We start from the raw sequence: 457,257 nt of genomic DNA, 5'->3' as shown, positions 1-457,257 counted from the left end.
GAGGCGAAGTTCGTCATCTGGGCGACGACGCGGCAGGGCGCCGTGACCGGGGAGACCAGCGCAAGGTCGTCCACCGGAACGGTTTCGCCGCTCGTCGCGGCCGCGACGAGCGCCGGCCGGTCGGCCAGCAGGTCAGCGGTCGTGGTGGCGCTGGTGTTGACCTTGACGGCGCCGGTGGGGGTGAGCACCCACCAGGCGTCGGCGGTGCGCAGAACGGAGGTGCTCATGAGGTGAACGCTTTCATCAGGCCGCGCAGGCGGTGGAGGTCGAATTCGTTGTTCTCGCGCAGTGCGCCGATGACCGCGCGCAGCTCGCGAAGCGATTCCCGGCCGGGTTTCACGCCGAGGAAGTCCTTGGTGGCGGGCGGGCCCCACTGGGCGAGCCCGGAGGCGGTCATCGGTGCCCAGCCCGGTTCGAGCGTGCAGTCGAACAGGTCGCCGTCGGTGAAGTGCTCGACCAGGAAGCCGTCGGGGTCGCGCCAGTAGTCGAAGATCTGGCTGCCCTGGATGTGCCGGCCGATCCCCCAGGACCGCCGGTAGCCCAGGTCGAGCAGGTGCTCCCCACCGGCGGCCAGCGAGTCGAGGTCCGGGACCTGGTAGGCGGAGTGCACGTACCGGTTGGCCGGCCCGAGGGTCATCGCGAGCGTGTGGTGGTCGGTGGGCGTACTGCCGCGGTCGCAGCGGATGAAGCTCATCACCGGGCCGCGCTCGCGCTGCCCCTGCTGGTAGAGGAAGTCGCTGACGATCAGACCCAGGTGCTCCAGGTACCAGTTGAGCGTCTCCAGGTAGCGGGTGGTCTGCAGCACGACGTGGCCGAGCCGCTGGACCCGGGCCGGCTGCCGCGGCGGCCGCTGGGTGACGTTCACCCGGGTTACGTCGTGTCCGACATTGAACGTCAGCGGCTGCTGCGTGGGCAGCGGAGGGAGCTCGTGGGTGTCCGCGACCACGCGTACCCGCGTCCCGTTCGGGTCGACCAGGTCCACCGTCACCCCGCCCAGGCTCTCCGGCAGGGAACTCATCGTCCTCCCGGTCGCCTCCGCGAGCCGCAGTACGTCCTGCCCGTCGGCGGCCCGGAACGCGGGACCGATGAACCGCGACCGCGGGCCCCGGCGGATGAGTACGCAGGGCGAGCCAGGGTCGGTGCCCCGCAGGTGCAGCTCCTCGGCGGTACGCAGTGCCGTGGTGAAGCCGAAGGCCCGGGCGAACGCCTCGGCCCGCTCGAGATCAGGCTTCTGGAACTCCAGCCAGGCGAGGTCGTGCACCTTCACGATCGGGTTACGGGCCCTGCCGGGGTGTTCGCCCCGCAGGGCGCCCTGCTCGCTGTGCAGACCGGTGTGCGGGTCGTGGTGCTCGATCATCTCCCGCTCCCTCCAAGTTGACGAAATCGTCACTTACGAGAGTAGCGTCAGTCAAGGGCAGGTGACGATTTCGTCATCACTGAGTTCCGTCTGGGTTAAGGTGGTCGCAGACCGACCGGGAGAGGTGAGCACGCAGGCATGGCGCAGCAGACCAGGCAGGCACCCAACCGCCTGGAACGGCGGAAGGCGCACACCCGATCGGCGCTCGTGCGTGCCGCCCAGACCTTCATCGCGGCCGGCAAGCCGAACGTGCCGATCCTCGAGCTCACCCAGGCCGCCGACGTGGGGATGGGATCGTTCTACAACCACTTCGACAGCCGCGAGCAGCTCATCGAGGCCGCGGTCGAGGACGCCCTCGATCGCTACGGCGGCCTGCTTGACGAACTGACCGTGGGTTTGGAGGACCCGGCCCACGTCTTCGCGCAGAGCTTCCGGCTGACCGGCCGCCTCCACCGCCGCCAGCCCGAGCTGAGCAAGGTCCTGCTCAGCACCGGCCTGGTCCTGGCCGGCTCGGACAAGGGCCTCGCACCGCGAGCCCGGCGCGACATCGAGGACGGCGTCCGCGCCGGACGGTTCAGCGTGCGCGATCCGGAGTTGGCGATGGTGACCGTGGCCGGCGCCGCGCTGTGCCTCGGGCAACTGCTGCACGACCAACCCGAGCGTGACGACGCCACGGCCACCGACCAGGTCACCGAGGACGTGCTGCGCATGCTCGGCCTGCCGCCGGACCAGGCACACGAGATCTGCCAGCGGCCGCTGCCCGACATCGACGGCGACCGCCAGTAGAACAGGCGTCCATCCGCCCGAGGGGCCGCCGACCGCTAGGAAGCGGCTGCCTCGCGGACCATCCGGTTGGCCGTCTCCGGCTCGTACCCGGTCGCGCGGAGCAGGTCACTCGCCATCGTGCGCAGCTGGATGACGATGGCGTCCGAGAAGGGCTTGAGGTCTCTGTGGTACGCCCGGCCGGCCAAGCGCGCGCCGTCCAACACCGTGTTGCGGGTCTGGTCGAGCGGCCGGCCCGCTCGTGCCTCCCACCTCAGCGTGTGGATCGCCTCGGCGAGCCTGTCCACGGCGCCGGGGAGCTCCTCCGGCACCGGCTCGTCGTACTGCAGTGTGGTCGCGGCCCAGCGAGCAAGTGCCCGGCAATGCACACTCACCCGATCGATGTGCTCGATGCCGCGCCGGTAGGTCTCGACGTCGATCCGGCGTTTCCAGTGGCCAGAGGACGAACGTGCCGGCTCCGCACCTCCCTGAGCCTTGCTGGAGCCCTCGGCACGCGGTGGGTGCAAGCCCGCATCCCGAGGGCCCAGCCGTTCCGGTCACTCGTCGCGGAGCTTCCGCTTCAAGATCTTGCCGGTGGAGGTCATGGGCAGGTCGTCGCGGAACTCGACGATGCGGGGGTATTTGTAACTCGCCATCCGCTGCTTGCACCAGTTCACCAGCTCGCCCTCGGTGAGCTGAGATCCCGGGTTGCGGATCACGAAGGCCTTCACCTCTTCGCCGTGCGACTCGTGCGGCACGCCGACCACGGCCACCAGGCTCACGTCGGGGTGCGTCATCATGGTCTCCTCGATCTCCCGGGGGTACACGTTGAAGCCACCGCGGACGATCATGTCCTTGGCCCGGTCGACGATGAAGTAGTAGCCGTCCTCGTCGCGCCGCGCGACGTCACCGGTGCGGAACCACCCGTCCCGGAGCACCTCGGCGGTCGCGTCGGGGCGGCCGTGGTAGCCCTTCATGACGTTGTGCCCCCGGATCGCGATCTCGCCCGCCTCGCCCTCCGGCACCTCGTTCCAGTCCGCGTCGATGAGCCGCATCCGTACGCCCCAGACCGGCTGCCCGATCGAACCGGGCTTGGCTTCCCGGCCCGGGTGGTTGAACGAGGCGACCGGACTGGTCTCGGAGAGGCCGTAGCCCTCCCGGATCTTGACGCCGTAGACCTTCTCCACCTGCTCCAGGATCTCGACCGGAAGGGCGGCGCCGCCGGAGACCGCCATGCGCAGGTTGCCCGCGATCGCGGCGACATCGACCGTCTCCAGGCCGGCGGAGAGCAGGCCCCAGTACATCGTCGGCACTCCGGCGAAGAAGGTGACCCGCTCCCGCTGCATCAGCGCCAGTGCCGTGCCGGCGTCGAACCGCGGCAGAAGAACCAGGGTGGCGCCACTGTAGAAGCCGGCGTTCATCTGCACGGTCTGCCCGAACGAGTGGAAGAGCGGCAGCGTCACGAGGTGGACGTCGTCATCGGTGGCGCCGAAGAGGCGCCAGCACGTCACAGCGTTCATGACCATGTTGGCGTGGCTGAGTTCGGCGCCCTTGGGCTGTCCCGTCGTTCCGCTGGTGTAGAGGATCACCGCCGTGTCTGTGGCCTCGGTGACCGCGGTCTCGAACCGCGTGGCGCGGCCGGCGAGCGCCGATCCGAGCGTGGAGGCACCCACGATCGGGCTCGACGCGCGGGGGTCGGCTGTGATGAGGAAGAAGTGGTCGCACCCGTCGGCGCCGCCGAACCCCTGCCAGCCCTCGGCCCCCATGGGCAGCTCGGGAGTGCCCTCGAAGCAGAAGTACGCCCTGGCGCCCGAGTCCTGCAGGTGGTAGGCGATCTCACCGGCCTTGAGGAGAACGTTCAGCGGTACGACGACGGCGCCCGCCTTGAGGATGCCGTAGTAGACGACCGGGAAGTACGGGAGGTTCGGGCACGACAGCGCGACCCGGTCGCCGGGCCGGATGCCGCTGTCGACGAGCAGGTTCGCGACCTGGTTCGCCGCGGCGTCGAGCTGGGCGTACGACAAGCGGGTGTCACCGAGCACGACGGCCTCCCGGCTGGGCAGCCGTTCGGCGGTGCCTTCGAGCATGAGCGCGAGGTTGAGCATGGCGGCTCTCCTTGGTGGTGGATGTCAGGGCGTCGTCGTGGCGGCGGGCGGAAGCGTCCGCTCGTCGACGGGCGGACGGGGGGCGGCGACGAAGGGCGGGCCAGCCAGATCGGCGTCACCGGCGGCGTAGACGACGGCATCGGGGCGTAGTGCGAGCACGGTGGCCCGGTGCCGGCGCATCCAGGGGATGAGGACGTCGTCGCTGTCCACGATCGTGCCGGGCGCGGGGGTCGAGCCGGCCGGTGTAACCTGCAGGCACGAAACGTTGCTGGCCGCCCAGGCCGACCACGTCCGGGCCGGGCCGGTGTGCAGCAGCGTCCACCGACCGGCGAGCACGTCGTCGAGACGGGCCCGGGCACCGCCGTCGGTCCGGACCCACGGCTGGGGGAGTTGCCTGCCGACCGCCCGGTTGCCGCCGCGGTGGTCCAGCAGGCCCTTCCGGTAGGCGTTGGCCGGGAACCATCCGGCCTCCTGCATGTAGGCGCGGAAGGCCGGGACCCGCATGAGGACCCGGAACGCGGCGTTGCGCCCGGCCGTCAGCCCGGGGCGCCGCTCGGTGATGATGCGCCCGAACCGCACCGCCTGCACGGTCATCTCCCGCACGTGTGGTTTGCGCTCGGCCTCGTAGCTGTCCAGCGCGTCGTCGGGTAGCTCGCCGCGCAGGACCGCGGCCAGCTTCCAGCACAGGTTGCCCGCGTCGCGTACGCCGGACGACATGCCCTCGCCGATCCACGGCGGCATGGCGTGCGCGGCGTCGCCGGCGAGGAAGATCCGGCCGATGCGCCAACGGGAGGCGAAGCGGACGTGGTGGCTGTAGATGACCGCGCGGAGGATCACGACCTCGTCGGGCCTCCGGCCGTAGCGGCGCAGCAGCCGCCAGATGTAGTCGTGGCTGACCAGATCCTCTTCGTCCTCGCCGGGCAGGACCGGGAACTCCCAGCGGTGGTGGCCCAACGGTGTCGGGCAGTCCACGGCGGGCCGGGCCGGGTCGCAGTGGAAGCGCAGCCGGTCGACGGTGTCCCAGCCCTGCTTGACCTTGGTGTCGATGACGACCCACCGGTCGTGGTAGGTGCGGCCGTCGAAGCCGACGCCCAGGCGGGTGCGGATCGGGCTGGAGCCGCCGTCGGCGGCGATCAGGTACGCCCCCCGCAGGGTACGCACAGTGTCGTCGGCCAGGTCGCGTGCGGTGACGGTGACACCGTCGCCGTCCTGCTCGACGGCCGCACAGTCGTGGCCGAGGAGGACCTCGACGTTCGGGTAGCGGGCCACACCGTCGCGGAGGACCTGCTCCATGGCCGGCTGGTAGATGAACAGCTGCGGCGGATGCCCGTTGCCCCGGGGAGCCGGCGCGAGGCTCAGGAACGATCGGCCGCAGGCGTCGACGAAGTCGATCGGGCGGCCGGCGAGCATGTCCTCCTTGAGTCGCTCCGCGAGGCCGATGCCCTGCCAGATCCGGATCGTCTCCTCGTCGGTGGAGATCGCCCGGGCGCGCGGGTAGATGGCGGCGTCGCGTTCGACGACGGCCACCCGTACGCCCATGCCGCCGAGCAGGTTGGCGGCGGTGACGCCGACCGGGCCGTATCCGACGATGATCACGTCGTGGTCGTGCTGTTCGGTGTTCATGCGGTGGCTCCGCTGAGTGCCGGGACGGTGATCTCCGCGCGGCGCAGCGAGGTCGCGCCGTGGCGGAACTGGTTGAGCTTGTCGATGACGGTCTGACCCTCGGGTGTGTGCCCCCAGATGCTGATCCCCTGGTGGGTGGTGGGTTCCCAGGTGGCCTCGTCCACGGTGATCGGATTCCAGCCGACCTCCCACTCGAAGCCGGACGGCGTCCGGACGTAGTAGGAGAGTTCCTTGTCGTTGGTGTGCTGCCCGATGCCCAGGGCCATCGTGAAGCCGAGCTGCTTGAGGCGCTGGTAGGAGGCGGTCATGTCGTCCACCGTGGCGACCTGGGTGTTCAGGTGCTGGATCGCGGTGCGGATCGGGTCGATGCGCAGGCCCTCGGTGTTGGCCACGGCGACGGAGTGGTGGCGGCCGTTGACCCGCAGGAACCGGATCCGGAAGCGCACCGCGCTGATCGTCTCGACGATGAAGTCGCTCAGCCGTGCGTCGAGCAGGTAGTCGTAGTAGCGGTGGATGGCGTCCGGGCGCCGCGAGGTGATGGCGATGTGGCCCATGCCGGCATCGCCGGTGACGAAGCCACTGGCCTCCATGCGCAGCGGCGCGGTGGTCGTGAGCGGAGTGGTGTAGAGCTCCTGGACCAGGCCCTTCGGGCCGGGGAAGCGCACCAACCGTTGCACGCCCCGCAGCACGGCCTCCTCGTCGTGGCCCTGCTCGACGGTCACGCCCCGGGTGGTGATGCGGGCGACGATGTCGTCGAACGCCTCGTGGTCGTCGACGTGCCAGCCGACCGTGGTCACGTCCTCGGCCGGGCCCCGTTGCAGCAGCAGCCGGCACTCGTGGTCGTCCAGCCGGAACCGCAGGTGATCGTGGTCGAGTTGGTCGACGTGCAGGCCGACGCCGTCGGCGCCGAAGCGCTGCCAGTCACCGAACCGGCGAGTCTCGATGCACAGGTAGCCCAGGTGGACCTTGCCGAAGACGGTCATTTCGACTCCTCGGAGAGGAAGGCGGTGGTGAGGGTGTTGAACAGCTCCGGCCGCTCCCACTGCACCCAGTGGCCGGTCCTCGCGACCAGGTACAGGTCGCAGCGGGGCATCCGTCCGGCGAGCTGCCGCCCGCCGGACGGCCGGTTGACCCGGTCCTCGGCGCCCCAGAGCACGAGCGTCGGCGTGGCGGCCTGGGCCAGCCGCTTGTCCCGCAGCAGGTCCATCCGGAGCAGGGTGCGCAGCCCGGCGGGACGCCGTAGCGGCGGGTTGGCGACCACGTCCGGGTCGATGCTCGCCTGGTACCGGGTCTCGATCATCTCGTCGGGGACGGCCTCGCCGTCGTAGACCAGGTCGTCGCGGATGAACCGTTCGAGCTTCGCCCGGGTGGGGCCTTCGCCGGCGTAGTAGGCGAGCAGCCGCTTCAACCCGGGGGTCGGTGCGTGCCGGGTCGTGCCGATCCCGCCCGGGCCCATGAGGACCAGGCGCCGGACCCGGTCGGGCCGGTCCAGCGCCAGCCGCAGCGCGGCGGCTCCGCCGTAGGAGTTGCCGACCAGGTGGGCCCGGTCGATGTCGAGTGCGTCGAGCAGGCCACGTACGGCGGCCGCGAGGTCGCCGAACGGGTCGCTCTGGTCGACCATCTTGCTGGACCGGCCGTAGCCGGGGAGGTCCGGCACGACGACGCGGAAGCGCTGCGCGAGGGCCTCGACGTTGCGGGCGTAGTTCGACATTCCGGAGGCCCCCGGCCCGCCGCCGTGCAGCAGCACCACCGCCTCACAGGCTCCCCGCTCGGTGACCGCTATGTCCCGCGCGCCGACCCGCACCAGGCGCTGGTCCCCGGTGATTTCCTCGACGCTCACGTGCCCTCCCGCAGTTCGACGCGCTTAATGTAATGAGCGTTACAGTTGTAGTGGCCGCTACGGTAAGCTTCACTGCTGACATCGTCAAGACATCGGCCGGAAACATGGGAAGGGTGCGATGACGGAATCTCGCAGCGAACGCAAGCGCCGGGCCAACGGCGAGGAGTCCCGCCGCCGCATCCTCGACGCCGCCGCCGAGGTGGCCGGCGTGCGCGGCTACGACGGCACCAGCATCGCCCTGGTCAGCGAGAAGTGCGGCCTGCCCGCCAGCTCGATCTACTGGCACTTCAAGAACAAGGACGACCTCCTCGCCGCGGTCATCGAACGCAGCTTCGACATCTGGGCCGACGCGCTCACCCTGCCCGGCGACGACACCGACCCCGCACGGGAACGCGTCGCGGCGCTGGCGGGGCAGGTCGCCAAGACCCTGCTGGACTCGCCCGACTTCCTCCGCCTCGGGCTCATGCTCACTCTCGAGCGCCGCCCGGAGGAGCCCAGCGCCCGCCGCATGTTCCTGCAGGTCCGGAACACCGCCCGGGCGCGGCTCGCCGCCGTGCTCGCCACCCTCGCCCCGGACGCCGACCGCGACGCGATCGACCTGGTCACCACGTACGCCATCGCCGGCGCCGACGGGCTCTTCATCGCCAAGGAGATCGGCGGCGACAGCATCGATCTCATGCCGCTGTTCGACCTGCACGCCCGCGCCCTCTACGACGCCGTCACCCGCCTGACCGGCCGCAGCGCGGCCACGGAGATCCCATGACCAACGGCGCCACCGATCCCGTCGCCGCCGCCTACCGCCGGTTGCGCACCGCCGCGCAGAACCGCACCCCCTGCCCGCCGCTCCGCGACCTGATCGGCCCCGACGACGAGACCCTCGCCTACGCCGTCCAGCATCGGCTGACCGAGGCCCGGATCCGGGACGGCGGGCGGACGGTCGGGCGCAAGGTCGGGCTCACCTCGCCGGCCGTGCAGCGGCAACTCGGCGTCGACCGGCCCGACTTCGGCATGCTCTTCGACGACATGGCCTGTGCGGAGTCGGCGCCGATCAGCCTCGACCGGCTGCTGCAACCCCGCGTCGAGGCCGAGATCGCCTTCGTTCTCGCCGACGACGTCACCGACCCCGGCGTCACCGCCGTCACCGTGCGGCAGCGGGTCGCCTACGCCCTGGCCGCACTGGAGATCGTCGACAGCCGCATCGCCGGCTGGGACATCAGCTTCGCCGACACCGTCGCCGACAACGGCTCCAGCGGACTGTTCGTCCTCGGCGCCGACCGGGTGCCCCTCGACGCCGTCGAACCGGTGGCGGTCCGGATGACCATGACCGTCAACGGTGTCCCCGCCTCGACCGGTTCCGGCGCGGCGTGCCTCGGCGACCCGCTGGAGGCCCTCGCCTGGCTCGCGCAGACGGCCCTGGCCCACGGCGACCCGCTGCGCGCCGGCGAGGTCGTGCTGTCCGGCGCGCTCGGGCCGATGGTTCCGGTCACCCCCGGCATGCAGGTCCACGCTCACCTCACCGGCCTCGGCAGCGTCGAGGCCACGTTCACCACCCCCGTCACGGAAGGCGGCAGTTGATGTCGCGTACGAAGGTCGCCGTCATCGGATCCGGCAACATCGGCACCGACCTGATGATCAAAGTTCTGCGCCTGTCGGACACGCTGGAGATGGCCGCGATGGTCGGCATCGACCCGGCCTCCGACGGCCTCGCCCGGGCCCGCCGCCTCCGCGTGCCGACCACCGCCGACGGCGTCGCGGGCCTCATCGCGATGCCTGACTTCGCCGACATCGCCGTGGTCTTCGACGCCACGTCGGCGAGCGCGCACCGGGCGAACGCCGCTGCCCTCGCCCCGTACGGCAAGACGCTCGTCGATCTGACCCCGGCGGCGGTCGGCCCGTACGTCGTACCCGCCGTCAACCTCGACGCGCACCTCGGCGCCGGCAACCTCAACATGGTCACCTGCGGGGGACAGGCCACCATCCCGGTCGTCGCGGCCGTGTCCCGGGTGACACCCGTGCCGTACGCCGAGATCGTCGCCTCCATCGCCTCCCGGTCCGCCGGTTCCGGCACCCGCGCCAACATCGACGAGTTCACCGAGACCACGGCCGCCGCCATCGAACAGGTCGGCGGCGCCCGGCGCGGCAAGGCCATCATCATCCTCAACCCCGCCGAGCCGCCGATGATCATGCGCGACACCGTGCAGTGCCTCATCGGCCCCGCCGACCACGAGACCGTCCGCGCCAGCATCGAACAGATGATCAAAGAGGTCGCCGCGTACGTTCCCGGCTACCGGCTCAAGCAGCCCGTGCAGTTCACCCCACTGGCACCGGACGAACCGGTCCACACTCTGCTGCCCGACGACACGACACCGGTCACCACCAAGGTGAGCGTCCTGCTCGAGGTCGAGGGCGCCGCCCACTACCTTCCCGCGTACGCCGGCAACCTGGACATCATGACCTCCGCGGCACTCCGGGTCGCCGAGCGCCTCGCCGCAGCACAAGGAGCGAACCGATGAACACCACCGCGCCCCAGCGTCGTCTGTTCATCCTGGACGTCACCCTCCGCGACGGCATGCACGCCACCCGGCACCGCATCACCCCGGCCGACGTCGCCCGGATCGTCACCGCCCTCGACGCTGCCGGCGTGGACGGCATCGAGGTCGCTCACGGCGACGGGCTCGCCGGCGGCAGCCTCACCTACGGCCCCGCCAGCCACACCGACCGGCAGTGGATCGAAGCCGCCGCGGCCGCAGTCACCCGCGCCCGCCTCACCACCCTGCTGCTGCCCGGCATCGGCACCATCCACGACCTCAGACAAGCCCACGCGCTCGGCGTACGGTCGGTCCGCGTTGCCACCCACTGCACCGAGGCCGACATCGCCGCCCAGCACATCGCCACCGCCCGCGAACTGGGCATGGACGTTGCCGGCTTCCTCATGATGAGCCACCTCGCGGAACCCGGACAGCTCGCCGCTCAGGCCAAGCTGATGGAGTCCTACGGCGCCCACTGCGTGTACGTCACCGACTCCGGCGGGCGGCTGACCATGGACGGCGTCCGCGACCGGGTCCGCGCCTACCGGGACGTCCTCGACCCGGGCACCGAGATCGGCGTCCACGCCCACGAGAACCTGTCCCTCTCGGTGGCCAACAGTGTCGTCGCCGTCGAGGCGGGCGCCACCCGCGTCGACGCGTCCCTCGCCGGCCACGGGGCCGGCGCCGGCAACTGCCCCATCGAACCCTTCGTCGCCGTAGCCACCGTGCAAGGCTGGCAACACGGCTGCGACCTGTTCGCTCTTCAGGACGCCGCCGACGACCTCGTCCGCCCGATGCAGGACCGGCCTGTCCGCGTCGACCGCGAGACCCTCACCCTCGGCTACGCCGGCGTCTACTCCAGCTTCCTCCGCCACGCAGAGACCGCCGCACGGCAGCACGGTCTCGACACCCGGGACATCCTGCTGGAAGTCGGCCGACGCAAGCTGATCGGCGGTCAGGAAGACATGATCGTGGACATCGCTCTCGACCTTGCCCGAGGACGATTGATCGGATGAGGTGACCCGACGACACCTGGGCCTCGTCATTCGTGGGCTGGGGATGGGGGAGCGGGTACTCGTCGTTGATTGAGGGCCCGCGCCCGCGGTCCCGAGTCGGCTGTTTCATTCGCGCCCTCCCGGGAAGCCGCCACGCATGTCTTCTGACCCTGGCGCGTCAGCGCGGCGCAACCTGGAGCGCGCGCGACGGTCGGTCCAACAGATCCACAAGGCTGCCGTCCGGCACCGCGACCCGGTCCTGCACGACCTGGCGGGTGAGATCAGCGAAATCGCCATGATGTTGGGCCACGACGCCGGCCCGGTCCAGGACTGGCGGCCGTGCCCGGTCTGCGGGGCGCAGCCAGGGTCGCACTGCATCAACACGCCGGGGCGCCAGATGGTCAACGACATGCACCCCGAGCGGACCAGGCTCTAGCGAGCGCAGAGACGGCATCACGCGGCCCCTGATCAGCGCCGGGTGGGTGCCACTCTTGGCGTGGCGAAGCCACGTCGGCGGGCGTCAGGGAAGGCGCGCTTCGAGGCCCGCGATGAGGGTCTGCACCGCGAACTGGAAGCTGTCGGCCCCGTCCATGTCCGCGTTTGATGGAGCGCCCGACCCGGGGGCACTGGGTTGCATGGCGGCGAGGCGACCAAGGGTTCCGTTGCTCTCGGCGAGGAGGAAGCCCGAAAAGAGGCTGGAGAGGACTGCTCCGATCGGGGCAACCTGGGTGGGCGGCAGGCCTGCGCGGCTGAGGATGTCAATCAGTCCCGTCCAGAAGGGGTCTTCGGGCTCGATGAAGTCTGGGCTGGCCAGACTGTGCACGATGAGGTTGGGGTGTCGGTGCGCCAACGCCCGGAAGTCCTTCGCAAACCGGTGCAGTTGTTCCTGCCAGCTCCCGCCGTCGACGGGCGGCTGGAACTGTGCGGCGACGAGATTCTTGACGCCCCGTAGCAGCGCGGCCTTGTTCGGCACGTGGTGGTAGAGCGACATGGGATTCACCCCGAGCAGTGCGGCCAGCTTTCGCATGCTCAGCGCACCGATCCCGTCGGCGTCGATCAGCCGGAGAGCGGCGTTGTAGATGCCCTGCTCGGTGAGACGTGCGTCTCCTCGGCCGCCTACGGCCTGTCCAGTGGTAGCCATACACCGTATGGTAGCAGCAGCCATACGGTGTATGGCTGGCGTCCTGACACCGGATCCACTGGCTGGCGCCGCCGGCAGTGCTCAGGAAAGGAGTCCACGTGTCGAGCAACCTCACGTCCATCCCCGCCCCGCGAGGGGTTCCGATCGTCGGCAACGCGCTGCAGATCCCGTCCGACGGGCCGGCCGCCTTCTTCGAGGAGACGGCCGGTCGGTTCCCCGAAGGGATCTACCGGCTCGCGCTGCCCGGTCGCGAACTCGTCCTTGTGTCCGACCCGGACCTGGTGGCGGAGCTGTGCGACGAGTCGCGCTTCTACAAGCCGATCGACAAGCCGCACAGTGACGTGCGGGCGATCGCCGGCGACGGCCTGTTCACCGCGAGGCGGGACGAGCCCAACTGGGGTAAGGCCCACCGGATCCTGATGCCGGCGTTCAGCCAGCGGTCGATGAAGTCGTACTTCCCCGAGATGCTCGAGGTTGCCGACGCGCTGGTCGACAAGTGGCGGCGCAACGAGGGCAAGGACCTCGACGTCGTGGGCGACATGACCCGCCTGACCCTCGACACGATCGGCCTGACCGGCTTCGACTACCGCTTCAACTCCTTCAGCAGCGAAGAGGTCCACCCGTTCCTGCAGGCTTTGGCCGACTCGCTGAACGAGGCCATGGGGCGGTTGAAGCAACCACCCTTCGTCACCGCGATGCGGCGCAAGCAGATTCGGACCTTCGAGGAGAACGTTCGCGTCATGCAGTCCATCGTCGAGGAGGTCATCCGCGAGCGCCGCGCGGGTGGCGGCGATGACCGCCGCGACCTGCTCAGCCTCATGCTCAGCGCGGTCGACCCCGAGACCGGCGAGCCGCTGTCCGACGAGAACATCCGCAACAACGTGGTGACGTTCCTCATCGCCGGCCACGAGACCACCAGCGGTCTGCTCTCCTACGCCCTGTACCAGCTGCTGCGCAACCCGCACGTGCTGGCCCAGGCGTACGCGGAGGTCGACCGGCTGCTGCCCGGTGACACGGTGCCCAGCTACGAGACGATCATGAAGCTGAACGTGATCCCGCGAATCCTGGACGAGACCCTGCGCCTGTGGGGGCCCATCCCCGCGATCGCCCTGGCACCGTACGAGGACACGGTGATCGGCGGCAGGTACGCACTGCCGAAGGGCCAGCAGGTGATGGTCGTGATCCCGGCGCTGCACAAGCACCCCAAGGCATGGGACCGGCCGACCGAGTTCGACATCGACCGGTGGCTGCCGGAGAACATCGCCCAGCACCACCCGCACGCCTACAAGCCTTTCGGCAACGGCGAGCGGGCCTGCATCGGCCGGCAGTTCGCCCTCACCGAGGCCCGGCTCGCGCTGGCCCTGGTCCTGCAGCAGTTCGCGATCACCGACCCGAACGACTACCAGATCAAGGTCAAGGAGACGCTCACCCGCAAGCCGGACAACTTCCTGCTGCGGGTTCGCTCCCGCCAGCCGTACGAGCGATTCGGCACCGAGGTGCGGGCGGCGCAGGAGCCGCAGGCGCCAGCGGCCGCGGTGAACGCCGTCGGCGTCACGCTGCGCGTCGCGTACGGCTCGAACCTGGGCTCGTCGGAGGATCTGGCCCGCCAGCTGGCCGGCCGGGCTGAGCAGTCCGGCTTCGACACCACTCTGCTCACCTTGGACGAGCTGGCCGACAACCCGCCCAGCGACGGGATCCTGGTCGTGGTCACGCCCAGCTACAACGGCAAGGCCCCGGACAACGCCCAGCGCTTCGACGCCCTCGCCGCCGCCGGCGGACTGACGGCCGGATCGATGTCGCAGGTGCGGTTCGCGGTGCTGGGCAACGGCAACACGCACTGGTTGACCTACCAGGCCTTCCCCAAGCGGGTGGAGGCGGCGCTGCTGGCGGCCGGCGCCACGCCGATCGTGCCGCGCGGCGAGGTCGACGCAAACGGCGACTTCGACGGCATGGCAACCACGTGGTTGGCCGGACTGTGGACGGCTCTGGCCGAGCAGTACGGCGCGGACACCACCGCCACCGGAACACAGCTGTCGCTGGACGTCCTCAGCGAGGCGGAGGTACGCCCGGCGGTGGTCTCCGAGAAGGCATACCCGATCACGGTGGTGGCCAGCGAGGAGCTGGTCGGCGATCCGACCGGGCTGTGGGACTTCAGCGTGGAGGCGCCTCGGCCGCAGGCGCTGTCAATCACCGTGGAACTGCCCGAGGGGGTCGGCTACGAGACCGGCAACCACCTGGCCGTCTTCGGCAAGAACAATCCGGAACTGGTGGCTCGGGCGCTGCGGCTGCTGCGGGTGCCCCGTGACCAGGTGGTCCGGCTGCGCCGCGAGGACGGCGGCACCGGGACCCACCTGCCGATCGGCCAGCCGGTGACCGCGGAGCTGCTGCTGACAGAGTTTGTCGAGCTGCAGGAAGTAGCCACTCGTGCGCACCTGCGGGCGCTGGCCGAGCACACCCAGTGCCCGTGGACCGCCACCCAGCTTCAGGGGTATCTCGACGACACTGACGAGGCGAGCCGGCGCTACCAGGAGGAGATCCTCGGCAAGCGGGTCTCCGTGCTCACCCTGCTGGAGCGGTTCCCCGCCGTCGAGTTGCCGCTGGCCGTCTTCCTAGAGGTGGCCGGGCCGATCCGGCCGCGCTTCTACTCGATCTCGTCGGCTGCGATGGTGGAGCCGAACCGGCCGCGACTGACCGTTGGCCTGGTGGAGGGCCCGGCGCTCTCCGGCGACGGCGAGTACCGGGGGCTGGCCTCCCAGTACCTGGCCCGGCTGCGGCCCGGGGACGTGTTCTTCGGTTACGTACGCGTCCCGTCCCCGCCGTTCCACCCGCCGGCCGACCCGGCCACGCCGATGATCCTGGTCGGCCCCGGCACCGGCTTCGCTCCGCTGCGCGGCTTCCTTCAGGAGCGCGCCGCCCAGCAGGCGGGCGGTGTCCAGGTCGGCCTGTCGAAGGTGTTCTACGGCTGCCGGCACCCGGAGCACGACTGGTTCTACCGCGACGAGATGCGGGCCTGGGAGCAGGCCGGCGTCGCCGAGGTGCACCTGGCGTTCTCCACTGTGCCGGACCACCCGTACCGGTTCGTCCAGGACGCCATCACCGCCGACGGCGACGGCATCTGGGACGCACTGCAGAACGGTGCCCACGTCTACGTCTGCGGTGACGGCCGGCGGATGGCCCCGTCGGTACGCCAGGCGCTGGCCGACATCTACCGCAGCCACGCCGGTGGCAGCGGCGACGACGCTGAGAAGTGGCTCGACCAACTCGAGGCCGACGGGCGCTACCAGCAGGATGTCTTCGCCTGACCGCCCCGACGGCGCGGCGCGGGTCGCCGCATCCGACACACCCAAGCCCCGCGCGGTGGGGCCACCGCACGCACCGCGAGACAAGGAGAATGGCATGTCCACCATGCTCGCCGGCCGACTCGACTACAAGACGGGCGACTTCGCGATGGAGGAGGTACCCGTCCCGCAGCCGGGGCCGGGCCAGGTGCGGATCAGGGTCGCCGCGGCCGGCATCTGCCTGTCCGACGTTCACCTCATCGACGGGAGCCTGCGGCTGGAGACAGGGGTCGACAAGGTGACCCTGGGGCACGAGGTCGCCGGTGTCATCGACGCCGTCGGGGCGCAGGTGCCCGCCGAATGGCAGGTCGGGCGGCGCGTGCTGTTGCAGGCCGGCCAGCCCTGCGGCGCTTGCCCGCCCTGCCTCCTCGGGCGGGTCGCGCAGTGCCAGCACCCGTTGACCCGCGGGGTCGACTACGACGGCGGCTGGGCCGAGTACGCCATCGCCGACCACTTCACCCTTGTCGGCGTGCCCGACGACCTTCCCCTCGAGCAGGCCGCGATCATCCCCGACGCCGTCTCCACCCCGTGGGCGGCGATCGTCGGCACCGCCGACGTGCGTCCCACCCAGGCCGTCGGCGTGTGGGGTCTGGGCGGACTGGGCGCCCACGCCGTCCAGTTGCTGCGTCTCGTCGGGGCCGCTCCGATCGTCGCCGTGGACCCGATCCCGGATGCCCGGGCCCGGGCTCTCGCCCTGGGCGCCGACCACGTCCTCGACCCCGGCGCCGCCGACTTCGCCGACGAGGTACGCCGGATCACCGGCGGACGCGGCCTCGATTTCGCCTTCGACCTGGCTGGTGTCCCGCCGGTCTGGACCCAGGCCCAGCAGGTGCTCGCCATCGAGGGCCGGCTGGTTCTGGTCGGACTGTCACCCCAGCCGCTGACGATCCACCAGAGCACCCTGTTCAGCTACCTCAGGCAACAGGTCCGCGGCCACTACGGCAGCGTGCCCGAGCACGTCGAGCAGTTGGTCTCGCTGGTGGGCCACCACCGTCTCGATCTCTCCGGGTCGATCACCGATGTGTTTCCGCTGTCCGAGGCACCCCGTGGGGTCGAACGGCTGGTGAAGAAGGAGGGCAGCCCCATCCGGCTGATCCTCAAGCCCTGATACGTGCTGCGGTCACTGGCTGTGCCGGCAGGGGGCACCTGCCGGCACAGCCTGGACAAGGAAAGCGTTGTGGCCTGAGACAGACCGGCTTGACGCCCGTCCGATGTCCTTGATCTCGCTGATACCGGCGCCGTCAGCTAGCCGTCGACCAGCCTGGTCATCGTTGGCCCATAGCGCGCCGTCGAACCGCCGAAACGGCTACTGCAGGCCCATGAGCTGCTGAATCATGGTTCGGATTCTGCCAAGTATGGTCCACGCAGGTCAAAGGCCACTTTCCGGGCTTCGGGGGTGGCCTTTTTGCTGCCCGTACAGCAGCCCGGTCGCACTCATTGGCACGGTGGCGCGCACCCGCATCCAAGGGCGAGCTACCCTTCAGCGCTGTCATGAGCGCCACGACATGACCCTGCGGTCTACCGTCGTGACACTCATCAACCAAGCCGGAGAGGCCATCACGATGAGCAAACCCATCGATTACGACGCACCGCGCCGACCCGCCGTTGAGGTTGAAGAGGACAGCTTGGAGGAACTCAAGGCGCGCGGCGCGGCGGCGCAGTCAGCGACAGTCGACCTCGATGAGGCTGAGGCTGCCGAGAACTTCGAGTTGCCCGGCGCGGACCTGTCCGGCGAGGAACTGACCGTGGCGGTCGTGCCGGTGCAAGCGGACGAGTTTCGATGCGCGCGCTGCTTCCTGGTGCACCACCGCAGTCAGCTCGCCGCGCAGCCCGACGGCCGGGAGGTCTGCCAGGAGTGCTTCTGACGTCCACTGTCAGGGCGCCAGTTCCCGCCACTCCGGGCGACCACCCAGCCATGCGTCGGCGAGGATCTGCGCCGCCACCCGACTCGGACAGGGGTGTAGCTTCGACCTGCCTGCGACGCCGCCGGTCTGCGCCTCTACTTCCCATCGCTGGCCGTCGGTGCGGATGTAGACGTCGCGACGCCCCCGCAGACTCCGGTCCCCGTTCCACCAGTGACGCTCGATTCTCACCCGCTGACCGTATAGCACTGCCTGCGGAAAGACGACCGATGGCGATCTTGGGCAGAGGGCCGGCGTGATGGGGAAAATCGCGGATCGTGGGACGAGAGTCAGCGGCCCGCTGACCGGGCCGGCGCAGAACGCATCCGCACGGAGCGCCTCGTCCGCCGAGCCAGGGCCGCAGTGGCAGTCAGGACCGACAGGTCCTGAAGGAGCCGGACCAGCCTCAGCAACGCGAACGAGGTTCCGGTGCTCTGGCATGACCTGCAACACCTGGCCGGGATCTTCCGGCTGCTGGCCTACCTCGACCTGCCTGACGTTCGAGCCGACAGAGGCTGAACTCGCGCTGACGACGTGGGCGTTCCTGCCTGCCTCGATCGCCGAGGTGCATCATCCGTCGAGAGAGTCACCGAGCCGCTTCCGGACACGCTCGGGCGATTCGTCGATCCGGATCTGCAAACCGCCAGAGGTAGATCTGCGTACCGGACCCGTTCGTCGTAACCGTTGGCGGGCAGTCTGAGCGTCAGGCCGTCACGATGAACACCGATGTTCGTGCCAGGGCGGCCGGTCACAGCCGGCGGTGAACGCCTCGTTCAGAAGTCCATCCCGGGAACCTGAGCCCCGGGTAATCCGCTTCGGCGATCCGTCGGACAACCGCCAGGTGCGGCAACCACACGGACCGGCGGCTGATCTTCAGTGTCGGATGACAGGTGACAGTTCGCCGTCTGACAGGGCCTAGACGAGTGATTCCGAATGGATCAGTGGTCGTACGCGGTCAGGGAGCGTTTGACGTCGGCGTTTATGCGCCAGTTGTGCCAGATCGCGGCGGTCATGGCCAGGAGCCGTTGGGCGACGCGGGCGTACACCCCGGCCGGTGTACGACCGCCGTGTCCTTCCAGGTTGAGCTGGCCTTTCAGGGTCTGGTTGACCGACTCGATCCACTGCCGGACCCCGGCGAGGTTGCCGAAACGGCGCCGTTCGTCCTTGCGGTCCGGCCTGGCCAGTAGCACCTCGACCTGCTCGGCGCAGTAGCGTTCGATCGCCCTGCCAGCCAGGCCCTTGTCGGCCAGCACGACCATGCCCGGTGCCAGAGCGCCCAGTTCGCGTGCGTAGTCGAGCAGGTCCTCGGCGATCTCGCGTTCGCCGATCTTCGGGTCGGCCAGGCACCACGCCAGCGGGAGCCCTTCGGCGGTGGTCAACAGGTACAGCTTCAGGCCCCAGTACCAGCGCGAGTGCGACGCGCAGTAGCCGTAGCCGGCGATCTCGGCCAGCGCGGAGCGCTGCACGGTGGACCGAGAGGTGCCGCACGGCACCGGGGTGGCGTCCAGCAGCCGCAGCTGGTCGCCGATGGTGGGGCACAGCCCGGCCAGGTACATCGTGGTTCGGCAGATCAGCGGCGCGGCGGCCTTGACCCGCTTGTGGTAGCCGGGCTGTTTGGGCAGGTAGGGAAACAGATGCCCGAGACGGCCGTAGCAGATCCGCAGCCAGTGGTGCTCGGAGCGGGCGCCCAGCAGCACCTGAGCCACGGCCAGGCAGACCAGTTCGGCCTCGGAAAGTCGCTTCGGCCGGCCCGGGCCTTTGCGGCCGGGCGGGATGACGTGGTCGTCGATAAGCACGTACAGTGCGGTCAAGAGGGTGTCGAGGTCTGTCTTCACAAACGACCATCGATGCCCTCTCTACTTGCGCTGGTCAACCTGCCACGCCGCTCAACCCAGAGTTGGGAATCACTCGTCTAGACGTCACACCGCGTCACCGGATACCGGGTTGCCTGCCCGCCACGCCTGCGGAACGCTCTCCGCATGATCAATACCCGTGTGCTCGGCGAGGGCGATTGGAAGATGTGGCGGGAACTGCGGCTCGCTGCGCTGGCGGAGGCCGGGTACGCCTTCGGCGCCCAGCTGGCGGACTGGCAGGGTGACGGCGACCGGGAAGAACGCTGGCGCGGGCGACTGGTTATCCCCGGCTCGTACAACATCTTGGCCATGCTCGACGGGCAAGCCGTCGGGATGGCCAGCGGGGTGCCCACCGACCACGACGGGGTCGTGGAGCTGATCTCGATGTACGTGGCACCCGCGGGACGCGGCCAGGGCGTGGGCGACCACCTCGTGCGGGCGGTCGAGCAGTGGGCCCGGCTGGTGGGCGCGCGGACGCTGCGGCTGGCCGTTGTAGAGGGCAACACGAACGCCTGGGCCCTCTACCAGCGAAACGGCTTCCGTGACACGGGTGAACCCGGCGACCTCATGCCCGACGGCGTGCGCCGCGAGCACATCATGGCCAAGAGCCTCGTCGGTTAGCGGTCGGCCATCGGTCGAGGGGCTCCGACCGGAGGCCGCACAGCCGGTAGCCAGCGGACGGGACATCGTGTAACCCATCAAGCGGAGCTACCGCGTAGGGAAATCTGCCCACAAGATCGCTCGCTTGCGGAGGCCGGAAGCGCGCCGCCAGCCAGCTCTGCACCGCTGAGGCTGGCGGCCATGGTGGGGAGGGCTGTACCGGCGCTTCGGCCGCGCCGCCAGCACCAGCCTGACATGGCTCCAATCCCTGCTGCCAACCCGCCCGACGGCCAGCGGCTGCACAGTCGCAGGGCTGAACCCTTCCCGAGGCGCGATGCCCGAGCCGTTGCCCACCGGGCCTATGCTGCCGGCCATGCAGCCACCGCGTGGTCTTCGGTGGGTGAACCCGCTGGGCACGGCGTATCTGGCGGCATTCACCGTCGCCGGGGCGGTCGGCGCCCTGGCGGGAACAACCTGGATCCGAGCCGACATCGTGGTCCTGCCTGGCACGCTACTGTGGTGCGGCGCCCTGATGGGGGCCGTGCTGGTGAGCGCGCCACCTCCCCGCATGGGCCTGCTGGTCATGGCCTGGCTGGTCAGTGCCTTCCTCATGTTCATGGCTGCCACGGGACTGTGGTCGGCGGTGCTCGCGCATCGTGGCGAAAAGGTCGACGCCACCGTCGTCGCCCTGCGGGACGGTGGGGAGAAGGGTCGCCACATTTATTACACCCTTGCGGATCCGGGCGGACGCCGTATCCCCGGCGAATTGGGGCAATGGCCAGGGAGCAGCATTGGCGCCTCGGACAACCCGGAAGGCTCAGTGGGGCAACGTGTCACGGTGGTGCAGGATCCCGAGGGCCTGGTCGACCCGCGCCTGCCTGAGGAGCTCACCGACAGCGAGGGCGTGTGGATTCTCGGGATGGTCGTCTTCGTCGTTGTCGCCGTGCTCTGCATGCTGGCCGGTCGACCCGAAGCCAACCATGACGCGCGAACAACACCCTCAGGTTCACCCCGGCGGCCAGCTGAACGCTCCGCTACCAAGACTGGCGGCCCCGCCGGGCGCAAGCGCGCCCGGCGGAGTAAGAACCAACACCGCTGATGCAGCCGAGCCGACCGACGACGACCGGCGATGACGACCTCTCCTTCGGACAGAGCAGCGAGGAGGCAGGTGCTTCCGGCTGGTTCCAACTGGTTGCGAGCGTGCCGCCGCTGCCACGGGCCGCTCCAGTTCCAACGATCCTCTTCCGGCCAGCGATAGCGGACGTAGCTCGGCGCATCGCCGTTGTGGTGCCCGCCTGGCCTGCCTGTCGCGCTGGACTGCGAGGCTCTCCGGCCGGGCAACCCAGCCGGCCCGACACCAGCCGGGCCCAGGGGTTCGCGGTCAGTCCGCCTTCTGCAGCTCTTCGGCGAACATCACGAGAATGCCGCTGGGACCGCGGAGATAGGTGAGTTTGTAGACGTCCTCGTACGTGGCGACGCCGCGGAGCGGGTGACAGCCGTGCCTGGCGGCGACCTCGAGGGCGGCGTCGATGTCGTCCACGGCTAAGCAGACGCGATGCATGCCGATGGTGTTCGGTTGGACGGGCTCGGCCTCGATCGCGTCCGGGTGCACGTACTGAAACATCTCGATGCGACCGCGGCCGTCGGGCGTCTGGAGCACGGCGATGTCGGCGGTGTTGCCGTCCAGACCCACGGCGGTGTCAGCCCACTCGCCGCTGATCCGGGCGCGTCCGAGCACCGTCAGGCCGAGGTCGGTGAAGAAGGCGATGGCGGCTTCCAGGTCGCGGACGGCGATGCCGACGTTGTCGAGTCTGATGGACATGGATGCTCTCCTATGTCAAGGCACGGCCGGCACGAGGTTCCGGCCGTGATCGAAGGATGGGGTTTCGACGGTGTTGAAGACGGTACGGGTGCGGTTGTCAGTCCGTCGCCGACGACCCCGGGGACCGGTCAGGACGGTGGGAACGAACTCCAAGAGCTGGAGCCTGCCGTCGAAGGTGCGCGAGTCGACCATCCGCAGCGCCACGTCCGGCCATCCGTCGTAGATCCGGTCCCTGCCGGTCACGCCGTTGACGACGGGGAACACCACCACCCGGTGGCCCCCGGGCCCCACAGGCCCGGCCAGCCCTCGGCCGCACCGTACCCGTCGAGGGAGGTGATGTGGTCAACTGGGCCTGCCCCGATTTGACGGACATCCGAGATCAGGGGACCTGGGGTCTCCGGGAGGATGTCCAGCATCATGGAGAGCGTGGGTAAGAAGCGGTCGAGGCCTCGGAGGGCGTTCACGCCCGAGTTCAAGGCCGAGATCGTCGAGTTGTGTCAGCGCGGCGATCGCACGGTCGGGCAGGTCGCGAGGGATTTCGATCTGACCGAGACCGCGGTCCGGCAATGGGTCAAGCAGGTCGAGCTCGACGCCGGCACTCGGTCGGACGGGCTGACCAGCGACGAGCGGGCGGAACTGGCCCGGCTGCGGCAGGAGAACCGGCGGCTGCAGCAGGACGTCGACATTTTGAAACGAGCGACGGCTTTCTTCGCGAGGGAGACCCGGTGAACGTGTACCCGTTCATCGAGGCGGAGCAGGCCGGCAAGCACAACGTCAAGCGCGCGTGCGAGCTACTTCAGGTCTCCCGATCCGCCTACTACTCCCGTGGCGAGCAGAGCACCCGGGCCCGCGTCGACGAACAGCTCACCGAGAAGATCATCGAGGTGCACGCGGCGTCGAACGGCACCTACGGGGCACCACGCATCCACGCCGAACTCGCCGACGCCGGTCTGCGGCACGGCCGTAAACGCATCGCCCGCCGGATGCGCGCCGCCGGGATCCGCGGCAAGAGCCCCCGCCGGTGGCGGGTCACCACGATCCCCGACCCGACCGCGGCGACCCGGCCCGACCTGGTCAAGCGAAACTTCGCCGTCGACCCGGCAGCGATCGACACCCGCTGGTGCGGCGACATCACGTACATCAACACCTGGGAAGGCTGGCTGTATCTGGCCACCGTCATCGACCTCGCGTCACGGCGTGTCGTGGGCTGGGCCGTCGCCGACCATCTCAAGACAGACCTGGTCGACGCCGCTCTGACCGACGCGCTACGACGCCGCCGGCCCGGTGACGGCCTGGCCTTCCACTCCGATCGCGGCTGTCAATACACCAGCGCGCAGCACGCCCGCCTCGCGAAACGGCACGGCGTGCGGCTGTCAGTCGGCCGGAGCGGGCAGTGCTGGGACAACGCGGTGGCCGAGTCGTTCTTCGCCACCATCAAAACCGAACTCATTCACCGGCAGTCCTGGCCCACCCGCATCGCGGCCCGGCAGGCGATATTCGAGTACATCGAAGGGTGGTACAACACCCGCCGCCGACACTCCAGCCTCGGCTACCTCAGCCCCGCCGCCTACGAAAACGGCGCCAGCGTCCAACTGCTACCCGCCCTCAAGGTAGCCTGAAGATCAACACACCGACCCTGTCCGTCGAATCGGGTCAAGCCCAAACCATCAGTGTCGGCATGTCAGTGCCTTCCGTGTCGTGCCTGCGGGTTCCTCAACAGGATTGACCTGTCAACGCCGCGCGACTCATCGCGCCACGCCATCCAGGGCACCTCACGCCGGTCATGCGGGCCCCACCGGCCCGGGCGACCGTCGTGCTGTTAGCCCGTGTCATAAGGCTCGGAGGCAGGCCTGCTGCCGCGAGGTGGCTCGAATGTCGGTGTGCGGTTCTATGCTCCCGCCCGTGTTGATGACTATCGCGCAGCCGACTGAGCGGTTCGGCGGCCTGGTCCGGCCGACTGAGCTCGTCCGGCTGGTCGCGCTGGTGGGCGGATGATGTCGTCACCGTTGTCCAGGCATCGGGAGCAGGCACGTGACCTCATCCAGGGCGTGCGCTTCGACGATAACGAGGTGGTAGCCCGCCTGCGTCGGCACGTCCTGCCGACGCTTGACGACGAACGAGCCCTGTCGCTCTATGTTGTCCTGGTCGATCGGGCATCGGCGTTCCGGGGCTGGAGCTGGGGCGGCGCGCGGCTCTTTCTGGACCTGAACCGGCGTCTGCTGCCCTGGACGGCCGGCGACGTCCGGCTTCTCTTCGCGTTGACCATTGACGCGGCGTACCCGACCGACATCACTGTGCTCAAGGCTGCGGCTGCCGCGGCCGAGCAGCTCGACCCTGCCGAACGGACGCATTGCGTGGACAGCTTCCAGCAGGCATTGCGGCAAGTGGACGCGGGCTGGTACGGCTCAGGTGATCGGGCTCGTCTGCGGCTGCGGCTGAGGGCGCTGATCGAGTCCGCTTCCCCGTCTACTCCTGGCAAGGTCCAGACCGGTGTCATCCACGTCGAGGACGGCTGGAGCCGGGTGGCCGTCGAGCGGCTGTCGGCGGTGACCGCGGACGTGGACGTCGTCTCCAACCTGCTGGCACACGCCGGGACGATTCCCTCGGGTCCGCGGCCGAGCAAGACATGGCTCAAGCGGACCGGCGAACTGCTGGCCGACCGGCCTCGCGTGGTCGCCCTGGTACGTGAGCTGCTCGAACTGGCGCACACCTGCGAGCCCGCCGAAGTGGAGTCGTGGGGGTTCCAGTTCCCGCAGCGGATCGGTCCGAACAATGCGGACCTCGCCCGGGGGCTGCTGTGGGCTGCGGCCGCCAGCGGTGAGCCATGGCTGACGCCGCTGGTGCTGGCCCTACACGCCTCCGGACCCGAACCCAAGGTGCTCAACACCTGCATCGCGGTACTCGGCCGACGCGGCGACGCCGCGGCGATCGCCGGGCTGGTCCAGTTGCAGCGCACGACCCGCGACCGAGGAGAGCTCACCCAGATCGCGACCGCCCTCGACGAGGCGGCCGCCACCGCCGGTATCAGCCGCTCGGAGCTGACCGAACGGACCATCTCCGACGCCGGTCTCGACCGGCAGGGAAAGCGCCGGATCGTCCACGGTGATGTGACCGCCGTCCTCGCCATCGACGAATCCGCGAAGGTGACTCTGGTCTGGGAGCACGATGGTCGAAGGAGCGTCCGACCTCCCGCTCACGTCGACCCGGATCTGGTCCGCGCGCTCAAGCGCGACACCGCCGAGTTGAGAAAGCTGATCGCCGGTGAGCGTGACCGGCTTGAGGACCTGCTCGTCGAGGACCGCGAGTGGCCGCTGGACACGTGGCGGCAGCGCTACGCCAATCATCCGGTGACCGGCAGCCTCGCCAACCGGCTCCTGTGGCTCGTCACCGATGCCGGCCGGAGCGTGGCGGCGTTTCCCGCTGCGGACGGCCGGTTCACGCTCGCCAACGGCGACGTGATTGACCCGAGCGACCACGCACGGGTCAGGGTCTGGCACCCCGCCACCGCCGACCCCGACGAGGTCCGTGCCTGGCGCGCCCACATCCTGGCCCGGGAGCTGACCCAGCCGTTCAAGCAGGCATTCCGTGAGGTCTACCTGCTGACCCCCGCCGAGGAGGGGACCCGCATCTACTCCAACCGGTTCGCGGCGCACGTGCTGCGTTACCAGCAGACGTACGCGCTGATGAAACAGCGCCGCTGGGCTACCAACTACCTCGGGGGCTGGGACGGCGGCTACGACGGCGAAGCGAGACGGGACTTCGCGTCCCACGGGCTGCGTGCCGTGTTCTTCCACCAGCCGGCCGGCGACGAGGACGGCCACACGGTCCAGTACTGCACCACAGACCAGGTGCGGTTCCAGCGACTCCGCGGGCAGGACCGGGAACCGGTTCCACTGGCCGACGTCCCGCCGGTGGTCTTCTCCGAGGCCATGCGCGACGTCGACCTGTTCATCGGGGTTGCCTCGATCGCGACCGACCCGACCTGGTTCGACCGCGGCGCGGACCGCCACTTCGCCTACTGGCAGAGCGTCGCCTTCGGTGACCTCAGCGCCAACGGACAGATCCGCCGGCACGTCATCGAACACCTGCTACCCAAGCTGAAAATCAGGGACCGGGCGAGGCTCGATGGCAACTACCTGGTGGTCAACGGCCAGAAGCGCACGTATCGAATCCATGTGGGCAGCGGCAACATCCTGATGTCGCCGAACGACCAGTACCTCTGCATCGTTCCAGCGCGAGCGACGAAACCGACCGGAGTCCGCTTCTTGCCGTTCGAGGGCGACGACATGTTGGCCGTTGTGCTGTCCAAAGCACTCCTACTGGCCGACGACCACCGCATCACCGACCCGTCGATCGTGCATCAGATCCGCTGAGCGCGGATCGGCACGCTTCCGAACCGCCTCAGCCTCGCCCTTGGCGTAGGCGTAGGCGTAGGCGCACTCGGCGCACCGGGCGGACAGCTCCAGAAGCTTCGTCATCGGGCTGCCATGCTCGGATGGTTGGCACGGCATGACATGACCGTTCATCTCCGTCACCAGCGCCGGCCACTGGGGCCGACAGCGGCAGGTAGATTTCCTGGTCCTGAACAGCTTGATCACGTACGCTCCCGCACTCTGACGTTGAGGCGAGGAGCCTAGCGGGCGGTTGGACCATCGGACTCCGCCCCGAACCCCGGCCTCGGAACTCGGCGGACGGGGGCTGGGGGATCTCCTCGGTCAGGCACCACGAGGGCTACCCGAGAACCCCGGCCACCCCAGGCCATCCATGGGCCAATATCGGGGCACGTAGCCGTTACATGCGGGCCGAGCCGCGCCCGGGCCATGCGGTGGTCAGCTCATCGCTACCCTGCCGGGATGGATGTCGACGAGCGCCTGCGGCGGACCCGTGGCTGGCTGTGGGTCGTGGTGGTGGGGCTGTTCCTGAGCGGGGTGACCGCGTTCCCGCTCGAGATCGAGGTGCGCTGGCTGCTGCGGGCGGTCGAACCGCTCGCCGATGAGGTGCCGGCGTTGGTCGGCTGGGTCGAGCGGGTCCACGTCGGGCTGGTGGAAACCGGAGACCGGTACCCGTTCATGCGGTACGGGACGGACTGGCTCGCGTTCGCTCATCTGGTGCTCGCGGTGGCGTTCTGGGGGCCGCTGCGCGACCCGGTGCGCAACGTGTGGGTGGTCCAGGTCGGCATGATCGCCTGCGCCGGGATCGTGCCGCTGGCGCTGATCTGTGGACCGGTCCGGGAGATCCCATGGTTCTGGACGGTGGTGGACCTGTCCTTCGCTGTCGGGGCGTTCCCACCGCTGTGGTTCGCCTACCGGCACATTCGGGTGGTCGAGGCGCAGCAGGCCTGGCAAACGGATGTGGCCGGCTCGTCGACGTCCGAGGCCTTCGGGCCGGCAGGTCCGTAGCGGCCGACGGCCGCCGGCGACACACGCACCGAAGCCCCTCCGCAACCTCGGACACGCACTCACCCGTACGGTCCGTGCTCCAGACGCCCGGCGGCCGCGGTCGCATCGAGATGGTCCAGTACGTGCATCCGGACGCGATCGAGGCCGAGCCCCGGTCCAACCGAACCGCACCCGTCGCCCGCCGGCCTGCTCATCGAGCGGGCGCCGGCTTGACCTAAAGCAAGGTTCATGTTCGAAGATCGAGCCATGGTCGACGTCGGGAAGTCAGCACCCAGGATCGCAGTCATTGGCACAGGGGCCATCGGTGGTGCGGTGGTACATCGACTGCTAGGAGATGGGCGCCACGTCACGGTGTGGAACCGTACCGAAGGCCGGGCGAGGGACCTGGTGGTCGCGGGGGCGCTGCCAGCGCGATCCGTCCGGGAGGCGGTGTCATCAAGCACCCTGGTCTTCCTGACCCTCAAGGACTACGCGGCGGTTGAGCAGTGCCTTGGCCAGCTCGACATGGACCTGTCGGGGCAGACCATCGTCGGGATGTACACGGGTAGCGCCAGCGAAGCCCGGCTGGCTGCCCAGCGGGTCGCTGGCCTAGGCGCGCAATACATCGACGCGGGGATCCAAGCCTCGCCCGAGGTGATCGGCACCGATGCCGCAACCATCCTGTACAGCGGATCCCCCGAAGCATTCGAGCAACACAGGGCGACCCTCGAGCTGCTGAGCAAGCCACGCTTCGTCGGTGAAGCGCCGGAAGCGGCCGCGGTCTGGGACCTCGCCCTCTTCGGAGTGTGGTACGACGCCCAGCTCGGCCTGCTACGAGCCCTTGAAACGGCACGCGCGGCTGGCATCAATGTGCTGGAGTTTTCTCGCACGGCGAGTACGCAGCTCGGCCACGTCGTTGCGGCGGTTCCCGCCACCGTCTCGGAGATGCAACAGGGCATCTACCCTGCGGGCCCCGCAGACCTCACGGAACATCTGACAGTCGTTCGCCACCTCATCGAACTGCGGGCGGGCCGACGGCTCAGCGATGGGGGGCTACCAGAGGTGGCAGCGAAAATCGAAGCGCTCATCGCCGACGGCCGCGGAGGCGAGGGCTTGACCGCGACGGCCGGGTAGCGTTCGGCCCACCGACACCCGCTGCTCCACATAGGCGCACCTGACCGGGCCGTAAGCAGTCACTTGGCCGACGAGCGGACGCTCTGAATCGGAGCCGGTCGAGGTGACACGTACCATCGTGGTGTGCGATCTGCCGAGCCGGTCCGCGTCGGTTTGCCTGCTTGGGATATCGCGGTCCCATCACGACCGGGCCGGCTGGCAGGGGCCACTATGGCGGGGTTCAGCGATCGGGCTGACACCCTTGTCGAGGTTGAGGTTGTGCCGCACCCCGCGCTTATGGTGATCTTCGACCTCGGCGACCAACCGCTTGTCGTCGACGACGGCAGTGGACAGCAACAGCGAGGCTGCGTCACCGCCGGACTCGCGCCTCCCCATGGTGCTCGAGGACGAGGCCAGGCCGGAAGCTTCGCGTGCCTTCAGGTGCGGCTGTCACCCGTGATCGCGCACGCGGTCCTGGGCGCCGCGCCGGAGCTGAGCGGGGCCGTGACAGCCCTCGACGACCTCTGGGGGCGCGACGCGGCGCGAATCCAGGAGCGGCTGCGCGCCGCGCGATCCTGGGACGACCGGTTCGCGATCGCCGAGGTGGCGCTGGCCCGACGTCACGACGCGGGCCGCGCGGTCGATGCGGAAGTCGCCTACTGCTGGCGGCGGATGGTGACCGGCCGGGGGCAGGTGCGGGTCGAGCGGCTGGCAGCCGAGGTCGGATGGAGCCGCAAGCGGCTGTGGGCCCGGTTCCGGTCCCAGATCGGTCTCACCCCCAAGCGTGCCGCCCAACTCATCCGGTTCGATCATGCGGCCCATCGCCTCGCCGCGGGTCACAGCGCGGCAGCGGTGGCGGCAGACAGCGGTTACGCCGACCAGTCCCACCTGCACCGCGACGTCATGACCTTCACCGGGGCGACGCCCGCGACCGTGGCAAGCGCGCCGTTCCTCGCCGTCGACGATGTCGCTTGGCCTGCCCGGCCCTGACGTCAGACCGTGTGAAGTCCGCGCCTGACATTCGTCCAATCCACCGGCAAGCACCGACTGTGACAGTGAGCTCATAGCGTCTGCATCCCGGAGGACACCATGAGAGGCAAGGCTCCACTGGGCACCCGGATCCTCAAGGACACCCAGGACTGGGAGGCTCTGACCAACGATCAGGTGATCGCCGCGCGCGAGAAGACCAACCGCGCGGCATCGTCTCGTGCCGCACGAATGATCACCGGCCTGCCGGACCGCCGCGCGCGCATCGAGGAAACCTCGATCGATCTTCCAGGCCGCCGCCTGATGCTGCGGGTACACCGCCCGAAGGACGCCCGCCGGAGCCTGCCGTTGATCGTCTCATTCCACGGCGGAGGTTTCTTCGCGGGCACCGCAGCTCAGAACGACTGGCTCAACAGCCACCTCGCGGCCCAGTGCCCGGCGGTGGTCGTCTCGGTGGAGTATCGCCTCGCCCCGGAGCACCCGCTGCCCCAGCCGATCGACGACGGCTACGACACCGTCGTCCGGCTCGTCGACGACGCCACCCGTTGGGGCATCGATCCCGCAGCCGTCGCGGTCATGGGCGAGAGCGCGGGTGGCACGATCGCCGCACTAATCGCCCTGCGTGCCCGCAAGGACGGCCCGCCGCTGCGCGCACAGGCGCTGATCTACCCGGGCACGGACTGGACCGAGAGCATGACCGAGTACTCCTCGATCACGGAGAATGCCGACAACCCCACCCTGTCGGTGTCCCGGCTACGCGCAACCCGCAAGTTGAGCGTGCCACCCACCCTCGACCCGCGCAGTGTGTCACCCGTCAAGTTCGACAACCTCGCCGGACTGCCATCGACACTGGTCATCACAGCCGCACTGGATCCGCTGGCCGATCAGGGACGCCGCTACGCCGACCGGCTTCGTGAGGACGGCACCGACGTTCGCCTGACCTGCTACCCGAGGGCCACCCACACATTCCTGAGCACTCCAGGCCTGGTACCGGCCGCCCGGCCGGCGCGCCGCGAGATAGTCGCCTTCCTGCGCAGCCATGTCCATCGGGCTACGCGAAGCTGACCGACGAGCAGGACAGAGTCCGCTCATGCCGCTGGCCGCGTGTCGACCTGTCCGGGCCCGGCTGAACGGTGCCGGGACAGATGTGGGCATCCCGGCGGATGCAGCCCCGCCACGCTTCGGCCTTCGCTGGGCCATCCGCCTTGATTCCGCGCCTTAGCGTGGCAGGGTGGCAGCACCCCGCAGAGAACCGTCGGAGGCGATGAGCTGCCGGCTGACGTTCCTGTTCGCGGTGGCGGCGGGAGCTGCCATCGGCAACCTGTACTGGGCGCAGCCGCTGCTCGGCTTCATCGCAGGCGATCTACGCGCCGCGACCGCGACGGCCGGCTGGCTCGTCACCGCGACGCAGGTCGGGTACGCCGTCGGCGTGCTGCTGCTCGTGCCCCTCGGCGACGTCCTGGACCGCCGTCGGTTCGTCCCGGTGATGCTGCTGACCTCGGCCGCCGCACTGCTGCTGTGCGCGCTGGCGCCGTCGATCGGCGTACTCCTTCTCGCACTGGGCGTGCTCGGCGTGACGACGATTTCCGGGCAGCTCCTCACACCGCTCGCCGGGGACCTGGCCGGCGACGCTCACCGCGGTCGGATCGTCGGCGCCGTCGGGTCCGGGACCCTCACCGGTATCCTGGCCTCCCGCACGATCAGCGGTTTCGTCGCCGGCGCCGCCGGATGGCGTACGGTCTTCGCCCTCGCCGCGGTCGTCGCCGTCCTGCTCGCGGTCCTGCTCTACCGCGAGATTCCACCGCTGGCACCGCGGACACGCATGCCATACCCGCAGCTCATCGCCTCGGTCGGCGAGGTGGTCATGCGCGAGCGGGCGGCCCGATGGACGCTGGCCCTGGCCGCCACCGGGTTCGCCGTGTTCTCGCTGTTCTGGACGGCGCTGACATTCCTGCTCAGCGGCCCACCGTTCCGGTACCCGGTAGCGGTGATCGGGATGTTCGGGTTGGCTGGCCTCGCTGGTGTCCTTTCCGGCCTGCACGGCGGTCGTCTGCACGACCGCGGTTGGTCGCTTCCGGCCACCGGCGCGGCCTGGGTCGTGGCCCTCGGCGCCTTCGTCGTCGCGGCGTTCGCCGGCCGGTCCGTCGTACTGATCATCATTGCGATCGTCATGATCGATGTCGCCCTCCAGACGCAGGCCCTTCTCAACCGGGCGCGGCTGTTCGCCCTCTCCCACGAGGCCCGCAGCCGGCTCAACACGGCGCTAGCCACCGGCAACTTCATCGGCGCTGCTATCGGCTCCGCCGCCGCGACCACGCTCTGGTCCGCGGGCGGCTGGACAGCGGTCACGATCACCGGGACGGCGCTCTGTTGCCTCGGGCTCACCGTGTGGGCGCTGGGACGTCGTGGTCCACTCGTGATCCGCCTCGCCGTGACGGACGGCGTTGTAGCGGACCCCGGGATCTCAGCAGGTCCACTCACAGCCGGGCAGGGACGGGTCGAAGCCGTGCTCGACCAGCCAGCGGGCCGCCACCAGGCTCCGCCACGATCACCACGCGCGGATCACGTCGAGGTCGACGTCGGTGCCGTAGACGTCGGCGCGGCCGACTACCAGTAGTTGGGCTCATCCAGCGGGCCGCGCTCCGGTGCGGCGCTGTGAACAATGTAACCGACACTGGGCTAGACGCCGGTGAATCTTGTTAGGATTCCACAATTTCTTCATGCCGCCACCATTGAAGAAGGGATCCGTCCAATGAATATCGTGGACACCGTGCGCTATCCACTGGCCGACCCGGGAAGCGACGCATGGGAACGCGTCGTTTCGCAAACCCGCGCCGAACTGCGCGAACTCGGGTGCAGCGTGCTGCCGGAGTTCATTCTGCCGACGAGCTGGGAGGCGCTGCGGCGGGAGGGTGCCGGGGTCGCCCCGCTGGCGTACTACGACGTTGAGGAGACCAACGTCTACAACATCGCGTTCGACGACGACCTGCCGGCGCTGCACCCGGGCCGCATCGTCATGCGGCGCGGCAACGCGTTCGTCCCGCGCGACCGGATCCCCACCGACAGTGTCATCCACCGGCTCTACACCGACCCGTCGTTCGTGCGCTTCGTCGCCGCCTGCTTCGAACTCCCGGAGCTGCACGAACTCGCCGACCCGCTGTCCGGACTGGTGCTCAACGTCGTGCAGCCCGGCATGGAGCACCCGTGGCACTTCGACACCAACGAGTTCACCGTCAGCATGCTGACCCAGGAGCCGGAGGAGGGCGGCGTCTTCGAGTACTGCCCGAACATCCGTTCGGCGGGCGCGGAGAACTTCGACGCCGTCCGTTCGGTGCTCACCGGCGCCGACCGCTCACCGGTGCGGGCCCTGACCCTGCGCCCCGGTGACCTCCAGCTGTTCAAGGGCCGGTACGCGCTGCACCGGGTGAGCGCGGTGCGCGGCGCCACCGCCCGGCACTCAGCGATCTTCGCCTACTCCCAGCGCCCCGGCGTGATGGGCAGCGTCGCCCGTACGCGGCAGCTGTTCGGCCGGGTCCTGCCGGCGCACCGCGACGCCGAGCGCAATGCCGTGCGAGTCGACCAGTTGCTGGACTAGTAATCGCGAGGAGCCGCCCCCGTGCGTTTCGACCGGACCGGAAAAGTTTCCCTCGACGGCATCTACACGCAACCCGATCCCCGCGCCTATTTCACCACCCTGCGTGAGCTCGACTATTACATTCCCCAACTCGCCAAGCCCTATTTCCAGCACATCATCGGGCAGTACCGCCAATCGCGGCAGGTGGCCGTCCCGACCGTCGTCGACGTCGGCTGCTCCTACGGCGTCAACGCGGCCCTGCTGCGCTGCGACGCCACCATGGACGACCTGTACGACCGCTACACCGGCGCCGAGTGCACCCGGCAGGCGCTGCTGGAGCGCGATCGTGACCTGGTCCGGGCGCACCGGTCCCCGGCCCGGTTCGTCGGGCTGGACGTGTCCCGACCGGCGCTGAGGTACGCGTCGGCGGCCGGGTTCCTCGACGACGCCGTGCAGGCCGACCTGGAGGCGCGCGAACCCACGGCACGGCAGCGCGCCCTGTTCGCCGGTGCCGACCTCGTGATCTCCACCGGATGCCTCGGCTACGTCACCGGCAGGACCCTCATGCGCGTGGTGGACTCCCACCGGGACCGGCTGCCGTGGATGGCGCATTTCGCGCTGCGGATGTTCCCGTTCGAACCGATCGCCGACAGCCTCGCGGCCCTCGGTTACGACACGGTGCGGGTGGACCGGACGTTCCGGCAGCGCCGTTTCGCATCCGACCGGGAACAGCGGCAGGTGCTGGCGACGATGTCCGCCGCCGGCGTCGATTCGGAGGGCCTGGAGAACGACGGCTGGTTGTACGCTCAGCTCTACGTTTCCCGGCCCGTCGGCAGTCCCGACCCGTTGACCTTCGACGATGACCAGTCACTGATCCAGAAGGCCGCCCGATGAGCAGCGAATCCCAGGAGACCGAGTGAGCACTTTCAAAAACGAGGACGCGCTGCCGCGGGTGCCGTTGCCCGCACTGGAGGACACCTGCGCCCGGTTCCTCGAATGGTCTGCGCCGCTGCTGACGGAGGAAGAGTTCGCCGACACCGAGGCCGCCGTGCGGGAGTTCGGGCGGGCCGACGGTCCGGGGCCGAAGCTGCACGCCGACCTGGTGCGGTACAACGCGGACCCGGCCACGCACAGCTGGTTGGACGCGTTCTGGCCGGCACGCTATCTCGGTCGCCGGGACCGGATCGCGTTGAACGCCAACTTCATCTTCCTGTTCCGCGACACGCCGTTGCGCGGGTTCGCCGAGCCGCAGGTGGAGCGCGCGGCGAGGCTCATCGCCGCCGCCGTGAACTACAAGACCCAGCTCGACGACGAGCGCATCCCGCCGATCGTGACGCGCGGGCGGCCGTTGTCGATGGAGCAGAACAAGTTCCTGTTCTCGACCACCCGCATCCCCGGGCCGGTGCAGGACACCGTCCGAGCGCCGTACAGCGAGGAGATGCCGGGCCCGTCGACGGCGCGGCACATCGTGGTGTTCCAGCGCGGCAACGCGTACCGGATGGACGTGATCGGTCCGGACGGGCGCCCGTACTCCCTCGACGACCTGGTGGCCGGCCTGCGTGAGGTGCGGAAGGTCGGTGCCGCGCGGGCCGCGACGGCCACCGCGGCCGGCCATCTCACCACCATGGCCCGGGCCGAGTGGGCGGCGGCCAGGGACCGGCTGGCGGCACTGGATCCCGGTAACGCCGCGGCGCTGGACACCATCGAGACGGCGCTGTTCTGCGTGTGCCTGGAGGACCTGACGCCGGCCGACGACCTGGCGGCCTGCGACCAGTTGCTGCACGGCGACAGCGGCAACCGGTGGTTCGACAAGGCGGTGTCGCTCATCGTCTTCGCCGACGGCACGGCCGGCATCAACGTCGAGCACTGCGGGCTGGACGGCACCACCATCCTCAGCTTCGTCGATACGATGCTCGCCGCGTCGCCCGAGGAGCACGCCGCGCAGTCGGGTGCGGCGGCGCAGGGGGTGCCGGCGATCGAGCCGGTCACGTTCGTGCTCGACGACGCGCTGCGGGCCGACATCGCCGCCGCGGCACGCTCGTTCGCCCAGTACGGCGCGGACACCGCCACCGTGACCCTGTCCTTCGACGAGTTCGGGGTGGACGAGGTCAAGCGGCTGCGGATGTCGCCGGACGCGTTCGTGCAGATGGCTTACCAGCTCGCGCACAAGCGGGCCAAGGGCTTCATCGGCGCCACGTACGAGTCCATCGCCACCCGCCAGTACCTGCGGGGGCGGACCGAGGCGATGCGCGTCGTCACGCCCGAGGTGCTGCGGTTCGCAGCCACGATGGACGACCCCGCCGCGTCACCCGACGAGCGGCGGGCGGCGTTGCGGGCCGCGGCCGACAAGCATGTCGAACGGGCGAAGCAGTGCCAGGCCGGTGCGGCACCGGAGCAGCACCTGTGGGAGCTGCAGCTGATCCAGAAGCGGCGTGGCGCGGTGCTCGGCGTGCCCGAGTCGCCCCGGCTGTACGAGACGCCGGGGTGGCTCACGATGCGCGACGACTACCTGAGCACCAGCTCGGCGCCGTCGACCAGCATCCGCTACTTCGGGTTCGGCGCCACCAGCAGTCGCTGCATCGGGATCGCGTACGTGCTGCTGCCGGACCGATTCAACCTGTACCTCAGCACCCCGCGCCCGGTCGCCGACATGATGTACACCTTTGCCGACCGGCTCCGCGAAGCGTTGCGTGAGCTGCGCGACCTGCTCGACGAGCGGTAGCCCGGGTCACGCGTCCGCCGCCGGCCGCGGTGTCCTTGGACCGGATCCCGCCCGTCGCCCGGCGTGCCGGCAGCCCGTCGAGTCGGGTTAGCCTGCCGTCATGGCGAGCGCCGAACTGGATGAGTTGATCGTCGCGGACGCCGAGGCGCTGCGCGCGTGGTTGTCGGCCAACCACGCCACATCGCCCGGCGTCTGGCTCGCTCTGACCAGGAAGGGCGGCACCGCCACCACCTTGACCTGGCAGCAGGCGGTCGACGAGGCACTGTGCTTCGGCTGGATCGACGGGCAGGCCCGCAAACGGGATCAGGAGACCTCCTGGATCCGGTTCACCCCGCGCAGGCCCCGCAGTTCCTGGTCACAACGAAATGTCGCCCACGTGGCCCGGCTGGAGGCGCAGGGGCGAATGATGCCCCCGGGCCGCGCCGCGGTGGAAGCCGCGAAGGCGGACGGGCGGTGGGCGAGCGCCTACGCCCCGCCGTCGGAAGCCGAGGTGCCGGCCGACCTCCTCGCCGCCATCGCCGCCGAGCCCGCCGCCCAGGCCATGTTCGACGTACTCACCAGGACCAACCGGTTCGCCCTCATTTACCGCCTCAATGCCGTCAAACGGGCGCAGACCCGCGAGCGGAAGATCGGCGAGTTCGTCGCCATGCTGGCCCGTCACGAGACGATCTACCCGCAGAAGGCCAAGCCTCCGACCTCGCCGTAATCAACATTCCGGCTCGGGCAAGCCGGACCGGACGATCGGCTCGCGCATCATGCGGCGTGGGCAGGTCCTCACCATCGTCCGGTCTGTTCGGTCGCGTGCACCGAGGCGGCGAGGAGGGCGGCGTCGCCGGTGATGGCGTACGCGTCGAGCGCGGCGTCGGCGAACTTGATGGCGTGCGGGCCGGCCGAGTCCACCGCGAGCCGCATGACCTCGACGGGATCCAGGTCGGGTACGGCCGGCGGGGCGGAACGTCCGGTCGCCGGGGCGTACGCGGCGGTGACGGCCGCCGTGGCGGCCCAAGCGGCGGCGAGGCTGGCCGCCCAGAGGGCCCCGGGCAAGGCGGGTAGCGTGCGCAGGACCGCGTTCGGTGCGGTGGCGGCGTGCACCAGCATGACCGGACTGGCGTACCCGTGGGTGCCGTGCCGGACGACCGCCGCGTGCACGATGCCCGCCAGGCGGGCCGACACGGCGTCCCCATCGACGGCCGTCTCGCCGCCGCCCGGCACCGCGCCGGCCACCGCCGCCCAGCGGGGAAGGTCGGCGAGTTGGGCGAGGCGGGCCCGGATGCCGTGGCGCTGGTCGGGTACGCGCGGCACCGCGTCGAGCGCGGCCCGTGGATCAGTGGCCAGGTACGGCCCGGCACCGGGCGATGCGAGGGGCTGCCAGCGGGCTGCCCAGTAGGCCAGCCCTTGGCCGAGTTCGGTGACGCGCGGCGCGGTCTCCTGGTCCAGCAGTGCGCGCACCGCGTGGCCGACCCGGATCACGCCGTGGGTGGCGCCGGCGGCGATGCCGGGCAGCAGGCGGGGCCACCATCGGGCGAGCACCTGCCGCCAGGGCTCATCGGCCAGTTCGCGCTCGAAGTAGTCGAGCCAGTCACCGGTACGCACCGGGTCGCCGAGCGGATCCCGCCACTCGTCGACGGCGATGGGCGCGATTCCCCGCGGTCGATCCTCCAACCGGTCGGCGTACCCGTCCAACCATCGGTGCACGGCCTCACCGTGGCCGTGTCGGGCCAGTGCCTCGACCGCCATGGGCGCGTGGTTGGACAACCACCCGTCCCGTTCCGGACCGGAATGCCGTACCCGCTGGTAAGCCTCGTCGAGTTCGCTCATGCAGGGGACGGTAGGAGTTGAAGTGCGGTTGAGGTCAACCGTGGGGGGTCTCACAGACCGGCTGCTGGGGCTCGTCGTTGTGCACGATGATGTCGACGTGATCGGTCGGGCGGACCGTAGCGAGGTAGAGCTGTTGGGAGGGGATGTAACGCTCCCGCCAGCGCCGTTCGACCTGGGCCCGAGATGACACCTGGCGCTCTCGGATCACCGCACGATGCACGGTCTTCTCGAACGCGGTCGACACGAAGATGCGCAGGTCCCACCGATCAATCAGTTCCGGGCGCATGAGGAAGACGCCGTCGAAGACCAGCACCGCGTCGGACGGCGCAGTCATGACCGGCGGGGACAGCGCGGTATCCGCGGTGCGGTCGTAGACCGCGTACTGGAAGCGTCGATCTCCGCCCGGGCCGAGCGGATCGAGCAGAACTCGGTTCAGCGCGTGGCAGTCGTGGGTGTCGAAGTAGCAGCCTTCAGCCGAGTACTCGCCGCGCGGATAGCGTTGCGCCCGGGGGAAGAGGAAATCGTCGATCGTCGCGCGGATGACGTCGCGGCCCTGTTCCCGCAGAACAACGGCCAGTTCGTCGGCGAGCGTGGTCTTGCCTGCGGCGGGCGGTCCGTCGATGGCAACCCGCGTCGGATGGGCGACTGCGACGGACCCAACTGCCTCAGCCAGGCGGCCAATCACGTCGTCCCGGGTGCCTTGATCCATGTCCCCGCCCCGTCCTGGTCTGGCGAAGGCCGCCGTGCGAGCCGACCATATGCGCCAGCGTTTCGCGCCCGCCACTCCCCGAATGAGCGAGATCGACCGGTTGCGATGGGGGCCGTCGTCACGTCGAACGCGGCAGCGGTGCCCAGAACCAGCACCGGCGAGACGACCGGGGACCCGGCCTGGCTACAATCGTCGGAGCTCTGGCCGTGGATGGGGCGTTTCGGCGCCGCGCACCCTCAAGACCTGGTTCGCGCTGTCCCTCTTGGACATTCACAGCCAGGCCGAGTCTCGCCGAAGGGGCACCCGTGCGTGATGTGGTGATCAACCTTCTCGCCAGTGCCATTGCCGCCGCTGCCGGCTGGACCAGCCAGTACGTCGTCCGCTACCGGCGGATTCTGCGTAAGCGGTCGTTCTTCGGTGTCAATCCCGGTGCCCAGGTGATGCTCTTCGTGGCGAAGCATTTCTCGTCGCAGCGCCCGCAGAGCGTGCACCGCAACGACGTTGCCACGCTGGTGGAGCTGGCGACGACCATCCGCGAGTCCGGTGGGCTGCCCGCCCTCGTCACAAGCGAGGAGGGACGCAGGGAGGCCGGCCGGGTCACCGAGTACTGCGTCGGCGGCCCGTCGGCGAATCCGCGCACCGCGGCCCACGTGCGCATCGCGCTGCCCGGCGTACGGTTCACCGCAGCCGAGCCCGACTCGTCGCTGCCGTTCGTGGTTGGCGGACGCGCGTTTCGCCGCCGTCCCGGCGAAGAGCAGTTCGCGCTGCTCGCCCGGGTGCGCCCGGCCGCATCGGCGGCGCCCGTGTTCATCCTCGCCGGCCAGACCGCGCTGGACAATCTCGGTGCCGCGCGCTACCTGCTGGCCAACTGGAGACGGCTGCGGAAGACGTACGGGAAGCGGAACTTCTGCCTGGTGCTCGGGCTGCGGGAGCCGTCGACGTTCGGCGCCGATCACGTCCATCTGGTCGCCGACGTGTCCGCATCGGCATTCACCGCCATCGCCGGGGCACCCGGGCCTGACCACGAGCGCCGCGACGAGCCGGAGACTGCTGGCGCAGCCCTGGACTCCTCGCACCACGACTGATGCCCGGCCCCGCGAGATCATGGGCGGCTGCGGCGCATGCGTGCCTCGGTCATCGTGTCTGCCGCGGTCCGCGGCGGGCGTACTTGGCGCGGAACTTCTCCACCCGGCCCTCGGTGTCGAGCAGGCGCTGCCTGCCGGTCCAGAAGGGGTGGCTGGCGGAGGAGATCTGGACGTCGATGACGGGGTAGGTGTTGCCGTCGGTCCACTCGATGGTCTGGTCGCTGGTGGCGGTGGAGCGGGTGAGGAAGGCGAAGTCGGCGGCGCGGTCGCGGTAGACGACGGGCCGGTACTCGGGGTGGACTCCGGACTTCATGCGGGCTCTCCTTCGGTGGGGTCGGGGCCGGCGAGCGGGAAGCAGCCGGCGAACGGGTCGTCGTAGCGGCGCCAGGTGTCCTCGCCGTCGGCGAGTTCGGCGTCGGTGAGCAGGCAGCCGGTGAGGGTGCGGTGCAGGCCGGCGGGATCGAGGTCCAGGCCGACGAAGACCAGGTGCTGGTGTCGGTCCCCGTAGTACGGGTCCCAGTCGAGGGCGGCGGCGAGCCGCCGGTGGTCGGACACCTCGTCCCAGTACGGGTCGGGCAGGCCGGTCAGCCAGCGGCCCAGGGAGCCGAGGGCGAGGCCGCCGCCGGCGAAGTCCCAGGCGATGACCAGGTCGGGTTGGCTCGCGAGCCACAGGTGCCCCCGGGAGCGGACGACCTCGGCGTTGACGTCCTCGAGGACGTCGTGCAGCCGGCGGGGATGGAACGGTCGTCGGGCGCGGAAGACCACCGAGACGACGCCGCAGTCGGGGTACGGCTCGTGCACGCCGAGGACGTGGCCCTCCAAGCCCCGGGTCAGGACGCCGGGGGTCTCGGGGCGGTGCCGGAGCGTTCCGCGCAGCTGCCGGGTCAGCGCGCCGGCGTCGACGAGGTCACCGTCGACGCGGACCTGCGTCGCCCACGGCGCCATCCGGTCGAGCAGCACCGACAGGCGGCTGGTGTCGTACGCGCCCTCCCGGGACTGGCCCCACAGCACGAGGGTGTCGGCGTACTCGATCTGCCGGACGACGACGTCGGCGAGCGCCCGGTCGTCGTTGTCGGCGGCGGCGATGCCGAGGGTTTTCAGGTCGTCGGTGCTGGCCAGGCCGTCGAGCAGGTGCTCGGCGTCGACCACGGTCAGGTAGGAGTCGACCCGGACCAGGTCGGTCAGCGGCGTCCCGTCGACGAGGCAGTGCGCGCAGACGGCGGCGACCGCCTCGGGCTCGACCACCTCGGGCAGCATCAACAGCAGGTCGCGGTCCGGTTGGGTGCGGGCGAGCCGGGCGAGGGTGGGCAGCACGTCCTCGCGCAGCGTGCAGGAGACGCAGCCGTGCGCCAGGGTGATCCGCTCGTCCTCGAGCACGCCCGCACCGTCGCGCACGATCCGGTGCACGGTGCCGGCGGCCAGGTCGGTGAGATCGTGCCGGACCAGCAGCAGCGAGGGGTCCGCCGCCAGCAGCGTGCGGGCGACGGCGTACGTCGCGGCCGGCCAGAAGCCGCTGAGCACGGTCAACGACGGGCGGGCGTCGGCCGCCGGGGTCCCGGTTTCGGCGGGTGCGAGCGGGGACGTCGACATCACAATCCTCTCGACACTTGTTGAAAACGGTTGTCATTATAAGCACGCGGCCGGCGGCGAGCGGCGTGCCGGGGTCCCCGAGCGGGGGGCCGCGACGGTCGGCCTGTGCCGACCCGGCGACACGGTGCGGTCGACGTGGCGGCGCGACCCCGCGTGAAGGCTGGCCGATCGGCCGATGTAAAAACGAAAACCGTTGTCGTTAGCGTCTAGCTGAACCTGAGGAGTGAATCGTGTCCCGACGTTGTGACGTCACCGACGCCAAGCCGAGCTTCGGCAACGCCGTGTCCCACTCGCACCGGCGCACCCGTCGCCGGTGGAACCCGAACCTGCAGAACCACCGCTACTGGCTGCCGTCGGAGCGCCGCTGGGTGCGGTTGACCCTGACCGCGAAGGCGCTGAAGACGGTGGACCGCAAGGGCATCGAGGCGGTCGTCGCGGAGCTGCGCGCCCGGGGAGTGAAGCTCTGATGGCCCGGCAGACCGACGTCCGTCCGATCGTGCGGCTGCGCAGCACCGCCGGCACCGGTTACACGTACGTCACCCGCAAGAACCGCCGCAACGACCCGGACCGCCTGGTGCTGCGCAAGTACGACCCGATCGTGCGGCGGCACGTCGAGTTCCGCGAGGCACGCTGATGGCCCGCAAGAGCCTGGGAAACCGGCAGGCCCGCCGGGAGGACCTGGTCGCCCGGCATGCCGACCGCCGGGCGGAGCTGAAGCGGCTGATCGCCCACCCGGACACCGACCCGGCCGTACGCGACGACGCCGTGCGCCAGTTGGCCCGGCTGCCCCGCGACTCGAGCCGGGTGCGGCTGCGCAGCCGGGATGTGATCGACGGCCGCCCGCGCGGTGTGCTGACCCGCTTCGGGTTGTCCCGGGTCCGGTTCCGGGAGATGGCGCTGCGTGGTGAGTTGCCGGGCATCCGCAAGGCGTCCTGGTGACGGTTGCCGGCACCGGTTCGGCGCGGGCCACCCGCTCCGCGCCGACCGCCGCCCGCCCGGCGAAGGCGTTGCCCACCGGCAGGCCTCCGGGGCGCAGGTACCACCGCGCGCAGACGCGCGCGGCGTGGAAAGGGGAGGTATGAAGGCGACACTGAGGGCTCGCGGTCTCGCGGCCCTGGTCACCGGGGCGGTGGTGGCCGCTGGCACGGTGCTGGCTCCCACCGCCGCGTCGGCGGCCGAGAAGGTGGTGCTGTCCAAAGGGCACACCGACGCGGTCGACGTGCACTACACCGACGGCGAACTGTCCCTGAAGGTGAGGGACGACACGGGTAGCCCGATGGTCATCCGGGATCCGGCGGACGTCACGTTCCAGGTGCTGCCGCGGGCGGCGATGGAGGTCCCGGACGACCCGCGGTTCGCGTTCCTGGGACCGGCCGGTTCGCAGATCTGGCTGCTGCCGATGACGCAGGACCCGGACCTGCTCTGGCCGGGCTGGAACACCACCGAGCTCAACTCGGGGGTGTTCGCAGGGAACAAGGTTCGGCTGAGCCTGGTCGGCGTTGAGGGCCCTGGCAACGTCACCCTGTTCACGCAGGACTCGTTCGGTGGCCCGATCATCAAGTTCCGCAGCGAGGACGGACTCCCGGACGCGATCGACGTCCCGGTGCACACCCACGCGCATTCGAACTGGGCGTTCAGCGCGCTGGGCAACTACACCTTGAAGTTCCAGGCCGACGCGACGCTGAGCAACGGCACCACGCTCAGCACCGGGCCGGTCGACTACTCGTTCGTCGTCGGCGAGCTGACCGGCGGCGGCCCGGAGGTCAGCCTGGCGATCAGCGGGATGGCCGACGAGTACCAGCCCAACGACACGGTCACGCTCACCGCGGCGCAGACGCCGCAGACCGAACTGGACCACTACCACTGGTTCAGCAGGTGCCCGGGCGCGGCCGACTGGAGCATCATCCCGGGTGAGGGGGGCGCGAGCTACTCGTTCACCGCGACCCGGGAGCTGAACGCCTGCGAGTACGTGGCCAAGCTCTACGACGACGACCACGCGGTCGTCGCGACCAGCGAGCCGGTGACCCTGTGGGTGGCGTTCCCGCCACAGGAGCCGGGCGCCTCGCAGACGATCACCGCGTCGATCGACGAGACGCAGGGCTCGCTGGTGATCAGCGTCAACCCGGACGACCGGGCCGTGGTGCTGCCGCCCGCACAGCTCAACGCCGCCGGTGACCGGTGGGAGAGCACCGGCGACCTCCGCCCGGTCACGGTGACCGACACCCGCGCCGGTCAACCGGGGTGGAGCGCGTCCGGGCAGATCCCGGCGGACTTCGCCGGGCCGGACGGGGCCACGTTCAGCGCCGGCTACCTCGGCTGGACCCCGCGGGTCCTGACCCAGGGCGCCGGACAGGGCGTGGTCGCCGGTCCGGAGGTGGCACCGTACGTCGTCGGAGTCGGCGGCGGTCTCGGCACCAGCGCGGTGCTGGGCTCGGCACCGGACGGCGCCGGACGGGGTACCGCGCAGCTGGGCGCGGGCCTGCGGCTGAGCCTGCCCACCGAGACGGCGGCGGGGACCTACACCGGGACCCTGACCCTCACCGCCATCTGATCACCCATCCCGCCCGGTGGCCGGGCACTGGCCGTGCCGCCGGACGACTGCGGGGTGGGCGGGTCGTTGCCGCGACCGCCCACCCCGCACCATGCCCCGTACTCCAGGAACGGACACCGTCCCGCAATGCGCCTGCTCGCCTTTATCGCCGCTGGGATCGCCCTGCTCGGCGTGGTCCCCGCACCACCTGCCTCCGCGCTGGCCGCACCCGCCCCCGCCAGCCCGCCGGCAACGCAAGGGACGTCGCCGTCGCCGGCACCGCCGCCCGCCGCCGCGACCTGGGGCGTGGCACCGTCGAGCGCGCGCGGGCCGAACGGCCGGCCGGCGTTCAGCTACAAGCTCGACCCGGGCGCCACCCTGACCGACTACGTCGGCGTCACGAACCACTCCAACCGCCCGCTCACCCTGAACCTCTACGCCAGCGACGCGGTCACCACCACGCAGGGCGGGTTCGATCTGCTGGCCGCCGACCGGAAGCCCACCGACGTGGGCTCCTGGGTCCGCCTGCCGAGCCGAACCCTGACCATCCCGTCGACGTCCCGGCTGGACGTACCGTTCACGCTCGCCGTCCCGCCCAACGCCACGCCCGGTGATCACGCCGGAGGGATCGTCGCCTCGCTGGCCGGCACAGCCGTCGACGCGCAGGGTAACCAGGTCGCCGTCGACCACCGGGTCGGCGCCCGCATCTACCTGCGGGTCACCGGTGAGCTGCGGCCGACGCTGACCGTCGAAGACCTGCGAGTGCGGCACACCGGCCCGGTCAACCCGCTGGCCGGGGGCACGGTCACCGCCACGTTCACCGTCCGCAACACCGGCAACGTACGGCTCGCCGGGCAGCCCGTGCTCGGCGTGTCCGGACCGTTCGGCCTGGCCCGGCGGTCCGTGGACGGTACCGCCCTGCCGGAGATCCTGCCCGGCGGCGAGCTGACCACCACCGTACGCATGTCGGGTGTTCCGCCGCTGTTCCGGCTGACCGCGAACGCGACCGTCACGCCGGCAGCCGTGGGGGACCAGGTCCTCGACCCGCCACCGCGGGCGGGCTCGGCGCGGGCCGCCGTCTGGGCGGTGCCCTGGCCGCAGCTGGCCCTGCTCGCCCTGCTCATCCTCGCCGGCTGGGCACTGATCGCGGCCCGGCGCCGCCGGGCGGAGCAGCTCGCGCGAGCGGTGGCCGCCGCCCGGGAGGAGGGCCGCGCGCAGGCCGGCCGGGAGGAAGGCCGCGCGCAGGCCGGCCGGGAGGAAGGCCGCGCGCAGGCCGGCCGGGCACCGGACGGCCAGGACGCCCCAGTGGCCGCCGGTGACGGCGGATCAGCACCCGACGACCGTCCGATGCCGGACGTCGAACGTCCCGGTCCGGGCCACGACAACCGGCATCCCACCATCGACCACACGGGGAAGGACGAGAAGTGACTCGGCTACGCCTGGGGAGCGACCAATGAGGATGAGAAGCATGCGCGCCGGCGCCGCGAGCCTTGCCGCCGTCGTGCTGGCACTGGCCCCCGCGGCAACGCCGGCCGCCGCGGAACCGGCCGCCGTCGCCTCGGCCGGCGCCGACCTGGTCTCCGTCGCGCTCGACGGTGACACGATGTCGCTGCGCTTCCGGGACGCCGCGCAGGCGGCCGACGGTGCGGCCGGGCGCGACCCGGGCGAGGTGGTGCTCGGCCCGGACGGCGGCCTCGCCGGTCGGGTCCCGGCCGGCCAGGCCTTGGCCTTCCTCGGGAAGCCGGGCCACGGCGTGTGGGCACTCTCCGCCGGTGACACCGGGTTCCCGGCCCTGGACACCACCGGGGTACGCCCCGGCGTCGTCGCCGACGACCGGGTGACCCTGACGCTGGGCTCGGTCGAGGGGCCGGGGACGTTCACCGCGTACACCCTGTCCGGTCTCGGCGCGGCGACCCCGCTGTTCGGCAGCGGTGCCGGCGTACGGCGGTCGACGCAGCTGCCGGCGGGCACGCGTACCGGTGGCGTGGTCTGGGCCTTCGACACGGCCGGCGAGTACCGGCTCACCCTGACCGGCTCGGCCGCCCTGCGCTCGGGTGGGACGGTGCGCGCCGAGGCGACGTACCGGGTCCGCGTTCCGGCGATCCGGCCTGCGGAGCCGGCGTTGCCCGCTCCGCAGGCGCAGGCGGCGCGACCGCGCGCCGAGGCACTCGCCGCACCGGCTGCCGCGCCGAAGCCCGCTGCCGCGCCGGAGGCGGCGAAAGTCGCTGCCGGTGCTCGTCAGGTGATCAGTGACGGGCACGTCGACATGGGCCCGAACCTGTCCGGGGACAGCTGGACGATTCGGATCAAGGACGACCGGACCAGCCCTCCGGTCTGGCGGGAGACCGCCGACGTGGTCCTGCACGCGAAGGACAAGGCGAAGATCACGGTGCCCGCCGGGGCGGACTTCCTCGGCAAGCCGGGCGACACCGTGTGGGTGCTGCCGCAGACCCAGCAGGCGGGTCTTGTCTGGCCGGGCTGGAACACCCAGCACGCGTCCGTCGTGTCGGGCGTCAAGGGCAGCGTCACGTGGACGCTGAAGGGGGTCAACGGGCCTGGCCGGTTCGCCCTCTTCCTGACCGGCTCGTTCGGCAAGGCCGACGTGCTGTTCGACTCCGCCAAGCCGTTCCCGCAGAAGCTGGACATCCCGCTCAACACCCACACGCACGGCAACTGGGCGTTCAGCAAGCCCGGTCTGTACCGCCTCGCGGTGCAGATGAGCGGCACCACCACCGCCGGCAAGGCGGTCACCGACACGAAGACGCTCACCATCGCCGTCGGCGACAGCGCGGATCCGAACGCCGGCTTCGGCCCCGGCGGCGGTGCCGGCGACGGCGACGGCGGCGACGGGCGCCGGGACGGGCCGCTGCCGCGCACGGGCGCCGGCTGGGTGCTGACGGCGGCAGCGCTCGGCGTCGTCCTGGTAGCGGTCGGTGCCCTGCTGTTGCTGCTGGCCCGCCGCCGCGCCGCCCTCCGGACCGGGTGACGGCGGTGCCAAGAACGGCTATCCACCGGGTCGGCCCGCGGCGGCTGGTCGTGCTGCCGCTGCTGGCCGCGTTGCTCGCCGGCGGCTGCCGGTCGGAGGTGGCGTTGAGTTCGCACGACGAGCGGGTCCAGGTCCTGACGACCACCGGGATCCTGCGGGATCTGGCCCGCAACGTGGGCGGCGACCGGGTGACCGTCACCTCGATGGTGCCGGACGGGGCCGATCCGCACAGCTACGAGCCGTCGCTGCGGGACATCCGCGACGTCGTCTACGCCGACGTGGCGTTCAGCAACTACCTGCTCCTCGAGGAGCAGGCCGTCATCAAGGCGCTGGACGCCAACCTGCGTGACGGCGTACCGAACATCTCGCTGGCCGAGGGGGCGGTGAAGTACGCGGCGGAGATCATCCCGCTGGTCGAGGACGTGTCGCTGGACACGATCTGGCTGGGCATGCGGGTGCGCGGCACCGGTGCGGCGCAGGGCGCGAACCGGTCCTCGGAGGTGTTCCTCAGCGCGACCGGCGCGGACGGGCCGGGTCGGATGTACGCGTACCTGACCGAGTCGTTCGGCAACCCGTCGTTCTACGTCGACTCCGGCGACGGGTTCGACCCCGCCAACGGCTACCGGGACGACACCGCGACGCTCCCACCGGACGCGCACACCCACATGAGCTGGGCGTTCACCGAGCCGGGAATCTACCGGCTGACCATGCGGGCACGGCTGGCCGTCGACCCGCAGACGGCACCCGTCCCCATGGGCGAGCAGGTGTTCACCTTCGCCGTCGGGGTGGACCCGCACTCGGTGCCGGGCCTGACCGGCGCGCCCGTACTGAACGCCGGGCACGCCGACGTCACCGTCGACCTCGACCAGCGGCGGCTCTACCTGCTCGCCGACCCCGAGGGTGGCGGCGAGGCGACCCAACGGGTGTACGACCCGGCGCGCACCGTCATCGAGGTGCCGAACAAGGCGCTGCTGGAGGTGCCCGGCGACCGGCGGTTCCGGTTCCTCGGCCGGCCCGGCACCCAGGTCTACCAGCTGCCGCAGGCCGTCCTCGGCAAGCACGTGCACGGCGAGATCGACCCGCACCTGTGGCAGAACGTCCACAACGCCATCTCCTACGTGCAACTGATCCGGGACACCCTGATCGGGGTGGACCCCGAGGGCGCCGCCGAATACCGGGCGAACGCCTCGGCCTACATCCGGCAGCTGGAAGAGCTCGACTCGTACGTCCGGGACACCATCGCGCAGATCCCACCCTCGCGGCGCCACCTCGTCACCACACACGACGCGTTCGGCTACCTGGGCCAGGCGTACGGGGTGCAGATCTCCGGTTTCGTCACCCCCAACCCGGCTGTCGAGCCGAGTCTCGCCGACCGCCGCCGGCTCACCGAGACGATCCGCAACCTGCGGATTCCCGCCGTGTTCCTGGAGCCGAACCTGGCGGCCCGGTCCGCCACGCTGACCGAGGTGGCGCGGGAAGAGGACCTTCGGGTGTGCCCGATCTACGGCGACGCGTTCGACCGCGACGTCACCACCTACGCGGAGATGATGCGGTTCAACGCCGAATCGCTGCGCGACTGCCTGACCACGGAGAAGTGATGGAGGAACCAGTGACGGCAGGACGGGCGCACCGCCGCAGCCGCGCGACCACAGTCATCCTGCGAGGCGCCCTCGCGACGTTGCTCGTGCTGGCGACGGCACAGGCCCCGGCGCGGGCGGCGGAGCCGACGCCGAATCTCAGCCAGTCGATCGCGGCCGACCAGCCCCTCGCCACCGGACGGACGACGCTCACCACCGGGCACGTCGACCTCGGTCCCCGATACGTCGACGACCGGTGGACGCTGCTGATCCACGACGGTACGCAGGCGCAACCGGTGTGGCGTGATCCCGACGACACGCTGCTGCGGGTGTCCGACGCCGCGCTGCAGACCGTTCCGGACGACCCGGCGTACGCCTTCCTCGGCATCGAGGCCGGCAAGCGGGTGTACGTGGTGCCGCAGGTTCAGGACCAGGATGTGGTCTGGCTGGGCTGGAACACCCAGGATCCCCGGGTGATGCGGACCATCGACCGGGGCGTCACCCTGACCCTGCTCGGGGTGCGTGGTCCGGGGACGCTCACGACCTACCTCCAGTCGGGCAACTTCTCCGCACCGCAGCCGCTGTGGCGGTCGGCCGAGTCGAAGGCGCAGCCCTTCTGGGTCGAGGTCAACACCCACACCCACGCGAACTGGGTCTTCTCCGCATCGGGTGTCTACCTCGTCGCGGTACAGGTGTCGGCCGACCTGGTCAACGGGGAGAAGGTGTCGGCGACCCGTACGCTGCGCTTCGCGGTGGGGGACGCCACCAGCGCCGACGAGGCCTTCGCCGCGACGGCGGACATCCCCGTACCGGCTGGCCAGGAGCCGCCCGGCGAGGCTCCGGCCGGAGCCGACGATCGGGCCGACGGTTCCCGGACGCTGCTGATCACGGCGCTGGCCGGGACGGCCGTCGTGCTCGCTCTCGGCCTGGTCGTCCTCCTGCTGCGTGGGCGCGGCGCCAGACGGCGGGCCGAGCAGGAACGCGTCATCGCGTCGTCCGGGGGCCAGCGGTGAGAGCACTGGAGATCGACGGGCTGGACGTGGATCTCGGTGGCCGGCCGGTCCTGCGGGACGTACGGCTGCACCTCGATCGCGGCGAGCTGGTCGGGCTGCTGGGCCCGAACGGCGCCGGCAAGACCACCCTGCTGCGCGCCATCCTGGCGCTGATCCGCAGCCGCGGCGGCCGGGTGCTGGTGGAGGGCAGGCCGACGCGACCCGGACGGTCCGGGATCGGCTACGTCCCCCAGCGTCACGAGTTCAGCTGGGACTTCCCGATCTCCGTCGAGCAGGCCGTGATGTCCGGCCGCACCGGCCGGATGGGCCTGCTCCGCCGCCCGGGCGTGGCCGACTGGCGGGCGGTCGGCGACGCGCTGGACCGGGTACAGCTGACCGGACTGCGCCGCCGGCCGGTCGGCGAGCTGTCCGGTGGCCAACGCCAACGCGTCCTGGTCGCGCGGGCACTCGCGCTCGCGCCGAGCATCCTGCTGCTCGACGAGCCGTTCACCGGGCTCGACATGCCCACCCAGGAACTGCTGGGCGACCTGTTCACCAGCCTGGCCCAGGAGGACCGCGCGGTGCTGATGACCACCCACGACCTGGTAGCCGCGGTGGACTCCTGTACCCGGCTGGTCCTGCTCAACGGCCGGATCATCGCCGACGGCCGCCCGGCGGACCTGCAGGACGCCGACCTGTGGACGCAGACCTTCGGCGTCAGCGCGACGTCTGCGCTGCTGAAGCTCGTGAGGGCGGCCTGATGTCGATCACCAAGTTCCTCACCGACCTGCTCAACCCCGACCTCGCGTTCCTGCCCAAGGCGCTGGCGATCGCGGTCATGTCCAGCATCGTCTGCGGCGTCGTCGGCTGCTACGTCGTCCTCCGGGGGATGGCCTTCATCGGAGACGCCGTGGCCCACGCGGTCTTCCCGGGCATCGCGGTCGCCTTCGTCCTGCAGGGCAGCCTGGTCCTCGGCGGTGCCGTCGCCGGTATCGCCACCGCGCTGCTGATCGCGATCTTCTCGCAGAACCGGCGCGTCAAGGAGGACTCGCTGATTGGTGTCTTCCTGGTCGCCGCGTTCGCTCTCGGCATCGTGATCATCTCGCAGGCGCCCGGCTACGCCGGTTCGCTGCAGCAGTTCCTGTTCGGCTCGATCACCGGGATCCCGGACCGGGACCTCTACGTCGTCGGCGGCACCGGCCTGGTCATCCTCGGCTTGGTGTTGGCATTGCACAAGGAGTTCGTCGCGGTCTGCCTCGACCGCGAGATGTCCCGTGCGATGGGGCTGCCGGTCTTCTGGCTCGACATCGCGCTCTACGTCCTGGTCACCCTCGCCGTCGTGATCTCGTTGCAGACCATCGGCAACATCCTCGTCCTGGCCCTGCTGATCACCCCCGCCGCGGCGGCCCGCCTGCTCACCGACCGGCTCGGCGTGATGATGCTGCTCGCCCCGGTGATCGGCGGCACGTCGGCGCTCGTCGGGCTGTACCTGTCCTGGAGCTACGACACCCCGGTCGGCGGCACCATCGTCCTGGTCGCCACCGCCGCCTTCCTCGCCGCCTGGCTGATCGCGCCCCGACACGGCGTGCTGACCCGGCGGTGGAAGCGTCCGGTCGAGCAGCCTTCCCCACGCTAAGCAAAACGACTATCGTTTTCGATAACGTGGTCCATTGGGGACCGCGCGGAAGGAGTTCCTTCGTGCGTAAGCCCATCCGCCTGCTGCTCGCCTCCGGGGCGGTGACCGCGGCGCTGCTCGCGGCAGCGCCGCCGGCGCAGGCCGCCGTGGTGACCTTCAACTCCGGGCACCTCGACCTGGTCGACATCGCGTACGAGGCCGGCGAGCTGGAGCTCGGCGTCCACGACGAGGACAACGACGTCGAGTACGCCGCCGACGACGTCAAGATCGTCGTCAAGCGGCAGGCCAAGGTCACCGTCCCGAACGACCCCGCCTTCGGCTTCCTCGGCACTCCCGGGGTGTCGAAGGTGTGGATCCTGCCCGAGATCCAGAACACCGACCTCGTCTGGCCCGGCATCGCCGCCGAAGAGGTCGAGCCCGGTACCTTCACCGCCGACGCGCTCACCCTCAGCGTGCAGTCGGTCAGCGGGCCCGGGCAGCTCGCCATCTACACCGAGAACGCCGTCGGGCAGCCCACCATCCTCGCCGACAGCGGCGACGGCCTGCCCGACACCATCGCCCTGACCGCCGGCGACCACCTGCACGCCAACTGGGCCTTCGACCGCGCCGGCACCTACTGCGTCACCTTCCGGGCCACCGGCACCCTCGCCGCCACCGGCGAGCAGGTCACCAGCGAACCGGCCACCCTGCGCGTCGTGGTCAGGGCGTGAGCACCATGCGTACCCGCAGCCGTTTCCTCGCCGGCCTCGTCCTGACCGCCGCGCTGCTCGCCGGCACCGCCACCCCCGCGGCCGCGGCGCCGATCGTGCTCTCCAGCGGCCACGTCGACGTCATCGACGTCGACTACGCCGGCGGCGCACTGACCGTCAACCTGCTCGACGACACCGTCAGTCCGTCGGTGGAGCGCAACCCCGCCGACGTCGTCCTGCGCGTTCCCAACACCGCCAAGCTCACCGTGCCCGGCGGCAGTGCCTGGTCGTTCCTCGGCACCGGCGGCCAGGCCTGGGTGCTGCCCCAGGCCAGCACCGCCGGGCTGCTCTGGGCCGGCTGGAACACCACCGAGGTGCCCAGTGGTGTGCTCCAGAACAACCGGGTCACCTTCAAGCTGACCAACGTCACCGGGCCGGCCGGATTCAGCGTCTACACCGTCTCCGGCGGCACCCCGACGGTGCTGTTCGACAGCGGCAACGGTCTGCCCGACAGCCTCAACGTCAACCGCAACACCCACGCCCACGTCAACTGGGGCTTCGACGCCGCCGGCACCTACACCGTCACCTTCGAAGTCACCGCGAAGCTCGCCTCCACCGGCGCCACCATCAGCTCCGGCGCCAAGACCTGGACCTTCGACGTCCTTCCCTGACCACCACCGTCACAAGCAGCCGAACACAGACGTCCGCCGAGGTAGGGGGTACCGGCAAGCGGCGGACTCCGGCCGGCGCGAGCCCACCGCCCACCCGGGCCTCGCGCCGGCCGGCCCCCATGGCGTCAGCGGCCATTGACGCCACGCACGGTGCGTGGTGTGCTCGTGACGCGACGCTAACGACAATTGTGATCGTTATCGTGTGAGGAGGAGCATGTCTCTCACCGTGCCACCCAACCTGTTGCAGGCCGCCGAATCGGGGCCCGTCGCCGACGAGGAGTTCGTGGCCTGTGTCCGCGACTCACTGCCGTACGCCTGGCAGACCGTCAGTCGGGTAGTGGCGGAGCTGGAGTCGTCCGACGGCGAGTTCGCCGACAACGTCATCCCGCCGCCGAGCGAGGCCGAGCGGGGCCAACTCCTGCGCGCCCTGGCCAGCGACGCCATCCGGTCCAGTCTCGAGCGCCACTTCGGCGTCAAACTGGCCTTCCAGAACTGCCACCGCATTGCGGCGTTCCGCCTGGCCGCCGTCGACTCGGACACCTACCGCCGCTTCGTCTCCACCCGCGGCCAGTTGCTCAACCAGTCACCCGAGCTGCGTGACTGCTGACCCGGTTGCCGCCCGGCGAGCAGGCAGGGACGTCGACGTCCACCTGTTCCTGCTCGCCGGGCACCGCCCGGGCGGCACTCACGCCACGGCTCTGGCCGACGCCCATCAGTACGGCCGTGCCGCCGAGGCCGTCGGATACGCCGGGGTCTGGATCGCCGAACACCACTTCATCTCCTACGGCGTGTGTCCCTCGGCGACCACCTTCGCCGCGCACCTGCTCGGCTCCACCGCACGCATCGCCGTCGGCACCGCGGCCTGCATCCTGTCGAACCGTCACCCGGTCGCTCTGGGCGAGGAGGCGGTGCTGCTCGACGAGTTGTCCGGCGGCCGGTTCCGGCTCGGGGTCGGCCGGGGCGGCCCGTGGGTCGATTTGGAGGTGTTCGGCACCGGCCTGGACCGCTTCCACACCGGCTTTCACGACGCACTGGAACTGCTGGACCGGTGGCTGTCCGGCGTGGCGACCGTGGCCGGCAACGACCGATTCCCCTTTCGGCCGGTGCCGGTCGTGCCGCGTCCCGCACGGCGGATACCGGTATGGCTCGCGGCGACGTCACCGCAGACGGTGGACCTCGCCGCGCGGCACGGCATGCCGCTGCTGCTCGGGCTGCACGCCGACCTCGCCGAGAAGGCGGACATGCTCGACCGTTACGCCGGGGTGGCGGCCGCGCACGGCCACGACGGGCACCCCGTCGGCCACGCCAGCGCCCACCTGGCACACGTCGGGGACAGCGACGCGCAGGCCGCCGACGATGTCCGCGCCGGGCTCCCGGCGCTGCTCGCCGGCACCCGGGAGTACGTCCGCCTCGACAGCACCCCCGCGAGCCACCGGGATCTGGACGCCTACGTGGAACGCCTCATCACCATCCACCCGGTCGGCTCGCCCCGCCGCTGCGGGGAGATCCTGGACCAGGCCGCCACCCTGCCCGGCGTGCGGCACCTGCTGCTCATGGTGGAGGGCGCCGGCGGACGCGACCGTACGCTCGACACGATCCACCGCATCGCGGTCGACGTGCTGGGCCTGTCGGCCGAGGCGCCCCCGCGGCGAGCGTGACATCGCGCCGACGCCGACCGGCACCTGTGACCGCTCACCACGGACGGTCGCCTGCCGATCGGTGGACACATTGGCGGGTCGCCGTCCGGACCACCGCGCGACCGGTTACAGTGCCGTACATGCAAACGATTACCGTTAGCGTTGCGGGGGTCGTGCGATGAAGGTCGCGTTCGTCGGCAAGGGCGGCAGCGGGAAGACCACCCTGGCCGCGCTGTTCGCCCGCCACCTCGCGGCGCAGGGTCGGCCGGTGCTGGCCATCGACGCCGACATCAACCAACACCTCGCAGTGGCCCTCGGCGGACCGGAGGGCGCCACCGCGACGATGACCCCGCTCGGCGAACACCTGCCCGTGATCAAGGAACACCTCCGTGGCGACAATCCCCGCATCGGCTCCGCCGATGAGATGGTGAAGACCACGCCGCCGGGGACCGGCTCGCGCCTGCTGGGCGTGGTCGAAGACAACCCGATCTACGAGTCGTGCGTCCGGCCGGTAGGTGGGGTGCGGCTCGCGGTGACCGGTGAGTTCACCGCCGAGGACCTCGGCGTCGCCTGCTACCACTCCAAGGTCGGCGCGGTCGAACTGCTGCTCAACCACATGGTCGACGGGCCCGGCGAGTACGTGGTGGTGGACATGACCGCCGGCGCCGACTCGTTCGCCTCAGGGCTGTTCACCCGCTTCGACCGCACCTTCCTGGTCTGCGAGCCGACGGTACGCAGCGTCAGCGTCTACCGCCAGTACGCCGGCTACGCCCGCGACTACGGAGTCGCGCTGTCCGTCGTCGGCAACAAGGTCGAGGACGCGTCGGATGTCGAGTTCCTCCGCGAGCACGTCGGCCAGGACCTCCTCACCTGGGTGAGCCGCTCGGCGTACGTGCGCCGGGCCGAACGCGGCACGGTGGGGCCGCTGGACGAGCTGGAAGCCGCTAACCGGGCCGTGCTGGGACAGCTGACCGAGGCCGTCGACCGCAGCGTCCAGGACTGGACCGCCTTCACCCGGTGGGCCCACGAGTTCCATCGGCGCAACGCGGCAGCCTGGGCCAACGAACGCGCGGGCATGGATCTCAGCACGCAGATCGACGTCGACTTCCGCATGGGGCCGCAAGCCCGCAACGTGCCGACCGCGATCACGGCATGACGGCGGTGGGACATCTGGTGGCTTCGGCGCGGTGTCCGGCTGCTGTCGCTGCGGTGTCAGAGCACCGAGCTGTCGCGTGTGTGCGTGGGTGAGGATGCCGGGTGCCGGCGAGGACGGGCGAGGGCGGTCGCCGTCGCGGCGGCGACGACGAACAGGGCCAGTGCGCCGAGTGCCTGTGGCAGGGTGGCGGCACCGCCGGTGCCCGGTGCCGGGGCGGTAGCGGCCCGCGTGGCCGTGGGGATCGGGGCCAGGATCGCACCGGTCGCGATCAGGCTGGGCGCGGGGTGTTCGTCGCCGGTTTGCGGGTCGGTCCATTCGTACGCCGCACCGTTGGCGCAGCGCTGCACAGTGGGGAAGCGCAGTGGCTGTCCGATCGTGCCGGTCAGGCGGGTGGTGAGGGAGAACGCGGCTTCGGCGCCGGCCTTGAGCCCGGGTCCGGCCCAGGTGACCCGGCTGGGCGCGGTACTCGCCGTCCATCCGGCGGGTTGTTCGGTGCGGCTGGCTGGGGTGGCGCCAGCCGGAAGGGAGACGATCAGTTCGGTGGTGGGTGATTCGCCGCAGCCGTGGTCGAAGGTGAAGGTGAGGGTGGTACTGCCGTCGCCGTTGGGTTGTGCCTTGGCGAGCAGGACGTGCGCGGTGGCGGGCGAGCCGGTGAGCAGGAGGACCGCCGCCGCGGCGGCCAGGGCCGCGACGACGCGGCCGACCGGGCGTTTCATGGAATCTCCACGGGTATGCGGGCGACCGGGTTCTCGTACTTGGAGGTGCGGACGCTGACCTCGACGATCCATTGGCCGGGCAGGGGGAACTCGGCGACGGCCTCGTAGCGCCCGGGTGCGGTGCGGGAGACGGAGCGTTCGAGCGGACCGACGTTCTGGGCGGGCAGGCTGAAGCGCAGTTCCGGCGCGGTGACCGGCTCGACCAGTCGGCGCTCGCCGTCGAGGATGGTCAGTTGCAGCGCGTTGACGCCGGTGGCGCCCGGGGTCAGCACGATGGCGGCGCGGTGGTTGCCGAGCTGCGCGGTGAGCTCCACGGACGCGGGGCGTTCGGGGGGCGCGGACGGGTCGCCGTCCTCGACGGGGCTCCGGGTCACCAGCACGCCGGTGGTGGCGATGACGACGGCGAGCAGCCCGGCTTCGGCTCGTACGGTTCGGCGCAGCGCCGACCACGCCGGGCCCGTGCCGTCCGCGGCGGTGATCCGGGGAACCAGCCGGTAGCGGTTCCAGGCCGCGATCCCCACGATGACGGCGACGCATGCGCCCTTGACGAGCAGGGCGGTGCCGTACGCGGTGCCGAACAGCGCGGACCAGGTCTGGACGATGCGCCAGCCGAGCAGGACACCGGTGATGGTGAGGGCGGCGACCAGCCATGCGGCCGCCCGGGAGAACGCGGTGATGGCGGTCGCCGCCGCCGTTGGTGTCGCCTGGGAGGAGGGCAGCAGCAGGAGGGTGAGTCCGATGAGCCCGCCGAGCCAGAGGGCGGCGTTGGCCACGTGCAGCAGGTCGGCGGTGAGGACGAGCACGGCGGGGCCGAACGTACGGGTGTGCCCGGTCAGGGCCAGCGATCCCACGGCGAGCGCGGCGCCGGCCAGGCCGGCCGTTGCCGCGTACCGCCGGGTCTGTGACCGGGTGGTGTGAGCGGCGAAAAGCGCCACGGCCAGGCCCGCGACGGCGAGCAGCGCGGCGAGCGCGGTGTCGGTGCCCAGCGCCGTCCGCCACGTCGACGCTCGGGCCAGTGCGGCAAGGTCGGCACCGTCCTGCCAGGCGACGACGACGGGCAAGGCGACGAGCACCGTGACCGCGGTGACCGGAACCGACCAGCGCAGCAGGGCGTAGATCCGGCGCCGGACCACGGCGCCGGCGGCGGCGGGCAGCAGCAGGAACGCGAAGGCGGCCAGGCCTGCGCCGCCGAGCACGCCGGTGTAGCCGAGCGCTTCGGTGAGCTGGCGGGTCAGTCGCACGCCGCGGCTGGGCTCCGGGACGGTCGCGGCGTCGATCGCGCCGGCGGTGGGGGCACCGATGGCGAACGTGAACCCGCCGGCGACCGGGTGACTGTCGGCGGAGATGACCCGCCAGGTGACCACGTAGCTGCCGTCGCTCAAGCCGGGCGGCACGTCGAGCACGACCCGGGTGTCCACGGTACGCACGGCCGCCGGCTGCTCGGCCCCGGTGGCGTCGAGCAGCCGGACGGCTCCGGCGCGGACCTGGACCGGTTCGTTGAAGGTCAGGGTGACCGTGGCCGGTGTGCTCGGCAGCACGGCACCGTCGGCGGGGTCGGTGCCGAGCAGCGTGGCGTGCGCGTGGGCCGGTGCCGCCGGCCCGAGCGCCAGCAGGAGCCCGCAGAGCAGGGCACCGGCGAGGCCCGCCAGCCGGGCTGGCGGGCGTCGGACCGGGATCGGCATGTCAGGCGTCGGTGCCGCGGGACCGGGCGATGGACGGGCGCAGGACGGCGAATCCGCCGAGCAGCAGGCCGAGGATGCCGGCCGCGAGCGCGATCCAGCTCACCGTGCTGGTCCCGCCGCTCTGCTCATCGGCGGCGTCGCTCTCCGCGCCGGCCAGCGCCACATCGGCCGCGGGGCTGGGATCGGCGGCGCCTTCCTTCGCGGCCTCGGTCACTGTGAAACCGGGAGCCGGGTGTTCGAGGTCGTCCGGGTTCTGCCCGTCGGCGGGCACCTGCACCCAGGCCGTCTCGCCCTTCTCGCAGGTCTGCACGGACGGGAAGACCAGCGTCTTGCCCGGCGTGTCCGGCAGCTTCAGCGACAGCTGGAAGGTGTCCCGCAGGTCATCGGGCAGCGGTGCCTTGGCGGTGTAGACGACCTCGGAGACGCGCTGGGTGATCTCGTTGCCGTGTCTGTCCTTGACCGGTGGGTTCAGGTCGGTCATCACCTTCGACACGGTCCAGTTGGCGTTGACGGTCGGCGTCACCGAGATGATCTCTTCTGGGATCTTGACGGCGACCTTGGTGGTGCCGGCGCCGTCGCAGCCGTGCGGCACCGAGACCGTGAGGACGGTGTAGGAATTGGCCGCCGTCACGGTCGGGGTGACGGTGACGTGCGCGGCGGCCGGCGCGGCGGTCAGCAGCACGGCACCGGCGGCCAGCAGGGTGGCAGCGCCGGCCTGGGCCGTACGCCGCAAGGCGGTCCTCATGACGTGGATCCCTTCGACAAGACGGCTCCGCGCGGAGCCGCAGTGGGCGGATGGGGCGGTGTGGCTCAGCAAGTAGTCGGCACCGGGCCGGGAAAAGTTCCCGACGACGTTTCAGCGGGTCGCCGCTGGACCGTCAGCCGTGGCGGCCGCGATCCCTCGGTGGGCGGAGGCCCTCAAGCCGAGGAGCCTGGTGGGTCACCTGCCGGCCGGAGCCGGGGAGACCGGTACGGCGGGGCGGCGTCGGCGGGCGATCGCGCCGAGGATGACGTCGACGATGAGGAAACCGAGCAGGGTGACGCCGAACCAGGGCAACGCCCAGCCGACGGCCACGGTGACCGGCACGCCGGCCAGCAGCACCCACCACCGCAGTCCACGGGCTCCGCCCCGGGCGGGTGGTGCGCCGAGCGGGGCGCGGCGGTCGGCGCGGGTGGGACGGCGCTGCCACCACATCCGGTAGCCCCAGACGATGACGCAGAGCAGGCCCAGGGCGAGCGCGGCGAGCAGGATCTGGTTGAGCGGGCCGAACAGCAGACCCATGTGGGCCTGGATGCCGAGGCTGCTGAGCTGGGCGAGCAGCGGCCAGTCGGCGAAGTCGCTGCGCGCGGTCACCAGACCGGCGGCCGGGTCGACGGCGATCCGGTCCTTCGCGACGGGCCAGGTGTTGTCGACCTGGGTGACCGTCCACGCGGTGCCGGGTTCCCCGGCGGGGCTGATCTCCACCGGTCCGGAGAGGCCGGCGTCGCGCGCGGTGGCCAGCACCTTGTCGTAGGTGGCCGGGTTGTCCGCGGCGCCGCTGGTCGGTCCGCCGTGCTGGTGCTCACCGCCGCCGGTGGTCGGGGGCGTTCCGTCGACGGCGGTGGAGATCTCCGGGGTGCCGGCGCGCAGGGCGTCCAGGCCGGTGCCGAAGTTCGCGCCGGCGTACCGGGACCAGGTCAGTCCGGTGGCGGACAGGAACAGCAGGCCGACAGCCAGCCAGACGCCGGTGGTGGCGTGCCAGCCACGCGTGCGGCGGACTCCCTTGCGGACGGACAGGTCCGGCACGAGCAGGTGTCTCGCCCGGGCGCGCGTGGCGCTGCGTCGACGCCACCACAGGATGACGCCACCGAGGACGAGGACCCACAGCCAGCTGGCGGCGATCTCCGAGTAGTGCCGGCCGAGGTCGCCCAGGTGCAGGTTGCGGTGCAGGTCGTCCAGCCAGGTGGTGGCCGGGGTGGACCCGAACCAGGTGGTGAGCTGGCCCTTGACCTCGCCGGTGTACGGGTCCACGTACACCGTGTGTTGCTTCTCGCCGAGTTCCTCCAACGAGAACACCACCTGGGTGGTCTTGTCGCCGGTGCCGGGTGACACGGCGGCGAGGGTGCCGTCGGGATGCGCGGTCCGGGCGGCGGTGACCTGCTCGGCGAGGGGCCTGGGCTGGTCGCCGACGACGGCGACGGTGAGCTGGTTGCCGTAGAGCGCCTGGTCCAGTTGCGGGGTGATCGTGTACGCGAGGCCGGTCACGGCTGCGATCAGCAGGAACGGGGCGACCAGGATGCCGGCGTAGAAATGCAGCCGGGTCAGCATCGCCGCGAACGGCGTGAGCCGGCGTGCGGGTCGTGCGGTGTCCGGCGCGGCGGCGGACTCCGCCGGGCGGTCGCCGGGCAGTTCGGTGACGGACATGAACTACTCCGATCAGGCTCATAGGTCAGGGGTCTGGTAGCTCGTGCCCATCGAGCCAAGGGCTGCCCGGTCTCCGTCTCCCGGTCCAGTAGTCGGGCGGAGGCCCCGGAAAGTTCCCGGCTCCGCTCCGGTCAGCTCGCGTCGAACCGGCGGGGGGAGCGGGCGGCGGCGAGGAAGGCGTTGTAACGGGCGAGGTCGTCGTCCTCGCCGGTGGCTTCGGCGCGGTCGGCGGCGCGGTCGAGGCGGGCCTGCTCGCGCTGGTCCGCGCGGACCCACTGCCGGACCAGCAGGATCATGACGACGGCGGCCGGAATCTCCCCGAACGCCCAGGCGATGCCCGCGCCGAGTTTCTGGTCCGCCAGCAGCGCGGACGCCCATTCGGGGTGGACGGCGAGGTACCAGTCGGGGGCGATGACGGTGGTGGTCTGCATGAGCACCAGGCCGAAGAAGCCGTGCGCCATCATCGCCGCCAGGTGGACGAGCACCAGGATCGGGTGCGGCACCCGGGGGCGGCCCGGGTCGACGCCGATGAGCACCCAGAACAGCAGGTACCCGGCGAGCACGAAGTGGCCGAGCATCGCGAGGTGGCCGAGGTGGGAGCGCATGAGCGTGCCGAGCAGGTCGCTGAAGTACAGGCCGAAGAGGCTGCCGGCGTAGATTCCCAGCGCTACGAGGGGGTGGGTGAGCAGCTTCGCGGGCCGGCTGTGCAGCGCGAGCAGCAGCCACTCCCGGGCACCGCGCAGCTGCGGGTCGGCGGGGCGGCGGAGCGCCCGCAGGGCGAGGGTGATCGGGGCGCCGCCGACGAGCAGGATCGGCACCAGCATGGACAGCACCATGTGCTGCACCATGTGCACGCTGAACAGCACGTACGCGTACCGGGCCACGCCGAGGCCGGTGATCGCGCCGAGTACGGCCAGGCCGGCGAGCCAGCTCGCGGTCCGGACGACGGGCCAGCGGTGCCCGGCCCGGTGCAGCCGCCGCACCCCGGCCAGGTAGCCGGCGGCGCCCAGGACGACGACGGTCAACACGAACAGGTCGGGCAGCGGCTGGCCCAGCAGGCGTCCGGCGGTGGGTGCAGCGGGCATCGGGAAGCCGAGCACCTCGGTGACCGGGTCCGCCGCCACGGGGTCCTCTGTGACCGGGGTGGGGCTGCGGGAGAGCGCCACCGCCAGCCCGAGGGTTGCCGCGAACACGACGACCTCACCGGCCGCCAGCCGGGTGAACGAACCCCGACGGCCGGCCCGCAGGGCGGGCAGCGCCCGGGCCCGGTGTGCGGCGCCGAGTACGCCCAGCACGGCGAGCGCGGCCAGTTTGCCCAGCACGAGCCAGCCGTACCGGGACCGCCACAGTTCCTCCAGGCCACCGAGGCGGACAGCGGCGTTGACGGTGCCGCTGACCGCGACCGCGACGAAGCAGCCCAGCGCCAGGCGGCTGTAGCGGCCGGCGGCGTCGGCGAGGTGCCGGCCGCGACGGACCATCAGCAGGGCCACCAGGCAGCCGACCCAGAGGGCGGCGGCCATGACGTGCAGGACGAGGCTGGAGACCGCGATCTGATGGTCACCAGCCCCGGCGGCGTGCCCGGTGAACGCCGGTGGCACCACGGCGACCAGCGCCACCAGCGCCCCGGCGGCCGCGAGCCCCCGGGACACGCCCACCCGGGCGAGCACCGCCACGGCCGACGCCAGGCCGGCCTGCAGCAGCAGCGCCTGCCCCTGCGAGATCGAGGTGGCGAAGCTGACCACGGTCGCCGCACCCAGCCGGTCGACCGGCACGCCGAGCAGGTCCGACACGGTCAGCACGACCATGACCAGGGCGGCAGCCGCCCAACCAGCCGCCGCCAGGCCCGCGCGGCGCAGCAGCAGCCACCCGTACGCCGACAGGCTCGGCCCGTCGCCGGGCAGCAGGAACGCCGCCGTGAACGCCAGCCCCACCGTCACCGTGCCGAGCCCGTCGGCGAGCAGCCGGACTACCGGCAGCGCCCAGGTCGTCACCGGCCCCGGGTCCGGCAGGCCGGGGATCGCTGCCACCAGCGCGCCGCCGGCCCGCAACCCGGTCAGGAGTACGCCCAACGCCCCCACCAGCGCCGCGACGGCCAGCAGCGTTGCGTCGGCGGCGGAGCGGTCCGGCTCGGCCGGGCGGCTGGTCCGCTCGACCCGCGACACCGGCGGAAGGTGCCGGGGCGGCTGGGCCGGGGAGGAAACGGTGTCGGGCACGTGGTTGACCTTGGTTTCGATGAGTCGGCGAGGGCCGGGTTCGTGTCGGCGGCAGCGACTGGGCACGGCGAGACGGGCTGCCAGCAGCGGGACGCCGGGCCCCGGTATCGGCGGGTGCCGGCGGACGGTGCCGCCGGTGCGGGTCAGGACGATCGGGACCGTCGGCGTACCAGGGCGACGGCTCCCGCGACGACCACCGCCGCCAGGAGGATCCCGCCGACCAGGACCACGGCTCCGGGGCCGTTGTCGGAGTCTCGGGAGGCGGCGGCCGGGCTGGCCGACGGGGCGGTCGAGGCGGCGGCCGGGGCGGAGGTGGCCGGGGTGGGCGGTGCGGTCGCCGCGGGGCCGGCGGTGGGGTCGGCGACGGTGAACCGGTACGAGCCCTGCACCGGGTGCCCGTCGGCGGAGACGACGCGGTAGGCGACGGTGTAGGCGCCGTTGGTCAGAGCCTGGTCGATGGTGATGGTGCCCTTGGTGCCGGTGACGGCTGGTTCGCTGGTCGGCACCTTCTGCTGAGCGGCGTCGGACAGGGTGATGGTGGTGAACGACGGGTTCAGCTTCTGCATGAACTCGAGCGTGATCTGCGTCGGCGGCTCGGTGAGCCGGGCGTCCTTGGCCGGGGTGGCGGCCTTCAGGGTGTTGTGTGCGGCGGCCGGCGCGGCCGGTACGAGCAGCAGTGCCGCCACGGTCAGCGCGGCGGCGAGGCCGGCGACTGTCGGGCGGCGAACCTTGGTGCGCATGTCTCTCCTGATGGGTGTGGTCAGCCGAGCAGTTGCTGGCCGATCCAGCCGCCGTCGGGGCAGCCGGGCGGGACGGCGAAGACGGCGGAGCCGATCGGGGTGGTCCACTCGTTGAGCAGGTCCCGTTCGGCGAGGCGCCGCTGGATGGGCAGGAACTGTTCCGCGATGTCCGTCTGGTAGGAGGCGAAGATCAGTCCGCTGTCGGCGGTGCCGTCGGCGGCGGGTAGGCCGTCGTAGTTGTAGGGGCGGCGGAGGATCTTGAGCCGGTCGTCGGTGACGTGGGCCCGGGTGAGGTGGGAGAAGTCCGGGATGACGGTGAGTCCGTCGGGGCCGAGGGCGGCGAAGTCGGGTTCGTCGTGTTCGGCGGTGCCGGTGAGCGGGGCGCCGGTGTCGAGGCGGCGGCCGACGGCCAGTTCCCGGTCGGTGCGGCCGAGCAGGTCCCAGGTTTCCAGGTTCATCGAGATGCGGCGGACGACGAGGGTGGTGCCGTCGCGTAGCCAGTCGGGGCCGTCGGTCACCCAGACGGCGCTCTCCAGGGGGCCGCCGGGTTTCGGGTTGGCGGTGCCGTCGAGTTGGCCGAACAGGTTGCGTTGCGTGTGGCCGGGTTCGGCGCCGGCGGCGCGGCGGAAGCCCTGTTGCACCCAGCGGACGGTGGCGAACGGCCGGCTGTCCTTGACCAGCACCCGTTGGGCGTGGGCGACGGTGAGCGGGTCGTCGGCGCAGATCTGCAGCAGCAGGTCCCCGCCGGACCAGCGGGGCTGGAGCCGGTCGATGCGGAAGGACGGCAGGTCGGCCACCGACGGCGGTCGGCGGTCCTCGAGGCCGGCGGCGCGGTAGAGGCCGGGCCCGAAGCCGAAGGTGACGGTCAGCCGGGCCGGCAGTAGCCCGAGTTCGGGTTCGGTGTCGGCGAGGGCGGGGCGGCCCTGGGTGAGGCGGGCGGCGTCGTCGGAGAGCAGCCGCAGCATCCGCCCCAGCGTTGCCCGGTCGGTGCCTGGTTTCAGGGTGAACGCGACGAACGCCGCGTGCGCCTGGGGTTCGGTGGCGATCCCGGCCTGTCGGGTGCCGTGGAACGGCTCGACCGTGGTGCCGACCGCCGCCACCGGGACCGGGTCGGCGGGACGCACGACGGGAGTGTCGGAACGGGCGGCGGTGACGGCGGCGGCGCCGGCGAGCGTGCCGCCGGCGGCCAGCGCCCCACCGGTGAGCAGGCCACGCCGGCTCACCCGGTGGGGCGTCGGCGTGCCGGTCACGGCGCCGGGCTGGGGCTGGCCGAGCCGCCCGGCATCGGCTGGCCGTGACCGGGGGCGTAGCTCTCCTGCGCGCCGGTGAACGGCTTCGCCACCGCCGTGAACGTCTGGGTCCGGCCGTCGGCGAAGGTCAGCGTGAAGGTCAGCTCGTCACCGGCCTTCACCGGCTGCTTGAGGTCCATCAGCATCAGGTGGTCGCCGCCGGGCTGCAGCACGTGCTCGCTCTTGGCCTTGATCACTACGCCACTCTGCTTGGCCTGCATGACCATCTTCCCGTCCTTCATGGTCATCTCGTGCAGCTCCATCGGTGACACCTCGGTCGCGGCGGCGGTGATCGTCACGTCGCTGTCCCCGTCGTTGACGAGGGTGCCGAACGCGGCGGTCATGCCCGTGTCGGCGGCCTTCACCCACGGATCGCGGATGCCGAGCACACCCGCCGCCGTGCTCGCCGACGCCGCGGCCGTCGGCGACGCGGTGGGCGTGGCGGACGACGAGTCGTCCGACGACCCGCAACCGGCGACGGAGGTGACCAGGACGGCGGCGGCGAGCAGGACGGCCGGGCGCAGCCGACGGCCGGTGGTGATGGTGGGCATGGAGGATCCCCTCAGAGGTCGGGTGTCTTCGAGTGGTCGGATCCGCGCGAGCGGGAGTTCCCGTCGGCGCGGTAACTTTCGTCACATATCCCGCAGGTCACGCTGCCGTGTCCTGGCGGTGGTGGGCGGAGCCCGGGAATGGCGGTTGCAGCAGCCGCAGGCTGGGGGCGGGGGTCTCGTCCTCCGTCAGCCGCCACCGGCTCTCGTCCCGGCGGGCACGGCCGGAGGGGGCACCCGGCCCTGTCCGGGTACGGGACATGGCCACGACGACGACGTACCCGGCGAGCAGGAAGGCGTGGCTGACCAGCCGGGTGGGATCCACCCGGCCGGTGGCGAGATCGTTGACCGACAGCAGCACCAGGGTGCCGACGAATGCGGACAGCATCGGCACCAGTCCGGTCGGTGGGGTACGCCGGGCCGCCACGAACAGGAAACCGGCGCCGACCGCGATGTTCCACGCCGCCGACTCGTGCCACAGATGCCCGGAGGACAGCGGACCGCCGGCGTGGACGTGCGTGCTGGCGGCACTGCGGCCCACCTGTGCGAGGCCGAGCACGAGCTGCAGCACACCGATCAGGCCCAGCGCGGCTCGCAGGCCCACCGTGATCCGGTGCGAACGGCGCCACCACGGCGTCGGAGCGGGCAGGGCGGCCAGCACCACGTCGGTGAGGTCGACACCGTCGGCGCTGAGCGAAAGCCGGGCACGCCGGGTCACCGCGGCGGCCCGGTCGTACCACGCCCGGCAGCCCCCGCACCCGGCCAGGTGGTCCTCGGCCGCCAGCCGCTCGGCCGGGCTCTCCTCGCCGTCGAGCTGGGCCGACAACACCTCACGCCACTGCGCACACCCCATGTACCAGTAGTCGGCCGACGCGCCTCGTTGGTTCCCGCGTCTCGGCGCGGGCGGGCAGGTCAGGGATGCTCACCCGGCGGCGTCGTCCCGCCTGCGCCACAGTTCGGCGGGCTGCGCGGCCACGGCGGCGATCAGGTCCTCGCGGGCCCGGGCCACCCGGGAGCGGATCGTCCCGACCGGGCAGTCGCACACTTCGGCCGCCTCGGCGTACGACAGCCCCAGCACCTGGGTGACGACGAACGCCTCGCGCCGGTCGTCGGGTAGTGCGGCGATGAGCTGCTCCAGCGCCACCTGCCGGTCGAAGCCGCTGCGATTCGGGTCAGCCGTGTCGTGGGAGTCCGACAGGGGGACCGTGCGGGGACGTGACATCGCCATCCGCACCTGGTCCACCGCGACCCGACGGGCGATGCCGAGCAGCCAGGTCCGCGCCGAGGACCGGCCCGCGAACGACGGCATCGCCCGCATCGCCCGCAGGTACGTCTCCTGCGCCAGATCGTCGGCCTCTTCAGCGGCGACGAGGTTGAACAGCCAGCGCCGCTGGTTGTCGACGGCGAGGAACGCGCCGTTCACCGCTGCGGGGCAGTCCCGGACTCACACCGGGTTCCCCTCTTGCGACGCCCGGACCCGTCACGGCCCGCGCGTACCAGCACCGCCTCGCATCCTAGGCCTCCTCGCGCGGCGGGCCTATGGCCCGGGCCACCGGCTGGCGTGATCGTGCTCCCGATTCCGGGCCGGTACCGGACTTACCTCCGCCCCGATCCGCGTCAAGCAGAGGTAGGAGCCGGGAAGGACCAACAGCTCCCTCCCGGCTCCGGCGCGGCGCCGACCGCGGTTAGGGCCCGTCCTGGCCGATGGAGACGTCGGGCTTGCGATTCGGGCCGAGGTGCCGGGCGTACGCCCCGGTGGTGAAGAACGCCGGCAGGTCCTCGCCGAACGCGGTGTCCTCGACGATCCGTGCGGCCTGCTCGGCGCGGTCCCGCTCGGCGCCCTCGCGTCCCGTCGTCAGGGCGGTGAGTTCCTCGGCGAGGATCGACCGGACGAGTTCGTCCGTCACGCAACCGCCGTCGGCCAGGGGAGTGCCGTGGTGCAGCCACTGCCAGGTCTGGCAGCGGGCGATCTCGGCGGTGGCCGCGTCCTCCATCAGGTTCCGGAGCGCTACCGCGCCGGTGCCGCCGAGCCAGGCGTCGATGTAGCGCAGCGCGACCGCGATGTTGGACCGCAGCCCAGCGGCGGTGACCTGGCCCGGGGTCTTGTCGACGGCGAGCAGGTCTGCGGCGGTGACGCTGACGTCGTCGCGGAGTCGGTCGAGCTGGTTCGGGCGGTCGCCCAGCACCGCGTCGAACTCCTCCCGGCACGTGTCGACCAGGCCCGGGTGGGCGACCCACGACCCGTCGAACCCGTCGCCGGCCTCCCGCCGCTTGTCCGACCGCACCCGGGCGAGGGCCACCTCGTTGACCTCCGGGTCCCGGCTCGGGATGAACGCGGCCATCCCGCCGATGGCGTGCGCGCCCCGCCGGTGACAGGTGCTCACCAGCAGTTCGGTGTACGCCCGCATGAACGGCACCGTCATCGTGACCTCGGACCGGTCCGGCAGGACGAAGTCCGGCCACTGCCCGAAGTTCTTGATCACACTGAAGATGTAGTCCCACCGCCCGGCGTTCAGTCCCGCCGAGTGCTCGCGCAGCTCGTACAGGATCTCCTCCATCTCGAACGCGGCGGTGATCGTCTCGATCAGCGTGGTGGCCCGGATGGTGCCCTGCGGAAGGCCCAGGTACTGCTGGGCGAAGACGAAGATGTCGTTCCACAGCCGCGCCTCGCGGTGGCTCTCCAGCTTCGGGAGGTAGAAGTACGGCCCGGCGCTGGCGTCGAGCTGCCGCCGGGCACAGTGGAAGAGGTAGAGCCCGAAGTCGACCAGGCTGGCCGAGATCGGCCGCCCGTCCACCGCGATCCCCTTCTCCACGAGGTGCCAACCGCGCGGCCGGACCACGATCGTGGCCAGCTCGTCGCCGAGGGCGTACCGCTTGCCGCGCGGGTCGGTGAAGTCGATCCGCCGATCCAGGGCGTCGATCAGGTTGAGCTGGCCGTTGATGACGTTGTGCCAGGTCGGGGCAGTGGCGTCCTCGAAGTCGGCGAGCCACACCTTCGCCCCGGAGTTGAGCGCGTTGACGGTCATCTTGCGGTCGGTCGGTCCGGTGATCTCGACCCGGCGGTCGACGAGGCCGGGTGCGGGTGGGGCCACCCGCCAGGTGGGATCGGCGCGGATCGTGGCCGTCTCGGGGAGGAAGTCGGGCAGCTGACCGGTGGCGTACCGGTCCCGGCGCGCCCGCCGGGTGTCCAGCAGCGCCACCCGTCGGGCGGCGAACTCGCTGTCCAGCGCGACCAGGAAGTCCAGCGCCTCGGCGGTGAGGACCTGGTCGAACCGGTCGGCCATCGGGCCGATGACCTCGTACCTCATGCGAACTGCTCCTCCTCGGTGGAGCCGCGCAGGGCGGTGGTCTCGGCGGCCGGGTTGAGCACGGTGCTGATCAGGTCGAAGTAGCCGGTGCCCACCTCGCGCTGGTGCTTGACGGCGGTGTAGCCGGTCGGCTCGGCCGCGAACTCCCGCTCCTGCAGCGCCACGTACGCGGACATGCCGTCGGTGGCGTAGCCGCGGGCGAGGTCGAACATCGAGTAGTTGAGGGCGTGGAAGCCGGCGAGGGTGATGAACTGGAACTTGTATCCCATGTGGCCGAGCTCGCGCTGGAACTTGGCGATGGTCGCGTCGTCGAGGTGCTTGCGCCAGTTGAACGACGGCGAGCAGTTGTAGGCCAGGAGCTGGTCCGGGTACTGGTCCTTGATCGCCTCGGCGAAGCGACGGGCGACCTCCAGGTCCGGGGTGCTGGTCTCCATCCAGAGCAGGTCGGCGTGCGGGGCGTACGCCAGGCCGCGGGCGATGCACGGCTCGACCCCGTTCCGGACCCGGTAGAAGCCCTCGGCGGTCCGCTCGCCGGTGACGAACGGCCGGTCGCGCTCGTCCACGTCGGTGGTGAGCAACGTGGCGGCCTGGGCGTCGGTGCGGGCGATGACCACCGACGGCACCCCGGCGACGTCGGCGGCGAGCCGGGCCGCCTCCAGCGTGCGGATGTGCTGGCCGGTGGGGATGAGCACCTTGCCGCCGAGGTGTCCGCACTTCTTCTCGGAGGCGAGCTGGTCCTCCCAGTGCACGCCGGCGGCGCCGGCCGCGATCATCGCGGTCATCAGCTCGTACGCGTTGAGCGGACCGCCGAAACCGGCCTCGGCGTCGGCCACGATCGGCGCCAGCCAGTCGGCTCCCGTGGTGTCGCCCTCGGCGGTGGTGATCTGGGCGGCGCGCAGGAGGGCGTTGTTGATCCGGCGGACCACCGCCGGCACCGAGTTGGCCGGGTAGAGACTCTGGTCGGGGTAGGTCTGCCCGGCGAGGTTGGCGTCCGCTGCCACCTGCCAGCCGGAGAGGTAGATGGCCTTCAGGCCGGCCCGGACCATCTGCACGGCCTGGTTGCCGGTGAGCGCGCCCAGCGCGTGGATGTAGTCCTCACTGTGCAACAGTTGCCACAGCCGCTCCGCCCCGTGCCGGGCCAGGGTGTGTTCCTCCTGGATCGCCCCGCGCAGGCGCACCACGTCCTCCGCGCGGTAGCTGCGCCGCACGCCCTGCCAACGGGGATCGGTCTCCCACTCGGTGCGCAACTGCTCAACGGCGTTCTGCATGATGTCATCTCCTCGGAGTTCGATGGCGCCGGCGCTCGGCACCTGCCGTGCGTTGCGGTGGACCTCGATGCCGGCCCCGGGGTGTCGCCAACGCTCACACGCCCTGGACAGCGGGTCGAGGGACGGAACGAGCCAATTTCTGGAAATTTTCCGCCGCATTTTGCGAAGTTGCGAAGCGGTATATTTGCAGCCTGCCAATTGCTGTCGGACCGGCGTACGAGCAGCGGGGAGGTGCGGGCGATGACCAAGACCTTCGCGGGCGCCCGGCTGCGCCGGCTGCGCGAGGATCGCGCTCTGAGCCAGTCGCACCTGGCCCGCCTGCTGAACATCTCGCCCAGCTATCTCAACCAGATCGAACACGATTCACGGCCGCTGACCGTCCCGGTGCTCATGCGCATCACCGAGGTGTTCGGCGTCGATCCGACCGTCTTCGCGCCGCGGGACACGCCGAGGCTCGTGGCCGGGCTGCGCGAGGCGCTCCCTGGCCGGGCAGGTGTCGCCGACCTCACCGAACTCGCCACCCGGCTGCCCGAGGTCGCCGAGGCCGTCATCGACCTGCACCGGCGGTACCGGCAGGCGGACGAGCAACTCGCCGAGCTGCTGGGCGACCGCGAGACGATCGGGCGCAGTCCGCACGACCAGGTGACCGAGTTCTTCTACCGGCGGCAGAACTACGTACCGGATCTGGACGAGGCGGCGGAGCGTCTGGCCACGAGCATCGGACTTCGCCGAGGCGAGGTGCGACCCGCGCTTCAGGACCGGCTCGCACAGCGACACGGCGTCCACGTCCGCCGCGACGACGCCGCCTCGCTCGGCGACGAACTGCACCGCTACCGCCCGCAGACGCGCACCCTGCACCTGTCGGCGTCGCTGCGGGCCGGACAGGAGGCCATGCGGATGGCGGCGCAGATCGCGCTGCTGGAGTTCGCCGACGTGATCGACGAGATCGTGGAGGAGGAGCGGTTCGACGACGTCCAGACGCAGATCCTTGCCCGGGTCGGACTGGCGAACTACTTCGCCGCCGCGCTGATCCTGCCCTACGAGCGGTTCCTGGCGGCGGCGGAGCAGCGCCGGTACGACATCGACCTCCTCACCCAGCACTCCGCGATGGGCTGGGAGACGGTGTGCCACCGGCTCAGCACCCTGCAACGCCCCCGCGCACGTGGGGTGCCGTTCTCATTCGTCCGGGTCGACCGGGCCGGCAACATGTCCAAGCGACAGTCCGCCACCGGCTTCCCGTTCTCCCACACCGGCGGCACCTGCCCACTGTGGAACGTCTACGAGGCGTTCAGCTCGCCCGGGCGGGTGGTTGTCCAGGTCGCCGCGATGCCCGACGGGCAACGCTACCTGTGGATCGCCCGTACCATCACCCGTCACCACGGCGGCTACAACCAGCCGGGAAAGGTCTACGCGATCGGCCTGGGCTGCGAGACGCGGCATGCCGACCGGTTGGTCTACTCCGCCGGGATGGACCTGCACGCGGCGGAGGCGGCCACGCCGATCGGCCCGGGCTGCAAGACCTGCGAGCGGATGACCTGCCCGCAGCGGGCCGCCGCGCCGATCAGCCGCCGGCTCGACCTGGACGAGAACCGGAGCACCTTCGTCCCGTACCCGCTGAAGGACTGAACCGAGACCGGTCGCGGGCGGGCCGGGCGGGACGCGTCGTCCCGCCCGGCCCGGCGGGTCAGGTGCCGCGAAGCTCGGCGGCGGCGGTGACCAGGTGTTCCAGGGATTCCTCGACCTCGGGGTAGCCGCGGGTCTTGAGTCCGCAGTCCGGGTTCACCCACAGCCGCTCGGCTGGTACCACCGCCACGGCCCGGCGTAGCGCGTCGACGACCTCGGCACGTGGCGGCACCCGGGGCGAGTGGATGTCCCAGACGCCGGGCCCGACGCCGCGGCGGTAGCCGATCGCGGCGAGGTCGTCGAGGACCTCCATCCTCGAGCGTGACGCCTCGATGCTGGTGACGTCGGCGTCGAGGGCGTCGATGGCGGTGATGACCTCGCCGAACTCGGAGTAGCACAGGTGGGTGTGGATCTGGGTGTCGTCGGCGACGCCGGAGGTGGCCAGGCGGAACGCGCCGACCGCCCAGTCCAGGTACGCCTTCTGGTCGGATCCGCGCAGGGGCAGCGTCTCGCGCAGCGCCGGCTCGTCGACCTGGATCACCCGGATGCCGGCCGCCTCGAGGTCGCGGCATTCGTCGCGCAGGGCGAGTGCCACCTGGTCGGCGGTGTCGGCGAGCGGCTGGTCGGTGCGGACGAACGACCAGGCCAGAATCGTCACCGGGCCGGTGAGCATGCCCTTGACCGGCCGGTCGGTCAGCGACTGCGCGTAGGTCGACCAGCTGACTGTCATCGATGCCCTGCGGGCCACGTCGCCGTAGATGATGGGCGGACGGACGCAGCGGGAGCCGTAGGACTGCACCCAACCGTGCTCGGTGGCGGCGAACCCGTCCAGCTGCTCGCCGAAGTACTGGACCATGTCGTTGCGTTCCGGCTCGCCGTGCACGAGCACGTCCAGGCCCAGCCGCTCCTGGAACCGGATGACGTGCTCCACCTCGGCGCGCATCCGCTCGGTGTAGGCGGCGTCGTCGAGGCGGCCGGCGCGGTGCTCGGCGCGAGCCTTGCGCAGCTCGCCGGTCTGCGGGAACGAGCCGATGGTCGTGGTCGGCAGGGGCGGCAGGCTCAGCCGGGCCTGCTGCGCCGCCGCACGCTCCGGGTAGGCGCCACGCTGCCGGTCCGTGGAACGCAGCGCGGCGAGCCGGCCGCGTACGGCTTCGTTGCGCCACGTCGCCGGAGTGGGCGGTAGCCGCTCGGGCAGGGACGTGGTGCCGTTGCGCAGGGCACGACTCAGCAGGACGACCTCGTCGACCTTCTGCCGGGCGAAGGCCAGCCGCTGGCGTAGCGCCGGGTCGAGCGCGGTCTCGGCGGACAGGTCCACCGGCACGTGCAGGAGCGAGCACGACGAGGACACCGCAACGTGGTCGGCGAGCCCGGTGACGACGGCGCCGAAGGCGACCGCCGCGCGCAGATCCGTACGCCAGATGTTGCGGCCGTCGACGAGACCGGCGACGATCGTCTTGCCGTGCAGCGGACCCGCACCGGCGAGCCGCTGCAGGTTGCCGGGCCCGGCGACCAGGTCCAGACCGACCGCTTCGACAGGTGTGTCGAGCAGGGCCGGCAGGGCGTCCCCCAGATCACCGAAGTAGGTGGCGACGAAGATCGCCGGCCGTTGTTCCACCGCGCACAGCCGGGTGTAGGCCTCCCGCAGCGCCTCGATCTTGGCGGCGCTCCGGTCGGCGACGTAGCCGGGTTCGTCCAGCTGCACCCACTGCACACCGGCGGCGGCGAGGGAACGCAGAAGATCGGCGTACACGTCGACCAGATCGGTCAACCGGTCGAACGGTTCGCCGCCCGGCTCGGTCGGCTTGGCCAGCAGGAGGAAGGTGGCCGGCCCGACCAGCACCGGGCGGGTCAGGACACCCAGGTCGCGCGCCTCCCGGTACTCGTTCAACGCCTTGGCGGGATTCGCGGCGAAGACCGTCTCGGGGCCGACCTCCGGGACCAGGTAGTGGTAGTTCGTGTCGAACCACTTGGTGAGCTCCAGCGCTGGCTCGGTGTCGGCGCCGCGGGCCATGGCGAAGTAGGTGTCCAGGTCGGACAGGCCGAGCCGGGCGAACCGGTGCGGGATCGCCCCGACGGCGACGGCGGTGTCGAGCAGGTGGTCGTAGTAGGAGAACGTGTTGGACGGGATCGCGTCCAGGCGCGCGTCACGCAGCGTACGCCAAACCTCCACCCGCAGTGCGGCAGCGGTCTTCGCCAAATCCTCGGCGTCGATTCTGCCCGCCCAGTAGGCCTCGACGGCCTTCTTCAGCTCACGGTTGCCGCCAATACGCGGGTAACCGAGCACGGTGCTCTGACCGAATGCGGTACTCATGGGATCCTTCCCTCGAAGTGCCCGAGGCCGTGCGGGAGGGCAGGGAGGGAAGGGGTACGGCGACGTACCGGCTTCCGCCCCGGCCGTCCCGAGAGACCGTCGGCGGCACACGCCGGGTGGCGTGCGCGGTGCGGGCAGGTCTTCGGACTCGCGGGCGTGACCGGTACGGTCGCCTACTGGCCGTCGCTTCCCAGACCTCGCGGTCCAGTGCTTGATGACGGCGGTCGTTCCCACTCACCGCTGCGGGGCAGTCCCGGGCTCGCACCGGGTTCCCTCTTACGACGCCGTGCGCATTGTGGACACGGCGAACCAGCACCGTTGTCTATCGTATGGGGCGATGAGCGATTGTGGCCGGCGCGTCCGTCCTGCGGGACGGCGCGCCGTCGCGGCAGCGGGATGTCCGCGCGCGACGAGAAGGTGACGGATGGGCCAGAAGATCGACAGGGTCGCGGTGGTGGTGGACGGCGCCGACTGGGTGGCGGTACGGCCGGAGGACTTCGACCGCTTGGACGCCTCCCGCCGCCAGGTCGGCGCCCGCGCCGCCCGGGCGACCCGGCTGGAGCACGAGTTGCGGGAGGCGCGGGCCCGTCTGGCGCGGATCGAGGAGATCCTCGCCGACGCGAGCCCGGCCGACTGCGTCTGTGAGCGTCTCACCGCAGTGCTGGCCGACGATCCGGCCGCCCACCGCCGACCACTGGTCAGAAGCCGTCGTCGACGGTGACGCCTACCGCCCGTGGCCTTCCTGCCGACGCACGACGCACGGGATGAGGCCCTGATCGGCCTGCGTCCGCGGGACGTCTCCACCCGACGATCGGAGATGGCGTTCGTCACCGTGACGAGGCGACGGCCGACAGGCTAGGGTGACGCTGCCGTGGTGTTCGGGAAGCCGGTGCGATGCCGGCGCGGCCCTCGCCACTGTGATCGGGAAGTCCGCGGCCCTCGTCGCTTGCGAGGTCACTGGGCGCCACGCGCCTGGGAAGGCCGGCCACGGACGTACCTCCCGTCAGCCAGGAGACCGGCCACGGCACAGCGATGACCCGTCCACGAGGTGCTGGAAGGCGGTCCCGATGCGCGTGCGCGCGATGCGGCCCACCCTGTCCCGGCGCGTTGCCGCGCCACTGTCCATCCTGCTCGTCCTGCTCGGCGGTTGCGCCACGGACGACACGCCCACGGCCGGGGCGTCGGCCGCGCCGGTCACGGTGACCAACTGCGGCACCCCGGTCGCCGTCGCCGCGCCGCCGAAGCGGGCGGTCACCCTCAACCAGCCCGCCACCGAGATCATGCTGGCGCTCGGTCTGGGCGACCGGTTGGCGGGCACGGCGTACCTGGACGACGCGATCCTGCCCGAGCACGCCGCCACGTACGCCTCGATTCCGGTGCTGTCGGAGAAGTACCCGTCGAAGGAGGCGCTGCTCGACGCGGAGCCGGACTTCGTCTACGCCTCGTTCCACAGTGCCTTCGGAGACGAGGGCGTCGGCGACCGCGCCGCGCTCGCGGGACTCGGCATCGGTACCTACCTGTCCCCGGCGGGCTGTCCGAAGCAGCACCGACCGGCCACGCTGACCGTCGACGACGTCTTCGCCGAGATCCGGGACGTCGCCGCCGTCTTCGGCGTGCCGGAGCGGGCCGAGAAGCTCATCGCCGACCAACGGGCCCGGATCACCGCGGCCGCCGCCCGGCTCGACGGCGCGGGCCAGGTGTCCGTGCTGTGGTGGGACGCCGGCACGGACGCGCCGAGCGTGGGTGCCTGCTGCGGCAGCCCCAACATGATCATGTCAGCGGCGGGGGTGCGCAACACCTTCGGTGACCTCGCCGGAAGCTGGGCCGACACCAGCTGGGAGACGGCCATCGAGCGGAACCCCGATGTGATCGTGCTGGTCGACGCGAGCTGGGACGCCGCCGCCGCGAAGAAGGCGTTCCTGACCCAGCACCCCACGCTGAAGAACCTGCCCGCGGTGGCCGGACAGCGGTTCGTCGTCATCCCGTTCTCGTCGACCTCGGCCGGCGTGCGCGTGGTGCAGGGGATCGAGACGCTCGCCGAGGGAGTGGTACAGCTTCCCGGAGCGGACCGCTGAGCCCCATGGCGGCGCGCACCGCCGAGACCGGCCACCCCGTCGGAACCGGCCGGGATGCCGGGCCGGCAGCAGCCGCCGCTGCCGTCCGGTACCGGTTCGGCACCGGGACGCTGCTGGTCCTGCTGCTCGCGGGCCTGGTGGGGTCGATCGGTGCCGCCGTCACCGTCGGGCCGGCCGACATCTCGGTGTCGACGGTGTGGGCGGTGGTGGCCGACCGCCTGGGTATCGTCGACGCCGACGTCCCGCTGCTGCGCGAGCACATCGTCTGGCGGCTACGCCTACCGCGGGTGCTCGGCGCCGCCGCGGTCGGGGCAGGACTGGCCGCGGCCGGCGCGGTGATGCAGACCGTCACCCGCAATCCCCTGGCTGATCCGTACCTGCTCGGGGTCTCCTCCGGGGCGTCCCTCGGCGCGGTGGCGGTCCTCGTCGTCGGCCTCGGCGGCGGGGTCGCCGCCCTCACCGGGGGCGCGTTCGCCGGTGCGCTCGCGGCGTTCGCCGTCGTGGTCGCGGTGTCCGGCCGGCGGGCCGCGCTCGCCCCGACCAGGGTGGTGCTGGCCGGGGTGGCCGTCGCACAGCTCTGCGCGGCCGCCACCTCGTTCGTGGTCACGTGGGTCGCCGACCCGCACGCCACCCAGAGCCTCACGTTCTGGCTCTCCGGCTCGCTGGCCCGCGTCGACTGGACCGCCGTGGCGTGGGCCGTACCGGTCCTGGCCGTCGTGCTCGTCCTGCTGGCGGCCCACGCCCGCGCGCTCAACGCCTTCGCCTTCGGCGAGGACGCCGCGGCGACCCTCGGCGTCGCGGTCACCCGGGTGCGCTGGCTGCTGCTCGTCGCCACCGCGCTGCTGACCGCGGCGCTGGTCGCCGTCAGCGGCGCGGTCGGCTTCGTCGGGTTGATCCTGCCGCACGCCGTGCGGTTCCTCACCGGCGCCGACCACCGGCGGCTCCTGCCGGCCGTCGTCCTCGCCGGCGCGATCTTCCTGGTCTGGGTGGACACCGCCGCGCGGACCCTGTTCGAACCCCGGGAACTGCCGGTGGGCGTGCTGACCGCGCTGCTCGGCGTACCCGCCTTCGTGGTGCTCCTGCGCGGACGGGAGGTACGCGGCTGATGCTCAGCGTCACCGGCGTCTCCTGGGCGGTCGTCGCCCGACGGATCCTCCACGACGTCACCTGCGCGGTTCCGGCGGGCAGCCTCGTCGGGCTGCTCGGCCCCAACGGCTGCGGCAAGACGACCCTGCTGCGCGTCGCCGCCCGCCTCGCCACACCCCACGCCGGGCAGGTGACGATCGACGGCGACGACGTCGCCACCCTGCCCCGGACCACCCTCGCTCGCCGGGCCGCGCTGCTCGCCCAGCACGCCGACACCGACCTCGACCTGACCGTCATCGAGGTCGTGCTGCTGGGCCGTACCCCGCACCGCCGCTCCCGGTGGTCCGACAGCGCCGCCGACCGCGCCGCCGCCGCCGACGCGCTGGCCCGCGTCGACCTCGACGGGTACGCCGACCGCCGGTGGCACACCCTCTCCGGTGGGGAACGGCAGCGGGCGCAGCTGGCTCGCGCCCTGGCCCAACAACCACGCCTGCTGCTGCTCGACGAACCTACGAACCACCTCGACATCGGCCACCAACTGCACCTGCTGCACCTCGTCCGTCGCGCCGGCATCACCACCCTCGCCGCGCTGCACGACCTCAACCTCGCCGCCATGTTCTGCGACACCGTGGTCGTCCTGGCCGCCGGGCGGGTCGTCGCCGCCGGTCCGCCCGCCGAGGTCCTCACCCCGCACCTGCTCGCCGACGTGTACGGCGTCCACGCCGACGTCGCGCCGCACCCGACCACCGGGCGGCCCGTGATCACCTACCACCCGCCCGCGTCATGACCCGCCACGTCCTGCTGGTCGCCCGCGCCGTCACCCACACCGCGGGCCACGACACCGTGCACCGCCTCGCCGCCGACCTCCGCCCGGCGCTCGGCGCCCCCGTGTCGGCGTGCTTCCTCGACGGAGCCAGGCCGTCACTGCACGACGCGCTCGACGCCGCCGTCACCGATGGCGCCAGCGACATCGTCCTGGTGCCGACACACCTGCCGCCCGACCGATATCTCGACACGTGGATCCGCCGTGCCCACGCCCACTGGACGGCCGGGCACGATCAGCCGCCGCCGGTGTCGGTCACCGCGCCCCTGGCCCTGCAGCCCGCGCTGGTCACCGCGGTCGCCGAGGCGATCGCCGGCCCGCACCAGCCGCTGACGGGAACGCCCGGCCCCTTCCGCAGCGCCGCCTGGTCGACCGTGCCCCGGCACCGCCACCACGTCCTGGTCTGCCGCGGGCCCCGCTGCACCGCCTACGGCGCCAACGAGGTCGCCGACGCCCTCACCCGCCGACTCGACGCGTACGACCTGGGCGACGACGACGTGCTGGTCACCGCGACCGGCTGCCTCTTTCCCTGCGATCTCGGCCCTCTCGTCGTCGTGCACCCGGACGACATCTGGTACCCGCACGTCGATACGACACTTGCCCGCCGGATCGCCGACGACCATCTCCGAGCGGGGTGCCCGGTCGACGGAAGACCAGCGAGGAGCAGCGCGTGACGGAGGAGCAGGGCTGCTTGGTGACGGTGTGCCGGGACTGCTGCTGCGGCAACACCGGCAAGCTCCCTTCGGTCGACCACGACGCGCAGTTGCGGCGGCTACGCGACACGTTGCGGGCACCGCACCGCGTCCGGGTCAGTACCTGCCTCGACCTGTGCGCACAAGCCAACCTGATCGTCGTTTATCCCGCCCCGGCGGCGCGCCGTGCCGGCGCCCGGCCGGTCTGGTTCGGCCTGGTCATCGACGATGTGGTGGTCGACGACATCGTCGACTGGATCGACTGCGGCGGGCCGGGTGTGGCGCCGCTGCCCGCCCCGCTGGAACTGTCGGTGGTCAGCCCTGCGCATCCCGGTTCGGGGCGGGTCACCTGACGCGAGACGTCCTCCTGGTGATCACTCCTTGCGCTGCGGGTCCAGGTGTACGCGGAGCGCCGCGGCGATCTCGCCCGCCGCGCGGAGCTGGTCCGGTGTCAGTGCGTCGACGAAGAGTTCGCGGATCGCGCGCAGGTGGGGGACCGTGGACCCGCGGAAGGCCTCGGCCCCGGTCGGCGTGAGGTGGACCTCCGCCCCTCGGGGCTCGGTGGCGCACTCCTGACGGCGGATGAGTCCGCGCCGCTCCATCCGGCCGAGGTGGTGGGAGAGCCTGCTGCGCTCCCAGCCGATGTGCGCGGCCAGTTCGGAGGAGCGCTTCTGCTGGTCCTGCGCCTCGGTGAGGGCGAGCAGGACGGCGTAGTCGCCCGGCGAGAGCGAGGACTGGACCTGGAGGCGGGACGCGATCCGGGATCTGAGCGCCTCCGTGGTCTCGATGAACTCTCGCCAGATCCGTAGTTCCTCGGCGGTGGGCAGCTGGCGCCTCCTCCGCCGCTCGGGTGTGTCCTTCGTCATCTTCCTCTCCCAGTTGACATGTCAATCAGCAGGCTAGCATGTCTGACATGTCAATCGTTGAGGGCGGCTTGCCGGCACGGATCGCCCGCCCGCCAGCGAACGTGAGGAGGAGACGGTGACGGCGAAGGGCATCGAACTGGGGCTCAACTCGTTCGGCGAGGTGGCCACCGACGGCGACCGGATCCTGAGCGACGCCGAGACCGTGCGGCTGCTCGTCGACGAGGCGCGGCTCGCGGAGTCGGTCGGGCTCGACGTGTTCAGCGTGGGTGAGCACTACCGCGAGGGCCACAACGACTCGGCCACGCCGGTGCTGCTCGCGGCGATCGCGACAGCGACCGACCGGATCCGCCTCGGCACCTCGGTCACGGTCCTCAGCACGAACGATCCGGTACGGCTCTACCACGAGTTCGCGACACTGGACGCGGTCTCGAACGGCCGCGCCCAGATCGTCCTCGGCCGCGCGTCGGCGACCGAGTCGTTCCCGCTGTTCGGGTACGACCTGGCGGACTACGAGCGGTTGTTCGAGGAGAAGCTCGACCTCTTCGTCCGGCTGCAGAGGGACGAATCGGTCACCTGGTCGGGCACCGTACGGAGCCCTCTCATCGCGCAGCGGCTGCATCCGAGGATGCGGGCGGGCGGAATCCCGACCTGGATCGGCGTCGGCGGGAGCCCGAACTCGGTGATCCGCGCCGCCCGCTACGGACTCCCGCTCATGCTCGCGATCATCGGCGGGCGCCCGCAGCGGTTCGCCGGCCACGTCGACCTCTACCTCCGGGCGCTCGAACAGGCCGGGCACCCCGTGCAGCCGATCGGGCAGCACTCGCTCGGTCTCGTCGCGGACACCGACGAGGAGGCGGTGGAGACCTGGTGGCGGTACTGGCAGCCGGTCGTGGCGCGGCTCGCCGAGGAACGCGGCTTCTACAAGCCGGACCGCCGGCGCTACGAGGCCGAGCTCGACCAGGGAGCGCTGTTCGTCGGATCACCCGAGACGGTCGCGCGGAAGATCGCCACGGTCGCCCGGGATCTGCGGCTGAGCCGCTTCGACCTCAAGTACGACATCATGCACCTGCCCCGCGAGGCACGCGCCCGCACGATCGAGCTGCTGGGCAGCGAGGTCGCCCCGCGTGTCCGGGAGCTGTTGGCGAAGGAGCCCACCCATGTCTGATCTCATGTTCGGCCTCGACACCTTCGGCGACGTGCCGGAGGACGACTCCGGCAGGCCCGTGTCCCACGCCGCGGCGATCCGGCAGGTCGTCGACGAGGCGGTGCTGGCGGACGATCTCGGCGTCGACGTCATCGCCCTCGGCGAGCACCACCGGCCGGAGTACTCGGTGTCGACGCCCGAGACCGTCCTGGCGGGGATCGCCACCCGTACCTCGCGCATCCGGCTCGCGTCCGGCGTGACGGTGCTGAGCTCGGACGACCCCGTCCGGGTGTTTCAGCGCTTCGCGACGGTGGACGCGCTGTCGAACGGCCGGGCCGAGGTCATCCTCGGCCGCGGCTCGTTCACCGAGTCCTTCCCCCTCTTCGGCTACGACCTGCGCGACTACGACGTGCTGTTCGAGGAGAAGATCGAGCTGTTCGCGAAGCTCCTGGAGGAGAAGCCGGTCACCTGGAGCGGCACGAAACGTGCGCCGCTCGAACACGTCGACGTCTTCCCGAAGACGGAATCGGGACGCCTCACCACCTGGGTGGGTGTCGGCGGCTCGCCACAGTCGGTCGTGCGTACCGCCCACTACGGTTTCCCGCTGATGCTCGCCATCATCGGTGGTGCCCCCGCGCGCTTCGCGCCGTACATCGACCTGTACCGGCGGGCCGCCGAGCAGTTCGGCACGACCGCGCACCCGGTGGGGATGCACTCGCCAGGATTCATCGCCGACACCGACGAGGAGGCCAAGGAGGTGTTCTGGCCGCACTACCGCGTCATGCGGGACCGGATCGGTGCGCTGCGGGGCTGGCCACCGATCCGCCGCGAGGAGTTCGACGCCGAGATCGCGCACGGCTCCCTCTACATCGGCTCGCCGGAGACCGTGGCCCGTCGCATGGCCGGCGCGATCCGAACCCTCGGCGTCGGCCGCTTCGACCTCATCTACACAGCGGGCGCTCAGCCGGTGAGCGCCCGGATGCGTGCCGTGGAACTGTACGGCACCCGGGTGATCCCGCTGGTCCGCGACATCCTCGCCAGTTGACCGTGCCCACGGACGCCCCGTCCACACCCGGAGGAAGACATGAACGACAGCGCCCGGCAAGGGCCACGGACCCTCGGCATCCTCGGCGCCGGCAAGGTGGGCACGGTGCTCGCCCGGCTCGCCGTCGCCGCCGGCTACCGGGTGCTCATCGCCGGTTCCGGTGACCCGGCGAGGATCGCCCTCACCATCGAGGTGCTCACGCCCGGGGCGGTCGCCACCACGGCGACCGACGCCGCGTCCGGCGCCGACGTCGTCATCCTCGCTCTCCCGCTGGGTAGGTACCGCAGCATTCCCGCCGAGGCGTTGCGCGGCAAGCTCGTCGTCGACGCCATGAACTACTGGTGGGAGGTCGACGGCATCCGCGACGACCTCACCGACCCGCGTACCTCGTCGAGCGAGACCGTCCAGTCCTTCCTGGCCGGCTCCCGCGTCGTCAAGGCGTTCAACCACATGGGATACCACGATCTCGAGGACGAGGCTCGGCCGGAGGGCGCGGGCGGCCGCAAGGCCATCGCGATCGCCGGTGACGCCGCCGCCGATCTGGCCGTCGTGGCGTCCCTTGTCGACCGGCTCGGCTTCGATCCGGTCATCGCGGGGCCCCTCGCCGAGGGCGTACGGCTCGAACCGGGCAGCGAGCTGTTCGGTGCCAACGTGAGCGCCGACGAGGTGCGTGCGATGCTCGCCCGCTTCCCGGAGTCGGAACGTGGGCGTACCATCGCCCGCGCGCGAGCCGGGAGGCCGGCGGCAGCCTGACTGCCCAGGAAGCCGAGCCGCTGTCGCCGAGCGTGGATGCCGCGGTCAGCGGATCGGGCCACCGCGGTGTCCGAGCACCTCGATGGCGGTGGACGGGGACGGCGCGATCGAGCCCGCGGGTCCGGCTCGGCGATCAGGCGCTCGGGTCGTGGGTCGGCATCCGGCGCACGCCAGTCAGAACCGGCTCCCCATGGTTGAGAAGGCAGTTCAGCGCATCCATGGACAGGGGCAGTCCGGGTATGCCGTCAGGGCCGCCCGCCAGCGATCTCGGCGTCGCTCCGAAGGATGCAGAACTCGTTGCCTTCCGGGTCGGCGAGCACGACCCATCCCGTTCCGTCGGCGTTGCGGCGGTCGAACACGACGGCCGCACCGAGCTCGGTCAGCCGCGCCAGCTCCGCGTCGCGCGTGCCTTCGGCAGGACGCAGGTCGAGGTGGATTCTGTTCTTGACCTGCTTTGCTTCCGGCACCTCGATGAACAGCAGGCGGTGCCGTCCGTCCCGGGAGGAGATCATGCATTCCTCGTGGCCGGGCTTGTTCGGATCGTCCGGGTCTTCGCGGTAGTCGAGGACGGCTTGCCACCAACGGGACAAGGCGTAGGCGTCGGCACAGTCAACGGTGGTGTGGGACACGTAGGAGGTCACCACTGGATGATCGCAAGGCGAACGCCGACGGGCGAACCCTATACGCGACGCGAGCGACCGGCGGTGGGGAGTCAGGCGCCCGGGTCGCCGTGGTGGTCAAGTTTGGCGCGGAGCGTTCCGGCGAAGCCCTCGGCCATGGCGAGTTGGTCGCGAAGCGCGGTGACCCGAGCGGTCGCGGCGTGGTGGAACATGCCGAGCCGGTCAAGCAGCTCGGCCCGCTCGGTGCCGGTGGCGGTGTCGAGCGCGTCGAGGACGACGAGGAGGCCCCGCATCTCGTCGAGGGTGAACCCGAGCGGCTTCATCCGCTTGACCACGGCCAGGCGGTCCAGGTCGGACCCGGTGTAGAGGCGGAAGCCGCCCTCGCTGCGCGCAGCGGGCACGATCAGGCCGACTTCCTCGTAGTGGCGGATGGTTCGGATGCTCAACCCCACCCGCTCGGCGGCCTCCCCGATCTGCATCAACCGACCGGAGGCCGGGCCGGAGGCTTGCTCCGACCCGGCGCCGCGGCTGGCGGCGGCCATCAGTGGCCGACTCCGAGCTGCCCCGCGAGGGTGTTGTGGATGCGGGCGCTGGGCTTGTTCAACTCAACGATCTCGACGGATTTGCCCCGGGCGGCGTACTTCGTGGTGATCGCGTCCAGCGCGGCGACGGAGGAGGCGTCCCAGACATGGGCGTGGGTCATGTCGATCACCACGTTCTCGGGGTCGTTGGCGTAGTCGAACTGGCCGACGAGGTCGTTGCTGGAGGCGAAGAAGAGCTCACCATGAACGGAGTAGATCCGGGTGCTGCCGTCCGGGTCAAGGACGCTGGTGACCTCGACCAGACGGGCGACCCGGCGGGCGAAGATCACCATGGCGGTGAGCACGCCGACGACGACGCCGACGGCCAGGTTGTGGGTGGCCAGGGTGGTCGCGACGGTGGCCAGCATGACGATCGTCTCGCCGTACGGCATCTTCTTCAGCGTCTTCGGTGCGACAGAGTGCCAATCGAAGGTCGACACCGCCACGATGATCATCACGGCGACCAGGGCGGCCATCGGGATGACCGCAACCACGTCACCGAGCGCGACGACCAGGATCAGGAGGAACACGCCAGCCAGGAAGGTCGACAGCCGGGTACGTGCACCGGACGCCTTCACGTTGATCATGGTCTGACCGATCATCGCGCAGCCACCCATGCCGCCGAAGAACCCGGTGACGATGTTGGCGACGCCCTGTCCCCAGGACTCCCGGGTCTTGTTGGAGTGCGTGTCGGTGATGTCGTCGACGAGCTTGGCGGTCATCAGCGACTCCATCAGGCCGACCAGCGCCACGCCCAGGGCGTACGGGGCGATCAGGGTGAGCGTGTCGAGGGTCCAGGGGACCTGCGGCGCACCCAGGGTGGGCAGGCTGTCCGGCAGGGCGCCCTCACCCCCGACCGTCGGCACCGCTACGCCGACGGTCACCGTGGCGACGGTCAGCACAACGATCGCCACCAGCGGCGCGGGGACCGCGCGGGTGAGCCGGGGCAGCCCCACCATGATCGCCAGCGCCACCGCAACGAGTGGGTAGACCAGCCACGGCACGCCGAGCAGATGGGGGACCTGCGCGGCGAAGATCAGGATGGCCAGGGCGTTGACGAAGCCGACCATGACGCTGCGCGGGATGAATCGCATCAACTTCGCTACGCCGAGCGCCGCGAGCAGGACCTGAATCGCGCCACCGAGGATCACCGCCGCGATCAGGTGGTCCAAGCCGTGCTCCTTGGCCAGCGGCGCCACGACCAGGGCGATGGCGCCGGTCGCGGCGGAGATCATCGCCGGACGACCGCCGCAAACCGCGATCGTGACCGCCATCGTGAACGAGGCGAACAGGCCCACCCGAGGATCGACGCCGGCCAGGATCGAGAAGGAGATCGCCTCGGGAATCAAGGCGAGAGCGACGACCAGACCGGCGAGAACCTCGGTGCGGAGCACCTTCGGTGACAGCCAGGACGGACGGGGCAGGCGCGGCCGGGACACCGCGGACAACACTGAAGACATGAAGCCATTTCCACTCAGGCGCACCCGGCCGGGCGCACGTCAGACCCTGACGACTCTGACGGACCCTACTCTCCCGTGAGGGAAGAGTTGGCTCTGCGTGGTGATCATCACCTCGCCCCGAGGTGGCCTGGCCCGTCCTTGTTCGCCATCGCGGCGGTGGCGGTCCCGCCGGCGTTGCGCGCTGCCGGGCAGGCAAAGCCCGCGCTGGTACGGCGGTCGGTGGTGGCCGCCGGGGGTCCCGGGCGTCGCCCGGAGAGCGTACCCTCGCCAGGGTGTTCCGCGGGACGGCGCGTACCTCGCTGGCGGCGTTGACGGCGGTCGCGGTCGGCGCCGGGCTGGCCGGATGCGCCGCCGGATCGACCGGCCAGACGCCGGTCTGGCGCGCGGCCACGTCGGGTCCGACGCCGTCCGCCACCGCGACGCCGGAGCCGAGCGCGCCGGCCGAGGTGCGGCTGGCCTTCGCCGGCGACGTCCACTTCACCGGCCGCACCCTGCGCCTGCTCGACGATCCGGAGACGGCCTTCGGGGCGATCGCGTCGACGCTGCGCGACGCCGACGTCGCGCTGCTCAACCTGGAGACGGCGGTGACCGACCGGGGCACCCCACAGCCGAAGACCTACCATTTCCGGGCCCCGAAGACCGCCTTCGCGGCACTGCGCGCGGCCGGGGTCGACGCGGTGTCGATCGCCAACAATCACATCCTCGACTACGGCCAGCAGGGGCTCTCCGACACCCTCGACGCCGCCGCGGAAGCCCGGTACCCGGTGTTCGGCGCGGGCCGCGACGCCGACGCGGCGTATGCGCCCTGGCTCACCACCGTACGAGGGCTGCGGATCGCGGTGCTCGGCATGTCGCAGGTGCACGACCTGGCCGGGTCGTGGCGGGCCACGGACAGCCGACCGGGGGTGGCAATGGCGTTCGATCCCGCGCGGGCCACCGCCGCGGTGCGTTCGGCCCGGGAGCAGGCCGACCTGGTTATCGTCTTCATGCACTGGGGCGTCGAGGGCAGGTCGTGCCCGAGCGGGGAGATGAAGACGTTCGCCGGAAAGCTCTCCGCGGCCGGCGCCGACATCGTGGTCGGTACGCACGCGCACACGCTGCTGGGTGACGGCTGGCTGGGCGCGACCTACGTGCACTACGGACTGGGCAACTTCCTCTGGTACGGAAAGTCGCACAGCACGGACTCCGGCGTACTGAACCTGGTCGTACGCGGCCGGACAGTGGTGGACAGCCGGTTCGTCCCGGCGGTGGTCTCCGGCAGCGGCCAGCCGGTGCCGGCCACCGGCCGTGGCGAGCAGCGCATCCTCGACAAACTCGCCACCGCACAGCGGTGCACCGGCTTGGCGGCGAAGCGCCCCGGATAGCGGGGCGGACAGCGGCTGGCGCCTGGGGAGTGTCCGGGGTGGGCGATAGCGTCAGCCCCATGAGCGTGCTCGACCGCCGCGCCCTCAACCGGGCGCTCCTGTCCCGCCAGCTCCTGCTGCAGCGGCACGACATGCCGGTCGCCGACGCCCTCGAGCACCTGGTGGGGTTGCAGGCGCAGGAGCCGTTGGAGCCGTACGTCGGGTTGTGGAGCCGGCTGGCCGGCTTCCAGCCGTCGGCGCTGGCCGGGTTGCTGCTGAGTCGCGAGGCGGTCCGCACGCTGCTGATGCGCCGCACCCTCCACCTGGTGACCGCACGGGACTGCCTCGCGCTCCGGCCCGTGCACCAGGCGATGCTGGTCAAACGCATGTGGTCGACGTTGCGCCGGGTGCTGCCCGGCGTCGACCTCGACGAGCTGACGAAACTGGGCCGGCCGCTGTTCGAGGAGCGCCCGCGCATGCTGACCGACGCGGCCCGCGTGATCGCCGACCGCTGGCCGGGGGTGGAGCCGCGCTGGCTGGGTGACGCGCTCAGCACCCTCGTGCCGCTCGTGCAGGTGCCACCCCGCGGGGTCTGGGGCGAGCGCGGCGCGGCGCACAACACCACCATCGAGGCGTGGCTGGGCCGCCCGCTGGAGCCGGCCTCGCCGGCCACCGTCGACGCGCTGGTCCTGCGCTACCTCGCCGCCTACGGCCCGGCGGCCAGTGCTGACATCCGCGCCTGGTCGGGGCTGAGTGGGCTGCGGGAGTCGGTCCACCGGTTGCGACCGCGGTTGCGCACGTTCCGCGACGAGCGCGGCCGCGAGCTGCTCGACGTGCCCGACGGCGCGCTGCCCGACCCGGAGACCCCGGCGCCGCCGCGCTTCCTGCCGGCGTTCGACAACGCGGTGCTCGGCTACGACGACCGCAGCCGCGTCATCGACACCGAGCATCGTGGGCTGAGCGTCGCGGGTGCCCGCTTCCTGCTGGTCGACGGCCGGGTCGCGGGCACCTGGGCGGTCACCGTCGACGACGGCGCGGCGACGTTACGGATCACGTCGCTGCGCACCCTTACGGCGGATCAGCGCGACGCCGTCCTCGCCGAGGGCGAGAGCCTGCTGACCATGGTCCAGCCCGAGCCACGGCGCGCCAATCACGTCATGATCACGTAGGTGTAGCGGCACGCCCTAGGCATGTTCGTCGGCCGGCGGCGGGTCCGGACGACGCCTGGTGGCGTTGGCGCTTCGGCCGGATACGACACCGGCATCCGGCCGGTCGGTGTCGTGATGCGACAACCGGCCGCGCACGCCGCGTCGATGCCCCACAACCGTTGGGCAGATCGGTAATCCTGCCCCGTCCGGTGCGGACACCGGAGAGGATGTGACGGAGCGGAGCCCATCGGGATGACGGTGCCGCACGGACCTCACCAGAGAGGGGAGCTGTTGTGCAAGCGATCACTGTGCGGGATCGAGAGGCCGGACTGGCCGGGCTGACGCTGACCGAGCTGCCGCACCCGCATCTGGCGGAGAACGAGGTCATGGTGCGCGTGCACGCGGCAGGGTTCACCCCCGGGGAGTTGACCTGGCCGGGGACCTGGACCGACCGGGCCGGCCGGGACCGTACCCCGTCCGTTCCCGGGCACGAGGTGTCCGGTGTCGTGACCGAGCTGGGCTACGGCACCACGGGGCTGAGCGTGGGACAGCGGGTGTTCGGCCTGACCGACTGGACGCGTAACGGTTCGCTGGCCGAGTACGTGGCCGTCGAGGCACGCAACCTCGCCCCGCTGCCCGGGGACGTCGACCACGCGGTGGCCACGGCCGGGGTGATCTCCGGACTGACCGCCTGGCAGGCCCTCTTCGTCCACGCCCGCGTGGAACCGGGTCAGACCGTCCTGATCCACGGCGCCGCGGGCGGTGTCGGCTCGCTCGCGGTCCAGCTCGCCCGCGAGGTGGGCGTACGAGTGATCGGCACCGGCCGTGCGCGCGACCGGGACACCGCGCTGAAGCTCGGCGTCGCCGCGTTCGTGGATCTCGAGCACGAGAGTCTGGAGCACGTCGGACAGGTCGATGTGGTCTTCGACGTGATCGGCGGCGACATCCGGGACCGCTCGACCGCACTCGTGCGTCCCGGCGGCACGCTCGTCACCATCGCCGGCCCGCCAGAGGTCCAGCCCCAGAACGGCCGCGCGGTCTTCTTCGTCGTCGAAGCCGACCGCTCTCAACTCACCGAACTGGCCGCGCGACTGCGCGACGGACGACTCACCCCGAACATCGGAGCGATCCGGCCCCTGTCGGAGGCGGTGGCCGCATTCGGGCCCGACGCCCCCCGAGCGCCCGGGAAGGTCATCATCCGCGTCACGGACGAGGACTAGGGACGCTCCCGCGCGCTCCCCGCGTCCGACGTGCCGAATCCCGGCTCCAGGACCACCACCGCGGTCTCGGACGGCCGCCGCGCCGCGAAGCCGTCGAGATTCGTGTCGATCTCGCACCAGCGGGCCCACAGCCTCGACCGCTCGTCACCGGTCGCGGCGCGACCGCGTACCGGTCGCTGCCCGTCGACCAGGTCGACGGTCACGTCCGGGTGCGCCTGCAGGTTGAGCCACCAGGCGGGCTCGGCCTCGCCCCACCCGTTCATCGCCAACGTGACCAGGTTCGGCCCGTCCTCGACGTACCCGAGGATGACGCTGCGCTGCTGACCGGTGCGGCGCCCGGTGGTGGTCAGCCGTAGCGTGCCCCAGCGATTCGCGCGTGGCCGCCACAGGCCGACCCGGCCGCGGCAGACCCGGTACAGGCCCCGGTGCACCGACCAGGCCAGACGGATGAACCAGCGCGGCGGGAGCCACGGTGTATTTGCTCGGTTCCGGACCGACATGACGACCTCCCACACCCAGGGCGCCATGGTACGAACAGGACGCCAGCCGCAGGGTCGAGCGGCGCGATTCCAGTAGGCGACCGGGCGAGGGCGGCCGAGAGGCTGGAAGTGAGCCACTCGGCCGCCCTCGCTGGTCGGAGCATGCTCCGCCGGTCAGGCGCGGTCGCCTAGCGAAGCGACCGGAAGCCGGCGCGCACCTCCTCCACGAGGATTCGCGGCTGCTCCCACGCCGCGAAGTGACCGCCCTTGTCGACCCGGTTGTAGTGGATCAAATCGGGGTACGCCCGCTCTGCCCAGCTCTTTGGGGCCTGGTAGAGCTCGTCCGGGAAGACGCTCACGGCAACGGGGATCGTGACACCCTTGACGCCGAAGAACGAGAACCTGTTCTCCGCATAGAGTCGCGCCGCGGAGACCCCCGAGTTCGTCAGCCAGAAGTGGGTGATGTTGTCGAGGACGTCGTCGCGCGTCAGACCCTCGGGCACCCCGGCGAAGGATCGTGAGATCAGTGCCAGGCTCGCCGCGTCATGGTCGAGCATCCAGGCGGCCAGGAAGACGGGCGAGTCCGCCAACCCGGTCAGCGTCTGCGGGCGAGCGGCCATCTGAAGGGCGTACGTGACGTGCTTCCACACGAAGTCCAACTGCTCGCACGTCTGCCGCTCCTCCGGTGAGAGATCGGCCGGCAGCGACTCGAGGGCGTTGGCCGCCCCGATGATGTTCTTGTGGAACAGGTTGTCGATCTCGGTCGGGATCACGCCGGGCATGTTGGTGTGGATCCCGAGCAGCCCGTCGGGCGCCTCCGCGGCCATCAGGTCCACGACGACCGCGCCCCAGTCGCCGCCCTGCGCCACGAACCGGTCGTAGCCGAGGCGCTTCATCAGCTCCACCCAGGCGCGACCGATGCGGTCCGGCCCCCAGCCGGTCGCCGTCGGCTTGCCCGAGTACCCGTAGCCGGGCATCGACGGAATCACCACGTGGAAGGCGTCCTCCGCGGTGCCGCCGTGTGCGGTGGGATCGGTCAGCGGCTCGATGATCTTGAGCTGTTCGATGATCGAGCCCGGCCAGCCGTGCGCGACGATGAGCGGCAGGGCGTTCTCGTGCTTCGACCGCACGTGGACGAAGTGGATGTCGAGGCCGTCGATCTCGGTGATGAACTGCGGCAGGGAGTTCAGCCTGGCCTCGACCTTGCGCCAGTCGTACTCCGAGGCCCAGTAGCGCGCGAGTTCCTTCATCGTGGCGAGCTGCGGGCCCTGCGACTGGTCGTCGACGGTTTCCTTCTCGGGCCAGCGCGTGGCCAGGATGCGCTTTCGCAGCTCCTTGAGCTCCGCCTCCGGGACCTCGACCCGGAACGGTCGAATCGCGGGCACGTCCTGTGTGGCAGACATGCAGGGTTTCCTTTCTGTGCTGATGGGTGATTGAAACGGGCGTTCTGCCCTTTGCCGCTGACAAACGGCATGCGCCGGCCTTCTTTCGCACGAGGGCGTCCGGGTGGGGCCGTTGTCCTGGCGGGTCCGTGCCCCTCGTGCGCCGGCCCGTCCACGATCGCCGAGGTGGGCGTGCGCCGCCCCAGGGAAACCCCCGGGTCCGGCCCCGTGGCCGAACCCCGGGGTGGCGCTCCTCGCGCCTCGGATCGGCGACCTTTGGGCAGGTCACGTCCAGTCTGGGGTGACTCGCCACGTCCGCCCCGAACCCGCGAGGTCACCTCCGGGTCGACATTGACCCGGAGAGCGCCGACCCGATTTGAGTAAAATGACCGCATTGGTCGCGCGGCCTGGCACGCCGCGACCAGGAAGATCGACGCATGGGGGTGCCCGCCATCGACACGCGCGTCGAACTGCGAGGCCGAGGCCGGGAGCTGGCCGCGTTGGAGCGGGTGCTCGCCCGGGTACGGGCCGGGGGCAGTGCGGTTCTGGTCCTTCGCGGGGAGGCCGGGATCGGCAAGACCGCGTTGCTGGATCACGCAGCCGGCCGGGCGGCCGGGTTCCGCACGTTGGCCATCGCGGGCATCGAGTCGGAGATGGGCCTTCCGTTCGCCGCCCTCCATCAGCTCTGTGCGCCGATGCTGGGTCGGCTCCACGAGTTGCCCGGACCGCAGTGCGATGCGTTGGCCGTCGCGTTCGGGCTGCAGGAGGGCGAGGCACCGAGTCCCTTCCTCGTCGGCCTGGCGGTGCTCGGACTGCTGGCCGGCGCCGCGGAGAACCGGCCGTTGGCCTGCCTCGTCGACGACGCGCAGTGGCTCGATGACGAGTCCATGGGGGTGCTGGCGTTCGTCGCCAGGCGGTTGATGGCGGAACCCATCGCGTTGATCTTCGCGCTGCGGGAGCCCGCTCGTGAGCTGGCCGGTCTTCCGGAGCTGGTCGTGGAGGGCCTCAGCGAGGCCGACGCGCGTGCCCTTCTGGCGTCGGCCTGCCCCGCCCCGCTCGACCCGTTGGTGCGGGACCGGATCGTCGCCGAGGCTCACGGCAATCCGATGGCCCTGCTGCACCTGCCACATGCGCTCGGACCCGCCGAGTTGGCGGGCGGGTTCTGGCTCGCCGGCCGGGACCCCGTGGCGAACCACCTGGAGGATGCCTTCCACCAGCAGTTCCTGTCCTTACCGCCGGACAGTCAGCGGCTGTTGGTGATCGCAGCGGCTGAGCCGACCGGAGACGGAGGCCTGCTGTGGCGCGCAGCCGGTCTGCAGGCGATCCCGGCGGACGCCGCATGCCCGGCCGAGAGCAGAGGACTGGTCGAGTTCGGCGCCAGGGTGCGCTTCCGCCACCCGCTGGTGCGCTCCGCCGTCTACCAACGGACGCCCCCGGCGGATCGCCGGACGGCGCACCGAGCCTTGGCGCAGGCCACCGATCCCCACCTGGATCCCGACCGCAGGGCGTGGCACCGTGCTCAGGCCGCCCCCGGGCCCGACGAGAGCGTCGCCGCCGATCTGGAGCTCTCGGCCGACCGCGCGCAGGGCAGGGGCGGAGCCGCCGCCGCCGCCTGCTTCCTGCGGCGGGCGGCGGAGCTGACGCCCGATCCCGCGCGACGCGTCGCCCGAGCGCTGGCCGCCGCGCAGCTCGACATCGAGGCCGGTGGCGCGGAACAGGCCGACAACCTGCTGGCGGTCGCGGAGGCGGGCCCACTGGACGACCTGCGGCGGGCCCGGCTCGAGCGGTTGCGAGCCCGGTTGGTGTTCTCCCGGCTCCGCTGCGGTACCGCACCGCGGCTTCTGCTCGACGCCGCGCACCGGCTCGCGCCCCTCGACGCCGCCCTTGCCCGTGACACGCTGTTGGAGGCGTTCGGCGCGGCGATCTTCGCCGGCCGTCTCAGTGAAGGGCCCGGGCAGCGGGCGGTGGCCGAGGCGGTCCGCGCCGGACCCTCGCCGCCGACGCCGTCACGGGAGGTCGACGTCCTCCTCGACGCCATGGCGGGGCTGATCATCGATGGTCATGCGGCCGGCGTCGACGCCGTCAAGCGTGCGCTGTACATCATCCGGCAGCAACAGCGATCCGGCGCGACGGACGCGGACAGCCGCTGGCTGTGGCTGGCGTTCCGGGTGATACCCGAGCCGCTCGTCCCAGAGGTGTGGGACGACGACGCCTGGCACGAGATGGCGAACGCCGCCGTCCGCATCGCCCGCGAAACGGGGGCGCTCTCCGTCCTCCCGATGGCCCTGACGTACAAGGCGGGCTACCACGTCTTCGCGGGAGAGTTCGGTACCGCCTCGGCGTTGATCGACGAAGCGACCGCCATCTCGGCGGCGACGGGCGGCGCACCGATGATGTACACGTCACTGGTCCTCAACGCCTGGCGAGCAGAGGAATCCGAGGCGATGGACCTCATCGAGACGACCATCGAGGAGGTGAGCGCCTGGGGGGAGGGACGAACGGTCAGCCTCGCCCACTACGCGACCGCGGCGCTGTACAACGGCCTCGGCCACTACGAGACGGCGCTGGCCGCCGCGACCCGGGCCTGCCAGTACGAGGACCTGGGTTTCTTCGGGTGGGCGCTGTTCGAACTGATCGAGGCTGCCGCCCGCAGCGGGCAGCCGGAGCCCGCCGCGGCGGCGCTGGACAAGCTCACCGTACGTACCCGCGCGAGCGGAACGCACTGGGCCCTTGGCGTGGAGGCATGCTCCCGGGCGCTCCTCAGCGACGAACAGGTTGCCGATGCGCTCTACCGGGAGGCGATCGAGCACCTCGGCCGGTGTCGCATCGTCGTCCACCTGGCCCGCGCCCGCCTGCTGTACGGCGAGTGGCTGCGTCGCCAGAACCGCCGGCAGGAGAGCCGCACCCAGCTACGTTCCGCCTACGAGGCATTCAGCCGGATGGGAGCCGACGGTCTCGCCGAGCGCGCCCGTCGGGAGCTTCTGGCCACCGGGGAAACGGTACGCAGGCGGCGGGCCGAAACGGCCACCGAACTCACCAGCCAGGAGGCACAGATCGCCAGGCTGGCCAGAGACGGACACACCAACTCCGAGATCGCCGCCCAGATGTTCATCAGTCCCCGCACGGTGGAGTGGCACCTCGGCAACGTCTTCGGCAAGCTCGGAATCAGCTCACGCCGGCAGCTCCGCACGGCGCTCTCCCCGCCGAAGGCATGACCGGCAGCCGACGCCCCTCGCACCGATGAGGGGCACCCCCTAGAGCCCCTATCGTCCGCGGTACGCCCCCCGGGCATAGCGGGCCCACCCCCGGCGCACGGATCCCCGTCCCCCCTGGCTCCGCGAGCGGTGCCGGCCCGGATCGGGCCGGCAAGCTTGCGGGCGCATCCCCGATGTGCCGTCCCGGCGTCGGCCATAGCGTCGCTGTCGACGCTCGATGGCCCTCTTCCGAGGAGTACCCGCACATGGACTCGTACCAGACCCTGCACGCGGATTCGCACCAGAGTGCGCAGGCGGACACGCAGCAGCCCGCGCACGTGGAATCGCACCAGACGGTGCACGCGGAGGGGCACCAGACCCTGCACGACTTCGTGCTCAACCTGGTCACCGATTCGGCCGCGCTGTCGGCCTTCGAGCTCGACCCGCAGGGCGAGCTCCTGGCGGCGGGGCTGACCGACATCACCGTCGCGGACGTGCAGGAGGTCGTCCCGCTGGTGGTCGACCACGTTCCGGCGTACGGCGTTTCGGCGGTCACCTCGGTCACCGGCCAGCTCGGCTTCGGGCCGCTGGTGACCGACGCCACCGACGTGGTCGGCCAGTTGCAGTACGTCACGCAGCAGATCAGTGTCAGCAGCTCGGACAGCGGGGTGAGTGTCGCGGCCGGCGCCCTGGGCGCGATCGCCGTGGACCCGAGCAGCGTGACGGCAGGGGCGTACGTGCTGCCGGGAATCGGCGTGGGCGTCGGGTCGGACGGCCTGGCCACGGACCTGACCGGGGTGCACGACGTGGCCCACACGCTCGACGCGGACGTGGTGGGCGCGGTGGAGGTCGCGACCGCCCCGGCGGTCGGGGACGTCACCACCACGGTCGCCAGCCCGGACGCGCTGCTGGCGACCACCGACTCGGGCCTGCTCGGCGTCGCCGACGGCCTGCTCGGCGGCCCCCTCGCCGGCACGCACGGCCAGGTGGAGGGCGTCGTCGGTTCGCTCGGAGTCGACGACACCCTGGGTGGGCTCGGCCTCGGCGACGGCTCCGGCGGCGTGCTCCTGGCGGTGGACGTGCCGTCCACCGCGGGCGGCGTGACGGGGCAGGTGGACGGGGTCGTCTCCGGCGTCACCGGCACCGTCGACACCGGCGTGAGCGGTCACGTCTACGGTGACGCCGGCGCGCACGGCGAGGTTTCGGCGTCGACGACCGGGCCGCTGGGCATCGCCGACGGCCTTCTCTGAACGTCGGCGGGCCGGGGGAGAGGGCCGGACCGTCGCGCGGGACCGGTCCTCTCTTCTCCGACACCGGACACCCGACACGACGGCCACGTTGACCGCCGGGGACCCCGACCGGGGCCGGCGGTCAGTGCGTGTTGGCCAGCAGGGCGCGGGTCGCCTCGACGATGGCTGTCACGCCGATACCCGCCTGGTCCATCAGCTCGGTGGGCGTCCCGGAGGTGGGCAGCCCCCGTACCGCCAGGCGGGTCACCCGGGCGGGCACGGCGAGGTCCGCCAGCGACTCGAGGACGGCGGAACCGAGCCCGCCCTGCGGGTAGTGGTCCTCGACGACCACCAGCCGGCCGCCCGTGTCCCGGACGGCGCCCAGCAGCCGGTCGGAGTCCAGGGGCTTGACCGAGTACAGGTCGATGACCCGGGCGTTGATGCCCTCGCCCGCCAGTTCGTCGGCGGCGGCGAGGCAGTTGTGCACCGTCACCCCGGCGCCGATGAGCGCGACGTGGTCGTCGCCACCGCCGCGCACCTGCTTGCTGCCGCCGATCGGGAAGGTCTCGTCGTTGTCGTAGAGGACGGGGTACCCGCCCCGGGTGGTGCGCACGTAGGTGATGCCCGCGCGGTCGACCATCTGGGCGACCAGGGCGACGCAGGACACGGCGTCACTGGGATAGAGGACGGTGGAGCCGTGGATGGCGCGCATGGCGGCCAGGTCCTCCAGCCCCATCTGCGACGGGCCGTCCGCCCCGATCTCCACGCCGGCGTGGGACCCGGACAGGGCGATGTCGGCGCGGGAGATGGCGGCCATCCGGATGAAGTCGTAGGCGCGGGAAAGGAAGGCGGCGAAGGTCGAGGCGAAGGGCCGGTAGCCGCGCACCTGCAGGCCGACCGCCGCGGCGACCATCTGCTGTTCGGAGATGAACATCTCGAAGAACCGGTCGGGGTACGCCTCGGCGAACCGGTCGGCGCGGGTGGAGTCGCTGACCTCGCCGTCCAGGGCGACCACGTCCGGCCGTGAGCCGAGCGCGCGCAGCGCATCACCGTACGCGTTCCGGGTGGCCACCTTCGCGCCCCGGTCGTAGCGCGGCAGCTCCGGTGGCCCGCCGGTCGGGGTGGCGGCGGGCGGGGCCGGCTCGGGCCGCGGCCCGGTGACGCGGATCTGGCGTACGCCGCCGAGGGCCTCGACGGCCCGCTCGGCCGCCTCGGGTTTCATCGGCTTGCCGTGCCAGCCCGGCTGGTTCTCGACGTCGGGCACCCCGCTGCCCTTGACTGTCCGCGCGAGCACGACGGTGGGGCCGGTCGCCTGCCGGGCCCGGCCGAGCGCGTCGTCGACGGCCACCAGGTCGTGGCCGTCGACGACGATCGCCTGGCAACCGAACGCCTCGACCCGTCGCCGGTAGGTGTCCAGATCCCAGGCCAGCTCGGTCTCCCCGCGCTGCCCGAACCGGTTCACGTCGACGATCGCGGTGAGGTTGTGCAGGCCGTAGTGGCCGGCCTTGTCCAGGGCCTCCCAGACGGAGCCCTCGGCCGTCTCGCTGTCCCCGCAGAGCACCCACACGTGGAACGGCAGCCGGTCGAGGTACCGACCGGCCAGCGCGATCCCGACGCCGACGGGCAGCCCCTGACCGAGCGAACCGGTGGCGACGTCGACCCAGGGCAGCGCCGGCGTCGGGTGTCCCTGCAGGCGCGACCCGAACTGACGGTACGTGTCGACCAGCTCCTGGTCGGTGATCGCCCCGACGGCTTTGAAGACCGCGTACAGCAGCGGCGAGGCGTGGCCCTTGGAGAAGATCAGATGGTCGTTGGCGCGACCGCCCGGGTCCGCCCAGTCGTACCGCAGGTGCCGGGAGATCAGCACGGCGAGCAGGTCGGCGGCGGACAGGCTCGAGGTCGGGTGACCGGAGCCGGCCTTCGTGCTGCACCTGATCGAGTCCACCCGCAACTGGGCGGCGAGCTCCGCCAGGTGGCTGACGTCCTCCGCCCGCAGGGTGCGCTCCGCTTCCATCGTCACCGGCATCACCTCCCGCTGATCGGCTCCGCACCCACGCTAGTCAAGAAGGCGCGGCGTCGTCCGGTAACGCCGATTTGGCGCCGGTGTGAATCAGGTGGCGGGCCGACGCGACGGTGGTGCGGGCGCCTCGCCCGGGTGTCTCCGCTCGCGGATCGCGTCCCACACCGCCACTGCGGCCAGGACGACGACTTGGGCGTTGGCGGCGGTCGCCGGTGTCCGGGCGACCGTCAGCGGCACCAGGGCGGCAAGCGCGAGCAGCCCGACGACCCGGGACGCGGAGACCCGGGCGAACACCTGGTACTCCAGGAGGGAACGCCCGGCCAGGAACAGCGCGGGCCCGCCCAGGATGACCGCGAGCCACAACGGGTCCTCGTGCCCGACCGGATTGTCGATGACCAGTGCGTGGGAGACGCCGGTCGCGAGGATGCCGGCCACGATGATCAGGTGGGTGTGGACCGCTGACCAACCGAGGCGGGCCGGGTCGGGGACGGTCTCAATGGCCGCGGGAAACAGCGCCCCGGCCCGGTGAAAGTAGATTCGCCAGATGAGCACCGTGCTGGCAAAGGACACCACGGTGGGTGCCACCCGGTCGGGGGTGAACTTTTCGGCGAACGTCAGTCCGGTGAGCAGGATCGTCTCTCCGAGCGTGATGATGACGAACTGCTGAAAGCGTTCGGCGAGATGCTCGCCGGCGATTCTCCAGTCGTGCAATCGGGTGCGGCCGAACCGTGGTACCGGCCAGCCGAGGAAGAGCCCCGTGTAGTCCAGTGCCAGCGCCAGCGTCCACAGGATCCCGCGTGTGGGACTCTATGCGAAGAGGGCGGCCCCGGCGAGCCAGGGGACGGCGGACAGCGCCGCCCAGCAGAGCGCCCGCGCGGGGGCGTGGCCCTCGCGGTCGTACCGTCCGAGCATCAGGACGACGGGCTTGCCGAGTTGGATGGCGACGTACGTGATCGCGAAGACCACCGCGCGGTCGCCGAACGCGTGGGGCAACGTGACCGCGATGATCATGCTGCCGAACATGATCCAGACGATCACCGGTTGGACCGCCCGATCCCGCGGCCCGAGGACGCTGGTCACGAACGCCGCGTGGATCCAGATCAGCCAGAGCGCGAGCAGCAGCAGCACAGTCTGGCCGAGTTCCGGCAGGACGATCCGCCGCTCCGTCGTGAAGTCCTCGATCAGACGCTCGGAGAACCGGGTGAGCGCGAAGACGAAGACCAGGTCGAGAAGCAGCTCACCCTCGCGGGCATGAAGCAGTCCCCGCCAGCCACCGATCGTCATGTCCCGCCCACTCCGTGCGCGTCGGGCCAGTGCTGGTGCAGTCGTACCACGCTGGTCGTGGCCCCCGGCGCGGATGAGCGGAAGCCCGGTCCGCCGCATGGGCACCCGGGCGCTTCCGTTGTCGCCGTGCGGCCGAGTGTGGGGTGGCCGGCGCGAACGTCGGGCCGATCGAGTGGTGAAAATCTCAATGACGTCGTTCCGGGCGACAGGAATGCATTTGGCCGCAGCTCACGACTGTTTCGCGTCGCGCGTCGACGGTCACCGGCGCGAGCCGGAATCGCCGCGCGTCCAGCACCGACGGAATCGGCGAGAAATGGCGTGACCTGTGCTTCTACCCGCTGCCGCTGCCGTACGCCTTCGGGGGTCGGAATCACGGCACGGATATGGTGGCGCACGCGCCGGATGCGCGGCCGCGCTTGCCTGCTCGGTGGTGACGAGGTGGGGGACGTGGAGAAGGAAACGCAGGGGCAGCATCGGGGACCGCGACGGCGGGGGCGACGGCCGACGCCTCCTGATCCCGGTTCCGGCCCGGTGGGCGCCTTCGCCGACCGCCTGTGGCGGTTGAAGCAGGACGCGGGCGCTCCCTCGTACGAGGAGATGTCGGTGCGCCTGGGCGCCGCGGCCTCGAAGTCGTCCCTGGCCGCCGCGGCGCAGGGCCGGAGTCTTCCCAGTTGGGAGACGACCTGGGAATTCGTCCGGGTTCTCGCCGTCGACCGGCTCGGCCACGACCCGCGGGCCACCGAGAAGGAGTGGCGGGACCGCTGGATACGGACCAGGGCCGCCGGGCAGCCGACGGACACCACGTCGGCGGCCGACGTGGCACCGGAACCGGCGGCGGAGACGGCCACGGCGGCGGGCGTCATGCCGGAACCGGCCGGGGTGGCGGCGACGTCCACGGCGTCCGAGGCGACGCCACGGTCCGCGACCGGCGAGGTCGAGGAGCCCGGCCGGGCGCGCCGTCGACGCGTCGGCGTCGGCGTCGGTGCGGCCGTGGCCGCCCTCGCCGGCGCCGTGCTCGCCGTCGTCATGGTCGACCGGCAGACGGGCGGAAGCAATGCCGGCGTGACACCACCGGTCGCCGCCTCGCCCGACCATGACGACTCCCGGTTCGAAGGCGACATCACCTATCCCGACGGGTCGCTGGTGCCGCCCGACTCCTCGTTCACGAAGGTCTGGAGGATCCGCAACACGGGCACCGTGCCGTGGGCGAACCGCTACCTGGCGCGGGTGAACGACGCGCCCTGCCAGGCGCCGACAGCCGTCGCCATCCCGCAGACGAGCCCGGGAGAGGCCGTGGACATCGCGGTGACCGTCCGCACGCCGAGCAAGCCGGGTCACTGCAAGATCTACTGGAAGATGGCCGACGAGCAGGGACGAACGCACTTCCCGCTCAAGCGTCCGGTGTTCCTGGACGTACGGGTCGGTGGCTCGTGACCCGGTGGTGAGGCGGCGAAGCCCTGCCGGATCCCATCGGCAGGGCTTCGCCCCCGTTCCTGCTCCGCGCCCGCACACCGGATCGGTCGCCCGGCGGCGGAGGAGAGAGCTGCCCGAACGGGTCAGCCGCAGTTGGTGCCGCGCTTGCCCCCCTCGGTGCCGCTGATGCGGCCCATCCAGTCCACGCACCTGTCCGCCGCGGACAGGTAGATCGGACCGGCGTAGGACCGGTAGTAGCCGCCGTCGTAGGCCGTCCAGTGGTTTCCGACCGGGTGAATTGCGAGGCCCGCCTCGACGAGCACCGCCGAGCCGGCGGTGTTCCGCTTGGCGACCACGCAGTTCTTGCCCGTGGCCGAGTTGTAGGTGAGGAACACGGTCCCCTTGGAGCCGATCGAGGCGGAGTTCACCACGCCGTAGCCGGACCCGCACTCGCCCCCGTAGGTGGCCGCGTACGCCGGGGTCGCCGCTGCCAACGCTCCGGCCATCACGGCGGCGGTGACGGTGGTGGTTGCGGCGGTGGTCCTGACGAGCTTCATGTGTCTTCCTCCGTGCTTGCTGGTCGGGTCTGTCGGTCGGGTCAGCCGCAGTTGGTGCCGTAGCGGGTCTTGGAGGCGGTTCCGATGGTGCCGCCCCAGTCGACGCACGAGCCCGCCGCCGACACGTAGACCGGCCCGGCGTAGGTGGTGAAGTTGCCGCTGTCCTTGGCCCAGGAGGAGGTGCCGGAACGGCGCAGGTAGGCCTCCATCAGCGTGGCGGTGCCGGGCCTCTCCCGCAGGGTGACGACGCAGTTCTTGCCCGAGGACGAGTTGTAGGTCAGGTAGACCGTGCCCCGCAGGTCGGGAAGGTCGATCAGGTTGACGACGCCGTAACCGGAGCCGCACTGCCCGCCGTAGAGCGCGGCCTGTGCCGGTGCGGCATGAACCACGGTCCCCGCCGTCACGGCGGCGGCCGTGAGTCCCAGCGCGGCGATCCTCTGCGAAATACGCACGACGAAGTTCCCTTTCTGCTGTGGGTGATTGCGCATCGACGCTGGCACTCGGCGCCGGCCGACACCAAGCCATCTGCGTCCAGTGATCGTCCACTGGACAATGTGGAAAAAGGTCGCCCAGCTCAGCGGGGAGGAGTGCCGCCTCGACCGACCGGACGGCTCCCGCGCGGATCAGCCGTCGACGGGCCGGGTGCCGTCGTCGAGGTCACCGACGAGCGAGTCCGGGGCACGCATGCGCCAGGCGTCGGTGACGAGTTCTTCCAGGCGGTCGACACCGACCTGCGTCAGCCGCAGCATGACCAGGGGAAGGCCGTCGTATGCGGGCGTGGTGAAGAAGAGGTCGGGCTCGCCGAGGAGCAGTGCCTGCTTCTCCGCCTCGTCACCGACGTACAGCACGGCGATGTCGGTGCGGATCAGCCGCGGCGCACCGGGTCGGCGTTCCGGGTAGGACCAGACGAACCCCTTGTCGGCGACCCGGAAGTCGAAGCCCGCACTGTCGATCTCGACCACGTGCGGCAGCGCCAGCGCCAACCGGCGCACGTCGTCGGCGTCAGCCATCGAGGTCGCTCCCACACACCGGGTCCAGCATGGCGACAGCCTAACCACGCGGTGGTGCGCGGGTGGATCAGCGAGCCAGCCTTAGCTGCCCGTTAAGTAACGGCCCGCCTGGTGCACGCGGTGGGCGTACTCGGCAGACTGGGGCGATGCCTTCCCCCGACCAGCCCCGTGCCCGCCGCCGTCGTGCCCAGGCGATCGTCGCGGCGGTCGTCGTACTCGCCGTGGCGGTCGCGGTCGGCGTCTGGTCGTTTCGGGACCGGGCCGGCGGCGGTGCACCGGCGCCCGGCGGCGCGGCGGCCCTCGGTGCCGGCCCGGCGGGCGGCACCGCCGTCTGTGCCGGCCGGGCGGTCCGGGCGGCGCGCGAGCTGCGGGGCATGTGGATCACGACGGTGAACAACATCGACTGGCCGAGCCGACGCGGTCTCCCGGCCGAGACGGTGCGGGCGGAGTTCCGGAGCTGGCTGGACCTGGCCGTGCGGCACAACCACAACGCGGTCTTCGTGCACGTGCGGCCGAGCGGGGACGCGCTCTGGCCGTCGAGGTACGCGCCGTGGTCGGAGTGGTTGACCGGACGACGCGACGGCCGCGACCCCGGCTGGGACCCGATGGAGTTCATGGTCGCCGAGGCGCACGCGCGCAACCTGGAGTTCCACGCCTGGTTCAACCCGTACCGGGGCGGGCAGCCGGCGACGGTGGGCGGGCCCGGCCCCAGGCTGGACCGGCTCGCGCCGACCCACCCGTTGCGGCAGCACCCCGACTGGGCGGTGACCTATCCCAGCGCCGACCAGCCCGGAAGCCGCCTGTACTTCAACCCGGGCATCCCGGCGGCGCGCACCTTCGTCGAGGACTCGATGCTGGAGGCGGTCCAGCGGTACGACGTCGACGGGGTGCACTTCGACGACTTCTTCTACCCGTATCCGGAGGCCGGACAGGACTTCCCGGACGACGCAGCGTTCGCCCGGTACGGCCGCGGGTTCACCGACAAGCACGCCTGGCGCCGGGACAACGTGAACACGCTGGTCCGCGAGATGAGCGAGCGGATCAAGGCGATCAAGCCGTGGGTGAAGTTCGGCATCAGCCCGTTCGGCATCTGGCGCAACAAGCGCACCGACCCGGCCGGCTCGGCCACCGCCGGTCTGCAGAGCTACGACGACATCTACGCCGACACGCGGCTGTGGGTACGCGAGGAGTGGCTGGACTACGTGGTGCCGCAGCTCTACTGGCACATCGGGTTCGGCAGGGCCGACTACGCCAAGCTGCTGCCGTGGTGGACGGCCACGGTTCGGGGCACCCGGGTGCAGCTCTACATCGGCCAGGCCGACTACCGGGTCGGCGAGCGCGGCGCCTGGCGCGACCCGGCAGAGCTGGATCGTCAGCTCGCCCTCAACCGCCGGTACGGCGTCAGCGGGAGCGTCCATTTCAGCGCCCGGCAGGTGCGTGCCGACAAGCTCGGCGCGGTCAGCCGGTACCGCGGGGCGCACTACGCCGACCCGGCACTGGTGCCCACGATGGCGCAGTTGCCGGCGGCACCTCCGGTGGCACCCGCGGTCATCGGCGCGCGGCGGGCGGACACCGGGGGAGTGGGGTTGAGCTGGCGCGGGGACGGCGCCGCGAGTTACGCCGTCTACCGCGTGGACGGCGGCGCGGCGCGGCTCGTCGGCGTCACCCTTGGCACCGACTGGGTCGACCGCGCCGCTCCCTCCGGCCGCCCCTTGTCCTACTGCGTGTCGGGGCTGGACCGCAGCGGCAACGAGGGGCGGCTCAGCCCGCCGGTCTCCGTCGCCGGAGCTGCCGTTCCTTGATCAGGACTCGGGTCCGTCCTGCCGATCCTCGGCGGTGTTCCTGATCAGGCCGGGGCCGGCGACGAGTTCGATGTCCCCCCCGGTGACGTCGTGGCCCTGGGCGCAGCGCAGCGCCACCCGAACGGGGTGGCCGCAGCCGCGGTGGGTGGCGAGGACGGGCGGGCCGGCGTCGTCGGCGGCCCAGGTGTCGCCCCAGCTGCGCAGTGCGGTGAGGACGGGGAGCAGTTCGCGGCCCTTGCGGGTGAGCTGATACTCGTGGCGGGTGCGCTGTCCCGGCTCCCGGTAGGGGATCCGTTCGAGGAGGCCGGCGGCGACCAGGTCCTTGAGCCGGGCCGCCATGGCGGGCTCGCCGATGCCGACCCGGCGGACGAAGTCGTCGAAGCGGCGCGTGCCGAGCAGGGCGTCGCGCATGATCAGCATCGCCGACCTGCTGCCGACGACGTCCATCGCCCGGGCGATCGAGCAGTTCGCCGAGGACCAGGCGGCGAGGTTCTCCCGCAGATCCGTCATGCCACCAGCGTACGGGCTGGCTTGCGTCAACGCTAGTCAGGTGGTTCACTGGGCGACACCTGGCTTGCCTCTGCCTAAGCCAGAGGCGAGTATCCCTCCACAGACAGGACGACATGGACATCTCGGCTGCAACCGCCCTCGTCACCGGGGCCAACCGTGGCTTCGGGCGGGCCATCGCCAGCGAGCTCATCGCCCGCGGCGCCACGGTCTGGGCCGCCGCGCGGAACATCGGACACCTCGACCTTCCCGGCGCTCGCCCGCTCCAACTGGACATCACCGACCCCGCGTCGGTGGCCTCCGCCGCGGCGGAAGCCGGCGACGTCACCCTGCTGATCAACAACGCCGGCACGGCCACCGGAGCTGACCTGCTCACCGGCGACCTGGAGCAGATCCGGCTGGAGATGGAGACCCACTACTTCGGCACGCTCTCCGTCGTCCGGGCGTTCGCCCCGGTGATCGAGGGCAACGGGGGCGGCACCATCCTCAACGTGCTCTCCGTGCTCTCCTGGCTGGCCCTGCCCGGCGGAGGCGCGTACAGCGGCGCGAAGAGCGCCGAGTGGGGGCTGACCAACAGCCTGCGGGTCACGCTCGCCCCGGCGGGAATCCGCGTCGCCGGTCTGCACGTCGGCTACATGGACACCGACATGACCCGGACGGTCACCGCCGCCAAGCACGCCCCGGCCGACATCGCCCGGTACGCCGTCGACCAGCTCGCGGCCGGTGCGTACGAGATCGTCGCCGACGACGTGAGCCGCGACGTGCGCAGCCGGCTCTCCGGCGGCGTGGCCGCGCTCTACCCGCAGCTGCCCTGACCGCCGGCGACCTCTTCTCCGCGGCGCGTCGCCGGCCCGGCGGGCAACGCCTCCCCGGCCGGCGTCACCGCCACCGACCCCTCCAGGAGCCCTCGTGACCGACCAGCGAACCCTGGCCCCGACCGGGCCGGCCGTGACGCCGCCCGGGCGTCCGCCGCAGTCACCCTCCCGCCGTTCGCAGATCGTGACCCTCGTCGCGATGTGTCTGGGTGCGGCGATCACCTTCCTGCAGATCACCGCGACCGTCTCCGCGCTGACCACCATCCAGCGGGACCTGCGCGTCGAGCCCACCACCCTGATCTGGATCCCGAGCGCGTACACCCTGGCGGTGGCGAGCCTGGTCCTCTCCGCCGCGACGCTCGGCAACCGGTACGGACGCAAGCGGCTCTTCCTCGCCGGCGTCGTCGCGATGATCCTCGGCGGCACCGTGACGGCACAGGCCGGAACTCCGGCCTGGGTGATCGCCGGACAGTTCCTGGCCGGCGTCGGCGGCGCCCTGATCCTGCCGAACAGCCTGGCCATCCTCGGTGTGACCTTCACCGACCCGCATCGGCGCACCGAGGTCATCACCGCCTGGTCGGCCGCCTCCGGCATCGGCCTGGCGGTGGGCCCGCTCATCGCCGGAGCGCTGCTGCGACAGCACCACTGGCACACCGTCTACCTCTCGACCATCGTGCTGGGTGTCGTCACGCTCCTCGTCGCCGCGGTCGGGGTTGCCGAGTCGCGGCAGGGCGCCGGCCGGCTGGACCTGCCCGGACTGCTGCTGGGCACCGTCACCATCGCCGCGTTCGTCTACGCCGTGATCCGGGGCGGACGCGACGGCTGGACCAGCCCACCGGTGGTCGCCGCGTGGCTCGGCTCCGTGGCGGCGCTGGCCGGGTTCCTCCTGGTCGAGCTGCGCACCGCCGCGCCGATGCTCGACGTCCGACTGTTCCGATCCGCGTCGTTCAGCGCCGTCATGGCCGTCGCCGGCGTGTCGCTGTTCGGCTTCACCGGCGTGGCGATCCTGCTCGTCCTGTTCCACGAACGCGCCCAGGGCCTCGACCCGCTGGACACCGGCTGGCGGATGCTGGTGCTGTTCGGTGTCTACGCGCTCGCCGCGTTCGGCGCCGGACGCACCATCCGCCGCACCGGCTTCAAGGCGCCGCTCACCGCCGGTCTCCTCCTCGGCGGTCTGGCCAGCCTCGGTCTGGCCGCGCAGGGCCCGGCCACCAGCTTCGGTGACCGCTGGCCGCTGCTGGCACTCTTCGGTGCCGCCAGCGGTCTGGTGGTCGCCCCGGCGACCGCCGCCGCGCTCGCCAGCGTCGCTCCCGCCCAGGCCGGCATGGCCTCCGGAGCGGTGAACGCAGCCCGCCAGGTGGGTTCGGTGCTCGGCGCGTCCCTGCTGGGCACCCTGTTCACCACCCGGCTGCTCGCCGAACTGCCGGAGCGGCTCGCCGCGCACCAGGTCGCGGAGCCGGCCCGCAGCGCGGTCCAGTCGTCGGTGGCGGCCGGCAGCGGCGGCAGCGACCCGCTGCCCGAACCGGTCCGGGCGGCGCTCGCCGAGGCGCTGACGGCGGGCGTGCAGGCGGGATTGCGGGTCAACGCCGTCGTCTTCCTCGCCGCCGCCCTGGTCGCCCTCGTACTCGTGCGCAACCGGCCGCACCAGCACTAGGGCAGGAGCTTCGACGCAGGCCCTGGGCGACCGGTTCGTCCCGGACCCGACACCGGTGTCCGGGATGAACCACCGTCGTGCCGGAGCGCCCGTCCGGGCCGGGCCGCGACCCGCGCCCGACGTGGAGACCCCCGCCGGTCGTCTCCGGTCGCTGCTCAAATCGGAGCCCGGCGGCGTGCCGGTGGGGGAGGATTTCTGCGTGACGGGCGAGACTCCGCGCGGCGGGTGGTCCGGCCGGACCGACTGGGTCGGCCGGCTCAACGACCCGTTGCGCCGGTTCCTGCAGACCGAGACCGGCAGCGCGCGGGCGTTGCTGGTCGCGGCGGTGGCCGCGCTCGCCTGGGCCAATCTCCACGTCTCGTCGTACGAGACGGTGTGGGGCACGTCGTTCTCGGTCCAACTCGGCGACTGGCGGGTGTCACACGATGCGCGTACCTGGGTCAACAGCGGCCTGATGACGTTCTTCTTCCTGGTGATCGGCCTGGAGCTGCGTCGGGACTTCGACCTGGGGGAGCTGCGGGAGCGGCGTCGGGTGACGTTGCCGCTGCTGGCCGGGATCGGCGGCATCGTCCTGCCGATCGCGATGTACCTCATCGTCAACGCCGGGGAGACCACCGCCGCGGGCTGGGGCGTCGTGATGGCCACCGACACCGCGCTCGCGCTGGGCATGCTCGCCGTCCTCGGGCCGCGATTCTCGGACCGCCTGCGGGGCTTCCTGTTGACGGTCTCCGTCGTCGACGACCTGATCGTGATCGCGGTGCTGGCGATCGCCTACCCGGAACATCCGTCGCCGCCGGCGTTGCTCGTCGCGGCGGCCATCTTCGGTGTCGTCCTGCTCGTCCGGGCACTGGGCGTGCGGTGGGGACCGGTGTACGCGCTGCTGGGTCTGGCCGCCTGGCTCGCGGTCTCCGAATCCGGTGTCGACCCGGTCGTGGTGGGCCTGGTGATGGGCCTGCTCACCTACGCCTACGCGCCCGGGAGAGAGGAACTGAAACGAGCGAGCGAGATGTTCCGCCTCTTCCGGGAACAGCCCACCCCGCAGCTCGCCCGCTCGGCCCGGACCGGGCTCGCCTCGGCGCTGTCGCCGAACGAGCGGTTGCAGCACCTCTACCACCCGTGGGCGAGCTACTTCGTGGTGCCGCTCTTCGCCCTGGCGAACGTCGGGATCGCGATCGACGGCGAGCTGGTGGCCCGCGCGGTCACCTCGCCGGTCACGGTGGGCGTCGTCGTGGCGTACCTCGTCGGCAAGCCGGCCGGGATCGCGGCCACCTCGTACCTGGTCGCCCGGTTCAGCCGCGACCGGTTCCGCCCGCCCGTCGGCTGGGCCGCCGTCATCGGTGTGGGCACGGTCTCCGGCATCGGGTTCACCATCGCCCTGCTGATCGCCACGCACGCGCTGGACGGCCCCGAGCTTGAGGACGCGAAGCTCGGCATCCTCGTCGCGACCGTCGGTGCGTCCGCCCTCACCTGGCTGGTGTTCCGCCTCGCCGCCCGGCTCTCCCCGGCGCGGCGGGCCCGCGCGCTGCTGGGCGCCGCCGAGGGGATCGTCGACCTGATGAAACCGGTCGATCTGGAACGCGATCACGTGCGTGGGCCGGGCGAGGCGCCGGTGACGGTCGTGGAGTACGGCGACTTCGAGTGTCCGTACTGCGGGCAGGCCGAGCCGGTGGTCCGGGAACTGCTGGCCGACTTCCGCAACATCCGGTACGTCTGGCGGCACCTGCCCCTCACCGACGTGCACCCGCATGCCCAACTCGCCGCCGAGGCCGCCGAGGCAGCGGGGGAGCAGGGCGCGTTCTGGGAGATGCACGACCTTCTCCTGGCACACCAGGACGCGCTCGACCCCGCCGACATGATGCGCTACGCCGAGCAGATCGGGCTGGACCTCGACCGGTTCCGGGAACACCTCGCCGAGCGGAAGGGCAAGGACCGGATCGCCGAGGACATCGACTCCGCCGACCTCAGCAGCGTCTCCGGAACGCCGACCTTCTTCATCAACGGCAGCCGCCACCACGGCGCGTACGACATCGAAGCGCTTTCGGCGGCGGTGAAGTCCGCCTTCGCCAAGGCCCGGCTTCGTCCCGAGTACCGCCGGGACCCCGGCCACCGCCACCCGGACTGAACCGCGCTCCCGGCCCGCCGTTCGGGAGGTCCGCGTCGCCGATCCGCCGGCCTCGTGGTGGCCGCTGCTCGTCGTGCGGCACGTCCGCCGGGGTGCGGGCTCGACGCGAGCCCGCACCCCGGGCGGTCAGCGAACGGTGGTGCCACCGCGCGGCGGTGTGCTCACTTGCCGCGCAGGGGCGCGAGGGCGCGGCTCCACGCCACGACCTGGTCGAGGGTGGTGTTCAGCGCGTCACGGTGGTGGTCGTTGGGCTTGAAGACGCTGAAGTTCTCGAAGTCGGTGAAGAGGGACAGCGCGACCTGGGACCGCACGTCGGCCATCTGCAGCTCGCCGGCGATCAGCCGGAGGTGCTCGACCGCGCGAGCGCCGCCCACCGAGCCGTAGCTGACGAAGCCGACGGCCTTGTTGTTCCACTCGTTGTAGAGGAAGTCGATCGCGTTCTTCAGCGCGCCCGAGGTCGAGTGGTTGTACTCCGGCGTCACGATCACGAACCCGTCGAACGACGCGATCTTGTTGGCCCACTTGAGCGTGTGCGGCTGCTGGTACTGGCCCATCGACGGCGGGTAGATCTCGTCCAGGTGCGGCAGCTTGTAGTCGAGGAGGTCGACGAGTTCGAACTCGACCTCCGAGCGCTCCCGGGCGATGTCGTAGACCCACTGCGCCACGGCTGCGCCGTTCCGCCCCGGTCGGGTGCTGCCGAGGATGATTCCGATCCTGGTCATCGCGGTTCCTCCCCTGATGGCAGGACGCCCGGACGGGCGTCCTTGCTTCGCGCAGCAACTATACGGGCGACATTTTCTTCGTCAAGCAAGTAAAGTGGTGGCATGTCCACCGTCACACCTCAGCCGGCGCCGATACCAGAAGGGCTGCGACCGCTCAGCCCGGACGAGGAGGACATCGCCCGGTCCCTCAATCGCGTGATCTACGCCCTGCCCCGCGCCATCGATGCCGACATGCTCCGGGAACAGGGGTTTCCCCTCGTCGAGTACCTCACCCTGATGCACCTCTCCGAGGCCCCCGACCGCCGGCTGCGGATGAACGAGCTGGCCACCGCGTGCGAGATGTCGCTCAGCGGCATGAGCCGCGTCGTGCAGAAGCTGGAACGGCAGCGCTTCGTCGAGCGGGTCAGGTGTGAGGAGGATGCGCGTGGCTGGAACGCCGTGCTCACCGACGCCGGCCTCGCCCGCCTGAGGCAGGCCTGGCCCACCCACCTGGCCGCGGTGCGTCGGCACTTCTTCGACCACCTCGCGGGCCTGGACGTGAAGCAGCTCGCCGCGGCTCTGGACAGGATCGCGAGGTGAGGGATCGCCCGGCCAGACCCGCTCGGGCGAGCCGGAGGACCCTCACCCGTCGATCCGGCTGATGTTACGGATCTTGTTGGACGCGTCCAGGGCGGCGACCTTGTACGCCTCGGCCAGCGTCGGATAGTTGAACACCGCGTCGACCAGGTAGTCGACCGTGCCGCCGCACCCCATCACCGCCTGCCCGACGTGGACGATCTCCGTGGCGCCGGTTCCGAAGACGTGTACGCCGAGCAGCCGACCGTCGTCCGGCGAGACGAGCAGCTTCAGCATGCCGTACGAGTCGCCGACGATCTGACCGCGGGCCAGCTCGCGGTACCTCGCGATGCCGACCTCGAACGGCGTCGAGCTGTCGGTCAGCTCCTCCTCGGTCTTCCCGACGAAGCTGATCTCCGGGATCGTGTAGATCCCGATCGGCTGCAGCTCGTGCATCGCGCGGACCGGTTCGCCGCAGGCGTGCTGCGCCGCCAGCCGGCCCTGCTCCATCGACGTGGACGCCAACGCGGGGAAGCCGATCACGTCACCGACCGCGTAGATGTTCTCCACCGAGGTGCGGAAGTTCGTGTCGACCTGGATCCGGCCGCGCCGGTCCGCCTCCAGCCCGGCCGCGTCGAGCGCCAGATCGTCGGTCTGGCCCTGGCGGCCGGCCGAGTACATGACCGTGTCCGCGACGATCTTCTTGCCGCTCTTCAGGACGCACAGCGCCGCGGTCTGGTGCTTCTCCACCGCGGCGACCTCCTCGCCGAACCGGAACGTGACGGACAGGTCGCGCAGGTGGTACTTGAGCGACTCGACGATCTCCTCGTCGCAGAACTCCAGCATCCGGTCCCGGCGTTCCACCACGGTCACCTTGGTGCCGAGGGCGGCGAACATGGAGGCGTACTCCATGCCGATCACGCCGGCGCCGACCACCACCATGCTTCGGGGCACGGCGTGGAGGTTGAGGACGCCGTCCGAGTCGACGATCGTCCGGTCGTCGAAGTCGACACTGTCCGGCCGGGCCGGGCGCGTACCCGCGGCGATGACGACCTTGTCGAAGGTGACCTTGACCTCCCGCCCGGAGCCCCCGTCGACCCAGACGGCGTGCGTGTCCGCGAAGCGTCCGGTGCCGGTGATCATCGCGATCCGGTTGCGGGCCAGCTGGTTGCGGATGACGTCCGTCTGCCGGCTGATCACGTGCTGGGTCCGGGCCGCCAGGTCGCTGACCGTGATCTCCTCCTTGACCCGGTAGCTGCTGCCGTAGAGGTCCCGCTGGCTCAGTCCGGTCAGGTAGAGGACGGCCTCGCGCAGTGTCTTGGACGGGACGGTCCCGGTGTTGATGCACACCCCGCCGATCATGTCGCGCCGGTCCACGATGGCGACCCGCTTGCCGAGTTTGGCGGCGGCGATCGCGGCCTTCTGCCCGCTGGGGCCGGAGCCCAGCACCAGCATGTCGTAGTCATACACAACCGTCAGCGTGGCAAGTTGCCGCCGCCCGCGCCAGGTGCGTTCGGCCGGATGCGGTCGGCCGCGCCGACGCCGGCCGCATCGACCTGCTGAGAGAGCCGCAATCGATTGACATTCGATAGGTTCTAAGTGATAGTCGATACATGATCGCAGAACATCGGGCGGTGGCGCCGCTCAGAATCTTCCTCGTGCTGTTGTTCGGGATCCTGGTGCTGTTCCAGACGATGTCGCTGCCGGGTCAGTTCGCGCACATGGCCGAGAAGTCGCCGGACTTCGCCTACCTGAGGTGGCCCGCGACGGCGGTGTCGGTGTTCTGGGTGCTGTGCGTCCAGGTGGTGATCGCGTGCACCTGGAAGCTGCTCACCCTGGTCAAGAACGACCGCATCTTCACCGAGGCCTCCCTGCGGTGGGTGGACGGGATCGTGTGGGCCGTCGCCGCCGCGTGGGTGGTGCTCCTGGGCGTCTTCCTGTACGTCGGCTTCAACGCGAACGACCCCGGACTGCCGCTGCTGCTGTTCCTGCTGTTGACCGGCGTCACCGTGCTGGGGCTGCTGATGGTGGTGATGCGCGCGCTGCTGCGGCAGGCCACGACGCTGCGCACCGACATGGAAGCGGTGATCTGATGCCCATCGTCGTGCGCATCGACGTCGAGCTGGCCAAACGCAAGATGAGTGTGGGGGAGTTCGCCGAACGGGTGGGCCTCACCCCGGCGAACGTGGCGGTGCTGAAGAACGGCCGGGCCAAGGCCGTACGCTTCAGCACCCTGGAAGCCATGTGCCGGGTGCTCGACTGCCAGCCCGGTGACCTGCTCGAGTGGGTCGACGAATGATCGAGGTCCGGGGCTCATAAGCGCTACGGCGACGTACCGTCAGTTGCGGGCGAGGGCGAGCGTGAGCTTCGGGTGGGCGGTCAGCGTGTCGGTGCGGAGGTAGACCAGCTCGATGGCGGGTTCCGTGAACGTCACCGGGCCGGGTGGGGAGTCGGGGATCCCGGCCGGGAGCGGCAGGTCGGGGCCGAGCGTGATCGTGGCGCCGGACAGCCGGCCGACGAAGCGGGTGGCGTAGACGGCGACGTTGCCGCGCAACGCCATGTGGTCGGCGGTGAGGCGCATGGTGTGGCCCCGCGGGCCGGGCGAGCGCAGGAGTACGTCGTCCGCGACGGCCGCGTCCATGCTGAACTTCAACGCCGTACGGGTGCCGTCGGCGGTCGGAAGCTGGACGATCCCCTCGATCCGCAGGCCGGTCATGGTCACCGCCGACGCGGTGAGTGTCGAGGCGGTCGCTGCCACCGGTGGCTGGTCGGGGTCGGCGGCGACGACGGGGAGACGCCGGTGGCGGGCACCGTCACCGGGCCTGCCGGGTGGCGGGCTGGCGCAGCCGGTTCCGGGTGGCGCGGGCAGCGGGCTGGGGCCGACCCCGGTCTGGGCGGCCCGCATCGGGGCGGCCGGTGCGCAGGCGCTGGCGGGGCCGGGCGCGGCCAGCAGGCCGGCGGAGCCGAGCAGTCCGAACAGGGCGGCGAGAATCCGCTGTCGGTGCAGGCCGGGCAGCCGCGTCGCCTCCCGCTGCACGCCACGTGGGACAGCGCCGGACCTGGTCACGGGAGGCCCGGCCTCGCCCCCGCCCCGCATCAGTTCGTCGACCAGGGCTGCCTGCTCGCCGAGGGCGCCTCGTCGGAGATGTCGGTGGCGGGCTGCTCAGATGTGGTGGCGGACGGCGTGGTGGGCTGCGGGCGGTCGTCCGCGGAGTCGTCGGGCTCGGCGGTCCCTTCCTTCTTCGTCGACACATCGTCAGCCGTGTCGCGCCCCGGGGTGGCGGGGCGTCCCGGCACCCACCCGGCAGCCAGTGCGGCGCCGAGCAGACCGGTCACGGTGCCGATCAGGAAGCCACCCAGGTTCACCCCGACCAGCGCGAAGAGCGCGGTGACGGCGGCGACCACGGCGTAGAACGTGCGGTGTTGCGGGCTGAACCACATCAGCAGGCCGGCGGTCACCAGGATGGTGGGTATCAACCAGGAGAGGAAGCCGGTCGGCCCCAGCTGGAACGCCAGGCCGGACAGAGACATCTGGGTGGTGCCGAAGATCGCCAGTCCGGCGAGCGCGGTGAGCAGTCCGCCCCAGAACGGGCGCGTCCACCGCCACCGGCGGAAGCTGCCCCACCCCGCGCGGAGGGCATTCGGGCGGGCGTTGCGTCGCGGTTCGGCCCTTCTCATACCGTGGCTCCTGCCGGGTGGGTCCGGGCCAGGATGGGCGTGCGGCTCCCGCCCCCCGGCTGCGGTGGTCGACTCAGAAGCATTCCTTGGCGTCAGCGCCGACATTGACGTTCAAGCTGAGCCCGGTCAGGTTGAACCGTCCAGCCTGGATCGCTCGGGCCACCTGGCGGAGGTTCGTGATCGTCACGGCGTCGGCCTGCTGGCCGAACGCACCCGGGGCGCCCCTGGCTCCGTCCGGTCCGCGGTCGAGGGTCGACGCGTCCTGTCCGATGTTGATGTTCGTGAACTCGGTGTCGCCCTGCAGCGATACCAGATCGATCAACAGGTCTTCCGCGGTGGCGGGCCTACCGCCCTGGCCTGCGGTGATCTTGAGCACGACCGGCGCGCCCGGTATCTTGACCGACTGGCAGAGGTCGAAGAGCTGGGCCTCGCGGATGCCGGTGACGGCGACCGGATGCCTCGTGCCGTCGACCTCCTCGGCGACGCCGGGATACTGGACGAATCCCTCGCCCTGCAACTTGGCGGCGGAAACCTTGAAGGTCTGCCCGGAGACGGCGAAGGAGGCGGCGAGGGCGCCGTTGGCGATACCGACGAGGATCGCGCCGGCGAGGGCGATCGCGGGCAGCAGCAGGGCGGCGAAGCGCGACCAGCGGACATGACCCCGGTTGGCGGACTCTTCCTGCACGGTTCCCCCTCCGCCTCCGGCCGCGGGGCGACCAACGGACGCGATGCGCACCCGGCCTCGCCGTCGGTTGCCGGCGGATGACGTGCGCTCGTGACGGCGCACCGGTCGGGCGCAGGTGATGAAACCCTGGCAGCCCCACGCTAACACGGGTGCAAACTGCGAGTGACCGTCATGTCACGGATAGTGCGCCGCCTTGGGTGGGCGTACCCACGTGCACCTTGGCCCCACCGGCCCGGTGTGACGGTCGACGGGGGCGGACGGATCGTGTGCGACCTGGGACCGAATCCGGGAAACCGCCCCCGATCCCGTCGCTCGCGGAGTAGGTTCCCCGGTTTTCGCGGTGAGCCGGGGGGTAACCGCGTCGCGACAGCCGCGAAGGCGATTGAGAGCCCGGGAAGCCGGGAGCTCCGAGACGCCCGTCCACCCGCGTGGGCTGGGCGATCTCTTTCCCCGCCGTGCTAGCGCCTCTCGAACTTCTGCGGGGCGCCAACCGATGGGAGCTTCACGATGAACTCAATGCGCCGTACGAGGATTCTGTCCCTTGCTGGTCTCGTCGTCGCCGGTGGCGCCGTCGCCGGTCCGGCCACCGCCGCCCAGGCCGACCCGGCCGACAGCGGCCAGGTGTCCGCCGTGCAGCCGGCGCCCCCGGAGGGCGAGAAGATCCTGGAGTTCGACTACCAGACCCAGCGAACCTCCTACTACTGTGCCCCGGCCGCGACACGGATCGCCCTGTCCACCCAGGACAAGACGGTCACCCAGAAGGAAGTGGCCCAGAAGCTCGGAACCACCAGGGCCGGAACCGATTCGGCCGACGACACCACCCGGGTGCTCAACGAGCTGACCGGTGGCGGCTACGAGACCACCGAGATCAGCACCACCACCGCCGATCCCCGGCAGACCGACAAGCTTCGTATCGACGTCGTCGAGGCGATCGACACCCGACGCGGCGTGGTAGCGAACACGCTGGGCACGGCGGTCGACACCGAGGGTGAACGGCACTCGTTCCCGGGTGGGCACTACGTGAGCATCGTCGGCTACCGCGACGGTGGAGAGACGCTGAAGATCGCAGACCCGTACGACCCGGAGAAGCACTACTGGATGCGCAGCGAGAAGGTGGCCGACTGGGTGGCCCAGCGCGGCTACTCCAGCTGACCCGACCCGTGACAGGCCGCGGGCCGGCCCCGGAACGGGGCCGGCCCGCGGTCTCCCGCCCCGGCGAGCGAGCCGGCACAGCGGTCGGCGGGTGGACGGCCCCGCGGCCCGCTGCGCCGGATTCATCCGGGCCGGGTGAAGCCGGATCACCCAGGCCCGTTCCAAGATCGAGATAACCGTGCACACTCCCATGCGCTCGGAAGGGATTGGGACGCCATGACGCGAGAAGGCCGAGGGGACCACGCTGCGCCCGACCGTCCCAGCGACCGGAAGGGGTTCCAGGGACGCGCTCCGGTGGCAGCGCCGGAGTCGGGCGCGGTGCGGCAGGACCACGTCGTCGAGTGGCGGCGACGGGCACTGACGCAACAGCTGCCGGCCGCCGGGTTTCCGGCCGGATCCGGTGTGCCCTCGCTCGTGTACCTCTGGGCGACCATGTTCCTGGCGGCTGCCATCATCCTCGGATTCGCGATCAACCACGAGCGCGGCGTGCCGCCGGCAATCGTCGACTCGCAGCGGGACAACGTGTCGAAGGTCGCCACCAGCACACGTATGACAATTCAGCACTCCGTGGAGGACCTCGACCAGCGGGTCGCCGGGCGGGCCCCGGGGACGCCGGACGCCGAGCTGCTCAAACAGGTCGTCGGCGACGGGGCGACCTGGAACGGTGCGGTGATCATGGAGAACGCCACCCGCCGTCCGCTGGCGAAGCAGGGCCCGGAACTGCCCATGGAGCTGGTGCCCCCGACGCTGCCCGCGAACGTCTTCCCGATCAGCACGCCGGAGGGGCCGGTCCTGGTCCGCAGCATCGGGCTGGACCACTCCCGGACCCTGCTGGCGACCCAACAGTTGACCGTGGACGAGCTGCGGCTCAACCCGGAGGCGCGACAGGGCGTCTTCGCCATCACCCCCGACGGCAAGAGCACCCTCGTGCAGGGGGTCAGCGCCGTCGACGCCGTCCACCATCCGACGGTCTTCCACGGGCTGGCCGGCTCCGACGCCAGCGAGGGCCATCCGATCCGGGTGACCGAGTGGACGGGCCGGCAGCTGGTGGTGTCCTCGGCCCCGGTGGGCAACACCGGGGTGACCCTGGCGACCCTGATCGTCGCCGACGAGACGCGCGGCACCCCCGCCACCCGGGGCATCCTCATCGGCCTGACGCTCCTGGCGGCGGCGGTGCCCAGCTTCCTGCTGATGCGGACGTCGCTGGTCCGCCCCGTGCGATCGCTGCTCAAGCAGGCCAAGGCCAACGCCTGCGGGGAGCCCTCCACCAAGCGTCGCCCGCTGCGGGTCGCGGAGGCGCACCGGATCGCCCGGGCGTTGGCCTCGACCTCCGCGGCCCCCTCCACGCCCACCGCTGCCCGGCGGTGGTGGCGGTGGCGGTGGCGCCCGACCGTCACCCAGGGCCTGGTCCTCGCCACAGTGCTGGCGCTGCTCTGGCCCGCGGCGGCCGTGGCCGCCACGCTCCGGGCCCCCGAGCCGTCGATTCCCGATCAGCTCGTCCGGGACGAGGAGAGCCGGGCCGAGGCGGCGAGCAACCTGATGGGCAAGGCGCTGAACAACGGTCTGCAGACGGTGCTGCGCGTCTCCCAGGCGGCCGAGGCGAGCGACCCCGCCCAGATGGGCCCGCTGCTCAGGCAGGAACTGGCGGACAAACAGCGGTTCCGGAGCCTGTACCTGGTCGACCCCAACGGGTCGGTGGTCAGCTCGGCGGGACGCGAGCCGCTGCGCAACGAGCCGCTGCGGGGTGAGTCGGGCATCGACCTGGACGACGACACCTCCCGCGTCCCGGTGGTGTACGCCTTCCGGGTGGGCGCCAACGGCGTCGCCGCCGTCGGCGAGTACAGCATCGACTACCTGTTGGAGATGCTCCGCGCGGTGGACGGCCAGGCCCGGATCGTCGACGAGAACCTGCGGACGATCTTCGACTCGGAGGGCTTCCGCGCCTTCGAGGAACTCCGGGGGAGCGCGCGCGGCGCGGCGGCCGAGGCGCTCAAGGGCGGCACGGTCGGACGGGCGACGGCCGCCGACGGTACGCCGACCCTGATCGCGGCTGCCGGTCTGAGCAAGCCCCACACCGTCACGCCCCTGAAGTGGTCCCTGGTGGTGGAGCAGGACCTCAACGGTCTCCGCCTGCCGGCGAGCGACGGTCGACGGTGGACGGTGCTGGTCGCCAGCCTGACGACGGGCGCGGTGCTGCTCACCGCGGTGTGGCAGTACTACGTCTTCGCCCGGCCGCTGCGGCGGCTGGCCGGGGAGGCCGACAAGATCAGCAGCGGTGCGGTCGACGTGCCGATCCCGCCCCAGCGGCACGACGACGTCGGCGCGCTGGCGATGTGTCTGGAGGTCTGCCGTCAGGCCCGCCACGCGGGGTCCAGCCGACTGGGTGGCGCCAGCCGGCTGCGCGGCAGCGAGGAGGACCCGACCGCCGTGCTGCCCGCGACACCGGGCGGAACTGCCACCGACCGGGCCGCGGCGAAGCGCGGTGGCCGGATCTACCGCTCCGGCGCCGACCGAGATGAAAGGGGTTGACGTGGGATACCTCTACATCGTCTACGTCCTCTGCTGCGCCGCTCTGCTGGTCGCCGGCGTGCGGGAACAGCGCAACCACTTCGGCAACCTCCGCAAGATCCCGGACCGGGTGCTCGTCAACGGTATCCGGGGGAAGAGTTCGATCACCCGGCTCTGCGCCGGGGCGCTGCGGGGAGGTGGCCGGGTGGTGGTGGCGAAGACCACCGGCACCGCCGCCCGGTTCATCTTCCCCGACGCCAGCGAGGAGCCGGTCTACCGCAAGTTCGGCATCGCGAACGTGGTGGAGCAGATCGGCATCGTGCGGCGGGGGGCGGCGTACCACCCGGACGCCTTGGTCATGGAGTGCATGGCCGTGATGCCGGCACTGCAGGAGTGCAACCAGAGCAAGCTGATCCAGTCGAACATCGGGGTGCTCTGCAACGTACGCGAGGACCATCTCGCCGAGATGGGTCCCACCCTCGACGACGTGGCCCGTTCTCTGAGCCGGTCGATGCCGGAGGGCGGCGTCTGCATCACCGCGGAACGGGACCGGCTGGCGATCCTGCAGGAGGAGGCGGACCGGCGCAACTGCCGGCTCATCCCGGTCGACCCGGAGTCGGTCACGGACAAGGAGATGGACGGCTTCGGCTGGATCACGTTCAAGGAGAACGTGGCCATCGCGCTCGCGGTCGCCGAACAGTTGGGCGTCGACCGGCACAGCGCGCTCAAGGGCATGTGGGAGGCGCCGCCGGACCCCGGTGCGCTGTCGGTGGCTCGGGTGTTGCAGGGCGACAAGCGGCTCCGGTTCGCCAACATCTTCGCCGCCAACGACCCCGAGTCCACGCTGATGAACATCAAGCAGCTGGAGGAGCAGCGCCTGATCACCCGTCCGTTGACGATGGTGATCAACTGCCGGCCCGACCGGATCGAGCGGAACGGCCAGATGGGCGAGCTGACCGCACGGGTGCAACCGGAGCGTCTCGTCCTGATCGGCGAGCCGACCAAGAGCGCACGGTCGACCGTGCCGGCGGACCTGCAGGACCGGGTCGTCGACCTGGGGGGCAAGCTGCCCTCCGAACAACTGCTGGAAGGCGTGACGGCGGCGGCGACCGACGACTCGTCGATCGTCGCGGTCGGGAACATCCACGGCCAGGGCGAGGTGCTGCTCCACGAGCTGGCGACACTGCCCAGCTGGACCTGCGAGGACGGGGCCGAGGGCGGCTCGATGCTTCGTACGCCGACCGGAGAAAGGATCCGATGATGAATTTCGGCGGGGAACTCAGCGCACAGCTGGCCACCGCGAGCCTCGGCATCGGCCTGGTGTTCGCCCTGCTGTGCTACCTGACCACCAACCTCTCACCCGGCGGCATGATCACACCCGGGTGGATCGCGCTGACGCTGATCGAGGACCAGCTCCAGGCGCTGATCATCACGGGCATGACGGTGTTGACGTACGTGCTCACCCGGCTGATGCAACGGGTGGTCATCCTCTACGGCAAGCGGCTGTTCGCGGCGATCGTGCTGCTCAGCGTGCTGCTGCAGCTGACCCTCTTCGTGGTCGTCCAGCGGGACCTTCCGCTGCTGTTCGCCCACCAGACGCTGGGCTTCGTCATTCCCGGCCTGATCGCGTACCAGCTGGTGCGTCAGCCTCCGAAGGCCACGATCCTGGCGACCATCGTCGTCACCGGAATCACCTTCGGAGTCGCCTACAGCGGCGTCGTCGCCGGCTTCGTGCCGGTCACCTGACCGACCGGAGCCCGAGTCGCGAAAGGAGATCGCGGGCATGACCAACGGGACCTACCTTCGTCGACCGACCGTCCTGCTGACCATGGTGGGATTCGCCCTGCTGATCGTGGCGAGCACGGTCGCCTACGTCGTGCTCCGGCCGTCTCCCGGGGACCAGCCGCAGCTGACCCTGGGCGGGGCGCAGGCGGCCGACGACACTGCCCTCGGCGCGTCGGGCTACACCTACCAGCGCTCGACCTCACCGGACCGTACGGAGATCATCGACTCCACCGGAGAGCCGGTCGCGATCATGACCGATGGCGCCCGGACGGTGCAGATGTACGGGCCGTCGCGGACCTTCGAGGAGCCCCAGAACACCGCCTCCAAGGTCGAGTCGAAGTACTGGGTGCGGTTGGCGCCGCGGCCCTACCACGCCGGTGCGGAGAAGGAGGAGTGGTTCACCGACTGGCTCTCGGCGGCCCGCCACGACCGCTCCCCGGACGTCTTGGCGATCGCGATGGAGTACATCGAGGGCGCCCCGGTCAAGAAGGACAACCAGGGACAGCAGTACTCGGGTGACGCCTCGTTCGGGCCGCTGGACCCGCTGGACCCGGACGGCCGGGCGGAGAAGTCCGACTTCTACGACTACCTGGGGCTGACCTGGACGTTCCTGGACGGGAAGGCCGTGGTGCCGGAGCCGGATCGCCTGCTCGCGCTGGACTGCTCGGGTTACCTGCGGATGGTCTACGGTCACCGGCTCGACTTTCCGCTGCTCGGCACGAACACGCCGGGTGAGGGACTTCCGCGGCGCGCCTACGCGATGGCCGAGTTCGGCCCCGGCGTCCAACTGATGCCCAACTCCGGGCACCGGGCGCGCGGCCTCGACCGCCTGCTCCCCGGCGACCTGCTGTTCTTCAACGCGGGGCCGGTCGTCGACGGCCACATCGAGCACTCGGGCATCTACCTCGGCATCGACGACAGCGGCCACCACCGGTTCATCTCCAGCCGGGCGGTGGCGGACGGCCCGACCATGGGCGACACCGGCGGCGAATCCATCCTGGACGGCGCCGGCTACTGGGCGGAGCGCTGGCGCACCGCCCGCCGGATCTGACCGACGCCCGTCGTCACCCGCGGCGGACGGGCGCGGTGACGTCGATCAGGTACGGACGGACGTCGGCCGGGCTCATCGCCCGGCCGACGTTCCGTCTGCCGGGCGACGCTCAGCGCCCCGCGGCGACACCGTCGCGGCGGGTGTCCGCCGCGCCGCGCAACCGGTCCCCCCGGACCTCGATCGAGGTCAGGCCGCTGTCCAGCGCGATGACCCGTGGACATGGGTGTTCGAGGGCCACCAGGGGGGCCACCTGGGTGGCGATGCGCCTGCCCGCTTCCACCTCCGAAGGTGCGTCCCGCTCCCCCTCACACCGTCGGGTGATGTCCTGGCCGCTGAAGTGACCCTGGTCGAGCGACTGTGCGGGGCTCATTCCGTCGACCACGATCCCTACCAGTGCCTGGACCACGTAGTCGGGGATGTGGGAGCCCCCGGCGGCGCCGATCACGAGACGCAGGTCCCGCGCTTCGACGCCGAGCACGATGGTCGGCGCCATCGATGCGGTCGGCCGCTTCTTCGGCTGCATCACGTTCACCGGCTTGCCCGGTGACACCGACTCCGTGTCGGTGAAGTTGTTCATCGCGTTGTTCAGGATGATTCCGCGCGCCTCCAGGTGTGACCCGAAGTGACTGTTGTTCGTGGTCGTCATGGACATGGCGTCGCCGTCGTCATCGACGATGCTCACGTTGCTCGTCGGGTCGCCGACGTCGACGGTGGCGGGTTGGTCGTCGGTCGGCCCTGGGGGAAGAGCACCTGGCGGTCTACCTGGTTCCACCGGGTGGATCGCCTCATCCGGGGAGTAGAGCGAGAAGCGTTTGTCGAGGTACCCCTCGTCGAGCAGCCCGTCGACCGGCACCACGTTGAAGTCCGGATCACCGATGTAGGCGCGGCGGTCGAGGTTCGCCAGCCGGCTGGCCTCGATCGAGAGGTGGGTGCGGTCGGTCGAGTCCGGCTCCGTCCGCCCGACCTGACCGCGTTCGAGCAACTCGAGCATCTCCAGGACCGCCACCCCACCGAAGGCCGGTGGGGGCGCAGTGCAGACGTTGACGCTGAACACCTGGCGGCAGATCTCGGGGCGCTCGATCGCCGTGTAGTCGGCGAAGTCCTGCGGCGTCATCAGGGTCGGGATCACCACCGGGCCGGCGGTGTTGCCCTTCAGCTTGATCGGCCCCTTCGCCGCGTGCTGCACGATGGCCGGCGCGATTGTCCCGTTCGGGTCGTAGAACGCCTGCGCGCCCTTGTCCCGGACCTCCCGCAGCACCTCCGCGATCTCCGGGTTGCGGATCGTCGTGCCTACCGGTTTCGGCTCGTCACCGTTGCAGTACCGGGGCCGCAGATCCGGATAGTTGCAGCGTTTCCGTCCGTTGAACCGCTCCTCGAAACCCGCGTGCAGGTTCGGCGACATCGGAAAACCGTCGGCGGCCAGCCGGATGGCGTCCTCGAAGAGTTCGTTCCAGGGAAGCTCGCCGAACTCGCCGTGCACGCTCGCGAGCACCCGCAGCGTCCCCGGCACGCCGAAGGACCGCCCGGTAGCGGATGCGGCGTTCGGGAAGCGGTCCGTGTTGAGATCCTCCTGCTCCTGCGCGGTGGGCGTCCGCAGGTTCTCGGTGACGTTCTGCGGAGCGCGGGCCATACCGTCGAAGAACCGGACGTCGCGCTCGGAAGAGTTCCAGTAGTTGATGAGCGTGCCGCCGGCGAGGCCGGAGGCGTGTGGTTCCACGACCGCCAGGACGGCCTGGACCGCCACCGCGGCGTCCGCCGCCCCGCCACCCCGGGCGAGGATCTTGCAGCCGGCCTCCGTGGCGAGGGGATGGGCGGACGCGACCATGAAGCTCGTCCCGAGCGCGTCGTCCTCCCGGCCGCCCCGGGGATCGATGCAGACGTCGTCGCCTGCTGCGGGCGCCACGGCTGCCGTGGTGAGTGTCAGCACCAGTGCGGCGAACACGTAGCGCAGCTTGCGTGCGGACATGCGACCAGACCTTTCCGGATGCCCTGCAAACGGAGTACTCGAATCGCCAGTGCGGTAGCGGCCGTCCCACTGACGGCGGAACGGCGTCGACATCGGCATCATGGTCGCCGATCGAGCGCCCGCGCAGGGCATCGGAGGAAGTCGTGGCCGGTGTGAAGAAAGGCGCCGGTCGTGACGGCCGGAATTCGCCCGTCGGGCTCAGCCGACCGACGAACGGGCAACCGGTGCGTCGAAGTACGTATCCGGGTACGGCTCGTCGCGGTAGCTGTAGTGCCACCACTCGTGGTCGTAGCCGACGAACCCCTCACGCGCCATCAACTCGCGCAGCAGATCCCGGTTGGCCCGCGCCACCGCGCCGACCCGGGGGCTGTCGGTGTGAGCGAGCGGGTCGAAGCAGTCGAAACCGGTGCCCATGTCCACGCTGTCGTCGGCGAACCGTTGGCCCGCCGGCGCGGTGCAGGGGACGAGCGGTTGCCCCGACCGGTACGGGGCCTGGCTCGGCGCGTCGACGTCCACCAGCGTCAGGTCAACCGTGCTGCCCCGGCTGTGGGCGGTCGGCGCGCCCACGTACCCCTTGTCGAACAGGTCCGACTTCGCCACCCGGGGGTAGAACTCGGCCTTCGTCTGCTCCTGACCGGGCTGGCGGGCCCACGCCACGATGTCGTCGACCGCCGGCTGCGGGCGGTAGCAGTCGTACACCTTGAGGGTGCGGCCCTCGGCCAGCGCGGCGTCCTGCACCTTGCGCAGTGCCTCGGCGGCCGGACGGGTGAGCAGACAGAGCGGCTCGAGGTAGCCGGCCAGCGGGCGGCCGACGAAGTTGTGCGCGGTGGCGTACCGGATGTCGGTGCGGATGCGGTCGTCGACGTCGGAGAGCACCACGAAGCCCGGCAGGGGTGGTGCGGCGGCCGGGGACGACGCCGGGGGCGAGGGCGACGGCGACGGTGACGGCGAGGGCGCGCGGCAGGCGGAGGTCAGCATCGCGACCGTGAGCAGTACGAGAGAGCCACGCGCCGCCCGTCGTCCCCACACCGCCCCTGTCTACCACTTACCGGGAGCTACCGGACGGTGTTCCAGGGCCGGCGCGTGGGTCACGCGGGAGGGCCCTGCAGGATGCGCTGCCACGCGGCGTCGACCCCACCCCGCCACCAGCCCATGGCCTCGATCCACCACGTCAACCCGGCGGCGGCGTACGGCGCGATGACCTCGGCGGCGTTGTCCGGCGACGTCCACCCTTCGAGCCCGACGTCGAACCCGTCCAACGACCCCCGCTCGGAGGCGACGAACCGTACCGCGTCGGCGAAGTCCTCGACCGGCACGGCAACGGTCCTGCCCGCGTCGGCGAACGTCGCCACCACCCCGTCCCAGCGGGCGGAACGGCGGAATCCCGGCCGGTTGGGCCAGCGACCGGCACACCAGACCGGTATCCGCGGCTGCTGCACGGGTGTCGGCAGCATCCGTACGCGCTCGCCGGACGGCAGGTGGACGTCCTGGCCCGACCACAGGTCCGTGAGCTGGTTCAGGGAGTCGTCCAGCCGTCTGCCGCGACTGCGCAGGTCGGGATCCTCGCCGAAGGCGGTGTACTCGCTGTCCATCGAGCCGATGCCCGCCCCGAAGACGAGCCGGCCACCGGAGAGGGTGTCCAGGGTGACCGTCTCCCGAGCCACCGTCTGCACCCGACGCCTGGGCAGAGCTGTCACCAGCACGCCGAGCCTGATCCGCGAGGTCCGGGCCGCGATCGCGGAGGCGACGACAACCGAGTTCGTGACGGGCCAGTCGTCCCGATAGAGCACGTGGTCCCAGAGGAAGACGCCGCCCCACCCCCGTTCCTCGGCTGCGACGGCCATGTCGACGAGTTGCCGGGCATCAGCGAAGGGTCCGACATTTGGCAGACCGACAGCGTAGCGAGGCATCTGGCAACCCTAGTCAGGCATCGATCCCACCGACAGGCCGTCGTGGTCCGGCGCAGCGCACTCCTGGTGCTCCCCGGCGGGCCGGCCGGCACCGGATCACCCGGTGCCGGCCGGTTGCCGGGCGCGGCTACCGCACCGTGAGCCCCAGGCTGATCGTCCTGGTCAACGTGGCGGTCTCGTCGTCGCCGTCCAACGACCAGACCATCGCTCCGCCGAGTCCGGCCCGCCGGATGTAGAGCGTCTTCTGCAGCACGACCGCCGGGTCGTCGTACGTCCAGAAGGTCGTGCCGTCGAAGAGCCAGGCGTGCCCGGCCCGAAGATCGCGGTGGACGGCGAAGCCCCTGCCCGGCAAGGCCTTGAGCTGCCGGTAGTCCTCGGACCCGGGGCCGAAGGTGCCCGGCGCCGGCCCAGCCGCCGGCTGGAAGAGGCCGTCTCCACCCCCGGTCACGCCGGTCCAGCCCTGACCGTAGTACGGGATGCCGAGGACGAGCTTGTGGCGCGGCGCGCCCCGCGCGATCCAGCCGTCGATCGCGACCTCGACGGAGAAGTCCGGGCTGTCCGGCGCTCCCGCCGGCACCCGCAGCGCCGACTGCTGGTTGGTGGTCGGCTCCCAGGTGCCGTGGAAGTCGTACCCCTGCACCGTGGCGAAGTCCAGGTACCGGAAGATCCTGCGGCCCTCGTACCCGGCGTCCATGGTGGCCGGATTGGCCGGCAGGAACGCGGTCAGCTGGTAGTGCCGGCGGGTCTGCCGGCCGTACGCGTCGAGTTGCCGGCGGAACTCGGCGAGCAGCGCGGTGAAGTTCTCCCGGTCCTCCGGCCGGATCACGTTGCCCGGCTCGCCCGGCCAGTTCGGCCACTCCCAGTCCAGGTCAATGCCGTCGAAGACGCCGGCGGCGGCACCCGGTCCACCGCTGCCGCCGTCGAGGACCGGCAGGTTGCCCTTGAGGTAGAGGTCGATGCAGGAGGCGACGAAGGCCTTGCGGGAGGCGTCGGTGCGGGCGGCGTTCGAGAAGTACGTCGACCAGGACCAGCCGCCCAGCGAGATCATCACCTTCAGGTCGGGGTGCCGGGCCTTGAGCTTGGCCAGTTGACCGAAGTTGCCGTTGAGCGGTTCGCCCCAGGCGTCGGCGACGCCGTCGACGCTCTCCTCCGCCGGTACCGGACGCTGGTAGTCGGCCCAGGGATCACCCTCGCCCGGCCCACCGTCCACGAAGCAGCGCCCGTCCTCGCTCACGTTGCCGAAGGCGTAGTTGACATGGGTGAGGCGGCTCGCCGCCCCGGAGGTGTCCAGCTTCTTGACCGGGAACGCCCGGCCGTAGATGCCCCACTGGGTGAAGTAGCCGACCCGGTGGTAGCCGGATCGGCGGCTCCCGCTGTCGCCCGCGCTCGCGGCGGTCGGCGGGGCGGCGGTGACCAGCACGGTCGCCAGGGCGACGAGGGCGGTGAGGCGGCGGTGACGGAATTGTCGCATCGGCACTCCCATCGAGGGATGGAGCGAGAATAGTAAAGATACCTTTCTGATTGATGAAGCTAAGCCGACCACATCCGCCGGTCAAGAGCCGCACCCGGCCGCACGGGGGATTGCGGAGGCGTTGCCGGGTGATGACGATGTCGTGCCATGGACTCAGCCCTGACCCTGGTCGGACTCCCGGTCGCTCTCGGCATCATCATGCTCGGCCTCGGTCTCGGACTGACCACCGAGGACTTCCGCCGGGTCGCCCGGCACCCCCGGGCCGCCGTCATCGCCCTGGTGTGCCAGGTGCTGGTGCTGCCGGCGCTCTGCTTCGGCCTCGTTCTCGCGTTCGACCTGCCGCCGGAACTGGCCGTCGGGATGATGCTGCTGGCCGCGTCCCCCGGCGGCACCACCGCCAACCTCTACAGCCACCTGTTCGGCGGCCACGTGGCCCTGAACATCACCCTGACCGCCGTCAACTCGGTGCTCGCCGTGGTCACCCTGCCGATCGTGGTCAACCTGTCGGCGGCGTACTTCCTGACCGACGGCCGGAGCATCGGCCTCCAGTTCGACAAGGTGCTGCAGGTGTTCGCCATCGTGCTCGTCCCGGTCGCGATCGGCATGCTGATCCGGGCCCGGGTGCCCCGCATCGCCGGACGCCTGGACCGCCCGGTGCGGGCCCTGTCCGTCGTCGTGCTCGTCGCGGTGATCCTCGGTGCCGTGCTGGGCGAACGTGACAACATCGCCGACTACTTCGTCTCCGTCGGCCTGGCCGTGCTCGCGTTCAACCTGCTGAGCCTCGCGATCGGATACGGGGTGCCGCGACTGGCCGGGGTCGACCACAGCGCGGCGACGGCGGCCGGATTCGAGATCGGCATCCACAACAGCACGCTGGCCATCACGGTCGCGCTCAGCCCGGCGCTGCTCGACAACACCCGGATGGCGGTCCCGGCGGCCGTCTACGGCATCGTCATGTTCTTCACGGCGGCGGCCTTCGGCTTCCTGGTGACCCGCGCGGGCGCCCGGCTCGCCACGACCTGAGACGGTTCCCGGGTGACCAGGGCGGCGCCGAGCGGCGTCTGCCAGTACAGCACCTCGCGCCCCGACCGTCGCTTGGTGACCGTACCGGCGTCGAGGAGTACCCGGAGGTGGTCGCCGACGGCGCCGAGGGACAGCCCGGTGACCGCGGCGAGGTGGGACGTGCTCAGCGGAGTGGCCAACCGGGCGAGGATGGCGGCCCGACTCGGGCCGATCAGCCGGTCCAGGCCCTCCGGGGCCGGCGGAGCGGTGTCGGCGAGGATGCCGCTCGCCGAATAGGCCATGCCGAACCGGGTCGGCTGGTTCCACAGCACCCAGCCGCGGACGCAGTGCGCCGGGACGAACACCAACTGCTCGGCCCGGTCGAGCGGCAGCGGCGGCGCCGGATAGGCGTTGACCTGGAGCCGGCCCTCGCCCAGCCACCGCACCTGCGGATTGAGGTCGGCGAAGACACCCGCCCAACCCTGGGCGCTGAGCCGCGCGGTGCGGGCCACGATGTCGGCCCTGAGCCGCCGTTCCCGCTCCGGCCACTCCGGTCGCACCAGGTGCGTCCAGACCCAGTCGAGCAGGTACACCGCCTGCTCGGTCAGTTCGTCGGTGCGCAACGGGCCGGCGAGCGGCCCCGGCCAGGTCGCCCGCAGGTCGGCGCGGATCTGCTCGTCGGGGCGCTCGGCGACGGCTGTCAACTCTTCGGCGAACGTCGGGGCGGCCGTCGCGGGAACCAGGGTGAGGAAGTCGGCGGTCCACCGAGGTCCGAACGACGCCGCCACCAGGGCCCGGACCACCGGCCGCCGGGCCAGCATCCGTTGGTACGCCGCGAGGTGCGGGCGCCGCCAGGCGTGCTGCCACGGGCGGCGCGGGCTGTGCAGGGCCCGCAGTGCGGCGACGGTGTCGGTCATCGGCGAAATCGTGAACCGGCTGCGCGCGAGCAGGTCCACCGGAATCTGCCAGACGGACATGTTTCGCCTCCAGCCGTAACTCTACTGGTCCGGCCCGAGCCGCCTGAAGGATCATGGGCGTGAGGACGTATTCGGAGCTGTTCGCCGTCCACGAGTTCCGCAACCTCTTCGTGGCCAACTGTGCCGGCATCGCGGCGCACACCAGTTCGGCGCTGGCACTCGGCTCGCTGACCTACGCCACCACCGGGTCGGCCACGCTCACCGCGCTGAGCATGTTCGGGGCGCCGCTGGCCGGCGTGCTCGGCAGCCTCACCCTGCTCTCCGCGTCGGACAGCCTGCCGCCTCGCCGGGCCCTGGCCCTCGCCGCGCTGGTCGGCCTCGCCGGGACGGCTCTGCAGGCCGTGCCGGGGCTGCCGTTGGTGGCCCGGTTCGCCGTCATCCTGCTCGTCGCGTACGTCGGGTCGATCACCAACGGCGCCCGGTGGGCGTTGATCAACGACATCCTGCCGGCCGGCGCGTACGTGCTGGGCCGCTCCACGATGAACGTCAGCGTGGGCGTCATGCAGATCGCCGGCTTCGGAGCGGGCGGCCTGCTGCTGGTCTGGTTGAGCCCGTACCAGGTGTTCCTGGTCGCCACCGCGCTGCGCGCCGTGGCGTTGGCGGTGACCTGGATCGGCGTGCGCGAACGGCCGGCCCGGGCCGGTGCCCGGACCTCGACGGCCCGGACGCTGCGGATCAACCGTGAGCTGTGGGCCGACCCGGGGCGGCGCTCGCTCTACCTCAATCTGTGGCTACCCAGCGGCCTGGTGGTCGGATGCGAGGCGTTGTTCCTGCCGTACGCCGGTGAGCGGGCCGGCTTTCTCTTCGCCGCCGGCGCGCTCGGCATGCTCGCCGGCGACGTGGTGGTGGGCCGGTTCTTGTCCGCTGCCGCGCGCCAGCGGTGCGTCCTTCCGCTGCGGCTCCTGCTTCCCCTGCCGTACCTGGTCTTCCTGCTGCACCCGGAGCTGCCGGTGGCGATGCTCCTCGCCCTGGCCGCCTCGGTCGGCTTCGCGGTCGCTCTGCCGTTGCAGGAGCAGCTCATCGCCCACTCCCCGGCGGAGGCCCACGGCCAGGTGCTCGGCCTGCAACAGAACGGGATGATGACCGGGCAGGCGGTCTTCGCGGCCCTGGCCGGGGCGGTCGCCGACGTCCTGCCGACGCACCAGGCGGTGGCGGTGCTCGCCGGGCTGTCGCTGGCCACGACGCTGCTTCTCACCCGGGGTCTGCGCCACACCCGGCTCGCGCCGCGGGTCACGACCGGCCGGGCCGGTCCCGTCGTGCGGCGTCGATCAGCGGAGATGTCGCCGCCGGCCGACGGGAGGCGTTGAGGGAGCCGTCACTGGGCGGGGTTGGCCGCCTGCTCCCAGATCGCCGTCATCTCGTCGAAGGCCTGCTCCATGATCTGGACCATGGCGCCGCGGGCCCGGTCGCCGTCGCGACGCTGGATCGCCTGGGCGACGTCGGCGTGCAGTTGGAGCGCCTGCTCGTGCGGATGGTGCGGCATCAGGTGGTAGTGGTGCCGACCGCTGAGCACCTCGGCCACCAGGTCCTGGAGCTTGACGAACATCTCGTTCCCGGAGGCGGCCAGCACCCGGCGGTGGAACTCGATGTCGAGGTGGAGGAACCGCTCCTCGTCGCCGGCCTTGCCGGCGGCCCACATCTTCGCGGCGAGGCCGACGAGCTCGCTCGCCTCGTCGTAACCGATCCGGGCGGCGGCCAGCCAGGCGGCGTGCGGCTCGACCGCCGTCCGCAGCTCGGTGATCGAGCGGATCTGGGCGATGCGGCCGGCCGAGGCGAGCCGCCAGCGGATCACCTGCGGGTCGAAGACGTTCCAGGCGTCCGGCGTGCGGATCATGACGCCGACGCGGCGTCGGGTCTCGATGAACCCCATCGAGGCGAGCACCCGCAGCACCTCGCGGACCACCGAACGGGACACCGCGTACCGCTCGACCAGCTCGTCGATGTTCAGGATCGCGCCGGGCGGCAGCTCACCTCCGCAGATGGCCGTGCCGAGGTGGTCGAGGACGCGTGCGTGCAGCCCGGCCTCGGCAGGCGCGTTCTGGGCGACTGCGCCCTCGGAGGAGTACCGTTCCACGCCTCAGATCGTATCAGTTAGATCAACCCCTTGAATAAATCCGCTTTTTCGGCCTAGCATCCCGACGTTAAGCGGATGTAAACACCGAGGTAGCGCCCGTCCAGGGCAGCGACCGGGACAGAAGGAGAGACAAGGGTGCGACGTCGAGCAATGATCGGCACTTCTCTGGCCGTGGTCGCCGCCATGGGCCTGTCCGCCTGCGGCGGCGGTGACGACGGCGGCAGCGGGTCGAACACGCTCCGGGTGACGCTGGTCAACCACGTCTGGACGGAGAACATCAAGAAGGCCCTGCCGGAGTTCGAGAAGCAGAGCGGGCTCAAGGTCGAGGTCACCCAGCTCGGTGAGGACCAGCTGTCGGACCAGTACAACGTCAAGCTGAACGCCGGGTCCCGCGACCTCGACGTGATGATGTACCGGCCGCTGCAGGAGGGGAAGCTGTTCGCCAAGAACAAGTACCTCGCCGACCTGGGCGAGAAGGCCAAGTCGGACAGCGCGTTCGAGCTGGGCGACTTCCAGGCCGGACCGGTGCAGACGACCACGTACGAGGACAAGTTGGTCGGCGTACCGATCATCACCGAGCAGGAGGTCCTCTACTACCGCAAGGACCTGCTGGAGAAGTCCGGCTTCACCGCCCCGCCGAAGACGCTCGACGAGCTCAAGGCGCAGGCGGCGAAGGTCGAGGCGGACAACCCGGGTGTCGCCGGGTTCGTGGCCCGTACCGGCAAGTCGGCCGCGGTCACCCAGTTCTCCAGCTTCCTGTACAGCTTCGGCGGTGACTTCGTCGACGCCAGCGGCAAGGCCTCGGTGAACAGCGAGCAGGCCAAGCAGGCGTACGCCTACTACGGCGGCATGCTGCGCGACCACGGCCCGGAGAACATCAGCACCGACATGAGCTGGTCCGAGGCGATGGCGATCTTCACCCAGGGCAAGGCGGCCTTCTACACCGAGGCCAACTCGCTCTACAAGAACGCCACCGACCCGGCCAAGTCGAAGGTCTCCGAGACCGTCGGGTTCGCCACCTTCCCGGCCGGCCCGGCCGGCTCGAAGCCGTACAACGTCCCGTCCTGGGCGCTCGGGGTCAACGACGCGTCCGAGAACAAGGACAACGCCTGGAAGTTCATCCAGTGGGCGGCCGGCAAGGAGCAGTCGCTGGCGCAGCAGAAGGCCGGCGTCCCCGGCGCCCGCGCCTCCGTCTGGGCCAACCCGGAGGGCACCGCGACCTACCCGAAGGACCTGGCCGAGGCCACCAAGGTCAGCACCACCAACGGCATCGGTCACGACCGCCCGCTGGTCGTGAAGGTCGCCCAGGCCCGGGAGATCGTCGGTCAGCCGATCGTCGACGCGATCACCGGTAAGGACGCGGCCGCCTCGGCGGACGTGGCGAACGAGGCGTTCCAGAAGTTCCTCGACGACGAGTCGAAGTAGCCCGATCGCGGGGTGGCGGGCCGACCGGCTCCGCCACCCCGCGCCGGGACCCCTGGCCCCCCGAACCCGGAGACCTCATGTCAGCCGTCACCACACCAGTCACCAGATCGCCCGAGGCCGGTACGGCCCCGGCTGAGTCGGCCTGGTCGCGCTGGGCCAACGCGCACCGCAAGTGGCTCTTCGCGGCACCCGCCATGGCGTTCGTCGCCGTGCTCATCATCTTTCCGGTGGCCTGGACCGGGTACCTCAGCCTGACCGACGCCGAGGGTTCGGTACGCGCCGAGAGCGAGTTCATCGGTTTCCAGAACTACCTGGACGTGCTCTCCGACACCGACCGGTTCTGGCCGGCGGTGTGGCGCACGGCCCTCTTCACCTTCGTCGTGCTCCTCGTCGAGGTCGTGCTCGGCATGGCGATCGCCCTGCTGCTGTGGCGACCCTTCCGCGGCGAGAGGTGGGTCCGGGTCGCCATCCTGCTGCCGCTGGTGGCCACTCCGGTCGCGGTCGGCATGATGTGGCGGCTGATCTTCGATCCCAACATCGGCATGGCGAACCAGGTGCTCAGCTGGGTCGGCATCGGCCCGCAGCCCTGGCTGTCCGGCCAGAACTCGGCCCTGCCGACGACGATGTTCATCGACATCTGGCAGTGGACGCCGATGGTGGTGCTGATCCTGCTCGCCGGGCTGACCTCGCTCTCCGACGAGCCCCAGGAGGCGGCGCTGATCGACGGCGCCAGCATCTGGCAGCGGTTCCGGCACGTCACCCTGCCGCTGCTGATGCCCACCGTGATCGTCGCGATCCTGCTGCGCGGCATCGACGCCCTGAAGACGTTCGACATCCTGTACGCCACCAAGGGGCGCGGCGGCGGGTCCTTCCACGAGGTGGAGACCCTCAACGTCTACGCCTACGGCCTCAGCTTCGACTACAACGACTACGGCGTCTCGTCGACGGTCCTCATCATCTTCTTCCTGATCATCATCGGGGTGATGTGGGCCCTGACCTACCGCAAGAAGGGGCTGGAGCGATGAAGCCGAGCAGGCCGTTCAAGGTCTTCCGGGCGGTGGCCCTCGTCCTGGTGGTGTTCTCGCTGATCGCGCCGCTGCTCTGGATGGTCGCCGCGTCGTTCAAGACCAACGTCGACATCTACGACACGGGCAAGGCGCTGGTCTTCACGCCCACCCTGGACAACTACGACACCGTTCTCCAGCAGGCGAACTACGTCCAGTTCATCGGCAACAGCCTCTGGGTGGCGCTCGCGGCCACGGTGTTCTCGTTGATCCTCGGCGTGCCCGCCGCCTACTCGATGAGCCGCTTCAACATGAAGAAGTCCGCGCTCGTCGTGCTGATGGCCCGGGTGATCCCCGGTGTCTCGCTGCTGGTGCCCTGGTACTACGTCTTCTCGAACCTGCAGATGGTCGGCGGCTACACCGTGCTGATCCTCAGCCACATGTTCGTGTCGCTGCCGCTGATCGTCTACATCATGATGGGTTACTTCGACGGTTTGCCCGGCGAACTCGAAGAGGCGGCGCTCGTCGACGGCCTGACCCACATCGGTGCGTTCCGGCGGATCACCCTGCCGCTCTCGGTGCCCGGTGTCGCCACGGCCGGCATCCTGTCGTTCATCTTCTCCTGGAACAACTTCATGTTCGCCCTGGTGCTCTCCGGCGCCGACACCAAGACGCTGCCCGTGGCGATCTTCGACTTCGTCGGCTACGCCAGCATCGACTGGGGCGGCCTGATGGCGGCGGCCACGGTGGTGACCGTCCCGATCATGCTGATCGCCCTGTTCGTGCAGAAGTACATCGTCTCCGGCCTCACCGCCGGCGCCACGAAGGGCTGAGGTCATGACCACGATCGCGCGGGTGGAGACCTTCCTCGTCGCACCACGCTGGCTGTTCGTCCGGGTGGAGACCACCGACGGGACCGTCGGCTGGGGCGAGGCGACCTGCGAGGGTCGCTCGGAGACGGTCCGTACCGCCGTCGAGCAGCTCAGCGAACTGCTGATCGGCCGGGACGCGCTGCGCATCGAGGACCACTGGCAGGTGATGACGAAGGGCTCGTTCTACCGGGGCGGGCCGATCCTGGCCAGCGCCGTCGCCGGGCTCGACCAGGCGCTGTGGGACATCGCCGGCAAGCACTTCGGCGCGCCGGTGCACCAGTTGCTCGGCGGACCGGTCCGGGACCGGATCCGGGTGTACGGCTGGGTCGGCGGTGACGAGCCGGCCGAGGTACGCGACCAGATCAGCGCCGCCGTCGAGTCAGGCCTGACCGCGGTGAAGATGAACGCCTCCGGTCGGATGAGCCCGGTCGCCTCGGTCCGCGAACTCGACGGCGTGGTCGAGCGGGTGGCCGCCGCCCGCGAGGTGCTCGGCGACGAGCGGGACGTCGCGGTCGACTTCCACGGGCGGTTCACCCTCGCCACCGCCCGCCGGGTCGCCCCGCTGCTGGAGAAGTTCCGGCCCTTCTTCCTGGAGGAGCCGGTGGTGCCGGAGAACTCGCACCTGATCGGCGAGTTCGTGCGCTCCACCACCACCCCGGTGTCGACGGGGGAGCGGCTCTACAACCGGCAGGAGTTCCTGCCCGTCCTCCAGGCCGGTATCGCGGTCGCCCAGCCGGACCTCTCGCACGCCGGCGGCATCACCGAGGTCCGCAAGATCGCCGCGCTGGCCGAGACGTACGACGTGCAGCTCGCCCCGCACTGCCCGCTCGGGCCGATCGCCCTCGCGGCCTGCCTCCAGGTCGGCTTCGCCACGCCGAACTACCTGATCCAGGAACAGAGCATCGGCATCCACTACAACCTCGGCGCCGAGGTGCTCGACTACTGCCTCGACAAGACCCCGCTGACCTTCGTCGACGGGTACGTCGAGCGGCTCACCGCACCCGGCCTCGGCATCGAGATCGACGAACACGCGGTGCGGACGGCGGACAAGCGCGGCCACGCCTGGCGCAGCCCCACCTGGCGGCACCGCGACGGCTCCTACGCGGAATGGTGATCAACATGACCGTCAACCTCACCGCCGAACTCGCCGACGCCCGCATCCTGGCGGTCATCCGCGGCACCGACACCGCCGGCGCGATCGCCGCCGGCACCGCCCTGCTCGAAGAGGGCGTGCGCATCGTCGAGGTGGCCCTCACCACGCCGGACGCCCCGCGGGCCGTGGCGGCGCTGCGCGCGGTGGCGCCCGCCGGGTCCCTGGTCGGCGCCGGCACGGTGCTCACCACCGCCGACGTGGCGGACGTGGCCGCCGCCGGCGCGCAGTTCGTGGTGACGCCGGCCGTGGTCGAGTCGATCCCCGAGGCGGCGCGCCGGGGCATCCCGGTCGCCGCCGGGGCCTTCACCCCGACCGAGGCGTACACCGCGATGCGGATGGGGGCGTCGGCCATCAAGCTGTTCCCGGTGTCGGTCGGCGGGCCGGCGTACCTGAAGGCGGTGCGGGACCCGTTCCCGGACATCCCCTTCGTCGCGGTCGGCGGCGTCGGTCTGGACGACGTGCCGGGCTACCTCAGGGCCGGTGCGATCGCGGTCGGCGTCGGTGGGCCGCTGGTCGGCGACGCCGCCTCCGGCGGCGACCTCGCCGCCCTGCGGGCCCGGGCCCGCACCTACCTCGCCGCGGTCGGGTCGTCGCGCTCATGACCGCACCGGACCTGCTCACCTTCGGCGAGACCATGGTGTCGTTGCGCTCGGCCGGTCCGCTTGCCGCCGGGGGATCGCTGACCATGCACCTGGCCGGTGCCGAGTCCAACGTGGCGGTCGGAGTGGCCCGGCTGGGGCACCGGGCCGCCTGGGCCGGCCGGGTGAGCACCGACGAGTTCGGCGAGTACACGCTGCGGCAGCTCCGCGCCGAGGGCATCGGTGTCGACGGCGTGACCCGGGACCCCGACCGGCCGACCGGCCTGATGTTCCTGGAGCAGCGCACCGCCGACCTGACCCGGGTGCAGTACCACCGGTCCGGATCGGCCGGGTCCGCGCTGCACGCCGACGACCTGCGGGCGTCGCTGGCCGCCGGCGCGCGGATGCTGCACCTGACCGGGATCACCCCCGCGCTGTCCGACACCGCCCGGGAGGCCACCCGGTGGGCCGCCCAGACCGCCGCCGAGGCGGGTGTCCCGGTGTGCCTGGACGTCAACTTCCGCGCCCGGCTCTGGTCCCGGGACGATGCCCGCGAGGTGCTCACCCCGTTGGCGGGGTACGCATCCGTCGTCATCGCCTCCGCCGACGAGCTGGACCTCGTCGGCGACCCGGCGGCCGACGAGTCCACCGTGGTGGCGGACCTGTTCCGGCGGGGCGTGCGGACGGTCCTGGTGAAACTGGGCGCGGACGGCGCCCGGGCGCACACCCCGGACGGGGTCGAGCACGTCGGCGCGCTGACCGTGACCGCCGTCGACGCCGTCGGCGCCGGGGACGCGTTCACCGCCGGCTACCTGTCCGGCTGGTTCGACGGGCTCGACCTGGCCGGTCGCCTGCGCCGCGCGGCCACCCTCGGCGCCTTCGCGGTCTCCAGCCGGGGCGACTGCGAAGGGCTGCCCCGCCGCGCCGAACTGTCCCTTCTCGACGGCCACGAGACCGGAAGTGTCCTCCGTTAGCCGCCGCCGAACTCACGTGAAGAAAGGCACCCCGCCGTGAAGATCATCGCAGCCGACGTCATCGTCACCAGCCCGGACCGCAACTTCGTCACCCTCAAGATCACCACGGACGAAGGCGTCACCGGCCTGGGTGACGGCACCCTCAACGGACGGGAACTCTCCGTCGCGTCGTACCTGCGCGACCACGTCGTGCCGCTGCTGATCGGCCGGGACCCGCACCGCATCGAGGACACCTGGCAGTTCCTGTACCGCTCGGCGTACTGGCGGCGCGGACCGGTCACCATGGCCGCCATCGCCGCCGTCGACGTCGCCCTCTGGGACATCAAGGCCAAGGCGGCCGGCATGCCCCTGTACCAGCTGCTCGGCGGCGCGTCCCGCACCGGCATCATGGCGTACGGGCACGCCTCCGGCCGTGACCTGCCGGAACTGTTCGACTCGATCCGCCGGCACCTCGACCTCGGCTTCCGGTCGATCCGCGTGCAGACCTCCGTGCCCGGCATCAACGCCGTCTACGGGGTCGCCGCGCAGCCCAGCGTCGACGGCAAGCGGTACGACTACGAACCGGCCCAGCGCATCCCGCTGCCGGCCGAGGAGGACTGGGACACCCGCGCGTACCTGCGGCACCTGCCCGGGGTGTTCGAGGCGGTCCGCAACGAGTTCGGCCCGGAGCTGCCGCTGCTGCACGACGGTCACCACCGGATGACCCCCATCCAGGCCGCCAAGCTCGGCAAGGCCCTGGAGCCGTACGACCTGTTCTGGCTGGAGGACTGCACGCCGGCGGAGAACCAGGAGGCGCTGCGGCTGGTCCGCCAGCACACCACCACCCCGCTGGCCATCGGCGAGGTCTTCAACACCGTGTGGGACTACCAGACCCTCATCCGGGAACAGCTGATCGACTACGTCCGCTCGGCCGTCACCCACACCGGCGGCATCACCGCGATGCGCAAGCTGCTCGACTTCGCGGCCCAGTACCAGATCAAGTCCGGCATCCACGGGCCGACCGACATCTCACCGGTCGGCATGGCCGCCGCGCTGCACCTGGACCTGGCCATCCACAACTTCGGCATCCAGGAGTACATGCAGCACGGGCCGCTCACCAACGAGGTGTTCCGGCAGTCGTTCACCTTCACCGACGGGTACCTGCACCCGGGCGAACTGCCCGGCATCGGCGTCGAACTCGACGAGGAGGCCGCCGCGCGGTTCCCGTACCAGCCGGCGTACCTGCCGTTCAACCGCTTGAAGGACGGCACCGTCCATGACTGGTGACCGGCGGCCGACCCGGCACGTCGTCGTGATGGGCGTGTCCGGGTGCGGCAAGACGACGGTGGCCCGGCTCGTCAGCGAGCTGACGGGACTGGCCTTCGCGGAGGCCGACGAGTTCCACTCCGAGGCCAACGTGGCGAGGATGCGGTCCGGCGTACCGTTGGACGACGTCGCCCGCTGGCCCTGGCTCCGCGACCTCGCCGGCTGGATGACCGCCCGCCACCGGGAGGGCGTCTCGACGGTGCTGGCGTGCTCCGCGCTCAAGCGCTCCTACCGGGACGTCCTCCGGCAGGGACCGCCGAACGTGGAGTTCGTGCACCTGGACGGCCCGACCGAGGTGATCCGCGAGCGGATGGCGGCGCGGACGCACCCGTACATGCCCGCGAGCCTGCTCGATTCCCAGGCGGCGATCCTGGAGCCCCTGGGGCCGGACGAGCACGGCGTGGTGCTCGACCTCCGGTTGCCCGCGGAGATCCTCGCCGCCACCGCGGCCGACCGCCTCGGCCTGCCCGCCGTGGACCCGTCACCACGCTGAGCGGGTCGCCGGCCCCGCGCACACCATCCTGTCCGGTGCGTGACGGACGGACGGACGACGGCTGACCCTCTCCGCTGTCGGCCTCCCGTCACATGTCACCCGGCCGACCGTCTGGTGCTCCCGTCGTCGCCTGCCTACCGTGTGCGGTACCGCACGCAACGTGGTCGTGGTGAGGGAAGGAGGGTATGGCAGGCGCGCCAGTGGGTAGAAGGACGTCACTGGACCCCGAGTGAGGGGGCACCGTCGCCCCGACCGGCACCGGTGGTGCGACCCGCGCGCCGCCCTCGGGGCCTGATCAACCGGAGGAAGGAGGCCGGTCGTGATGTTCCACAGTGGACCCGGTCGTCGATGGGCGGCCGCCCGCGCGTCGGCCGCCGCGTGTCGGGCCGGGTGATCGCCGTGTCGCCGATTCCCGCGCCCCGCCCGGCGCCCGCCGCGTCACCGGTCCCCAGCACGTACATCCGGTACCTGCGAGACCGGCTGCTGGAGGCCGAGGCGGGACTGACCGCCATGTCCGAGAAGTACGAGCGGACCAAGGCCCGGTTCGACCGCTGCTACGCGCGGCAGGGCATCACACCCGAGGCCGACATCGTCAACTACATCAACGCCAAGTCGATGAACCCCGAGCTGAAGTTCTGGTACTCCAAGGTGGAGCACTTCCAGCGGGAGGTCACCGCCTACGGTGCCGCGCTGACCGGCCTGGAGGCGGCCGGCCGGATGCTGGCGGTGGAGGACCACCGCGCCGACAACCAGCGCGTCCGCAGCGGCCGTCGTGGCCTGAACCGGGTCAGCTGACCGGGGCGGTACGGGCCGTCACGGCGACAGGCGCTTCTCGAACCAGTGGTGGGCGTAGCGCTCGTCGTTGTACGGCTCGATCTCCCGGTACCCGGCGGCGCGGTACATCGCGATCGCCTCGGTCAGGTTCCGGTTGGTGTCCAGCCGTACCGCCGTCCAGCCCCGGTCGGCGGCGTAGCGCTCCAGCTCGTCGAGCAGCCGCCGCCCGATCCCGAGGCCGCGTACGCTGTCGGCCACCCAGACCCGCTTGATCTCGGCGGGTGCGTCGGGGTGGAGCTTGACGGCGCCGCAGCCGACGGGTTCGGCGTTGAGGGTGGCGAGCAGGAACAGGCCGGCGGGCGGAACGAGTTCCTCGTCGCGTACGGGACTGCTCAGCGCCGGGTCGAAGCCCTCGTCGAACCGGCCCGCCACGTCCCGGGCGTACGCCCGCACGCAGGCACGGGCGCGCGGGTCGCCGGGCGGGCACGGCTCGACGACCACCATCGACCCGACGAGCAGTCGTTCCACCTCGGCCATCGCGGCGACGAGCCGACCGCGCCGGCGCTCACTGAGCGGTCGGAGGATGGACCAGGCCAGGTCGTCGGAGCGCTTGTCCAGCTCGGTCCACTCCGCCCGGCCGGCGTCGGTGAGGTCGGCCATCCGCACCCGTCCGTCGCCGTCGGCCGGGCCGACCGTGACGAGCCCGTCGCCCTCCAGGGTGCGCAGGAGCCGGCTGAGGTGTCCCGAGTCCAGGCCGAGCCGGGCCCGCAGCGCCGCGACCTCGGCGCCGCCGGGGCCGATCTCCCACAGCAGCCGCGCCTGCGCGAGGGGCCGGCCGCGGGCCATGTACTCGTCGTCGAGCGCGCCCACCCGCTGGGTGACCGTCCGGTTGAACCGCCGCACCGCGGCAACGAGCTCCGATTCCATAAGCCTGACTTTAGTCAGGCATCCCCGTCGTCCGCCAGCCGGTCGGACCCGCGCCGTGTCGGCGCGCCAACAGCATTGACGTACTCCTATGTAAACGGCGATCATCTGGCAAACCCGGCCGCGCCGGTCACGAGCCGGCGCCGCACCGAAGAGGGGTCCGTATGAAGCCACGCTCCTTCCGGCTCGCCGCGTCGTCGGTCTGTCTGGCGGCGACCACCCTGATCGCCGCCACCGCGGCACCGGCCCAGGCCGGTCCCGACGACGTACGGCGGGGCGCCCCGTCGGCGCCGTCCACCGTCGGTCCTGTCCTCGCCGCCACCGACCGGCTCGCCAGCGTGGTGGCCGGCGCACTCGCCGACCCCGCCACCCGCGGGCGGCTCGTCCCGGCCGTCACCGCCGGCCCGGTGGACCTGCTGGCGGTACGCCTCGACGCGCGGACCGAGCGTGCCGCCCGGTCGGCCAACCAGGCGGTGCTGGCGGCGAAGGGCCTGCCGGCGACGAGCGGCTCCGTGCTGCGACTCCGGCTCGGGCACGAGAACATGGCGGCGGCGTTGACCCGGGCCGAGGTACCGCTGGTGGCGGCGGCGCCGACCGACGACGCGACGACCACGGTGACCGGCCACGACCCCGCCGGGGGACAGGTCGTCCTGGATCCGGTCCGGCTGCCCGCCCGTCCCGTGCTGGTCGTCGAGGTCGACGTGGCGAGGGCGATGGAGCGGGGCCTGGCGCAGGTGCGGCAGGAGTTGGTGGCCCGGAACCTGACGGCTGCCCGGCCCGCGGCGAGAACGCAGGCCGGGTACTGGGCCACCAAGGTCAACGCGGTCCGGCTCGGTGACGACAAGGAACCGTGGATCAAGGGCGGCGCCGAGATCTTCACGGTCGTCACCGGCTTCGGGCTCGACGGCAAGGCCACGGCCAGCATCGTGGAGATGCCCTACCTCGACAACGACGGCACGGTCTACCACCCGAACCAGCTGCTGGTCCACTTCAACGGCTACAAGTACAACCTGGCCGACGTGGTGATGTGGGAGGACGACGGCGACACCAACTACCGCGACCTGGCCAAGGCACTGATCACCGCCCTGCTGACCATCGTCGACCAGGGCGTCTACACGCCGCTGGTCAACGCGATCATCGACGCGATGCCGGCGAGCTGGTGGACCGACGACCCCGACTACGTCGACTCCTGGTACACCCTCAGCACCGGCAGCTCCGGCCGGCTGCACGGTGCGGCCGCCAACGGCTGGATGGACGTCGCGCCGTACTGGGTGCAGCCGTTGTAGGGGATCGGCGTCAGGCGCCCAGGCGGGGCATGACCGGGCGGACCGTCACCGGTGCGCCCGGTGCGCCGCCCGGGCGGGACACGTACTCGGGCACGCCCACGCACGTGAAGAGCAGGGCGGCCAGGTCGTCGGGTTCGCCGAGCAGGCCCGGCACCTCCGAGTCGTTGAAGGTCATGCCGGAGGCGCCGGCGCCCTGGGCGTACGCGGCGAGGTGGAGCCGGCCCTCGACGAGCCCGGCGGCGAGCTGCGCGTCGCGGTAGGAGCGGTCGTCCAGACCGGACGTCCGGGTGGCGGCGACGACGACGTACGCGGCGTCGGCCGCGAGCGCCTGGTCGAGGCAGACCCGGAGGACCTCGTCGCGAAGGTCGCCGGTGCGCAGCGGCGTCGACAGGTCCGGCCACCGGTAGAGGCCGGACGCCACCCCGTCGACGCCGTGCACGGCGACCCAGTGCGGCACGGCCACGCCGCGCAGGGCGGCGCGCATCGACCACTCCAGGGCGGGGCGGGGCAGCGTCCCCGACCGGTCCATCCGGCGCTGCGAGCCGCGCCGCCGGACGACCTCGTCCAGGGTGGCCGACGCCGGGGCGTCGGGCAGGGCGTCCCCGGTCGGCCAGGCGTCGCCGAGCACGTCCCGCTCGCCGGCCCGCTGCGCGGCCGTGCAGAGCGGCAGCTCGACGGGGGGCAGGTCACCCGGCGTCGCGGGCGCGGTGGGGCCGACGGCCGGATCAGCCTCGCCGAGGGAGAGCAGCGCGAGCGGGTACTCGTGGACACCGTCCGCGCCGACCAGCTCGCGTACCTGCGCGTCGGGAAAGAGCGAACGCAGGCGCGGCCCGAGACCGGCGCTCGCCGCGGCCGCCGAGAGCTGGGACAACAGGGTGCCGGCGTCCCAGTAGAGGTGCCGCCAGCCGCGCTCGGCGTACCGCCAGCCGGTCCGCCACGGCACGCCGGTCACGACGAGCGTGGTGGCCGTCCCGGTGGCGGCGGGCGCGACCTGGACGAGGGCGTGCCGGCGGCCGTCGTACCAGTGCACGCCGTCGAGCACCCCGGCGACGCCGCGGGTGCTCGCGTACACCTCAAGAGGGAAGCGGGCACCGGCCGAACCGGAGGCGCGGAAGAGGACCGGGCGCCCGTTGCGCTCGGCGGTGCGTACCACCCCGGCGCCGAGGAACAGCACCCGGCCGAGCTGCGCCGCGTCGAGGGGCAGCGCGGGGGCCGCGGCACCCGCGAGGACGGCCGTCGCCGCCACGCCGGGGTCCGGCAGGTCCCGCGGCAGGTCCACGACGGGCAGGTCCCCGGCGTACGCCTTCATCGGCGGCGGCAGCGTCGCCGGGTCGTTCGGGACGAGGTCCTGGCGGACCCGTGGGTCGTCGGCGGGCACGTCCCAGTCGCGGGTCGGCACGTACGAGGTGAGCCGGTGCAGCAGGCCGGCGCCCGAGTCGAGATCCACGCGGCCATCCTGCCAGCACGCCGACCGCGGCGCGGGCCGCTACGATGCCGATCATGGCGTTGCTGCACCGTGCGGACCTGAGACCCGGCAAGCTCGACCTGCTCGCGGCGTGGCTGCCCGGCCGGCCCTGGTTCGCCGGGGAGGCGGGCGCGGAGGTCACCCGCGTCGCCGCGTACCGCTTCGACGACCCGGCCGGCGAGGTGGGCGTCGAGACCCTGCTCGTGCGGGCCGGCTCCGGGCCGGTCCTCCAGGTGCCGCTGACCTACCGCGCGGCCCCGCTCGACGGCGGCGACGAGTGGCTGGTCGGCACGACCGAGCACTCGGTGCTCGGCCGGCGCTGGGTGTACGACGGGTGCGGCGACCCGGTCCACGCCGGCGTGCTGGCGAGCGTCCTGCGGGGCGACAGCGGCCAGGCCGAGGAGTACTTCGAGGTCGACGGCGTCCGCGAGGTCCGCGCGCCGCTCATGACCGTCACCGCACGGCCGGGGGCCGACGTCCCGGCGGTCGGCGCGGTCCGCCGCGTCGAGGGCGGCGACCCGACGGTCATCGTCACCGACACCGTCGACCTGGCCGTCGTCCGCCGGCCCGGCGTCGACGCCGGGAGCGCGGGCGCCACCCTGAACGGCACGTGGCCGGGCGGACCGGGTTCCGTCGCGCTCGCGTACACCCGGCCGCGCTGACGGCGTGCGGCCGTCGACCGGGTCGTCACGGTGCGGTTGGAGCCCTTTGGAGCTGATGTCGTGAATGAATCAGCGGCTGGACGCGTCGGGCGATGCCGTAGCCGGCGCGACCGGCGGGCCCGGCCGGTTCCGGGCTGATGTCGTGAACGAGTCAGCTCCACAGGCGGCCAGCAGTTGTGGGCGCGGCGCACTGACAAGCACGCCGGGCGTGTCCACAAGTGCGCCGGGCGCCGCCACGAGCACGTCGGCGCGGGCCGGAGCAGAGACCTCTGCTCCGGCCCGCGCCGCACGATCTACGGGAGCGGGTACCCGCTGAGGTAGACCGGCGCGCCGACGCGGGTGGTGTCGGCCGCCTCGCCGACACCGTTGACCACGTGGTCGATCGTGCCCGCGCTGAGGTTCACGGTCATGATGTGGTGCAGCCGCACGCCGGGCCGTTCCGGCACCTCGAAGCCGTTCTCGGTGTGGATCGACGGGTTGTTCTGGTTGAACACGTACACCCCGCCGCCGTACAGCGTGTGGTGCCGTACCCGGTCACCGACCTTGTAGCCGGCCCACCCCTCGACGTCGCCGTTCATCCAGTCGGCCTGTGTCGGCGGGTCGTACGGCAGTTCGTTCTGGTAGAGGATGGTCGTCCCGTGCTCGCCGTTCCACACCGTGTTGTGCCGCTGGAAGTGCTCGACGAACAGGCCGGTCGCCGTCACGTGGTCGCCGTTGACGATCGCCCCGTAGCGGCCGGTGTTGGTGCGCCACCGGTCGGTGTCGCCGTTGACGCCCTCGGTGAAGCCCTCGACGCCGTGGTCGCCACGCCACACCCAGGTGTGGTCGATGAGGACGTGATCGCTGTTGACCTCGAGCGCGGTGTGTGTCCGGCCGATGTGCGGCCCGCCGACCCGGAAGTACACGTCGGACAGGGTGATCGGGTTGTGCGGGGTGCTGTGGTCGCGCCCGTGCCGGCTGCCGACCCGCAGCAGCACCGGCGACTCGCGAAGCCCGGCGTCGACCGTGACCCCGGCCACCACGACGCCGGGGACGCCGGCGACGTCGAGCGGGACGGCGCCGTTGACGGCGGTGAGCGTGGCGTGGCCCAGGCCGAGGACGACCGTGTCGGGCCGCCGGACCTCGATGCTGCGGGCGATGTCGTACCCGCCGGGGGTGAGCAGCAGGTGCTTGCCACGGGCGAGTTCCCGGTTGATGACGTGCACCGGGTCGCCCGGTCGGGCGATGAAGAAGTCGCGGATCGGGATGGTCCGGCCGGGGGTCAGCCCCGTACCCCAGGAGATGCCGCGGGTGTCACGGCGCGCGGCCGGTACGCGGACCTGGTAGCGGCCCCGGTCGTCGACGAACAGGTACGGCTTCTCCCGGCTGAGCGGCGTGGTGTCGAGCGTCGTGTACGGCGGGGCGGGGAAGCCCGCGTCGTCCGGGGCGCCGACGACGCCGGCGAAGACCTGGTTCCACACCGCGTTGGACCAGCCGCCGATCTCGCTGTTGCGGGTGAGCCACTGCTGCTGTGACCCGTTGGTGACGGCGGGCAGCCGGGAGTCGGCGATGAAACCGCCGCTGGCGTACTGGGGGCCGGCGGTGCAGTAGTCCATCAGCGACAGCGTGCCGCCGCTGACGTCGAGGCGGCGCATCGACACGGCCTGGGAGACGGCCCAGAAGTTCGCCGAGGAGCGGCAGCCGTCCTGGCCGGCGGCGTTGATCGCGAGGGAGAGGTTGGACAGCGTGCGCCAGAAGTTGACCAGGGCGATGCAGTTGCCGGTTCCGCCGTCGGCGAGGCAGCGGTTGTAGACCTCGATCTTGCCGTTGACCCGGACGTCGGTGGGGGAGGCGCCGAGGCCGGAGACCTCGGTGTAGTAGCCGACCTTCACCTGCAACGGCTGCTCGGCGGTGCCGTAGCTGCCGGGCAGGAACAGGTACGCGTGCCGGGCGGTGCCCATCTCGGCGTCGACCTGCGCGGCGTGCCGGGCGTCCATGGTGGCCTGGATCTCGCCGAGCGGGGTGTCCGGTCCGAAGATCGTCACGTTGGGCCCGAAGTCCGGCGGTCGCGGAGGACCGGCGGTGGCGGCCGGGCCGGTGGTGGTGACGGCGGTCGCCAGCACGAGGCCGAGCACCAGGGCCCGGCGCCCGCGCCGTCGTGTGCCGTGGATGGTCATGCGGTCGTCCTCTCGGGAGGCGTCGATGGCGGTGGGAGAGCGCTCTCTGAGTGGGGCGCGATGGTCGTCGGCGGTGACGAGGGATGGGAATGTTTCTACCGCGTGAACGGGCCGGGTGGAAAGAGCCACCGGCGACGTCCTGACCGGACGGACTCGGCAGGCCGCGCCGATTCTGTCAACGTACTGTTGACACATGACATCCGAGCTGGATCAGCTCGCGGAGGTGACCGCGGCCCGTACCCGACTGGACGAGCAGGAGCTGACCCTCATCGACCGGGCCCGCCAGGCCGGCGCGACCTGGGCGCAGATCGCCGCCGCGCTGGGGCTGGCCAGCCGCCAGGCAGCCGAGCAGCGGCGCCAGCGCCTCACGGCGGCCGCTCGGGCCCACCGGGTCGCCGCCGACCGGCCCTACGGTCCACAGATGGCCGCCCTCCGCGCCGCCATGGCCGAACTTGACCGGTGGATCGCGGCGGACCGCCGGTGGGACGAGCGCTTTCCCCGCGCCGCGCTGGTGCGGCGGACCGTCGCGGCGGCCCTGGACGCGCCACCGGGCCCGCTGCACTCGCTGGCCCGGCACGTCGTCGCCGACGTGGCCGCCGCCGGCCCGGACCGGGTGCCCGCCCGGGCGCGGGCGGTGGCGGCGGCGATCGGAGCGGCAACGTCAACAGATCATTGACAGGGGCATCAGATCTTGCGGCACCCAGACTCAAGCTCCGAGGATCGGAGCTGTCGCGGCTCAACTGTCGGGGGTGTCGATGCGTCGCAACGCCGTGCTCTTCGTGGCCATCTCCCTGCTGTCCGGCTTCGGGAGCACCACCATGTCGCTGGTCGCCGGCATCTGGATCCTCGACCTGACCGGGTCGGGCGGTCTCGCCGCGCTGGTCGGCGTCTGCGTGTTCGCCCCGGTGCTCGCCGGCCCGTGGCTGGGCGGCGTCGTCGACCGGCTGCCCCGGCGGCCCACCCTGGTCGCCGTGCACCTGCTGCTCGCGGTGACGCTGCTCAGCCTGCTCGCGGTGCGAGACGCGGGCGGCACCTGGCTGATCTTCGCCGTCTCCCTGGCGTACGGGATCAGCTACGTGCTGATCGACGCCGGCGAGTCGGCGCTCCTGCCCGAGGCGCTCTCCGCCGAGCACCTCGGCGACGTCAACGGCTGGCGGACCAGCGCCCAGGAGGGCGTCAAGCTGGTCGCCCCGCTGGTCGGCGCCGGGCTCTACACGTGGCAGGGCGGTCACGTCGTCGCCGCGGTCAGCGCCGCCCCGCCGGTCCTCGCCGCCGTCCTCTACACCGCCGTACGACTGACCCGCCCGCGGCCGGCCGCGCCGCCGGACCGCCGCAGGGGCCTCCGGGCCGGGCTCGCCGTGATCCGCCAGGAGCCGGTGATCCGCCGCAGCGTCGGCCTGGCCGCCGTCGCCATCGGGACGTCGGGGTTCACCACCGCGGCGTTCTACCAGGTCGTCACCATCGACATGGGGCTACCGCCGACCTTCCTCGGCGTGCTGCTCAGCGCCCAGGGTGCCGGATCGATCGTCGCCGGACTGGTCGCCGGGCGCCTCGTGAACCGGCTCGGGCCGGTCACGGTCGCCGCCGCCGGGACGGTCCTCTTCGCCGTCGTCTGCCTGGCCCGATGCCTGCCGTGGTGGCCGGTAGCCGTCGCGGCGTCGCTCCTCGCCGGGCTCGCCCTGCCCTGGGCCCTCGTCGCGGCCGTCACCGCCGTCCAGCTCCACGCTCCGGCGGCGCAGCTCGGCCGGGTCGCCGGCACGGCCACCACCGCGATGTTCGGGCCGGTCGCGCTGGCCACCCCGCTCGGCTCGGTCGCCGTGGCGCCCGGCGCCCGTCCGCCGTTCGTCCTCGCCGCCGCGCTGTGCCTCGCCGCCGCCGCGGTCGTCGCCCGCCGGTCACCGCGCCGGCGTCCCGCCGCCCGATCCGGGCCACCGACGGGTCAGGACGGGACGCTCAGCACCGTGCCCTCCGCGGCGGACCGGTGCGCCAGCTCGATCAGCTCGACGGTCCCGACCGCGTCGCGCGGGTCGACCGGCATCGGCGTGCCGCCGCGCAGTGACGCCGCCACCTCGGCGTAGAAGCTCTGGTAGCGGCCGGGTTCCGTCGGTACCGGGCGCAGCTCGCCGTCGACGCCGAGCTGTCCGTACCGCTCCGGCGGCACCGTGCCCCACCCGGCCGTGCCGGGTCGGCCGCCGTCGCGCAGCGCGGCCTCCTGCACGTCCAGGCCCCACGTGGTGTACGCGGCACGGTCGCCGAGGATCCGCAGGCGCGGTCCCAGCTGCGCGGCGAGCGCGCTCATCCAGAGGTGCGAGCGGACGCCCCCGGTGTGGGCGAGCGCCACGAACGCGTCGTCGTCGACCTCCGCGCCGGGCCGGCGGCGGTCCACCTCCGCGTACACGCTGCCGACCGGGCCGAACAGCTGCACCGCCTGGTCGATCAGGTGGGCGCCGAGGTCGTAGAGGACGCCCCCCGCCTCGTCGGCGGTGCCGATCTCCCGCCACCCCGGCTTGATCGCCGGGCGCCAGCGTTCGAAGCGGGACTCGAACCGGGTGACCGCGCCGAGTTCGCCCGCGGTCACCAGTCGCCGGGCGGTCAGGAAGTCGCCGTCCCACCGGCGGTTGTGGAACACCGTCACCGGTACGCCCCGCCGCCGCGCCTCCGCCAGCAGGTCGCGGCCCTCGGCCGCGGTCGCGGCGAGCGGCTTGTCGACGACCACGGGCAGCCCGGCGGCCACCGCCCGCCGGGCCATCGGGACGTGCAGGCGGTTCGGCGTCGCCACCACCACCAGGTCCAGCGCGTCCGCCTGCCGCCACAGCAGGTCGGGATCGGCGACGAGCCGCGCGTCCGGGTGGTCGTGGCGGACCTGCTCACGACGCTGCGGATCGCGGGTCACCACGGCGTGCAGGCGCAACCCGGGGGTCGCGGCGATCAGCGGGGCGTGGAACACCCGGCCGGCCGCCCCGTACCCCAGCAGCCCCACCCGCAGGGGTGTCCTGTCCGCCATGCCGTCCCCGTTCCCCGTACACCCCGGTCGTACCGAATCTACGCGGCGGCCCGGGTCGCCATCCGCGGGCTCCGGCGTTCGCCGGTCCACCGGCGGGGGCCCGTACCACCATGGGTGCTGTTTCCGGGACCGTACGAAGATCGCCTGTGGCCGTTCCCGGTATTCGGTCAGCGCTTCGACGGGGACATCACGGACTCCCCGTTCACCATTGGTCGATCATCATGTGCCTTCGACACGATTCCCACCTTCCCCATCGGAGATGCGGTTTCCGCGGTCGGCTCGTGACGGCCGGTCACCGCCGCGTCGGGGGCGGGGGCCGGGTCGCGTTCGGCCGGTCGGGGCGCCCACGCGTCCCGGTCGACATCCCGGCGCCGTGGTCGCAGGCGATGGTCGGGAGAATTGCAAGATAATTGCCGGACAGGGTGGTGGGGAATTGATTTCCGGTGCCGTCGCCTCCCATTCGCCTTTCTGGCATGACTGTCACAGCGGGCGATTGATCGCGATATCCCGTCATTGACCGTCAAGTCATGTCGAATCGGACGCGCTGTCCGGCGAGTGACACACGCCGTTAATGTTGCTTCCGCAAATGTTCGGGTTCTGTACGGGTCTCACCCGCGCGACCGGTCCAATTCGCGACCGGTGGCCTCCGCTGCTGTCGGCCGTTCGTTCCATACGAATTACCTGATCGACGTACGTGCTGGCCGATCCGCGACAATCACGGGGTTGACCTGCTCATGCCGGCCTGGCCGAGGTGGGGTGTGGTACGCCGCCGCTACCGAGGTCGTCGAGGTGACGTGGCCCGACGATCACAGCCCTGAGCTGGGAGAACCCGGGGTTCCGGGCCGCTCGGTGCGTCGGCGGCGCTGGGCGCGGGCCGGCCGGTCGTGACGGCGCGGACGGGCCTTGACACGTTCCGTGTCGGGTGATTTTCTGTGCCTCGCTCGCGTTCACATTCACCGGCGATGGCGAGGTCGCCAGTTTTTCGGGGGGTACGACATGGGTCGCAGTGCGCCCTGCGCCTGGTGCGGTAAATGACCTAGACATCGACCGGTGTGCGCTGGTAAAGCGATGCCCCGCTGCGTCGGATAGCCGATCCTCGACTGCCCGCGCCGCGCGCGCATCCTACGATGGCCACGAGGGGAAGGCGACGTGCCGCAGCCGCGCCCGGCCCCATGAAGCGTGTGGAAAGTTTCCGCGAACGACAGTTCACGACGCCCGACCTGGGGGACGCGCGTCGCGGTTTCCGGTTCCGGCAGGTCCACCGATTTGGTGGTGCCTGCCCGGCTGCCGTGCCGTTGCAGCGGTCCTCGGTCGGCGCTGGGACGAGGCGAAGAGTGAGGAAGACGTGAACATTCTCGACAACCCCGACGGCCGCTTCTTCGTGGTGGTGAACGACGAGGGCCAGCACTCGCTGTGGCCGGAGTCCCTGACCGTGCCCGCCGGCTGGACGGTCACCCACGGCCCCGCCGACCGCGCGTCCTGTCTGGACCACGTCACGGCCACCTGGACCGACATGCGGCCGTCGAGCCTCGTCGCGTACCTGGCGAGCGCCGGCCAGGAGACCGGCCGATGACCTCCGGTGTGGGCGCCGACCGGCCGGCGCTCCCCGGCGCGGCGGCGGTGCCGGCCCCCCGGTCCCGGCTGGAGTCGATGTCGCCCGCGAAGCGGGCCCTGTTCGAGAAGCGGCTCGGTGGCCTGCGGGCGCGGCCCACCGACGGGATCGTCCCCGTTCCGCGCGAGGGCGACCTGGCCGTCTCCCCGGCGCAGCGGCGCCTGTGGTTCATGGACCAGCTCGCCCCCGGCACGGTGATGTTCAACGTGCCCACCGCGCTCCGCCTCACCGGGCCGGTACGGCTCGACGTGCTCACCGACGCGGTGCGGTCCCTGCTCGGCCGGCACGAGGCGCTCCGCACCGTGTTCGCCTCGCACGAGGGCACGCCGGTGCAGCGGATCCGGCCCGACGTCGAGGTCGACCTCACACCCCGGGGGCTGCCCGCCGGCGACGACACCGCCCTGGCCGCCGCCCTGCACGCCGAGGCGACCCGCCCCTTCTCGCTCGCCGAGGGCCCGCTCGCCCGCGCGGCCCTGTTCCGCCGGGCCGCCGAGGACCACGTGCTCCTGCTGACCCTGCACCACAGCGTGTGCGACGGCTGGTCGGTGAGCATCCTCCTGGACGAGCTGCTGGAGTTCTACCGCGCCGGCGCCGAGGGCCGGGCACCCGACCTCGCGCCGCTCACCCTCCAGTACGCGGACTACGCGGCCTGGGAGACCCGGCCCGAGCGGGCCGTCGACCTCGCCGCGAGCCTCGACTACTGGAAGCGCACCCTCGGCGGGGCCGTCCCCGTCATCGACCTGCCGCTGGACCGCCCGCGCCCGGCCGTGCAGACCTTCCGGGGCGCGCGGCACCGGTTCACCCTTCCCGACGGCGTCTGGCCGGCCGTGAACCGGATCGCGCGGGAGGAGCGGGCCACGCCGTTCATGGTGCTGCTCGCCGGCTTCGCGGCGCTGATGTCGCGGTACGCGGCCCAGGACGAGGTCTCCGTGCTCACCCCGGTGGCGAACCGGCCCCGCGTCGAGCTGGAGACGATGGTCGGCTTCTTCGCCAACTCGGTCGTCCTGCGGGTCGACACGTCCGGCGCCCCCACCTTCCGTGACCTCGTCGGGCGGGTCCGGGACCTCGCGCAGGAGGGCATGGCGCACGGTGAGGCGCCCTTCGACAGCGTGGTGGAGGCGGTCGACCCGGAGCGCAGCCTCGCCCACACACCGCTCGCGCAGGTCATGTTCGCGCTCGTGCCGGACCCGGCACTGGAGACCGACGTGGCGGGCGTACACGTCACCGCCCTCGACCACCACCTGCCGATCAGCAAGTACGACCTCACCGTGGAGCTGTGGCCGGACGCCGACGGCCGGTTGCAGGGCGTCGTCGAGTACGCCACCGACATCCTCGACGAGTCCACCGTGGCGCGCACCGCCACCCACCTGGGCACCCTGCTCACCAGCCTAACCGCCGCGCCGGACGCGCCGGCCGCCCTCGCCCGCCTGCTCTCCGACGACGAGTTGCACGCCGCCGTCGTCGAGTGGAACCGCACCGACGACCCGCTCCTCGGCGACGTCCGGGCGCACGAGCTGTTCACCCGCCAGGCCGCCCGTACGCCGGACGCGCCGGCGCTGGTGGCCGGCGCGCGGACGGTGACCTTCGCCGAGTTGGACCGGCGGTCCGACGCCCTCGCCGCCCGGCTGCGCCGGCACGGCGTCGGCCCGGAGACCCGGGTCGGCCTCTTCCTGGACCGGGGCGCCGACCTCGTCACCGCCGTGCTCGCCACGCTCAAGGCGGGCGGTGCGTACGTGCCGCTGGACGTGACCGAACCGGCGCAGCGGGTGGGCTTCATGCTGGCCGACGCGGACGTGCGGGTGGTGGTCACCAGCGGAGCCCGGGCCGGCGTGCTGCCACCGACCGACGCCGCGGTGCTGCTCGCCGCCGACGACGACGCCGACGCGGGCACCGGCGACCTGCCGCCGGCGGTGCGCCCGCACCCGGACAGCGCCTGCTACATCATCTACACCTCGGGCTCCACCGGGCGGCCCAAGGGCGTCGTGGTCACCCACCGCGGGCTCGCCAACTACCTGGCCTGGAGCCTGCGCGCGTACCGGGTCGCCGACGGCGGGGGCGCACCCCTGGTGTCGCCGCTGCGGTTCGACCTGTCGGTGACGACGCTGTTCTGCCCGCTGCTGGCGGGCCGGCCGGTGGTGCTCGTCGCCGACGGCGCCGAACTGGAGACGCTGACCGGGCTGCTCGGCGCCGACCTCGACCTCGGTCTGGTCAAGCTCACGCCCGCGCACCTGGAGGCGCTGGACCGGGCGATCCCGCCGGCCACGATCGACGCGGACGGTTACCTCGTCGTCGGCGGCGAGTCGCTGCACGGCGCCACCGTCGCCGCGTGGCGCCGCCGGGCACCCGGGCTGCGGGTGGTCAACGAGTACGGCCCGACCGAGACCGTGGTCGGCTGCTGCGTGCACGAGGTCGACGACCGCACCGACCTGTCCGGTGTGGTGCCGATCGGCCGGCCGATCGCCAACACCCGCCTCTACGTGCTCGACGCGAACCTGACGCCGGTGCCGCCCGGCACCGTCGGGGAGCTGTACGTGGCCGGCGCCGGCGTCGCCCGCGGCTACCACGGCCGCCCCGACCTGACCGCCGAGCGCTTCCTGCCCGACCCGTACGCGGCGACGCCGGGCGCGCGCATGTACCGCACCGGCGACCTCGTGCGGCTGCGCCCCGACGGCGAACTGGACTGCCTCGGCCGGGTCGACACCCAGGTGAAGATCCGGGGGTACCGGGTCGAGCTGGAGGAGATCGAGGCCGCGCTGACCCGGCTCCCGCAGGTCCGGGAGGCCGTCGTGCTGCTCCGCGGCGACCGCCCGGGGGAGGACCGGCTCGTCGCGTACGTCACCGCGGAGGGCCCGGCCGGGGCGGGCGACCCGCGCGACGCCCTGCGGGCCGACCTGCCCGAGTACATGGTGCCGGACGTGGTGGTCGCGCTGGACGCGCTGCCGCTGGCCGCCAACGGCAAGGTGGACCGGCGCGCCCTGCCCGCGCCGACCCCGCAGGAGGCGACGCCGACCCGGGAGGCGCCGGCGACCCCGCTGGAGACGGTCATCGCGCAGGTCTGGGCGGACGTGCTGGGTCTGCCGGTCGAATCGATCGGCCGCGACTCGAACTTCCTCGACCTCGGCGGCCACTCCCTGCTCGCCGTGCAGGCCATGGCCCGGCTGCGCAAGACGCTCGACATCGAGCTGCCGCTGCCGGTGTTCCTGGAGGCCACGTCGCTGGCCGACCTGGCCGTCCGGATCGGGGCGCTGGGCGGCAAGGCGCCCCGACCGGGCCTGACGTCCATGCCGCGCACCGGGCCGGTGCCGCTGTCGTACGCGCAGGGGCGGCTGTACTTCCTCAACCGGCTCGCCGAGGACAGCGCCTTCTACAACGTGCCCATCGCGCTGCGCTTCGACGGGGACCTGCGGGCGGACGCGCTCCGCGACGCCTTCGCCGGCCTGTGGGCCCGGCACGAGGGTCTGCGGACCGTCTTCCCGTCCGTCGACGGGGAGCCGGTGCAGGAGATCCTGCCCGTCCAGGCGGTGGCGTACGCCGAGGTGGACGTCTCCGGCGACCCGGACCCGGAGCGGCGGCTCGACGCGCTGTTCACCGCCGAGGCGCGGACGGCGTTCGACCTGGCCCGGGGGCCGCTGCTGCGCGGCACGCTGGTGCGGCTGCGCCCCGACTCGCACGTCCTGCTGATGACGCTGCACCACACCGTCTCCGACGGCTGGTCGCTGGGCATCGTGCTGGACGACCTGGTGACGCTCTACCGGGCGTACGCGCAGGGGCAGCCGTCGCCGCTGCCGGAGCTGCCGTACTCCTACGTGGACTACACCCTCTGGCAGCGGTCCTGGCTGACCGGGGCGGAGCTCGACGCGCAGCTCGACTGGTGGAAGCGGCAGCTGGCCGACGTGCCGACGCTGGACCTGCCGACCGACCGGCCCCGGCCGCCGGTGCAGACCTTCCGGGGCGCGCGCCACGACGTCCGCTGGTCCGCCGACCTGTCCCGCGGCGTGGCCGAGCTGGCCCGCCGCGAGGGCGTCTCCCTGTTCATGGCGCTGCTCGCCGGCTTCGACGTGCTGATGGCCCGGCTCAGCGGCCAGCGGGACGTCACCGTGGGCACGCCGATCGCCAACCGCACCAGCACCGAGCTGGAGAACCTGGTCGGCTTCTTCGCCAACACCCTGGCGCTGCGTGTCGACCTGTCCGGCGACCCCACCTTCACCGAGGTGCTGCGGCGGGTCCGCGAGGCGGCGCACGGCGCGTACGCGCACCAGGACGTCCCCTTCGAGATGGTGGTCGACGCGGTGGCGCCCACCCGCAGCCTCAGTCACTCGCCGCTGTTCCAGGTGCGCTTCGCGCTCCAGAACGCACCCGGCGGGATGCCCGACCCGGGCCCCGGCCTCACCCTCACGTCGATCGACAACGAGCAGTGCACGGCCCGCTTCGACCTGCTCGTCGACCTGTGGGAGACCGGCGACGGCATCGAGGGGCACGCCGAGTACAGCACCGACCTGTTCGACGCGAGCACGGTCGCGGCGATGATGAGCCGGCTGGAGGCGCTCCTGGAGCGCCTGGTCCGGGCCCCGGACCAGCCGGTCTTCGACGTCGACGTCCTCCTGCCCGGCGAGCGGGAGCGCCTGGACGCGCTCGCCCACGGGCCGGCGCTGCCCGCCGGGGCGGCCGGGCGGACGCTGACCCGCCGCGTCGCGGAGCAGTCGGCCCGGCTGCCGGACGCCCCGGCCGTCACCGGCGGCGGGACCACCCTGACGTACGCGGAGCTGCACGAGCGGGCCGGCGACCTGGCCCGCGTGCTGGCCGCCCGGGGCGTCGGCCCGGAGACCATGGTCGCCCTGCACCTGGACCGGGGCGTCGACGTGGTGGTCGCCGCCCTCGCCGTGCTGGAGGCGGGTGGGGCGTACCTGCCGCTCGACCCGGCGTACCCGGCGGAGCGGCTGGCCGCGATCGTCGCCGACGCCCGGCCGGCGCTCACCCTCACCACGCGTGCGCTGGCCGGCGCCACCCCGCAGGGCGCGGGTGAGCTGCTGACGCTCGAGGACGCACCCACGCTGCCCGGTGACCGTCCGGCACCGGCGGTGCGCCCCGACCACCCCGCGTACGTCGTGTTCACCTCCGGCACGAAGGGCCTGCCGAAGGGCGTCGTCGTCACCCACGGCGCGCTCGCCGCGTACCTGCACGCGCTGCCCGCCGCGCTGGCCCTGCCGGCCGAGCCGGTCGTGCTGCACACCGCGTCGTTCGCGTTCTCCTCGTCGGTGCGCCAGTACGCCGTGCCGCTCGCCCTCGGCGGTCACGTCGTCGTCGCCGACCGGGAGCAGCTCGCCGACCCGCACGCCCTGCTCGGCTACGCCGCCGCGCACGGCGTCCAGGTGCTGGACCTCGTCCCGTCGTACCTGCGGGTGGTCCAGCCGGCCCTGGCCCGCCGGGACGGGTGGCGACCGCGGGTCGTGCTCACCGCCAGCGAGCCGCTGCGCTACGACCTGCCGGAGGCGAGCCGCAGCGCGCCCGGGGAGGCGCCGCGGCTGGTCAACATGTACGGCCAGACCGAGACCACCGGCATCGTCGCCGCCGCCGAGGTGGGCGCCGACCGGGAGGGGCGCCGTGCGGTGGTGCCGCTCGGCCGGCCGATCCCCGGCACGTGGGTGTACGTCGTGGACGAGGAGCTGCGTCCGGTCCCGACCGGCCTGCCCGGCGAGATCGTCGTCGGCGGCTCCGGTCTCGCCCGGGGCTACCTGGGCGACCCCGCCCTGACCGCCGAGCGGTTCGTCGCCGATCCGTTCGGGCCGCCCGGCAGCCGGCTCTACCGCACCGGCGACCGGGGCCGATACCTGCCCGGCGGCACGGTCGAGTTCCTCGGCCGCATCGGCGACCAGGTCAAGATCCGTGGTCACCGGGTCGAGCCCGACGAGGTCGCGTCGGTGCTGTCCGGCGTGGACGGCGTCGGCGAGTGCGTGGTGCTGTGCGACGACGACGGCGCGGACGGCCGGCGGCTCCTCGCGTACGCGGCGCCGCTCGCCGGCGGAAGCCTCTCGGCGGACGGCCTGCGCGTCGCCCTGCGCGAGAAGCTGCCCGACTACATGGTGCCGACGGTCACGGTGGTCGACGCGCTGCCGCGGCTGCCCAACGGCAAGGTCGACCGGGCCGCGCTGGTCGCCGGCGCGACCGTCACGGTCGGTGCCGCCACCGGGGACGGAAGTCCCCGGGGCCGGGTCGAGGAGGTGCTGGCCGGGATCTGGCGGGAGGTGCTGCGGCTGCCGTCGGTGGGTGTGGACGACGACTTCTTCGCCCTGGGTGGGGATTCGCTGCACGTGATCCGGGTGGTGGACCGGGCGCGCAAGGCGGGGGTGGTCGTGACGCCGGCGCAGTTCATCGCGCACCCGACGATCGCGGGCCTGGCGTCGGTGGCCACCGAGGCGGCCGCCGGCGGGGACCGCCGCGACGACCCGGGCGCGGTGGCGCTGGTGCCCTCGCACCTCGCGTTCCACGAGCGGAACTTCACCGACCCGCACCTCTACACGCACATCTTCATGTTCGAGGCGGCCCGGCCGCTGGACCCGGCCCTCGTCGAGCAGGCGGTGGCCAGCGTGGTGGCGCACCACGACTCGCTGCGGATCAGCTTCCCGACCGAGGGCGGCCGGCTGGCCGTCCGGGTCAACGAGCCGTACCAGCCGACGCCGTTCACGAGCGTCGACCTGTCCGCCCTCGACCCGGCCGACCAGGAGGTCGCCTTCCAACGGCTGGACCGGTCGCTGCACCGCAGGCTCGACCTGGCGCGCGGGCCGCTGCTGCACGTCGCGCTGGTCCGGTTCGGGCCCCACCGGCCGGACGCGCTCGTCGTGATCGTCCACCACCAGCTCATGGACAACAGTTCGTGGGACGTGCTGATGGAGGACCTGCGGACCGCGTACACGGCCCTCGAAGCCGGCCGGGAGCCGGTGCTACCGCCGCCGACGGCGTCGTTCGCCGCGTGGGCGCGCAACCTCGACACGCTCGCCCGCTCGTCCGAGCTGGCGGAGGACATCGCGTACTGGACGGCGCTCGCCAAGGAGCCGATCCCCGCCTGGCCGCTGGACCACGAGGGCGGCGACGACTGCATGTCGTCGGAGGAGACCGTCGTGGTCGGCCTGGACGCCGAGGAGACGGCGGCGCTGCGCCGGCTGCTGCCGCGGGAGTACGGGCTGAGCCTCAACGACGGCCTGCTCGCCGCCACCCTCCAGGGCTTCACCGACTGGTCCGGCCAGTCGTCCCTGCTGGTGGACCTGGTCGCCCGCGGCCGCGAGATGGGCGGCGACGACCTGGACCTGTCCCGCGCCATCGGCCGGTTCTCGATGACCTCGCCCCGCCTGGTGCGCCGGCCGGAGAAGCCCGGACCTCGGGTGCTGCTGGAGTCGGTCCGCGAGCAGATCAGCGTGGTGCCCCGGCGCGGGCTCGGCTACGGCCTGCTGCGCCACATCGACGCGCACCCGGGCGTGGCGGAGGCGCTGGCCCCGCTCGGCAAGCCGCACATCCTGCTGAACAACTGGGGCGAGTTCACCCACGAGCCTGAGGAGTCGCCGCTGCTCGGGCCGCCCGACGAGGACGTCTGGCCGGCGCCGCGCCTGCAGCGGATGCACCAGCTCCAGGTCTTCGCCCGGTTCGGCGACGGCGAGCTGCGCCTCCACTTCAAGTACAGCCGCAACCTCAACGACCGCGAGAGCATCGCGCGCCTCGCGGCCCTCGTGCAGGACGCCCTCCGGTCGTTCGTCCGGCCGGACGGCGACTGACCCCACCCCGACCCCGACGAGCGCAGAACGGAACCCCGACATGGACGACGTGAAGGAATCGTGCCTCTTCCCCGAGCGTGACCGGGTGGCCTGCTTCGAGGCCACCTCGCCCGGGATCTCTCCCGTCGCCTGGGCGACGGACCACCTGGCCCTGCTCAACGAGCGGCTGGACGCGTACGGCGCGGTCCTGCTGCGCGGCTTCGACGCCCCGGACGCCCCGGTGTTCTCGGCCTTCGTCCGCGTCTTCGGCGAGGAGATGGCGGAGTACACCTACCGCTCCACGCCGCGCAGCAAGGTCGGCGACGTCTACACCTCCACCGAGTACCCGGCCAGCGAGGTCATCCCGCTGCACAACGAGATGGCGTACACGAGCGTCTGGCCGCGGCGGCTCTTCTTCTACTCGCACGTCGCGGCGCAGACCGGCGGCGAGACCCCGCTCGCCGACAGCCACGCCGTGTGGCGGCGGGTCCCGGCGGACGTCCGGGAGCGGTTCGAGCGGCACGGCGTGCGCTACGTCCGCAACTACCGGACCGGGCTCGGCGTCTCCTGGCAGGAGACGTTCCCCGGGATGGACCGGGCGGGCGTGGAGGAGTTCTGCCGCGAGCGCGGCATCACCTGGCAGTGGCTCGACGGCGGGGACCTGCGGACCATCGAGACCTGCCAGGCGGTGGCCGTGCACCCGGTGACCGGGCGGACCGTGTGGATGAACCAGGCCCACCTGTTCCACGTCTCGAACCTGCCGGAGGCCACCCGGGAGGCGCTGCTGGAGCTCATGGCCGAGGAGGACCTGCCGCGCAACGCGTACCTCGGGGACGGCAGCCCGATCACCGACGCCGACCTGGCCGCCATCCGTGCCGCGTTCGACGCCGAGGCCCTCGCCTTCCCCTGGCAGGAGGGCGACCTGCTGATGGTGGACAACATGGCCATGGCCCACGGCCGGTCCAGCTTCACCGGGCCGCGCCGGACCCTCGTCGCGATGACCGGGTCGTACGGCAGCCGGGAGGCGTCGTGACCACGGGGTACCCGGAGAAGATCGCCTTCCTGGAGTCGCACGGGGTCGCCGACCTGGCCCACTCCGAGGCCAACCTGCTGGCGCACCTTCGCGGCGTCCACGACCTGCTCGCCGGGTGGGGATCGCGGCCGGCCCTGTGCGACGCCGGGCTCTTCCACTCGGTGTACGGCACGGAGATCTTCCCGACCGGCGCGATCCCGCACGAGCTGCGTCCGGCCGTCCGTGAGCTGATCGGCGCGGAGGCGGAGACGCTCGCGTACCTGTTCGGGACGGTCACCCGCTCCGCGCTGTTCGACGCCGCGTTCGACGGTCCGCCGTTCCTGCTGGAGGACCGCTCCGGCGGGTGCGTCGCCGTGCCTCCCGGCCAGTACACCGACCTCGCCGCGCTGACCGTCGCCAACTGGCTGGAGCAGCGCCCCCGGTTCCCGGAGGCGAGCCGCTTCAACCGGGCCCGCGAGTTCGACGCCATGCGCCCCTACCTGCCCGAACCGGTGCGGCACGCCCTGGAGCAGGCCTACGGCTTCGCTCCGGTCACCGTCGTCCAACCCGTCGCCTGAAACGAGTAGCCGTGGCAATCGACACGCCGGTACGCCCGAGCGCCGAGGGGCACGCGGGGATCGTCTCCCGGGTCTTCATCCACTGGCCGTCGGTCCTGGTGCGGACCGCACTGCGGCGGCCCCTGGAACTCTCCGACAGCCTGACGCCCCCGCGCTACGACCACCTGGAGCGGGTCGCGCCGGTCTTCGCCCGCGCCTGGGCGGCCCGCCGCGGCCGGCCGGACGGGCTGCGGCGCGCCCTGTACCAGACGTACCGGCGGCGGTTCTGGTGGGCGGCGCTGATCTTCCTGGCCTACCAGGCCTGCGCGACGCTCGGGCCGCTGCTGGTACGGGAGCTGATCGCCTGGTTCGAGGGTGACGGCCGGGGACCGGTGGTGGAGGGCCTGCTCATCGCCGCCGGCCTGGCCGGGTTCTACGTCCTCGACTCGCTGACGCACAAGCACCAGTGGTCCGAGGTGTGGAAGACCGCCCACTCCATCACCGCGCTGCTGCGGACGGAGATCCTGCACAAGTACCTGCGGATGGACCGGGGCGCCCGGCTGGCCCACCCCACCGGCGAGGTGATCACCCTCGCCTCGTCGGACGCCCGGCGCGTCGGCCGGGTCGCGTTCACCCACATGGTGTGGGCGGTGCCGCTCGGCATCGCGGGCTCCTGCGTGATCCTGTGGGTGCTGCTGGGCTGGGCCGCGCTCGTCGGCGTGGCGATCCTGATCGCCGGCCTCTGGCTGTCGCACGTGGCCAACGAGCGGGTCTTCGCGCTCGTGCCACCGATCCGGGACGCGAACGGCGTCCGGATCGGACTGGTCAGCGAGTACCTCACGGCCATGCGGACGCTGCGCTCGCACGGCTGGGAGGACGTGGCCGAGCGGGCGGTGGGCCGCGAGCGGGCCGTGCTCAACGAGCTGCTGGTACGGCGGCAGCAGCGCCTCGCCACCCTGTACCTGGTCAACGCCGCCGCGCCGGTGCTCATGGTGATGGCCACGCTGGTCACGTACGCGGCCCTCGGCAACGAGCTGCGGGCGGCGGACGTGTTCGCCGCGATCGCGGTGCTGACCGTGCTCCGGGCGCAGCTCCCGGAACTCGTGCGCTACCTCGACATGCGCAACGAGTGGCGGGTGGCGTTCGGCAAGGTGACCGCGTTCCTGGAGGCGCCGGACGTGACGGCGCCGTCGGGCGTGGACACCGCCGCGGCCGGCACCGTGGACCTCGACGGCGCGTCGTTCGCCTGGCCGGGCGCGGAGCCGGCGACGGCGCCGGTCCTGTCCGGCGTCGACCTGCGCGTCGCGCCCGGTGAACTGGTCTGCGTCCTGGGGCGGGTCGGCAGCGGCAAGTCCGCGCTGCTCGCCGCGCTCGCCGGAACGATGCGTACGGTCGCCGGCACCGCGACGGTCGGGGGCAGCGTGGTCCACCTGCCGCAGCAGCCCTGGATCATGCACGGCAGCATCGCCGAGAACATCCGCTGTTTCGCACCCGAGGATCCCGACCGGTACGCGGCGGTGGTCCGCGCCACCGCCCTGGGCGCGGACCTGGCCGCCATGCCCGCCCGGGACGCGACGGTGATCGGTGAGCGCGGCGCGAACCTCTCCGGCGGGCAGCGGCAGCGGGTCGCGCTGGCCCGGGCCGCGTACGAGGACGCCGACGTCTACCTGTTCGACGACCCGACCAGCGCGGTCGACGACGCGGTCGCCGGCACCATCCTGGAGTCCCTGCTGTCCGACGTGCTCGCCGGCCGTACCCGGATCGTGGCGACCCACCGCCCCGACGTGGCGCGACGGGCCGACCGGGTGGTCGTCCTCGACGGCGGCCGGGTGGTCGCGGCCGGCCGGTTCGACGAGGTGGCCGCCGGAATGCCGGAGCTCCTGCCGGCCGCCGCCGCCGAGGCCGCGCCGCGGACCGGGACGGACACCGCCCCGCTCGACGAGGTGGTCGAGGAGGTCGCCGAGGAACCGGCCGAGGCGGTGCGGACCGGGCGGGTCGACACCGGTACGTACCGCCGGTACCTGCGGGTGCTCACGCCGGGCGCGCTGGTCGTGGTGCTGCTCGGGCTGGCGGTCGGTGGGCAGGCCGTGCTCGGCGGGTCGTCGTTCTGGCTCGGCCACTGGACCGAGAGCGCGGGGCAGGACACGCTGTTCTACGCGGGCGTGTTCGCCGCCATCGGCCTGCTGGCACTGGTGCTCGACCGCGGGCTGTTCAGCTTCGCCTTCGCCCGGGGCGTGACGGCCGGCCAGTCCCTGCACAACTCGATGCTGCACCGGGTCTTCCGGGCCCCGCTGTCGTTCTTCGACCGCAACCCCTCGGGCCGTGTCCTGGCGCGGTTCTCCAGCGACATGGAGACCATCGACCTGGAGCTGCCGGAGACCACGATGGACACCCTCCGGGTGGCCGTCGGCCTGGTCGTCCCGCTGGCCGCGCTCGCCCTCACCAGCCCGCTGATCCTGCTCGCCGCCCCGCTGCTGCTGGTGCTGTTCCTGCGCTGGCAGCGGCTCACCCGGGCCAGCACGGTGGCGGCCTCCCGGCTGTCGAAGCAGGCGAACGAACCGCTGCTCGCCCTGCTCACCGAGGCGGTCGAGGGGGTCAGCTCGATCGAGGGGCGGGACGTGCGGGTCCGCGGCTACCAGGCCGCCTTCCGCGGCCGGGTGCGCACCGCCCACCACGCGGACTACACGGTCAACTCGCTGTCCCGGCACTTCAACCTGCGGCTCGACCTGCTCGGCGCGACCGTGCTGCTCGCGTACGGCGTGCTGATCGTCGTGCAGGGCGGCATCGGCGCCGGGCTGGCCGGCGTCGGGATCAGCTTCGTGTACGCGCTGATGGAGGCGCTGGCCATGAGCCTGATGACCGTGCAGATGATGGACCTCGCCCTGGCCAGTTTCGAGCGGGTCGACGACTACACGAGACTTCCGGTCGAGCGCACCGACGGGCGGCCGGCGCCGGCCGGCTGGCCGACGGCGGGCGACGTCCGCTTCGAGGACGTGACCCTGCGCTACTCAAACGACGCCCCACCCGCCCTGGACGGCGTGTCGTTCCACGTGCCGGCGGGGAGCAAGGTCGGCATCGTCGGCCGGACCGGAAGCGGGAAGTCGAGCCTGTTCACCGCGCTGCTGCGGTTCGTCGACCCGGAGCGCGGACGCGTCCTCGTCGACGGGGTGGACACCGCCACGCTGCGGCTCACCGACCTGCGGGCCGCGGTCGAAGTGGTTCCGCAGGACCCGGTCCTGCTGCCCGGCACGCTTCGGGACAACCTGGACCCCACCGGGGCGTACCCGGACGCGGCGGTCAGCGCGGTGCTCACCAAGGTCGGTCTGGCCGACCGGCTGCTCGGCCCCGACGGCGGCCTGGACCGGACCGTGTCGGCCGGCGGCGGTCAGCTCAGCGCCGGCGAACGGCAACTGCTCTGCCTGGCCCGGGCGCTGCTGCGCGAGGCGAAGATCCTGCTCATCGACGAGGCGACGGCCAATCTGGACGCCGAGACGGACGCCCGGATCCAGCGGCTGCTCTCGGTGGACCTCGCCGGGGCCACCGTGCTCACCATCGCCCACCGCCGGGAGACCCTCGCCGGCGCCGACCTCGTGGTGACGCTGGACGCCGGCCGGCTGGTCCGGATGACCGGGCAGGACCCGGCGGAGGCGCTGCTCGGCACGGTGGCGGAGCCGGTGGGCCCGCGGACCGGCCGGGCCGACGTCGGGGAGCCGGTGCCGTGACCGCGGACACGCTCGCGTACTGGCGGGAGCGGCTGACCGGGATGGCCACCCTGGACCTGGTCACCGACCGGGTCCGCCCGGCCGTCCGGCGGCACCGCACCGAACGGGTCGGCCTCACGGTCGACCCGGACACCGCACGCCGGCTGATCGAGGTGAGCGGGGCGCACGGCCTCCCGCCCTTGGTGACCCTCCTCGCGGTCGGTCAGCTGGTGCTGGGCCGGCACGCCGGCACCCGGGACGTCACCGTCGGCACACCAGCCGCCGGCACACTCGTCGCGGTGCGCACCGCCTGGACGGACGACCCGACCGTCGGTGGGCTGCTGGCGCGGGTGGGGGAGGCGGTGCGCGGGGCGGCCCGGCACACCGACCTCCCGCCGGACCGGCTGGCGGAGGCGCTGGGCCGGCCCCGCGACCCGAGCCGCGCCGCGCTCTGCCCGGTGGTGCTCGCCGCCGGTGCCGCCCCGGAATCCGGCGACGTGCCACCCGACCTGACCGTGCTGTGGGACGAGCCCACGCCGGACGGGTTCCGGGGCGCGGTCGGGTACGACCCGGACCTGTTCGACCGGGCGTCCGTGCGGCGGCTCGCCGACCACTACCGGACGCTGCTCGGCAACGCCCTGGCCACACCGGACGCCCCGGTCTCCGCGCTCGCGCACACCACCGCCGAGGAGGCGGCGCTGCTCGCCGCGTGGGGCACCGGGGACGGCGCGGCCGCGGCGTCGAGCGTGCTGGCGGCGTTCCTGGCCCGGGCCGACGCGACGCCGGACGCGGTGGCAGTGGAGTACGGCGCAACGACCCTCACGTACGCCGACCTGCGCGAGCGCGCCGGCGGCCTGGCGGCGGTGCTGGCCGCCCACGGTGTCACCCCGGAGAGCGTCGTCGGCCTGGCGCTGGAGCGATCCGCGCAGCTCGTCGTCGCCATGCTCGCCGTCCTCGCCGCCGGTGCGGCGTACCTGCCGCTGGACCCGGCCCACCCGGACGCCCGACGGGAGTACATGCTGCGCGACAGCGGCGCCCGGCTGCTGCTCGCCGACCGCGACGTGACCTTCGCCGGTGGGCTGCCGGTGCTGCGTCTCGACCGGCCGGTCAGCGCGGCGGCGGGCCGCGCGAGCGCCGGGCCGCCGATCCATCCCGCGCAGCGGGCCTGCGTCCTCTACACCTCCGGCTCGACCGGGCGGCCGAAGGGCGTCGAGATCACCCACGGCGGGATCGTCCGGCTGGTCCGCGACGCCCGGTACCTCCGCGTCGGCCCGGCCGACGTGATGGCCCAGGTGGCGAACACCTCCTTCGACGCGGCCACCTGGGAGATCTGGGGGGCCCTGCTCAACGGCGCCCGGCTGGTCGGTGTCGCCAAGGACGACGCGCTGACCCCCGCCCGGCTGCGTGAGCGCCTGGCCACCCACGGCGTCACCACGATGCTGCTCACCACCGCCCTGTTCCACCGGTGCGTCGACGAGGACCCGGCGATGTTCGCGCCGCTGCGGACCCTCTTCTTCGGCGGGGAGGCCGCCGACGCCCGCCGGGTCGCGGTCCTGCGCGCGGCCCTGCCCGGGTTGCGGCTGGTCAACGCGTACGGCCCGACCGAGGGCACGACGATCGCCGCCACCTGGGACGTGGCGGACCTGCCCGGCGACGCGGCCCGCACCCCGATCGGCCGGCCGATCGGCGGCACCCGGCTGCACGTGCTCGACGACCACGGTCGGGAGACCGGCGTCGGCGTCCCCGGCGAGCTGCACCTCGGCGGCGCCGGGCTGGCGCGCGGCTACCTGGGGCGGCCCGACCTGACCGCCGAGCGGTTCGTGCCCAGCCCGTTCGGCGCCGGGGAGCGCCTCTACCGCACCGGAGACGTGGTGCGCTGGCGGGAGGACGGCCACCTGGAGTACCTGGGTCGCGCCGACCACCAGCTGAAGATCCGGGGCGTCCGGATCGAGCCGGAGGAGATCGCCAGCGTCCTCACCACCTGTCCGGGTGTCCGGGCCGCCGCCGTGGACGTACGCGGGGACGGGGAGGCGCGCCGGCTGGTCGCGTACGTCGTGTCCGACGCCGACCCGGTCCCGGCCGGCGACCTGCGCGCCCACCTGGCCGCGCGGCTGCCCGAGGCGATGGTGCCGGCCTGGTACGTGCCGCTCCCGGCGCTGCCGGTCACCCCGAACGGCAAGGTGGACCGGCGGGCGCTGCCCGAACCGGCCGCGCACCACGGCGTGCGGGGGGCCACGCACGTGCCGCCCCGCGGGCCGGTGGAGGAGCTGGTCGCCGACGTCTGGCGGGACCTGCTCGGCGTACCGGTCGTCTCCGCCGCCGACGACTTCTTCGCCCTCGGCGGCCACTCGCTGCTCGCCGCGCAGATGGTGGCCCGGGTCGCCGCCCGCGCGGGCGTGGACCTCGGGGTCCGCGCCGCCTTCGAGGCTCCGACGCTCGCCGCGCTGGCCGCCCGGGTCGCCGTGGCCCGGCACGGCACCGCCCGGCCACCGGTCCCGCCCGCCGGGGACGGCCCGCACCCGCTGTCGTACGCGCAGCAACGCCTGTGGTTCCTCGACCGGCTCAACCCCGGCCAGGCCGTGTACTCGGTGCCGCTGCTGCTCACCATCGACGGGCCGGTCGACGTCGCCGCCCTCGACGGGAGCCTCCGCGCCCTGGTGGCGCGGCACGCGGCCCTGCGGACCCGGCTGGTCGCCGTCGACGGTGAGCCGCGGCAGGTGGTCGACGAGGAGCAGGCCGTCACCCTCACCGTCGACGACCTGCGCGGGCTGCCCGACGCGGACGAGCGGGCCGGCCCGCTGCTGCGCCGCGACTCCGACGAGCCCTTCGACCTCGCGGCCGGGCCGCTCGCGCGGTGGCGCCTGGTCCGGCTGTCCGACGACCGCTCCCTGCTGCTGGTCACCATGCACCACGCGATCTGCGACGGGTGGTCGGTCGGCGTGCTGATCCGCGACCTCGGGGCGTTCTACGCCGCCCTCACCACCAGGGCGCCCGCCCCGGCGCCGTTGACCGTGCAGTACGCCGACCACACCGGGTGGCAGCGCCGGCTGCTCGCCGGCGAGACCCGCACGGCGCAGCTCGGGTACTGGCGGGACCGGCTCGGCGGCGCCCCCGCCACCCTGGACCTGCCCACGGACCGCCCCCGCCCGGCCGCGCCCTCGCACACCGGCGAGACATTCGGCGTACGGCTGCCCGCCGCGCTGGTCCGCCGGCTCGACAAGCTGGGCCGGCGGCACGGCGCCACCCGGTTCATGGTGCTGCTCGCGGCGTTCCACCTGCTGCTGGGCCGGTACGCGGGCGTGCGCGACGTCAGCGTCGGCAGCCCGGTCTCGGGCCGCACCCGGCCGGAGTTCGACGACCTGGTCGGCTTCTTCGTCAACACGGTCGTCCTGCGGACCCGCTGGCGGGACACCGACACGTTCGCCGACCTGGTGTCCGCCGCGCGCGAGGCGGTGCTCGGCGCGTACGAGCACCAGGACGTGCCCTTCGAGCAGGTCGTCGAGGCGCTGCGCCCGCCCCGCGACCCCAGCCGCTCCCCGCTGTTCCAGGTGATGCTCTCGGCGCAGACCGTGCCGGAGCGGACGACCGCGCTGCCCGGGCTGACGGTCACGGTGGCCGAGCAGCCCGGCCGGGTCGCGAAGTTCGACCTGACCGTGGCCTGGGACGAGACCCCGCTCGACTCGGGCGACCTGCGCGGCACCGTCGAGTACGACGTGGAGCTGTTCGACCGGGACACGGTCGAGCGGATGGCGGAGAGCTACCGGACCCTGCTGGAGTCCGCCGCCGCCGCGCCGGACACCCCGGTGGCCACCCTGGACCTGCTGGCCGGGCCCGAGGAGATCGCCCCGGCCGCGCCGCCCGCTGTCCCGGACGCCGTGACACTGCACGGCCTGGTGGCCGCCGCCGCGGCCCGCTGGCCGGACCGGCCGGCACTCGTCCAGGACGACCGCACCGTCACCCACGCAGAGCTGGCCGCCCGCGCCGCCGCCGTCGGCGCCGGCCTGGCCGCCCGGGGCGTGCGCCCCGGCGACACCGTCGCTGTCCTGCTGGACCGGACGCCGGACTGGCCGGCCGCGCTGCTCGGCGTCCTGCGCTGCGGCGCCGCGTACGTTCCGCTGGACCCGGCCACGCCGCCGGAACGGCTCGCGTACGTCCTCGCCGACTCGTCCGCCGTGGCGGTGCTCGGATCACGGACCGCCGGCCCGCCGTCGGTGGCGGTGCCGTTCGTCGCCGTGGAGGACGTCGCCGCGGCCGCCCCGCCCGCCGGGGAGGCCGCCGGCCCGGGCCACCCGTCGGCGCCCGCGTACGTGCTCTACACCTCCGGCACCACCGGGCGGCCCAAGGGCGTGTGGGTGAGCCACGGCAACCTCGTGCACACCCTGGCGGCGGTCGCCGCGCACTACGCGCTCGGTCCCGCCGACCGGGTGCTCCAGTTCGCCGCGCTCACCTTCGACGTGGCGGCGGAGGAGCTGTTCGCCACCCTGATCCGGGGTGGCGCCGTCGTCCTGCCGCCGGCCGGCCCGGTCCCCGGCCTCGACGAGCTGACCGCCCTGGCGCGCCGGGACCAGCTCACCGTGCTCAACCTGCCGGCGTCGTACTGGCACGAATGGGTCGCCGCGCTGGACCGGCACCCCCCGTCGTCCTGCCCGACGCTGCGGCTGGTCGTCGTCGGCAGCGAGCGGGTCGACGCGGGCCGGCTGGCCCGCTGGCGGTCCGCCGCGCCGGACGTGCGGTGGCTCAACGCGTACGGCCCGACGGAGACCACCATCACCGCCACCGTGCACGAGCCGGCCGACCATGATCCGGCCACCGGCACCGTCCCCGTCGGACGGCCGCTGCCCGGCGTGCGGGCGTACGTGCTCGACGACGGGCTGCGCCCGGTGCCGCGCGGTGTGCCCGGTGACCTCTGGCTCGGCGGCGCCGGCGTCGCCCTGGGCTACCTCGGCGACCCGGCCCGCACCGCCACCAGCTTCGTGCCCGACCCGTGGGGGCCGCCCGGCACCCGGATGTACGGCACCCGGGACCGGGTACGCCTCGGCGTCGGCGGCGTGCTCGAGTTCCTCGGCCGCGACGACGACCAGGTCAAGCTGCGCGGCTTCCGGATCGAGCTGGGCGAGGTGGAGGCGGCGCTCGCCGCGTACCCCCCGGTCGCCGAGGCGGCGGCGCTGCTGCGCGAGGACACCCCCGGCCACGCGGCCCTGATCGGCTACGTGACGCCGCCCGCCGTGGACGTGACGGGCCTCCGCGCGCACCTGGCCGACCGCCTCCCCGGCTACATGGTGCCGGCGGCGATCCTGCCGCTGGAGCGGCTGCCGCGCGGCGAGAGCGGCAAGGTCGACCGCGCCGCCCTACCGCCGCCACGGCTCCCGGCCCCGGCCGGACGTGCCACCCCCACCGGCGAACTGGAGGAGGCGGTGGCGGCGATCTGGCGGGAGGTGCTGGCGGTCCAGCACGTCGGCGCCGACGACAACTTCTTCGACATCGGCGGCCACTCGCTGCTCATGGTGCGGGTGCAGGCGCGCCTGGCCGAGCGGCTCGGGCGCACGGTGCCGGTCGTGGACCTGTTCCGCCACCCCACCGTGCGTGCCCTCGCCCGGCACCTGGCGGCCGGCGGGAGCCCGCCGCCACCGACCACCGGGAATCGCCGGGCCGAGACCCGCAGGACCATCCAGAGGGGACGGACGCCGCGACGACGGTCCGCCGCCCCCCGCAACTCGGGAGAAGAGAAATGACCGAGGGCCGTACGCTGCCCGACACCGCCGTCGCCATCGTCGGGATGGCGCTTCGGGTCCCCGGAGCCGACACCCTGGACGGCTTCTGGCGCAACCTGCGCGACGGGGTGGAGTCCATCACCACCCTCAGCGACGCCGACCTGCTCGCCGACGGTGTGCCGCCGGAGGAGTTCACCCACCCCGACTACGTCCGCGCGCTCGGCGTCCTCGACGACCCGGCGGGCTTCGACGCCCGCTTCTTCGGCTTCGCGGCCCGCGAGGCGCAACTGCTCGACCCGCAGCACCGGCTCCTGCTGGAGTGCGCCTGGGAGGCGCTGGAGCACGCCGGGCACCCGGCGGACACGACCGACGCGGTGACCGGCGTCTGGGCCGGCGTGGGGGAGAGCGGGTACCTGCTGCACAACCTGCTGCCCCACGCCGACCTGGTGGCGCGGGTCGGCGAGTTCCAGACCTCGATCGGCAACGACAAGGACTTCGTGCCGACGCGGGCGTCGTACAAGCTGGACCTTCGCGGCCCGAGCGTCAGCGTGCAGACCGGCTGCTCGACCTCGCTGGTGGCGGTGCACATGGCCGCCCAGGCCCTGCTGGCGGGGGAGTGCGACGTCGCGCTGGCCGGCGGCGCAACCGTCATCCCCCGGCGCCGCGGCCACCGGTACGAGCCGGGCGGGATCCTCTCCGCCGACGGGCACTGCCGGGCCTTCGACGCCGACGCCACCGGCGCGGTACCGGGCAGCGGCGGGGCGGTCGTCGTCCTCAAGCGGCTCGCCGACGCCGTGGCCGACCGGGACGTGATCCACGCCGTGATCCGGGGATCGGCGGTGAACAACGACGGCGCCCGCAAGGTGGGCTTCACCGCGCCGAGCGTGGACGGGCAGGCCGACGTCATCGCCGAGGCGCTCGGCGTCGCCGACGTCGACCCGGACACCATCGGCTACGTCGAGGCGCACGGCACCGGCACCCCCATCGGCGACCCGATCGAGGTGACCGCACTGAGGAGCGCGTTCCACGGGGTGCCGGCCGGCCGGATCGCCCTCGGCTCGGTGAAGACGAACGTCGGGCACCTCGACACCGCCGCCGGCGTGGTCGGCCTCATCAAGGCGGTGCTGGCGCTGAAGGAGCGGGAGATCCCGCCGTCGCTGCACTTCCGCACCCCCAACCCGGAGCTGGGGCTGGACGGGAGCCCGTTCCGGGTCGTCGCGGCCCGCACCCCGTGGCGCGACGAGGTCCGCCGTGCCGGGGTCAGCTCGTTCGGCATCGGCGGGACCAACGCCCACGTCGTGCTGGAGGAGGCCCCGGCGCCCGCACCGCCGGTCGAGGGCCGTCGCCGGCACGTGCTGCCGCTGTCGGCCGCCACGCCCGCCGCGCTCGACGCGTCCGCCGCCCGGCTGGCCGCGTACCTGCGCGCGAACCCGGACGCGCACCTGGCCGACGTGGCGTACACGTTGCAGCGGGGCCGCTGGACCCTGCCGTACCGCCGGGCCGTCGTCGGCGGCGGCCCGGCCGAGCTCGCCGAGGCCCTGGACCGGCCGGCCCCACGGGTCGCGGAGGAGACCGCCACCGACCGCGAGGTCCTGTTCACGTTCCCCGGCCAGGGCGCGCAGCGCAGCGGCATGGCCCACGCCCTGTACGCGAACGAGCCGGTCTTCCGCGCCGAGGTGGACCAGGCGGCGGAGCTGCTGGCCCCGCTGCTCGGCGAGGACCTCCGCCGCCTGCTGTACCCGGCCGACGACGGGCGGCCCGCCGCCGAGGCGAGCATCGACCAGACCCGGTACGCGCAACCGGCCCTGTTCGTCGTCGAGTACGCCCTCGCCCGGCTCTGGCAGGGGTGGGGCGTCCGGCCGGCGGCGATGCTCGGGCACAGCGTCGGCGAGCTGGTGGCCGCGTGCCTCGCCGGGGTGTTCACGCTGCCCGACGCCCTGCGCCTCGTCGCCGCACGCGGCCGGCTCATGCAGGCCGCGCCGCCCGGGGCGATGCTCGCGGTGCCGCTGCCCGAGGTCGAGCTGCTGCCGCTGCTCGGCGACGGGCTGGACCTCGCCGCCGTCAACGGGCCCCGGCAGTGCACGGTCTCCGGTGCGCCCGCCGACGTCGACGCGTTCGCCGCCCGGCTCGCCGCTCGGGGAACGGCCGCCAAGCTCCTGGTCACCTCGCACGCCTTCCACTCCCGGTCGATGGACGACGCCGCCACGGCGTTCGAGACGGAGGTCGCCCGGGTGCCCCGGGCCGCGCCGCAGGTGCCGTTCGTGTCCAACGTGACCGGCACCTGGATCACCGCGCAGGAGGCGACCGACCCCGCGTACTGGGCCCGGCAGCTGCGCGCCACCGTCCGCTTCGCCGACGGCCTCGCGACGGCGCGCCGCCCCGACGCGGTGCTGCTGGAGGTGGGCCCGGGCCGGGTGCTGACCCGGCTCGCCGGCGGTCCCCGGTCGGTTGCCTCGCTGCCCTCGGCGGGCCGGGACGCCGACGCCGAGACCGAGGTGCTGACCGCCGCGGGCGAGCTGTGGCGGCAGGGCGCACCCGTCGACTGGGACGCTCTGCACGGCGAGGTGCCGCCGCGCCGCACCGTCCTCCCGACGTACCCGTTCGAGCGCGAGCGCTGCTGGGTGGACCCGCCCCGCGGCGCGGTAGTGGCGCGGACCGGTGGGGTCGACGGGCTGGCGGTGCGCGGCTTCCGCCGGACCGGCCCGGTCGTGCCGGGCGGTGCGGCGACCGGCACCTGGCTCACGGTCGGGTCCGGCGCCCTCGACCAGGTCGTGGCGCTGCTGCGCGCGGCCGGCACCCGGGTGGTCACCGCCGACGGCGAGCCGGCCGCCGGCGGGCTCGCCGTCCCGCTGCCGGCGGACGAGCGGGTGGCGGGTGTGCTGCTCGCCGCCGGGCCGGACGACCCGCTGGCCACGCTCGCCGCGCTGGAGAGCGCCCTCGCGGCGCGCGGCGACACGTACCCCCGGATCGTGGTCGTCGCCGACGGCGTCCTGGACGTCACCGGCGCGGAGACCCTGGTGCCGGCGCGCGGCGTCCTCGCCGGCTGGGCGACCGGCGGTGTTCCGGGCCGCCGGACGCTGCTCGACGTGGCGCCGCCGGCGTCCCCGGACGCGGCCCGGCGGCTGGCCGCCGCCGTCGCCGCCGAGGTGCGCGCCGACCGTCCCGAGCCGGTGGTGGCCCTGCGCGGGCCGCACCGGTTCGTGCCCGACGTCGAGCCCGTGCCGGCCGCCGCGCCGGCCCGGCACGCCGGCGCGCGGTACCTGCTCGCCGGGGACCCGGAGACCACCGGCACGTTCCGCCGCGCCCTCGCCGCCGCCGGTGCCACCGTCGGTGACCTCGCGGCCGGGACCGCCTCCGCCACCGGCACGGCCGGGACCGCCCTGGTCCTGATCGACGCCGGCGCGCCCGCCGCCGCGGCCCTCGCCGCGCTGGCCGGCGCCCTCGCCGACGCGCGGGCCGCCGGGCCGGAGCTGGTGGCCGCCGCCGAGGTGCACGTCCTGGGCGGCACGCCGGAGGCGCCGCTCGCGGACCGGGTGGCCGGGCACGTCGCGGCGATCCGGCGGGAGGCCGACGTGCCGTGGACGACCTACGTGTGGCCGGCCGGTGCCGGGGCGGCGGTCGAGGCGACCGTCCCCCGGGTGGTGGCCGCCGCGCCCGGCGCCGGCCACGTCCTGGTCACCGCCCTCGACGAGCCGGTGGACGGCACGGCGGAACCGGCCGGCGACGCCCCCCGGTACCCGGATGCGACCGAACGGGAGGTGGCGGCCATCTTCGCCGACCTGCTCGGCGAGTCGGACGTCCCACCCACCGCCGGGTTCTTCGAGCTGGGCGGGCACTCCCTGCTCGCGGCGCAGCTCGTCGCCCAGGTGCGCGGTACCTGCGGGGTGGACATCCCGCTGCGGACGTTCGTCGCCGAGCCGACGGTCCGCGGTCTCGCCGCCGCCGTGCGCGCCGCCCGGGCGGCCGCCGGCGACGCCACGCCGGAGGCGCTGCCGGTCGTCGTCCCGGACCCGGCGGCGGCCGGCCGGCCCTTCCCGCTGACCGACGTGCAGCAGGCGTACTGGATCGGCCGCACCGGCGTGTTCGAGCTGGGCAACGTCGGCATGCACGGGTACGAGGAGTTCGACGTCCCGGATCTCGACGTGCCCCGGCTGGAGCGCGCGCTGCGCCGGCTGATCCGGCGGCACGGGATGCTCCGCGCGATCGTGCTGCCCCACGGCGAGCAGCAGATCCTCGACGAGGTGCCGGACTACGTGATCGTCACCGAGGACGTCCGCGGCCGGCCGGAGGCCGAGGCCACGGCCGTCCTGGAGCGCACCCGGGACGCCATGTCGCACCAGGTCTTCGCCCCGGACCGGTGGCCGCTGTTCGAGCTGCGGGCGACCCTCCTGGACGGTGGCCGGGGCCGGGTGCACTACAGCATCGACGGCCTGATCACCGACGCGTGGGCGTCGAACATCGTGATGCGCGAGCTGACCCGGCTCTACCACGAGCCGGACGCGGAGCTGCCCGAGCTGGAGCTGACGTTCCGCGACTACGTGCTCGCGGCGACGGCGGTCGAGTCGACCGACCGGTACCGGCGTGCCGAGGCGTACTGGCAGCAGCGCGTCCCGACGATGGCGCCGGCGCCGGAGCTGCCGCTGGCGCGCGATCCGCACAGCATCTCCGCGCCGCGCTTCGCCCGGCTGACCGGCGAACTGCCCGCCGACGCGTGGACCCGGGTGAAGGCGGCGGCGTCCCGGCGCGGCGTCACCCCGACCGCGCTGCTGCTGGCCGCGTACGGTGAGGTGGTCGCCACCTGGTCGAAGACCCGGCGGTTCACCCTCAACCTGCCGATGGCGCACCGGCTGCCGCTGCACCCGCAGGTCGACGCGATCCTCGGCGACTTCACGTCGGTGACGCTGCTGGAGATCGACGCGGCCGGCGCGGCGTCCTTCGAGGACCGGGCGCGGGCCGTCCGCGACCAGCTCCTCACCGACCTCGACCACGGGCTGTTCAGCGGCGTGCGGGTGGCGCGGGAGCTGAAGCGGGTACGCGGCGACGCCGCCGCGGTGATGCCGGTGGTGTTCACCAGCCTCTTCCAGGGCGTCGGCGGGCACCCGCAGATCGGGGAGGTCGTGTACAGCATCTCCCAGACGCCGCAGATCTGGATCGACACCCAGGTGTACGAGCGGGACGGCGCGCTGGTGCTGGACATCGACGCGGTCGAGGACCTGTTCCCCGACGGTCTGGTGGCGGACCTGCACGCGGCCACGATGGACGTGCTGCGCCGGCTCGCGGCCGACGAGTCGCACTGGGCCGACCCGGTGCCGTCGCTGGTGCCCCGCGCCGACCTGGCCGCCCGGGCGGAGTACAACCGGACCGGCGGGCACCTCCCGGCGGGCCTGCTGCACGAGCCGTTCTTCGCCACCGCCGCCCGGGCGCCCGAGCGCCCGGCCGTGATCACGCCGACCCGCACGCTCACGTACGGCGAGCTGGCCACCCGCGCCCGGGTGATCGCCGCCCGCCTCGCCGGGCTGGGCGCACGCCCCGACGACCTCGTCGCCGTGGTGATGGAGAAGGGCTGGGAGCAGGTCGCCGCCGTGCTGGGGGTTCTCGCCGCCGGGGCGGCGTACCTGCCGGTCGACCCGGACCTGCCCGACGAGCGGGTGCGGCTGCTGCTGGCGCACGGCCAGGTCCGCGCCGTGCTCACCCAGGGGCACCTCGCCGACGCCGGGGCGGAGCGGTTCGTCGGCGTGGCCGACGTGCTGCGGGTGGACGAGCTGCCGGCCGACCCCGGTGCCGTGCCGCCGCTGATCGCCACGACCCCCGACGACCTGGCGTACGTCATCTTCACGTCCGGGTCGACCGGCCTGCCCAAGGGCGTGATGATCGACCACCGGGGCGCCCTCAACACCGTCGTCGACGTCAACGAGCGGTTCCGGGTGGGCGAGGACGACCGCGTCCTCGCCCTGTCGTCGCTCAGCTTCGACCTGTCCGTCTACGACATCTTCGGTCCCCTCGCGGTCGGCGGCGCGGTGGTGCTGCCCGAAGCGGCGGCGCACCGCGATCCGGCCGCCTGGCTCGACCTGGTGGCCACGGTGGACGTGACGATCTGGAACTCGGTGCCGGCGCTGATGGAGCTGTTCGTCGAGCACCTGACCGTCCGGGAGGCGACCGGCCGGCTGCGGCTGGTGATGCTGAGCGGGGACTGGATCCCGGTCACCCTGCCCGGCCGGATCCGTCAGGTGCTCGGCGGGCCGGAGGTGGTCAGCCTCGGTGGAGCCACGGAGGCGTCCATCTGGTCGATCCTCCACCCGATCGGCGACGTGCCGCAGGCCTGGACGAGCATCCCGTACGGGCGGCCCATGCGGAACCAGACGTTCCACGTCCTCGACGACGCGCTGCGGCCCCGGCCGACCGGCGTGCCCGGGCAGCTCTACATCGGCGGCGTCGGCCTCGCCCGCGGCTACCTGCGCGACGAGGCGAAGACGGCGGCGAGCTTCGTGGTGCACCCGGAGACGGGGGAGCGGCTGTACCGCACCGGTGACCTCGGCCGCTTCCTGCCGAGCGGGGAGATCGAGTTCCTCGGCCGGGAGGACTTCCAGGTCAAGGTCCAGGGCTACCGCATCGAGCTGGGCGAGATCGAGGCCGCGCTCGCGCAGCACCCGGCCGTGCGGGCGTCGGTCGTCGTCGTGCAGGGCGAGCCGCGCGGCGCCCGCCGCCTGGTCGCCTTCGTCGTGCCGCAGGAGGCCGGCGGGCTGCCCACCGACGTGCGGGAGTTCCTCGCCGGGAAGCTGCCCGGCTACATGGTGCCCGGCGCGTTCCACGAGATCGACGAGCTGCCGCTGACCGCCAACGGCAAGGTCGACCGGAAGGCGCTGGTCGTGCCGGCCGAGGCGGACGAGGCGGACGAGGTGCCGTACGTGGCGCCGCGTACCGCCCTGGAGGAGACGGTCGCCGCGGTCTGGGCGAGCATCCTGGGAGTCGACCGGGTGGGCGTGCACGACAGCTTCTTCGCCCTCGGCGGGGACTCGCTGCTGGCCATGCGGGCGGTCGTGCACCTGCGCAAGGCGCTCGACGTGCAGGTTCCGATCCGGGTGCTCTTCGACAGCCCCACGCTGGCGGCCGCCGCGCTCGCCATCGAGGACCAGCTCCTCGCCGAGCTGGAGGAGATGTCCGACGAGGAGGCGCACAGCCTCCTGTCCACCGAGCCCGCACTGGAGAACCACCCGTGAACCCCACCGCCACACCCCGCGCCCGGCGCGCCCACGACTGGATCGTGGGCGCGCCCCGCCGCGGCGGCACGCCCACCGTCCGGCTGTTCTGCCTGCCGTACGCCGGGGGTGGCTCCTCGGCGTACGCCGGCTGGCAGGAGGCCCTCGGCGGCGCCGTCGACGTCTGCCCCGTCGAGCTGCCCGGCCGGCAGACCCGGTGGCGCGATCCCGCGTACACCCGGGTGGGGCCGCTGGTCGAGGCGCTCGCGTCGGCGCTGACCGGCGAGCTGGACGTGCCGTACGCCCTGTTCGGGCACAGCATGGGCGGGCTGGTCGCGTTCGAGCTGGCCCGCGAGCTGCGCCGGCGCGGCGCCGGCCTGCCGCGCGTCCTCTTCGTCGCCGGTGCCCTCGCCCCCCAGCTGCGGCGTGCGGCGCCGGACATCCACGACCAGCCGGACCGGCTGGTGGTCGAGCGGCTGCGCCGGCTCGGCGGCCTCGACGAGGAGATCGTGGCCGAGCCGGAGCTGCTCGAACTCCTGCTTCCGACGATCCGGGCCGACTTCTCGATCTGCGAGACCTACGAGCACCGCCCCGAGCCGCCGCTGCCCTGCCCGGTGGTGGCCTTCGCCGGCGACGAGGACGACGAGGTGCCGCCCGAGCGGGTGGCACCGTGGCGCGACCACACGGCCGCGGGGTTCACCCTGCACGTCCTGCCCGGCGGCCACTTCTTCCCCCGCACAGCCCGGGCGGCGCTGCTGACCATCGTCCGTGCGACCCTCTCGCCGTGTCGATCTTGAGGTGAGCGGCGGGGGTTACCTGAACCGCTGACCTCATGATCGACGGGGTCAGAGGGCGTGGCGGACCCAGACGTTCGGCTCCACGTAGACCGCGTTGTCCTGCGCCACGTCGCACCACACCGGTGCCAGGGCGTGCGGCACGTGCACCGGGCCGGTGCGGTCGAACGGCAGGCCGGTCCAGGCGCGCCACTCGGCCAACGTGCCCGGGATCGTCATCGAACGGGGCGCCACGGAGTCGATCCGGCCGCCGGCGCGGACGTGCACCCGCAGCCACGGGTCGACCGGCAGGCCGTCGTCGCGGACGCGGTACGCGTACTCGCTCATCGGTTCGTCCGGGACGGTGTGCTTGCCGCTGGGGCGGACGGGCGCGACCAGCTCGGTGAAGCCGAGGCGGGCGGCGTTGTCCCGCATGGCGGCGAGCATCCGCGCCGAGAGGCCCCGGCCCCGCGCCTCCGGCCGGATGCAGATCTCCAGGGCCGACACCAGGTTCGGCTTCGTGCCGATCAGCCGGTTGATCGAGGCCCGCTGCACGATCCGGTCCCAGCCGCCGGGCGGCAGCGCGTCGGCCGTCCAGGACAGCGGCACGCTGTACGCCCGGGCGACGGCCCGCCCGGGCTCGGCCGGGTCGAGGGCGAGCAGGACGTACTCCGGGTACAGCCGGTCGGCGACCGCGTAGTACAGCGCCGCCATCGGGTCCCAGCTCATGAACTCCGGCCACGCGTCGTCGAAGTCGTCCAGCAGCGGGGCGAGGTCCGGCCGCTCGGCGAGGGTCACGATCTCAAGATCCACGTCGGGCACGGTAGCGACCCGCTGCCGTCCACGCACCCGACTTTCGGCCCAGGTGATTGGAAGGGACCCTTTTACCACCGCAGGCGTTAAGAAGGGTCCCTTCCTTGCATCCGGTGCTGGTTAGGGGAGGGGTTCGATCCAGATGTTGCGGTAGCGGACGTTGGCGCCGGGGTCGCCGTGGTCCTGGAGGCGGATCGGGCCGCCGGCCGCGGTCTCCGCGGCGCCGCCCCCGGTCGGGCCGGTGATCTCCACGTCGTCGTGGACCAGGACGCCGTTCCAGCGGACCGTCACGCGGGCGTTGGCGGTCTTGTTGCCGGCCCCGTCGAAGCGCGCCGCCCGGAACGTGACGTCGTACGTCTGCCAGGTCTCGGGTGCGCCGGCCGCGTTGCTGTCGGCCGCCTTCCGGTCGTAGATCGAGCCGGCCTCGGTGTCGTCCAGCGACGGGTCGCCGTACGAGTCGAGCACCTGGATCTCGTACCGGTCCTGGAGGTAGACACCGCTGTTGCCGCGCGCCTGCCCGGTGACCGTCGACGGGTACGTCGGCTCCCACCACTCCACGTGCAGGGTGAAGTCGCCGAAGCTCTGCCTCGTCCGGATGTCGCCACCGAGCACCTCCATCGACCCGTTCGCCAGCGGCCAGGTGGCGGCGCCGCCGGCCGTGCTCTGCCAGGCGTCCAGGTCGTCGCCGTCGAAGAGCTGGATCCGGCCGGTCGAGCCGCTGACCACCCAGTGCTGGTGGGCGCCGCCGGCGTACGTCCAGATCTGGACCTGGGTGCCGTCGGCGCTGGACCCGCCCGCGGCCTCGAGCACCTTGCCCGACTGCGGGTTGAGGATCGAGCCGTTGGCCTGCGGCCGCCACACCTGGGAGCCGGTGCCGTTGCAGGTCCACAACTGCACCCTGGTGCCGTTCGTGGTGCCGCCGTTCGCGACGTCCAGGCACTTGCCGAGAGCCTGGTACGTCTCCCCGACCCGGGTCCACTTCTGCGCGTTGGTGCCGTTGCAGGTCCAGAGCTGGATCTTCGTGCCGTCGGCGGTCGCCGAGTTGCTGACGTCCAGGCACTTGCCGCCGGTCCCGGTGATGGTGCCGGTCCCGCCGCCGGCGCCACCCGGCCCGTACACCTCGAACTCGTAGATCCGGGCGGCGACGTCGGTGGTGCTGGTCGGCGCGGTGATGTTCAGCCGGACGTAGCGCGCCGCGACGGCCGTGACGTCGTGTGTGGTGGTGCTCGCCGTGTTGCCCGTCACCGTCGTGCGGGTCGTCCAGGTCGACCCGTCGGTGCTGGTGGCGATCGTGAAGTCCTTCGTGTTCCAGGCGGTGTTCTCGCCGCCCGCGCCGGCGTGCCGCACCACGAACCGGTTCACGTCGCGGCCGGCGCCGAGGTCGACCTGGAGGTGTTTGGTGGCGCCCTTCGAGCACCACTTGTCACCGTTGCCGCCGGAGACGCTGCCGTTGACGGCCTTCTCCGGGCCCTCGGTCGCGGCGCAGGAGCTGTCCGCCGTGGCCGGCCGGTTCAGCGCCAGGTTGGTGCCGCCGGTGGGCGGGGGCGTGCTGCCCGGGATGGCGTTCAGGGTGTACCACGCCTCGGTGCTCCACAGGGACTGGCCGGTGGACGACGTGAACGGCCGGGGTGAGCGGACGTACACCACGTGCCCGGCCTTGCGACCCGGGACGGTGAGGGTGACGGTCTTGCGGTCGGCGGACAGGGTGGCCGACGAGACGGTCAGCGTCTGCTCGTCGATCTTCGGGCCGCCGTAGGCGGCGGTGGGCTGGTAGCGCCACTGCTTGACCCGGTAGCGCGCGGCGAGGTCGGTCGCGGTCTCGGTGGACAGCGGCTGGGTGTACTCGAGCTGGAATCCGCCCTCGGTGGCGCGCATGGCGAGGATGTCGAAGGCCGTGGTGCCGTTCGGGGTGAGTTTCTGCAGGCCGTACGCCAGCTTGCCGCTCTGGCCCCAGTTGCCGCCGGCGCCGAGCCCGCCGACGTAGATGGCGCCGTCCGGCCCCAGGTGCACCTCGGAGACGCCGGCCTCCAGACCCTGGGTCATCCGGAACAGCGCGCCCTGGTACTCGCCGTTGACCTTCTCCAGGTACGCGCGCTGGAGCCCGCCGTACGTGACGTCACCGATCAGCAGTTGCCCGGCGAAGGTGCCGCTGGGCACCAGCACGGGGGCGCTGGGGGAGTTGGCGATCTCGTTCTGCGGCATCCACAGCACCGGTGGGGTGACCGGCCTGGTGTCGAACGGACCGGCCGGGTTCATGTAGTGGTTGAAGAACCGGTCCTGCTTGACGTGCAGCAGTTTCGACGAGGGCAGCCAGCCGCCCTGGTTGTCGGTGACGAAGATGCCGTTCTCCGGCCCCCAGCCGATGCCGTGCGGCGTCCGCAGGCCACCGGCGACGTACGAGACGGCCCCGGTGTCCTTGTGCACCCTGATGGTGGTGCCCCGGTTGGGGGCCGGCTGGGGATCGGTGGTGGCACCGCCGTAGTTGATCGACACGGAGAGGTTCAGGTAGAAGTACGGCGCCTGGTAGAGCAGGCCGAACGCGAACTCGTGGAAGTTCCCGCCGTACGGCCAGGTGGCCACGGTCTGGTACTGGTCCGCGACCTCGTCGCCGTTGGTGTCCACCAGCCGGGTGAGCCGCTGCTTCTCCGACACGTGGACGACACCGTCGACGACCTTCAGGCCCATCGGCTCCTTGAGGTTGTCGGCGATCTTCTTGGTGGTGACGTTGCCGGGCCCGGTGGATCCACCGGTGTTGCCCAGGATGTACACCTCGCCGTCCTGTGAGGTGCCGGACTGGTCGTTGCCGCCCCAGGTGGCGATGACCAGCCTGCCGTCGGCGAGCCAGTCCATGCCGGTGACCTTCGGTTGGAAGCCGCTCGGCCGCAGGGTGGTGAGGCTGTAGCCGGGGTGGATCCCCGCCAGCGGCAGGCCGTCGCCGGGCGAGTCGAAGACACCTTCGCACTCCTTGCGGCCCGGCGACGTCACCCGCACCACGCCGGCGTCGGTGCTCAACGCCGAGTTGGGCACGAGCGTGAACGTCGACGAGCCGGGGGTCCGCCACTCCAGGGTGATCTGCTGGCCGCCGTCGCGCTCGAAGTGGTCGAGGCGCAGCGGGTGCAGCCCGGCCGCGAGGGTGAGCGTCCCCTCCTTCGGCGTCGGGCCGTGCAGGCCGTCGTGGTCGACGACGACGGTGCTGCCGATGGTCAGCTTCGAGCCGTCGTCGCTGGTGAGCCGGAACGTGTAGGAGCCAGCCTGGGTGACGTTCAGGTTGCCGAGCACCTGCGTCACGAAGCGGTCCTCGAAGCCGAAGTCGCTGCTCGACGTCCAGTTGATCGTCGGCATCAGCCGGTCGACGTTCGGAGTCTGGCCGGGCTTCAGGGTGCAGAGTTCGTCGAGCGGCACCTGCACGTCGTACACGCGCAGGGTGACGCCCGGCTCCTGGGCGGGTGGTGCCGCCGCCGCCGGTGCCGCCGGCAGGCCGGTGGCGGCGAGGACGAGCGCGGCCGACGTCAGGACGGGGCTGCGGAATCGGCGCAGCAGCCAGTTGCCCATCGTTCCTCCTGGGACGCAGTAGGGGTGAGGCGACGGCCGACCGCGGGAGTCGTGGTGGGGGAGGGCGGTGACCGTCGAACCGGAGCCAGGTGGTGATCGGAACGCCGACCCGGGTCGCCACCTGAACGCGGGGTGATGAGCCGAGACATTAGACCAGACGACGACATCTTTCGATCAATTCACCAGAAGTTCTAGCCGGCTGAGCGAAAGGTGATGTCGTCCTTTATGGACGAATGCCGCGTTCCGGTGCGGCGGCCCGGCATCGGTCGGCGGTACCGATCACGGCAGCGGATGGGTGATGCCGCGTGCGTGGTCGGCGACCCCCGCGGCCACGACCGTCGCGCTGAGCGGAAGCATCTCCAGGCAGCGGCGGACGGCGGCGGCCAGCAACGTGTTCGGCACCCGCATGGACAGGGTGCAGTGCGGCACCCAGCGACCCGGCCGGTAGTGCTCGGCCAGCGTCACCCCGGCGCCAACCAGCCGGTCGTGCACCCGCCGGTGGTGCGCCAGCAGTTCGGTGGTCGGCGTGACACCCAGCCACAGCACCCGGCCGACGAACTGCCCGGCGTACTGGAAATCAAGGCGCAGCGGCTCCGCCACCACGCACCCGGCGAGAGCTCCGGCCACCTGCTCGGGGTCCAGCCGAGGCGCCACCGCGAGCGAGACGTGCGGGCGGTGCCGCTGCTCCAGCAGCGAGCGCATGCTCTGCACGCCCTCGGCCTCGAGCGCGTCCCAGAGCACCCGGATCCGCCGGCTGGCATCGGTGTCCAGGTAGAGCTCCAGCGCCGCGACCACGTGATCATCGTAGGGTGCGGCCCGCGTTTCCGGGCCGCGCGACCATCGTGCTCAGGGCACGACGACGGCGCGGCCCTCGAGCGTGCCGTCGGCCATCTTCCGGTACGCCGTGACCGCGTCCTCCAGCGCGTACGTGCTCGCCTTCGGCCGGACCAGCCCCCGCGCGCCCAGCTCCAGCACCTCGATCAGCTCCGGGCGGCTGCCCCAGTAGGTGGTCTGGATGCTCACCTCGTACGGCACCGAGAAGAACCCGACCGGCAGGGTGCCGCCCCCGAGGCCGACGATGGTCAGGTCCCCGACGGTCCGCGCGGCGGCGGCGCCGAGCGCCAGCGTCGCGTCCGCGCCGACGCAGTCGATGATCACGTCCGCGCCCCGGCCGCCGGTGGCCTTCCGGATCTCCTGGGCGGTGTCCGCCCCCGAGCGCAGGCTCAGGTCGGCGCCGCACTCATCGGCGAGCCGCAGCGCCCCGTCCCGGGTGTCCACCGCGATCACCCGGGCCGCGCTGGTGGCCTTGAGGATCTGCACGCCCACGTGCCCGAGCCCGCCGACCCCGATCACCACGGCAGTGCTGGTCGGCCCCAGCTTCGCCCAGGACCGGCGGATCGCGTGGTACGGGGTGAGACCGGCGTCGGTCAGCGGCGCCGCCCGCACCGGGTCGAGCCCGTCCGGCAGCGCAACGACGTGCCGGTCGTCCGGCACGAGCATGTACTCGGCCATGCCGCCGTCCAGGCCGAGGCCGCCGCCCCCGCCCGGTACCGGCGCGCCGGCCGGGTTCTCGCAGTACGGGTCGACGCCCACCCGGCAGCGGGCGCACGTCCCGCAGCCCCACGGCCCGTAGACCGCCACCGGCTGCCCCACCTCGAGCCCGGTCACGCCGTCGCCGAGCGCGTGCACCCAGCCGGCGTTCTCGTGTCCCAGCGTGAACGGCGGGTTCCACGGCACCGCGCCGGCCTCGAAGTCGTGCATCAGGTGCAGGTCGGAGTGGCAGGCCCCGGCGGCGCCGACGCGCACCACCACCTGGCCCGGGCCGGGCGTCGGCTCGGGCACCTCGACCAGCTCGGGCTCGGACTTCCAGCCGGGCAACCGCAGTGCGCGCATCGGGTCCTCCTGTCCGTCGCGGCCCGTCTGCCCGCTCGGCGCGCCGTCAAACGGTTCACCCGCTCCGGGTGAACCGGCCTCACCCCGCGCCGTGTCAGCCTGCCAGGGACAGGAAGGAAGAGCGGATGACGACGCCTGCGGCGGACCTGTTGCGGCGGTTGGGGGACGGCATCCACCCGGACCTGCCCGAGACCACCGCCGGGACGGTACGCCTTGACGCCCGCGGCGACAGCCGCACGGAACACTGGTACCTGACCATCGCCGACCAGCGCGTCGCGGTGACCCGGAGCGCCGACGAGGCCGACCTGGTCGTGCGCGCAGACCGGTCGGTCTTCGACCGGATCGCCGCCGGGACGCTGCACCCGGCGGCGGCACTGGGCCGCAACGACCTGACCATTCGCGGTGACATCCGGCTGTTCATGATGCTCCGCCGGCTGTTCCCCGGCTCGCCCGGCGCACGCCACCCCCGTGACGTGGCGACCGGTACGCGGAGGCACCCGTGAGGCAGGAGCGGGTGCACGTGATGGCCGGCAACGCCTTCGCGATCAGCGACGCGCAGGGCGACATGGAGGTCGACCCCCGCACGCCGGTCGGGCTCTTCTCCTTCGACACCCGGTTCCTGGCGCACTGGGTGCTCCGGGTCGACGGGGAGCGGTTGCAGGCCCTGTCCCGGGACGACATGACGTACTTCGAGACCCGGTTCTTCCTCGTCCCCGGCACCGCCAGCCACTACGTCGACGCGGACGTGTCAGTGATCCGGCACCGGTCCCTCGACGACAGCTTCAACGAGAAGCTCACCGTGCTCAACCACTCCGCCGAGCCGGCCGACATGACGGTCCGGATGGAGATCGGCAGCGACTTCTCCGACGTGGCCGAGGTCGGCCGGCCGCGCGAGCGACCGGTCGAGGTCACCCCCGAGCCGGAGCGCCGGCAGCTGCGGCTCCGGTACCGCCGGGAACACTTCGACCGCGAGGCGATCGTGACCAGTACCGCGCCGGTCGAGGTCGACGACGCGGGGATGACGTTCCGGATCCGGGTGGCGCCCCGTGGGCAGTGGGAGACCGACCTGCACATCTGCATGACCGTGCGGGGCGAGGGCGGTCACGACATGCGCGCCGACCTGGAGACCCACCACCGCAACGTCCGCCGCAACATGCGCGACGACCTGCAGGCCTGGCTCGACCGGGCACCCACGCTGGTCGCCGAGAACGGCGCGCTGGCGGCGGCGTACGAGCGGTGCCTGACGGACCTCGCCGCCCTGCGCTACGAGCCGCTGTCGTCCACCCGGCGGGTCACGGTCGGTGGCCTGCCGTGGGCGATGACGCTGTACGGGCGGGACATCCTGGTGACCTGCCTCCAGACGTTGCCGTTCACGCCGGAGCTGACGCCGGTGGCGTTGCGCCTGCTCGCCCTGGTTCAGGGCGGCCAGCTGGACGACGTCCACGACGAGGAACCCGGCAAGATCCTCGCCGAGTTGCGCTACGGGGAGGCCGCCGCGTTCGGCGAGGAGCCGACCACCCTCTACTACGGCGCGGCCGACACCACGCCGCTGTTCGTGGTGCTGCTCGACGAGTACGAGCGCTGGTCCGGCGACGTCGCGCTGGTGCGGGAGCTGCGCCACCCGGCGCGGATGGCGCTGAACTGGATCGACGAGTACGGCGTGTCGACCGGCGACGGGTACGTCCGCTACCAGCGTCGCAACGATCGCAAGGGTCGGCTCAACCAGTGCTGGAAGGACTCACCGGACGCGATCACCGACCGGAACGGGCGGCAACCCGGCTTCCCGCGCGCGACCTGCGAGGTACAGGGCTACGCGTACGACGCGAAGCTGCGCGGCGCCCGTCTCGCCCGGAAGGTCTGGGGCGACCCCGCGTACGCGGACCGGCTCGAGCGGGAGGCGGCGGAGCTGAAGCGGCGGTTCAACGAGGACTTCTGGCTGCCCGAGCGGGGCTACTACGCGCTGGCCCTCGGCCCCGACGGTGAGCCGGTCGACGCGCTCACCTCCAACATCGGTCACCTGCTGTGGAGCGGGATCGTTCCCGACGACCGGGCCGGTACGGTCGCCGAGCACCTCGTCGGCCCGGATCTCTTCTCCGGCTGGGGCGTGCGCACCCTCGCGGCCGGGCAGCACGTCTACAACCCGGTCGGCTCGCACCTCGGCGCCGTGTGGCCGTGGGACAACGCCCTGATCGCCGCCGGGCTGCGTCGGTACCGGTGCGACCGGGCGGCGGCGCGGATCGCGCAGGGGATGTTCGACATGGCCGAGACGGTCGGCGGGGCGGTGCCCGAGGTGGTCGCCGGCTACCCGCGCACCCTGACGAAGTACCCGGTCCAGCTTCCCATCGCCGGCCGCCCGCAGGCGTGGTCCTCCGGTGGCCTGCTGATGCTGCTCGCCACCGTCCTCGGGCTGGTCCCCAGCGGCGACAGCCTGCTGGTGAACCCGGCGCTGCCGGAGGGCTTCGGGCGGATCGAGCTGCTGGACGTCCCCGGCCGGTGGGGTCACGCCGACGCCTACGGCCGGGACCGCGCCGCGGGGGTGCGTGGGCACCGGCCCCGGCTGCGCTGACCCGGCCGGGGCCGCCTCACGTCGCGCCGTTGGGCGGTGACGGCTTGCCGGGCCCGTCGTCGCCAGGCGTCGGAACACCGGGCGCCGTGGGCTGCCCGGGCACGGCGGCGGGTGGCTGCGTCGCCCGGCCGGTGGGACGGGCGGTCGGCTGGTTGCGGTGCCGCCCGGTCGGGGTGGCGCTCGGGCCGTCGCTGGGCTTACCGGCCAGCACCCGGTCGCAGTAGCCGGTCACCTCGTCCCGCCCACCGGCCGCGGCGACGAGGTCGCCGAAGACGGGATTGTCCAGGGCCTGGCCGGGGTTGTCGCCGGCGCCGGCCCGGTACGCCCGGCACAGTCCCACCACCGAGGTGTCGGGATCGGGCCGGGCCGCCCCGCCGGTCGGGGGAGCGGGCCGCGGGCCGGTGCCGGTGGCGTCGGGCGTCGCCGGTGTCGACGGGGACGGCGTCACCGACGGCGTCGACGGGCGCAGCGGATTCGGCAGGGCGCCCCCGGCGGCGGCCAGCGCCGCCCCGCCGGTGCCCGCGAGCAGCAACCCGACCAGGGCCGCGCGCACCCCGAAGCCGGCGAGCGCGAAGCCCCGCCGACGCTCGGGAATCGCCACGGGGGTGCCGAGGAGCGCCATCTGGTACGCCCGCACCGCCGCGGCCTCCCCGGCCAGCTCGCCGGGCACCGGTGCGGCGCGGACCGCCGACAGGAACGGCACGAGGGCGTGCCACCGGTCCGTCGGGTCGACGGCGGTGCCGTCGAGCAGCCGCTCGACGGTGTCGGGGTCCATCCGGTGTGCAGTCATGTCGTGTCCCTCAGCGCCAACGAGCGCCCGGGCGTCACACGGGCAGAGAGTGACCTGGGACAACGACGGCGCACACCGGGTGCGCCGGACCGGAACGGCGGCCCGGGGCCGGGCTGCGGCTCAGCCCATCGTCTTGGCGCCGTCGATCGCCTCCCGGAGGATGTCGGCGTGCCCCGCGTGCTGGGCGGTCTCCGCGATGACGTGCAGCAGGACCCGGCGGACGCTCCAGCTCGCGCCGGGCTCGAACCACGGCGCCGACGGCAGCGGGTGGGACCCGTCCAGGTCGAGCGTGGTGACCAGCTCGTCGGTCCGGGCGGCCACCTCGGCGTACGCGTCGAGCAGGCCGGCGAGCGTCTCGCCCTCGGTCATCCGGAACTGGCCGAGCCAGTCCACCGGCTCGCTGGCCATCGCGTCGGCGCCGCCGACCGCGAAGCGCAGCCAGGCGGCCTCCGTGGTCGCCACGTGCTTGACGAGGCCGCCGAGGCACAGCTCGCTGACCGTGCTGCGCAGGGCGGCCTGCTCGTCGCTGAGGCCCTGCACGGTCTGCAGCAGGAAGCCGCGGTGGCGGCGCAGGCTCGCCAGCAGGTCGGCGCGCTCGCCGGTGACGGACGGTGCGGAAGCGGTCATGGCGGTCACCCTTCGCCGAAGTCGGGAACAGCCCCGACGATAGGTGCGAGCACCGACATTCTCCGCCGCCACGCTGCCGGTTTTCGCCCTGCGGTTGCCGGTTCGTCCGATCCGGGTTCCACTAACTACATGGGTGTCATCAAGGTCGGCACGGCGTCCTGGGCGGACCAGATGCTGCTGCGGTCCGGCTGGTATCCGCGGTCCGCCACCACCCCCGCCACCCGGCTGGCCCACTACGCCGGACGCTTCCCGCTCGTGGAGGTGGACACGTCGTACTACGCGGTGCCCGCACCGGAGACGACCCACGGCTGGGCCGCCGCGACGCCGGACGGCTTCACCTTCGACGTCAAGGCGTTCCGCCTGTTCACGGGGCACCCGACACCGGTCGACGCGCTCCCGGCCGACCTGCGCCCGGCGGGCGGCCCGGCCCGCGTCCGCCGCCGGGACCTGACGCCCGGGGCGTACGACGAGCTGTGGGACCGGTTCCGGGCGGCGCTGGACCCGCTCGCGGCGGCCGGGCGGCTCGGAGCCGTGCTGTTGCAGTTCCCGCCCTGGCTGGTCCACGGCGACGCCGCCCGGCGCCGGATCGCCGAGCTGGCAGTGCGGTGCCGGCCCTGGCCGGTCGCCGTGGAGCTCAGGCACGGCTCCTGGTTCGACGGCGCCACCGCCCTCGACACCCTCGCCTTCCTGCGCGAGCACGGCCTCGCGCACGTCACGGTCGACATGCCGCAGGGCCACCCCTCGTCGGTGCCGCCGATCCCGGTCGCGACCGCCGACCTCGCGGTGGTCCGCTTCCACGGGCACGGCACCGCCTGGGAGTCCGGCGACAAGCAGGAGAAGTTCCGTTACGCCTACGGTGAGCGGGAGCTGCGCCACTGGGCGGAACTGCTCGTCGAGCTGGCCGGGCAGAGCGCCGAACTGCACGCGCTGTTCAACAACTGCTGCGGCGACCAGGCGCAGCGCGACGCGGCCCGCCTCGCCGACCTGCTCGGCGTCGAGCCGGCCCGCCCGCCCGAGCCGGCCCGCTCCGGTTGACCGGTCTCCCCACCGGCCGGTCGGAGCCGCACCGGCTGGCAGCCGGGCGGCCCGTCACGTAAGCCCCGTCGTGCCCAGGCGGCGCGAGCGGGTCAGGAGCGCCGGCCGCGGGTGCGCAGCGCGTCCTCCGAGCGGATGTCGATGTCCGCGTCGTCGGGGAACGGTCGGCGTGACGGCGCCGGGTCCGGCGGCGCGCCGGGACCCGCCGTCGGCGTACGCGTCGGCTCGACCGACCCCAGGCCGTGCCGGCCGGCCCGCCCCGACGGTCCGGCCGGCGCACCGGCGCGGCGTTCACCGCGCCGCCCTTCGGGTACGGCGGTCTCCTCGCTGCCCTCGTCCATCGGATCGTGCTCGCCCGCGCCCCAGGGCGGGTCGGCGTCGAAACCGTCCCGGGTGACCCAGGGCGTGGCCGCCTCCGGCTGCCGTCCGTCGTCCCGCCCGCTGCTGCCCGTCATCGCCCACCTCGCTGGTTGGTCCGGCTACCCGGGCCGATTGCCCATCCCGGTCGTCGTTATGCCTTCGGGAACGTCGCACCCGCCGGAGACCGGGCTTCAGGAACGCCGCATGCCGCCGCGAACCGGCCTCCGGGAACCCGCGTCCGGCGCAAGATCGGCCGTGGGAAAGGCTGCGCGCCCCGCCAGGAAACCGGCGGGGCGCAGCGTCCCGTGTCAGCGGCCGGACGTCGCCATCCTGCGACCGGTCACGCCCGTCATCGCCATCTTGCCGATCCCCTTCATGGAGCCCAGCGACCCGGTCCGTCCGAGCATGCCCCGGAAGACCTGTCCGGGCTTCTGCTGCTCCCCCATGTACGAGGTGACCACGATCAGCGCCCCGGTCAGCGCCGGGACCGCCCACTGGAGCACCCTCATCTGCCGCTGGGCCGCCGCCACGTTCGAGGGCGTGGAGTGGTTCGGTTCGGTCGTGCCGTCGACCGGAGGATTGCCGGCCTTCTCCAGTTTCATACCGAGCAGCCGGCTGTAGCCGGTCACCGCGAGCGCGCTCACCGTCAGCGCGGTCTTCAGGCCGCTGGCCCGGCCCACTCCCGCCTGGGCCGCCACCCGTGGGCTCTCCGTCACCAGCTCACCGACCGCGCCGGCGAGGTGCGCGCCGATCGCCGCGGCGTTGACGGGCGTCCACTTGGCCCACCCGGCCGACGCCACCGGCAGTCGCTGGGTCGAGTCGCTGATCTGTGTCGCGCCGCCGTTGACCCCGAACGCTCCCATCAGGGAGCCCCCGAACCAGGCCGCCAGGCCCAGATCGTGCATCGAGCGCAGCGCGGTGTGCCGTTCGGACATCTGATCCCCTTCCACCGTGTCGGGCGGTGCGGCATACCCGCCGCCCGAGCCGCTAACCCCGTCCGTCGACCGCCGATACCTCGCGCGGTCACCGAAGCCGCCGCAGAAGGGGGGCGGGGGTCAGCCCTGCGGCAGGTCGGCGGCGAACCGGGCCACCCGGTCGGCCAGGGGAGCCGCCGCGCGTACCCAGGTGAAGTGGTCCATCCGGGCCCCGGCCTGCGCCGCCGTGTAGCGCTCGCGCACCACGGGCGCCGCGACGAGCTTGGCGCACAGGTGGTCGAGCGTCTCGTGCGGCGTGTACTGGTCGTCGTCGACGCTGACCGCCAGCACCGGGGTGCGGATCTCGCGGACGGCCGCCTCGGCGTCCACCCCGTCCAGCCGTGGGAAGCGGCCGGTCCGGGCGGTGTGCGCCCAGTCGCGGATCACGCCGCGCGCCTGCCGGCCGCCGAACCCCCAGCCGGGCCACACGCCGAGCAACCGGGCGGTGGCGGCGATGCCCTGCGTGTACGGCAGGACGCCGTACCCCCGCGGGCCCGGGTAGCTGCGCCACCACGGCACCCCCACGGCGACCAGCGCCAGCCCGTCGACGTCGTGTCCCTCGTGCAGCGCGAGGTGCAACAGGGCCGCCTGACCGCCGAGGGAGTGACCGAGCAGGACGGTCCGCCGGCCGTCCCGGCGTTCCTTCAGCGCCGCGAGGACGGCGCCGACGTCGGTGGCCAGGTCGGCGTACCCGTAGCGGCAGGCGCGGCTCGGCGGTGGCGTGCTCGTGCCGGTGCCACGCAGGTCGGCGATCGCGACGGCCGTCCCGGCGGCGCGCAGGGCCGTGGCGAACGGCCGGTAGTAGCGGGCGGGGACCCCCATGGCGGGGGAGATCAGCACCAGGGTGTCGGCGCCGTCGTCCGGCTCGGGGTAGACCTGGAGGCCGAGACGCGCCCCGTCGACGTCGACGAACTCCTGCTGGTACTCCGCGTTCACGGTGCCAATCTACGGGCCTTGCCTACCGACGGGTAACCAGCGGGTGACGGCCGTCACCCGACCGGGAGCCACTCCGGCGACCGCGCCGGCGCCGGGACCGCTGCGCGGCGTTCGACCCGCTCCACCGCCGCGAGCACGTCCGGCACGTCGAGCGCCGCCAGCGCCGGATGCGGTACGCCGTCCGCCCGCCCGCCGTCGTCCGGACCGCGCCAGAGGACCTCGTGGCAGGTCCGGTCGGGTGGTGGGCCCCACTGGGCGGGTGGGACGGGGCCGAAGAGGAGGACCGACGGGGTGTGGTAGGCGGTGGCGAGGTGGGCGATGCCGGTGTCGCCGCTGACGAGGAGTCGGGCGTGGGCGACGAGGGCGGCGAGGTGGTGCAGGTCGGTACGGCCGGCGAGGATCGCGTGGTCGGGCAGTCCGGCGAGGTGGGCGATCTGCTGGGCCAGGCGCTGCTCCGCGCGGTTGCCGGTGACGACGACCCGGTGGCCGGTGGCGGTGAGGTGGCGGGCGACGGCGGCGAACCGCTCCGCCGGCCAGCGCCGGTGCGGCGCCTTCGCTCCGGGGTGGACGATCGTCACCGCGCCGGGCAGCGCCCCGGGGCTCGGCGGGGTCAGGGCCAGGTCGGTGCGGTCGGTGGGGATGCCGTACCAGGCGAGCAGCCGGCACCACCGGTCGACCTCGTGCTCGTCGGCCCGCCAGGGCGGGCCGTCGTGGTGGCCGGCGTCGGGGTTGGCGAAGGCGAGCAGCCGGCCGGGTCGGGTCGCGGTGAGCATGTGGTGCGACTGGGGGCCGCGCCCGTGCAGGTTGACCGCGAGGTCGGGGGCGGGGCCGGTCCAGGGCAGCGGGCCGAGGCCGGGGGCGTCGACGTGGCGGTCGACGCCCCCGATCAGCTTCACCAGCGGGGCCAGCCAGGCCGGGGCGGCCAGGGCGAGTTCCCGGTCGGGGTGGGCGCGGCGCAGGGCGCGCAGCGCCGGGACGGCGGTGGCGAGGTCACCGACGCCCAGGGCGCGCAGGACGAGGATCACGGGTACGACGACTCCTGCTCGGCGCAGACCACCATCTCGCGCACGGCGCAGCCGGCGGGCTGGGACAGGGCGAACAGCACCGCCGCGGCGGTGTCGGCGGGATCGTTGAGGATCGCCTCCGGCCCCGGCTTGTACCGCTCGTCCCGCTGGTCGAAGAACGCCGTGCGCATGCCACCCGGGATCAGCAGGGTCACCCCCACCGTGCCGGCCAGCTCCGCGGCCAGGGCGCGGGTGAACCCGACCACCCCGAACTTCGCCGCGCAGTACGCCGTGGCGTCACTGACCGCCTTCACCCCCAGCGTCGACGCCACGGTCACCACCGTGCCGTGCGCGGCCTCCAGTGCGGGCAGCGCGGCCCGCACCACCGCTGCCGTGCCGAGCAGGTTGATCGCGACGATCCGGTCCCAGGTCTCGCCCGGCACGTCCGCCAGCCGGCCCGGCACGTCCATTCCGGCCGCGGTGACCAGGCCGGTCAGCACGCCGCCGGCCTGCTCCAGCACCTGCCGGGTGGCCGCCTCGGCGGCCCGGGTGTCGGCCAGGTCGCACTCCACCCACGGCACCCCGTCCGCCGGGGGCTGGCGGTCCAGCACGTACGGCCGCCCGCCGGCCTTGGTGACCGCGGTGACCACCGCCGCGCCCAGCCCGCTCGACCCCCCGGTCACCAGGACCGCCGATCCGTTCAGCTCCCTGCTCATGCCCCCGCCTTCCCGGCGACGACCTGCGGCGCCACCGCACCGAGCCGGCTGATCCGCTCGCTCATGCTGCTCCCTTGATGAGTCGGTCACCGCGCTGTCGCGCGGCGGTGATGGTGGCCGTGGTGGACCGGCCGGCCAGGTAGGGCACCGTGACGATTCGGCCGCCCCAGCCGCGGACCAGTTCGGCCTCCGGCAGTTCCGGCGCCCCGTCGCCGGCGTAGTCGCCGCCCTTCACCCAGATGTCCGGGCGCAGTCGCGACAGCACGGCGTGGGGTGTGGGCTCGTCGAAGACCACCACCGTGTCCACGCAGTCCAGCGCGGACAGCAGCGCCGCCCGGTCGGTCTCCGTGTTGAGCGGCCGCTCCGGGCCTTTCAGCCCCCGGACGCTGCGGTCGGAGTTGAGGCAGACGACCAGCACGTCACCGAGCCGGCGGGCGGCCTGGAGGGTGGCGACGTGCCCGGCGTGCAGGATGTCGAAGCAGCCGCCGGTCGCGACGACGGTGCCGCCGTCGGCGCGTACCCGTGCCACGACCTGCTCGGCCGGGCCGGGCTCGGGCCGGACGGGCCGCTCCGGTTCGCGGTGCAGTCCGACGGCGCCACCCGCCGCCACGTACGCCGACGCGGCGGCGACGGCCTCGCCGACCGCCTCGGAGACCAGCGCCCCGCCGGCGAGAGCGGCGGCGGCCGCCACGGCGAACCGGTCCCCGGCACCGCAGGTGTCCTCGACCTTCGCCACCGGGGAGGGCGGCGGCACGACCAGCGGGGTGCTGCCGGAGTGGCACAGCACCGCGCCCTCCGCGCCGGTCGTCACCGCCACCGCACCGACGCGCCAACGCCGCCGCAGCTCGTGCCCGGCCCGGGTGGCGGTCGACAGCGCCGGGCCGGCACCGGCGTCGCCGGTGAGCTGGCGCAGCTCGACCAGGTTCGGCGTGACGAGCCGGGCGCCCGGCACGGCCGCCGGCCCCTTCGGATGGGGGTCCCACACCACCGGGGCGGACGCCGCCGCCAGCGCGGCCCGCAGCGCCGGCTGCCGCAGCACGCCGCGTCCGTAGTCGCTGGCGAGGACGCCTCCGGCGGCGGCGATGACCGCCAGGGCCGCCTCGGGCGGTTCGGCCGGTGCCGTCGGCTCGCCGCCCCGGTCCAGCCGCAGCAGTGTCTGGCCGCCCGCCCGCAACCGGATCTTCTCGGGCGTGGCGCCCGGCATCCGCAGCGGGTAGACGCGCACCCCGGCGGCCGTGAGCAGTTCCGCCACGCGGGCCCCGGCCGGGTCGTCGGCGAGGGCGGTCACCAGGGCGACCTCGGTGCCCTGCGCGGCGGCGAGCAGCGCGGCGAGGCCCGCGCCGCCGGGCCGGTCGGTCGCCGACCGCTCGTCCAGCACCGGCACCGGGGCGTCCGGGCAGACCCGGCTGACGGTGCCGGCGACGTCGCGGTCCAGCAGCGCGTCACCGACGATCACCAGCGGCCCGCTCACCGGTCCGCCCCGTCCGTCCGGCCGGCGCCGTCGTGTCCGTTGGCCGTGTGCCCCGGTGGACCGTGTCCGTTCGCACCGTGCCCGGTCGGACCGTGTCCGTTCGCACCGTGTCCGTTGGCGCCGGGGCCGGTCGGGAGGCCGGCGGTGGCCAGCACGCGGCCGTCGACGAACCGCTCGGTACGCCCGCGCGGCGCTGGCACCCGAGGCACGTCCCGCACCAGCGGCAGTGCCCGGTCCACGTGTTCGCAGAGCACGTGGCTGGAGACCAGGTGCAGTTCCTGCACCACCTGGCTGTCCGGCGACGGCACCGCGAGGACGTCGTCGCAGAGGTCGGCGAGGGGGTTCGGGGTCGGGCCGGTGAAGGCCCAGCAGCGCAGGCCGGTGTCGTGGGCGGCGTGGGCGGCGTGCAGGAGGTTGGGGCTGGCGCCGCTGGTGGACATGAGCAGGAGGATGTCGCCGTCGCGGCCGTGGGCGCGGACCTGGCGGGCGAAGACCTCGTCGTAGCCGTAGTCGTTGCCGATGGCGGTGACGGCGCTGGTCTCGGCGTGCAGGGCGATGGCGGACAGGGGTTGGCGGTCGTCGCGGAGTTTGCCGACGAGTTCGGCGGTGAGGTGCTGCGCCTCGGCGGCGCTGCCGCCGTTGCCCGCCACGAGCAGGCGCCCGCCCCGCGCGAGCGTCCACGCCAGTTCCGTTCCCCAACCGGAGAGCCGCTCCGCCACCTGCCGGTACGGCAGCAGCGCCGCGGCCAGGTTCGCAAGGTGGCTGTCGAGGGTGGACAGGCCCGCCGTCATCAGGCCACCGCCGGGGTGGGACGGCCGGCGGCGGTCACCGCGGCGTACACGGCGCCGAGCTGTTCGGCGCAACGCTTCCAGGAGTACCGGCTGCGGATGCGGTCCAGCGCCGCCGTCGCGTACGCGAACCGGCGCACCTTGTCCGCGAGCAGGCGGCGGATCGCCGCGCCCAGCGCCCGGTGGTCCCGTGGCGGTACGAGGTCGCCGGTCAGGCCGGCGACGACCGTGTCGGAGATGCCGCCGACGTCCGTGCCCACCACCGGCACGCCGCAGGCCATGCCCTCCAGCGGGGTCAGCCCGAACGGCTCGTACCAGGGGGCGGCGACCAGCAGGTCGGCCGACCGGTACCAGCGGCCCATCTCCTCCCGGGGCACCGCGCCGACCAGCTTCACCCGGTCCGCCACCCCGCAGGACTCGGCGAGCGCGCCGAGCCGGCGGGCGAACGCGTCGGCCGGGAGCTGCTCGGCGGGGGGCCCGCCGACGATCACGCACTCGGCGTCCGGCACCGCGGGCATGGCCCGGACCACCTCCGGGAAGCCCTTGCGCTCGACCATCCGGCCGACCGTGATGATCCGTTGCCGGGCCGGGTCGCGCGGGGCGACCGGCCCGTCCGGGCGGAACATCTCCTGGTTGACGCCGGAGGGGACAAGCGCCATCCGGGACCGCGGCACACCCAGCCGGACCAGCTCGCCGATCTCGTCCTGGCACTGCACGATCACCCGGTCGGCGGCCCGCCCCAACGCCCGTTCGTAGCCGATCCGGCCCGGTGGGCTGGTGTCCCTGGCACCCTGGTGCCGCTTCTTGACGGTGCCGAGCGCGTGGTACGTCAACACCACCGGCACCCGGGTCCGGCGGCCGGCGTGCAGGGTCGCCAGCCCGCTCATCCAGAAGTGCGCGTGCGCCACGTCCGGTGTCCAGTCCCCGTCGCGCCACTGGCCGGCGAGCCAGCGGCCGAACTCACCCATGTACGGCAGCAGGTCGTCCTTCGGCACCCGCAGCGCCGGGCCGGCCGGCACGTGGCACACCTGGTAACCGTCCGCCGTGGACACGGTGTCCGGCAGCGTGGTGGAGTCGCGGCGGGTGTAGACGCGGACGTCGTGCCCCTCGCCGACCAGCGCGGCGGCCAGTTCCGCCACGTGGGTGTTCTGCCCGCCCGCGTCCTCCTCGCCGAGAACAGCCAACGGGCTCGCGTGCTCCGAGATCATCGCGATGCGCATGTTTCCTCCTCCATCAGCCGGTCCCAGTCGGCGAGGAACCGTCCGAGCCCGAACCGTTCCTTCGCCACCTCGCGACCTCGCGCGCCCAACCGGGAGGCCGCGTCGCGGTCCGTCATCAACCACCGGGCGGCCTCGACGAGGGTGTCGACCCGGGTGGCGAGCACTCCCGCGTCGGCCGGCACCGCGTCCACGGCCTCCGTGGTGGCCAGGGCGATCACCGGCATGCCCATCGCCATCGCCTCGATCAGGCTGAGGCCCAGCGACGTCCACCGGCACAGGTGCAGGTACGCCCGCCGCCGGGCCACCTCGGCGTGCATCCGGTCCTGCGGCAGGTCGTCGTACCCGGTCACCGGAAGGTCGGGGAAACCGGCCCGGGCCAGCGCGTCGGGCAGCCCGGCCACCCCCATGCCGAACACGTCCAGCGGGCCGACCTCGGCGAAGCGCGGCATCAGGTCGGTGCCGGTGACCCGCCAGCGGCGTACCGGTTCGTTGGTCACGACGGCGAGCCGGTCCAGGCCGCCGCTCCACTCGACGTGCGGCGGCACGATGCCGTGCTCGATCACCGCGGTACGGGTGGCGCCGGTGTCCCAGAACAGCTCGTTGAAGTGGGTGACGTGGGCGACCAGCAGGTCCTCGCGGTCGGCCATCGGGTGGCGGGTGTTCGGAACGTCGCCCTTGGGCGTGTTGTGTTCGACGTAGATCGCCGGCACGTCCCGTCCCGGCCGCCGGCGGAGCCACTGCGCCGCGAGGTCGTACTCCTCGGGGCGTTGCAGGATCACCACATCCACCTCGGCGTTCGCCAGGTCCTGCGGGGTCACCTCCACCGCCCGGTCCGGCCAGGGGTAGGTGCGGGCCCGCCCGAGGCCGTACGGGCCCCGGTCGGGCGTGACCGGCACCAGGTAGCGGTGCCGGCCGTGGACGAAGGACGTCGTCCACGAGCCGTGCACGTGCCAGAGCAGGATGTTCATGCCTCTCCTCAGCGGGTGTCTCGGGGTTCAGCGGGACGGCACGAGCACGCGGACCGCGTCGACCACGTCACCGGGGTCGAGGCCGGCGAGACAGGGGTGGTCGGGTACCGGACAGGACGACGCGCGGGTGTTCCGGCAGCCGGCGGTGGCGTCGCCGAGGCGTACGGTCGGCACGCCCCACGGCCCCCACTGCCCGAACGGGACGGTCGGGGCGAACAGGCTGACCACGGGCGTTCCGACCGCCGCCGCCAGGTGGGCCGGGCCGGTGTTGCCCACCACCACCGCGCGGGCGCCGGCGAGCACCCGCGCCAGGCCGGCCAGCGGGGTACGGCCGCCCAGGTCGACGGCGCGGTCCCCGGCGACGTACGCGGTCAGCTCCCGCTCGTCCGGTGCGCCGGTGACCACCACCCGGTGCCCGGCGTCGGCGAGCGCGGCGACGACGTCGGCGCACCGCCGGGGCGGGCAGGCGCGCGCGGGCACCGACGCGCCGGGATGCACGACGACGTAGCCGGGCTCGGCCAGGGCCGGGTGCAGCGTCTCCACCGGGCTGTCGCACCGGTCGACGCGCAGCCGGAGGGCGGGTTCGTCGTCGGCGGGCAGGGCGTAGCCGGCGGCGGCGGCGAGGGAGAGGGCGCGTTCGGGTTCGGGTACGCCGGTGGGGACGCGGTGGCGCACGTCGAGCAGGGCGCCGGGGTAGTCGTCGCTGATCGCCGAGATCCGGTGGACACCGATGGTGCGTAGCAGCAGGGCCAGGGGTAGCGGTGACTGGTGGTAGCTGGTGAAGATGACCGCTTCGTCGGCGGCGACGGCGGCGAGGGTGGTGGTGAGGGTGGTGATGTCGTCGGGGTCGACGGGGTCGGGGTGGGGGTCGATCCAGGGCAGGCGGTGTTCGATGATGGCGTCGACGCCGGGTAGCAGGTCGGCGGCGGCGCGGCCGCGGGGCCCGCACAGCAGCACCACGCGGTCGGCGTGTGCGGCGACGGCGCGGATGCCGGGTCCGGTGACGAGGACGTCGCCGGCGGAGTCGGACCGCACGACCAGCACCGTGCCGGCGCGGCGGGGCTCGCGGGGCACGACGGCGGCCTGCCGGCGCAGAATCTCCGTGACCGCGGCGGGGAGATCCGGCGCGACCCAGCCGGCGGCGTCGATCTCCTCGGGGCGGGTCACCGGCGTGGGCACCAGCACCGCCTGCGCCCCCGCCGCCAGAGCAGCGGTCACGTCCCGACCGATGTCACCGACCAGCACACACCGCCGCGGCACCGTACCCAACTCCCGAGCCGCGGCGTGCACCAGACCCGCAGCCGGCTTACGGCAGCCACACCCGTCAGCGTCGTCGTGCGGACACACCAGCCACGCGTCGAACGGCCCCAACAACTCCTCGACCCGGGCGTGCACCGCCCGCATCTGCGCCTCGTCGAACAACCCCTTCGCCAGCCCCGACTGGTTCGTCACCACCGCCAGCCGCAGACCCGCCGCCCGCAACGCGTCCAACGCCGCCCGCGCACCCGACACCGGCCGCACCTTCTCCGGGTCCCCGTTGTACGGCACGTCCTCGACCAACGTCCCGTCCCGGTCCAGCAACACCGCATCGAACAGGCGCGGACCACCCGGATTGATTTCCATGCGGCATCTGTTGCCCGTGGCAAGTGATGGCTGAAACATCACCCGGCCGCCTGGCGACGTTCGCCACGCGCGCGCCACCAGCCGCGTAGCCAGTGCGTCACCGCCAGCGGAGGGATCAGAGCGCTGGTCAACAGCATCGTGGTCACCTCGTCGGCGGTGCGCGGCCCGGGCGCGACGCGAGCACGGGCGAAGTCCGCCGTACCCGCCGCCCAGCCCGCCGCGCCGGCCGCCGCGACCACGCCGAGCAGCCGCCGGCGCGTACCCGTGGTGGTGCGCGACAGCGCGGCGGCGACCACCGCGACGGCGCCGGCGGCGGTGACCGCGACGTGCCGGGGCCGCCGGCCCGGCGGCAGGTCCAGGTCCGCGCGCCAGGTCGGCCCGTACAGGCGGCGCAGCAGCGCGTCGTCGGCGTTGCCGCGCTGCACACGCAGGCTGACCCAGCGGTCCTCGGGGCGTACCGGATGGGTCACCGACCGCTGCCCGCGGACCAGGTCCCAACCCGCCCGCCGGACCCGGTGGGCCAGCTCGGCATCCTCCCGGTAGGCCCGCGGGAACCGCTCGTCGAGCCCGCCGACCGCGGCCAGCGCCGCCCGCCGGTACGCCATGTCGGCGGTGATCCACGCGCTGACGGCGAGCCCGGCGGTCCCACGCTCCCAGTCCGTGGGGCGGCGGTCCGCCGGCAGCGGCACCTCGACGCGGCCCTGCACACCGCCGACGCGGTCACCGACCGCGAGGTCCGCGACCAGCCGGCGGGCCCAGTCGGCCGCCGGCACCACGTCGTCGTCCAGGAAGACGATCCAGGGGGAGCGGGCAACGCGCCAGCCCAGGTTGCGGGCCGCCGCCGGCCCCGCGCCGGGCCCGGTCAGCACCTTCGCGTACGCGGACAGCGCCCCCGGCACCGCCAGCTCACCGGCGGCGTCGCCGCGGTCGTCGACCAGCAGGATCTCCGGGTCGGGCAGCTCGCCGACCTGTGCCGCGAGCGCGTCGAGGAGCACCGCGAGGCTCGGCCGGCCGAGCGTCGGCACCACGACGCTGATCACCGGCCACCGCCCAGCGCGCCACGCCGCACCGCGAACGGGCCCATCGCCAGCAGCTCCACCGGTGCGGAGCCGAACAGCTCCATCGCCTCGCGGGGCGTGTCGACCATCGGCCGACCGGCGGTGTTCAGCGACGTGTTCACCACCACCGGCAGCCCGGTGAGCCGTTCGAACCCGGCCAGCATCTCCGCGACCAGCGGTTCGGTGTCGGCGTGCACGGTCTGCACCCGGGCGGTGCCGTCGACGTGGGTGACCGCCGGGATGCGGTCCCGCCACTCCGGCTTCACGTTGTGGACGAAGAGCATGTACGGGCTGGGGAAGACCCCCTCGAAGACCTCGGCGGCCCGCTCGGCGCGGACCATCGGGGCGATCGGGCGGAACTGCTCGCGACCCTTCACGTCGTTCATCCGGGCGGTGGTGGCCGGGTCACCGGGGTGGGCGAGCAGCGACCGGTGGCCGAGGGCCCGCGGGCCGTACTCGCTGCGCCCCTGGTACCAGGCGACGATGCCGTTGTCGGCGAGGACCCGGGCGGCCTCGGCGGCGATCGAGTCGGGCCGGAAGTAGGGCAGGGCGGCCCGACGCAGCTCGGCCTCCAGCTCCTCGTCCGACCAGCCACGACCCAGGTCCGCGCCGCCCATCGGCACCGGCCGGTCACCGAGGTCGCGGGCCACGTGCAGGGCGGCGCCCAGCGCCGTACCCGAGTCGCCGGCCGCCGGCTGCACCCAGACGTGCCGGAACGGGCCCTGCGCGGCCAGGCGTGCGTTCGCGACGCAGTTCAGGGCCACCCCGCCGGCCATCGCGATGGTGGAGGCGCCGCCGGACGCGTCGTACACCCAGCTCGCCAGGTCGAGGACGACCTCCTCCAGCCGGGCCTGCACACTGGCGGCCAGGTCGGCGTGGTCGCCGGTCATCTCACCGTCGGCGGTACGCGCCTTCGCCAGGCTCGCCCAGTCGATGCGCTCGACGGTGAAGCCGCCCTCCGGGGTGACCCGGATCAGGTCGCGGAGCAGGCCGAGGTGCTTCGGCTCGCCGTACGACGCCAGCGCCATCACCTTGTACTCGTCGCTGGAGTGCAGGAAGCCCAGGTGACGGGTCAGGTCCTCGTAGAGCAGGCCGAGGGAGTGCGGCAGCTCCTGCGCGTACAGGGGCTTGAGCCGGCCGTCGGCGTAGACCCCGGCGAGGTGGCTGGCCACCTCGCCGCGCCCGTCGAGGACCAGCACGGCGGTGTCGTCGCCGCCCGGTGGGGCGGCCAGCCCGGCGGAGGCGGCGTGCGCCACGTGGTGCGGGACGAACCGCACCTTCGCCGGGTCGAGGCCGGGCAGGGCAGCGGCGAGGAACTGCGGGGCGCGCTGCGCGTACTCGACGCGCAGCCAGTCCCAGGGGTCGGCGAGCCCGAGGCTCTCCGCCGGGCGGCACAGGCCCGGGTCGAACGAGTAGGCGACGGCATCGAGGTCGTCGACGTCCAGCCCGGCGCTGGCCAGGCACCAGGCGGCGGAGAGCTCCGGAAGCTCCCACGCGGAGAAGGGCACGGGACGCTTCCCGTGCTTGCGACGGCTGAACCGCTCCTCTTCGGCAGCGGCCACCACCCGGCCGTCGGCCACGAGGGCTGCCGCCGGATCGTGGAAGATCGCGTTGATTCCAAGGACCCGCATGACAGGTCCCCTACCCTCGGCTTCTCCCGCTAACCTGTAGATCATCGTCTTCTCCGGACCGCCGGTCCGTCGCGTGCGGAGGCCGGTTGACGCATGGTCACATCCGGTCAGCAGGCGGTGACCGGAGTGCCTGGTCGCCGCGGGCTACCGTTACGGAGGTCCGGTCACGCTCCGCCCGTCGACGTCCGGAGGGGTTCGATGTCCCGCTACTCCCGTCCACTCTTCGCCCGGATGTATCCACGAGCGACGGACGCGATGGACCGCGCCGGGGTGGCCGTGCACCGGCGCCGGCTGGTCGCCGGCCTGAGCGGCCGGGTGGTCGAGGTGGGCGCGGGCAACGGCCGCGCCTTCGCGCACTACCCGCCGGCCGTCGGCCACGTGCTGGCCGTCGAACCCGAGCCCCGGCTGCGGGCGGCGGCGCGCGTCGCCGCCGCGTCCGCCCCCGTGCCGGTGGAGGTGGTCGACGGGACCGCCGAGGACCTCCCGGTGGCGGACGGGACCGCTGACGCCGTCGTCCTGTCCCTGGTGCTCTGCTCGGTCGCCGACCAGGCCGCCGCGCTGCGTGAGGCCCGCCGGGTCCTGCGGCCGGGCGGGCAGGTGCGCTTCTTCGAGCACGTACGCGCGCAGAGCCCCGGCCTGCGCCGGGTGCAGCGGGTGGTCGACGCGACCGTCTGGCCGCTGGTGTGCGGCGGCTGCCACACCGGCCGCGACACGGCGGCGGCGATCCGGGAGGCCGGTTTCCACATCACCGAACTGGACCGCTTCCCGTTCCCGGAGACGGCGGTCCCGCTGCCGGCCACACCGCACGTGCTCGGCACCGCAGTACGCCGGTGACCGCGCCCCCGGGTCGCGTTGGTCATGAGGTCGGCGGGGTTTCCGCGATCGACGTCGCCGCCAACCTATGACCAACGTGTTTCCGGGGTGGCAGTGAGCGTCAGGAGACGGTGATCGAGCCGTCCGGGTTGCGGACGCAGGAAACGTTCCGGGCGGCGGTGGTGGCGGCGCCAGTCAGGCACCGGCCCAGCACCTGGTGACCGGCGGCGTTCGGATGCCACGACTCCTGGCAGGTCTGGAAGTACGTCACGCACACGTTCGCGATGCGCTGGATGGCGATCTTGTCGTACCCGGAGAGGCTGGTGACGAAGACGCCGGTCGGCGGGTCGTCCTGGAGACGGATCGGGGTGGCCAGGGCGCCCGTCGGGCTGGCGGCCGTCTCGCAGAGCCGGGCGCCGTCGAACGCCCGCTGCACGTTCAGGTAGACCAGGTCGGCGCCGGGGAACTCGGCGGCGACAGCGTCGCGCGTGGACCTCACCAGCGTGCCGAGCCCCTGGGAGAAGCGGTGACCCGGCGGCAGGCTGGCACGGTGGATCGGGCAGCCGGCCGCGTACCGTTCGGCGCCCAGCGCGCGGAACTTGTCCCGGGTGTCGTCCCGGCTGTCCTCGGTGTGGAAACTCGGGTACAGGTCCAGCGGCAGCGGGTTGGTGTAGTCCTGGAACACGACCCGGTGCTGGCCGTCCGCGTCGATCTCGCGGAGCGTGGCGAGGAGTTGGCGTACCGCGGCGACGGTCTCCGCGGTCGCGGCGTCGAACTGCGCCGCCGTGGCCAGGTCGGCGTCCGCGCAGGGCTTCTGCTCCACCGGCCCGTTCAGGTACGCCCAGAACTCCCACCAGCCGGTCCACGCGTCCGCGATGAACCGGTTGGCGCACTTCTCGGCCACGTCGCCGAAGGTGAAGGAGCTGTTGTTCGACCCGAGGCCCAGCAGGACCACGTCGATGTCGTGGGTGCGCCCCACCGCCCGGAGCTGGTCGAGCTGCGCCGCGACCTGCCGCCCGTTGGCGCGGGCCGACGAGGCGGCGGCGATGTCGTGCGGCTGGCCCCCGGAGCACGCCAGGTTGAACCGGTCCTGGATGCCGGGGAGGCTCGCCTGGTGCAGTGAGGCGTTCGCCGAGCGGTGGCAGAAGTACGCGTTGCTGTTCGCCGCCCGCCAGCCGGGGAAACCCTGGGCGGTGCCGTTGACGTCGACCACCGCCGTGTACGCCCCGGCGCCCTCACCGCTGACGAAGCTGTCCCCGAGCGCCACGGCGGCGGTGGGGAGCGCCGCGGTCGCCGGCGCGGTCGCCACGACCGCCGTGGACAGTGCCGCCGTGACGACGGCGAGCCCCGCCGCGAGGACTGTACGCCGCAACCTGGACATGGCGCCCCCATCCGTCCATGGAAATGTGAAAGATCCTCTGGGTCTGCGATCAGATCACCTTCACGTGACGGACGTCAATGGGATGTCACGACTTCGTTCCTCGGCAGACACGTCCGGTCGCTCTCGCGCCCCCGTCCGTGCCGGGCTGAGGCCGCGGCTGACCTGGGCTGGAGTTCGCCCGTGTGCCGAATTCGGGTTCGTCGGTGGGCGGGGCTGGGGTTCGTCGGTGGGCGGGGCTGGGGTTCGTCGGTGGGTTGGGCTCTGTTGGTGGTTGCGGTGGTGGGGTGGGGCCCGCCGTGCCCGGCTCCGGGCGGTCAGGCTTGATCCCTGCGCCGGGCACGGCGGGCCCCACCCCCGACCCGGTCCGGCTCCGCCCGCCCGCCCCGGCCAACCCGCACCGACTCAGACGGGGTGTGCGGACGCCGCTGGCCGGCACCCGAACCCGGATGCCGGCCAGCGGCGTGGTTCCCCCTGTCGAGGAAAGACTGTGGGTCAGTTGTTCCAGTGCTCGGCGACGAGGTCGGCGGCCTGGGTCTCCCACTGGGCGTAGTGGAACGGGTAGGCCGACACCTGTACGGTCTGGGCGGCCTTGGTCAGCGGCATGTCCTGCCAGCCGTCGACCTGCTTGAGACCCTTGAGGAACGCCAGCGTGGAGTATTCGGGGTCGGTGATCTGCTCGACCGTGCCCCACCCGCTGGAGGGGCGCTGCTGGAACAGTCCCTGCGAGTCGTGGTCGTTGCGCTCACCCAGGTGACCCAGGTTGACCAGCTTCGACTCCTGCAGCGCGGTGGCGATGGCCACCACGGCGGCCCGCTCGTCCATGTCGGCCTTCTTCGTCGCCGCGATGATCGCCTTCACATTCGCGGTCTGCTCGTCGTCCAGGTCGATGCGGGACTGCTTGCCCTGCACACCGTGCGGGATCAGCTTGCTCTTGTCCGCCTTGTCGGCCAGCACCGTGGCGGCGACCGGCTTGGACTCCACCGACGGGGCGGCGGTGGCGGGGCCGGCGACCATGCCACCGGCGAAGGCCAGACCAGCGATACCGAGAACGCTCTTACGCAGCAGCTTCGAGTTCATGATCAAGCTCCATTCGGGGGAAGGCGCCACCCACCCGCAAAGGGGGGACAAGGGGTGTGGTGACGCAAGCACCGTCCGGCGCTCACAGACATTCAGGGGATGACCACCAGGCCCAAGGGGGGGCGGGCAGGTGGTGATCGAAAGACCGGCGAACCGGGGCCGGGGCCCTCGTGGTGCCGGGTCCAGATGTAACGACCGCCGGCCCGCCATCATTCCGGCCGGGCCCGAGGACCCATGCCCCACCCGCTCGGGTGGGCGGCCCTACTCGATCGTCCAGGTGATGTAACGACCCGGCCCCCGCCACCATTCCACCCCCACGATGCCGCCGACCACACCCCCAAAACCCGACACCCGGGCGTGACACGGCACACCCGAACCGGACACACCACCCAGCACACGCAGGTGGAACATCGAGATCATGGAAGGATTCGGCCCGTCCAGGGGCCATATCCTTCCAAGATCTCGCCCCAACCGGGCTGAGCCGGCACCCACCGGCGGATCAGGACCAGGTCAGGGGTGTGGCCCGCCGTGACCGGCGCAGGGATCAAGCCTGACCGCCCGGAGCCGGGCACGGCGGGCCACACCCCCCACCGCAACCACGACCGCACCCGGCACCGACGCGAGACACCACAACCGCGGCCGGACGGCGCGATGCCGGTGTCAGTGCGGCGCGCGGCCGGACCGGGTGATGCCGGCGTCGTCGGGGCCGCTGAGCGGCCCGGTCAGGCGGGTCGGTGGAACTCGGCGCGCCAGCGGCGTACGCCGGCGGGGTCTTCGAAGTCCTCGACCCGGACGGCGGTCAGGCCGCCCGCGGCGAACGCGTCGACCTCGGCCCGGGTCAACGGCCAGGGCGGTCCGGCCGGCGGATCCTCGTCCTCGGCGCGGCCGGCGGCGATCACGAGCAGGGTGCCGTCCGGGGCGACCAGGTCGCCGACGGCGCGGATCGCGGCCGCCCGGATCTCGGGTGGCAGCGCCTGCACCGTCATGCTCTCCACCACCAGGTCGAAGCCGTGCCGCCAGGCCGGGGGAGGGGCGAGCAGGTCGGCGCTTCGGTAGTCGACCGGCGAGCCGGGGTGCCGCTGCCGGGCCGTCTCGACGGCGGTGTGGGAGATGTCGAAACCGATTGTGCGGTAGCCGAGGGTGGCGAGGTGTTCCGCGTCGCGGCCGTAGCCGCAGCCGACCACGACGGCCGGGCCGCCCGGGGACGGCCGGTGCCGGCCGGTCCAGTCGACCAGCAGCCCGTGCGGCGCGTCCCGGTCCCAGGGGACGACGGCGTCGCCGTGTGCCGCCTCGGTGTACAGCCGGTCGAACCAGCCGGTCGGGTCGCCGGCGGCGAGGGATTCCGCCGCCAGCCGGTCCGCCGCGAACCGGTCCGCCGCGCCCTCGTGCGTCACCGGTGGCCTCCCGCGGGATCCGGCACCCCCGCCGGGGCGCGACCGCCGGTCAGCGTAGCGGGCCAGGCGGGTCCGCCGCGCTCCTCCCGCGGGGTTTCGCGACGTGGACCGACTGGGAAGGAGTGTCGCCTAGGTCACGGCCGGAATCACCCGGAGGCCGGGTCGGTTGCGCCGGTTGCGGCGGGTCGAGCGGGGCTCCCGGGCGTTGTCGGGGCCGGCGGCTAGGCTCGCTCCGGCGCGCCGCTTCCGGCCGATGCCCGCCGTCCGCGGCACCACACCGCCGAGACCTGGGAGTACGACCAGTTGACCGCAGAGCCTGAGACCCTGTACGGGGCCGACGACCTCACGCACCTCGAGGGGCTGGACGCTGTCCGCAAGCGTCCCGGCATGTACATCGGCTCGACCGACAGCCGTGGCGTGGGTCACCTCGTCAACGAGATCCTCGACAACTCCACCGACGAGGGCGTCGCCGGTCACGCGACGTCGATCGAGGTCACGCTGCACGCAGACGGTTCGGTCCAGGTCGACGACGACGGTCGGGGCATCCCCACCGACGTGCACGCGAAGTCCGGCATCTCGGGTGTCGAGCTGGTGCTCACCCGGCTGCACGCGGGCGGGAAGTTCGGCGGCTCGGGCTACAAGACGTCGGGCGGCCTGCACGGCGTCGGCGCCTCGGCGGTCAACGCGCTCTCGCGCCGGTTCGACGTGACGGTCCGTCGCGGCGGCAAGGTCCACGCGATGTCGTTCCGGCACGGTGTCCCCGGCGTCTTCGACGGCGACGGGCCGGACGCGCCCTTCACGGCGGGCCCGGGGCTCCAGGTGGTCGGCGGGATGAAGCGCGGCCAGCGCACCGGCACGTCGATCCGCTACTGGCACGACCCGCGCTACTTCGAGACCGGCGCGTCGCTGGACGGCGAGGCCGTGCGGATGAAGCTGCGCAACACGGCGTTCCTGGTGCCCGGCGTCCGCTACCTGCTGCGCGACCAGACCGGGGCGGAGTCGGTCGAGGAGCGGTTCCACTACCCCAACGGGCTGACCGACATGGTGGAGTTCCTCGCCCCGTCCGGCGACCGGCCGGTGTCCGGCACGCTGCTGGTGACGGGTGAGGGGACGTACCGGGAGAACGCGGCCGACGCCAACGGCGTCATGCAGTCCAACGTGCAGCGCCGCGCCGAGGTCGAGGTGGCGTTCCGCTGGGGCACCGGCTACGAGCGCACCGTGGAGTGCTTCACCAACACGATCCGCAACGCGCACGGCGGCACCCACCGGAAGGGCTTCGAGCGGGCGCTGGCGCGCGCCCTCGTCGACGCCGTCCGCAACGCCCGTGGCCTGCTCAAGGCCAAGGAGGAGCCGCCCACCCTGGACGACATCCTCGAGGGCATGACCGCGGTGGTGCACGTGCGGATCCCGGAGCCGCAGTTCACCTCCCAGACCAAGGACGAGCTGTCCACGGCCGGCATCACGAAGGTGCTCCAGGGTCTCGTGGAGCAGCACCTCAAGGCCTGGCTGGAGGACCGGAAGACCAAGGCCGAGGCGCGCACGGTCCTGCAGAAGATCGTCGACGCGGCGCGCGTCCGGCTCACCCAGAAGCAGCAGAAGGACGCGGCCCGCCGCAAGACGGCCCTGGAGGGCGCGTCGATGCCGGCGAAGCTGGTCGACTGCCGTTCGACCGGTGTGGACCGCAGCGAGCTGTTCATCGTCGAGGGGGACAGCGCCCTCGGCACGAGCCGGATGGCCCGCTCGTCGGAGTACCAGGCGTTGCTGCCGATCCGCGGCAAGATCCTCAACGTGCAGAAGGCGAACCTGCAGCAGGTTCTGGACAATGCCGAGTGCGCGGCGATCGTGCAGGTGCTGGGCGCCGGCTCAGGGCGGACGTTCGACCTGTCGGCGTTGCGGTACGGTCGGGTCCTGATCATGGCCGACGCGGACGTGGACGGCGCGCACATCCGTACGCTGCTGATCACGCTCTTCGCCCGGTACATGCGACCGCTGATCGAGGCCGGTCGGCTGTACGCGGCGATGCCGCCCCTGCACAAGATCACCACCAAGGGGCGCAACCCGCAGACGATCTACACGTACACCCAGGCGGAGATGGAGTCGACGGTCCGCCGGCTGGAGAAGGCCGGCAAGCAGGTCGTCACCCCGATCCCGCGGTTCAAGGGCCTCGGTGAGATGGACGCCGACGAACTGTGGGAGACCACGATGAACCCGGCCACCCGGGCGGTCCGCCGGATCACCCTGGAGGACGTCGAGGCGGCCGAGCAGATCCTGGAGCTGCTGATGGGCGAGAAGGTCGAGCCCCGCCGCAACTGGCTGATCGACTCCGCCGACCGGGTCGACCGGGAGGCGATCGACGCATGAGCGGGCACGCCGCGACCGCAGGCACGATCACCGGGACAGTCCGAGGGGAAAGCTGAGTCATGGCACGCCGCAAGGAAACGAAGGTCGACCTCTCCGCGTTCGACCAGGCCGGCGCGCGGGTCTTCGACAACCCGCTGGTCACCGAGGTCTCCGACTCCTACCTGGAGTACGCGTTCTCGGTCATCCACTCCCGCGCCCTGCCGGACGCCCGGGACGGGCTGAAGCCGGTGCACCGGCGCATCCTCTGGTCAATGTACGAGCAGGGCCACCGCCCCGACCGGGGCCACGTCAAGTCGGCCCGGATCGTCGGCGACTGCTTTGTTGCAGGAACGCTGGTCTCGACGCCCGATGGTCTGAGGCCGATCGAGGATGTTGAAATTGGCGACTTCGTGTTGGACGGCGACGGGACCGCCGTCCCCGTGACTGCTGTTTATCAGAACCCGAATTCGGAGTTGGTCCGGGTCACCTGGAGCAACGGCCACACTATGACTGTGACCCCAGGGCAGCGGTTCCGTGTAATCGACGAGGACCTCTCGCTCCGCTGGGTTGAGGCGCGGGAACTTACCGGCCACCTCACCCTGGCCTACGGCAGCCGTCGCGGGACGGCTCTAGCGCCGGGCGGTGACGTCTATGACTACGTCCGCGGACTGGTCGTGGCAGAGGGCTTCGCCGTCGATCGGTCTCGTGAGGTTGACGGCCGCGTACGGCTGCACATGTGCGATGTTGAGCCGCTCGACGTCGCGCATGGTTGGGCGATCGCGAACGGGCTGAACGCCACCCGTGGCAAGCGTGAGCCGGCCAATCCCCGTCACCGGGCTCAACACATCCTCACGTTCGCTCGGCACGAGGGCCTGCTAGCGGCGGGTCAGCCGCTCAGCCACGCCAAGCATGTGCCGAACGACGTCATCGAGAGCCGTTCCGCGTGGGCGCCGTTCCTCGCTGGCTTCTTCGACGGTGACGGCTACGTCCGTAAGCGTTTCCGCGAGATCGTCTTCGTCAGCACCAGCGACATGCTGGTGCGGCAGATCTACTCCATGCTCGCCGATCTGGGTGTACACGGGCATCACTGGACCAGTAGGAGAACCGGGTATGAACCGCTTCTCGGTCTGTCGGTAAGCGGGCGCGATGCTGCTGTCCTCGCCGAGATGCTTCTGCCGTGGGTGCGGGTCGGTTATAAGAACGACGGCCTTCGCCGGGTAATGGAGTTGGCCTACCAGTACGGCGGCAAGCAGGGCAACGATCGGCTGCCATGCCGGCCCGTGATCGGCGAATTCACGGCCGCTCACCGGGGCGGCGGATGGTTCCGGGATGAGGACGGCAACGCTTTCCGAGTGTCGCTGTCGGGTGACGGGGGCAAGGTCCGTTACGGTAAGGACCGCAACGGCGTGCCGCTGTCGGAGCGGTCATTCCCCCTTTGGCGCGCGGAGCGGGATGGCTGGGTTCGCAAACTCCGCCGTGTCGGCTCGCCTCTTGCCGGCCGGCTTGAGGCTCTGTCGGGTCGTTCGTTTCTTCGAGTCGTCTCGGTCGAGGCGGTCGCTGCCGCCACCACTTACGACATTCAGGTCAGCTCAGATGAGCACGCCTTCGTTGCCGAGGGCTACGTCGTCCACAACTGCATGGGTAAGTACCATCCGCACGGCGACACCGCGATCTATGACGCGATGGTCCGGCTCGCCCAAGATTTTTCGCTCAATGTGCCACTCATCGACGGGCATGGAAATTTTGGAAGCCCAGACGATGGACCGGCCGCGGCTCGTTACACCGAGGCCCGGATGTCCCGCGAGGCGATGCACCTCGTCGGCGAGCTCGGCGAGGACACGGTCGACCTGGAGCCCAACTACGACGGCTCGCTGACCCAGCCCACCGTGCTGCCGGCCGCCTTCCCGAACCTGCTGGTCAACGGTGCGTCCGGGATCGCCGTGGGCATGGCGACCAACATGATCCCGCACAACCTCGGCGAGGTCGTCTCGGCCGCCCGCTGGCTGATCAACCACCCGGACGCCACGCTGGACAAGCTCATGGAGTTCGTCCCGGGCCCCGACCTGCCCACCGGCGGGCTGCTGCTGGGCCTCGACGAGGTGCGCCGCGCGTACGAGAGCGGGCGCGGTGTGGTGCGGATGCGCGGCAAGGTGGAGATCGGCCCGGTGGAGGGCAGCCGCGGCCGGCAGGCGATCACCGTGGTCGAGTTGCCGTACGGCGTCGGCGCGGAGAAGGTCATCGCCGCCATCACCAACGAGGTGACGAAGACCAAGCGGCTCACCGGCATCGCCGACGTCAAGGACCTCACCGACCGGGAGAACGGCACCCGCCTGGTCATCGAGTGCAAGGTCGGGGTGAACCCGCAGGCCCTGCTCGCCGACCTGTACCGGCTGACCCCGCTGGAGCAGTCGTTCGGCGTCAACAACCTGGTCCTGGTGGACGGGCAGCCGCAGACGCTGGGTCTGAAGGCGCTGCTGGAGGTCTTCCTGTCCCACCGGTACGAGGTGGTGACGCGGCGCAGCGCGTACCGCAAGCGCAAGCGTGAGGAACGGCTGCACCTGGTCGACGGCCTGCTGATCGCGCTGCTCGACATCGACCGGGTGGTCAAGCTGATCCGGGCCAGCGAGGACGCGCAGGCCGCGAAGGACGGCCTGATGCGGAGGTTCAAGCTGTCCGAGATCCAGGCCACGTACATCCTCGACACGCCGCTGCGCCGGCTCACGAAGTACGACCGGCTGGAGCTGGAGGCCGAGCAGGAGAAGCTGCGCGGCGAGATCGCCGAGCTGGCCCGCATCCTGGACGACCCGAAGGTGCTCCGGAAGGTCGTCTCCGACGAGTTGGCCGCGGTCGGGAAGCAGTTCGCCGCGCCGCGCCGCACCACGCTGGTCGACGGTGACCTGAAGGAGGTGTTGGCGGCGTCCGTGCCGGCCGGCCCGCTGGAGGTCGCCGACGACCCCTGCCAGGTGATCCTGTCGGCGACCGGCCTGGTCGCCCGCACCGCGGCCGAGTCGGAGGAGGCGGCCGAGGGGCGCCGGCGGCACGGCCGGGTGAAGCACGACGCGGTACGCGCCGTCGTCCACTCCACGGCCCGCGGCCGGGTCCTCCTGGTCACCAGCGCCGGCCGGGCCTTCAAGGTGGACGTGCTGCCGCTGCCGGTGCTGCCCGAGCAGTCCGGCACGGTCTCGCTGCGCGGCGGCATGTCCGCCGCCGAGCTGGTGCCGTTGGAGCCGGGGGAGACGGTGGTGGGCCTCGCGCCGCTCGGGTCGACCGCCGACGGGGCGCCGGGGCTGGCGCTGGGCACCCGGCAGGGTGTGGTGAAGGTCTGCGCGCCGGAGTGGCCGGTGCGTTCCGACGAGTTCGAGGTGATCAGCCTGCGGGACGGTGACGAGGTGGTCGGGGCGACCTGGCTGACCGACGGTGCCGAGGCGCTCGCCTTCGTCACGTCGGAGGCGTCGCTGCTGCGGTTCCCGGCCGGGCTGGTCCGTCCACAGGGGATCAAGGGTGGCGGCATGGCCGGCGTCAACCTGCCCGCCGGGGCGCGGGTGGTGTTCTTCGGCGCGGTGCGCACCGACGACCCGACCCACGGCGAGCCGATGGTGGTCACGTCGACCGGCGCCACGGTGAAGGTGACGCCGTTCGCGGCGTACCCCGCGAAGGGGAGGGCGACCGGCGGGGTGCGCGCCCAACGCTTCCTCAAGGGTGAGACCGACGTGGTCGTCGGCTGGGTGGGTCCGCGGCCGGTGGGATCGACGGCGAACGGCGAGCCGGTGGACCTGCCGGCGGCCGACCCGCGCCGCGACGGCAGCGGCTTCGCCGTGATGCTCGGCCCCACCGTGGTCGGCCACCAGGTCGACCGCGACTGACCGCGTACGGACGGACCGTCCTCGTTGATCATGAGGTTAGCGTTATTTCTCCCCGCTAACTTCATGATCGACAGGGGGGTCGGGCGCGGGCGGGCGGTCAGAGTTCGGGTTCGGGGGCTACCCGGGTTTCCGGGGTGGTGTTGCGGAGGCGGGCGACCAGGCGCATGCCGTGGTAGATGAGCAGGGCGGCGCCGGTGCCCAGGGCGATGCCGTTGAAGGACAGGTCGCCCGCGGTGAGGGTGTAGTTGGCGGCGCCGACGATCACCGCGACGGCGGCGGTCATCAGGTTGACCGGATCGTGGAAGTCGACGCGGTTCTCGATCCAGATCCGCGCGCCCAGGATGGCGATCAGCCCGTACAGGGCGGTGGTGGCGCCGCCCAGCACGCCCGCGGGCACGGTCAGGATCAGCGCGCCGAACTTCGGGCTCAGCCCCAGCAGCACCGCCGCCACGCCGGCGACCCAGTACGCGGCCGTCGAGTAGACCCGGGTCGCCGCCATCACGCCGATGTTCTCCGCGTACGTGGTGGTGCCGGAGCCGCCGCCGGAACCGGCGAGCACGGTCGCCAGGCCATCACCGAAAAACGCCCGGCCCATGTCCCGGTCGAGGTTGCGGCCGGTCATCGCCGCGACCGCCTTGACGTGCCCGGCGTTCTCCGCGATCAGCACGAGGATCACCGGGATCACCAGCACGACGGCCCGCAGGCTGAAGCTCGGGGCGTGGAACTCCGGCAGGCCGATCCACGCCGCGTCACGCAGCCCGTCGACGGCCTTCGGGTCGAGGTGCCCGAGCGCGGCGGCCAGCGCCCAGCCGACGGCGACGCCGAGCAGGATGGACAGCCGGGCGAGGAAGCCCCGGAAGGCGACCGTGGCGAGGAGGATCGCCACCAGCGTCACCACGCCGATCAGCGGTTGAGCTTTGACGCCGGTGCCGCTGCCGCCGCCGTCCCAGGCGACCGGCGCGAGGTTCAACCCGATCAGCGCCACGATCGCGCCGGTCACCACCGGGGGCATCAGCGCGTCGATCCACCGGGCGCCGGCGACGTGGACGACCACGCCGACCAGGGCCAGCGCCGCGCCGGCGACCACGATGCCGCCGAGCGCCGGGCCGATGTCCCCACCGGCCTTCGCCGCCAGCACCGGCGCGATGAAGGCGAACGACGAGCCGAGGTACGACGGCAGCCGGTTGCCGGTGATCAGCAGGAACAGCAGCGTGCCCAGCCCGGAGAAGAACAGCGTGGTGGCGGGCGGGAAACCGGTGATCAGCGGCACGGTGAAGGTGGCGCCGAACATGGCCACCACGTGCTGCACGCCGACCCCGGCCGTCCGCGGCCAGGACAGCCGCTCGCCGGGGTGCACCACGTCGCCGGGCCGCACCGACCGGCCGTCACCGTGCACGGACCACGGCGACCAGCGCGAGCGCGCCTCGGTGGGGGACTGGGTCATGGGGGTACCCCTTCGCGTCGTCGTCAGAAGGGGTTGATCGGACCCTGGACGTCGTTTCTAGCACGCCGGCGCGGCGCACCCGCCGCCGACCGGCGCACCTCGTGTCAGGCGACGTTGGTCGGGCGGAACTGGACGCTGACCCGGGGGCCGACCGGGCGCGCCGTCTTCGGGACGGCGTGCTCCCAGGTGCGCTGGCACGAGCCGCCCATCACGACGAGGTCGCCGTGGCCGAGCGGGAACCGCAGGCCCGCGCCGCCGCCACGGGGACGCAGCAGGAGCGCCCGGGGCGAGCCGAAGGAGACGATGGCGACCATCGTGTCGGTGTGGGCGCCCCGGCCGATGGTGTCGCCGTGCCAGGCGACGCTGTCGCGTCCGTCCCGGTAGAGGCACATGCCGGCGGTGACGAACGGCTCGCCCAACTCGGGCGCGTAGTGCCGGGTCAGCGCCTCCCGGGCGGCGGTGAGCACCGGGTGGGGCAGCGGGCGGCCAGCCGCGTACCAGCAGAGCAGGCGCGGGACGTCGACCTCCGCGTCGTACATGGTGCGGCGTTCGGCGCGCCAGGGCACCTCGTGCAGGAGATGGTCGAGCACCTGGTCGGAGCCGCGCACCCAGCCGGGCAGGTGGTCGACCCAGGCACCCCGGGTGAGCCGGTGCCGCGTGACCTGGCCGGCGAGCGGCCCGAGCGTCGGGCCGGCCTCGGCGAGATCCAGCATCGACGGCTGGTAGGCGACGTCCGGCACGGCCCCGAGCCTACCGCATCATCGAACAGGCGTACGACTGGCCTTCGGTGCGGCACGCCGGTCATCGGACCGGCGGGTAAGGTCGCGGAGCGGTGCGGGCCGGCCGTCGGGCCGCCCACGACCCGAGAAGGAGAAGCCTGTGCAGGTGACCCCCACCGACCGGCCGGTACGCGCGGCGAGCCCCGCCGCACCGGGTCCGGGCGGCCGGCTGCCGTCGCTCACCGGGCTGCGGTGGATCGCCGCGCTGCTGGTCTTCGCCTTCCACGCCGCGACGATGGGCATCGTCGCCGAGCCGGCCTACAAGGGGGCCGTCGACCGGTTCTTCTCCCTCGGCCTGTCGGGCGTCCAGTTCTTCTTCATCCTCAGTGGATTCGTGCTGGTGTGGTCGGCCCGCCCCGGTGAGGCGAAGCGCACCTTCCTGCGCCGCCGCGTCGCGAAGATCTACCCGAACCACGTCGTCATGTTCGTGGCGGCGCTGCTGGTCGCGTACGCGTTCACCGACCCGGTCCACCCCCGCGCCGCGCTGGAGAACCTGCTGCTGGTACAGGCGTGGGACCCGACCCCCGGCATCTTCTACAGCGTCAACACGGTCAGCTGGTCGCTCTCCTGCGAGCTGTTCTTCTACGCCTGCCTGCCGTTCGCCCTGCCGCTCATCCACCGCATGCCGGCGGGCGCCCTGTGGGCCGTGGTCGTCGCCGTGCCGCTGCTCATCCTCGCGCTCTGGCCGGCCCAGGCCCTCGTGCCGGAGGAGAGCCGCTGGTGGTTCACGCAGGTCTTCCCGGTGGTGCGCTCGCTGGAGTTCTGGCTCGGCGTGGCCGCCGCGGAACTGCTGCGCCGGGGCCGGTGGCGCGGCCCACGCCTGGGTGTGGCCAGCGTGGTCTTCGTGGTGACCTGGGTGGTGGCGAGCGCGTGGATCCGGGCCGAGCTGTGGGCGGCGCTGCTGTCGATCGCGTACGTCCTGGTCATCACGGCCGCCGCCGACGCGGACGTCCGGGGCCGGCGGACCCTGTGGGCCAGCCGCCCGATGGTCTGGCTCGGGGAGGTCTCGTTCGCCTTCTACCTGGTGCACGTCCTGGTCATGGTGAGCGTGCTCCGGCTCACCGGCCATCACGGCGTCGGGGTTCCCGGCTGGCGGGGGCCGGCCGCGGTGGTGGGCTTCCTGCTGGTCAACCTGGTGCTCGCGGCGCTGCTGCACCGCTACGTGGAGACGCCGATGATGCGGCGGCTCGGCCCACCCCGCCGGCCACGCCCGGCCGCGCCGGACGCCGGCGGCCGGGCGTACGCGGCGGCCGGGCCGGCGGGCCCGGGCGCCGTGCCGTCACCGCGGGTCGCCGAAGCGGACCACCCGAGGGAGTACGCGGGCGACCGCCGCTGACCGTGTCCACGCTGGCCGGTCCGGCGCGTCCCGGCGACGCGACACGCTCGTGACGGGTGCGGTCGGCCGACCGCGACGGTAGCGTGGCATCGTGCTTCCGGTCGCGCTCACCTGTCCGTTGTGGTGGGTCGCGCGCTGGGCCTCCCGGCTGCTCGCCGGTCTCGCGCTGACCGCCGGCCTCAGCGTCGGCGTCGCCGCTCCCGCCCACCCGGTCGGGACGGCCGAGGTGAGGGTGGCGTCGGCGGCCGGTGACTGCGTCGCGTTGCCCGCCCCGGGGGCGACGACCGGCAGCGCGCCGGTGGCGCTCGACGCACCGGCGGCCGGGACCGCGCCGCAAGCCGCGCCGGCCTGGTCGGGGGCGGACGCCGCGCCGCCTGCCGCAGCCGTGCCCGGCGACGTCGAGCGGGTGACGCCGGTGACCACCGGCGAGTGCGGCTCCCTGGCCGGCCGGTTCCCCGCCGGTTCCGGCTCGCGGGCTCCGCCGCGCAACTGATCGACTCCCGGGCCGCGGCCCGCCGCGTGACGCTGGTGGCGCCCGCCTGAGCGGCCCCGTCCGTCGCCGTGTCTCTGCACCTGCCGCCGCCGGTGGTCCGCGCCCAGTTCGGGGCGGACCGGCGTGTGTTGTCCCGTCGCGATCCGTTCCCCGTGAGGTTGCCGACATGAACACCGTCCTCCACGAGTTCCTCATCGACGTGCCCCGGGCGACCGCCATCTGGTCCGCGTTGCTCGTCCTCGCCCTGACCGCGCTCACCGTCGTCGCCGCGCGGCCCGAGCGGGACCAGCCGGCCGAGCCGCCGCCCGTCGACGAGACGGTCGACCTGCGCCGGTACGCCGAGGAGGTGGCGGTGGCGGCTGCCGGCGCGGCCCAGACCGCGCGTCGCCGGCGGGACGCCTGGCGCACGGCGCAGGAGGAGGCCGACCGTGCCTGGCAGGCGTACGACGAAGCCGAGAACGCCGCCCGCCGGCTCACCGCCGCCGCCGCGCTGCCCACCCCGCGCACGTCGCGTACGCCGGCCGAGTACGCGGCGCGGGAGCGGTGGTTGCACCGGGCCGCGGTGGCCGCCCACTGGCGGGGTGACCTGTCCGCCCGGCAGCTCGGCGACGTGTTCGGGCACCGGGACGGCTGGGACGCCCGGCTGCACCCGGTCGACCAGGAGATCGTCTTGACGCGGGCCGTACGCGACGGCAAGCTGGCCGCCTACCGGGCGGCGGCCGCCGCCGAGCGGGCTGCCTGGCGCGACGCGGAGGTGGCCGCCGAGGCGGCCCGTGCGCTCGCCGCCGAGGCGTACGCGGCGGCGGAGAGCCTGCGTCCGGCACTGCGGACGAAGCCTCGGACGGCGTTGACCGGACGGCCGGTCGCCGCCGCACGCTGGCGTCCCGCACGGGTCGGCTGACTTAATTCCGTGAGCCCGGTCACACCGACGTCGAACCGGTCAACATTCGCAGTCCGGTCGATTGTCTCCGCCGCTGCCGGGGTAATGTCCGCCGCTTGTCCCGTTGCCGCCCGGCCGCGTCGTAAGCACCTCGCGTCCCATTGAGTCGCGTCAGTGCGAAACTGCCCGCAAAATTGCTGCCATGATCGAGGTTTACGCAGCTCAGAGCGGGTTGGCAGGCTGGTTGACCGGCCAGTAGTGTCGGCGCGTCCGGTGCGGTAACCGATCGCAAGAGGCGACGCCGCGCCGACCCGCTCAATCGCCGCATGGCGAACCGGGGACCCAATCTGCACCTGGGGTGAATCCGCGATTGTCGCGGTAGGGCGTACTTCCCGCCCGAATCCGTCAGCTAACCCGGTAGGCGGCATCGGAAGGAGTCCCATCCTCGTGCAGTTCGAACCCAACCGTCGGTTCCATCGCCGCCTCCACGGCATCGCGGTGCCCGCGCCCGTCCGGCTCGCCGCCGGGCGCTGACCCACCGCCCTGCCCGGTCCCGCCGGGCTCGTCCCCTCGTGGCCACCTGCCGCCGGACCCGGTCCGGACGGCCGGCCCGCCGCTGCCCGCGGCCGGCCCGGTGCGCCGCCAGCCCCGACAGTCCGTGGAGGAAACCGTGAAGCACCACCTCAAGCGTCAGCTCCGTCGTCTCGCCACCGAGCGTCCGTACCAGGTGGCCGCCGCGTCCGCCGCCGTCCTCGTGCTGGCGACCGGCACCGGTGCCCTGGTCGCCGGCCCCGGCGACGCACCCGCGTCGGCGCAGACCCCGGCCGCCGTGGCCGAGCTGCGTGGCAACACCGCCGCCTCGCGCGGCGAGGCCCGTTCCGTGGCCGTCCCCCCGTCCAGCGCCGCCCCGTCCAGCGCCGCCCCGTCGAGCGCCGCCCCGTCCAGCTCACCGGCCGCGAAGGCCGCCCCCGACCCGGACCTCACCAAGAAGCCCAAGCCCCCGAAGTCCAAGCTTCTGAAGTACGACTACCAGGCTCAGATCAACTTCTACTACTGCGGCCCGGCCGCGGTCCGGAACGCCCTCAGCGCCACCGGCATCGAGCGGTCGCAGGACCACCTCGCCGGTCCGCTGGGCACCGACCAGTTCGGCACCGACTCGGCCGAGGACACCACCCGGGTGCTCAACGCCATGGTGAAGGGTGACCCGTACCGGACCCGCATGATCCCGGGCCGTGCCGCCACCCCGGCGCAGATGGACCGGCTCCAGGCCGACGTCGTCGACGCCATCACCGACGGGCGGGGCGTCGTCGTGAACATCGCCGGCTCCGCCACCGACACCAACGGCGGCTGGCACTCGTTCCCGGGCGGCCACTACATCGCCGTGACCGGGTACGACGACGAGGGCCGCCTGGTGCGGATCGCCGACTCGGCCAACCCCGCGACCGGGTCGTACTGGATGACCACGATCGCTCTGGCGAACTGGGCCGCGACCCGCGGCTACTCCGCCTGACCGACCCGCTCGCACGACGGGCGCCGGACCCATGGGGTCCGGCGCCCGTCGCGCGTTCCGGCTGCCGGCTGCCGGCGGCCCGAGAAGGGCTCACCGCTGCAGCCTCCGCTGCAAGATCCGCGCAACTTCACCGAAGATGCTGCCTCGGTTACGCCCGAGACGGCATCTTCCCCGAAGTTGCGCGGATCTTGTGCTGTCGGCCCGCCGGCGCGTGTCCCTTTTGCAGCACCGGATGTCGCTGGCCGTTGTCGGCGTCCGCGTCACCCTTGTGCGGCCGCACGTCGGACGCACCACGGCGGACTCCCGTCACTTTTTCGACGGCTGTCGAGCTGCCCGCGTAGCTGGGGCAGGGCGATCGCCCCGAGATCGGCCGGTCGTGGACGGGCCGGACCCGGCCGACCGGACCCGGTCGCATGGATGGGCAGCTGGACAGCTCGGCGCGTGCGACAGCGAAGCGAAGCGCCCGCCCCCGGTACCGGGAGCGGGCGGCTTGTGTGTGTCTGCGGTTGGTCAGCCGCGCTCGGCGACCTGCGTGACGAAGGCCCGCCAGGCGGCGGGGGAGAAGGTCAGCGCCGGACCGGCCGGGTCCTTGGAATCCCGGACGCCCACCACACCGGAAAGGTTGTCGGCGACCTCGACACAGGTGCCGCCGTTGGTGGACGAGCGGGAGGACTTCCGCCAGTGAGCGCCTGTCAGCTTGTCCATGTCTTTGCCGCTTCCTTGAGGATGTCGAGTGACTGCCCGAGCGGGAGAGCTTCGCCCCGAACCGCGTCCCACGACAAACCCAGACGAGTAACCGGGTCTGGCAGTCCTTCGGTCTGCGATTTTAGTTGGTGGTCCACGCACCCGGCGCGCGAGCCGTCGGGCAGGTCAGCCAGGATGAACGCCCCAGCAAGTCCTGAGTAGATGCCAGCGGACAACGGTACGACGTGCAACTGAATATGCGGCTGTTCAGCGCACGTAAGCAGGTGTTCGAGTTGCTCGGCCATCACGTCACGGCCGCCGCACGCCCGCCGGACGACCATCTCATCCATCACGACGAAGAGCTGCGGACTCGGGTCGCGGGCGAGGACCGCTTGCCGCTCCATCCGCGCCGCGACGCGCTGGTCGAGCCCTGAGACCGGTACGCGCGCTGCCCGGAACGTCGCGCGAGCGTATCCCTCGGTCTGTAGGAGCCCTGGCACGAAGGCGTGTTCGTACCAGCGCAGCGCCGTCGCTTCCCGCTCGATCTGTATCCACTCGCGTAGCCAGACCGGTGCGGCCTCACCCTTGACCAGCTCATCCCAGAGCGTCGCGAAGTGCCCGCCGGTGTTCAGCGCCTGGTCGACAGCGGTCAAGTAGGGCAGCGTCGGCGGTTTGGTCCCGGTCTCGATCGCGCTGACCTGAGAGTCCGAGCAGAAGACCAGCTCGCCGAGTTGCGCTTGAGTCAGCCCGGCGGCCGTGCGGCGTCGCCTCAGCTCACGGAGCAGGTACTCAGACGGCGAAATTCCCACGGCTTCCATACCCTTCCACGACTCTCCACATCGCTCCGCGCCGGTCCGGATTCGGCCGCTCCGTTCCGTGGTCGGGTGATGACTGTTTCGAGCGTAGGGGGTCACCGTCCAGGGTGGAAGGAGATGCGGCGCGAGCCGGTAGAGGACCCGAACTCGCCGGTGGCGCTGTTGGGGCCGCCCCCTTTAGGCAAGCGACCGGGGCGGCCCCCTTCCAATCCGTGAAGGAGGTTCCGCCGTGCGTCTCCGCTTCTGGCGCTGCAAGCCCACCGTGCCGTCGCTTCCCCGGCGAATCCGGGGCGCGAACCTGCCGGCCGCCCTGTTCGCACCCACCCGGCCGATCCCGACCGTTCAGCCGGGCCGCGCCGGGAGCCTGACCCGGGCGCAGGAGTACCGGGCGAACGGGGGCCGCTGGTGACGATCGCCGTCGGCCGCACGATCCGGGTTCCCGAGGACGCCTACACGTTCGGCACCGGAACCCTGACCCTGTCCATCACCGAGGTGATCAGCAGCGCGGTCGTCGACGGCGCGGTCTGGGTCCAGTTGAAAGGCCGCGAGGTCCGCCCGGACCGGTCGGTCGCTCCCCGCGAGCGGTACGCGGCGGTCCGGGTCGACGCCGTGACGGAGGTGGAGCCGGTGAGGGTCCGGTGACCCGACGCCGAGTCGAACACGTCCCGTCCCGGCCCACGTGGCGCTGCCGGGCGTGCGGGATCGCGTGGCCGTGCTCTCCCGCGAAGCTCCGCCTGCTCGGGGAGTACCGCGACGACCGGACGGCCCTGCTGGTCTACCTGGCGATGCTCCAGACCGAGGCCGCCGAACAACTCGCCGAATTGGACAGCACTCCACCGGCCAACCTGACCGAGCGCTTCATCGCCTGGGCCCGCGCCCGGTAGCCCTCCCGGCATCCCCGCCCGTGGTCTCTTGCGGTAACCGGGGAACTGTTGGAGAGTGACCAGGTGGTAACCAGGAGGGAGATCAGCGAGCTGCCCCCGGAGGCCGACCTGGCCCGGGCCGACTCGCTGGCGCGCGAGATCTTCTCGGACGTCGCGAACAAGTGGGCGTTCCTGATCATCGAGTTCCTCGGGCAGCGCACCATGCGCTTCAGCGAGCTGCGCGACGAGGTCGGCGGGATCAGCCACAAGATGCTCACCCAGAACCTGCGCATGCTGGAGCGCAACGGCCTGGTCGAGCGGACCGTGCACCCCACCGTCCCGCCCCGCGTCGAGTACAACCTCACCGAGGCCGGCGAGGCCCTGCGCGGGGTCGTGGACGGCATGTGCGGCTGGACCCAGCGCTACCTGGGCCACATCGAGGCGTCCCGCAGCCGCTTCGGAGCTGCCCAGGGCGGGCCCTAGTCGAGGACGGCGGTCGCCTCGACCTCGACCAGGTGCTCGGGCACGTCCAGCGCCACGATGCCGAACAGCGACGCCGGCGCGGCCGGCGTCACCCCCAGCTTCGCCGCCGCCCGGGCGATCCCGTCCAGCAGTACGGGCATCCTCTCCGGCTTCCAGTCGACGACGTGGACGGTCAGCTTCACCACGTCGTCGAACGACGCCCCGACCCCGGCGAGCGCCGTCGCGACGTTGAGGTAGCACTGCTCGACCTGCGCGGCGAGATCCCCCTCGCCGACCGTCTTCCCGTCCGCGCCCCAGGCAACCTGCCCGGCGACGTGGACGATCTTCGACCCGGTCGCCACCGACACCTGCCGGTACACGTCGATCTCCGGCAGCCCGCTCGGGTTCACCAGTGTCACAGCCATGACGAGGTCCTCCTCCTACGCTCTCCAGTGGTTACTTAATAACCGTAGGAGACTGCCGCTGGCCTGGGAAGAAGGCACTTTTCCGAGACCCAGGCACCTTTGGGTGACCGTACCGGCGCGCGTCCATTCGATCAGGAATCGAGAAGCACCCGGGGTTTCGGCAGGCCTAGCCTTCCCTCAGACGGCCGGGCAGCACGCCGGGCCGCAAGCGTCGAAAGGCAGCCAGGGAATGACCGCGAAGAGTGCCAAGACCGAGTCCGACGGCTTCAGCGCCGAAGAGCGTGCCGCGATGAAGGAGCGCGCCGCCGAACTGCGCGCCGAGGGCAGGAAGGGCGCCAAGAAGGCCGACGGACTTCAGGCGGTCCTCGACCGGATCGCGCAGATGGCGCCCGAGGATCGCGAGCTCGCCGAGCGCGTACACGTGACCATCACCGCCACCGCTCCGGAGCTGACGGCGAAGACCTGGTACGGGATGCCCGCCTACGCGAACGAGGAAGGCAAGATCGTCGTCTTCTTCCAGGACGCGGGCAAGTTCAACTACCGGTACTCGACGCTGGGCTTCCAGGACACGGCCAACCTCGACGACGGGGACATGTGGCCGGCGTCGTACGCCCTCAAGGCGTGGAGCCCGGAGGTGGAGAAGAAGGTCGCCGAGCTGGTGAAGGCCGCCGTCTCCTGACGATGCCACGCAGCTCGGGCGGCGACCCCGGGTGGACCGGGGCTGCCGGCGGAGCGGTCTCGATTCAGCCGGGCGGCTCAGGGATCAGCCAGGTGTCGAAGGCCGATCCGAGAAGAACACCGAGGAAGCCGAGGGCGATGGAGGCGGCAATGCCGATGAGGAACCCGGTCAGGCCGCGGTACCGGTTGTCCGTAGCCAGCTCTGGCGAAGCCCCGGCACGCCGCGATCCCGGGCGCTCGATGATCAGCCAGGTCAGCACGCCCAGTCCGAACGGAACTCCCGTACCGATCCAGAACCAGTGCCATCGTGTACCCACGACCGGTGCCGGTCCGGCGATGAGTACGGCCAGACAGACCAGGCCGACGACCGCCGCCAGATATCGGGAGCCGGGCTGCACGTCGCCGACGAGTGGCCGGCCGGAGTCGAGCACGGACGCCCTCACCTGCGCCCGGATCGACTCGGTCTGCGGGCCGAGTGGCTCGGAACTGCCCGCGAAGGAGGAGTGTTCGGGCGTTGCGGTGGGCCCGCCATCCAGCACCGCGTAGTAGGTGCGGCCGTCATGGGTACGCCAGACGAACAGCGGGCCCTCGCGGTCCCAGGAGCGCAGCGTCGGCACAGTGCTCCCCCCGGTCATTCGCCGCATGCTCCCAGGCGACGAATCGAACAGCAAGCGCCGGAGCCACGCGCAGGCCGGACGCCCACGGTCGCGGTAGGTTGAACCGTCATGGCCACGACCGCGGATGTCCGTCGCGAACTCGCCGGTCTCGCCGACCCCCGCCGGGCGGAGGGCGTGAGCCGGTACCTGCAGATGTTTCCGGGCGGGTACGGCGAGGGCGACCGGGCCATCGGCGTACCCGTGCCGGACCAGCGCAGGGTGGCCGGCCGGTACTGGCGTGACCTGTCCCTGGCCGACACGGCGACGCTGCTGACGAGTGATGTGCACGAAGAGCGGCTGACGTCGCTCCTCATCCTGGTCCGCAAGTTCGACAAGGGGAACGAGGAGGAACGGGGCGAGATCTTCCACCTGGTCCTGGCCAACACCGGCCGCATCAACAACTGGGACCTGGTGGACTCGTCCGCGCCCTACATCGTCGGCCCGTGGCTGGTTGACAAGGACCGGAGCGTCCTGGACCGGTTGGCCGGGTCGAGCCTGGTGTGGGACCGACGCATCGCCGTCATGGCGACGTTCGCCTTCATCAAGGTCGGTGACTTCCACTGGACCTTCCGGCTCGCCGAACGGCTCCTGCGCGACCCGCACGACCTCGTCCACAAGGCGGTGGGCTGGATGCTGCGCGAGGTGGGCAACCGGGACCGGACGGCGGAGGAGGAGTTCCTCGCCCGGCATCACCGGGCCATGCCACGGGTCATGCTGCGGTACGCGATCGAGAAGTTCGAACCACAGCGACGGCGGGCGTACCTGTCCGGCACGGTCTAGATGACCGATGCGCGCTCAGCGGGCCGGTCCAGGACGTTCGTTCACCCGAACAGGTGGGCGTGCTCGACCGCCCAGTCGTCGAAGCGGCGCGGTGGACGGCCGATGATCTCGTGGACGGCGGGCCGTTGATCGAGGGTCCACCGGGTGAGTTCGGCGAGCCGCACGCCGTACTCCCGCAGGGCGTAGAGCGTCACATCGATGCCGCTGTCGGGCCAGCCGCGACGCCGCCAGGACGCGCGGCTGTCGTCGGCAGTCAGTTCGATGCCGTCGATGTCGCAGCCGATCGCCTTGGCGATGCCGGCCACGCGTGACCGGGTGCTGATCGGCAGCCCCACTGCCTCGAGCACGGTGCCGACGTAGCCGTCGGTTCGCATGGCCGCGGCCGCGACGGCGGCGAGGTCATCCTCGTGGATGAAGGGGTAGTGGCCGTCGTTGAGGAAGGCCTCCCGCACGACGCGCCCCTCCCTGACCGTGTCCGGCCAGTCCGACCCGGTGGCAGGATAGGTGCCCTCGATCACCGCCCCCATCACCGCCGACGGGCGAACGTGCGTCCACTCCAGGCCCGAGCGTTCGACGGCGCGCTCGACAGCCAGCCAGAACCATGTCTCCGGTGGGTAGTCCTGCTCGTACTCCGGTCCGTGCGAGGACAGCACGACGACGCGGCCCGCACCCGCACGCTGGACGACCCGCAACGCGTCCTGCACTGTCGCCGGCACTGCGCCGGCCAGGAAGACATTGTCGACGCCGGCGAAGACCTCGGCGCGCTCCAGCGGCCGCGTGATCGACCCCTCGACAACCTCGGCACCGGCGGGCCAGCCGCTGAGCTGTCCACGTTCGGCGAGGACGCGAACCCGATCGCCCCCGTCGAGCAGTTGTCGCGCCAGACTCCGTCCGACAATTCCGGTCGGGCTGCTGCCCGCGTCCTTCCTGGCGGCTACGGCGGTCACCAGATGCAGGCGGGCTCGCGACGTGGTGATGGCGCTGTTGATTCCAGACATGGCAACCTCCCACACGACAGGTGAGATCGTGCGCCGTCGCCGGTGGCCGGGCGAGGGTTGCGGATCCGGTTCGCCAAAGGTACCAGCCCGATGTGCCGCACGGGTCGACGCCGCTGTCGCCATGCTCGCCCGGGGGTCGGCACGGTGGCAGACTGCGCGCATGGTCGATGAATCGGGTGACCGCGGTCCCGTGCTGGTGCTGCTGCACGGCATGGGTGGGACCGGCGAGGTGTGGCTGCCCTGGGCGCCGCTGCTGGAACGCCGGTGGGCCGGCCGCTGGCTGGCGCCCGACCTGGCCGGTCACGGCTGGTCCCCGCCGCTGCCGGCGTACTCGTTCGCCGGGCTGGCCGACCCGCTCGCCGCGACGCTGGCCCGCGAGGACCGGCTCGTCCTGCTGGGACACTCACTCGGCGGTGTGGTCGCGCTGGCTCTGGCCGCCCGGTCGGCCGGGTTGCCGGTCGACGCCGTGGTCGGGGTCGGCATCAAGGCGGTGTGGTCGCCCGCCGAGCTGGCGAAGGCCGCCGACCTGGCTGCCCGGCCGGTGACCTGGTTCGCCAGCCGGGACGAGGCCGCCCGGCGCTATCTGCGGGTCTCCGGCCTGGCCGGTCTGCTCGCACCCGACCATCCGGTGGTGGAGGCGGGCCTGCGGCAGGTCGGCGGCCGTTGGCGGCTGGCCATGGATCCGGCCGTGTTCGGGGTGGGGGAGCCGAACCTCCCGGCCCTGCTGGCCGCCACCGACGTGCCGGTCCTGCTGGCCCGGGGCGAGCACGACCCGATGGTCTCCGACGCGCAGCTCAAGGAGTTGGGCGTGCCGGTGGCCACGTTGCCGGGTCTCGGCCACAACGCCCACGTGGAGGACCCGGCGGCAGTCCTGGCCCTGGTCGACGAGTACCTTCCGAGCGGTTGATCATGGGGTTAGCGGGCGGATTGATCTCTGAAGCACTCGCTAACCCCATGATCAACAGTGGCTTGGGGGTGGGCGCCCCGGCGGAGATCAGGCGGTAGCGGCCGGGCTGGCGGCCTCGGCGTGGGGGGCCGGCACGGCCGCGTCGCCGTCCAGTTCCCGACGGGCGGCGGCCAGGAAGCCATCGGCGTACGACTCGGTGGGGAAGTCGCCGAGGTAGCGGGTCCGGGTGGCCCACCGGGTCTCGGCCAGCGGGTCGTCGCCCAGCAGCCGGTCCAGCACGTCGTCCACGTTGGACATGTCGCGTCGCAGCACGTACCCGGACGCCGCGAGGGGGAACTCCGCCGGGAACCGGGCACCCGCGTCCACCATGTCCGTCACCGCGTACGGCTTGCCGGAGTAGAGGTAGTCGGAGATGACCCCGGAGACGTCCGAGACCAGCGCGTCGGACCGGTTCACGCACTCGGTCAGGGTCAGCTCGCGGCTGGCCGCCGCCCCGAACACGTGCGCCCGCCCGGTGCGGGCCCGGTCGGCGGCGAGCAGGTCGTGCAGCCGCGCGAGCTGCCGCGCCGACGCCGGGTTCTGCGCGGTGTACGGGTGGGCCCGCAGGATCACCGTCGCGCCCCGCTCCAGCAGGCCGCGCAGCAGCGCCTCCCCGGCCGGCAGGGAGCAGTAGTTGGTGTCCGCGTGGTGCCCCGTCCAGGTCGGCGTGTAGAGAACGGTCGGCGTCGCGGCGGTCACCGGCCCCCGGCGTACCTCGATGCCCTCCACCTGCGGCCGGCCGACCACGACGAACTTCTCGGCGGGAATGTGGACGCCCGCGCGGGCGTACCGGTCGATCGCCGCCCGGCCGGCGACGAAGATCCGGTCGAAGATGCCGGAGACCGGGTTGGCGCTCGGCGCCTTGTCGCTGTCGCCGTGGTGCAGCTGCACGTGGGTGAGCTGGGTGTAGCGGATGCAGTGGCTGTTCTTCGCGCCGTGGTTGACGTAGAAGGCGACCCGCAGGCTCGGTGCCAGCGCCTCGTCCATCGCACTGAGCGTCGGGCAGTAGACGACCGGTGCGGTGGTGGCCGCCGAGACGGTCGGCAGGAACTCCGGCTCGCGCAGCATGACCAGGAACGGCCGGCCGAGCCGCTCCAGGTACGGCAGCCACATGGTGACCTGGTACTCGGAGCCGGGCGGCGCGGAGAAGTAGAGCAGGAACTCGGGGCGGTGCCGGCGCAGCGCCCGGGCGACCGGTCCGCCTCCGGCGGCGGGGCGGAACCGCCGGCGGGCCAGGCCCAGCGCGACCGCACCGGCGACACCGCCGACCAGCAGGGCGGCGGCCAGGGCCACCCAGGCGGGCAGGGTCGCCGCGGCGGCCCCGGCGATCAGGGCGAGCAGCACGAGCAGGGCGACGGGCAGTTCGGCGGCGACCAGCGGGGTCCACCCGCGTACCGGCAGGTTGGCGGCGCGGATCTGGAGGTTGCCCGCCTGCCGCAGCGGGCCGACCAGCAGGGCCAGCCCGAGCACCACCAGCGCGGTGGCGGCCAGGGCGGGGTCGAAAGCGTCGTCGAGACGCCGGGCGTACCCGGTCAGGATGCCCGCTGCGAGCAGGACGGTCTCCGCGACGCCGTCGGCCTGTGGCCGGACCCGGCGCTCCCAGCCGGCCGCCGCGAGCGCGGCCACCGCGAGCCCGAGCCCCCACGCCGTCGCGCCGGTGAGCGCCAGCACGACGAAGGCCAGCACCGCCAGGCCCGTGGCCAGGCCCCGGGCGATCAGCTTCCGGACGAGGTCACCACGCATTGCGGCCCGCTCCCACCTGGTCCGCCGGGCGCTCGTCGCGCTCCGGCCCGGCCGGTGCCGGCAGCACCGTCGACTCGGCGCCGGCCGCCGGCTCCGCGGCCTCGTCGCCGGAGCGGCGTACGTCGATCACCTGACCGGTGAGCCCGGACAGCAGCACGTCCAGCGACGCCCGGGCCACCGCGTCCGCCGAGAGCAGCGTGTGCGCCGGTTCCGCGCCGAACGCCCGGGTCCGCATCGGGGTCGCGGTCCGCTCCGGGTTCACGCAGTTGACCCGTACGCCGTCCTCCGCCCACTCGTCGGCGAGCGCCTGGGTGAGGTTGACCAGGGCGGCCTTGGTGGCGGAGTACAGCGCGTACCGGGCCCGGCCCCGGGTGTACGAGCTGGAGGTGTACAGCAGCAGTTGGCCACGGGTCTGCCGCAGGTACGGCAGTGCCGCGCGGGCGACCGTCACCGGCCCGACGAAGTTGACCTGGAGCAGGCGGTCCATCGTGTCGGCGTCCATCTCGGCGAGCGCGCCCTTCTCCAGCAGCCCGGCGGTGACCACCACGTGGTCGATCCGCCCGGTCGCGTCGAAGGCGGACTTCAGGGCCGCCTCGACGTCCTCGGCGCGCTCGACGTGGGTGCCGGTGGCGGAGCGGCTGAACGGGAAGACCCGCGCGCCGTAGCGCCGGGCCAGGTCGGTCAGCTCCTGCCCGATGCCGTAGCTGCCGCCGAACACCACGATCGTCCGGCCGGTCAGCTCCTCGGTGTAGCCGCGGTGGTCGGCCAGCCGGTGCGCCTTGGCGGCGGCGAGCTGGAAGAGCTTGTCCGCCAGGTGCACGTCGACCGGGTGGGTGACCTTGATGTTCTCGTCCGCCCCGTCGATCACCTTGATCGGCGTGCCGGGCAGGTAGCGCAGCACCACGCCGCAGTCGTCGGTCGCGGCGAAGTCCGGGTCGCCCTCGGCCCGCCGGTACGCCTCCCGGATGGTGCCGGAGCGGAACGCCTGCGGGGTCTGGCCCCGGCGCAACCGGGAGCGGACGGGGATGTCGGTGATGCACTCGTCGTCGTCGACCTGGATGATCGTGTCCGCCGACGGGATGGCCACGTCGACGGCGGAGTACGTCCAGAGCGCGTTCACGCACTCGCGGATGATCCGGCCGCTGACCAGGGGACGCACCGCGTCGTGGAACAGGATGTTGCAGTCGCCGGCGCCGATCACGTCCAGCGCGAGGCGGGTGGTGGCGTTGCGGGTGTCACCGCCCTCGACGACGGTCGTGACCTTGCGGAAGCCGGCCCGCTGGACGATCCGCTCGGCGTCGGGGACGTGCCCGGCGGCCATCATGACGACGATCTCGTCGATCTCCGGCGCGGCCTCGAAGACCGCGAGGGTGTGCTCGATGATGGGCTTGCCCGCGACCTTGAGCAGCTGCTTGGGGATGCCCAGGCCGAGCCGCGTGCCGGTGCCGCCGGCCAGGATCACCGCCACGGTCCGGGTGGGTCGCCACGGGCCTGGATCCGGCACGGTAGCCGGGTGCTGCGTCATGCGGGGCCTCACTGGGGTCGCGATCGTCGTCTGACTGTGCACGGAAGGCTCACCCGCCACCGGTGGCGGGAACACCCCCGGGCCGCACCGGCGAGGGCCGGGCGCCCGGGTCGTACGACCATAGCGCCCGGCCGGCCCGGCGGGCCCGGTCCGGACACCCCGCCGGGTGCGGGGTGTCCGGTCTCTACTTGGCGTTCGTGAACTCCTCGTACTGCGCGACGACCTCGCTGGTCGGGCCGTCGGCCCGGATCACGCCGGACTCCAGCCAGATGGTCCGCTCGCAGGTCTCCCGGATCGTGCTGATCTGGTGGCTGACCAGAAAGACCGTGCCGGCGCCCGCGCGCAGCTCGCGGACCCGCTGCTCGCTGCGCCGGCGGAAGCGCCGGTCACCGGTCGCGAGCGCCTCGTCGATGAGCAGCACGTCGTGGTTCTTCGCCGAGGAGATCGCGAAGCGCAGGCGGGCCGACATGCCCGAGGAGTACGTGCGCATCGGCAGCGAGGCGAAGTCACCCCGCTCGTTGATGCCCGAGAACTCGATGACCTCGGGCGTCTTCGCGCGTACCTCTTCCGGGGTGAAGCCCATCGCCAGCAGGCCGAGGGCCACGTTCCGCTCGCCGGAGAGGTCGTTGAGCAGGGCGGCGTTGACACCGAGCAGGGACGGCTGCCCCTGGGCGTAGACGGCGCCCTTGTTGACCGGCAGTAGCCCGGCGATCGTGCGCAGCAGGGTGGACTTGCCGGAACCGTTGCTGCCGATGAGGCCGATCGCCTCGCCCCGGTACGCGGTCAAGGTGACGCCCTTGACCGCGTGCACCTCCCGCACGGTGGGGGCCGGCATCCGGGTGACCAGCCGCTTCAGGGCGGTCACCGGCGAGGTGCCACCAGCCGGGCCGGCGCCGTGCACCCGGTAGATGACGTGCGCGTCGTCGACGATGACGGTGGGGATGCGCCGCCCGTCGGCCGTGGTGGTCGCCGAGCGGTCGAGGGTGGTGGGGTCAGCCACGGCCGTACTCCATTTCGCCGCGCCAGAAGTAGAGGAAGCCGCCGACGCCGATCACGACCGCCCAGATGGCGGCCATGAGCCACAGCTGGGGTGCCGGCGAGGTGAGCGGGGCGCCCTCCATCAGGGCGTGCCGGATGAGCTCGATGTAGATCAGCAGAGGGTTCGCGTGGACGATCTCGACCAGCACCGGGCTGGGCAGGTTCTCGGCGAACTTGTCGACGCTGTAGAGCACGCCGGAGCCGTACATCCAGGTCCGCAGGACGAACGGCATCAGCTGCTTGATGTCGGTGAGCTTCGCGCCCACCCGGGCCATCGCCATCGCCAGGCCGGCGTTGAAGAGCGACTGGAGCGCCACCGCCGGCACCACCAGCAGCCACTCGACGGTGATCGGCTCGCCGGTGGCGAGCACGATGCCGATCAGCACCACCATGGCGGTGATCAGGTGCTGGAGCTGGGTCAGGGTGACCGCCAGCGGAAGGCACCCGCGGGGGAAGTGCAGCGCCCGGACCAGGCCCAGGTTGCTGCTGATCGCCTGCACCCCGCCGGAGACCGCGGCCGAGGTGAAGTTGAAGACGAAGAGACCGACGCAGAGGTACGCGATGAAGTTCTCGACGCCGCCTCGAGTGCCCAGGATCACACCGAAGATGAAGAAGTAGACGGCCGCATTGGTCAGCGGTGTCAGCACCTGCCAGATCCGGCCGAGCCGGGTGGTGCTGAACGACGCCACCACCTTGGCGTTCGCGTACGCCGCGATGAAGTGTCGGTAGGACCACAGCTGCCGCATGTACGCGGCCAGAGTGGGCCTGTCCCCGGCGAAGCTCAGGCCGTACCGCGCGGCGAGCTGCGCCTGCGTCAGTCCTGAGTCGGGGTCGGCCACCGCCGTGTGGGCCATGGGTAGGCGCTCCGATCTTCTGGTGTGCGGGATGAGCGCGACAACGGACGGAGGGGCGGAAATGGACGCCCCGCCCGATCGCTGGACGCAAGGTAGTGCATGGTCGCGTCGGGACGCAACCGTTCCGTCCCTGCGCTACATTGTTCCACGTGACGACCGAGAAGAGGCGTGCTCCGGCTGGCGCGGCGGTGCTCCGGGACGACATCACCGCAGCCATCCGGGACGCCGTCATGCAGGAGCTCGCCGTCGTCGGCTACGCACGGTTGTCGATCGAGGCGGTGGCCCGGCGGGCCGGGGTGAGCAAGTCCGCCGTGTACCGACGCTGGAGTTCGAAGCTGGATCTGGTCCTGGAGATCGTCGGGTCGGTCGCCGGGCAGCGGTTCCTGCTTCCGGACACCGGCAGCCTCACCGGTGACCTCGAGCTGGTCTTCATGATCATGTCACGTGCCCTGCGCCACCCGCTGGCGTCCCAGATCATCCCGGACCTGCTGGCCGAGGCGGCCCGCAACCCGCAGATCGGGCAGACGTTGCAGGGTGCCCTGCGCACCTACCAGCAGGCGATGGGCGAACGCCTGATCAGCCGGGCGGTGGCCCGGGGTGAGCTGGCGGCGGGCGTCGACCACTCGGTCGCCACCGACCTGATCGTCGGCCCCCTCTACTGGCGGCTCGCGGTCGCCCGGGTGCCGCTGGAGCCCGCCGACGTGCCACGGCTCGCCGCGGCCGTCGTCGGCGCGCTGCGGGTCGCCGGCCAGCTCCCGGTGCCGAGCCAGAGCGAGTCGTCGTTGGCCCCCCAGCCACAGTGACTGGCTTCCCACTCGTCCCAGACGTACCGCATGTCCCATCCGAATCCGTACCGGTTAGCATCGCGGCCGGACGAGCTCCAACCGACAGGAGGCAGCCCATGCCCGGGCCTAATGCAGAGTTCATCCCCCCAGCCCGGCCGGTGATCGGCGAGGCCGAGATCGAGGCGGCTGTGCGGGTGCTGCGCAGCGGCATGGTGGTCCAGGGCCCTGAGGTGGCGGCCTTCGAGCAGGAGTTCGGCGACCTCGTCGCCGGCCGGCACTGCGTGGCCGTCAACTCCGGCACGTCAGCCCTGCAGCTCACCCTCATGGCGCTCGGCTTCGGCCCGGGTGACGAGGTCGTCGTGCCGTCGTTCTCCTTCGCCGCCAGCGCGAACGCCGTCCGCCTGGTTGGCGCGACGCCGGTCTTCGTCGACATCGAGCCCGACAGCTTCTGCCTGGACCCGTCGGCCGTCGAGGCGGCCATCACGCCGCGCACGGTCGCCATCATGCCGGTCCACCTGTATGGCCACCCGGCCGCCATGGACCGCATCATGGCCATCGCCGAGCGGCACGGGCTGGCCGTCGTCGAGGACGCGGCCCAGGCGCACGGCGCCGCCCTGGGCGGTAGGCCGGTGGGCGCGTTCGGCACCGCCGGTTGCTTCAGCTTCTACCCCACGAAGAACATGCACAGCCTCGAGGGCGGCATGATCACCACCGCCGACGCCGGTCTCGCGCGCACCCTGCGCCTGCTCCGCAACCAGGGCATGGAGCAGCGGTACGCCAACGAGATCGTCGGTGCGAACATGCGGATGACCGACGTCGCCGCCGCGATCGGCCGGGTGCAGCTGCGCCAGCTGCCGGAGTGGACCGCGCAGCGCCAGGCGAACGCCAAGTTCCTCGACTCGAAGATCACCGGCATGGTGACCCCGCCGGTGGCCGACGGGGCGGTGCACGTGTACCACCAGTACACCGTCCGGGTTCGCGGTGACCGGGACGCGGCCCAGAAGCGCCTGACCGAGCTGGGCATCGGCAACGCCGTCTACTACCCGACGCCGATCCACCGGCTGCTGCCGTACCTCGACGAGAACGGCAAGCCCGGCCCGTGGGACCTGCCGGAGACCGAGCGGGCCGCCGCCGAGGTGGTCTCGCTGCCGGTGCACCCGTCGCTGAACCAGGACGACCTCGAGCGGATCGCCGAGGGCGCGAACCTCGCCGGGGGTGCCCGATGAGCGGCAAGCAGCTGCGCGCCGGCCTGATCGGCCTGGGCGCGATGGGGCGCAACCACGCCCGGGTGCTCTCCGGCCTCGACGGTGTGGACCTGGTCGGCATCGTCGACCCCGCCGGCGACCCGACCGGCCAGCTCCGCGCGCCGGTGCTGCCCACCCTGGACGAGCTGCTCGCCCTCGGCATCGACTACGCCGTGGTCGCCTGCCCCACCGCGCTGCACGAGCAGATCGGCCTGGAACTGGCCCGCAACGGCGTCAGCGCCCTGATCGAGAAGCCGCTGGCGCAGTCGGTCGAGGCGTCGGTCCGGCTGGTGGAGGCCTTCGAGTCGGCCGGGCTGGTCGCCGGCGTCGGCCACATCGAGCGGTACAACCCGGCCCTGCAGAACCTCCGGCTGCGGCTGGAGGCCGGCGAGTTGGGCGAGGTGTACCAGGTGGTCACCCGCCGGCAGGGCCCGTTCCCGCACCGCATCGCCGACGTCGGCGTGGTGATGGATCTGGCCACCCACGACATCGACCTCACCGGCTGGGTGACCGGGCGGGAGTACACCTCGGTGTCGGCCCGGACGGTGTCCCGCAGCGGCCGCCTGCACGAGGACATGGTCGCCGCGGTCGGGCAGCTGTCCGACGGCACGATGGTCAGCCACCTGGTGAACTGGCTGAGCCCCCTCAAGGAGCGCTCCACCGTGATCACCGGCGACCGGGGCTGCTTCATCGCCGACACGCTGACCGCCGACCTCACCTTCTACGCCAACGCGGCGATCGACATGGAGTGGGAGGCGCTGCGGACCTTCCGCGGCGTCGCGACGGGTGACATGATCCGCTACGCCATCCCGAAGCGGGAGCCACTGCTCGTCGAGCACGAGCGCTTCCGTGACGCCGTGGAGGGCAAGGAGAGCGACATCGTCACCCTGCGGCAGGGCCTGCGGACCGTCCAGGTCGCCGCAGCGCTGCTGGAGTCGGCGTCGGCGGGTGTGACCGTCTCGGTCGCGCCGGCGGACGACGCCGGCCCGCTGCAGGCCACCGTCACGTCCTGACGGCGGACGGTCGAGGAGACAGGGCAGCAGATGGAAGCTGGTAGCGCGCCGCGTCCGACCCGCGGCCGCGTCGTCATGCTCGTCGACAACGGGGTGCAGGGCGACTCGCGGGTGCAGAAGACGGCCCGTTCGGCCGCCGAGGCGGGCTGGGACGTCGTGCTGCTCGGCATCCTCGGCACGGGCGCGCAGGAGAGCTGGTCGATCGGGGACGCGCGGGTCCGGCTGATCCGCGTTCCCCGTCGGCTCGGTCAGCACCCCACCCAGTTGCACCGCTCGTTGCGGCGGCCGCTGGCGTACCCGCCGGGACGGCACGGCGGATACCGCATCGGGCGGATGAAGGCCTGGCAGGCGGCGATCGAGGAACGGCGGGTGGCCCTCGCGGTCGCCCGCCGCTCCGGCGAGGCGTCGCTGCCCCAGCGTCTCGGCGGCCTCGCCGCGCCCCCGGCCGCGCTCGCCGCCAAGGCGCTCGCCCGGTGGGCTCGGTTCCGGGGCGGCGAACTGCACCGCCTGCGGCTGCGCCAGCAGGATCCGAACGACCTCATCACCCGTACGTCGATCCGGTTCTGGCAGGCGGTACTGGGTCCGCGCAGCTGGCGCCGCCTGGACCGTGGTCTGTGGGACTACGAGCTGGCGTTCGGCCCGATGATCGACGAGCTGGAGCCGGACATCATCCACGCCAACGACTTCCGCATGATCGGAGTCGGCGCCCGGGCGACCCGGCGGGCCCGGGCGCGCGGCCGCGGCACCCGGCTCGTGTGGGACGCGCACGAGTTCGTCGGCGGCGTCCTCGGTCGCGCCGACAACCCCCGCTGGCTGCCCGCCCAGGTCGCGCACGTGGAGGAGTACGTCGGCGCCGCGGACGCCGTCATCACCGTGTCGGCGACCCTGGCCGACCTCCTCCAGCGCACGCACCGGCTCCCGGTCCGGCCCGACGTGGTGCTCAACGCCCCGCCCCGTCCGGTACCGGGCGGGCTAGACGACGGCGACGTCCGCGCTCGGTGCGGTCTGGGCCCGGGGACGCCGCTACTCGTCTACGGCGGCGGCGTGAACCCGTCACGTGGTGTCGAGCTGATGATCGACGCCCTGCCGCACCTGGCCGGGGTGCACGTCGCCCTGGTCACGCTGCACCCGACCGCCAGCAACGCCGCCTCGGAGGCGCTGCTCGCCCGGGCCGTCGAGACCGGTGTGGCCGACCGGGTGCACCTGCTGCCGTACGTGCCGCACTGGCAGGTGCCGGCCTTCCTGGCGGGCGCCGACGCCGGGGTCATCCCGATCCACCACAAGCCGAACCACGAGCTGGCGCTGATCACCAAGTTCCTCGAGTACTCCCACGCCCGGCTGCCGATCGTCGTCAGCGACGTGCGGACGATGGCTGACACCGTCCGGGAGACCGGCCAGGGGGAGGTCTTCCGCGCCGAGGACGTCCCGGACTACGTCCGGGCGGTTCGGGCGGTCCTGGCCGACCCGGCCCGCTACCAGGCCGCGTACGACCGGCCGGGCCTGCTGGACGGCTGGACCTGGGAGGCGCAGGCCGAGGTGCTGGAGAGCGTCTACCGCCGGGTGCGTCCGGACCTGGCGCCGCCGGCCGCGGACCGGCCGGGCGCGGCGGTGGCCGCCGGCTGACGCCGCCGGAGGCGCAGACCGCGCCCACCCGGCCCCGATCGATGGCGCACCCGGAACGGCGGGCCCGGCGCACTGAGCCGCCGGGCCCCGGGTGAACGCCCTGGCCTAGCCGTGGTGGCCGGGCAGCAACAGCTCGTCGAAGTCGTGCCGGACGACCGACCAGTCCCAGGTCTTGGTCGCGGTTGCGGCCGCCGAGGCGCCCTCCGCCCGCCAGACGTCCTCACGTGCGGTGGCCGCCCGGATCCGGGCCGCCGCCTCCTCCGGGGTCTCCACGACCCAGTCGGCGGGGAACAGCGTCCGGGCGCCGGTCGCGCTCCGGGCGAAGAATGGCCAGTCCCGGACGACCGGGACCGCGCCGCTGGCCGCCCCCTCGACCAGCGCGCAGTGGAAGCTCTCCCGCACCGAGCTGCTGACGATGACGCCGACGCCGCGCAGCACCTCCGGAACGTCGTCGACGTGCCCGATGCGGGTCACCGCGCCGGACGGCTCCAGCTCGGCGAGGTCGGCCGAGAGCGCCTGCTGGTACTGGCGGACGGACTCGCTCGCCGTCGGGTCGAGACCGCCGCCGATCAGCAGCAGCCGGTACCGGTCGTCCTCCGCCCGCAGCCGGCGGAGCACCTCGATGGTCCACCGCGGGTCCTTCGCGACCGCGCTGGTGCCGATCAGGCCGAGCGTGAAACGGGCCGCCGGGTCCTTCGGACGGTCGAAGCTGCGCAGGTCCATGGCGTTCGGGATGACGTGCAGCGCCGGCGCCTGCTCCCCGGTGAGCGCCGGCACCACCTGGCGGGTGAAGTCCCGGAGGTGGTCGGAGACGAACACCAGGTCGTCCACCCGGGAGAAGTCGATCAGGTGGGGCCAGAAGCTGAACGCCTCAAAGCTGTGCAGCCGCATGACGATCCGGGTGTTCCCGGGATCGACCAGGGTGGTCATCCCGGCGGCGGCGACGCACCAGTCGACGAAGAGCGTGTCCGCCCAGTCGAGGTGCGGGCGCAGCCACTCCTCAACCCGGTTGCCGTATTCGCTGCGGCCCGTGACCAGGTGCTCGACGATCCCGCCCGGGTTGTGCGTGAGCGGCGCCGCGACCTCGTCGTCGGCCAGGTGCAGGTACCGCAGTTCCACCTCGGGCGCCTCCGCGTACCGCTGCCGGATCTCCCGCAGGAAGTGGGCGTTGCCGTTGGTCATGACGAGCAGACGCAGCGGCCGGTCGGCCGGGGGCCGCGCGGCGGCCGTCGCGCGGCCGCGCGGAGTGGCCAGCGCCCGGGCAGCGGCGCTGGCCCGCAGCGGCGCCAGGAACTCGGCCGGCCGCTCGGCCAGCGGCGAGGAGAGCTGGTCGAAGTGCGGTACCCGGTGGAACAGCAGCCGCAGCGCCTTGTGCAGCGACTTCGCCGCGCGGGCCGGCTGCCGGGCGAGGAACTCGTCGGCGAGCGCCAGCTCGGCCGCGACCGCCTCGGGGAGGCAGACCGGGACGTGACCCAGGGCCAGCTCGTCGGCGGCCTCCCGGGTCAGCAGGTCGGCGCGGCTCTTCCGGCCGCCGATCCGGCCCGCGGCCGCGGCGGTGGTCGCCGCCGCCAGGCCGGGACGCCCGGCCTGCACCGAGCGCAGGTGCACCCGGTACGCGAGGGCCACGCGGACCCGCTCCGGCAGCCCGGGCGCGGCCACGGCCGAGCGCCAGAACCGCCCGCCCACCCGGCTGCGGAGCACCGCCGGGGCCATCGCGGCCTCCAGCGACTCTCGGGCTCCGGTCACGGCCGCCCGCCGCGCACCGCGCACCGCGATGCCGGCGCGGGCGGACAGCTGCTCCGCCGGACGCCGGGTCACCCGGTGGGTGCCCTCGTGCCGGGCCCGGACGATGCGGCCCGCCGCTCCGATCCCGTTGCAGGCGTCGGCCCTGGGCTGCCGCTGAGCCATCTCCCACACCGTGTGGACGGCGGTCGGGTCGAGCGCGACCAGCACGTCGGCCGTCCGGGTGCGGCGGCGCACCCAGGGATCCGCCCAGGCCCGCAGCCACAGGGCGCGGGACGGCTGCGGGGTCCGGGCCAGTGCCCGGCGGAGCTTCGGGTCCACCGGCTCGGCCGGCAGCGTACGGACCTCGGCGACGGCCGGATCCAGTCCCAGGTTCTCGGCGTCGACGTCCCCGACGACGCTGATCGAGGCACCCTGGTCACGGAACCGGCGCAGCGCCTCGCGCAGCACCGACACCTGCTGCGGCCGTTCACCGACCACGATGAGCACCTTCGTCATGCCTGTCCGCCTTCGCTGGGAACGCCGTCGGTGTCGCGCGCCGGTGCGCCGGTCACCAGCGCGGTCGCCTCCGCGACGGCCGGGGCGAGCTGCGCCCCGCGGGTGAACCGGAGGGCGTGCGCCCGGGCCGCGGAACGCTGGTCGTCGGTGGCCTCGACGGCCAGTCGTGCCGCCGTGATGAACGAGTCCGCGAGGCGGCGCGGGTCCAGGCCGACCGCACCGGTCCACAGTGGGTGCCCGGCGAGCACCCGCGCCGCGTCGTGGTCGACCTCGTGCGCCGAGAGCACGGGCAGGCCACTCGCGGCGTACTCGTACACCTTGCCGGAGGTCACGAAGCGGCCGCCCACCAGCATCAGCACCAGCGCGTCCCACCGGCCGTACGCGGCGGCGACCTCCGCCTTCGGCAGCGGCCCGCCGAACTCGACGCCGTCGCCCTCGGCGGCCCGCAGCAGCTCCATGTGCGCGTTCGCCTCGCGCAGCGCGCCCGCGCCGATGTGCCCGCGCACCTCGAACCGGCTGCGGGTGAGCAGCGGATCCTCCCGGCGGGCCAGCCGCCATCCGGTGAGCACGGAGTCGAGCAGGGCGGGCGCGAAGTTGATCGAACCGAGGTAGCCGAAGGTCAGCCCCGCGGCCGGGTCGGCGCGGTGCGTGGTCGCCGGGACGCAGTCCTCGTCGTAGCCGTTGCGCACGACGCGTACGCGGCCCCGCAGGGCCGGGTACCGCTCACGGTAGAAGTCGGCGATCGGCTCGTTGACGCACCAGACCGCCCGGGCCTCGGCCAGCACCTTCGACTCCCAACGACCGGCCGGTGAGGTCTCGGCGAAGGCCGCCCGGCCGCCGATCACGTCCACCGACCAGCCGTCGCGGAAGTCCACCACGTACGGCACCCGGTACTCCTCCCACAGCCGCCAGGTGGCCGCCAGGTTGACGTACGGGGCGCAGGTGGTCATCAGCAGGTCGGCGGCGTGCTCGCGGTGGATGCGCAGCAGCGCCTTCTCCAGCTCCGGCCGCCAGCCGCCGAAGACCGGCTCCGGGAAGACCTGCAACTCCTGCCGGCGCTGCTGCTCGATCCACTGCTGCGGGTGCAGGGAGCGGGCCTCGGAGTACGCGCGGACGTCGGTCTCCAGGTCGGCCCGGGCGAGCGGCAGCCGCTCGACGACGATGCGCGGGTCGACGCCCTCGGAGAGGGTGTGGTCGACGCCGTACTCGCGTTCCCACGACTCGTCGGCGATGGTGACCACTGTGACGTCCCAGCCGCGTGCGGCGAACTGGTTGGCGGTCTCCCGCATCCGGTAAGCGGAGCTCTTGGCTGCGGGCGGGAAGCCGATGGCCAGGTAGATGACGTGCGGGCGGGCGCCCCGGCGGGGCCGCGGGCGGGCGGCCCGGGCCAGGGTGGCGAGGGGGGACAATCTGCTCGGCATGGTGGCGTTCGACGATCTCTTCCTGCGGGTGAGGGGCGGTGCGGGGGATCAGGCGAGGGCGTCGGCCAGGACGTTCACCACCCGGCGGGCGGCCCGCCCGTCCCCGAAGGGCTCGCCGCGGGCGGCGTCCGGCGCCGGTCGGGTGGCCGCCGCGGTCCAGGCCGCCGTGCCCATCAGGTGCGGGTCCGGGGCGAGGCGGTTCCAGTCTCCGTCGAGGGTCTCCGGCCACTCGGTCTCCGGCCGGAGCGTGGTGCACGGGCGGCCCAGCAGGAACGCCTCCTTCTGTAGGCCGCCGGAGTCGGTGAGCACGCCCACCGAACCGAGCACCGCCGCCACCATGCCGGCGTACGGCAGGGGACGGCCGGGCCGGAGCGCGCCGCGCTCGAGCTTGACGCCGTACTCGTCGGCACGGGCGGACAGGCGCGGGTGGGCCAGCAGCGCCACCGGCACCGGCAGGCCGGCCAGCGCGTCGACCAGGGCGGCCAGCCGGTCCGGGTCGTCGGTGTTCTCCGCCCGGTGAAGGGTGGCGACCAGGTACGGCTCGGCCGGATCGATCCCCTCCGGAAGGGCGGGGGCGGGTCGGCCGCCGGCGAGGACGGTGTCCCGCACGGCGAGGCAGACGTCGACCATCACGTCGCCGACCAGCACCGAGCGGCTCGCCAGGCCCTCGGCGGCGAGGTGCCGCAGGGCCTCCTCGGTCGGCGCGAGCAGCAGGTCGGCCGCGTGGTCAGTGAGCACCCGGTTGTGCTCCTCGGGCATCCGCCGGTTGAACGAGCGTAGGCCCGCCTCCAGATGAGCCACCCGCAGGTGCTGCTTGACCGCGGACAGGGCGCCGGCCAGCGTCGAGTTGGTGTCGCCGTACACCAGCACCCAGTCCGGCCGCTCGGCGGCCAGCACCGGGTCGAGGGCGGCGAGAGCGTGCCCGGTCTGCACCCCGTGGCTGCCTGAGCCGATGCCCAGGTGCACGTCGGGCGCGGGGATGCCGAGGCCGGTGAAGAAGACATCGGACAGGTCGACGTCGTAGTGCTGGCCGGTGTGCACGATGACGTGTCGGTGCTCCGTGCCCGCGAACGCGCGGGCGATCGGTGCGAGCTTGACCAGTTGAGGTCGGGCACCGACGACGCTGAGGACCTTCACGTGGCGGTACTCCAAGTCTCCGGGGGCCGGCGCGGCCGGTGTCGTGCCGCGCGTTCGGTCGCCGGTGGAGGGGCCGGCGTCGATCTTCGGCTGCGGTCACCTTACAGACGGAGTCTAGCCAGCCGGAGATGGTGGCTACCGTAGACTCGCCAGGCCCCGGGTGGGGACGACGATGACGAAAGGGACGCGGGCCGGATGATGTCCACAGTTGCCCGGCGCGGGCGGATCGTGATGCTCGTGGACAACGGTGTCAGAGGTGACTCCCGGGTCCAGAAGACGGCCCGGTCCGCCGCCGCCGCCGGTTGGGAGGTGATCCTCCTCGGCCGCTCCCCGTCCGGCCTGTCCGAGACCTGGCGGCTCGGTGACGCCGAGGTCCGGCTGCTGCCCGTCCCGGCCACCCTCGCCAAGCACCGGCACGAGTACCGCCGCCGTTGGCTTCGCGCGCCCCTTGCGTACCCGCCGGGCGGTCTGGCCGCCCACAGGAAGCAGTGGGTGCGGGCCTGGCGGACCGATCTGGGCCTGCGCGCGGCCGGGTCCGGCTCCACGACCCGGCTGCGTGCCGAGGAGTTCGCCGCCGGTCTGCTTGAACGCTGGGTCGACTTCCGCGCCGCCCAGCGGAAACGCGCACCGCGGACGTTGCACGGCCCCTGGGACCGGGCGTACACGGCGTTCTGGCAGCGACTGATGGGCGACCGCGCGTGGCGGCGCCTGGCGCCCGGCCTGTGGGACTGGGAACTGGCGTTCGGGCCGGTGGTCGACCGGCTGGCGCCGGACCTCATCCACGCCAACGACTTCCGGATGCTCGGGGTCGGGGCGCGCGCCAAGATCCGGGCCCGGGCGCGGCAGCGTGAGATCAAGCTCGTCTGGGACGCCCACGAGTTCCTGCCCGGCGTCCGGCCGGTGGCGCACAACGCCCGCTGGCTCCCGGCGCACGCGGCCCACGAGCGGGAGTACGCGCCCTGCGCCGACGCGGTGCTGACCGTGTCGGACTCGCTGGCCGAGCTGCTGCGTGACACCCACGGCCTGCCCGAGCTGCCGACCGTCGTGCTGAACGCGCCGGAGGCGTACCCGGAGCCGGCGGCGAGCGACGACGCGCCGGGGCCGGACGTGCGGGCGCTCTGCGGGGTGCCGCCGGAGGTGCCGCTGCTGGTCTACAGCGGAGCCGCCGCCGAACAGCGGGGCCTGGGAACGATGGTCGAGGCGCTGCCCCTGCTGGACGGCGCGCACGCCGTGTTCGTGGTCAACCGGCCCACGGGTCCGTACGTCCAGGGACTCGTCGCCCGGGCTGCCGAGCTCGGCGTGGCGAACCGGGTGCACGTGCTGCCGTACGTGGCGCACTGGCAGGTCGTGCCGTTCCTGGCCGCGGCCGACGTCGGGGTGATCCCCATCCACCACTGGCCCAACCACGAGATCGCGCTGATCACAAAGTTCTTCGAGTATTCGCACGCGCGCCTCCCCATGGTCGTCAGCGACGTGCGGACAATGGCGGCGACGGTACGGTCGACGGGGCAGGGCGAGGTGTTCCGGGCGGAGGACGTGGACGACTACGCCCGGGCGGTCCGGCTGGTGCTGGCCGACCCGGGGCGCTACCGGGCGGCATATCAGCGGCCCGGGCTGCTGTCCTCGTGGACCTGGGAGGCGCAGGCGGAGATCCTCGACGAGCTCTACGCCCGGCTGCTGCCCGCCGCAGCCGGCGACACCGCCGCCCCGGCCGACGCGGCGGCCGTAGGGCACCATGTCGAGATGGGGAGCAGGCCCTCGGCCTGAGCGCCGCCCGACCCAAGGCCCCGGTGCCCCGCCGTGGCCACGACACCGAGCGAAGAAAGCGCGATGCGACGAGATGTGCAGCCCGCCGGCCCCGCCGGCCGGCGTCCCCGCCTGCTCTACCTGGCCTTCTTCTTTCCGCCGAGCCGGGCCAGCGGTGTCTTCCGCGCCCGGGCGACGGCCAACCACTACGCGGAGGCCGGCTGGGATGTGACAGTGATCACCGCCCCCCGGGAGTTCTTCAGCTACTACCTGGAGGGCGGCAGCGACGAGACGCTGGAGGCGACCGTCGACCCGCGGGTACGCGTCGAGCGGCCGCCGATGAACACGTACCACTGGGAGACCGACGTCCGCCGGTTCAGCCGGCTCCGCAAGGCCGTGCCCGTGGTAGCCGACCGGTTCTACCGGCGGATGCAGAGCCTGTTCCTGCCGGAGCACTACATCGGCTGGATTCCGGGCCTGCTCAAGCGCGCCTTCGCGCTGCACGCCCGGAACCGTTTCGACCTGGTCGTCGCCACGGGCAACCCGTTCGTATCGTTCGCCGCCGCCTGGTTCCTGGGTCGCTCCTGGCGGGTGCCGTACGTGGTCGACTACCGGGACGCCTGGACCTTCAACCAGTTCACCGAGGAGGTCCGGTTCGGCCCGGGCACGCGTACGGCCACCTGGGAGGCGCGCGTGCTGCGGGACGCCGCCGAGATCGTGTACGTCAACGACGGCATGCGCCAGTGGTACGCCGAGCGCTACCCCTTCGCCGCCGACCGGATGACTGTCGTGCCGAACGGCTGGGAGCCGGAGTTCGTCGGCAGACCCGCGTTCCAGCCGCCCGCCCCGGACCGCCCGCTGCGCTTCGGCTACCTCGGCACGGTGACCCCGTACCTGCCGCTCGGCGTGCTGTTCGAGGGCTGGCGCAAGGCCCGGACCGACCCGGTCATGGCCGACGCCGAGCTGCACGTCCACGGCCACCTCGGCTTCTTCGCCCAGACCGCCGAAACGTTGCGGGAGCAGCTGCTCCAGCACGAGGACGTCGGGGTCCGATACCGGGGCTCGTTCGGCAAGGCCGACGTGGCGCAGGTGTACGCGGAGACCGACGTGCTGGTCTTCTGCGTGCCCGGCGCCAGGTACGTCACATCTGGCAAGGTCTTCGAGTACATGGCCTCCGGCAAGCCGGTCGTATCGGTGCACCGGCCGGACATCGCCGCCGCCGAGGTGCTGCAGGGCTACCCGCTGTGGTTCGCCGGCGAACGGTTGGACGCAGACTCCGTGGCCGAGTCGTTCGTCGCCGCCGCCAAGGCCGCCCGGGAGCAGGACCCGTCCCGGCACGCTGCCGCCCAACAGCATGCCGACATGTACACGAGGAGCGCGACGCTGCAGCCGTGGGAGGCCCGGATGCGCGCGCTGGTCGAGGAGTCCCGTTGAGTACCGAACCCCGTCAGGTCGTCTACCTCGCCCTCGGCCCGCACCGGGTCCGGGCGGCCGAGCAGCACGCGGCCCGGCTGACCGCCGACGGCGCGCGCGTCGCGCTCGTCGTGCCCGACATGCCTGAATGGAGTCACGTCGACCTGCCGGCGGGCGTTGCGGTGCACCGAGTGGAGAGCGGTGACCCGCGGGCCACCTCCCGGACCGCCCGGCGGCTGCTGCGCGACCGCAACGGCCCGCTGCGCGGCGCCGACCTGCTCGTCGTCGGCGACCCGTACGGCTTCCCCGCGGCCTGGGACGCGGCCCGGCGGTGGGCCGGCCTCGCCGTCACCTTCGAGCCGGTGCCCGAGCCGGGTCGCCGGCCCGCCCCGGCCGACCTGGCGGTCGTCACGCCCTGGTACCCGTCGGCGAACAACCCGCTGGCCGGTGCGTTCGTGGAAGCCACCATCGGCGCGGTCCGGGCGGAGCATCCGCGGGTGTCCGTCCTGCACACCGAGGACTGGCCGTACCGGTACGACGCCCCGGACGTCGAGGCGATCTCCCTCGCCGCCGCGCGCCTGGCCGGACGGGTCGGCCCGCTGGTGCGGGACACGCCGGCGGGGGAGGTCACCCGGGTCCCGGTGCCCATCTCGTCCCGGCGTGACTACGCCGCCTGGGCCCTCGGGCACGTCGAGGCGATGCGCCGTACCCTGCCGACGGGCCAGATCGAGGCCCCGATCGTGCACGGCCACACCGGCATCTACGGCGGCGTGGTCGCCCAGCGGCTGGCCCGGCCCGACGCCCGGGTGGTGATCACCGAGCACGCCAGCTTCCTGCGGCCGATCTTCAAGCAGCCCGCCGCCCGCCGGCTCTACGAGGAGGCGCTGCACCGGGCCGACGTGTTCCTGTGCGTCAGCCGGTACCTGTACGACCAGGTCCGGGACGAGTTCCCGCACCACGAGCACAAGCTGCGCGTCGTTCCCAACGCCATCGACTTCGCCGACTTCGCGCCGCGCACCGAGCCGCCGCGGGACCTGCTGCGGTGGCTGTACGTGGGCCGGCTGAGCGAGCAGAAGGGCGTCGACCGGCTGCTGTCGGCGTTTTTCACCGTGGCGGCCGAGGAGCCGGCGGCCACGCTGACGCTGGTCGGCGCCGGGCCGCTCGTGGAGCGGATCCGCGAGGAGACCGCGCGGAGCCCGTACGGCGACCGGGTGGACCTCCGCCCGGCGGTGTCGCCGGCGGAGGTTCCCAGCCTGATGCGTGCGCACGACCTGCTCGTGCACGCCAGCCCGGCCGAGACGTTCGGGATGACCGTGGTGGAGGCCGTCGCCTGTGGCACGCCGGTTCTGGTGGCGGCGAGCGAGGGCCCGCAGGAGACGTTGAGCGGGCTCAACCGGCGGGCCGGCCTCCTGGTCGAGGTGAGCGAGGACCCGGCGGTGCTCGTGGAGGGCTACCGCGAGCTGCGCAAGCACATCGACGAACTGGACCTGCCGACGGCGCGGGCCACCCTGGTCGAGCGGTACGGGCGGGAGGCGGTCGCGACCCGATTGCGGGAGGTGTACGCGCCGGCCGAGGTGAGCGAGGCGGCCGAGGTGCTGGCGGCCGAGGTGCCCGTACCGGGCGAGGAGGCGGCGCCCGTGGTGGCCGCGACGGACGCCACCGAGGCGACCGGTGGGACCGTGCCGCCCGGTCCGCTGCCGCTGGACACGGGCGCGCCGCGGGTCGTGCTGGTCTCGATCAGCCCCCCGCAGTTCAAGCTCGTCCGGCAGTACGTCCAGCGCCTCCTCGACCGGGGCTACCGGGTCGATGTGATCACCAACGACCCGCTCCAGTGGCGTCGGTCCGAGGTTGACGAGCGGGTGCGCCTGCTGCCGATCGACGCCGGCGAGCGGCGGCGCCCGGTGTACCGGGCCGAGCAGTTGGCCGTCTACCGCGTCCCCGGCAAGGCGATCTCGGTGGCCCGGCGGCGGGCGAAGGGGAGCGAGGCGCTCTGGCCGGAGCTGGTCGTGTCCCGGTTGGAGCGCACCCACAGCTCGGCCGCCCGGTGGTTCCACACGTCGGTCTTCTACCCCGGTTACCGGATTGTGCGTCCCCGCGTGCTGTGGAAGATCGTCTGGCGGGATGTGCTGCCCAAGCTCGACCTCGCCCGTACCGAGCGCGTGGTGGTGGCCGGGGTGTTCGGCGTCTCGATCGGGTGGCAGCTGGGCCGCCTACGCACCGACCTGACGGTCACCACGTCCCTCGTGCCGCCGGAGCCCGTGTCCCGCTGATCCGCGCGCCCGGCGCCCGAACCGCAGCTCAGGGCAGGGGCGCCGGGCGCCCGGTCGCGGGGTCGCGAGGTGGCGGCAGCTCGGGGTGCGCCTCGCGTAGACTCGCGGAGGCTCGCGGGCCGGCTCCGGCGTGATGAGCCGACGGTCCCGCTCGGTGCGGGCCGTCCACGAAGGCGAACAGCGGTCCGCAGGAGAGGCGGAAACGGGCACGATGGCGATGGACGGCGCTGCCGCGCAGCCGCGCGGGCGGGTGGTCATGCTGGTCGACAACGGTGTGAACGGTGACTCCCGGGTGCAGAAGGCCGCCCGCTCGGCCGCCGAGGCCGGCTGGGAGGTCGTCCTGCTGGGCCGCTCGCCCGTGACCGAGGAGCGGACCTGGCAGCTGGGCCGGGCGCAGGTGCGGCTGCTGTCGATGCCCGCACCGCTGGCCCGGCGGCGGCACGAGTTCCGGCGGGCCTGGCTGCGCTGGCCGCTGGCCTATCCGCCGAACGGCGTCGCCGCCCACCGTCAGCAGAGCGTGAAGGCGTGGCGGGCCGACCTCGAGGTCCGGGCCGCCCAGCTCGCCGTGGCCGCTCCCGGCACCCCCCGGCTGACGCTGCGCCGCCGGCTCCTGCGCGCCGAGCAGGGTCTCGCCAAGCTCTCCGCCACCTGGGTCTCCGGCCGCTACTGGATGTTGACCCAGGCCCGGACGCGGCGGAAGTTCCGCAACCCGTGGGACCGCGCATACACGCTGTTCTGGGAGTCCGTGAAGGGCGACGGCGCGTGGCGGCGGCTGGAGCCGAGCCTCTGGGACTACGAGCTGGCGTACGGCCCGGTGATCGACGAGCTGGCGCCGGACCTGATCCACGCCAACGACTTCCGGATGCTCGGTGTGGCCGCACGGGCGAAGATCCGGGCCCGGGCGCGAGGCCGCGAGATCAAGGTGGTGTGGGACGCGCACGAGTTCCTGCCCGGGCTCAAGCCGTGGCAGGACAACGCCCGCTGGCTGCCCGCCCACATGGCGCACGAGCGGGAGTACGCCCCGTACGCCGACGCGGTGGTGACGGTCTCCGACGGCCTCGCCGAACTGCTCCAGCGCGAGCACCGGCTCGCGGAGACGCCGGACGTCGTGCTCAACGCTCCGGCGGCCGACTCCGAGGACCTCGACCCGGACGCCGCCGCGCCGGACCTGCGCGCCCGCTGCGGGGTCGGCCCGGACGTGCCGCTGCTGGTCTACAGCGGCGCCGCCGCCCGGCAGCGCGGCCTGGACATCATGGTCGACGCGCTCCCGCGGCTGCCCGGCGTCCACGTCGCGCTGGTGGTCAACAAGCCGGACGGCCCGTACGTGTCCGGGGTGCTGGCCCGTGCCCGGAAGCTCGGCGTCGCCGACCGGGTGCACGCCCTGCCGTACGTGGCGCACTGGCAGGTGGTGCCGTTCCTGGCCGGCGCGGACGCCGGGGTCATCCCGATCCACCACTGGCCCAACCACGAGATCGCGCTGATCACCAAATTCTTCGAGTACTCGCACGCCCGGCTGCCGATGATCGTCAGCGACGTGAAGACGATGGCCGCTACGGTCCGCTCCACCGGCCAGGGCGAGGTGTTCCGGGCCGAGGACGTGGCCGACTTCGTCCGCGCGGTCACGGCGGTGCTGGCCGACCCGGAGCGCTACCGGGCCGCGTACGACCGGCCGGGCCTGCTCCAGAGCTGGACGTGGGAGGCGCAGGCCGAGGTGCTGGACTCGGTCTACCGCCGGCTGCTGCCGGGTCGCCCGCCCGCGCCGGGGCGCGCCGGCGAGCCCGCTCCGGGCGACCCGCGGCCCGCGCTCGGGGTCGGCACGTGAGCACCCCCGACGTCACGGTCGTCACCGCGGTCTACAACACGATGCCGTACCTGACCCGGTGCCTGACCTCCCTCGTGGAGCAGACGATCGGGCGGGACCGGCTGGAGGTCATCGCCGTCGACGACGGCTCCACCGACGGCAGCGGCCGGGAGCTGGACCGGTTCGCCCGCCTCTACCCGGGCACCGTGAAGGTGGTGCACCAGCCCAACTCCGGCGGCCCGGCCGCGCCGAGTAACCGGGCGCTGGAACTGGCCACCGGCCGGTACGTCTTCTTCATCGGCTCCGACGACTACCTCGGGCCGGAGGCGCTGGAGCGGCTCGTCGCCGCCGCCGACCGGTGGGACTCCGACGTGGTGCTGGGACGCCTGGTCGGCGTGAACAGCCGCTACATCCACCAGGCGATCTACGCGGAGACCACCGCCGACGTCGACCTGTTCGACTCGGCCCTGCCCTGGTCCCTGTCGAACACCAAGCTGTTCCGCCGGGAGCTGATCGAGCGGTACGGCCTGCGCTACCCGGAGGACATGCCGGTCGGCAGCGACCAGCCGTTCACCATCGAGGCCTGCGTCCGGGCCCGCCGCGTCTCCGTCCTCGCCGACTACGACTACTACTTCGCGGTCCGCCGGCTCAACGCTCGCAACATCACCTACAAGAGCCGCCACCTCGAGCGGCTGCGCTGCGCCGAGGACCTGGTCGCGTTCGTCGCCAAGCTGGTCGAGGCCGGCCCGGAGCGGGACGCGGTGCTGCTGCGTCACTTCACCTGGGAGATCGCCAAGCTGCTGGAGAACGACTTCCTGCGGCTGGAGCGCGACGTCCAGGACCGGGTGGTCGCCGGCGTCCGGGCCCTCGCCGAGGGGCACCTCACCGACCGCATCCGCGACCGGCTCCCGATCGAGGCCCGGGTCCGCCTGGCCGCCGCCCGGTACGGCGACACCGACCACCTGCTCGCGGTGATCCGGCAGGACGCCGAACTGGGCATCCCGCCCGCGGTGGTCGACGGCGAGCGCTGGTACGCCGGCTACCCGGGCTTCCGGGACCCGCACCTGCGCATCCCGGACGCCTGGTACGAGATCACCGACACTGCCGCCGACTGGGTCGCCCGGCTCGACACCGTCTCGGCCGCCTTCGAGGGGTCCCGGGCGCTGCTGGTGACCGCCCGCAGCCCGCGGCACGACCTGCCGGAGCTGGCGTCGGCCGTCCGGCTCGCCGCCGGCGACGTGACCGGCGTGACCGTCTCGGTCGTCCCGGACGCCACGGGCACGACCGTGCGGGCCCGTATTCCGTTGGACCGGTTGCTGGACGGCGCCGGCCCCGGCGGTGAGCTGCGCACCGTCCAGACGCACGTGGACGCGTTCGGCGCCATCGGCGTCGCCGCGCTGCGCGGCGCCCGGCGCCCGGTGCCCCAGCGGGCGGTGCTGCGTCGCGGCGCCCGGCTGCACGTCCTGACCACCACCACCAACCACAAGGGCCAGCTCGTCATCGCCGTAGCACCCGTAACGCCGCGCCGGTTGATGGCCCGCCTGCGGCGCAGGCTTCCACTAGGAGGAAAGTAGTAGTCATGAACATCTGCGTCGTCGCCCTCGGGAAGATCGGGCTGCCGCTGGCCGTGCAGTTCGCGTCGAAGGGGCACCGGGTCATCGGTGCCGACGTGTCCGAGCGGGTCGTGAGCCTCGTCAACGACGGTGCGGTGCCGTTCCCCGGCGAGACCGACCTGGACGTCAAACTCAAGGAGGTGGTCGCCGCCGGTCTGCTGTCGGCCACCACCGACACCGCCACGGCGGTCGCCGAGTCCGAGGCCGTCGTCGTGGTCGTGCCGCTCTTCGTGGACGCCGAGGGCGTCCCGGACTTCGGCTGGATGGACGACGCCACCCGGGCCATCGCGCGGGGCCTCAAGCCGGGCACGCTGGTCAGCTACGAGACCACGCTGCCGGTCGGCACCACCCGCACCCGCTGGGCGCCGATGCTGGAGGAGGGCTCCGGCCTGACCGCCGGCAAGGACTTCCACCTGGTCTTCAGCCCGGAGCGGGTGTTCACCGGCCGGGTCTTCGCCGACCTGCGCCGCTACCCCAAGCTGGTGGGCGGCATCGACGAGACCTCGGCCGCGCACGGCGTCGAGTTCTACCAGGCCGTGCTCGACTTCGACGAGCGCGCCGACCTGCCCCGCCCGAACGGCGTGTGGGACCTCGGCTCCGCCGAGGCCTCCGAGCTCGCCAAGCTCGCCGAGACCACGTACCGGGACGTCAACATCGGCCTGGCGAACCAGTTCGCGCGGTTCGCCGACAGCGTCGGCGTGGACGTGCTCAAGGTCATCGAGGCCTGCAACTCGCAGCCGTACAGCCACATCCACACGCCGGGCATCGCCGTCGGCGGGCACTGCATCCCGATCTACCCGCGGATGTACCTGTGGAACGACCCGGCCGCCACGGTGGTCCGCTCCGCCCGGGAGGCCAACGCGGCGATGCCGGAGTACGCGGTGGATCTGCTCGCCGCGGCGTACGGCGACCTGACCGACGTGGGTGTCCTGGTGCTGGGCGCGGCGTACCGGGGCGGGGTCAAGGAGACGGCGTTCTCCGGCGTCTTCCCGACCGTCGAGGCGCTGCGCGCCCGGGGTGCCAGGCCGTACGTGTCGGACCCGATGTACAGCTCCGAGGAGCTCGCCGCGCACGGCCTGCCGCCGTACGAGGGCCAGGAGGTCACGGCCGCGTTGATCCAGGCCGACCACGCGGAGTACCGGACCCTGGCCGCGAGCGACCTGCCGTCGGTGCGCGTGCTGGTGGACGGTCGCCGCGTCACCGACCCGGCCCGCTGGGCAGACGTGCGCCGCGTCGTCATCGGCGGCTGATCCCGCTCCGCCTTGGAGGGCCCCGACCGGCCACGGTCGGGGCCCTCTACTGTGGATGTGACGTCCCCCCGGGTCAGGGCGGCATCCTCTACAGTGTCGAGGCAGGGCCACCCGTGCCGCCGCCGCTGCACGGCCCGATCCTCCGACCGATGAGGGGATGTGAGGTGATCGAAGAATTCGGCCGGGAGGGCCGAAGCGCCGAAGCCCCGGGTCCGGCCGTCGACGCCGACCAGCCGCCACCGGCGGAGGGCCGGGAAGCGCCGGCGGCGGACCATTCGGACCCGCCGGCGCTGCGCTGGGGGATCTGGCCGGTCGTCGCGATGGCCGCCACCGCCGCCGCCCTGTACGGCTTCTGGTGGTTCAGCCACCACCGGCCGCCGATCCAGTTCGGCGCCTTCAAGCGGCCCCCGATCTACGGCGTCTTCATCCCGGTGTGGGACGAGCTGGCCCTGACCGTGATACCGGCCGGCGTGGTCCTGGCCGCCGTCGCCTGGTTGATCACCACTCGACTACGGATGCCGAGATGGTCGGCACTCGCCCTCGTCGTCGTGTCCGGGGTGACGACGGCGGCCACGATCGCCCTGGTCCGGGGCGAATGGCGCCACCTCACCCGGGGACTGAGCACCGAGCCGGACCGGGTGGCGTACTACACCTCCGACCTGCACTTCGTGTACGAGCTCGGAGTGCGCGGCTTCATCGAGCAACACCCAGACCTCGGCCCGGAGTTCGACTCCTACAACTCCTGGACGCATCCCCCCGGGGTGCTGGTCTTCCTGTACCTGCTCTTCCGGGTCGTCGGTGCGTCCCACCCCCTGCGGATCGCCGTCGCGATCGCGGTGGTCGCCTTCGCCGCGGCCGTGTCGGCCTGGCTGATCGGCCGGACCCTGGGCGGGGAGCGGGCCGGCCGGATCGGGGCGGTGCTCTTCGCCGCGGCGCCGGGACCGCTCATGCTGTCCTACACCAACCTGGACACCGTTTTCGCGACGGTGATGACGATGAGTGCGGCCCTGTTCGTCCTCGCGATCCACCGGCGGTCCGCGCCGGTCGCCGCCACGGCCGGTGCGGTGCTCGGGGTGGGCACCCTGATGACGTTCGCCACCTCGTTCATCGTCATCGCGGCGACGCTGGCGGTGCTGATCCAGACCGGGCTGCGCACCGGAGCGCGGCTGCTGGGCGCGGCCGCGGCCGGTGGCGTCGCCGTGCTGGCCCTGGCGTGGCTCACGCTCGGCTTCGACGTCTTCGCCTCCTACCAGGCGTCACCACAGGCCGCCCGGCCCTACGACCCGTACTGGATCGTGGCGAGCCCGGCGGCCTGGCTGATCTACGCGGGTCTTCCGCTGGCCGTGCTGGGAATCGCCGGCCTCGTCGTGAAGGTGCCCGGCTCCCGCCGGCCGGTGCTGGTGCTCGTGCTGGTTGTCGTCATGCTCGTCTGGGCGTCGCTGCCGTCGGAACTGACCAAGCTGCGTCCGGGTGAGGTGGAGCGGACCTGGGCCTTCCTCTACCCGCTGGTCGCGGCCTCGGCAGGGCTGGTGGTCGACGCGTGGACCCGGAACCTGCCCCGGCGGTGGGCCGGTGGGGTCGTCGCCGGCCTGGTCGCGCTCTCGGTGGGCCAGGCGGTGTTCCTCCAAGGCCTCTACGAGAACTTCTACTGAACCCGACCGCCCGACAGGACGGGCCCCGACCGAAACGGTCGGGGCCGTCGTCGTCCGCGTGCTCAGCCTTCGGCAAGGCCGGCCGTCGTCGCGTCCGTCAGTGCTGCGCCGGCGGGTTGTCCACGTCGCGGGAGACCACCTCGCCCTTCTCGTTGACCCAGCCCCTCGGGCGGGCCGGGTTCCCGGCCACCAGCTGGTACGGCTTGACGTCCTTGGTCACCACGGACCCGGCGGCGATCATGGCGTACTCGCCGACCTCGATGCCGCAGACGAGGGTGGCGTTGGCGCCGATGGAGGCGCCCCGGCGGACCAGGGTCGGGGTGATGGTCCAGTCCGGGTTCTGCGCGCGGGGCCGGAAGTCGTTGGTGAAGACCGCGCACGGGCCGACGAAGACCTCGTCCTCGAGGGTCACACCCTGGTACACCGAGACATTGTTCTGAATCTTCACCAGGTCGCCGACCGTCACCCCGGCGTCGACGTACACGTTGCGGCCGATGACGCAGCCCGCGCCCACCTGGGCGGTGGATCGGACGTGGGCCAGGTGCCAGACCTTCGTGCCGTCACCCACCTGGGCGCCGGCCTCCACGTCGGCACTGGGGTGGACGAAGACCGGCGGCCGGTCGTTGGTGTCAGTCATGTCATCTCGCATCGGTCTCGGGGCGCGGCGTCGCGCCACGTCGGGAGCGCCCGGGGGCGGCCAGCCGCGGCGGTCCGGGACGCCGTCACCGGCTCCGCCCGGAACGTCACGATCCGGGCGGACGGACTGGCGTAGCATAGCCACCCGCTCAGCGGCTCAGCCGACCAGCGCCGCCACCGCGTCGGCGACCGGGACGTCCGCCGGCAGCGCCGTCGCGGCCACCACCGCGGTGACCGGTAGCGGCCCGTACAGGTGCGGGAAGAGCGTGCCGCCCCGGGACGGCTCCCAACGCAGCCGCCCGCCCAGCCGGGCCGGGTCGACCGTCAGCAGGGTGAGCCCGGTGGCGCCGGTGAAGTGCCGCCGGGCGGTCTCGACCACCTGGTCCGGCCCGGACAGGTGGACGAAGCCGTCCTGATGGTCCAGCGCGGTGCCGGTGAAATGCCCGGCGGCGAGCGCGTCGTCCCATTCCGTGGTGGCCAGCAGCTTGTAGATCACACCGGCAGCCTAAGGCTGCCCGCGACCGGCCCTCCCGCTCGGCGCCGCCGTCTGTCACCATTCGTGGTCGGCGACGGAGACGATTGGGGGTACGCCGGTGCGCATCCTGCTGGTCGAGGACGACCGCCGGGTGGCTGCCGCGCTCTCCGCCGCGCTCACCCGGCGGGGCTACGAGGTGGAACACGCGGCGACGGTCGCCGCCGCGCTCTCCGCCGCCCCCTGCGACCTGGTGCTGCTCGACCTCACCCTGCCCGACGGCGACGGCACCGACCTGTGCCGCGAGCTGCGCCGGCGCAGCAGCCAGCTCGGCATCATCGCGGTGACCGCCCGGGGGGAGGAGCGGGACCGGGTGCTCGGGCTGCGCCTCGGCGCCGACGACTACGTGGTCAAACCGTTCTCGATGGTGGAGCTGCAGGCCCGGATCGAGGCGGTGCTGCGCCGCGCGGCGCACGCGGCCCCGGAGCGGAACCTGATCGAGGTGGGGCCGGTCCGAATCGACGTGGGGGCCCGGACGGTCCGTGTCGACGACCGGGAGGTGGCGCTGACCCGCAAGGAGTTCGACGTGCTGCTCTCCCTGGCCCGGCAGCCGGGCGTGGCCGTGCCCCGCGACCGGATCCTGCTGGACGCCTGGGGCACCACCTGGGCCGACCGGCACACCGTCGAGGTGCACGTGGGTTCGCTGCGCGGCAAGCTGGGCGATCCCCGCCTGGTGGAGACCGTACGCGGGGTCGGCTACCGGCTGCGCGGCGAGTGAGGCGCGGTGCGACGCCGTCTGGTGATCAGCTACCTGCTGCTGATGGTGCTGGTCCTGATCGCCCTGGAGACGCCGCTGGCGGCCACCCTGGCCAGCCGGGAGACCGAGCGGGTCCGTGCGGACCGGCTCGCCGACGCCACCCGCTTCGCCTCGCTGGCCGGGCCGGCGCTGCGCGGCGGCGTCCCCGGCCCGCTGAACAACGAGCTGGACAGCTACGACGATCTGTACGGCATCGGCGCCGCCGTGGTGGACCGCGACCGGCGTACCGTCGTGGCGTCGGCGAGCTGGCGCCCCGCGCCCGGCACCCGGGCCGCCCTCGACGTGGCGCTCTCCGGCCAGCAGGCCAGCGGACCCGAGTCGGTGTGGCCGTGGGTGGACGGGCCGATCGTGGTCGCGGTACCGATCAACGACGGCGGTGAGGTGCTCGGCGCGGTGGTCACCACGACCTCCGCCGCCACGGTCCGGCGGACCGTCACCACCTGGTGGCTGGTGCTCACCGCCGCGGGCCTGCTCGCCGTGCTGGCCTGCGTGCTGACCGCGTTCGGGCTGGCCGGGTGGGTTTTGCGCCCGGTCACCGAGCTGGACGTGGTGACCCACGAGATCGCCGAGGGGGACCGGAACGCCCGGGTGCAGCACCGGCTCGGGCCGCCGGAGCTGCGCCGGCTGGCGGCGAGCTTCAACAACATGGCCGACGCGGTCTCGGACGTGATGGACCGGCAACGGGCGTTCGTGGCGCACGCCAGCCACCAGCTCCGCAACCCGCTGACCGCGCTGCGGCTGCGGGTGGAGGAGCTGGGAACCACCCTCACGGATCCGGACGGCCGCACCGAGCACCGGCTCGCGCTGGAGGAGACCGACCGGCTGGCCCTCGTCCTGGACGCCCTGCTCACCCTGGCCCGGGCGGAGCGCACCGAGAACCTGCGGGTCACCGTCGACGCGGCGGCGATCGCCGCCAGCCGGGTCGCGGCGTGGGATCCGCTCGCCCGCCGGCGGTCGGTCACGCTGCGCCTCGCCGTGGGCGACGCCCCGGCGTACGCCCGTACCGTGCCGACCGCCGTCGACCAGGCGCTGGACGCGCTCATCGACAACGCGGTGAAGTTCAGCGGCGCCGGGGGCGAGGTCACGGTGGCGGTCCGGCACGGCGACGGCGGGACGAGCCTGGAGGTACGCGACACCGGCCCGGGTATGACGGCGAGCCAGCTCGACCAGGCGACCGAGCGGTTCTGGCGGGCGCCGGAGGTCCAGAACATCGACGGCGCCGGGCTCGGCCTGACCATCGTCGCGGTCCTCGTGGACGCCTCCGACGGGCGGCTCACCATGCGCCCGAACTCGCCGCGCGGCCTCAGCGCCACGCTGTGGTTCCCGGCGCCGCCCGACGCCGGCGACGCCCCACCCGCCCCCAGCGACGGACGTTAGGAAGGGACCCTTCTACTACGCCAGGCGTTAAGAGGGGACCCTTCCTTACGGTTTCGCGGCGCGGTACCAGGCGGCGGCCCCCGGGTGCAGCCGCAGGGGGGTGGTGGTGATGGCCGAGCGGGGGCTCATCCGGCCGGCCGCCGGGTGGGCCGCGGCCAGTTCCTCCCGCCGTTCCATCAGCAGCCGGGTCACCTCGCGGACCAGCCACTCCGGCAGGTCCGCGCGGACGATCAGGAAGTTGGGATTGGCGACGGTGGTGATCGGCTCCACCCCGTACACCGAGCGCGGGACGTCCCGGGAGACGTAGACGCCGGGGTGGCGGGCGCGCAGCGGCTCGGTCCACCCACCGAGGTCGACGATCCGGACGTGCCGGTCGCGGGCCAGTTCCGCCACCCCCCGCACCGGGAGGCCGCCGGAGAAGAAGAACGCGTCGATCTGACCCGCACGCAGCGCAGCGACCGAGTCGTCCAGGCCGAGCCGCTCCCGGCGTACGCCCTCGCCGCCCAGCCGTGCGACGTCGAGCAGCCGGGACGCGGTGATCTCGGTGCCGGAGCCCGGCGCGCCCACCGACACCCGCCGGCCGCGCAGGTCGGCGAGCGTGCGGATCCCGCCGGCGGCGTTGGTGACGAGGTGCAGCAGGTCGTCGTACACCCGGGCGACCGCGGCCACCGACGGGTCGGCCCCCGGGGCGGCGGGCAGTACGTCGGCCTGGGTGAAGCCCAGCTCGGCCGAGCCGGCGCCGACCCGCCGGACGTTCTCCGCCGACGCCGGGGTCACCACCACGCTGGCGTGGACGTTCGGCAGCTCCCGGTTCAGGATGGTGGCCAGCGACTGCCCGAAGGCGTGGTACACGGCGGTGGGGCTGCCGGTGGCGATGCGGATCTGCAGCGGCGGGGCGGCGTCGTCCCGGCACCCGGGCAGCACGGCCGCCAGCGCCAGGGCCAGCAGCGCCGCGGTGGCTCGGCGGGCACGTGCGTTCACGGGCTGCACTGTGCGCCGTCGGGGCGGTCGACCGCAAGCTGGCCCGCCCGGTTCGCCCAGATGCGGCCCGTCAGTCCGCCTCGCGGGGGGCGCCCAACTCGGCGGCCTCCAGGATGCGCTCCCGGTCCGGGCCGTGCGCGACGCTGACCAGGAAGCAGCCGGTCCCGGGACGCAGCAGGGCCGGGACCTCCAGCAGGGCGGCGCCCCGGACGAGCACCGCGGCCAGTTCCCGGTCGGTGAGCCGGACCCCGAGGATGTGCCGGCGTACGTGCCGACCGCCGGCCAGCAGCGCGGCACGCCAGGCCGCCGCCGCGAGGCGGGGCCGCCACACGCGCCGGGCGGCCGACGCGCCGGGCACCGGCCCGCCGAGCAGCTCCCGCCGTCCCTGCCGCCAGCCGGTCTCCAACGCGGTCGCGTACGCGTGCCGCCGGGCCACCGGCACGGTCAGCCGGTGCAGTTCGAAGCGGCGGCGCAGACCGCCCACGGAACGTTCGTGCGTCACGGGCACGTCGAGCCGGTCGAGTAGCTGACGCATCCGCAGGGCGGCGTCCTCGCGGTTGAACTCGACGATCCCGGGCCGGTACGCGGGGGTGGTCCGCCGGGGCCCGGCCACCGTCGGCGGGGTCACGCAGCGCAGAAGGCAGGCCGCCTCGAACGCGTCGGCCAGCGTCAGCCAGTCCAGCGGTGGCGGGATCGACGGCGGCCGGGGTCGGTCGAGCAGGATGGGTTCCACCTCGGGACTCCTTCGGGCGGCGTCGGGGTTCCCCTACCGTGGCCGCTGCCTGCCGCCGGCGGAACACATCCGGCCGAGCTTTGAGGAAATCTTGCGGGAGGCTTGTCCTACAGCTCGGTGACGACGACGTCGACCGCGCGCGGCCGGCCCGCCGCCGACGGCTGCTCCACCACCGTGTACTTCAGGTCCCGCAGCGCCGCCACCAGCCCGTCGGCGGTCCGTGGCCGGGCCCCGGCGGTCAGCAGGTCCCGCACGAGGCGACCCTTGGTGGCCTTGTTGAAGTGGCTGACCACCGACCGGACCGGCACCCCGTCGACGTCCCGCTCGTGCAGCACCCGCACCGTCACGGTCCGGCCGGCGACCGCGCCACGCGGGGTCCAGGTCGCCGCGTACGCGCCGGAGCGCAGGTCCAGCACCGGTCCGTCACCGGCCGCCGCCGTCAGCACCGGCGCCAGCGCCCGCCGCCAGTACGCCGACAGCGCCCCGACACCGGGGAGCCTCGCCCCGACGGGGCACCGGTACGGCGGGATCCGGTCGGTGAGACGGACCGCGCCCCACAGGCCGGAACTGATCAGGACCGTCCGGCGCGCGGCGCGCACCGCGGCCGGCGGCAGCGTGGCGAGGTCGAGGGCCTCGTAGAGCACCCCGGTGTAGAGGCGCTCGGCCGGCGCGGTCGCCGCCTCCCGCAGCCGGGCGTTGCGGCGCAGTTCGCCGCGCTGACCCGGGCTCAACCCGAGCGCGGTCAGGGCTGCGTCCTCGTCGCCGCTGGCGGACACGCCGACCAGTGCCGCCGCCACCTCCTCGCGGGCCGGGGTCAGCTCCGGCAGCGAGAGGCGGGAGAGGTCGAGCCGTCGGCCGGTGCCGGCGTCGGCCTTGCCCTCCGAGGGCGGCAGCAGGATGAGCATCGGGGGACTCCTCGCTCCCGGTGCCCGCGCACCGGAGGAGGCCAGGGTACGTCCCCGCCCTACCGCCAGGGCCGGACCGGCGTCTCCGGGTGGTACACGCGATACCCGTGGCGACGAGCGCGGCGTCGGCTCGGTCCCGGAGCAGCCAGCTCGGCCCGGCGAGGGCGACCAGGGGACGGCCAGGTCGCCTCCAACATCCCCAGGTAGCGCTGGCCGTACAGGAAGACGGGGTGTTCCGGCCCTCGGCGATGTGCAGAGCGGCGAGCCCGACGGTGGCCTCGTCGCTGTTCGACACCGGAATGGTGTGCAGCGTGAGGACCAGTCGACACGCGACGCGGCCACCACGAGCACCAGCGCAACGAAATCGCCTCGCATGGCCGACGTGCGCCGCTTGTGGCAGGGTTGCAACGTGCCACCCACTGCCGCAGGCCAGCTGGCCGTTCCCCAACTGCACCGGGCCGCGCGGCTCGAGGACGCCGTCCACCACCTGGTCGAACGCCGCCTGCGCCGGACCGGCTGGCGGACCAACATCGTCGCCTACACGGGTTACGGCGCGCCCGGTTGGGTCCGCGTGATGTGCCGCGTGCTGCTGGGGCGGCCGGACACCCGGCAGCGGGGCCGCCTGGAAAAGGTCCGGGGCTGGCGCAGCTTCACCACCCTGCCCGCCAAGTACGTCACCGTGACCATCGAATCGGGCGGGCAGCGGCACGAGACCCGCACCGACCGCAGCGGCTTCGTCGACACCGTGGTCGAGGCGGACCTGCCCCCGGGCTGGGGCTCGGTACGGATCAGCGCGCCCGAGGCGGAGCCCGTCGAGGCGCCGGTGCGCATCCTCGACCCGCAGGTGCGCTTCGGCATCCTGTCCGACATCGACGACACGGTGATGGTCACCGCGCTGCCCCGGCCGCTGCTCGCCGCCTGGAACACGTTCGTCCTGGACGAGCACGCCCGCGCGGCGGTGCCCGGGATGGCGGTGCTCTACGAGCGGCTGGTGACCGCGCACCCCGGCGCTCCCGTCTTCTACCTGTCCACCGGGGCGTGGAACGTCGCGCCGACCCTCACCCGCTTCCTGTCCCGGCACCTCTACCCGGCCGGACCGCTGCTGCTGACCGACTGGGGCCCGACCGCCGACCGGTGGTTCCGCAGCGGCCGGGAGCACAAGCGGGCCACCCTGGCCCGGCTGGCCCGCGAGTTCCCCGAGGTGAAGTGGCTGCTGGTCGGCGACGACGGCCAGCACGACCAGGAGATCTACCGGGAGTTCGCCGCCGCCCACCCCGACAACGTGGCCGGGGTGGCGATCCGTCGGCTCTCGCCCACCCAGGCGGTCCTCGCCGGCAGCCTGCCCCACCCCGCCGGTGACAGTTCGTCCGCCGGCCCGCTGGGGCAGAAGTGGCTCTCCGCGCCGGACGGCGCCGGCCTGTGGAAGCTGCTGCGGGACGCGGGCCTGGTCTGACGCCCGTCGTGCCGGTGTCCCTGACGCTGCTGCGGGACGCGGGTCTGGTCTGACGTCTGTCGCGGCGCTGCCTGTGGAGGGTGCTGCGGGACGCGGAGCCGGTCTGACGGCCGTGCGCCGGCGCCCGCGTCCCGCAGGGCCTCAGTTGGCGCCCGGCACCTCGACCTGGGCCGTGCAGCCCGCCGCAGCCCGGCGCTGCTGGATGAGGTCGACGACCGCCTGCCGGTTGGCGATGCGGGCCGCCGACTGGGCGTCCGGGTTCTGCCGCTGCGCGGCGATGAAGGTCAGGTTGTTGCGCAGCGCGGTGTCCAGACCCTGGCAGTTCTCGCCGCCGTTGCCGTTCTGGCCGCCGTTGCCGTTCTGGCCGTTGCCGTTACCGGCCTGGCCGCCGTTGCCGGCCTGGCCCGCGCCGGGCGCCTCCACCTCACCGGTGCAGCCCGCCGCCGCCCGGCGCTGCTGGATCAGGTCGACGACCGCCTGCCGATTGGCGATGCGGGCCGCCGACTGGGCGTCCGGGTTCTGCTGCTGCCCGGCGATGAAGGCGAGATTGTTACGCAGGGCGTTGTCCAGACCCTGGCAGCTCTCGGCCGCCTGCCCGGTGCCGGTCGCCACCGCGAACGCCACGCCCGTGGTGACCACGACCGCGGCGAGACCCGCGATCTTGCGCTGCCGCGCGGTGGTCTTCCCGCCCCTGTTGGTTGTGCCCGTCGTCCACGCCATCGAAGCTCCTTCACGTCCCTCGTAACGGCCCGGCATCGGTGAGCGGTACGGGCGGCGCACGCTGATCGTTCAGGGCCGTGCACGCCGGCGCCCACAAGATCAGCAGTGTGTCGCCACCGGCGTCACGGCCAGTGACCGAAGTGACGAGGCGCGACATGTCGACCCGCCACCCGCCTCACAGATCTTGGAAGCTTCCGGCCCCTCCACAGGGGCCGGTTCCTTCCAACATCGCCGACGGTGTGCACAAGCTGGGGCGGGGCGTGGGCCAGGTCGGTCCTGGCCCACGCCCCGCTGAGCGTGCTCTTCTCCATGCCGCCGGCATCACGCCTTCCGGCACCCGGTGACAGCCCCATGCCGGCGGCATGGAGTCGATCTCAGTTGTCGTTCAGGCAGCCAGCCGGGCTGGGGTCGTCCACCATGACGGGAGCCGTGGCACCGCCGGCCTTGCCATTGCCATTGCCGTTGCCGTTCGCGTTGCCGGCGCCTGCCTTGCCGTTTCCGTTTGCCTTGCCGTTTCCGCCTGCCTTGCCGTTGCCGTTCGCTCCCGCCTCGGCGTCGCCCGCGCCGGCCTCGTCGCCCGCTCCGGCCGCATCGCCAGCGGCGTCGCCCGCACCGGCGTCACCTGCCTCGGCATCGGCGTCACCCGCACCGGCCTTGTCGCCCGCAGCGTCGCCCGCACCGGCGTCACCGGCCTCGGCGTCGCCCGCCCCGGCCTCGGCGTCGTTGCCCGCGTCGGCTTCCTCGCGGGCCTGCTGGATAGCCTCCACGAGCGCCCTGATCTCCTGGATCAGGGCCCGTACCTCCGCCAGTTGGGCCGCGATCTGGTCCGCCGCGTCCTGCTCGGCACCGACCTCCTGCTCCGCGCCGGCGTCCTCCTCAGCACCGGCACCCTGCTCCGCGCCGGCGTCCTCGCCGGCTCCGGCGTCGCCCGTCCCCGTCTCGCCGGCACCGGCCTCACCCGCGTCCGCGTCGGCTCCGGCGTCGCCGGCCTCCTGACCCGCTCCGGCGTCGCCGGCCTCCTGACCGGCGCCCGCCTCGGCGTCCGCGTCGGCTCCGGCGTCCTGGCCCGCCTCCTGGTCGGCCTCAGCTCCGGCGCCAGCCGCCTCCACCAGTCCCGCGATCTGCTGGATCAGGCCGCCGATCTGGCCCACGATCGCCGCGGCCCGCTCGGCCCCGCCTCCCGGCGCCGCCGCCTTCCCGGACGCCCGCTGCGCGGCCCGTTCGCGCGCCTGGTCCACGATTCCGCCGATCGAGTCGACGATGCCGTCCACCTGCTGCACCCGGGCGGCGGTCGCCCGCGGGTCGTCGATCCGGCCGGCCCGTTCGGCGCGTAACCGCTCGGTGGCCGCCCACGCCTCGTTCGCCCGCGCCGCCACCGCGACGTCCCACGGCACCTCCGGGCAGACCGCGCCGGCGACCTCCACCTGACCTGTGCAGCCGGCGGCGGCCCGCCGCTGCTGGAGCAGGTCCACGACCGCCTGCCGGTTGGCGATCCGCGCCGCCGAGTTGGCGTCCGGGTTCTGGCGCTGGCCGGCGATGAACGTGAGGTTGTTGCGTAGTGCGGTGTCGAGCCCCTGGCAGTTCTCCGCCGCCTGGCCGACGCCGGTGGCCACGGCGAACGCCGCTCCGGTCGTCACCGCGATCGCGGCGACCCCGGCGATCTTCCGCTGCCGCGGCGTTACCGTCGTCCTGCTGCTGGTGCGTCTCGTCCACGCCATCGAAGCTCCCTCCGCCTCGTCCGTCAGGAAGTGGCCGGCATCCGATGTGCGGTACGGCAGGGCAGTGGACGGAGTTCAGACAATCTACGCCTGAAGGCCAAACTATCCACTCAGCGTGACGAACTGGGCGACTGAGCGGCACCCGGAGTGACCGTCGGTCGCTGACAGTTGACGATCCACCAGACCTGACGGCGAGGTCCTCCGGCGAACCGGACGCCGCGCCGTCGACGGAGTCGCGAGGGTCACCGCCGGGCGCCGCCGGATGCGGCCGGGACCGCCGAGCCGCCGGAGGCCGCCGGATGCGGCCGGGCGGGCGACGCCGCCGCTCAGGCGGGGCGGAGCCAGAGGACGCCGAGCGGAGGTACGCGGAGCGCCGCCGACGCCGGCATCCCGTGCCAGGGCACGTCCTCGGCGCGTACCTGCCCGAGGTTGCCCACGCCGGAGCCGCCGTAGTGGTGGGCGTCGGTGTTGACCACCTCGGCCCACGTCCCACCGGCGGGCAGGCCGACCCGGTACGCCTCCAGCGGCAGCGCGGAGAAGTTCGCCACGCAGACCAGCGTCGCGCCGTCCGGGGCGATCCGGACGAACGAGACGGTGTTGTTGGCGACGTCGTCCCCGGCGATCCAGCGGAATCCGGCGGGCTCGGTGTCCTGCGCCCACAGGGCGGGCGTGTCGCGGTAGACGCGGTTGAGGTCGCCGACCAGCCGCTGGACACCGGCCCGGCCCGGGTCGTTCAGCAGGTACCAGTCGAGGCCGCGCTCCTCGCTCCACTCCCGGTCGTCGGCCAGCTCACACCCCATGAACAGCAACTGCTTGCCCGGGTGCGCCCACATGTACGCGAGCAGCGCCCGCACGTTCGCGAGCCGCTGCCACGTGTCGCCGGGCATCTTGCCGGCGAGCGAGCCCTTGCCGTGCACGACCTCGTCGTGGCTGATCGGCAGCACGTAGTTCTCGCTCCAGGCGTACGCGAGGGAGAACGTGAGCTGATGGTGGTGGTGCTGCCGGTAGATCGGGTCCTTCGAGGTGTAGAGCAGGGTGTCGTGCATCCAGCCCATGTTCCACTTGAACCCGAAGCCGAGCCCGCCGTCGTCGGTGGACCGGGTGACGCCGGGCCAGGCCGTCGACTCCTCGGCGATCATCACCACGCCGGGGTGGTGCCGGTAGACCGTCGCGTTCGTCTCCTGCATGAACGCGATCGCCTCCAGGTTCTCCCGGCCGCCGTACCGGTTCGGCACCCACTGACCCTCCTGGCGCGAGTAGTCCAGGTAGAGCATCGAGGCCACCGCGTCGACGCGGAGCCCGTCCACGTGGAACTCCTCGCACCAGTAGAGGGCGTTGGCCACGAGGAAGTTGCGCACCTCGCGGCGGCCGAAGTCGAAGACGTACGTGCCCCAGTCGGGGTGTTCGCCCCGGCGCGGGTCGGGATGCTCGTACAGCGGGGTGCCGTCGAAGCGGGCGAGGGCCCACTCGTCGCGCGGGAAGTGCGCCGGCACCCAGTCGAGGATCACACCGATGCCGGCGCCGTGCAGGGTGTCGACGAGGTGGCGGAACTCGTCCGGGTCGCCGAACCGGGAGGTGGGCGCGTAGTAGCCGGTGACCTGGTAGCCCCACGAGCCACCGAACGGGTGCTCCATCACCGGCAGGAACTCCACGTGGGTGAAGCCCAGCCCGGTCACGTACGCGGTCAGCTGTTCGGCCAGTTCCCGGTAGCCGAGGCCGGGCCGCCACGAGCCGAGGTGCACCTCGTAGACGCTCATCGGCTCCTGGTGGGGCGCCCGCCGGGCCCGCCGCTCAAGCCAGGCGGCGTCGTTCCACTCGTACGCCGAGTGGTGCACCACCGACGCGGTGGCCGGCGGCACCTCCGCGTACGCCGCAAGGGGGTCGGCCTTGTCCCGCCAGTGCCCGTCGGGCCCCAGGACGCGGTACTTGTACCGGGCGCCGACCCCGACCCCTGGCACGAAGACCTCCCACACGCCGCTGGAGCCGAGCGAGCGCATCGGCCAGCCGTCGTCCGGGGCCCAGCCGGTGAAGTCCCCGACGACCCGGACGCCGCGCGCGTTGGGCGCCCAGACGCTGAACGCCACGCCCTCGTCGAACACCCGGGCGCCGAGCGCCTCCCAGAGCCGCTCGTGCCGGCCTTCGCCGATCAGGTGCAGGTCCAGCTCGCCGAGGGTCGGCGGGTAACGGTACGGGTCGTCGTGCGGCCGCCCGTCGACCTCGACCCGGTAGTCGAGCACCTCACCGGGGACGACCGCCTCGAAGATCCCGGCGTCGTGGACCCGCTTCATCGGGTGCCGCTCCCCGTCGACGAGGACCGCGACGTCGCCGGCGCCGCGGCGCAACGTGCGGATCGTGGTGCGACCGTCGGTCGGGTGGGCCCCGAGCACCGCGTGCGGATCGTGGGTGTGGCCGGCGATCAGCTGGTCCATCGGGCTTCGTCCTTCGAGGTGGGGGCGGTGCCGCCGGAGAGGTCGTCGGGCACGGCCTCGACGGTGAGGTCGGCCGGCGCGGCGGCCGGCGGTGGGGCCGGCGCGGGCGGGACCGGGCGGCGCACGGTGAGCACGTGCGCGGGTTGCAGGTACGGGTCGAGCCGGACGGCGTTGCGTTGACCCCAGTCGTAGCTGGCCCCGGTCAGCTCGTCGTGCACGGTGAGCCGCTCGTGCCAGTCGAAGCCCAGCGCGGGCATGTCCAGCGTGGTGTTGCCCCACTGCACGCCGTGTGAGTCGAAGGAGCAGACCATGATCACCGTGTTGCCGGTGTCCGCGTCGCGCTTGGACCAGCAGAGCAGCGCCGGGTTGTCGATGTCGTGGAACACCAGGTTGCGGAGCTGGTGCAGGGCCGGGTTGTCCCGTCGGATCCGGTTGAGGGTGGCGATGAACGGGGCGAGCGAACGCCCCTGCGCCTGCGCGCCGGCCCAGTCGCGGGGGCGCAGCTCGTACTTCTCGTTGTCCAGGTACTCCTCGGCGCCCGGACGGGCGACGTGCTCGAACAGCTCGTAACCGGCGTACATGCCCCAGGACGGGGAGAGCAGCGCGGCCAGCACCGCCCGGATCTTGAACATCGGCGGGCCGCCGTGCTGGAGTGACTCGTGCAGGATGTCCGGCGTGTTCGGCCAGAAGTTCGGTCGCATGTAGTCGACGGCCGCCATGAGCTCCTCGCAGTACGCGCGCATCTCGGCCGCCGATGTCCGCCAGGTGAAGTACGTGTACGACTGGGTGAAGCCGATCCTGCCGAGCCCGTGCATCATGGCGGGCCGGGTGAACGCCTCGGCGAGGAAGAGCACGTCCGGGTCGACCTTCTTGACCTCGGCGATCAGCCAGTGCCAGAAGTTCACCGGCTTGGTGTGCGGGTTGTCGACCCGGAAGACCTTCACGCCCTCGCCGACCCAGTGCAGCACCACCCGCAGGATCTCCGCGCGGATCCCCTCCGGGTCGTTGTCGAAGTTCAGCGGGTAGATGTCCTGGTACTTCTTCGGCGGGTTCTCCGCGTACGCGATCGTGCCGTCGGCGCGGGTGGTGAACCACTCCGGGTGCTCGGTGACCCACGGGTGGTCCGGCGCGCACTGCAGCGCCAGGTCCATCGCCACCTCCAGGCCCGCCTCGGCGGCGGCCGCGACGAAGTCCCGGAAGTCCTCCGGCGTACCTAGGTCGGGGTGGATGGCGTCGTGGCCGCCCTCGGCGGCGCCGATGGCCCACGGCGATCCCACGTCGTCCGGCCCGGCGACGAGCGTGTTGTTGCGGCCCTTGCGGTTGATCCGGCCGATCGGATGGATCGGCGGCAGGTACAGGATGTCGAAGCCCATCGCGGCGACACCCGGCAGGCGCTCGGCGGCGGTGGCGAACGTGCCGGAGCGGGCCGGCGTGTCGACGGTCGCCGGGATCGCGCCCTCCGAGCGGGGGAAGAACTCGTACCAGGCGGAGAAGAGTGCCCGCTTCCGGTCGACCCAGAGCCGGTACCCGTCGCCGGTGGTGACCAGCTCCCGTACCGGGTGCTTCCACAGCAGGTCGGCCAGCTCCAGCGCGGGACCCACCCGGCGGGGGAGCGGCAGCGCCGGATCGGCGAGCGTGGCGACCGCGCCGGCCACCCGCTTCCGGTCGCCCGCGGGCACCAGCTCGGCGGCGGCGGTGAGCACGCGGACGCCCTCGGCGAGGTCGTTGGCCAGGTCCTCGGGGCCCTGCCCGGCGGCGATCTTCTTGGTCACGGCGTTCTGCCACGTCAGGTACGGGTCGGCGAACGCCTCGACGGTGAACGTCCACTCGCCGACCGCGTCCGGCCGGATGGTGGCGTGCCACCGGTCCTGCCCCGGCTCGCCGGGGACCATCCGGGTGAACGGCCGGGCCTGCCCGTCCGGGCCGAGCCAGACCACATTGCAGCCCAGCGCGTCGTGGCCCTCGCGGTAGGCGCGGGCCGACACCGGGACCAGCTCGCCGACGACCGCCTTGGCCGGGTAGCGGCCGCACGAGACGACGGGGGAGACGTCTTCGATGGGGAAGCGACCAGTCACCGGTTCAACCTACTGCGAGAGATCGCTTCGCGCTCGACCAAGCGCCACGGTCGGTGGCTCGCGCGGCCAGCGGCTGCCGGCGCTGTTGAGAAGGGGCCCTTCCTCTACCGGAGGCGTTAACAGGGGGCCCTTCCTTACATCACCGACCGGTACACCTCGAGGGTGCGCTGGGCGATGGTGTGCCAGGAGAAGTGCTCCACCGCGCGTCGCCGCCCGGCGCGGCCGAGCTCGGCGGCCCGCGCGGGGTCGGCCAGCAGCTCGTTGATCCGGGCCGCCAGGTCGGCGACGAACCGCTCCGGGTGCAGCGGCCGGCCGCTGCCGTCCCCGGCCTGTTCGATGGGTACCAGCAGGCCGGTCTCGCCGTCGGCGACGACCTCCGGGATGCCGCCGGTGGCCGTGGCCACCACCGCGGTTTCGCAGGCCATCGCCTCCAGGTTGACGATGCCCATCGGCTCGTAGACGGACGGGCACACGAAGACGGTCGCGTGGGTCAGCACCTGGATCACCTCGTGCTTGGGCAGCATCTCGGCGACCCACACCACGCCCGAGCGGGTGGCCCGCAGCTCGGCGGCCAGGCTCTCCACTTCGGCGGCGATCTCCGGGGTGTCGGGCGCACCGGCCAGCAGCACGAGCTGGGTGTCGGCGGGCAGCTCCCGCGCGGCCCGCAGCAGGTACGGCAGGCCCTTCTGCCGGGTGATCCGCCCGACGTACACGACGCTGGGGCGGGACGGGTCGATCCCGAGCCGGTCGACGACGTCGGTGCCCTGGTCCGGGGCGTACTGCGTGGTGTCGATGCCGTTGTGGACCACCTTCACCCGGTCCGGGTTCACCGCCGGGTACGCCATCAGCACGTCCTGCCGCATCCCCGCGCTCACCGCGATCACCGCGTCGGCCGCCTCCACCGCCGTCCGCTCGCACCACGAGGACAGCGCGTACCCGCCGCCGAGCTGCTCGGCCTTCCACGGACGCAGCGGCTCCAGGCTGTGCGCGGTCACCACGTGCGGCACGCCGTGCAGCAGCTTCGCCGTGTGCCCGCCGAGGTTGGCGTACCAGGTGTGGCTGTGCACCAGGTCGGTGCCGGCGCAGCCCGCCGCCATCTCCAGGTCCACGCCCATCGTCCGCAGCGCGGCGTTCGCGCCGGCCAGGCCGGGCGGTTCGGCGTACGCGGTGACCCCCGGCTCGGTGCGCGGCGCGCCGAAGCAGTGGACCCGCACGTCGGCGAGGTCGCGCAACTCGCGGGCCAGGTACTCGACGTGCACCCCGGCCCCGCCGTACACCTCGGGCGGGTACTCGCGGGTGAGCAGGTCGACGCGGAGCCGCGGGACGTCGGTCATGCCCGGCACCCTAGTGCAGAAACCAGCACCGCACCGGGTGCGGAACTGTGCGCGTACGAGTGGTGAAGTCGCGGCAGGGTCGCTAGCGTCGGGACATGGCTGCCAAGGTGCTCGCGATCGTCCTGGCGGGTGGGGAGGGCAAGCGCCTGATGCCGCTCACCACGGACCGGGCCAAGCCGGCCGTCCCGTTCGGCGGGATGTACCGCATGGTCGACTTCGTCCTCTCCAACCTGGCCAACGCCGGATTTCTCAAGATCGTGGTGCTGACCCAGTACAAGTCGCACTCGCTGGACCGGCACATCACCCAGACCTGGCGGATGTCGACCATGCTCGGCAACTACGTCACCCCGGTGCCGGCGCAGCAGCGCCGCGGCCCGTGGTGGTTCGCGGGCTCCGCCGACGCGATCTACCAGAGCTTCAACCTGATCAACGACGAGCAGCCCGACTACGTGATCGTCTTCGGCGCCGACCACATCTACCGGATGGACCCGCGGCAGATGGTGGAGGACCACATCGCCTCCGGCGCCGGGGTCACCGTGGCGGGCATCCGGCAGCCGCTGTCCATGGCCGACCAGTTCGGCGTCATCGAGGTCGGTGCGGACGGCCGGCGCATCCGGGCCTTCCGGGAGAAGCCCACCGACGCCGTGGGCCTGCCCGACGCGCCCGACCAGATCTACGCCTCGATGGGCAACTACGTCTTCACCACGAAGGCGCTCTGCGAGGCGGTGGAGCGCGACGCGGAGGACAAGTCCAGCAAGCACGACATGGGCGGCAGCATCATCCCCATGCTCGTCGATCGGGGCGAGGCGAACGTCTACGACTTCAAGGACAACGAGGTCCCGGGGAGCACCGACCGGGACCGTGGCTACTGGCGGGACGTGGGGACGCTCGACTCGTTCTACGACGCCCACATGGATCTGATCAACGTCCACCCGGTGTTCAACCTGTACAACTTCGACTGGCCGATCTACAGCCAGCAACCGCCCTACCCGCCGGCGAAGTTCGTCCACCAGTGGGGCGAGCGGGTCGGCCGGGCGGTGGCGTCGATGGTCTCGCCGGGAGCGGTGATCTCCGGCTCCCTGGTGGAGAATTCGGTGATCTCGCCCAAGGTCAAGGTCCACTCCTGGTCGCACGTGGACGGCGCGGTGCTGATGGAGGGGGTCGAGATCGGCCGGCACGCCGTGATCCGCCGGGCCATCCTGGACAAGAACGTGTACGTGCCCGAGGGGTGCGAGATCGGCGTGGACCTGGAGAAGGACCGGCAGCGTTACACCGTCTCCGACAACGGCATCGTCGTCATCGGCAAGGGTCAGAAGGTGGAGCCGTGAGCACGCATCCCCGCGCGGGTCAGCCCGCCCAGCCGTCCGACCTGGTCGACGTGCCGATGCTGGTCACCGCGTACTACGCGGAGCATCCCGACCCGGAGGACCCGGCGCAGCAGGTCTCCTTCGGCACGTCCGGGCACCGGGGCTCGTCGCTGCGCAACGCCTTCAACTCCGACCACATCCTCGCGGTCACCCAGGCGCTCTGCGACTACCGCCGCGAGCGCGGCCTGGACGGCCCGCTGTTCCTCGGCCGCGACACGCACGCGCTCTCCGCCCCGGCCGCGGTCGACGCGCTGGAGGTGCTCGCCGCCAACGAGGTCACCGTCCTCGTGGACAGCCGGGACGGCTACACGCCCACCCCGGCCGTCTCACACGCCATCCTCACCCACAACCGGGGGCGGACCAGCGGCCTCGCCGACGGCATCGTGATCACCCCGTCGCACAACCCGCCGGACGACGGCGGATTCAAGTACAACCCGACCCACGGCGGGCCGGCCGACACCGACGTCACGAAGTGGATCCAGGACCGCGCGAACGCGATCCTCGCCGCCGGGCTCAAGGAGGTGCGCCGCATCCCGTACGCGCGGGCGCGCGCCGCCGACACCACCGGCTCGTACGACTTCCTCGCCCGCTACGTCGACGACCTGCCGGCGGCGCTCGACCTCGACGCGGTCCGGGCGGCCGGGGTGCGCATCGGCGCCGACCCGCTCGGCGGCGCCAGCGTCGCCTACTGGGGTGAGATCGCCGAGCGGCACCGCCTCGACCTCACCGTGGTCAATCCCACGGTCGACCCGACGTGGCGGTTCATGACCCTCGACGGTGACGGCAAGATCCGGATGGACTGCTCGTCGCCCAACGCGATGGCGTCGCTGATCGCCGCCCGCGCCGACTACCAGGTCTCCACCGGCAACGATGCCGACGCCGACCGGCACGGCGTCGTCACCCCCGACGGCGGCCTGATGAACCCGAACCACTACCTGGCGGTGGCCATCGCCCACCTGTTCCGCACCCGGGAGCAGTGGGGTCCGGCCGCCGCGGTCGGCAAGACCCTGGTGTCCTCGTCCATGATCGACCGGGTGGCGGCCGACCTGGGGCGCCCGTTGCTGGAGGTGCCGGTCGGCTTCAAGTGGTTCGTGCCCGGCCTGCTCGACGGCGCGGTCGGCTTCGGCGGCGAGGAGAGCGCGGGCGCGTCCTTCCTGCGGCGGGACGGCGGCACCTGGACCACCGACAAGGACGGCATCCTGCTCTGCCTCCTCGCGTCCGAGATCATCGCCACCACCGGCCGGACACCCAGCGAGCACTGGGCCGAGCTGGCCGGTCGTTTCGGCGCGCCCGCGTACGCCCGGATCGACGCCCCGGCCACCCGGGAGCAGAAGGCGGTGCTCGGCAGGCTGTCGCCGGATCAGGTGACGGCGACCGAGCTGGCCGGCGAGCCGATCACCGCCACGCTCACCACCGCACCCGGCAACGGCGCACCCATCGGCGGGCTCAAGGTCACCACCGAGAGCGGCTGGTTCGCGGCCCGCCCCTCCGGCACCGAGGACGTTTACAAGATCTACGCCGAGTCCTTCCAGGGCCCCGACCACCTGACCCGCATCCAGGAGGAGGCGAAGAACCTGGTCTCCGCGGTCCTCGCCAAGGCCTGACCGGGTCAGCGGGGTGGGGGCAGTTCGCGGCGGTTCAGCTGGTCGCGGAGGTTGGCCGGGAGCAGTTCCCGGAGCTGTTCGGGGAGCAACGGCAGGTCCAGGAGGCTCAGCTTGAGCTGGTTGCGCTCCTGGTGGCGGCGTGGGTTGAAGCGGACAACCAGCCCGGCGTCGCGGCGGTAGGTCACCTCGACCGCGCCCTCGGTCGCCGCGTCCCGGATCACCAGACCGTCCACCTCCACCGCGACCGGCGCGGATCCCGGTGTCAGCTCCAGCCGGATCCGCTCGTCGGGGGAGAGGATCACCGAGCGGGAGATCCCCGCCATCGGCGCGGACGGCGTGACCACCACCGCGTCGCTCGCCGGGGAGACCAGCGGCCCGCCCGCCGCGTAGCTGTACGCGGTCGACCCGGTCGGCGTGCTCACCACCAGCGCGTCGCAGCGGTAGTAGCCGTACCGCTGGCCGTCCACCCCGAGGGTGGCGGTGACGAAACCCGAGCCCGGCTGCCGGACCAGCGCGACGTCGTTGAAGGCCACGAGGTCGTCGCCGCACACGTCACAGGCCAGGCAGCTGTGCCGCTCCACGACGAAGTCCTTGTTCGCCAGCCGCTCCAACGCCGCCGGCAGGTCCGGTGGCTCCACCTCGACCAGGAAGCCGAGCCGGCCCAGGTGTACGCCGAGCACCGGCTTCGGGTCCCGGACCGCCGAGCGCAGCGCGCCGAGCATCGTGCCGTCCCCACCGATACTGATCAGCGCGTCGCAGACCGTCGCCACCTCGTCGGCGGGAAGCGGTTCCACGGTGGCGGGCACCCGGTGCCGGTCCTCGGACCGGACCGCCAGGGTCATCCGGTGCCGGGCCACCCAGTCGGCGATGATGCCGACCACCTCGGTGACGTCCCGGGTCGGGTGCAGCACCAGCCCGAGCCGGATCCGATCCATGGTCCCAGCTCACCACACTGTGGGCGGGCTGGGCGGCCGGAAACGGCAGGTGCGCCGGCGGTCCGGGTGGACCGCCGGCGCACCGGGGGAGGACCGTCAGCGGCGCGCCGCCCCCGTCAGGTGGGTCAGCGCCCGCTTCACCAGGTCGTCGCGGGCCGCCGGGGCCAGCCCTTCCAGGCCGAAGCCGAGGTAGACGGTGTCGGCGGTGACCACCGCCGCGCCCTCCTCGAACGCCTGCTGGCTGCGCGCCCAGTCGGTGGCGTTGCCCGCCGAGCCGGGCGGCGGGCCGGCCACCGTCCAGCCGCCCAGGTCGGTCTCGAACGAGGTCTCGGCGACCGTCGCGCCGTCGACGACCACGCGCGTGTCGTCGAGGAAGACCCCCAGGCCCTGGGTACCCCAGTCGGAGACGTACGAGACCGACACCTCGACCTTCTTGCCGGCGTACGCGGACAGGTCGGCCACGAACTCCTGCCAGCCGTTCGAGGCGCCGGTCGCGGCGTTCCAACTGCCGGTGGTGCCGGTCGGCGAGCAGTCCGCCCCCTGGTACCGGCCGAGCCACGGGTGCAGCTGCTCCACCCAGCCGGACGCGCAGCTCTCACCGGTGCCGGTGCCGGTCTTCCCGCCCGCGTCCGGCAGGGTCGTCCAGGCGTCGCTGCCCACCTCGTGCGCCTCGACGATCAGGTAGTCCCAGTTCGGCTCGATGTCGTACGAGGTGAAGAAGCGCAGCTCGGCGCTGCTGGCGCCGGTGAGGTCGATGGTGCGGGTGAGCCGTTTGTACGACTCGTCGGCCTGCCCGCTCCACAGGTACCAGTCACCGGTGCGCGGGTCGAACGGCGCGGCACCCGGCCGCTCCCAGCCGACCGGTGCCGAGCTGGCGAACTGCGGGAACTGGTCCCGCGGCAGGAAGCTCGACGTGGTCAGGAACGACGCCGTGTGGTCCTGGTTGGCCGCCGACCCGGGCGCGTTCAGCGTGCCGGCGAAACCGGCGAAGGCATCGTCCTCGCCGGTCACCGCGTACGGGCCGTCGGCGCCGCTGCCCCCGTCGCTGACGTACGTGTACGCACCCAACCAGTACTGCTGGAAGTCGTTCAGCAGCGGCAGGCAGGTGGCGTCGTCCGGGTCGGTGCACTCCGCCGGCCCGTTCGGCTGGTACGCGTACTGGCCGTTGGCGGCCTGCGCGAACAGCGCGTACTTGCCGCTGAGCAGGAGCTTGCCGCCCTCGTTCAGGTAGTCCCGGACGGCCAGCTCGGTCTCCAGCGCCGACCGGGTCGTCGTCCCCGGCACCTGGCCCGGGGCCCGGGGGATCACGTCGTCACCGGTCTCCCACAGCACCGTCTCGTAGTGCGACAGCACGCCCAGCGGGTGCGGGGCCGCGCGGCCCATCGTGTCGAAGTCGTACACGTCGCTGGTGCGGCCCGCCGCGGTCAGCGCCGCGGCCATCTCGTCGGCGTACTTCGCGGTGGTGACGCCCTGGGCCGGGCTGAGCCCGGTGACGTCCTCCATCGCGAGCACCAGGACGTCGCCACCGATGTCGTCGTGCACCCGGTACGTGAACCGGTCGCTGGTGACCTTCCCGGCTCCCGGCTTGTTGCCGCTGAACCAGACCTCGACCCGGTCGCCCGGCCGGGTGCCGGTCACCGTGCCGCGCAGCTCCGCGTAGTAGTCGTCGTGCGTGTTGCCGTACCGTTCGCCGCCCTGCCACTCGCGCACGCTGACGGTCTTCGGCCGGCTGCCGTTGACCGTGTAGTGCATCCGCACGTTCTTCAGGGCGCGGCGGGTGATCGAGGCGACCTGCTGGCTCCGCCCGTACGACGTGTCGAAGTCGTCGACCACGAAGTCGGCGGTGCTGCGGCCGACCACCGACACCGGGTCGTCGGGGTCGTGCGCGGACTTCGCCACGGCGAGCGCGAACGGCAGGTTCTTCGCCACCTCGGCGGCGATCAGGTCCTCGTCGTCGGGGAAGATGAAGCTGCTGACGCAGTCCTCCGGGCGCCACTCGTCGTCCGGGTCGGAGGCGGCCGCCGCCTGGCAGGTCGACATCTCGGGGGTGAAGCCGAGGGTGCCGTAGCGGACCGTGGCGTGCGTGTCGGTGTCGCCGTTGGTGGTGTACAGCTCCGCCGAGATGTCCGGGTCGTAGCCGGGCACCGCCGGGTTGGCGTCGTCGCCGACCATCGCCTCGTAGATGACGTCGTCCGGGGTGGGCGTGCTCACCTGCCAGCCCACGCCGTAGAGCAGCAACTGGGCGGCGGAGTGGTAGTTGACGAGGAACTCGAAGCCGACCCGCCGGAACAGCTGGTCCAGCGCCCTGGTCTCGGGCTCCGAGTTCGGGCCCGGGCCGCGGTAGGTGTCGCCGTTCGGGTCGGGGGAGGAGCCCTCGTTGTCGTACCCCCACTTGTAGCTGAAGTTGCGGTTGAGGTCGACGCCGTCGGCGGTGGTGATCCGCCCGTCACCGTCGTTGTCCCGCAGGTTCTTGCGCCAGAGGCGGTTGCCGGGCGTGAAGGTGTGGTCGTAGCCGTCCGGGTTGGCGACCGGCACGAACCACAGCTCGGTGGTGTCCACCAGCCGGGTGATGTCGCGGTCGCTGCCGTAGTTGTCCAGCAGGTGGTGCATCAGGCGCCGGGTCATCTCCGGCGTGATCCACTCGCGGGCGTGCTGGGCGCTCGCGTAGAGCACCGCCGGCCGCTTGCCGTCACGGACCTTCTTCGCGTCCTTGGTGACCTTGACCGCGAGGATCGGCTTGCCCTGCACCGACCGGCCGATGGTCTCCACCTTGGTCAGTCGCGGGTACCGCGCGGCGGTGGCGGTGATCTCGTCCCGGATCCCGCCCGGCTCGCTGTAGGAGCGGAACGCCGACCAGCCGGCCGCCGCCTGCTCGCGCAGCGCCTGCGAGGCGTCCTTGCCGCGCACCTTCTTGACCTTCAACTTCACGCCCTGGCCGGCCAGTCGTGCCGCCTGCCGCTTGCTGAGCACCGTCTCGATGCGGGTCTGCCCCGACCGGTCGGTCTCGGCGTGGTCGTGACCGAGGTCGACGCCGGCGTGACGCAGCTTCTCCAACTGCTCCGGGTTCACCGTGCCGACGTACACCTCCAGACCGTCGCGGCCGGCCGGGTCGGACGGCGGCCGCGCGCTTGCCGGTGCGGTCAGCGCGAGCGCGCCGACCAGAGTGAACACGCCGACGATCGCCAGCCGTGTGCGCCTCATTGCGCCTCCTGGTGTGGAAGGACCTGTGAGGCGAGCTTTTCGATGGCGATGAGATATGTCAATGCCCTTAAGGGCACCGGCTTGCTTGCGGGCGCGTCATCGCGGCTGTCGAGGGCGCGTGACCTGACCGGACAGCCATCGTTGAGCCATCGTCGGCGGAGAACGGGGGACCGGAAATGATCCTGACGTTTTTACTGGTCCTCGGGTGGGCCATGATCCACTATTGGGTCGCCGTCCGCCGCTACGGGCTCCTTTCCCCGGACGGACTGTTCCTCGTGTCCCAGCTGGTGATGCTCTACGGCACGATCCAGTTGGTCGATCCCGCCTCCGAGGTTCAGGTCTTCTATGCGAAGCTGCTCGCGGCGGCGGTCGCCATTTACATCACCGCAAGCTTGTTCACCCACCTCGTTCTGGCGCACAACGAGGCGATCTCCGCCAAGGTCCGGACCTCCTACTCGGGCTACCGGGTGACCCTGGTACCGCCCACGGCAGCGATCCTGGCCGTCGTCGGCATCTCCATCCTTGTTACGGTGGTCTACTTCACGGCGGTCGGGTACAGCGCGTTCCTCGAAGGGCTACGCGGCCAGCTGAGTGGCGCACCCGCGGACATCGCGACACTCCGCCTGGAGTCGTACGCGGGCGACGCATACTTCTTCCCGGGGTACGTCAACCAGTTCAAGAACGTGATCTTACCCTCGTTGACGCTCATCCTGATCGTGTGGGCCTTCAACCGGCGTGGGACCTTCGCGAGGGTCGCCTCGCTGGTGCTCGGGGCGGTAGCTCTGCTCGCGCTGATGGCCACCGGTCAGCGTGGTGCGCTGGTGACGTTCCTGCTGACCTCGATGGTCTACACGTTCCTGCACCACCGTCGCCGGTTGCCGCGAGCGGCCCTGCTGATGCCGCTGGGCATCGGTCTGCCGCTCATGCTGCTGTCCACCTATGTGCTGGCCAGGGGTGACGGGAGTGCCGATAGTCCGCTGCGAACTGCGATCACCGACCTGGGCAGGCGCTTCCTGAACGACAACCAGGCGTCCGGCCTTGCGGCCTTTGTCTACACCGCCGACAGTCCGGTCCGCTATGGCGGGGAATGGTTGCAGGGACTCGCCGGCATCCTGCCGGGAAATCGTGGCAGCACCCTGAGCAACGAGGTCTTCGCCATCCTCTACGGATCGACCCGGGGAACGTCGCCACCCTCGCTGTGGGGCTCGGTCCATTACAACTTTGACACCGCAGGGCTGATCATTTTCGCGGCCCTTTTCGGTGTGCTGCTCCAGCTTCTGACGCAGCGGACCCTGCGCCGCGCTCACTACAACTCCCTGGAACTCGTCGGGTTCTCCGGCACCACCGCGGTTCTCGGCACGTGGATGGCGGGTGGCATCGAGGCTCCCCTCAACGTCGGCCTGGTCAGCTACCTCGCATTGTGGTATTGGGGCAGCCGGATCGGTCGTGGCTACCGGCGATCCGTCATTGTTCGCCGGCAACCCCGGCCGGCCGCCGCACTCGTCACGGTGCCGTCGGGTCTGTCCTATCGGGGGCAGCATGCGTCGCGGCATGCCGCCTTCCGGCAGATCTGACGAGGTGCGCCCGTCACCCGCTGTGCCGCCCGGCAGCAACCCACCGCGCATACGGCCCGCGCGCGGGCCAGCCGGCCTGGTGGGGACCATCCGCGATCGACTCGGTGGAAGCAAGCTGGGTGTACTCAGCATCGCGGCCGGAAGTGGCACCGGCCAGTTGCTCCTACTGCTCGCCGCACCGCTGCTGGCAAGACTCTACAGCCCTGCGGACTTCGGCGCCTTCGCCGTGCTCGCCACCCTGGCGGCGATAGTGGGGACAGTCGCCGCCGGGCGATTCGAGCTGGCGATCCCACTGCCGCAACGCGACCGCGATGCGCTCGCCCTGGTGACCCTCGGCCTCGTGACAACCCTGGTCACCGCATTGCTGGGGACTGTCGTCGTCGCCATGGTGCGGGAGGAGGCCGCTGCACTCTTCGGTCAGCCGGCGCTGCGGTCGTGGCTTTGGTTGACCCCGTGGACCGCCGCTGCCATGGGTGCCGTCCTGGTGCTGAACCAGTTCGCGATCCGGCACCGCCGGTACGTGGCGATCGGCCGGCGCAACCTCCTTCAGTCCGGCGCGATGCTGTTGACGCAGATCGGCGCCGGCGTGGCCGGCTTGAAGGCCGGGGGGATGGCGTTGGGGCTTGGGGCCGGTTATCTCGTCGGTGCCCTCAGCCTGGCCCGGGAGACCCGCCGGATCCGCCCTGGCGAGATCGCGGCGCGACGTTCGACGCTCTGGCGGACCGCGGTGCGTCACCGCCGTTTCCCGCTCCTCATGGGACCGTCCGGGCTCCTCAACGTCATCGGGTTGCAGGTACCGATTCTGCTCATCGCCTATCGCTACGGCGCGGAGGTGGCCGGCTGGCTCGGTCTGACACAACGGGTCCTCGCGCTGCCGGCGGCGCTTCTAGGCATGGCAGTAGCCCAGGTGTACCTCGCGGAGCTGTCGCGCACCGCACGTAGCGGTGACGGCCTACGCATCGAACGGCTGTTCCATCGAGCGAGCCGGCAACTGGCCGTCATCGCCGGTGTCGGGCTCGTGGTCGTCACCCTCGGTGCCCCGCCGGTCTTCGTCTGGCTCTTTGGGGCGCAGTGGGCGAACAGCGGGCTGTACGCACAGGCGCTGGCGGTTTACGCCGCGACGCAGCTCGTCGCATCACCGATGTCGCAGACCCTTGTCGTATTCGGTCGGCAGGGCCTGCAACTGGCTTGGGACGCGGGCCGCGTGCTGCTGGTAACGGGAGCGGTTTGCGCGGTGGCCATGTCCGACGGTTCGCCGCTGTTGGCGGTGTGGGCGTTCGGAATTTCGGCGGCGGCCTCGTACGTGGCCGGTTGGCTCCTCTCGCTGTGGACGGTCCGGCGCCACCGGGCTCAGCAAACGTTGTCTGCGATTCAGGTGTCGGAGTTAGCGCCGGCCCGGGCCGAGTGATGCTCTCGCCAGGTCATCGTCGATGTTCCGAATCGCAACGCATGAACGATTGCTTCGTTCAACCTGATGCCGGCTTACCTGCGCTATCGGGTCGATCTAGGTCGTTTCGCCGCATCAATGAATCGAGTTCTCATGGCAACCGACACGACACTTCTCCTCTTCGACATCTCCCCATACCGCCATTCCACCCGGACGCGGAAGATAGCCATGACCGTCGCGTCTGGTCTTCCAGGCATCGTGCGGGCCGTGACGCTGTCCCGAGCCGGGCGCTTCGGCGCGGCAGACGAGACGGGCCGCTCGTGGATCGACGGTGTCGACGTGGAGCATCTGCCGGTGCGTCGGATTGACGACCGGCGTCGACTCGTCGCGTCGGTACGCAATCTTGTCGGTGTTTACCTGCCCGGGGTGTGGCGACTCCGGCGCCGGGTCCTGGCGACGCCGGCCAAAACGGTGTTCGTCGGTCACATCTCCCTGTTCTGGATCGGGCTGGCGCACCGGCGGCGCTGGGGCAGCCACGTCGTCCTGAACGGACGGGAGCGCCCAGGCGGCATCCGCACCAAGGGCTCGCTGGCCACTTGGTTCTCCCGGGTGGAGCCGCAACTGCTCCGGCGGGTCGCACGCCAACGGGGCCTGACGGTGGTGGCAGTCTGCGAGAGCAACGCGGTCGCCTTCCGGAAGTTGGGCTTCGACGACGTGATGGTGGTGCGCAACGTCCCGCTCGCCTCGTTCGCGCCGGAGTTCGTTCCGCCTCCGTCCGGGCCAGAACTCGTCGTGGCCTGCGTGGGAACCCTCTATCCGGGACGCGGGCTCGAGGTGTTGATCGACGCCGTCGCCGACGCACGATCCGCCGGCGCACGGGTGCGGCTCGAGATAACCGGACCGGCGAGCGAGGACTACCGGCAGGCGCTCCGGAGCCGGATCGTCCGGCTCGGTGCGCAGTCCTACGTCTCCCTGGACGGCCCCTGCTCGGCGGCGGACGTGCCGAGCCGATATCAGCGCGCCCACGTGAGCACCGCTCTGTACCAACCGGTCGACCCGGCCAATGACGGACTCTCCAACAAGCTCTTCGAGGCAGTGGTGGCGGGCCGGCCGGTCATCGCAGGGAACCTGCCCGAGAATCGGGCACTGATCGAAAAGTATCGGGTCGGTTGGGCCGTCCCGGTAGAGCCAGCTCCGCTCAGCGAGCTCCTCGCCCGGCTGGCGGAGGACCTCACTGAGCTACGGGCGCTGGCGCGGCACTGCTTCGTGACCGGCCGGGCGGAGTTCGTCTGGGAGGCCGAGACCGCGCTTCTTCAGAAGCGGTTACTGGAGAACTTCCGCGGCGGAGCGGGCCAATCGGGGGCCACGGCAGAGAAGGGCCGAGGCCGCTGAGCCTCCGGGCGGCAGCTCAGCATCCTCGCGATGTTTAGGTAACTTTGTCTCTTTTGTCTCGTTAGGGCCTGGGTGAGAGTACGCCAACTCAACGGATCGGGGGCCCTCGGGTGACTCTGCTACCTGCTGGAAGTCGGGTGTTGATTACCGGTGGCACCGGTTCCTTCGGACAGACGATGGTGCGCCGCCTCCTCGCCCACGAGGTCGGCGAGGTCCGGATCCTCAGTCGCGACGAGGCCAAACAGGACCTCATGCGACACGTCATCGGGGACGACCGGGTGCGCTACCACGTCGGTGACGTCCGGGACCTCGACTCCGTGTCGCGGGCGAGCCGCGGCGTGGACTACGTGTTCCACGCCGCGGCGCTGAAGCAGGTCCCGTCGTGCGAGTTCTTCCCGATCGAGGCGATGCGGACCAACATCGTCGGCAGCGCCAACGTGATCGAGTCCGCCGAACGCCACGGGGCCAGCTCGGTCGTGCTGCTCAGCACCGACAAGGCGGTCTACCCGGTCAACGCGATGGGCATGACGAAGGCCCTGATGGAGAAGGTCGCCCAGGCGCACGCCCGGAACAACCCGCACAGCGCCACCACCGTCTCCTGCGTCCGGTACGGCAACGTCATGTACTCGCGCGGATCGGTCATCCCGCTCTTCATCGAACAGATCAAGGCGGGGCGGGCGCCCACCGTGACCGACCCGGGGATGACCCGCTTCCTGATGTCCCTGGACGAGTCGGTGGACCTGGTGGAGCACGCTTTCCAGAATGCCCGCCCGGGCGACATCTTTATCCGCAAGGCCGCCGCCTGCACGATCGGCGATTTGGCCGAGGCGGTCTGCCAGCTCTTCGACGTGCCGGCCAAGCTGGACGTCATCGGCGTCCGGCACGGCGAGAAGCCGGACGAGACGCTGGCCAGCCGCGAGGAGCTGATGCAGGCCGAGGATTTCGGCGACTTCCTTCGCGTGCCGCTGGACGCCCGCGACCTCAACTACGCGCTGTACGTCTCCGAGGGCGAGCTCGGGAGGGGACCAATTGAGGACTTCAACTCGGCGAACGCGCCGCGGTTGGGCGTACCGGAGATCGTCGAGCTGCTGAAGACGCTGCCCGAGGTCCGCGCGGAGTTGGCCCTGCGGGATCCGGTGCTGGCGTGTTGAGGCTCGCCGTCACCGGCGCCGGGGGCTTCCTCGGCTGGCACGTGCGGGTACTGCTGCGGGCCCTTGGCTGGCCGGAGCCGGCCGTCGTCACCCGCGCCGACCTCGCCGATCCACAGGCGGTCGCGGCAAAGGTGTCCGGCGTCGACCGCGTGCTGCACCTGGCCGGGATCAACCGCGGCGACCCGGCGGAGGTCAGGGGCGGCAACCTCCGGCTCGCCACGCAGCTCGCGGCCGGGTTGCGCGCCGCCGAGGTCCCGCCGGGGTCCGTCGTGTACGCGAACTCGGTGCAGGCCGGCAACGGCACGCCGTACGGCGAGGCGAAGGCGGCCGCCGCGCGGATCCTCGCGGACACCGGCCTGCCTGTCGATGACGTGCTGCTGCCCAACCTGTACGGCGAACACGGCCGCCCGCACTACAACTCCGCAGTCGCCACGTTCTGCCGCCTGCTGGCCGAGGGCGGACAGCCGAAGGTGCACGGTGACCGGGAACTCGGTCTGGTGCACGTGACCGACGCCGCGGCCCGGCTCGCCGGCGTGCCGGCCGCCGGCTCCTGGGATCCGACGATGCCGCCCCTGCGTACGAATGTCCACGACCTCGCCGACCGGCTGGCCGGGATGGCCGCGACCTACCGGACCGGCGAGATTCCCACCCTGGCGGACCGGCACGACGTGCGCCTCTTCAACACCTACCGGTCGCACTGTTTCCCGGAGCGGTACCCACTCGTCCCGCCGCGTCGCGCCGATGCGCGCGGCGAACTGGTCGAGACGGTGAAGGTGCACGGGGGAGCGGGGCAGACGTTCTGTTCGACGACGCATCCGGGCGTGACCCGCGGCGACCACTTCCACCTCGCCAAGGTGGAGCGGTTCGTGGTGCTGCGCGGAACGGCGGAGATCAGCCTGCGCCGGGTCTGCGACACCGAGGTGATCCGGTTCCCGGTATCGGGCGACGAGCCGGTACTCGTGGACATGCCCACCATGTGGGTGCACAAGCTGGTCAACACCGGCGACGACGAACTGGTCACCCTGTTCTGGACCAACGAACTGTTCGACCCGGGGCGCCCCGACACCTGGCCGGAACCGGTGGAGGCGACGATCCCGAAGCCCGTGGCGGTCGTCGCGTGAAGGTCGGCCTGGTCAGCCAGTGGTACCCGCCGGAGGGTGTGTTCATCCCCGGCAACCTGGCCCAGCAACTGGCCGCCCGCGGTCACGACGTCCGGGTGCTCACCACCTTCCCGAGCTATCCGCACGGGCGGATCTACCCGGGCTGGCGGCAGCGCTGGCGGCATGTCGAGGCGCAGGGACCCGTCGCGGTGCGGCGGGTTCCCGCGTACCCGAGCCACGACACCTCGGCGCTACGCCGGGCGGCCAGCCACGTCTCCTTCGGCGCCAGCAGCGCGCTCGCCGGGCCGAGGTGGTTGGGCGGCGTCGACGTCACCTACGTCTACCACCCGCCGCCGACCGCGATCGCCGCTGCTGCGCTGGTCCGGGCCGCCCGGCGGACGCCGATCGTCCTGCACGTGCAGGACATGTGGCCGGAGTCCGTACTGCAGTCCGGGATGGCCCCGACGGGCCTGGCCGGTCGGGCGGTGGCGAGTGGCCTGGACGCTCTCATGCGGACGACGTACCGGCTGGCGTCCGCCGTCGTGGTGATCTCACCCGCGATGGCGGACCTGGTGGTGGAGCGGGGCGCCGATCCGGACCGCGTACGCGTGGTGTGGAACTGGACCGACGACGTCCTGTTCCGGCCCGTGCCGGCCACCGACGCGGCCCGGGCGGCGCTCGGCCACCGGGGTCGGTGCACGGTGATGTTCGCCGGGAACCTCGGCCTGCTGCAGGGCGTGGACACGGCGATCCGCGCGGCGGCCGCCGTCCGGGACCAGGTGGACCTGGTCCTGGTCGGCTCGGGCGCCGGCGAGGACGAGGCGCGCCGGCTCGCCGCCGAGCTGGGCGCCGACAACGTCCGGTTCGTCGGCCGCCGCGCCCCCGAGGAGATGGCCGACCTGTACGCGGCGGCCGACTGGCAGCTGGTCTGCCTGCGGGACCTGCCGGCGTTGCGTGGCACCGTCCCGTCGAAGTTGCAGGCGGCGCTGGCGTGCGGCGCCCCGGTGATCGCCTCGCTCGGTGGGGACGCGGCCGCCCTGGTCGACTCGACCGGGTCCGGCCTCGTCTGCCCGCCGGAGGACTGGGCGGCGCTCGCGGGTCGTTTCCTGTTGGCGACCGACACACCGGCGGCCGACCGCGCCGCCATGGGGCAGCGGGCCCGACGGGCCTACCAGGAGCGGATGTGCCTGCGGGTCGGTGTCGACCAGTTCGAGGACATCTTCACCAAGGTGGCAGCGCAGAGAGGACGGTCATGACCCGCGTGATGACGGTGGTGGGCACCCGGCCGGAGATCATCCGACTCTCCCGGGTGATCGCCCGGCTGGACGAGGCGGTGGACCACGTGCTGGTCCACACGGGACAGAACTGGGACAGTTCGCTGTCCGACATCTTCTTCAAGGAACTGCGGATCCGGGAGCCGGACCGCTTCCTCCGCGTCGACACGTCGTCGCTCGGCCGGGTGCTCGGTGGCGTGCTGGTCGGCATGGAGGGTGCCATCGCCGAGCTGCGGCCGGACGCCCTGCTCGTCCTCGGTGACACGAACAGCTGCATCGGGGCGCTGATGGCCCGCCGGATGCGGGTGCCGGTCTACCACATGGAGGCCGGTAACCGCTGCTTCGACCTCAACGTGCCGGAGGAGACGAACCGCCGGCTGGTCGACCACGTCGCGGACTTCAACCTCGTCTACACCGAGCACGCGCGGCGCAACCTGCTCGCCGAGGGGCTGCACCCGCGCCGGATCCTGCACACCGGCTCGCCCATGCGTGAGGTGCTGGAACACTACCGGGCGGACATCGCCGCCTCGACGATCCTGCGCCAGCTGGATCTCACGCCGGGCCGGTACTTCCTGGTCAGCGCGCACCGCGAGGAGAACGTGGACCGCCCGGACCGGCTCGCGCGGCTGCTGGACTGCCTGCGGGCGGTCCGCGACCGCTGGGGGTACCCGGTGCTGGTCTCCACGCATCCGCGGACCCGCAAGCGGCTGGAGGCGCTGGCGCCGGACGCGACGGTGCTGGACGGGATCGCCTTCCACGAGCCGTTCGGCCTGTTCGACTACGTGCACCTGCAGACGAAGGCGTACTGCACGCTCTCCGACAGCGGCACGATCAGCGAGGAGGCGGCGATCCTCGGCTTCGCCGCGGTGACGCTGCGCGAGTCGATCGAACGTCCGGAGGCGCTGGACGCCGGCGGCATCATCATGACCGGCCTGGACCCGGAGGGCGTCGTGGAGGCGGTCCGGGTGACCGTCGACCAGGTCGGCATCCACGGGGTGCCCTGTCCGGTCGACTACCGGGTCCCGGACACCTCCCGCCGGGTCGTCGACTTCATCCTGTCGACCGTCCGCCGGCACCACGACTGGGCGGGCATCCGCCGCTGATCCGGTCGCTCCCCCCACGACCGTCCCCGCTGGCGGCGGCGAACGGCGGCCAGGGGCAGAAATGCGGAGCGGGCCGGCGACCTTCGGGTCGCCGGCCCGCTCCGTCTTGCCGGCGGTCAGCGCGAGAGCGGCACCTGCATCGTCCGGCCGGCGGGCCGGACCGGCGGGTGGCAGAGTTGGGCGAGCTGTGCCACCACCTTCTCCGGGTCGTCGTACGGGTCGAGCCCGCTCACCTCCAGCGGGTCCAGCGCCGGCACCGCGACGTGCGAGATCAGCGGGTGCAGCGGACGGGTGTCGACCTCGCCGGTGCCGAACAGGTCCTCGTGCAGCTTCTCGCCGGGGCGGAGTCCGGTGTAGACGATCGGCACGGTGCTGGCGGCCTGTTCGGCCATCTGACGGGCCAGGTCGGCGATCCGCACCGGCTCACCCATGTCGAGCACCAGCGCCTCGCCGTCCCGGCCGATCTCGGCGGCCTGCAGCACCAGGTGCACCGCCTCCTGCACGGTCATCAGGTAGCGGGTCACCTCCGGGTGCGTGACGGTGAGCGGACGGCCGGCCTCGATCTGCTTCTGGAAGGCGGTGACCACCGAGCCGCGGCTGCTCAGCACGTTGCCGAAGCGGACGCTGAGGAAGGTGCCGGGGAAGCGGGACGCGGCGTGGGCGGTGAGCCGTTCGGTGATCCGCTTGGAGTAGCCGAGGACGCTGATCGGGTCGGCGGCCTTGTCGGTCGAGATGTTCACGAACTTGGCGACGTCCCGGCACGCGTCCAGCACGCTGAGCGTGCCCCACACGTTCGTCATGACCGCCTCGCCCGGGTGCCGCTGCAGGAGGGTGAGGTGCTTCAGGGCCGCGGCGTGGAAGATGACGTCCGGCCGCCGCTCCCGCACGATCCGCCGGATGCGCTCGTCGTCGCGGAGGTCGGCGAGGATCAGCTCCGGCCCGTCCAGCAGGGCCCGCCCGTTCAGCGACATCTGCAGGGCGTGCAGGGCCGACTCGTCGCGGTCGAGCATCATCAACTCGCCCGGGTCGGCCGTCATGACCTGCCGGCACAGCTCCGACCCGATCGAGCCGCCGGCGCCGGTGACCAGGACCCGCAGGCCGGCCAGGCTGTTGTCGGTCAGCGGCAGGTCGCCGACCACCTGGCGACGCCCGAGCAGGTCGCTGATCTGGACGTCGCGGACGTCGGTCACGGTGATCCGGTGGTCGACCAGGTCCCGGACCGGCGGCAGCACCTTGAACGCGGCGCCGGTCTGGAGGGTGGCCTCACGGATCTGCCGGATCAGCGCGGCGTCGGCGTTGGCGACGGAGAAGATCACGGTGGTGGCGCCGGTGCGCCGGACCGCCTCGGCGATGTCCTCCCGGCCGCCGAGCACGCGGACGCCGCCGATGCGCAGGTTGCGCTTGTCGGGGTCGTCGTCGAGCGCGCCGACCGGCAGGTACCGGCCGCGCGGGTCGCCCAGCATCGCCCGCAGCAGCCCCTGACCGGCGTCACCGAGCCCGAACAGCAGCACGGGTGTCGAGGAGCGGACGTCGGGCCGCATCGCCAGGTCGTGACGGTGCCGGTACGCGAACCGCGCGGAGAGCATGAACAGCAGGGCGAGCGCACCGCCCACCACGGGGGTGCTGGCCGGGACCGGCCGGTCGGGCGACGGCAGCAGACCGATCAGCAGGACGGCGGCGGTCGCGGTGGCCGTGCCGGCGAGTCCCTGCACGTCCTGGAGGCTGCCGAGCGGGTGGCGTCCCGAGTGGAGCCGGCGTACCGCGGCGACCGCCACGTACATCAGCGCGGCGATGCCGCCGACGGTGGCCGCCCGGCTGAGTTGACCGGGAGGTAGGTGGAACTCGTACCGGGTCCAGACGGCGGTGACGAAGCCGCCCACCCAGGCGGCGGTGTCGGTGGCGAGGAAACCCAGGGCGCGGCGGCGCGCCCGGCCCCGGCGGGACCTCTGGGCGGCACGTTCGTCGCTTCCGGTGTCCTGCGGCATGTCTTGCTCCCGTCTCCGACCGCTTCCACCCGAGGGGCAGAAGGACTTTTGTACTTTTTATCCTTGTTGCAGCCTATAAGTAATTGTTTGGGCGATTTGCCGCGAACGCGGTCCATTCAGCCATGGGCTGCTGCCGGGGAGGTGCCGGGATCAGCGCGCGGGAACCCCCTTGACCACGACGCCCTCCGGCACGTCCCGCACCACGCAGGCGCCGGCTCCGACGGTGCTGTCCCGTCCCACCTGGAGGCCTTGGAGCACGGCCGCCGTGGTGCCCACCAGAACGCCCTCCGCCAGCCGGCAGTCCCCGGAGACGGCGGCGAGCGGGTTGACCGACACGAAGTCGGCGAGCACGCTGTCGTGCCCCACGGTGGCGTTCTGGTTGAGGTGCACGTGCCGCCCCAGGGCGACGTTGGTGGTGACCCGGGCCCCCGGGAAGGCGACGAACCCCGGTCCGTACCGGGTGTCCGGGCCCACGGTGGCGTCCGGGTGGACGAGGCTCGCGGCCGGCGTCGCGTACGCGTCGACCCGCGCCGCCACCGCGCGGCGCACCCGCGGGTCGCCGATCCCGATGACGTGGTGGGTGTCCGGTGGCGCGTCGCGCAGCCAGGCCAGCCCACCCAGGTACGGCACGTCCAGGCGCTGGACGCGCTTCAGGTTCTCCTCGGCGGGCCGGTCGTCGAGGAATCCGGCCAGGTGCCAGCGGGGTCCGCCGGCGGCGACCACCGCCCGTGCGATGGTCAGCACCTCCCGACCGTGGCCGCCGCAGCCCACGATCACCAGTGGTGTCACGCGGGCGACACTCCCGTCCGGACGGTCAGGAACTCGTCGATCGCGCCGAGCACGGCGCCGATCTGGCGCTCGGTGAGGGCGCTGCCGCTGGGCAGCGTCAGCCCCTCGGCGAACAGGTCGTCGGCGGCGCCGGTGAGCAGGCTCTCCGATCCCGCGTACGCGGGCTGCCGGTGCATCGGCTTCCACACCGGACGCGTCTCGATGTCCCGGGCGGCGAGATGCGCGGCCAGGTCGGCGGCGCGCCAGCCGGACTGGTCGGGCCGGGCCCGGATGACGGTGAGCCAGCAGTTCGACGCGGCGTCGTCCGCGCCGACGAGTTCGACGCCCGGCACCGGGGCGAAGAGTTTCGCGTACCGGTCGCGCAACTGCCGGCGGCGGCCGATCATCCCGTCCAGCCGCACGAGCTGAGCCCGGCCCAGTGCCGCCAGCAGGTTGCTGAGCCGGTAGTTGTACCCGGTCTCGCGGTGCTCGTAGTGCGCCGCGGGTTCGCGGGCCTGGGTCGCCAGGTGCCGGGCCCGGGTCAGCAGCGACAGGTCGTCGGAGACGAGCATCCCGCCGCCGGACGTGGTCATGATCTTGTTGCCGTTGAACGACAGCGCGCCGACGCGACCGAAGGATCCCGCCGCCCGGCCGCGGTGCGTGGCTCCGAGGGCCTCGGCCGCGTCCTCCACCACGGGCACCCCGGCGTCCTCACAGGCCGGCAGGAGCGACGTGTAGTCCACGCACGCGCCGAACATGTCGACCGGGACGACCGCGGCGATCCGCTCGCCCCGGGCGCGCAGCCGCTGCAGCAGATCCGCGAGGAGCGGGACGTCGACGTTGCCGGTACGCGGGTCACAGTCGACGAAGACCGGCCGGGCGCCGGTGTACCGGACCGCGTTCGCGGTCGCCACGAATGTCAGCGTGGGGACGACCACCACGGCTCCGGGCTCGACGCCGACCCCGAGCAGGGCCAGGTGCAGCGCCGCCGTGCCGGAACTGACCGCCACCGCTCCGCGGGTGCCCACCCGGTCGGCGACGTCGCGTTCGAAGGCCTCCAGGTCGGGACCGACGGGGGCGACCCAGCCCGAGCGCAGGGCGGCGATGAGGTACGACTCCTCCAGCGGCCCGACGTCGGGCGGGGAGAGGTACACCGTGCGCGTCATCGGCGTCCGCCCTGCCGTACCGTCACCGCCGGTCCGCGCGGCACCGACGACGACGTGGCCGCCTCGGCGTACCGCGGCGCCGGACCGGCCGGGGTGCCGAGGAACTCCGGTGCGGTGGCGACGCCGGCCGCCGAGATCCCCTCGCGCCGCAGCACGGTACGGACCGTCGCGACCAGGATCGACAGGTCGAGCCGGAGGCTGTGGGTCTCGACGTACTCCACGTCGAGGTCGAACTTCTCCTCCCAGCTCAGGCCGTTGCGGCCGCGGACCTGGGCGAGGCCCGTGACGCCGGGCCGTACCTCGTGCCGGCGAGCCTGGTGGGAGGAGTAGCGGGACAGGTATTCCGGCAGCAGCGGGCGGGGGCCGACGAGGCTCATGTCGCCCCGCAGCACGTTCCAGAGCGTGGGCAACTCGTCCAGGCTGGTGGACCGTAGCCAGCGCCCCAGGGGGGTGAGCCGCTCCGCGTCCGCCACCAGTCCGCGTCGCGGGTCGAGTGGACGCATTGTCCGGAACTTGACCAGCTCGAACGGCTCGCCGTGACGGCCGGCGCGGCACTGGCGGAACAGCACCGGGCGGCCCAGCCCCGCGGCGACGAGCAGCGCGACGACCGCCATCACCGGTGCGAGCAGCACCAGCAGGAAGGCCGCCGCGGCGACGTCGAGGGCCCGCTTGCCCCGATCCGGTCGGACCGATCGTGGCGGGCGTTCAGGCGTCACCAGACCAGGAACCGGCACCGTTGCTACCTCCCGCTGAATCGGTCAGTCGTCACAAAAGGGTTGTATCAGGCACAGACGTGAGAGAGACCCCAAACAGGCACACTCATCCCGTCGGAACAACCGCCGAGGTACGAGTGAGGACACGGGTACGACCACGAGCGGGCAGGTCAGTAGAGTCCGGACACGCTCAGGCGAGAGGAGAGACGTGCTGCACCTGAGGGTGATCGCGCCGCCGGACCGATCCGAGGCGGTGGCGGACCTGCTCGCCACGGAACCCGGCGTGACCCATCTGGCGGTGCTCGCGGGCGCGGCCCGCCAACCGTGCGGTGACCTGATCCTGTGCGACGTCGTGCGCGAGAGCGCCGACGGCGTGCTGCGCACGTTGCAGGAGTTCGGCGTCGAGGCGCAGGGCGGGATCTCCGCCGCCGACGTCGAGCTGACGATCTCCACCGCCGCGGAGCGGGCCGCCCGGGAGGCGCCGGGCAGCGGGGCGGACGCCGTCGTCTGGGACGAGATCGCCGCCAAGACGGGGGAGCAGACGGAGCTCTCCGCCACCTACCTCGTGCTGATCACCGTCGCCACGATGATCGCCGGCATCGGCGTCCTTCTCGACCAGCCGATCCTCATCGTGGGCGCGATGGTCGTCGGCCCCGAGTTCGGTCCGCTCGCCGCGCTCTGCGTCGCGCTGCTGCGCCGCAAGGGGCGGGTCGTCGTGCGGTCCGTGCAGGCCCTCGTCGTGGGGTTCCTGGCGGCGATGGCCGTCACGGTGGTCAGCACCTGGGCGTTGACCGCGGCCGACCTGGTGAGCCGCGAGATGCTCCTCGCCGAGCGCCCGCTGACCGACTTCATCTGGCGGCCCGACGCGCTCTCCTGGGTGGTGGGCCTGCTCGCCGGCGTGGCCGGCATGCTCTCGCTCACCTCGAAGAAGTCCGGCAGCCTGGTCGGGGTGCTGATCTCGGTGACCACCGTGCCGGCCGCCGCGAACGTCGCGGTCGCCACGGCGTACGGGGTGTGGCACGAGGCGGCCGGCTCCGCGCTCCAGCTGCTGATCAACCTGTGCGCGATCGTGCTCGCCGGCCTGTTCACGTTGGCGGTGCAGCAGACCTGGTGGCACCTGGCGCGGCGTCGTCGAGTCGCCGGCTGAGCAGCACCCGGAGCGGCACGGACTCCCCGTCGCGCCCACCCACACCGATCACCAGGGGTGCCGGGCCGGGCTGCGGGTCCGCCCCGAACAGCCGGGCACGCAGGCCGCCCGGCACGGTCAGCAGGTGGAACCGGCCGTCGACGTCGACCGCCCGCGTGCGCGCCCGGTCCACGTACCAGCCGCGCAGCCGCGTCCGGTAACGGCCGCGACCGTCGTACGACCGCGCCGTCAGGCGCTCGGCCGGCAGCCCGCGCCGCCGGGCCTCGGCGACGAACCAGGCGACCAACTCCGCCGCCTCCGCGGCCTCGGCCGCCCGCCGGCGCTCGTCGGCCGCCGCGTGCGCCGCCACCGCCCGCTGCCGCCGCTCCCGCCAGTCCAGGCCGTCCTCCGCACCCACGCCCCGACGGTACGCCCCGACGCCGTGCCCCGGCGACTGTCCAGCTCCACGGCAGGGCCACGGCCAAGGTCGACATGGACGCCAGGGTCACGCCCCTTCAGCCGTTGGCTCGGCGCGCGGGTGACCGCCGGCCTGCGCGGCTGCCGCGATCGTGCTTGACGACGGGCTGCCCCAAGATGCGCCACTCGTGCTTGAGGACCAGGTCGTGGAAGACGAGGAACACGACCGGCCGAAGGATGCGCCGATGCCCGGTGCGGACGATGAGGACCGGTTGCCCCGGCGGGTCCGTGACGCGCAGGACGACGGTCGCCTGCAAGGCCCGTGACGCGGTTCGGTTGGTACCCACGTGCCACCGTGCCGCGTTCGCGTCTCTGGGTCACGTGGGAGCCCTTCGCGCTGGCACCGTGTCAACTGGCCACGTGTCGCGCGGGACGGGTACACTGTAGATCGCCCTTGAGGGGGCACTACTTTATCTGGAACTTGCACTTCTCTACTGCGTTGCCGATTGACGGCGGTGGAGATCCGGTCAGCACAGGTGATGGAAAGGCTAGATCCGCTCCACCCTGAGATCTTGCTCAATCGGCGCAGGAACTCGGCTTCATCAGTCATACGGACTGATCGAGCTGAGCCCTGCGTGCCCTGCTCGATCAGAGTTAGGGGCAGAAATCGTGGGGCTCTCGATCATTGAGCCTGTTCTAGCCGCGGGGCCTTGGGCGCTGGTACTTCTCGCCATCGTCTACGCCGTGCCGAGGCTAATCGTCGCCGTAGTTGCGCTGTTCAAGATCCCGCCGGAGCGCCTGCCGGCCGTGCTCAAGGCACTCGGGGAGTTGTTCCGCCTCGGGTCCTGGTTCCGGCGTGCTCCATGAGCAGTCGACGGACATTTCGGTAGTCCGGTGTAGTAACAGAGGGTCACCCCGGCTTAATCTCCGTCCCCGTTGGACGACAAAGGGCGGGATCATACCTCACGGGTCCGACAGAACCGACACCCCAAGATGTTGGGGTCCACAGTCGTCAGCGGCACGAGTGGTAGGCCGCGACACGCCGAAAGGCATTCATGTATGGGCAACTTGCGTGCGGCCTCACGACCACTTACCGTTACTCCCCGAGAACGAGTGAGACCCCCGGCTCCAGACGGGCCGAAGGTCGACTCATCCGTTCACGCGGGGGTCTCAGTGCAACTTTGGCGGGCTGCGCTGTGACACTACAACGGAACGCGCCGGTCTGCTATGTCAGATCGGTAACTACGTGACGCGTGGCGGGTGGAGATCTCGGGATCGCCGTGCGCGCTGCCGGTGTCGGCAGGCGCCTCCCGAAGGAGTGCACTCCCGTGCAGTTCGAGATCCACAACGCCAACGGCGGCCAGTACTACTGGAAGATCGTCGCAAGCAACGGCCGCACCTTGGCCACGTCGGAGACCTACTGGAACAAGAGCGACGCGCGGAGCGCCGCCCAGTCGGTCAAGACATACGCGGCCTCGGCCCCGATCGTCGACAAGACGGGGGCCAGTTCGTACGGCCGCTGGTGAGTTGATCGAGCCGCCCCCCGGTGTGGGTCTCCCTCGCGCCGGGGGCGCTCTGCGTTCTGGTCGTCAGTCCTCATCTATCGGGCTGGGGCGATTCTTGGCGATCCAGGCCCGGACGGCCTTGCCATCCCAGACGCGGCCCATCTTCAAGGTGGCGATGGGGTCGGGGAATCCCTTGCGGCCCACGATGATCGTGGCGCGCTGCTTGCTGATCCCGCCGAGCAAATCGCGGATCTCATCCAGCCCAAGCAACTCCACACTCCTGACGGTATGGCCCCAGGGGGGTGCACCAGGCCATACCGGGTTAGGCAACGCATCTGGGGGTTGCCCTCATGCAACCCACCGTGATGCGATGGGCCGATGACGGATCACGGACCTGTTCTGCCTGTATGGACGTGCGCAGGGTGTGGATCACCCTGGCCCTGTCCCACACGCCGCCGTGAGCTACTGGCCGAGTACGACCGCGCTCCGGTATCCCTCTCGATCTACATGGCCTCGCATCTGGTGTCCGCCACGCAGGACATGGGCTGGACTTCCGCTGGCGCGCTCCACCACCGGTTCCTCGGGTGGCTGCCATGAGCGTGATCAAGCCCGGTGACGAGAAGTTTCACTACTCCGACAACTCGCACAAGTGGATACCGCCGGACCCCGACTTCCCTCAGGAGGTGTGGGACGAGATGGTCCGGCAGCACAAGGAGCAGCACCTCCGGCCACCGAAGCGACCCCGCATCGCGCGCCGTTCGATCTGACCACGACCCCCGATGCCCGTGGTGGGTGCCGGGGGTCGCAGGGACCCGATCCGTCCGCGACGTCAGCTCCACAGCGGCGAGAGATGCCTCCGCGTATCGGTCACGCCAGACCGGCCCGGCGCAGCGCGTCGGCCATCGCGCTGTTGGCCGGCGGCGGCGTCGCGCTGCCCCGACCCTGCCGCGGCTGTCCGCCACGGCCACCCTGGCCACCCTGGCCGCCGCGCCCGCCGGACCCGCCCTGGGCACCGCGCCCGCCGGACCCGCCCTGGCCGCGTCCGGCGCTCCGGTCTCCGCGCGGGCCGCCCTGCTCGCCCCGCGGGCCGCCGCGCTCGCGGCGACCGCCGTCCGCGCCGCGGCCGGCCTCGGCGTCGTCGTCGAGGCGCAGGGTCAGCGAGATGCGCTTGCGGGGTACGTCGACGTCGAGCACCTTCACCTTGACGACGTCGCCGGACTTGACCACCTCGTGCGGGTCCTTGACGAAGGTGCGGGACATCGCCGACACGTGCACCAGGCCGTCCTGGTGCACCCCGACGTCAACGAACGCGCCGAACGCCGCCACGTTGGTGACCACGCCCTCCAGGACCATGCCCGGCGTCAGGTCGGCGATCGTCTCGATGCCCTCGACGAAGGAGGCGGTGCGGAACTCCGGCCGGGGGTCGCGGCCCGGCTTCTCCAGCTCGCCGAGGATGTCGGTGACGGTCGGCAGGCCGAACGTGTCGTCGACGAAGTCGGTGGCCCGCAGCCCCCGCAGGATGGCGCTCTTCCCGATGATCGACCGCAGGTCCTGCCCGGTGGCGGTGAGGATCCGCCGCACCACCGGGTACGCCTCCGGGTGCACGCTGGACGAGTCCAGCGGATCGTCGCCCCCGGGGATGCGCAGGAAGCCCGCGCACTGCTCGAACGCCTTCGGTCCGAGTCGGGCGACCTTCTTCAGGTCGGCCCGGGTGCGGAACGGCCCGTTGGCGTCCCGGTGCAGCACGATGTTCTCCGCCAGGCCGGCGCCGATACCGGAGACCCGGGTCAGCAGCGGCGCGGAGGCGGTGTTCACGTCGACGCCGACGGCGTTGACGCAGTCCTCGACGACCGCGTCGAGCGACCGCGACAGCTTCACCTCGGACAGATCGTGCTGGTACTGCCCGACGCCGATCGACCGTGGGTCGATCTTGACCAGCTCGGCGAGCGGGTCCTGGAGGCGGCGGGCGATGGAGACCGCGCCGCGCAGGGACACGTCCAGCCCCGGCAGCTCCTGGGCGGCGTACGCGGACGCCGAGTAGACCGACGCGCCGGCCTCGGAGACGACGATCTTCGTGAGGTTGAGCTGCGGGTGACGTTTGATCACGTCACCGGCGAGCTTGTCGGTCTCCCGGCTCGCGGTGCCGTTGCCGATCGCCACGAGTTCCACCCGGTGCGCGGCGGCCAGCCTCGCCAGGGTCTCGACGGAGGCGTCCCACTGCCGGCGCGGCTCGTGCGGGTAGATGGTGTCGGTGGCGACCACCTTCCCGGTGGCGTCGACGACGGCGACCTTCACGCCGGTCCGCAGGCCCGGGTCCAGACCCATGGTCGGGCGGGCCCCGGCCGGCGCCGCCAGCAGCAGGTCGCGCAGGTTGGTGGCGAAGACGCGGACGGCCTCCTCCTCGGCGGCCTGCCACAGCCGCATCCGCAGGTCCGCGCCGAGGTGGATGAGGATCCGCGTACGCCAGGCCCAACGTACCGTGTCGGCCAGCCACCGGTCGGCCGGGCGCCCCTGGTCGCTGACCCCGAAACGACCGGCGACGGCCGCCTCGTACCGGGTCGGGCCGGTGGCCACCGCGTCGGAGTCACCCTCCGGCTCCGGATCCATCGTCAGGTCCAGCACGCCCTCCTTCTCGCCCCGGAACATGGCGAGGATGCGGTGCGAGGGCAGCTTCGGGTACGGCTCGGCGAAGTCGAAGTAGTCGGCGAACTTGGCACCGGCGGTCTCCTGGCCCTCGCGTACCCGGGACACGAGCCGGCCCCGCGACCACATCTGCTCCCGCAGCGTGCCGATGAGGTCGGCGTCCTCGGCGAACCGCTCGATCAGGATGGCGCGCGCGCCGTCCAGCGCGGCGGCGGCGTCGGCCACCCCCTTCTCCGCGTCGACGAACCCGGCGGCCGTCTCCCGCGGATCCCGCGTCGGGTCGCCGAGCAGCGCGTCGGCGAGCGGCTCCAGGCCGGCCTCGCGGGCGACCTGCGCGCGGGTCCGCCGCTTCGGCTTGTACGGCAGATAGATGTCCTCCAGCCGGGACTTCGAGTCCGCCGCCATGATCTGTGCTTCCAGAGCCTCGTCGAGCTTGCCCTGGCTGCGGATCGACTCCAGCACGGCGGCCCGCCGCTCGTCGAGCTCGCGCAGGTACCGCAGCCGCTCCTCCAGGGTGCGCAGCTGCGTGTCGTCGAGCAGGCCGGTGGCCTCCTTGCGGTAGCGGGCGATGAACGGCACGGTCGCGCCGCCGTCGAGCAGCTCCACGGCCGCGCGTACCTGGCGCTCGGCGACGCCGAGTTCCTCGGCGATCCGCTGATGAACAGTGAGGGTCACGATCTCGATCCGCCTTCGGGAGTGGTTTCCGCCGTGCATTCTGCCGCGCTAGCGTGGCGATCATGGAACCACCTGCGGAACCCCGGGCGCGGCGCCTCTTCGGCGGCAGCGCGCGAGCGCTGGGCGACCTGGCGGCCAGCCCGTTCCGGGCCGACCGGGACCGCATCGTCGGCTCGCCCTTCTTCGCCCGCCTCAACGGGGTGACCCAGGTCGTCAGCCCCGGCGGCTCCGGCCTGCTGGTGCACAACCGGCTCACCCACAGCCTCAAGGTGGCGCAGGTGGCCCGGGCGATCGCCGAACGGCTCACCGCCGACGACCGGTACCGGGACCTGCTGGAGAAGCTCGGTGGCTGCGACGCGGACGTGGTGGAGGCCGCCGCGCTCGCCCACGACCTCGGGCACCCGCCCTTCGGGCACCTCGGGGAGCGGGTGCTGGACCGGCTGGCCCGCCAGCGGCTCGGGCTCGCCGACGGGTTCGAGGGCAACGCGCAGTCGTACCGGATCGTCACCTCCACCGAGATCCGCGGCGCCGCGACGACCGGGCTGGACCTGACGGCGGCGGTCCGGGCGGCGATGCTCAAGTACCCGTGGACCCGCCTGGACCACCCGGATCCGCACCCGCGGCTGCTGGAGCCGGCGCCGCGTGGTGCCGCGGCGCCGCCGGACGACCCGGGCAGCGGGTCGACGAAGTTCGGGGCGTACCGCACCGAGGTCGACGACCTGCGCCAGGCGCGGGAGCCGTTCGCCGGGCGGATCGCGGACTGGCAGCAGACCGTCGAGGCGTCGGTGATGGACACGGCCGACGACATCGCGTACGCGATCCACGACGTGGAGGACTTCTACCGGGTGGGGGTGCTCCAGCAGGGCGCGGTCGCCGCCGAGCTGACCGCGTGGCAGCGGGAGGGCGGGAGCCTGCGGGCGATCACCGAACCGGCCCTGGCCACCGCCGCCCGCCGGCCCGGCTCGGCGATCGAGCGGCTGCGCCGCCACCTGCACCGCAAGGACGCCTGGATCACCGACGACGACGCGTTCGCCGCCGCCGTCGAGCACGTCCGCGAGGAACTGGTGGACGGGCTGCTGGCGGTGCCGTTCGACGGGTCGATCGAAGCCGAGCAGTACGTGGCCCGCTTCTCCGCCCGCTGGACGACGCGCCTGGTCGACGCCATCCGGGTGGTGGAGGCGCCGTCGGTGCGGTCCGGGCACGTGCTGCTCGCCCCGGCACAGTGGCACGAGGTGCAGGTGCTCAAGTTCGTGCACCACCGGTTCGTGCTGGCCCGGCCCGACCTGGCACTGCACCAGCGCGGCCAGGCACGGCTGCTCGCCACCCTGGTCGAGGCGCTGCTCGACTGGCTGCTCGACCCGGAGGAGGAGTCACGGCTGCCGCGCCGCCTGCACGACTTGGTCGAGCTGGCCGAGGCGGAGCTGCACCCACGGACGGCGGACCGGCTCGCCAAGGCGCGCGGCCGGGCGATCATCGACTTCGTCGCGCAGCTCACCGACGGCCAGGCGGTGGCGATGCTGGACTCGCTCTCCGGCCGCTCCGGCGCCCTCTGGACCGACGCCTTCGTCCTGTGAGGTGCAAGGAAGGGCCCCTTCTTAACGCCTCCGGTAGAGGAAGGGCCCCTTCTTAACGCCTGCGGTAGCGGAAGGGCCCCCTGTTAACACCCCGCGTCAGGCGACCGCCTGCCACCAACCGTCGACCGGCGGCGGGTCGTCGACGACCACGCGCTCGCCCGGCCGGGGCACCGCCAGCCGTACGTCCCGGGCCTTCGTCTCGGCCCAGAGCCGGTCCACCGGCTCCGACCAGTCGTGCAGCGCCAGGTTGAACGTCGCCCAGTGCACCGGGATCAGCAGCCCGCCCCGCAGGTCCAGGTGGGCGGTGACCGCCTCCTCCGGGAACATGTGGATGCTCGGCCAGGCACGGTCGTACGCGCCGATCTGCATCAGCGTCACGTCGAACGGCCCGTACGCTGCTCCGATCGCCGCGTACCCGTCGAAGTAGCCGGAGTCGCCGGTGTAGAAGAGGCTGCGGTGCGCGCCGGCGACCACCCACGAACTCCAGAGCGTGCCGTCGCGGCGCAGCCCCCGACCGGAGAAGTGCTGGGCGGGGGCGGCGGTCAGGGTCAGGCTCCCGATCCGGTGGCTGTCCGACCAGTCCAGTTCGACGACGCGGTCGGCCGGCACACCCCACCGGTCGAGGTGGGCGCCGACGCCGAGCGGCACCACGAACGGCGCGTCCTGACGTGCGGTCAGCTCGCGCACGGTGGCGAGGTCGAGGTGGTCGTAGTGGTCGTGGGAGATCAGGATCGCGTCGAGCGGGGGCAGTTCGTCGAGGCGCACCGGGGGCTGGTGCAGCCGCCGTGGCCCGACCAGGGTGGACGGGGAGCAGCGGTCGCTCCACACCGGATCGAGCAGCACCCGCCGCCCCTCGATCTCGATCAGGGCGGACGCGTGGCCGTACCAGACGACGTTGAGCTCCCGGGTGGTGTCACCGGCGGGCGGGTCGGCGGGCCGCAGCAGCGGCACGGCTGCCGTCGGGTGGCGCTTCTGCTTGCCGAAGATCAGCTCCCGGACCAGGTTGCGGTCCGGGGCGCCGGCCATCGAGCGGCTGCTCGCCGGGTTGCGGAAGGCGCCCTCACGGTATTGGGGTGAGCGCACCGCCCGTTCGGCCCGGGCGCCGGTCAGCCGGCCGCCGAGCGCCATCGGGATGTCCCGCGCGACCCAGGCGAGGCCGGCCAGAGCGGCAAGCCCGACCGCTCCGCTCACCCGCCGCCCGAGCGACCGGTCCCGAACCCCGTGCTGTGCTGGTGCCGCCATCGCCGTCCCTCCGCCGTGTTCCGACGTACACGGTAGCCCGGGGTGTTAAGAGGGGACCCCTGCTCTACCTCAGGCGTTAAGAAGGGGCCCTTCCTTACCCCGCGGCATCAGGGCAGGTGGCGGGTGAGGGCGCGGGTTATCCGCCCCAGGTCGGGAAGCCAGCCGCCGCGGAGGCGCTCGCTTCCCGGGGCGGGGGTGAACACCACGCCGTCGTGCGGTTCCACCGGCCGGTCGGTCAGCGCCGCCACCCGCATCAGGGGCCCGACCAGGGCGTCGTAAACGCCGGGCAGCACGGTGAAGCCGAAGCGCATGACGGTGTTGGCCCGGCCCACCGACACCTCCCGCCGGGGGCGGTCGGCGCAGTCGACCATGGCCCGGGCGACCCGTTCCGGAGTGGTGACCGGCAGCGGCGGGCGTCCGAGTCGGCCCAGGTAGTTGGCCGCCCGCTGGTAGACCGGGGTGTCCACGCTGCCCGGGGTGACGATGCAGACGTGCACGCCCGGCGTCTCCCGGGTCTCCTGCTGGAGGACCCGGGCGAGTCCCTGCAGGCCCCACTTGCTCGCCACGTAGCCGCTCAGGTAGGGAGCGGTGATGTGACCGAGCACCGATCCGGTGAGGATCAGCGTCCCGCCGCCGGCCTCCCGGAAGTGCCGCAGCGCCACCCGGGCCACCGTGGCCGCGGCGATCAGGTCGGTGCGGATCGTCTGCTCGAAGACACGTTCCGGCGTCTCCTCGAAGCGCCCGTACGACATCACCGCCGCCGTGTGCGCCCACACGTCGATCCCGCCGAACTCGGCGACGGCCGCCTCGGCGAGCGCCGCCGGGGCGTCCGGCTCGGCGACGTCGGTCGCCACCGTCAGCGCCCGGGCGCCGGCGGCGGCGCACTCGGCGCGTACCTCCTCGAGGGCCTGCGCGGAGCGGGCCCCGAGGACCAGACGGTCCCCGCGGCCGGCGAACTCGCGGGCGGCCGCGCGGCCGATTCCGCTGGTCGCGCCCGTGACGACCACCGTACGGCTCACGGCGCGAGCACGACCTTGACGCAGCCGTCCTCCTTCTTCTGGAACATCTCGTACGCGCGCGGCGCGTCCGCCAGCGGCAGCCGGTGGGTCCGCAGGTCCTCGACGCCGAGCGGGTCGTCGTCGCCGGAGAGCAGCGGGATGATCTCGTCGGTCCACCGGCGGACGTGGCACTGCCCCATCCGCAGTTGGACGCCCCGGTCGAACATCTCCATCAGCGGCAGCGGGTCGACCTCACCGCCGTACACCCCGGAGATCGAGACGGTGCCGCCGCGCCGGACGGCCTTCAGCGCGGCCTTGAGCACGACCAGCCGGTCCACGCCGAACTTGTCGATCATCGGTTGGGCCAGCTTGTCCGGCAGCAGGCCGGCGGCGGTCTGGGCGATCCTGCCCAGCGGTGCGCCGTGCGCCTCCATGCCCACCGCGTCGATCACCGCGTCCGGCCCGCGCCCGTCGACGATGTCGATCAGCGCCCCCGGCACGTCGTCGAGTTCGCTGACGTCGAGCACCTCGACGCCGTGCCGGCGGGCCATTTCGAGGCGCTCGGGTACCAGGTCGAGGCCGATCACCCGACCCGCGCCGAGGTGCCGGCCGATCCGGGCGCAGAACTGGCCCACCGGGCCGAGCCCGAAGACCGCGAGGGTCCCGCCGGGCGGGGTGTCCGCGTACTTCACGGCCTGCCAGGCGGTGGGGAGGATGTCGGAGAGGTAGAGCCACCGCTCGTCGGGGCCGCTCTCCGGGACCTTGACCGGGCCGAACTGGGCGTGCGGCACGCGCAGGTACTCCGCCTGCCCGCCGGGCACGGAGCCGTAGAGCGTGGTGTAGCCGAACAGCGCCGCGCCCTTGCCCTCGGCCGTCACCTGGGTGGTCTCGCACTGCGCGTAGAGCTGGCGTTCGCACATCCAGCAGGAGCCGCAGGAGATGTTGAACGGCACCACCACCCGGTCTCCGGGCTGGAGCCGGGTCACACCGGGGCCGACCTCCTCGACGACGCCCATCGGCTCGTGACCGAGGACGTCGCCCGGCTTCAGGTACGGCCCGAGCACCTCGTAGAGGTGCAGGTCCGAGCCGCAGATCGCGGTCGAGGTGATCCGGACGATCGCGTCGGTCGGCTCCTCGATCCGGGGGTCGGGCACCTCCTCGACCCGTACGTCGCGTTTGCCCTGCCAGGTCAGTGCCTTCATGTCCGGATGTCCCCTCTCGGCGTCCTCCGAGAGGTGCTACCCGTGCAGCGTCCCTTGAACCGGCCGCGGCCACACCCGACCGCTCTCCGCGCAGATACCGCGAAAGAGTGGCCGCCCGACCTCGGGCAGCCACTCTTTCGCGGTACGGAGGGGGACGCCGCCGGCGGCGTTCGCCTCAGGAGCCGGGGGTGTTGTCGCCCCGCTTGGCGGTTGCCGCGAGGTAGTCGCGGTTCAGCCGGCCGATGGTGTTCAGCGGGATGCCCTTCGGGCAGACCACGGTGCATTCACCGGCGTTGGTGCAGCCGCCGAAGCCGGCCTCGTCGTGCGCGTCCACCATGCCGATCACCCGCGTGTAGCGCTCCGGCTGGCCCTGCGGCAGCAGCGAGAGCTGGGTGACCTTGGCGGCGGTGAAGAGCATGCCGGAGCCGTTCGGACAGGCCGCCACGCAGGCGCCGCAGCCGATGCAGGCGGCCGACTCGAAGGCGGCGTCCGCGTTGGCCTTGGCGACCGGGACCGAGTGCGCCTCCGGGGCGCTGCCGGTCGGGGCGGTGATGAAGCCACCCGCCGCGATGATCTTGTCGAACGCGTTGCGGTCGACCACCAGGTCCTTGATGACCGGGAAGGCCCGGGCCCGCCACGGTTCGATGTCGATCGTGTCGCCGTCCTTGAACTGCCGCATGTGCAGCTGGCAGGCGGTGGTGCCGCGCTGCGGGCCGTGCGCGTTGCCGTTGATCATCAGGCCGCACATGCCGCAGATGCCCTCGCGGCAGTCGTGGTCGAACGCCACCGGCTCCTCGCCGGCGAGGATCAGCCGCTCGTTGAGCACGTCGAGCATCTCCAGGAACGACATGTCCGGGGACACGTCGTCGACCTGGTAGGTCACCATCCGACCCTTGTCCTCAGGGCCCTTCTGGCGCCAGATGCGCAGGGTCAGGTTCACTTGTAGCTCCGCTGCGTGGGGTGGACGTATTCGAACTTCAGGTCTTCCTTGTGCAGTACGGGCTGCTCGGCGCCGTACTCCCAGGCCGCCACGTACGCGAACCGCTCGTCGTCGCGCTGGGCCTCGCCGTCGGGGGTCTGGTGCTCGGCCCGGAAGTGACCGCCGCAGGACTCCTCGCGGTGCAGGGCGTCGATGCACATCAGCTCGGCCAGCTCGAAGAAGTCGGCCACCCGGCCGGCCTTCTCCAGCGACTGGTTGAGCCCGTCGGCGTCACCGATGATCCGCACCCGCTGCCAGAACTGCTCGCGCAGCGCCCGGATCTCGTCGATCGCCTTGCGCAGGCCGGCCTCGGAGCGCTCCATGCCGCAGTGTTCCCACATGATCTGGCCCAGCTCGCGGTGGAACGAGTCGACCGTGCGGTCGCCGTTCACCGCCAGCAGCCGCTGGATGCGGTCCTCGACGTCGCGCCGCGCCTCGACCGCCGCCGGGTGGCTCGCCTCGACCTTCTCGAACGGCCCCGCCGCCAGGTAGTTGGCGATGGTGTTCGGGAGGACGAAGTAGCCGTCGGCGAGGCCCTGCATGAGCGCGGACGCGCCGAGCCGGTTCGCGCCGTGGTCGGAGAAGTTCGCCTCGCCGATCACGAACAGGCCGGGGATGCTCGACTGGAGGTCGTAGTCGACCCACAGGCCGCCCATCGTGTAGTGCACGGCGGGGTAGATCCGCATCGGGACCTCGTACGGGTCCTCGCCGGTGATCCGCTCGTACATCTCGAAGAGGTTGCCGTACTTCGCCTCGATCGCCTTGCGGCCGAGCCGCGCGATCGCGTCCGCGAAGTCCAGGTACACGCCGAGGCCGCCCGGGCCGACGCCGCGGCCCTCGTCGCAGACGTTCTTCGCGGCTCGGGAGGCGATGTCCCGGGGCACCAGGTTGCCGAAGGAGGGGTAGATCCGCTCCAGGTAGTAGTCCCGCTCGTCCTCCGGGATCTCCCGAGGGTCGCGGTTGTCGCCCTTGGCCTTCGGCACCCACACCCGGCCGTCGTTGCGCAGCGACTCGCTCATCAGGGTCAGCTTCGACTGGTGGTCGCCGGAGACCGGGATGCAGGTCGGGTGGATCTGCGTGTAGCAGGGGTTGGCGAAGTAGGCGCCCTTGCGGTGCGCCCGCCAGGTGGCCGTGACGTTGCAGCCCTTGGCGTTGGTGGAGAGGTAGAAGACGTTGCCGTACCCGCCGGAGGCGAGCACGACCGCGTCGGCGAACTCCGTGGTGATCTCGCCGGTGACCAGGTCCCGCACGACGATGCCCCGGGCCCGGCCGTCGACGATGATCAGCTCCAGCATCTCGTGCCGGGCGTTCATCTCCACGTTGCCGAGGCCGATCTGCCGCTCCAGCGCCTGGTACGCGCCGAGCAGCAGCTGCTGGCCCGTCTGGCCCCGGGCGTAGAAGGTGCGCTGCACCTGGGCGCCGCCGAAGGAGCGGGTGTCGAGCAGGCCGCCGTACTCGCGGGCGAACGGGACGCCCTGGGCGACGCACTGGTCGATGATGTTGACCGAGACCTCGGCCAGCCGGTGCACGTTCGACTCGCGGGAGCGGAAGTCGCCGCCCTTGACGGTGTCGTAGAAGAGCCGGTGCACCGAGTCGCCGTCGTTGCGGTAGTTCTTGGCGGCGTTGATGCCGCCCTGTGCGGCGATCGAGTGCGCGCGGCGCGGGCTGTCCTGGTAGCAGTACGACCTGACCCGGTAGCCCTGCTCGGCCAGGGTGGCCGCGGCCGAGCCGCCGGCCAGGCCGGTGCCGACCACGATCACCGTCATCTTCCGGCGGTTGGCCGGGTTGACCAGCTTCGCCTCGAAGCGGCGGCGTTCCCAGCGGGTCTCGATCGGGCCCTCGGGAGCCTTGGCGTCGGCGATCGGGTCGCCCTGGGTGTAGAGATCCATGGTCAGGACACCAATCCGGTGAGTACGGCGAACGGGACCACGAGGAAGCCGGCGCAGAGCGTGACGGCGAAGACCAGGGCGGCAGTACGCGCCCGCTGCTCACCCTTCGGGGTCTGCTGCCCCAGGCTGCGGAACGCGCTGAACGCCCCGTGCCGCAGGTGGAAGCCCAGCGCGACGATCGCCAGGGTGTAGAAGAGCGTGACGTACCAGCGCTCCGGCGCGAAGTCGGCGACGACGTTGGCGTACGGCTTGGTCGGGTCGCCGACCGGGTTCAGGTGACCGGTGGTCAGGTCGAGCAGGTGGTAGATCACGAAGAGCAGGATGATCACCCCGCCCCAGCGCATGGTGCGGGCCGCGTAGCTGCCCTGGACCTTCGGGCGGTGCGCGTACCGGACGGGGCGAGCGGCGCGGGAGCGCCGGGCCAGCGCGGTGGCGGCGGCGATGTGCGCCACGACGGCGACGGTCAGCACGCCGCGCTGGATCCAGAGGAACCAGACGCCCGGCAGCAGCGGCTTGCCGATGTCGCGCAGCCAGTGCGCGTAGTGGTCGAACGAGGTCTCCCCCGTGAACACCTTCAGGTTGCCGAGCATGTGCAAGATCAGGAACAGCACCAGGAGGATGCCCGTCACCGCCATGACGGCCTTGAGGCCGACGTTGGAACGGATGGGCGACCGCGTTCTCGTGACTACCACACGACCGACGCTAAGAGCCGATTGATCAGGCGTCCAATGCATCGAACCCGCAGTTTTGATAGCCGTAAGCTATGAAGATGCAGCTCCATCAGCTCCGGTACTTCGTTGCGGTCGCAGAACTACGACATTTCACCCAGGCGGCCGACATGGTCGGCATAACGCAACCCTCACTGAGTAAGCAAATTCACGCTCTGGAGGCCGACCTGGGGGCGCCGCTCTTCGAACGGGTAAGGGGCAAGATCGGGCTCACCACGGCGGGGGAGGTGCTGCTGCCGCTGGCCAAACGGATCCTCGCCGACGTGGACACGGCGACCCGCGAGGTGCAGGAGCTGGTGGGCCTGCGGCGCGGTCGCGTCCGCCTCGGCACCACCCCCAGCCTGGCCACCTCGCTGGCCCCGCCGGTGCTGCGCCGCTTCCGTGACGCCCACCCCACCGTCGACCTGCGCGTCGAGGAGGGCGGCTCGCAGGACCTGGTGCGCGACCTGCTGCGGGGCGACCTCGACCTCGCGCTGATCATCGCGCCCGCCGCGGGCGCCGATCCGGGGCTGCGCACCGACGCGATCCTGACCGAGAGCCTGGTCGTCGCCAGCGTCGACCCGCTGCCCGGCGCCTCGCCCGCCGGCGAGGTCCGCGTCACCGACCTGCGCGACCAGCCGCTGGTGATGTTCCGTGAGGGCTACGACCTGCGCGATGCCACCCTCCAGGCCTGCCGGGACGCCGGCTTCGAGCCCCGGGTCTCGGTCGACGGCGGCGAGTTGGACGCTGTGCTGAGCTTCGTCGAGGCGGGGCTCGGCGCCGCCCTCGTGCCCGGCAGCGTCGTCGCCCGCCGGCCCGGCGTCCACGTCACCCGCCTCGCCCCGCCCGGCGTCCGCCGCACGATCGCCGTGGCCCGCCGCCGCGACGTGGTCCCCACCCACGCCGGCCGCGAACTCCGCCGGATCCTGCTCGACTACGTCCAGCGCGCGGTCGCCGGCCGCGAACTGCCCCCCGGCGTGGAGCCGCTCTAGCCCTGGCCGCCCCCGGCGGCCGCGTCACGACCGGGGCTAACGACGCCAACCATGGTCGTACCGCCCGCCGAGCGTGACGACGAACCGCTCCACAGCGGACTCGTCGTACCCGCTCAGGGTTTCAAGACAACCCCATGCGGTCATCGCGATTCCGTCCGAGAGCTTCTCGGACGGCGCGAGGACCACCTTGTCGGCATGTCGTTTGGCGACCCGTTCCAGGTCGGCGATCGTGGACTCCGGCGTGGTCTCGGCGTACAGGATGATGACGTGCCCGTGCTCCATGGCGTGCACGGCGAGGCCCTCGGGCACGGCGACCGTGTACCGCCCGGGGGCGAGACTGAAGGCGAAATGTGGGCCGGAGGTGGGCGGCTGTGAGTTGTAGCGCACCTGCTCCATCTCGGACTGCGAGACATGCGGGCTGTCCATGATCGGAAACGCCGTGCCCGCAGGACACGAATGGAGGGCGTCTCCGGGCGGTGATCCGGCCACCGTCCCGACCAGCGTCCGCCAAGGGCCGACCAGCAGCGCGGTCAGCGTCGCGCAGAGCGTCAGTCCGAGGCCGCACCGCCAGAGCCACCGCCTACCCCGCTCGCTCACCGCAACCTCCCGGCACGCCGCAGTCGACGTTCCCGCACCGCGAGCGCGGGGGGACCACCGAACATCACGATCAGGTAGGCGACGACGGCCACGGATTCCCAGAACACGAGGTCCGTCAGAGTAAAAGTCAGGAGGTTGTGGACGACCCACGTTCCCATGGCGAGAAGAAAGCGCAGCTGAAATGTCAGCAGCAACCAGAACACCGCGATCATTCCTGCCAGATACACCAGGCCAAACCAGCGCGCGACCGAACGGTCGTGCGGACTGATGTTCTCGAGTTCCGTCTGCTCCCGTGCGTCGAGTCCCCACAACCGCGCCTTGTTTACCAGCCAGGTCGCTCGATAGAGGTTGTGGCAACGAAGCGCATTTGCCAGCACCGCGTACATGTCGCTGCGTAGGAATATTCCGCCGCACTGCCAAGCGATGCCCAGGATCTCGAAGAGCACCACGGCGCCGAGGAAACGGTCGAAGACGGCCGGAAGATTCCAGAGATCCTCGCGGTGCCCGAGGCGGGCGACGAGCGCCAATGCCAACACCGTGACATCGAATGCCATGCCGGCGAGGAACGGGCCGTAACGCCGACGCCGGGAGGTCGCCACCAACTGCGTCAAATCGGTCTCGAAGACGAGATAGGCGGCTCGGTAACTGACCCGGAACGTGGCCGGGATCCCGATCGCCCGGCCAGCCAGCCAGTGCCACGCCTCATGCGCCGCCGCGAGGGCGAACCCGACCGGAATGAAGACCAGTACCGACAGCACCGGATCGGTGAGGAACCAGGCGTGTTCGAAGGTTGGCCGGAGGTCGGGTCGGGCGCCGAGAAGAACCCCGACGAGCAGCGCCGCGCTCAGGTAGCCGCCCCACGCCACCGGACCGAACAGGCGCCGGGCGACCTCTGGGCGCACGCCCTCGATCCAACGGATCTGGCGGCTCCGGCGGCCGCCCGTGGGACGCTCTACGGGCGCATCGTCCGGTGGCGACGGCTGTCCGGGCGGATCGAGGAGGCCGGCCTGAGCGAGACCGGAGAGGAAGTCCACGCCGTCGACGGGCGCTCCGGCGGCGGTGCTCGCCCTCGCCGTCGCGTCGTCGAGGGAGCAGCCGGCCTGGAGGGCCTGGACGAAGACAGCGCCCGGTTTCGGCACCGCCACGTACCTGCGTAGGTCGGGTCGTCCCAGCACCCATTCCGCGCCGTCCTCGGCGACGACCAGGAGCGACGCCCCCTCAGCCTGGGCGGGGTCGATCGAGGAATGCACTGGGATTGACCCTTCCGGTAATGCCAGTCCTGAGACGGCCACCGTGCGGGGTCACTCCGAGAAAGTGTTGCGATAGCCCGGCCCGGCTGGCGCCGATGTGATATCGGCGCCAGCCGTCCCCCGCAGGGCGGATTGGTGATACGGCGCGTACGTCAGATTGCGCGGTATCTCGTGGTTTCACGTGCTGAACTCAGCACTCCGCGCCACAGCGGATCGTCAGACGGACGTCCTCGATGGGACGAATCTCAATCTTCATTTGTGTCACCCCCGTTCTGTGTCTGGCGGCTCGGTTCCGGAATCCGAATGCGACCCCGTCCCCAAGCATCGTCGACCGTCACGATCCCAAATGCTGTTGCCGGCTGTCAAGATTGCTGCCGTCCTGCGATCGCCGATTTTTCACCCCCCCGGACCGAAGGCCCGAGTGCGCTCGCGACGCGGTGGCGCGCCTACCGCCCCTCGGCGTCGTCCATGGCGCGGTAGATGCGCTGCTCGCTGACCGGGTACGGGGTGCCGAGCGCCTGGGCGAAGACGTTCACCCGCAGCTCCTCGATCATCCAGCGGATCTGCCGGACGGCCGTCGACTGCCGCTTCGTCGGCGGCAGCGCGGCGAGCAGGTCGGCGTACTCCTTCTGCACGGTCGTGATCCGGTCCTGCTGCTGCTTGTCGCGGGCCGGGTTGCCGGGCAGCCGGTCCAGCCGGCGCTCGACCGCCGTCAGGTAGCGCAGCAGGTCGGGCAGGCGTGCGTACCCGGTCTCGGTGACGAAGCCGGCGTGCACCAGCCCGGTCAGCTGCGCCCGGATGTCGGCCAGCGCGGCCACCACGGCGAGGTTCCGGGTCGCGCCCAGGCGCTGCTCGATCGCGTACGCGGCGGCGAGCACCTTCCGGACCCGGTCCATGACGTCCACGACGCTGTCCACCAGTCCCGCGCGCACGGTCTCGCGCAGCGCCGCGAACCCCTCGGCGTCCCAGGCGGGCCCGCCCGCGTCGGCGATCAGCTTGTCGATCGCCGCGCCGGCCGCGTCCTCGATCAGCGCCTGCACCCCGCCGTGCGGGTTGCGGCTCAGCGCCAGCTTCGCCTCGTTGGACAGGCGCCCCTGAAGGATCTTCGCCGGCGAGGGCACGGTCAGGCGGAGCAGCCGGCGGGTGCCCGCCCAGTGCGCCGCCTCCTGCTCGGCGGGGGAGTCGAACACCTTCACCCCGACCGTCGCGCCCTCGTCCACCAGCGCCGGGTACGCGGTGACCGCGTACCCGGCCCGTACCTGCTCGATCGTGCGGGGGAGGGTGCCGATGCTCCACTCCGTCAGCCCGGTCCGCGCCACGTCCGGCGCGGCGGCCGCCACCACCTGGCGTACCTCCGCCTTGAGCTGGCGTTGCAGGGCCGGCAGGTCCTTGCCCTCGGCGACCGGCGCGTCGTCGTCGCCGAGCACGCGGAAGGTGACCCGCAGGTGCGGCGGCAGCTTCGCGACGTCCCAGGCGTCCCGGGGCACGGTCACCCCGGTCATCCGACGCAACTGCCGGGTCAGCGCGTCCAGCAGCGGCTCCTCGCCGGCCGGCAGCTGCGCGAGGGCGGCGCGGGCGTAGTCCGGCACCGGGACGAAGTTGCGCCGGATCGCCTTGGGCAGCGAGCGGATCAGCGCGACGACGAGGTCCTCGCGTAGGCCGGGGACCTGCCAGTCGAAGCTCTCCGCCGGCACCTGGTTGAGCAGCGGCAGCGGGATGTCCACGGTCACGCCGTCGGTCGGGGTGCCCGGGTCGAACGTGTACGTGAGCGGCAGGCTCACCCCGTCGGCCCGCCACTCGTCCGGGTAGTCGGCCTCGTCGACCCCGCCCCGACCGGCGTTGACCAGCAGCTCGCGGGTGAAGGTGAGCAGGTCCGGCCGCTGCCGGCGCTCCTTCTTCCACCACGCGTCGAAGTGCCGCCCGGAGACCACGTCGGCCGGGATCCGCTCGTCGTAGAACTGGAAGATCGTCTCGTCGTCGACCAGGATGTCCCGCCGCCGGGCCCGGTTCTCCAGCTCCTCGATCTCCGCGAGCAGCTTCTGGTTGTCCCGCCAGAACTGGTGGTGGGTCTGCCAGTCGCCCTCCACCAGCGCGTGCCGGATGAACAGCTCCCGGCTCAGCGCCGGGTCGATCCGGCCGAAGGTGACCTTGCGGGAGGTGACGATCGGAATCCCGTACAGGGTCACCCTCTCGTAGGCCATCACCGCGGCCTGCTTCTTCTCCCAGTGCGGCTCGCTGTAGCTGCGCTTCACCAGGTGCTGGGCGAGCGGCTCGACCCACTCCGGCTCGATCCGCCCGTTCACCCGGCCCCAGAGCCGGGTGGTCTCCACCAGTTCGGCGGCCATCACCCAGCGCGGCGGCTTCTTGAACAGCGCCGACCCGGGGAACAGGGCGAACTTCGCCCCCCGCGCCCCCAGGTACTCGTGCTTCTGCGGGTCCTTCAGGCCGACGTGCGACAGCAGCCCGGCCAGCAGGGACTGGTGCACCTTCGGCGTGTCGATCTCCTCCGGCAGGTCCGCGCCGGCCCGGCGCCGCCCGCCGCCGTCGGGCGCGGCCTCCGCCGGCCCGCGCCGGCCCTGCTCCTTCTCCGGGGTACGCAGCACCTGCCGCAGCTGGCTCACGATGTCCTGCCACTCGCGGACCCGCAGGTAGTTCAGGTACTCCGCCTTGCACATCCGCCGGAACGCGCTCGACGACAGGTCGCGCTGCTGTTCGCGCAGGTACCGCCACAGGTTCAGGTACGCGACGAAGTCCGACTCCTTGTCCGCGAACCGCGCGTGGGCCTGGTCGGCCTGGGCCTGCTTCTCGACCGGGCGCTCACGCGGGTCCTGGATCGACAGCGCCGCCGCGATCACGACCACCTCGGTGGCGCACCCGTTGCGCTCGCCCTCGAGCACCATCCGGGCCAACCGGGGGTCCACCGGCAGCTGGGCCAGCCGCCGGCCGAGCGCGGTGAGCCGCTTCGCCGGGTCGGTCTCGGCCGGGTCCAGGGCGCCCAGCTCGTGCAGCAGGTTCACACCATCGGTGATGTTGCGCCGGTCCGGCGGGTCGATGAACGGGAACGCGGCGATGTCGCCGAGCCCGATCGCCGTCATCTGGAGGATGACCGACGCCAGGTTGGTCCGCAGGATCTCCGGGTCGGTGAACTCGGGGCGGGACAGGAAGTCCTGCTCGTCGTAGAGCCGGACGCAGATGCCGTCCGATGTCCGCCCGCAGCGCCCCTTGCGCTGGTTGGCCGACGCCTGGGAGACCGGCTCGATGGGCAGCCGCTGCACCTTCAGCCGGTGCGAGTAGCGGGAGATACGGGCGGTGCCCGGGTCCACCACGTACTTGATGCCCGGCACCGTCAGCGAGGTCTCCGCGACGTTGGTGGCGAGCACGACCCGGCGCCCGGTGTGCGGGGCGAAGACGCGGTGCTGCTCGGCGGTGCTCAGGCGCGCGTACAGGGGGAGGATCTCGGTGCCCAGCAGCGACCGCTTCTTCTGCACCAGCCTGCCGAGCGCTTCCGCGGTGTCCCGGATCTCCCGCTCGCCGGAGAGGAAGACCAGGATGTCGCCGGGCCCCTCGGCGGCGAGTTCCTCGACCGCGTCGCCGATGGCCTGGATCTGGTCGCGGACGTTCTCCTCGTCCGCCTCGTCCTCGTCCTCCGCCTCGGTCACCTCGACCAGCGGCCGGTACCGCACCTCCACCGGGTAGGTCCGGCCGGACACCTCGACGACCGGGGCGGGGTTGCCCTCGGCGTCGGCGAAGTGCCGGGCGAACCGGTCGGTCTCGATGGTCGCCGAGGTGATGATCACCTTGAGGTCGGGGCGCCGGGGAAGGAGCTGCTTCAGGTAGCCGAGGATGAAGTCGATGTTGAGGCTGCGCTCGTGCGCCTCGTCGACGATGATCGTGTCGTACTGCCGCAGCATCCGGTCGGTCTGCAGCTCGGCGAGCAGAATGCCGTCGGTCATCAGCTTGACCAGGCTGTGCTCGCTGACCTGGTCGGTGAAGCGCACCTTGTAGCCGACCACGTCGCCCAGCTCGGTGCCCAGCTCCTCGGCGATCCGGTCGGCCACCGTCCGCGCGGCGAGCCGGCGCGGCTGGGTGTGCCCGATCAGCCCGTGGATCCCGCGCCCCAGCTCCAGGCAGATCTTGGGCAGTTGGGTCGTCTTGCCGGACCCGGTCTCGCCCGCGACGATCACCACCTGGTGGTCACGGATCGCCGCCGCGATGTCGTCCCGGCGCTCGCTGACCGGCAGCGCCGGCGGGTAGGTGATCGCCGGTACGGCCGCCCGCCGGCCCGCCAGCCGCGCCTCGGCCCGCGCCACGTCCTCGGTGATCTCGGCCAGCGCCGACTCCCGCCGCTGCGGGTCCCGCAGCTTCCGGACACCCTCCAGGCGCCGCTGGAGGCGGCGCTGGTCACGGAACATCAGGGGGCTCAGGCGGCGGTGCAGCTCGCGTACGGAGTCGGGCTCGGCGGAGGCGGCTTCTCTCTGCATGTCGCCGCCAAGGATAGGCAGGCCGGACGCGCAGCGCCCCGGGGTTATCGGCGTGCAGGCCCTAGAGTGGACCGCCGACGTCGACCACCGGGGGCGGGGAGCATGACGATGCGGGACACCGACCGGGCGCTGGTGCAGGCGGCCACGGCGGTCGCGAAGCTGCGCTGCCGCAGCGACCGGCACACCGTGGCGGCGGCCGCGCGGACAACCGACGGGCGGATCTTCAGCGGGGTGAACCTCCGCCACGCCACCGGCGACGTGTGCGCCGAGGTCGTCGCGGTCGGCGCCGCCGCCACCCAGGGCGTCACCGAGCTGGAGACGATCGTCGTCGTGGGGGACCGGGGGCGGGAGGTGCTGCCGCCGTGCGGGCGCTGTCGCCGGCTGCTGCACGACCACCACCCCGCACTGCGGGTCATCGTCGGCGCGGCGGACGCCCTGCGCTGCGTGCCGCTCGCCGAGCTGGCCGCCGGGTCGGCCGCCCCGCCGGACCAGCAGCCGGACGCGACGCCCCGGCACGCCGGCTGACCCGCGCCGGCAGGTCGCCGGTCAGCCGTCGACGGCGCCGGAGCCGCGCGTGCGGGTGCCACCGGCCGTCCCGTCCGGGTGCGCCGTCGAGGCGCAGCGGTAGCCCGGCTCGCGCAACGGCCGTCAGTCGCCGGCCGCGGCCTCCAGCATCGAACGGGGCACCGGCACGCTCTCGAAGCGGAGGATCCCCTCGGGCACCATCCAGCTCATCACCTGGACGGCCAGCCGTCCGGCGCGGACCGCCGGGTCGTTCGCGTACAGCTCGCGCGCCTCGTCCGGCGAGATCGAGAGCACCACGAAGCCGCGCAGCCGCTCGTCGTCGGCGTCGACGAACGGACCGGCGGCGAGCACGAGACCCTGCTCCACCAGCCCGGCCTGATGTGCCAGGTGGGCGTCCTGGAGGCGGTCGAGCGCCTCCTGGGGCAGCTCCGGCGCGTCCGACGGGCGGACCAGGAGGACGACCGTGTGCTGGTCGAATCGCATCTTCCCAGGGTAGGGCCGCGCCGGTCGTGGAGCGCCGCTTCCCCGCGTCGGATCGGATCGACCGCCGCTGGTTAGGTCTCCCTAACCTCGTGAGCTAAGGTAAGGCGCACCTAAGCGCCCTGTTCAGGAGACCCGTGACCACCCTCGCCACCCGGCCCGCCCCGGCCGGTTCCCCCACCCGCGGGCGCGTCGGCCGCCGGTTGGCGATCACCGCCGCGGCGGCGATCGTGTTGGTCCTGGCGGTGCTGGCGAGCTTCGCCCTGGGGAGCCGCCCGCTCAGCGTCGACCAGGTGTGGCACGCACTGGTCGCCCCGGACGCCGGGGAGGCCACCACGATCGTCCGGGACCTCCGGATGCCGCGCACGGCGCTCGGCCTCGCCGTCGGGGCGGCGCTCGCCGTGGCCGGGGTGCTGCTCCAGGCGCTGACCCGCAACCCCCTGGCCGAGCCTCGGATCCTCGGCATCAGCGCCGGCGCCTCGTTCGGCGTCGTGCTCGCCATCTCCGTGTTCGGGGTGTCCACCCTCGCCGGGTACGTCTGGTTCGGCATCACCGGCGCGCTCGGCGCCGGTGTGCTGGTCTTCGCCGTCGCCGCACGCGCCCGCGAGGGCGCCAGCCCGGTCACCCTCGCGCTGGTCGGCGCGGCCCTCGACGCGAGCCTGGCCTCGATCGTGTACGCGCTGCTCAGCATCGACGCGCGCACCTTCGAGGACTACCGGTTCTGGGTCGTCGGCGGGCTCACCGGTCGGGACCTGTCCGTCGCGGCGCAGGTGCTTCCGTTCGTCCTCGCCGGCCTGGTGCTGGCCGCCCTGGTCGCCCGGGGCCTGGACGCCCTCGCCCTCGGTGACGACGTGGCGCGGGGGCTCGGGCACCGGATCGAACTGGTGCGCCTGGGCGGCGGCGCGGCCGCCGTGCTGCTGACCGGTGCAGCGGTCGCCGCCGCCGGGCCGATCGCGTTCGTCGGCCTCGCCGTCCCGCACCTGGCCCGGGCCCTGGTCGGCGCGGACCACCGCTGGACGCTCGCGCTCTCGGCCCTCCTCGGGCCGGCGTTGCTGCTCGGCGCCGACGTGGTCGGCCGGCTCGTCGACCCGCCGGGCGAGGTCCCGGCCGGCATCGTCACCGCGCTGATCGGCGCGCCGCTGCTGGCGATCATGGTCCGTCGCGCCAAGGTGGTGACGGCGTGAGCGCCACCGCGCTGCCCGGGCGGTCACTCCTGAAGGCCGGGCCGGTCAGCGTGCAGATCCGCCGCCGGGCGGTGCTCGTCGCCGCCGTGCTCGTCGTGCTGCTGCTCGCCGCCGCCGTGGTCAGCCTCTCCGTCGGCACCCCGTTCGTCGCCGCTCCGGACGTGCTCAGGGCGATCTCCGGCGCCGGCACCCCGTACGACCTGGTGGTCCTCGACCTGCGGCTGCCCCGGCTGGTGCTCGCGGCCGTGGCCGGCGCGGCGTTCGGGGTGGCCGGCACGCTGATCCAGAGCGTGGCCCGCAACCCGCTGGCGAGCCCGGACGTCATCGGCATCACCCAGGGCGCCGGCCTCGCGGCCACGGTGGCCCTGACCAGCGGCGCCGCCGCCGTCCTGGTGGCGCCGAGCGCCCTGGTCGGCGGGCTGGTCGCCGCCGGCCTGCTGCTGGTGCTCGGCGCCCGGCACGGGCTGGCCGCCCAGCGCTTCGTGCTCGCCGGCGTGGCGGTGGCGTTCGCGCTGCGGGCGCTCACCGAGGTGGTCCTGCTCACCGCCGACCCGATCGACGGGCTGCGGGCGCAGATCTGGCTGATCGGCACCCTCGCCGGCAAGGGCTGGACGGAGACGGTGTGGATCACCGCCACGCTGGTCGCGCTCCTGCCGGTGCTGGCCTGGGCCGGGTGGGCGCTCAACAGCAGCGCCCTGGACGACGACACCGCCCGCGGCATCGGGCTGCGGCCGGTGGCCCGGCGGCTCGGGCTGGCCGGCACCGGCGTGCTGGTCGCCGCGATGGTCACCGCCCAGGTCGGCGCCGTCGACTTCGTCGCGCTGGTCGCCCCGCAACTGGCCCGCCGCCTGGTCCGCGCCGAGCGCCCGCCGCTGGTGTGCGCCGCGCTGCTGGGCGCGCTGCTGCTGGTGCTCGCCGACCTGGTCGGCCGGCGGCTGTTCGCGCCCACCCAGTTGCCGGCCGGGGTGCTGACCGCCGCCATCGGCGGCCCGTACCTCATGTTCCTGCTGCTGCGCGGCCGCCGGAGGTCGTCGTGAACGTGCCGGCTGTCACTGCTGTCACGAATGCCGGAAAGTCGCTCGCCGCCCCTCGGAAGGAGGTCTGATGCTCTCCACCCGCGACCTGGTCGCCGGCTACGACGAGCGGACCGTGCTGGACGGGCTCGACCTCGACCTGCCCCGCGACGCCTTCACCGTGATCGTCGGACCGAACGCCTGCGGCAAGTCGACGCTGCTCCGCACGATGGCCCGCCTGCTCACGCCGCGCCGAGGAACGGTACTGCTCGACGGGGCCGCCATCCGGGACCTGCCGACCCGCGAGGTCGCGCGCCGGCTCGGGGTCCTGCCGCAGAGCCCGCTGGTGCCCGAGGGGGTGACGGTCGCCGACCTGGTGGGCCGGGGCCGGCAGCCGTACCAGCGGTGGTGGCGGCAGTGGTCCGCGGAGGACCGGGAGGCGGTGGACCGGGCGATGGCCCTCGCCGACATCGCCGGTCTGGCCGACCGGCCGGTCGACACCCTCTCCGGCGGGCAGCGCCAGCGGGTCTGGATCGCGATGACGCTCGCCCAGGACACCGAGGCGCTGCTGCTCGACGAGCCGACCACCTTCCTCGACCTCGCGCACCAGGTCGAGGTGCTGGACCTGCTGCACCGGCTACGCGCCGAGGGGGGCCGGACGGTCGTCGCCGTGCTGCACGACCTCAACCAGGCCGCCCGGTACGCCGACCACCTGATCGCCATGCGCTCGGGCGCCGTCGTCGCGGCCGGACCGCCCCGGGACATCCTCACCGCCGACCTGGTCCGCGACGTCTTCGGCCTCGACTGCGTCGTCGTGCCCTGCCCGGTGACTGGCGCCCCGCTGGTGGTGCCGGGCCTCAGCAACCCGTCCCTGGCGCCGCTGCCCGGCACCACCGACCTGGCTCCCGGCACCGGCTCGGCTGACGGCACCGGCGTGGCTTTCGGTTCCGGCGCCGACTCGGCCACCGGTAGCAGCCAGGACGCCGGCGCCGCCCCGTCCGCCGGCGCCGCCCCGGCCTCCGGCACGGCCCCTGAACCGATCACCACGGCTCGTGCCGGTGACCGGTCGACCTCCGACGACCCCACCGTGGCGGGCGCCGCCCCGGCAGCCCGCCCCTCCGCCGACGACGCGGCCACCTCGCGCGTCGGCTCGTACCCCTCGAAAGGACACTGATGCGTCGTCTCGCCGCCGCCCTCACCGCGGCGCTCGCCCTCGGCGTCGGTCTCACCGCCTGCGGTGAGAGCGACCCGGTCGCCGGCACCGCCACCGCGGAGACCCGGGAGATCACCCACGCGATGGGCACCACCAAGGTGCCCGCCGAGCCCAAGCGTGTCGTCGTGCTCGACACCGACAAGATCGACACTGCCCTGTCGCTCGGCGTCACGCCGGTCGGGGCCGCCACCGCCGGTCAGGCGAAGAGCTGGCCGACCTACTTCGGCGAGGAGAAGCTCGCCGGCATCAAGGAGGTCGGGGTGCTCACCGAGCCCGACCTGGAGGCGATCACCGCCCTGAAGCCGGACCTGATCCTCGGCAGCAAGTTCCGCCAGGAGAAGTTCTACGACGAGCTGGCCGCGATCGCGCCGACCGTCTTCACCGAGAAGGTCGGCATCACCTGGAAGGAGAACCTCCTCCTCGACGGCAAGGCGCTCGGCAAGGAGCAGCAGGCTCGTGACCTGCTCACGACGTACGAGACCCGGGCCAAGGAGTTCGGCGCCAAGCTCGGCGACGCCGCCACCCGCAAGGTCTCCATCGTCCGCTTCATGCCGACCGAGATCCGGGTGTACGGGCCGGACTCGTTCTCCGGCATCGTCATCGGCGACACCGGCCTCGGTCGTCCGGAGCGGCAGCAGCTCACCGGCAAGGAGGACCGGCGGATGGACCGGGTGAGCCCGGAGCGGATCGGGGAGGTCGACGGTGACGTCATCTTCGTGACCGCGTACGGCGAGAAGGCCGCCGCGGAGCAGGCCAAGGTGACCGGCGGCGCCCTCTGGAAGGGCCTGTCCGCGGTCAAGGCCGGCAAGGCGCACGTCGTCTCCGACGAGATCTGGATGACCGGCATCGGCGTCGGTGCCGCCAACAAGATCATCGACGACCTGGCGAAGTACCTGGCTGCCTGACCGGCCGCCCGCCGCCTCAAGATCCGCGCAACGTCACCGGAGATGCTGCCTCGTGTACGACCGAGGCAGCATCTTCCCCGAAGTTGCGCGGATCTTGCCCGGTCGGGTCAGGCGGCGGTGGTCCAGAGGGACTGGAAGGCGGCGGCTTCGCCGGCCAGCCAGCGTTCGATCTCGTCCGGCTTCGCCGTCGGCGGCATGTGGTGCGCCGTTCCACGGCGGACGTCGACCAGGACCGGCTCGGCGTGCGGCAGCACCGCGTCCATGTGGCGGGCCATCAGGTGCAGCGTGGCGAGCACGGCGTCGTCGCTGGGCGGGGCCTCGTCGAAGTGCAGGCGGACCGCCTCGGCGCGACCGTCGGAGTGCCGTACGCCGAAGTGCGGGTTGATCTTGACGGGTAGGTCGCCCAGGAGGGCGAGCGCGTCCCGGGTCTGCGCCAGGTCGACGGACCTCGGCTCACCCAGGGAGTGCAGCCAGGCGGTCGCTCCCGGCACGAGTGCCTGGTAGAGGGGGCGCCACCGGGGCTTGACGGACTCGGCCACCTGTTCGAGATGGGTGCCCCCGGTGTGGAAGGCGATGTCGGCCTTGAGTGCCTTGACGAACTGGCCGTGCGGGTTGAAACCGGACCGGCTCGCCCGCTGCTTGCGCAGGCCACCGACGAAGGTGGCCTTGGTCGGGCCGGTGCGGTCGACGTACCTGGTGAAGCCGAGGAGCGTGGCGTAGGGGGTGAGCGGGGTGGCGGAGGTGGGCGCGGTCACGAGCATCCTCCCAGGTCAGCAGCTCGATTAGTACATACATTCTAATCGACGGGAGTGACATCGCCCAGGGAACGAAAAGGGCCGCCCGGACATCCCGGGCGGCCCGCGTACGCGAAATCTAGAGCTGTCCCACCGCGGTGATCCGGACGACCGCGGCGCCCGCCTCGTCGGAGGCCGCGAGGTCCACCTCGGCGCTGATGCCCCAGTCGTGGTCACCCTCGGGGTCGTCGAGGATCTGCCGCACCGTCCACGTCGAGCGGCCCTGCTCGATCATCAGCAGCGCCGGCCCGCGCGCGTCCGGCCCGACCCCGATCGAGTCGTACGCCTCGAAGTACGGCTCCAGCGCGTCCGCCCACGCGTCGGCGTCCCAGCCGTCCCCGGCGTCGAGCTCCCCGAGGAGATCCCACCGGCGCAGGGCGGCCAGCTCCACCCGGCGGAACAGGGCGTTGCGCACCAGCACCCGGAACGCCCGCAGGTTGCGGGTCACCGCCGCCGGCCGGTCGTCCAGCGCCGCGGCGACCTCCTCGACGTCGGACGGGTTGCGCAGCCGCTCCCACTCGTCGATGAGGCTGGAGTCGACCTGGCGGACCAGCTCGCCCAGCCACTCGATGAGGTCACCCAACTCCTCGGTCCGGGCGTCCTCGGGAACGGTCTGCCGCAGCGCCTTGTACGCGTCGGCGAGGTACCGCAGCACCAGGCCCTCGGAGCGGGACAGCCCGTAGAACTGGACGTACTCGGTGAAGGTCATCGCCCGCTCGTACATGTCCCGGACGACGGACTTGGGGGAGAGCTGGTGGTCGGCGACCCAGGGATGGCCCTGCCGGTACATCTCGTACGCGCCCTCCAGCAGTTCGGCGAGCGGCTTGGGCCAGGTCACCTCGTCGAGCAGTTCGAGGCGGGCCTCGTACTCGATGCCCTCGGCCTTCATCGCGGCGACCGCCTCGCCGCGGGCCTTGAACTGCTGCGCGGAGAGCACCTGGCGGGGGTCGTCGAGGATCGACTCGATCACGCTGACGACGTCCAACGCGTAGGACGGGGACTCACGGTCGAGCAGCTCGACGGCCGCGAGGGCGAGCGGCGACAGGGGCTGGTTGAGCGCGAAGTCGAGCTGGAGGTCGACGGTGAGCCGGACCCGCCGCCCGGCCTCGTCCGGCTCGGGCAGTTCCTCGACCACGCCACCGGCGCGCAGGGCCCGGTAGATGGCGATGGCCCGGCGGATGTGCCGCCGCTGGGCGGCCCGGTCCTCGTGGTTGTCGGTGAGCAGGTGCCGCATCGCCGCGAACGCGTCGCCGGGCCGGCCGATGACGTTGAGCAGCATCGAGTGGCTGACCTGGAAGCTGGAGGTCAGCGGCTCGGGCTCGGCCTCGACCAGGCGCTGGAACGTCGGTTCGCCCCAGCCGATCGAGCCCTCCGGCGGCTTCTTCTTGACCACCTTGCGGCGCTTCTTCGGGTCGTCGCCCGCCTTGGCGAGGGCCTTCTCGTTCTCGATGACGTGCTCGGGCGCCTGGACGACCACCCGGCCGAGGGTGTCGAAGCCGGCCCGCCCGGCGCGACCGGCGATCTGGTGGAACTCGCGGGCCTTGAGCAGTCGGGTCCGTACCCCGTCGTACTTCGACAGGCCGGTGAACAGCACGGTGCGGATCGGCACGTTGATGCCGACACCGAGGGTGTCCGTCCCGCAGATGACCTTGAGCAGGCCGGCCTGGGCGAGCGTCTCGACGAGGCGGCGGTACTTGGGCAGCATGCCCGCGTGGTGCACCCCGATGCCGTGCCGCACCAGCCGGGACAGGGTCCTGCCGAAGCCGGAGGTGAACCGGAAGTTCCCGATCGCCGCCGCGATCATGTCCTTCTCGGCGCGGGTGCAGACGTTTACGCTCATCAGCGCCTGCGCGCGTTCCAACGCGGCGGCCTGGGTGAAGTGCACGACGTACACCGGGGCCTGCTTGGTCTCCAGCAGCTCCTCCAGGGTCTCGTGCAGCGGCGTCATCGCGTACGAGAAGAGGAGCGGGACCGGCCGCTCGGCCGAGCGGACGACGGCGGTCGGCCGGCCGGTGCGCCGGGTCAGGTCGTCGACGAATCGGGTGGTGTCGCCGAGCGTCGCGGACATCAGCACGAACTGCGCCTGCGGCAGCTCGATCAGCGGCACCTGCCACGCCCAGCCGCGGTCCGGCTCGCTGTAGAAGTGGAACTCGTCCATGATCACCTGGCCGACGTCGGCGCGGGTGCCCTCGCGCAGCGCCAGGTTGGCCAGGATCTCCGCCGTGCAGCAGATCACCGGGGCGTCCGGGTTGACGCTGGCGTCGCCGGTGAGCATGCCGACGTTGTCGGCGCCGAACACCTCGCAGAGGGCGAAGAACTTCTCCGACACCAGGGCCTTGATCGGGGCGGTGTAGAAGGTCGTCCGGTCGTCGGCCAGGGCGGCGAAGTGCGCCGCGATCGCGACCAGGCTCTTCCCGGAGCCGGTCGGCGTGTTCATGATCACGTTAGCGCCGGAGACGATCTCGATGACCGCCTCCTCCTGGTGGGGGTAGAGGTCGAGGCCGCGCTCCTTCGCCCAGCCGGCGAACGCGTCGTAGAGGGTGTCGGGGTCGGCGCTGGCCGGCAGCGCGGCGGTGAGTGTCATGGCGCGTCCATGGTGCCTGGATCATGGCGTCGCGCGCCAACCGGGGCCAGCCGAGTGTTAACAGGGGGCCCTTCCACCTCGCCAGGCGTTAAGAAGGGGCCCTTCCTTTCACCGGCGGCGGTAGATCAGGTCGGCGATGGGGCGGCCGGCGGTCAGGGCGCGGCGTTCGAACTTCGTCACCGGCCGGTGCGCGGGGCGCGGGGCGAACCCGTCGTGGGTGTTCGCCAGCCCCGGGTCGGCGTCCAGCGTCTCCCGCATCGCCTCGGCGTACTCGGCCCAGTCCGTCGCGCAGTGCAGCGTCCCGCCGGCGACGAGCCGGGAGCGGAGCAGCGCCACGTGGGCCGGCTGGATGATCCGCCGCTTGTGGTGCCGCGACTTCGGCCAAGGGTCCGGGAAGAAGACGTGCACCGCGTCCAGGGATGCGTCGGGCAGGCCGCTGACCAGGTCCAACGCATCGCCCCGGGCCACCCGGACGTTGCCCAGCCCGTGCCGTTCCACCAGGTCGAGGAGGTTGGCGATTCCGGGCGTGTGCACCTCGACCGCCAGATAGTCTCGATCCGGGTCGGCGGCGGCCATCGCCGCGGTGGTGTCGCCCATCCCGGAACCGATCTCCAGCACCAGCGGGGCCCGCCGGGGGAACAGGTGGGCCGGGTCCACCGGAGTGCCGGGCACGTCCGGGACGGCCAGGCCGTGGACCGGCCAGAGCCGCTCCAGCGCCGCGGTCTGGCGGGCGGTCATCCGGCCGCGACGCGGGTGGAAGGTGCGGACGCTCCGCGCGGCGGCGGTGGTGGGAAAGTCGGTGGCGGTCACAGCGATCCGAGCGTACGCGAGGACCGCGCCGCACCGGATGTGATGTACGACGGGGGATGAGAGGATCCACCCGTACGGCAGACCGGGCGTCTGTGGTGCCCGGCCGCTGCGCCGGGAGGGGGTTGTGGTGACGGTGACCCGCGGTGGCCTCGCGCTCTCGATCGCGGCTGCGATCGTCGGGCCGCTGCTCGCCGCGGCCGCTGCCCCGCTGTTCGCCGTTACGCCCGCCACGGCCGCCCCGCCGCGGGCCGCCGGCCTCGCCCGTGGTGCGCTGCCCGACGGCCGTCCGCTCACCGCCGCGCCGGCCGCCCGTCCGGTGGGGGCCGTTGCGGTCGCCGCGCCCGCGCCCTCGGGTGCGCCGCAGCCCCAGCCGCCGACCGTCTTCGTCGAGGTGAGCCCGAGCACCGTCCAGCCCGGCTTCCTGGTCGGCATCCGGGCGAGCTGCCGGGACAACTCGATACCGGCGGTGGTGTGGTCCGACGCGTTCGGGCGGGTCCAGGTGCAGCCGCAGCACGGGTTGCTGACGGCGACGCCGATGGTGCGGGAACGCACGCTGCCGGGGAACTACCGGGTCAAGCTGGAGTGCCGGGACGGCGAGAGCGCGTCGACGATGCTCCAGGTCGTGAGGTCGGTCCGGCCCAGTCGCGGCCCGGCCACCGGGTTCGGCGGCGCGGCCGGTGACGCGGCGGGCGGGCTGCTGCTGCCGGGTGGGGTCGCCCTGACGGTGACCGGCCTGGTCGTGTGGTTGGTGTCCACCCGTCGGCCGCGTGGCGCCGCCCGACGCTGACCACGACCATGGCATCCTCGTCCGCCTCCAGGCCGGCCGCCCGTACGGGCCGCCGGTCGCCGTGGTCGGTTCCGCTGGCCGTCGTGCTGGTGCTGGTCGGGGTCTTCGCGACCGGCGCCGGGCTCGGGCGCACCGTGGGGCCGCTGGACTGGGCCACCACGGCCAACGCCGACCGGCCGGCCCGTGGTGAGCGGGGTGGCCTGGGTGCGAGCCGCCCCGTCCGCCTGGCCGTACCCGCCATCGAGGTCTCGGCCCCGGTCGAGCCGGTGGGCCAGGCCCGGGACGGCTCGATCGCCGTACCGCCGTTGGAACGCGCCGAGGAGACCGGCTGGTACGACCGCGGCCCGACCCCGGGGGAGCCGGGCTGGGCGGTCATCGTCGGCCACGTGGACACCAAACGCGGCCCGTCGGTCTTCCACGACCTGCACAAGCTGCGCGCCGGGGACACGATCGAGGTGACCCGCGCCGACGACTCGGTGGTGCTGTTCCGGGTGGACTCGGTGGAGCACTTTCCGAAGGACCAGCTCCCCGCCGAACGGGTCTACAACGACGAGGGGACGCCCGGCCTGCGCCTGATCACCTGCGGCGGCGACTGGGTCGGTGGCCGCACCGGCTACGCCGACAACGTCATCGCCTTCGCCACCCTGGTCTCCTCCCGCACCCCGTGACCCGCCCGGTGACCTGCCCGGTGACCTGCCCGGTGACCTGTCCGGTGACCCGCCCGGTTGATCATGAGGTTGACGGATGGGAATCGGGCAAAACCACCCGCTAACCTCATGATCAACGTGGCGGCGGGGTGGGAGCTGGGTCAGGCCCGGGGTGGGACGGACTGGACCACCTCGAACTCCAGCAGGGTGGCGCCGGAGGCGACCGGCTTGCGGGGCTGCTCACCCGGGGGCGTGGCGTGGGCGGCGCGGGAGGGGCCGGCGGCCCAGGCCTGGTACGCCTCCTCGCTCTCCCAGCGCGTGTAGACGAAGTACCGGTTCTCGCCGGCCACCGGGCGCAGCAGCTCGAAGCCGAGGAAGCCCGGGGAGTTCTCCACCGCACCGGCCCGGGCGGCGAAACGCTTCTCCAGCTCCTCGCCGGCTCCCGGCGGGACGTCGATTGCGTTGATCTTCACGACTGCCATGGCTCCCACCCTAGGGCCTGTCCTGCCGATCATCAGCCGGCCTGCGGCGGATCCAGGCGACGCCCGGCGGCGTTGAAAGATTCGTCCGGATACAACACCGGTATCCGGACGAATCTCCGCCTTGCCGGATCGCCGCCTGGACCTCGCCTCGGCTCGACATGACCGGCAGGACAGGCCCTGGTCACGGCGTGCGGCCGGGCCGCCTTGGACGTCGGCGCGGGTGCCGGTCGCCCGGGCGGGCCGCAGTGCGGAACCCGACGTTCGACGACGCGCGCGTGCCGTTCGGCCGGACGGGTCAGAACGACTCGACGGCCGGGACCAGGTCGGCGTCGACGACGATCGGGGCGTGGTCGGAGGGGCCCTTGCCCTTGCGGGCCTCCCGGTCCACATACGCCGAGCGGACCGCGCGCGCGAACGGCGCCGAGGCGTACACCAGGTCGATCCGCATGCCCTTGTTCTGGTGGAACATCCCGGCCCGGTAGTCCCAGTACGTGAACGGGTGGGGGCCCTTCATCGGGGTCGGCACCACGTCCGAGAGGCCCAGGTCCCGCAGGGCCGCCAGGGCGGCCCGCTCGGCCGGCGTGACGTGGGTGGAGTGGGTGAACAGCGCCGGGTCCCACACGTCCGCGTCGGTGGGGGCGACGTTGTAGTCACCGCAGACCGCCACCGGCAGCGCCCCGGTCAGCTCGACCTCGAGCGCGTCCCGCAGGGCCGCGAGCCAGGCCAGCTTGTACGCGTAATGCGGGTCCTCCGGCGTGCGGCCGTTGGGGACGTACACCGACCAGACCCGCAGCCCGTCGCAGGTGGCGGAGAGGGCACGGGCCTCCGGGTCGGGGAAGCCGGGCTCGCCGGGGAACCCGACGGTCACGTCGGCCAGGCCGACCCGGGACAGGATGGCGACACCGTTCCACCGGCCGTCGCTGTGGCTGGCCGCCGTGTAGCCCAGGTCGCCGACCTCGGCCACCGGGAACGCCCCGTCCGGGCACTTCGTCTCCTGAAGGCAGACGACGTCGGGCTTCGTGCCGGCCAGCCAGTCGAGCAGGCGGGGCAGGCGGGCCTTCACGGAGTTGACGTTCCACGTCGCCAGGCGCATGCCTCCAGCCTGCCTGATCCGCCGCCGGCCCGCCGCCCGGCCGGGCGCGTGTCGCGGGGCCGGGGCGTGTGAGCGGCCGGGCGGCGGGCCGGGGCGTGTGAGCGGCCGGGCGGCGGGCCGGCGGCGGTGGGCGTTAAGAAGGGGCCCTTCCTATACGCCAGGCGTTAAGAAGGGGCCCTTCCTTGCACTTCAGCTGCCGGGGCCGTCGTTGGGGCGGGACTGCTCGGCCAGGAAGCGTTCCAGTTCGGCGCCGAGCTCGTCGGCGGTCGGCAGGGAGCCGGGCTCGGGGGCGAGCAGGTTCTTCTCGCCGCGACCGCGGGCGAACGCGTCGTACTGCTCCTCGAGGGCCCGGACCAGCGCGGCGGCGTCCTCGGTCTGGGCGACCTGCCGGTCGATCTCGACCCGGACCACCTCGGCGGCGGCCCGCAGGCCGTCGCGGGGCAGGAGCAGCCCGGTGCTGCGGGAGACCGAGGCGAGGAGCACCTCGGCGGCCGCCGGGTACTCGGTCTGGGCCACGTAGTGCGGCACGTGCGCGGCGAAGCCGAGCGCGTCGCGGCCCTGCTCGCCGAGCCGGTACTCCAGCAGGTGGCCCACGCTGCCCGGCACCTGCACCCGTTGGAGCCACGGCTCGTAGCCGGCGATGAGGTCGCGCCGGGTGGCGTGCGCGGTGACACCGGTGGGGCGGGTGTGGGGGACCGCCATCGGAATGGCGTTCAGGCCGACCGTCAGCCGGACGTCCAGCCGCGCGGCGAGCCCGGCCACGGCGGCCACGAACCGCTCCCACTGCAGGTCCGGCTCGGGGCCGGTGAGCAGCAGGAACGGGGTCTCGTCGTCGTCGTGGAGCAGGTGCAGCTCCAGCGCCGGCGCGTCGTACGACTCCCAGTGGTCCTCGACGAAGGTCATCACCGGCCGGCGTGAGCGGTAGTCGAAGAGCTGGTCCAGGTCGAACCGGGCGATCGGCCGCGCGTCGAGCGACGTGAGCAGTTGCTCGCGGGCGAGCCGGGTGGCGTTGCCGGCGTCGACGAAGCCGGACAGCGCCTGGATCAGGACCGGCTGACCGAGGTCGGGCAGATCGTCGGCGAGTTCGTAGAGCTCGTGTGGGTCGAGCACCGGTGCGGACCTCCCTGGGACGTGCGTACGGGTGGCCGCTCGCGGACGGCACCCGGTTGGGGGAACGTACCCGCCATCGTGATGCATTCCTCCGTACCCCTCCCGGGTTGCCGCCTGGCGGCCGTCCACGGCCCGGATGGCGACCGGATGGCGGACGCGGGTATCCGCCGAACGGACGACGGTGGTGATCATTGCCGGTCCGGGCGGTACGCTCCCGCCACAGTGGACGGTTCCCGGTGTGGCAACCGGGGTACAGACGTTGTCGCTGCGCGGTACACATGGATACAGGCAGCACGACGAGGAGGACGAGATGTCTCTCATGCAGCGGATCAGCACGTTCCTGCGCTCGCCCAAGGGGCAGCAGTTGATCGACCGTGGCCGCCGGGAGCTGGCCAAGCCGTCCACGCAGCAGAAGCTGAAGGGCCTCGCCGCCAAGCTCCAGCACCGCCGCTGACCCCCGACGTCCCACCTCAGGCAACCCCTCGGGAGACCCTCGTGACCGATGCCGTGCCCACCGACGGCCAGCCCGTCGCCCTCCCGCCGCAGCCGCCCGCGGCCCCGACCCCGCCGCCCGTGGCGGCGTCGGTGCCGCCCGCCGTTCCGGAGGCTCCGCCCGCCGGGCTCTGGGACCGGATGCGGGCGGACCCGCAGTACGCCCCGGAGCACCTCGCCCTGGAGGCGGTACGCCGGCTCGGCCCGGAGGCGGCGCAGTGGGCGGAGCGGGCCCGGGCCGAGCAGCCCGGGGTGTCCGCCGAGGTGCTGGCCGAGCAGGCGGTCCGCAAGTTCGTCAACCACGCACGGCTCTCCGGCGCGGTCTCCGGTGCGGCCGGGCTGCCCGGTGCGGTGATCGACGTGGGCGTGCTGGCCTGGACGCAGGCCCGGATGGTGCTGCACGTCGCCGCCGCGTACGGCGTGGACGCCGCCCACCCCGACCGGGCCACCGACCTGCTGGTGCTGCAGAAGGTGCACAAGGTGGCCCAGAGTGCCCGCCTGGCGCTCGGCGTGGCCGCCGGCCGGGAACGCGCCGGGGCGCTGTTCGGGTCCGGCGGGCAGGCCCCGCTCGGCCGCGTGATGCTGCGGCTCGGCGTCCGGCTGGCCCAGATGGCCGGGGTGCGGGCGGCGAAGCGGATGTTCGCGAAGGTGGTGCCGGGCGCGGCCATCATCCTCGGCACCTGGGCCAACTCCTCCGCCACGAAGGACCTCGCGGCGCGGTCGCGCGCCCTGTACCGGCAGCACGGCGGCGGTGGGCTGCCGGAACAGCGTCAGGGGTGAGCCCGGCCGCCCTCAGGTCGCCCGCCCCCACGCCCGCCAGGTGACCTCGGCCAGCTTGTCCTGCCCGGCGGCGTTGGGGTGGAACCAGTCCAGCGGGTTCACCAGGTCGAGGTTGAACCGCACCCGGTGGGCGGCCCCGCCGTCGTACCGGCAGCGGGAGCCGTACGCCTTGCAGGCGGCGGCGAGCTGCGCGTTGTAGTCGGCGATCCGCTCCCGCACGGCGGCCCGCCGGGCGCGGTCCAGTGGGTCGGTCGAGGTGGGGTTCGCCAGCAGCGCGGGGCAGATCCCCCGGCGCCAGGCCCGTACGGCCCGCTCGTCGGTGTGCCCGACCTCCCACAGCCGGTACAGGTCGGGGAGGCTCACCACCAGCACCCGCGCCTTGGGCCGCTCGCTGCGCAGCACCCGCAGCCCTCGGTCGATGTCGGCGCGGAAGCGCTTCACCGGGGTCATCGCCTCCACACCGCCCCGGCAGACGTCGTTCGCGCCGATGAGCACGGTCACCCGGTCCGGCTTGTCCCGGGCCGCCCGTTCGGCCTGCCCGGCCAGCGCCTCGGCCCGCGCGCCCGGCCGCGCGTGGTTGTACGCCCGGCCGCGCAGCGCCGGCTCCTGGTCGAGCAGCCGGCGGTAGTGGCTGTCCACCCGCAGGCTGTCCCCGGTCGACCAGGAGTTGCGCTGGCACGAGGTGAGCACCAGGCAGGAGCCGAAACCGGTGGTGATCGAGTCGCCGAGGGCCGCGATCCCGCCCGCGCCGGGGGCCGCGGAGCCGCGGGTGGGGCGAGGTGCCGCCTCGCCTCCTTCCTCGCAGGCGAGTGCGGCCAGCGCGAGCAGGCAGGCGACGGCGGTGACCCAACGTCGAGGCATGACTTCCCCAGTCCGCCAAGCAGAGAGCGACAGCGCGGTAACTCTATGCGTGGCCCGCTGAGGTCATCCGATGGTGTCGGGTATGCGGCAGAGCGGTGCCGCCGTCCCGCTCAGCGTGGTATGCGCCGGGGTGCCCGCTGCCCGTGCAGCCACCAGCCGAGCGCCCGGGTGATCCGCGGCAGCACCAGGTACGTCATCAGCGGCGTCAACGTCAAGGTCATGATCAGTACGCGTACCGCCAGCGGGACACCCGGGATGAACGAGCTGGTCAGCAGCGTCGCGGTGAGGCTGAGCGGAAAGAACGCCAACCAGATCGTGACCGCCTGCTTCCAGCGCGGCGGCGACGGCGGGGGGACGGTCGGCTCCGCGCTCACCGGCTCGACGACGTGCTCCCGCGGCGGCTCGAACCAGCCCTCGATCCCCGTTCGCCGCTCGACCCGGGTGTGCTCGACGATGCCCTGCGCGGAAGCCAGCCACCAGTGCCGCTGCGGCGACTCCTCCCAGCGGCGCAGCGTCTCGTGGTCGGCGAACCGGTACAGCATGTGCCACTCGCCGGACCCGGGCGCGCTCCGGACCCATCCGGCGCCGAGGAAGCCGGGAAACGCCTCGGCGAGCGCGGTACCGGCGCGCATCCACGCCACCATCTCGTCGGTGCGGGCGGGGTCGGTGCGTCGCGCGATCGCGACGGTCACCGGCATCGCGTGGGTCATGGTCATGCCCTCCATGCTCCCTGCCGTCGCCCGGGCCGGCCCGGTCACGAGGGGGTGGTGTAACGCAACCCACGAGGCCGGTGACGGGGCCCACGGGACCGCCGGGCCCGGCACGGAATACCCGGCTGCGGGGACGCCATCCCCCGGAAACGCCGGGGCGCGCGGGTTAAGCGCGGTGTGGGCGGGTAGGTCGGGGTGATGACGAGATCGCAGCCCCGGCGCGCCCGTGGCACGGTCGGCCACGCCTACAGCGCGCTCAACCTCCGCCTCCTGCTCGCCGGCTTCGGCCTGGTCACCATGGCGATCTTCGCCGTGCTGGCGTTCTGGGCCGAGGTGGTGTGGCTGGGCGTCCTCTGCGCGATCTTCGCCGTGGTCGCCGTCGTCGACCTGGTGATCATCCAGCGCCGTCGGGCCGCGCGCCGCCGGGAGGAGCCGGGCGCGCGGCACTCGCTGTTCGAGTGACAGGAGTACGAGATGCCCATCGCCACCGTCAATCCCGCCACCGGACAGACGCTCAAGACGTACGACGCGATGTCGGCCGAGCAGGTCGACGCCGCGATCGGGCGGGCGGACCTCGCGTACCGGCAGTTGCGCGACACCACCGTCGAGCAGCGCGGCCGGTGGCTCACCGCCGCCGCCGACCTGCTGGAGGCCGAGCGGGACGAGACCGCGCGGCTGATGACCACGGAGATGGGCAAGACGTACGCCGCGGCGCAGGCCGAGGTGACCAAGTGCGCGACCGCCTGCCGCTTCTACGCCGCGAAGGCGGCCGAGTTCCTCGCCGACGAGCCCGCCGACGCGAAGGCCGTGCAGGCGGCGCGGGCGTTCGTCCGGTACCAGCCGATCGGGCCGGTCCTCGCGGTCATGCCGTGGAACTTCCCGCTGTGGCAGGTGATGCGCTTCGCCGCCCCGGCGTTGATGGCCGGCAACACCGGCCTGCTCAAGCACGCCTCCAACGTGCCGCAGACCGCCCTGCTGCTGGAGGACCTGTTCCGCCGTGCCGGCTTCCCCGAGGGGGCGTTCACGGCGCTGCTGGTCGGCTCCGAGGCCGTCGACACGATCCTCAGCGACCCCCGGGTGCGGGCCGCCACGCTCACCGGCAGCGAGCGCGCCGGCCGCTCGATCGCGCAGATCGCCGGCCGGGAGCTGAAGAAGACCGTACTGGAACTCGGCGGCAGCGACCCGTTCGTGGTGATGCCCTCGGCGGACCTGGACCGGGCCGCCGCGGTCGCCACCACCGCACGCTGCCAGAACAACGGCCAGTCCTGCATCGCCGCGAAGCGCTTCATCGTCCACACCGACGTGTTCGACGCCTTCGCCGAGCGGTTCGCGGCACGGATGTCCGCCCTGAAGGTCGGCGACCCGATGGACGACGCCACCGACGTCGGTCCGCTGGCCAGCGAGGGCGGCCGCGACGAGATCGACGCGCAGGTCCGCGACGCCGTCGACCGGGGCGCGACGGTCCTCTGCGGCGGCGAGAAGCCGGCGGGGGAGGGCTGGTACTACCCGCCGACCGTGGTCACCGACCTGACGCCGGAGATGCGCATGTGGACCGAGGAGGTCTTCGGGCCGGTCGCCGGCCTCTTCCGCGTGTCCTCGTACGAGGAGGCGATCGAGGTCGCCAACGGCACCTCCTTCGGCCTCGGCTCCAACGCCTGGACGCGGGACCCGGGCGAGCAGGAGCGGTTCGCGGTCGACCTGGACGCCGGCAACGTCTTCGTCAACGGCATGACCACCTCGTTCCCCGACCTGCCCTTCGGCGGCGTGAAGAACTCCGGCTACGGGCGGGAGTTGTCGGCGCTGGGCATGCGCGAGTTCTGCAACATCAAGACGGTGTGGGTGGGCGGCGAGGGCGGGAGCACCGCCTCGGCGGGCGCCCACGCCGAGTGACGCGTTAAGAAGGGCCCCTTGTACAACGCCAGGCGTTAACAAGGGGCCCTTGCTTACCGCCGCCCGGCCGTGGGTAGGGAACGACGACATGACGGTGTTCGGGTTCCACGCGTCCCACGAGCAGATCCACCCCCGCGCCCTCCTGGACGCGGTGGTCCACGCCGAGCGGGCCGGGTTCGGCGCGGCGATGTCCTCGGACCACTTCTCCCCGTGGAGCGCCCGCCAGGGCCACTCCGGGTTCGCCTGGTCCTGGCTCGGCGCCGCCCTCCAGGCCACCAACCTGTCCTTCGGCGTGGTCAACGCGCCCGGCCAGCGGTACCACCCGGCCATCATCGCCCAGGCCGTCGGCACCCTCGCCGCCATGTACCCGGGTCGGTTCTGGGCCGCCCTCGGCACCGGCGAGGCGAGCAACGAGCACATCACCGGCGACGGTTGGCCGCGCAAGGACGTCCGCGCCGCGCGGCTGCGCGAATGCGTCGACGTGATCCGCGCGCTGCTCGCCGGCGAGGAGGTCAGCCACGACGGCCTGGTCCGGGTGGACCGGGCGCGGTTGTGGACCCGGCCGGAGGAGCCCCCGGCGCTGGTCGGCGCGGCGGTCAGCGTCGAGACCGCGCGCTGGTGCGCGGAGTGGGCCGACGGGCTGATCACCGTCAACGCGCCGGCCGACCACCTGCGGCGCATGATCGACGCGTACCGGGACGCCGGCGGGCGCGGTCCCCTGCACCTCCAGGTGCACGTCAGCTGGGCGCCCGAGCAGGCCGAGGCCGAGGCGATCGCGTACGACCAGTGGCGCAGCAACGTGTTCGCCCCGCCGGTCTGCTGGGACCTGGAGATGGTGGACCACTTCGACGTGGTGTCCGCCGACGTGCCGATGGCCAAGGTGCACGAGGTCGTCAACGTCTCCGCCGACCTGGGCCGGCACGTCGGCTGGCTGGCGGAGTACGTCGATCTCGGCTTCGACCAGATCGCCCTGCACCACGTGGGACAGGAACAGCGGGCGTTCATCGACGCCTTCGGCGCGGAGGTGCTGCCGAAGCTGCGTACCGCCGGCTGAGCGGTGGTGCTTCGTCGACGAGGAGACCGGCCGACTCAGCCCAGCCGCCGCGCCAGGACCTGACCCGGCCAGGGCTCCCGGCCCGGCCGCTTGACGGTGAACGGCTCGGTGCGGGTGAAGCCCTGCCGCTCGTACCAGCGCACCAGCGCGCCGTCGCTACCGGCGTAGCAGTCGACCCGCAGCAGGTCGACGCCACGCTCGCGGGCCAGGTCCGCCGCGTGCGCGAGCAGCCGGCCACCGATCCCGTGCCCGGCGTGCGCGCGGTCGGTGACCAGCAGGTTCACGTACAGCTCCGGTTCCGTGGCGGGTGGCACGTAGTCGGTGGCCGAGCCGACGACCAGCGCGCCGACGGGGCGTTGGCCGAGCTGCGCCAGCCACAGCCCGTCGCCGTTCGCCCACGCGTCGGCCTGGGCCGTGCGGCGGGGGTCGGTCGACGCGGGTTCGCTGCCCCACTGGCCGGTGCCCCCCCGGGCGACCAGCCAGGCGGTCGCGTCGTCGAGCAACCGCAGCACGGCGTTGACGTCCGCCGGCCCGCCGGGCCGCAAGGAGAGATCATCGGTCACGGGTCCATCCTGCTGCACGCGTGTCCGTGCCGGAACCGGCCCCTGGAGGTGCCGGCGAACGTCCAGGATCTGGCGCGTCCGGCCGTTTGCGACGATCGGTGGGACAGCGACTTTTTCGGGTACGCGCCGCCAATGGCCGAACTGCTCGAGGACGGGGACATCTACTTCCTCTACCGCCCGCGCGTGCAGGAGGAGCACGTCGACTCCCTGGCCGAGGTGCATCGGCTGTTGGTGATCATGCATCCGTGGCAGGGGCGGCACCTGCGGCTGCTGGTGGTCGGGCGCAAGCGGCTGCCGGACATCGACGAGCACGACCGGTTCTGGGCGTTCGTCGACGAGGTGGTGGACCGGCCCGAGCAACTGCACGGGACCCTCCGGGCGCGGGAGTACCGGACGAGGACCCGCGGCGAACGGGAGCAGCCGCCGGCCCGGCCGGTGGCGGAGGGCGCGTACGTCATCGCCCGGCATGACGACCACACCCACCTCGCGTACCAGCTGGAGCTGCCGTTGCGTCCCGGCGCGGCACAGCACGAACTCAGCATCGAGCCGGAGGCGAGCTACATCGTCACGGTGAAGAACCCCGAGGCGCCCTCGCCGCCCGGGGTGGGCCTGCGCGGCGCCCGGAAGGCCACGCTGCCCGCCGCGCTGCGACGCCGGTTCCACGGCCGCCGGTTCGCCCCGGTCGACCCGCCCGGTTTCCTCGACCACCCGGGGACCGAGATCGTGCTGATCGGCGCCGCCCACGACGCCTCCGAGGAGCTGCGGATCGACCTGGACGCGGAGGTCGAGCGGGCGGAGCGGAGCACGATCTTCGGGGATCTGCGGATCGGGCGCCGGGAGCGCCCCGTCGCGCCGCTCTTCGTCGGCGAATGGGAGTGAGGGGGAACGCGGTCAGGGTGGTGCGGGGCCGGGCGTCGCGGGCGCGCGGCGATCGGCGAGGGCGCGCCGGGTCAGCGCCGGCACGGCGAGACCGGTGACCGCGAACAGCACACCCAGGCCCAACCAGCCGGCCGTGCCGCCGCCGAGCACCACGACCGTCAGCAGGGCCGGACCGATCGCGCGGGCCAGCCCGGAGAGCAGGCCGTCCACGCCCTGGTAGGCCCCGACCGCGTCCGGCGCCGCGAGGTCGTAGGCGAGCCCGGCACCGGCCGTGCCGTGCCACAGGTCCCCGATCGTGTACCCGACGGTGGTGGTCAGCAGCAGCCCCACCGCCAACGGCAGGGGCAGGCCGGCCGTGGCGGCGTACAGCGGCGTGGTCGCCGCCAGCACGAGCCCGGCGTGACGCATCCTGGTCGCCGCCGGACCGGCCTGGTTCACGCCCCGGCCGAGCCGTACCGCCAGCAGCACGGTGAGCACGGTGTTCACCAGCAGCACCGCCGACACCGTGACCGGCGGTGCGCCGGTACGCCCGACCACCCACAACGGCAGCACCAGAGTGAGCACCACCCAGTGCAGGGACAACACCGCCGACGCCCCGCTCACCGCGAGGAAGGGCAGGTCGCGCAGGGGCCGTCCCGGCCGTCGCGGCCCGGTCACCGGCCTCGGCGGGCCGGCGGGCAGCCGCATGAGCAGCGCCGCGGAGAGCAGGTACGTGGCGGCGTTGCCGACCACCAGCAGGTCGTACCCCTCGCGGGTGTCCGCGGCGAGCGCGAGCCCGGCCAGCGCGGTGCCGACGGCGATCCCCACGTTGGCGACCGCGCGCAGGGTGGCGAAGGCGTGCACCCGCCCGTCCGGCCCGGCCACGGCGGCGATCAGGGCGGCGCGGACGGCGAGGTTGCCGGAGACCAGGAGCGCGTCCAGCACGGCCACCACGAGGAAGACCGCGACGGAGTCGACCAGCAGGTACGCCCCGGCGACCCCGGCCTGCAGCACCTGGAGCGCGGCGCGCAGCGTCCGCGGGTCACGCCGGTCGGCGAGGCCACCGAGCGGAACGCTGGCGGCGAGCCCGACCAGTCCGGCGACGGTGAGCCCGACGCCGACGGTCGACGGGCTTATCCCGACCACTCGGGTCAGGTACAGCGCCGAGCCGGTCACCCAGAGGCCGGTGCCGACCGTGTTGGCGAGCGTGGCCGCCGACAGCGTGCGCAGCGCGCCGGGCGGTGGCACCGGAAGGAGTGTCGACATGAGACCTGCCACCGGCGGCCGCGCTCGGGTCCGGCGGGTGCGGCGCCGGCGGGACGCTGCCGTCGCCCCACCGTCGATCGCCATGGACCGACCGTAGGTCCTGTCTGTCCCGGTAGGGTGCCCGGCGGACGCGACACCGGTCACAGCGGAGGAACGATGACGCCCGAGGTTCGTACGGCGCGACCCGACGACGCGCCGGCGGTCACCGCCCTCATCGGCGAACTCGGCTACCCGGCGGAGACCGGCGAGGTCCACCGCCGGCTCGCCACCCTGCCGCCCGGGCATGTCGTGCTCGTGTCGGTCGAGGGGGAGCAGGTGACCGGCTGGCTGCACGCCCGGCACGGCACGAGCCTGGTGCACGGTGACCGGCTCGAGATCGTCGGCCTGGTCGTCGCCGCTGACCGGCGGGGGGCCGGTGAGGGCGGCTCGCTGCTGGTCGCCGCCGAGGAGTGGGCGCGCGACCGGGGGCTCACGGCCGCGCAGGTGCTCTCCGGCAGCGAACGGAACGCGGCACACGCCTTCTACCGGGGGCGCGGGTTCCGCGCGGTCAAGACCGAGCAGGTCTTCGTGAAGTCGCTCGTCGGGGAGCGATGAGCTCGTGGGTGGTCGCGGCCGGGTGACGACGACTCCGGGGCGCACGGAGCAGGCGGCACGTTCACGGAAAGTGCTGCCTCCCAGGCCGAGGAGACAGCACTTTCCGTGACGTTGCGCGGATCTTGCGGGTGCTGGCCGCCCGGGCCCGCACCCCGCCGCCGGGGTCAGGACGTGCAGGGTCTGCCGTTCAGGGTGAACAGGCCCGGCGTCGGGTTGGCGCCGCTGCCGGTGCTGCCGTTGAAGCCGAAGGTCACCGAGCCGCCCGGCTTGATCCGCGCGTTCCACGACTGGTCCGTCGCCGTGACCGTCGCCCCGGACTGGGTGACCTTCGCCGACCACGCATGGCCGACCTTCTGGTCGACGGTGAAGGCGAACCGGAGGCGCCAGCCGTCGACCGCCGCCGTGCCGGTGTTGCGGACGGTCACCTGGGTGGTGAACCCGCCCGGCCAGCTGCCGTGCGTGGTGTACGTGACCGCGCAGCTCGCCGGCGGCACCGCACCGGCGTCGCCCTGGTCGGCCAGGAACGACGCGATCCAGGTCAGCGCCGAGTTCCAGTTGATCGCGACCTCGTTCGTGGCGTACGAGTTGATGTCGTCGACGTAGCAGAACATCGGCTTGCAGCCGGCGAGCAGCTGCGCGGCGAACGGGTCCTGCAGGGCGGCGTTCGGCCCGCCGGCGAGGGAGCCGACGGGCGGCTTCGGCAGGTCCGGGTCGAGTTGGTGGGCGAAGATCCGGCTGTGCTGGTTCTCCGCCGCGTGCTCGCCCCACCCGGTCACGTACGAGATGTTGAGGGCGTTGCGGCCGAGGATGTAGTCCATCGCCTGCACCGCGCCGTCGCGGTAGGTGGTGTCGCCGGTCAGGTCGAACGCGGTCGCCAGCACGACGGCGTTGTTGACGACGTTGCTGTTGCCGCCCCAGAAGTAGCTGCCGGCGTCCCCGGGCAGCGGCAGCCCGTACGCCTGCCGGCCGATCTCGGCGAGGTGGGCGTCGGCGGCGGCGGTGACCGAGGCGCGGATCCGGGACCGTTCGGCTGCCGGCAGCCCGCTCGGCACGGTGGCCAGGTCGAGCCGGCCGAGTGCGGCCACCCCCTGCCAGCCGAAGCCACGGGCGTCGAACACGTCCCCGGTGTGGTGCGGGGACGCGGTCACGTCGGCCAGGTACGCCGCCGCGCCGGTGGTCAGGTACAGCTCGGCCGCGGCCCAGTAGAACTCGTCGGTGACGTCGGTGTCGTCGTACGCCCCGCCGCCGGTGCTGTCGGTCGGGCTCGCGTACCGGTCGGGGTTGGCCTCGGCGGCGGCGTAGGCCGTCTTCGCGGCCGTAAGGCAGCGGCCCGCGAAGGCCGCGTCGTACGGGGCGAAGAGGCGCGCGCACTGCGCGGCGACGGCGGCCAGGTTGAGGGTGGCCGCGGTCGACGGCGGGTGCAGCTCGCGCGGCTGCGGGTCGTCCTGGGGTTGCAGCGGCAACCCGGTCCACTGCCGGTCGTGGATCTTGTGGTGGGCCATCCCGGCGAGCGGCTTCCCGGCCGGGACCTGCATGCGCAGCAGGAACTCCAGCTCCCAGCGGGCCTCGTCGAGGATGTCGGGCACCCCGTTGCCGCGCTCCGGCACCCGCAGGGTGTTGTCGCCGAGCGCCGCGCCGCCGTCCGCGGTGGCCGCCGTCTTGGTCCGCTCGAACGTGCTCAGCAGCTGGTACGTGGCGATACCGCCGTTGACCACGTACTTGCCGTGGTCGCCGGCGTCGTACCAGCCGCCGCGCACGTCGAGGGTGTAGTCGCAGACGCCCGGCTGGCAGGGCACCTCGGTGTCGCCCTGGTTCGGGGCGACGCCGACGTGCCCGGCGGGGCGGGCGTACTCCTCGCCGAGCAGGTCGCCGTCGATGGTGATGCCGCTGCGCTGGGCGTAGAAGAACTGGACGGCGTCGGAGCGGAGCCGGTCGTACAGGGCGCCCGAGACGTCGAACGGGTGGCTGGTCTCCCCGTCGGCGGTCAGCGTCAGGCCGGCGGTCGGCGCCCGGTACGCGGAGAAGTCGATCGTGTGCACGTTCTGCCCGGAGGCGGCGTCGACCCCGCGTGGGGTGGTGTCGCCGCTGGCCACCACGTCGCCGGAGGCGGCGCGGAGCTGCCACGGCAGCGTTTCGGTGGCGTCGGTGACGAGCGTGGCGTGCTTCGGCCCGCCGGGCAGGTAGCCGACCTGGTTGACGCGGACGCGGGGTCCGGTGTCCGGCACGTACGGCTCGGGCGGGTTCCCGCCGCGCAGCGAGACGTTGTCGAGGCAGACGGTCTGCTCGGCGGCGCTGCCGCCGACCTGGAAGATCAGCTGGGCGGCGGGGTTCTCGTCCGACACGGTGAACGTCTTCTCCACCCGGGCGGGGGTGCCGGTCGCGGTGGCGTCCACGCTGGCGTACGTGGTGTAGGGGGCGCTGCCCAGCTGCAGGACGGCCTTGACCGCCGTGCCGGGCGTGGCGGAGACGTCGAACCCGAGCGTGTACTCGGCGCCGGCGACCAGCGGCACGCCGTCCTGGCCGATGCCGGCGTCCCACGGGTTGGCCAGACCGCCGGGGACGGTGGTGCAGAGCCGGCCGTCGGTGACGCCGAGCGTGCCGGTGCCGTACGAGAACCAGGGTGACACGCCGGCGCTGAAGTCGCCGTTGTCGAGCTGTTCGGGGGCGTCGGGTGGTGGTTCGGCCTGGGCGGGACCGGCGGCGGCGCCGGTCAGCGCCACGGTGGCCGCCGCGGCGAGCAGGGCGAGGCGGCGTCGGGATGGCGTCACGGGACTTCCCTCCGGGACAGGACGGTGCGGGCGGCGGTGGAGCTGGGAGCGCTCCCAGGTCGTGGCCGATGTTTCCAGCGCCCGGCACCCCTTGTCAATCGATCCGGCTTGATGAGCCGAACGGGCCGGCGGACGTGAGATTCGACGCGCCACGCCGGTGGTCCCGATCTCCTAGAGACAACGGCACCCTCGGCCTGGCAGGCTGCCTCCCATGACCCTGAAGCTGCGTTCGTTCGGCACGAGCGACCGTGGGCTGATCCGCAGCGGGAACCAGGACGCCCTCTACGCCGGCACCTGGCTCGTCGCCGTCGCCGACGGGATGGGCGGCATGGCGGCCGGCGACCTGGCCAGCGCCATCGCGATCAACTCGGTCGGTCCGCTGGACGCGGAGACTCCGGAGGACGCGCTGGTCGCCGCGTTGCAGAGCGGCATCCAGCTGACCACCGCCCGGATCCGGCAGGCCGTCAGCGAGGACCCGGAGCGGCAGGGCATGGGGACCACGCTGACCGCGCTCCTGTTCGCCCGGACGGGCAGCTGCCTGGCGCTCGCCCACGTCGGCGACTCGCGGGCCTACCTCTTCCGGGAGGGCGTGCTCAAGCAGATCACCCGGGACGACACGTTCGTGCAGATGCTCGTCGACCAGGGCGTGATCACCCCGGACCAGGCGAGCAGCCACCCCCGGCGGGCGGTCGTCACGCAGGCGTTACAGGGCGACGAGGTCTCCCCGACGTACGCCACGATGGTGCCCTGGGCCGGGGACCGTTGGCTGCTCTGCAGCGACGGCCTGTCCAACGTGGTCCGGCCCGACACCCTCGCCGAGGTGCTCGGCGGGTACCCGGACCGGGCCGAGTGCGGCCGCAAGCTGATCGACCTGGCGCTGCACGCCGGCGGCCCGGACAACGTCACCGTCATCGTCGCCGACGTGGTGGAGGAGTGACCCGTCAGCGTCGCCGCGGGGTGGTGTGCCGGGTCGGTTCGGCCGCCGTCGGGTCCTCCGGCCACGGGTGGCGCGGGTAGCGCCCGCGCAGCTCCGCCCGCACCTGCGGATAGCCGGACCGCCAGAAGGACGCCAGGTCGCCGGTGACCGCGACCGGCCGCCCGGCCGGGGAGAGCAGGTGCAGCAGCACCGGTACGCGCCCACCGGCGACCCGGGGCGCCTCCCGCCAGCCGAACGTCTCCTGGAGCTTCACCGCCAGCACCGGAGCCGCCGGGTCGGTGTAGTCGACCCGCACCCGCGAGCCGCTCGGCACGGCGATCCGCTCGGGTGCCAGCTCGTCGAGGCGGCCGGCGAGCGGCCAGGGAAGCAGCCGGCGCAGCGCGGCGGTGACGTCGACCCGGGCCAGGTCGGCCCGGCGGCGGGCGCTGGTCAGCTCCGGCCCGAGCCAGACCGGCGCGGCGCCGAGCAGCGCGTCGTCGTCCACGGCGGGCCACTCGTCCCCGAGCGCGGCGCGGCAGAAGGCCAGCCGCTCGCGCAGGGCCCGTGCCGCCGACGTCCAGGTCAGCAGGTCCAGGCCGGTGCGGCGCAGCCCGTCCAGCAGGGCGGTGGCCACCTCCTGCGGGTCGGGGCGGGCCAGCGGGCGCTCGACCAGGTCGAGCGCACCCAGCCGGACCACCTCGCGGGCCACCACGTCCGTCCCCGACCAGGCCACCTCGCGCGCCGTCGCCAGCAGCGGCCCGCCCGCCTCCCGGGCGGTGGCCTCGTCCACCGGGGCGGCCAGCCGGATCCGCGCGGCCGGCGCGCCGGGGGAGCGGTCGGCCACTGCGACCGCCAGCCACGCCGACCCCGCCAGCGCCGACCCGGGCGCCAGCTCCGCCGCGGTCCCGCCGGTCATCAGGTACGCCGAGCCGCCCGGCCGTCGCGCCCGGGCCAGCCGCTCCGGGTGGGCGAGACCGACCACCAGACCGGCCGCCAGATCGTCGGGCAGGTGGTCGCCCCGACGGGCCGCCGCCCCGCCCGCCGTCGGCCGGGCGGCTGCCGGCAGGGCGGCGCGCAGGCGGCGTACCTCCGCTCGCCAGCGGGCCGTGGCGGCGGCGTCGGCGCCCGTGCGGAGCCGGCGCCACGCGGCGGTCAGATCGTCGCCGGGACCGGCCACGGTCTCCTCGGCGAGCAGCGCGACGATCTCGGCGGCCCGGTCCGCGCCCACCCGGACCGCCCCGTCGAGCAGCGCCCGGGCCAGCCGGGGGTGGGCGCCGGTCGTGGCGATCGTCCGGCCCCGGTCGGTGATCCGGCCGTCCCGGTCGAGCGCGCCGAGCGTGGTGAGGGTGTCCCGCGCCACGGTGAGGGCGGCGGGCGGCGGGGCATCGGGCAGCGCCAGCCCGCGGCCGTCGGGCGCGCCCCAGGCGGCGAGGTCGAGCGCGAACCCGGTCAGGTCGGCCGTCGCGATCTCCGGCTCGGGCTGCGCGGCCAGCCGTTCGTGCGTCGCCGCCGACCAGCAGCGGTAGACGTGACCGGGCGCCTCCCGGCCGGCCCGCCCGGCGCGCTGCGTGGCGGTTGCCCGCGACACCGGCACGGTCACCAGCGCGCCCAGTCCCCGGGCCAGGTCCGTCCGGGCCACCCGGGCCAGCCCGGCGTCGACCACCACCCGTACGCCCGGGACGGTCAGGCTGCTCTCGGCCACCGCGGTCGCCAGCACCACCCGCCGCCGCGGCGACGGACGCAGGGCGGCGTCCTGGTCGGCCGCCCGCTGCCGGCCGTGCAGCGAACGCACCTCCACGTCGGTACGCAGGTCGGCGAGGCGGCCCGCCACGGCGGCGACCTCGCCCACACCGGGCAGGAACACCAGCACGTCACCGTCGTGCTCGCGCAGCGCGCGCCGGACCGTGGCGGCGACGTGGTCGAGCAGCGCCGGGTCGACCCGGCCGGCACCGGGCGGGGCGACCGGTCGGGGCGGCGGGGCCCAGATCCGGGTCACCGGATGCAGGGCCGAGGAGGCCCGCACCACGGGCGCGGGCGCGTCGCCGCCGAGCAGCGCGGCCACCCGGTCCGTGTCGGGGGTCGCCGACATGCCGAGCAACCACAGGTCGGGGCGGAGCGCGGCGCGGGCCTCCACCGCGAAGGCGAGCGCCAGGTCGGCGTCGAGGTGGCGTTCGTGGATCTCGTCGAGCAGGACGGCGTCGGTGCCGGCCAGCTCCGGGTCGCGGTGCAGCCGGCGGACCAGCAGCCCGGTGGTGACCACCTCGACCCGGGTACCCGGGCCGGCCCGCCGTTCCCCGCGCACGGCGTACCCGATGCGCTCGCCCACCTGCTCGCCGAGCAGCGCGGCCATCCGGTGCGCGGCCGCGCGGGCGGCGACCCGGCGCGGCTGGGCCACCAGCACCCGGCCGGACACCTCGTCGGCCACGGCGAGCGGCACCAGGGTCGTCTTGCCGGTGCCGGGCGGCGCCACCAGCACACCGGTGCCGGTGCTACGCAGTGCCCCGACGAGCGCCGGCAGCGCCGGGCGAACCGGCAGGTCGAGCGGGACGTCGGAGAGCACGGGACAGTCTCGCACCCGGACGCCGGCGGGCGTCGACACCGGCCCCCGAAGGTGTGTCAGCCGGCGCGTACCCGGTCGACCCCGGAGACGAAGGCCCGCCAGGCCGCTGGCGGGAACGCCAGCACCGGCCCCGGCCGGTCCTTGCTGTCCCGGACCGCGATCCGACCGTCCACCGTGGCCACCTCGACGCAGTTGCCGTTACCCACACTGCGGCTGCTGATGCGCCACTTCGCCCCGTCGAGCGCGGTCATCGCGTACCTCTCGTCCGTGTCGGCGTGCCACCTCGGCGGTCACGCAAAGTTACGAGAAGCCTCCGTCAGACGTGCCTGGGACGCCTCCGGACGAAGCGCCAACCGGCGCAGCTCCTCGTGCACCAGGCTATACCCGGCGACGTGCCCGGCCTCCTCCAGAGCCAGGCCCGTCGTGAGATTCTCCAGGTAGACCACGGCGGCGTCGGCCGCGTCGGCGAACGTCAGGACGACGTACGGCGCGCTCATCGCGGGGTGCCCGCCAGCGGAGAACGGTAGTACCTGGACGGTGACGTTCGGTAGTTGAGCCACCTTCGCGATGTGCGCCAACTGGTCGGCCATCACGGCGCGGCCGCCGACCGGGCGGCACAGCACCGCCTCGTTGAGCACCACCGACAGCTCCACGGGGTCGTCCCGGCGCAGCACCTCCTGGCGGCGCAGGCGCGCGGCGACCTTCCGTTCGAGGCCCTCCTCGCCGGCGGTGCGCCGGAAGACCTCCCGCGCGTACGCCTCGGTCTGGAGCAGGCCCGGCACCGCCTCGGCCTCGTACGTGCGCAGCGTCGCCGCCTCCGCCTCCAGTCCGACGTAGAACTCGAACCACTCCGGCAGCACGTCGCTGTAGTTCTGCCACCAGCCCCGCTGCTGGGCGCCGCGGGCGATGTCGATCAGCGCCTCGGCGTCCGCGCCGGTCACCTGGTACAGGGCCAGGGCGGCGCGCACGTCGCGCGGCTTGATGCCGATCTGGGCGTTCTCGATGCGGGACAGGTTGCTCTTGGACATGTCCAGCTGCCGGGCGGCGACATCCAGGGTCATGCCGGCCCGTTCGCGGAGCTGGCGGAGTTCCCGGGCGATGCGGCGGCGGCGGACGGTCGGGCTCGCGGTCACCCTCCGAGTCTGGCACGACAAGATCCGCAGGTCGCGCGGACACGGAGTGCAACCGACGAAAGCGGGAGTTGCATTGCGCATCGGCCGGGTGCATCCTTGCCCGGTTGCGATCACTGTGGACGATGGTACGGGAGGGACCGGTTGCTCATCGCCGACGAGTTCTTCCTGATCGCCCACAACGACATCCGGGGCAAGGCGAAGCTGCATCCGACCGCCACCGGCCTCGGGCTCGCCGGCGGTCTGCTCGGGGAGCTCGTCCTTCACGGACACGTCACCGTCTCCGCCGGCCTCCTCTCGATCGTCAACCGGCGTCCGCCGGCGGACGCCCTCGCCCACACCGTCCTCGACCAGCTCGTCGGGGAGTCCCAGCACCAGTCCGTCCGCACCTGGCTCACCTTCCTCGCCCAGAGCGCCACGACCTCGGTGGGCGAGCGGCTGGCGCGGGCGGGTGTGCTGCGCCGCCAGGAGAGCCGGCGGTTGCTGCGCACCAGCGTCTCGTACGTCCCGCTCGACCCCAACACGGCGGCCTGGCCCGCCACCCGGCTACGGGTGCTGCTGGAGCGGTCGGAGCCCGCGCCGACCCTCGCCGACGCGCTGCTGCTCGGCCTCGTCACCGCCGCGGGCCTGAGTCGCGAGGTGCTGTGGTCCGCCGGCCCCCGGGCCCACCACCGGCTCTCCGCGCTCGTGGCCGCCCTGCCACCACCGCTGAAGGAGTTGGTCGCGCACACCGAGGCCGCGGTCGGCGCCGCGGTGCTGCGCGGCGTCCCCTGACCCGGCACACCCCTCATCCCCCCTCGAACCGGGAGCCGCGCATGTCCTCCACAGCAACGACCGAACGACCGAGCAACGTCTCCGAGGCGCTGGCCCGCGGCCGGCTCGGCGTACCGTCGGTGATCTTCTTCGTCCTGTCCGCCGCCGCGCCGCTGACGGTCGTGGCCGGGGTGGTGACCACCGGATACGGCGTCATCGGCGTCCTCGGCATCCCGGTGGCCTTCCTCGCGGTGGCCGCGGTGCTCGCCCTCTTCTCGGTCGGGTACGTGGCGATGGCCCGCCGGCTCGCCAACGCCGGTGCGTTCTACGCGTACGTGTCCCGGGGGCTGGGCCGGCCGGCCGGCGTCGGCGCCGCCTGGGTGGCGCTGATCGCGTACAACGCCCTCCAGGTCGGCCTGTACGGCGCCATCGGCGCGGCCGCGGAGCCGGTGCTGGACCGGCTCTTCGGCGTCACCGCGGCGTGGTGGCTGGTGGCGCTGGTCGCCTGGGCGATCGTCGCGGTCCTGGGCCTGCTGCGGGTCGACATCAACGGCCTGGTCCTCGCCGCCCTGCTGGTCGCCGAGATCGCGGTGATCCTCGTGTTCGACCTGGGCCAGCTCGGCAACCCCGCCGACGGTCAGGTCAGCTTCGCCGCGCTCGCCCCGGACAACCTCCTCGTCCCCGGCGTGGGCGCGGTGCTGGTGCTGGCGATCCTCGGCTTCGTCGGCTTCGAGTCCGCCGTGGTGTTCAGCGAGGAGAGCAAGGATCCACGCCGGACGGTGCCGATGGCCACGTACCTGTCCATCGCGATCATCGCGGTCGTCTACGCGCTCTCGTCGTGGAGCATGACGGTCGCGGTCGGGCCGGACCGCATCGCCGAGCAGGCCGGCGAGCAGAGCGTCGCGCTGATCTTCAACCTGGCCGGGGAGCACCTCGGCGACACCGTCGCCACCATCGGCCAGGTGCTGTTCCTGACCTCGGTGCTGGCCGCGATGATCTCGTTCCACAACACGACGGCCCGCTACACCTTCGCCCTCGGCCGGGAGCGGGTGCTGCCGGCGGTCTTCGGGCGGACCTCGCCGCGGACCGGGGCGCCCCGGGCGGCGTCCCTCGCGCAGAGCGCCCTCGGCATCGTCGTCATCCTGCTGTACGCGGTCAACGGGTGGGATCCCGTCGTGCAGCTCTTCTACTGGGGCGGCACCAGCGGCGGCTTCGGTGTCCTGCTGCTGATCGCCACCACCTCGGTCGCGGTGATCGCCTACTTCGCCCGCGGCGGAGGGGACGAGACGCTGTGGCGGCGGGCGGTCGCGCCGGGGCTCGCCGCGCTGGCGCTGGCCGGCGTCGTCACCCTCGCGGTGGTCAACTTCGCCGACCTGCTCGGTGTCGCCCCGGACCACGCGCTGCGCTGGGGGGTCCCGATCGCGTACGTGGTCGCCGCGCTGGTCGGCGTGGTGTGGGCGCTGGTGCTGCGGGCGAGCCGGCCCGACACGTACGCCCGGATCGGCCTCGGCGCGGAGAGCGCGGCGACGATCCTGCCCGAGCGCCCGGAGACGCCCGAGCGGGCGGAGGTCGCGCGTTGAGCGCCCTCGCGGTCGAACGCCTGGGCCCGGCGGAGACCCGGCTGGTCGCCGAGCGGATCGCGGAGGCGTTCCTGGTGCTCGACGCGCCCCGCTGGCTGGTGCCGGACGAGAGCAAGCGGGAGCCGGTTCTCGCCGGGCAGTTCGAGATCCTGGTCGACCACGCGATGCGGCACGGCCTGGTGTTCGGCACCGCCGACCGGGCCGGCGTCGCGGTCTGGTTCCCGTCGGTGGGGGAGCCGGCGCCACCGCCGGAGGACTACGACGCCCGGCTGGCCACGGCGTGCGGCGAGTGGACCGAGCGCTTCGCCCACCTGGACGAGCTGTTCGCCGCGAACCACCCTCACCCGGACCACCACCACCTGGCGTTCCTGGCCGTACGGCCGGACCGTCAGGGCCAGGGGGTGGGCAGCGCCCTGCTGCGGCACCACCACGCCTGGCTGGACGCCAACGGGATCCCGGGTTACCTGGAGGCGGCGAGCGAGATCGGCGTCGAGCTGTACACGAAGCACGGCTACCGGGTGCGTGAGCCGTTCCGGCTGCCCGACGGCACCCCGTTCTGGCCGATGTGGCGCGAACCGCTGAGGTGAAAGGAAGGGCCCCTTCTTAACGCCTGGCGTTGTAGAAGGGGCCCTTGTTAACGCCCGCTGCGGCGGGCCCTAACGCGACGGTGGCCGGGCCCGCCGACCCGGCCACCGTCCTCGCCGCCGGCTCAGTACGTGCCGTCCAGCTGCCCACGCAGCTTGGTCAGCGCCCGGGCCAGCAGCCGGGACACGTGCATCTGGGAGACGCCGATCTGCTCGGCGATCTGCGACTGGGTCAGGTTGCCGTAGAAGCGCAGGGTGAGGATCTTCTGCTCGCGCTCGTCGAGGGTGGCCAGCGCCGGGCCGAGCGCGACCCGCAGCTCCGCCAGCTCGAACTCGCCGTCCTCGCCGCCGAGCAGGTCGCCCAGCTCGGTGGCCCGGTCGCCGTCGCCGGTCGGCGTGGACAGCGACACCGCGTTGTAGGCGCGGGCGCCCTCCAGGCCCTCCAGGACCTCTTCCTCGGTGATGTTGAGGTGGGCGGCGATGTCGGCGACGGTCGGCGAGCGGCCAAGGCTCTGGAGCAGCGAGCTGTTGGCGTCGGAGATGGCCAGCCGCAGCTCCTGGAGGCGGCGGGGGACCCGGATGTCCCACGTGCGGTCACGGAAGTGCCGCTTGAGCTCACCGATGATGGTGGGGATCGCGTATCCCGCGAAGTCGACCCCGCGCGACGGGTCGAACTTGTCGATCGCCTTGATGAGCCCGACCGCGGCGGTCTGGGCCAGGTCGTCGGTGGGCTCGCCGCGACCGCTGTAGCGGTGCGCGAGGTGGTTGGCGAGCGGCAGCCAGGCCTCGATCGCCTTGTCGCGCAGGGCGGCGCGGGACGGGTGGTCGGCCGGCAGCGCGGCCATCGCGTTGAGCAGGTCGGCGGCGCTGTCGGTGAGCGCGCGCGGGTCGAGCTTCTCGGTGGAGCTCGGTACGGCCTTCGTCGCGTGTTCGCTGATCGTTGGCGCGGTCATGGGTGGTCCTCCCTGCACCTCGTCCGCGGATAAAGACGTGACGCTTAGGTTTAGCTTCAGATGTCCGTTCGGAAGTCACCTTAGCCTGATCGTCTCCCCGAAATCTAGCCGAACGGCTGATGTACTTAAGTTACTTTCAATCACGAAACGCGATTAAGCGGACAGAACCCCATCGGATTGTGAGCCTGATCATCCGCTTCTTCGTCCGACCGGCCGCTGACCGGACATCCGGGCCGGGGCGACCGGTCGGTCCGCCGCCGCCGCCGAGTGGTCGGCCCAGCTCAGCAGAGAGGCTCCTGCTGTCGACTTTCCGTCGTTGTCCCATGTACGGGACCAGTCGTAGCGTCACCAGTGACAACAGTGGCACCGGAGGCAACGTGCTCGACCCGTCCGCTCCCCAGCTCGTGGTGAACAGCCGCACGCTCTACTTCAGCTGGCTCCCGGCGGACCCCGACGCGGTTGCCGCGATGGTGCCCGCCGGCCTGCGACCCCGCCCGGACCGGCAGGTCTTCATGAACCAGTACGTCGTCGACGACGCCAGCCAGACGTCCGGCTTCGGGGCCTACACGCTGACGTACGTCGGGGTCTCGCTCCTCGGGGTGGACGCGCCCGGCGGGGAGAGCCCCGGCGGCTGGTGGACGCACTACGTCACCTCCAGCGAGCCGGTCCGCGAGTACGCCGCCGCCCGCGGCGCCCCGGCCGTCCTCGGACGGACCACCATCGGCAGCGAGAACGGCCTCCTCGTGGCCGAGACGATGATCGGCGGCGTCCCGGTGATCCGGGCGCGTTGCCAGGTCGGCGAGGCCGGGCAGATGGTGAGCAGCGGCCACCACCGCTACTTCACCGCCCACCGAGGGCGGCTGCTCAACGCCGTCTACCCGTACGTCGCCGAGCCGGTCACCCCGTTCGTCGTGGAGTCCGTGGAGTTCCTGCACCCGGCGCACCCGATCTACGCGCTGCGCCCGGAGAACCCGCTCACCATCGGGTTCGGCTTCTACGCCCCCCGCGCGTCGTTCGCGTACCCGGGCGGGCTGACCGAGTACGTCGGCGAGCCCGAGCCGGTCGGGGTGGGCGCGGGTCACCAGGTGCCGGCCCGCCGGGCCGCCAGTGGCCTGCCGTCGGGGTCGTAGACCAGCCGGTACACCGGCAACGCCCAGGCCCGGACGTACCAGGGCAGCCGCTCCGGCCGGTGGGGCCGCAGCCGCCCCGGCGGGCGCGGGCCGACCCGGCCGCCGTCGTACCACCGTTGCAGCGCGTCGGCGGCGGCCGTGACAGCAGCGACCGCGTCGGCCGGGTCGAGCAGGTCGGCGTCCTCGCCACCGTCGGGGTCCCGGTCGAGGTGCTCGCGCAGGAGCCGCAACCGGAGGTTCCGGGCGAACAGCCGCGCCCCGTCGCCGGTGCCGGCGGGGTCCACCGGGTCGCGGTGGTCGCGGGTGTCGTCGACCACCGCGCAGGACAGTTCGCTGTCGTGCGTCCAGGAACGGCGGTTGAAGTTGTCGCTGCCGACGCTGGCCCACACGTCGTCGACGACGCAGACCTTGGCGTGGACGTACACCGGCGTCCCGGCGTGGTTCTCCAGGTCGAAGACGTGCACCCGGTCCGGCGCGGCCTTCTCGCACAGCGACAGGGCCTGCTCCCGGCCGACGGTGTTCGGCGGCAGCGCCAGCCGGCCGTCGACATCGGGGTACCGGGGGACGACGGCGATCAGGTGCAGGTCCGGCTGCTCCCGCAGCGCCCGCGCGAAGAGCTCCGCCACCTCGGTCGACCACAGGTACTGGTCCTCCAGGTAGATGAGGCGGCGGGCCCGGCGGACGGCCTTGGTGTAACCCCGGGCCACCGTGCGCTCGCCGTCCGGCGCGAACGAATAGCGCGGGCGCACCGCCGGGTAGGTGCGCAACACCTGGACGTGGTGGGGACCGCACGGCGGCGGGTCCGGGGGCTGGTCCGGTAGCGGGTCGGGGCGCAGGTCCGCGCCGCGCAGCCGGTCCCGCAGGTACGCGAGCGGGTTCTCCGAGTCCAGCGGCATCGGGTCGGTCCACCGTTCCCGGAAGGTGGTGTCGAGGGCGCCGACCGCCGGGCCACGGACGGCCAGTTGCACGTCGTGCCACGGCGGGCGGTCGCCGTACCGGGCGGACATCCGGACCGCCTGCGGGTCGCCGTGGTGGTCGGTGTCGTCGCGCCGGCTGTGGCACAGGTCGATGCCCCCGGCGAAGGCGATGTCGCGTTCGGGAGAGCGAAGGTGCCGCAGCACCACCAGCTTCTGGTGGTGCGAGCCGCCGCGGCGGACCCGCTGGTCGAGCAGCACCTCGCCGCCGGCGGCGCTGACCGTCTCGCTGAGGTTCCGGTTCTCCTCCTCGCTGTACGCCAGCGCGTCGAGGTGCGAGCGCCAGATCAGCCCCTTGACGATCACCCCGCGCTGGGCGGCCCGCGCGAAGAGTTGGGCCACGGTCGGGCCGCCCGGCCGCATGCGCTGGTCGGGGTCGCCCCGCCAGTCGGTGAAGAAGAGGTGGTCGCCGGCCTCCAGGGTCTCCACCTCGTTCACCAGCCGGTCGAAGTAGGCGGCACCGTGAATTAACGGCTCGGCGAGGTTTCCGCTGGTCCAGACGGGTAACTCTGACCTCGGGTTGGCGCGTTCGCCTGCGGAGAGGAACCACTCCTGGGGTACCACGTTTCCCACCCTCCCCAGTCGGACGACGTCGGTGGAAACCCCCGCCGAGGGTCCCCGGCCCGCCGGCACGACCGGAAGGCCGTCCCACGGCATACCCAACCGATCTTGACGCGAAAACCGAGGAGGCCACACCATGCCCGGCGAGACGACGAACTCTGTGACCGAGTACCGCGAGCAGGCGGTCGAGGGCGAGCGGGGGGCGCTGGTGGCCGTGTTGGTGATGGTGATCCTCGGCGTGGCGGGCATATTCGCCGTGTCCTGACGGGCGGACGTCGGCGGCGGGCGCCCCGCTCGGGGCGCCCGCCGCCGTGTGTGGTGCGGTGCCGGCCGGCCGTCAGGGGCGCGGACCCTGGCCGTCGGTGTGCGGCACCCGCTCGGCGGGGATCACGCCGAGCTTGCCGGCCTGGAAGTCCTCGAACGCCTGGATCAGCTCGTCCCGGCTGTTCATGACGAACGGGCCGTAGTGCGCCACCGGCTCCCGGATCGGCTGGCCGCCCATGATGTAGAGGTCCAGCTTCGGCGTGCGGCTGTCCTGGCGGGCGTCCGCGGCGAACCGGAGGGCGTCGCCCGGGCCGTGCACCGCGAGCTGCCCGGTGCGGACCGGCCGGCGGTCGGTGCCGACCGTGCCGCGCCCACCCAGCACGTACACCAGGGCGTTGAAGTCCGGCCGCCACGGCAGGTCCACCTCGGCGCCGGGCTCCACCGTCACGTGGGTGACGGTGATCGGGGTGTGGGTGGAGCCCGGCCCCCGGTGCCCGGCGATCTCGCCGGCGATCACCCGGATCAGCGCACCGCCGTCCGGCGTGGTGAGCAGCGCCGACTCGCGGCCGCGGATGTCCTGGTACTTCGGCGCGATCATCTTCGCGACCCGCGGCAGGTTGACCCACAGCTGCGTGCCGTGGAACAGGCCGCCGCTCATCACGAGGTGCTCCGGCGGTGCCTCGATGTGCAGGAGGCCGCTGCCGGCGGTCATCCACTGGGTGTCGCCGTCGGCGATCGTGCCACCGCCGCCGTGCGTGTCCTGGTGGTCGAAGACGCCGTCGATGATGTACGTGACGGTCTCGAACCCGCGGTGCGGGTGCCACGCCGTGCCCTTCGGCTCGCCCGGCGCGTAGTCGACCTCGCCCATCTGGTCGAGGTGGATGAACGGGTCGAGCTCGTTCAGCGGCACCCCGGCGAAGGCGCGGCGCACGGGGAAGCCCTCGCCCTCGTACCCGCTCGGCGCGGTGGTCAGCCGGCGGACCGGCCGGAAGGTCGTGGACTCGTCGAGCCGGGGCAGGCGGGGCAGGACGAGCACGTTGTCGACGGTGATGGCGGGCATCGCGGGCTCCTTAGCTCTCGCTGGGGTGGGCCGGGTCGCGCTCGGCGCGCAGCCGGCGCCCGAGCCGGTCGAAGATCCGGGTGAGGCAGGCGACCTCGTCGGCGTCGAGGTCGTCCATCAGATGGGTGCGGACCGACGCCAGGTGGTGCGGCGCCGCCTCCCGCAGGGTCAGCAGCCCGGCGGCGGTGAGCACCGCTTCGCTGCCCCGGCGGTCCTCGGGACAGGCCTCCCGGGCCACCAGGCCGCGCCGCTGCATCGAGGAGATCTGGTACGTCAGCCGGCTCGGCGAGAAGACCAGCCGGCTGGCCAGTTCACCCATCCGCAGTCGCTGCCCCGGCGCCTCGGCGAGCAGCACCAGCACGTGGTAGTCGGCGAAGCTCAGCCCGCTGTCGGCGCGAAGGTCGTCCTCCAGCTGGGTGAAGAGTCGCTGGCTGGCCTCGATGTACGCCCGCCAGGCGGTGCGGCGCTCCGGCTCCAGACTCTCGGTCACGGCAGTAACAGTAGCACTGCTTCAAATTTTGACAACAAAGCCTGACGTGGCGACCACCAGCCCGTTCCATCCGGAGCCAGCCATCCCATACAGATTTCAAAGACCGTAGACCGGGACGCGGGAGGCCCCGGCCGCAAAGCGGCCGGGGCCTCCCGCGTCCCGCTCGGGGCGTCAGCCCCGCTGGTGTTCCGGGGCCGGCATGTGCATCCGGCCCAGGAGTTGACGGGCCTGCTCCGCGTACTGCTGGTCGACGATGACCGCGTACTGGCCGGCCCGCAGCGCACTGGCCGAGGTGAAGTCCCGCCGGCCGCCGGTCATCGCGTGCGTGACCGCGCCGAACACCGCACCCCAGATCGCGCCGATCACCAGACCGGCGAGCACCACCGCGATCCAGTTGCCCGCCGTGAAGATGCCGAAGAGCAACCCGATGAACAGACCGAACCAGGCACCGGAACCGGCGCCGACCAGCGCCGCCCGCCCGGTCGTCATCCGGCCGAGAACCGTCTCGACCAGCGTGAGGTTCGTGCCGACGATCGCGGTGTGCTCCACCGGGAAACGGTTGTCCGCCAGGTAGTCGACGACGCGCTGTGCGGACGGATAGTCCGGGTACGACCCGATGGTCACGGTCGGTGGACCGAGCCCCGGCCCGCCGCCGTCACCGCTCGGGGGCGAGGGGTGGCCGGCGGGACCGGACGGGAAGGTGTCGCCGCCCGGCATCCCGGGACGCCAGGCCGAGGTCGGACTCGACGGTGTGGTCATGAGCCTCCTCCTTCGTCAACCAAACCTGTTCCCGCGGCCACCGGACGGTTAACGCCGACCCGCCGTGGAATGCCGTCCCGTCGGGGCGGGTAGGCAGGTCCGTGCAGAGCGGGCGGATCAGCGACCATGGCTTCCTGGCGGACGGCCGCAGCGCCGTACTGGTCGACCGGGCCGGATCGGTCAACTGGTGGTGCCCGGAGCGGTTCGACGCGCCATCGGTCTTCGGCCGGCTCCTCGGCGACGACGCGGGACACTGGTCGATCCGGCCGGAGGGGGACTTCACCTCCGAGCGGTCCTACCTGAACCACACGCTCGTGCTGCGTACCGTCTTCACGACCGGGGAAGGGCAGGTTGCGGTCACCGACGCCCTCGCGCTGGAACCCGGCGCCCGCGGCCACGACATCGGCCTGCGGTCACCCCGGGTGCTCGGCCGGGTCGTGGAGGGGCTCTCCGGCGAGGTGCCGGTCCGCCTGGACTACCGGCCCCGGTTCGAGTACGGCCGGGTCACCGCGTTCCTGATGGAGGCCGACGGCGTCATCGGCGCCACCGCCGGCGCCTGTCACCTCAGCCTGCGCGGGGACGTGCCGTTGACCTGCGCCGGCGGCAACGCCACCGCGACCTTCCGGGTACGGGCCGGCGAGACGTACCGGTTCACGCTCGGGTACGCCCCGACCTACGACTCGCCACCGCCCCGGCTGCCGGACGCCGACCGGCTGGTCGCCGACGCGGTCGCCGGCTGGCGCTCCTGGGCCGACCTGCACCGGGACCACTACCGGGGGCTGTTCCGCGACGTGGTGCGGCACAGCGCGATGGTGGTGCAGGGCATGACCTACCAGCCCAGCGGCGCGATCGTCGCGGCGGCGACCACATCCCTGCCCGAGGAACTGGGCGGCGAGCGAAACTACGACTACCGGTTCGTCTGGGTCCGCGACTTCAGCCTGACCCTCCAGGCGCTCTGGCGGGCGGCCTGCCCGGACGAGGCGAACCGGCAGTTCGCCTGGGTCTCCCGGGCGATGGGCCGGATCGGCGACGAGCCGGTGCCGATCATGTACGGCGTCCAGGGCGAGCGCGACCTCACCGAACACGTCCTGGACCACCTGCCGGGGTACGCCGACAGCCGCCCGGTCTTCGTGGGCAACGACGCGTGGCGGCAGCGGCAGACCGACGTGCTCGGTGAGGTCCTCGACGCCGCCTGGTTGATGCGGCACTACCTCGACCCGATGTCGTCCGACGTCCGGCACCTGCTGCGCGCGCTGGCGGAGCGGGCGGTCACCGACTGGCGGCGACCGGACGCCGGCATGTGGGAGGCCCGGGACGCCGAACGGCACTACCTCTCCTCGAAGGTGCAGTGCTGGACCGCCCTGGATCGGGCGGTGCGCTTCGGCGCCCGGCTGGGGGATCCGGCCGACCTGGCCCGGTGGGCGGCCACCCGGGACGAGATCCGTGCGGCCGTGCTGGAACGCGGCTGGAACGACCGGCTCGGCGCGTACGCCGGTGCGTTCGACTCCGACCGGCTGGACGCCTCGGTGCTGCTCATGCCGTTGGTGGGCTTCCTGCCCGCCGACGACCCGAGGATGCGCTCCACGATGGACGTGGTGGAACGCCGGCTGTCCCGCGACGGCCTGCTGCGCCGGTGGGACGACGACCCGGCGGGCTTCGTCATCTGCTCGTTCTGGCTGGTGAGCTGCCTCGCCCTCGCGGGTGAGGTGGACCGCGCCGCCGACCTGTTCGCGTCGCTCGTCGACCGGGCCAACGACCTCGGTCTGTACGCCGAGCAGATCGACGAGGCCACCGGGGAGCACCTGGGGAACTTCCCGCAGGCGTTCTCGCACATCGGCCTCATCAACGCCGCCGGGCTGCTCACCGAGGCCGCCGAGCGGCGCGGGCGGGCCCCGGGGCGGACGCGACACCCCGTGCCGGCCGGTACGGGACGGACGGAAGGAGCACGCTCATGACCGGACGCCTTGCCGGGAAGACCGCCCTGATCACCGGCTCGGACTCGGGCATCGGACAGGCCACCGCCATCGAGTTCGGCCGGGAGGGCGCCGACGTGGTGGTCCACTACCTGCACGACCACGCCGGGGCGAACCACACCAAGGCCGAGGTGGAGCGGGCGGGCCGGCGGGCGGTCGTGGTGCAGGGTGACATCAGCGTCGAGCACCAGGTCGACGCGATGTTCGACGAGGCCCTCGCGGAGTTCGACCGGCTGGACGTCCTGATGAACAACGCCGGGGTGGACGCCTCCGGCATCCCGGTGGCGGACCTGGACACCGAGACCTGGGACCGGGCCATCCGCGTCAACCTGTACGGGATGTTCTTCTGCTGCCGCCGGTTCGTGCGGCACCGCCGCGACCGGGGCGGAGGCGGGAAGATCATCAACACCACCTCGATCCACCAGGAGGTGGCCCGGGCCGGCGGCGCGGACTACGACTCCAGCAAGGGCGGCATGCTGGAACTCGCGAAGAGCCTCGCGCTGGAGGTCGCCCCGATGCACATGAACGTCAACAACATCGGGCCGGGCATGGTGCTGACGCCGTTCAACCAGCAGGCCATCGACGACCCGGAGTACCTGGAGGAGCAGGTGCAGAGCATCCCGTGGAAGCGGGCCGCCGAGCCGGGTGAGATCGCCAAGCTGGCGGTCTTCCTGGCCAGCGACGACGCGGACTACGTGACCGGGTCGACGTACTTCATGGACGGTGGCCTGATGCAGAACCAGGGCCAGGGCGCCTGAGCGCCGGGACGCCGGGCCCTTCGCCGCGCCGGAACGCCGGGCCCGCCGCCGGTGCCGGCGACGGGCCCGGCGGGGTCTACGAACAGGCGGTGCCGTTGAGCGTGAATCCGCTCGGCGCCGGGAGCGCGCTCCCGGTGTAGGTGCCCTGGAATCCGGTGCTGGCCGTACCCCCGGTGGGCAGGCTGGCGTTCCAGGCGGCGTTGCGGACGGTGATCCGGTCGCCCGACTGGCTCCACTCGCCGTTCCAGCCGCTGGTCAGGCGTACGCTGGCGCCGGCGGTGAAGGCCACCGTCCAACCGGTCAGCGCCGGGCCCCGGTTGGTCACCCGCAACTCGGCGGTGAAGCCACCCGCCCACGAGTTCGGGGTGAACGTCACCGTGCAGCCGCCGGTCGGCGGGGGAGTGGTGGGCGGCGGCGTGGTCGGGGGCGGCGTCGTCGGTGGGACGGTGGTCGGCGGGGCGGTCGTGGGCGCGCTGGTGGTCGGGGCCGGGCCGGCCGCGACCGCCAGGTCGTACGCCCGCTGCGGCACGAACTGGCCGGCGGGGGCGATGCAGCCGTCGGCCTCCCCGGGCAACTTGACCCAGAGGAACGCGTCGATCGCGGCGTCGCCGGTGTTCGTCGTGCTGGGCGTGCCGATCGCCCGGCCGGCCGGGTCGCACCACTCGGAGCCGGCCGGCCCGTTGCCGTTGCGGCTCGTGTCGATGACCGCCTTCAGCCGGGACACGCCGGTCGCGGCGATCACCGCCTTGGCGTACGCGATCTCGTCGGCGGTGCGCCGGTAGTTCGAGACGTTGAGGGAGATGCCGTCGGCGCTGTTGGCGATGTCCGCGGCGGTCAACCGGGCGGCCGCCTCGCCGGGCGAGAGCCAGGCCGAGTGGCCGATGTCGAAGTACACCTTCGCCGCCGACGAGGCGGCCTTGAGCCGCTTGCCGGCGTACGCCATCGACGCCCTGGTCTCGGCCTGCTGTGCGGCGTTCTGGCAGTTGGTCATGAGGGGCAGCACGTCCGGCTCCAGCACGATCGTCGCCGGCCGCCCGGCGAGGCCGGCGGCCACCTGGTCGACCCACTGGCGGTAGCTGGCGTGGTCGGGTGCGCCGCCACTGCTGGCGCCGCTGCAGTCCCGGTTGGGGATGTTGTAGACGACGAGGATCGGCGTCCTGCCGGCCGCGGCGGCGGCGCCGACCAGGGCGTCCACCTCGGCGCGTACCGCCGAGGTGTTGGTCCGGGTGAACCACCGGCCCTGCGGGACGGACGCGATCCGGTCCCGGATGACGGCGGCGCGCGGGTCGCCGGGATTGGCGGCGACCCAGGCGGCGGCCGCCGTGGCGGGGTCCACGTAGAAGGTGGAGTCGGCGGCGACCGCCGCCGGGGCCCCGACCAGGCCGACGGCGACGGCGCCGGTGACGGCGAGGGCGGTCGCGGCGGTGGCCGCGAGCGTCGATCTGGCACGCATGATGTCTCCCGTATCGACGTCTGGCGCTGGAAGCGCTCCCATATCGACAAACTACGGCCTCGTTGCCGTCGTGTGAAGGGCTGTGGAGAAAGCCCGCCCCCGTTCCCGCCCCAGCGGGTCGGACCGGCCGCCGCGCCGCCGCTGGCGCGGCGGCGCAGAATGGCGGCATGCGCCTGGTCATCACCGCCGACACCCACGTGCCGAAGCGGGCCCGGGACCTGCCGGCACCGCTGTGGGCCGCCATCGATGTCGCGGACGTGGTGCTGCACGCGGGAGACTGGGTCGACGAGGCGCTCCTGGACGCCATGGCGACCCGCGCAAACCGGTTGATCGGGGTGTACGGCAACAACGACGGCCCGCCGCTGCGTGCCCGGTTGCCGGAGATCGCCGAGGTCGACCTCGACGGGCTCCGGGTGGCGGTGGTGCACGAGACGGGGCAGCGGACCCGGCGCGAGGAGCGCTGCGAGGCCCGGTTCCCGGACGTCGACCTGCTGGTCTTCGGGCACTCCCACATCCCGTGGGACACCGTCGCGCCGGGCGGCCTGCGGCTGCTCAACCCCGGCTCGCCGACCGACCGGCGCGCCCAGCCGTACGCCACCTACCTCACCGCGCGGGTCGACGCCCGGCGGCTGGCCGACGTCGAACTGCACCGCCTGCCGCGCCGCTGAGCCGGGCCGGCCGGCGGGCCACCCGCCGGCCGGCCCGCCGCGTCACCGGCCCCGGCCGGTCTCCTCCTGGAGTTCGTCGATCCGCTTCGAGGCCTCCGCCTTGGTGAGGCCCTCCGGCGGCTCCTCGCCCGCCTCGCGGGACAGCGTCGCCAGGTACGACTCCTGCGCCGCGGTCGGTGGCTCCTCGCCGGTGACCCACTCGTCCGGGTCCTTGACAGCGGCCTCCGGGTTCGCCCGGCCGTTCCCTCGGTCCGTCATGATCTCCACCCTCCTTCGAACAGATGTGCCAGTACCCAGCCTCGGCGTGTCCATGCGGGTGGATTCCGGCAGCCGTTCACTACGATCGCGCGGTGAGTACGGACGCGGGTGTGATCGTGGTCGGGGCCGGCATCGCCGGGGTGGCGTGCGCCCGCGAGCTGGCCCGCGCCGGCATCCCGGTGCAGATCCGGGAACGTGGGCGGGTCGCCGGCGGGCGGATGGCCAGCAAGCGCTTCGACGGCCGTCCGGCCGACCTGGGGGCGGCCTACTTCACGGCCAGCGACCCCGGCTTCGCTGCCCTGGTGGCGGAGTGGCAGGCCGCGGGCCTGGTCCGCGAGTGGACGGACACCTTCCTGGCGTACGGCGCGCAGGGCCGCCACGAAGTGGCCGGACCGATGCGGTGGGCGGCGCCCCGTGGACTGCGCTCGCTGGTCGAGCACCTCGCCCGGGACCTGCCCGTGGCCGTGGACCGCCTGGTGCTCGGCGTGGAACCCGGGCCGGTGGTCGACGGCCGGCCCTGCGCGGCGGTGGCGCTCGCCATGCCGGGACCGCAGGCGGCACTCCTGCTCGACCCGGCTTTGGCGGCGGCGACCCGGGCCGTCCAGGCGCAGACCTGGTCGCCGTCGCTCGCCGTCGTGCTGCGGTTCCCGGACCGCCGGTGGGCCGACTTCCGGGGTGCCTTCGTCAACGACCATCCGGTGCTGGCGCTGGTCTGCGACGACGGCGACCGGCGGGGCGACGGCGCCCCGGTCCTGGTCGCGCACACCACCCCCGCGTTCGCCGCCGGTCACCTCCTCCAGCCCACCGCCGCCGGACCGGCCGTCGAGGAGGCGGTACGGGACCTGCTCGCCCTGCCCGAGCCGGCCGAGCAGCTGCACGTGCACCGGTGGACGTACGCCAAACCGACGGCCGGTGCCGAGGGGACGTACCACCTCGACGACGACGCGATCGGCCTGGCCGGCGACGCCTTCGGCCCACCCCGGGTGCAGACCGCCTGGCGCTCCGGCCACGACCTGGGGCGCGCCCTGACCGCCCGCCTCAGCTGACCCACGCGGTCACGCCGTCGCGGGTTCGGGAGTGCGGGTCGTCGCGGTGTCCTGAGTGCGTTCGCCGGAGCGGTCGAGCAACTGCATCACCGGGGTGGCGGCGATGCCGTGCACCACCACCGACACGACCACCACCAGGCCGACCGTGGCCCAGAGCAGCTCGGCCTGCGGGAAGTCGGCCTTCGTGGTCGCGTACGCGAGATAGAAGAACGAGCCGACGCCGCGGATGCCGAACAGGGCGATCACCCAGTGCTCGGCCGTACGGCCCGGCGCCCCGCGCAGCGCCAGCCAGCCGACCAGCGGCCGGACCACGAACACCAGCGCCAGGCCGACCGCCGCCGCCGTCCACGTCAGGGGCCCGAGGAGGCCCCCGACCACGGCACCGCCGAACAGCAGCAGAAGCATGACGGTGAGCAGCCGCTCCACCTGCTCGGCGAAGTCGTGCAGCACGGAGTGGAACTCGTGCGTCCGCTCGGCGGCGCGGATCGCCCGGGCGGCGACGAAGACCGCCAGGAAGCCGTACCCGCCGACGAGCTCCACCAACCCGTACGCGAGGAACGTCGCGGCGAGCGCGAGGAAGCCCTCGGCGTGCCGCGCCAGCCGCAGCTCGCTCGGGGCGCGGAAGAACAGCTTGCCGAGCAGCCACCCGATGAGCCAGCCGCCGGCCGTCCCCGCCGCCACCTTCCACAGCAGGTCGACGGTGACCCAGTCGGCCAGCCAGCGCGCCGGGGCGAGACCGGTGGTGGCGATCGCGATCGCCGCGTACACGAAGGGGAAGGCCAGGCCGTCGTTCAGCCCCGCCTCCGAGGTGAGGGCGAACCGGACCTCGTCCTCGGAGTCCTCGACGTCGGTGGGTTCACCGACCTGCACGTCGGCGGCGAGCACCGGGTCGGTGGGCGCCAGAGCCGCGCCCAGCAGCAACGCGGCGGCCGGCACGAGCCCGGCCCACCACCACCCGAGCAGCGCCACGGCCGCGATGCACAGCGGCATGGCGATCGCCAGCAGCCGCCAGGTCGACGACCAGCGCCGCCAGCTCAACGGCCGGTCGATCTTCAGTCCGGCGCCCATCAGGGCGACGATCACGCCGATCTCGGTGAGGTGGGTGGCGATGTCGGGGTGCGCCAGGGGATCGGGCTCCGGCAGGCCGGTCGGCAGTAGGAAGATCAGCATGCCGAGGCCCAGGAAGGCGATCGGCATGGACAGGGGACGGCGCTCCAGCACGCGCGGCAGGATCCCCGCCAGCAGCGCCCCCAGTCCCACCAGCGCGTACGCGACGTCGACGGGTTCCACGACACCACCTCTCCGCCTCGCCCGCGGCGTACGGGCAGGTGGTGTCAGACAGTGCCCACGATGCCGTACCGGTATTCCTGTCGACTCGGCCCACTCGGCCCGTGCGGTCAGCGCGGTACGGCCAGCGGCGAGTCGGCGAGCCCGTCGAGGAGTGCGGCCGGATCGTCGTACACGGCGACCGCGCCCGCCCCGGCCAGCTCGCCCCGGCTGGTGCCGCCGCACGTCAGGCCGACGCAGGGGACGCCGAGCCGGCCGGCCGCGGCGACGTCCCAGACCGAGTCGCCGACGAACACCGCCCGGGTGGCGTCGAGGCCGGCCTGGTCCAGCGCGGCCACCAGGATGTCCGGGGCGGGTTTGCTCTCGTGGGCGTCCGCCGACGAGGTGACGGTGTCGATGACATCGTCCGCGGCCAGGGCCCGGCGCAGCGCCCCCACCTCGTGCTCGGCGGCCGACGTCGCCAGCACGACCCGTAGCCCCCGGTCGGCGCACGCCCGCAGCAGGTCGGCGGCGCGGGGGAGCGGCTCCAGGCGCTCCCAGTACTCGCCGTACAGGGTGTCGTGGGCCTCCCGCAGGCGGCTGTCCACGTCGTGGTCCCGCTCCGCCCCGAGCAGGTGGTCGAGGAGCTTGTCCGAGCCCATGCCGATCGCGCGGTGGATGGTGGCCATCGGCACCGGCCGGCCGGTCTGGCGCAGCGCCTCCCACCAGCTCACCGTGTGCAGGTACGTCGTGTCGACCAGGGTGCCGTCCACGTCGAAGAGGACACCCGAGGCGTTGTCGTGCGGCATGCCCGACCTCCTACCCGCCGCGGGCCCGCTCGACGCCCACCGGCCCGTCGTCGCGGAGGGGAATCGCCTGCCCGGCACCGCCCACCGCAGCTCGCGGCGCGCGGCACCCGTCACCGGCCGGGCAACGGCCCGCTCGTCACCGGTCGGGGACGAGGATCTCGAACCACACCGTCGAGCCCCGGACGGTCGGGTCCGTGCCCCACGCGTCGCTCAGCTCCTCGATCAGGCCGAGACCCCGGCCCCGGCTGCTCAACGTGTCGGTCTGCGCCCTGGTGACGGTGCCCCGGGTGCCCGAGTCGGCGACCGACACGAGCAGCCGCTCCGGGCTCAGGTCGATCTCCACCCGGGCGGCGGTCCCGGCGTGCAGCAGAGCGTTGGTGGTCAGCTCGCTGGTGCAGAGCACCGCCGCGCCGATGACGGACTCCGGCACCTGCCACTCGGTGAGCTGCGCGGTCATCCAGTGGCGGACCCGGCTCGGCGCCGTCGGCTCGGCCGGCACCTCCATGCTGGTCGACCGGCTCGGTCGCAGGGCGTGCTCCACGGCCAGCACGGCCACGTCGTCGTCGGTGGTGCCCGCCACGGCGGCGGTCGCCACCGCGCAGAGCGCGCGCGGGTCGCTGCTGCCGGCCCCCGCGACCGCGCTGGCCAGCGCGTCCAGGCCGGTGCCCAGCCCCTGCCGGCGTCGCTCCACCACGCCGTCGCTGAACAGCAGGAGCGTGTCGCCGGGCGAGAACCGGACGGTGGTGGTCGCCGGTCGGCAGCCCAGGCCCAGCGGGGCGCCGGTGGGCACGTCGGCGTACTCGGCGTACGGCTCACCGTCGGCGGCGCACCGGCGGATCAACGGTGCGGGGTGGCCGGCGCTGGCGAGCGTGAGCCGCTGCCGGTCGGCGTCGATCACGCCGAGCGCCACGGTGACGAACAGCTCGTGGGTGCCGCCCTCGGCGCCCAGGCTGGTCACCAGCCGGTCGAGGCCGGCGAGCACAGCGTCCGGCCGGGGGTCGGCCAGGGCCAGCGCGCGCAGCGCCGCCCGGACCTGCCCCATCCGGGCGGCCGCCTGCACGTCGTGCCCGGCCACGTCGCCGAGGACGACGGCCAGCCCGCCGGTGGGCAGGAGGAAGGCGTCGTAGAAGTCCCCCCCGGCCGCGTTGCCGTCGACACCGGGGTCGTAGCGGGCGGCGATGCGCAGCCGGGGCAGGTCCGGCAGGTGCGCCGGAAGCATGCTGCGTTGCAGGAGTTGGGCCGTACCGTGCTGGGTCTCGAACCGGCGGGCCCGCCCGGCCGCCTGCCCGACCAGCTCGGCGGAGGCGTGCAGCAGTGCCCGCTCGGCGGCCGACCAGGCGTGCGCGGCCTGGTACCCCACGGTCAGGCCGCCGCGGACGACGGCACCCGGCAGCGGCACGGCGGCCAGGGCCTGGATCTTCTGGTCGTGGCGGTCCACCGCGGTCTCCCGCAGCGGCTCGCCGTCGTCGACGAAGCGGGCCTTCCCGACGCGGGCCGCGACCACCAGCGGCGCCGCCGAATCCGGCGGGAAGCGCCGCCACAGCGGCGGGAGCCGCTCGTCGGCCTCGTCGATCAGCTCGCCCCGCAGCCGGCGGACCATCCGCCAGCCGCCGCCGCTCTCGTCCACCCCGAAGGACACCCGGTCGGCGTCGAAGGAGGCGAGCGCGTGACGCAGCGCGACCCGTGCCACGTCGTCCAGGGTGAGCGTGCCGGCGAGCGCGGCGGCGAGGTCGCTCAGGCTCTGGAGCTGCCGGGTGACCTGGGTGGTCTCCGCCGCGACGACGAGGACGCCGGCGATCCGGCCGTCGCTGTCGCGGACGGCCGAGTAGCCCCGCGTGAAGACGGCGTGCTCCACCGCACCCGAGTGGCGGCGGCGCAGGGGCAGGGTGACCTCCTTGCCCAGCGACGGCTCACCGGTGCGGTACGTCCGCTCGACGGCCTCCCCGACGCCCGGCAGCTGCCACACCTCCCCGAACACCTCGGCAGCCGGGCGGCCGATCGCCTCCGGGTGCTTGTCGCCGATGAGCTCGGCGTAGCCGTCGTTGTAGAGCAGCAGGAAGTCGTCGTCGAGGGCGAGAGCCATCGGGACCGGCGAGGAGAGCACCAGCTCGGCGGCGGCGCGGAGGGCCGGGTCCCAGCCGGGCCGGGGGCCGAGGGACGTGCCGGCCCAGTCGTGGGCGTACACGTCGGCCGCCGCGCCCGAGGACGCGGGTCCGGCCGAGACCGGCGCTGGTGGCGTGGGCACCCGTCCGACCGTTCCTGGCATGCCCGAAGCCTAGCGGCAGGGTCCACCGGCCGGCTCCGATCATGCCGCCGGCTCCACCGGCTACGTCCGTTTCGCCAGGTCAGGACAGCTCTATGGCGTCATGTCGGGAAAATGCGGGGCACCCGGACGGCGTGCCGCCGGACCGACCGGGTATGCGCGCGGCGTAGTCCATGCGACAGGAGGGACATCATGCCGGAAACCCTCGCGGCCAGGCAGGTCGATATCGGCAATGCCGTGGCCGACATGTGGAGATCGGTGCTGTTGTTCATACCGAGGGCCATCGCGTTCATCGCGATCCTCGTGGTCGGATGGCTCATCGCCCGAGCCGTCCTCAAGATCGTGGACAAGGTGCTGGAACGGGTGAACTTCGACCGGGCGGTGGAGCGCGGCGGCATCAAGAAGGCGTTGGAACGCACGAAGTACGACGCCAGCGACATCCTCGCGAAGCTCGCGTACTACGCCGTGCTGCTGTTCACGCTGCAGTTCGCGTTCGGCGTGTGGGGACCGAACGCGATCAGTGACCTGATCAGCGGCGTGGTCGCCTGGCTGCCGCGCGCGTTCGTGGCGATCGTGATCGTGGTCGTGGCCGCCGCCATCGCGAACGCGGTGCGTGACCTGGTCACCGGCTTCCTGGGCGGTCTGTCGTACGGCCGGGTCCTGGCCGACCTGGCAGCCGTCTTCATCCTGGCGCTCGGTGTGATCGCGGCGCTGAACCAGGTCGGCATCGCCACCACGGTGACCACGCCGGTGCTGGTCGCGGTGCTCGCCACGGTGGCCGGCATCCTGGTCGTCGGGGTCGGCGGTGGTCTGGTCAAGCCGATGCAGAGCCGCTGGGACGGCTGGCTGAACCGGATGGCCGAGGAGTCGCGTGCCATCCAGCAGCACCGGCAGGCGCAGGGCGCGGGCCGCAGCGACGTCGAGCGGCAGATGGCCGACCGGGCCGGTGCCGAGCGGACGCAGGTGATGTCCCGGGAGTCGTCGGCGAGCATGGCCGGCGGGCAGGGCACCTACCAGTCGCCCAGCGCGACCGACGAGACCCGGCAGTTCCGCCGCTGAGCGGGCGGGGACGGAGCGACGGAGGGTGTCCGCGACGGCGGGCGCCCTCCGTCGTGCGGTGCCCGGGCCCGGTGCGCGCGGGCCGGCCCCTGGTGGGCAGGCCCCGGGTCAGAGCGGCGGGAGCGACGCGGGCTTCGGGGCGTCCAGGGCGCCGGCCAGCGCGGAGACCGCGAGCAGGCGCGTGAGCAGCCAGTCCGGCGCCGACCAGTCGACCGGACCGGCCGGCGGCTGCCAGTCGTGCTCCGCCGCGGCGGCGCGTACGCCGTCGGCGTAGCCGGCCAGGGCGGCGGCGGTCAGCGGTCGGCGGTCCCCGGCGAGGCTCTCCCGGATCGCCGCGGCGTGCTGGTCGACCAGCGCGAGCAGGCCGGGCCGGACGGCGGCCGCGGCGAGCCCGGCGGCGCCCACGGTCGCGGACAGGGCGGCCAGCGTCGACCGGGCGGAGCCGACGGCGGTACGGGGGGTGACCTGGTTGAACGGCACGCGCATGGGGAACGAGGCTAACCGGCCGAACCGGTGGTCGACCTCGTCCACTCGGTGGTTTCTGTTCCTCCACCGGTCGGCCGACCCGCGCCCGACGGAGTGAGCGGGCGCGAGCGGAGCGGAAGAGGACCGCCCCGGAAGCGGCATGCCGAGAACGCGGAGGCACGGATGGCAGCAGGCACGGACGGACCGGACGAGCGGCACCGGCGGCCCGCCGGGGTGAGCGACGGCACGGTCGCCGCGCTCGGCAAGCTCAGCGAGGCGCTGGAGTGCGTCGAGCGGGTACGCGGGCACCTCTACTCGCTGCACCAGCTCGTCGGGCACGCCGACCTGATGCTGGACGACGCGGTGGAGATGTTCCGGACCGCCGGGCACGACGACATCGCCGACCGCATCGACACCGAGCTGCTGGGCCGCAACGTCATCGCCGGCCGGTGGACCTTCCAGATCGTCGAGGACTTCGACGACGGCTACTACGCGCTCTTCCGTGACCTCGACCGGCGGGCCCGCGAGGAACTGGTCGGTGGGCGCCGGCACCTCTACGAGGCGGAGATGAAGGAGCGGCGCCGCACCCGGGATCGACCGGGTCACGAGGCCCGCCCGGGGGCGGGTGGCTGACGGTCGCGAGGGTCAGTCGCGGGAGCGGGCCTCGGCGGGGCGACGGCGGGCCGCGTCGTCGGCGATGATCACGGTAGCCACCATCAGCGCCACGCAGAGGCTGAACAGCCAGGAGCTGTCCGACACCAGCTTGGCGGAGACCGGAGCCTGGACGGCGGCGAGCAGGAAGCCGAGCCAGGCCAGGCGACGCTGACGGGTCGAGAGGATGCCGTTGCCCTGTTGCATCCCGAAAGTCTTGCGCGCGGCACGGGGGTTGCCGTCAGCCGAACGGCCGATTCTGGCTGTGCTGTCCGCATTCGCGGACGCACGTACCGTGATTCTTGTCCTGTCGGGGGAGGTCAGCGGCCCGGCGGCCGGAGCCGGAAGGCGGTACCGCCGGACCGTCGAGATCGGTCACATCCCCCACGGCGGATTCGGCCCGTCACAGGGTGTCGGGGCCGGTCCGGCCGGTGGTCGACGGCCGGTACGCGCGGTCCGGGTCGGTCGGCTCGCGGCCCGCGCCGGCCGCCTGGCCACCGCGGTCGACCGCCTCCGGCCCGTGCCCGAAGGCGGCCTCCTCGCCGGCGTCGTTGCCGGTCACGTCGTCGGCCTGGCCGTCCAGCGTCGAGCGGGCGACGGCCCGGTCCAGCTCCTGGATGGGAGTCCGGTCCTCGTCGCGCCACACCTTCTTCTCGTCCGTCATACCTGGTGCGGTACCCGACCCGACCCCCGCGAAACCCGACCGGCGCGGCCGACGGCCGCCGGCGGTGCCGGCGGCCGTCGAAGGTCCGGGTCGGGGGTCAGGGCTGCGGGCGGTCGACCTTGCCCCGCCAGGCGCCGGTCTCCTGACCGCGCCGCTCGATGTACTGCTTGAACCGCTCCAGGTCACCCTTGGCGCGCCGGTCGACCACGCCGAGCTTGTCACCGGCCTGCTCGAGGACGCCGTGCGGCTCGAACTCCAGCTGGAGGGTGACCCGGCTGGAGCTCTCGTCCAGCCGGTGGAAGGTAACCACGCCCGCGTGCTTGGTGCCGCCGGTCGAGCGCCAGGCCACCCGCTCGTCGGGCAGCTGCTCGGTGATCTCCGCGTCGAACTCGCGCTTCACCCCGGCGATCTCGACGGTCCAGTGGGTCATCGTGTCGGTGAGCTGGCGGACCTCCTGCACACCCTCCATGAAGTGCGGAAAATCCTCGAACTGAGTCCACTGGTCGTACGCGGTCCGCACCGGGACCGACACGTCCACGTGTTCCATGACGCCACTCATCAGGTGTCCTCCTCTCCGCCGGTGCTTTGTTCCGGATCGTGGGGAGATCCGGTCACCAGCGGGTCGTCTCGTTCTTGTTGCCGAGCGCCGCCCACACCTCGGACACCGTCTGGTAGTGGATGCCCTCCGGCAGCCCCTCCAGGGCGGTGATGATGTCGTCCGGCGCGTCGTTGTCCCGCGCGTTGGCGATCAGCGTCGCTCGGTCACCGGGCAGTGCCGACATGGTGATGAACCGCCCCAGCCGGCTCCGATCCTCGACGTCCCGGGAACTCATCCCCTTGGGCGCCCCGCTCCGGAGCTCGCCGGCCGGTGCCGTCGTCGTCTCCGGCTGGTCCTCACCCGCCGGTTCCGGCACCCGCTGCTCGTCGACCCGCGAGCCCCCGGTCCCCGGCCCCTGCACGAGGCCGGCGACCTCCTGGCTCATCTGCTCGTCGAGCCTCGGTCCGTGCTTGCTGTTGACGCGTTCCATGCCTCCTGCGCTACCCGGTGGGGTGCCCGGTAAACCCGGCAGAGCGTCACGTACCGGCCTCCGCCTTGGGCGGCAGCAGCGGCTCCTCGGGGCGCCGGGCGCCGGCCTGCAACGCCCGGCCACGCTGGAGTTCCGCGTTGATCTGCACGCCGAGCATCAGCGCCGAGTTGGACAGGTAGAGCCACACCAGGAAGGCGATGACCGCCCCGAGGCTGCCGTACGTGGCGTCGTACGAACCGAAGTTGGCCACGTACAGGCCGAAGCCGGCGGAGGCGACGACCCAGGAGAGCAGGGCGACCACGCCGCCCGGGGTGAGCCAGCGGAAGCGGGGCTGCCGGACGTTCGGCGCGATCCAGAACAGCAGGCTCAGCAGCACCATCATGATCAGCGCCAGCACGGGCCACTTGACGACGCTCCACACCGTGCGGGCCAGTCCACCGGCGCCGATCAGGTCACCCACGGCGTCGGTCACCGGGCCGCTGACGATCAGCCCGACCGCGACCACGGCCAGGAGCACCAGCGAGACGGCGGCGAGCCCGATCTGCATCGGCCGCAGCTTCCACACCGGCCGCCCCTCCTCGACCCCGTACACGGCGTTCGAGGCCCGGGTGAACGCGCCGATGAAGCCCGAGGCCGACCAGAGGGCGCCGAGCAGACCGAAACTCAGCAGCACACTCGCGCCGCTCTGCTCCTCGACCACGCCCCGGACCACGCCCACGAAGCCCTCGTTGGCGACGACCGACCCGGCGCCCACGTCGCGGGCCAGGTCGAGGACCGTGTCCACGGTCCGTTCGCCCTCGGAGACGAGCCCGACCAGTGCGACCACCACGATCGTGGAGGGGAAGAGCGCGAGCACGCCGTAGTAGGTCAGGGCCGCCGCCCAGTCGGCGCAGTTGTCCCGGACGAAGTTGCGGGCGCTGCGTACCAGCACGCCCCGCCAGGTCCGCCAGCTCACCTGCCGGACCCGCCCGGGCAGCCGCGACCGCGGCGACTCGCGGACCGCCGTGCCGGGCTCCGTCGTCGTCATGGCCCGCTCCCTGTGCCACCGGCCCCGGACGTCGGGATGCGCCCGGTGTCGCCTGGCCCCGCCGGTACCCCGGGCCGGAAATCGACAAACCCGACGCGCCGGTTTGCCGCCCGGCCCCGAGGGAACGGTCAACCAGAGACCATCGACGCGGAGGAGGACGAGATGCCCGGGCGCGAGGACATGCCCAGCACGCTGCGGCGCTCCCCGGAGAAGGCGCAGCGCACGTGGGCGAAGACGCACGACTCGGCGGTGGAGACGTACGGCGAGGGGGAGCGGTCGCACCGGACCGCCTTCGCCGCGGTCAAGCACCAGTTCGAGAAGGTCGGCGACCACTGGGAACCGAAGGGTCGCAAGGGCCCCAGCGACCGGCAGGCGGCCGGCGGCGGCCCGCAGCGGCGCGCCGAGACGGCCGCCGGTGTGGACGCGAACGCCACCAAGGACCACCTCATGAAGGTCGCCCGCAAGCTGGACGTCCCCGGCCGGTCCACCATGACCAAGCCGGAACTGGTCAAGGCCATCCAGAAGGCCAACAACCGGGCGACGACCAGGACCAGGGAGAAGGCCAAGGCCCGCTCCCGATAGGGGTACGCGAGACCACGGGGCCGCCCCGGCCGGGCGGCCCCGGTCCCGTGCTCACCAGTGGCCGCCGCCGGGAGCCTCGATGTGCACCGCCTTCGTGGCGGTGAACTCGTCGAGCAGCTCCGGGCCGTACCCGAAGCCCTGGCCGCTGCCGCGGCGCGGATGCGCGGCACCGCCCGGCGCGCCGCCGAAGACCGCGTTGACCTTGACGGTGCCGACCGGCAGTTCGCGCCAGGCCCGCTGGGCGTGGCTCATCGAGCCGGTCAGCACCGTCGCGGCGAGCCCGTACGGCGAGTCGGCCGCGCAGCGCAGCCCCTCGGAGAACGAGTCGACCACGACGACCGGGGCGACCGGCCCGAAGGTCTCCTCGCGGACGAGGGTCATGTCGTGCCGGCACTCGGTGACCACGGTCGCCGGGTAGAACGCGCCGGTACCGTCGGGCAGGGTGCCGCCGGCGCGGAGCCGGGCGCCCTCCGCCACCGCCGCCGTGACCTGCCCGTGCACGTGGTCGCGGTGCCGACGGTCGACCAGCGGGCCCAGCTCGGTCGCCGGGTCGGTGCCGGGACCCACCCGCAGTGCCTGCGCCCGCTCGACCAGGGCGTCGACGAAGTCCTCGGCCACGTCCCGGTGGACGTAGATGCGCTCCACCGCCACGCAGATCTGGCCGGCGTTGGCGAACGCGCCGAGCGCCGCCTGCCCGGCGGCCCAGACCGGATCCACGTCGCCGTCGACGACGAGGGGGTCGCTGCCGCCGTTCTCCAGCAGCACCTTCGCCCCGGTGCGGGCCGCCGCCGCGGCGATGGCCCGGCCGGTGGCCGTGGACCCGACGTGGGCGACCAGGTCAACCGGCTGGGCGGCCAGCGCGGCGCCCACCTCGGGCCCACCGGTCAGCAGCGACAGCACCCCGGCCGGCAGCGCCTCGTCGAGGGCCCTGGCCAGCAGCCAGCCGGTGGCCGGGGTGCGCTCGCTGGGCTTGTAGAGGACCACGTTGCCGGTGACCAGAGCGGCGCCGAGCAGACCGCAGGAGACCGCCACGGGATCGTTCCAGGGGGTGATCGCGGCCACCACGCCCCGCGGTTGGGGAATCATGAAGTCCATCGCGTGGTGACCGCCGTGCAGCGTCCGCCCGCCGCGCACCGGGGCGAGTTCGGCGTACTGTCGCAACGTGCCGATGCCCGCGTCCACCCCGCCGCGCGCGTCGGCGACGGGCTTACCCATCTCGGCCGTGGTCGCCCGGGCCAGCTCGTCGGCCACGGCCGCCACCGCGTCCGCCGCCCGGTGCAGGGCGGCGGCCCGATCGGCCATGGCGGTCGCCGCCCAGTCGGCCGCGACATCACGCGCCGCCTCCACCGCCTTGCCGACCTCGTCCGCCGTCGCGACCGGCACCGAGCTGACCCGGGACCCGTCGGCCGGGTCGTGGACGACCAGTTCGCCCCCCTCGCCGCCCGCGCCCCACACTCCACCAATGAGCTGTGCAACCGTGTACATGCGGCAGTGGATGCCCCGGCCCGCACGAGGCAAACGCGTTTCGCCCGGTTCGGCGCAGGGTAGGCGGGTCGGATGAGTTCGACGGGCGCGGGAAGCGCGGACGCCGTCGTCGTCGGGGCCGGCCACAACGGCCTGGTCGCCGCCAACCTGCTCGCCGACGCCGGCTGGGACGTGCTGGTGCTGGAGGCGACGCAGGCGCCCGGCGGGGCGGTCCGCTCGGCCTGCGTCACCGCCCCCGGCTACCTGAGCGACCTCTACAGCTCCTTCTACCCCCTCGGGTACGCGTCCCCCGTCCTGCGGGACCTGCGCCTGGAGCGGTACGGGCTGCGCTGGCGGCACGCGCCGGACGTCCTGGCGCACCTGCTGCCGGACGGGCGGGCGGCGCTGCTCAACCGGGACCCGGAGACCACGGCCGCCTCGTTGGAGGAGTTCGCGGCCGGCGACGGCAAGAGGTGGCTCACCGCGTACGACGACTGGCGCCAGGTCGCCGGCCCGATGCTGGCGGCCGTCACCGGGCCCTTCCCGCCGGTCCGCAGCGGCGTCGCGCTGCTCCGGCGGCTGAAGGTCTCCGGGGCGCTGCGGCTGGCCCGGCGGCTGGTGGTGCCGGTCCGCAAGCTCGGCGACGAACTCTTCGACGGCCCCGGTGGGCCGGCCCTGCTGGCCGGGTGCGCCCTGCACACGGACCTGTCCCCGGAGGACGCCGGCTCCGGCGTGTACGGGTGGCTGCTGGCGATGCTCGGCCAGCAGGTCGGCTGGCCGGTGCCGGACGGCGGCGCCCAGAAGATCACCGACGCGCTGGTGGCCCGGCTCGCCGAGCGGGGCGGCCGGATCCTCTATGGCGCCCGGGTGGACCGGGTGTTGACCGCCCGCGGCCGGGCGATGGGCGTCCGCACCGTGGGGGGCGCCCTGTGGCGGGCCCGCCGGGCGGTGCTCGCCGACGTGCCGGCACCCGCGCTCTACCTGGACCTGGTCGGAGCCGCGGTGCTCCCGCCCCGGCTCGTCGAGGACCTCGCACACTTCAAGTGGGACGGCTCCACACTGAAGGTCGACTGGGCGCTCTCCGCCCCGGTGCCCTGGACCAACCGGGCGGTGGCCACCGCCGGCACCGTCCATCTCGGGGCGGACCTCGACGGGCTCACCACGTACGCCGCCGCGCTGGCCCGCGGCGAGGTCCCCCGGGACCCGTTCCTGCTGGTCGGCCAGATGACCGTCGCCGACCCGAGCCACTCACCGCCGGGCACCGAGTCGCTGTGGTCGTACACGCACCTGCCGTTCCGCCGGCAGTGGCGGGCCGAGGAGATCGCCGCGCACGTGGAGCGGATGGAGGAGGCGCTGGAGGAGGCCGCCCCGGGTTTCCGGAGCCTCGTCGTGGGCCGGCACGTCGCCGGCCCGGCCGACCTGGAGGCGGGCGACCCCAGCCTCGTCGGCGGGGCGCTCGGCGGCGGGACGGCGGCCGCGTACCAGCAGTTGTTCCTCCGCCCGATCCCCGGCCTGGGGCGCGCGGACACGCCGGTGGACCGGCTCTTCCTGGCCAGCGCGTCGGCGCATCCCGGCGGCGGTGTGCACGGCGGCCCCGGTGCGAACGCCGCGCGGGCCGCCCTCGCCCGCGACCGGGCGCTCACCGGTGCCGCCTACGCCGCCGCGATCGGCGCCGCCCAGCGGACCATCTACCGCTGAACGCCCGCCGCGCGGCGCGGCCTGCGGCCAGCCTGACGTCAGCGGCTGATGTTGCGGTGCTTGGTACGCAGCCGGAACGGCATCAGGGCGCTCTCGATCTTCGTGGCCGTCGTCATCTTCGAGGCGCCGTCCCGCCGCTCCTCGAACCGGATCGGCACCTCGAGGATCGTGTGGCCCAGCTTCGTGGCCAGGTAGTGCATCTCCACCTGGAAGCTGTAGCCGTTGGACTGCACCCGCTCCAGGCCGATGTCGCGCAGCGCGTCCGCCCGCCAGATCTTGAAGCCGGCGGTCAGGTCCCGGATCCGCACCCGCAGCAGCGTGTGGACGTAGAGGTTGGCCCAGCCGCTCAGCGCGCGCCGGTACAGCGGCCAGTTCTCGTCCAGCTCGCCGCCGGGCACGTACCGGGAGCCGATGACCACGCCCGCCTGCGTGGAGAGCAGCGCGCCGAGCATGCCCGGCAGCGCCTCCGGTGGGTGTGACAGGTCCGCGTCCATCTGCGCGACGAACTCCGCGCCACCGTCCAGGGCGCGGCTCATGCCGTCGACGTACGCGCGACCCAGCCCCTCCTTGCCGGCCCGGTGGACGACCTCGATCCGGTCCGGGTGCTCGATGGCCAGCTTGTCCGCGACCTCGCCGGTGCCGTCCGGCGAGTTGTCGTCCGCCACGAGGATCCGCAGCCCCGGCAGCGGCAGCGCGAGGAGCCGCTCCACCAGGGCCGGAAGGTTGCCCGCCTCGTTGTAGGTCGGCACCACCACCGTCAGACGTACGTCCCGCCAGGGCGACGGCAGCTGCACGGGTTCAGTCATGTCGGACATCCTCGTTTCGCGGACTTGGTTCCCTGAGAGGGTAGCCAGTTCCCCGTGCGTGTTGTCATTGCTCCCCTGTCCCGGCCGTCACTCGGGACGGCGGGAGCCCCGCCGGACGGGCCGGGGGCGGCTACCCCCGGCGGCGGACGAAGGCACCCAGCACGACGGACAGGCCCGCTGCCGCGAGACCGGAGAGGGCCGGCTTGTGGGTGCCGACCCACAGCGCCGCCGAGCGTCGTCGGGCGCGGTCGCCGAACACCCCCGCCGCACCGTGGTCGCGTTCCTGGTCGCCGGGGCGGTCCAGGTTGTCGCGCCAGGTCGCCGGGTCGATCGGCGTCTCGGTCTGCTGGCTGTCGTACCCGTCCCGGGCCAGCTTCCGGTCCAGCAGGCCGGGGAACAGGACGTTGCCGAGCCGGGCCCGCCACGTCGGGTTACCGACGTTCAGCTCCCGCACCCCGTGGTCGGCGGCCCAGCGGATCGCCCGTGCGGCCACCTCCGGGGCGAAGATCGGCGGAACCGGCTGGGGATGGCGGGGCAGCCGGGTCCGCACCCAGGAGAACTGCGGGGTGTTGATCGCCGGTAGTTGCACCATCGACAGCCGTACGCCCGGGCAGTCGTGCAGCAGTTCGGCCCGCAGCGAGTCGTTGAAGCCCTGGATGGCGTGCTTGCTCGCGCAGTACGCGGACTGCAGCGGAATGCCCCGGTACGCCAGGGCCGACCCGACCTGGACGATCGCGCCGCGCCCGTGGGCCCGCATGTGGCGCAGCGCGGCGAGCGTCCCGTGCACCGTGCCGAGGTAGTTGACCTCGGTGACCCGCTGGAACTCCGCCGCGGTGATCTCCCAGGTCGGCGCAAAGACCGACACCATCGCGTTGTTGACCCACACGTCGATCCGGCCCCAGCGGTGCGCGACGTCGTCCGCCGCCTGCTGGACCGCGCCCGCGTCGGCGACGTCCACCCGGTAGGTGCGCACGTCGGCGGCGCCCCGCTCCCGGCAGTCCCGCTCCGCCGCGGCGAGGCCCGCCTCGCCGCGGGCGAGCAGCGCGAGCCGCCCGCCCCGCTCGGCGTACGCCCGGGCGACCGCCCGGCCGACTCCGGCGCTCGCCCCGGTGACCACGACGGTCTGCGTCACCGGTCGGCCTTCTGGCGGGTGGCGATGTCCGACAGCCGGTTCAGGGTCTCCCTGTTGCGCTGGTGCAGCACCAGGTCGTTGAGCTTGTTGCGGACCCAGCGCAGCGGGCCGGCGGCGAAGTCCTCGCCGATGCGTACGCGGGTGGCGTCGCCGCCCACCGGCTCCAGGGTGAAGACCACGATCGCCTCGCCGGCGGGCCAGAGCCCGGCCCGGAGGATCAGCTTGTGTGGCGGCTCGCAGCCGAGCACGGTCGAGGAGTCCTGGAGCGAGAACGGCCACGGGCCGGCGCGATGGTGCAGTTCGCTTCCCACGGCCGGCCAGCCGTCGTCAACGTCGCGTACGTGCACCGTGCCGACCACCCAGTCGCTGTACGTCCAGCCGTCCGCCAGTACCGCCCACACCCGTTCCGGTGCTGCGTCGATCACTTTCTCCACAACCGCCACTGCGCCCTCGTACCCCCGTGGCGGGCGCTGCTAACGGACGGTGGGTTAGCTTCTCGGGGGCGGCGGGTAACGCCACCGCGGGCCGGCGTGCCGACACCGCCGGCAGCGCGGCACGGCTACCGCCGCGAAGATGATGTTTACTCCCCGGGGCGCCGGGAACCCGCCGGCCGTGCGACAGGTGGAGCCGGATCAGTGCAGGTCAGCCCGGGTCGGTGCCCGTGCTGGCCGGGGTCGCTCCGGTCCGCGTCTGTTCGATGCGGTGTTGCTGGACCGGGACGGGACGTTGGTCGAGGACGTGCCGTACAACGGGGACCCGGAGAAGGTGCGGCCGGTGTCGGGTGCGCGGGCGGCGTTGGACGCGTTGCGGGCGGCGGGTCTGCGGCTGGCGGTGGTGACGAACCAGTCGGGGCTGGCGAAGGGGTTGTTCGACGAGGCGCAGATGCGGGCGGTGCACGCCCGGGTCGAGGAGTTGTTGGGGCCGTTCGACGCGTGGCTGGTGTGTCCGCACGACGACGCTGACGGGTGTGGCTGCCGTAAGCCGGCTGCGGGTCTGGTGCACGCCGCGGCTCGGGAGTTGGGTACGGTGCCGCGGCGGTGTGTGCTGGTCGGTGACATCGGTCGGGACGTGACCGCTGCTCTGGCGGCGGGGGCGCAGGCGGTGCTGGTGCCCACGCCGGTGACCCGCCCCGAGGAGATCGACGCCGCCGGCTGGGTCGCGCCGGATCTCCCCGCCGCGGTCACGGAGATTCTGCGCCGGCAGGCCGCCGTCGTGCCCCGCGAGCCCCGCCGCGCCGGCACGGTGCTGGTCGTGCGGTCCGACTCCGCCGGCGACGTCCTCGTCACCGGACCCGGCATCCGCGCCGTCGCCGCACACGCCGACCGCGTGGTGCTGCTGTGCGGGCCCCGCGGCCGCGCCGCCGCCGACCTGCTACCCGGCGTCGACGCCATCATCGAACACCGCCTGCCCTGGATCGACCCCCACCCCGACCCCGTCGACCCCGACGACATCACCACCCTCACCACCACCCTCGCCGCCGTCGCCGCCGACGAAGCGGTCATCTTCACCAGCTACCACCAGTCACCGCTACCCCTGGCCCTGCTGCTACGCACCATCGGTGTCCACCGGATCTCGGCGATCAGCGACGACTACCCCGGCGCCCTGCTCGACGTGCGCCACCGCGTCCCCACCGGCGTACCCGAACCCGAACGCGCCCTGTCCCTCGCCGCCGCCGCCGGCTACGCCCTGCCCGCCGACGACGAACCCGCCCTCCGGCTGCGGCCGGCGCCGGCGGCGCCGTCGCAGGTCGGCCCGCCGGGCTACGTGGTCCTGCACCCGGGTTCGGCGGCCCAGTCCCGGGGGCTGCCGCCCGAGCTGGCGGCGGGGATCGTCCGGACGCTGACCGCCGCGGGCCACCGGGTGGTGGTGACCGGAGGCGCCGACGAGGCGGAGCTGACCGCGTGGGTGGCCGGGGACGACGCCGTGGACCTCGGTGGCGGGACGGGGCTCGCCGAACTCGCGGCGACCGTTGCCGGTGCCGCCGCCGTGGTGGTGGGCAACACCGGTCCCGCCCACCTCGCCGCCGCCTACGGCGTTCCGGTGGTGAGCCTCTTCGCCCCCACCGTCCCGTTCGGACAGTGGGGGCCGTGGCGGGTGCCGACCGTACGCCTCGGTGACGCCGCCGCCCCCTGCCGGGACACCCGCGCCGCGCGGTGCCCCGTCCCGGGCCATCCCTGCCTGAGCCGGATCACGCCCAGGGAGGTGCTGGACGGGCTGGCGCTGCTGGGCGTGTCCCCGGCGCGGACACCGACGGCGGCGTTGACGCCGGCCGGGGAGGCGGCACCGGAGGTCGCGACGGTCGGCGGGAGCGGCCGATGAACGTCCTCCTCTGGCACGTGCACGGTTCGTGGACCACGTCGTTCGTGCACGGCAAGCACCGGTACCTGGTGCCGGCCACGCCCGACCGCGGCCCGTACGGCCTCGGCCGGGCCCGCACCTACCCCTGGCCGGACACCGCCGTCGAGGTGGCCCCCGACGACCTGCGCACCGCCGAGGTCGACGTCGTGATCCTGCAACGTCCCGAGGAGCTCGACCTGGCCGCCGACTGGCTGGGCCGCCGGCCGGGCCGCGACCTGCCCGCGATCTTCGTCGAGCACAACACCCCGAAGGACGGCGCCGTCCCCGACAGCCGGCACCCGATGGCCGACCGCGACGACCTGCTGATCGCCCACGTCACCGCGTTCAACCAGCTCTTCTGGGACACCGGAAGCACCCGGACGACGGTGGTCGACCACGGCGTCGTGCCACCGGCGGCGGAGTACACCGGCGAGCTGGAGCGGCTCGCCGTGGTCATCAACGAGCCGGTGCGCCGCTGGCGCGTCACCGGCACCGACCTGCTGCCGCGGTTCGCCGAGATCGCCCCGCTGGACGTCTTCGGCATGAAGGTGGCCGGCCTCGCCGACCACCTGGGGCTGCCGGCGGACCGGCTGACCAGCCACGACGACCTGCCCCAGGCCCGGATGCACGCCGAGTTGGGGCGGCGGCGGGCGTACCTGCACCTGTGCCGGTGGACCTCCCTCGGGCTGAGCCTGATCGAGGCGATGACGATCGGCATGCCGGTCGTCGCGCTGGCCACCACGGAGGCGGTGATGGCGGTGCCAGCCGAAGCCGGAGCCCTCTCCACCCGGGTCGACGACCTGCTCGACGCCACTCGACGGCTCATGGCGGACCCGGCGCTGGCGCGCCGGGCGGGCGCCGCGGGCCGCGCGGCCGCGCGGGAGCGGTACGGGCTCGAGCGTTTCCTCGCCGACTGGGACCGGCTGCTGGAGGAGGAAGTATGCGCATCGCGATGATCTCGGAGCACGCGAGCCCGCTCGCCGTCCTCGGCGGCGAGGACGCCGGCGGCCAGAACACGCATGTCGCCGAACTCTCCGCCGCTCTCGCGGCCGCCGGGCACGACGTGCGGGTCTACACCCGCCGGGACGCCGTCGACCTGCCGGTCACCGTCCGCGGTCCGGACGGGTACGAGGTGGTGCACGTCCCCGCCGGCCCGGCCGAGCCGGTCGCCAAGGACGCGCTGCTGCCGCACATGAGGGAGTTCAGCGGGTGGCTGGTCGACCGCTGGCGCGGCGGCGACTGGGTGCCGGAGGTGATCCACGCGCACTTCTGGATGAGCGGACTCGCCGCGCTGGCCGCCGGCCGGCAGATCGGCGTGCCCGTCGTGCAGACGTACCACGCCCTCGGGGTGGTGAAGCGGCGCCACCAGGGGGTGCAGGACACCAGCCCGGCCCGCCGGATCGGCTACGAGCGGGAACTGGGCCGCTCGGTGGACCGGGTCATCGCCCAGTGCCAGGACGAGGTGGGGGAACTGGTCCGGATGGGAGTGCCCCGGTCCCGGATGACCGTCGTCCCGTCCGGGGTCAACCTCGGCACGTTCGCCCCGCTCGGCCCGGCCGCCGAACGGGAGGACGGCCGCGCGCGGATCCTCACCGTCGGCCGGCTGGTCGAGCGGAAGGGCTTCCAGACCGTCATCCGGGCGATGGCGCACGTGCCGGACGCGGAGTGCGTCGTGGTCGGCGGGCCGCCGGCCGGCCTGCTGGAGAGCGACCCGTACGCCCGCCGGCTCCGGGCCCTGGCGCACACCTGCGGCGTGGCCGACCGGGTGAAGCTGGTCGGCGCGGTGCCCCGGGAGGAGATGGGCCGCTGGTACCGGTCCGCCGACGTCCTGGTCGCCGCCCCCTGGTACGAGCCGTTCGGGCTGACCCCGCTGGAGGCCATGGCGTGCGGCGTACCGGTGGTCGGGACGGCGGTGGGCGGGATCAAGGACACGGTGGTCGACGGGGTCACCGGCGACCTGGTGCCGGCGCGCGACCCGCGCGCTCTCGGCACCGCCGTCCAGCGGTTGCTGGACGACCGGATCCGCCGGTTCGCGTACGCGACCGCCGCACGGGAGCGGGCCCGGGAACGGTACTCGTGGGCGGCCACGGCGGAACGGCTGGCGGAGGTCTACGGCGAGGTGGCCGCCGTCGGGCGGGCCAGCCGGGTGGTGGCCGGATGACGGGGCGGTCGCCGCTCGACGTCCACCTGGCGAACCTGGCCGCGGCGCTGCTGCCGTACCGGCGGTGCGAGGCCCTGCTGGCGCGGTGGGGCGAGACGCTCGCCCGCCGGCTCGTGGACGGCGGGCGGCTGCTGGTGGCGGGCAACGGTGGCAGCGCGGCCGAGGCGCAACACCTCACCGCCGAACTCGTCGGCAAACTCCGCGACGACCGCCAACCCCTGTCCGCCATCGCCCTGCACGCCGAGACCAGCGCCGTCACCGCCATCGGCAACGACTACGGCTACGACGAGGTCTTCGCCCGCCAGGTCCGCGCCCACGGCCGCGACGGCGACATCCTCCTGCTCATGTCCACCAGCGGCGCCAGCCCCAACCTCCTGCACGCCGCCCACGCCGCCCACGACACCGGCCTGCGCTGCTGGGCCTTCACCGGCCCGATCCCGAACCCCCTCGCCGACCTCTGCGACGAGACGCTCGCCGTCGACTCCCCGGACGGTCAGGTGGTGCAGGAACTGCACCTGGTCTCCAGCCACGTGCTCTGCGAGTACGTCGAGCGGGCGCTGCCGGCGGCGCTCGCCGCGCCGGCCGGGACGCGGGCGGAGGCGTCGGCCGGCGAGACCGACCCACCGGCCGGGGTGCCGGCGGCGCCGGCGGCCGGCCCGGTGCGGGCCGGGGTCGAGGTGGTGCTGGACGGCGGGCCGTAGGTCCAGGCGCGATGAGGGGGGAAGCGTGAGGGGACCGGTGGTGGTGGTCGGTGACACCCTGCTCGACCGGGACGTGGAAGGGGTGGTGAACCGCCTCTGCCCGGACTCGCCCGTGCCGGTGCTGGACGAGACCGCGTACGCCGACCGGCCGGGCGGCGCCGGCCTGGCCGCGTCGCTCGCGGCGGGGGCGCCGGACACCGAGGTGGTCCTGGTGACCGCCCTCGCCGACGACGCCGGTGGCGCCCGGCTCAGCTCGCTGCTCACCGCGGCCGGCGTCCAGGTGTACGCGCTCGGCCTGGCCGGTGGCACGCCGGAGAAGATCCGACTGCGGGCCCGGGGCCGGGTCCTGCTGCGTCACGACCGGGGCGGCGCTCCCGGGGAGCCCGGTGCGCCGTCCGACGCGGTGCTACGGGTGCTCGCGAACGCCTCGGCGGTGCTGGTGAGCGACTACGGCCGGGGGGTGGCCCGGCAGCCGGCGCTGCGGGCGGCGCTGGCCGCGACGCGGGCCCCCGTGGTCTGGGACCCCCACCCCCGCGGGCCGGCGGCGGTGCCCGGGATCCACCTGGTCACGCCGAACGAGTCCGAGGTCCGCGAGTTGGCCAAGGTGCGGCCCGGCGTGACGCGCCTGGTCACGGCCTCGCGCGGCGCGCAGGGCCTGCGGCGCCGCTGGCGGGCGGGTGCGGTGGCCGTGACGCTGGGCGGCGACGGCGCGTTGCTCTGCCACGCCGGGTCGACGCCGCTCGTGGTGCCCGCGCCGATGACGGCCGACGGGGACACCTGCGGGGCCGGCGACCGGTTCGCGGCCACGGCCACCCTCGCTCTGGCCCGGGGCGCGCTGGTGTCCGAGGCGGTGCAGGAGGCGGTGGCGGAGGCGTCGGCGTACGTCGCGGACGGGGGAGTGGCGTCGGTCCTGCCCCCGCCGGCCCGACTCCTGCCACCCACCGGGTCCGGCGTCGCGGGCGAGCGCATCGGTGTGGTGGCGGCCTCCGCGGTGGTGTCCGAGGTACGCGCGGCCGGCGGCACGGTCGTGGCCACCGGCGGCTGCTTCGATCTCCTGCACGCGGGTCACGTGGCGACGTTGCAGGCCGCCCGGCAACTCGGTGACTGCCTGGTGGTGTGCCTGAACTCCGACGCGAGCGTGGCCGCGCTCAAGGGACCCGAGCGGCCGGTGATGTCCCAGGGCGACCGCAGCCGCCTGCTGGCCGCGCTGAGCTGCGTCGACGCGGTCGTGGTCTTCGACGAGCGGACGCCGCACGCGGCGCTGACCTGGCTCCGGCCGGACGTCTGGGTCAAGGGTGGTGACTACGCCACCGGTGGCGGCGAGCCGGCGTTGCCGGAGGCGGAACTCCTGCGCCGCTGGGGCGGCCACACCGTCGTGGTGCCGTACCTGGACGGGCGCTCGACCACCGAGATGATCGCCGCCGCGCGGGAGCGGACCCCCGGTGCCTCCCGCCTCAGCGACACGGTGCCGGCCGCGGACCGCCTGGGCCGCCCGTCGCCGGGCACGGCGGTGTCCCGCCCGGCGGAGGGGACGCGATGAACACCGGATCCACCGTCCTGGTCACCGGCGGGTCGAGCGGGCTGGGCGCGGCTGTCGTCGTCGCCGTCGCCCGGGCCGGCGGGCGCCCGGTGGTGCTCGACCGGCAGGCCCCGGCCGACGGGGTGCCGTGGGTGGAGTGCGACCTGGCCGACACCCGGGCCGCCGAGGCGGCGACGCGGCAGCTCGCCGAACGCGCCGGTGGGCTGGACGCCGTCGTGACGGCCGCCGGGATGGACGTGCCCGGCCGCCTGGCGGACGTGCCGGGGGAGACCTGGGATCGGATCGTGGCGGTGGACCTGCTCGCGACCGCCGCCGTGATCCGGGCGGCGCTGCCCTTCCTGGAGGCGTCCCGGGGCCGGATCGTCACGGTCGCGTCGACGCTGGGGGTGAAGGCGGTCAGTGACGCCACGGCGTACTGCGCGGCGAAGTTCGGGGTGGTCGGGTTCACCCGCGCCCTGGCCGCGGAGCTGGCCGGCACGGTGGGGGTGACCCTGCTGATCCCGGGTGGCATGCGCACGGCGTTCTTCGACCAGCGGGACGAGCGGTACAAGCCGGGGCCGGAGGCGATCCTCAACGATCCCGCCGACACCGCCGCGGCGGTGCTGTTCGCCCTGTCCCAGCCCGCCGGCTGCGCCGTGCGCGAGATGGTGGTCTGCGCCGAGCAGGAGTCGTCGTACCCGTGATCCTCGTCCTGCGCGCCCTGGGCGTCGGTGACCTCGCCACCGCCGTCCCGGCGCTGCGCGCCCTGCGCCGCGCCCACCCCGACCGGGAACTCGCCCTGGCCGCCCCGGCCTGGCTGGCCCCGCTGGTGAAGCTGATCGGGGGCGTCGACCGCCACGTCGACGCCCCCGGCCTCGGCCCGCTGCCCTGGACCGGCCCCGCCCCCGACCTCGCGGTCAACCTGCACGGGCGCGGCCCCCAGTCGCACCACATGCTCACCGCGACCCGACCCGGCCGGCTGCTCGCCTTCGCCAACCCCGACGCCGGCCACCACGACGGCCCGCCCTGGCGGGCCGACGAGCACGAGGTCGACCGGTGGTGCCGGCTGCTCGCCTGGTACGGCATCCCCACCGACCGCACCGACCTGGCCCTGACCCGGCCACCGCCCGGGACGCTGCCCACCGGGGTGAGCGTGGTGCACCCGGGCTCGAAGATCCCCGCGAAGCGCTGGCCGGCGGAGCGGTTCGCCGCCGTCGCCCGCCACCTCACCGCCACCGGCCACCGGGTCGTCGTCACCGGCAACGCCGCCGAGGCGCCTCTCGCCCGAAAGGTCGCGCGTCTCGCCGGGCTCCCGGAGCGCGCGGTCCTCGCCGGCCGTACCGACCTGCACCACCTCGCCGCCCTCGTCGCCCACGCCCGACTCCTCGTCAGCGGCGACACCGGCATCGCCCACCTCGCCACCGCCTACCACACCCCGTCGGTCCTCCTCTTCGGCCCCGTCCCACCCGCCCAGTGGGGCCCACCACCCGACCGGACCTGCCACCGGGTGCTGTGGGCCGACGGACACGATTGGCCCAGGTGGGACGGGGTAGGAAGCCACCCGACGTTGGCGGCTGTCGGGGTGGGCGACGTGCTGGCCGCCGTGGCCGAGGTGGAACAGGCGGTGCGGACTACCGGTGCGGTTGCGGCGTAGTGATCCGGGCAGGCCGGGGTACGGACGCCGCCGGCGGGGCGAGGGCTGGGTGTTCCTCGACCCGGCGGGCGAGCAGGTCCGTGATCTGGAGCAGGTGGCGCGGCTGCGGGACCTGGTGATTCCGCCGGCCTGGCAGGACGTGTGGATCTCGCCGTACCCGAACGGGCACATCCAGGCCACCGGCATCGACGCCGCCGGCCGCAAGCAGTACCTCTACCACCCGGAGTGGCGGCGCAAGCGCGACGAGGCGAAGTTCGACCACATCCTGGAGGTCGCCCACCGGCTGCCGACGCTCCGCGAGCGCATCGCGAACGACCTCGACGGCCGGGGACTGAACCGGAACCGGGTCCTCGCCACCGTGGCCCGGCTGCTCGACATGGGGATGTTCCGGGTCGGCAACGACCAGTACGCCTCCGGGGACGACCCCACCTTCGGCGTGTCGACCCTGCGCCCGGAGCACGCCCGCTCCCGCCGGGGCTGCGTGGTCTTCGAGTTCCCGGCCAAGGGCGGCATCGAGCAGGTCCGCCGGATCGAGGATCCGGAGTTGTGCCGGGTGCTGACCAACCTGCGTCGCCGTCGCCGCGCCGCCGACCGGCTCTTCGGGTACTGGGACGGCCGGGACTGGCGGGACGTGCGCAGCGACGAGGTCAACGAGTACCTGCGGGACGCCAGCGGCGGCGAGATGACGGCGAAGGACTTTCGTACCTGGCACGCCACCGTGCTGGCGGCCACCGAACTGGCCACCGTGGGCCGGCAGCGGTCGGTCACCGCGCGCCGCAGGGCGGTCGCCGCCGTCATGCGGGAGGTGGCGGAACTGCTCGGCAACACGCCGACGGTGGCACGCACGTCCTACGTGGACCCGCGCGTGGTGGACCTCTACCACGACGGTGTGGTGGCGCCGGTCGATCCGAGGACACCCCGCGAGGAGGCCGAGCGGGCCGTTCTGGAACTGCTGGAGGAAGCCTGACCGGCTCCGCCGGTGGCACCTGGGGATGCCAGCGGCGGAACCGGAATCGGGAGGTGGCTCGGGGTACCGCCGGGCGACCGCCCGCCGCCGTTCGGGCGGCGGGCGCCCCGCCACGGCCCCCGTTCGGCGGGCTGCCCGCGCCGGCATGGCGTCCGGAGGGGGCGGCCGCTTCGGCTTCCCAGTCTGCCCCGGACGGGTTGACCGTGGACGCCGCGCGGTTGACGATCCGTGCCTAGTCCCGGCTGGCTTGTCGCCAGGACTGCGGCGTGATCCCGTACGCTGCCCGGAACATCCGACTGAAGTGGGCCTTGTCGGGAAAACCCCAGCGTGCCGCGATGGTCTGGATGGGCTGGGCACGCAGCGCCGCGTCGGCGAGGTCGTGCCGGCACCGCTCCAACCGCAGGCCACGGATGTACGAGGCGACGGTCGTCTCCTCGGCCTCGAAGAGCCGGTGCAGCGAGCGCAGCGAGATGTGGTGGGCGTCCGCGATGGTCTGCGGGTGCAGCGTGGCGTCGTCCAGGTGCTGCTGGACGTACGCCCGCACCTGCGTGACGAGTGCCCGTCGGCGTACCTCCGAGGGGATCGCGTGCTCCGACACCAGGTGCCGGCCGAGCAGGGTGGTGGCCAGGTCCAGACCGATCGTGCCGAGTCGGGCGGCGTCCGCCGCGTGGTACTGCTCGGGATGGGTGGCGACCTGGGTGAGGAACTGGGCCAGCAGGGCACCCACCCCGGTCCTGCCGGACATTCCGCCGCCGAACAGGGGAGCCAGCCGCTGCGGTGGCAGCGGGAGCGCGGTGTGCGGGATGAGCGCGGCGATGGAGCTTGCCGGCTCCCGGCCGGCGTCGTCGCCGTGGTGGTGCACCTCGTGCGGGCGGGAGCCGTCGTAGAAGGTGAAATCGCCGGCTCGGCCGGTGCTGCACCGGTCGTCCTGTGTCGCGCTGGTGCTGCCCGCGGTGTTCAGGGCGAGCAGGTGGACCTCGGGGTCGGACTGCCGGACGAGTTTCGGGGTGCGGAAGCAGTCCAGCGACGGGTACTGGTAGCGGACCACCTGGATCGGGCCGAGGTCGATGAACTCGGCCCGGGCGGTGAAGTCGTGGGCGTGCGCGGTGTCAATCCGCAGGGGCGCCGCCGTGCGTGCCACCATCTCCAGCCACATCCCGAACCGGTCCGCTGCGGCGACCTGTTCGGTGTCCACGATCACCGGCGTCAGCATCGTCCCTCCCCGTGTCGGCGCCGACCATTGTGTCCGGTCAGTGGGTGGTGTGCCGCCCCGTGGCGGGCACACCGTGCCGGGCCCGGTACGCCCGCGGGCTCATCCCGTACGCGGTCCGGAAGGCGCGACTGAAGTGGGCCGGGTCGGTGAAGCCCCACCGGCGGGCGATCTGGGCCACCGGAAGGTGTCCCAGCAGTGGGGCCAGCAGGTCCCGCCGGCATCCGTCGAGCCGGCGTCGCCGGATCGACTCCGCGACCGTCTCGTCCTCGCCCTCGAAGAGCCGGTGCAGGGAACGCAGGGAGAGGTGGTGGGCGTCGGCGACCATCTGCGGATCCAGGGCCGGGTCGTGCAGGTGGCGGTCGAGGAAGCTCCGGACCTGTGCCAGCAGAGCCTGGCGCCGGACGTCCGCGGGAAGGCCGCCCTCGGCGTCGAGGTGACGGGCGAGCAGCATCGACACCAGGCTGAGCGTGATCTCGGCGAGCTGCGGCGCGTCGGCGGCGGTGAACTGCTCGGGATGCCGGGTGACGTGGTGCAGGTGCTGGGCCAGCAGCGCACCGGGGCCCGTCGTGCCGGGGAGCCGGGCGGCGGTGAGCCGGTCCACCCGGTCGGGATCGAGCGGGAGCCGGGCGCGGGGGATGACGACCGTGACGGACCCGGCCGGCTCCCGCCCGTCGGGCCCCAGGGTGTGGGACAGGTCGTGGGGCCGCCCCCAGTCGACGAGTGTGAAGTCGCGGTTGGGGATGGCGGAGTCGCAGCGGCGCGCGCTGATCGTGCAGGTGCCGGCGAACGGCAGCGCGATCTGGTAGACCTCCGGGTCGCCCTGCCGGATGAGTCTCGGCGTGCGTCGCCCGACCAGCGACTGGTACCGGAAGCGGGTGACCGCGATGTCGCCGAGGCTGATCAGCCGGGCGTGACCGTGGAAGTCGAGCGCGTGGTCGCTGGTGAAGGCCACCGGGGCGGACACCTCGCCCGCCATCGCCACCCAGAGTGGGAACCGGTCCGCCGGCGGTACCCGCGTGGTGTCCATCGTCTCGACCGGCAGCGCCGTCATCACTGATCCCCTCTCCACCTCGGTCGGGTCATTCTGTCCGGCCTCCCGTCGGGGGCTCGGCGTGCCGTTCCCGGTACGCCGCCGGGCTCATGCCGTACGCGCTGCGGAAGGCGCGGCTGAAGTGGGCCGGATCCGTGAACCCCCACCGACGGGCGATCTGTTGCACCCGCAGGTGCCGCTGGACGGGTTCGAGCAGGTCCTTCCGGCAGCGTTCGAGCCGACGACGGCGGATCGACTGCGCCACGGTCTCCTCCTCACCTTCGAAGAGCCGGTGCAGGGTGCGCAGGGAGATGTGGTGCGCCTCGGCCACGGCGCGCGGCGTGAGGTCGGGATCGCCGAGATGCCGGTCCATGAAGGCGTGGATCCGGGCGAACGTCGCCTGCTGCCGTACGTCGACCGGGAGTTGATCCTCCGCGTCGAGGTGGTGCGCGAGCAGCATGGCCACCAGGCTGAGGGTCACCTCGGCCAGCCGGGGCGCGTCCGCGTCGCGGAACTGCTCGGGGTGACGCGTCAGGTGGTTGAGGTGCTGCGCCAGCAGCGCGCCGGGTCCCTCGGTGCCGGACATCCGGGACGCGACGAGCCGGTCGGCCCGGTCGGCAGGTACCGGTAGCAGCGCCCGGGGGAACACGGCGGTGATCGACGATGCCTGCTCCCGCCCGTCCCTGGCGCTGTCGTGCATCAACCGGTGCGGCCGGCTCCAGTCGACGAGGGTGAGGTCCGAGCGGGTCATCGAGGTCTCCCGCCGGCGGGCGCTGATGGCGCTCGCGCCGCTCAGCACCATGGCGACCTGGAAGACCTCCGGATCGGCCTGACGGATGAGTCGGGGGGTGCGCTGCGCGCTCAGCGACTGGTAGCGCAGCCGGCTGAGCTTGACGGTGCCCAGGTCGACGCTTCGGGAGACAGCGCGGAAATCGGTGACGTGTGCGCTGTCGAGGTCCACCCGCGCGGCGGTCCGTTCGGCGATGTCCAGAAAGTACGGCCAACGGTCCGCGGGTGGCACGGCGGTGGTGTCCAGGATTTCGGTGCGCAGGGCGGTCATCGGCGGCTCCGGATCAGGGCGTCCACGCCGTCGAGGATCCGGTTCAGGCCGAACTCCCACTCCGCGTCGAACTCCTCGTCCTCCTCCTGGGCCCATTCGGTGAGCAGTTCCCGGACCGCCGGGAAGGTGCCGGTCCGGGTGAGCAGTTCGAGGTGCTGCCAGTAACGCGTGTTGGCCTCGTCGGGGCCGACCCCGGACCGGGCGGCCGCCTCGGCGAGGTCGACGGTGAGCGTGGCCCAGGTGCGCGCGTACCCGCTGACCAGCAGGACGGTCGACAGGCGCTCGGTCGGGCGCAGGCCGGTGCCGCGGAGCGTGCCGAGGCCCTGCTCCATCCAGTGGACCTGGTTGGGGCGGATCGGCGGGCCGCTGATCGGTACGTGACGCAGCCAGGGGTGGCGGCGGATGGCCGCGACGTTCGCCTCGGCCCACCGGGCGAGCGCGGGCCGCCACCCCTCGTCGGACCCGCGTGGTGGCGGTGGTTCGCCGTACGCCGCGTCGACCATCAGGTCGACCAGGTCGTTCTTGGTCGACACGTACCGGTACAGCGACATCGTGGCGACGCCCAGCTCGCCGGCGACCCGGCTCATCGAGACGGCGGCCAAGCCGTCGGTCTCGGCGACCCGGACGGCGGCGGCCACCACCCGCTCCAGGGTCAGGCTGCGCCGGGGGCCCTTGCCGGGTCGCTCCTGGAGCCCCCAGGCGGCCGCCACGCTGTCGGGCAGGTCGACGTCCGGCTCGCTCATCCTCGCCTCTCGTTCGCTGTTGACCGCCATCCTAGCTTCTGCGTATGGTCTACGCAGTAAAGCGTATGCCATACACAGAACACGGAGGGTGGCAGCCATGGGGGAGTGGACGGGACCGGCGGTGGAAGCCGTCGGCCTGCGGAAGTCCTTCGGGGCGGTGACGGTGCTCGACGGGCTGACCCTGCGAATGGCCCGGGGGAGCGTGCACGCCCTGCTCGGTCCGAACGGCGCGGGGAAGACGACCACCGTGCGGATCCTGGCGACACTGACCGCGCCGGACGGGGGCAGCGTCCGGGTGGACGGGCACGACGTCGTCCGCGAGCGGCGGCGCGTACGCCGGGTGATCAGCCTGGCCGGCCAGCACGCCGCCCTCGACGACGGGCAGACCGGCATGGAGAACCTGGAGATGATGGCGCGCCTCACCAGGCTGCCCCGCGCCGCCGCCCGGCGCCGCGCGACCGCGCTGCTGGAGCGTTTCGACCTGACGGCGGCCGGCGGCCGGCGCGTGGCCACCTACTCCGGCGGGATGCGCCGCCGGCTCGACCTCGCCGCCAGCCTGGTCGGTGAGCCGTCGGTGATCTTCCTGGACGAACCGACCACCGGGCTCGACCCGCGCAGCCGGCAGGCCCTGTGGGAGGTCGTCGGGGAGCTGGCCGCGGGCGGCGTCACCGTGCTGCTCACCACGCAGTACCTGGAGGAGGCCGACCGGCTCGCCGACCGGGTCGCGGTCCTGCACGGGGGGCGGCTGGCGGCCGAGGGGACCGCCGCGGACCTGAAGCGGCGCTTCGGCGCCCACCGGCTGGAGCTCACGATGCGCGACGACGACCGCTTCGCCGCGGCCGTCCGCCGGCTCGGTGACCGGGTGGCCCACGCCGACGGCGCCCGGCGTGAGCTGGCCGTCCCGACCGACGGCAGCGCGCCCCAGGTGCGCGGGCTGCTCGACGAGGTCGACCCCGACCGGCAGGGGGTCGCCCGGTTCCACCTGCGTACGGCAACCCTCGACGACGTCTTCCTCACCCTGACCGGGCAGCCGGCGCCCGCCGACGCGCGGGAGGTGGCCGGTGTCTGAGCTGACCGCCCGACCGGCCGAGCTGTCCGTCCTGGTGGGACGCTGCGTACGGCTGTCCCGTCGCAACGTCGACGCGCTGCTCACGTCGCTGCTGCTGCCGGTGATCCTGATGCTGCTCTTCGTCTACCTCTTCGGGGGCGCGATCGACACCGGTGGCGCGTACGTCACGTACGTCGTCCCCGGCGTGCTGCTGCTGTGCGCCGGGTTCGGTGCGGCGGGCACGGCGGTCAGCGTCACCACCGACCTGACCAACGGGGTGGTCGAGCGGCTCCGCACGATGGACGTCGCGGCCACCGCGATCGTCGGCGGCCACGTCGCGGCGAGCGTCGCCCGCAACATGGTCTCCACCGTGCTGGTGCTGGGTGTCGCCGTGGCGATCGGGTTCCGCCCGGCGGCCGACCCGCTGCGCTGGCTCGCCGCGGCCGGGGTGCTGCTGCTGTTCCTGCTCGCCGTGTCGTGGCTGTCCGCCGCGTTCGGCCTGCTCGCCCGTACCCCCGAGGCGGCCAGCGGCTTCACCTTCCTGGTGATGTTCCTGCCGTACCCCAGCAGCGCGTTCGTGCCGGTGGAGACCATGCCGGCCTGGCTGCGCGGGTTCGCCGACCACCAGCCGGTGACCCCGGTCATCGAGACGCTGCGCGCGCTGCTGCTGGCCACCCCCGCGGGCGCGGCGCCGGCCCGAGCGGTGGCCTGGTGCCTCGGCATCCTGCTGGCGTCGATGGTGCTCGCCGCGCTGCTGTTCCGCCGCCGGGTCGCCTGACCGGCCGGCAGCCGACACGAAACGACGGCGGCGGTGGTCCTCGCCGGGACCACCGCCGCCGCCGTCGATCCCGTCAGTCGTTGAGGACCTGGGCGAGCCGGTCCCGGAACCGGCGCTCGGTGTCGCTCACCACGTCCCCGCCGAGGCCCAGGATGCCGCCGCTGGACGCCGCGCCGACGACCTGCTCGGCGATCTCGACCAGCCAGTGCTTGTACGCCCCGGCCTCGCCCTCGTCCACCTTGGCGGCGAGCAGCGCCGCCGCCTCCTTCGCCCGGCCCAGCACGTCCTCCATGAGCGCCCGCGGGTCCGCCGGCTCGATCACCGGCAGTTCCGCGCCGGCCTCCGGATCGCCCACCCGGGATACCACCTCGCCGGCGACCGCGGCGACCAGCGGGCTGGCCGACTCGCGACCGGCGGAGATGGTGTCCATGCCGGCCGCGTTCTCCGCCATCGTGCGCCGGGCGCCGTCGGACTCCGCGGCGCTCGCCGCCGTCAGCACCGACTGCGGCAGGCCGACCAGCAGCCCCCACTCCCCGTCGGTGAAACCGAACCCGGTGTACGCCGGCTGCTCGATCACGGCACCGCTCCTTCTCGCTCGTGCTCCGCCACGGCCGCCCGCGCCGCGGCGTCTCCGACCGCCGCGCTGCGTCGCGGCGTCCGGCCGCCCCGCCGAGGGCGACCGCCTCAGGCTAGTCCAGCGTCAACAGGCCCTGTTCGGACACCACGCTGACGGACAGCGTCTTGTACCCCACCTCGTCGAAGAGAACCGTCATGCGGTCGTCCTCGTAGCTCAGCACCAGGCCGGGCCCCCACTCGGGATGCCGGACCTGGCTGTGCACCGGGAACGGGCCGACCGCGCCGTTGTCCGCCGTGCTGGTGCCGGCGTGGCAGTTGTCGCAGTGCCCGCAGACCGCGGTCATCTGCTCGCCGAAGTACGCGAGCAGGGTCTGGCCGCGGCAGGCGGTGGTCTCGGCGAAGGCGCGCATCATGTCGGTACGCGAACGCGTCACCGTCTGCTGCCGTTCCGCCTCCGCGAGGGCCGCCGCGGCGGCCGCCACGGGTGTCGGTGAGTAGCGCGGCGCGCCGACTCGCTGCCGGCCCCCGGGCTCGGCCGCGCCCACCTGCTCCAGCAGCGCGAGGTACTGCCCGAGCTTGCGCGGGCCCAGGCCGGTCAGCTCCCGCAGCTCCTTCCTGGTGCAGGGTCTGCGGCGCAGCAGCGCGGACAGGTCCCGCAGCTCGTTCTCGTCCGGCAGGCCGCCGGTGAAGTAGCGTTGCAGCCCGACGTCCTCCGCCTGCCACAGCAGCAGCACCCGGGCCGGCTGGCCGTCGCGCCCGGCGCGCCCGATCTCCTGGAAGTAGCTGTCCGGCGAGTCGGGCAGCGCCATGTGCACCACCCAGGCGATGTTGGGCTTGTCGATGCCCATGCCGAACGCCGAGGTGGCGACCATGATGGGCACCCGGTCGGCGAGGAAGGCCTCGTGCAGCTCGGCGCGGGCGCCGGCCGCCATGCCGCCGTGGTAGTACTGCGCCGGGAACCCGGCGTCGGTCAGCCGCCCGGCCAGCTCCTCCGCCGCCCGCCGGGTGGGGACGTAGATGATGCCGGGCCGCTCGTCGTCGCGCAGCAACGCGATCAACCGCCGCCAGCGGTAGTCCTCGGTCGGGCAGTGGGCCACCTCGAGGAACAGGTTGGGCCGGTCCAGGCCGGAGACGACGATCTCGGGGTCCCGCAACCGCAGCCGGGCGACGATGTCGTCGCGGACCGGCGGGGAGGCGGTGGCCGTCAACGCGACCACCGGCGGTCTCCCGATCCCCTCGACGAGGTGACCCAGGGCCAGGTAGTCGGGGCGGAAGTCGTGGCCCCACGCGGAGATGCAGTGCGCCTCGTCGATCGCCACCAGCGCCGGCTTCAGCGACCGCACCTCGGCCATCCGGTCCGGGTTCGCGAGCTGCTCCGGCGTGATGAAGAGGAACTCGGCCCGTCCGGCCCGGATCTCCTCGATCGCCTCGGCCTGCTGGGCCGGCGACTCGTCGGAGCTGATCCGGACCGCCCGCAGCTCGGGCCGCTGCCGCTCGTTCAGCGCGGCGATCTGGTCCTGCTGCAGGGCCAGCAGCGGGGAGATCACCACCGTGGGACCGGGAATCAGGCTGGCCGGGATCTGGTAGATCGCCGACTTGCCGGCGCCGGTGGGGAGCACCACCAGCGCGTCACGGCGTTTCATCACCGCCCGCATCGCGGCGAGCTGGTGGGGCCGCAGCGCGGTCCAGCCGAAGAGGCTCTTCGCGGCGCGGCGCAAGGTCATCGAGTGCGTGGACAGCTTCATCGAGGGCCGGAGGTACCCCGGCTGATCAGCGGCGAAACCGCGGCCGGGCTGAAGGGGTCATGCCCCACCGGCCGGCACACGACAGAGCCCCGGCTCTCCCTCACTTGCGAGGCGAGCGGCCGGGGCTCCATCGTCGTTGCAGCGGTCAGTACGTCGGCTGTCCCGAGCCGGGGCAGGTGCCTCGGCTACCCATCGCCTGGTGCGGCGGGCACGGCTTGCCGGGGGAGACGCCTACTCGGGCACCGCAGACTGAGCACTGACTACCGGGGGCCATGTGCGGACTCCTTCGGGGAATCGGTAATCGGGATGCGGGTCCTCGGTCGGGTCGCCGGTCGGGCCGGTTGCGGCAGTCACGCGAAGGTAGAGCGTGCTTCCGTCTTGGCAGGTGATCCGCAAAGCAGCCGGCGTCAGGTGAACATCGGGAAAGCCGCACGGCTCCCAGCTCCTGAAGATCGGCGGACGGGCGACGTCGAGGAGTTGCACGGTGAACATGAGCAGCCGAGCGGCCCGCTGTGCTGGCGGCGGCATCTCGGCGGGAAGCGGCACGGGTGCCGGCGCCGGGCGGGGTGCGTCGGCAGCCCAGAGCATCGCGGCGGAGCCGGATTGGTAGATCACCTTCACGCCGGACGGCGACTGTCCGCCCGGGCGGGTGTCCGTGCCATAGCGCGTAACGTCCGTGATGTCGGGGTGCTCGCTGGCGCGGATCAGTGCCGCCATGGCGTCAAGGGCTTCGGTCACCTGCATGTCGTCTCCGTTGTCGCATGTCCGGGCAGGTCAGGGGCGGGCTAAGTCTAGGCGGGGGTCGGCGGTGCTCTCGTCTGGCGCGCCTCCGGGACACGAAGGACCGCGAGGGGGCGACGCTGACCTTCAGGCCCGCAGCCTGGCAGAGTTTCGTCAACCTGGCCAAGGAGATCGGCACCGTTGGTTGATCCGAGCGCAGGCAGCCCCGGTCACCCGTGATGGGTGCCGGGCTCCTTTGTGTCGAGCTACGCCGCTAGTCGCCGGCCGCCCCATGCGGCGAGATCCTGCCGCACGGTGACGGCAGCGTTGCTCTGCTTCCCGCGCGGTTCGGGCAGCTCGCCGACGCGGCGCTGAAGCCGCTTCTCTCCGCCACCCCGTCAGCGGACCCGGGGGAGCACCTCGCGTTGGTAGAGGTCGAACAGGCCCTGCCAGTTCGGGCCCACGTTGGCGACGTAGACCTCGTCGAAGCCGGCCTTCGCGTACTCCTCGATCTTCGCCACGTGGGCGTCGGCGTCCCTGCCGCAGACGAACGCGGAGGTCATCGTCTCCTGCGGCACCATGCTCGCGGCCTGCTCGAAGTGGCGCGGGGAGGTGAGCACCTGGGACAGCTCACCGGGTACGCCCGCGTTCGGCCAACGCTGGTACGCGATCCGCGCGCCCTCGTCCTCGCTGTCCGCGTACGCCGCCTTGAAGCCGGCCTGGACCGGCTTGTCGCCGCCCCCGGTGGAGCGGAACCGCCGCACCAGCTCGGCGTCGGGTGCGGTGTTGATGTAGCCGTCACCGATGCGGGCGGCGAGGTCGACCGACTTCGGGCCGAAACCGGAGACGTAGACCTTCGGGGGCGTCTCGGGCAGCGTGTAGACGCGGGCGTGTTCGACGGTGTAGTGCCGGCCGCGGTGGTTGACGAAGTCGCCCTTCCACAGCTCGCGCAGCACCGCGACGGCCTCCTCCAGCATCTCCAGCCGGGTGTCGGTGTGCGGCCACGGGTCGCCGAGGATGTGCTCGTTGAGCGCCTCGCCGCTGCCGACGCCGAGCACGAAGCGCCCCTCGTGCAGCACCGCGCTGGTAGCGGCCGCCTGCGCCACCACGGCCGGGTGGATGCGGACGGTGGGGCAGGTGACCGCGGTGGTGACCGGCAGTCGGCACACCTGGCTGAGCGCCCCGATGACCGACCAGACGAAAGGGCTCTGCCCCTGCGCGTCGGTCCACGGGTGGTAGTGGTCGGAGATCCACAGCGCCTCGAAGCCGGCGCGCTCGGCGCCGCGTGCCTGCGCCAGCAGGTCGGCCGGCGTGAACTCCTCGCTGGACAGGAAGTAGCCGATCCTCATCGTCGCCCCCTCGCCGGAAACCGTGGACGGGTCGTACCCCGGGGATCGCCGCGGGAACCCGCCGGGCCGCACGGGCTTCGGCGACGCGTCGTCGTGCGCGCCGGTCGCCGCGGGGGCGGCGTCGCGGGTCTCAGCGGCGGAACATCGCGCGGATCGCGGCGAGCAGCAGCAGGCCGCCCACCACCACGCCGAGCAGGCGTACGCCGGGGACGTCGGCCGGGTTCGTCGCCTCGGCCAGCAGCACAGGGTCCATCCCCGCACTGTCGCCGCCAGATGTCGGGACGGCAACTGTAAGGTTTATTGACTATTTGGTCGCGCGGTGTGAGCATGGCAGCACCGCCGCCGGTCGCGGGGGTGCCGGGCCGTGCAGAGACGGGGGGACGACCACCGCATGAGCGATCTGAACGAGGAGCAGGCCGGAGTGGGAGCGTGACCATGCCCGAGGGGAATCTCGCGTCCCTGGCCGCCGCCGTCCTCCAGCCCGGCTTCGTCGGCACCACGCCGCCACCCTGGGTCTGCCGCTGGCTCGCCGAGGGGCTCGGCTCGGTGGTCCTCTTCGCCCGCAACGTCGTCGATCCCGAGCAGGTCGCCGGGCTGACCGCGACCCTGCGCGCCGAGCGCCCGGACGTCGTCGTCGCCATCGACGAGGAGGCCGGCGACGTGACCCGGATCGAATCCGGCCGGGGCAGCTCGCGGCCGGGCAACTTCGCCCTCGGCGCGGTGGACGACCCGGCCCTGACCGAGGAGGTCGCCCACGACCTCGGCGCGGAACTCGCCGCCCTCGGCGTCACCCTGAACTACGCGCCGGACGCCGACGTCAACTCGAACCCGGACAACCCGGTTATCGGCGTCCGCTCGTTCGGCGCCGATCCGGCCCTGGTCGCCCGGCACACCGCCGCCTGGGTACGCGGGCTCCAGTCCGGTGGCGTGGCCGCGTGCGCCAAGCACTTCCCCGGGCACGGCGACACCCGGGTCGACTCCCACCACGACCTGCCCCGGATCACCGGTGACCGGCTGCGGCTGAACGCCGTGGAACTCGCCCCCTTCCGCGCGGCGGTGACCGCCGGGGTCCAGGCGGTGATGACCGGGCACCTGCTCGTACCGGCGCTGGACCCGGAGCTGCCGGCCACCCTCAGCGGCCGGATCCTGACCGGGCTCCTGCGCGACGAGTTCGGGTTCTCCGGCGTGATCGTCACCGACGCGGTGGAGATGCGGGCCGTCGCCGACCGGTACGGCTTCGCCGGTGCGGCGGTGCGCGCCCTGGCCGCCGGCGCCGACGCGATCTGCGTCGGCGGCGAACGGGCCGACGAGGAGTCGGCGCGGCACCTTCGGGACGCCATCGTGGCCGCCGTCGTCTCCGGGGAACTGCCGGAGGAACGACTCACCGAGGCCGCGAAGCGGGTCGGCCAGCTCTCCGCCTGGACCGTCGCCGCTCGCGCCGACCGGCCCGTCCGGCTGCCGGGCGACAGCTCCGGCGTCGGGCTCGCCGCCGCGCGCCGAGCCGTACGGGTCACCACGGCCCGCGGCGGGATCGGCCTGCTGCCGCTGGCCGGCCCGGCGCACGTGGTCGAGTTCGAGCCGCCGCCCAACATCGCGATCGGCCCGGACACCCCGTGGGGTGTCGCCGCCCCGCTCGCCGACCTGGTGCCGGGCACCACCGCCGTCCGGTACGCCGAGGCCGACGTGCCCCGGGACCCGACGGCCGGCGCCGCCGACCGCCGCGTCGTCCTGGTGGTGCGTGACCTGCACCGGCACCGGTGGATGCGGGCGGCCGTCGACCGCGCGTTGGCGGCCCGGCCCGACGCGGTCGTCGTCGAGCTGGGCGTGCCGGAGCTGGTCGCCGGGCGGGTGCACCTCGCCACCCACGGCGCCACCCGTGCCGCGGGCGTCGCCGCCGCCGAGATCCTCACCGGCGTCGCCTGAGGACGGCGGATCGGCGTTCCCCTGAGGGCGCGGGCCGGTGCCGCCCGAGCGGTACGCGGGCCGGCGCGGCCGGACATCTGACGGCGGGTGCGGCGTCAGGTCCGGTCGGTCACCAGGTCGGCGTACTCGGGGTGGCGCTTGATGAAGGCCGCCACGAAGGGGCACTGGGGCACGATCTTCGTGCCGCGCTCGCGCAGCTGGTCGAGGGTGCCCCGGACCAGCGCCGCGCCGACGCCCATGTTCTGGTACCTCTCGTCCACCTCGGTGTGCGTGAAGATCAGGTACCCGTCCCGCGGCAGGTAGGCGGTGAAGCCCGCGAGGGCGTCGTCGACCAGGATCTCGAAGCGGTGCTTGGCGGGATTGTCCTCGACCAGAGTGCTCACCCGGCCATTCTGCCTCCGGTGCCGGCCAGGACGTCCAGTTCGGCGAGCAACCGGTCCACCTCGGCGGCCGTGTTGTAGTGGTAGATGCTGGCCCGGACCGCCCCGCCGCTGTCCCGCAGCCCCAGCGTCCGGAAGTACTCGTAGGCGTAGTAGTCGCCGGAGGAGAGGCAGAGCCCGGCCGCGCCCAGCGCCTCCTGCGTCGCCGCCGGGGACAGGTTCGCCAGCTGGAACGACACCGTCGGGCAGCGCCGGGCGGGGGAGCCGAGCACGGTCACCCCGGGCAGCGCGGCGAGGCCGTCGAGCAGCCGCGCCAGCAGCGCCTCCTCGTACGCCTGGGCGGCGGCGAGGCTGGTCCGCAGCCGTGCCCGCCGGCTCCCGGTCGCCGCCGGGTCCAGCCCGGCCAGGTGGTCGACGGCGGCGGCCACGCCCGCCAGCAGCGGGAAGCTCGGCGTGCCGTACTCGAACCGGTCGGGCACCGCGTCCGAGGAGGGGCGCAGCTTCGCCGGGCGCAGCCGCTCCCAGCGCGCCGGATCGGCGACCATGGCCGCCAGGTGCGGCCCGGACCACTTGTAGGCGCTGGTCACCAGGAAGTCCGCGCCGAGCGTGGCGACGTCGGTCGGCCCGTGGGGGACCGCGTGCACGCCGTCCACGCAGACCAGTGCGCCGGCCGCGTGGGCGGTCTTGGCGATCGCCGCCACGTCGGGGACCGTGCCGATCGCGTTGCTGCCGGCCGTCACCGCGACCAGCCGGGTCCGCTCGCCGACCAGGTCGGCGTACTGGCCGGCGGGAAGCTCGCCGGTGCGCCCGTCGAACTCGGCCCAGCGCACGGTCGCGCCGGCGGCCTCGGCGGCCTGGATCCACGGCCGGACGTTGGCGTCGTGGTCGAGCCGGGAGACCACCACCTCGTCACCGGGCCGCCAGGACGCGCCGAGCGTCCGGGCCAGCGTGTACGTCAGCGCGGTCGCGCTCGGCCCCAGCACGACACCCTCCGGGACCGCGCCGACCAGGTCCGCCACCGCCGTCCGGGCCGCGTCGACCAGATCCAGCGACCGGCGGCCGGGCAGGTTGGCGGCGCTGCGGTTGCCGATCGCGGTCCGCATCGCCTCGGCGACCGCCTCGATCACCGGTCCGGCGGTCTGGGTGCCGCCGGCCCCGTCGAGGTGGACGTGGCCCTCGGCCAGGGCGGGGTACGCGGCCCGGGTGCGGGCGATGTCGAACGGCATGACCGGGACCCTAGTGCGGTGGCCGGTGACGTTGCCAGTTCCGGGACACCGCACCGGCTCCCGCTGTCGATCATGGCCGGGTCGCGGGCATCTCGTACTCTTGGCGCCGTGACGAACCGACGCATGTTCCCCCTGCCCCCCGCCCGCCGGGCCGCCGGCCTGCTCGCCGGTCTGGCCCTCGGCGTGGCCGTGCTGGCCGGTTGCAGCTCCGAGGGTGCCTCCACCGACTGCTCGCTGGCCGGCTCCTGCACCGTCACCTTCGACCGGGGTGTCGACGCCTCCGCCAGCATCCTCGGCGTCGAGGCCAAGCTGATCGGCGCCGAGGACGACCAGGTGACCGTCGAGGTCGCCGGCGAGCAGGTGACGCTGACGACCGGCCAGCAGGCCGCCCAGGTCGGCGACTTCTCGGTGACCCTCGACAGCGTGACCGACCAGGAGATCAAGATCCAGGTGGCGGCCAACGGCGGCTGAGCCCGGGCGGCGGCGGTGGCGCCACGTTTGGAAATCTTCGCGTCCGGAGATTGAGGCGCCATGTCTCTCACCCGGAACGCCGAAGCCACCGCCGCCCGCACCGCGAACAGCCGGTGGTTGGAACTCCTCGCCCGGGCCGGCTTCATCGGCTACGGGGTCGTGCACCTTCTCTTCGCCTGGTTGGCACTGCAGATCGCGTTCGGGAACCCCGCCGCCGACGGCGACCAGTCCGGCGCGCTGCGGACCCTCGCCGCCCAGCCCCTCGGCAGGGTTCTCGTCGTCACGATCGCGATCGGCCTCGCGGCGATGGCGATCTGGCAGGCCCTCGAGGCCGCCGTCGGCCACCGCGTCGAGCGGGGCCGGGAGCGGGTCTGGGAACGCCTCGCCTCCCTCGGCCGCACCCTCGTCTACCTCTACTTCGCCTGGACCGCGTTCAAGGTCTTCAGGGACGCCGGCTCCAACAGCGCGGACCAGCAGGAGGCGCTCACCGGCCGGGCCATGGAGTCCGCCGGCGGTCGCTGGCTGGTCGGCCTGGCCGGCGTCGTGCTCGCCGCGATCGGCGTCGGCCTGGTGATCTACGGGCTGGTGAAGCGCTTCGAGAAGCATCTGAAGACGGGCGAGATGAGCCCGAAGACCCGCCAACTCGCCCGCCGGCTCGGCATCGCCGGCTACGTCGCCAAGGGCGTCGCGTACGGGATCACCGGCCTGCTGGTCGTCGTCGCCGCCGTCAACTACGACCCGGAGAAGGCCCGCGGCCTCGACGCCGCGCTGCGGACGCTGCGCGAGCAGGCGTACGGGCAGGTGCTGCTCACCGTGGTCGCCCTCGGCATCGCGGCGTTCGGCGTCTTCTGCTTCCTCCAGTCCCGCTACCGGAAGGTCTAACTGGTCGATTCCGCTGTCGACCGGCACCATTGGGGTTTTGCCCCGATGCGCTCGGCGTCCGGTTGAGGAGAGGAACCACCTGTGCAGAGCTACCTCGGGACGATCGTCGCCGTGTTCGCCGCGGCGGCGATCGCCCTGTTCGTGGTGGAGGTCGTCCACCGACTGATCCGGCGGCTCGGCCGGCGGTCGCTGCTGATGACGGAGCTGACCCAGCACGCGCACCGTTCGTTCCAGGTCGCGGCCACCGCTCTCGCCGTCCACTTCGCCGTCCGGTTCACCACCGGGTACGCGGTCGGCAGCGGCTGGCGGCAGGTCCTGCTCCACCTGCTGGTTCTCGCCGTTATCGCCACCACCGCCTGGCTGGTCGCCGCGCTCCTGGTGGTGGCGGAGGACACGGCGCTCGCCCGGTTCCGGGTCGATGTGCCCGACAACCGGCACGCCCGGCGCGTACGCACCCAGGTGGTCATGCTCCGCCGGCTGACCATCGCGGTGATCGTGGTGCTGACCCTCGGCGTGATGCTGATGACCTTCCCGGCCGTCCGGGGCATCGGCGCCGGTGTGCTGACCAGCGCCGGTGTGGTCGGTGTGGTGGCCGCGCTGGCCGCGCAGAGCCTGCTCGGCAACGTGTTCGCCGGCCTCCAGCTCGCGTTCAGCGACGCCGTACGCCTCGACGACGTCGTCGTGGTCGAGGGGGAGTGGGGCCGGATCGAGGAGCTGACCCTCAGCTACGTGGTGGTGCAGATCTGGGACGACCGGCGGCTGATCCTGCCGACGTCGTACTTCACCAGCACGCCGTTCCAGAACTGGACCCGCACCGAGGCGGCGGTGCTCGGCACCGCCGAGTTCGACGTGGACTGGTCGGTACCGGTGCAGGCGATGCGGGAGGAACTGCGCCGCCTGGTGGAGAAGAGCGAGCTGTGGGACGGCCGGGTCTGCGTACTCCAGGTCACCGACGCGACCGGCGGCATGGTCAAGGTTCGGGCGCTGGTCAGCGCGGCGGGCGCCGGGAGCCTGTGGGACCTGCGTTGCCTGGTCCGCGAGCACCTGGTCGCCTGGGTCCGGGACCAGCGTCCGACCGCCATGCCGCGGATGCGCGCGGAGGTCGGCGACGCCGACAGCAACCTGGCGTGGCAGTGGGTCCAGCCCCGCCGCCCGGCCCACCGCCTCGCCGACGGCGACGTGCCCGACGACGCCCGCGTCTTCGGCGGCAGCGACGACGGTGACGCCCGCAGCGAGGCCTTCGTCGGCCCGGACGAACCGGTGGACGCCCGCCGCTGACCCGACCCCGTTCCGCCCGAAATCGTCCGACCGCCCCAGAGGCCGGGAAGCTCGTTCGTGTCGGCATCCCGACCCCATCGGCGTCGATCATGCGCGTCCTGCCTTGACGAACCAGTGCACAATCCGCAACGAGGCGCTGGATGTGCACGATCGCGGCCAGGAGTAGGCGGGTGTCGCGTGACCTCGCGTCGAGGCGGACGTTGGGCGGACAGGGAAGCACGAAGGTTTGGGTCCCGCATTTCCGGGGACGTGCTGCCCGACACCCCGCGCCTTGCAGCAGGTCGCGGGGACGCGGCGGTCGGACGGCCGGGAGGATTGACGGGCGGCGACTCCGGGCATACAGCGCGGTGATGATGAAAGGAGGACAGCATGGCTGACGTGGCGAATGCCCGCACGACCCGGACCGGGAGCGAGCCGTCCACCGCCGAGCTTGTGCAGCGGGCCACGGAGCAGGTCTCCCGCCTGGTCCGCGACGAGCTGGCCCTCGCGCGTGCGGAGCTGACCCAGAAGGGCAAGCACGCCGGTATCGGCATCGGCCTCTTCGGCGGCGGCGGCGCGCTGGCGCTGTACGGCCTCGGTGCCCTGGTCGCGACCGCGATCCTGCTGCTGGACCTGGTCCTGCCCGCCTGGGCGGCCGCGCTGATCGTCGCGGTGATGCTCTTCCTGGGCGCGGGCATCCTCGCCCTGGTCGGCAAGAAGCAGGTCAGCCAGGCGGTTCCGCCGGTGCCGGCGGCGACGGTGCGCAGCGTCCGCGCCGACGTCGACACCGTCACCGCGGCGGTGAAGGACGGGAGACGGCCATGACGGGCAACGGGCGCGGCACCGGGGACACCGAGGCCCTCCGGGAGGAGATCCGGCGGACCCGGGTCGAGCTGGGCGAGACCGTGGAGGCGCTGGCCGCCAAGGCCGACGTGAAGAAGCGCCTCAAGTCCTCCACCGAACAGGCGAAGGAGCGGATGCGGGAGCAGGCCACGCTGACGGTCGCCCGGGTGCGCGGGCAGGCCCGGCAACGGGGCGAGCGGGTGCGGGGCAACCCGGCGCCGTTCGCCGCGCTGGCCGCGGGTGCGCTGGCCGCGGCCGTCGTGCTGATGATCATCCGAAGGAGGCGCCGGTGAGCCGGGCTATCGGAAAGGCCGCCTACAAGCCGGTCGGCGTCCTGATGGGTATCGCCGCCGGCACCGTCGCGGGCGCCATCTTCCGGCAGGTGTGGAAGGTGACCGCGGGCGACGGCGAGGCGCCGAGCGCGACCGACGAGGACCGCCGCTGGGGTGAGATCCTCGCGGCGGCGGCGCTGCAGGGGGCCATCTTCGCGGTGGTCCGAGCCGCCGTCGACCGGGGCGGCGCGATCGGCGTACGCCGGTTGACCGGCCGGTGGCCGGACTGACCCGCGGTCGACCAGGGCCCCCGTGCCGGAACACCACCGGCGAGGGGGCCTTTTCGCCGGTCCGCAGGCACCCACCGGACTGATCTCTGGCATCCGACAGGTCACATGTCGGAGAATTTCGTCCGGTAGGCTGTGCAGAGTTTTTGCGTACGTGGTTTGCTGTTCCACGCTGTTGTAGAGATGGCGTGGGTTGAGAGAAGTCTCCTTCATCGGGGGCCGCCTCAGGCGCCGCTGCTCGAAAACGGCCAACCGGCCGCACGGCGTGCTCGGCCGCCAGTTTTAGAAGGAGTTGCACATGGCGCAGGGAACCGTGAAGTGGTTCAACGCTGACAAGGGCTTCGGCTTCATCACCGTCGACGGCGGGGGTGCTGACGTGTTCGTCCACTTCTCGGCCATCCAGACCAGCGGCTACCGCACGCTGGAGGAGAACCAGCGGGTGGAGTTCGAGATCGCCCAGGGTCAGAAGGGTCCGCAGGCCGAGCAGGTCCGCCCCCTCTGAGTGGTGCCGGCCGGCAGCCGCCGGCCAGTGGGTGATCCGGCCCCCCGGATCGACGCGAAGCCCCGTATCCCGTCCGGGATGCGGGGCTTTCACCGTGTCCGGAATGGAACCGCGGTGCGCCGGGAGCGTCAGCGTCGGTCGCGGGCGCGTACGCCCAGCCACAGCAGGACCAGCCCGGCGAGCGCGACGACCGGGCCGACGACGACCCACAGGTCCACGCCGGTCATCACGCTGCCCTCGACGTACCCGAGCCCCTGCACGGTCCAGAGCGCACCGAGGACCACGGCCAGCAGGCCGACCGTGAGCGTCAGCCAGCCCTTCATCACGTTCTCCCGTCCCCGCCCCGGGTCCGTCCCGTTCACCACCGGTCGTGCACCTGCGGTCGGATCAGCTCGTCGTACACCTCGGCGACCGTCGCGCGGTCCTGGTCGGACAGTGGTGGCTGATCGGCCACGGCGGCGTTGGCCCGGGCCTGGGCCGCGTCCCGGGCGCCGGGGATCACCACGGTCACACCGGGCTGGTCGGCGACCCAGCGCAGCGCGAACTGCGCCATCGTGCGGTCCGGGCCGACCAGCGGCGCGAGGCGACGGACGGCCTCCAGGCCGAGCGCGAAGTCGACGCCGGAGAAGGTCTCGCCGACGTCGAACGCCTCGCCGTGCCGGTTGTAGGTGCGGTGGTCGTCGGGGGCGAAGGTGGTGTGCTCGTCGTACCGGCCGGAGAGCAGCCCGCTGGCCAGGGGCACCCGCGCGATGATGCCGACCCCGGCCGCCGTCGCGGCCGGCAGCACCCGCTCGAGGGGCTTGAGGCGCAGGGCGTTGAGGATGATCTGCACGCTGGCAACGCCCGGGCGGGCGATCGCGGTGAGCGCCTCGTCGCAGGTCTCGACGCTCACGCCGTACCCGGCGATCCGTTCCTCGGCGACCAGCGTGTCGAGGGCGTCGAACACCGCGTCGTCGGCGAAGACCGGCGTCGGCGGGCAGTGCAGCTGCACCAGGTCGAGGGTGTCGACACCGAGGTTCTTCCGGGACCGGTCGGTCCACTCCCGGAAGTGCGCCAGGGTGTACGCCTCCGGCGTCTGGGCGACCCGGCGCCCCATCTTGGTGGCCACCGTGAGCCCGGCGCCGGGCCGGATGCCCAGGAACCGCCCGATCAGCTGCTCGCTGCGGCCGTCCCCGTAGACGTCGGCGGTGTCCAGGAAGGAGACCCCCGAGTCGACGGCGGCGGCGAGGACCGCCATCGCGTCGTCCTCGCTGACGGTGCCCCAGTCGGCGCCGAGTTGCCAGGCACCGAGCCCGATCACGCCGACGGTCCGGCCCAGCCGGGGGAAGGTGCGCTGCTCCATGCCCCAGAGCCTAGTGCGGTGTCCAGGAACGTTCGCCGCGCCCCGGCGGGCGCCGGACGACGACCGGCGGCGTTGGAGCCGGGCCCGGATACGACACCGGTATCCGGGCCCGGCTCCGCCTTGCCGGATCGCCGCCCGGACCTCGCCGCGACACTGGCAACGTCCCTGGACACCGCACCGGTGATCCGCTTGCCGGGCCGCGCGCCGGGCCGTACGGTTAACAAGACGGACGTACGGTTTGGGAGGCTGGCATGTGGGACCCGGCGGCGTACCTTCGCTACGGCGACGAACGGTCCCGGCCGTTCCACGACCTCCTCGCCCGCGTCCCCGCCGGCCGCCCGCGCGCGGTGGTCGACCTCGGCTGCGGTCCCGGCACGCTGACCGCGACCCTGGCCGACCGGTGGCCGGACAGCCGGGTGACCGGTCTGGACTCCGCACCGGAGATGGTGCACCGCGCCGCCGCCCTGGGCGTCCCGGTGGACTTCGGCGTCGCCGACCTCCGCGACTGGCGCCCCGACCCGGACACCGACGTCGTGGTCAGCAACGCCGTGCTCCAGTGGGTGCCCGGGCACCGGGACCTGCTCACCCGTTGGGCCCGCGAGCTGCCCGCCGGTGCCGTGATCGCGGTGCAGGTTCCGGGCAACTTCGACGCCCCCTCGCACCGGGCGCTCCGCGCCGTCGCCGGCCGTCCCGCCTGGCGCGACGTGCTCGGCCCGCTGCTGCGGGAGGCGCCCGTCGACGACCCGGTCGGCTACGCGCACCTGCTGGTCGCCGCCGGCTGCGCGGTGGACGCCTGGGAAACTACCTACGTGCACCTGCTCCCGGCCCCGGCCGACGGCGACCACCCCGTCCTCACCTGGATGGAGGGGACCGCGCTGCGCCCGGTCCGGGCGGCGCTGGACGCCGCCGGCTGGTCCGCCTTCCGGACCGAGCTCGGCGTACGCCTCGCCGAGGCGTACCCGGTTTGCGGGGGGCGGGTGTACTTCCCATTCCGACGCGTCTTCTTCGTCGCCCGAACCGGCGCCCGTGCAGAGGAGAACCTGTGACCGACCTGCCCACCTTCATCGCGGGACTGCCCAAGGTGGAGCTCCACGTGCACCACGTCGGCTCCGCCTCGCCCCGGATCGTCGCCGAGCTGGCCGCCCGCCACGAGGGGCGCAGCCCGGTCCCGGCCGACCCGGCCGCACTCGCCGACTACTTCGCCTTCCGCGACTTCGCGCACTTCATCGAGGTCTACCTGAGCGTGGTGGACCTGATCCGGGACCCGGAGGACGTGTGGATCCTCACCCACGAGGTCGCCCGCGAGCTGGCCCGCCAGCAGGTCCGCTACGCCGAGCTGACCGTCACCCCGTACTCGCACGTGCACCGCGGCATTCCGGCGCCGGCGTTCTGCGAGGCGATCGAGGATGCCCGCAAGCGCGCCGAGGCGGACTTCGGCATCGAGCTGCGCTGGTGCTTCGACATTCCGGGTGAGGCCGGCCTCCCGGCGGCCGAGGAGACCCTGCGGATCTGCCTTGAGGAACGCCCCGACGGGCTGGTCAGCTTCGGGCTGGGCGGCCCGGAGATCGGCGTACCGCGGCCGCAGTTCAAGCCGTACTTCGACCAGGCCCGCGCGGCCGGCCTGCGGTCGGTGCCGCACGCGGGGGAGACCACCGGCCCGCAGACCGTCTGGGACGCGTTGCGCGACCTCGGCGCGGAGCGGATCGGGCACGGCATCTCCGCCGCCGACGACCCGCAACTGCTCGCGTACCTCGCCGAGCGGCAGATCGCCCTGGAGGTCTGCCCGACCTCCAACGTCCGCACCCGGGCCGTGGCGCGGATCGAGGACCACCCGCTGCCCCGGCTCATGGCGGCCGGCGTGCTGGTGACGATCAACTCCGACGACCCGCCGATGTTCGGCACGACCCTGAACGACGAGTACGCGGTGGCGGCCCGCCTCCTCGGCGCGGGCCCGGACGGGCTGGCCGCACTGGCGCGCAACGCGGTGACCGCGTCCTTCCTCGACCCGGCCGCGAAGCAGCGCCTCGTCGGCGAGATCGACGCGTACCTGGCGACCGCCCCGCGCTGACCCCGGCACCGCCTTGATGAAGGAGTGGCGCGCGGCGGGAGGAGGTGTGGGGGGACCGATTCTCCCGCCGCGCGCACGGCTCCACCGGCCGCAGGTGCGCGGGGCAGGTAGCCGGTGGAACTGATGGGTTCGTGCCTTCGATCCTGACAGCTGCGCCCCGGGACGGCGCCGGTGTTAACCCGGATCTAAGGAAGACTTGCGCCGGCCCACAACCCGCCGGCCCGCAGCCCGCCGGCCCACGGGCCGGGCGTGCGTCAGCCGTCGGTGGGGCGCTGCCGCGGCCACCGGCGGCCGCTGCCCTTCTGGTCGCGGACGTCCCGGGCCATCCGGCCCACCAGCCCGAACCGGCTCACCTGACGGGGCGTCGCGTCCGGATCGGCCAGCAGCATGACGACACTCGCCCCGCCCAGCCGGGCCCGGTCGATGCTGACCGACCCGTTCGCCTGCAACGCCACCCGCTTGGCGATGTCCAGCCCGAGACCGGTCGAGCCGCGGTCGCTCGCGCCCCGGCGCAGCGCCCGGTCCGGGTCCGCGATGCCCGGCCCGGCGTCGTCGACGCGGATCGCGACGTAGCCGTCCCGCCGCGAGACGGCCACCTCGAACGCGGTGCCCTGGGGCGTGTACCGGAAGACGTTGCCGATCACCGCGTCCAGGGCGGCGGCCAGTTCCGCCCGCGGCACCGGCGCCGGGATGCGCAGCTGCGCGCCGGTGACCCGGTGCTGCCGGTTCTGGTCGCCCGCCAGGGCGGACCAGAACACCATCCGCTCCCGTACCACCTCGCTCACGTCGCACGTGGTCGGCGCGGTCTCCTGGGTGACCGCCTTGCGGGTGGTCTTGATGAGCTGGTCGACCTCGCCCTCCAGGGTGACGATTGCCTGCCGGATCCGCCGGATCCCGCGTCGACGGTCAAGCTCGGCCTCGCTGAACGTGCCGATGCTGGTGTCGTCGGGATCCAGCGCCTCGGCGTCGAGCCGGAGCGCGGTCAGCGGCGTACGCAGCCGGTGCGACAGGTCGGCGACCAGTTCCCGCTCGTCGGCACGGGCGTCGACCAGCCGCTCGACCATCCGGTTGAACGCGTAGCCGGCCTCGGCCAGCTCCCGTGGGCCGGTCGGCTCCACGCGGACGTTGAGATCGCCGCCGCCGAGGGCACCCGCGGCCCGGACCAGATTGCGCGCCGCGTCCACCGTGCGGGTAGCCACCCGGTCTACCATCAGCACCGCCGCCCCGACCAGGGCGACGGTCACGCCGAGCAGCAGGAGCCACCGCCCACCGGAGCCTTCGTCGAGCTCGGACTCGGGCACGAAGACCTCGACCACCGCCGTCCGGTCGCCGAGCAGCACCGGGTCGAGGCGTACCGCGCCACCGTCGACGTCGACGACGACCGAGCGCCCCTCGGCCCGGGCCCGGTCCAGGTCCGCCGCGGCGGCCCGGCCCCCGGACGCGTCGACGTCCAGCCCGTGGACCACCGGCCGGGTGGCCGGATCGTCGCCGCTGGCCGCGACCGCCCGCTCGACCACCTCGGGCGCGGTGCTCACGGCGAGCGCCCCGGTGACCAGCGCACTGCGCCGGGCCGCGTCGGCGATGGCCTCCTCGCGGGCACGGTCGCCGAGGCTCGACGTGAGCGGCACCAGGAACGCGAGCGCCACCAGGGTGCACATGCCGGCCGTGACCAGTGCGAGGGTTCGCCTCAGTCCGGCGGCACCAGTCGGAAGCCCACCCCCCGCACGGTGCGCAGGTAACGTGGCTTCGCTGCGGACTCGCCCATTTTGCGACGCAGCCAGTACAGATGAACGTCGATGGTCTGATCCTCGCCGACCGACGGTTGCCGCCATACCTCCTCCAAGAGCTCGCGGCGGGACACTACCCGGCCGGGTCGTGCGGCGAGATACGCCAGCAGGTCGAACTCCTTGCGGGTCAGCGCCAGGGGTTCACCGTCGAGGTGGGCGCTGCGCTCCCCGACGTCGACGCGCAGCCCGCCGACCTCGTGCACGGCCGGCTGCACGCTCCGGCTGGCCCGGCCGGCGCGGCGCAGCACGGTGGTGATGCGGGCGTCCAGGTGCGCGCCGGTGAACGGCTTGACCATGTAGTCGTCGGCGCCCGCCCGCAGCAGCCGGACCACGGACTGCTCGTCGTCGCGGGCGGTGGCGATGATGATCGGCACGTCGGTGATGCCCCGCAGCATGCGCAGCGCGTCCGAGCCGTCGAGGTCCGGCAGCCCCAGGTCGAGCACCACGAGGTCGGGTGTCTCGGCCGCCACCCGGCGCAGCGCGTCGAGCGCGGTGCCGACCGCGTGCACGGCGTGCCCGCGGTCGGCGAGGGATCGCAGCATCGCGCCGCGGACGACGTGGTCGTCTTCGACCAGGAGCACGGTGGCCACGCCAAGACGGTACTCGGCGTGGCAAGTTGATCGACACCGTCGACCCGCGCCCGAGCAGGCCAGGACGACGCCGCGACGGTGCCGGCGGGACCCGTCGATCGCGTTGCGGCGCCCCTACAAACCCGGCAAGCTGGTACAACGATGTCCTTCACCCTCTTCGCCGACACCCGACTCGCGCTCGCCCGGGACTCGCTCGCCGGCCTCTCGGTCGGCGACGCGCTCGGCTCCCAGTTCTTCGTGCCCGGTCGTCGACCGGCCGACCTGGCCGCCGGCCGGCTCCCACCTCCGCCCTGGGCGTGGACGGACGACACCGAGATGGCGTGCTCGGTCGTGGCCGCCCTGGCCGACACCGGCCGGATCGACCGGGACGCGCTCGCCCTCGCGTTCGCCGACCGTTGCGAGCCGCACCGTGGCTACGGCGCGGGAGCGGTGGCCGTCCTGCGGCTGATCCGTACCGGCACCCCGTGGCCGGTGGCCGCCGCGTCGGCCTTCGACGGGCAGGGCTCGTGCGGTAACGGCGCCGCCATGCGGGTGGGGCCGCTGGGGGCGTACTTCGCCGACTCGACCGGCCGGGCGGCGGACCAGGCCCGGGCGTCGGCCGAGGTGACCCACGCCCATCCGGAGGGCATCGCCGGCGCGGTCGCGGTCGCGGTGGCCGCGTCCCTGTCCGCCCGGGGCCGGCTGGACGGGCACCGCCCCGAGCCCGACCGGCTGCTCGCCGGGGTTGCCGCCGCGCTCGACCCCGCCACCGAGGTGCACCGGGGGGTACGGCGGGCCACCGGACTGCTCGGCCGTCCGCTGCCCGAGGTCGTTGACGCCCTCGGCAACGGCTCCCGGATCACCGCCCAGGACACCGTCGCCTTCACCTGCTGGGTCGCCGCCGGACACCTCGACGACTACCCGGCCGCGATCCGGTCCTGCGTCGACGCGGGCGGGGACGTCGACACCACCGCGGCGATCGTCGGGGCGGTGGTCGCCGCGTACACCGGGGTCGGCACCCCGGGCGGCGTGCCGACGGAGTGGCTCGACGCCCGCGAGCCGCTGCCCGACTGGCTCCCCTGAGCCGTCAGCCGGCGGGCGCCGACCGGCCATGGTGTCGCGGCGCCGGCCCTGCCGCCCGTCGCTCCGCTGCTCGCCTTGTCCGTCGGCCGCCACCGAAGGCATGCGGCCCCTTTGCTCTGCTTCACCGGACGCAACGGTTCCGGCCGGAATCCGTTGCGTGGGTTGAAGCAGAGCAAAGGGGGGCGAGCGGGGCGGCTGGAGCGAGGTCAGCGCGTCCGCGCCACCGCGTCCGTCGGGGCCACCGCCTCCGTTCGCGCCGCCGTGTCCGGTGCAGTGGCCTGCTCCTCCGGTTGAGGCGCGTCGGCGGGCGGGTCGCCGTCGAGGACCGCGCGCAGGTCGTTACGCCCGTCCGACGGCTCCCGGCGGCGCCAGCGGCTGAGCAGCCAGCCGCCCGCCACGCCGCCGCCGAGGCCAGCGAGCAGACCGGCGACGAGCAGGCCGTCGGCGTTGCCCCCGGCCGGGTCCGAGGCGTCCGCCGTACCCGCCGGGTCGCCCACGCCCGGCGCGCCCGGCGCCGCGCCGTGGCCGTGTCCGCCGCCGGCCGCGCCGGGCGCCGGCGGCAGCAGGGTGAGCGCGGGCGCCGTCTTGTCACCCGCCGGCTCCGACCAGCGGACGACCGTGCCGTCGGCGTACGTCTGGAGCACCTCGAAGGTCAACCGCTCCACCTGCGGCAGCGGGCCCACCGACAACGTCAGCCGGGCCGGCCCGGTCTCCGACCCGGGCATGCGGAACCAGGTCACGGCGCTGGTCACCGTGGTCACGCCCGAGGAGTGGATGCCGGCGACCGGCCGGTCGAGCTCGCGGGTGGCGATGCGGGGTGCCCAGCCGGTCACCGACATCGGGTAGACCTCGGCGATCGGAGCGTCCGCGGGCAGCCGGATCTCGATCCGCTCGGTGCGGGTGCCGGCCCGCTCCTCCGGCACCACGAACTCCAGCTTGACCGCCTCGCCCTGCCGGGCCTGCGTCGGCTGGACCGTCACGTCCGCCGCGTACGCCGTGCCGGGCCAGGCCAGCAGTGCGCCGGCGACCAGGGCGGTCACCGCCCCGGCCCGGCGGCCGCGCCTCTCGCGCGTCCTCGCCATCGTCGTCCCCATCCGTGTCCACGTGGCCGGAACCGGCTCCAGCCACACCTGGTAGTTCGGACGCGGGGACGGAAAGGTTCAACGCCTGAGGGGGGCGTTAACAAGGGGCCCTTCCTCTACCGCAGGCGTTGAGAGGGGGCCCTTCCTTACACCGCAGCGGGTGATGGTCGGGACGACCGATAGCATCGGCAGCATCCGTACCGCCTGCCCGTGAGGAGTCACCGTGTCCGCACCCCGTATCCCCGTCGTGGCCGACCCCGTCGTCGTGGCCGCCGGGACGACGGCGGCCGACGCGGTGGCGGCGGCCGGCCTGCCGGCGACCGGGCCCAAGGCGATCGTTGTGGTCCGCGACGCCCAGGGTCAGCTGCGCGACCTGGACTGGCGGCCGGAGGTCGACACCGAGGTCGAGCCGGTGGCCATCGACACTCCGGACGGGCTGAACGTGCTGCGGCACTCCACCGCCCACGTGCTCGCCCAGGCCGTGCAGGACGTCTTCCCGGAGGCGAAGCTCGGCATCGGCCCGCCCATCGAGAACGGCTTCTACTACGACTTCGCCGTCGACAAGCCGTTCCAGCCGGAGGACCTGGCGAAGCTCGAGAAGCGGATGCAGGAGATCGTCAAGTCCGGCCAGCGGTTCCGCCGGCGGCGCTTCAACAGCCTGGACGAGGCGAAGGCCGAACTGGCCGCCGAGCCGTTCAAGCTGGAGTTGATCGACGTCAAGGGCGAGGGCCTGGACTCGGACGAGGTCATGGAGGTCGGCGGCGGCGAGCTGACCATCTACGACAACCTCGCCGCCACCGAGGACAAGGTCTGCTGGTCGGACCTGTGCCGGGGGCCGCACCTGCCGAACACGCGGCTGATCGGCGCGTTCAAGCTGATGCGCTCGGCCGCCGCGTACTGGCGGGGTTCGGAGAAGAACCCGCAGCTCCAGCGGGTGTACGGCACCGCGTGGCCGACGCGCGACGAGCTGAAGGCGTACCTGAAGCTCCTCGAGGAGGCCGCGCGGCGCGACCACCGCAAGCTCGGCGCGGACCTGGACCTGTTCAGCTTCCCCGACGAGATCGGCTCCGGCCTGCCGGTCTTCCACCCCAAGGGCGGCGTGCTGAAGCGGGTGATGGAGGACTACGTCCGCACCCGCCACATCGAGGAGGGCTTCCAGTACGTCGGAACCCCGCACATCTCGAAGGAAGGGCTGTTCCACACCTCGGGCCACCTGCCCTACTACGCCGATGGCATGTACCCGCCCATGGAACTCGAGGGCGCGGACTACTACCTCAAGGCGATGAACTGCCCGATGCACAACCTGATCTACCGGTCGCGCGGGCGGTCCTACCGCGAGCTGCCGATGCGGCTGTTCGAGTTCGGGTCGGTCTACCGGTACGAGAAGTCGGGCGTGGTCCACGGGCTGACCCGGGTGCGCGGCCTGACCCAGGACGACTCGCACTCCTACTGCACCTGGGAGCAGGCGCCGGCCGAGATCAAGCACCTGCTCCACTTCGTGCTCAGCCTGCTGAAGGACTTCGGCATCGACGACTTCTACCTGGAGCTGTCGACCCGCGACGAGTCCAAGCCCGACAAGTTCGTCGGCTCCGACGAGGACTGGGCCACGGCCACCGCGGTGCTGGAGCAGTGCGCGCGGGAGACCGGGCTCGACCTGGTGCCGGACCCGGGCGGCGCGGCCTTCTACGGCCCGAAGATCTCCGTGCAGGCCAAGGACGCCATCGGCCGCACCTGGCAGCTGTCGACCATCCAGTACGACTTCAACCAGCCGAAGGGCTTCGGGCTGGAGTACCAGGCGGCCGACGGCACCCGGCAGCAGCCCGTCATGATCCACTGCGCGAAGTTCGGGTCGATCGAGCGGTTCATCGGCGTGCTCACCGAGCACTACGCCGGTGCCTTCCCCGCCTGGCTCGCCCCGGTGCAGGTGGTCGGCATCCCGATCCGCGAGGACCACACCGACTACCTGCACGGCTTCGTCGCCGCGCTGCGCGCCGAGGGCATCCGTGCCCAGGTCGACGCCGGTGACGACCGGATGCAGAAGAAGATCCGCACCGCCCAGCAGCAGAAGATCCCCTTCATGGTGATCGCCGGCGACGACGACGTCGCGGCGGGCACCGTGTCGTTCCGCTACCGGGACGGCTCGCAGCGCAACGGCGTACCGATGGCCGAGGCGGTCAACCACGTCGTCGACGTGGTGTCCTCGCGCAGCAACATCGGCCCGTCCGCCGCCGAGGTGTAAGGAAGGGCCCCTTCTTAACGCCTCAGGCAGTAAAAGGGCCCCCGGTTAACACACGCCCGGGCCCCGGCGGGACGGCGCGGTTCGGTGACGCCCCGCGCCGGGTCGTAGGATCGCTGCTGTGACTGGGGCGGACGGACACACCGACAGCAGCGAGGTCATGGCGGACGGCCTGGACCGGCTCTGGACGCCCCACCGGATGACCTACATCTCCGGCGAGGACCGGCCCGAGGGCGGGTACGAGAAGCCGAGCGGCTGCCCGTTCTGCCTCGCGCCCGGCCGGCCCGCGCCGGAGAGCCTCGTCGTGGCGCGCGGCGAGCACGTCTTCGTGGTGCTCAACCTCTACCCGTACAACCCGGGGCACCTGCTGGTCTGCCCCTACCGGCACGTGGCCGACTACACCGACCTCGACGGCCCGGAGACGGCCGAGCTGGCCGCGTTCACGCAGACCGCCATGCGGGTGGTCCGCAAGGTCAGCAGCGCGCACGGCTTCAACCTGGGGATGAACCAGGGCGGCGTGGCCGGCGCCGGGATCGCCGCGCACCTGCACCAGCACGTGGTGCCCCGGTGGGGCGGTGACGCCAACTTCATGCCGGTGATCGGCCGCACCAAGGTCCTGCCGCAGCTGCTGGGCGACACCCGCGACCTGCTGGCCCGCGCCTGGCCGTCCTGACACCCGGCGCGATCTTCTCCCTCCGGTCGGCCGGAGGTGACAGGATGCGTCGATGGCAGTCATGACGCGGACGCTGGGTCGCAGCGGCATCGAGGTGAGCGCCCTCGGCATGGGGTGCTGGGCGATCGGTGGCCCGTGGGCGGAGGGGCTCCAGCCGCTGGGGTGGGGCGTCGTCGACGACGACGAGTCCGTCCGGGCGGTCCGCCGCGCGCTCGACCTCGGCGTGACCCTCTTCGACACCGCCGACACGTACGGGGCGGGGCACTCGGAGCGGATCCTCGGGCGGGCCCTCGCCGGCCGGCGTGACGAGGCGGTCGTCGCCACGAAGTGGGGCTACACGTTCGACGAGGCGGCCCGCCAGGCGACGGGCGAGGACGCGTCCCCGGCGTACCTGCGGCGGGCGGTGACCGACTCGCTGCGCCGGCTCGACACCGACCGCATCGACCTCTACCAGCTGCACCTGGGCGACCTTCCGGTCCCGCGCGCGGAGGCCCTGATCGGCACGCTGGAGGACCTGGTGGCCGACGGGCTGGTGCGCGCGTACGGATGGAGCACCGACCGGGTGGACCGGGCCGCCGCGTGGGGTCAGACGGCCCGGGGCGCCACCGCCGTGCAGCACACCCTGTCGGTGCTGCGGGACGCCCCCGAGCTGCTTGCGGTCTGCGACAAGTACGACCTCGTCAGCGTCGCCCGGTGCCCGCTCGGGATGGGCCTGCTCACCGGCAAGTACACGACCGGCTCCACGCTGCCCCGGGACGACCTGCGCGGGCACGCGCCCGGCTGGCTGGAGTGGTTTCGAGGCGGCCGACCGGCGCCGGAGTGGCTGCGCCGGGTGAGCGCCGTCCGCGCCGCGCTCACCGCCGACGGCCGGACCCTGGCCCAGGGCGCGCTGGGCTGGATCTGGGCGCGCAGCGACCGCAGCGTCCCGATCCCCGGCTGCCGTACGGTCGCCCAGGTCGAGGAGAACGTGGCGGCGCTGGCCCGTGGCCCGCTCCCGCCGGACCAGTTCGCCGAGGTGGAACGCCAGCTGGCGGCTCTGCGGGCGGCGGCCCTCCGCGAAGCCGACCGCCCCTACTGGCCCAGCCCCACCCTCCCCACCGCCCGACCCTGACCACCCCGTTGCGGGGCTCAACGCGCGGGGTCTTCTGCGTTGATCATGAAGTTAGCGGCCAAATCTGTCCGATTTGTCTCCGCTAACTTCATGATCAACGCGTCGGGGGGGGGAGGGGGGAGGGGGGAGGGGGGAGGGGGAGGGGGGAGGGGGAGGGGGTTAGGTGTGTTCCTTGCGGATTTGGTCGGCCAGGTGGGCGGGCATGGGTTCGTAGCGGACGAACTGGCGGCGGAAGGTGCCGGTGCCGGAGGTCATCGAGCGCAGCTCCACCGCGTACCGGAGGAGTTCGGTCGCCGGCACCTCGGCACGGACCAGCGTGCGGCCCTCGGCCGTGGTGTCCGGTTCGGTGCCCAGCACCCGGCCGCGCCGGCCGGACAGGTCGCCCATCACCGCGCCCACCGACGAGTCGGGCACCCGGATGACCACCTCGTCGACCGGTTCCAGCAGCGCCGGCTGGCCCCTCTCGGCCGCGTCCTTCAGCGCCAGGGCCCCGGCCGTCTGGAACGCCGCGTCGGAGGAGTCCACGCTGTGCGCCTTGCCGTCGAACAGCGTCACCCGCAGGTCCACCACCGGGTAGCCGGCGACCAGGCCGCGCTCCATCTGGGCGCGGACCCCCTTCTCCACCGACGGGATGTAGTTGTGCGGCACCGCGCCCCCCACCACCCGGTCGACGAACTCGAAACCGGCGCCGCGCGGCAGCGGCGCCACCTCGATGTCGCAGACCGCGTACTGGCCGTGGCCGCCGGACTGCTTGACGTGCCGGCCGTGCCCCTTGGCCGACCCGGTGAACGTCTCGCGCAGCGCCACCCGCACCGGCTCGGTGTCCAGCTCCACACCGCCGGTGCGCAGCCGCTCCAGCACCACGTCCGCGTGCGCCTCGCCCATGCACCACAGCACCAGCTGGTGGGTCTCCGGGTTGCGGTCCAGCCGCAGCGTGGGGTCACCGGCCACCAGCCGGGCCAGGTTGCGGGCGAGCGCGTCCTCGTCGGAGCGGCTGCGGGCCACGATCGCCACCGGCAGCAGCGGCTCCGGCATCTCCCACGGCGCGATCAGCAGCGGGTCCTCCTTGGCGGAGATGGTGTCACCGGTCTCCGCGCTGCCCGACTTGGTGATCGCGCAGATGTCGCCGGCCACGCAGAGGCCCACCTCCCGCAGGGTCGCGCCGAGCGGCGAGTAGATGTGCCCCACCCGCTCGTCGGCGTCGTGGTCGGGGTGGCCCCGCTCGGCCATGCCGTGCCCCGAGACGTGCACGGTCTGCTCCGGGCGCAGCGTGCCGGAGAACACCCGTACCAGCGAGACCCGGCCGACATGCCGGTCGATGGTCGTCTTGACGACCTCCGCGACCAGCGGGCCGTCCGGATCGCAGGTGAGCGGCGGCCGGGGCGCACCGTCCACGCCGGTCACCGCCGGCACGTCGTGCTCCAGCGGCGACGGGAAGCCCGCGGTGAGCACCTCCAGCAGCGCGTCCAGCCCCACCCCGGTCTCCGCGCAGACCGGCACCACCGGGTAGAAGTGGCCGCGCGCGACCGCCTTCTCCAGATCCTCGACGAGGATGTCGGTGCCGATTTCCTCACCCTCGAGGTACCGGTCCATGAGGGTCTCGTCCTCGCTCTCGGCGATGATCCCCTCGATCAGTTCGTTGCGGGACTCGGCGATCGCCGGCAGGTGCTCCGGGTCCGGCTCGCGCACCTCCGCCGGCAGGCCGCCGGTGTAGTCGAAGACCCGCCTCGTGATAAGCCCGAGCAGGCCGACGGTGGAGATGCCGTCGTCACCGAGCATCGGCAGGTAGAGCGGGAGCACGTTGTCGCCGAAGACCCGCTGGCAGAGCGCCACCGCCTCGTCGAAGTCCGCGCGCGGGTGGTCCAGCCGGGAGACGGCGACCGCCCGGGGCATGTCGACGGCGGCGCACTCCTCCCACAGCGCGGCGGTCGCGGCGTCCATCCCGTCGACCGCGGAGACGACGAAGAGTGCGGCGTCGGCGGCCCGCAGCCCGGCCCGCAGCTCACCGACGAAGTCGGCGTACCCCGGGCTGTCCAGCAGGTTGACCTTGATCCCGTCGTGGGTCAGGGGCGCGCAGGCCAGGCTCACCGAGCGCTGCTGGCGTACGGCGGCGGGGTCGTGGTCGCAGACCGTGGTGCCGTCGGTGACGCTCCCGGCGCGACCGATCGTGCCGGTCGCGGCGAGCAACGCCTCGACCAGGGTCGTCTTGCCGGCCCCGGAGTGGCCGACGAGCACCACGTTGCGGACCCTGCCGGGGTCGGTCACCACCGGCGCGCCGCCGGTGACCCCCTTCTCCTGACTCTTCTGCGCCATGGGGCGCACCTCCCTCAGCCGGTGGTTGGTGGCGACCGCCGCGCGCGACGGGGTGCGGCCCGGGGCGGGTGCGCGGCGATATCCTCCGGTGGTCTGCTGCCAAGCGGGAACGGGACGGGCGGACCGGTGAGCTGGCTCACCTTTCCTGGGTCGATCAGACACCCGATGACCGGGCCGCACAAGCCTCGCCGCGCGGGTCACCTGACCGGCCGTATCGCCGCTGGCCCGGCGACCGTTATCGTGGGACCGCCATGGCGAAGATCTTCCAAGTGACGGCCCGCGCGGGCATGACCCGCATCGTCGAACCGCTCGCGCGCCGACTGCTGCGCGCGGGCGTCACCCCCAACGCGGTCACCGTGACGGGCACCCTCGGGGTGCTCGTCGGCGCGCTCGGCTTCGGCGCCCGCGGCCACCTCGTCGCCGGAGCGTTGATCGTGACGGTCTTCGCGCTGACCGACCTGCTCGACGGGACGATGGCCCGCATGAGCGGCGGCTCCACCCGGTTCGGGGCGTTCCTCGACTCGAGCATGGACCGGATCGCCGACAGCGCCGTCTTCGGCGCCGTGGCCTACTACCTGGCCACCGAGGGCGACCACGCCGGTGTCGCGGCGGCCCTGCTCTGTCTGGCCGCGGGCAGTCTCGTCTCCTACGTGAAGGCCCGCGCCGAGGGGCTCGGCATGACCTGCAACGTGGGCATCGCCGAGCGCACCGAGCGACTACTCATCGTCGGCGTCGGCGGCCTGCTCGCCGGCCTCGGCCTGCCGGTCGCGCTGCCCATCGCGCTCTGGCTGCTCGCCGCCGTGTCGATCTTCACGGTCGGGCAGCGGATGGCCCACGTGTACCGGCAGTCCCAGCAGGTCCCCACCGCGTCGGGCGGGCAGGGGTGAGGGCCGTGCGGGGCCGGCGCCGGTGACCCTCACCGAGCTGGCCTACCTCGCCGGGTGGCGCGCCGTCCGCGCGCTGCCCCGGCCCGTCGCGGCCGCGGCCTTCCGGGCGGGCGCCGACCGCGCCCACCGTCGCGGCGGCCCGAGTACGGCCCGACTCCGCGCCAACCTGCGCCGCGTCGTCGGCCCCGAGATGCCGGAGGCCGAGCTGGACGAGCTGGTCCGCGCCGGCCTGCGCTCCTACGCCCGGTACTGGCTGGAGGCGTTCCGCCTGCCGGCGCTGAGCCGCGCGGAGATCCTCGCCGCCTTCCGGCTGGACGGTGAGGACGTGCTGGCGGCCGACGTGGCCGCCGGCCGGGGCGCGGTCGTGGCGCTGCCGCACGCCGGCAACTGGGACGCCGCCGGCGCCTGGGTCGCGGCGATGGGCTGGCCGATCACCACCGTCGCCGAGCGGCTCAAGCCGGAGGGCGTCTACCGGCGTTTCCTCGCCTTCCGGCGGAATCTCGGCATGGAGATCCTGCCCACCCAGGGTGGGGAGCGGCCCGCCTTCGACGTGCTGGTCGACCGGATCCAGGCCGGTGCGATCGTCCCGCTCCTCGCCGACCGGGACCTCTCGGCGCGCGGCGTCGAGGTGAACTTCTTCGGCGCCCGCACCCGGATGCCCCCCGGTCCGGCGTTGCTCGCGCTGCGCACCGGCGCGCCCCTCTACGTGGCATCGATGTGGTACGAGCCGGACGCCGCGCACGCCTCGATCGAGGGGCCGGTGCCGGTGCCCGGCCCGGAGGAGGGCCCGCTGGACGCGCGGGTCCGGGCCCTGACACAGCGGGTCGCCGACGGTCTGGCGGCGGGCATCGCCCGCCATCCGGAAGACTGGCACATGTTGCAGCGGATGTGGTTGGACCAGCAGCACGCCGCCACGACCGGCGTGGCCCAGCCCTCGCCGGCAACCGGACAGGCCTGAGGGAAAGGGCGCCAACGTGCGAATCGGCATCGTGTGCCCGTACTCCTTCGACGTACCGGGCGGCGTGCAGAACCACGTGATGGACCTCGCCGAGGCGCTGATCGGCCTCGGGCACGAGGTGAGCGTCCTCGCCCCGGCCGACGAGGACTCGCCGCTGCCGCCGTACGTCGTGCCGGCCGGGCGGGCGGTGCCGCTGCCGTACAACGGCTCGGTGGCCCGGATCGCCTTCGGCCCGGTCTCCACCGCCCGGGTCCGCCGGTGGATCATCCGGGGCGACTTCGACGTGCTGCACGTGCACGAGCCGCTGACGCTCAGCCTGTCCATGCTCGCCGTGCTCTCCGCGCGGGGGCCGGTGGTGGCCACGTTCCACACCGCGATGACCCGCTCCCGGGTACTCGCCGCCGCGCAGGGCGTGCTCCAGATCGTTCTGGAGCGCATCACCGCCCGGATCGCGGTCAGCGCCCTGGCCCGCAAGGTGCAGGTCGAGCACATGGACGGCGGGGCGGTGGAGATCCCGAACGGGGTGGCCGTCGCGAAGTTCACCGACGCCGAGCCGCTGCCCGGCTGGCCGGGGGAGTGCGCATCGGGACGGGGCGGCACGATCGGCTTCCTCGGCCGGTTCACCGAGGCCCGCAAGGGCTTCCCGGTGCTTCGGGACGCGTTCGTGCACCTCGCGTCCGAACGCCCCGGGCTGCGGCTGCTGGTCGCGGGGCCCGGTGACTCCGACGACCTGTACGAGAAGTTCCCGGCCGAGTTGCATGACCAGATCACCTTCCTCGGCCTGGTCTCCGAGGCGGACAAGGCCCGGATGCTGCGCAGCGTCCACCTCTATGTGGCGCCGAACACCGGCGGCGAGTCGTTCGGGATGATCCTCACGGAGGCGCTCGCGGCGGGGACGACGGTCGTCGCGAGTGATCTGGACGCCTTCCGCCGGGTGCTCGACGGCGGCCGGGCCGGCCGGCTGTTCCGCACCGGCGACCCGTCGGCACTGGGGACCGCCCTCGCCGACCTGCTCGACGACCCGGAGACGCGGGCCACGCTGACCGCCTGCGGCGACCAGGTGGTGGCGAATTTCGACTGGCCCGTGGTTGCCCGCCGGGTTCTGGAGGTATACGCAGCGGCGATCGAGGCCACCGACGGTCGGGTCATCGACCAGGAATGGGTGGGGCTGGGCTGACCGGTGGGGCCGGTGGTGCGGGGGAGGCCGGCGGTCGGCCGGCCGTGGCCGGCGGAGACGGGAACGGAGCGACACTACGATGCCGGGCATGTGGTGGGCGGTGGGCGCGACGCTGGTCGTCGGGCTGCTGGCGGCGTACCTCGTCTGGACCGCCGGACGGGTTCGGCGCCTGCAGGCGCGGGCGGAGTCGGCGGCCCGGGCGCTCGACGCCCACCTGCTGCGCCGCGCGGCGGCCGCCGCGGTCCTCGCCGAGCGCCGCTACGGTGTCGAGCTGTACGCGGCCGCGCGGATCGCGCTGGATGCCCGCCCCGACGAGCGTGAGGCGGCCGAGAACGACCTCACCCGCCAACTGCGCGCGGTTCAGCTCGATCCGGGCGATCCGGACGCGGAGGCCGTGATCGCCGCGAGCCGGCGGCTGGCGTTGGCCCGGCAGGTGCACACCGACCTGGTCCGTGACGCCCGGGCGGCGCGGGGGCGACCGCTGGTGCGTCTGTTACGGATGGGGCGACGGCAGCCCTGGCCGCGGTACTTCGACATCGACGATCCGACGCTGACCGCACCCGCCGACGTCCCCGCCGGCTGAGCGCGCGACACCTCCCGGCCCGTGACGGCTGCCACACAGCAGGCCACCGTGGGTCTGATTGGCTGTCGGACGCGCGTTCACCCCGTCGTAGCATCTCCGCAGCCACCCTCCCAGCACGTCTCTAGGAGCGATGACCCGTGCCCGAAACCACCTCCCCGAACACCACTGCCACCCCCGTGACCGGCACCGCCCGCGTCAAGCGCGGCATGGCCGAGATGCTCAAGGGCGGCGTGATCATGGACGTGGTCACCCCCGAGCAGGCCAAGATCGCCGAGGACGCCGGCGCCGTCGCCGTGATGGCGCTGGAGCGGGTGCCCGCCGACATCCGCGCCCAGGGCGGCGTCTCCCGGATGAGCGACCCGGACATGATCGACGGCATCATCAACGCCGTCTCCATCCCGGTGATGGCCAAGGCCCGGATCGGCCACTTCGTCGAGGCGCAGATCCTGCAGTCCCTCGGTGTGGACTACGTCGACGAGTCCGAGGTGCTGACCCCGGCCGACTACGAGAACCACATCGACAAGTGGGCCTTCACCGTCCCCTTCGTCTGCGGCGCCACCAACCTGGGCGAGGCGCTGCGCCGGATCACCGAGGGGGCGGCCATGATCCGCTCCAAGGGCGAGGCCGGCACCGGTGACGTCTCCAACGCCACCACCCACATGCGCAAGATCCGCAAGGAGATCCGCCGGCTCCGGTCGCTGCCGGCCGACGAGCTGTACGTCGCCGCCAAGGAGCTGCAGGCGCCGTACGAGCTGGTCAAGGAGGTCGCCGAGACCGGCAAGCTGCCGGTGGTGCTGTTCACCGCCGGTGGTATCGCCACCCCGGCCGACGCCGCCATGATGATGCAGCTCGGCGCCGAGGGCGTCTTCGTCGGCTCCGGCATCTTCAAGTCCGGCAACCCGGCGCAGCGTGCCGCCGCGATCGTCAAGGCCACCACCTTCCACGACGACCCGGACGTGCTGGCCAAGGTCTCCCGCGGCCTCGGCGAGGCGATGGTCGGCATCAACGTCGACGAGATCCCGCAGCCGCACCGCCTGGCCGAGCGCGGCTGGTGAAGGAAGGGCCCCTGCTTAACGCCTCCGGTAGAGAAGGGGCCCCCTCTTAACGACTGCGGAAGGAGTGAACGTGACGGCACCCGTGATCGGTGTGCTCGCCCTCCAGGGCGACGTCCGGGAGCACGCCGACGCCCTGGCCGCCGCCGGAGCGGACGCCCGACCGGTCCGCCGCTGCGAGGAGTTGGACGCGGTCGACGGCCTGGTCATCCCGGGCGGCGAGTCCACCACGATCAGCAAGCTGGCCGACATCTTCGAGCTGCGCGAGCCGATCGACAAGCGCGTCGCCGGTGGCATGCCGGTCTACGGGTCCTGCGCCGGCATGATCATGCTGGCCGGTGAGGTGCTCGACGGCCGGCCCGACCAGCGCGGCTTCGCCGGCATCGACATGACCGTCCGGCGCAACGCGTTCGGCCGCCAGGTCGACTCGTTCGAGGCGCCGGTGGAGGTCACCGGCGTCGACGGCGGGCCGTTCCACGCGGTGTTCATCCGGGCGCCCTGGGTGGAGCGCGTCGGTGCGGGCGTCGAGGTGCTCGGCACGGTGACCGAGGGCCCCGCCGCCGGGCGGATCGTCGCGGTCCGGCAGGGCAACCTGCTGGCCACCTCGTTCCACCCGGAGCTGACCGGCGACCGGCGCCTGCACGCGTACTTCGTGAACCTCGTCCGCACCGCCCGCTGACCCCGCCCGACCCGCGCGCCGGCGCTCGTCGATCAAGAGGTTTGCGGGGCCGCGCCTCTCGATCGACCCGAGCGGGTGATCGACCGGGCGGGTGGGCGGGGGCTCAGCCTGCGACGGCGCGCAGGCGGCCGGGTACGCGGCCCAGGAGCTTGTCCAGCCGGGCGGCCGTGGCCGCGTCCGCCGGCACGTGGGTGATCAACCACTGGTCGCCCGTGTCGCCGACCGTCAGGGTCTCGTAGGCCAGCCGTAGCGGCCCGACGTGCGGGTGGCGCAGCTCGCGTACCCCGTGGTGCGCCGCCGGCACCGGACGCCGCCGCCACCGGTCGGCGAACGGCGTGCCCACGGTCCGGACCAGCCGGTCGGCGAACTCGTCGGTCGCCGGATCGCCCTGGCGCAGCCGGTGCAGCTCGGCGACCTGGTGGTCGGCCGTTCCGGCCCAGTCGGCGAACGCCTCCCGGGCCCGTTCGTCGGTGAAGACGTACCAGGTCAGGTTGGGGTGGGAGCCGTCGAGCAGACCCAGCGGCCGGGCGACCCGGTCGAAGGGGTCGTTCCACGCCAGGACGTCGCCGAGCCGGTTGGCCAGGTGCGCCGGCGCGTCGCGGAAGGCGTCGAGCAGCGCGCGGACGGACGGCCGCACCGTACGCGTGACCGCGGTCCTCCCGCGCGGGCAGAGCTGCCTGCTGTGGTGGGCGGCCGCGAGCTGGCGGAGGTGTTCGCGGTCGGCGTCGTCCAACCGCAGCGCGTCGGCGAGCGCGGCGAGGATCTCCGGCGACGGGCGGGTGTCGCGGCCCTGTTCCAGGCGGGTCAGGTACTCCACGCTCACCTGCGCGAGCGTCGCCAGCTCGGCGCGGCGCAGTCCCGGCGTCCGGCGCCGGGGCCCCTCGGGAAGGCCGACCCGTCCGGGCGGGAGCGCTTCCCGCCGGCTGCGCAGGAACGCGCCGAGCTCTCCGTCCATCACCGGCCCAGTCTGACACCGGACACCCGACGAAGGGTGTCCCTGCCGGGGCCACCCTCGCGCCGGCCTCCCCACCCAGCCGCCCCGGCGCGAGGCTCAGGTCATGCAGAACACACAGACCTCCGCGCCGATCCGGATCGGCGTGATCGTGGGCAGCACCCGACCGGGCCGGCGCGGCACCGCCGTCGCCGGCTGGGTGACCCGGGTCGCGTCCCGGCACCCGGCCGTTCGCGACGGCGACGCCGCCGTCGAGCTGGTGGACCTGGCCGAGCAGGACCTGCCGCTGCTCGACGAGCCGGTGCCGGCGTTGTTCGGCGACTACCGCAACCCGCACACCCGGCGCTGGGCGGGCGTGGTCGGCGGGTACGACGCCTTCCTGTTCGTCACCCCGGACTACAACCGGTCCGTCCCGGCCGCGTTGAAGAACGCCGTCGACTACCTGTACGCCGAGTGGAACGGCAAGGTCGCCGGGGTGCTGACCTACGGCGTGCAGGGCGGCACCCGGGCCGGCGACCACCTCCAGACCGTCCTCGGCGAGGTGCGGGTCGTGGTCGTACCGACGCGGGTGGCCCTGGGGCTCTTCACCGATTTCGACTTCTCCGGCGCGGCGCCGGATGACCCGACCCACCCGGCCCGGCTCGCTCCCGAGGACGGGCGGGAGCAGTCGCTCACCACCATGCTCACCGAGATCCTGACCTGGACGACCGCGCTGCGGGCCGCGGCGGACCGCCGGCCCGAGCTGGTGGGGTGAGCGGTGGAGACGATCGTCATCCAGTACCGGGTCCGTCCCGAACACGTCGGGACGCACCTGGCCCTCCTGCGTGCCGTCTACGCCGAGTTGTCCCGGACCCGGCCGGCCGGGCTGCGCTTCGTGACGCTGCAACTCGACGACGGGCGCAGCTTCGTCGACATCGCCCTGGCCCCGGAGCTGCCGGGACCGCTGCCGCAGCTGGAATCGTTCCGCCGGTACCGCGCCGGGCTGGAGGACCGGTGTGCGGAGCGGAGCACCTCCGGATTCACCGAGGTCGGGTCGTACGGCTTCGGGGAATGACCACCCGGCCCGCCCCGTTGTGCCTGTTCGGGCCGCACGGGGCGGGCCGGCGGCGTGCGGTGCGTGACATCCACCCGCGGCCCGCCGGTAGGATTGCCGAGATTCGGCAGGGCCATCTGCCCGCCACGGCTTCCACCAGAGCTGACCGGCACTCTCCGCGTGCGCCGGCGGGAGCGGGGGCGAGTGCGGTGCGGTCGATGCAGACGGCGGGTAGCAACGGAGGTAACTGATGTCCGGCCACTCAAAGTGGGCGACGACCAAGCACAAGAAGGCGGTCATCGACGCCAAGCGCGGCAAGATGTTCGCCAAGCTGATCAAGAACGTCGAGGTGGCGGCGCGCACCGGCGGCGGCGACCCGGCCGGCAACCCGACCCTCTACGACGCGATCCAGAAGGCCAAGAAGAATTCGGTCCCCAACGACAACATCGATCGCGCGGTCAAGCGGGGCTCCGGCCTGGAGGCCGGCGGCGCCGACTACCAGACGATCATGTACGAGGGCTACGGCCCGAACGGCGTCGCGCTGCTGATCGAGTGCCTCACCGACAACCGCAACCGCGCCGCCACCGAGGTGCGTACCGCGCTGACCCGCAACGGCGGTTCGTTCGCCGACGCCGGCTCGGTGTCGTACATGTTCTCCCGCAAGGGCGTGGTCATCGTCCCCAAGGCCGGCACCAGCGAGGACGACGTGATGATGGCCGTCCTGGACGCGGGCGCCGAGGAGGTCAACGACCTCGGCGAGGCGTTCGAGGTGGTCTCCGAGCCGACCGACCTGATCGCGGTCCGCACCGCGCTGCAGGACGCCGGCATCGAGTACGAGTCGGCCGAGTCCTCGCTGATCCCGAGCGTCAACGTCCCGCTGGACGAGGAGGGCGCCCGGAAGATCTTCAAGCTGATCGACGTCCTGGAGGACTGCGACGACGTGCAGAACGTCTACGCGAACTTCGACGTCAGCGACGAGATTATGGCCGCCGTCGGCTGAGCCGCCGCCGGGAGCGCTTCGCGCCGGGCCCGGCACCACCCGCCATCGGTGGTGCCGGGCCCGTTTCGCGTCCGCGTCAGCCCAGCGTCTCCCGGGAGCGCCAGGCGGTGCCGATCGAGGTGCGGCCGTTGGTACGCAGCAGCGAGCCCTCGTACACCCGGGCTCCCGCGGCCAGGAACGCGCCGGCGGTGACCAGCAGCAGGGCCAGCGACACCAGCGGTTCCCAGCCGGCGGCGTCACCGGTGAACAGCCGCAGCGGCATCGCCGTCGGCGCGGAGAACGGCAGGTAGGACATCACCCGCATGGCGGTCGCGTTGTCGTTGAGGAAGATGACCGCGAAGAACGGCAGCATCACGGCGAGCTGCACCGGTGTGGACACCCCGCCGATGTCCTCGAGCCGGTTGACCAGGGCCCCGGCCGCCGCCCACATGGCCGCGATCAGCACGAAGCCCAGCAGGAAGAACGGCAGGAACCACCCGATCGCGGGCGCGAGCAGCGAGAGCAGCCCGCCGCTGTCGCCGAACGTCATGCCGGCGACCGTGACCAGGGCGACCAGGGCGATCTGCCCCAGCGCCAGCAGGGTCCCGGCGACCAGCTTGCCGGCCAGCAGTGCCCGGACCGGCACCGCGGCGACGAGGATCTCGACGATCCTGGTCTGCTTCTCCTCGATGATGCTCTGCGCGATCTGCACGCCGAAGGTCTGTGACGTCACGAAGAAGACGAACGCGAAGGCGAACGGCACCAGGAACGCCACCGCCGGGTCCACCGCGTCGGGGTTCAGCAGCCGCACCGGCGGCTGGGTGCTCAGGGCGGTCACGACGTCGTCGGGCGCCTCGTCCATTGCGAGCACGGTCGGGCCGGACACGACGGCGGCGTCCACGTCGCCGTCGCGGACGGCCTGCTCGGCGGCGCGGTCGTCCGGCAGCGTCCGTACCTCGAGCCCCGCCGCGCGCAGCGGACCGGCCACCGCCTCGGTCGCGGCCACGGTGGACGGACCGCCGGAGAGCAGCGGCGGCAGGATCGTCGCCGCGGCGGCGATGAGCAGGAAGAACAGCGTGCTGATGAGGAAGGTCCGGTCGCGCAGCTTGACCCGGACCTCCCGGACGGCGACCAGGCGGGTGGCCTGCAGGGTGTTCACTGGGCGACCTCTCGGAAGATCTCGGTGAGGGAGGGGCTGACCGGGCGGAACGCGCGGACCGGGCCGCGGGCGAGCGCCGCGTGCAGCACCGGCTGCTCGTCGGTGCCCGGCGGGAGGTCGAAGACGGCGCGGGCGCCGTCCAGGTCCACCAGGGTCACCCCCGGCTGGTCGCGGAGCCAGCCGGCGTCGGTCTCCACCACCAGCTCGTAGCGGGGCGAGGTGTACGTCGAGCGCAACTGCTCGCGGCTACCGGCGGCCCGGATCACGCCGCCCGCGATGATCACCAGGTCGTCGCAGAGCCGTTCCACGACGTCGAGCTGGTGGCTGGAGAAGAGCACCGGTACGCCGGTCTCGGCGCGTTCGCGCAGCACGGCGACGACCGTGTCCACGGCCAGCGGGTCGAGGCCGGAGAACGGCTCGTCGAGCACCAGCACCTCGGGGTCGTGCACCAGCGCGGCGGCGATCTGGGCGCGCTGCTGGTTGCCCAGCGAGAGCGTCTCCAGCAGGTCGTCGCCGCGTTCGGCGAGGCCGACCCGCTCCAGCAGCACGTCGGTGTTGCGGCGGGCCGCCGCCGTGGTCATCCCGTGCAGCCGGCCCAGGTAGGTCACCTGCTCCCGGACGCTCATCTTCGGGTAGAGGCCGCGTTCCTCCGGCATGTAGCCGAAGCGTCGGCGGTCCTCCCGCGTCAGTGGTCTGCCCTGCCAGGTCACCTGACCGGCGTCGGCGGCGAGCACGCCGAGGACGATCCGCATGGTTGTCGTCTTGCCGGCGCCGTTTCCGCCCACGAAGCCGGTCATCCGCCCGGCCGGCACCTCGAAGGACACGTTCTGGAGCACCCGACGGTCGCCGAAGCTGCGGTCGACACCGTCGAGACGGAGGACGTTCGTCACGGCGGCCACGCTAGGTCACCGGGCGCCGTCCGCCGTCCGTCCACGGGCTGAGCCTCCGGATCCCCCGCGGGACGGACCGGAGATCATCCGCCGGGGCGTACCACCCCGTGCTCGTACGCGAAGACCACCGCCTGGACCCGGTCGCGCAGGCCGAGTTTGGTCAGCACCCGGCTGACGTGCGTCTTCACCGTCGCCTCGCCCAGGTGCAGGGCGGCGGCGATCTCCGCGTTGCTCGCGCCCCCGGCGACCAGGACCAGCACCTCCCGCTCCCGGGGGGTGAGGTCCCGCAGCGCCGCCTCCGGTGCCGTCCCCGCCGTGGCCGAGGCGCCGGAGCGGGCGAAGGTGGCGATCACCCGCCGGGTGAGCTCCGGGGCGATGAGCCCTTCGCCGCGGGCCACCACCCGGATCGCCTCGACCAGCGACTCCGGGGTGCCGTTCTTGAGCAGGAACCCGCTCGCCCCGGCGCGCAGCGCGGTGAACAGGTAGTCGTCCCGGTCGAAGGTGGTGAGGATCAGCACCGCCGGCCCGCCTGACTGGTCCGCGTCGGCGGTGATCCGCCGGGTGGCCTCCAGCCCGTCGACGCCGGGCATCTCCACGTCCATCAGCACCACGTCCGGGCGCAGCGCCCGGGTCATGCTCACCGCCCGTTCGCCGTCGGCGGCCTCCCCGACCACCTCGATGTCGTCCTCCACCTCGAGGATGACCCGGAACCCGGTGCGGACGAGGTGCTGGTCGTCGGCGAGCAGCACCCGGACGGCCCGGCCGGCCCCGGCGCCGGTGCCGGCACGGGACCCGGCCGCGCCGGGCGTGGTGATCCGCTCGCTCATGTCGGACGCTCCGCCGCGGCGGGCAGCGGAAAGCGGGCGCGTACCCGCCAGCCGCCGCCGGCGCGTGGGCCGACCTCCAGCGCGCCGCCGTGCGTGGCGACCCGCTCGCGCATCCCGACCAGGCCCATCCCGTCGGGATTGGGTGGGCGGGTGGGCCGTCCGTCGTCGGTCACGTCCACCTCCACGTCGTGCGCCAGGTGGCGGATCCGCACGTCCAGCGCGGTCGCCCCGGTCGCGTGTTTCAGCGTGTTCGTCGCCGCTTCCTGCACCACCCGGTACGCGGCCTGGGAGACCGAGTCCGGCAGCGGCACCGGGTCCCCGTACACCCCGAGGCTGGCCCGCAGCCCCGCCTCCCGGGCCCGGTCGACCACCGCGGTGACCTGGTCGATCCCGGCGGGCTGCCCGACAGCCGCCGGCTCGCGGTCGCGGGCGCGCAGGACGCCGAGCATCCGGCGCAGCTCGTCCACCGCCGTGCGCGCCGACTCCTCGACGGCGCCGAGCGCGATGCGGGCCTTGGCCGGGTCCCGGTCGAGGACCCGGCGGGCGGCGGCCGCCTGCACGCCCATCACCGACACGTGGTGGGCGACGACGTCGTGCAGCTCCCGGGCGATGCGGACCCGCTCGCCGACCACGGCGTGCTCGCGGACCTCGGCCTGCGACCGGCGGAGCTCCTCCGCCTGCGCCCGGAGGTCGTGCGACCGGCGGGCGGCCAGCCAGGCGGTCTCCCCGAAGAAGTACGCGAAGCCGAAGAACAGGCCGTTGAGCAGCACCCCGTTGACCATCATCGCGATCACCGGGGGGACCGGCCCGACGGCGCCGGCGAACGCGTCGGGCGGGATGCGGGCGACACTGATCGCGTACGAGACGCCGAGCCAGACGAACATGGCGGCGATCACGCCGATCCGCAGTCGCCGCGCGAGGCGGCGGTCCCGGCCCCACGCGCCGAGCGTGTAGAGGGCGGCGAAGAGCGCGCCCGAGGTCACCTGGAACTCCGGTGCGGCGCGGGCCTGCCCCGCGATGTACGCGGCGGAGACGACCAGCGTGACCGTGGCGGGGAACCGCCGCCGCCAGATCAGCGGCAGAGTGGTCGCGACGGTCCAGAGGATCTGCTCCGCCACCGACGGAGGCGGGCCCAGGACGAACGCCCCGGTGCTGCGGGCGAGGGTGAGGCTGACCAGGGCGAGCACGGTCACCGCCAGCCCCACGTAGACGTCGCGCCGCTGCTGCTCAGGCGTCGGCCCGGGCCGCCGCCAGTCCTCACCCGCCGCCGTGCTCATTCTGGTCAGGATCTCATCCATCCGGTCGGTGCCCGCCCGGAACCCCACCTGGCCGCCGCGCCGGCCGACGGGCGGGGCGGCACGGCGTTCGCCCGGTCGGTGTGATCCACTCCGTGCCGCCGGCATCGCGTGATCTACGGCGGCGGGACACCGCGATGCCGCCGGCATCGAGTCGATCATGCGCCGCCGGGACCGGGTGTGTCAGCGGCGGGCACGTAGCGCCTTGACCACGCTGTCGACGACGTCCCAGAGCACGACGGCCACGGTGCCGATCGCGACGCCGTTCGCGAGCGTCTCGAGATTGTCGCCGTCGCGCAGCCACGGAATGTGGGCGACGAACTCGGGGTTGAACAGCCGGTCGGTGAGCAGCAGCCAGACCGCCGGCACCGCGAACGCCAGGTGCAGCAGGGCGTTGAGCGCGACGAGGGGCCAGGTCCAGCGGCCGACGCGGTACTTGGTGATCTCCAGGCCGGCGCTGACGACCAGCACCGCGAGGAGGACCGGGAGCCAGGACGTCCACAGTGCGGGGTCGAGGATCGCCAGGCGGTCACCGTCGGCCGGGACCAGCGTCTGGAAGTGCTGCCAGACGAGGAACGCGGCGGTCAGGACCAGGGCGACGAGCGAGGCGCACGTGTCGGTGAGCGGGACGTCCCGCTCGACGGGCTCGTCGGGGAGGTCGTCGACGGTCCAGCCGGGCAGGTTCAGCGGGGTGCCCAGCCGTTCGAGCACCGCGAAGACCAGCGTCACCCAGAACGCGATCTGCACGGCGGTCTGGAAGGCCGCGACGATGCCGGCCCCGATGGCGCCGCCCGGGTTGTCGCCGGCGGTGGCCTCCACGACGCCGACGACCACGCCGACGATGCCGGGGATGATGCTGAGCAACGTGACGAGCAGCCGCTGCCAGGCCAGGTAGTAGGTGGGGCCGATGAGTTGGAGCCGCCGGTCGGCGTACCGGGCGGCGAGCTGCGCCGGGTCGCCCAGCTCGGTGAGCACCTCCCGCTCGGCGGAGGCGGTGTCCTCCCCGGCGGCTGTCCGGCCCTCGATCATGTCCTCGATCGAGGCGCGCAGCTCGGTGGCGATCTCCCCGCGGCGCGCGGCGGGCACCGAGCGCAGGGTCGCGGCGACGTAGCGGTCGGTCAGGGCGGTCATCGGTCCACTCCTTCGAGCAGGGCGGTCATGGAGGTCTGCACGGCGGACAGGTCGGCGAGGAGCCGGTCGAGGACCGCCTCGCCGTCGGGGCTGGTCCGGTAGAACTTGCGCGGCCGGCTCTCCTCGGTGTTCCACTCGCTGGTCAGCAGCCCCTGGTCCTCGAGGCGGCGCAGCAGCGGGTAGAGCGTGTTGGCATCGACGGGAAAGCCGTGCTCGGTCAGGCGTTGCAGCAGCGCGTAGCCGTAGTCGGGGCGGCGCAGGACGACGAGGCTCGCCACCACGACCGTGCCCCGGCGCAGCTCCTGGAGGTGGGTCCGGAGGATCTCTTCGCTGACCATGCATCACACGCTACTGTGCGCCACACACTATTGTCCAGCCGAACATCATTGTGCCCAGGTGACGGCGGGGTGGCGGTGCTTGCACCGCCCTGTGACACTGACCCGGCGACCGGCCGGACGCGCGTGGATCCCCTCGGGACAGCTCGGCCGGACTTCAGCGGGGAAAGGTGTCATGACCAGCTATTTCTCGTCCGGCCGTGCCCGGACCAGCACACTTGCCATGGCGGTGGCAGCCGCCCTCCTGCCCGCCGGTGCCGCGGAGGCGGCACCGCGCGGGAGCACCACCATCGACCGTCCGGCCCCAGCGACCGCGTTCTGGTCGGTGGAGACGTATCCGGGCATCACCCGGGAGCAGGCCCTCGCCGACAACCAGCCCGCCGTCGGCGGTGACAGCCCACTGACGCCCGTGGGCCTCGGCTGGGAGCAGGACGCCCGGCTGGTCGGGGGAGAGGCGTCCGCGTTCGACGGCGCGTCGTCGTACCTGTCCGCGTCGCCCACCACGTTGGACAGCGCCGGCACCTTCTCGGTCGCCGCCTGGGTCCGCCTCACCGACGCGTCCGTCAGCCGGGACTTCGTCAGCAAGGCCGGTTCGCGGCACGCCACGCTCTCCGTGGGCTACGACAAGGCCTCCAACCGGTGGCAGGTCCGGATGCCGACGAAGACCGGGAAGGGCGCCAAGTGGTCGGTCGCCCGGTCCACGTCGGCGCCGCGGGTCGGCCTCTGGACCCACGTCGCGGTGGTCCACGACGCCGCCGCGCGTACCCTCACCCTCTGGGTTGACGGCGTCGCCGAGGCGACCAAGTTCCGGGTGACCGCCGTCAACGACCCCGCCGGCGAGTTCCGGCTGGGTCGTGGCGACGCCACCTGGTGGCGGGGCAATCTGGCCGACGTGCGGGTGTACGACCGGACCCTCGTCGCTCAGGACTTCACCGGCTGGCGCGCCTCCGACCCGGGGTCCGGCGGCTTCGACGAGCCGGGCCTCCTGCGGCCGGTCCAGGTCGGCAAGTGGAACTTCGAGAACGCGATTCCGTGCTACGACGAGTCGATCGACGACCCCACCCTCTGCTCCGCGCCCGACAGCACCGCGTTCGACCGTCAGCTCTACCTGACCCAAGGGTCGTATGTCGACGCCGGGCGGCAGGGCAGCGTCCTCGCACTGGACGGGACGCACTGGATCGACGACCCGTCGGATCCGCACTACGGCGAGACCACCCGGGAGTACGCCCGCAGCCAGGCCAACCGGGGTGAGCCGGGCAACCCGGTCTGGGCGGACGCGCCGGTGCTGCGTACCGACCAGTCGTTCACCCTCGCCACCTGGGTCCGGCTCGACCCGTCCCGCGGCGCGCAGACCGTGGTGTCGCAGGACGCGGCCGGCGGTCACGCGTTGCGCCTCGGCTGGGAGCCGGTCGACGGCGGACGCTGGACCCTCGTGGTTCCGGCGGACGGCGCCGGCGCGCCCGGCGGCGCCGCCACGGAGGCGACCGCCCCGGCGGCCGACGCCGACCTGTGGCACCACCTGGTCGTGGTGCTCGACGCCGCCCACCGGCAGGTGCTGCTCCACGTCGACGGCACCCTCGTCCGCACGGTGGCGCTGGACGCCGCCGGGCAGCCCCGGCAGGCAACCGGTTCCCTGGTGGTCGGGCGCGTGAGCACCGCGGCCGGCCCCGAGGGGTGGCTCTACGGCCAGGTGGACGACCTGGGCGCGTACCAGGGCGCGATGAGCTCGGCGGACGTGGCGGCACTCTTCGTCGCCCAGCGGGTCTGACACCCGGCGAGGGCGCGGGCATCCCGGCGGTGCCCGCGCCCTCGCCGGCCGCGTCCTGGCCGCCCCCGCCGGCCGGGCCCTCGCCGGCCGCGGCGAGATGCGGACCACCTCCGGCGCGGACGGTGGAGGCCGTCAGCCGGCGTCGGTAGGGTAGGTCGGTCGACTCCGACACCGCTTGATCCACAACCCGGGGGGCGCCACGCATGGGCGATTCGTTCGCGCATCTGCACGTGCACACGGAGTACTCGATGCTCGACGGTGCCGCCCGGCTCAAGGACCTCTTCGCCGAGGTCAGCCGCCAGGGGATGCCGGCGGTCGCGATGACCGACCACGGCAACATGCACGGCGCGAACGACTTCTACAAGCAGGCCATGGCCGCCGGCGTGAAGCCGATCCTGGGCATCGAGGCGTACGTGGCGCCGGAGTCGCGGTTCCACAAGCAGCGGGTGCGGTGGGGCCGCCCGGAGCAGAAGAGCGACGACGTCTCCGGCAGCGGCGGCTACACGCACATGACGATCTGGGCGCGGAACAAGGCCGGCCTGCACAACCTGTTCAAGCTCACCAGCCGGTCGTACACCGAGGGTTTCTTCGTCAAGTGGCCGCGGATGGACGCGGAACTGCTCGCCGAGCACGCCGACGGCCTGATGGCGACCACCGGCTGCCCCTCGGGTGAGGTGCAGACCCGGTTGCGGCTGGGCCAGTACGACGAGGCGTTGAAGGCCGCGGCCAGGTACCAGGAGATCTTCGGGAAGGACAACTACTTCCTGGAGATCATGGACCACGGCATCAGCATCGAGCGCCGGGTGCGCCAGGAGCTGATGGAGATCTCCCGCAAACTGGACATCCCGCCGGTGGTCACGAACGACTCGCACTACACGCACGAGTCGCAGGCCGAGGCGCACGACGTGCTGCTCTGCGTGCAGACCGCGGCGAACGTCGCCGACCCGAACCGGTTCCGGTTCGACGGCAGCGGCTACTACATCAAGTCCGCCGAGGAGATGCGCGGCGTCGACACGTCCGACCTCTGGCTGGAGGGCTGCCGCAACACCCTGCTGGTCGCCGAGAAGGTCGACCCGGCCGGCATGTTCGAGTTCCACAACCTCATGCCGCGTTTCCCCGTGCCCGACGGGGAGACCGAGGAGTCCTGGTTCCGCAAGGAGACGTTCGCCGGCCTGGCCCGCCGCTACCCGCAGGGCATCCCGGAGGGGCACGTCAAGCAGGCCGAGTACGAGTTGGGCGTCATCATCCAGATGGGCTTCCCGTCGTACTTCCTCGTGGTCGCCGACTTCATCCAGTGGGCCAAGAGCCAGGGCATCGCCGTCGGTCCGGGCCGTGGCTCGGCCGCCGGCTCGCTCGTCGCTTACGCCCTCGGCATCACCGACCTGGACCCGATCCCGCACGGCCTGATCTTCGAGCGGTTCCTCAACCCCGAGCGGGTCTCGATGCCGGATGTCGACATCGACTTCGACGACCGGCGTCGCGGCGAGGTCATCCAGTACGTCACCGAGAAGTACGGCGAGGACAAGGTCGCGCAGATCGCCACCTTCGGCACGATCAAGGCGAAGGCCGCGATCAAGGACTCGGCGCGGGTGCTCGGCTATCCCTACGCGGTGGGTGACCGGATCACCAAGGCGATGCCGCCGGCCGTCATGGGCAAGGACATCCCGCTGACCGGCATCTTCGACGCGAAGCACCCCCGCTACGCGGAGGCCGGCGAGATCCGCGGGCTGTACGAGTCGGACCCGGACGTCAAGAAGGTCATCGACACCGCGCGCGGCATCGAGGGGCTGATCCGGCAGACCGGTGTGCACGCCGCCGGCGTCATCATGTCCGCCGAGCCGATCATCGAGCACATCCCGCTGATGCGGCGGGACGCCGACGGGACGATCATCACGCAGTTCGACTACCCGACCTGCGAGTCGCTCGGGCTGCTGAAGATGGACTTCCTCGGCCTTCGCAACCTGACCATCATCGACGACGCGGTCAGGAACATCGAGCTCAACCACGGCACCAAGCTCGACCTGCTGGCCCTGCCGCTGGACGACAAGCCCGCCTACGACCTGCTGGCCCGCGGCGACACGCTGGGCGTGTTCCAACTCGACGGTGGGCCGATGCGCTCGCTGCTACGGCTGATGAAGCCGGACAACTTCGAGGACATCTCGGCCGTGCTGGCGCTGTACCGGCCCGGTCCGATGGGCGTCGACTCGCACACCAACTACGCGCTGCGCAAGAACGGGCTCCAGGAGATCACCCCGATCCACCCGGAGCTGGAGGAGCCGCTGCGGGAGATCCTGGCCCCCACCTACGGCCTGATCGTCTACCAGGAGCAGGTGCAGCGCGCCGCGCAGATCCTCGCCGGCTACAGCCTCGGCCAGGCCGACCTGCTGCGCCGGGCGATGGGCAAGAAGAAGAAGGAGATCCTGGACAAGGAGTTCATCCCGTTCCGGGACGGCTGCCGCGAGCGCGGCTACTCCGACCAGGCGATCCAGGCGGTGTGGGACGTCCTGGTGCCGTTCGCCGGCTACGCCTTCAACAAGGCGCACTCCGCGGCGTACGGGCTGGTGTCGTACTGGACCGCGTACCTGAAGGCGCACTACCCGGCCGAGTACATGGCGGCGCTGCTCACGTCCGTCGGCGACGACAAGGACAAGATGGCGCTGTACCTGTCGGAGTGCCGCCGGATGGGCATTCAGGTCCTGCCGCCCGACGTCAACGACTCGGCCGGGCCGTTCACCCCGGTCGGCCGGGACATCCGCTTCGGCCTCGCCGCGATCCGCAACGTCGGCGCCAACGTGGTGAGCGCGATCATGCGTTGCCGTGACGAGAAGGGCGCGTACGCCGACTTCTACGACTTCCTGTCCAAGGTGGACGCGGTGGTCTGCAACAAGAAGACCATCGAATCGCTGATCAAGGCGGGCGCGTTCGACTCGCTGCGGCACCCGCGCAAGGGGTTGCTCGCCGTGCACGCCGATGCCATCGACGCGTACGCCGACGTGAAGCGCAAGGAGGCGGTCGGCCAGTACGACCTGTTCGGCGCCGGTTTCGGCGACACGGACGCCCCCGCCAGCACCACGGTGATGCCGACCATCGCCGAGGGGGAGTGGGACAAGCGGGACAAGCTCGCCTTCGAACGCGAGATGCTCGGCCTGTACGTCTCCGACCATCCGCTGTTCGGCCTGGAGCACGTGCTCGGCGCGGCGGCGGACTGCACGATCGCCGCGCTCTCCGAGGAGGGCACCGTCCCGGACGGCGCGGTGGTGACCCTCGCCGGAATCCTCTCCGGTGTGCAGCGCCGGGTCACCAAGCAGGGCCGCGCGTGGGCGTCGGCCACGCTGGAGGATCTCGCCGGCGGCGTGGAGACGCTGTTCTTCCCCAACACCTACGAGGTGATCGGGCAGTACATCGCCGAGGACGCGATCGTGGTGGTCAAGGGGCGGGTCGACCGCCGCGACGACGTACCGCGGATCATGGCGATGGACATGTCGATGCCGGACATCAGCAGCAACCCGGCCAACAAGCCGGTGACGCTCACCATCCCGGTGCACCGGTGCACGCCGCCACTGGTGGAACGCCTCAAGGAGACGCTCGTGCTGCACCCCGGCGACACCGAGGTGCACGTCAAGCTGCTCAACGGCGGCAAGGTGACCACGCTGCGGCTCGGCCCGTTCCGGGTGGCGGCCACCACCGCGCTGATGGGTGACCTGAAGAGCGTCCTCGGCCCGGCCAACGTCAGCTGACGGCGGCCGGCCCCCAGCTCGGCTATCATTCGACGCAGATCGATAGGCCGGGGAGGGCGAGATGGCTGCTCGTCGAGCCCGGGGCGCCCGGCCCGCCGCGGGCGGGTCGTCGGCGCGCGGGTGGGGCCGGCTCTCCGACGGGGTGGTGCAGGCCCTCATCGGAGCCGCCGCGGTGGTGCTGGCCGCCGTGATCGCCGGCGGGGTGGCACTCCACACGGCCCGGCAGCAGCCGCCGAGCGGGTCGGAGGAGGCATCACCCAGCGCCAGCACCCCGCCCGGTCCGTCCGTTCCGGCCGGCGGGCCTGGGTCCGGCGGTCCTGACCCGGCAGCGACGCCCACACCGTCGGGCTCACGCATCCCGACCAACCTGGTTCTGGAACCCACCAGCGTCCGGGTCGGCGACACGGTGACGGTCACCGGCGCCGGCTTTCCCGCCGTGACGGAGGTGACCGTCAGCCAGGGCTTCGACCTGACCAGCAACGTGGTCACCCGAGCGGACGGGTCCTTCGTCATGACGTTCGTCGTCACACCGGGGATGTGCTGCGGCCCGAAGATCGTGTTCGCCATGGCCGGCAGCAGTCGCGCCCTGCAGAACGTGCGGATCGAGAGGTGACGCCGGCGCGGGCCAGCAGCGCGTGATTGGTCCTCCTCGGGCCGGCACCGCCCGGTTAGCGTCGGTGAGGTGGAGATCGAGAAGGCGCAGCAGCTCTGGCAGCCCCAGCCCGGCTGGTTGAACACGGCCACCTACGGATTGCCGCCGGACCCGGCGTGGGAGGCGTTGCAGGAGGCGCTGGCCGGCTGGCGCGTCGGGCGCATGGCGTGGGAGAGCTGGGACATCGCCACGTCACGGACCCGCGCCGCGTTCGCCCGGCTGGTCGGGGCGGCCGTCGCGGACGTGACGGTCGGCAGCACCGCGTCGCAGCTGGTAGCGCCCGTGGCGGCGGCGCTGCCGGCGGGCGCGACCGTGCTGGTCCCCGAGGTCGAGTTCACCTCCAACCTCTTCCCCTGGCTGGTGCAGGAGCAGCGCGGGGTCCGCGTCCGCACGGTCCCGCTGGCCGATCTCGTCGACGCGATCGACGCCGACACCGACCTGGTCGCGTTCAGCCTGGTGCAGTCGTCCGACGGGACGGTGGCCCCGTACGAGGAGATCGTGGCCGCCGCCCGCGCGCACGGCGCCCTCGTGGCGGTCGACGCCACCCAGGCCTGCGGCTGGCTCCCGTTCGACGCCTCCCGGGCCGACGCGGTGGTGGTCGCCGCGTACAAGTGGCTGATGGCCCCGCGCGGCGTGGCCCTGGCGTACTACGCGCCGGAGCTGCGCGACCGGATGCGCCCCGACGCCGCCTGCTGGTACGCCGGTGCCGACCCGCACGCCGCCTACTACGGGCCGCCGCTGCGGCTGGCCGACGACGCTCGGCGTTTCGACATCTCCCCGGCCTGGTTCAGCTGGGTCGGCGCCGCCCCGGCCCTGGAGCTGCTGGCGGAGATCGGGCTGCCGGCGGTGCACGCCCACGACGTGGCGCTGGCCAACCGGTTCCTCGCCGGCCTGGGCCGGCCGCCCGGCGACAGCGCGATCGTCACCGTGGAGGTGCCGGGCGCGCAGGAGAAGCTGGAACGGGCCGGCGTGCGGGCGGCGGTCCGGGCCGGCCGGGTCCGGGCGTCCTTCCACCTGTACTCCACGACGGACGACGTCGACCTGGCCCTCGACGCCCTCGCGGGGTGACCACCCCGGCCGCCACGTAGCGTCCACGGCCGCCGGCACGCCCGGCGCGCTGCGTCCACGCGCCGCGGGCACGTCGTGCACGCTGCGTCCACGCGCCGCGGGCACGTCGTGACGGGTTGCCGGCGTGGGATGTGGGCGGCCCACGCCGGCACGGCCGGGAGCGCACACAGTCACCGTCCTCGATGACCCGGCCGGCGGTCGAGGTGGCTGTCGGGCCCGGTTCCGGGCCGGGGATTATGTGGGCCGTCAACATGGCTGCGTTCGGCGGCCCGGCCGTAGGTTTCCTGCACGCGACGGCCCTGTGACCACGGTCACCGAACCGGACGTCGCGCCAGAACTGCGGAGGATGTGGCGATGGCCGGGCAAGCGCTCCTGTCGGCTCGCGGGCTGACCCGCGACTTCCGGGGTTTCCGGGCGGTCGACGGTGTCGACCTCGACGTGGCACCGGACAGCGTGCACGCGCTGGTCGGCCCGAACGGCGCCGGTAAGACGACCCTGTTCAACCTGCTCACCGGGTTCCTCGCGCCCAGCGGCGGGCGGATCGAGCTGGACGGCCGGGACATCACCGGGCTGGCCCCGGAGCAGGTCGCCCGCCTCGGCGTGGCGCGCTCGTTCCAGATCACCAGCCTCTTCCCGCAGCTGTCCGCACGCGAGCACGTCGAGCTGGCGTTGCAGAGCCGGAGCGGGCTGGGCTGGCGGTTCTGGCGATCGGCGAAGCTCATGCGGCGCTACACCGACCGGGCCGCCGAACTACTGGACATGGTCGGGCTCGCCGACCTGGCCGAGGCGCCCGCCGAGGCCCTGGCGTACGGGCGCAAGCGGGCGCTGGAGCTCGCGATCGCCCTCGCCCTCGACCCGAAGGTGCTGCTGCTGGACGAGCCGACCGCCGGCATGGGCCTGGAGGACGTCGATCGCACCGTCGACCTGATCGGCCGGGTCCGGCAGGGCCGGACCGTCGTCATGGTCGAGCACAACATGAGCGTCGTCGGGCGGCTGGCCGACACCGTCACCGTCCTTCAGGCCGGGAAGGTCCTGGTCGAGGGCCCGTACGAGCAGGTCCGCACCGACGAGCGCGTGATCACCGCCTACCTGGGAGCCGCTGATGCTGCGCATTGAGACCCTGTCCGCCTGGTACGGCGAGGCGCAGGTGCTGCGGGAGGTCGGCCTGGAGGTGCAGGCCGGCGAGGTGGTGACGCTGGTCGGCCGCAACGGCGCCGGCAAGTCCACGTTGCTGCGCTGCGTGATGGGCCTGCACGGCGGTCAACGGGGGACCGTCGAGCTGGACGGGAAGGACGTCGGCAGGCTGCCGGCGTACAAGCGGGCGCGGCTCGGGCTGGGCTGGGTGCCGGACGACCGGGGCAGCTACGCCACGCTGACGGTGACGGAGAACCTGACGCTGCCGCCGACGGTGGGGCCCGACCCGTGGTCGTTGGAGCGGGTGTACGAGGCGTTCCCGGCCCTGTACGAGCGGCGCGACTCGGCCGCCACCATGCTCTCCGGTGGCGAGCAGCAGATGCTGGCGCTGGCCCGGGTGCTGCGGATGGGCGCCCGGCTGCTGCTCTGCGACGAACCGACCGAGGGGCTCTCGCCGCTGCTCGTGCAGCAGGTCGGCGACCTCCTGCGCGAGGCCAAGAAGCACGGCGTGACCGTGCTGCTGGTCGAGCAGAACCTGCACTTCGCCACCGGCGTCGCCGACCGGCACTACCTGCTGGCCGAGGGGCGCATCGCGGAGGCGATGGACAACTCCGAGGTGCGGTCGCGGGAACGCGAACTGCTGTCGTACCTCGGCATCTGATTTCTCTACCGACGACCGACCCCGCGCGCCGCGCGGACGAAAGGGATGAGCATGCGTAGGACGGTGGGTGTGGCCGCCGCGTCGGCGGCCGCGATGATGGTGGTCGCCGGCTGCGGCGGCGGTGGTCCCCAGTCGGGCGGCGACGAGAAGCTGACCGGGGGCAAGATCGTGCTGGGCGTGCTCAACGACCAGTCCGGCGCGTACTCGGAGCTGTCCGGCAAGAACTCGGTCAAGGCCGTGGAGATGGCCATCGCCGACTTCAAGGCCAAGCACGGCGACAAGGCGGTCGCGAAGGACATCACCGTGGAGACCGCCGACCACCAGAACAAGCCGGACGTGGCCAACAGCAAGGCCCAGGAGATGTACGACCGGCAGGGCGCCGACATCATCCTCGACGTGCCCACCTCGTCGGCGGCGCTGCGGGTGGCCGACGTGGCCAAGGCGAAGAAGAAGCTCTACTTCAACATCGGCGCGGCGACCACCGACCTGACCGGCAAGAGCTGCAACAAGTACACGTTCCACTACGCGTACGACACGTACATGCTGGCCAACGGCACCGGGAAGACCACGACCGAGCAGGTCGGCAAGAACTGGTACATCCTCTACCCGAACTACGCCTTCGGCCAGGACATGGAGAAGAGCTTCTCCACGGCGATCACCGCCGCCGGCGGCAAGGTCGTCGGCAAGGACGGCGCGCCGTTTCCGAACACCAGCGGCGACTTCTCCACCTTCCTGCTCAAGGCGCCGACGCTGAACCCGAAGCCGGACGTGCTCGGCACCATGCAGGCCGGCGCGGAGCTGGTCAACGTGGTCAAGCAGTACAACGAGTTCAAGCTCCGGGACAAGGGCGTCGGGCTGGCCGTCGGGCTGATGTTCATCACCGACATCCACTCGCTCACCCCGGCGGCGCTGGCCGGCACCACGTACACCGACGCCTGGTACTGGAACTTCGACCAGCAGAACCGCGAGTTCGCCGACCGGTTCCAGAAGGAGACCGGCACCCGGCCGTCGTTCGCGCACGCGGCCAACTACTCCGCCGCCATGCAGTACCTGGAGGCCGTGCAGGCCGCCGGCACCGACGACGCCGACACGGTGGTCAAGGAGCTGGAGGGCAAGGAGGTCAACGACGTCTTCCTGCGCAACGGCAAGATCCGCGCCGAGGACCACCGGGTGATCCACGACGCGTACCTGGCCCAGGTGAAGCCGCAGTCCGAGGTCACCGAGCCGTGGGACTACGTGAAGATCCTGAAGACCATCCCGGCCGCGGAGGCGTTCCGCACCCCGTCCCCGGACTGCAAGCTGTGACCGGTTTTCTCCAGAACGCGTTCAACGGGTTGGTGAGCGGGGCGTTCTACGCCCTGCTCGCCCTCGGGCTCGCGGTCATCTTCGGCATGCTCCGGGTGGTCAACTTCGCCCACGGCGCGTTCTACATGCTCGGCGCGTTCGGCGCTTACGTGCTGCTGAGCGAGGCGGGCGTGCCGTTCTGGGCGGCGCTGGTGATCATGCCGCTGGGGCTCGCGCTGCTCGGCATGGCCCTCGAACGGGCCTTCATCCACCGGCTCACCCGGCTCGACCCGCTCTACAACTTCCTGCTCACCTTCGGCCTCACGCTGATCCTCCAGGACCTGGTGAAGCTCCGGTACGGCGTGCAGTCCAGCCCGTACGAGACCCCGTCCGCGTTGAGCGGGTCGGTCGACTTCGGGCTCTTCGACTTCCCGACGTACCGGGTGTTCATCCTCGGGTTCGCCGTGGCGGTCTGCGTCGGCGTGTGGTGGGCGCTGACCCGTACCCGGGTCGGCATGGTGGTCCGCGCGTCGACCGAGCGGCCGGAGCTGACCCGCGCGTTCGGCATCAACGTCGGGCGCTGGGTCACCCCGGTGTTCGGCTTCGGGATCGGGCTCGCCGGGCTGGCCGGCGTGCTGGCCGCGCCGATGCGGGCGGTCAACCCGCTGATGGGCGCGGACCTCATCATCGTGGTCTTCGCCGTGGTGGTGATCGGTGGGCTGGGCTCGATCTTCGGCTCGGTCGCCGCCGGCTTCGGCATCGGCCTGGTGCAGGCGTGGGGTGAGGCGTACCTGTCCGCCTTCCCGATCGTGTCCCAGACGATCGTCTTCATCGTGATGGCCGCCGTGCTGCTCTGGCGTCCGGCCGGGCTGTTCGGCCGTGAGGAGGCACCGGCATGACGAGCACCGTGGACACCAAGGCGGACGCCTCCCGTCCGGCCGTACCGTCCGGGCTGGTCACCGTCGCCCGCGCTCCCGGCTGGGTCCGGTACGCGCTGCTCGCGGTGGCCCTGGTGGTAGCGCTCTGGCTGCCCAACGGTCTCTACCCGGCGGTCGCGGTGGACATCCTCTGCTGGGCGCTGTTCGCCGTCGCGGTGGACCTGCTGCTCGGCTTCACCGGGCTGATGTCCTTCGGGCACGCCGCGTTCTGGGGGGCGTCGGCGTACGTGACCGGCCTGGTGGCGATCCACGCCGGCCTGCCGTTCCCGGTGGCCGTGCTCGCCGGGGCGCTCGCCGCCGCGGTCCTCGCCGTGCCGATCGGGTACCTGGCGGTCAAGCGCACCGGCATCTACTTCGCCATGGTCACCCTGGCGTTCGCCCAGATGGTCTACTACGTCGCCAACGAGTGGCGTTCGGTGACCCAGGGCGAGAACGGCCTGCAGGGCGTGCCGCGGGAACTGTTCGGGCTGGACCTGTCCGACGACTACTACTTCTACTACGCGATCCTGCCGATCGTGCTGCTCGGCCTGGCGGGCGCCTGGCGGGTCGTGCACTCGCCGTTCGGTCGGGTGCTGGTCGGCATCCGGGACAACCCGGCCCGGGCCCGCGCGCTCGGCTATCCGGTGCACCGCTACAAGCTGACCGTGTTCGTGCTCTCCGGCTTCATCGCCGGCCTCGGCGGCGGCCTGTTCGCCGTCGGCCACCGCTTCGTGTCGCTGGAGGTCCTGCATTGGACTACCTCCGGCAAGGCGGTGATCGTGGTGGTGCTCGGCGGCATCGGCACCCTCTGGGGCGGTGTGCTCGGGGCGGGCATCGTGGTCCGCCTGGAGGACTGGCTGTCGTTCTCCGGGTTCGAGGCGATCGGGCTGGTGACCGGCGGCATCTTCGTCCTCGTCGTGCTGCTGTTCCGGCGCGGCATCTGGGGCACCGCGTCGGCGCTGGCCCTGCGCTGGTGGACATCCCGCCGCAAGTGAATCCCGCGTAGGGCGCATCCGGACCGCGCCCTCCCGACGAACCCCCGGGTAGCAACCGTCTACCCGGGGGTATGTCTGGTGTTGACCGCTCCGATGCCGGCCGAGGCGGTGGAGATCGCACGCAAGCGCCTCGCGTCTGCCGCCGAGGACCTGGCGGGCAACCGCGTCGCCGCGCTCGTCACCGACCTGGCGCAGGAGTGGGGTGTCGCGGCGCTGTGGGAGCAGGTCTGCGTGCCGATGCTCGCCGCGCTTCCCGGCCACACCGGCGGCGAGATCGCCGTCGAACACGCCCTGTCCGAGGGGGTACGGGTCGGCCTCGACGTGTTCCGCCGCGACCGTGTCCGGCCGCTCTCCGCCGGCGGCGTGCTGCTGGCCGGCGCCGAGCAGGAGGCCCACTGCCTGGGCCTGCACGCGCTCGCCGCCGCCCTGCGGGAACGGGACCACGGCCCGCTGCTGCTCGGCGCGGCCCTGCCCTGGTCCGCTCTCTCTGGCGCCGTGCGCCGGGCCCGCCCGCGCACCGTCGTGGTCTGGTCGCAGACGCCGGTCACCGGCCGCGCGTACCGGCTGGTGCGCTTCGCCCGGGACTTTCCCTCGGTGGCGGTGTACGGCGCCGGACCCGGCTGGATCGAGCCGCGCACCGCCCCGGCGACCCGCCTCGGCTCCCTCCCCGCCGCGGTCGCCGCCTGTCTCGCGACGGGCGCGCGTCGGTGACCGCCGTCACAATAGAAACGGACCGGTTCCGTATCGTTAATCCGGCGCCTAGGCTGAGCCCAGTTACGAGTCTGACCCGTATCGAAAACGGGAGCCGGGGGAGCCGCAGATGCCACCACACGAGAACACCGGACACCCGAGGAGGTGGGCGATCCTCGGCGTGCTGGTGATCAGCCTGCTCGTGGTCGTCCTCGACAACACCATCCTGAACGTCGCACTGCGTACGCTCGCCGACCCGGTGCACGGGCTCGGCGCCACCCAGGGCGAGCTGGAATGGTCGATCAACTCCTACACGCTCGTCTTCGCCGGGCTGCTCTTCACCTTCGGCGTGCTCGGCGACCGCGCCGGCCGGCGGCGCTTCCTGCTGATCGGGCTGGTGCTCTTCGGGCTCGCGTCGCTGCTGTCGGCGTACGCGCAGAGCCCGGCCCAGCTGATCGCGGCCCGCGCCCTGATGGGGGTCGGCGGCGCGGCCATCATGCCGGTGACCCTCTCGATCATCTCCAACGTCTTCGACCCCCGGGAGCGGGGCCGGGCCATCGGCGTGTGGGCCGGGGCGGTCGGCCTGGCGGTGGCGATCGGGCCGGTCCTCGGCGGCGCGCTGCTGGAGCACTACTGGTGGGGTTCGGTCTTCCTGATCAACGTGCCCGTGGTGGCGCTCGGCGTGGTCCTGGTGGCGCTGCTGGTGCCCGAGTCCCGGGACCCGAGACCGGGGCGCGTCGACGTGCTCGGCGTGCTGCTCTCGGTGGTCGGCCTGGTCGCCCTGACCTACGGCATCATCGACGGCGGTGAGCACGGCTTCGACCGCCCGCTGGTCTGGACCGCCATCCTCGCCGGCCTGGCGGTGCTGGCCTGGTTCGTCGCGTACGAGCGGCGCAGTGACCACCCCTCGCTGGACGTCCGCCTGTTCCGCGTGCCGCGCTTCGCCGCGCCGGTCGCGGTGGTCGGGCTGGTCTTCTTCGCCGCGATGGGCGTCATGTTCTTCAGTTCCTTCTACCTGCAGCTGGTCCGCGGCTACAGCCCGCTGGAGACCGGCCTGCTCTTCCTGCCCTTCGCGGCGGCCCAGCTGTTCTTCGCCCCGCGCAGCGCGGCGATGGTCCACCGCTACGGTGGCAAGGCCGTCTCGGCGGTGGGGCTGGCGCTGACCGTGCTGGCGCTGGGTGCCTTCGCGTTCGTCGACGAGACCACCCCGATCTGGGTGGTGCTGGTCTTCTTCTTCCTCCAGGGCACCGGAATGGCGAACATCATGCCGCCGGCCACCGAGTCGATCATGTCGGCGCTGCCTCGGGAGAAGGCCGGAGTCGGCTCCGCCGTGAGCAACACCGTCCGCCAGGTGGCGGGCGCGCTCGGCGTGGCGGTGCTCGGTTCGGTCCTCTCCGCGGCCTACCGGGCCGACGTCGCCACCGCCCTCGGGGACCTTCCCGACGGTGCGCGGGACGCGGCCGGTGAGTCGATCTCCGGGGCGTACGCCGCGGCCGGCCAGCTCGGTCCGGCGGCGCCGCAGCTGATCGCGGTGGCCAACGACGCCTTCGTCTCGGCCATGCACTGGGCGGCGGCGCTCGCCGCGGTGGTCGCCGCGGTCGGCATCCTGGTGGTGCTGCGCTGGATGCCCGGCCGCACGGAGACGCCCGCGGTGCTGCCGGCCGGCGAACCCGAGTTGGCCGGGGCGGCCTAGGTTCGGGGAGAATGTCCGCCATGACCTCCACCGCCGATGCTCCGCGGTCGCCCGGGCGACCGCGGAGCGTCCGCGCGGACGAGGCGATCATCGACGCCACGCTGGACCTGCTCGCCGAAGGCAACACGATCGAGGCGATCTCCGTCGAGGCCATCGCGGCCCGGGCCGGGGTCGGCAAGGCCACGATCTATCGCCGCTGGCCGGGCAAGGAGGCGCTGCTGCGCGACGCGCTGCGGACGCTCAAGGGCGGTCAGCCCGAGCTCTCCGGCCGTTCGGTCCGCGAGGACCTGATACTGCTGCTCGGCGCGGTCGGGCACAACGTCGACCCCCGAGCCGCGCGGATCATGCCCTGCCTGGTTCCCGCGGTGAACCGGAGCCCGGAGCAGTACGAGCTCTACCAGAACATCATCGAGCCGCGCCGGGCGCTGATGCGGGAGGTGCTGCGCCGCGGAACGCACACCGGGGAGCTGCGCGCCGACCTCGACATCGAGGTCACCCTGGCGATGCTCACCGGGCCGATGCTGGTCCAGCGGTTGTTGCGCTGGCACCCGGACCTCGACGAGGCGACCCTGCCGGAAAAGGTCGTCGACGGTGTCCTGGAGGGCATCCGCGCCCGCTGACCGGCGCGGCCGCCGTCGTCAGCCGGCCGGGTGGCGCAGGCGGTGCAGCCGCAGCGCGAGCTGGACCTCCAGGGCGCGCTCCGGCCGCTGCCAGTCCGCGCCGAGCAGCTGGCCCACCCGCTCCAGGCGCTGGGTGACGGTGTTGACGTGCACGTGCAGCTGCTCGGCCGCCCGGGCCAGGCTGCCGCCCACCCCGAAGTACGCCTCCAGCGTCTTGACCAGCGCGGTGCCCCGGCGGGCGTCGTAGTCGACCACCGCACCCACCGTGGCGTCCAGGAACCGGGCCACGTCCTTGTCACCGCCGTCGCCGACCGCGCCCAGCAGCAGCCCGACGAAGCCCAGCTCCTCGGTGCTGGCGCCCTGCCCGGCCCGGCCGAGCGCACCCAGGGCGGTCAGGCAGCGGGCGGCCTCCTGGAAACTGCCGGCCAGCGAGGCCGGGCCGGTGGACGGGCCGCTCGCCCCGGCGGTCACCGGCCGCCCGGTCACCCGGGACAGGTCGCGCGCCACCGCGCGGGCGGCGCCGCCCGCGTCCTTGCCGGGCAGCATCAGCACCACCCGCCCGTCGCGCGCCGCCGCCAGACCACCCCGGGTGGACGCGTACGTGGTGGCCCAGGAGAGCACCCGCTGCCGGGCCGAGCCGGTCGCGGCGATCGCGTCGTCGCCGACCGCCACCAGCACGTGCGGGGCGTCCAGGTCCACGCCGAGGCGGCGCGCCCGGCTGCGCAGGGCGTCGGTGTCCCGCAGCGGGCGGGCGATCAGGTCGTCGAGCAGCTCGCCCCGGACCCGTCCCTCCGCCTCGGCGACCGTCCGCCGGAACAGCAGCAGCAGCGCGGTCACCAGGGACGCCCGCTCCAGGATCCGCTGGTCGGCGTCGACCAGCTCGCCGTCCGGACGTAGCACCAGCGCGCCCAGGTTCTCCGCGCCGGCGACCACCGCCGCGTACCAGAGGGGACCACGTCGGACGCTGCGCCCCTCCGTACGCGACGCCGCCACCGCCTCCACCATGTCGGCCCGGTCCGGCTCTTCGATCTCACCCACCCGGGCAAGCAGCCGGCCCTCGGCGTCCAGCGCGAGCAGGGCGCCGCCGAGGACCTCCGTGACGGCGGCGGCCACGTCCTCGACGCCGCCGCCGCGCAGCACGAGGGCGGTCATCCGGTCGTGCGCGGCCGCCGCCCGCTCCACCGAGGTGCTGTGTGCGCGGATGGTGGTGTTGGCCGCCGAGAGCTCCTCCAGCGCGGAGCGGGTCTCGGCGAGCAGCCGGGCCGTGTCGATCGCGACCGCGGCGTGCGCGGCGAGGGAGACCAGGAGCGCGACCTCCTCCCGGGCGAACGGCCGGGCCGAGCGGTTGGCCGCGTAGAGCACGCCGATCGAGGTCGATCCGAGCCGCAGCGGCACCCCGAGGATCGCCACCAGGCCCTCCTCGCCCACCCCGGCGTCGATCTCCCCGGTGTGGTGGAACCGCTCGTCCTCGGGGTAGTTCGCGGTGGCGTACGGGGTGCCGCTCTGGGCCACCAGCCCGCCCAGGCCGGCCCCCATCGGCAGCCGCAGCCGCTGGAACCGCGCCGAGATCGAGCCGTCGGTGACCCGCATGTACGTGTCGCCGTGCTCCTCGTCGTTGAGCGTCATGTACGCCACGTCGGTGCCGAGCAGGATCCGGGCCCGGTGCACGATCGCCCGCAGCACGTCGTCCAGGTCGCGCAGCCCCGCCAGGTCGCTGGCCGTGTCGTACAGGCCGGAGAGCTCAATCTCCCGGCGGCGCCGGCGCTCCAGCAGCGCGCGTACCCGCAGCGCCACCGTCTTCGCCTGCTCCAGCTCCGCCAGCCGGTCGGCGGGCAGGCCGGCGGCGCGCGCGGCGACCAGCGGGCCCTCGAACTCGACCGCGGCCGCCTCCCGCGCGAGCAGCTCCAGGAACTCCACCGGCGACGACATGAGCGACATTGTGCGCGAGGCCACTAGTTGGCCGTCCAGCCCCCGTCGAGGGCGATCGACGCGCCGGTGATGAAGGCCGCCGGTGGGGAGCACAGGTACGCGACCAGCTCGGCGACCTCCTCCGGCTCGATCAGCCGCTTGATCGCCGCCCGGGCCAGCATGATCCGCTCGACGACCTCGGCCTCCGGGATGCCGTGGGTGGCCGCCTGGTCGGCGATCTGGCTCTCCACCAGCGCCGTACGCACGTACGCGGGATTGATGCAGTTGGCGGTGACGCCGTGCGGGGCGCCCTCCAGCGCGACCACCTTCGACAGGCCCTCCAGGGCGTGCTTCGCCGACACGTACGCCGCCTTGTACGGCGAGGCGCGCAGCCCGTGCACGGAGGAGATGTTGACGACCCGGCCCCAGCCCTTGGCGTACATGTGCGGCAGCGCCCGCCGGATGATCAGGAACGGCGCCTCCACCATCACCCGGTGCAGGTACTCGAAGCGTTCGACGGAGAACTCCTGCACCGGCGCGACGTGCTGGAGGCCGGCGTTGTTCACGACGATGTCGATGTCGGCGTCGAGCCGCTCCACCGCCACCGGGTCGGCCAGGTCGATGCCCTCGGCGCGCCCGCCGGCCTCGGCGGCGACCGACTTGGCCGCCTCCACGTTGCGGTCCACCACCAGGACCTTGGCACCGGCCGCGCCGAGCCGAAGGGCACACGCCCGCCCGATGCCACTGCCGCCCCCGGTCACCAGGGCGGTACGACCTGCGAGGTCGACGTGTACGACGTGGGGGACCGCCACGGGTTCTGCCGTCATGGCGCAAGAAACTACGAGCTGTGTGGCCGGGCGCACATGGCGCGGCGACACATACTCGACCCGGACTGTGTGTGGTCGGGCGCGACATCCCGCGTGCTGGCCTGTCCACCACGCTGTCGTCGCGGCGGCACCCCGCCCCGGTCCATGATCGCTGCGCGTCCGGCCGGATGTCGCAGGGTGGTGGGAGGCTCGCCGCGTCGGTGTGCGGGGCGGCGGACGGGGGCGGTGGTGGAGCGAGTCGACGAGACCTTCGAGGCGACGCTGGTGCGGTGGTCGGGCGCCGGCGGGTGGGTGTTCGCCCCGGTGCCGTCGCGGCACGCGCCCGGCACGGCGGGGCCGTTCGGGCGGGTCCCGGTGACCGCCACCGTCGACGGCCGCACCTGGTCGACGAGCGTCTGGCGGGATCGGAAGGCCGGCTGGCTGCTCCCGGTGCCCGCCCGGATCCGGGCCGGCAAGGACGACGGCGACCCGGTGACGGTGACGATCGAGGTCGACCCGACCCGCCGCTGACGTCCGCCCTGTCCGGGCGGGGGCGCGGCGTGTCCCGTGGCGCGGTGCGGCGGCGGCATCGGTAGGGTGTCGAACACACGTACTGCTGGCGGTCGGGGAGGAGGCGGCGTGCGCGTGCTCGGCATCGACCCGGGCCTGACCCGCTGCGGGGTCGGCGTGGTCGAGGGCGTGCCCGGGCGGCCCTGCACGCTGGTCGCCTACTACGTCGTCTACACCGACCCGGCCGACGAGCTGCCGGTGCGGCTGCTGCACCTGGACCGGTCGCTCACCGACCTGGTCGCCGAGCACCGGCCGGACAGCGTCGCCGTCGAGCGCGTGTTCAGCCAGCACAACGTCCGCACGGTGATGGGCACCGCGCAGGCCAGCGGGATCGCGGTCCTCGCCGGGGCGCGGGCCGGGCTGCCGGTGCAGACGTACACGCCGAGCGAGGTGAAGGCGGCGGTGACGGGTTCCGGTCAGGCCGACAAGGCCCAGATGACCGCCATGGTGACCCGGCTGCTGCGGCTGCCCGAGCCGCCCCGCCCGGCCGACGCCGCCGACGCCCTCGCGCTGGCCATCTGTCACGTGTGGCGCGGCGGCACCCGCTCGAAGCTGGCCGCCGCGGCCGACCGGGTACGACGAGGAGGAGCCCGATGATCGCCAGCGTCCGGGGCGTGGTGACCGCGACCGGTCCCGACCACGCCGTGATCGAGGTGGGCGGGGTGGGCCTGGCGGTGCAGTGCGCCCCGGGCACCATCGCCGAGCTGCGGGTCGGCCAGCCGGCCCGGCTCGCCACCAGCCTGGTCGTCCGCGAGGATTCGCTGACCCTCTACGGCTTCGTCGACGACGACGCGAAGACCCTGTTCGAGCTCCTCCAGACCGCGAGCGGGGTCGGCCCCCGGCTCGCCCAGGCGGTGCTCGCCGTGCACACGCCGGACGCGGTCCGCAAGGCCATCGCCAACGCCGACACCGCCGCGCTGACCCGCGTGCCGGGCATCGGCAAGAAGGGCGCCGAGCGGCTGGTCCTGGAGCTGCGCGACCGGGTCGGCCCGGTCCCGGTGGGCGTCGACGGGGTGGCCGGCGTCACCACCGGCGCCTGGCCCGAGCAGGTCCGGCAGGCGCTCGTCGGTCTCGGGTGGACGGCCGGTCAGGCCGACCAGGCGGTCGCGGCGGTGGCGGAGACGCTCGACGGGGACGTGCCGCCGGTGCCGGTCCTGCTCAAGCAGGCCATCCGACTGCTGGGCCGCACCCGGTGAGCGGGGACAATCTGGTCTCGGCGTACGTCAGCGACGCGGAACGGGACGCGGAGGCCAGCGTCCGGCCGAAGCGGCTGGCCGACTTCATCGCCCAGGACCGGGTCCGCGACCAGCTCGACCTGCTGCTCCAGGGCGCGATGCGGCGCGGCAGCCCGCCGGACCACATCCTCCTCTCGGGGCCGCCCGGCTTGGGTAAGACCAGCCTCGCCAACATCGTCGCCGCCGAGCTGGGCACCGGCATCCGGGTGACCAGCGGCCCGGCGATCGAGCGCTCCGGCGACCTGGCCGCGATCCTGACCAGCCTCGCCGAGGGCGACGTGCTGTTCATCGACGAGATCCACCGGATCGCCCGCCCGGCGGAGGAGCTGCTCTACTCCGCGATGGAGGACTTCCGGGTCGACGTCGTGGTCGGCAAGGGGCCCGGCGCGACCGCCATCCCGCTGGACGTGGAACCGTTCACGCTGGTCGGCGCGACCACCCGGTCCGGCCTGCTCACCGGCCCGATGCGGGACCGGTTCGGCTTCGTCGCGCACCTGGACTTCTACGCCCCGGCGGACCTGGAGGCGTTGCTGCACCGCTCGGCGCGGATCCTCGGCGTGCCGATCACCGACGACGGCGCCGCCGAGATCGCCGGCCGGTCGCGGGGCACCCCGCGGATCGCCAACCGGCTGCTGCGCCGGGTCCGGGACTTCGCCGAGGTCCGGGCCGAGGGCGTGGTCACCCTGGAGACCGCCCGGGCGGCCCTGACCGTGTACGACGTGGACGCGCTCGGGCTCGACCGGCTGGACCGGGCGGTGCTCACCGCGCTGGTCGACTCGTTCCGGGGTGGCCCGGTGGGGCTGTCGACTCTCGCCGTCGCGGTGGGGGAACAGCCGGACACGGTGGAGGAGGTGTGCGAGCCGTTCCTGGTGCGGGCCGGCCTGCTCGCCCGGACGCCCCGCGGCCGGGTCGCCACCGAGGCCGCCTGGCGGCACCTGGGGCGTACGCCGCCAAATGGTATATTCGGCACGGATGCCCCTCCCGTGCCCGATCTGTTCTCCGTGGAGCCCGAACAGCCGTGATGCGAACGTGATCTGCACCGCATTCGGCGTTCCCAGGCGCAGGGATTAGACTTCGCCGCGGTCTGTACAGGACGTGAGAATCCGCCTCCGCTCCGGCGCCCCTCGTGCCGGCGGAGGCCAATGGGAAGGTCTACCACCGTGCTTTACGCACAATCGGCCGGCGGCGCCGGCGGCTTCACGCCCATCCTCATGATCGCCCTGCTGTTCGGCGTCATGTACTTCATGATGATCCGTCCGCAGCAGAAGCGGCGCCGCGAAGCTGAGGCCATGCAGTCCTCGCTCGGCCCGGGCGACGAGGTCGTCACCATCGGCGGCCTCTACGGCACCGTCACCGCCGTCGAGGACGACAGCGTCCTGCTCGAGGTCGCCCCCGGCGTGCAGACCCGCTACGCCCGCCCCGCGATCGCGCGGGTCGTCACCAAGGCGGAGAGTCCGGCCGAGTCGGCCGCCGACGACGCGGACGTCGTCAAGGAGTGACCCGTCGCCCGCCCCGGTGAGCACCGGGGCGGCGCTCGCGACGTGACAAGTGGATAGTCGGGTCGGCGCGCGGCGCCGGTACGCCCGGGGCCGGCGCGTGCTGCCGCAACCCGTGTGCCGGTCGCCCGTACCGGCCCGGGCAGCTCGTCGGCCGGGAGGGCCGGCCGACACCCGCCGCCCGCAGCGGCGGCGTGACCCAACAGGGAGACAGGACAGCCGTGGCACCACCTCAGGGACAGATGCGCCCCGGACGGCAGCTGGCCGTGCTCGGGTTCATCTTCGTCGTCCTCTACCTTCTGGTGTTCTTCGGGGCCGGCGCCAGCGGCAGCTGGAAGGACCGGCTCGAGCCGAAGCTCGGCCTGGACCTCGTCGGCGGCACCCGGCTCACGCTCGAGGCGACGAACACGGCCAACGGGCAGCCGCCGACCGCGGAGAACCTCGAGGAGGCCCGGCAGATCATCGAGAGCCGGGTCAACGCGTTCGGTGTCGCCGAGGCCGAGGTGGTCACCGAGGGCGACCGGAACATCGTGATCTCCCTGCCCGGTGAGAACCGGGACCTGACCGAGGTCGGCAGCGCGGCCGAGCTGCGCTTCCGCAAGGTGCTCAAGGTCGCCGACGGCAGCGGTGCGGCCGCCGCCCCGGCTCCCAGCCCGACCGCCACCCCCTCCGGCACCGCCTCGCCCGCCCCCACGGGCAGCGCCACGCCGACCCCGTCGTCCAGCGTGAAGGCGACCCCGTCGCCGAGCGGCGGCCAGGGCGGCGGTGCCCCGGCGCCGAGTGCCAGCGCCACCCCGTCGGCGACCGCGTCGGCCACCCCGAGCGCCGCCGCGCCGTCGCCGAGCGGCAGCGCCGCGCCCGTCCCGGCGAGCGTCGAGGAGCAGCGCAAGGCGGTCGAGAAGAAGGTCGGTGCGGCCGCCTGGGCCGCCGCCAGCGGCCTGCAGGCTCCGGCCGACCTGAGCGCCGACCCGTCGCTTGCGGAGAAGCTCAAGCCGTTCGCGTCGCTGACCCCGCGCGAGGTCGCGGTGCTGCCGGCGCAGATGCAGTTCAACGTCCCGCAGATCACCTGTGCTCAGCTCGACGCCCGCCCGCCGGCGTCGATCTCGCCGCCGGACCAGCAGGTCGTCGCCTGCGAGGACGGTGCCGTCAAGTACCTGCTCGACGAGGCCAAGGTGCTCGGCACCGACGTGGACGACGCCAACGCGGTGCTCGACCAGACCAACCAGTGGGTGGTCAGCCTCGACTTCACCGGCCCCGGCCAGGAGAAGTGGACGAACCTGACCCGCGAGTCCTTCAACAACGAGGGCCAGGCCTGCGACGCCTCCGCGCTCGGTGACAGCGGCAAGTGCCGGGTGGCGGTCGTGCTCGACAACGACGTGGTCTCCTCGCCCGAGATCCAGGGTGTGCTGACCGGCAACTCCCAGATCACCGGCAACTTCACCCAGCGGGACGCGAGCGACCTGGCCAGCACGCTGCGCTACGGCGCGCTGCCGGTGACCTTCGAGGCCGCCGAGCAGCAGAACGTCACCGCCACGCTGGGCGCCAGCCACCTGCGGGCCGGTCTGCTCGCGGCCGGCATCGGCATGCTGCTGGTCATCATCTACTCGTTCTTCTACTACCGGCTGCTCGGCTCGGTCATCTTCCTGAGCCTGGTGCTGTCGGCGCTGCTGGTCTTCGGCGCGCTGGTGGTGCTCGGCCGGCAGATCGGGTTCACCCTCACCCTCGCCGGCATCGCCGGCATGATCGTCTCACTCGGTGTGGCGGCGGACTCGTTCGTCATCTACTTCGAGCGCCTCAAGGACGAGATCCGGGAGGGGCGCAGCCCACGCAGCGCGGTGTCGCGGGCGTGGATCCGGGCCCGCCGGACGATCATCTCGGCCAACGCGATCACCCTCATGTCGGCGGTGGTGCTCTACATCGTCTCGGTGGGCGCGGTGAAGGGCTTCGCCTTCGCGCTCGGCCTCGCCACGGTGCTCGACCTGGTGGTGGTGTTCCTCTTCCGGCACCCGATCATGACGATGTTCGCCCGTACCCGGGCGTTCCTGTCCCCACGGGTCAGCGGTCTCGGCCGGGCGCTCCCGGCGCGGAGCGCCGAGCCGGCCAAGCCGCGCAACCCGCGCGCGAAGGAGGCCTGAGATGGCTCGTGAAGGTCTCGCAAGCCGGCTCTACCGTGGTGAGGCCGGGCTCAACATCATCGGGCGGCGCAAGCTGTGGTTCGGCGTCGCCGCGGCCCTGATCCTCATCTCGGTGCTGAGCTTCGGGCTGCTCCGGTTCGACCTGGGTATCGAGTTCGCCGGCGGCAACTCGTTCCAGATCCCGGCCAGCGTCGGCACCCTGGAGCAGGCCGAGGAGAAGGTCGACGCGGCGCTCGCCGCCGAGGGCGGCGGTGCCGAGGTGGTCACCGCCCAGGAGGTGGGCGGCACCGGCACCACCGTCTACGAGATGCGCACCTCGCAGCTCTCGCCGGAGCAGGCGACGGCCGTCACCGCGGAGCTGGCCGCCGAGTTCGGCATCCCGACCGGCGACATCAGCTACACGCAGGTCAGCGAGGCGTGGGGCAGCCAGGTCACCCAGCGCGCGCTGCTCGGTCTGGTGATCTTCGTGGCGCTGGTGATGGTGTACCTGATCCTGCGCTTCGAGTGGCGGATGGCGGTCGCCGCCGTCTCCTCCCTGGTCATGAACCTGATCCTCACCGCCGGCATCTACTCGCTGGTCGGCTTCGAGGTCACCCCGTCGACCGTGATCGGCTTCCTCACGATCCTGGGCTTCGCGCTCTACGACGTCGTGGTGGTCTTCGACAAGGTCCAGGAGAACACCCGGGGCATCACCGCCAACAACAACCAGACGTACGGCGAGGCGGCCAACCTGGCGATCAACCAGAGCCTGATGCGGTCGCTGAACACGTCCATCGTGGCCCTGCTCCCGGTCGGTGGCCTGCTCTTCATCGGTGCCGGCCTGCTCGGCGCGGGCACCCTGAAGGACCTCGGCCTGGTGCTGTTCGTCGGTATGGCGGTGGCGTTCTTCTCCTCGATCACCCTGGCCACCCCGCTGCTCGTGCTGCTGAAGAACATGGAGCCGCGGATCCAGGCGCACAACAAGCGCGTCCTGGCCCGCCGGGCGGCGATCGAGCGCGGCGAGGTCACCCCGAAGGGCGCACCCCGGTCGGTGGAGAGCACCGAGGCGGCGGCCGACCCGGAGGCGGCGGCGATGGCCGGCGCCGCACCGAAGGTGGGCGCGCGTCCGGCGGGCAAGCGGCCGTCCGGCGCCCGGGGCGGTCGTCCCGCCGGCGGCGGTGGCAACCGTCCGGGTGGCAAGCGGCGCTGACCCGGCGCAGACCGGTCCGACGGCGTCCTTCATGCTGTGCGAGCAGCAGGGAGGACGCCGTCGTCGTCGAAGGGAACGGAAACTGCCGTGACGGAGACCCACAGCACCGGGGTACGGGGAGACAGCGGCCGGGAGGTCGCCCAGCTGGTGGCCAGCCGGGTGCTCGACGTGCCCGAGTTCCCGAAGCCGGGCGTCGTGTTCAAGGACCTGATGCCGCTCTTCGCCGACGGTGACGTGTTCCGGGAGGTGATCGACGGGATCATCCGCCACCACGGGCGGGACTCGTTCGACGCGGTGGTCGGGATCGAGGCGCGCGGGTTCGTGATCGCGGCGGCCATCGCGTACGCGGCCGGCGTCGGCGTGGTGCCGGTGCGCAAGGCGGGCAAGCTGCCCCGCCCCGCGTACTCGGCCTCCTACGAACTGGAGTACGGCGAGGCCACCCTGGAGGTCCACCAGGACGCGTTCACCGCCGGGCACCGGGTGCTGGTGGTCGACGACGTGCTCGCCACCGGCGGCACCGCCGAGGCCACCCTCGACCTGGTCGAGCGGGCCGGCGGCACGGTTGCCGGTTTTACGGTGCTGCTGGAACTGGGCTTCCTCGGTGGCCGGCAGCGGCTCGCCCCGCGTCCGGTCCATGCCCTGTTGACCGTTTGAGCACCACAGCCGTCGGACGGACCCGGGGCGGTCCGTCCGGCGGAGCGGCGGGGCACCGTGCGTGCGGGTAGCATTGCCCTTTGCTGACCGGACGGGTGACCGTCCGGTGGGCGCCGGCCCGGAGCCGGCGGGGAACAAGACCGGCCCGGCGGCCGGTTGAACGCGACGTCGGCCGCACGGCCGGCGCATTTCCGGCGAGCGGTGAGGAGGCCGGTGTCCCACGATGTCGCCCCTCCGGTGGAGGGCACGGTGCACCCGACAGGCGACGGCTCGGTGACCGACCGGAACGGTGACGCCCGGGTGACCGGCCCCGGCGACGCCCCCGGCGCGACGGACGCCATCCGCCCCGGCGCGACCGCCGGGAGCGAGGGGGTCGTCGTCCCGATCCGGGGCGCCTCGCCCGACACCTCCCCGAGCGGTGGGTTCGCCCTGTCCAACGCGCCCACCGGGCGGCGGGTCCGGGCGCGCCTGGCCCGGTTCAACGCCCCTTGGCAGTCCTCGCAGGTCAGCGAGGTGCTGGAGCCGCTGATCGCCACCCACCGGGAAAACCACCCGAAGGCCGACGCGCGGCTGCTCCAGCGCGCCTTCGACACGGCCGCCCGATGGCACTCCGGCCAGTACCGCAAGTCCGGTGACCCGTACATCACCCATCCCCTCGCGGTGGCGACGATCCTCGCCAACCTGGGGATGGACAGCACGACCCTGGTGGCGGCGCTGCTGCACGACACCATCGAGGACACGGAGTACACGCTCGACCAGATGCGCGCCGACTTCGGCGGCGAGGTGGCGCTGCTGGTCGACGGCGTCACGAAGCTCGACAAGGTCAAGCTGGGCGACGCGGCCAAGGCGGAGACGATCCGCAAGATGGTCGTCGCCATGGCCAAGGACCCGCGCGTCCTGGTGATCAAGCTCGCCGACCGGCTGCACAACATGCGGACCCTGACCTTCCTGCCCCGTCCCAAGCAGGAGCAGAAGGCCAAGGAGACGCTGGAGATCCTCGCCCCGCTGGCCCACCGCCTCGGTATGAACACGATCAAGTGGGAGCTGGAGGACCTAGCGTTCGGCACCCTGTTCCCCAAGCGGTACGAGGAGATCAACCGCCTGATCGGGGAGCACCAGCCGCAGCGGGAGGCGCTGCTGCGCCAGGTCACCCAGAAGGTGGGCACCGACCTGAAGGCCGCCAAGATCAAGGCGGAGGTCACCGGCCGGCCGAAGCACCTCTACTCGATCTACCAGAAGATGATCGTGCGGGGTCGCGACTTCAACGACATCTACGACCTGGTCGGCGTGCGGATCCTGGTCGACACGGTGCGGGACTGCTACGCGGCGCTGGGCGTGATCCACGCCAACTGGCAGCCGGTGCCGGGCCGGTTCAAGGACTACATCGCCATGCCCAAGTTCAACATGTACCAGTCGTTGCACACGACGGTCATCGGGCCGACCGGCAAGCCGGTGGAGATGCAGATCCGCACGTACGCGATGCACCGCACCGCCGAGTTCGGCATCGCCGCGCACTGGAAGTACAAGGAGCACAAGGGCACGCAGATCGTTGGGCCGCCGGCGCACATCGACGAGATGACGTGGCTGCGGCAGCTGCTGGACTGGCAGCGGGAGGCGGCCGACCCGAGCGAGTTCCTCGACGCGCTGCGCTTCGACCTGTCCAGCCAGGAGGTGTACGTCTTCACCCCGAAGGGTGACGTCATCCCGCTGCCGACCGGGTCGACGCCGGTGGACTTCGCGTACGCGGTGCACACCGAGGTCGGGCACAAGTGCATCGGCGCCCGGGTCAACGGCAAGCTGGTGCCCCTCGAATCGACGCTGTCCAACGGCGACGTGATCGAGATCTTCACCTCGAAGTCCGACACCGCAGGCCCGACCCAGGACTGGCTGGGCTTCGTCAAGAGCCCGCGGGCGCGGACGAAGATCCGCCAGTACTTCAACAAGGAGCGGCGCGAGGAGGCGATCGAGGCCGGCAAGGACGCGATCGTCAAGGCGATGCGCAAGCAGGGCATGCCCCTGCAGCGGATGCTCACCTCGGACGCGCTGATGGCGATCGCCCGGGACCTGCACCTGGCCGACGTGGCCTCCCTGTACGCGGCGGTCGGCGACAGCCAGGTCTCCGCCCAGTCCGTGGTGCAGAGGCTGATGGCCACGTACGGCGGCGAGGAGGGCGCGGCGGAGGACATCGCCGAGACCGCCGTCGCCACCCGGCCGCCCCGCAGCCGGCAGAGCAGTGCCGACCCGGGTGTGGTGGTCCGCGGGGTCAGCGACGTGTGGATCAAGCTGGCCCGCTGCTGCACCCCGGTGCCGCCGGACACGGTCTTCGGCTTCGTCACCCGCTCCGGCGGGGTGAGCGTGCACCGGGACGACTGCGCCAACGCCGAGGACCTGCGGGCGCAGAGCGAGCGGGTCGTCGAGGTGAGCTGGAAACTCACCAGCGCCTCGACGTTCCTGGTGGCCATCCAGGTGGAGGCGCTCGACCGGCACAAGCTCCTGGCCGACGTGACGCGGGTGCTCTCCGACGAGCGGGTCAACATCCTCTCCGCCACCGTCACCACCACCCGGGACCGGGTGGCGGTGAGCCGGTTCAGCTTCGAGATGGCCGACCCGAAGCACCTGGGCCACCTGCTGGCCGCCGTCCGCAAGGTCGACGGCGTCTTCGACGCGTACCGGGTGACCTCCGGCGCCTGACACGCAGGCGCCCGCCGGTCCGAGACCGGCGGGCGCCTGCGTGTTCGTGCGAAGTCAGCTCATGGTGAGCTTGTTGATGACGATCTCCTTCTTCGGATGACCGCCGCCGGCCTGCTGGGCGAACGCCTTGTCGTCGCCGGCCGCCGCCACCTGCTTGACGATGTCCATGCCGCTGGTGATGGTCCCGAGCACGGTGTAGTTCGGGTCCAGCGGCGAGTCGCCGTAGACGATGAAGAACTGGCTGCCGGTGCTGCCCGGCTGGCCGGAGTTCGCCATCGCGATGACGCCCTCCGGGTACGGGGGCCGCTTGTCCGTGGGCAGGTTCTCCTCGCCGAGCCGGTAGCTCGGGCCGCCGGTGCCGTCGGTCTCCCGCCAGCCCTTGCCGGTCGCGCTCGGGTCACCGCACTGGAGCACCTTGATGCCCTCGGTCACCAGCCGGTGGCACTTGGTGTTGTCGAAGAAGTTCTTCTCGGCCAGGTGGTTGAAGCTCGCGGCGGTGCACGGCGTCCGGGCCCGGTCGACCTTGGCGGTGATCTGCCCCAGGTTGGTGTCGATCGTCATCGTCTGGGTGCCGGTGTTCGGCTGCTGGTTGCCGGGCAGGCCGACGTCCTTGATCTGCGGGGTGCGCTGCTCCGCCTCGATCGGGGTGAACGCGCACTGGGCGGCGCCCGACGGCGCGGCCGTGTCGGTGGTCGGGTCGTCGCCGACCGCGGACACCAGCCAGACGGTGCCGGCGACCACCAGCAGCAGGGCGGCACCCGCTCCGACGATCGCCTGGGTCTGCCGACGCCGGCGCGCCCGGGCCGACCGTTCGGCCATCTCCTTCTCGAGCCGGGCGCGGGCCGCCGCGCGCTGCCGCTCTCTGGTGGACGTCACGCCTGATCCTCCTGAGCTGTGTCGGGTTGCTGGGTCGGCCGCGTCAGCCGGCGCTGGGGCTGGCCGCCGGGGTGGCCGACGCGGTGGACGTCGGCGTCGCCGCCGGGCTCGGCGCCGGTTCGGTGACCGTCAGGCTCTGGACGACCACGTCGTCGTCCTTGGGCTTGACCTTCGCCCCGCTCCCATTGTCCACGGTCGGCAGCTTGCCGATCTTCTCGATCGTCTCCAGACCGGACGTGACCCGCCCGATGATCGGGTACTTCGGGTCGGCGGTGGTGAAGTCCTTGAAGAAGACCAGGAACTGGCTGCCGTTCGCCCCCGGCGCGGACCCGATCATCGCGACCGTGCCCTTCGGGTACGTCGCGGGCTGGCCGGGCGCGGGGCTCGCCGACGGGGACGGAGCGGCGGCGGGGACGTTCTCGTCGTAGAACGAGTACGCCGGGCCGCCCAGCCCCGTGCCGCTCGGGTCGCCGCAGCGCACCGCGCCCTCGGTCGTGATCTCGTGGCACTTGGTGTTGTCGTAGAAGGAGCGGCCGGCCAGGTGCGTGATGCTCGCGACCGCGCAGGGGGCGCTGGCGACGTCGAGCTCGGCGGTGACCGGGGCGCCCTGGTTCGTGACGACGGTCATCGTGCGGACGCCCTCGGTCGGCAGGCCGGTGGTGGCGGGCGTGCCGACGTCTCTGAGGTTGGTGTTCGCGGTGGCGTCCTGCGGCGTCCAGAGGCAGACGTCCTCGGCGGCGGAGTTCTCGGCCGGGTCGCGGTCGAAGGCGCCCAGCCCCCAGGCCGAGCCGAGCACGATCAGCACGAGGACGACGGCGACGCCGATCCCTGCCTGGATCTGTCGGCGACGACGCACCCGGGCGGCCCGCCGGGCCATCTGCCGGTCGAGTTTGGCCCGCGCGAGTTTGCGCTGCCGGTCCCTGCTGGAAGCCACCCGTGCTCCCCTTCCTCTACCCTGGTTCCGTGGCGGACGGGCCGCGCCCGTCGGGTGGGCAGGTGTGCCACGCCACACGCCCGCCAGAGTGTACGGCCAGTGGCTGGGAACGTGGTGTACGAGGTCGGCGCTGCCGTCATCGGGCATCGTCACTGTTCCCGGCCGGGTTGCGGAGCCGGTGCGTGGACGAAACCGTTTCCGTCGGCGACTAGGCTCAGGGACGGGACCCGACAGCTCGACGGAAGGGGAGCGGACGTGCTCGTGGCCGGCTTTCCCGCGGACGCCTTCGGCACCAACTGCTACGTGGTCGCCACGGCGCCGGGGGAGCAGTGCGTGGTGGTCGACCCCGGCATCGGCGTGCTCGACCGGCTCGACGCGCTGCTGGCCGAGCACCGGCTGCACCCGGCGGCGGTTCTGCTCACCCACGGCCACCTCGACCACACCTTCTCGGTCGCGCCGGTCTGCGGCGCGCGGGGGATCACCGCGTACGTGCACCCGGGCGACCGGGAGCTGCTCGCCGACCCGGCGAAGGGGCTGTCGGCCGACCTCACCGCGCTCTTCGGCGGCCGTCTGCCGTACACCGAGCCGGCGGACGTCGCGGAGCTGACCGACGGCGCCACGCTGAGCCTCGCCGGGCTGGAGATCACCGTCGACCACGCGCCCGGCCATACCGGCGGGTCGGTGCTGTTCCGGTTGCCCGGCGCCGGCTCGCGCTGGGAGGCGGACGAGATCTGCCTCTCCGGCGACGTGCTCTTCGCCGGCTCGATCGGCCGCACCGACCTGCCGGGCGGCGACATGCCGGCGATGCTCACCAGCCTGCGGAGCAAGATCCTCCCGCTGGCGGACGACACCGTCGTGCTGCCCGGCCACGGCCCCGCGACGACCATCGGCCGCGAGCGCGCGACCAACCCGTACCTCATCGAGGTGGCCGGGAACGACGGCGCGCGACCGGCGGCTCCCGCCCGCGGCCTGTAGCCGCACACCGACGCTTCCCGCGCCCGACCGCGCGGGTCCTGTGAACGGAGCATCATGAGCAAGCCCACGCCCATCTCCGGCTTCCCGGAGTGGACGCCCGCCCAGCGGATGATCGAGCAGTACGTGCTGGACCGGATCCGCGGCACCTTCGAGCTGTACGGGTTCGCGCCGCTGGAGACCCGCGCGGTCGAGCCCCTCGACCAGTTGCTGCGCAAGGGGGAGACCTCGAAGGAGGTCTACCTGATCCGGCGGTTGCAGGCGGACACCGACGGCCCGGCCGGTGACGACGCCCTCGGCCTGCACTTCGACCTGACCGTGCCGTTCGCCCGCTACGTGCTGGAGAACGCCGGCAAGCTGCAGTTCCCGTTCCGCCGCTACCAGATCCAGAAGGTGTGGCGGGGCGAGCGGCCGCAGGAGGGCCGGTACCGGGAGTTCCTCCAGGCCGACATCGACATCGTCGACCGGGACACCCTCGCCCCGCAGCACGAGGCGGAGATGCCGCTGGTGATCGGTGACGCGCTGCGTTCGCTGCCGATCCCGCCGGTGCGGATCCAGGTCAACAACCGCAAGATCTGCGAGGGCTTCTACCGGGGGATCGGCATCGAGGACCCGGAGGTGGCGCTGCGCGCCGTCGACAAGCTCGACAAGATCGGCCCGGCGAAGGTCGCCGAGCTGCTGGCCGAGACGGCCGGCGCGAGCGAGGCGCAGGCCAAGGCCGTCCTGTCGCTGGCCGAGATCGCCGCGCCGGACGCGTCGTTCGCCGACGCGGTACGGGCGCTCGGGGTGAACCACCCGCTGCTCGACGAGGGCGTCGAGGAGCTGGTCCGGGTGATGGACACCGCCGTCGAGCACGCCCCCGGGCTGTGCGTCGCCGACCTGCGCATCGCGCGGGGCCTGGACTACTACACCGGCACCGTCTACGAGACGCAGATGGTCGGGTACGAGCGGTTCGGCTCGGTCTGCTCCGGCGGCCGGTACGACAACCTCGCCACCTCCGGAACCGCCCGCTTCCCCGGCGTGGGCATCTCCATCGGGGTGACCCGCCTGCTCGGCCTGCTGTTCGGCGCGGGCGCGCTGACCGTGTCGCGGGACGTGCCGACCTGCGTGCTGGTGGCGGTGACCAGCGAGGAGTCCCGCGCCGCGAGCAACCGGGTCGCCGAGGCGCTGCGGGCGCGCGGCGTGCCGACCGAGGTGTCGCCGAGCGCGGCGAAGTTCGGCAAGCAGATCCGGTACGCCGAGCGGCGCGGCATCCCGTACGTGTGGTTCCCGGGCCCGGAGGGGGACGAGGTCAAGGACATCCGCTCCGGTGAGCAGCTACGCGCGGAGGCCGGGGTGTGGACGCCGCCGTCGGTGGACCTGAAGCCTCTCGTCAGCTGAGCGACCCGGGGCTCTGCTGGGACGCGACTGGCGCGGACGGACGATCGCACCTACGGTAACGTAAGTTACGCCACCGTAGGGAGATCGCCGTGACCGTGCTCAGCCAGACCGCCCTCCTGCACGAACTCGAGGCCGTGGTCGAGAAGAACCTCGACCGGCACCTGTCGCTGGCCAAGGAGTGGTTCCCGCACGAGTACGTGCCGTGGAGCGAGGGACGCGACTTCGACGGGCCGATGGGTGGGGAGGCGTGGTCCCCGGAGGACTCCACCATCCCCGAGGTGGCGCGCACCGCGCTGATCGTCAACCTGCTCACCGAGGACAACCTGCCCTCGTACCACCACCAGATCGCCACGCTCTTCGGCCGGGACGGCGCGTGGGGGACGTGG

402 protein-coding genes, 7 pseudogenes and 4 riboswitches (2 of these 413 running past the window's edge) are annotated in these 457,257 nt (G+C 72.7%); of the genes and pseudogenes, 225 read left to right on the top strand and 184 right to left on the bottom strand.

Annotated features, from left to right (window positions below; translation table 11 throughout):
• Positions 1–227, bottom strand: the 5' portion of a protein-coding gene (locus tag ACN26Y_RS27990; RefSeq protein WP_155333130.1) for a fumarylacetoacetate hydrolase family protein. Its footprint begins 712 nt before the window's first position; 227 of the gene's 939 nt are visible here — the first part of the coding sequence; its start codon is at positions 225–227; its stop codon lies off the left edge, out of view.
• Positions 224–1,357 carry a VOC family protein gene (locus ACN26Y_RS27985; RefSeq protein ID WP_155333129.1) on the bottom strand — a complete coding sequence of 378 codons (1,134 nt, stop codon included), beginning with the start codon at positions 1,355–1,357 and terminating at the stop codon, positions 224–226. Before ACN26Y_RS27985 ends, ACN26Y_RS27990 begins: the two co-directional genes overlap by 4 nt.
• Positions 1,358–1,495: 138 nt before the next feature.
• On the opposite strand from ACN26Y_RS27985, the gene ACN26Y_RS27980 reads away from it, so the two are divergent.
• Positions 1,496–2,143, top strand: coding sequence for a TetR/AcrR family transcriptional regulator (locus tag ACN26Y_RS27980; RefSeq protein WP_155333128.1), 648 nt, complete (start codon positions 1,496–1,498; stop codon positions 2,141–2,143).
• Positions 2,144–2,178: 35 nt separating this feature from the next.
• Here ACN26Y_RS27980 and ACN26Y_RS27975 read toward each other — a convergent pair whose 3' ends face one another.
• From ACN26Y_RS27975 to ACN26Y_RS27955, 5 genes are all read right to left on the bottom strand, one after another.
• On the bottom strand, positions 2,179–2,451 hold the full coding sequence (locus ACN26Y_RS27975) for a hypothetical protein (protein WP_155333127.1): 273 nt from the start codon (positions 2,449–2,451) through the stop codon (positions 2,179–2,181).
• Positions 2,452–2,676: 225 nt separating this feature from the next.
• Positions 2,677–4,224, bottom strand: coding sequence for a long-chain-fatty-acid--CoA ligase (locus ACN26Y_RS27970; protein WP_155333126.1), 1,548 nt, complete (start codon positions 4,222–4,224; stop codon positions 2,677–2,679).
• A 24-nt stretch (positions 4,225–4,248) separates the two neighbouring features.
• On the bottom strand, positions 4,249–5,847 hold the full coding sequence (locus ACN26Y_RS27965; RefSeq protein ID WP_155333125.1) for a bifunctional 3-(3-hydroxy-phenyl)propionate/3-hydroxycinnamic acid hydroxylase: 1,599 nt from the start codon (positions 5,845–5,847) through the stop codon (positions 4,249–4,251).
• Complete coding sequence (locus tag ACN26Y_RS27960; protein ID WP_422733788.1) at positions 5,844–6,830, bottom strand: VOC family protein; 987 nt, start codon at positions 6,828–6,830, stop codon at positions 5,844–5,846. The genes ACN26Y_RS27965 and ACN26Y_RS27960 overlap by 4 nt, the downstream gene beginning before the upstream one ends.
• The gene (locus ACN26Y_RS27955; protein ID WP_230688805.1) at positions 6,827–7,687 is read right to left on the bottom strand and encodes an alpha/beta fold hydrolase; all 861 of its coding nucleotides are present in this window, start codon (positions 7,685–7,687) and stop codon (positions 6,827–6,829) included. Before ACN26Y_RS27955 ends, ACN26Y_RS27960 begins: the two co-directional genes overlap by 4 nt.
• A 118-nt stretch (positions 7,688–7,805) precedes the next feature.
• Here ACN26Y_RS27955 and ACN26Y_RS27950 point away from each other — a divergent pair, with 118 nt between their 5' ends.
• The 5 genes from ACN26Y_RS27950 to ACN26Y_RS27930 all read left to right on the top strand — a co-directional run bounded on the left by ACN26Y_RS27950 (position 7,806) and on the right by ACN26Y_RS27930 (position 11,646).
• Entirely contained in the window at positions 7,806–8,450 is a 645-nt protein-coding gene (locus ACN26Y_RS27950; protein ID WP_155333123.1) for a TetR/AcrR family transcriptional regulator, read from the top strand.
• Positions 8,447–9,262 (top strand): 2-keto-4-pentenoate hydratase, encoded by an 816-nt coding sequence (locus ACN26Y_RS27945; RefSeq protein ID WP_155333122.1) that lies wholly within the window; start codon positions 8,447–8,449, stop codon positions 9,260–9,262. The genes ACN26Y_RS27950 and ACN26Y_RS27945 overlap by 4 nt, the downstream gene beginning before the upstream one ends.
• Positions 9,262–10,200, top strand: coding sequence for an acetaldehyde dehydrogenase (acetylating) (locus tag ACN26Y_RS27940; protein WP_155333121.1), 939 nt, complete (start codon positions 9,262–9,264; stop codon positions 10,198–10,200). The genes ACN26Y_RS27945 and ACN26Y_RS27940 overlap by 1 nt, the downstream gene beginning before the upstream one ends.
• Positions 10,197–11,231: a 4-hydroxy-2-oxovalerate aldolase gene (gene dmpG / locus ACN26Y_RS27935; protein ID WP_422733787.1), complete on the top strand. Its 1,035-nt coding sequence runs from the start codon at positions 10,197–10,199 to the stop codon at positions 11,229–11,231. Before ACN26Y_RS27940 ends, dmpG begins: the two co-directional genes overlap by 4 nt.
• Before the next feature lie 136 nt (positions 11,232–11,367).
• Positions 11,368–11,646, top strand: coding sequence for a zinc finger domain-containing protein (locus tag ACN26Y_RS27930; protein ID WP_155333119.1), 279 nt, complete (start codon positions 11,368–11,370; stop codon positions 11,644–11,646).
• A gap of 84 nt (positions 11,647–11,730) precedes the next feature.
• On the opposite strand, the gene ACN26Y_RS27925 is transcribed toward ACN26Y_RS27930, so the two are convergent.
• Positions 11,731–12,351 carry a TetR/AcrR family transcriptional regulator gene (locus ACN26Y_RS27925; RefSeq protein WP_196255716.1) on the bottom strand — a complete coding sequence of 207 codons (621 nt, stop codon included), beginning with the start codon at positions 12,349–12,351 and terminating at the stop codon, positions 11,731–11,733.
• 98 nt (positions 12,352–12,449) lie between these two features.
• Between ACN26Y_RS27925 and ACN26Y_RS27920 the strand changes: the two genes are divergently transcribed.
• The 3 genes from ACN26Y_RS27920 (at position 12,450) to ACN26Y_RS27910 (ending at position 17,554) form a co-directional block, all read left to right on the top strand.
• Complete coding sequence (locus ACN26Y_RS27920) at positions 12,450–15,653, top strand: bifunctional cytochrome P450/NADPH--P450 reductase (RefSeq protein WP_155333117.1); 3,204 nt, start codon at positions 12,450–12,452, stop codon at positions 15,651–15,653.
• 94 nt (positions 15,654–15,747) lie between these two features.
• A complete protein-coding gene (locus ACN26Y_RS27915) occupies positions 15,748–16,797 on the top strand; it encodes a zinc-binding dehydrogenase (RefSeq protein ID WP_155333116.1) in 1,050 nt (349 codons plus the stop codon).
• A gap of 454 nt (positions 16,798–17,251) precedes the next feature.
• Positions 17,252–17,554: a DUF4193 domain-containing protein gene (locus ACN26Y_RS27910; protein ID WP_155334328.1), complete on the top strand. Its 303-nt coding sequence runs from the start codon at positions 17,252–17,254 to the stop codon at positions 17,552–17,554.
• Positions 17,555–17,563: 9 nt separating this feature from the next.
• Here the strand turns inward: ACN26Y_RS27910 and ACN26Y_RS27905 are convergent, their stop codons facing one another.
• Positions 17,564–17,782 carry a hypothetical protein gene (locus tag ACN26Y_RS27905; protein ID WP_155333115.1) on the bottom strand — a complete coding sequence of 73 codons (219 nt, stop codon included), beginning with the start codon at positions 17,780–17,782 and terminating at the stop codon, positions 17,564–17,566.
• Positions 17,783–18,528: 746 nt separating this feature from the next.
• Positions 18,529–19,425 carry an IS982 family transposase gene (locus ACN26Y_RS27900; RefSeq protein WP_155331462.1) on the bottom strand — a complete coding sequence of 299 codons (897 nt, stop codon included), beginning with the start codon at positions 19,423–19,425 and terminating at the stop codon, positions 18,529–18,531.
• A gap of 144 nt (positions 19,426–19,569) precedes the next feature.
• On the opposite strand from ACN26Y_RS27900, the gene ACN26Y_RS27895 reads away from it, so the two are divergent.
• Positions 19,570–20,064, top strand: a complete 495-nt coding sequence (locus ACN26Y_RS27895; RefSeq protein ID WP_155333114.1) for a GNAT family N-acetyltransferase — start codon at positions 19,570–19,572, stop codon at positions 20,062–20,064.
• 352 nt (positions 20,065–20,416) lie between these two features.
• Entirely contained in the window at positions 20,417–21,142 is a 726-nt protein-coding gene (locus ACN26Y_RS27890) for a DUF3592 domain-containing protein (protein ID WP_155333113.1), read from the top strand.
• A 282-nt stretch (positions 21,143–21,424) separates the two neighbouring features.
• Here ACN26Y_RS27890 and ACN26Y_RS27885 read toward each other — a convergent pair whose 3' ends face one another.
• Both ACN26Y_RS27885 and ACN26Y_RS27880 read right to left on the bottom strand, forming a co-directional pair.
• Complete coding sequence (locus tag ACN26Y_RS27885) at positions 21,425–21,865, bottom strand: VOC family protein (protein ID WP_155333112.1); 441 nt, start codon at positions 21,863–21,865, stop codon at positions 21,425–21,427.
• A gap of 15 nt (positions 21,866–21,880) precedes the next feature.
• Positions 21,881–22,135: a hypothetical protein gene (locus ACN26Y_RS27880; protein ID WP_230688804.1), complete on the bottom strand. Its 255-nt coding sequence runs from the start codon at positions 22,133–22,135 to the stop codon at positions 21,881–21,883.
• 156 nt (positions 22,136–22,291) lie between these two features.
• On the opposite strand from ACN26Y_RS27880, the gene ACN26Y_RS27875 reads away from it, so the two are divergent.
• The 3 genes from ACN26Y_RS27875 to ACN26Y_RS27865 all read left to right on the top strand — a co-directional run bounded on the left by ACN26Y_RS27875 (position 22,292) and on the right by ACN26Y_RS27865 (position 26,238).
• Entirely contained in the window at positions 22,292–22,594 is a 303-nt protein-coding gene (locus ACN26Y_RS27875) for a transposase (RefSeq protein ID WP_422733786.1), read from the top strand.
• Entirely contained in the window at positions 22,591–23,484 is an 894-nt protein-coding gene (locus ACN26Y_RS27870; protein WP_422733785.1) for an IS3 family transposase, read from the top strand. The genes ACN26Y_RS27875 and ACN26Y_RS27870 overlap by 4 nt, the downstream gene beginning before the upstream one ends.
• A 429-nt stretch (positions 23,485–23,913) precedes the next feature.
• Positions 23,914–26,238, top strand: a complete 2,325-nt coding sequence (locus ACN26Y_RS27865; protein ID WP_422733784.1) for a DUF4132 domain-containing protein — start codon at positions 23,914–23,916, stop codon at positions 26,236–26,238.
• Here ACN26Y_RS27865 and ACN26Y_RS27860 read toward each other — a convergent pair.
• The gene (locus tag ACN26Y_RS27860; protein WP_155333110.1) at positions 26,182–26,463 is read right to left on the bottom strand and encodes a hypothetical protein; all 282 of its coding nucleotides are present in this window, start codon (positions 26,461–26,463) and stop codon (positions 26,182–26,184) included. The two genes, ACN26Y_RS27865 and ACN26Y_RS27860, sit on opposite strands and share 57 nt — an antisense overlap.
• A 255-nt stretch (positions 26,464–26,718) precedes the next feature.
• On the opposite strand from ACN26Y_RS27860, the gene ACN26Y_RS27855 reads away from it, so the two are divergent.
• The 9 genes from ACN26Y_RS27855 to ACN26Y_RS27815 all read left to right on the top strand — a co-directional run bounded on the left by ACN26Y_RS27855 (position 26,719) and on the right by ACN26Y_RS27815 (position 36,345).
• Entirely contained in the window at positions 26,719–27,264 is a 546-nt protein-coding gene (locus tag ACN26Y_RS27855; RefSeq protein WP_422733782.1) for a hypothetical protein, read from the top strand.
• A 246-nt stretch (positions 27,265–27,510) separates the two neighbouring features.
• Positions 27,511–28,377, top strand: a complete 867-nt coding sequence (locus ACN26Y_RS27850) for an NAD(P)-dependent oxidoreductase (protein WP_196255714.1) — start codon at positions 27,511–27,513, stop codon at positions 28,375–28,377.
• A 210-nt stretch (positions 28,378–28,587) separates the two neighbouring features.
• Positions 28,588–29,346, top strand: a complete 759-nt coding sequence (locus tag ACN26Y_RS27845; protein WP_422733781.1) for a helix-turn-helix domain-containing protein — start codon at positions 28,588–28,590, stop codon at positions 29,344–29,346.
• Between the two features lie 99 nt (positions 29,347–29,445).
• Positions 29,446–30,408 carry an alpha/beta hydrolase gene (locus ACN26Y_RS27840; protein WP_196255713.1) on the top strand — a complete coding sequence of 321 codons (963 nt, stop codon included), beginning with the start codon at positions 29,446–29,448 and terminating at the stop codon, positions 30,406–30,408.
• 166 nt (positions 30,409–30,574) lie between these two features.
• Positions 30,575–31,960, top strand: a complete 1,386-nt coding sequence (locus tag ACN26Y_RS27835) for an MFS transporter (protein ID WP_422733780.1) — start codon at positions 30,575–30,577, stop codon at positions 31,958–31,960.
• Between the two features lie 135 nt (positions 31,961–32,095).
• Positions 32,096–32,938, top strand: a complete 843-nt coding sequence (locus tag ACN26Y_RS27830) for a HalD/BesD family halogenase (protein WP_155333106.1) — start codon at positions 32,096–32,098, stop codon at positions 32,936–32,938.
• Positions 32,939–32,959: 21 nt separating this feature from the next.
• On the top strand, positions 32,960–33,811 hold the full coding sequence (locus ACN26Y_RS27825; protein WP_155333105.1) for a class I SAM-dependent methyltransferase: 852 nt from the start codon (positions 32,960–32,962) through the stop codon (positions 33,809–33,811).
• Between the two features lie 22 nt (positions 33,812–33,833).
• Complete coding sequence (locus ACN26Y_RS27820; protein WP_422733779.1) at positions 33,834–35,639, top strand: choline/carnitine O-acyltransferase; 1,806 nt, start codon at positions 33,834–33,836, stop codon at positions 35,637–35,639.
• A gap of 100 nt (positions 35,640–35,739) precedes the next feature.
• Entirely contained in the window at positions 35,740–36,345 is a 606-nt protein-coding gene (locus ACN26Y_RS27815) for a YdeI/OmpD-associated family protein (RefSeq protein WP_366600759.1), read from the top strand.
• A gap of 68 nt (positions 36,346–36,413) precedes the next feature.
• On the opposite strand, the gene ACN26Y_RS27810 is transcribed toward ACN26Y_RS27815, so the two are convergent.
• Together ACN26Y_RS27810 and ACN26Y_RS27805 are read right to left on the bottom strand one after the other, a co-directional pair.
• Positions 36,414–37,457: a questin oxidase family protein gene (locus ACN26Y_RS27810; RefSeq protein ID WP_422733778.1), complete on the bottom strand. Its 1,044-nt coding sequence runs from the start codon at positions 37,455–37,457 to the stop codon at positions 36,414–36,416.
• Between the two features lie 34 nt (positions 37,458–37,491).
• The gene (locus ACN26Y_RS27805) at positions 37,492–38,166 is read right to left on the bottom strand and encodes a cytidylate kinase family protein (RefSeq protein ID WP_155333101.1); all 675 of its coding nucleotides are present in this window, start codon (positions 38,164–38,166) and stop codon (positions 37,492–37,494) included.
• 305 nt (positions 38,167–38,471) lie between these two features.
• Here ACN26Y_RS27805 and ACN26Y_RS27800 point away from each other — a divergent pair, with 305 nt between their 5' ends.
• A complete protein-coding gene (locus tag ACN26Y_RS27800) occupies positions 38,472–39,251 on the top strand; it encodes a hypothetical protein (protein ID WP_155333100.1) in 780 nt (259 codons plus the stop codon).
• A gap of 49 nt (positions 39,252–39,300) precedes the next feature.
• On the opposite strand, the gene ACN26Y_RS27795 is transcribed toward ACN26Y_RS27800, so the two are convergent.
• Both ACN26Y_RS27795 and ACN26Y_RS27790 read right to left on the bottom strand, forming a co-directional pair.
• Positions 39,301–39,564 carry a type B 50S ribosomal protein L31 gene (locus tag ACN26Y_RS27795; protein WP_155333099.1) on the bottom strand — a complete coding sequence of 88 codons (264 nt, stop codon included), beginning with the start codon at positions 39,562–39,564 and terminating at the stop codon, positions 39,301–39,303.
• Positions 39,561–40,841, bottom strand: coding sequence for a CobW family GTP-binding protein (locus ACN26Y_RS27790; protein WP_422733777.1), 1,281 nt, complete (start codon positions 40,839–40,841; stop codon positions 39,561–39,563). Before ACN26Y_RS27790 ends, ACN26Y_RS27795 begins: the two co-directional genes overlap by 4 nt.
• Before the next feature lie 230 nt (positions 40,842–41,071).
• Between ACN26Y_RS27790 and rpmB the strand changes: the two genes are divergently transcribed.
• From rpmB to ACN26Y_RS27715, 15 genes are all read left to right on the top strand, one after another.
• On the top strand, positions 41,072–41,308 hold the full coding sequence (gene rpmB, locus ACN26Y_RS27785) for a 50S ribosomal protein L28 (protein WP_155333097.1): 237 nt from the start codon (positions 41,072–41,074) through the stop codon (positions 41,306–41,308).
• Positions 41,308–41,475 (top strand): 50S ribosomal protein L33, encoded by a 168-nt coding sequence (gene rpmG / locus ACN26Y_RS27780; protein WP_095565727.1) that lies wholly within the window; start codon positions 41,308–41,310, stop codon positions 41,473–41,475. The genes rpmB and rpmG overlap by 1 nt, the downstream gene beginning before the upstream one ends.
• Complete coding sequence (rpsN, locus tag ACN26Y_RS27775; protein ID WP_155333096.1) at positions 41,475–41,780, top strand: 30S ribosomal protein S14; 306 nt, start codon at positions 41,475–41,477, stop codon at positions 41,778–41,780. The genes rpmG and rpsN overlap by 1 nt, the downstream gene beginning before the upstream one ends.
• Positions 41,781–41,919: 139 nt before the next feature.
• Positions 41,920–43,392, top strand: coding sequence for a choice-of-anchor M domain-containing protein (locus ACN26Y_RS27770; protein ID WP_422733776.1), 1,473 nt, complete (start codon positions 41,920–41,922; stop codon positions 43,390–43,392).
• 126 nt (positions 43,393–43,518) lie between these two features.
• Positions 43,519–44,799 (top strand): WxL protein peptidoglycan domain-containing protein, encoded by a 1,281-nt coding sequence (locus ACN26Y_RS27765; RefSeq protein WP_422733775.1) that lies wholly within the window; start codon positions 43,519–43,521, stop codon positions 44,797–44,799.
• A 25-nt stretch (positions 44,800–44,824) separates the two neighbouring features.
• A complete protein-coding gene (locus tag ACN26Y_RS27760) occupies positions 44,825–46,357 on the top strand; it encodes a TIGR03773 family transporter-associated surface protein (protein WP_155333094.1) in 1,533 nt (510 codons plus the stop codon).
• Positions 46,354–47,955 (top strand): anchored repeat ABC transporter, substrate-binding protein, encoded by a 1,602-nt coding sequence (locus ACN26Y_RS27755; RefSeq protein WP_370463277.1) that lies wholly within the window; start codon positions 46,354–46,356, stop codon positions 47,953–47,955. The genes ACN26Y_RS27760 and ACN26Y_RS27755 overlap by 4 nt, the downstream gene beginning before the upstream one ends.
• Complete coding sequence (locus ACN26Y_RS27750; RefSeq protein ID WP_422733774.1) at positions 47,955–48,947, top strand: choice-of-anchor M domain-containing protein; 993 nt, start codon at positions 47,955–47,957, stop codon at positions 48,945–48,947. The genes ACN26Y_RS27755 and ACN26Y_RS27750 overlap by 1 nt, the downstream gene beginning before the upstream one ends.
• Positions 48,944–49,687, top strand: coding sequence for an anchored repeat-type ABC transporter ATP-binding subunit (locus tag ACN26Y_RS27745; RefSeq protein WP_155333092.1), 744 nt, complete (start codon positions 48,944–48,946; stop codon positions 49,685–49,687). The genes ACN26Y_RS27750 and ACN26Y_RS27745 overlap by 4 nt, the downstream gene beginning before the upstream one ends.
• On the top strand, positions 49,687–50,562 hold the full coding sequence (locus ACN26Y_RS27740; protein WP_422733773.1) for an anchored repeat-type ABC transporter permease subunit: 876 nt from the start codon (positions 49,687–49,689) through the stop codon (positions 50,560–50,562). The genes ACN26Y_RS27745 and ACN26Y_RS27740 overlap by 1 nt, the downstream gene beginning before the upstream one ends.
• A gap of 62 nt (positions 50,563–50,624) precedes the next feature.
• Positions 50,625–51,272 carry a choice-of-anchor M domain-containing protein gene (locus tag ACN26Y_RS27735; protein ID WP_155333090.1) on the top strand — a complete coding sequence of 216 codons (648 nt, stop codon included), beginning with the start codon at positions 50,625–50,627 and terminating at the stop codon, positions 51,270–51,272.
• Positions 51,269–51,922 (top strand): choice-of-anchor M domain-containing protein, encoded by a 654-nt coding sequence (locus tag ACN26Y_RS27730; RefSeq protein ID WP_155333089.1) that lies wholly within the window; start codon positions 51,269–51,271, stop codon positions 51,920–51,922. The genes ACN26Y_RS27735 and ACN26Y_RS27730 overlap by 4 nt, the downstream gene beginning before the upstream one ends.
• Positions 51,923–52,136: 214 nt before the next feature.
• Positions 52,137–52,529, top strand: coding sequence for an SCO5389 family protein (locus ACN26Y_RS27725; protein ID WP_366600745.1), 393 nt, complete (start codon positions 52,137–52,139; stop codon positions 52,527–52,529).
• The gene (locus tag ACN26Y_RS27720) at positions 52,519–53,580 is read left to right on the top strand and encodes an LLM class flavin-dependent oxidoreductase (protein WP_422733772.1); all 1,062 of its coding nucleotides are present in this window, start codon (positions 52,519–52,521) and stop codon (positions 53,578–53,580) included. Before ACN26Y_RS27725 ends, ACN26Y_RS27720 begins: the two co-directional genes overlap by 11 nt.
• 157 nt (positions 53,581–53,737) lie before the next feature.
• Positions 53,738–54,715: an AAA family ATPase gene (locus ACN26Y_RS27715; RefSeq protein ID WP_155333086.1), complete on the top strand. Its 978-nt coding sequence runs from the start codon at positions 53,738–53,740 to the stop codon at positions 54,713–54,715.
• Positions 54,716–54,771: 56 nt separating this feature from the next.
• Here ACN26Y_RS27715 and ACN26Y_RS27710 read toward each other — a convergent pair whose 3' ends face one another.
• From ACN26Y_RS27710 to aceA, 12 genes and pseudogenes are all read right to left on the bottom strand, one after another.
• Entirely contained in the window at positions 54,772–55,431 is a 660-nt protein-coding gene (locus ACN26Y_RS27710; RefSeq protein ID WP_422733771.1) for a DUF1775 domain-containing protein, read from the bottom strand.
• Positions 55,428–57,113, bottom strand: coding sequence for a copper resistance protein CopC (locus ACN26Y_RS27705; RefSeq protein WP_155333084.1), 1,686 nt, complete (start codon positions 57,111–57,113; stop codon positions 55,428–55,430). Before ACN26Y_RS27705 ends, ACN26Y_RS27710 begins: the two co-directional genes overlap by 4 nt.
• A gap of 1 nt (position 57,114) precedes the next feature.
• Complete coding sequence (locus ACN26Y_RS27700) at positions 57,115–57,858, bottom strand: YcnI family protein (RefSeq protein ID WP_422733770.1); 744 nt, start codon at positions 57,856–57,858, stop codon at positions 57,115–57,117.
• Positions 57,859–58,053: 195 nt separating this feature from the next.
• Entirely contained in the window at positions 58,054–59,517 is a 1,464-nt protein-coding gene (locus ACN26Y_RS27695; protein ID WP_155333082.1) for a PepSY-associated TM helix domain-containing protein, read from the bottom strand.
• Positions 59,518–59,648: 131 nt separating this feature from the next.
• Positions 59,649–61,730 carry a cytochrome c oxidase assembly protein gene (locus ACN26Y_RS27690; protein WP_422733769.1) on the bottom strand — a complete coding sequence of 694 codons (2,082 nt, stop codon included), beginning with the start codon at positions 61,728–61,730 and terminating at the stop codon, positions 59,649–59,651.
• A gap of 143 nt (positions 61,731–61,873) precedes the next feature.
• Positions 61,874–62,470 (bottom strand): copper resistance CopC family protein, encoded by a 597-nt coding sequence (locus ACN26Y_RS27685; protein ID WP_155333081.1) that lies wholly within the window; start codon positions 62,468–62,470, stop codon positions 61,874–61,876.
• A 20-nt stretch (positions 62,471–62,490) separates the two neighbouring features.
• Complete coding sequence (locus ACN26Y_RS27680; protein ID WP_422734976.1) at positions 62,491–63,693, bottom strand: Dyp-type peroxidase; 1,203 nt, start codon at positions 63,691–63,693, stop codon at positions 62,491–62,493.
• A gap of 23 nt (positions 63,694–63,716) precedes the next feature.
• Positions 63,717–64,310 carry a copper chaperone PCu(A)C gene (locus tag ACN26Y_RS27675; protein ID WP_155333080.1) on the bottom strand — a complete coding sequence of 198 codons (594 nt, stop codon included), beginning with the start codon at positions 64,308–64,310 and terminating at the stop codon, positions 63,717–63,719.
• 97 nt (positions 64,311–64,407) lie between these two features.
• The gene (locus ACN26Y_RS27670) at positions 64,408–65,160 is read right to left on the bottom strand and encodes a zf-HC2 domain-containing protein (protein WP_155333079.1); all 753 of its coding nucleotides are present in this window, start codon (positions 65,158–65,160) and stop codon (positions 64,408–64,410) included.
• A gap of 69 nt (positions 65,161–65,229) precedes the next feature.
• Positions 65,230–65,721 (bottom strand): annotated as a pseudogene (locus tag ACN26Y_RS27665) (sigma-70 family RNA polymerase sigma factor); the annotation flags it as partial.
• Positions 65,679–65,810, bottom strand: a riboswitch (cobalamin riboswitch). It overlaps the preceding pseudogene by 43 nt.
• A gap of 182 nt (positions 65,811–65,992) precedes the next feature.
• Positions 65,993–67,615: a malate synthase A gene (gene aceB / locus ACN26Y_RS27660; RefSeq protein WP_422733768.1), complete on the bottom strand. Its 1,623-nt coding sequence runs from the start codon at positions 67,613–67,615 to the stop codon at positions 65,993–65,995.
• Entirely contained in the window at positions 67,612–68,883 is a 1,272-nt protein-coding gene (gene aceA, locus ACN26Y_RS27655) for an isocitrate lyase (protein ID WP_155333076.1), read from the bottom strand. Before aceA ends, aceB begins: the two co-directional genes overlap by 4 nt.
• A 240-nt stretch (positions 68,884–69,123) precedes the next feature.
• On the opposite strand from aceA, the gene ACN26Y_RS27650 reads away from it, so the two are divergent.
• Entirely contained in the window at positions 69,124–70,509 is a 1,386-nt protein-coding gene (locus ACN26Y_RS27650; protein WP_422733767.1) for a short-chain fatty acyl-CoA regulator family protein, read from the top strand.
• Between the two features lie 58 nt (positions 70,510–70,567).
• Here ACN26Y_RS27650 and metE read toward each other — a convergent pair whose 3' ends face one another.
• Positions 70,568–72,817 carry a 5-methyltetrahydropteroyltriglutamate--homocysteine S-methyltransferase gene (gene metE, locus ACN26Y_RS27645; protein WP_422733766.1) on the bottom strand — a complete coding sequence of 750 codons (2,250 nt, stop codon included), beginning with the start codon at positions 72,815–72,817 and terminating at the stop codon, positions 70,568–70,570.
• Between the two features lie 116 nt (positions 72,818–72,933).
• A riboswitch (cobalamin riboswitch) is annotated at positions 72,934–73,146 on the bottom strand.
• Between the two features lie 95 nt (positions 73,147–73,241).
• On the opposite strand from metE, the gene ACN26Y_RS27640 reads away from it, so the two are divergent.
• The 6 genes from ACN26Y_RS27640 to ACN26Y_RS27615 all read left to right on the top strand — a co-directional run bounded on the left by ACN26Y_RS27640 (position 73,242) and on the right by ACN26Y_RS27615 (position 77,846).
• Complete coding sequence (locus ACN26Y_RS27640) at positions 73,242–73,538, top strand: hypothetical protein (RefSeq protein WP_155333073.1); 297 nt, start codon at positions 73,242–73,244, stop codon at positions 73,536–73,538.
• A gap of 134 nt (positions 73,539–73,672) precedes the next feature.
• Positions 73,673–73,855, top strand: a riboswitch (cobalamin riboswitch).
• A gap of 29 nt (positions 73,856–73,884) precedes the next feature.
• Entirely contained in the window at positions 73,885–74,892 is a 1,008-nt protein-coding gene (locus tag ACN26Y_RS27635; RefSeq protein ID WP_155333072.1) for an ABC transporter substrate-binding protein, read from the top strand.
• Positions 74,893–74,897: 5 nt separating this feature from the next.
• Entirely contained in the window at positions 74,898–75,998 is a 1,101-nt protein-coding gene (locus tag ACN26Y_RS27630) for an iron chelate uptake ABC transporter family permease subunit (RefSeq protein ID WP_155333071.1), read from the top strand.
• The gene (locus ACN26Y_RS27625) at positions 75,998–76,765 is read left to right on the top strand and encodes an ABC transporter ATP-binding protein (RefSeq protein ID WP_155333070.1); all 768 of its coding nucleotides are present in this window, start codon (positions 75,998–76,000) and stop codon (positions 76,763–76,765) included. The genes ACN26Y_RS27630 and ACN26Y_RS27625 overlap by 1 nt, the downstream gene beginning before the upstream one ends.
• Positions 76,762–77,475: a (2Fe-2S) ferredoxin domain-containing protein gene (locus ACN26Y_RS27620; RefSeq protein ID WP_155333069.1), complete on the top strand. Its 714-nt coding sequence runs from the start codon at positions 76,762–76,764 to the stop codon at positions 77,473–77,475. The genes ACN26Y_RS27625 and ACN26Y_RS27620 overlap by 4 nt, the downstream gene beginning before the upstream one ends.
• Positions 77,476–77,495: 20 nt before the next feature.
• Positions 77,496–77,846: a hypothetical protein gene (locus ACN26Y_RS27615; protein ID WP_422734975.1), complete on the top strand. Its 351-nt coding sequence runs from the start codon at positions 77,496–77,498 to the stop codon at positions 77,844–77,846.
• 21 nt (positions 77,847–77,867) lie between these two features.
• On the opposite strand, the gene ACN26Y_RS27610 is transcribed toward ACN26Y_RS27615, so the two are convergent.
• The gene (locus ACN26Y_RS27610) at positions 77,868–78,359 is read right to left on the bottom strand and encodes a MarR family winged helix-turn-helix transcriptional regulator (protein ID WP_155333068.1); all 492 of its coding nucleotides are present in this window, start codon (positions 78,357–78,359) and stop codon (positions 77,868–77,870) included.
• Between the two features lie 115 nt (positions 78,360–78,474).
• Here ACN26Y_RS27610 and ACN26Y_RS27605 point away from each other — a divergent pair, with 115 nt between their 5' ends.
• From ACN26Y_RS27605 to ACN26Y_RS27595, 3 genes are read left to right on the top strand one after another with little or no spacing between them, the layout of a single operon-like run.
• A complete protein-coding gene (locus ACN26Y_RS27605; protein WP_422733765.1) occupies positions 78,475–79,524 on the top strand; it encodes an LLM class flavin-dependent oxidoreductase in 1,050 nt (349 codons plus the stop codon).
• Complete coding sequence (locus ACN26Y_RS27600; RefSeq protein ID WP_422733764.1) at positions 79,517–80,548, top strand: LLM class flavin-dependent oxidoreductase; 1,032 nt, start codon at positions 79,517–79,519, stop codon at positions 80,546–80,548. Before ACN26Y_RS27605 ends, ACN26Y_RS27600 begins: the two co-directional genes overlap by 8 nt.
• 39 nt (positions 80,549–80,587) lie before the next feature.
• Complete coding sequence (locus ACN26Y_RS27595; RefSeq protein ID WP_422733763.1) at positions 80,588–81,301, top strand: NADPH-dependent F420 reductase; 714 nt, start codon at positions 80,588–80,590, stop codon at positions 81,299–81,301.
• A gap of 245 nt (positions 81,302–81,546) precedes the next feature.
• Here ACN26Y_RS27595 and ACN26Y_RS27590 read toward each other — a convergent pair whose 3' ends face one another.
• The 3 genes from ACN26Y_RS27590 to ACN26Y_RS27580 all read right to left on the bottom strand — a co-directional run bounded on the left by ACN26Y_RS27590 (position 81,547) and on the right by ACN26Y_RS27580 (position 83,962).
• Positions 81,547–81,942 (bottom strand): VOC family protein, encoded by a 396-nt coding sequence (locus ACN26Y_RS27590; RefSeq protein ID WP_155333064.1) that lies wholly within the window; start codon positions 81,940–81,942, stop codon positions 81,547–81,549.
• A gap of 71 nt (positions 81,943–82,013) precedes the next feature.
• Positions 82,014–82,463, bottom strand: coding sequence for a MerR family transcriptional regulator (locus tag ACN26Y_RS27585; protein ID WP_155333063.1), 450 nt, complete (start codon positions 82,461–82,463; stop codon positions 82,014–82,016).
• On the bottom strand, positions 82,463–83,962 hold the full coding sequence (locus ACN26Y_RS27580; RefSeq protein WP_155333062.1) for a SulP family inorganic anion transporter: 1,500 nt from the start codon (positions 83,960–83,962) through the stop codon (positions 82,463–82,465). Before ACN26Y_RS27580 ends, ACN26Y_RS27585 begins: the two co-directional genes overlap by 1 nt.
• Positions 83,963–84,234: 272 nt before the next feature.
• Here ACN26Y_RS27580 and ACN26Y_RS27575 point away from each other — a divergent pair, with 272 nt between their 5' ends.
• The 3 genes from ACN26Y_RS27575 (at position 84,235) to ACN26Y_RS27565 (ending at position 87,673) form a co-directional block, all read left to right on the top strand.
• Complete coding sequence (locus ACN26Y_RS27575; protein ID WP_230688801.1) at positions 84,235–85,326, top strand: CapA family protein; 1,092 nt, start codon at positions 84,235–84,237, stop codon at positions 85,324–85,326.
• A 59-nt stretch (positions 85,327–85,385) separates the two neighbouring features.
• Positions 85,386–86,474, top strand: a complete 1,089-nt coding sequence (locus ACN26Y_RS27570) for a winged helix DNA-binding domain-containing protein (RefSeq protein ID WP_155333061.1) — start codon at positions 85,386–85,388, stop codon at positions 86,472–86,474.
• 287 nt (positions 86,475–86,761) lie between these two features.
• Positions 86,762–87,673, top strand: coding sequence for an NADP-dependent oxidoreductase (locus ACN26Y_RS27565; protein WP_230688800.1), 912 nt, complete (start codon positions 86,762–86,764; stop codon positions 87,671–87,673).
• Here ACN26Y_RS27565 and ACN26Y_RS27560 read toward each other — a convergent pair.
• On the bottom strand, positions 87,670–88,173 hold the full coding sequence (locus tag ACN26Y_RS27560; RefSeq protein WP_155333059.1) for a nitroreductase/quinone reductase family protein: 504 nt from the start codon (positions 88,171–88,173) through the stop codon (positions 87,670–87,672). The two genes, ACN26Y_RS27565 and ACN26Y_RS27560, sit on opposite strands and share 4 nt — an antisense overlap.
• 167 nt (positions 88,174–88,340) lie before the next feature.
• The gene (locus tag ACN26Y_RS27555; RefSeq protein WP_422733762.1) at positions 88,341–89,555 is read right to left on the bottom strand and encodes an epoxide hydrolase family protein; all 1,215 of its coding nucleotides are present in this window, start codon (positions 89,553–89,555) and stop codon (positions 88,341–88,343) included.
• Positions 89,556–89,971: 416 nt separating this feature from the next.
• Between ACN26Y_RS27555 and ACN26Y_RS27550 the strand changes: the two genes are divergently transcribed.
• Both ACN26Y_RS27550 and ACN26Y_RS27545 read left to right on the top strand, forming a co-directional pair.
• A complete protein-coding gene (locus tag ACN26Y_RS27550) occupies positions 89,972–92,749 on the top strand; it encodes a helix-turn-helix transcriptional regulator (protein ID WP_155333057.1) in 2,778 nt (925 codons plus the stop codon).
• Positions 92,750–92,994: 245 nt separating this feature from the next.
• A complete protein-coding gene (locus ACN26Y_RS27545; RefSeq protein ID WP_422733761.1) occupies positions 92,995–93,978 on the top strand; it encodes an IniB N-terminal domain-containing protein in 984 nt (327 codons plus the stop codon).
• Positions 93,979–94,099: 121 nt separating this feature from the next.
• Here ACN26Y_RS27545 and ACN26Y_RS27540 read toward each other — a convergent pair whose 3' ends face one another.
• A complete protein-coding gene (locus ACN26Y_RS27540) occupies positions 94,100–95,971 on the bottom strand; it encodes a transketolase (protein ID WP_422734974.1) in 1,872 nt (623 codons plus the stop codon).
• Positions 95,972–96,067: 96 nt separating this feature from the next.
• Positions 96,068–97,261: pseudogene (locus ACN26Y_RS27535) on the bottom strand (low temperature requirement protein A).
• Between the two features lie 447 nt (positions 97,262–97,708).
• Here ACN26Y_RS27535 and ACN26Y_RS27530 point away from each other — a divergent pair.
• Entirely contained in the window at positions 97,709–98,695 is a 987-nt protein-coding gene (locus tag ACN26Y_RS27530) for an NBR1-Ig-like domain-containing protein (RefSeq protein WP_422733759.1), read from the top strand.
• A 122-nt stretch (positions 98,696–98,817) separates the two neighbouring features.
• Here the strand turns inward: ACN26Y_RS27530 and ACN26Y_RS27525 are convergent, their stop codons facing one another.
• From ACN26Y_RS27525 to ACN26Y_RS27515, 3 genes are all read right to left on the bottom strand, one after another.
• On the bottom strand, positions 98,818–99,231 hold the full coding sequence (locus ACN26Y_RS27525) for a spore-associated protein A (protein ID WP_155333051.1): 414 nt from the start codon (positions 99,229–99,231) through the stop codon (positions 98,818–98,820).
• 41 nt (positions 99,232–99,272) lie between these two features.
• Complete coding sequence (locus ACN26Y_RS27520; RefSeq protein ID WP_230688799.1) at positions 99,273–99,683, bottom strand: hypothetical protein; 411 nt, start codon at positions 99,681–99,683, stop codon at positions 99,273–99,275.
• 171 nt (positions 99,684–99,854) lie between these two features.
• Positions 99,855–100,241 carry an MmcQ/YjbR family DNA-binding protein gene (locus ACN26Y_RS27515; RefSeq protein ID WP_155333049.1) on the bottom strand — a complete coding sequence of 129 codons (387 nt, stop codon included), beginning with the start codon at positions 100,239–100,241 and terminating at the stop codon, positions 99,855–99,857.
• Positions 100,242–100,387: 146 nt separating this feature from the next.
• Between ACN26Y_RS27515 and ACN26Y_RS27510 the strand changes: the two genes are divergently transcribed.
• A complete protein-coding gene (locus ACN26Y_RS27510; RefSeq protein ID WP_422733758.1) occupies positions 100,388–102,043 on the top strand; it encodes a glycoside hydrolase family 10 protein in 1,656 nt (551 codons plus the stop codon).
• On the opposite strand, the gene ACN26Y_RS27505 is transcribed toward ACN26Y_RS27510, so the two are convergent.
• Complete coding sequence (locus tag ACN26Y_RS27505; RefSeq protein WP_422733757.1) at positions 102,044–102,553, bottom strand: winged helix-turn-helix transcriptional regulator; 510 nt, start codon at positions 102,551–102,553, stop codon at positions 102,044–102,046.
• A gap of 113 nt (positions 102,554–102,666) precedes the next feature.
• Here ACN26Y_RS27505 and ACN26Y_RS27500 point away from each other — a divergent pair, with 113 nt between their 5' ends.
• The 3 genes from ACN26Y_RS27500 to ACN26Y_RS27490 all read left to right on the top strand — a co-directional run bounded on the left by ACN26Y_RS27500 (position 102,667) and on the right by ACN26Y_RS27490 (position 107,141).
• Positions 102,667–103,365 (top strand): SDR family oxidoreductase, encoded by a 699-nt coding sequence (locus tag ACN26Y_RS27500; RefSeq protein WP_155333046.1) that lies wholly within the window; start codon positions 102,667–102,669, stop codon positions 103,363–103,365.
• Positions 103,366–103,459: 94 nt separating this feature from the next.
• Entirely contained in the window at positions 103,460–105,019 is a 1,560-nt protein-coding gene (locus ACN26Y_RS27495; RefSeq protein ID WP_230688798.1) for an MFS transporter, read from the top strand.
• A gap of 199 nt (positions 105,020–105,218) precedes the next feature.
• Positions 105,219–107,141, top strand: coding sequence for a Na+/H+ antiporter NhaA (locus tag ACN26Y_RS27490; protein ID WP_422733756.1), 1,923 nt, complete (start codon positions 105,219–105,221; stop codon positions 107,139–107,141).
• Positions 107,142–107,302: 161 nt separating this feature from the next.
• On the opposite strand, the gene ACN26Y_RS27485 is transcribed toward ACN26Y_RS27490, so the two are convergent.
• Positions 107,303–107,863, bottom strand: coding sequence for an NADPH-dependent FMN reductase (locus ACN26Y_RS27485; protein ID WP_155333044.1), 561 nt, complete (start codon positions 107,861–107,863; stop codon positions 107,303–107,305).
• Between the two features lie 102 nt (positions 107,864–107,965).
• Here ACN26Y_RS27485 and ACN26Y_RS27480 point away from each other — a divergent pair, with 102 nt between their 5' ends.
• Positions 107,966–108,442, top strand: a complete 477-nt coding sequence (locus ACN26Y_RS27480; RefSeq protein ID WP_155333043.1) for a MarR family winged helix-turn-helix transcriptional regulator — start codon at positions 107,966–107,968, stop codon at positions 108,440–108,442.
• 42 nt (positions 108,443–108,484) lie between these two features.
• Here ACN26Y_RS27480 and sthA read toward each other — a convergent pair whose 3' ends face one another.
• Positions 108,485–109,888 carry a Si-specific NAD(P)(+) transhydrogenase gene (sthA, locus tag ACN26Y_RS27475; protein WP_422733755.1) on the bottom strand — a complete coding sequence of 468 codons (1,404 nt, stop codon included), beginning with the start codon at positions 109,886–109,888 and terminating at the stop codon, positions 108,485–108,487.
• 143 nt (positions 109,889–110,031) lie between these two features.
• Here sthA and ACN26Y_RS27470 point away from each other — a divergent pair, with 143 nt between their 5' ends.
• Positions 110,032–110,511 (top strand): DUF2975 domain-containing protein, encoded by a 480-nt coding sequence (locus tag ACN26Y_RS27470; protein WP_155333041.1) that lies wholly within the window; start codon positions 110,032–110,034, stop codon positions 110,509–110,511.
• Positions 110,511–110,717, top strand: a complete 207-nt coding sequence (locus ACN26Y_RS27465; protein WP_026874506.1) for a helix-turn-helix domain-containing protein — start codon at positions 110,511–110,513, stop codon at positions 110,715–110,717. The genes ACN26Y_RS27470 and ACN26Y_RS27465 overlap by 1 nt, the downstream gene beginning before the upstream one ends.
• A 39-nt stretch (positions 110,718–110,756) precedes the next feature.
• Here ACN26Y_RS27465 and ACN26Y_RS27460 read toward each other — a convergent pair whose 3' ends face one another.
• From ACN26Y_RS27460 to ACN26Y_RS27450, 3 genes are all read right to left on the bottom strand, one after another.
• Positions 110,757–111,455 carry a hypothetical protein gene (locus ACN26Y_RS27460; RefSeq protein ID WP_422733754.1) on the bottom strand — a complete coding sequence of 233 codons (699 nt, stop codon included), beginning with the start codon at positions 111,453–111,455 and terminating at the stop codon, positions 110,757–110,759.
• Between the two features lie 59 nt (positions 111,456–111,514).
• Positions 111,515–112,096 (bottom strand): DUF6114 domain-containing protein, encoded by a 582-nt coding sequence (locus ACN26Y_RS27455; protein ID WP_155333039.1) that lies wholly within the window; start codon positions 112,094–112,096, stop codon positions 111,515–111,517.
• Positions 112,097–112,169: 73 nt separating this feature from the next.
• A complete protein-coding gene (locus tag ACN26Y_RS27450; RefSeq protein ID WP_155333038.1) occupies positions 112,170–112,781 on the bottom strand; it encodes a DUF6230 family protein in 612 nt (203 codons plus the stop codon).
• Between the two features lie 507 nt (positions 112,782–113,288).
• Here ACN26Y_RS27450 and ACN26Y_RS27445 point away from each other — a divergent pair.
• From ACN26Y_RS27445 to ACN26Y_RS27425, 5 genes are all read left to right on the top strand, one after another.
• A complete protein-coding gene (locus ACN26Y_RS27445; RefSeq protein ID WP_155333037.1) occupies positions 113,289–113,933 on the top strand; it encodes a C39 family peptidase in 645 nt (214 codons plus the stop codon).
• Positions 113,934–114,227: 294 nt separating this feature from the next.
• Complete coding sequence (locus ACN26Y_RS27440) at positions 114,228–116,462, top strand: HAMP domain-containing protein (protein ID WP_422733753.1); 2,235 nt, start codon at positions 114,228–114,230, stop codon at positions 116,460–116,462.
• A 1-nt stretch (position 116,463) separates the two neighbouring features.
• Positions 116,464–117,702 (top strand): poly-gamma-glutamate synthase PgsB, encoded by a 1,239-nt coding sequence (pgsB, locus tag ACN26Y_RS27435; protein ID WP_155333035.1) that lies wholly within the window; start codon positions 116,464–116,466, stop codon positions 117,700–117,702.
• A complete protein-coding gene (locus ACN26Y_RS27430) occupies positions 117,702–118,187 on the top strand; it encodes a poly-gamma-glutamate biosynthesis protein PgsC/CapC (protein ID WP_155333034.1) in 486 nt (161 codons plus the stop codon). The genes pgsB and ACN26Y_RS27430 overlap by 1 nt, the downstream gene beginning before the upstream one ends.
• A 37-nt stretch (positions 118,188–118,224) precedes the next feature.
• Positions 118,225–119,277: an NlpC/P60 family protein gene (locus tag ACN26Y_RS27425; RefSeq protein WP_230688796.1), complete on the top strand. Its 1,053-nt coding sequence runs from the start codon at positions 118,225–118,227 to the stop codon at positions 119,275–119,277.
• A gap of 109 nt (positions 119,278–119,386) precedes the next feature.
• On the opposite strand, the gene ACN26Y_RS27420 is transcribed toward ACN26Y_RS27425, so the two are convergent.
• From ACN26Y_RS27420 to ACN26Y_RS27405, 4 genes are all read right to left on the bottom strand, one after another.
• On the bottom strand, positions 119,387–121,243 hold the full coding sequence (locus ACN26Y_RS27420) for a gamma-glutamyltransferase family protein (protein WP_422733752.1): 1,857 nt from the start codon (positions 121,241–121,243) through the stop codon (positions 119,387–119,389).
• A gap of 198 nt (positions 121,244–121,441) precedes the next feature.
• Entirely contained in the window at positions 121,442–122,272 is an 831-nt protein-coding gene (locus tag ACN26Y_RS27415) for a M15 family metallopeptidase (RefSeq protein WP_370463276.1), read from the bottom strand.
• Between the two features lie 59 nt (positions 122,273–122,331).
• Positions 122,332–123,153 carry an LLM class flavin-dependent oxidoreductase gene (locus ACN26Y_RS27410; protein ID WP_155333032.1) on the bottom strand — a complete coding sequence of 274 codons (822 nt, stop codon included), beginning with the start codon at positions 123,151–123,153 and terminating at the stop codon, positions 122,332–122,334.
• Positions 123,154–123,280: 127 nt separating this feature from the next.
• On the bottom strand, positions 123,281–124,624 hold the full coding sequence (locus ACN26Y_RS27405; protein WP_155333031.1) for a glycoside hydrolase family 18 protein: 1,344 nt from the start codon (positions 124,622–124,624) through the stop codon (positions 123,281–123,283).
• Between the two features lie 147 nt (positions 124,625–124,771).
• Here ACN26Y_RS27405 and ACN26Y_RS27400 point away from each other — a divergent pair, with 147 nt between their 5' ends.
• A complete protein-coding gene (locus tag ACN26Y_RS27400; RefSeq protein ID WP_155333030.1) occupies positions 124,772–125,647 on the top strand; it encodes a bile acid:sodium symporter family protein in 876 nt (291 codons plus the stop codon).
• Here the strand turns inward: ACN26Y_RS27400 and ACN26Y_RS27395 are convergent.
• Positions 125,566–126,603, bottom strand: a complete 1,038-nt coding sequence (locus ACN26Y_RS27395) for an ArsR/SmtB family transcription factor (RefSeq protein ID WP_155333029.1) — start codon at positions 126,601–126,603, stop codon at positions 125,566–125,568. The two genes, ACN26Y_RS27400 and ACN26Y_RS27395, sit on opposite strands and share 82 nt — an antisense overlap.
• Positions 126,604–126,662: 59 nt before the next feature.
• Between ACN26Y_RS27395 and ACN26Y_RS27390 the strand changes: the two genes are divergently transcribed.
• A complete protein-coding gene (locus tag ACN26Y_RS27390; RefSeq protein WP_422733751.1) occupies positions 126,663–127,910 on the top strand; it encodes an MFS transporter in 1,248 nt (415 codons plus the stop codon).
• Positions 127,911–127,918: 8 nt separating this feature from the next.
• Here ACN26Y_RS27390 and ACN26Y_RS27385 read toward each other — a convergent pair whose 3' ends face one another.
• Positions 127,919–128,677: a FadR/GntR family transcriptional regulator gene (locus ACN26Y_RS27385; RefSeq protein ID WP_155333028.1), complete on the bottom strand. Its 759-nt coding sequence runs from the start codon at positions 128,675–128,677 to the stop codon at positions 127,919–127,921.
• A 135-nt stretch (positions 128,678–128,812) separates the two neighbouring features.
• On the opposite strand from ACN26Y_RS27385, the gene ACN26Y_RS27380 reads away from it, so the two are divergent.
• The 9 genes from ACN26Y_RS27380 (at position 128,813) to ACN26Y_RS27340 (ending at position 137,276) form a co-directional block, all read left to right on the top strand.
• Positions 128,813–130,102, top strand: a complete 1,290-nt coding sequence (locus ACN26Y_RS27380; RefSeq protein WP_230688794.1) for an ABC transporter substrate-binding protein — start codon at positions 128,813–128,815, stop codon at positions 130,100–130,102.
• 77 nt (positions 130,103–130,179) lie between these two features.
• Positions 130,180–131,127, top strand: coding sequence for a carbohydrate ABC transporter permease (locus ACN26Y_RS27375; RefSeq protein WP_230688793.1), 948 nt, complete (start codon positions 130,180–130,182; stop codon positions 131,125–131,127).
• Complete coding sequence (locus ACN26Y_RS27370) at positions 131,124–131,939, top strand: carbohydrate ABC transporter permease (RefSeq protein ID WP_155333027.1); 816 nt, start codon at positions 131,124–131,126, stop codon at positions 131,937–131,939. The genes ACN26Y_RS27375 and ACN26Y_RS27370 overlap by 4 nt, the downstream gene beginning before the upstream one ends.
• Before the next feature lie 4 nt (positions 131,940–131,943).
• A complete protein-coding gene (dgoD, locus tag ACN26Y_RS27365; RefSeq protein WP_422733750.1) occupies positions 131,944–133,092 on the top strand; it encodes a galactonate dehydratase in 1,149 nt (382 codons plus the stop codon).
• 5 nt (positions 133,093–133,097) lie between these two features.
• Positions 133,098–133,733, top strand: a complete 636-nt coding sequence (locus ACN26Y_RS27360; RefSeq protein WP_230688792.1) for a bifunctional 4-hydroxy-2-oxoglutarate aldolase/2-dehydro-3-deoxy-phosphogluconate aldolase — start codon at positions 133,098–133,100, stop codon at positions 133,731–133,733.
• On the top strand, positions 133,730–134,683 hold the full coding sequence (locus tag ACN26Y_RS27355; RefSeq protein ID WP_155333025.1) for a sugar kinase: 954 nt from the start codon (positions 133,730–133,732) through the stop codon (positions 134,681–134,683). The genes ACN26Y_RS27360 and ACN26Y_RS27355 overlap by 4 nt, the downstream gene beginning before the upstream one ends.
• Positions 134,684–134,719: 36 nt before the next feature.
• On the top strand, positions 134,720–135,949 hold the full coding sequence (manD, locus tag ACN26Y_RS27350; RefSeq protein ID WP_155333024.1) for a D-mannonate dehydratase ManD: 1,230 nt from the start codon (positions 134,720–134,722) through the stop codon (positions 135,947–135,949).
• Positions 135,939–136,481: a gluconokinase gene (locus ACN26Y_RS27345; RefSeq protein WP_155333023.1), complete on the top strand. Its 543-nt coding sequence runs from the start codon at positions 135,939–135,941 to the stop codon at positions 136,479–136,481. The genes manD and ACN26Y_RS27345 overlap by 11 nt, the downstream gene beginning before the upstream one ends.
• 399 nt (positions 136,482–136,880) lie before the next feature.
• Complete coding sequence (locus ACN26Y_RS27340; protein WP_155333022.1) at positions 136,881–137,276, top strand: hypothetical protein; 396 nt, start codon at positions 136,881–136,883, stop codon at positions 137,274–137,276.
• A gap of 18 nt (positions 137,277–137,294) precedes the next feature.
• Here ACN26Y_RS27340 and ACN26Y_RS27335 read toward each other — a convergent pair whose 3' ends face one another.
• On the bottom strand, positions 137,295–138,182 hold the full coding sequence (locus ACN26Y_RS27335) for a helix-turn-helix domain-containing GNAT family N-acetyltransferase (protein ID WP_155333021.1): 888 nt from the start codon (positions 138,180–138,182) through the stop codon (positions 137,295–137,297).
• Positions 138,183–138,343: 161 nt separating this feature from the next.
• Here ACN26Y_RS27335 and ACN26Y_RS27330 point away from each other — a divergent pair, with 161 nt between their 5' ends.
• Positions 138,344–139,465: a DUF3103 family protein gene (locus tag ACN26Y_RS27330; protein WP_422733749.1), complete on the top strand. Its 1,122-nt coding sequence runs from the start codon at positions 138,344–138,346 to the stop codon at positions 139,463–139,465.
• 10 nt (positions 139,466–139,475) lie between these two features.
• On the opposite strand, the gene ACN26Y_RS27325 is transcribed toward ACN26Y_RS27330, so the two are convergent.
• Complete coding sequence (locus ACN26Y_RS27325) at positions 139,476–140,912, bottom strand: nitroreductase family protein (RefSeq protein ID WP_230688791.1); 1,437 nt, start codon at positions 140,910–140,912, stop codon at positions 139,476–139,478.
• Positions 140,913–140,965: 53 nt separating this feature from the next.
• Between ACN26Y_RS27325 and ACN26Y_RS27320 the strand changes: the two genes are divergently transcribed.
• On the top strand, positions 140,966–141,592 hold the full coding sequence (locus ACN26Y_RS27320; protein WP_155333019.1) for a CG0192-related protein: 627 nt from the start codon (positions 140,966–140,968) through the stop codon (positions 141,590–141,592).
• A gap of 293 nt (positions 141,593–141,885) precedes the next feature.
• On the opposite strand, the gene ACN26Y_RS27315 is transcribed toward ACN26Y_RS27320, so the two are convergent.
• Entirely contained in the window at positions 141,886–143,748 is a 1,863-nt protein-coding gene (locus ACN26Y_RS27315) for an adenylyl cyclase (RefSeq protein WP_155333018.1), read from the bottom strand.
• Between the two features lie 193 nt (positions 143,749–143,941).
• Here ACN26Y_RS27315 and ACN26Y_RS27310 point away from each other — a divergent pair, with 193 nt between their 5' ends.
• Together ACN26Y_RS27310 and ACN26Y_RS27305 are read left to right on the top strand one after the other, a co-directional pair.
• Complete coding sequence (locus ACN26Y_RS27310) at positions 143,942–144,424, top strand: hypothetical protein (protein ID WP_422733748.1); 483 nt, start codon at positions 143,942–143,944, stop codon at positions 144,422–144,424.
• Between the two features lie 79 nt (positions 144,425–144,503).
• Positions 144,504–145,826, top strand: coding sequence for an MFS transporter (locus ACN26Y_RS27305; protein ID WP_422734973.1), 1,323 nt, complete (start codon positions 144,504–144,506; stop codon positions 145,824–145,826).
• Here ACN26Y_RS27305 and ACN26Y_RS27300 read toward each other — a convergent pair.
• A pseudogene (locus ACN26Y_RS27300) lies at positions 145,763–146,752 on the bottom strand (Gfo/Idh/MocA family protein); the annotation flags it as partial. The gene ACN26Y_RS27305 and the pseudogene ACN26Y_RS27300 sit on opposite strands and share 64 nt — an antisense overlap.
• A 1,345-nt stretch (positions 146,753–148,097) precedes the next feature.
• Between ACN26Y_RS27300 and ACN26Y_RS27295 the strand changes: the two are divergent.
• The 8 genes from ACN26Y_RS27295 to ACN26Y_RS27260 are packed head-to-tail and all read left to right on the top strand — an operon-like array spanning position 148,098 to position 175,080.
• The gene (locus ACN26Y_RS27295; protein ID WP_155333015.1) at positions 148,098–148,325 is read left to right on the top strand and encodes an MbtH family protein; all 228 of its coding nucleotides are present in this window, start codon (positions 148,098–148,100) and stop codon (positions 148,323–148,325) included.
• Positions 148,322–156,127, top strand: a complete 7,806-nt coding sequence (locus tag ACN26Y_RS27290) for an amino acid adenylation domain-containing protein (protein WP_422733747.1) — start codon at positions 148,322–148,324, stop codon at positions 156,125–156,127. The genes ACN26Y_RS27295 and ACN26Y_RS27290 overlap by 4 nt, the downstream gene beginning before the upstream one ends.
• A gap of 40 nt (positions 156,128–156,167) precedes the next feature.
• On the top strand, positions 156,168–157,139 hold the full coding sequence (locus ACN26Y_RS27285) for a TauD/TfdA family dioxygenase (protein WP_155333013.1): 972 nt from the start codon (positions 156,168–156,170) through the stop codon (positions 157,137–157,139).
• Positions 157,136–157,696: a DUF6817 domain-containing protein gene (locus tag ACN26Y_RS27280; protein ID WP_196255704.1), complete on the top strand. Its 561-nt coding sequence runs from the start codon at positions 157,136–157,138 to the stop codon at positions 157,694–157,696. The genes ACN26Y_RS27285 and ACN26Y_RS27280 overlap by 4 nt, the downstream gene beginning before the upstream one ends.
• A gap of 11 nt (positions 157,697–157,707) precedes the next feature.
• Positions 157,708–161,397 (top strand): ATP-binding cassette domain-containing protein, encoded by a 3,690-nt coding sequence (locus tag ACN26Y_RS27275; protein ID WP_196255703.1) that lies wholly within the window; start codon positions 157,708–157,710, stop codon positions 161,395–161,397.
• Positions 161,394–167,108: an amino acid adenylation domain-containing protein gene (locus ACN26Y_RS27270; protein ID WP_422733746.1), complete on the top strand. Its 5,715-nt coding sequence runs from the start codon at positions 161,394–161,396 to the stop codon at positions 167,106–167,108. The genes ACN26Y_RS27275 and ACN26Y_RS27270 overlap by 4 nt, the downstream gene beginning before the upstream one ends.
• Positions 167,105–174,304, top strand: coding sequence for an amino acid adenylation domain-containing protein (locus tag ACN26Y_RS27265; protein ID WP_422733745.1), 7,200 nt, complete (start codon positions 167,105–167,107; stop codon positions 174,302–174,304). The genes ACN26Y_RS27270 and ACN26Y_RS27265 overlap by 4 nt, the downstream gene beginning before the upstream one ends.
• A complete protein-coding gene (locus ACN26Y_RS27260; protein ID WP_230688790.1) occupies positions 174,301–175,080 on the top strand; it encodes a thioesterase II family protein in 780 nt (259 codons plus the stop codon). The genes ACN26Y_RS27265 and ACN26Y_RS27260 overlap by 4 nt, the downstream gene beginning before the upstream one ends.
• A gap of 48 nt (positions 175,081–175,128) precedes the next feature.
• Here the strand turns inward: ACN26Y_RS27260 and ACN26Y_RS27255 are convergent, their stop codons facing one another.
• The 4 genes from ACN26Y_RS27255 to ACN26Y_RS27240 form a co-directional block, all read right to left on the bottom strand.
• On the bottom strand, positions 175,129–175,869 hold the full coding sequence (locus tag ACN26Y_RS27255; protein ID WP_155333009.1) for a GNAT family N-acetyltransferase: 741 nt from the start codon (positions 175,867–175,869) through the stop codon (positions 175,129–175,131).
• 120 nt (positions 175,870–175,989) lie between these two features.
• On the bottom strand, positions 175,990–179,421 hold the full coding sequence (locus tag ACN26Y_RS27250) for a family 16 glycoside hydrolase (RefSeq protein ID WP_422733744.1): 3,432 nt from the start codon (positions 179,419–179,421) through the stop codon (positions 175,990–175,992).
• Between the two features lie 279 nt (positions 179,422–179,700).
• A complete protein-coding gene (locus ACN26Y_RS27245; protein WP_155333007.1) occupies positions 179,701–180,216 on the bottom strand; it encodes a 2'-5' RNA ligase family protein in 516 nt (171 codons plus the stop codon).
• A gap of 51 nt (positions 180,217–180,267) precedes the next feature.
• Positions 180,268–181,314: an NAD(P)-dependent alcohol dehydrogenase gene (locus ACN26Y_RS27240; RefSeq protein WP_155333006.1), complete on the bottom strand. Its 1,047-nt coding sequence runs from the start codon at positions 181,312–181,314 to the stop codon at positions 180,268–180,270.
• A 125-nt stretch (positions 181,315–181,439) separates the two neighbouring features.
• On the opposite strand from ACN26Y_RS27240, the gene ACN26Y_RS27235 reads away from it, so the two are divergent.
• Both ACN26Y_RS27235 and ACN26Y_RS27230 read left to right on the top strand, forming a co-directional pair.
• A complete protein-coding gene (locus ACN26Y_RS27235; protein WP_155333005.1) occupies positions 181,440–181,817 on the top strand; it encodes an SCP2 sterol-binding domain-containing protein in 378 nt (125 codons plus the stop codon).
• Positions 181,814–183,880, top strand: a complete 2,067-nt coding sequence (locus ACN26Y_RS27230) for a glycogen debranching N-terminal domain-containing protein (RefSeq protein ID WP_422733743.1) — start codon at positions 181,814–181,816, stop codon at positions 183,878–183,880. The genes ACN26Y_RS27235 and ACN26Y_RS27230 overlap by 4 nt, the downstream gene beginning before the upstream one ends.
• Before the next feature lie 16 nt (positions 183,881–183,896).
• Here ACN26Y_RS27230 and ACN26Y_RS27225 read toward each other — a convergent pair whose 3' ends face one another.
• Positions 183,897–184,670, bottom strand: coding sequence for a hypothetical protein (locus ACN26Y_RS27225; RefSeq protein ID WP_155333003.1), 774 nt, complete (start codon positions 184,668–184,670; stop codon positions 183,897–183,899).
• Positions 184,671–184,790: 120 nt separating this feature from the next.
• The gene (locus ACN26Y_RS27220; protein ID WP_155333002.1) at positions 184,791–185,297 is read right to left on the bottom strand and encodes a DinB family protein; all 507 of its coding nucleotides are present in this window, start codon (positions 185,295–185,297) and stop codon (positions 184,791–184,793) included.
• 129 nt (positions 185,298–185,426) lie between these two features.
• Here ACN26Y_RS27220 and ACN26Y_RS27215 point away from each other — a divergent pair, with 129 nt between their 5' ends.
• Positions 185,427–186,332: a DUF72 domain-containing protein gene (locus tag ACN26Y_RS27215; RefSeq protein ID WP_155333001.1), complete on the top strand. Its 906-nt coding sequence runs from the start codon at positions 185,427–185,429 to the stop codon at positions 186,330–186,332.
• Positions 186,333–186,424: 92 nt separating this feature from the next.
• Here ACN26Y_RS27215 and ACN26Y_RS27210 read toward each other — a convergent pair whose 3' ends face one another.
• The 12 genes from ACN26Y_RS27210 to ACN26Y_RS27155 form a co-directional block, all read right to left on the bottom strand.
• A complete protein-coding gene (locus ACN26Y_RS27210; RefSeq protein ID WP_155333000.1) occupies positions 186,425–186,787 on the bottom strand; it encodes a hypothetical protein in 363 nt (120 codons plus the stop codon).
• Positions 186,788–187,000: 213 nt separating this feature from the next.
• Positions 187,001–187,627 carry a hypothetical protein gene (locus tag ACN26Y_RS27205; protein WP_155332999.1) on the bottom strand — a complete coding sequence of 209 codons (627 nt, stop codon included), beginning with the start codon at positions 187,625–187,627 and terminating at the stop codon, positions 187,001–187,003.
• A gap of 120 nt (positions 187,628–187,747) precedes the next feature.
• Positions 187,748–188,602: an alpha/beta fold hydrolase gene (locus ACN26Y_RS27200; protein ID WP_422733741.1), complete on the bottom strand. Its 855-nt coding sequence runs from the start codon at positions 188,600–188,602 to the stop codon at positions 187,748–187,750.
• Positions 188,603–188,655: 53 nt separating this feature from the next.
• Complete coding sequence (locus ACN26Y_RS27195) at positions 188,656–189,627, bottom strand: glycosyltransferase family 9 protein (protein WP_422733740.1); 972 nt, start codon at positions 189,625–189,627, stop codon at positions 188,656–188,658.
• On the bottom strand, positions 189,624–190,322 hold the full coding sequence (locus ACN26Y_RS27190) for an SDR family oxidoreductase (RefSeq protein WP_155332996.1): 699 nt from the start codon (positions 190,320–190,322) through the stop codon (positions 189,624–189,626). Before ACN26Y_RS27190 ends, ACN26Y_RS27195 begins: the two co-directional genes overlap by 4 nt.
• Positions 190,323–190,383: 61 nt before the next feature.
• Positions 190,384–191,793: a PfkB family carbohydrate kinase gene (locus tag ACN26Y_RS27185; RefSeq protein ID WP_422733739.1), complete on the bottom strand. Its 1,410-nt coding sequence runs from the start codon at positions 191,791–191,793 to the stop codon at positions 190,384–190,386.
• The gene (locus ACN26Y_RS27180) at positions 191,790–192,584 is read right to left on the bottom strand and encodes a D-sedoheptulose-7-phosphate isomerase (RefSeq protein WP_155332994.1); all 795 of its coding nucleotides are present in this window, start codon (positions 192,582–192,584) and stop codon (positions 191,790–191,792) included. The genes ACN26Y_RS27185 and ACN26Y_RS27180 overlap by 4 nt, the downstream gene beginning before the upstream one ends.
• Positions 192,584–193,801, bottom strand: a complete 1,218-nt coding sequence (locus tag ACN26Y_RS27175) for a glycosyltransferase (protein WP_155332993.1) — start codon at positions 193,799–193,801, stop codon at positions 192,584–192,586. The genes ACN26Y_RS27180 and ACN26Y_RS27175 overlap by 1 nt, the downstream gene beginning before the upstream one ends.
• Positions 193,786–194,769: a glycosyltransferase gene (locus ACN26Y_RS27170; RefSeq protein ID WP_155332992.1), complete on the bottom strand. Its 984-nt coding sequence runs from the start codon at positions 194,767–194,769 to the stop codon at positions 193,786–193,788. Before ACN26Y_RS27170 ends, ACN26Y_RS27175 begins: the two co-directional genes overlap by 16 nt.
• Positions 194,770–194,796: 27 nt before the next feature.
• Positions 194,797–196,392 carry an HAD-IIIA family hydrolase gene (locus tag ACN26Y_RS27165; RefSeq protein ID WP_422733738.1) on the bottom strand — a complete coding sequence of 532 codons (1,596 nt, stop codon included), beginning with the start codon at positions 196,390–196,392 and terminating at the stop codon, positions 194,797–194,799.
• A gap of 38 nt (positions 196,393–196,430) precedes the next feature.
• The gene (locus tag ACN26Y_RS27160) at positions 196,431–197,432 is read right to left on the bottom strand and encodes a glycosyltransferase family 2 protein (RefSeq protein ID WP_422733737.1); all 1,002 of its coding nucleotides are present in this window, start codon (positions 197,430–197,432) and stop codon (positions 196,431–196,433) included.
• Positions 197,429–199,081, bottom strand: a complete 1,653-nt coding sequence (locus tag ACN26Y_RS27155) for a carbamoyltransferase (RefSeq protein ID WP_422733736.1) — start codon at positions 199,079–199,081, stop codon at positions 197,429–197,431. Before ACN26Y_RS27155 ends, ACN26Y_RS27160 begins: the two co-directional genes overlap by 4 nt.
• 231 nt (positions 199,082–199,312) lie before the next feature.
• Between ACN26Y_RS27155 and ACN26Y_RS27150 the strand changes: the two genes are divergently transcribed.
• On the top strand, positions 199,313–199,915 hold the full coding sequence (locus tag ACN26Y_RS27150) for a class I SAM-dependent methyltransferase (protein ID WP_366604382.1): 603 nt from the start codon (positions 199,313–199,315) through the stop codon (positions 199,913–199,915).
• A gap of 100 nt (positions 199,916–200,015) precedes the next feature.
• Here the strand turns inward: ACN26Y_RS27150 and ACN26Y_RS27145 are convergent, their stop codons facing one another.
• The 3 genes from ACN26Y_RS27145 to ACN26Y_RS27135 form a co-directional block, all read right to left on the bottom strand.
• Positions 200,016–201,275 carry a hypothetical protein gene (locus ACN26Y_RS27145; protein WP_155332988.1) on the bottom strand — a complete coding sequence of 420 codons (1,260 nt, stop codon included), beginning with the start codon at positions 201,273–201,275 and terminating at the stop codon, positions 200,016–200,018.
• 492 nt (positions 201,276–201,767) lie between these two features.
• Positions 201,768–202,352, bottom strand: a complete 585-nt coding sequence (locus ACN26Y_RS27140; RefSeq protein ID WP_422733735.1) for a hypothetical protein — start codon at positions 202,350–202,352, stop codon at positions 201,768–201,770.
• A 722-nt stretch (positions 202,353–203,074) separates the two neighbouring features.
• The gene (locus tag ACN26Y_RS27135) at positions 203,075–203,746 is read right to left on the bottom strand and encodes a class I SAM-dependent methyltransferase (RefSeq protein ID WP_155332986.1); all 672 of its coding nucleotides are present in this window, start codon (positions 203,744–203,746) and stop codon (positions 203,075–203,077) included.
• Positions 203,747–204,049: 303 nt separating this feature from the next.
• Here ACN26Y_RS27135 and ACN26Y_RS27130 point away from each other — a divergent pair, with 303 nt between their 5' ends.
• From ACN26Y_RS27130 to ACN26Y_RS27115, 4 genes and pseudogenes are all read left to right on the top strand, one after another.
• Complete coding sequence (locus ACN26Y_RS27130; RefSeq protein ID WP_155332985.1) at positions 204,050–206,107, top strand: DNA gyrase/topoisomerase IV subunit B; 2,058 nt, start codon at positions 204,050–204,052, stop codon at positions 206,105–206,107.
• 59 nt (positions 206,108–206,166) lie between these two features.
• A pseudogene (locus tag ACN26Y_RS27125) lies at positions 206,167–206,424 on the top strand (DNA gyrase subunit A); the annotation flags it as partial.
• 168 nt (positions 206,425–206,592) lie between these two features.
• Positions 206,593–207,222: pseudogene (locus ACN26Y_RS27120) on the top strand (LAGLIDADG family homing endonuclease); the annotation flags it as partial.
• A 30-nt stretch (positions 207,223–207,252) separates the two neighbouring features.
• Complete coding sequence (locus ACN26Y_RS27115) at positions 207,253–209,949, top strand: DNA gyrase/topoisomerase IV subunit A (RefSeq protein WP_370463369.1); 2,697 nt, start codon at positions 207,253–207,255, stop codon at positions 209,947–209,949.
• A 97-nt stretch (positions 209,950–210,046) separates the two neighbouring features.
• Here the strand turns inward: ACN26Y_RS27115 and ACN26Y_RS27110 are convergent, their stop codons facing one another.
• Both ACN26Y_RS27110 and ACN26Y_RS27105 read right to left on the bottom strand, forming a co-directional pair.
• A complete protein-coding gene (locus tag ACN26Y_RS27110) occupies positions 210,047–211,393 on the bottom strand; it encodes a uracil-xanthine permease family protein (RefSeq protein WP_155332983.1) in 1,347 nt (448 codons plus the stop codon).
• Between the two features lie 104 nt (positions 211,394–211,497).
• Positions 211,498–212,106 carry an alpha-ketoglutarate-dependent dioxygenase AlkB gene (locus tag ACN26Y_RS27105; RefSeq protein ID WP_422734972.1) on the bottom strand — a complete coding sequence of 203 codons (609 nt, stop codon included), beginning with the start codon at positions 212,104–212,106 and terminating at the stop codon, positions 211,498–211,500.
• A 166-nt stretch (positions 212,107–212,272) separates the two neighbouring features.
• On the opposite strand from ACN26Y_RS27105, the gene ACN26Y_RS27100 reads away from it, so the two are divergent.
• The 4 genes from ACN26Y_RS27100 (at position 212,273) to ACN26Y_RS27085 (ending at position 216,391) form a co-directional block, all read left to right on the top strand.
• The gene (locus tag ACN26Y_RS27100) at positions 212,273–213,508 is read left to right on the top strand and encodes an acyltransferase family protein (RefSeq protein ID WP_230688787.1); all 1,236 of its coding nucleotides are present in this window, start codon (positions 212,273–212,275) and stop codon (positions 213,506–213,508) included.
• Positions 213,509–213,599: 91 nt separating this feature from the next.
• Complete coding sequence (locus ACN26Y_RS27095; RefSeq protein WP_155332982.1) at positions 213,600–214,001, top strand: hypothetical protein; 402 nt, start codon at positions 213,600–213,602, stop codon at positions 213,999–214,001.
• A gap of 166 nt (positions 214,002–214,167) precedes the next feature.
• Entirely contained in the window at positions 214,168–214,902 is a 735-nt protein-coding gene (locus tag ACN26Y_RS27090; RefSeq protein WP_155332981.1) for a hypothetical protein, read from the top strand.
• Positions 214,903–215,183: 281 nt separating this feature from the next.
• Positions 215,184–215,320: riboswitch (cyclic di-AMP (ydaO/yuaA leader) on the top strand.
• Between the two features lie 219 nt (positions 215,321–215,539).
• Complete coding sequence (locus ACN26Y_RS27085) at positions 215,540–216,391, top strand: C39 family peptidase (protein WP_155332980.1); 852 nt, start codon at positions 215,540–215,542, stop codon at positions 216,389–216,391.
• Positions 216,392–216,901: 510 nt separating this feature from the next.
• Here ACN26Y_RS27085 and ACN26Y_RS27080 read toward each other — a convergent pair.
• Both ACN26Y_RS27080 and ACN26Y_RS27075 read right to left on the bottom strand, forming a co-directional pair.
• Entirely contained in the window at positions 216,902–217,096 is a 195-nt protein-coding gene (locus tag ACN26Y_RS27080; protein ID WP_422733734.1) for a DUF397 domain-containing protein, read from the bottom strand.
• Positions 217,084–217,893: a helix-turn-helix domain-containing protein gene (locus tag ACN26Y_RS27075; protein ID WP_422733733.1), complete on the bottom strand. Its 810-nt coding sequence runs from the start codon at positions 217,891–217,893 to the stop codon at positions 217,084–217,086. Before ACN26Y_RS27075 ends, ACN26Y_RS27080 begins: the two co-directional genes overlap by 13 nt.
• Before the next feature lie 226 nt (positions 217,894–218,119).
• Here ACN26Y_RS27075 and ACN26Y_RS27070 point away from each other — a divergent pair, with 226 nt between their 5' ends.
• From ACN26Y_RS27070 to ACN26Y_RS27055, 4 genes are all read left to right on the top strand, one after another.
• Positions 218,120–218,299, top strand: coding sequence for a hypothetical protein (locus ACN26Y_RS27070; RefSeq protein ID WP_155332977.1), 180 nt, complete (start codon positions 218,120–218,122; stop codon positions 218,297–218,299).
• Positions 218,296–218,532: a hypothetical protein gene (locus ACN26Y_RS27065; protein ID WP_155332976.1), complete on the top strand. Its 237-nt coding sequence runs from the start codon at positions 218,296–218,298 to the stop codon at positions 218,530–218,532. Before ACN26Y_RS27070 ends, ACN26Y_RS27065 begins: the two co-directional genes overlap by 4 nt.
• A complete protein-coding gene (locus ACN26Y_RS27060) occupies positions 218,529–218,774 on the top strand; it encodes a flavin reductase (RefSeq protein WP_155332975.1) in 246 nt (81 codons plus the stop codon). The genes ACN26Y_RS27065 and ACN26Y_RS27060 overlap by 4 nt, the downstream gene beginning before the upstream one ends.
• 63 nt (positions 218,775–218,837) lie before the next feature.
• Positions 218,838–219,236: a winged helix-turn-helix transcriptional regulator gene (locus ACN26Y_RS27055; RefSeq protein WP_422733732.1), complete on the top strand. Its 399-nt coding sequence runs from the start codon at positions 218,838–218,840 to the stop codon at positions 219,234–219,236.
• On the opposite strand, the gene ACN26Y_RS27050 is transcribed toward ACN26Y_RS27055, so the two are convergent.
• Positions 219,233–219,640: a RidA family protein gene (locus tag ACN26Y_RS27050; RefSeq protein ID WP_155332973.1), complete on the bottom strand. Its 408-nt coding sequence runs from the start codon at positions 219,638–219,640 to the stop codon at positions 219,233–219,235. The genes ACN26Y_RS27055 and ACN26Y_RS27050 overlap by 4 nt on opposite strands.
• Before the next feature lie 229 nt (positions 219,641–219,869).
• Between ACN26Y_RS27050 and ACN26Y_RS27045 the strand changes: the two genes are divergently transcribed.
• On the top strand, positions 219,870–220,319 hold the full coding sequence (locus ACN26Y_RS27045) for an iron chaperone (protein WP_155332972.1): 450 nt from the start codon (positions 219,870–219,872) through the stop codon (positions 220,317–220,319).
• Between the two features lie 64 nt (positions 220,320–220,383).
• Here the strand turns inward: ACN26Y_RS27045 and ACN26Y_RS27040 are convergent, their stop codons facing one another.
• Positions 220,384–220,953: a hypothetical protein gene (locus tag ACN26Y_RS27040; protein ID WP_422733731.1), complete on the bottom strand. Its 570-nt coding sequence runs from the start codon at positions 220,951–220,953 to the stop codon at positions 220,384–220,386.
• Between the two features lie 90 nt (positions 220,954–221,043).
• Here ACN26Y_RS27040 and ACN26Y_RS27035 point away from each other — a divergent pair, with 90 nt between their 5' ends.
• Entirely contained in the window at positions 221,044–221,754 is a 711-nt protein-coding gene (locus ACN26Y_RS27035) for a DNA alkylation repair protein (RefSeq protein WP_422733730.1), read from the top strand.
• A 41-nt stretch (positions 221,755–221,795) separates the two neighbouring features.
• Here the strand turns inward: ACN26Y_RS27035 and ACN26Y_RS27030 are convergent, their stop codons facing one another.
• A complete protein-coding gene (locus tag ACN26Y_RS27030) occupies positions 221,796–222,767 on the bottom strand; it encodes an SDR family oxidoreductase (RefSeq protein WP_230688785.1) in 972 nt (323 codons plus the stop codon).
• A 145-nt stretch (positions 222,768–222,912) separates the two neighbouring features.
• Here ACN26Y_RS27030 and ACN26Y_RS27025 point away from each other — a divergent pair, with 145 nt between their 5' ends.
• Complete coding sequence (locus ACN26Y_RS27025; RefSeq protein WP_422733729.1) at positions 222,913–223,659, top strand: alpha/beta fold hydrolase; 747 nt, start codon at positions 222,913–222,915, stop codon at positions 223,657–223,659.
• 87 nt (positions 223,660–223,746) lie between these two features.
• On the opposite strand, the gene ACN26Y_RS27020 is transcribed toward ACN26Y_RS27025, so the two are convergent.
• The 4 genes from ACN26Y_RS27020 to ACN26Y_RS27005 form a co-directional block, all read right to left on the bottom strand.
• Complete coding sequence (locus tag ACN26Y_RS27020; RefSeq protein ID WP_422733728.1) at positions 223,747–225,441, bottom strand: CDP-glycerol glycerophosphotransferase family protein; 1,695 nt, start codon at positions 225,439–225,441, stop codon at positions 223,747–223,749.
• Positions 225,431–226,966 (bottom strand): bifunctional cytidylyltransferase/SDR family oxidoreductase, encoded by a 1,536-nt coding sequence (locus tag ACN26Y_RS27015; RefSeq protein WP_155332966.1) that lies wholly within the window; start codon positions 226,964–226,966, stop codon positions 225,431–225,433. The genes ACN26Y_RS27020 and ACN26Y_RS27015 overlap by 11 nt, the downstream gene beginning before the upstream one ends.
• Positions 226,967–227,150: 184 nt before the next feature.
• A complete protein-coding gene (locus tag ACN26Y_RS27010) occupies positions 227,151–227,966 on the bottom strand; it encodes an ABC transporter ATP-binding protein (protein WP_155332965.1) in 816 nt (271 codons plus the stop codon).
• Positions 227,959–228,858: an ABC transporter permease gene (locus tag ACN26Y_RS27005; RefSeq protein ID WP_155332964.1), complete on the bottom strand. Its 900-nt coding sequence runs from the start codon at positions 228,856–228,858 to the stop codon at positions 227,959–227,961. Before ACN26Y_RS27005 ends, ACN26Y_RS27010 begins: the two co-directional genes overlap by 8 nt.
• 149 nt (positions 228,859–229,007) lie before the next feature.
• Between ACN26Y_RS27005 and ACN26Y_RS27000 the strand changes: the two genes are divergently transcribed.
• The 4 genes from ACN26Y_RS27000 to ACN26Y_RS26985 all read left to right on the top strand — a co-directional run bounded on the left by ACN26Y_RS27000 (position 229,008) and on the right by ACN26Y_RS26985 (position 233,523).
• A complete protein-coding gene (locus tag ACN26Y_RS27000; RefSeq protein WP_155332963.1) occupies positions 229,008–229,661 on the top strand; it encodes a TetR/AcrR family transcriptional regulator in 654 nt (217 codons plus the stop codon).
• Positions 229,662–229,759: 98 nt separating this feature from the next.
• Positions 229,760–230,869 carry a DegT/DnrJ/EryC1/StrS family aminotransferase gene (locus tag ACN26Y_RS26995; protein ID WP_422733727.1) on the top strand — a complete coding sequence of 370 codons (1,110 nt, stop codon included), beginning with the start codon at positions 229,760–229,762 and terminating at the stop codon, positions 230,867–230,869.
• A complete protein-coding gene (locus tag ACN26Y_RS26990; protein ID WP_155332961.1) occupies positions 230,866–231,900 on the top strand; it encodes a Gfo/Idh/MocA family protein in 1,035 nt (344 codons plus the stop codon). Before ACN26Y_RS26995 ends, ACN26Y_RS26990 begins: the two co-directional genes overlap by 4 nt.
• 30 nt (positions 231,901–231,930) lie before the next feature.
• Positions 231,931–233,523, top strand: coding sequence for a glycosyltransferase family 4 protein (locus tag ACN26Y_RS26985; RefSeq protein ID WP_155332960.1), 1,593 nt, complete (start codon positions 231,931–231,933; stop codon positions 233,521–233,523).
• A gap of 105 nt (positions 233,524–233,628) precedes the next feature.
• On the opposite strand, the gene ACN26Y_RS26980 is transcribed toward ACN26Y_RS26985, so the two are convergent.
• From ACN26Y_RS26980 to wecB (ACN26Y_RS26970), 3 genes are read right to left on the bottom strand one after another with little or no spacing between them, the layout of a single operon-like run.
• Positions 233,629–235,764, bottom strand: coding sequence for a glycosyltransferase (locus tag ACN26Y_RS26980; protein WP_155332959.1), 2,136 nt, complete (start codon positions 235,762–235,764; stop codon positions 233,629–233,631).
• Positions 235,761–237,185: a glycosyltransferase gene (locus ACN26Y_RS26975; RefSeq protein ID WP_155332958.1), complete on the bottom strand. Its 1,425-nt coding sequence runs from the start codon at positions 237,183–237,185 to the stop codon at positions 235,761–235,763. Before ACN26Y_RS26975 ends, ACN26Y_RS26980 begins: the two co-directional genes overlap by 4 nt.
• A 48-nt stretch (positions 237,186–237,233) precedes the next feature.
• A complete protein-coding gene (gene wecB / locus ACN26Y_RS26970; protein ID WP_155332957.1) occupies positions 237,234–238,322 on the bottom strand; it encodes a non-hydrolyzing UDP-N-acetylglucosamine 2-epimerase in 1,089 nt (362 codons plus the stop codon).
• A 231-nt stretch (positions 238,323–238,553) separates the two neighbouring features.
• On the opposite strand from wecB (ACN26Y_RS26970), the gene ACN26Y_RS26965 reads away from it, so the two are divergent.
• The 7 genes from ACN26Y_RS26965 to ACN26Y_RS26935 all read left to right on the top strand — a co-directional run bounded on the left by ACN26Y_RS26965 (position 238,554) and on the right by ACN26Y_RS26935 (position 250,067).
• Complete coding sequence (locus ACN26Y_RS26965) at positions 238,554–240,089, top strand: glycosyltransferase family 4 protein (protein ID WP_155334308.1); 1,536 nt, start codon at positions 238,554–238,556, stop codon at positions 240,087–240,089.
• A gap of 63 nt (positions 240,090–240,152) precedes the next feature.
• Positions 240,153–241,502, top strand: coding sequence for a glycosyltransferase (locus ACN26Y_RS26960; RefSeq protein WP_155332956.1), 1,350 nt, complete (start codon positions 240,153–240,155; stop codon positions 241,500–241,502).
• A complete protein-coding gene (locus ACN26Y_RS26955; protein ID WP_422733726.1) occupies positions 241,499–243,751 on the top strand; it encodes a glycosyltransferase in 2,253 nt (750 codons plus the stop codon). The genes ACN26Y_RS26960 and ACN26Y_RS26955 overlap by 4 nt, the downstream gene beginning before the upstream one ends.
• Positions 243,752–244,007: 256 nt before the next feature.
• Positions 244,008–245,573, top strand: coding sequence for a glycosyltransferase family 4 protein (locus ACN26Y_RS26950; RefSeq protein WP_422734971.1), 1,566 nt, complete (start codon positions 244,008–244,010; stop codon positions 245,571–245,573).
• Positions 245,570–247,126, top strand: coding sequence for a glycosyltransferase family 2 protein (locus ACN26Y_RS26945; RefSeq protein WP_155332955.1), 1,557 nt, complete (start codon positions 245,570–245,572; stop codon positions 247,124–247,126). Before ACN26Y_RS26950 ends, ACN26Y_RS26945 begins: the two co-directional genes overlap by 4 nt.
• Positions 247,127–247,131: 5 nt before the next feature.
• Entirely contained in the window at positions 247,132–248,415 is a 1,284-nt protein-coding gene (locus ACN26Y_RS26940; protein ID WP_155332954.1) for a nucleotide sugar dehydrogenase, read from the top strand.
• Positions 248,416–248,579: 164 nt separating this feature from the next.
• On the top strand, positions 248,580–250,067 hold the full coding sequence (locus ACN26Y_RS26935) for a glycosyltransferase family 39 protein (RefSeq protein WP_196255702.1): 1,488 nt from the start codon (positions 248,580–248,582) through the stop codon (positions 250,065–250,067).
• Between the two features lie 97 nt (positions 250,068–250,164).
• Here ACN26Y_RS26935 and ACN26Y_RS26930 read toward each other — a convergent pair whose 3' ends face one another.
• Together ACN26Y_RS26930 and ACN26Y_RS26925 are read right to left on the bottom strand one after the other, a co-directional pair.
• Complete coding sequence (locus ACN26Y_RS26930) at positions 250,165–250,704, bottom strand: acyltransferase (RefSeq protein ID WP_155332952.1); 540 nt, start codon at positions 250,702–250,704, stop codon at positions 250,165–250,167.
• A gap of 156 nt (positions 250,705–250,860) precedes the next feature.
• Positions 250,861–251,199: a DUF952 domain-containing protein gene (locus ACN26Y_RS26925; protein ID WP_155332951.1), complete on the bottom strand. Its 339-nt coding sequence runs from the start codon at positions 251,197–251,199 to the stop codon at positions 250,861–250,863.
• 97 nt (positions 251,200–251,296) lie between these two features.
• Between ACN26Y_RS26925 and ACN26Y_RS26920 the strand changes: the two genes are divergently transcribed.
• Entirely contained in the window at positions 251,297–251,953 is a 657-nt protein-coding gene (locus ACN26Y_RS26920) for a response regulator transcription factor (RefSeq protein WP_155332950.1), read from the top strand.
• A 6-nt stretch (positions 251,954–251,959) separates the two neighbouring features.
• Positions 251,960–253,369 (top strand): ATP-binding protein, encoded by a 1,410-nt coding sequence (locus ACN26Y_RS26915; RefSeq protein WP_422733725.1) that lies wholly within the window; start codon positions 251,960–251,962, stop codon positions 253,367–253,369.
• 45 nt (positions 253,370–253,414) lie between these two features.
• On the opposite strand, the gene ACN26Y_RS26910 is transcribed toward ACN26Y_RS26915, so the two are convergent.
• The 4 genes and pseudogenes from ACN26Y_RS26910 to ACN26Y_RS26895 form a co-directional block, all read right to left on the bottom strand.
• Positions 253,415–254,350, bottom strand: coding sequence for a TAXI family TRAP transporter solute-binding subunit (locus tag ACN26Y_RS26910; RefSeq protein WP_196255701.1), 936 nt, complete (start codon positions 254,348–254,350; stop codon positions 253,415–253,417).
• A gap of 70 nt (positions 254,351–254,420) precedes the next feature.
• On the bottom strand, positions 254,421–255,083 hold the full coding sequence (locus tag ACN26Y_RS26905; RefSeq protein WP_155332947.1) for a hypothetical protein: 663 nt from the start codon (positions 255,081–255,083) through the stop codon (positions 254,421–254,423).
• Between the two features lie 107 nt (positions 255,084–255,190).
• A complete protein-coding gene (gene yaaA, locus ACN26Y_RS26900; RefSeq protein WP_155332946.1) occupies positions 255,191–255,988 on the bottom strand; it encodes a peroxide stress protein YaaA in 798 nt (265 codons plus the stop codon).
• 145 nt (positions 255,989–256,133) lie between these two features.
• Positions 256,134–256,363 (bottom strand): annotated as a pseudogene (locus tag ACN26Y_RS26895) (hypothetical protein); the annotation flags it as partial.
• Between ACN26Y_RS26895 and ACN26Y_RS26890 the strand changes: the two are divergent.
• The gene (locus ACN26Y_RS26890; RefSeq protein ID WP_155332945.1) at positions 256,362–257,441 is read left to right on the top strand and encodes an App1 family protein; all 1,080 of its coding nucleotides are present in this window, start codon (positions 256,362–256,364) and stop codon (positions 257,439–257,441) included. The pseudogene ACN26Y_RS26895 and the gene ACN26Y_RS26890 overlap by 2 nt on opposite strands.
• 141 nt (positions 257,442–257,582) lie before the next feature.
• Here the strand turns inward: ACN26Y_RS26890 and ACN26Y_RS26885 are convergent, their stop codons facing one another.
• From ACN26Y_RS26885 to glgA, 5 genes are all read right to left on the bottom strand, one after another.
• Positions 257,583–258,161, bottom strand: a complete 579-nt coding sequence (locus ACN26Y_RS26885; RefSeq protein ID WP_196255965.1) for a hypothetical protein — start codon at positions 258,159–258,161, stop codon at positions 257,583–257,585.
• A gap of 374 nt (positions 258,162–258,535) precedes the next feature.
• Positions 258,536–259,879: a hypothetical protein gene (locus ACN26Y_RS26880; protein ID WP_422733724.1), complete on the bottom strand. Its 1,344-nt coding sequence runs from the start codon at positions 259,877–259,879 to the stop codon at positions 258,536–258,538.
• A gap of 326 nt (positions 259,880–260,205) precedes the next feature.
• Positions 260,206–262,308, bottom strand: coding sequence for a 1,4-alpha-glucan branching protein GlgB (gene glgB, locus ACN26Y_RS26875; RefSeq protein WP_155332944.1), 2,103 nt, complete (start codon positions 262,306–262,308; stop codon positions 260,206–260,208).
• Positions 262,296–264,383: a maltotransferase domain-containing protein gene (locus ACN26Y_RS26870; protein ID WP_422733723.1), complete on the bottom strand. Its 2,088-nt coding sequence runs from the start codon at positions 264,381–264,383 to the stop codon at positions 262,296–262,298. The genes glgB and ACN26Y_RS26870 overlap by 13 nt, the downstream gene beginning before the upstream one ends.
• 134 nt (positions 264,384–264,517) lie before the next feature.
• Entirely contained in the window at positions 264,518–265,717 is a 1,200-nt protein-coding gene (glgA, locus tag ACN26Y_RS26865; RefSeq protein ID WP_155332942.1) for a glycogen synthase, read from the bottom strand.
• 95 nt (positions 265,718–265,812) lie between these two features.
• On the opposite strand from glgA, the gene glgC reads away from it, so the two are divergent.
• Together glgC and pgm are read left to right on the top strand one after the other, a co-directional pair.
• Positions 265,813–267,045 (top strand): glucose-1-phosphate adenylyltransferase, encoded by a 1,233-nt coding sequence (gene glgC, locus ACN26Y_RS26860; RefSeq protein ID WP_155332941.1) that lies wholly within the window; start codon positions 265,813–265,815, stop codon positions 267,043–267,045.
• The gene (gene pgm / locus ACN26Y_RS26855; protein ID WP_422733722.1) at positions 267,042–268,688 is read left to right on the top strand and encodes a phosphoglucomutase (alpha-D-glucose-1,6-bisphosphate-dependent); all 1,647 of its coding nucleotides are present in this window, start codon (positions 267,042–267,044) and stop codon (positions 268,686–268,688) included. Before glgC ends, pgm begins: the two co-directional genes overlap by 4 nt.
• 5 nt (positions 268,689–268,693) lie before the next feature.
• Here the strand turns inward: pgm and ACN26Y_RS26850 are convergent, their stop codons facing one another.
• Positions 268,694–269,623, bottom strand: a complete 930-nt coding sequence (locus tag ACN26Y_RS26850; protein ID WP_155332939.1) for an NAD(+)/NADH kinase — start codon at positions 269,621–269,623, stop codon at positions 268,694–268,696.
• 96 nt (positions 269,624–269,719) lie between these two features.
• A complete protein-coding gene (locus ACN26Y_RS26845) occupies positions 269,720–272,824 on the bottom strand; it encodes a M14 family zinc carboxypeptidase (protein WP_422733721.1) in 3,105 nt (1,034 codons plus the stop codon).
• Positions 272,825–273,000: 176 nt separating this feature from the next.
• Between ACN26Y_RS26845 and ACN26Y_RS26840 the strand changes: the two genes are divergently transcribed.
• The 7 genes from ACN26Y_RS26840 (at position 273,001) to wecB (ACN26Y_RS26810) (ending at position 281,805) form a co-directional block, all read left to right on the top strand.
• Complete coding sequence (locus ACN26Y_RS26840; RefSeq protein ID WP_155332937.1) at positions 273,001–274,398, top strand: oligosaccharide repeat unit polymerase; 1,398 nt, start codon at positions 273,001–273,003, stop codon at positions 274,396–274,398.
• Positions 274,399–274,477: 79 nt separating this feature from the next.
• Positions 274,478–275,806: a lipopolysaccharide biosynthesis protein gene (locus ACN26Y_RS26835; protein ID WP_196255700.1), complete on the top strand. Its 1,329-nt coding sequence runs from the start codon at positions 274,478–274,480 to the stop codon at positions 275,804–275,806.
• A gap of 132 nt (positions 275,807–275,938) precedes the next feature.
• Positions 275,939–277,177 (top strand): glycosyltransferase, encoded by a 1,239-nt coding sequence (locus ACN26Y_RS26830; protein WP_155332935.1) that lies wholly within the window; start codon positions 275,939–275,941, stop codon positions 277,175–277,177.
• A 110-nt stretch (positions 277,178–277,287) separates the two neighbouring features.
• On the top strand, positions 277,288–278,328 hold the full coding sequence (locus tag ACN26Y_RS26825; protein WP_422733720.1) for a polysaccharide biosynthesis protein: 1,041 nt from the start codon (positions 277,288–277,290) through the stop codon (positions 278,326–278,328).
• Positions 278,322–279,449, top strand: a complete 1,128-nt coding sequence (locus tag ACN26Y_RS26820) for an NAD-dependent epimerase/dehydratase family protein (protein ID WP_422733719.1) — start codon at positions 278,322–278,324, stop codon at positions 279,447–279,449. Before ACN26Y_RS26825 ends, ACN26Y_RS26820 begins: the two co-directional genes overlap by 7 nt.
• On the top strand, positions 279,446–280,684 hold the full coding sequence (locus ACN26Y_RS26815) for a glycosyltransferase family 4 protein (RefSeq protein WP_155332932.1): 1,239 nt from the start codon (positions 279,446–279,448) through the stop codon (positions 280,682–280,684). Before ACN26Y_RS26820 ends, ACN26Y_RS26815 begins: the two co-directional genes overlap by 4 nt.
• Positions 280,681–281,805 carry a non-hydrolyzing UDP-N-acetylglucosamine 2-epimerase gene (gene wecB, locus ACN26Y_RS26810; protein WP_155332931.1) on the top strand — a complete coding sequence of 375 codons (1,125 nt, stop codon included), beginning with the start codon at positions 280,681–280,683 and terminating at the stop codon, positions 281,803–281,805. The genes ACN26Y_RS26815 and wecB (ACN26Y_RS26810) overlap by 4 nt, the downstream gene beginning before the upstream one ends.
• A gap of 116 nt (positions 281,806–281,921) precedes the next feature.
• Here wecB (ACN26Y_RS26810) and ACN26Y_RS26805 read toward each other — a convergent pair whose 3' ends face one another.
• The 4 genes from ACN26Y_RS26805 to ACN26Y_RS26790 form a co-directional block, all read right to left on the bottom strand.
• A complete protein-coding gene (locus ACN26Y_RS26805) occupies positions 281,922–283,790 on the bottom strand; it encodes a nucleoside-diphosphate sugar epimerase/dehydratase (protein ID WP_155332930.1) in 1,869 nt (622 codons plus the stop codon).
• A gap of 150 nt (positions 283,791–283,940) precedes the next feature.
• On the bottom strand, positions 283,941–284,579 hold the full coding sequence (locus tag ACN26Y_RS26800; protein WP_230688781.1) for a NeuD/PglB/VioB family sugar acetyltransferase: 639 nt from the start codon (positions 284,577–284,579) through the stop codon (positions 283,941–283,943).
• Complete coding sequence (locus tag ACN26Y_RS26795; RefSeq protein ID WP_155332929.1) at positions 284,576–285,724, bottom strand: aminotransferase class I/II-fold pyridoxal phosphate-dependent enzyme; 1,149 nt, start codon at positions 285,722–285,724, stop codon at positions 284,576–284,578. The genes ACN26Y_RS26800 and ACN26Y_RS26795 overlap by 4 nt, the downstream gene beginning before the upstream one ends.
• On the bottom strand, positions 285,721–286,440 hold the full coding sequence (locus ACN26Y_RS26790; RefSeq protein WP_422733718.1) for a sugar transferase: 720 nt from the start codon (positions 286,438–286,440) through the stop codon (positions 285,721–285,723). Before ACN26Y_RS26790 ends, ACN26Y_RS26795 begins: the two co-directional genes overlap by 4 nt.
• Before the next feature lie 205 nt (positions 286,441–286,645).
• Between ACN26Y_RS26790 and ACN26Y_RS26785 the strand changes: the two genes are divergently transcribed.
• On the top strand, positions 286,646–287,584 hold the full coding sequence (locus tag ACN26Y_RS26785; protein ID WP_155332927.1) for a DUF389 domain-containing protein: 939 nt from the start codon (positions 286,646–286,648) through the stop codon (positions 287,582–287,584).
• Here the strand turns inward: ACN26Y_RS26785 and ACN26Y_RS26780 are convergent.
• Positions 287,523–287,981, bottom strand: coding sequence for a hypothetical protein (locus ACN26Y_RS26780; protein ID WP_422733717.1), 459 nt, complete (start codon positions 287,979–287,981; stop codon positions 287,523–287,525). The genes ACN26Y_RS26785 and ACN26Y_RS26780 overlap by 62 nt on opposite strands.
• A 187-nt stretch (positions 287,982–288,168) precedes the next feature.
• On the opposite strand from ACN26Y_RS26780, the gene ACN26Y_RS26775 reads away from it, so the two are divergent.
• The 3 genes from ACN26Y_RS26775 to ACN26Y_RS26765 all read left to right on the top strand — a co-directional run bounded on the left by ACN26Y_RS26775 (position 288,169) and on the right by ACN26Y_RS26765 (position 289,506).
• Positions 288,169–288,306: a hypothetical protein gene (locus tag ACN26Y_RS26775; RefSeq protein WP_155332925.1), complete on the top strand. Its 138-nt coding sequence runs from the start codon at positions 288,169–288,171 to the stop codon at positions 288,304–288,306.
• Between the two features lie 343 nt (positions 288,307–288,649).
• Complete coding sequence (locus ACN26Y_RS26770; RefSeq protein ID WP_155332924.1) at positions 288,650–288,847, top strand: hypothetical protein; 198 nt, start codon at positions 288,650–288,652, stop codon at positions 288,845–288,847.
• 461 nt (positions 288,848–289,308) lie between these two features.
• Positions 289,309–289,506: a YegP family protein gene (locus ACN26Y_RS26765; RefSeq protein ID WP_155332923.1), complete on the top strand. Its 198-nt coding sequence runs from the start codon at positions 289,309–289,311 to the stop codon at positions 289,504–289,506.
• A gap of 63 nt (positions 289,507–289,569) precedes the next feature.
• Here the strand turns inward: ACN26Y_RS26765 and ACN26Y_RS26760 are convergent, their stop codons facing one another.
• Positions 289,570–289,761, bottom strand: a complete 192-nt coding sequence (locus tag ACN26Y_RS26760; RefSeq protein WP_155332922.1) for a hypothetical protein — start codon at positions 289,759–289,761, stop codon at positions 289,570–289,572.
• Between the two features lie 317 nt (positions 289,762–290,078).
• Here ACN26Y_RS26760 and ACN26Y_RS26755 point away from each other — a divergent pair, with 317 nt between their 5' ends.
• A complete protein-coding gene (locus ACN26Y_RS26755) occupies positions 290,079–290,252 on the top strand; it encodes a hypothetical protein (RefSeq protein WP_196255947.1) in 174 nt (57 codons plus the stop codon).
• 100 nt (positions 290,253–290,352) lie between these two features.
• On the opposite strand, the gene ACN26Y_RS26750 is transcribed toward ACN26Y_RS26755, so the two are convergent.
• Positions 290,353–292,803 (bottom strand): Tex family protein, encoded by a 2,451-nt coding sequence (locus ACN26Y_RS26750; RefSeq protein ID WP_422733715.1) that lies wholly within the window; start codon positions 292,801–292,803, stop codon positions 290,353–290,355.
• Between the two features lie 62 nt (positions 292,804–292,865).
• On the opposite strand from ACN26Y_RS26750, the gene ACN26Y_RS26745 reads away from it, so the two are divergent.
• Positions 292,866–294,377, top strand: coding sequence for a deoxyguanosinetriphosphate triphosphohydrolase family protein (locus tag ACN26Y_RS26745; protein ID WP_155332920.1), 1,512 nt, complete (start codon positions 292,866–292,868; stop codon positions 294,375–294,377).
• A gap of 96 nt (positions 294,378–294,473) precedes the next feature.
• On the opposite strand, the gene ACN26Y_RS26740 is transcribed toward ACN26Y_RS26745, so the two are convergent.
• The 6 genes from ACN26Y_RS26740 to ACN26Y_RS26715 form a co-directional block, all read right to left on the bottom strand.
• On the bottom strand, positions 294,474–295,619 hold the full coding sequence (locus ACN26Y_RS26740; protein WP_155332919.1) for an MBL fold metallo-hydrolase: 1,146 nt from the start codon (positions 295,617–295,619) through the stop codon (positions 294,474–294,476).
• Positions 295,620–295,726: 107 nt separating this feature from the next.
• Positions 295,727–296,638, bottom strand: a complete 912-nt coding sequence (locus ACN26Y_RS26735) for an SDR family NAD(P)-dependent oxidoreductase (RefSeq protein WP_422733713.1) — start codon at positions 296,636–296,638, stop codon at positions 295,727–295,729.
• Positions 296,635–297,819 (bottom strand): zinc-dependent alcohol dehydrogenase, encoded by a 1,185-nt coding sequence (locus ACN26Y_RS26730; RefSeq protein WP_422733712.1) that lies wholly within the window; start codon positions 297,817–297,819, stop codon positions 296,635–296,637. Before ACN26Y_RS26730 ends, ACN26Y_RS26735 begins: the two co-directional genes overlap by 4 nt.
• 175 nt (positions 297,820–297,994) lie before the next feature.
• On the bottom strand, positions 297,995–298,759 hold the full coding sequence (locus tag ACN26Y_RS26725; RefSeq protein ID WP_155332916.1) for a succinate dehydrogenase/fumarate reductase iron-sulfur subunit: 765 nt from the start codon (positions 298,757–298,759) through the stop codon (positions 297,995–297,997).
• Complete coding sequence (locus tag ACN26Y_RS26720; RefSeq protein ID WP_155332915.1) at positions 298,756–300,687, bottom strand: fumarate reductase/succinate dehydrogenase flavoprotein subunit; 1,932 nt, start codon at positions 300,685–300,687, stop codon at positions 298,756–298,758. The genes ACN26Y_RS26725 and ACN26Y_RS26720 overlap by 4 nt, the downstream gene beginning before the upstream one ends.
• A gap of 2 nt (positions 300,688–300,689) precedes the next feature.
• The gene (locus ACN26Y_RS26715; RefSeq protein WP_155332914.1) at positions 300,690–301,421 is read right to left on the bottom strand and encodes a succinate dehydrogenase cytochrome b subunit; all 732 of its coding nucleotides are present in this window, start codon (positions 301,419–301,421) and stop codon (positions 300,690–300,692) included.
• 29 nt (positions 301,422–301,450) lie between these two features.
• On the opposite strand from ACN26Y_RS26715, the gene ACN26Y_RS26710 reads away from it, so the two are divergent.
• Positions 301,451–302,386 (top strand): LysR family transcriptional regulator, encoded by a 936-nt coding sequence (locus tag ACN26Y_RS26710; protein ID WP_155332913.1) that lies wholly within the window; start codon positions 301,451–301,453, stop codon positions 302,384–302,386.
• Between the two features lie 36 nt (positions 302,387–302,422).
• On the opposite strand, the gene ACN26Y_RS26705 is transcribed toward ACN26Y_RS26710, so the two are convergent.
• The 3 genes from ACN26Y_RS26705 to hrpA form a co-directional block, all read right to left on the bottom strand.
• On the bottom strand, positions 302,423–302,983 hold the full coding sequence (locus ACN26Y_RS26705; RefSeq protein WP_422733711.1) for a DUF3105 domain-containing protein: 561 nt from the start codon (positions 302,981–302,983) through the stop codon (positions 302,423–302,425).
• Complete coding sequence (locus ACN26Y_RS26700) at positions 302,980–304,233, bottom strand: hypothetical protein (protein ID WP_155332911.1); 1,254 nt, start codon at positions 304,231–304,233, stop codon at positions 302,980–302,982. The genes ACN26Y_RS26705 and ACN26Y_RS26700 overlap by 4 nt, the downstream gene beginning before the upstream one ends.
• Before the next feature lie 446 nt (positions 304,234–304,679).
• On the bottom strand, positions 304,680–308,714 hold the full coding sequence (gene hrpA / locus ACN26Y_RS26695; RefSeq protein ID WP_422733710.1) for an ATP-dependent RNA helicase HrpA: 4,035 nt from the start codon (positions 308,712–308,714) through the stop codon (positions 304,680–304,682).
• 108 nt (positions 308,715–308,822) lie between these two features.
• On the opposite strand from hrpA, the gene ACN26Y_RS26690 reads away from it, so the two are divergent.
• Positions 308,823–309,239, top strand: a complete 417-nt coding sequence (locus ACN26Y_RS26690; RefSeq protein ID WP_230688780.1) for a cytidine deaminase — start codon at positions 308,823–308,825, stop codon at positions 309,237–309,239.
• A 123-nt stretch (positions 309,240–309,362) separates the two neighbouring features.
• Here ACN26Y_RS26690 and ACN26Y_RS26685 read toward each other — a convergent pair whose 3' ends face one another.
• Positions 309,363–309,722: a YciI family protein gene (locus ACN26Y_RS26685; RefSeq protein ID WP_155332908.1), complete on the bottom strand. Its 360-nt coding sequence runs from the start codon at positions 309,720–309,722 to the stop codon at positions 309,363–309,365.
• 134 nt (positions 309,723–309,856) lie between these two features.
• Here ACN26Y_RS26685 and ACN26Y_RS26680 point away from each other — a divergent pair, with 134 nt between their 5' ends.
• From ACN26Y_RS26680 to ACN26Y_RS26665, 4 genes and pseudogenes are all read left to right on the top strand, one after another.
• Positions 309,857–310,903, top strand: a complete 1,047-nt coding sequence (locus tag ACN26Y_RS26680; protein WP_155332907.1) for a FecCD family ABC transporter permease — start codon at positions 309,857–309,859, stop codon at positions 310,901–310,903.
• Positions 310,900–311,940 (top strand): FecCD family ABC transporter permease, encoded by a 1,041-nt coding sequence (locus tag ACN26Y_RS26675; RefSeq protein WP_196255699.1) that lies wholly within the window; start codon positions 310,900–310,902, stop codon positions 311,938–311,940. Before ACN26Y_RS26680 ends, ACN26Y_RS26675 begins: the two co-directional genes overlap by 4 nt.
• 67 nt (positions 311,941–312,007) lie before the next feature.
• Positions 312,008–312,811: pseudogene (locus ACN26Y_RS26670) on the top strand (ABC transporter ATP-binding protein); the annotation flags it as partial.
• 278 nt (positions 312,812–313,089) lie between these two features.
• Positions 313,090–314,034 carry an ABC transporter substrate-binding protein gene (locus ACN26Y_RS26665; RefSeq protein ID WP_422733708.1) on the top strand — a complete coding sequence of 315 codons (945 nt, stop codon included), beginning with the start codon at positions 313,090–313,092 and terminating at the stop codon, positions 314,032–314,034.
• Positions 314,035–314,141: 107 nt separating this feature from the next.
• Here the strand turns inward: ACN26Y_RS26665 and ACN26Y_RS26660 are convergent, their stop codons facing one another.
• From ACN26Y_RS26660 to trmB, 3 genes are all read right to left on the bottom strand, one after another.
• Positions 314,142–314,789 (bottom strand): hypothetical protein, encoded by a 648-nt coding sequence (locus ACN26Y_RS26660; protein WP_155332905.1) that lies wholly within the window; start codon positions 314,787–314,789, stop codon positions 314,142–314,144.
• A 118-nt stretch (positions 314,790–314,907) separates the two neighbouring features.
• On the bottom strand, positions 314,908–317,412 hold the full coding sequence (locus ACN26Y_RS26655) for a DEAD/DEAH box helicase (RefSeq protein WP_155332904.1): 2,505 nt from the start codon (positions 317,410–317,412) through the stop codon (positions 314,908–314,910).
• A 108-nt stretch (positions 317,413–317,520) separates the two neighbouring features.
• On the bottom strand, positions 317,521–318,222 hold the full coding sequence (gene trmB, locus ACN26Y_RS26650; protein WP_422733707.1) for a tRNA (guanosine(46)-N7)-methyltransferase TrmB: 702 nt from the start codon (positions 318,220–318,222) through the stop codon (positions 317,521–317,523).
• Positions 318,223–318,346: 124 nt separating this feature from the next.
• Here trmB and ACN26Y_RS26645 point away from each other — a divergent pair, with 124 nt between their 5' ends.
• The gene (locus ACN26Y_RS26645) at positions 318,347–319,009 is read left to right on the top strand and encodes a hypothetical protein (protein WP_155332902.1); all 663 of its coding nucleotides are present in this window, start codon (positions 318,347–318,349) and stop codon (positions 319,007–319,009) included.
• 8 nt (positions 319,010–319,017) lie between these two features.
• Positions 319,018–319,677, top strand: a complete 660-nt coding sequence (locus tag ACN26Y_RS26640) for a class F sortase (protein ID WP_196255698.1) — start codon at positions 319,018–319,020, stop codon at positions 319,675–319,677.
• Positions 319,678–319,817: 140 nt separating this feature from the next.
• Here ACN26Y_RS26640 and ACN26Y_RS26635 read toward each other — a convergent pair whose 3' ends face one another.
• From ACN26Y_RS26635 to ACN26Y_RS26625, 3 genes are all read right to left on the bottom strand, one after another.
• On the bottom strand, positions 319,818–320,138 hold the full coding sequence (locus tag ACN26Y_RS26635) for an antibiotic biosynthesis monooxygenase family protein (RefSeq protein WP_155332901.1): 321 nt from the start codon (positions 320,136–320,138) through the stop codon (positions 319,818–319,820).
• Positions 320,139–320,433: 295 nt separating this feature from the next.
• Entirely contained in the window at positions 320,434–321,231 is a 798-nt protein-coding gene (locus ACN26Y_RS26630; RefSeq protein ID WP_155332900.1) for an exodeoxyribonuclease III, read from the bottom strand.
• Positions 321,232–321,420: 189 nt separating this feature from the next.
• On the bottom strand, positions 321,421–322,341 hold the full coding sequence (locus ACN26Y_RS26625; protein ID WP_422733706.1) for a proteasome assembly chaperone family protein: 921 nt from the start codon (positions 322,339–322,341) through the stop codon (positions 321,421–321,423).
• 310 nt (positions 322,342–322,651) lie between these two features.
• On the opposite strand from ACN26Y_RS26625, the gene ACN26Y_RS26620 reads away from it, so the two are divergent.
• Together ACN26Y_RS26620 and ACN26Y_RS26615 are read left to right on the top strand one after the other, a co-directional pair.
• The gene (locus ACN26Y_RS26620; protein ID WP_196255697.1) at positions 322,652–322,795 is read left to right on the top strand and encodes a hypothetical protein; all 144 of its coding nucleotides are present in this window, start codon (positions 322,652–322,654) and stop codon (positions 322,793–322,795) included.
• Positions 322,796–322,836: 41 nt separating this feature from the next.
• The gene (locus tag ACN26Y_RS26615) at positions 322,837–323,613 is read left to right on the top strand and encodes an EcsC family protein (RefSeq protein WP_155332898.1); all 777 of its coding nucleotides are present in this window, start codon (positions 322,837–322,839) and stop codon (positions 323,611–323,613) included.
• Positions 323,614–323,625: 12 nt separating this feature from the next.
• Here ACN26Y_RS26615 and ACN26Y_RS26610 read toward each other — a convergent pair whose 3' ends face one another.
• Positions 323,626–324,474, bottom strand: a complete 849-nt coding sequence (locus ACN26Y_RS26610; RefSeq protein ID WP_155332897.1) for a GDSL-type esterase/lipase family protein — start codon at positions 324,472–324,474, stop codon at positions 323,626–323,628.
• 110 nt (positions 324,475–324,584) lie between these two features.
• Positions 324,585–325,190: an antibiotic biosynthesis monooxygenase gene (locus ACN26Y_RS26605; RefSeq protein WP_155332896.1), complete on the bottom strand. Its 606-nt coding sequence runs from the start codon at positions 325,188–325,190 to the stop codon at positions 324,585–324,587.
• Positions 325,191–325,382: 192 nt separating this feature from the next.
• Between ACN26Y_RS26605 and ACN26Y_RS26600 the strand changes: the two genes are divergently transcribed.
• The 3 genes from ACN26Y_RS26600 to ACN26Y_RS26590 all read left to right on the top strand — a co-directional run bounded on the left by ACN26Y_RS26600 (position 325,383) and on the right by ACN26Y_RS26590 (position 328,128).
• Positions 325,383–325,646, top strand: a complete 264-nt coding sequence (locus ACN26Y_RS26600; RefSeq protein WP_155332895.1) for a DUF6343 family protein — start codon at positions 325,383–325,385, stop codon at positions 325,644–325,646.
• 12 nt (positions 325,647–325,658) lie between these two features.
• A complete protein-coding gene (locus ACN26Y_RS26595; protein ID WP_155332894.1) occupies positions 325,659–327,074 on the top strand; it encodes an NADP-dependent succinic semialdehyde dehydrogenase in 1,416 nt (471 codons plus the stop codon).
• A gap of 88 nt (positions 327,075–327,162) precedes the next feature.
• Complete coding sequence (locus ACN26Y_RS26590; protein ID WP_155332893.1) at positions 327,163–328,128, top strand: TIGR03885 family FMN-dependent LLM class oxidoreductase; 966 nt, start codon at positions 327,163–327,165, stop codon at positions 328,126–328,128.
• 35 nt (positions 328,129–328,163) lie between these two features.
• Here the strand turns inward: ACN26Y_RS26590 and ACN26Y_RS26585 are convergent, their stop codons facing one another.
• The gene (locus tag ACN26Y_RS26585; RefSeq protein ID WP_422733705.1) at positions 328,164–328,691 is read right to left on the bottom strand and encodes a GNAT family N-acetyltransferase; all 528 of its coding nucleotides are present in this window, start codon (positions 328,689–328,691) and stop codon (positions 328,164–328,166) included.
• A 132-nt stretch (positions 328,692–328,823) separates the two neighbouring features.
• Here ACN26Y_RS26585 and ACN26Y_RS26580 point away from each other — a divergent pair, with 132 nt between their 5' ends.
• Complete coding sequence (locus ACN26Y_RS26580; protein ID WP_422733704.1) at positions 328,824–329,570, top strand: hypothetical protein; 747 nt, start codon at positions 328,824–328,826, stop codon at positions 329,568–329,570.
• A gap of 12 nt (positions 329,571–329,582) precedes the next feature.
• Here ACN26Y_RS26580 and ACN26Y_RS26575 read toward each other — a convergent pair whose 3' ends face one another.
• Positions 329,583–330,815, bottom strand: coding sequence for an MFS transporter (locus tag ACN26Y_RS26575; protein WP_155332890.1), 1,233 nt, complete (start codon positions 330,813–330,815; stop codon positions 329,583–329,585).
• Positions 330,816–330,971: 156 nt separating this feature from the next.
• Between ACN26Y_RS26575 and ACN26Y_RS26570 the strand changes: the two genes are divergently transcribed.
• Positions 330,972–331,409 carry a GNAT family N-acetyltransferase gene (locus ACN26Y_RS26570; RefSeq protein ID WP_155332889.1) on the top strand — a complete coding sequence of 146 codons (438 nt, stop codon included), beginning with the start codon at positions 330,972–330,974 and terminating at the stop codon, positions 331,407–331,409.
• Between the two features lie 164 nt (positions 331,410–331,573).
• Here ACN26Y_RS26570 and ACN26Y_RS26565 read toward each other — a convergent pair whose 3' ends face one another.
• Entirely contained in the window at positions 331,574–334,177 is a 2,604-nt protein-coding gene (locus tag ACN26Y_RS26565; protein WP_422733703.1) for a glycoside hydrolase family 9 protein, read from the bottom strand.
• 211 nt (positions 334,178–334,388) lie between these two features.
• Here ACN26Y_RS26565 and ACN26Y_RS26560 point away from each other — a divergent pair, with 211 nt between their 5' ends.
• Positions 334,389–335,114: a PP2C family protein-serine/threonine phosphatase gene (locus ACN26Y_RS26560; RefSeq protein ID WP_155332887.1), complete on the top strand. Its 726-nt coding sequence runs from the start codon at positions 334,389–334,391 to the stop codon at positions 335,112–335,114.
• A gap of 4 nt (positions 335,115–335,118) precedes the next feature.
• Here the strand turns inward: ACN26Y_RS26560 and hrpB are convergent, their stop codons facing one another.
• Genes hrpB through ACN26Y_RS26545 form a run of 3 tightly spaced genes read right to left on the bottom strand, consistent with a single transcriptional unit; the run spans position 335,119 to position 338,786 of the window.
• On the bottom strand, positions 335,119–337,653 hold the full coding sequence (gene hrpB / locus ACN26Y_RS26555) for an ATP-dependent helicase HrpB (protein ID WP_422733702.1): 2,535 nt from the start codon (positions 337,651–337,653) through the stop codon (positions 335,119–335,121).
• Positions 337,654–337,709: 56 nt separating this feature from the next.
• Positions 337,710–337,904, bottom strand: coding sequence for a DUF397 domain-containing protein (locus ACN26Y_RS26550; protein ID WP_155332885.1), 195 nt, complete (start codon positions 337,902–337,904; stop codon positions 337,710–337,712).
• A 39-nt stretch (positions 337,905–337,943) separates the two neighbouring features.
• Positions 337,944–338,786 (bottom strand): helix-turn-helix domain-containing protein, encoded by an 843-nt coding sequence (locus ACN26Y_RS26545; RefSeq protein WP_155332884.1) that lies wholly within the window; start codon positions 338,784–338,786, stop codon positions 337,944–337,946.
• A gap of 141 nt (positions 338,787–338,927) precedes the next feature.
• On the opposite strand from ACN26Y_RS26545, the gene ACN26Y_RS26540 reads away from it, so the two are divergent.
• Genes ACN26Y_RS26540 through ACN26Y_RS26530 form a run of 3 tightly spaced genes read left to right on the top strand, consistent with a single transcriptional unit; the run spans position 338,928 to position 341,703 of the window.
• The gene (locus tag ACN26Y_RS26540; protein ID WP_155332883.1) at positions 338,928–339,557 is read left to right on the top strand and encodes a GOLPH3/VPS74 family protein; all 630 of its coding nucleotides are present in this window, start codon (positions 338,928–338,930) and stop codon (positions 339,555–339,557) included.
• Between the two features lie 41 nt (positions 339,558–339,598).
• Positions 339,599–341,116, top strand: a complete 1,518-nt coding sequence (locus ACN26Y_RS26535) for an APC family permease (RefSeq protein ID WP_155332882.1) — start codon at positions 339,599–339,601, stop codon at positions 341,114–341,116.
• On the top strand, positions 341,113–341,703 hold the full coding sequence (locus tag ACN26Y_RS26530; RefSeq protein ID WP_155332881.1) for a GNAT family N-acetyltransferase: 591 nt from the start codon (positions 341,113–341,115) through the stop codon (positions 341,701–341,703). Before ACN26Y_RS26535 ends, ACN26Y_RS26530 begins: the two co-directional genes overlap by 4 nt.
• Before the next feature lie 122 nt (positions 341,704–341,825).
• On the opposite strand, the gene ACN26Y_RS26525 is transcribed toward ACN26Y_RS26530, so the two are convergent.
• On the bottom strand, positions 341,826–342,653 hold the full coding sequence (locus tag ACN26Y_RS26525; RefSeq protein WP_155332880.1) for a SigB/SigF/SigG family RNA polymerase sigma factor: 828 nt from the start codon (positions 342,651–342,653) through the stop codon (positions 341,826–341,828).
• A gap of 377 nt (positions 342,654–343,030) precedes the next feature.
• Here ACN26Y_RS26525 and ACN26Y_RS26520 point away from each other — a divergent pair, with 377 nt between their 5' ends.
• Entirely contained in the window at positions 343,031–343,783 is a 753-nt protein-coding gene (locus tag ACN26Y_RS26520) for a hypothetical protein (RefSeq protein ID WP_155332879.1), read from the top strand.
• Here ACN26Y_RS26520 and ACN26Y_RS26515 read toward each other — a convergent pair.
• Positions 343,732–345,321 (bottom strand): phospholipase D family protein, encoded by a 1,590-nt coding sequence (locus ACN26Y_RS26515; protein WP_155332878.1) that lies wholly within the window; start codon positions 345,319–345,321, stop codon positions 343,732–343,734. The two genes, ACN26Y_RS26520 and ACN26Y_RS26515, sit on opposite strands and share 52 nt — an antisense overlap.
• 133 nt (positions 345,322–345,454) lie before the next feature.
• On the opposite strand from ACN26Y_RS26515, the gene ACN26Y_RS26510 reads away from it, so the two are divergent.
• Positions 345,455–345,583, top strand: a complete 129-nt coding sequence (locus tag ACN26Y_RS26510) for a hypothetical protein (RefSeq protein ID WP_255456070.1) — start codon at positions 345,455–345,457, stop codon at positions 345,581–345,583.
• 72 nt (positions 345,584–345,655) lie between these two features.
• On the opposite strand, the gene ACN26Y_RS26505 is transcribed toward ACN26Y_RS26510, so the two are convergent.
• The 3 genes from ACN26Y_RS26505 to ACN26Y_RS26495 form a co-directional block, all read right to left on the bottom strand.
• On the bottom strand, positions 345,656–346,642 hold the full coding sequence (locus ACN26Y_RS26505; RefSeq protein ID WP_155332877.1) for a pirin family protein: 987 nt from the start codon (positions 346,640–346,642) through the stop codon (positions 345,656–345,658).
• A 10-nt stretch (positions 346,643–346,652) separates the two neighbouring features.
• Complete coding sequence (locus ACN26Y_RS26500; protein ID WP_155332876.1) at positions 346,653–347,132, bottom strand: MarR family winged helix-turn-helix transcriptional regulator; 480 nt, start codon at positions 347,130–347,132, stop codon at positions 346,653–346,655.
• A gap of 171 nt (positions 347,133–347,303) precedes the next feature.
• A complete protein-coding gene (locus tag ACN26Y_RS26495; RefSeq protein WP_155332875.1) occupies positions 347,304–347,891 on the bottom strand; it encodes a general stress protein in 588 nt (195 codons plus the stop codon).
• 101 nt (positions 347,892–347,992) lie between these two features.
• On the opposite strand from ACN26Y_RS26495, the gene ACN26Y_RS26490 reads away from it, so the two are divergent.
• Together ACN26Y_RS26490 and ACN26Y_RS26485 are read left to right on the top strand one after the other, a co-directional pair.
• Positions 347,993–349,846 (top strand): glycoside hydrolase family 15 protein, encoded by a 1,854-nt coding sequence (locus ACN26Y_RS26490; protein ID WP_155332874.1) that lies wholly within the window; start codon positions 347,993–347,995, stop codon positions 349,844–349,846.
• Positions 349,843–350,622 (top strand): glucose 1-dehydrogenase, encoded by a 780-nt coding sequence (locus tag ACN26Y_RS26485; protein ID WP_155332873.1) that lies wholly within the window; start codon positions 349,843–349,845, stop codon positions 350,620–350,622. The genes ACN26Y_RS26490 and ACN26Y_RS26485 overlap by 4 nt, the downstream gene beginning before the upstream one ends.
• A gap of 76 nt (positions 350,623–350,698) precedes the next feature.
• On the opposite strand, the gene ACN26Y_RS26480 is transcribed toward ACN26Y_RS26485, so the two are convergent.
• Positions 350,699–352,075, bottom strand: coding sequence for a glycoside hydrolase family 6 protein (locus ACN26Y_RS26480; protein WP_422733701.1), 1,377 nt, complete (start codon positions 352,073–352,075; stop codon positions 350,699–350,701).
• A gap of 167 nt (positions 352,076–352,242) precedes the next feature.
• On the opposite strand from ACN26Y_RS26480, the gene ACN26Y_RS26475 reads away from it, so the two are divergent.
• On the top strand, positions 352,243–352,743 hold the full coding sequence (locus ACN26Y_RS26475; protein WP_422733700.1) for a metallophosphoesterase family protein: 501 nt from the start codon (positions 352,243–352,245) through the stop codon (positions 352,741–352,743).
• Positions 352,744–352,785: 42 nt separating this feature from the next.
• Here ACN26Y_RS26475 and ACN26Y_RS26470 read toward each other — a convergent pair whose 3' ends face one another.
• Complete coding sequence (locus ACN26Y_RS26470) at positions 352,786–353,001, bottom strand: DUF3072 domain-containing protein (protein ID WP_155332870.1); 216 nt, start codon at positions 352,999–353,001, stop codon at positions 352,786–352,788.
• Positions 353,002–353,111: 110 nt separating this feature from the next.
• Here ACN26Y_RS26470 and ACN26Y_RS26465 point away from each other — a divergent pair, with 110 nt between their 5' ends.
• On the top strand, positions 353,112–354,047 hold the full coding sequence (locus tag ACN26Y_RS26465; RefSeq protein ID WP_155334302.1) for an NAD(P)/FAD-dependent oxidoreductase: 936 nt from the start codon (positions 353,112–353,114) through the stop codon (positions 354,045–354,047).
• Positions 354,048–354,056: 9 nt separating this feature from the next.
• Here the strand turns inward: ACN26Y_RS26465 and ACN26Y_RS26460 are convergent, their stop codons facing one another.
• The 3 genes from ACN26Y_RS26460 to ACN26Y_RS26450 all read right to left on the bottom strand — a co-directional run bounded on the left by ACN26Y_RS26460 (position 354,057) and on the right by ACN26Y_RS26450 (position 358,388).
• Positions 354,057–355,337, bottom strand: coding sequence for a cation:proton antiporter (locus ACN26Y_RS26460; protein WP_155332869.1), 1,281 nt, complete (start codon positions 355,335–355,337; stop codon positions 354,057–354,059).
• 107 nt (positions 355,338–355,444) lie between these two features.
• Positions 355,445–356,122, bottom strand: a complete 678-nt coding sequence (locus ACN26Y_RS26455; protein WP_422733699.1) for an HAD family hydrolase — start codon at positions 356,120–356,122, stop codon at positions 355,445–355,447.
• A 136-nt stretch (positions 356,123–356,258) separates the two neighbouring features.
• On the bottom strand, positions 356,259–358,388 hold the full coding sequence (locus tag ACN26Y_RS26450; RefSeq protein ID WP_155332867.1) for an ATP-binding SpoIIE family protein phosphatase: 2,130 nt from the start codon (positions 358,386–358,388) through the stop codon (positions 356,259–356,261).
• Positions 358,389–358,577: 189 nt separating this feature from the next.
• On the opposite strand from ACN26Y_RS26450, the gene ACN26Y_RS26445 reads away from it, so the two are divergent.
• Positions 358,578–359,444, top strand: a complete 867-nt coding sequence (locus ACN26Y_RS26445) for a mechanosensitive ion channel family protein (RefSeq protein ID WP_155332866.1) — start codon at positions 358,578–358,580, stop codon at positions 359,442–359,444.
• Between the two features lie 108 nt (positions 359,445–359,552).
• Here ACN26Y_RS26445 and ACN26Y_RS26440 read toward each other — a convergent pair whose 3' ends face one another.
• Positions 359,553–359,930 carry a DUF6401 family natural product biosynthesis protein gene (locus tag ACN26Y_RS26440; RefSeq protein ID WP_155332865.1) on the bottom strand — a complete coding sequence of 126 codons (378 nt, stop codon included), beginning with the start codon at positions 359,928–359,930 and terminating at the stop codon, positions 359,553–359,555.
• A gap of 162 nt (positions 359,931–360,092) precedes the next feature.
• Here ACN26Y_RS26440 and ACN26Y_RS26435 point away from each other — a divergent pair, with 162 nt between their 5' ends.
• Positions 360,093–360,542: a hypothetical protein gene (locus tag ACN26Y_RS26435; RefSeq protein ID WP_155332864.1), complete on the top strand. Its 450-nt coding sequence runs from the start codon at positions 360,093–360,095 to the stop codon at positions 360,540–360,542.
• A gap of 12 nt (positions 360,543–360,554) precedes the next feature.
• Here the strand turns inward: ACN26Y_RS26435 and ACN26Y_RS26430 are convergent, their stop codons facing one another.
• The 5 genes from ACN26Y_RS26430 to ACN26Y_RS26410 form a co-directional block, all read right to left on the bottom strand.
• The gene (locus ACN26Y_RS26430) at positions 360,555–360,767 is read right to left on the bottom strand and encodes a hypothetical protein (RefSeq protein ID WP_130323853.1); all 213 of its coding nucleotides are present in this window, start codon (positions 360,765–360,767) and stop codon (positions 360,555–360,557) included.
• Between the two features lie 196 nt (positions 360,768–360,963).
• Entirely contained in the window at positions 360,964–361,224 is a 261-nt protein-coding gene (locus ACN26Y_RS26425; RefSeq protein WP_155332863.1) for a hypothetical protein, read from the bottom strand.
• A 97-nt stretch (positions 361,225–361,321) separates the two neighbouring features.
• A complete protein-coding gene (locus ACN26Y_RS26420; protein WP_155332862.1) occupies positions 361,322–361,783 on the bottom strand; it encodes an SRPBCC family protein in 462 nt (153 codons plus the stop codon).
• A 52-nt stretch (positions 361,784–361,835) separates the two neighbouring features.
• Positions 361,836–362,252 carry a DUF2795 domain-containing protein gene (locus tag ACN26Y_RS26415; RefSeq protein WP_155332861.1) on the bottom strand — a complete coding sequence of 139 codons (417 nt, stop codon included), beginning with the start codon at positions 362,250–362,252 and terminating at the stop codon, positions 361,836–361,838.
• 46 nt (positions 362,253–362,298) lie between these two features.
• Positions 362,299–363,279, bottom strand: a complete 981-nt coding sequence (locus tag ACN26Y_RS26410; RefSeq protein WP_155332860.1) for a YihY/virulence factor BrkB family protein — start codon at positions 363,277–363,279, stop codon at positions 362,299–362,301.
• Between the two features lie 162 nt (positions 363,280–363,441).
• Between ACN26Y_RS26410 and ACN26Y_RS26405 the strand changes: the two genes are divergently transcribed.
• Positions 363,442–363,861 (top strand): ChaB family protein, encoded by a 420-nt coding sequence (locus ACN26Y_RS26405; RefSeq protein ID WP_422733698.1) that lies wholly within the window; start codon positions 363,442–363,444, stop codon positions 363,859–363,861.
• A gap of 51 nt (positions 363,862–363,912) precedes the next feature.
• Here the strand turns inward: ACN26Y_RS26405 and ACN26Y_RS26400 are convergent, their stop codons facing one another.
• The gene (locus ACN26Y_RS26400) at positions 363,913–365,346 is read right to left on the bottom strand and encodes an aldehyde dehydrogenase family protein (RefSeq protein ID WP_155332858.1); all 1,434 of its coding nucleotides are present in this window, start codon (positions 365,344–365,346) and stop codon (positions 363,913–363,915) included.
• Between the two features lie 72 nt (positions 365,347–365,418).
• Here ACN26Y_RS26400 and ACN26Y_RS26395 point away from each other — a divergent pair, with 72 nt between their 5' ends.
• Positions 365,419–367,023 (top strand): phytoene desaturase family protein, encoded by a 1,605-nt coding sequence (locus ACN26Y_RS26395; protein WP_422733697.1) that lies wholly within the window; start codon positions 365,419–365,421, stop codon positions 367,021–367,023.
• 38 nt (positions 367,024–367,061) lie between these two features.
• On the opposite strand, the gene ACN26Y_RS26390 is transcribed toward ACN26Y_RS26395, so the two are convergent.
• From ACN26Y_RS26390 to ACN26Y_RS26380, 3 genes are all read right to left on the bottom strand, one after another.
• A complete protein-coding gene (locus ACN26Y_RS26390) occupies positions 367,062–367,829 on the bottom strand; it encodes a polyprenol monophosphomannose synthase (protein WP_155332856.1) in 768 nt (255 codons plus the stop codon).
• A 130-nt stretch (positions 367,830–367,959) separates the two neighbouring features.
• Positions 367,960–368,961, bottom strand: coding sequence for an SDR family oxidoreductase (locus ACN26Y_RS26385; protein ID WP_422733696.1), 1,002 nt, complete (start codon positions 368,959–368,961; stop codon positions 367,960–367,962).
• Complete coding sequence (locus ACN26Y_RS26380; protein WP_422733695.1) at positions 368,958–369,386, bottom strand: SRPBCC family protein; 429 nt, start codon at positions 369,384–369,386, stop codon at positions 368,958–368,960. Before ACN26Y_RS26380 ends, ACN26Y_RS26385 begins: the two co-directional genes overlap by 4 nt.
• A gap of 187 nt (positions 369,387–369,573) precedes the next feature.
• On the opposite strand from ACN26Y_RS26380, the gene ACN26Y_RS26375 reads away from it, so the two are divergent.
• From ACN26Y_RS26375 to ACN26Y_RS26340, 8 genes are read left to right on the top strand one after another with little or no spacing between them, the layout of a single operon-like run.
• Positions 369,574–371,280 (top strand): HAD-IIIA family hydrolase, encoded by a 1,707-nt coding sequence (locus tag ACN26Y_RS26375; RefSeq protein WP_422733694.1) that lies wholly within the window; start codon positions 369,574–369,576, stop codon positions 371,278–371,280.
• Positions 371,277–372,254, top strand: coding sequence for a glycosyltransferase (locus tag ACN26Y_RS26370; RefSeq protein WP_155332852.1), 978 nt, complete (start codon positions 371,277–371,279; stop codon positions 372,252–372,254). The genes ACN26Y_RS26375 and ACN26Y_RS26370 overlap by 4 nt, the downstream gene beginning before the upstream one ends.
• Positions 372,239–373,459: a glycosyltransferase gene (locus ACN26Y_RS26365; protein ID WP_155332851.1), complete on the top strand. Its 1,221-nt coding sequence runs from the start codon at positions 372,239–372,241 to the stop codon at positions 373,457–373,459. The genes ACN26Y_RS26370 and ACN26Y_RS26365 overlap by 16 nt, the downstream gene beginning before the upstream one ends.
• Positions 373,456–374,160 carry a D-sedoheptulose-7-phosphate isomerase gene (locus ACN26Y_RS26360; RefSeq protein WP_155332850.1) on the top strand — a complete coding sequence of 235 codons (705 nt, stop codon included), beginning with the start codon at positions 373,456–373,458 and terminating at the stop codon, positions 374,158–374,160. The genes ACN26Y_RS26365 and ACN26Y_RS26360 overlap by 4 nt, the downstream gene beginning before the upstream one ends.
• Positions 374,161–374,185: 25 nt before the next feature.
• Entirely contained in the window at positions 374,186–375,700 is a 1,515-nt protein-coding gene (locus ACN26Y_RS26355) for a PfkB family carbohydrate kinase (RefSeq protein WP_155332849.1), read from the top strand.
• The gene (locus tag ACN26Y_RS26350) at positions 375,697–376,383 is read left to right on the top strand and encodes an SDR family oxidoreductase (RefSeq protein WP_155332848.1); all 687 of its coding nucleotides are present in this window, start codon (positions 375,697–375,699) and stop codon (positions 376,381–376,383) included. The genes ACN26Y_RS26355 and ACN26Y_RS26350 overlap by 4 nt, the downstream gene beginning before the upstream one ends.
• Entirely contained in the window at positions 376,380–377,333 is a 954-nt protein-coding gene (locus ACN26Y_RS26345) for a glycosyltransferase family 9 protein (protein ID WP_155332847.1), read from the top strand. Before ACN26Y_RS26350 ends, ACN26Y_RS26345 begins: the two co-directional genes overlap by 4 nt.
• Positions 377,317–378,300 (top strand): DNA topoisomerase IB, encoded by a 984-nt coding sequence (locus ACN26Y_RS26340; RefSeq protein ID WP_155332846.1) that lies wholly within the window; start codon positions 377,317–377,319, stop codon positions 378,298–378,300. The genes ACN26Y_RS26345 and ACN26Y_RS26340 overlap by 17 nt, the downstream gene beginning before the upstream one ends.
• A gap of 232 nt (positions 378,301–378,532) precedes the next feature.
• Here ACN26Y_RS26340 and ACN26Y_RS26335 read toward each other — a convergent pair whose 3' ends face one another.
• From ACN26Y_RS26335 to ACN26Y_RS26320, 4 genes are read right to left on the bottom strand one after another with little or no spacing between them, the layout of a single operon-like run.
• The gene (locus ACN26Y_RS26335) at positions 378,533–379,513 is read right to left on the bottom strand and encodes a helix-turn-helix domain-containing protein (protein ID WP_422733693.1); all 981 of its coding nucleotides are present in this window, start codon (positions 379,511–379,513) and stop codon (positions 378,533–378,535) included.
• Positions 379,514–379,550: 37 nt separating this feature from the next.
• Positions 379,551–380,564, bottom strand: a complete 1,014-nt coding sequence (locus tag ACN26Y_RS26330; protein ID WP_155332844.1) for a helix-turn-helix domain-containing protein — start codon at positions 380,562–380,564, stop codon at positions 379,551–379,553.
• Positions 380,565–380,592: 28 nt separating this feature from the next.
• On the bottom strand, positions 380,593–381,603 hold the full coding sequence (locus ACN26Y_RS26325) for a helix-turn-helix domain-containing protein (RefSeq protein ID WP_196255696.1): 1,011 nt from the start codon (positions 381,601–381,603) through the stop codon (positions 380,593–380,595).
• A complete protein-coding gene (locus ACN26Y_RS26320; RefSeq protein WP_155332842.1) occupies positions 381,600–382,346 on the bottom strand; it encodes a TetR/AcrR family transcriptional regulator in 747 nt (248 codons plus the stop codon). Before ACN26Y_RS26320 ends, ACN26Y_RS26325 begins: the two co-directional genes overlap by 4 nt.
• A 97-nt stretch (positions 382,347–382,443) precedes the next feature.
• Between ACN26Y_RS26320 and ACN26Y_RS26315 the strand changes: the two genes are divergently transcribed.
• Both ACN26Y_RS26315 and ACN26Y_RS26310 read left to right on the top strand, forming a co-directional pair.
• Positions 382,444–383,415, top strand: a complete 972-nt coding sequence (locus ACN26Y_RS26315; protein WP_155332841.1) for an ATP-binding cassette domain-containing protein — start codon at positions 382,444–382,446, stop codon at positions 383,413–383,415.
• Positions 383,408–384,172 (top strand): ABC transporter permease, encoded by a 765-nt coding sequence (locus ACN26Y_RS26310; RefSeq protein WP_422733692.1) that lies wholly within the window; start codon positions 383,408–383,410, stop codon positions 384,170–384,172. The genes ACN26Y_RS26315 and ACN26Y_RS26310 overlap by 8 nt, the downstream gene beginning before the upstream one ends.
• Before the next feature lie 73 nt (positions 384,173–384,245).
• On the opposite strand, the gene ACN26Y_RS26305 is transcribed toward ACN26Y_RS26310, so the two are convergent.
• From ACN26Y_RS26305 to ACN26Y_RS26295, 3 genes are all read right to left on the bottom strand, one after another.
• Positions 384,246–384,749, bottom strand: coding sequence for a hypothetical protein (locus ACN26Y_RS26305; RefSeq protein ID WP_155332839.1), 504 nt, complete (start codon positions 384,747–384,749; stop codon positions 384,246–384,248).
• 112 nt (positions 384,750–384,861) lie between these two features.
• Positions 384,862–386,493, bottom strand: a complete 1,632-nt coding sequence (locus ACN26Y_RS26300; protein ID WP_366602455.1) for a RecQ family ATP-dependent DNA helicase — start codon at positions 386,491–386,493, stop codon at positions 384,862–384,864.
• Between the two features lie 231 nt (positions 386,494–386,724).
• Positions 386,725–387,237, bottom strand: coding sequence for a hypothetical protein (locus tag ACN26Y_RS26295; protein WP_422733691.1), 513 nt, complete (start codon positions 387,235–387,237; stop codon positions 386,725–386,727).
• A 17-nt stretch (positions 387,238–387,254) separates the two neighbouring features.
• On the opposite strand from ACN26Y_RS26295, the gene ACN26Y_RS26290 reads away from it, so the two are divergent.
• Positions 387,255–387,422, top strand: coding sequence for a DUF397 domain-containing protein (locus ACN26Y_RS26290; protein ID WP_422733690.1), 168 nt, complete (start codon positions 387,255–387,257; stop codon positions 387,420–387,422).
• Positions 387,423–387,611: 189 nt separating this feature from the next.
• On the opposite strand, the gene ACN26Y_RS26285 is transcribed toward ACN26Y_RS26290, so the two are convergent.
• The gene (locus ACN26Y_RS26285) at positions 387,612–388,562 is read right to left on the bottom strand and encodes a TIGR03557 family F420-dependent LLM class oxidoreductase (protein ID WP_422733689.1); all 951 of its coding nucleotides are present in this window, start codon (positions 388,560–388,562) and stop codon (positions 387,612–387,614) included.
• 130 nt (positions 388,563–388,692) lie between these two features.
• Complete coding sequence (locus ACN26Y_RS26280) at positions 388,693–388,815, bottom strand: hypothetical protein (RefSeq protein WP_366602460.1); 123 nt, start codon at positions 388,813–388,815, stop codon at positions 388,693–388,695.
• Positions 388,816–388,991: 176 nt separating this feature from the next.
• Here ACN26Y_RS26280 and ACN26Y_RS26275 point away from each other — a divergent pair, with 176 nt between their 5' ends.
• Positions 388,992–390,485, top strand: a complete 1,494-nt coding sequence (locus ACN26Y_RS26275; protein WP_422733688.1) for a glycoside hydrolase family 3 protein — start codon at positions 388,992–388,994, stop codon at positions 390,483–390,485.
• 95 nt (positions 390,486–390,580) lie between these two features.
• Here ACN26Y_RS26275 and ACN26Y_RS26270 read toward each other — a convergent pair whose 3' ends face one another.
• Both ACN26Y_RS26270 and ACN26Y_RS26265 read right to left on the bottom strand, forming a co-directional pair.
• Positions 390,581–390,868: a GNAT family N-acetyltransferase gene (locus ACN26Y_RS26270; RefSeq protein ID WP_422733687.1), complete on the bottom strand. Its 288-nt coding sequence runs from the start codon at positions 390,866–390,868 to the stop codon at positions 390,581–390,583.
• Positions 390,865–392,091 (bottom strand): cysteine desulfurase-like protein, encoded by a 1,227-nt coding sequence (locus ACN26Y_RS26265; protein WP_422733686.1) that lies wholly within the window; start codon positions 392,089–392,091, stop codon positions 390,865–390,867. The genes ACN26Y_RS26270 and ACN26Y_RS26265 overlap by 4 nt, the downstream gene beginning before the upstream one ends.
• 108 nt (positions 392,092–392,199) lie before the next feature.
• On the opposite strand from ACN26Y_RS26265, the gene ACN26Y_RS26260 reads away from it, so the two are divergent.
• From ACN26Y_RS26260 to ACN26Y_RS26230, 7 genes are all read left to right on the top strand, one after another.
• On the top strand, positions 392,200–392,562 hold the full coding sequence (locus ACN26Y_RS26260) for a hypothetical protein (protein WP_422733685.1): 363 nt from the start codon (positions 392,200–392,202) through the stop codon (positions 392,560–392,562).
• A gap of 60 nt (positions 392,563–392,622) precedes the next feature.
• Entirely contained in the window at positions 392,623–393,444 is an 822-nt protein-coding gene (locus ACN26Y_RS26255) for a DUF1206 domain-containing protein (RefSeq protein WP_422733684.1), read from the top strand.
• An 81-nt stretch (positions 393,445–393,525) separates the two neighbouring features.
• A complete protein-coding gene (locus ACN26Y_RS26250; protein ID WP_422733683.1) occupies positions 393,526–394,722 on the top strand; it encodes a mechanosensitive ion channel family protein in 1,197 nt (398 codons plus the stop codon).
• Positions 394,723–395,091: 369 nt separating this feature from the next.
• Complete coding sequence (locus ACN26Y_RS26245) at positions 395,092–395,526, top strand: phage holin family protein (RefSeq protein WP_366602472.1); 435 nt, start codon at positions 395,092–395,094, stop codon at positions 395,524–395,526.
• Positions 395,523–395,837, top strand: coding sequence for a DUF3618 domain-containing protein (locus tag ACN26Y_RS26240; protein WP_422733682.1), 315 nt, complete (start codon positions 395,523–395,525; stop codon positions 395,835–395,837). The genes ACN26Y_RS26245 and ACN26Y_RS26240 overlap by 4 nt, the downstream gene beginning before the upstream one ends.
• Complete coding sequence (locus tag ACN26Y_RS26235) at positions 395,834–396,106, top strand: DUF4235 domain-containing protein (protein WP_366602474.1); 273 nt, start codon at positions 395,834–395,836, stop codon at positions 396,104–396,106. The genes ACN26Y_RS26240 and ACN26Y_RS26235 overlap by 4 nt, the downstream gene beginning before the upstream one ends.
• 295 nt (positions 396,107–396,401) lie before the next feature.
• Positions 396,402–396,605: a cold-shock protein gene (locus tag ACN26Y_RS26230; protein ID WP_011905669.1), complete on the top strand. Its 204-nt coding sequence runs from the start codon at positions 396,402–396,404 to the stop codon at positions 396,603–396,605.
• A gap of 128 nt (positions 396,606–396,733) precedes the next feature.
• On the opposite strand, the gene ACN26Y_RS26225 is transcribed toward ACN26Y_RS26230, so the two are convergent.
• Both ACN26Y_RS26225 and ACN26Y_RS26220 read right to left on the bottom strand, forming a co-directional pair.
• Complete coding sequence (locus tag ACN26Y_RS26225) at positions 396,734–396,970, bottom strand: hypothetical protein (protein WP_155332825.1); 237 nt, start codon at positions 396,968–396,970, stop codon at positions 396,734–396,736.
• Positions 396,964–397,947: an aldo/keto reductase gene (locus tag ACN26Y_RS26220; RefSeq protein WP_155332824.1), complete on the bottom strand. Its 984-nt coding sequence runs from the start codon at positions 397,945–397,947 to the stop codon at positions 396,964–396,966. The genes ACN26Y_RS26225 and ACN26Y_RS26220 overlap by 7 nt, the downstream gene beginning before the upstream one ends.
• Positions 397,948–398,198: 251 nt before the next feature.
• On the opposite strand from ACN26Y_RS26220, the gene ACN26Y_RS26215 reads away from it, so the two are divergent.
• Positions 398,199–398,993 (top strand): trans-aconitate 2-methyltransferase, encoded by a 795-nt coding sequence (locus ACN26Y_RS26215; protein WP_366602480.1) that lies wholly within the window; start codon positions 398,199–398,201, stop codon positions 398,991–398,993.
• Positions 398,990–400,015, top strand: a complete 1,026-nt coding sequence (locus ACN26Y_RS26210) for an adenosine deaminase (protein ID WP_155332822.1) — start codon at positions 398,990–398,992, stop codon at positions 400,013–400,015. The genes ACN26Y_RS26215 and ACN26Y_RS26210 overlap by 4 nt, the downstream gene beginning before the upstream one ends.
• 254 nt (positions 400,016–400,269) lie before the next feature.
• Here the strand turns inward: ACN26Y_RS26210 and ACN26Y_RS26205 are convergent, their stop codons facing one another.
• Together ACN26Y_RS26205 and ACN26Y_RS26200 are read right to left on the bottom strand one after the other, a co-directional pair.
• On the bottom strand, positions 400,270–401,673 hold the full coding sequence (locus tag ACN26Y_RS26205) for a HAMP domain-containing sensor histidine kinase (RefSeq protein WP_155332821.1): 1,404 nt from the start codon (positions 401,671–401,673) through the stop codon (positions 400,270–400,272).
• 29 nt (positions 401,674–401,702) lie between these two features.
• A complete protein-coding gene (locus ACN26Y_RS26200) occupies positions 401,703–402,392 on the bottom strand; it encodes a response regulator transcription factor (RefSeq protein ID WP_155332820.1) in 690 nt (229 codons plus the stop codon).
• Between the two features lie 141 nt (positions 402,393–402,533).
• Here ACN26Y_RS26200 and ACN26Y_RS26195 point away from each other — a divergent pair, with 141 nt between their 5' ends.
• Complete coding sequence (locus tag ACN26Y_RS26195; RefSeq protein ID WP_155332819.1) at positions 402,534–403,454, top strand: ADP-ribosylglycohydrolase family protein; 921 nt, start codon at positions 402,534–402,536, stop codon at positions 403,452–403,454.
• Between the two features lie 206 nt (positions 403,455–403,660).
• Here the strand turns inward: ACN26Y_RS26195 and ACN26Y_RS26190 are convergent, their stop codons facing one another.
• Positions 403,661–404,536, bottom strand: coding sequence for a DUF1775 domain-containing protein (locus tag ACN26Y_RS26190; protein WP_196255695.1), 876 nt, complete (start codon positions 404,534–404,536; stop codon positions 403,661–403,663).
• A gap of 223 nt (positions 404,537–404,759) precedes the next feature.
• On the opposite strand from ACN26Y_RS26190, the gene thrS reads away from it, so the two are divergent.
• The 3 genes from thrS to ACN26Y_RS26175 all read left to right on the top strand — a co-directional run bounded on the left by thrS (position 404,760) and on the right by ACN26Y_RS26175 (position 408,556).
• On the top strand, positions 404,760–406,775 hold the full coding sequence (gene thrS, locus ACN26Y_RS26185) for a threonine--tRNA ligase (protein ID WP_422733681.1): 2,016 nt from the start codon (positions 404,760–404,762) through the stop codon (positions 406,773–406,775).
• A 157-nt stretch (positions 406,776–406,932) separates the two neighbouring features.
• Complete coding sequence (locus ACN26Y_RS26180) at positions 406,933–407,445, top strand: HIT family protein (RefSeq protein ID WP_196255946.1); 513 nt, start codon at positions 406,933–406,935, stop codon at positions 407,443–407,445.
• A 52-nt stretch (positions 407,446–407,497) separates the two neighbouring features.
• A complete protein-coding gene (locus tag ACN26Y_RS26175; protein WP_155332815.1) occupies positions 407,498–408,556 on the top strand; it encodes an aldo/keto reductase in 1,059 nt (352 codons plus the stop codon).
• Between the two features lie 159 nt (positions 408,557–408,715).
• Here ACN26Y_RS26175 and ACN26Y_RS26170 read toward each other — a convergent pair whose 3' ends face one another.
• On the bottom strand, positions 408,716–410,869 hold the full coding sequence (locus ACN26Y_RS26170) for an elongation factor G-like protein EF-G2 (RefSeq protein ID WP_155332814.1): 2,154 nt from the start codon (positions 410,867–410,869) through the stop codon (positions 408,716–408,718).
• A 251-nt stretch (positions 410,870–411,120) separates the two neighbouring features.
• On the opposite strand from ACN26Y_RS26170, the gene pgsA reads away from it, so the two are divergent.
• The 6 genes from pgsA to pdxT all read left to right on the top strand — a co-directional run bounded on the left by pgsA (position 411,121) and on the right by pdxT (position 416,205).
• A complete protein-coding gene (gene pgsA / locus ACN26Y_RS26165; RefSeq protein ID WP_155332813.1) occupies positions 411,121–411,756 on the top strand; it encodes a phosphatidylinositol phosphate synthase in 636 nt (211 codons plus the stop codon).
• A gap of 22 nt (positions 411,757–411,778) precedes the next feature.
• Positions 411,779–412,714: a phosphatidylinositol mannoside acyltransferase gene (locus tag ACN26Y_RS26160; protein WP_155332812.1), complete on the top strand. Its 936-nt coding sequence runs from the start codon at positions 411,779–411,781 to the stop codon at positions 412,712–412,714.
• A gap of 16 nt (positions 412,715–412,730) precedes the next feature.
• Entirely contained in the window at positions 412,731–413,891 is a 1,161-nt protein-coding gene (locus ACN26Y_RS26155) for a glycosyltransferase family 4 protein (RefSeq protein WP_422733680.1), read from the top strand.
• An 88-nt stretch (positions 413,892–413,979) separates the two neighbouring features.
• A complete protein-coding gene (locus tag ACN26Y_RS26150; protein ID WP_196255694.1) occupies positions 413,980–414,474 on the top strand; it encodes a hypothetical protein in 495 nt (164 codons plus the stop codon).
• Positions 414,475–414,611: 137 nt separating this feature from the next.
• A complete protein-coding gene (gene pdxS, locus ACN26Y_RS26145; RefSeq protein WP_366602493.1) occupies positions 414,612–415,529 on the top strand; it encodes a pyridoxal 5'-phosphate synthase lyase subunit PdxS in 918 nt (305 codons plus the stop codon).
• Between the two features lie 70 nt (positions 415,530–415,599).
• Positions 415,600–416,205, top strand: a complete 606-nt coding sequence (pdxT, locus tag ACN26Y_RS26140) for a pyridoxal 5'-phosphate synthase glutaminase subunit PdxT (protein ID WP_422733678.1) — start codon at positions 415,600–415,602, stop codon at positions 416,203–416,205.
• A 103-nt stretch (positions 416,206–416,308) separates the two neighbouring features.
• Here the strand turns inward: pdxT and ACN26Y_RS26135 are convergent, their stop codons facing one another.
• On the bottom strand, positions 416,309–417,160 hold the full coding sequence (locus ACN26Y_RS26135) for a helix-turn-helix transcriptional regulator (RefSeq protein WP_422734970.1): 852 nt from the start codon (positions 417,158–417,160) through the stop codon (positions 416,309–416,311).
• Between the two features lie 103 nt (positions 417,161–417,263).
• Here ACN26Y_RS26135 and ACN26Y_RS26130 point away from each other — a divergent pair, with 103 nt between their 5' ends.
• The 3 genes from ACN26Y_RS26130 (at position 417,264) to ACN26Y_RS26120 (ending at position 419,190) form a co-directional block, all read left to right on the top strand.
• The gene (locus tag ACN26Y_RS26130) at positions 417,264–417,911 is read left to right on the top strand and encodes an NADPH-dependent FMN reductase (RefSeq protein ID WP_422733677.1); all 648 of its coding nucleotides are present in this window, start codon (positions 417,264–417,266) and stop codon (positions 417,909–417,911) included.
• A 3-nt stretch (positions 417,912–417,914) separates the two neighbouring features.
• Positions 417,915–418,211: a hypothetical protein gene (locus ACN26Y_RS26125; RefSeq protein WP_155332805.1), complete on the top strand. Its 297-nt coding sequence runs from the start codon at positions 417,915–417,917 to the stop codon at positions 418,209–418,211.
• Positions 418,212–418,440: 229 nt separating this feature from the next.
• Positions 418,441–419,190, top strand: coding sequence for a YebC/PmpR family DNA-binding transcriptional regulator (locus tag ACN26Y_RS26120; RefSeq protein WP_155332804.1), 750 nt, complete (start codon positions 418,441–418,443; stop codon positions 419,188–419,190).
• A 76-nt stretch (positions 419,191–419,266) separates the two neighbouring features.
• On the opposite strand, the gene ACN26Y_RS26115 is transcribed toward ACN26Y_RS26120, so the two are convergent.
• The 6 genes from ACN26Y_RS26115 to ACN26Y_RS26090 form a co-directional block, all read right to left on the bottom strand.
• A complete protein-coding gene (locus ACN26Y_RS26115) occupies positions 419,267–420,328 on the bottom strand; it encodes an ABC transporter permease (RefSeq protein WP_422733676.1) in 1,062 nt (353 codons plus the stop codon).
• Positions 420,325–421,218, bottom strand: a complete 894-nt coding sequence (locus ACN26Y_RS26110) for an ABC transporter ATP-binding protein (protein ID WP_422733674.1) — start codon at positions 421,216–421,218, stop codon at positions 420,325–420,327. Before ACN26Y_RS26110 ends, ACN26Y_RS26115 begins: the two co-directional genes overlap by 4 nt.
• An 83-nt stretch (positions 421,219–421,301) precedes the next feature.
• Positions 421,302–422,045, bottom strand: coding sequence for a response regulator (locus ACN26Y_RS26105; RefSeq protein WP_422733673.1), 744 nt, complete (start codon positions 422,043–422,045; stop codon positions 421,302–421,304).
• Positions 422,042–423,322 (bottom strand): sensor histidine kinase, encoded by a 1,281-nt coding sequence (locus ACN26Y_RS26100; protein ID WP_422733671.1) that lies wholly within the window; start codon positions 423,320–423,322, stop codon positions 422,042–422,044. The genes ACN26Y_RS26105 and ACN26Y_RS26100 overlap by 4 nt, the downstream gene beginning before the upstream one ends.
• Before the next feature lie 201 nt (positions 423,323–423,523).
• Positions 423,524–424,471 carry an HAAS signaling domain-containing protein gene (locus tag ACN26Y_RS26095; RefSeq protein WP_155332799.1) on the bottom strand — a complete coding sequence of 316 codons (948 nt, stop codon included), beginning with the start codon at positions 424,469–424,471 and terminating at the stop codon, positions 423,524–423,526.
• Positions 424,468–424,809: a PadR family transcriptional regulator gene (locus ACN26Y_RS26090; RefSeq protein WP_155332798.1), complete on the bottom strand. Its 342-nt coding sequence runs from the start codon at positions 424,807–424,809 to the stop codon at positions 424,468–424,470. The genes ACN26Y_RS26095 and ACN26Y_RS26090 overlap by 4 nt, the downstream gene beginning before the upstream one ends.
• Before the next feature lie 172 nt (positions 424,810–424,981).
• On the opposite strand from ACN26Y_RS26090, the gene ACN26Y_RS26085 reads away from it, so the two are divergent.
• From ACN26Y_RS26085 to ACN26Y_RS26030, 12 genes are all read left to right on the top strand, one after another.
• Positions 424,982–426,574: a LamG-like jellyroll fold domain-containing protein gene (locus ACN26Y_RS26085; RefSeq protein ID WP_422733670.1), complete on the top strand. Its 1,593-nt coding sequence runs from the start codon at positions 424,982–424,984 to the stop codon at positions 426,572–426,574.
• Positions 426,575–426,777: 203 nt separating this feature from the next.
• The gene (gene dnaE, locus ACN26Y_RS26080) at positions 426,778–430,311 is read left to right on the top strand and encodes a DNA polymerase III subunit alpha (protein ID WP_155332796.1); all 3,534 of its coding nucleotides are present in this window, start codon (positions 426,778–426,780) and stop codon (positions 430,309–430,311) included.
• Positions 430,312–430,372: 61 nt separating this feature from the next.
• The gene (locus tag ACN26Y_RS26075; RefSeq protein WP_422733669.1) at positions 430,373–430,924 is read left to right on the top strand and encodes a hypothetical protein; all 552 of its coding nucleotides are present in this window, start codon (positions 430,373–430,375) and stop codon (positions 430,922–430,924) included.
• Between the two features lie 69 nt (positions 430,925–430,993).
• Positions 430,994–432,031, top strand: a complete 1,038-nt coding sequence (locus ACN26Y_RS26070) for an aminotransferase class V-fold PLP-dependent enzyme (RefSeq protein WP_422733668.1) — start codon at positions 430,994–430,996, stop codon at positions 432,029–432,031.
• A gap of 354 nt (positions 432,032–432,385) precedes the next feature.
• A complete protein-coding gene (locus ACN26Y_RS26065; protein WP_155332793.1) occupies positions 432,386–433,147 on the top strand; it encodes an ABC transporter ATP-binding protein in 762 nt (253 codons plus the stop codon).
• Positions 433,134–433,826, top strand: coding sequence for an ABC transporter ATP-binding protein (locus ACN26Y_RS26060; RefSeq protein ID WP_422733667.1), 693 nt, complete (start codon positions 433,134–433,136; stop codon positions 433,824–433,826). Before ACN26Y_RS26065 ends, ACN26Y_RS26060 begins: the two co-directional genes overlap by 14 nt.
• A gap of 45 nt (positions 433,827–433,871) precedes the next feature.
• Positions 433,872–435,131, top strand: coding sequence for an ABC transporter substrate-binding protein (locus ACN26Y_RS26055; protein ID WP_155332791.1), 1,260 nt, complete (start codon positions 433,872–433,874; stop codon positions 435,129–435,131).
• Entirely contained in the window at positions 435,128–436,009 is an 882-nt protein-coding gene (locus ACN26Y_RS26050) for a branched-chain amino acid ABC transporter permease (RefSeq protein ID WP_155332790.1), read from the top strand. The genes ACN26Y_RS26055 and ACN26Y_RS26050 overlap by 4 nt, the downstream gene beginning before the upstream one ends.
• Complete coding sequence (locus ACN26Y_RS26045) at positions 436,006–437,022, top strand: branched-chain amino acid ABC transporter permease (protein WP_155332789.1); 1,017 nt, start codon at positions 436,006–436,008, stop codon at positions 437,020–437,022. Before ACN26Y_RS26050 ends, ACN26Y_RS26045 begins: the two co-directional genes overlap by 4 nt.
• 78 nt (positions 437,023–437,100) lie before the next feature.
• Positions 437,101–437,733, top strand: a complete 633-nt coding sequence (locus ACN26Y_RS26040) for a transcriptional regulator (RefSeq protein ID WP_230688779.1) — start codon at positions 437,101–437,103, stop codon at positions 437,731–437,733.
• Positions 437,734–437,842: 109 nt separating this feature from the next.
• Complete coding sequence (locus ACN26Y_RS26035; RefSeq protein WP_155332788.1) at positions 437,843–439,405, top strand: MFS transporter; 1,563 nt, start codon at positions 437,843–437,845, stop codon at positions 439,403–439,405.
• An 11-nt stretch (positions 439,406–439,416) separates the two neighbouring features.
• The gene (locus tag ACN26Y_RS26030; protein ID WP_155332787.1) at positions 439,417–440,025 is read left to right on the top strand and encodes a TetR/AcrR family transcriptional regulator; all 609 of its coding nucleotides are present in this window, start codon (positions 439,417–439,419) and stop codon (positions 440,023–440,025) included.
• 18 nt (positions 440,026–440,043) lie between these two features.
• On the opposite strand, the gene ACN26Y_RS26025 is transcribed toward ACN26Y_RS26030, so the two are convergent.
• Together ACN26Y_RS26025 and ACN26Y_RS26020 are read right to left on the bottom strand one after the other, a co-directional pair.
• A complete protein-coding gene (locus ACN26Y_RS26025; protein WP_155332786.1) occupies positions 440,044–441,963 on the bottom strand; it encodes a helix-turn-helix domain-containing protein in 1,920 nt (639 codons plus the stop codon).
• A 14-nt stretch (positions 441,964–441,977) separates the two neighbouring features.
• Entirely contained in the window at positions 441,978–442,760 is a 783-nt protein-coding gene (locus ACN26Y_RS26020; RefSeq protein ID WP_155332785.1) for a 3-hydroxybutyrate dehydrogenase, read from the bottom strand.
• Positions 442,761–442,985: 225 nt separating this feature from the next.
• Between ACN26Y_RS26020 and ACN26Y_RS26015 the strand changes: the two genes are divergently transcribed.
• From ACN26Y_RS26015 to ACN26Y_RS25975, 9 genes are all read left to right on the top strand, one after another.
• On the top strand, positions 442,986–443,270 hold the full coding sequence (locus tag ACN26Y_RS26015) for a DUF1905 domain-containing protein (RefSeq protein ID WP_196255692.1): 285 nt from the start codon (positions 442,986–442,988) through the stop codon (positions 443,268–443,270).
• A 108-nt stretch (positions 443,271–443,378) separates the two neighbouring features.
• The gene (gene ruvC / locus ACN26Y_RS26010; protein ID WP_422733666.1) at positions 443,379–443,906 is read left to right on the top strand and encodes a crossover junction endodeoxyribonuclease RuvC; all 528 of its coding nucleotides are present in this window, start codon (positions 443,379–443,381) and stop codon (positions 443,904–443,906) included.
• Positions 443,903–444,505, top strand: a complete 603-nt coding sequence (gene ruvA, locus ACN26Y_RS26005; RefSeq protein ID WP_422733665.1) for a Holliday junction branch migration protein RuvA — start codon at positions 443,903–443,905, stop codon at positions 444,503–444,505. Before ruvC ends, ruvA begins: the two co-directional genes overlap by 4 nt.
• Entirely contained in the window at positions 444,502–445,566 is a 1,065-nt protein-coding gene (gene ruvB, locus ACN26Y_RS26000; protein WP_155332781.1) for a Holliday junction branch migration DNA helicase RuvB, read from the top strand. Before ruvA ends, ruvB begins: the two co-directional genes overlap by 4 nt.
• A gap of 138 nt (positions 445,567–445,704) precedes the next feature.
• The gene (yajC, locus tag ACN26Y_RS25995; RefSeq protein ID WP_155332780.1) at positions 445,705–446,043 is read left to right on the top strand and encodes a preprotein translocase subunit YajC; all 339 of its coding nucleotides are present in this window, start codon (positions 445,705–445,707) and stop codon (positions 446,041–446,043) included.
• A gap of 218 nt (positions 446,044–446,261) precedes the next feature.
• Positions 446,262–448,175 (top strand): protein translocase subunit SecD, encoded by a 1,914-nt coding sequence (gene secD / locus ACN26Y_RS25990; RefSeq protein ID WP_155332779.1) that lies wholly within the window; start codon positions 446,262–446,264, stop codon positions 448,173–448,175.
• Position 448,176: 1 nt separating this feature from the next.
• Entirely contained in the window at positions 448,177–449,364 is a 1,188-nt protein-coding gene (gene secF / locus ACN26Y_RS25985) for a protein translocase subunit SecF (RefSeq protein WP_155332778.1), read from the top strand.
• An 87-nt stretch (positions 449,365–449,451) separates the two neighbouring features.
• Positions 449,452–450,018: an adenine phosphoribosyltransferase gene (locus ACN26Y_RS25980; RefSeq protein ID WP_155332777.1), complete on the top strand. Its 567-nt coding sequence runs from the start codon at positions 449,452–449,454 to the stop codon at positions 450,016–450,018.
• Between the two features lie 237 nt (positions 450,019–450,255).
• Positions 450,256–452,709, top strand: coding sequence for a RelA/SpoT family protein (locus ACN26Y_RS25975; protein WP_196255945.1), 2,454 nt, complete (start codon positions 450,256–450,258; stop codon positions 452,707–452,709).
• A 54-nt stretch (positions 452,710–452,763) separates the two neighbouring features.
• Here ACN26Y_RS25975 and ACN26Y_RS25970 read toward each other — a convergent pair whose 3' ends face one another.
• Positions 452,764–453,528 carry a peptidylprolyl isomerase gene (locus tag ACN26Y_RS25970; protein WP_155334300.1) on the bottom strand — a complete coding sequence of 255 codons (765 nt, stop codon included), beginning with the start codon at positions 453,526–453,528 and terminating at the stop codon, positions 452,764–452,766.
• A gap of 100 nt (positions 453,529–453,628) precedes the next feature.
• A complete protein-coding gene (locus tag ACN26Y_RS25965; protein ID WP_155332775.1) occupies positions 453,629–454,519 on the bottom strand; it encodes a peptidylprolyl isomerase in 891 nt (296 codons plus the stop codon).
• A 255-nt stretch (positions 454,520–454,774) separates the two neighbouring features.
• On the opposite strand from ACN26Y_RS25965, the gene ACN26Y_RS25960 reads away from it, so the two are divergent.
• The 3 genes from ACN26Y_RS25960 to ACN26Y_RS25950 form a co-directional block, all read left to right on the top strand.
• Positions 454,775–455,494, top strand: a complete 720-nt coding sequence (locus ACN26Y_RS25960) for an MBL fold metallo-hydrolase (RefSeq protein ID WP_155332774.1) — start codon at positions 454,775–454,777, stop codon at positions 455,492–455,494.
• A gap of 54 nt (positions 455,495–455,548) precedes the next feature.
• On the top strand, positions 455,549–456,871 hold the full coding sequence (hisS, locus tag ACN26Y_RS25955) for a histidine--tRNA ligase (protein ID WP_422733664.1): 1,323 nt from the start codon (positions 455,549–455,551) through the stop codon (positions 456,869–456,871).
• Between the two features lie 89 nt (positions 456,872–456,960).
• Positions 456,961–457,257 carry the beginning of an acyl-ACP desaturase gene (locus tag ACN26Y_RS25950; protein WP_155332772.1) on the top strand. 639 nt of this gene lie beyond the right edge of the window, so the window shows 297 of its 936 coding nt (coding positions 1–297); the start codon lies at positions 456,961–456,963; its stop codon lies off the right edge, out of view.

Origin of the sequence: Micromonospora sp. WMMD558, from assembly GCF_049315255.1 — a bacterium.
In the GTDB taxonomy this organism is placed as follows: domain Bacteria; phylum Actinomycetota; class Actinomycetes; order Mycobacteriales; family Micromonosporaceae; genus Micromonospora.
The sequence above is the reverse complement of the archived record's forward strand: the minus strand, read 5'-3'. Positions and strand labels throughout refer to the sequence as shown.

Excerpts from the sequence above, each read along its gene's own strand:
- ACN26Y_RS26410 (WP_155332860.1), bottom strand. The coding sequence starts at position 363,279 with ATGACGACGACGGAGCCCGGCACGGCGGTCCGCGAGTCGCCGCGGTCG.
- ACN26Y_RS27705 (WP_155333084.1), bottom strand. The coding sequence starts at position 57,113 with ATGCCGATCCCGGTCCGACGCCCGCCAGCCCGGCTGGCGGGCCTCGCC.
- ACN26Y_RS27725 (WP_366600745.1), top strand. The coding sequence starts at position 52,137 with ATGTCTCTCACCGTGCCACCCAACCTGTTGCAGGCCGCCGAATCGGGG.
- ACN26Y_RS26690 (WP_230688780.1), top strand. The coding sequence starts at position 308,823 with ATGCGGGACACCGACCGGGCGCTGGTGCAGGCGGCCACGGCGGTCGCG.
- rpsN (WP_155333096.1), top strand. The coding sequence starts at position 41,475 with ATGGCCCGCAAGAGCCTGGGAAACCGGCAGGCCCGCCGGGAGGACCTG.
- ACN26Y_RS27540 (WP_422734974.1), bottom strand. The coding sequence starts at position 95,971 with ATGGAAGCGGAGCGCACCCTGCGGGCGGAGGACGTCAGCCACCTGGCG.
- ACN26Y_RS26415 (WP_155332861.1), bottom strand. The coding sequence starts at position 362,252 with ATGGAACGCGTCAACAGCAAGCACGGACCGAGGCTCGACGAGCAGATG.
- ACN26Y_RS27595 (WP_422733763.1), top strand. The coding sequence starts at position 80,588 with ATGAACGACAGCGCCCGGCAAGGGCCACGGACCCTCGGCATCCTCGGC.
- ACN26Y_RS27025 (WP_422733729.1), top strand. The coding sequence starts at position 222,913 with ATGGTCGATGAATCGGGTGACCGCGGTCCCGTGCTGGTGCTGCTGCAC.
- ACN26Y_RS27625 (WP_155333070.1), top strand. The coding sequence starts at position 75,998 with ATGCTCAGCGTCACCGGCGTCTCCTGGGCGGTCGTCGCCCGACGGATC.
- ACN26Y_RS26730 (WP_422733712.1), bottom strand. The coding sequence starts at position 297,819 with ATGAAGGCACTGACCTGGCAGGGCAAACGCGACGTACGGGTCGAGGAG.
- ACN26Y_RS27445 (WP_155333037.1), top strand. The coding sequence starts at position 113,289 with ATGAACTCAATGCGCCGTACGAGGATTCTGTCCCTTGCTGGTCTCGTC.
- ACN26Y_RS27080 (WP_422733734.1), bottom strand. The coding sequence starts at position 217,096 with ATGGACAAGCTGACAGGCGCTCACTGGCGGAAGTCCTCCCGCTCGTCC.
- ACN26Y_RS26430 (WP_130323853.1), bottom strand. The coding sequence starts at position 360,767 with ATGCAACAGGGCAACGGCATCCTCTCGACCCGTCAGCGTCGCCTGGCC.
- ACN26Y_RS26205 (WP_155332821.1), bottom strand. The coding sequence starts at position 401,673 with ATGTGCACCCTGGTGGCGCTCGCGTTCCTGGTGCCGCTCACGTCGAGC.
- ACN26Y_RS27330 (WP_422733749.1), top strand. The coding sequence starts at position 138,344 with ATGAAGCCACGCTCCTTCCGGCTCGCCGCGTCGTCGGTCTGTCTGGCG.
- ACN26Y_RS26395 (WP_422733697.1), top strand. The coding sequence starts at position 365,419 with ATGAGTTCGACGGGCGCGGGAAGCGCGGACGCCGTCGTCGTCGGGGCC.
- secF (WP_155332778.1), top strand. The coding sequence starts at position 448,177 with ATGGCTCGTGAAGGTCTCGCAAGCCGGCTCTACCGTGGTGAGGCCGGG.
- ACN26Y_RS26960 (WP_155332956.1), top strand. The coding sequence starts at position 240,153 with ATGCGACGAGATGTGCAGCCCGCCGGCCCCGCCGGCCGGCGTCCCCGC.
- ACN26Y_RS27090 (WP_155332981.1), top strand. The coding sequence starts at position 214,168 with ATGAACACCGTCCTCCACGAGTTCCTCATCGACGTGCCCCGGGCGACC.
- ACN26Y_RS26495 (WP_155332875.1), bottom strand. The coding sequence starts at position 347,891 with ATGACCACACCGTCGAGTCCGACCTCGGCCTGGCGTCCCGGGATGCCG.
- ACN26Y_RS26630 (WP_155332900.1), bottom strand. The coding sequence starts at position 321,231 with ATGCGCCTGGCGACGTGGAACGTCAACTCCGTGAAGGCCCGCCTGCCC.
- ACN26Y_RS26885 (WP_196255965.1), bottom strand. The coding sequence starts at position 258,161 with ATGGCGTGGACGACGGGCACAACCAACAGGGGCGGGAAGACCACCGCG.
- ACN26Y_RS26030 (WP_155332787.1), top strand. The coding sequence starts at position 439,417 with ATGTCCGCCATGACCTCCACCGCCGATGCTCCGCGGTCGCCCGGGCGA.
- yaaA (WP_155332946.1), bottom strand. The coding sequence starts at position 255,988 with ATGCTCATCCTGCTGCCGCCCTCGGAGGGCAAGGCCGACGCCGGCACC.
- ACN26Y_RS27560 (WP_155333059.1), bottom strand. The coding sequence starts at position 88,173 with ATGTCGGTCCGGAACCGAGCAAATACACCGTGGCTCCCGCCGCGCTGG.
- dnaE (WP_155332796.1), top strand. The coding sequence starts at position 426,778 with ATGGGCGATTCGTTCGCGCATCTGCACGTGCACACGGAGTACTCGATG.
- ACN26Y_RS27910 (WP_155334328.1), top strand. The coding sequence starts at position 17,252 with ATGAGCAAACCCATCGATTACGACGCACCGCGCCGACCCGCCGTTGAG.
- ACN26Y_RS26710 (WP_155332913.1), top strand. The coding sequence starts at position 301,451 with ATGAAGATGCAGCTCCATCAGCTCCGGTACTTCGTTGCGGTCGCAGAA.
- ACN26Y_RS27830 (WP_155333106.1), top strand. The coding sequence starts at position 32,096 with ATGAATATCGTGGACACCGTGCGCTATCCACTGGCCGACCCGGGAAGC.
- ACN26Y_RS27290 (WP_422733747.1), top strand. The coding sequence starts at position 148,322 with ATGACCTCCGGTGTGGGCGCCGACCGGCCGGCGCTCCCCGGCGCGGCG.
- ACN26Y_RS26715 (WP_155332914.1), bottom strand. The coding sequence starts at position 301,421 with ATGCATTGGACGCCTGATCAATCGGCTCTTAGCGTCGGTCGTGTGGTA.
- ACN26Y_RS27610 (WP_155333068.1), bottom strand. The coding sequence starts at position 78,359 with ATGACGAAGGACACACCCGAGCGGCGGAGGAGGCGCCAGCTGCCCACC.
- ACN26Y_RS27250 (WP_422733744.1), bottom strand. The coding sequence starts at position 179,421 with ATGGGCAACTGGCTGCTGCGCCGATTCCGCAGCCCCGTCCTGACGTCG.
- ACN26Y_RS26440 (WP_155332865.1), bottom strand. The coding sequence starts at position 359,930 with ATGCGCGTGCCGTTCAACCAGGTCACCCCCCGTACCGCCGTCGGCTCC.
- ACN26Y_RS26265 (WP_422733686.1), bottom strand. The coding sequence starts at position 392,091 with ATGCCGTTCGACATCGCCCGCACCCGGGCCGCGTACCCCGCCCTGGCC.
- ACN26Y_RS26195 (WP_155332819.1), top strand. The coding sequence starts at position 402,534 with ATGTCCTTCACCCTCTTCGCCGACACCCGACTCGCGCTCGCCCGGGAC.
- ACN26Y_RS26570 (WP_155332889.1), top strand. The coding sequence starts at position 330,972 with ATGACGCCCGAGGTTCGTACGGCGCGACCCGACGACGCGCCGGCGGTC.
- ACN26Y_RS26550 (WP_155332885.1), bottom strand. The coding sequence starts at position 337,904 with ATGACCGCGCTCGACGGGGCGAAGTGGCGCATCAGCAGCCGCAGTGTG.
- ACN26Y_RS27945 (WP_155333122.1), top strand. The coding sequence starts at position 8,447 with ATGACCAACGGCGCCACCGATCCCGTCGCCGCCGCCTACCGCCGGTTG.
- rpmG (WP_095565727.1), top strand. The coding sequence starts at position 41,308 with ATGGCCCGGCAGACCGACGTCCGTCCGATCGTGCGGCTGCGCAGCACC.
- ACN26Y_RS27395 (WP_155333029.1), bottom strand. The coding sequence starts at position 126,603 with ATGTCCGTCTGGCAGATTCCGGTGGACCTGCTCGCGCGCAGCCGGTTC.
- ACN26Y_RS26445 (WP_155332866.1), top strand. The coding sequence starts at position 358,578 with ATGCCGGAAACCCTCGCGGCCAGGCAGGTCGATATCGGCAATGCCGTG.
- ACN26Y_RS27840 (WP_196255713.1), top strand. The coding sequence starts at position 29,446 with ATGAGAGGCAAGGCTCCACTGGGCACCCGGATCCTCAAGGACACCCAG.
- ACN26Y_RS26470 (WP_155332870.1), bottom strand. The coding sequence starts at position 353,001 with ATGACGGACCGAGGGAACGGCCGGGCGAACCCGGAGGCCGCTGTCAAG.
- ACN26Y_RS27805 (WP_155333101.1), bottom strand. The coding sequence starts at position 38,166 with ATGGATCAAGGCACCCGGGACGACGTGATTGGCCGCCTGGCTGAGGCA.
- ACN26Y_RS26055 (WP_155332791.1), top strand. The coding sequence starts at position 433,872 with ATGAGCATGCGTAGGACGGTGGGTGTGGCCGCCGCGTCGGCGGCCGCG.
- ACN26Y_RS26580 (WP_422733704.1), top strand. The coding sequence starts at position 328,824 with ATGGCCGAACTGCTCGAGGACGGGGACATCTACTTCCTCTACCGCCCG.
- ACN26Y_RS27235 (WP_155333005.1), top strand. The coding sequence starts at position 181,440 with ATGACGACGCCTGCGGCGGACCTGTTGCGGCGGTTGGGGGACGGCATC.
- ACN26Y_RS26755 (WP_196255947.1), top strand. The coding sequence starts at position 290,079 with ATGAGCGTGATCAAGCCCGGTGACGAGAAGTTTCACTACTCCGACAAC.
- ACN26Y_RS27035 (WP_422733730.1), top strand. The coding sequence starts at position 221,044 with ATGGCCACGACCGCGGATGTCCGTCGCGAACTCGCCGGTCTCGCCGAC.
- ACN26Y_RS26190 (WP_196255695.1), bottom strand. The coding sequence starts at position 404,536 with ATGGCGAGGACGCGCGAGAGGCGCGGCCGCCGGGCCGGGGCGGTGACC.
- ACN26Y_RS27855 (WP_422733782.1), top strand. The coding sequence starts at position 26,719 with ATGGATGTCGACGAGCGCCTGCGGCGGACCCGTGGCTGGCTGTGGGTC.
- ACN26Y_RS26330 (WP_155332844.1), bottom strand. The coding sequence starts at position 380,564 with ATGACGGCGCTGCCGGTCGAGACGATGGACACCACGCGGGTACCGCCG.
- ACN26Y_RS26390 (WP_155332856.1), bottom strand. The coding sequence starts at position 367,829 with ATGACTGAACCCGTGCAGCTGCCGTCGCCCTGGCGGGACGTACGTCTG.
- ACN26Y_RS26075 (WP_422733669.1), top strand. The coding sequence starts at position 430,373 with ATGGCTGCTCGTCGAGCCCGGGGCGCCCGGCCCGCCGCGGGCGGGTCG.
- ACN26Y_RS27320 (WP_155333019.1), top strand. The coding sequence starts at position 140,966 with ATGGCGTTGCTGCACCGTGCGGACCTGAGACCCGGCAAGCTCGACCTG.
- glgA (WP_155332942.1), bottom strand. The coding sequence starts at position 265,717 with ATGACCGACGTCCCGCGGCTCCGCGTCGACCTGCTCACCCGCGAGTAC.
- ACN26Y_RS26995 (WP_422733727.1), top strand. The coding sequence starts at position 229,760 with ATGCCCGGGCCTAATGCAGAGTTCATCCCCCCAGCCCGGCCGGTGATC.
- ACN26Y_RS27470 (WP_155333041.1), top strand. The coding sequence starts at position 110,032 with ATGATCGCAGAACATCGGGCGGTGGCGCCGCTCAGAATCTTCCTCGTG.
- ACN26Y_RS26285 (WP_422733689.1), bottom strand. The coding sequence starts at position 388,562 with ATGAGGATCGGCTACTTCCTGTCCAGCGAGGAGTTCACGCCGGCCGAC.
- ACN26Y_RS26335 (WP_422733693.1), bottom strand. The coding sequence starts at position 379,513 with ATGCTGACGCCGGTGATCGTGGACACCGAACAGGTCGCCGCAGCGGAC.
- ACN26Y_RS27015 (WP_155332966.1), bottom strand. The coding sequence starts at position 226,966 with ATGACGCAGCACCCGGCTACCGTGCCGGATCCAGGCCCGTGGCGACCC.
- ACN26Y_RS27455 (WP_155333039.1), bottom strand. The coding sequence starts at position 112,096 with ATGAGAAGGGCCGAACCGCGACGCAACGCCCGCCCGAATGCCCTCCGC.
- ACN26Y_RS27795 (WP_155333099.1), bottom strand. The coding sequence starts at position 39,564 with ATGAAGTCCGGAGTCCACCCCGAGTACCGGCCCGTCGTCTACCGCGAC.
- hrpA (WP_422733710.1), bottom strand. The coding sequence starts at position 308,714 with ATGCAGAGAGAAGCCGCCTCCGCCGAGCCCGACTCCGTACGCGAGCTG.
- ACN26Y_RS27005 (WP_155332964.1), bottom strand. The coding sequence starts at position 228,858 with ATGGCCCACACGGCGGTGGCCGACCCCGACTCAGGACTGACGCAGGCG.
- ACN26Y_RS26620 (WP_196255697.1), top strand. The coding sequence starts at position 322,652 with ATGTCTCTCATGCAGCGGATCAGCACGTTCCTGCGCTCGCCCAAGGGG.
- ACN26Y_RS27020 (WP_422733728.1), bottom strand. The coding sequence starts at position 225,441 with ATGCGTGGTGACCTCGTCCGGAAGCTGATCGCCCGGGGCCTGGCCACG.
- ACN26Y_RS26170 (WP_155332814.1), bottom strand. The coding sequence starts at position 410,869 with ATGGCGCAGAAGAGTCAGGAGAAGGGGGTCACCGGCGGCGCGCCGGTG.
- ACN26Y_RS27355 (WP_155333025.1), top strand. The coding sequence starts at position 133,730 with ATGACCGCACCGGACCTGCTCACCTTCGGCGAGACCATGGTGTCGTTG.
- ACN26Y_RS26045 (WP_155332789.1), top strand. The coding sequence starts at position 436,006 with ATGACGAGCACCGTGGACACCAAGGCGGACGCCTCCCGTCCGGCCGTA.
- ACN26Y_RS26685 (WP_155332908.1), bottom strand. The coding sequence starts at position 309,722 with ATGCGATTCGACCAGCACACGGTCGTCCTCCTGGTCCGCCCGTCGGAC.
- ACN26Y_RS27650 (WP_422733767.1), top strand. The coding sequence starts at position 69,124 with ATGACCAAGACCTTCGCGGGCGCCCGGCTGCGCCGGCTGCGCGAGGAT.
- ACN26Y_RS26505 (WP_155332877.1), bottom strand. The coding sequence starts at position 346,642 with ATGCCCGCCATCACCGTCGACAACGTGCTCGTCCTGCCCCGCCTGCCC.
- ACN26Y_RS27580 (WP_155333062.1), bottom strand. The coding sequence starts at position 83,962 with ATGTCTTCAGTGTTGTCCGCGGTGTCCCGGCCGCGCCTGCCCCGTCCG.
- ACN26Y_RS26990 (WP_155332961.1), top strand. The coding sequence starts at position 230,866 with ATGAGCGGCAAGCAGCTGCGCGCCGGCCTGATCGGCCTGGGCGCGATG.
- ACN26Y_RS27265 (WP_422733745.1), top strand. The coding sequence starts at position 167,105 with ATGACCGAGGGCCGTACGCTGCCCGACACCGCCGTCGCCATCGTCGGG.
- ACN26Y_RS27315 (WP_155333018.1), bottom strand. The coding sequence starts at position 143,748 with ATGACCATCCACGGCACACGACGGCGCGGGCGCCGGGCCCTGGTGCTC.
- ACN26Y_RS27940 (WP_155333121.1), top strand. The coding sequence starts at position 9,262 with ATGTCGCGTACGAAGGTCGCCGTCATCGGATCCGGCAACATCGGCACC.
- ACN26Y_RS26350 (WP_155332848.1), top strand. The coding sequence starts at position 375,697 with ATGAACACCGGATCCACCGTCCTGGTCACCGGCGGGTCGAGCGGGCTG.
- ACN26Y_RS26135 (WP_422734970.1), bottom strand. The coding sequence starts at position 417,160 with ATGGACGGAGAGCTCGGCGCGTTCCTGCGCAGCCGGCGGGAAGCGCTC.
- ACN26Y_RS27075 (WP_422733733.1), bottom strand. The coding sequence starts at position 217,893 with ATGGAAGCCGTGGGAATTTCGCCGTCTGAGTACCTGCTCCGTGAGCTG.
- ACN26Y_RS26480 (WP_422733701.1), bottom strand. The coding sequence starts at position 352,075 with ATGCGTGCCAGATCGACGCTCGCGGCCACCGCCGCGACCGCCCTCGCC.
- ACN26Y_RS26455 (WP_422733699.1), bottom strand. The coding sequence starts at position 356,122 with ATGCCGCACGACAACGCCTCGGGTGTCCTCTTCGACGTGGACGGCACC.
- ACN26Y_RS27815 (WP_366600759.1), top strand. The coding sequence starts at position 35,740 with ATGGCGAGCGCCGAACTGGATGAGTTGATCGTCGCGGACGCCGAGGCG.
- ACN26Y_RS27585 (WP_155333063.1), bottom strand. The coding sequence starts at position 82,463 with ATGGCCGCCGCCAGCCGCGGCGCCGGGTCGGAGCAAGCCTCCGGCCCG.
- ACN26Y_RS26805 (WP_155332930.1), bottom strand. The coding sequence starts at position 283,790 with ATGCCGCAGGACACCGGAAGCGACGAACGTGCCGCCCAGAGGTCCCGC.
- ACN26Y_RS27890 (WP_155333113.1), top strand. The coding sequence starts at position 20,417 with ATGCAGCCACCGCGTGGTCTTCGGTGGGTGAACCCGCTGGGCACGGCG.
- ACN26Y_RS26035 (WP_155332788.1), top strand. The coding sequence starts at position 437,843 with ATGCCACCACACGAGAACACCGGACACCCGAGGAGGTGGGCGATCCTC.
- ACN26Y_RS27360 (WP_230688792.1), top strand. The coding sequence starts at position 133,098 with ATGACCGTCAACCTCACCGCCGAACTCGCCGACGCCCGCATCCTGGCG.
- ACN26Y_RS26315 (WP_155332841.1), top strand. The coding sequence starts at position 382,444 with ATGGGGGAGTGGACGGGACCGGCGGTGGAAGCCGTCGGCCTGCGGAAG.
- ACN26Y_RS26320 (WP_155332842.1), bottom strand. The coding sequence starts at position 382,346 with ATGAGCGAGCCGGACGTCGACCTGCCCGACAGCGTGGCGGCCGCCTGG.
- aceA (WP_155333076.1), bottom strand. The coding sequence starts at position 68,883 with ATGCAGAACGCCGTTGAGCAGTTGCGCACCGAGTGGGAGACCGATCCC.
- ACN26Y_RS27895 (WP_155333114.1), top strand. The coding sequence starts at position 19,570 with ATGATCAATACCCGTGTGCTCGGCGAGGGCGATTGGAAGATGTGGCGG.
- ACN26Y_RS27140 (WP_422733735.1), bottom strand. The coding sequence starts at position 202,352 with ATGAACTCGAAGCTGCTGCGTAAGAGCGTTCTCGGTATCGCTGGTCTG.
- ACN26Y_RS26450 (WP_155332867.1), bottom strand. The coding sequence starts at position 358,388 with ATGCCAGGAACGGTCGGACGGGTGCCCACGCCACCAGCGCCGGTCTCG.
- ACN26Y_RS27960 (WP_422733788.1), bottom strand. The coding sequence starts at position 6,830 with ATGACCGTCTTCGGCAAGGTCCACCTGGGCTACCTGTGCATCGAGACT.
- ACN26Y_RS27170 (WP_155332992.1), bottom strand. The coding sequence starts at position 194,769 with ATGAACATCCTGCTCTGGCACGTGCACGGCTCGTGGACGACGTCCTTC.
- ACN26Y_RS26720 (WP_155332915.1), bottom strand. The coding sequence starts at position 300,687 with ATGGATCTCTACACCCAGGGCGACCCGATCGCCGACGCCAAGGCTCCC.
- ACN26Y_RS27570 (WP_155333061.1), top strand. The coding sequence starts at position 85,386 with ATGAGCGTGCTCGACCGCCGCGCCCTCAACCGGGCGCTCCTGTCCCGC.
- ACN26Y_RS26840 (WP_155332937.1), top strand. The coding sequence starts at position 273,001 with ATGATCCTGACGTTTTTACTGGTCCTCGGGTGGGCCATGATCCACTAT.
- ACN26Y_RS26435 (WP_155332864.1), top strand. The coding sequence starts at position 360,093 with ATGGCAGCAGGCACGGACGGACCGGACGAGCGGCACCGGCGGCCCGCC.
- ACN26Y_RS27505 (WP_422733757.1), bottom strand. The coding sequence starts at position 102,553 with ATGACGGATCTGCGGGAGAACCTCGCCGCCTGGTCCTCGGCGAACTGC.
- ACN26Y_RS27215 (WP_155333001.1), top strand. The coding sequence starts at position 185,427 with ATGGGTGTCATCAAGGTCGGCACGGCGTCCTGGGCGGACCAGATGCTG.
- ACN26Y_RS26085 (WP_422733670.1), top strand. The coding sequence starts at position 424,982 with ATGACCAGCTATTTCTCGTCCGGCCGTGCCCGGACCAGCACACTTGCC.
- ACN26Y_RS27670 (WP_155333079.1), bottom strand. The coding sequence starts at position 65,160 with ATGGGGTGTGCGCAGTGGCGTGAGGTGTTGTCGGCCCAGCTCGACGGC.
- metE (WP_422733766.1), bottom strand. The coding sequence starts at position 72,817 with ATGAGTACCGCATTCGGTCAGAGCACCGTGCTCGGTTACCCGCGTATT.
- ACN26Y_RS27510 (WP_422733758.1), top strand. The coding sequence starts at position 100,388 with ATGCCTTCCCCCGACCAGCCCCGTGCCCGCCGCCGTCGTGCCCAGGCG.
- ACN26Y_RS26360 (WP_155332850.1), top strand. The coding sequence starts at position 373,456 with ATGACGGGGCGGTCGCCGCTCGACGTCCACCTGGCGAACCTGGCCGCG.
- ACN26Y_RS26635 (WP_155332901.1), bottom strand. The coding sequence starts at position 320,138 with ATGGCAGTCGTGAAGATCAACGCAATCGACGTCCCGCCGGGAGCCGGC.
- dgoD (WP_422733750.1), top strand. The coding sequence starts at position 131,944 with ATGACCACGATCGCGCGGGTGGAGACCTTCCTCGTCGCACCACGCTGG.
- ACN26Y_RS26600 (WP_155332895.1), top strand. The coding sequence starts at position 325,383 with ATGACGAGATCGCAGCCCCGGCGCGCCCGTGGCACGGTCGGCCACGCC.
- ACN26Y_RS25970 (WP_155334300.1), bottom strand. The coding sequence starts at position 453,528 with ATGGCCGAACGGTCGGCCCGGGCGCGCCGGCGTCGGCAGACCCAGGCG.
- ACN26Y_RS27210 (WP_155333000.1), bottom strand. The coding sequence starts at position 186,787 with ATGACGGGCAGCAGCGGGCGGGACGACGGACGGCAGCCGGAGGCGGCC.
- ACN26Y_RS27685 (WP_155333081.1), bottom strand. The coding sequence starts at position 62,470 with ATGCGCACCAAGGTTCGCCGCCCGACAGTCGCCGGCCTCGCCGCCGCG.
- ACN26Y_RS27930 (WP_155333119.1), top strand. The coding sequence starts at position 11,368 with ATGTCTTCTGACCCTGGCGCGTCAGCGCGGCGCAACCTGGAGCGCGCG.
- ACN26Y_RS27675 (WP_155333080.1), bottom strand. The coding sequence starts at position 64,310 with ATGCCCACCATCACCACCGGCCGTCGGCTGCGCCCGGCCGTCCTGCTC.
- ACN26Y_RS27810 (WP_422733778.1), bottom strand. The coding sequence starts at position 37,457 with ATGAGCGAACTCGACGAGGCTTACCAGCGGGTACGGCATTCCGGTCCG.
- ACN26Y_RS27400 (WP_155333030.1), top strand. The coding sequence starts at position 124,772 with ATGGACTCAGCCCTGACCCTGGTCGGACTCCCGGTCGCTCTCGGCATC.
- ACN26Y_RS27145 (WP_155332988.1), bottom strand. The coding sequence starts at position 201,275 with ATGTCCAGGTTGCGGCGTACAGTCCTCGCGGCGGGGCTCGCCGTCGTC.
- ACN26Y_RS27710 (WP_422733771.1), bottom strand. The coding sequence starts at position 55,431 with ATGAAACGCCCGGTCGGCCGCGTCGTCGCGGCCCTGGCCGCCGCGGCG.
- dmpG (WP_422733787.1), top strand. The coding sequence starts at position 10,197 with ATGAACACCACCGCGCCCCAGCGTCGTCTGTTCATCCTGGACGTCACC.
- ACN26Y_RS26280 (WP_366602460.1), bottom strand. The coding sequence starts at position 388,815 with ATGGACCCTGTGCTGCTGGCCGAGGCGACGAACCCGGCCGACGTCCCC.
- ACN26Y_RS26830 (WP_155332935.1), top strand. The coding sequence starts at position 275,939 with ATGGCAACCGACACGACACTTCTCCTCTTCGACATCTCCCCATACCGC.
- ACN26Y_RS27765 (WP_422733775.1), top strand. The coding sequence starts at position 43,519 with ATGCGCCTGCTCGCCTTTATCGCCGCTGGGATCGCCCTGCTCGGCGTG.
- ACN26Y_RS27525 (WP_155333051.1), bottom strand. The coding sequence starts at position 99,231 with ATGAAGCTCGTCAGGACCACCGCCGCAACCACCACCGTCACCGCCGCC.
- ruvA (WP_422733665.1), top strand. The coding sequence starts at position 443,903 with ATGATCGCCAGCGTCCGGGGCGTGGTGACCGCGACCGGTCCCGACCAC.
- ACN26Y_RS27545 (WP_422733761.1), top strand. The coding sequence starts at position 92,995 with ATGGACTCGTACCAGACCCTGCACGCGGATTCGCACCAGAGTGCGCAG.
- ACN26Y_RS27885 (WP_155333112.1), bottom strand. The coding sequence starts at position 21,865 with ATGTCCATCAGACTCGACAACGTCGGCATCGCCGTCCGCGACCTGGAA.
- ACN26Y_RS27770 (WP_422733776.1), top strand. The coding sequence starts at position 41,920 with ATGAAGGCGACACTGAGGGCTCGCGGTCTCGCGGCCCTGGTCACCGGG.
- ACN26Y_RS26100 (WP_422733671.1), bottom strand. The coding sequence starts at position 423,322 with ATGAGCACGGCGGCGGGTGAGGACTGGCGGCGGCCCGGGCCGACGCCT.
- ACN26Y_RS27915 (WP_155333116.1), top strand. The coding sequence starts at position 15,748 with ATGTCCACCATGCTCGCCGGCCGACTCGACTACAAGACGGGCGACTTC.
- ACN26Y_RS27965 (WP_155333125.1), bottom strand. The coding sequence starts at position 5,847 with ATGAACACCGAACAGCACGACCACGACGTGATCATCGTCGGATACGGC.
- ACN26Y_RS26425 (WP_155332863.1), bottom strand. The coding sequence starts at position 361,224 with ATGACGGACGAGAAGAAGGTGTGGCGCGACGAGGACCGGACTCCCATC.
- ACN26Y_RS27950 (WP_155333123.1), top strand. The coding sequence starts at position 7,806 with ATGACGGAATCTCGCAGCGAACGCAAGCGCCGGGCCAACGGCGAGGAG.
- ACN26Y_RS27190 (WP_155332996.1), bottom strand. The coding sequence starts at position 190,322 with ATGAGCAGGGAGCTGAACGGATCGGCGGTCCTGGTGACCGGGGGGTCG.
- ACN26Y_RS27620 (WP_155333069.1), top strand. The coding sequence starts at position 76,762 with ATGACCCGCCACGTCCTGCTGGTCGCCCGCGCCGTCACCCACACCGCG.
- ACN26Y_RS26255 (WP_422733684.1), top strand. The coding sequence starts at position 392,623 with ATGTCTCTCACCCGGAACGCCGAAGCCACCGCCGCCCGCACCGCGAAC.
- ACN26Y_RS27375 (WP_230688793.1), top strand. The coding sequence starts at position 130,180 with ATGTCAGCCGTCACCACACCAGTCACCAGATCGCCCGAGGCCGGTACG.
- ACN26Y_RS27335 (WP_155333021.1), bottom strand. The coding sequence starts at position 138,182 with ATGGAATCGGAGCTCGTTGCCGCGGTGCGGCGGTTCAACCGGACGGTC.
- ACN26Y_RS26175 (WP_155332815.1), top strand. The coding sequence starts at position 407,498 with ATGGCAGTCATGACGCGGACGCTGGGTCGCAGCGGCATCGAGGTGAGC.
- ACN26Y_RS27050 (WP_155332973.1), bottom strand. The coding sequence starts at position 219,640 with ATGGCTGTGACACTGGTGAACCCGAGCGGGCTGCCGGAGATCGACGTG.
- ACN26Y_RS26420 (WP_155332862.1), bottom strand. The coding sequence starts at position 361,783 with ATGAGTGGCGTCATGGAACACGTGGACGTGTCGGTCCCGGTGCGGACC.
- ACN26Y_RS26665 (WP_422733708.1), top strand. The coding sequence starts at position 313,090 with ATGCGTCGTCTCGCCGCCGCCCTCACCGCGGCGCTCGCCCTCGGCGTC.
- ACN26Y_RS27640 (WP_155333073.1), top strand. The coding sequence starts at position 73,242 with ATGGGCCAGAAGATCGACAGGGTCGCGGTGGTGGTGGACGGCGCCGAC.
- ACN26Y_RS27550 (WP_155333057.1), top strand. The coding sequence starts at position 89,972 with ATGGGGGTGCCCGCCATCGACACGCGCGTCGAACTGCGAGGCCGAGGC.
- pgsA (WP_155332813.1), top strand. The coding sequence starts at position 411,121 with ATGGCGAAGATCTTCCAAGTGACGGCCCGCGCGGGCATGACCCGCATC.
- ACN26Y_RS26240 (WP_422733682.1), top strand. The coding sequence starts at position 395,523 with ATGACGGGCAACGGGCGCGGCACCGGGGACACCGAGGCCCTCCGGGAG.
- ACN26Y_RS27700 (WP_422733770.1), bottom strand. The coding sequence starts at position 57,858 with ATGAGGACCGCCTTGCGGCGTACGGCCCAGGCCGGCGCTGCCACCCTG.
- ACN26Y_RS27115 (WP_370463369.1), top strand. The coding sequence starts at position 207,253 with ATGCTTCTGCCGTGGGTGCGGGTCGGTTATAAGAACGACGGCCTTCGC.
- ACN26Y_RS26120 (WP_155332804.1), top strand. The coding sequence starts at position 418,441 with ATGTCCGGCCACTCAAAGTGGGCGACGACCAAGCACAAGAAGGCGGTC.
- ACN26Y_RS26405 (WP_422733698.1), top strand. The coding sequence starts at position 363,442 with ATGCCCGGGCGCGAGGACATGCCCAGCACGCTGCGGCGCTCCCCGGAG.
- ACN26Y_RS27480 (WP_155333043.1), top strand. The coding sequence starts at position 107,966 with ATGTCCACCGTCACACCTCAGCCGGCGCCGATACCAGAAGGGCTGCGA.
- ACN26Y_RS26510 (WP_255456070.1), top strand. The coding sequence starts at position 345,455 with ATGCCCGGCGAGACGACGAACTCTGTGACCGAGTACCGCGAGCAGGCG.
- ACN26Y_RS27715 (WP_155333086.1), top strand. The coding sequence starts at position 53,738 with ATGAAGGTCGCGTTCGTCGGCAAGGGCGGCAGCGGGAAGACCACCCTG.
- ACN26Y_RS27845 (WP_422733781.1), top strand. The coding sequence starts at position 28,588 with ATGGCGGGGTTCAGCGATCGGGCTGACACCCTTGTCGAGGTTGAGGTT.
- ACN26Y_RS27465 (WP_026874506.1), top strand. The coding sequence starts at position 110,511 with ATGCCCATCGTCGTGCGCATCGACGTCGAGCTGGCCAAACGCAAGATG.
- ACN26Y_RS27240 (WP_155333006.1), bottom strand. The coding sequence starts at position 181,314 with ATGCGCGCACTGCGGTTGCCCGGCTGGAAGTCCGAGCCCGAGCTGGTC.
- ACN26Y_RS27040 (WP_422733731.1), bottom strand. The coding sequence starts at position 220,953 with ATGACCGGGGGGAGCACTGTGCCGACGCTGCGCTCCTGGGACCGCGAG.
- ACN26Y_RS27175 (WP_155332993.1), bottom strand. The coding sequence starts at position 193,801 with ATGCGCATCGCGATGATCTCGGAGCACGCGAGCCCGTTGGCTGTTCTC.
- ACN26Y_RS26525 (WP_155332880.1), bottom strand. The coding sequence starts at position 342,653 with ATGACCGCGCCAACGATCAGCGAACACGCGACGAAGGCCGTACCGAGC.
- ACN26Y_RS27405 (WP_155333031.1), bottom strand. The coding sequence starts at position 124,624 with ATGCGACAATTCCGTCACCGCCGCCTCACCGCCCTCGTCGCCCTGGCG.
- ACN26Y_RS26025 (WP_155332786.1), bottom strand. The coding sequence starts at position 441,963 with ATGTCGCTCATGTCGTCGCCGGTGGAGTTCCTGGAGCTGCTCGCGCGG.
- ACN26Y_RS27180 (WP_155332994.1), bottom strand. The coding sequence starts at position 192,584 with ATGACGGCGGGCCTGTCCACCCTCGACAGCCACCTTGCGAACCTGGCC.
- ACN26Y_RS27555 (WP_422733762.1), bottom strand. The coding sequence starts at position 89,555 with ATGTCTGCCACACAGGACGTGCCCGCGATTCGACCGTTCCGGGTCGAG.
- ACN26Y_RS26560 (WP_155332887.1), top strand. The coding sequence starts at position 334,389 with ATGACCCTGAAGCTGCGTTCGTTCGGCACGAGCGACCGTGGGCTGATC.
- ACN26Y_RS27985 (WP_155333129.1), bottom strand. The coding sequence starts at position 1,357 with ATGATCGAGCACCACGACCCGCACACCGGTCTGCACAGCGAGCAGGGC.
- ACN26Y_RS26610 (WP_155332897.1), bottom strand. The coding sequence starts at position 324,474 with ATGCCTCGACGTTGGGTCACCGCCGTCGCCTGCCTGCTCGCGCTGGCC.
- ACN26Y_RS27165 (WP_422733738.1), bottom strand. The coding sequence starts at position 196,392 with ATGGAAATCAATCCGGGTGGTCCGCGCCTGTTCGATGCGGTGTTGCTG.
- ACN26Y_RS26095 (WP_155332799.1), bottom strand. The coding sequence starts at position 424,471 with ATGACCGCCCTGACCGACCGCTACGTCGCCGCGACCCTGCGCTCGGTG.
- ACN26Y_RS27740 (WP_422733773.1), top strand. The coding sequence starts at position 49,687 with ATGTCGATCACCAAGTTCCTCACCGACCTGCTCAACCCCGACCTCGCG.
- ACN26Y_RS27600 (WP_422733764.1), top strand. The coding sequence starts at position 79,517 with ATGTCTGATCTCATGTTCGGCCTCGACACCTTCGGCGACGTGCCGGAG.
- ACN26Y_RS26295 (WP_422733691.1), bottom strand. The coding sequence starts at position 387,237 with ATGCAGGTGACCGAAGCCCTTGACGCCATGGCGGCACTGATCCGCGCC.
- ACN26Y_RS26535 (WP_155332882.1), top strand. The coding sequence starts at position 339,599 with ATGTCCTCCACAGCAACGACCGAACGACCGAGCAACGTCTCCGAGGCG.
- ACN26Y_RS27110 (WP_155332983.1), bottom strand. The coding sequence starts at position 211,393 with ATGACCCAGTCCCCCACCGAGGCGCGCTCGCGCTGGTCGCCGTGGTCC.
- ACN26Y_RS26590 (WP_155332893.1), top strand. The coding sequence starts at position 327,163 with ATGACGGTGTTCGGGTTCCACGCGTCCCACGAGCAGATCCACCCCCGC.
- ACN26Y_RS26220 (WP_155332824.1), bottom strand. The coding sequence starts at position 397,947 with ATGGAGCAGCGCACCTTCCCCCGGCTGGGCCGGACCGTCGGCGTGATC.
- ACN26Y_RS26475 (WP_422733700.1), top strand. The coding sequence starts at position 352,243 with ATGCGCCTGGTCATCACCGCCGACACCCACGTGCCGAAGCGGGCCCGG.
- ACN26Y_RS27155 (WP_422733736.1), bottom strand. The coding sequence starts at position 199,081 with ATGCGGGTCCTTGGAATCAACGCGATCTTCCACGATCCGGCGGCAGCC.
- ACN26Y_RS27205 (WP_155332999.1), bottom strand. The coding sequence starts at position 187,627 with ATGTCCGAACGGCACACCGCGCTGCGCTCGATGCACGATCTGGGCCTG.
- ACN26Y_RS26365 (WP_155332851.1), top strand. The coding sequence starts at position 372,239 with ATGCGCATCGCGATGATCTCGGAGCACGCGAGCCCGCTCGCCGTCCTC.
- ACN26Y_RS27370 (WP_155333027.1), top strand. The coding sequence starts at position 131,124 with ATGAAGCCGAGCAGGCCGTTCAAGGTCTTCCGGGCGGTGGCCCTCGTC.
- ACN26Y_RS26980 (WP_155332959.1), bottom strand. The coding sequence starts at position 235,764 with ATGACGAAGGTGCTCATCGTGGTCGGTGAACGGCCGCAGCAGGTGTCG.
- ACN26Y_RS27760 (WP_155333094.1), top strand. The coding sequence starts at position 44,825 with ATGAGGATGAGAAGCATGCGCGCCGGCGCCGCGAGCCTTGCCGCCGTC.
- ACN26Y_RS26290 (WP_422733690.1), top strand. The coding sequence starts at position 387,255 with ATGTCCGGGCAGGTCAGGGGCGGGCTAAGTCTAGGCGGGGGTCGGCGG.
- ACN26Y_RS27420 (WP_422733752.1), bottom strand. The coding sequence starts at position 121,243 with ATGTCCGCACGCAAGCTGCGCTACGTGTTCGCCGCACTGGTGCTGACA.
- ACN26Y_RS27970 (WP_155333126.1), bottom strand. The coding sequence starts at position 4,224 with ATGCTCAACCTCGCGCTCATGCTCGAAGGCACCGCCGAACGGCTGCCC.
- ACN26Y_RS26215 (WP_366602480.1), top strand. The coding sequence starts at position 398,199 with ATGTGGGACCCGGCGGCGTACCTTCGCTACGGCGACGAACGGTCCCGG.
- ACN26Y_RS26890 (WP_155332945.1), top strand. The coding sequence starts at position 256,362 with ATGGCCGACGTGCGCCGCTTGTGGCAGGGTTGCAACGTGCCACCCACT.
- ACN26Y_RS27425 (WP_230688796.1), top strand. The coding sequence starts at position 118,225 with ATGACCAACGGGACCTACCTTCGTCGACCGACCGTCCTGCTGACCATG.
- ACN26Y_RS26965 (WP_155334308.1), top strand. The coding sequence starts at position 238,554 with ATGCTCGTGGACAACGGTGTCAGAGGTGACTCCCGGGTCCAGAAGACG.
- ACN26Y_RS27925 (WP_196255716.1), bottom strand. The coding sequence starts at position 12,351 with ATGGCTACCACTGGACAGGCCGTAGGCGGCCGAGGAGACGCACGTCTC.
- ACN26Y_RS27485 (WP_155333044.1), bottom strand. The coding sequence starts at position 107,863 with ATGACCAGGATCGGAATCATCCTCGGCAGCACCCGACCGGGGCGGAAC.
- hisS (WP_422733664.1), top strand. The coding sequence starts at position 455,549 with ATGAGCAAGCCCACGCCCATCTCCGGCTTCCCGGAGTGGACGCCCGCC.
- ACN26Y_RS26940 (WP_155332954.1), top strand. The coding sequence starts at position 247,132 with ATGAACATCTGCGTCGTCGCCCTCGGGAAGATCGGGCTGCCGCTGGCC.
- ACN26Y_RS26230 (WP_011905669.1), top strand. The coding sequence starts at position 396,402 with ATGGCGCAGGGAACCGTGAAGTGGTTCAACGCTGACAAGGGCTTCGGC.
- ACN26Y_RS26325 (WP_196255696.1), bottom strand. The coding sequence starts at position 381,603 with ATGACCGCCCTGCGCACCGAAATCCTGGACACCACCGCCGTGCCACCC.
- ACN26Y_RS26180 (WP_196255946.1), top strand. The coding sequence starts at position 406,933 with ATGGCGGACGGCCTGGACCGGCTCTGGACGCCCCACCGGATGACCTAC.
- ACN26Y_RS26400 (WP_155332858.1), bottom strand. The coding sequence starts at position 365,346 with ATGTACACGGTTGCACAGCTCATTGGTGGAGTGTGGGGCGCGGGCGGC.
- ACN26Y_RS26795 (WP_155332929.1), bottom strand. The coding sequence starts at position 285,724 with ATGACGCGCACGGTGTACCTCTCCCCGCCCGACGTCGGGCCGCTGGAG.
- ACN26Y_RS26950 (WP_422734971.1), top strand. The coding sequence starts at position 244,008 with ATGCTGGTCGACAACGGTGTGAACGGTGACTCCCGGGTGCAGAAGGCC.
- ACN26Y_RS27980 (WP_155333128.1), top strand. The coding sequence starts at position 1,496 with ATGGCGCAGCAGACCAGGCAGGCACCCAACCGCCTGGAACGGCGGAAG.
- ACN26Y_RS27430 (WP_155333034.1), top strand. The coding sequence starts at position 117,702 with ATGAATTTCGGCGGGGAACTCAGCGCACAGCTGGCCACCGCGAGCCTC.
- wecB (WP_155332931.1), top strand. The coding sequence starts at position 280,681 with ATGACCCGCGTGATGACGGTGGTGGGCACCCGGCCGGAGATCATCCGA.
- ACN26Y_RS27850 (WP_196255714.1), top strand. The coding sequence starts at position 27,511 with ATGGTCGACGTCGGGAAGTCAGCACCCAGGATCGCAGTCATTGGCACA.
- ACN26Y_RS27345 (WP_155333023.1), top strand. The coding sequence starts at position 135,939 with ATGACTGGTGACCGGCGGCCGACCCGGCACGTCGTCGTGATGGGCGTG.
- ACN26Y_RS27225 (WP_155333003.1), bottom strand. The coding sequence starts at position 184,670 with ATGACTGCACACCGGATGGACCCCGACACCGTCGAGCGGCTGCTCGAC.
- aceB (WP_422733768.1), bottom strand. The coding sequence starts at position 67,615 with ATGAGGTACGAGGTCATCGGCCCGATGGCCGACCGGTTCGACCAGGTC.
- ACN26Y_RS26130 (WP_422733677.1), top strand. The coding sequence starts at position 417,264 with ATGCAGAACACACAGACCTCCGCGCCGATCCGGATCGGCGTGATCGTG.
- ACN26Y_RS26745 (WP_155332920.1), top strand. The coding sequence starts at position 292,866 with ATGGAACCACCTGCGGAACCCCGGGCGCGGCGCCTCTTCGGCGGCAGC.
- ACN26Y_RS26245 (WP_366602472.1), top strand. The coding sequence starts at position 395,092 with ATGGCTGACGTGGCGAATGCCCGCACGACCCGGACCGGGAGCGAGCCG.
- ACN26Y_RS27630 (WP_155333071.1), top strand. The coding sequence starts at position 74,898 with ATGGCGGCGCGCACCGCCGAGACCGGCCACCCCGTCGGAACCGGCCGG.
- ACN26Y_RS26640 (WP_196255698.1), top strand. The coding sequence starts at position 319,018 with ATGGCATCCTCGTCCGCCTCCAGGCCGGCCGCCCGTACGGGCCGCCGG.
- ACN26Y_RS27220 (WP_155333002.1), bottom strand. The coding sequence starts at position 185,297 with ATGACCGCTTCCGCACCGTCCGTCACCGGCGAGCGCGCCGACCTGCTG.
- ACN26Y_RS27515 (WP_155333049.1), bottom strand. The coding sequence starts at position 100,241 with ATGGCTGACGCCGACGACGTGCGCCGGTTGGCGCTGGCGCTGCCGCAC.
- ACN26Y_RS27105 (WP_422734972.1), bottom strand. The coding sequence starts at position 212,106 with ATGCTGGATCTCGCCGAGGCCGGCCCGACGCTCGGGCCGCTCGCCGGC.
- ACN26Y_RS26930 (WP_155332952.1), bottom strand. The coding sequence starts at position 250,704 with ATGACTGACACCAACGACCGGCCGCCGGTCTTCGTCCACCCCAGTGCC.
- ACN26Y_RS26065 (WP_155332793.1), top strand. The coding sequence starts at position 432,386 with ATGGCCGGGCAAGCGCTCCTGTCGGCTCGCGGGCTGACCCGCGACTTC.
- ACN26Y_RS26150 (WP_196255694.1), top strand. The coding sequence starts at position 413,980 with ATGTGGTGGGCGGTGGGCGCGACGCTGGTCGTCGGGCTGCTGGCGGCG.
- ACN26Y_RS26575 (WP_155332890.1), bottom strand. The coding sequence starts at position 330,815 with ATGTCGACACTCCTTCCGGTGCCACCGCCCGGCGCGCTGCGCACGCTG.
- ACN26Y_RS26985 (WP_155332960.1), top strand. The coding sequence starts at position 231,931 with ATGGAAGCTGGTAGCGCGCCGCGTCCGACCCGCGGCCGCGTCGTCATG.
- glgC (WP_155332941.1), top strand. The coding sequence starts at position 265,813 with ATGGCTGCCAAGGTGCTCGCGATCGTCCTGGCGGGTGGGGAGGGCAAG.
- ACN26Y_RS26485 (WP_155332873.1), top strand. The coding sequence starts at position 349,843 with ATGACCGGACGCCTTGCCGGGAAGACCGCCCTGATCACCGGCTCGGAC.
- glgB (WP_155332944.1), bottom strand. The coding sequence starts at position 262,308 with ATGGACCAGCTGATCGCCGGCCACACCCACGATCCGCACGCGGTGCTC.
- ACN26Y_RS26880 (WP_422733724.1), bottom strand. The coding sequence starts at position 259,879 with ATGGCGTGGACGAGACGCACCAGCAGCAGGACGACGGTAACGCCGCGG.
- ACN26Y_RS26850 (WP_155332939.1), bottom strand. The coding sequence starts at position 269,623 with ATGGATCGGATCCGGCTCGGGCTGGTGCTGCACCCGACCCGGGACGTC.
- ACN26Y_RS27150 (WP_366604382.1), top strand. The coding sequence starts at position 199,313 with ATGTATCCACGAGCGACGGACGCGATGGACCGCGCCGGGGTGGCCGTG.
- ACN26Y_RS27285 (WP_155333013.1), top strand. The coding sequence starts at position 156,168 with ATGGACGACGTGAAGGAATCGTGCCTCTTCCCCGAGCGTGACCGGGTG.
- ACN26Y_RS26105 (WP_422733673.1), bottom strand. The coding sequence starts at position 422,045 with ATGAGCGAGCGGATCACCACGCCCGGCGCGGCCGGGTCCCGTGCCGGC.
- ACN26Y_RS26060 (WP_422733667.1), top strand. The coding sequence starts at position 433,134 with ATGCTGCGCATTGAGACCCTGTCCGCCTGGTACGGCGAGGCGCAGGTG.
- ACN26Y_RS27045 (WP_155332972.1), top strand. The coding sequence starts at position 219,870 with ATGACCGCGAAGAGTGCCAAGACCGAGTCCGACGGCTTCAGCGCCGAA.
- ACN26Y_RS27790 (WP_422733777.1), bottom strand. The coding sequence starts at position 40,841 with ATGTCGACGTCCCCGCTCGCACCCGCCGAAACCGGGACCCCGGCGGCC.
- ACN26Y_RS26300 (WP_366602455.1), bottom strand. The coding sequence starts at position 386,493 with ATGAAGCTGTCCACGCACTCGATGACCTTGCGCCGCGCCGCGAAGAGC.
- ACN26Y_RS26740 (WP_155332919.1), bottom strand. The coding sequence starts at position 295,619 with ATGGCGGCACCAGCACAGCACGGGGTTCGGGACCGGTCGCTCGGGCGG.
- ACN26Y_RS26975 (WP_155332958.1), bottom strand. The coding sequence starts at position 237,185 with ATGCCGAGCAGATTGTCCCCCCTCGCCACCCTGGCCCGGGCCGCCCGC.
- ACN26Y_RS27310 (WP_422733748.1), top strand. The coding sequence starts at position 143,942 with ATGACATCCGAGCTGGATCAGCTCGCGGAGGTGACCGCGGCCCGTACC.
- ACN26Y_RS26020 (WP_155332785.1), bottom strand. The coding sequence starts at position 442,760 with ATGACGGCAGAACCCGTGGCGGTCCCCCACGTCGTACACGTCGACCTC.
- ACN26Y_RS26605 (WP_155332896.1), bottom strand. The coding sequence starts at position 325,190 with ATGACCATGACCCACGCGATGCCGGTGACCGTCGCGATCGCGCGACGC.
- ACN26Y_RS26845 (WP_422733721.1), bottom strand. The coding sequence starts at position 272,824 with ATGAGGCGCACACGGCTGGCGATCGTCGGCGTGTTCACTCTGGTCGGC.
- ACN26Y_RS27635 (WP_155333072.1), top strand. The coding sequence starts at position 73,885 with ATGCGCGTGCGCGCGATGCGGCCCACCCTGTCCCGGCGCGTTGCCGCG.
- ACN26Y_RS26655 (WP_155332904.1), bottom strand. The coding sequence starts at position 317,412 with ATGACACTCACCGCCGCGCTGCCGGCCAGCGCCGACCCCGACACCCTC.
- ACN26Y_RS27500 (WP_155333046.1), top strand. The coding sequence starts at position 102,667 with ATGGACATCTCGGCTGCAACCGCCCTCGTCACCGGGGCCAACCGTGGC.
- ACN26Y_RS27750 (WP_422733774.1), top strand. The coding sequence starts at position 47,955 with ATGGAGGAACCAGTGACGGCAGGACGGGCGCACCGCCGCAGCCGCGCG.
- ACN26Y_RS26090 (WP_155332798.1), bottom strand. The coding sequence starts at position 424,809 with ATGGTCAGCGAAGAGATCCTCCGGACCCACCTCCAGGAGCTGCGCCGG.
- ACN26Y_RS26370 (WP_155332852.1), top strand. The coding sequence starts at position 371,277 with ATGAACGTCCTCCTCTGGCACGTGCACGGTTCGTGGACCACGTCGTTC.
- ACN26Y_RS27695 (WP_155333082.1), bottom strand. The coding sequence starts at position 59,517 with ATGTCCGTCACCGAACTGCCCGGCGACCGCCCGGCGGAGTCCGCCGCC.
- ACN26Y_RS27410 (WP_155333032.1), bottom strand. The coding sequence starts at position 123,153 with ATGCCTCGCTACGCTGTCGGTCTGCCAAATGTCGGACCCTTCGCTGAT.
- ACN26Y_RS26595 (WP_155332894.1), top strand. The coding sequence starts at position 325,659 with ATGCCCATCGCCACCGTCAATCCCGCCACCGGACAGACGCTCAAGACG.
- ACN26Y_RS27305 (WP_422734973.1), top strand. The coding sequence starts at position 144,504 with ATGCGTCGCAACGCCGTGCTCTTCGTGGCCATCTCCCTGCTGTCCGGC.